This is a genomic window from Vibrio sp. SCSIO 43155, from assembly GCF_023716605.1.
Taxonomy (GTDB): Bacteria; Pseudomonadota; Gammaproteobacteria; order Enterobacterales; family Vibrionaceae; genus Vibrio; species Vibrio harveyi.
The window spans coordinates 230,687-692,059 of record NZ_CP071853.1; the positions used below are offsets into that span (position 1 = coordinate 230,687).

At 44.6% G+C, this 461,373-nt stretch carries 440 protein-coding genes, 1 tRNA gene, 2 pseudogenes and 1 riboswitch (2 of these 444 only partly in view); of the genes and pseudogenes, 226 read left to right on the forward strand and 217 right to left on the reverse strand.

The genetic code is table 11. The annotated features are described in order from the left end of the window. Positions 1–175, reverse strand: the 5' portion of a protein-coding gene (locus J4N44_RS18090) for a TetR/AcrR family transcriptional regulator (protein WP_005453294.1). 440 nt of this gene lie to the left of the window's left edge; the window shows 175 of its 615 coding nt (coding positions 1–175); its start codon is at positions 173–175; its stop codon lies beyond the left edge, outside the window. A gap of 155 nt (positions 176–330) precedes the next feature. Here J4N44_RS18090 and J4N44_RS18095 point away from each other — a divergent pair, with 155 nt between their 5' ends. Continuing rightward, on the forward strand, positions 331–1,344 hold the full coding sequence (locus tag J4N44_RS18095) for an MBL fold metallo-hydrolase (protein ID WP_009696856.1): 1,014 nt from the start codon (positions 331–333) through the stop codon (positions 1,342–1,344). 96 nt (positions 1,345–1,440) lie between these two features. Then, the gene (locus J4N44_RS18100) at positions 1,441–1,788 is read left to right on the forward strand and encodes a DUF5329 family protein (RefSeq protein WP_188052752.1); all 348 of its coding nucleotides are present in this window, start codon (positions 1,441–1,443) and stop codon (positions 1,786–1,788) included. On the opposite strand, the gene J4N44_RS18105 is transcribed toward J4N44_RS18100, so the two are convergent. Both J4N44_RS18105 and J4N44_RS18110 read right to left on the reverse strand, forming a co-directional pair. Then, the gene (locus J4N44_RS18105) at positions 1,753–2,655 is read right to left on the reverse strand and encodes a LysR family transcriptional regulator (protein ID WP_009699844.1); all 903 of its coding nucleotides are present in this window, start codon (positions 2,653–2,655) and stop codon (positions 1,753–1,755) included. The two genes, J4N44_RS18100 and J4N44_RS18105, sit on opposite strands and share 36 nt — an antisense overlap. A 543-nt stretch (positions 2,656–3,198) precedes the next feature. Continuing rightward, a complete protein-coding gene (locus tag J4N44_RS18110; protein ID WP_005453301.1) occupies positions 3,199–3,444 on the reverse strand; it encodes a hypothetical protein in 246 nt (81 codons plus the stop codon). Positions 3,445–3,610: 166 nt separating this feature from the next. Between J4N44_RS18110 and J4N44_RS18115 the strand changes: the two genes are divergently transcribed. Beyond that, positions 3,611–4,477, forward strand: coding sequence for an AraC family transcriptional regulator (locus tag J4N44_RS18115; RefSeq protein ID WP_252045552.1), 867 nt, complete (start codon positions 3,611–3,613; stop codon positions 4,475–4,477). 706 nt (positions 4,478–5,183) lie between these two features. Here J4N44_RS18115 and J4N44_RS18120 read toward each other — a convergent pair. Next, the gene (locus J4N44_RS18120) at positions 5,184–5,522 is read right to left on the reverse strand and encodes a YggL 50S ribosome-binding family protein (RefSeq protein WP_005453308.1); all 339 of its coding nucleotides are present in this window, start codon (positions 5,520–5,522) and stop codon (positions 5,184–5,186) included. Positions 5,523–5,777: 255 nt separating this feature from the next. On the opposite strand from J4N44_RS18120, the gene J4N44_RS18125 reads away from it, so the two are divergent. Further along, positions 5,778–7,814 carry a PhoX family protein gene (locus tag J4N44_RS18125; protein WP_252045553.1) on the forward strand — a complete coding sequence of 679 codons (2,037 nt, stop codon included), beginning with the start codon at positions 5,778–5,780 and terminating at the stop codon, positions 7,812–7,814. A 118-nt stretch (positions 7,815–7,932) separates the two neighbouring features. Here the strand turns inward: J4N44_RS18125 and J4N44_RS18130 are convergent, their stop codons facing one another. Together J4N44_RS18130 and J4N44_RS18135 are read right to left on the reverse strand one after the other, a co-directional pair. Then, positions 7,933–9,324 (reverse strand): glycoside hydrolase family 1 protein, encoded by a 1,392-nt coding sequence (locus J4N44_RS18130; protein WP_045387171.1) that lies wholly within the window; start codon positions 9,322–9,324, stop codon positions 7,933–7,935. A gap of 147 nt (positions 9,325–9,471) precedes the next feature. Continuing rightward, on the reverse strand, positions 9,472–11,532 hold the full coding sequence (locus J4N44_RS18135; RefSeq protein ID WP_252045554.1) for a sensor histidine kinase: 2,061 nt from the start codon (positions 11,530–11,532) through the stop codon (positions 9,472–9,474). 178 nt (positions 11,533–11,710) lie between these two features. On the opposite strand from J4N44_RS18135, the gene J4N44_RS18140 reads away from it, so the two are divergent. Further along, the gene (locus J4N44_RS18140; RefSeq protein ID WP_252045555.1) at positions 11,711–13,060 is read left to right on the forward strand and encodes a sigma-54-dependent transcriptional regulator; all 1,350 of its coding nucleotides are present in this window, start codon (positions 11,711–11,713) and stop codon (positions 13,058–13,060) included. Positions 13,061–13,124: 64 nt separating this feature from the next. Here the strand turns inward: J4N44_RS18140 and brnQ are convergent, their stop codons facing one another. Further along, on the reverse strand, positions 13,125–14,435 hold the full coding sequence (gene brnQ, locus J4N44_RS18145) for a branched-chain amino acid transport system II carrier protein (RefSeq protein ID WP_005453319.1): 1,311 nt from the start codon (positions 14,433–14,435) through the stop codon (positions 13,125–13,127). A gap of 836 nt (positions 14,436–15,271) precedes the next feature. On the opposite strand from brnQ, the gene J4N44_RS18150 reads away from it, so the two are divergent. The 5 genes from J4N44_RS18150 to J4N44_RS18170 all read left to right on the forward strand — a co-directional run bounded on the left by J4N44_RS18150 (position 15,272) and on the right by J4N44_RS18170 (position 21,276). Beyond that, positions 15,272–16,282 (forward strand): TAXI family TRAP transporter solute-binding subunit, encoded by a 1,011-nt coding sequence (locus J4N44_RS18150; RefSeq protein ID WP_252045556.1) that lies wholly within the window; start codon positions 15,272–15,274, stop codon positions 16,280–16,282. An 88-nt stretch (positions 16,283–16,370) separates the two neighbouring features. After that, positions 16,371–18,494: a TRAP transporter permease gene (locus J4N44_RS18155; protein WP_252045557.1), complete on the forward strand. Its 2,124-nt coding sequence runs from the start codon at positions 16,371–16,373 to the stop codon at positions 18,492–18,494. A gap of 8 nt (positions 18,495–18,502) precedes the next feature. Beyond that, complete coding sequence (lhgD, locus tag J4N44_RS18160) at positions 18,503–19,735, forward strand: L-2-hydroxyglutarate dehydrogenase (protein WP_252045558.1); 1,233 nt, start codon at positions 18,503–18,505, stop codon at positions 19,733–19,735. Positions 19,736–20,108: 373 nt separating this feature from the next. Then, entirely contained in the window at positions 20,109–20,804 is a 696-nt protein-coding gene (locus tag J4N44_RS18165) for a glycoside hydrolase family 19 protein (protein WP_252045559.1), read from the forward strand. Positions 20,805–20,910: 106 nt separating this feature from the next. After that, entirely contained in the window at positions 20,911–21,276 is a 366-nt protein-coding gene (locus tag J4N44_RS18170; RefSeq protein ID WP_252045560.1) for a hypothetical protein, read from the forward strand. A 32-nt stretch (positions 21,277–21,308) separates the two neighbouring features. On the opposite strand, the gene J4N44_RS18175 is transcribed toward J4N44_RS18170, so the two are convergent. Next, positions 21,309–21,716, reverse strand: coding sequence for a cystatin (locus J4N44_RS18175; protein WP_252045561.1), 408 nt, complete (start codon positions 21,714–21,716; stop codon positions 21,309–21,311). A gap of 169 nt (positions 21,717–21,885) precedes the next feature. On the opposite strand from J4N44_RS18175, the gene J4N44_RS18180 reads away from it, so the two are divergent. Together J4N44_RS18180 and J4N44_RS18185 are read left to right on the forward strand one after the other, a co-directional pair. Then, a complete protein-coding gene (locus tag J4N44_RS18180; protein ID WP_038899450.1) occupies positions 21,886–23,130 on the forward strand; it encodes an NADH:ubiquinone reductase (Na(+)-transporting) subunit B in 1,245 nt (414 codons plus the stop codon). 296 nt (positions 23,131–23,426) lie between these two features. Beyond that, complete coding sequence (locus J4N44_RS18185; protein ID WP_069688001.1) at positions 23,427–24,827, forward strand: tryptophanase; 1,401 nt, start codon at positions 23,427–23,429, stop codon at positions 24,825–24,827. Positions 24,828–24,924: 97 nt separating this feature from the next. Here the strand turns inward: J4N44_RS18185 and J4N44_RS18190 are convergent, their stop codons facing one another. Both J4N44_RS18190 and J4N44_RS18195 read right to left on the reverse strand, forming a co-directional pair. After that, on the reverse strand, positions 24,925–25,536 hold the full coding sequence (locus J4N44_RS18190; protein ID WP_009703776.1) for a DUF2913 family protein: 612 nt from the start codon (positions 25,534–25,536) through the stop codon (positions 24,925–24,927). 29 nt (positions 25,537–25,565) lie between these two features. After that, positions 25,566–25,649: transfer RNA gene (locus J4N44_RS18195), tRNA-Leu, on the reverse strand. A 561-nt stretch (positions 25,650–26,210) separates the two neighbouring features. Between J4N44_RS18195 and J4N44_RS18200 the strand changes: the two genes are divergently transcribed. The 3 genes from J4N44_RS18200 to J4N44_RS18210 all read left to right on the forward strand — a co-directional run bounded on the left by J4N44_RS18200 (position 26,211) and on the right by J4N44_RS18210 (position 29,801). Continuing rightward, the gene (locus J4N44_RS18200) at positions 26,211–27,419 is read left to right on the forward strand and encodes a NupC/NupG family nucleoside CNT transporter (protein WP_005432553.1); all 1,209 of its coding nucleotides are present in this window, start codon (positions 26,211–26,213) and stop codon (positions 27,417–27,419) included. A 208-nt stretch (positions 27,420–27,627) separates the two neighbouring features. Further along, positions 27,628–28,902, forward strand: a complete 1,275-nt coding sequence (locus J4N44_RS18205; protein WP_017188539.1) for a GlgC family sugar phosphate nucleotidyltransferase — start codon at positions 27,628–27,630, stop codon at positions 28,900–28,902. 101 nt (positions 28,903–29,003) lie between these two features. Beyond that, positions 29,004–29,801 (forward strand): helix-turn-helix domain-containing protein, encoded by a 798-nt coding sequence (locus J4N44_RS18210; protein WP_029789597.1) that lies wholly within the window; start codon positions 29,004–29,006, stop codon positions 29,799–29,801. A 39-nt stretch (positions 29,802–29,840) separates the two neighbouring features. Here J4N44_RS18210 and J4N44_RS18215 read toward each other — a convergent pair whose 3' ends face one another. Continuing rightward, positions 29,841–30,926 carry a DUF3541 domain-containing protein gene (locus J4N44_RS18215; RefSeq protein ID WP_005453339.1) on the reverse strand — a complete coding sequence of 362 codons (1,086 nt, stop codon included), beginning with the start codon at positions 30,924–30,926 and terminating at the stop codon, positions 29,841–29,843. A 69-nt stretch (positions 30,927–30,995) separates the two neighbouring features. Next, positions 30,996–31,604: an alpha-ketoglutarate-dependent dioxygenase AlkB family protein gene (locus J4N44_RS18220; RefSeq protein WP_252045562.1), complete on the reverse strand. Its 609-nt coding sequence runs from the start codon at positions 31,602–31,604 to the stop codon at positions 30,996–30,998. Positions 31,605–31,743: 139 nt separating this feature from the next. Here J4N44_RS18220 and J4N44_RS18225 point away from each other — a divergent pair, with 139 nt between their 5' ends. After that, entirely contained in the window at positions 31,744–33,102 is a 1,359-nt protein-coding gene (locus J4N44_RS18225; RefSeq protein WP_005453344.1) for a diguanylate cyclase, read from the forward strand. Positions 33,103–33,480: 378 nt separating this feature from the next. Here the strand turns inward: J4N44_RS18225 and J4N44_RS18230 are convergent, their stop codons facing one another. After that, positions 33,481–35,037: a DUF3612 domain-containing protein gene (locus J4N44_RS18230; RefSeq protein ID WP_026138189.1), complete on the reverse strand. Its 1,557-nt coding sequence runs from the start codon at positions 35,035–35,037 to the stop codon at positions 33,481–33,483. 174 nt (positions 35,038–35,211) lie between these two features. Between J4N44_RS18230 and J4N44_RS18235 the strand changes: the two genes are divergently transcribed. Continuing rightward, entirely contained in the window at positions 35,212–35,790 is a 579-nt protein-coding gene (locus tag J4N44_RS18235) for an aldolase/citrate lyase/malate synthase family protein (RefSeq protein WP_005453348.1), read from the forward strand. Positions 35,791–35,914: 124 nt separating this feature from the next. Here the strand turns inward: J4N44_RS18235 and gefA are convergent, their stop codons facing one another. Next, entirely contained in the window at positions 35,915–36,928 is a 1,014-nt protein-coding gene (gene gefA, locus J4N44_RS18240) for a diguanylate cyclase GefA (RefSeq protein WP_005453351.1), read from the reverse strand. A 298-nt stretch (positions 36,929–37,226) separates the two neighbouring features. On the opposite strand from gefA, the gene J4N44_RS18245 reads away from it, so the two are divergent. From J4N44_RS18245 to J4N44_RS18255, 3 genes are read left to right on the forward strand one after another with little or no spacing between them, the layout of a single operon-like run. Next, a complete protein-coding gene (locus tag J4N44_RS18245) occupies positions 37,227–38,579 on the forward strand; it encodes a DASH family cryptochrome (RefSeq protein ID WP_110415175.1) in 1,353 nt (450 codons plus the stop codon). Continuing rightward, positions 38,579–40,123, forward strand: coding sequence for a cryptochrome/photolyase family protein (locus J4N44_RS18250; protein WP_005453356.1), 1,545 nt, complete (start codon positions 38,579–38,581; stop codon positions 40,121–40,123). The genes J4N44_RS18245 and J4N44_RS18250 overlap by 1 nt, the downstream gene beginning before the upstream one ends. Further along, positions 40,123–40,830 carry an SDR family oxidoreductase gene (locus J4N44_RS18255; RefSeq protein WP_252045563.1) on the forward strand — a complete coding sequence of 236 codons (708 nt, stop codon included), beginning with the start codon at positions 40,123–40,125 and terminating at the stop codon, positions 40,828–40,830. The genes J4N44_RS18250 and J4N44_RS18255 overlap by 1 nt, the downstream gene beginning before the upstream one ends. A gap of 49 nt (positions 40,831–40,879) precedes the next feature. On the opposite strand, the gene J4N44_RS18260 is transcribed toward J4N44_RS18255, so the two are convergent. After that, complete coding sequence (locus tag J4N44_RS18260) at positions 40,880–41,026, reverse strand: DUF2256 domain-containing protein (protein ID WP_005453360.1); 147 nt, start codon at positions 41,024–41,026, stop codon at positions 40,880–40,882. Between the two features lie 41 nt (positions 41,027–41,067). Next, complete coding sequence (msrB, locus tag J4N44_RS18265; protein ID WP_009696880.1) at positions 41,068–42,210, reverse strand: peptide-methionine (R)-S-oxide reductase MsrB; 1,143 nt, start codon at positions 42,208–42,210, stop codon at positions 41,068–41,070. A 185-nt stretch (positions 42,211–42,395) separates the two neighbouring features. Here msrB and J4N44_RS18270 point away from each other — a divergent pair, with 185 nt between their 5' ends. The 6 genes from J4N44_RS18270 (at position 42,396) to J4N44_RS18295 (ending at position 50,732) form a co-directional block, all read left to right on the forward strand. After that, positions 42,396–42,794, forward strand: coding sequence for an OsmC family protein (locus J4N44_RS18270; RefSeq protein ID WP_009696881.1), 399 nt, complete (start codon positions 42,396–42,398; stop codon positions 42,792–42,794). A 113-nt stretch (positions 42,795–42,907) separates the two neighbouring features. Further along, entirely contained in the window at positions 42,908–43,462 is a 555-nt protein-coding gene (locus J4N44_RS18275; protein ID WP_005445435.1) for a sugar O-acetyltransferase, read from the forward strand. A gap of 121 nt (positions 43,463–43,583) precedes the next feature. Next, complete coding sequence (locus tag J4N44_RS18280; protein ID WP_252045564.1) at positions 43,584–44,402, forward strand: hypothetical protein; 819 nt, start codon at positions 43,584–43,586, stop codon at positions 44,400–44,402. Between the two features lie 39 nt (positions 44,403–44,441). Continuing rightward, positions 44,442–44,675 carry a hypothetical protein gene (locus J4N44_RS18285; RefSeq protein ID WP_005445432.1) on the forward strand — a complete coding sequence of 78 codons (234 nt, stop codon included), beginning with the start codon at positions 44,442–44,444 and terminating at the stop codon, positions 44,673–44,675. A gap of 1,037 nt (positions 44,676–45,712) precedes the next feature. Continuing rightward, a complete protein-coding gene (locus J4N44_RS18290; RefSeq protein WP_045487056.1) occupies positions 45,713–46,579 on the forward strand; it encodes a hypothetical protein in 867 nt (288 codons plus the stop codon). A gap of 31 nt (positions 46,580–46,610) precedes the next feature. Further along, a complete protein-coding gene (locus tag J4N44_RS18295) occupies positions 46,611–50,732 on the forward strand; it encodes a zinc-dependent metalloprotease (RefSeq protein ID WP_050904375.1) in 4,122 nt (1,373 codons plus the stop codon). A gap of 69 nt (positions 50,733–50,801) precedes the next feature. Here J4N44_RS18295 and J4N44_RS18300 read toward each other — a convergent pair whose 3' ends face one another. Beyond that, positions 50,802–50,984: a hypothetical protein gene (locus J4N44_RS18300; protein WP_005445428.1), complete on the reverse strand. Its 183-nt coding sequence runs from the start codon at positions 50,982–50,984 to the stop codon at positions 50,802–50,804. 185 nt (positions 50,985–51,169) lie between these two features. On the opposite strand from J4N44_RS18300, the gene J4N44_RS18305 reads away from it, so the two are divergent. Beyond that, the gene (locus J4N44_RS18305; protein WP_241670052.1) at positions 51,170–51,787 is read left to right on the forward strand and encodes a TetR/AcrR family transcriptional regulator; all 618 of its coding nucleotides are present in this window, start codon (positions 51,170–51,172) and stop codon (positions 51,785–51,787) included. A gap of 23 nt (positions 51,788–51,810) precedes the next feature. Then, positions 51,811–52,128: a DnaJ family domain-containing protein gene (locus J4N44_RS18310; protein WP_045487052.1), complete on the forward strand. Its 318-nt coding sequence runs from the start codon at positions 51,811–51,813 to the stop codon at positions 52,126–52,128. A gap of 43 nt (positions 52,129–52,171) precedes the next feature. On the opposite strand, the gene J4N44_RS18315 is transcribed toward J4N44_RS18310, so the two are convergent. Next, the gene (locus J4N44_RS18315; protein ID WP_009696888.1) at positions 52,172–53,080 is read right to left on the reverse strand and encodes a LysR family transcriptional regulator; all 909 of its coding nucleotides are present in this window, start codon (positions 53,078–53,080) and stop codon (positions 52,172–52,174) included. A 149-nt stretch (positions 53,081–53,229) separates the two neighbouring features. Between J4N44_RS18315 and yjjG the strand changes: the two genes are divergently transcribed. Then, positions 53,230–53,904: a pyrimidine 5'-nucleotidase gene (yjjG, locus tag J4N44_RS18320; RefSeq protein WP_005445424.1), complete on the forward strand. Its 675-nt coding sequence runs from the start codon at positions 53,230–53,232 to the stop codon at positions 53,902–53,904. 91 nt (positions 53,905–53,995) lie between these two features. On the opposite strand, the gene J4N44_RS18325 is transcribed toward yjjG, so the two are convergent. Then, positions 53,996–54,487 carry a hypothetical protein gene (locus tag J4N44_RS18325; RefSeq protein ID WP_005445423.1) on the reverse strand — a complete coding sequence of 164 codons (492 nt, stop codon included), beginning with the start codon at positions 54,485–54,487 and terminating at the stop codon, positions 53,996–53,998. A 259-nt stretch (positions 54,488–54,746) separates the two neighbouring features. Between J4N44_RS18325 and J4N44_RS18330 the strand changes: the two genes are divergently transcribed. Next, on the forward strand, positions 54,747–55,286 hold the full coding sequence (locus J4N44_RS18330) for an NUDIX domain-containing protein (protein ID WP_005445422.1): 540 nt from the start codon (positions 54,747–54,749) through the stop codon (positions 55,284–55,286). Positions 55,287–55,423: 137 nt separating this feature from the next. Here the strand turns inward: J4N44_RS18330 and J4N44_RS18335 are convergent, their stop codons facing one another. After that, positions 55,424–55,843: a DUF6559 family protein gene (locus tag J4N44_RS18335; protein WP_017817343.1), complete on the reverse strand. Its 420-nt coding sequence runs from the start codon at positions 55,841–55,843 to the stop codon at positions 55,424–55,426. A gap of 34 nt (positions 55,844–55,877) precedes the next feature. Next, positions 55,878–56,198, reverse strand: a complete 321-nt coding sequence (locus J4N44_RS18340) for a DUF4377 domain-containing protein (protein WP_005445420.1) — start codon at positions 56,196–56,198, stop codon at positions 55,878–55,880. Between the two features lie 217 nt (positions 56,199–56,415). On the opposite strand from J4N44_RS18340, the gene J4N44_RS18345 reads away from it, so the two are divergent. Beyond that, positions 56,416–56,919, forward strand: coding sequence for a hypothetical protein (locus tag J4N44_RS18345; RefSeq protein ID WP_017817342.1), 504 nt, complete (start codon positions 56,416–56,418; stop codon positions 56,917–56,919). 8 nt (positions 56,920–56,927) lie between these two features. On the opposite strand, the gene J4N44_RS18350 is transcribed toward J4N44_RS18345, so the two are convergent. Both J4N44_RS18350 and J4N44_RS18355 read right to left on the reverse strand, forming a co-directional pair. Continuing rightward, positions 56,928–57,767, reverse strand: coding sequence for a DUF3626 domain-containing protein (locus tag J4N44_RS18350; RefSeq protein WP_239924511.1), 840 nt, complete (start codon positions 57,765–57,767; stop codon positions 56,928–56,930). A 126-nt stretch (positions 57,768–57,893) separates the two neighbouring features. Further along, positions 57,894–59,153, reverse strand: a complete 1,260-nt coding sequence (locus J4N44_RS18355) for an SGNH/GDSL hydrolase family protein (protein WP_086028266.1) — start codon at positions 59,151–59,153, stop codon at positions 57,894–57,896. A 434-nt stretch (positions 59,154–59,587) separates the two neighbouring features. On the opposite strand from J4N44_RS18355, the gene J4N44_RS18360 reads away from it, so the two are divergent. Together J4N44_RS18360 and J4N44_RS18365 are read left to right on the forward strand one after the other, a co-directional pair. Beyond that, positions 59,588–61,963, forward strand: a complete 2,376-nt coding sequence (locus J4N44_RS18360; protein ID WP_187993463.1) for a S8 family serine peptidase — start codon at positions 59,588–59,590, stop codon at positions 61,961–61,963. A 9-nt stretch (positions 61,964–61,972) separates the two neighbouring features. Further along, positions 61,973–62,335: an ATPase gene (locus J4N44_RS18365; protein WP_252045565.1), complete on the forward strand. Its 363-nt coding sequence runs from the start codon at positions 61,973–61,975 to the stop codon at positions 62,333–62,335. 202 nt (positions 62,336–62,537) lie between these two features. On the opposite strand, the gene ulaA is transcribed toward J4N44_RS18365, so the two are convergent. Genes ulaA through J4N44_RS18380 form a run of 3 tightly spaced genes read right to left on the reverse strand, consistent with a single transcriptional unit; the run spans position 62,538 to position 64,594 of the window. Further along, positions 62,538–63,794 carry a PTS ascorbate transporter subunit IIC gene (gene ulaA / locus J4N44_RS18370; RefSeq protein WP_005384349.1) on the reverse strand — a complete coding sequence of 419 codons (1,257 nt, stop codon included), beginning with the start codon at positions 63,792–63,794 and terminating at the stop codon, positions 62,538–62,540. Between the two features lie 9 nt (positions 63,795–63,803). Beyond that, positions 63,804–64,091 carry a PTS sugar transporter subunit IIB gene (locus tag J4N44_RS18375; RefSeq protein ID WP_252045566.1) on the reverse strand — a complete coding sequence of 96 codons (288 nt, stop codon included), beginning with the start codon at positions 64,089–64,091 and terminating at the stop codon, positions 63,804–63,806. Positions 64,092–64,150: 59 nt separating this feature from the next. Beyond that, a complete protein-coding gene (locus J4N44_RS18380; protein ID WP_005384357.1) occupies positions 64,151–64,594 on the reverse strand; it encodes a PTS sugar transporter subunit IIA in 444 nt (147 codons plus the stop codon). 248 nt (positions 64,595–64,842) lie between these two features. On the opposite strand from J4N44_RS18380, the gene J4N44_RS18385 reads away from it, so the two are divergent. Then, positions 64,843–65,871 carry a LacI family DNA-binding transcriptional regulator gene (locus J4N44_RS18385; protein WP_005442357.1) on the forward strand — a complete coding sequence of 343 codons (1,029 nt, stop codon included), beginning with the start codon at positions 64,843–64,845 and terminating at the stop codon, positions 65,869–65,871. Positions 65,872–65,951: 80 nt separating this feature from the next. Here J4N44_RS18385 and phnX read toward each other — a convergent pair whose 3' ends face one another. From phnX to phnW, 3 genes are all read right to left on the reverse strand, one after another. Continuing rightward, positions 65,952–66,767, reverse strand: a complete 816-nt coding sequence (gene phnX / locus J4N44_RS18390) for a phosphonoacetaldehyde hydrolase (protein WP_252045567.1) — start codon at positions 66,765–66,767, stop codon at positions 65,952–65,954. Positions 66,768–66,856: 89 nt separating this feature from the next. Continuing rightward, entirely contained in the window at positions 66,857–68,236 is a 1,380-nt protein-coding gene (locus J4N44_RS18395) for an aspartate aminotransferase family protein (RefSeq protein WP_252045568.1), read from the reverse strand. A gap of 26 nt (positions 68,237–68,262) precedes the next feature. Continuing rightward, positions 68,263–69,366, reverse strand: a complete 1,104-nt coding sequence (gene phnW / locus J4N44_RS18400) for a 2-aminoethylphosphonate--pyruvate transaminase (protein ID WP_252045569.1) — start codon at positions 69,364–69,366, stop codon at positions 68,263–68,265. 266 nt (positions 69,367–69,632) lie between these two features. Here phnW and J4N44_RS18405 point away from each other — a divergent pair, with 266 nt between their 5' ends. The 5 genes from J4N44_RS18405 to J4N44_RS18425 all read left to right on the forward strand — a co-directional run bounded on the left by J4N44_RS18405 (position 69,633) and on the right by J4N44_RS18425 (position 75,858). Further along, positions 69,633–70,643, forward strand: a complete 1,011-nt coding sequence (locus J4N44_RS18405) for a putative 2-aminoethylphosphonate ABC transporter substrate-binding protein (protein WP_005384363.1) — start codon at positions 69,633–69,635, stop codon at positions 70,641–70,643. 689 nt (positions 70,644–71,332) lie between these two features. After that, positions 71,333–72,439, forward strand: coding sequence for a putative 2-aminoethylphosphonate ABC transporter ATP-binding protein (locus J4N44_RS18410; protein ID WP_005395343.1), 1,107 nt, complete (start codon positions 71,333–71,335; stop codon positions 72,437–72,439). Between the two features lie 8 nt (positions 72,440–72,447). Continuing rightward, positions 72,448–74,172 carry a putative 2-aminoethylphosphonate ABC transporter permease subunit gene (locus J4N44_RS18415; RefSeq protein ID WP_252045570.1) on the forward strand — a complete coding sequence of 575 codons (1,725 nt, stop codon included), beginning with the start codon at positions 72,448–72,450 and terminating at the stop codon, positions 74,170–74,172. Positions 74,173–74,181: 9 nt separating this feature from the next. Continuing rightward, complete coding sequence (gene phnR, locus J4N44_RS18420; protein WP_017635094.1) at positions 74,182–74,886, forward strand: phosphonate utilization transcriptional regulator PhnR; 705 nt, start codon at positions 74,182–74,184, stop codon at positions 74,884–74,886. A gap of 66 nt (positions 74,887–74,952) precedes the next feature. After that, a complete protein-coding gene (locus J4N44_RS18425) occupies positions 74,953–75,858 on the forward strand; it encodes an EamA family transporter (RefSeq protein WP_252045571.1) in 906 nt (301 codons plus the stop codon). Positions 75,859–75,964: 106 nt separating this feature from the next. On the opposite strand, the gene J4N44_RS18430 is transcribed toward J4N44_RS18425, so the two are convergent. After that, positions 75,965–76,516: an outer membrane beta-barrel protein gene (locus tag J4N44_RS18430; protein WP_005445404.1), complete on the reverse strand. Its 552-nt coding sequence runs from the start codon at positions 76,514–76,516 to the stop codon at positions 75,965–75,967. A gap of 35 nt (positions 76,517–76,551) precedes the next feature. Then, positions 76,552–77,463 carry a VirK/YbjX family protein gene (locus J4N44_RS18435; protein ID WP_049538198.1) on the reverse strand — a complete coding sequence of 304 codons (912 nt, stop codon included), beginning with the start codon at positions 77,461–77,463 and terminating at the stop codon, positions 76,552–76,554. Between the two features lie 590 nt (positions 77,464–78,053). On the opposite strand from J4N44_RS18435, the gene J4N44_RS18440 reads away from it, so the two are divergent. From J4N44_RS18440 to J4N44_RS18465, 6 genes are all read left to right on the forward strand, one after another. Next, positions 78,054–78,413 (forward strand): DUF3316 domain-containing protein, encoded by a 360-nt coding sequence (locus tag J4N44_RS18440; protein ID WP_114320739.1) that lies wholly within the window; start codon positions 78,054–78,056, stop codon positions 78,411–78,413. A 235-nt stretch (positions 78,414–78,648) separates the two neighbouring features. Beyond that, the gene (locus J4N44_RS18445) at positions 78,649–80,052 is read left to right on the forward strand and encodes an FAD-dependent oxidoreductase (RefSeq protein WP_114320740.1); all 1,404 of its coding nucleotides are present in this window, start codon (positions 78,649–78,651) and stop codon (positions 80,050–80,052) included. A gap of 113 nt (positions 80,053–80,165) precedes the next feature. Beyond that, a complete protein-coding gene (locus tag J4N44_RS18450; RefSeq protein WP_005445399.1) occupies positions 80,166–81,290 on the forward strand; it encodes a M14 family metallopeptidase in 1,125 nt (374 codons plus the stop codon). 618 nt (positions 81,291–81,908) lie between these two features. Next, positions 81,909–82,874, forward strand: coding sequence for an OmpA family protein (locus J4N44_RS18455; protein WP_005445398.1), 966 nt, complete (start codon positions 81,909–81,911; stop codon positions 82,872–82,874). Between the two features lie 115 nt (positions 82,875–82,989). Continuing rightward, on the forward strand, positions 82,990–83,865 hold the full coding sequence (locus tag J4N44_RS18460) for a LysR substrate-binding domain-containing protein (protein WP_009696905.1): 876 nt from the start codon (positions 82,990–82,992) through the stop codon (positions 83,863–83,865). A gap of 186 nt (positions 83,866–84,051) precedes the next feature. Next, complete coding sequence (locus J4N44_RS18465) at positions 84,052–84,837, forward strand: phosphotransferase enzyme family protein (protein ID WP_009700230.1); 786 nt, start codon at positions 84,052–84,054, stop codon at positions 84,835–84,837. On the opposite strand, the gene J4N44_RS18470 is transcribed toward J4N44_RS18465, so the two are convergent. Next, positions 84,834–85,724 carry a LysR family transcriptional regulator gene (locus tag J4N44_RS18470; protein ID WP_252045572.1) on the reverse strand — a complete coding sequence of 297 codons (891 nt, stop codon included), beginning with the start codon at positions 85,722–85,724 and terminating at the stop codon, positions 84,834–84,836. The genes J4N44_RS18465 and J4N44_RS18470 overlap by 4 nt on opposite strands. A 210-nt stretch (positions 85,725–85,934) precedes the next feature. Between J4N44_RS18470 and J4N44_RS18475 the strand changes: the two genes are divergently transcribed. Then, a complete protein-coding gene (locus J4N44_RS18475) occupies positions 85,935–86,171 on the forward strand; it encodes a VPA0252 family protein (RefSeq protein ID WP_005445393.1) in 237 nt (78 codons plus the stop codon). A 214-nt stretch (positions 86,172–86,385) separates the two neighbouring features. Then, positions 86,386–87,657, forward strand: a complete 1,272-nt coding sequence (locus J4N44_RS18480; protein WP_005445392.1) for an Nramp family divalent metal transporter — start codon at positions 86,386–86,388, stop codon at positions 87,655–87,657. Between the two features lie 86 nt (positions 87,658–87,743). Here J4N44_RS18480 and J4N44_RS18485 read toward each other — a convergent pair whose 3' ends face one another. After that, on the reverse strand, positions 87,744–89,228 hold the full coding sequence (locus J4N44_RS18485) for a peptide MFS transporter (protein ID WP_050903119.1): 1,485 nt from the start codon (positions 89,226–89,228) through the stop codon (positions 87,744–87,746). Between the two features lie 374 nt (positions 89,229–89,602). Then, positions 89,603–90,973, reverse strand: a complete 1,371-nt coding sequence (locus tag J4N44_RS18490) for an L-serine ammonia-lyase (RefSeq protein WP_005445390.1) — start codon at positions 90,971–90,973, stop codon at positions 89,603–89,605. 144 nt (positions 90,974–91,117) lie between these two features. On the opposite strand from J4N44_RS18490, the gene J4N44_RS18495 reads away from it, so the two are divergent. After that, the gene (locus J4N44_RS18495) at positions 91,118–91,960 is read left to right on the forward strand and encodes a YdcF family protein (RefSeq protein ID WP_017817329.1); all 843 of its coding nucleotides are present in this window, start codon (positions 91,118–91,120) and stop codon (positions 91,958–91,960) included. 9 nt (positions 91,961–91,969) lie between these two features. Here the strand turns inward: J4N44_RS18495 and J4N44_RS18500 are convergent, their stop codons facing one another. Together J4N44_RS18500 and J4N44_RS18505 are read right to left on the reverse strand one after the other, a co-directional pair. Continuing rightward, complete coding sequence (locus J4N44_RS18500; RefSeq protein WP_009696910.1) at positions 91,970–92,644, reverse strand: hypothetical protein; 675 nt, start codon at positions 92,642–92,644, stop codon at positions 91,970–91,972. Between the two features lie 259 nt (positions 92,645–92,903). Next, the gene (locus J4N44_RS18505; RefSeq protein WP_005445386.1) at positions 92,904–93,164 is read right to left on the reverse strand and encodes a putative hemolysin; all 261 of its coding nucleotides are present in this window, start codon (positions 93,162–93,164) and stop codon (positions 92,904–92,906) included. Between the two features lie 260 nt (positions 93,165–93,424). Between J4N44_RS18505 and J4N44_RS18510 the strand changes: the two genes are divergently transcribed. After that, positions 93,425–93,943 (forward strand): NUDIX hydrolase, encoded by a 519-nt coding sequence (locus J4N44_RS18510; protein ID WP_005445385.1) that lies wholly within the window; start codon positions 93,425–93,427, stop codon positions 93,941–93,943. 403 nt (positions 93,944–94,346) lie between these two features. Here J4N44_RS18510 and J4N44_RS18515 read toward each other — a convergent pair whose 3' ends face one another. The 4 genes from J4N44_RS18515 to flgA all read right to left on the reverse strand — a co-directional run bounded on the left by J4N44_RS18515 (position 94,347) and on the right by flgA (position 96,745). Next, positions 94,347–95,024 carry a lytic transglycosylase domain-containing protein gene (locus J4N44_RS18515; RefSeq protein ID WP_050934169.1) on the reverse strand — a complete coding sequence of 226 codons (678 nt, stop codon included), beginning with the start codon at positions 95,022–95,024 and terminating at the stop codon, positions 94,347–94,349. Between the two features lie 43 nt (positions 95,025–95,067). Next, a complete protein-coding gene (gene flgN, locus J4N44_RS18520; RefSeq protein WP_005445383.1) occupies positions 95,068–95,505 on the reverse strand; it encodes a flagellar export chaperone FlgN in 438 nt (145 codons plus the stop codon). A gap of 22 nt (positions 95,506–95,527) precedes the next feature. Then, positions 95,528–95,809, reverse strand: coding sequence for a flagellar biosynthesis anti-sigma factor FlgM (flgM, locus tag J4N44_RS18525; RefSeq protein WP_026000156.1), 282 nt, complete (start codon positions 95,807–95,809; stop codon positions 95,528–95,530). 138 nt (positions 95,810–95,947) lie between these two features. Continuing rightward, the gene (gene flgA, locus J4N44_RS18530) at positions 95,948–96,745 is read right to left on the reverse strand and encodes a flagellar basal body P-ring formation chaperone FlgA (protein WP_252045573.1); all 798 of its coding nucleotides are present in this window, start codon (positions 96,743–96,745) and stop codon (positions 95,948–95,950) included. Between the two features lie 78 nt (positions 96,746–96,823). Between flgA and flgB the strand changes: the two genes are divergently transcribed. Genes flgB through J4N44_RS18590 form a run of 12 tightly spaced genes read left to right on the forward strand, consistent with a single transcriptional unit; the run spans position 96,824 to position 106,844 of the window. Continuing rightward, complete coding sequence (gene flgB, locus J4N44_RS18535) at positions 96,824–97,186, forward strand: flagellar basal body rod protein FlgB (protein WP_005445380.1); 363 nt, start codon at positions 96,824–96,826, stop codon at positions 97,184–97,186. 2 nt (positions 97,187–97,188) lie between these two features. After that, positions 97,189–97,623, forward strand: coding sequence for a flagellar basal body rod protein FlgC (flgC, locus tag J4N44_RS18540; RefSeq protein WP_005445378.1), 435 nt, complete (start codon positions 97,189–97,191; stop codon positions 97,621–97,623). Next, positions 97,623–98,306 (forward strand): flagellar hook assembly protein FlgD, encoded by a 684-nt coding sequence (flgD, locus tag J4N44_RS18545; protein WP_005445377.1) that lies wholly within the window; start codon positions 97,623–97,625, stop codon positions 98,304–98,306. The genes flgC and flgD overlap by 1 nt, the downstream gene beginning before the upstream one ends. 26 nt (positions 98,307–98,332) lie before the next feature. After that, positions 98,333–99,532, forward strand: coding sequence for a flagellar hook protein FlgE (gene flgE / locus J4N44_RS18550; protein WP_005445376.1), 1,200 nt, complete (start codon positions 98,333–98,335; stop codon positions 99,530–99,532). Positions 99,533–99,544: 12 nt separating this feature from the next. After that, entirely contained in the window at positions 99,545–100,276 is a 732-nt protein-coding gene (gene flgF / locus J4N44_RS18555; RefSeq protein ID WP_029789141.1) for a flagellar basal-body rod protein FlgF, read from the forward strand. 60 nt (positions 100,277–100,336) lie between these two features. Continuing rightward, positions 100,337–101,122, forward strand: coding sequence for a flagellar basal-body rod protein FlgG (gene flgG / locus J4N44_RS18560; RefSeq protein WP_005445374.1), 786 nt, complete (start codon positions 100,337–100,339; stop codon positions 101,120–101,122). A 32-nt stretch (positions 101,123–101,154) separates the two neighbouring features. Next, a complete protein-coding gene (gene flgH, locus J4N44_RS18565) occupies positions 101,155–101,826 on the forward strand; it encodes a flagellar basal body L-ring protein FlgH (protein WP_009696916.1) in 672 nt (223 codons plus the stop codon). Further along, positions 101,826–102,947 (forward strand): flagellar basal body P-ring protein FlgI, encoded by a 1,122-nt coding sequence (locus J4N44_RS18570; protein WP_222327167.1) that lies wholly within the window; start codon positions 101,826–101,828, stop codon positions 102,945–102,947. Before flgH ends, J4N44_RS18570 begins: the two co-directional genes overlap by 1 nt. Positions 102,948–102,957: 10 nt before the next feature. After that, a complete protein-coding gene (locus tag J4N44_RS18575) occupies positions 102,958–103,506 on the forward strand; it encodes a rod-binding protein (RefSeq protein ID WP_053048973.1) in 549 nt (182 codons plus the stop codon). Further along, positions 103,507–104,880 carry a flagellar hook-associated protein FlgK gene (gene flgK, locus J4N44_RS18580; RefSeq protein WP_009701130.1) on the forward strand — a complete coding sequence of 458 codons (1,374 nt, stop codon included), beginning with the start codon at positions 103,507–103,509 and terminating at the stop codon, positions 104,878–104,880. Between the two features lie 12 nt (positions 104,881–104,892). Then, on the forward strand, positions 104,893–105,792 hold the full coding sequence (gene flgL, locus J4N44_RS18585) for a flagellar hook-associated protein FlgL (RefSeq protein ID WP_009701129.1): 900 nt from the start codon (positions 104,893–104,895) through the stop codon (positions 105,790–105,792). Positions 105,793–105,803: 11 nt separating this feature from the next. Then, positions 105,804–106,844, forward strand: coding sequence for a hypothetical protein (locus J4N44_RS18590; protein ID WP_005445367.1), 1,041 nt, complete (start codon positions 105,804–105,806; stop codon positions 106,842–106,844). Positions 106,845–107,083: 239 nt separating this feature from the next. Here J4N44_RS18590 and J4N44_RS18595 read toward each other — a convergent pair whose 3' ends face one another. Further along, a complete protein-coding gene (locus J4N44_RS18595) occupies positions 107,084–109,801 on the reverse strand; it encodes a DUF2339 domain-containing protein (RefSeq protein ID WP_252045574.1) in 2,718 nt (905 codons plus the stop codon). A gap of 504 nt (positions 109,802–110,305) precedes the next feature. On the opposite strand from J4N44_RS18595, the gene J4N44_RS18600 reads away from it, so the two are divergent. The 18 genes from J4N44_RS18600 (at position 110,306) to J4N44_RS18685 (ending at position 126,531) form a co-directional block, all read left to right on the forward strand. After that, a complete protein-coding gene (locus J4N44_RS18600; RefSeq protein ID WP_038898208.1) occupies positions 110,306–112,099 on the forward strand; it encodes a cation:proton antiporter in 1,794 nt (597 codons plus the stop codon). Positions 112,100–112,348: 249 nt separating this feature from the next. Continuing rightward, positions 112,349–113,368, forward strand: coding sequence for a type 2 isopentenyl-diphosphate Delta-isomerase (gene fni / locus J4N44_RS18605; protein ID WP_252045575.1), 1,020 nt, complete (start codon positions 112,349–112,351; stop codon positions 113,366–113,368). 161 nt (positions 113,369–113,529) lie between these two features. Continuing rightward, complete coding sequence (locus tag J4N44_RS18610; RefSeq protein ID WP_005445362.1) at positions 113,530–113,793, forward strand: DUF3012 domain-containing protein; 264 nt, start codon at positions 113,530–113,532, stop codon at positions 113,791–113,793. 168 nt (positions 113,794–113,961) lie between these two features. Then, complete coding sequence (locus J4N44_RS18615) at positions 113,962–114,363, forward strand: GFA family protein (protein WP_009696921.1); 402 nt, start codon at positions 113,962–113,964, stop codon at positions 114,361–114,363. 151 nt (positions 114,364–114,514) lie between these two features. Next, complete coding sequence (locus J4N44_RS18620) at positions 114,515–115,228, forward strand: class I SAM-dependent methyltransferase (protein ID WP_252045576.1); 714 nt, start codon at positions 114,515–114,517, stop codon at positions 115,226–115,228. Between the two features lie 298 nt (positions 115,229–115,526). Further along, the gene (locus J4N44_RS18625) at positions 115,527–115,772 is read left to right on the forward strand and encodes a hypothetical protein (protein WP_005445359.1); all 246 of its coding nucleotides are present in this window, start codon (positions 115,527–115,529) and stop codon (positions 115,770–115,772) included. A gap of 140 nt (positions 115,773–115,912) precedes the next feature. Beyond that, complete coding sequence (locus J4N44_RS18630) at positions 115,913–116,365, forward strand: hypothetical protein (RefSeq protein WP_005445358.1); 453 nt, start codon at positions 115,913–115,915, stop codon at positions 116,363–116,365. A 181-nt stretch (positions 116,366–116,546) separates the two neighbouring features. Continuing rightward, positions 116,547–116,969 (forward strand): hypothetical protein, encoded by a 423-nt coding sequence (locus J4N44_RS18635; protein WP_252045577.1) that lies wholly within the window; start codon positions 116,547–116,549, stop codon positions 116,967–116,969. Between the two features lie 426 nt (positions 116,970–117,395). Continuing rightward, a complete protein-coding gene (locus tag J4N44_RS18640; protein WP_226982142.1) occupies positions 117,396–119,366 on the forward strand; it encodes an FTR1 family iron permease in 1,971 nt (656 codons plus the stop codon). A 45-nt stretch (positions 119,367–119,411) separates the two neighbouring features. Continuing rightward, entirely contained in the window at positions 119,412–119,945 is a 534-nt protein-coding gene (locus J4N44_RS18645; protein ID WP_017188589.1) for an iron transporter, read from the forward strand. Positions 119,946–120,049: 104 nt separating this feature from the next. Then, a complete protein-coding gene (locus J4N44_RS18650; protein WP_252045578.1) occupies positions 120,050–121,453 on the forward strand; it encodes a Fe-S-containing protein in 1,404 nt (467 codons plus the stop codon). 2 nt (positions 121,454–121,455) lie between these two features. After that, positions 121,456–122,742: an ABC transporter permease gene (locus tag J4N44_RS18655; RefSeq protein WP_252045579.1), complete on the forward strand. Its 1,287-nt coding sequence runs from the start codon at positions 121,456–121,458 to the stop codon at positions 122,740–122,742. Next, positions 122,729–123,865 (forward strand): ABC transporter permease, encoded by a 1,137-nt coding sequence (locus tag J4N44_RS18660; protein ID WP_017188591.1) that lies wholly within the window; start codon positions 122,729–122,731, stop codon positions 123,863–123,865. The genes J4N44_RS18655 and J4N44_RS18660 overlap by 14 nt, the downstream gene beginning before the upstream one ends. A gap of 2 nt (positions 123,866–123,867) precedes the next feature. Continuing rightward, the gene (locus J4N44_RS18665) at positions 123,868–124,542 is read left to right on the forward strand and encodes an ABC transporter ATP-binding protein (RefSeq protein WP_017188592.1); all 675 of its coding nucleotides are present in this window, start codon (positions 123,868–123,870) and stop codon (positions 124,540–124,542) included. Then, a complete protein-coding gene (locus J4N44_RS18670) occupies positions 124,532–125,014 on the forward strand; it encodes a TlpA family protein disulfide reductase (RefSeq protein ID WP_009696931.1) in 483 nt (160 codons plus the stop codon). The genes J4N44_RS18665 and J4N44_RS18670 overlap by 11 nt, the downstream gene beginning before the upstream one ends. Positions 125,015–125,034: 20 nt before the next feature. Then, complete coding sequence (locus J4N44_RS18675; protein ID WP_005448646.1) at positions 125,035–125,493, forward strand: copper chaperone PCu(A)C; 459 nt, start codon at positions 125,035–125,037, stop codon at positions 125,491–125,493. Positions 125,494–125,502: 9 nt separating this feature from the next. Beyond that, positions 125,503–126,246 (forward strand): NADH:ubiquinone reductase (Na(+)-transporting) subunit C, encoded by a 744-nt coding sequence (gene nqrC, locus J4N44_RS18680; RefSeq protein ID WP_009696933.1) that lies wholly within the window; start codon positions 125,503–125,505, stop codon positions 126,244–126,246. A gap of 54 nt (positions 126,247–126,300) precedes the next feature. Next, positions 126,301–126,531, forward strand: a complete 231-nt coding sequence (locus J4N44_RS18685) for a PapB/FocB family fimbrial expression transcriptional regulator (protein ID WP_009699420.1) — start codon at positions 126,301–126,303, stop codon at positions 126,529–126,531. 413 nt (positions 126,532–126,944) lie between these two features. Here the strand turns inward: J4N44_RS18685 and J4N44_RS18690 are convergent, their stop codons facing one another. Together J4N44_RS18690 and J4N44_RS18695 are read right to left on the reverse strand one after the other, a co-directional pair. Next, on the reverse strand, positions 126,945–127,742 hold the full coding sequence (locus J4N44_RS18690) for a nucleotidyltransferase domain-containing protein (protein ID WP_252045580.1): 798 nt from the start codon (positions 127,740–127,742) through the stop codon (positions 126,945–126,947). A 136-nt stretch (positions 127,743–127,878) separates the two neighbouring features. After that, positions 127,879–128,643, reverse strand: a complete 765-nt coding sequence (locus J4N44_RS18695; protein WP_252045581.1) for a transporter substrate-binding domain-containing protein — start codon at positions 128,641–128,643, stop codon at positions 127,879–127,881. A gap of 183 nt (positions 128,644–128,826) precedes the next feature. Here J4N44_RS18695 and J4N44_RS18700 point away from each other — a divergent pair, with 183 nt between their 5' ends. From J4N44_RS18700 to J4N44_RS18720, 5 genes are all read left to right on the forward strand, one after another. Continuing rightward, positions 128,827–129,042 carry a TIGR02450 family Trp-rich protein gene (locus J4N44_RS18700; protein WP_005448652.1) on the forward strand — a complete coding sequence of 72 codons (216 nt, stop codon included), beginning with the start codon at positions 128,827–128,829 and terminating at the stop codon, positions 129,040–129,042. Positions 129,043–129,162: 120 nt separating this feature from the next. Then, positions 129,163–129,540 (forward strand): PH domain-containing protein, encoded by a 378-nt coding sequence (locus tag J4N44_RS18705; RefSeq protein WP_005448655.1) that lies wholly within the window; start codon positions 129,163–129,165, stop codon positions 129,538–129,540. A gap of 98 nt (positions 129,541–129,638) precedes the next feature. After that, the gene (locus tag J4N44_RS18710; RefSeq protein WP_252045582.1) at positions 129,639–130,736 is read left to right on the forward strand and encodes a helix-turn-helix domain-containing protein; all 1,098 of its coding nucleotides are present in this window, start codon (positions 129,639–129,641) and stop codon (positions 130,734–130,736) included. Between the two features lie 131 nt (positions 130,737–130,867). Next, positions 130,868–132,307 carry a pyridoxal phosphate-dependent decarboxylase family protein gene (locus J4N44_RS18715; RefSeq protein ID WP_252045583.1) on the forward strand — a complete coding sequence of 480 codons (1,440 nt, stop codon included), beginning with the start codon at positions 130,868–130,870 and terminating at the stop codon, positions 132,305–132,307. 152 nt (positions 132,308–132,459) lie between these two features. Beyond that, entirely contained in the window at positions 132,460–133,050 is a 591-nt protein-coding gene (locus J4N44_RS18720) for a hypothetical protein (RefSeq protein WP_050935423.1), read from the forward strand. A gap of 60 nt (positions 133,051–133,110) precedes the next feature. On the opposite strand, the gene J4N44_RS18725 is transcribed toward J4N44_RS18720, so the two are convergent. The 9 genes from J4N44_RS18725 to fliD form a co-directional block, all read right to left on the reverse strand. Then, positions 133,111–133,398 (reverse strand): hypothetical protein, encoded by a 288-nt coding sequence (locus J4N44_RS18725; protein ID WP_005448663.1) that lies wholly within the window; start codon positions 133,396–133,398, stop codon positions 133,111–133,113. Between the two features lie 90 nt (positions 133,399–133,488). Further along, positions 133,489–134,481, reverse strand: coding sequence for a flagellar motor protein MotB (locus tag J4N44_RS18730; protein ID WP_005448665.1), 993 nt, complete (start codon positions 134,479–134,481; stop codon positions 133,489–133,491). Further along, positions 134,481–135,338 carry a flagellar motor stator protein MotA gene (motA, locus tag J4N44_RS18735; RefSeq protein ID WP_005448668.1) on the reverse strand — a complete coding sequence of 286 codons (858 nt, stop codon included), beginning with the start codon at positions 135,336–135,338 and terminating at the stop codon, positions 134,481–134,483. The genes J4N44_RS18730 and motA overlap by 1 nt, the downstream gene beginning before the upstream one ends. A 10-nt stretch (positions 135,339–135,348) precedes the next feature. Then, entirely contained in the window at positions 135,349–136,077 is a 729-nt protein-coding gene (locus J4N44_RS18740) for a FliA/WhiG family RNA polymerase sigma factor (RefSeq protein WP_005448669.1), read from the reverse strand. Positions 136,078–136,089: 12 nt separating this feature from the next. Continuing rightward, positions 136,090–136,599, reverse strand: a complete 510-nt coding sequence (locus J4N44_RS18745; protein ID WP_005448671.1) for a flagellar basal body-associated FliL family protein — start codon at positions 136,597–136,599, stop codon at positions 136,090–136,092. 22 nt (positions 136,600–136,621) lie between these two features. Further along, entirely contained in the window at positions 136,622–137,689 is a 1,068-nt protein-coding gene (locus J4N44_RS18750; protein ID WP_252045584.1) for a flagellar hook-length control protein FliK, read from the reverse strand. After that, positions 137,686–138,006 carry a hypothetical protein gene (locus J4N44_RS18755; protein ID WP_009702929.1) on the reverse strand — a complete coding sequence of 107 codons (321 nt, stop codon included), beginning with the start codon at positions 138,004–138,006 and terminating at the stop codon, positions 137,686–137,688. Before J4N44_RS18755 ends, J4N44_RS18750 begins: the two co-directional genes overlap by 4 nt. Then, on the reverse strand, positions 137,990–138,376 hold the full coding sequence (gene fliS, locus J4N44_RS18760) for a flagellar export chaperone FliS (RefSeq protein ID WP_005448674.1): 387 nt from the start codon (positions 138,374–138,376) through the stop codon (positions 137,990–137,992). Before fliS ends, J4N44_RS18755 begins: the two co-directional genes overlap by 17 nt. 19 nt (positions 138,377–138,395) lie before the next feature. After that, on the reverse strand, positions 138,396–139,733 hold the full coding sequence (gene fliD / locus J4N44_RS18765) for a flagellar filament capping protein FliD (protein ID WP_187993481.1): 1,338 nt from the start codon (positions 139,731–139,733) through the stop codon (positions 138,396–138,398). A gap of 473 nt (positions 139,734–140,206) precedes the next feature. On the opposite strand from fliD, the gene J4N44_RS18770 reads away from it, so the two are divergent. Continuing rightward, positions 140,207–140,494, forward strand: coding sequence for a hypothetical protein (locus J4N44_RS18770; protein ID WP_029789620.1), 288 nt, complete (start codon positions 140,207–140,209; stop codon positions 140,492–140,494). A gap of 435 nt (positions 140,495–140,929) precedes the next feature. On the opposite strand, the gene lafA is transcribed toward J4N44_RS18770, so the two are convergent. From lafA to J4N44_RS18820, 10 genes are all read right to left on the reverse strand, one after another. Beyond that, positions 140,930–141,781, reverse strand: coding sequence for a lateral flagellin LafA (gene lafA, locus J4N44_RS18775; protein WP_053050704.1), 852 nt, complete (start codon positions 141,779–141,781; stop codon positions 140,930–140,932). Between the two features lie 332 nt (positions 141,782–142,113). Continuing rightward, on the reverse strand, positions 142,114–142,884 hold the full coding sequence (locus tag J4N44_RS18780; RefSeq protein WP_050925909.1) for an EAL domain-containing protein: 771 nt from the start codon (positions 142,882–142,884) through the stop codon (positions 142,114–142,116). 19 nt (positions 142,885–142,903) lie between these two features. Continuing rightward, positions 142,904–144,994: a flagellar biosynthesis protein FlhA gene (flhA, locus tag J4N44_RS18785; RefSeq protein ID WP_029790759.1), complete on the reverse strand. Its 2,091-nt coding sequence runs from the start codon at positions 144,992–144,994 to the stop codon at positions 142,904–142,906. A 31-nt stretch (positions 144,995–145,025) separates the two neighbouring features. Further along, positions 145,026–146,153: a flagellar biosynthesis protein FlhB gene (gene flhB / locus J4N44_RS18790; protein WP_239911193.1), complete on the reverse strand. Its 1,128-nt coding sequence runs from the start codon at positions 146,151–146,153 to the stop codon at positions 145,026–145,028. Then, entirely contained in the window at positions 146,150–146,926 is a 777-nt protein-coding gene (fliR, locus tag J4N44_RS18795) for a flagellar biosynthetic protein FliR (RefSeq protein ID WP_252045585.1), read from the reverse strand. Before fliR ends, flhB begins: the two co-directional genes overlap by 4 nt. After that, complete coding sequence (fliQ, locus tag J4N44_RS18800; RefSeq protein WP_005448684.1) at positions 146,926–147,195, reverse strand: flagellar biosynthesis protein FliQ; 270 nt, start codon at positions 147,193–147,195, stop codon at positions 146,926–146,928. Before fliQ ends, fliR begins: the two co-directional genes overlap by 1 nt. 12 nt (positions 147,196–147,207) lie before the next feature. Further along, a complete protein-coding gene (gene fliP / locus J4N44_RS18805; RefSeq protein WP_005448685.1) occupies positions 147,208–147,975 on the reverse strand; it encodes a flagellar type III secretion system pore protein FliP in 768 nt (255 codons plus the stop codon). Positions 147,976–147,993: 18 nt separating this feature from the next. Continuing rightward, positions 147,994–148,362 carry a flagellar motor switch protein FliN gene (gene fliN, locus J4N44_RS18810; protein ID WP_005448686.1) on the reverse strand — a complete coding sequence of 123 codons (369 nt, stop codon included), beginning with the start codon at positions 148,360–148,362 and terminating at the stop codon, positions 147,994–147,996. Continuing rightward, positions 148,359–149,177: a FliM/FliN family flagellar motor switch protein gene (locus J4N44_RS18815; protein WP_029790762.1), complete on the reverse strand. Its 819-nt coding sequence runs from the start codon at positions 149,175–149,177 to the stop codon at positions 148,359–148,361. The genes fliN and J4N44_RS18815 overlap by 4 nt, the downstream gene beginning before the upstream one ends. A gap of 389 nt (positions 149,178–149,566) precedes the next feature. Continuing rightward, positions 149,567–149,737, reverse strand: a complete 171-nt coding sequence (locus J4N44_RS18820) for a hypothetical protein (protein ID WP_252045805.1) — start codon at positions 149,735–149,737, stop codon at positions 149,567–149,569. Here J4N44_RS18820 and J4N44_RS18825 point away from each other — a divergent pair. The 8 genes from J4N44_RS18825 to fliJ are packed head-to-tail and all read left to right on the forward strand — an operon-like array spanning position 149,694 to position 157,573. After that, complete coding sequence (locus J4N44_RS18825; protein ID WP_252045787.1) at positions 149,694–150,578, forward strand: MotY family protein; 885 nt, start codon at positions 149,694–149,696, stop codon at positions 150,576–150,578. The genes J4N44_RS18820 and J4N44_RS18825 overlap by 44 nt on opposite strands. Next, on the forward strand, positions 150,578–151,909 hold the full coding sequence (locus J4N44_RS18830) for a sigma-54-dependent transcriptional regulator (protein ID WP_252045788.1): 1,332 nt from the start codon (positions 150,578–150,580) through the stop codon (positions 151,907–151,909). The genes J4N44_RS18825 and J4N44_RS18830 overlap by 1 nt, the downstream gene beginning before the upstream one ends. A gap of 15 nt (positions 151,910–151,924) precedes the next feature. After that, positions 151,925–152,281 carry a flagellar hook-basal body complex protein FliE gene (gene fliE / locus J4N44_RS18835; RefSeq protein WP_005448690.1) on the forward strand — a complete coding sequence of 119 codons (357 nt, stop codon included), beginning with the start codon at positions 151,925–151,927 and terminating at the stop codon, positions 152,279–152,281. Between the two features lie 3 nt (positions 152,282–152,284). Further along, positions 152,285–154,036, forward strand: a complete 1,752-nt coding sequence (fliF, locus tag J4N44_RS18840; RefSeq protein WP_252045586.1) for a flagellar basal-body MS-ring/collar protein FliF — start codon at positions 152,285–152,287, stop codon at positions 154,034–154,036. Further along, positions 153,999–155,018, forward strand: a complete 1,020-nt coding sequence (locus J4N44_RS18845) for a flagellar motor switch protein FliG (RefSeq protein WP_005448694.1) — start codon at positions 153,999–154,001, stop codon at positions 155,016–155,018. Before fliF ends, J4N44_RS18845 begins: the two co-directional genes overlap by 38 nt. 4 nt (positions 155,019–155,022) lie before the next feature. Further along, on the forward strand, positions 155,023–155,778 hold the full coding sequence (gene fliH / locus J4N44_RS18850) for a flagellar assembly protein FliH (RefSeq protein ID WP_005448696.1): 756 nt from the start codon (positions 155,023–155,025) through the stop codon (positions 155,776–155,778). Beyond that, positions 155,771–157,123 (forward strand): flagellar protein export ATPase FliI, encoded by a 1,353-nt coding sequence (fliI, locus tag J4N44_RS18855; RefSeq protein WP_252045587.1) that lies wholly within the window; start codon positions 155,771–155,773, stop codon positions 157,121–157,123. Before fliH ends, fliI begins: the two co-directional genes overlap by 8 nt. A 9-nt stretch (positions 157,124–157,132) precedes the next feature. Then, positions 157,133–157,573 (forward strand): flagellar export protein FliJ, encoded by a 441-nt coding sequence (gene fliJ, locus J4N44_RS18860; protein ID WP_005448699.1) that lies wholly within the window; start codon positions 157,133–157,135, stop codon positions 157,571–157,573. Here the strand turns inward: fliJ and J4N44_RS18865 are convergent. From J4N44_RS18865 to J4N44_RS18875, 3 genes are all read right to left on the reverse strand, one after another. Next, on the reverse strand, positions 157,568–159,793 hold the full coding sequence (locus J4N44_RS18865; RefSeq protein WP_252045588.1) for a sensor domain-containing phosphodiesterase: 2,226 nt from the start codon (positions 159,791–159,793) through the stop codon (positions 157,568–157,570). The two genes, fliJ and J4N44_RS18865, sit on opposite strands and share 6 nt — an antisense overlap. Positions 159,794–159,916: 123 nt before the next feature. Next, a complete protein-coding gene (locus J4N44_RS18870) occupies positions 159,917–160,945 on the reverse strand; it encodes a S1 family peptidase (RefSeq protein ID WP_252045789.1) in 1,029 nt (342 codons plus the stop codon). A 522-nt stretch (positions 160,946–161,467) separates the two neighbouring features. Further along, the gene (locus J4N44_RS18875) at positions 161,468–162,358 is read right to left on the reverse strand and encodes a LysR substrate-binding domain-containing protein (protein WP_252045589.1); all 891 of its coding nucleotides are present in this window, start codon (positions 162,356–162,358) and stop codon (positions 161,468–161,470) included. A 131-nt stretch (positions 162,359–162,489) separates the two neighbouring features. Here J4N44_RS18875 and J4N44_RS18880 point away from each other — a divergent pair, with 131 nt between their 5' ends. The 7 genes from J4N44_RS18880 (at position 162,490) to J4N44_RS18910 (ending at position 170,764) form a co-directional block, all read left to right on the forward strand. Beyond that, complete coding sequence (locus J4N44_RS18880; RefSeq protein ID WP_252045590.1) at positions 162,490–163,416, forward strand: DMT family transporter; 927 nt, start codon at positions 162,490–162,492, stop codon at positions 163,414–163,416. 488 nt (positions 163,417–163,904) lie between these two features. After that, positions 163,905–164,441 (forward strand): fimbrial protein, encoded by a 537-nt coding sequence (locus J4N44_RS18885; protein WP_005448705.1) that lies wholly within the window; start codon positions 163,905–163,907, stop codon positions 164,439–164,441. Positions 164,442–164,498: 57 nt separating this feature from the next. Beyond that, complete coding sequence (locus J4N44_RS18890) at positions 164,499–165,239, forward strand: fimbrial biogenesis chaperone (protein WP_110415144.1); 741 nt, start codon at positions 164,499–164,501, stop codon at positions 165,237–165,239. Between the two features lie 26 nt (positions 165,240–165,265). Then, the gene (locus J4N44_RS18895) at positions 165,266–167,725 is read left to right on the forward strand and encodes a fimbria/pilus outer membrane usher protein (protein WP_053050907.1); all 2,460 of its coding nucleotides are present in this window, start codon (positions 165,266–165,268) and stop codon (positions 167,723–167,725) included. Positions 167,726–167,727: 2 nt separating this feature from the next. Continuing rightward, complete coding sequence (stbD, locus tag J4N44_RS18900) at positions 167,728–169,077, forward strand: fimbrial usher protein StbD (RefSeq protein WP_053050906.1); 1,350 nt, start codon at positions 167,728–167,730, stop codon at positions 169,075–169,077. Further along, positions 169,043–169,774 (forward strand): fimbria/pilus periplasmic chaperone, encoded by a 732-nt coding sequence (locus J4N44_RS18905; protein ID WP_252045591.1) that lies wholly within the window; start codon positions 169,043–169,045, stop codon positions 169,772–169,774. The genes stbD and J4N44_RS18905 overlap by 35 nt, the downstream gene beginning before the upstream one ends. Before the next feature lie 18 nt (positions 169,775–169,792). Further along, positions 169,793–170,764: a helix-turn-helix domain-containing protein gene (locus J4N44_RS18910; RefSeq protein ID WP_005448711.1), complete on the forward strand. Its 972-nt coding sequence runs from the start codon at positions 169,793–169,795 to the stop codon at positions 170,762–170,764. A 1-nt stretch (position 170,765) separates the two neighbouring features. Here the strand turns inward: J4N44_RS18910 and J4N44_RS18915 are convergent, their stop codons facing one another. Continuing rightward, positions 170,766–171,473 (reverse strand): EAL domain-containing protein, encoded by a 708-nt coding sequence (locus J4N44_RS18915; RefSeq protein ID WP_252045592.1) that lies wholly within the window; start codon positions 171,471–171,473, stop codon positions 170,766–170,768. A gap of 7 nt (positions 171,474–171,480) precedes the next feature. Beyond that, positions 171,481–171,666 carry a hypothetical protein gene (locus J4N44_RS18920; protein ID WP_005448713.1) on the reverse strand — a complete coding sequence of 62 codons (186 nt, stop codon included), beginning with the start codon at positions 171,664–171,666 and terminating at the stop codon, positions 171,481–171,483. Between the two features lie 244 nt (positions 171,667–171,910). Here J4N44_RS18920 and J4N44_RS18925 point away from each other — a divergent pair, with 244 nt between their 5' ends. The 5 genes from J4N44_RS18925 to J4N44_RS18945 all read left to right on the forward strand — a co-directional run bounded on the left by J4N44_RS18925 (position 171,911) and on the right by J4N44_RS18945 (position 175,806). Further along, positions 171,911–172,351, forward strand: a complete 441-nt coding sequence (locus J4N44_RS18925) for an SRPBCC family protein (protein ID WP_005448715.1) — start codon at positions 171,911–171,913, stop codon at positions 172,349–172,351. A gap of 87 nt (positions 172,352–172,438) precedes the next feature. Further along, positions 172,439–173,191 (forward strand): phosphatase, encoded by a 753-nt coding sequence (locus J4N44_RS18930; RefSeq protein WP_252045790.1) that lies wholly within the window; start codon positions 172,439–172,441, stop codon positions 173,189–173,191. A 100-nt stretch (positions 173,192–173,291) separates the two neighbouring features. Next, on the forward strand, positions 173,292–173,681 hold the full coding sequence (locus tag J4N44_RS18935) for a cytochrome b562 (protein ID WP_252045593.1): 390 nt from the start codon (positions 173,292–173,294) through the stop codon (positions 173,679–173,681). 173 nt (positions 173,682–173,854) lie between these two features. Next, positions 173,855–174,214, forward strand: a complete 360-nt coding sequence (locus J4N44_RS18940; protein ID WP_074051782.1) for a hypothetical protein — start codon at positions 173,855–173,857, stop codon at positions 174,212–174,214. Between the two features lie 152 nt (positions 174,215–174,366). Continuing rightward, entirely contained in the window at positions 174,367–175,806 is a 1,440-nt protein-coding gene (locus tag J4N44_RS18945; RefSeq protein ID WP_009697231.1) for a PepSY-associated TM helix domain-containing protein, read from the forward strand. Between the two features lie 48 nt (positions 175,807–175,854). Here the strand turns inward: J4N44_RS18945 and gloA2 are convergent, their stop codons facing one another. The 3 genes from gloA2 to J4N44_RS18960 form a co-directional block, all read right to left on the reverse strand. Further along, positions 175,855–176,238, reverse strand: coding sequence for an SMU1112c/YaeR family gloxylase I-like metalloprotein (gene gloA2, locus J4N44_RS18950; protein WP_252045594.1), 384 nt, complete (start codon positions 176,236–176,238; stop codon positions 175,855–175,857). 11 nt (positions 176,239–176,249) lie between these two features. Then, a complete protein-coding gene (locus tag J4N44_RS18955; protein WP_009700733.1) occupies positions 176,250–177,179 on the reverse strand; it encodes a LysR family transcriptional regulator in 930 nt (309 codons plus the stop codon). Positions 177,180–177,256: 77 nt separating this feature from the next. Further along, positions 177,257–177,730 carry a hypothetical protein gene (locus tag J4N44_RS18960; protein ID WP_199479421.1) on the reverse strand — a complete coding sequence of 158 codons (474 nt, stop codon included), beginning with the start codon at positions 177,728–177,730 and terminating at the stop codon, positions 177,257–177,259. A 287-nt stretch (positions 177,731–178,017) separates the two neighbouring features. Here J4N44_RS18960 and J4N44_RS18965 point away from each other — a divergent pair, with 287 nt between their 5' ends. From J4N44_RS18965 to soxR, 14 genes are all read left to right on the forward strand, one after another. Continuing rightward, positions 178,018–178,701, forward strand: a complete 684-nt coding sequence (locus J4N44_RS18965; protein ID WP_005448735.1) for a spondin domain-containing protein — start codon at positions 178,018–178,020, stop codon at positions 178,699–178,701. Positions 178,702–178,710: 9 nt separating this feature from the next. Continuing rightward, positions 178,711–179,406, forward strand: coding sequence for a spondin domain-containing protein (locus J4N44_RS18970; RefSeq protein WP_252045595.1), 696 nt, complete (start codon positions 178,711–178,713; stop codon positions 179,404–179,406). A gap of 146 nt (positions 179,407–179,552) precedes the next feature. Then, on the forward strand, positions 179,553–180,284 hold the full coding sequence (locus J4N44_RS18975; RefSeq protein ID WP_005448739.1) for a response regulator transcription factor: 732 nt from the start codon (positions 179,553–179,555) through the stop codon (positions 180,282–180,284). Positions 180,285–180,324: 40 nt separating this feature from the next. Next, positions 180,325–181,698: a sensor histidine kinase gene (locus J4N44_RS18980; protein ID WP_005448741.1), complete on the forward strand. Its 1,374-nt coding sequence runs from the start codon at positions 180,325–180,327 to the stop codon at positions 181,696–181,698. 547 nt (positions 181,699–182,245) lie between these two features. Further along, positions 182,246–183,646: an aminotransferase class V-fold PLP-dependent enzyme gene (locus J4N44_RS18985; RefSeq protein ID WP_252045596.1), complete on the forward strand. Its 1,401-nt coding sequence runs from the start codon at positions 182,246–182,248 to the stop codon at positions 183,644–183,646. Between the two features lie 60 nt (positions 183,647–183,706). Continuing rightward, on the forward strand, positions 183,707–184,639 hold the full coding sequence (locus J4N44_RS18990; RefSeq protein WP_252045597.1) for a transporter substrate-binding domain-containing protein: 933 nt from the start codon (positions 183,707–183,709) through the stop codon (positions 184,637–184,639). Then, a complete protein-coding gene (locus J4N44_RS18995) occupies positions 184,636–186,963 on the forward strand; it encodes a putative bifunctional diguanylate cyclase/phosphodiesterase (protein WP_009697225.1) in 2,328 nt (775 codons plus the stop codon). Before J4N44_RS18990 ends, J4N44_RS18995 begins: the two co-directional genes overlap by 4 nt. 212 nt (positions 186,964–187,175) lie before the next feature. Then, on the forward strand, positions 187,176–188,369 hold the full coding sequence (locus tag J4N44_RS19000; protein ID WP_005448754.1) for a glycine C-acetyltransferase: 1,194 nt from the start codon (positions 187,176–187,178) through the stop codon (positions 188,367–188,369). A 141-nt stretch (positions 188,370–188,510) separates the two neighbouring features. Further along, positions 188,511–189,542: an L-threonine 3-dehydrogenase gene (gene tdh / locus J4N44_RS19005; RefSeq protein WP_005448756.1), complete on the forward strand. Its 1,032-nt coding sequence runs from the start codon at positions 188,511–188,513 to the stop codon at positions 189,540–189,542. Between the two features lie 347 nt (positions 189,543–189,889). Beyond that, positions 189,890–190,471, forward strand: a complete 582-nt coding sequence (locus J4N44_RS19010) for an imm11 family protein (protein ID WP_252045598.1) — start codon at positions 189,890–189,892, stop codon at positions 190,469–190,471. Between the two features lie 1,237 nt (positions 190,472–191,708). Next, positions 191,709–192,158: an NUDIX domain-containing protein gene (locus tag J4N44_RS19015; RefSeq protein ID WP_005448762.1), complete on the forward strand. Its 450-nt coding sequence runs from the start codon at positions 191,709–191,711 to the stop codon at positions 192,156–192,158. Between the two features lie 130 nt (positions 192,159–192,288). Continuing rightward, positions 192,289–192,576, forward strand: coding sequence for a hypothetical protein (locus J4N44_RS19020; protein ID WP_239212691.1), 288 nt, complete (start codon positions 192,289–192,291; stop codon positions 192,574–192,576). A gap of 318 nt (positions 192,577–192,894) precedes the next feature. After that, a complete protein-coding gene (locus tag J4N44_RS19025; RefSeq protein ID WP_017819403.1) occupies positions 192,895–193,614 on the forward strand; it encodes a carbonic anhydrase in 720 nt (239 codons plus the stop codon). A 294-nt stretch (positions 193,615–193,908) separates the two neighbouring features. Beyond that, positions 193,909–194,340 carry a redox-sensitive transcriptional activator SoxR gene (gene soxR, locus J4N44_RS19030; RefSeq protein WP_005448768.1) on the forward strand — a complete coding sequence of 144 codons (432 nt, stop codon included), beginning with the start codon at positions 193,909–193,911 and terminating at the stop codon, positions 194,338–194,340. 33 nt (positions 194,341–194,373) lie between these two features. Here soxR and J4N44_RS19035 read toward each other — a convergent pair whose 3' ends face one another. The 6 genes and pseudogenes from J4N44_RS19035 to J4N44_RS19060 all read right to left on the reverse strand — a co-directional run bounded on the left by J4N44_RS19035 (position 194,374) and on the right by J4N44_RS19060 (position 198,915). Then, positions 194,374–194,769: a DUF2391 family protein gene (locus tag J4N44_RS19035; RefSeq protein ID WP_050924979.1), complete on the reverse strand. Its 396-nt coding sequence runs from the start codon at positions 194,767–194,769 to the stop codon at positions 194,374–194,376. Continuing rightward, positions 194,762–195,622: a tetratricopeptide repeat protein gene (locus J4N44_RS19040; protein ID WP_005448770.1), complete on the reverse strand. Its 861-nt coding sequence runs from the start codon at positions 195,620–195,622 to the stop codon at positions 194,762–194,764. The genes J4N44_RS19035 and J4N44_RS19040 overlap by 8 nt, the downstream gene beginning before the upstream one ends. Positions 195,623–195,814: 192 nt before the next feature. After that, a complete protein-coding gene (locus tag J4N44_RS19045; protein WP_009697219.1) occupies positions 195,815–196,378 on the reverse strand; it encodes a GNAT family N-acetyltransferase in 564 nt (187 codons plus the stop codon). A 14-nt stretch (positions 196,379–196,392) separates the two neighbouring features. Further along, positions 196,393–196,587 carry a hypothetical protein gene (locus J4N44_RS19050; protein WP_390503161.1) on the reverse strand — a complete coding sequence of 65 codons (195 nt, stop codon included), beginning with the start codon at positions 196,585–196,587 and terminating at the stop codon, positions 196,393–196,395. A gap of 320 nt (positions 196,588–196,907) precedes the next feature. Further along, positions 196,908–197,273, reverse strand: a pseudogene (locus J4N44_RS19055) (class I SAM-dependent methyltransferase); the annotation flags it as partial. 124 nt (positions 197,274–197,397) lie between these two features. Further along, the gene (locus J4N44_RS19060; RefSeq protein ID WP_252045599.1) at positions 197,398–198,915 is read right to left on the reverse strand and encodes a phospholipase D family protein; all 1,518 of its coding nucleotides are present in this window, start codon (positions 198,913–198,915) and stop codon (positions 197,398–197,400) included. 582 nt (positions 198,916–199,497) lie between these two features. Here J4N44_RS19060 and J4N44_RS19065 point away from each other — a divergent pair. The 3 genes from J4N44_RS19065 (at position 199,498) to J4N44_RS19075 (ending at position 204,375) form a co-directional block, all read left to right on the forward strand. Beyond that, positions 199,498–200,655 carry an efflux RND transporter periplasmic adaptor subunit gene (locus J4N44_RS19065; RefSeq protein ID WP_009697217.1) on the forward strand — a complete coding sequence of 386 codons (1,158 nt, stop codon included), beginning with the start codon at positions 199,498–199,500 and terminating at the stop codon, positions 200,653–200,655. 13 nt (positions 200,656–200,668) lie between these two features. After that, positions 200,669–203,827, forward strand: coding sequence for an efflux RND transporter permease subunit (locus J4N44_RS19070; RefSeq protein WP_050933488.1), 3,159 nt, complete (start codon positions 200,669–200,671; stop codon positions 203,825–203,827). A gap of 281 nt (positions 203,828–204,108) precedes the next feature. Next, on the forward strand, positions 204,109–204,375 hold the full coding sequence (locus J4N44_RS19075; protein WP_009701831.1) for a hypothetical protein: 267 nt from the start codon (positions 204,109–204,111) through the stop codon (positions 204,373–204,375). A gap of 705 nt (positions 204,376–205,080) precedes the next feature. Here J4N44_RS19075 and J4N44_RS19080 read toward each other — a convergent pair. From J4N44_RS19080 to J4N44_RS19090, 3 genes are read right to left on the reverse strand one after another with little or no spacing between them, the layout of a single operon-like run. After that, positions 205,081–208,182, reverse strand: a complete 3,102-nt coding sequence (locus J4N44_RS19080; RefSeq protein WP_038898797.1) for an efflux RND transporter permease subunit — start codon at positions 208,180–208,182, stop codon at positions 205,081–205,083. Further along, positions 208,179–209,507, reverse strand: a complete 1,329-nt coding sequence (locus tag J4N44_RS19085; protein ID WP_049536346.1) for an efflux RND transporter periplasmic adaptor subunit — start codon at positions 209,505–209,507, stop codon at positions 208,179–208,181. The genes J4N44_RS19080 and J4N44_RS19085 overlap by 4 nt, the downstream gene beginning before the upstream one ends. Then, on the reverse strand, positions 209,494–210,150 hold the full coding sequence (locus tag J4N44_RS19090) for a TetR/AcrR family transcriptional regulator (RefSeq protein WP_252045600.1): 657 nt from the start codon (positions 210,148–210,150) through the stop codon (positions 209,494–209,496). Before J4N44_RS19090 ends, J4N44_RS19085 begins: the two co-directional genes overlap by 14 nt. A gap of 571 nt (positions 210,151–210,721) precedes the next feature. On the opposite strand from J4N44_RS19090, the gene J4N44_RS19095 reads away from it, so the two are divergent. From J4N44_RS19095 to J4N44_RS19105, 3 genes are all read left to right on the forward strand, one after another. Continuing rightward, complete coding sequence (locus J4N44_RS19095; protein ID WP_252045601.1) at positions 210,722–211,555, forward strand: DNAase; 834 nt, start codon at positions 210,722–210,724, stop codon at positions 211,553–211,555. A gap of 67 nt (positions 211,556–211,622) precedes the next feature. Further along, a complete protein-coding gene (locus J4N44_RS19100; RefSeq protein WP_252045602.1) occupies positions 211,623–212,465 on the forward strand; it encodes a DNAase in 843 nt (280 codons plus the stop codon). A 723-nt stretch (positions 212,466–213,188) separates the two neighbouring features. Then, positions 213,189–215,000: a nucleotidyl transferase family protein gene (locus tag J4N44_RS19105; RefSeq protein WP_079324978.1), complete on the forward strand. Its 1,812-nt coding sequence runs from the start codon at positions 213,189–213,191 to the stop codon at positions 214,998–215,000. 224 nt (positions 215,001–215,224) lie between these two features. Here the strand turns inward: J4N44_RS19105 and J4N44_RS19110 are convergent, their stop codons facing one another. Then, positions 215,225–215,884 carry an HAD family hydrolase gene (locus J4N44_RS19110; protein WP_252045603.1) on the reverse strand — a complete coding sequence of 220 codons (660 nt, stop codon included), beginning with the start codon at positions 215,882–215,884 and terminating at the stop codon, positions 215,225–215,227. A 304-nt stretch (positions 215,885–216,188) separates the two neighbouring features. Here J4N44_RS19110 and J4N44_RS19115 point away from each other — a divergent pair, with 304 nt between their 5' ends. Then, on the forward strand, positions 216,189–217,790 hold the full coding sequence (locus tag J4N44_RS19115; protein ID WP_252045604.1) for a long-chain fatty acid--CoA ligase: 1,602 nt from the start codon (positions 216,189–216,191) through the stop codon (positions 217,788–217,790). A 102-nt stretch (positions 217,791–217,892) separates the two neighbouring features. On the opposite strand, the gene J4N44_RS19120 is transcribed toward J4N44_RS19115, so the two are convergent. Then, positions 217,893–219,476: a BCCT family transporter gene (locus tag J4N44_RS19120; RefSeq protein ID WP_195724084.1), complete on the reverse strand. Its 1,584-nt coding sequence runs from the start codon at positions 219,474–219,476 to the stop codon at positions 217,893–217,895. A gap of 292 nt (positions 219,477–219,768) precedes the next feature. Here J4N44_RS19120 and J4N44_RS19125 point away from each other — a divergent pair, with 292 nt between their 5' ends. Next, the gene (locus tag J4N44_RS19125) at positions 219,769–222,186 is read left to right on the forward strand and encodes a beta-mannosidase (RefSeq protein ID WP_252045605.1); all 2,418 of its coding nucleotides are present in this window, start codon (positions 219,769–219,771) and stop codon (positions 222,184–222,186) included. A gap of 67 nt (positions 222,187–222,253) precedes the next feature. On the opposite strand, the gene J4N44_RS19130 is transcribed toward J4N44_RS19125, so the two are convergent. From J4N44_RS19130 to J4N44_RS19180, 11 genes are all read right to left on the reverse strand, one after another. Next, positions 222,254–222,907 (reverse strand): LuxR C-terminal-related transcriptional regulator, encoded by a 654-nt coding sequence (locus J4N44_RS19130; RefSeq protein WP_005451270.1) that lies wholly within the window; start codon positions 222,905–222,907, stop codon positions 222,254–222,256. Further along, the gene (locus J4N44_RS19135) at positions 222,907–223,722 is read right to left on the reverse strand and encodes a helix-turn-helix domain-containing protein (RefSeq protein ID WP_005451271.1); all 816 of its coding nucleotides are present in this window, start codon (positions 223,720–223,722) and stop codon (positions 222,907–222,909) included. Before J4N44_RS19135 ends, J4N44_RS19130 begins: the two co-directional genes overlap by 1 nt. 64 nt (positions 223,723–223,786) lie before the next feature. Next, the gene (locus J4N44_RS19140; RefSeq protein WP_353505868.1) at positions 223,787–224,803 is read right to left on the reverse strand and encodes a GGDEF domain-containing protein; all 1,017 of its coding nucleotides are present in this window, start codon (positions 224,801–224,803) and stop codon (positions 223,787–223,789) included. Positions 224,804–225,175: 372 nt separating this feature from the next. Then, on the reverse strand, positions 225,176–225,430 hold the full coding sequence (locus J4N44_RS19145; protein WP_026000163.1) for a hypothetical protein: 255 nt from the start codon (positions 225,428–225,430) through the stop codon (positions 225,176–225,178). Positions 225,431–225,577: 147 nt separating this feature from the next. Further along, positions 225,578–226,804 (reverse strand): sodium/glutamate symporter, encoded by a 1,227-nt coding sequence (gene gltS, locus J4N44_RS19150; protein WP_005451274.1) that lies wholly within the window; start codon positions 226,802–226,804, stop codon positions 225,578–225,580. 219 nt (positions 226,805–227,023) lie between these two features. Then, positions 227,024–227,563, reverse strand: a complete 540-nt coding sequence (locus J4N44_RS19155) for a disulfide bond formation protein B (RefSeq protein WP_172581360.1) — start codon at positions 227,561–227,563, stop codon at positions 227,024–227,026. 11 nt (positions 227,564–227,574) lie between these two features. Further along, positions 227,575–227,730 carry a DUF5993 family protein gene (locus J4N44_RS19160; protein WP_252045607.1) on the reverse strand — a complete coding sequence of 52 codons (156 nt, stop codon included), beginning with the start codon at positions 227,728–227,730 and terminating at the stop codon, positions 227,575–227,577. Between the two features lie 152 nt (positions 227,731–227,882). Further along, entirely contained in the window at positions 227,883–229,376 is a 1,494-nt protein-coding gene (locus tag J4N44_RS19165) for an efflux transporter outer membrane subunit (RefSeq protein WP_252045608.1), read from the reverse strand. Between the two features lie 2 nt (positions 229,377–229,378). Continuing rightward, positions 229,379–232,435, reverse strand: coding sequence for an efflux RND transporter permease subunit (locus J4N44_RS19170; protein ID WP_252045609.1), 3,057 nt, complete (start codon positions 232,433–232,435; stop codon positions 229,379–229,381). Between the two features lie 9 nt (positions 232,436–232,444). Continuing rightward, positions 232,445–233,527 (reverse strand): efflux RND transporter periplasmic adaptor subunit, encoded by a 1,083-nt coding sequence (locus tag J4N44_RS19175; RefSeq protein WP_029790137.1) that lies wholly within the window; start codon positions 233,525–233,527, stop codon positions 232,445–232,447. 102 nt (positions 233,528–233,629) lie between these two features. Continuing rightward, a complete protein-coding gene (locus J4N44_RS19180; RefSeq protein ID WP_005451283.1) occupies positions 233,630–234,511 on the reverse strand; it encodes a LysR family transcriptional regulator in 882 nt (293 codons plus the stop codon). A gap of 129 nt (positions 234,512–234,640) precedes the next feature. On the opposite strand from J4N44_RS19180, the gene J4N44_RS19185 reads away from it, so the two are divergent. Next, positions 234,641–235,000, forward strand: coding sequence for a DUF6559 family protein (locus J4N44_RS19185; RefSeq protein WP_009697199.1), 360 nt, complete (start codon positions 234,641–234,643; stop codon positions 234,998–235,000). Here J4N44_RS19185 and J4N44_RS19190 read toward each other — a convergent pair. From J4N44_RS19190 to ppsA, 5 genes are all read right to left on the reverse strand, one after another. Then, a complete protein-coding gene (locus J4N44_RS19190) occupies positions 234,997–235,293 on the reverse strand; it encodes a Dabb family protein (protein ID WP_009697198.1) in 297 nt (98 codons plus the stop codon). The genes J4N44_RS19185 and J4N44_RS19190 overlap by 4 nt on opposite strands. Before the next feature lie 157 nt (positions 235,294–235,450). Beyond that, the gene (gene tyrS / locus J4N44_RS19195; RefSeq protein WP_047515128.1) at positions 235,451–236,707 is read right to left on the reverse strand and encodes a tyrosine--tRNA ligase; all 1,257 of its coding nucleotides are present in this window, start codon (positions 236,705–236,707) and stop codon (positions 235,451–235,453) included. A gap of 81 nt (positions 236,708–236,788) precedes the next feature. Then, positions 236,789–237,610: a LuxR family transcriptional regulator gene (locus J4N44_RS19200; RefSeq protein ID WP_047515131.1), complete on the reverse strand. Its 822-nt coding sequence runs from the start codon at positions 237,608–237,610 to the stop codon at positions 236,789–236,791. A gap of 117 nt (positions 237,611–237,727) precedes the next feature. Then, positions 237,728–238,507: a lipid-binding SYLF domain-containing protein gene (locus J4N44_RS19205; protein ID WP_252045610.1), complete on the reverse strand. Its 780-nt coding sequence runs from the start codon at positions 238,505–238,507 to the stop codon at positions 237,728–237,730. A 185-nt stretch (positions 238,508–238,692) separates the two neighbouring features. After that, a complete protein-coding gene (gene ppsA / locus J4N44_RS19210) occupies positions 238,693–241,062 on the reverse strand; it encodes a phosphoenolpyruvate synthase (RefSeq protein WP_026000165.1) in 2,370 nt (789 codons plus the stop codon). Between the two features lie 348 nt (positions 241,063–241,410). Between ppsA and ppsR the strand changes: the two genes are divergently transcribed. Then, the gene (ppsR, locus tag J4N44_RS19215; RefSeq protein WP_005451298.1) at positions 241,411–242,247 is read left to right on the forward strand and encodes a posphoenolpyruvate synthetase regulatory kinase/phosphorylase PpsR; all 837 of its coding nucleotides are present in this window, start codon (positions 241,411–241,413) and stop codon (positions 242,245–242,247) included. 76 nt (positions 242,248–242,323) lie between these two features. Here ppsR and ansB read toward each other — a convergent pair whose 3' ends face one another. The 3 genes from ansB to J4N44_RS19230 form a co-directional block, all read right to left on the reverse strand. Further along, complete coding sequence (gene ansB / locus J4N44_RS19220; protein ID WP_017188642.1) at positions 242,324–243,388, reverse strand: L-asparaginase 2; 1,065 nt, start codon at positions 243,386–243,388, stop codon at positions 242,324–242,326. Between the two features lie 338 nt (positions 243,389–243,726). Further along, positions 243,727–245,214 (reverse strand): EAL domain-containing protein, encoded by a 1,488-nt coding sequence (locus tag J4N44_RS19225; RefSeq protein ID WP_005451301.1) that lies wholly within the window; start codon positions 245,212–245,214, stop codon positions 243,727–243,729. A gap of 669 nt (positions 245,215–245,883) precedes the next feature. Next, entirely contained in the window at positions 245,884–247,140 is a 1,257-nt protein-coding gene (locus J4N44_RS19230) for an adenylosuccinate synthase (protein WP_009699225.1), read from the reverse strand. Positions 247,141–247,247: 107 nt separating this feature from the next. Here J4N44_RS19230 and J4N44_RS19235 point away from each other — a divergent pair, with 107 nt between their 5' ends. After that, entirely contained in the window at positions 247,248–248,114 is an 867-nt protein-coding gene (locus tag J4N44_RS19235; protein ID WP_005451305.1) for a LysR family transcriptional regulator, read from the forward strand. Between the two features lie 3 nt (positions 248,115–248,117). On the opposite strand, the gene J4N44_RS19240 is transcribed toward J4N44_RS19235, so the two are convergent. Beyond that, positions 248,118–248,552, reverse strand: a complete 435-nt coding sequence (locus tag J4N44_RS19240; protein ID WP_252045611.1) for a DUF6795 domain-containing protein — start codon at positions 248,550–248,552, stop codon at positions 248,118–248,120. A 184-nt stretch (positions 248,553–248,736) separates the two neighbouring features. Here J4N44_RS19240 and J4N44_RS19245 point away from each other — a divergent pair, with 184 nt between their 5' ends. Further along, positions 248,737–249,129, forward strand: coding sequence for a ribosome recycling factor family protein (locus tag J4N44_RS19245; protein WP_045486861.1), 393 nt, complete (start codon positions 248,737–248,739; stop codon positions 249,127–249,129). 82 nt (positions 249,130–249,211) lie between these two features. Then, positions 249,212–249,661, forward strand: a complete 450-nt coding sequence (locus J4N44_RS19250) for a YHS domain-containing (seleno)protein (protein ID WP_005451310.1) — start codon at positions 249,212–249,214, stop codon at positions 249,659–249,661. A 103-nt stretch (positions 249,662–249,764) separates the two neighbouring features. Here J4N44_RS19250 and J4N44_RS19255 read toward each other — a convergent pair whose 3' ends face one another. Beyond that, positions 249,765–250,286 (reverse strand): DUF2058 domain-containing protein, encoded by a 522-nt coding sequence (locus J4N44_RS19255; RefSeq protein WP_005439241.1) that lies wholly within the window; start codon positions 250,284–250,286, stop codon positions 249,765–249,767. A gap of 195 nt (positions 250,287–250,481) precedes the next feature. Here J4N44_RS19255 and J4N44_RS19260 point away from each other — a divergent pair, with 195 nt between their 5' ends. After that, positions 250,482–251,924 (forward strand): glutathione synthase, encoded by a 1,443-nt coding sequence (locus tag J4N44_RS19260; protein WP_252045612.1) that lies wholly within the window; start codon positions 250,482–250,484, stop codon positions 251,922–251,924. Positions 251,925–251,982: 58 nt separating this feature from the next. Here J4N44_RS19260 and J4N44_RS19265 read toward each other — a convergent pair whose 3' ends face one another. The 5 genes from J4N44_RS19265 to J4N44_RS19285 form a co-directional block, all read right to left on the reverse strand. Next, positions 251,983–252,168: a hypothetical protein gene (locus J4N44_RS19265; protein ID WP_020194668.1), complete on the reverse strand. Its 186-nt coding sequence runs from the start codon at positions 252,166–252,168 to the stop codon at positions 251,983–251,985. 163 nt (positions 252,169–252,331) lie between these two features. Next, complete coding sequence (locus tag J4N44_RS19270; RefSeq protein WP_005451315.1) at positions 252,332–253,423, reverse strand: alkene reductase; 1,092 nt, start codon at positions 253,421–253,423, stop codon at positions 252,332–252,334. A gap of 10 nt (positions 253,424–253,433) precedes the next feature. Then, positions 253,434–254,063, reverse strand: a complete 630-nt coding sequence (locus tag J4N44_RS19275; protein WP_009699218.1) for a GrxB family glutaredoxin — start codon at positions 254,061–254,063, stop codon at positions 253,434–253,436. A 79-nt stretch (positions 254,064–254,142) separates the two neighbouring features. Further along, positions 254,143–255,330 carry an MFS transporter gene (locus J4N44_RS19280; RefSeq protein WP_050940677.1) on the reverse strand — a complete coding sequence of 396 codons (1,188 nt, stop codon included), beginning with the start codon at positions 255,328–255,330 and terminating at the stop codon, positions 254,143–254,145. A gap of 100 nt (positions 255,331–255,430) precedes the next feature. Then, complete coding sequence (locus J4N44_RS19285) at positions 255,431–256,099, reverse strand: SDR family oxidoreductase (RefSeq protein ID WP_005451320.1); 669 nt, start codon at positions 256,097–256,099, stop codon at positions 255,431–255,433. Between the two features lie 121 nt (positions 256,100–256,220). Between J4N44_RS19285 and J4N44_RS19290 the strand changes: the two genes are divergently transcribed. Further along, on the forward strand, positions 256,221–257,138 hold the full coding sequence (locus J4N44_RS19290) for a LysR family transcriptional regulator (RefSeq protein ID WP_005451321.1): 918 nt from the start codon (positions 256,221–256,223) through the stop codon (positions 257,136–257,138). Positions 257,139–257,247: 109 nt separating this feature from the next. On the opposite strand, the gene J4N44_RS19295 is transcribed toward J4N44_RS19290, so the two are convergent. From J4N44_RS19295 to J4N44_RS19310, 4 genes are all read right to left on the reverse strand, one after another. Continuing rightward, on the reverse strand, positions 257,248–257,553 hold the full coding sequence (locus J4N44_RS19295) for an NIPSNAP family protein (protein WP_017188647.1): 306 nt from the start codon (positions 257,551–257,553) through the stop codon (positions 257,248–257,250). 313 nt (positions 257,554–257,866) lie between these two features. Continuing rightward, the gene (locus J4N44_RS19300) at positions 257,867–258,406 is read right to left on the reverse strand and encodes a nucleotidyltransferase family protein (protein WP_009699213.1); all 540 of its coding nucleotides are present in this window, start codon (positions 258,404–258,406) and stop codon (positions 257,867–257,869) included. Between the two features lie 8 nt (positions 258,407–258,414). Next, entirely contained in the window at positions 258,415–258,792 is a 378-nt protein-coding gene (locus J4N44_RS19305) for an MmcQ/YjbR family DNA-binding protein (RefSeq protein ID WP_005451324.1), read from the reverse strand. 85 nt (positions 258,793–258,877) lie between these two features. Then, the gene (locus J4N44_RS19310; protein WP_009697182.1) at positions 258,878–259,771 is read right to left on the reverse strand and encodes a LysR family transcriptional regulator; all 894 of its coding nucleotides are present in this window, start codon (positions 259,769–259,771) and stop codon (positions 258,878–258,880) included. 160 nt (positions 259,772–259,931) lie between these two features. Here J4N44_RS19310 and J4N44_RS19315 point away from each other — a divergent pair, with 160 nt between their 5' ends. Next, complete coding sequence (locus J4N44_RS19315; RefSeq protein WP_017819374.1) at positions 259,932–260,801, forward strand: Vmh family MBL fold metallo-hydrolase; 870 nt, start codon at positions 259,932–259,934, stop codon at positions 260,799–260,801. Between the two features lie 67 nt (positions 260,802–260,868). On the opposite strand, the gene J4N44_RS19320 is transcribed toward J4N44_RS19315, so the two are convergent. Beyond that, positions 260,869–262,413 (reverse strand): DEAD/DEAH box helicase, encoded by a 1,545-nt coding sequence (locus tag J4N44_RS19320; protein ID WP_252045613.1) that lies wholly within the window; start codon positions 262,411–262,413, stop codon positions 260,869–260,871. 901 nt (positions 262,414–263,314) lie between these two features. On the opposite strand from J4N44_RS19320, the gene J4N44_RS19325 reads away from it, so the two are divergent. Genes J4N44_RS19325 through J4N44_RS19335 form a run of 3 tightly spaced genes read left to right on the forward strand, consistent with a single transcriptional unit; the run spans position 263,315 to position 267,012 of the window. Then, complete coding sequence (locus J4N44_RS19325; RefSeq protein WP_252045614.1) at positions 263,315–264,670, forward strand: TackOD1 domain-containing metal-binding protein; 1,356 nt, start codon at positions 263,315–263,317, stop codon at positions 264,668–264,670. Next, positions 264,657–265,973 carry a glycosyltransferase family 2 protein gene (locus tag J4N44_RS19330; protein WP_009697178.1) on the forward strand — a complete coding sequence of 439 codons (1,317 nt, stop codon included), beginning with the start codon at positions 264,657–264,659 and terminating at the stop codon, positions 265,971–265,973. Before J4N44_RS19325 ends, J4N44_RS19330 begins: the two co-directional genes overlap by 14 nt. 1 nt (position 265,974) lies before the next feature. Beyond that, on the forward strand, positions 265,975–267,012 hold the full coding sequence (locus J4N44_RS19335) for an HlyD family secretion protein (protein ID WP_009697177.1): 1,038 nt from the start codon (positions 265,975–265,977) through the stop codon (positions 267,010–267,012). A gap of 68 nt (positions 267,013–267,080) precedes the next feature. On the opposite strand, the gene J4N44_RS19340 is transcribed toward J4N44_RS19335, so the two are convergent. Then, a complete protein-coding gene (locus J4N44_RS19340) occupies positions 267,081–267,788 on the reverse strand; it encodes a lipoate--protein ligase family protein (RefSeq protein ID WP_252045615.1) in 708 nt (235 codons plus the stop codon). A 238-nt stretch (positions 267,789–268,026) separates the two neighbouring features. On the opposite strand from J4N44_RS19340, the gene J4N44_RS19345 reads away from it, so the two are divergent. Then, complete coding sequence (locus J4N44_RS19345) at positions 268,027–268,491, forward strand: hypothetical protein (RefSeq protein ID WP_009697175.1); 465 nt, start codon at positions 268,027–268,029, stop codon at positions 268,489–268,491. 79 nt (positions 268,492–268,570) lie between these two features. Then, the gene (locus J4N44_RS19350; protein ID WP_005451338.1) at positions 268,571–268,897 is read left to right on the forward strand and encodes a DUF4156 domain-containing protein; all 327 of its coding nucleotides are present in this window, start codon (positions 268,571–268,573) and stop codon (positions 268,895–268,897) included. Positions 268,898–268,951: 54 nt separating this feature from the next. On the opposite strand, the gene J4N44_RS19355 is transcribed toward J4N44_RS19350, so the two are convergent. Further along, positions 268,952–270,001, reverse strand: a complete 1,050-nt coding sequence (locus J4N44_RS19355) for a hypothetical protein (protein WP_005451340.1) — start codon at positions 269,999–270,001, stop codon at positions 268,952–268,954. Positions 270,002–270,439: 438 nt separating this feature from the next. Beyond that, complete coding sequence (locus tag J4N44_RS19360; RefSeq protein ID WP_009697174.1) at positions 270,440–271,588, reverse strand: aminotransferase-like domain-containing protein; 1,149 nt, start codon at positions 271,586–271,588, stop codon at positions 270,440–270,442. Between the two features lie 124 nt (positions 271,589–271,712). Here J4N44_RS19360 and J4N44_RS19365 point away from each other — a divergent pair, with 124 nt between their 5' ends. Both J4N44_RS19365 and J4N44_RS19370 read left to right on the forward strand, forming a co-directional pair. Then, a complete protein-coding gene (locus J4N44_RS19365) occupies positions 271,713–272,582 on the forward strand; it encodes an AraC family transcriptional regulator (protein WP_009697173.1) in 870 nt (289 codons plus the stop codon). A 92-nt stretch (positions 272,583–272,674) separates the two neighbouring features. Next, the gene (locus tag J4N44_RS19370) at positions 272,675–273,589 is read left to right on the forward strand and encodes a LysR family transcriptional regulator (RefSeq protein ID WP_005451346.1); all 915 of its coding nucleotides are present in this window, start codon (positions 272,675–272,677) and stop codon (positions 273,587–273,589) included. Positions 273,590–273,661: 72 nt separating this feature from the next. On the opposite strand, the gene J4N44_RS19375 is transcribed toward J4N44_RS19370, so the two are convergent. From J4N44_RS19375 to norR, 3 genes are all read right to left on the reverse strand, one after another. Further along, entirely contained in the window at positions 273,662–274,195 is a 534-nt protein-coding gene (locus J4N44_RS19375) for a cytochrome b (protein WP_009700145.1), read from the reverse strand. Between the two features lie 156 nt (positions 274,196–274,351). Beyond that, entirely contained in the window at positions 274,352–274,999 is a 648-nt protein-coding gene (locus tag J4N44_RS19380; protein WP_017188655.1) for an HAD family hydrolase, read from the reverse strand. 97 nt (positions 275,000–275,096) lie between these two features. After that, on the reverse strand, positions 275,097–276,629 hold the full coding sequence (gene norR, locus J4N44_RS19385; protein WP_017819364.1) for a nitric oxide reductase transcriptional regulator NorR: 1,533 nt from the start codon (positions 276,627–276,629) through the stop codon (positions 275,097–275,099). Between the two features lie 190 nt (positions 276,630–276,819). On the opposite strand from norR, the gene norV reads away from it, so the two are divergent. From norV to J4N44_RS19415, 6 genes are all read left to right on the forward strand, one after another. Beyond that, on the forward strand, positions 276,820–278,322 hold the full coding sequence (norV, locus tag J4N44_RS19390; RefSeq protein ID WP_017188657.1) for an anaerobic nitric oxide reductase flavorubredoxin: 1,503 nt from the start codon (positions 276,820–276,822) through the stop codon (positions 278,320–278,322). A gap of 10 nt (positions 278,323–278,332) precedes the next feature. Further along, the gene (gene norW / locus J4N44_RS19395) at positions 278,333–279,481 is read left to right on the forward strand and encodes an NADH:flavorubredoxin reductase NorW (RefSeq protein ID WP_252045616.1); all 1,149 of its coding nucleotides are present in this window, start codon (positions 278,333–278,335) and stop codon (positions 279,479–279,481) included. Positions 279,482–279,523: 42 nt separating this feature from the next. Then, positions 279,524–279,862: a TehB family protein gene (locus tag J4N44_RS19400; protein WP_009697167.1), complete on the forward strand. Its 339-nt coding sequence runs from the start codon at positions 279,524–279,526 to the stop codon at positions 279,860–279,862. A 330-nt stretch (positions 279,863–280,192) separates the two neighbouring features. After that, entirely contained in the window at positions 280,193–281,050 is an 858-nt protein-coding gene (locus tag J4N44_RS19405) for a DUF2608 domain-containing protein (RefSeq protein WP_252045617.1), read from the forward strand. A 426-nt stretch (positions 281,051–281,476) separates the two neighbouring features. Beyond that, positions 281,477–281,800, forward strand: a complete 324-nt coding sequence (locus J4N44_RS19410) for a DUF3302 domain-containing protein (protein WP_009697165.1) — start codon at positions 281,477–281,479, stop codon at positions 281,798–281,800. Then, positions 281,800–282,795 carry an HlyD family secretion protein gene (locus J4N44_RS19415; protein WP_047515197.1) on the forward strand — a complete coding sequence of 332 codons (996 nt, stop codon included), beginning with the start codon at positions 281,800–281,802 and terminating at the stop codon, positions 282,793–282,795. The genes J4N44_RS19410 and J4N44_RS19415 overlap by 1 nt, the downstream gene beginning before the upstream one ends. 64 nt (positions 282,796–282,859) lie before the next feature. Here J4N44_RS19415 and J4N44_RS19420 read toward each other — a convergent pair whose 3' ends face one another. From J4N44_RS19420 to J4N44_RS19435, 4 genes are all read right to left on the reverse strand, one after another. Next, on the reverse strand, positions 282,860–283,765 hold the full coding sequence (locus J4N44_RS19420) for a LysR family transcriptional regulator (RefSeq protein WP_199450498.1): 906 nt from the start codon (positions 283,763–283,765) through the stop codon (positions 282,860–282,862). 144 nt (positions 283,766–283,909) lie between these two features. Beyond that, complete coding sequence (locus J4N44_RS19425; RefSeq protein ID WP_045457354.1) at positions 283,910–284,845, reverse strand: ADP-ribosylglycohydrolase family protein; 936 nt, start codon at positions 284,843–284,845, stop codon at positions 283,910–283,912. A 201-nt stretch (positions 284,846–285,046) separates the two neighbouring features. After that, positions 285,047–286,279 carry a mannose-6-phosphate isomerase, class I gene (gene manA / locus J4N44_RS19430; protein ID WP_252045618.1) on the reverse strand — a complete coding sequence of 411 codons (1,233 nt, stop codon included), beginning with the start codon at positions 286,277–286,279 and terminating at the stop codon, positions 285,047–285,049. Between the two features lie 78 nt (positions 286,280–286,357). After that, positions 286,358–288,265 carry a PTS fructose transporter subunit IIABC gene (locus J4N44_RS19435; RefSeq protein ID WP_039975052.1) on the reverse strand — a complete coding sequence of 636 codons (1,908 nt, stop codon included), beginning with the start codon at positions 288,263–288,265 and terminating at the stop codon, positions 286,358–286,360. Between the two features lie 382 nt (positions 288,266–288,647). Here J4N44_RS19435 and J4N44_RS19440 point away from each other — a divergent pair, with 382 nt between their 5' ends. Beyond that, a complete protein-coding gene (locus J4N44_RS19440; protein ID WP_005451367.1) occupies positions 288,648–289,490 on the forward strand; it encodes a helix-turn-helix transcriptional regulator in 843 nt (280 codons plus the stop codon). Between the two features lie 23 nt (positions 289,491–289,513). Here the strand turns inward: J4N44_RS19440 and J4N44_RS19445 are convergent, their stop codons facing one another. After that, positions 289,514–290,290, reverse strand: coding sequence for a PTS sugar transporter subunit IIA (locus tag J4N44_RS19445; protein ID WP_005432062.1), 777 nt, complete (start codon positions 290,288–290,290; stop codon positions 289,514–289,516). 12 nt (positions 290,291–290,302) lie between these two features. Further along, positions 290,303–290,602, reverse strand: coding sequence for a PTS fructose transporter subunit IIB (locus J4N44_RS19450; RefSeq protein WP_005441202.1), 300 nt, complete (start codon positions 290,600–290,602; stop codon positions 290,303–290,305). Positions 290,603–290,834: 232 nt separating this feature from the next. On the opposite strand from J4N44_RS19450, the gene J4N44_RS19455 reads away from it, so the two are divergent. Further along, the gene (locus J4N44_RS19455) at positions 290,835–292,706 is read left to right on the forward strand and encodes a fructose-specific PTS transporter subunit EIIC (RefSeq protein ID WP_009703564.1); all 1,872 of its coding nucleotides are present in this window, start codon (positions 290,835–290,837) and stop codon (positions 292,704–292,706) included. 324 nt (positions 292,707–293,030) lie between these two features. Here J4N44_RS19455 and J4N44_RS19460 read toward each other — a convergent pair whose 3' ends face one another. Next, complete coding sequence (locus J4N44_RS19460; RefSeq protein ID WP_252045619.1) at positions 293,031–293,918, reverse strand: LysR family transcriptional regulator; 888 nt, start codon at positions 293,916–293,918, stop codon at positions 293,031–293,033. A 101-nt stretch (positions 293,919–294,019) separates the two neighbouring features. Here J4N44_RS19460 and J4N44_RS19465 point away from each other — a divergent pair, with 101 nt between their 5' ends. Both J4N44_RS19465 and J4N44_RS19470 read left to right on the forward strand, forming a co-directional pair. Next, a complete protein-coding gene (locus J4N44_RS19465; RefSeq protein ID WP_017188669.1) occupies positions 294,020–294,388 on the forward strand; it encodes a DoxX family protein in 369 nt (122 codons plus the stop codon). A gap of 116 nt (positions 294,389–294,504) precedes the next feature. Next, the gene (locus J4N44_RS19470) at positions 294,505–295,383 is read left to right on the forward strand and encodes an NAD(P)-dependent oxidoreductase (protein ID WP_005451374.1); all 879 of its coding nucleotides are present in this window, start codon (positions 294,505–294,507) and stop codon (positions 295,381–295,383) included. A 201-nt stretch (positions 295,384–295,584) separates the two neighbouring features. Here J4N44_RS19470 and katE2 read toward each other — a convergent pair whose 3' ends face one another. The 17 genes from katE2 to malK all read right to left on the reverse strand — a co-directional run bounded on the left by katE2 (position 295,585) and on the right by malK (position 313,788). Continuing rightward, entirely contained in the window at positions 295,585–297,021 is a 1,437-nt protein-coding gene (gene katE2 / locus J4N44_RS19475; RefSeq protein ID WP_252045620.1) for a catalase KatE2, read from the reverse strand. Positions 297,022–297,321: 300 nt separating this feature from the next. Beyond that, entirely contained in the window at positions 297,322–297,939 is a 618-nt protein-coding gene (locus J4N44_RS19480; RefSeq protein WP_252045621.1) for a glutathione S-transferase family protein, read from the reverse strand. 15 nt (positions 297,940–297,954) lie between these two features. After that, positions 297,955–298,986, reverse strand: coding sequence for an NADPH-dependent curcumin/dihydrocurcumin reductase (curA, locus tag J4N44_RS19485; protein WP_252045622.1), 1,032 nt, complete (start codon positions 298,984–298,986; stop codon positions 297,955–297,957). 102 nt (positions 298,987–299,088) lie between these two features. Next, positions 299,089–299,676, reverse strand: a complete 588-nt coding sequence (locus tag J4N44_RS19490) for a TetR/AcrR family transcriptional regulator (protein ID WP_009697152.1) — start codon at positions 299,674–299,676, stop codon at positions 299,089–299,091. Positions 299,677–299,726: 50 nt separating this feature from the next. Then, a complete protein-coding gene (yqfB, locus tag J4N44_RS19495) occupies positions 299,727–300,047 on the reverse strand; it encodes a N(4)-acetylcytidine aminohydrolase (RefSeq protein ID WP_005432046.1) in 321 nt (106 codons plus the stop codon). Positions 300,048–300,201: 154 nt separating this feature from the next. After that, complete coding sequence (locus J4N44_RS19500) at positions 300,202–300,588, reverse strand: VanZ family protein (RefSeq protein WP_009697151.1); 387 nt, start codon at positions 300,586–300,588, stop codon at positions 300,202–300,204. Positions 300,589–300,590: 2 nt separating this feature from the next. Beyond that, positions 300,591–301,898 carry a lipopolysaccharide biosynthesis protein gene (locus J4N44_RS19505; RefSeq protein ID WP_050937123.1) on the reverse strand — a complete coding sequence of 436 codons (1,308 nt, stop codon included), beginning with the start codon at positions 301,896–301,898 and terminating at the stop codon, positions 300,591–300,593. Between the two features lie 8 nt (positions 301,899–301,906). Beyond that, entirely contained in the window at positions 301,907–302,938 is a 1,032-nt protein-coding gene (locus tag J4N44_RS19510) for a glycosyltransferase (protein WP_252045623.1), read from the reverse strand. Continuing rightward, positions 302,938–303,768: a putative capsular polysaccharide synthesis family protein gene (locus tag J4N44_RS19515; RefSeq protein WP_252045624.1), complete on the reverse strand. Its 831-nt coding sequence runs from the start codon at positions 303,766–303,768 to the stop codon at positions 302,938–302,940. Before J4N44_RS19515 ends, J4N44_RS19510 begins: the two co-directional genes overlap by 1 nt. 72 nt (positions 303,769–303,840) lie before the next feature. Continuing rightward, positions 303,841–305,091 carry an O-antigen ligase family protein gene (locus J4N44_RS19520; protein WP_017188676.1) on the reverse strand — a complete coding sequence of 417 codons (1,251 nt, stop codon included), beginning with the start codon at positions 305,089–305,091 and terminating at the stop codon, positions 303,841–303,843. Next, positions 305,057–306,109 carry a glycosyltransferase gene (locus tag J4N44_RS19525; protein ID WP_252045625.1) on the reverse strand — a complete coding sequence of 351 codons (1,053 nt, stop codon included), beginning with the start codon at positions 306,107–306,109 and terminating at the stop codon, positions 305,057–305,059. Before J4N44_RS19525 ends, J4N44_RS19520 begins: the two co-directional genes overlap by 35 nt. 2 nt (positions 306,110–306,111) lie before the next feature. Beyond that, a complete protein-coding gene (locus J4N44_RS19530) occupies positions 306,112–306,921 on the reverse strand; it encodes a putative capsular polysaccharide synthesis family protein (RefSeq protein ID WP_017188677.1) in 810 nt (269 codons plus the stop codon). After that, the gene (locus tag J4N44_RS19535; RefSeq protein ID WP_017819346.1) at positions 306,899–309,094 is read right to left on the reverse strand and encodes a GumC family protein; all 2,196 of its coding nucleotides are present in this window, start codon (positions 309,092–309,094) and stop codon (positions 306,899–306,901) included. The genes J4N44_RS19530 and J4N44_RS19535 overlap by 23 nt, the downstream gene beginning before the upstream one ends. Further along, a complete protein-coding gene (locus J4N44_RS19540) occupies positions 309,094–309,627 on the reverse strand; it encodes a polysaccharide biosynthesis/export family protein (RefSeq protein WP_005453398.1) in 534 nt (177 codons plus the stop codon). The genes J4N44_RS19535 and J4N44_RS19540 overlap by 1 nt, the downstream gene beginning before the upstream one ends. A 12-nt stretch (positions 309,628–309,639) precedes the next feature. Next, a complete protein-coding gene (locus J4N44_RS19545) occupies positions 309,640–310,866 on the reverse strand; it encodes an outer membrane beta-barrel protein (protein WP_061066257.1) in 1,227 nt (408 codons plus the stop codon). Beyond that, positions 310,856–312,256, reverse strand: a complete 1,401-nt coding sequence (locus tag J4N44_RS19550) for an undecaprenyl-phosphate glucose phosphotransferase (RefSeq protein WP_005453401.1) — start codon at positions 312,254–312,256, stop codon at positions 310,856–310,858. The genes J4N44_RS19545 and J4N44_RS19550 overlap by 11 nt, the downstream gene beginning before the upstream one ends. A 413-nt stretch (positions 312,257–312,669) precedes the next feature. Next, positions 312,670–313,788 carry a maltose/maltodextrin ABC transporter ATP-binding protein MalK gene (gene malK, locus J4N44_RS19555; RefSeq protein WP_005453403.1) on the reverse strand — a complete coding sequence of 373 codons (1,119 nt, stop codon included), beginning with the start codon at positions 313,786–313,788 and terminating at the stop codon, positions 312,670–312,672. A 668-nt stretch (positions 313,789–314,456) separates the two neighbouring features. On the opposite strand from malK, the gene malE reads away from it, so the two are divergent. The 3 genes from malE (at position 314,457) to malG (ending at position 318,193) form a co-directional block, all read left to right on the forward strand. Beyond that, complete coding sequence (malE, locus tag J4N44_RS19560) at positions 314,457–315,635, forward strand: maltose/maltodextrin ABC transporter substrate-binding protein MalE (protein WP_005453405.1); 1,179 nt, start codon at positions 314,457–314,459, stop codon at positions 315,633–315,635. Between the two features lie 80 nt (positions 315,636–315,715). Further along, positions 315,716–317,290 carry a maltose ABC transporter permease MalF gene (gene malF, locus J4N44_RS19565; RefSeq protein WP_005453407.1) on the forward strand — a complete coding sequence of 525 codons (1,575 nt, stop codon included), beginning with the start codon at positions 315,716–315,718 and terminating at the stop codon, positions 317,288–317,290. Positions 317,291–317,302: 12 nt separating this feature from the next. Beyond that, positions 317,303–318,193, forward strand: a complete 891-nt coding sequence (malG, locus tag J4N44_RS19570) for a maltose ABC transporter permease MalG (RefSeq protein ID WP_005432001.1) — start codon at positions 317,303–317,305, stop codon at positions 318,191–318,193. A gap of 369 nt (positions 318,194–318,562) precedes the next feature. Here malG and J4N44_RS19575 read toward each other — a convergent pair whose 3' ends face one another. After that, positions 318,563–318,808: a hypothetical protein gene (locus J4N44_RS19575; RefSeq protein ID WP_005453409.1), complete on the reverse strand. Its 246-nt coding sequence runs from the start codon at positions 318,806–318,808 to the stop codon at positions 318,563–318,565. 162 nt (positions 318,809–318,970) lie between these two features. After that, positions 318,971–319,456, reverse strand: a complete 486-nt coding sequence (locus tag J4N44_RS19580) for an acyl-CoA thioesterase (protein WP_005453411.1) — start codon at positions 319,454–319,456, stop codon at positions 318,971–318,973. Positions 319,457–319,906: 450 nt separating this feature from the next. Between J4N44_RS19580 and J4N44_RS19585 the strand changes: the two genes are divergently transcribed. Genes J4N44_RS19585 through J4N44_RS19620 form a run of 8 tightly spaced genes read left to right on the forward strand, consistent with a single transcriptional unit; the run spans position 319,907 to position 328,108 of the window. Next, entirely contained in the window at positions 319,907–320,803 is an 897-nt protein-coding gene (locus tag J4N44_RS19585; protein WP_252045626.1) for a hypothetical protein, read from the forward strand. Positions 320,804–320,814: 11 nt separating this feature from the next. Then, positions 320,815–321,543, forward strand: coding sequence for a hypothetical protein (locus J4N44_RS19590; RefSeq protein WP_009697141.1), 729 nt, complete (start codon positions 320,815–320,817; stop codon positions 321,541–321,543). Further along, complete coding sequence (locus J4N44_RS19595; RefSeq protein WP_252045627.1) at positions 321,543–322,721, forward strand: hypothetical protein; 1,179 nt, start codon at positions 321,543–321,545, stop codon at positions 322,719–322,721. The genes J4N44_RS19590 and J4N44_RS19595 overlap by 1 nt, the downstream gene beginning before the upstream one ends. Continuing rightward, positions 322,703–324,100: a hypothetical protein gene (locus J4N44_RS19600; protein ID WP_252045628.1), complete on the forward strand. Its 1,398-nt coding sequence runs from the start codon at positions 322,703–322,705 to the stop codon at positions 324,098–324,100. The genes J4N44_RS19595 and J4N44_RS19600 overlap by 19 nt, the downstream gene beginning before the upstream one ends. Before the next feature lie 18 nt (positions 324,101–324,118). Beyond that, complete coding sequence (locus tag J4N44_RS19605; protein ID WP_005453420.1) at positions 324,119–325,420, forward strand: hypothetical protein; 1,302 nt, start codon at positions 324,119–324,121, stop codon at positions 325,418–325,420. Beyond that, positions 325,410–326,174 (forward strand): hypothetical protein, encoded by a 765-nt coding sequence (locus tag J4N44_RS19610; protein ID WP_252045629.1) that lies wholly within the window; start codon positions 325,410–325,412, stop codon positions 326,172–326,174. The genes J4N44_RS19605 and J4N44_RS19610 overlap by 11 nt, the downstream gene beginning before the upstream one ends. Before the next feature lie 26 nt (positions 326,175–326,200). Continuing rightward, positions 326,201–327,514 carry a transglycosylase SLT domain-containing protein gene (locus J4N44_RS19615; protein WP_252045630.1) on the forward strand — a complete coding sequence of 438 codons (1,314 nt, stop codon included), beginning with the start codon at positions 326,201–326,203 and terminating at the stop codon, positions 327,512–327,514. Positions 327,515–327,526: 12 nt separating this feature from the next. Then, entirely contained in the window at positions 327,527–328,108 is a 582-nt protein-coding gene (locus J4N44_RS19620) for a hypothetical protein (protein WP_005453426.1), read from the forward strand. Positions 328,109–328,161: 53 nt separating this feature from the next. Here J4N44_RS19620 and J4N44_RS19625 read toward each other — a convergent pair whose 3' ends face one another. Further along, the gene (locus J4N44_RS19625; RefSeq protein ID WP_252045631.1) at positions 328,162–329,070 is read right to left on the reverse strand and encodes a DMT family transporter; all 909 of its coding nucleotides are present in this window, start codon (positions 329,068–329,070) and stop codon (positions 328,162–328,164) included. 98 nt (positions 329,071–329,168) lie between these two features. Here J4N44_RS19625 and J4N44_RS19630 point away from each other — a divergent pair, with 98 nt between their 5' ends. After that, complete coding sequence (locus J4N44_RS19630; protein ID WP_005453431.1) at positions 329,169–329,957, forward strand: AraC family transcriptional regulator; 789 nt, start codon at positions 329,169–329,171, stop codon at positions 329,955–329,957. Here the strand turns inward: J4N44_RS19630 and J4N44_RS19635 are convergent. After that, a complete protein-coding gene (locus J4N44_RS19635) occupies positions 329,952–330,869 on the reverse strand; it encodes a M14 family metallopeptidase (protein ID WP_009702603.1) in 918 nt (305 codons plus the stop codon). The genes J4N44_RS19630 and J4N44_RS19635 overlap by 6 nt on opposite strands. Before the next feature lie 174 nt (positions 330,870–331,043). On the opposite strand from J4N44_RS19635, the gene J4N44_RS19640 reads away from it, so the two are divergent. Then, positions 331,044–331,949, forward strand: a complete 906-nt coding sequence (locus J4N44_RS19640) for a DUF808 domain-containing protein (RefSeq protein ID WP_252045632.1) — start codon at positions 331,044–331,046, stop codon at positions 331,947–331,949. 143 nt (positions 331,950–332,092) lie between these two features. Here the strand turns inward: J4N44_RS19640 and pyrC are convergent, their stop codons facing one another. Beyond that, complete coding sequence (gene pyrC / locus J4N44_RS19645) at positions 332,093–333,121, reverse strand: dihydroorotase (RefSeq protein ID WP_005453436.1); 1,029 nt, start codon at positions 333,119–333,121, stop codon at positions 332,093–332,095. Positions 333,122–333,275: 154 nt separating this feature from the next. Beyond that, positions 333,276–333,440, reverse strand: a complete 165-nt coding sequence (locus J4N44_RS19650; RefSeq protein ID WP_005453437.1) for a YqaE/Pmp3 family membrane protein — start codon at positions 333,438–333,440, stop codon at positions 333,276–333,278. 271 nt (positions 333,441–333,711) lie between these two features. Between J4N44_RS19650 and J4N44_RS19655 the strand changes: the two genes are divergently transcribed. Further along, positions 333,712–335,529: a hybrid-cluster NAD(P)-dependent oxidoreductase gene (locus J4N44_RS19655; protein ID WP_252045633.1), complete on the forward strand. Its 1,818-nt coding sequence runs from the start codon at positions 333,712–333,714 to the stop codon at positions 335,527–335,529. Positions 335,530–335,646: 117 nt separating this feature from the next. Here the strand turns inward: J4N44_RS19655 and nadE are convergent, their stop codons facing one another. Continuing rightward, complete coding sequence (gene nadE / locus J4N44_RS19660) at positions 335,647–336,477, reverse strand: NAD(+) synthase (protein ID WP_252045634.1); 831 nt, start codon at positions 336,475–336,477, stop codon at positions 335,647–335,649. A 210-nt stretch (positions 336,478–336,687) separates the two neighbouring features. On the opposite strand from nadE, the gene J4N44_RS19665 reads away from it, so the two are divergent. Both J4N44_RS19665 and J4N44_RS19670 read left to right on the forward strand, forming a co-directional pair. Further along, positions 336,688–337,209 carry a nicotinate-nicotinamide nucleotide adenylyltransferase gene (locus J4N44_RS19665; protein WP_252045635.1) on the forward strand — a complete coding sequence of 174 codons (522 nt, stop codon included), beginning with the start codon at positions 336,688–336,690 and terminating at the stop codon, positions 337,207–337,209. A gap of 26 nt (positions 337,210–337,235) precedes the next feature. Further along, positions 337,236–337,718, forward strand: a complete 483-nt coding sequence (locus J4N44_RS19670; protein WP_252045636.1) for a hypothetical protein — start codon at positions 337,236–337,238, stop codon at positions 337,716–337,718. Positions 337,719–337,785: 67 nt separating this feature from the next. Here the strand turns inward: J4N44_RS19670 and J4N44_RS19675 are convergent, their stop codons facing one another. Further along, entirely contained in the window at positions 337,786–338,394 is a 609-nt protein-coding gene (locus J4N44_RS19675) for a cupin domain-containing protein (RefSeq protein ID WP_009697130.1), read from the reverse strand. A gap of 192 nt (positions 338,395–338,586) precedes the next feature. Here J4N44_RS19675 and J4N44_RS19680 point away from each other — a divergent pair, with 192 nt between their 5' ends. Then, entirely contained in the window at positions 338,587–339,693 is a 1,107-nt protein-coding gene (locus J4N44_RS19680; protein ID WP_005453443.1) for a 1-acyl-sn-glycerol-3-phosphate acyltransferase, read from the forward strand. Between the two features lie 125 nt (positions 339,694–339,818). Here J4N44_RS19680 and J4N44_RS19685 read toward each other — a convergent pair whose 3' ends face one another. Continuing rightward, positions 339,819–340,418, reverse strand: coding sequence for a hypothetical protein (locus tag J4N44_RS19685; RefSeq protein WP_017819336.1), 600 nt, complete (start codon positions 340,416–340,418; stop codon positions 339,819–339,821). 147 nt (positions 340,419–340,565) lie between these two features. Between J4N44_RS19685 and J4N44_RS19690 the strand changes: the two genes are divergently transcribed. Beyond that, positions 340,566–340,838, forward strand: coding sequence for a YnjH family protein (locus tag J4N44_RS19690; RefSeq protein WP_026000170.1), 273 nt, complete (start codon positions 340,566–340,568; stop codon positions 340,836–340,838). Positions 340,839–340,910: 72 nt separating this feature from the next. Here the strand turns inward: J4N44_RS19690 and J4N44_RS19695 are convergent, their stop codons facing one another. Further along, entirely contained in the window at positions 340,911–341,210 is a 300-nt protein-coding gene (locus tag J4N44_RS19695; RefSeq protein WP_017188691.1) for a YfcZ/YiiS family protein, read from the reverse strand. A gap of 528 nt (positions 341,211–341,738) precedes the next feature. On the opposite strand from J4N44_RS19695, the gene J4N44_RS19700 reads away from it, so the two are divergent. The 4 genes from J4N44_RS19700 (at position 341,739) to J4N44_RS19715 (ending at position 345,480) form a co-directional block, all read left to right on the forward strand. Continuing rightward, entirely contained in the window at positions 341,739–342,200 is a 462-nt protein-coding gene (locus J4N44_RS19700; RefSeq protein WP_005453451.1) for a TetR/AcrR family transcriptional regulator, read from the forward strand. A 465-nt stretch (positions 342,201–342,665) separates the two neighbouring features. Then, the gene (locus J4N44_RS19705; protein ID WP_252045637.1) at positions 342,666–343,607 is read left to right on the forward strand and encodes a LysR family transcriptional regulator; all 942 of its coding nucleotides are present in this window, start codon (positions 342,666–342,668) and stop codon (positions 343,605–343,607) included. A gap of 179 nt (positions 343,608–343,786) precedes the next feature. Next, complete coding sequence (locus J4N44_RS19710; RefSeq protein ID WP_252045638.1) at positions 343,787–344,743, forward strand: hypothetical protein; 957 nt, start codon at positions 343,787–343,789, stop codon at positions 344,741–344,743. An 86-nt stretch (positions 344,744–344,829) separates the two neighbouring features. Further along, positions 344,830–345,480, forward strand: a complete 651-nt coding sequence (locus tag J4N44_RS19715; protein WP_005453457.1) for a hypothetical protein — start codon at positions 344,830–344,832, stop codon at positions 345,478–345,480. Positions 345,481–345,590: 110 nt separating this feature from the next. Here J4N44_RS19715 and J4N44_RS19720 read toward each other — a convergent pair whose 3' ends face one another. The 4 genes and pseudogenes from J4N44_RS19720 to J4N44_RS19735 all read right to left on the reverse strand — a co-directional run bounded on the left by J4N44_RS19720 (position 345,591) and on the right by J4N44_RS19735 (position 348,263). Further along, positions 345,591–346,022, reverse strand: coding sequence for a YccF domain-containing protein (locus tag J4N44_RS19720; RefSeq protein WP_005433505.1), 432 nt, complete (start codon positions 346,020–346,022; stop codon positions 345,591–345,593). 187 nt (positions 346,023–346,209) lie between these two features. Next, positions 346,210–347,423: pseudogene (locus tag J4N44_RS19725) on the reverse strand (MFS transporter). Between the two features lie 12 nt (positions 347,424–347,435). Next, positions 347,436–347,588 carry a hypothetical protein gene (locus J4N44_RS19730; protein ID WP_196334319.1) on the reverse strand — a complete coding sequence of 51 codons (153 nt, stop codon included), beginning with the start codon at positions 347,586–347,588 and terminating at the stop codon, positions 347,436–347,438. A gap of 156 nt (positions 347,589–347,744) precedes the next feature. Next, positions 347,745–348,263, reverse strand: coding sequence for a cysteine hydrolase family protein (locus J4N44_RS19735; protein ID WP_252045639.1), 519 nt, complete (start codon positions 348,261–348,263; stop codon positions 347,745–347,747). A 120-nt stretch (positions 348,264–348,383) separates the two neighbouring features. Here J4N44_RS19735 and J4N44_RS19740 point away from each other — a divergent pair, with 120 nt between their 5' ends. Further along, positions 348,384–349,307, forward strand: a complete 924-nt coding sequence (locus J4N44_RS19740; RefSeq protein ID WP_029790072.1) for a GlxA family transcriptional regulator — start codon at positions 348,384–348,386, stop codon at positions 349,305–349,307. Here the strand turns inward: J4N44_RS19740 and J4N44_RS19745 are convergent, their stop codons facing one another. From J4N44_RS19745 to J4N44_RS19790, 10 genes are all read right to left on the reverse strand, one after another. Next, positions 349,308–350,240 (reverse strand): Gfo/Idh/MocA family protein, encoded by a 933-nt coding sequence (locus J4N44_RS19745; RefSeq protein WP_252045640.1) that lies wholly within the window; start codon positions 350,238–350,240, stop codon positions 349,308–349,310. Positions 350,241–350,370: 130 nt separating this feature from the next. Then, on the reverse strand, positions 350,371–351,087 hold the full coding sequence (locus J4N44_RS19750) for a hypothetical protein (protein ID WP_252045641.1): 717 nt from the start codon (positions 351,085–351,087) through the stop codon (positions 350,371–350,373). A 118-nt stretch (positions 351,088–351,205) separates the two neighbouring features. After that, positions 351,206–352,858, reverse strand: a complete 1,653-nt coding sequence (locus J4N44_RS19755) for a phosphoethanolamine transferase (protein WP_252045642.1) — start codon at positions 352,856–352,858, stop codon at positions 351,206–351,208. A gap of 21 nt (positions 352,859–352,879) precedes the next feature. Continuing rightward, complete coding sequence (locus J4N44_RS19760; RefSeq protein ID WP_252045643.1) at positions 352,880–353,236, reverse strand: diacylglycerol kinase; 357 nt, start codon at positions 353,234–353,236, stop codon at positions 352,880–352,882. A 175-nt stretch (positions 353,237–353,411) separates the two neighbouring features. After that, entirely contained in the window at positions 353,412–353,804 is a 393-nt protein-coding gene (locus J4N44_RS19765; RefSeq protein ID WP_005453491.1) for a glycine zipper family protein, read from the reverse strand. Positions 353,805–353,936: 132 nt separating this feature from the next. After that, entirely contained in the window at positions 353,937–355,223 is a 1,287-nt protein-coding gene (locus J4N44_RS19770) for an ATP-binding protein (RefSeq protein WP_029790069.1), read from the reverse strand. Next, positions 355,223–355,936 (reverse strand): response regulator, encoded by a 714-nt coding sequence (locus tag J4N44_RS19775; RefSeq protein ID WP_199450521.1) that lies wholly within the window; start codon positions 355,934–355,936, stop codon positions 355,223–355,225. The genes J4N44_RS19770 and J4N44_RS19775 overlap by 1 nt, the downstream gene beginning before the upstream one ends. Before the next feature lie 169 nt (positions 355,937–356,105). Continuing rightward, entirely contained in the window at positions 356,106–357,710 is a 1,605-nt protein-coding gene (locus J4N44_RS19780) for a BCCT family transporter (protein WP_005453498.1), read from the reverse strand. Positions 357,711–357,898: 188 nt separating this feature from the next. Next, on the reverse strand, positions 357,899–359,023 hold the full coding sequence (locus J4N44_RS19785) for a mandelate racemase/muconate lactonizing enzyme family protein (RefSeq protein ID WP_009696264.1): 1,125 nt from the start codon (positions 359,021–359,023) through the stop codon (positions 357,899–357,901). Between the two features lie 10 nt (positions 359,024–359,033). After that, positions 359,034–360,389 (reverse strand): FAD-dependent oxidoreductase, encoded by a 1,356-nt coding sequence (locus J4N44_RS19790; protein WP_009696263.1) that lies wholly within the window; start codon positions 360,387–360,389, stop codon positions 359,034–359,036. A gap of 148 nt (positions 360,390–360,537) precedes the next feature. Here J4N44_RS19790 and J4N44_RS19795 point away from each other — a divergent pair, with 148 nt between their 5' ends. Together J4N44_RS19795 and J4N44_RS19800 are read left to right on the forward strand one after the other, a co-directional pair. After that, positions 360,538–361,191, forward strand: coding sequence for a GntR family transcriptional regulator (locus tag J4N44_RS19795; protein WP_005453503.1), 654 nt, complete (start codon positions 360,538–360,540; stop codon positions 361,189–361,191). A gap of 170 nt (positions 361,192–361,361) precedes the next feature. Continuing rightward, a complete protein-coding gene (locus J4N44_RS19800) occupies positions 361,362–361,817 on the forward strand; it encodes a prepilin-type N-terminal cleavage/methylation domain-containing protein (RefSeq protein ID WP_005453505.1) in 456 nt (151 codons plus the stop codon). 84 nt (positions 361,818–361,901) lie between these two features. Here J4N44_RS19800 and J4N44_RS19805 read toward each other — a convergent pair whose 3' ends face one another. Then, positions 361,902–362,621 carry an SDR family oxidoreductase gene (locus J4N44_RS19805; RefSeq protein ID WP_005453507.1) on the reverse strand — a complete coding sequence of 240 codons (720 nt, stop codon included), beginning with the start codon at positions 362,619–362,621 and terminating at the stop codon, positions 361,902–361,904. A 230-nt stretch (positions 362,622–362,851) separates the two neighbouring features. Continuing rightward, the gene (locus J4N44_RS19810) at positions 362,852–363,157 is read right to left on the reverse strand and encodes an isoamylase early set domain-containing protein (protein ID WP_009696260.1); all 306 of its coding nucleotides are present in this window, start codon (positions 363,155–363,157) and stop codon (positions 362,852–362,854) included. A 193-nt stretch (positions 363,158–363,350) separates the two neighbouring features. On the opposite strand from J4N44_RS19810, the gene J4N44_RS19815 reads away from it, so the two are divergent. Then, complete coding sequence (locus J4N44_RS19815) at positions 363,351–363,728, forward strand: hypothetical protein (RefSeq protein WP_172581393.1); 378 nt, start codon at positions 363,351–363,353, stop codon at positions 363,726–363,728. An 87-nt stretch (positions 363,729–363,815) separates the two neighbouring features. After that, positions 363,816–364,415 (forward strand): thiol:disulfide interchange protein DsbA/DsbL, encoded by a 600-nt coding sequence (locus J4N44_RS19820; RefSeq protein WP_005453513.1) that lies wholly within the window; start codon positions 363,816–363,818, stop codon positions 364,413–364,415. A 55-nt stretch (positions 364,416–364,470) separates the two neighbouring features. On the opposite strand, the gene J4N44_RS19825 is transcribed toward J4N44_RS19820, so the two are convergent. The 10 genes from J4N44_RS19825 to J4N44_RS19870 all read right to left on the reverse strand — a co-directional run bounded on the left by J4N44_RS19825 (position 364,471) and on the right by J4N44_RS19870 (position 372,432). Further along, positions 364,471–364,716, reverse strand: coding sequence for a hypothetical protein (locus tag J4N44_RS19825; protein ID WP_005453516.1), 246 nt, complete (start codon positions 364,714–364,716; stop codon positions 364,471–364,473). A gap of 153 nt (positions 364,717–364,869) precedes the next feature. Continuing rightward, positions 364,870–365,316: a DUF3429 domain-containing protein gene (locus J4N44_RS19830; protein WP_005453517.1), complete on the reverse strand. Its 447-nt coding sequence runs from the start codon at positions 365,314–365,316 to the stop codon at positions 364,870–364,872. Positions 365,317–365,327: 11 nt separating this feature from the next. Further along, a complete protein-coding gene (locus J4N44_RS19835; protein ID WP_009696257.1) occupies positions 365,328–365,873 on the reverse strand; it encodes a glutathione peroxidase in 546 nt (181 codons plus the stop codon). A gap of 109 nt (positions 365,874–365,982) precedes the next feature. After that, positions 365,983–366,639, reverse strand: coding sequence for a 3,4-dihydroxy-2-butanone-4-phosphate synthase (gene ribB / locus J4N44_RS19840; protein WP_005453519.1), 657 nt, complete (start codon positions 366,637–366,639; stop codon positions 365,983–365,985). Positions 366,640–366,812: 173 nt separating this feature from the next. Next, positions 366,813–366,953: riboswitch (FMN riboswitch) on the reverse strand. 122 nt (positions 366,954–367,075) lie between these two features. Beyond that, positions 367,076–367,693, reverse strand: coding sequence for a lipase family protein (locus J4N44_RS19845; protein ID WP_005453520.1), 618 nt, complete (start codon positions 367,691–367,693; stop codon positions 367,076–367,078). Between the two features lie 59 nt (positions 367,694–367,752). Then, a complete protein-coding gene (locus J4N44_RS19850; RefSeq protein ID WP_252045644.1) occupies positions 367,753–369,609 on the reverse strand; it encodes an MFS transporter in 1,857 nt (618 codons plus the stop codon). A gap of 183 nt (positions 369,610–369,792) precedes the next feature. After that, positions 369,793–370,152, reverse strand: a complete 360-nt coding sequence (locus J4N44_RS19855; RefSeq protein WP_252045645.1) for a hypothetical protein — start codon at positions 370,150–370,152, stop codon at positions 369,793–369,795. Between the two features lie 10 nt (positions 370,153–370,162). Next, entirely contained in the window at positions 370,163–370,900 is a 738-nt protein-coding gene (locus J4N44_RS19860; protein WP_252045646.1) for a helix-turn-helix domain-containing protein, read from the reverse strand. Between the two features lies 1 nt (position 370,901). Then, complete coding sequence (locus J4N44_RS19865; RefSeq protein WP_009701804.1) at positions 370,902–371,555, reverse strand: HD domain-containing protein; 654 nt, start codon at positions 371,553–371,555, stop codon at positions 370,902–370,904. A 106-nt stretch (positions 371,556–371,661) separates the two neighbouring features. Further along, positions 371,662–372,432 carry a YMGG-like glycine zipper-containing protein gene (locus tag J4N44_RS19870; protein ID WP_009696250.1) on the reverse strand — a complete coding sequence of 257 codons (771 nt, stop codon included), beginning with the start codon at positions 372,430–372,432 and terminating at the stop codon, positions 371,662–371,664. A gap of 542 nt (positions 372,433–372,974) precedes the next feature. Between J4N44_RS19870 and J4N44_RS19875 the strand changes: the two genes are divergently transcribed. Further along, positions 372,975–373,157, forward strand: coding sequence for a hypothetical protein (locus J4N44_RS19875; RefSeq protein WP_005453531.1), 183 nt, complete (start codon positions 372,975–372,977; stop codon positions 373,155–373,157). Between the two features lie 50 nt (positions 373,158–373,207). Here J4N44_RS19875 and J4N44_RS19880 read toward each other — a convergent pair whose 3' ends face one another. From J4N44_RS19880 to J4N44_RS19905, 6 genes are all read right to left on the reverse strand, one after another. After that, the gene (locus tag J4N44_RS19880) at positions 373,208–374,485 is read right to left on the reverse strand and encodes a cytosine deaminase (protein ID WP_009696249.1); all 1,278 of its coding nucleotides are present in this window, start codon (positions 374,483–374,485) and stop codon (positions 373,208–373,210) included. Between the two features lie 9 nt (positions 374,486–374,494). Beyond that, the gene (gene codB / locus J4N44_RS19885) at positions 374,495–375,733 is read right to left on the reverse strand and encodes a cytosine permease (RefSeq protein ID WP_038899256.1); all 1,239 of its coding nucleotides are present in this window, start codon (positions 375,731–375,733) and stop codon (positions 374,495–374,497) included. Positions 375,734–376,546: 813 nt separating this feature from the next. Continuing rightward, on the reverse strand, positions 376,547–377,893 hold the full coding sequence (locus J4N44_RS19890; RefSeq protein WP_009696247.1) for a magnesium transporter: 1,347 nt from the start codon (positions 377,891–377,893) through the stop codon (positions 376,547–376,549). A gap of 74 nt (positions 377,894–377,967) precedes the next feature. Next, on the reverse strand, positions 377,968–379,290 hold the full coding sequence (locus J4N44_RS19895) for an ABC1 kinase family protein (protein ID WP_009696246.1): 1,323 nt from the start codon (positions 379,288–379,290) through the stop codon (positions 377,968–377,970). A gap of 101 nt (positions 379,291–379,391) precedes the next feature. Further along, the gene (locus J4N44_RS19900; RefSeq protein ID WP_009701696.1) at positions 379,392–380,615 is read right to left on the reverse strand and encodes an HlyD family secretion protein; all 1,224 of its coding nucleotides are present in this window, start codon (positions 380,613–380,615) and stop codon (positions 379,392–379,394) included. Beyond that, the gene (locus J4N44_RS19905) at positions 380,615–380,941 is read right to left on the reverse strand and encodes an MFS transporter (RefSeq protein ID WP_005433326.1); all 327 of its coding nucleotides are present in this window, start codon (positions 380,939–380,941) and stop codon (positions 380,615–380,617) included. The genes J4N44_RS19900 and J4N44_RS19905 overlap by 1 nt, the downstream gene beginning before the upstream one ends. 107 nt (positions 380,942–381,048) lie before the next feature. Between J4N44_RS19905 and J4N44_RS19910 the strand changes: the two genes are divergently transcribed. Beyond that, on the forward strand, positions 381,049–382,050 hold the full coding sequence (locus tag J4N44_RS19910) for an AraC family transcriptional regulator (protein WP_005453543.1): 1,002 nt from the start codon (positions 381,049–381,051) through the stop codon (positions 382,048–382,050). Positions 382,051–382,126: 76 nt separating this feature from the next. On the opposite strand, the gene J4N44_RS19915 is transcribed toward J4N44_RS19910, so the two are convergent. After that, positions 382,127–382,816, reverse strand: a complete 690-nt coding sequence (locus tag J4N44_RS19915) for a VV20781 family protein (protein WP_049536526.1) — start codon at positions 382,814–382,816, stop codon at positions 382,127–382,129. Between the two features lie 12 nt (positions 382,817–382,828). Next, positions 382,829–384,358 carry a hypothetical protein gene (locus J4N44_RS19920; RefSeq protein WP_252045647.1) on the reverse strand — a complete coding sequence of 510 codons (1,530 nt, stop codon included), beginning with the start codon at positions 384,356–384,358 and terminating at the stop codon, positions 382,829–382,831. A gap of 370 nt (positions 384,359–384,728) precedes the next feature. On the opposite strand from J4N44_RS19920, the gene J4N44_RS19925 reads away from it, so the two are divergent. Both J4N44_RS19925 and J4N44_RS19930 read left to right on the forward strand, forming a co-directional pair. Beyond that, positions 384,729–385,421: a response regulator transcription factor gene (locus J4N44_RS19925; RefSeq protein WP_005453547.1), complete on the forward strand. Its 693-nt coding sequence runs from the start codon at positions 384,729–384,731 to the stop codon at positions 385,419–385,421. Between the two features lie 3 nt (positions 385,422–385,424). Further along, entirely contained in the window at positions 385,425–386,747 is a 1,323-nt protein-coding gene (locus J4N44_RS19930; RefSeq protein WP_101905514.1) for an ATP-binding protein, read from the forward strand. Here the strand turns inward: J4N44_RS19930 and J4N44_RS19935 are convergent. After that, the gene (locus J4N44_RS19935; protein WP_038899262.1) at positions 386,728–387,384 is read right to left on the reverse strand and encodes a pyridoxamine 5'-phosphate oxidase family protein; all 657 of its coding nucleotides are present in this window, start codon (positions 387,382–387,384) and stop codon (positions 386,728–386,730) included. The two genes, J4N44_RS19930 and J4N44_RS19935, sit on opposite strands and share 20 nt — an antisense overlap. 100 nt (positions 387,385–387,484) lie before the next feature. On the opposite strand from J4N44_RS19935, the gene pdxR reads away from it, so the two are divergent. Continuing rightward, positions 387,485–388,918: a MocR-like pyridoxine biosynthesis transcription factor PdxR gene (gene pdxR, locus J4N44_RS19940; protein ID WP_045489893.1), complete on the forward strand. Its 1,434-nt coding sequence runs from the start codon at positions 387,485–387,487 to the stop codon at positions 388,916–388,918. 5 nt (positions 388,919–388,923) lie between these two features. Here pdxR and yjeH read toward each other — a convergent pair whose 3' ends face one another. Beyond that, positions 388,924–390,192, reverse strand: a complete 1,269-nt coding sequence (gene yjeH, locus J4N44_RS19945) for an L-methionine/branched-chain amino acid transporter (RefSeq protein ID WP_005453554.1) — start codon at positions 390,190–390,192, stop codon at positions 388,924–388,926. 175 nt (positions 390,193–390,367) lie between these two features. Between yjeH and J4N44_RS19950 the strand changes: the two genes are divergently transcribed. From J4N44_RS19950 to J4N44_RS19965, 4 genes are all read left to right on the forward strand, one after another. Next, on the forward strand, positions 390,368–390,823 hold the full coding sequence (locus J4N44_RS19950; protein WP_017188717.1) for an Lrp/AsnC family transcriptional regulator: 456 nt from the start codon (positions 390,368–390,370) through the stop codon (positions 390,821–390,823). Next, entirely contained in the window at positions 390,820–391,197 is a 378-nt protein-coding gene (locus tag J4N44_RS19955) for a nuclear transport factor 2 family protein (RefSeq protein ID WP_252045648.1), read from the forward strand. Before J4N44_RS19950 ends, J4N44_RS19955 begins: the two co-directional genes overlap by 4 nt. Further along, positions 391,187–392,101: a LysR family transcriptional regulator gene (locus J4N44_RS19960; RefSeq protein WP_017188718.1), complete on the forward strand. Its 915-nt coding sequence runs from the start codon at positions 391,187–391,189 to the stop codon at positions 392,099–392,101. The genes J4N44_RS19955 and J4N44_RS19960 overlap by 11 nt, the downstream gene beginning before the upstream one ends. Before the next feature lie 108 nt (positions 392,102–392,209). Continuing rightward, positions 392,210–392,824: a LysE family translocator gene (locus tag J4N44_RS19965; protein ID WP_005433441.1), complete on the forward strand. Its 615-nt coding sequence runs from the start codon at positions 392,210–392,212 to the stop codon at positions 392,822–392,824. A gap of 158 nt (positions 392,825–392,982) precedes the next feature. Here the strand turns inward: J4N44_RS19965 and J4N44_RS19970 are convergent, their stop codons facing one another. Both J4N44_RS19970 and J4N44_RS19975 read right to left on the reverse strand, forming a co-directional pair. Next, entirely contained in the window at positions 392,983–393,204 is a 222-nt protein-coding gene (locus J4N44_RS19970; RefSeq protein ID WP_005442428.1) for a hypothetical protein, read from the reverse strand. A 435-nt stretch (positions 393,205–393,639) separates the two neighbouring features. Next, positions 393,640–395,073 carry a glyceraldehyde-3-phosphate dehydrogenase gene (locus J4N44_RS19975; protein ID WP_005433296.1) on the reverse strand — a complete coding sequence of 478 codons (1,434 nt, stop codon included), beginning with the start codon at positions 395,071–395,073 and terminating at the stop codon, positions 393,640–393,642. Between the two features lie 631 nt (positions 395,074–395,704). On the opposite strand from J4N44_RS19975, the gene J4N44_RS19980 reads away from it, so the two are divergent. Together J4N44_RS19980 and J4N44_RS19985 are read left to right on the forward strand one after the other, a co-directional pair. Then, the gene (locus J4N44_RS19980; protein ID WP_029790051.1) at positions 395,705–398,341 is read left to right on the forward strand and encodes a hybrid sensor histidine kinase/response regulator; all 2,637 of its coding nucleotides are present in this window, start codon (positions 395,705–395,707) and stop codon (positions 398,339–398,341) included. A 59-nt stretch (positions 398,342–398,400) separates the two neighbouring features. Beyond that, positions 398,401–399,390 (forward strand): Gfo/Idh/MocA family protein, encoded by a 990-nt coding sequence (locus J4N44_RS19985; RefSeq protein ID WP_045489885.1) that lies wholly within the window; start codon positions 398,401–398,403, stop codon positions 399,388–399,390. Between the two features lie 141 nt (positions 399,391–399,531). On the opposite strand, the gene J4N44_RS19990 is transcribed toward J4N44_RS19985, so the two are convergent. Continuing rightward, positions 399,532–400,869, reverse strand: a complete 1,338-nt coding sequence (locus J4N44_RS19990) for an MATE family efflux transporter (RefSeq protein ID WP_005453572.1) — start codon at positions 400,867–400,869, stop codon at positions 399,532–399,534. Between the two features lie 123 nt (positions 400,870–400,992). Continuing rightward, positions 400,993–401,307, reverse strand: coding sequence for a DUF496 family protein (locus J4N44_RS19995; RefSeq protein ID WP_005453573.1), 315 nt, complete (start codon positions 401,305–401,307; stop codon positions 400,993–400,995). A gap of 238 nt (positions 401,308–401,545) precedes the next feature. Between J4N44_RS19995 and J4N44_RS20000 the strand changes: the two genes are divergently transcribed. From J4N44_RS20000 to luxQ, 5 genes are all read left to right on the forward strand, one after another. Next, the gene (locus J4N44_RS20000; protein WP_009696233.1) at positions 401,546–401,749 is read left to right on the forward strand and encodes a hypothetical protein; all 204 of its coding nucleotides are present in this window, start codon (positions 401,546–401,548) and stop codon (positions 401,747–401,749) included. A 93-nt stretch (positions 401,750–401,842) separates the two neighbouring features. Then, on the forward strand, positions 401,843–402,496 hold the full coding sequence (locus J4N44_RS20005) for a YceH family protein (RefSeq protein ID WP_252045649.1): 654 nt from the start codon (positions 401,843–401,845) through the stop codon (positions 402,494–402,496). After that, on the forward strand, positions 402,493–402,819 hold the full coding sequence (locus J4N44_RS20010) for a GIY-YIG nuclease family protein (protein ID WP_017188723.1): 327 nt from the start codon (positions 402,493–402,495) through the stop codon (positions 402,817–402,819). The genes J4N44_RS20005 and J4N44_RS20010 overlap by 4 nt, the downstream gene beginning before the upstream one ends. Before the next feature lie 349 nt (positions 402,820–403,168). Then, the gene (locus tag J4N44_RS20015; protein ID WP_005453580.1) at positions 403,169–404,266 is read left to right on the forward strand and encodes an autoinducer 2-binding periplasmic protein LuxP; all 1,098 of its coding nucleotides are present in this window, start codon (positions 403,169–403,171) and stop codon (positions 404,264–404,266) included. Then, a complete protein-coding gene (gene luxQ / locus J4N44_RS20020; protein ID WP_005453581.1) occupies positions 404,266–406,845 on the forward strand; it encodes a quorum-sensing autoinducer 2 sensor kinase/phosphatase LuxQ in 2,580 nt (859 codons plus the stop codon). Before J4N44_RS20015 ends, luxQ begins: the two co-directional genes overlap by 1 nt. 67 nt (positions 406,846–406,912) lie before the next feature. Here luxQ and J4N44_RS20025 read toward each other — a convergent pair whose 3' ends face one another. Both J4N44_RS20025 and J4N44_RS20030 read right to left on the reverse strand, forming a co-directional pair. Continuing rightward, entirely contained in the window at positions 406,913–407,575 is a 663-nt protein-coding gene (locus J4N44_RS20025) for a PilZ domain-containing protein (RefSeq protein ID WP_047515332.1), read from the reverse strand. A 93-nt stretch (positions 407,576–407,668) separates the two neighbouring features. Then, positions 407,669–408,595: a DMT family transporter gene (locus J4N44_RS20030; protein WP_252045650.1), complete on the reverse strand. Its 927-nt coding sequence runs from the start codon at positions 408,593–408,595 to the stop codon at positions 407,669–407,671. 149 nt (positions 408,596–408,744) lie between these two features. Between J4N44_RS20030 and J4N44_RS20035 the strand changes: the two genes are divergently transcribed. Together J4N44_RS20035 and J4N44_RS20040 are read left to right on the forward strand one after the other, a co-directional pair. Further along, positions 408,745–409,200, forward strand: a complete 456-nt coding sequence (locus tag J4N44_RS20035) for an Lrp/AsnC family transcriptional regulator (RefSeq protein WP_252045651.1) — start codon at positions 408,745–408,747, stop codon at positions 409,198–409,200. A gap of 162 nt (positions 409,201–409,362) precedes the next feature. Then, complete coding sequence (locus J4N44_RS20040; RefSeq protein WP_005453590.1) at positions 409,363–409,968, forward strand: class I SAM-dependent methyltransferase; 606 nt, start codon at positions 409,363–409,365, stop codon at positions 409,966–409,968. Positions 409,969–410,024: 56 nt separating this feature from the next. Here the strand turns inward: J4N44_RS20040 and J4N44_RS28220 are convergent, their stop codons facing one another. Both J4N44_RS28220 and J4N44_RS20045 read right to left on the reverse strand, forming a co-directional pair. Beyond that, a complete protein-coding gene (locus tag J4N44_RS28220; protein WP_074051703.1) occupies positions 410,025–410,255 on the reverse strand; it encodes a hypothetical protein in 231 nt (76 codons plus the stop codon). 176 nt (positions 410,256–410,431) lie between these two features. Then, positions 410,432–410,974 (reverse strand): hypothetical protein, encoded by a 543-nt coding sequence (locus J4N44_RS20045; protein WP_017188730.1) that lies wholly within the window; start codon positions 410,972–410,974, stop codon positions 410,432–410,434. A 116-nt stretch (positions 410,975–411,090) separates the two neighbouring features. On the opposite strand from J4N44_RS20045, the gene J4N44_RS20050 reads away from it, so the two are divergent. From J4N44_RS20050 to secF, 4 genes are all read left to right on the forward strand, one after another. Next, positions 411,091–411,759 carry an SH3 domain-containing protein gene (locus J4N44_RS20050; RefSeq protein WP_017819307.1) on the forward strand — a complete coding sequence of 223 codons (669 nt, stop codon included), beginning with the start codon at positions 411,091–411,093 and terminating at the stop codon, positions 411,757–411,759. A gap of 144 nt (positions 411,760–411,903) precedes the next feature. Beyond that, complete coding sequence (locus tag J4N44_RS20055) at positions 411,904–412,383, forward strand: hypothetical protein (protein ID WP_009696226.1); 480 nt, start codon at positions 411,904–411,906, stop codon at positions 412,381–412,383. A 166-nt stretch (positions 412,384–412,549) separates the two neighbouring features. Continuing rightward, positions 412,550–414,388 carry a protein translocase subunit SecD gene (gene secD / locus J4N44_RS20060; protein ID WP_252045652.1) on the forward strand — a complete coding sequence of 613 codons (1,839 nt, stop codon included), beginning with the start codon at positions 412,550–412,552 and terminating at the stop codon, positions 414,386–414,388. A 2-nt stretch (positions 414,389–414,390) separates the two neighbouring features. Further along, positions 414,391–415,293, forward strand: a complete 903-nt coding sequence (secF, locus tag J4N44_RS20065) for a protein translocase subunit SecF (protein ID WP_005453603.1) — start codon at positions 414,391–414,393, stop codon at positions 415,291–415,293. A 138-nt stretch (positions 415,294–415,431) separates the two neighbouring features. Here the strand turns inward: secF and J4N44_RS20070 are convergent, their stop codons facing one another. Both J4N44_RS20070 and J4N44_RS20075 read right to left on the reverse strand, forming a co-directional pair. Then, on the reverse strand, positions 415,432–415,698 hold the full coding sequence (locus tag J4N44_RS20070; RefSeq protein WP_252045653.1) for a hypothetical protein: 267 nt from the start codon (positions 415,696–415,698) through the stop codon (positions 415,432–415,434). Between the two features lie 45 nt (positions 415,699–415,743). Further along, positions 415,744–416,364, reverse strand: a complete 621-nt coding sequence (locus J4N44_RS20075; protein WP_026138377.1) for a LysE family translocator — start codon at positions 416,362–416,364, stop codon at positions 415,744–415,746. 753 nt (positions 416,365–417,117) lie between these two features. Between J4N44_RS20075 and J4N44_RS20080 the strand changes: the two genes are divergently transcribed. The 4 genes from J4N44_RS20080 (at position 417,118) to phaC (ending at position 421,310) form a co-directional block, all read left to right on the forward strand. Next, positions 417,118–417,858: an SDR family oxidoreductase gene (locus J4N44_RS20080; protein WP_005453606.1), complete on the forward strand. Its 741-nt coding sequence runs from the start codon at positions 417,118–417,120 to the stop codon at positions 417,856–417,858. 11 nt (positions 417,859–417,869) lie between these two features. After that, positions 417,870–419,078 carry an acetyl-CoA C-acetyltransferase gene (locus J4N44_RS20085; RefSeq protein ID WP_252045654.1) on the forward strand — a complete coding sequence of 403 codons (1,209 nt, stop codon included), beginning with the start codon at positions 417,870–417,872 and terminating at the stop codon, positions 419,076–419,078. 44 nt (positions 419,079–419,122) lie between these two features. Then, positions 419,123–419,470, forward strand: coding sequence for a phasin family protein (locus tag J4N44_RS20090; protein ID WP_005453608.1), 348 nt, complete (start codon positions 419,123–419,125; stop codon positions 419,468–419,470). A gap of 64 nt (positions 419,471–419,534) precedes the next feature. Then, positions 419,535–421,310, forward strand: a complete 1,776-nt coding sequence (gene phaC / locus J4N44_RS20095) for a class I poly(R)-hydroxyalkanoic acid synthase (protein WP_017819305.1) — start codon at positions 419,535–419,537, stop codon at positions 421,308–421,310. 240 nt (positions 421,311–421,550) lie between these two features. Here the strand turns inward: phaC and J4N44_RS20100 are convergent, their stop codons facing one another. The 6 genes from J4N44_RS20100 to napF form a co-directional block, all read right to left on the reverse strand. Continuing rightward, positions 421,551–421,685, reverse strand: coding sequence for a TIGR02808 family protein (locus J4N44_RS20100; protein WP_005433365.1), 135 nt, complete (start codon positions 421,683–421,685; stop codon positions 421,551–421,553). Between the two features lie 15 nt (positions 421,686–421,700). Next, the gene (locus tag J4N44_RS20105) at positions 421,701–422,279 is read right to left on the reverse strand and encodes a NapC/NirT family cytochrome c (RefSeq protein WP_005453621.1); all 579 of its coding nucleotides are present in this window, start codon (positions 422,277–422,279) and stop codon (positions 421,701–421,703) included. 28 nt (positions 422,280–422,307) lie between these two features. Further along, positions 422,308–422,763 (reverse strand): nitrate reductase cytochrome c-type subunit, encoded by a 456-nt coding sequence (locus J4N44_RS20110; protein WP_005453623.1) that lies wholly within the window; start codon positions 422,761–422,763, stop codon positions 422,308–422,310. A 76-nt stretch (positions 422,764–422,839) separates the two neighbouring features. Next, entirely contained in the window at positions 422,840–425,329 is a 2,490-nt protein-coding gene (gene napA, locus J4N44_RS20115) for a periplasmic nitrate reductase subunit alpha (protein ID WP_005453626.1), read from the reverse strand. Next, a complete protein-coding gene (locus J4N44_RS20120; RefSeq protein WP_005453631.1) occupies positions 425,326–425,634 on the reverse strand; it encodes a chaperone NapD in 309 nt (102 codons plus the stop codon). The genes napA and J4N44_RS20120 overlap by 4 nt, the downstream gene beginning before the upstream one ends. A 43-nt stretch (positions 425,635–425,677) precedes the next feature. Continuing rightward, positions 425,678–426,163: a ferredoxin-type protein NapF gene (napF, locus tag J4N44_RS20125; protein ID WP_009701993.1), complete on the reverse strand. Its 486-nt coding sequence runs from the start codon at positions 426,161–426,163 to the stop codon at positions 425,678–425,680. A 246-nt stretch (positions 426,164–426,409) separates the two neighbouring features. Here napF and narQ point away from each other — a divergent pair, with 246 nt between their 5' ends. Both narQ and J4N44_RS20135 read left to right on the forward strand, forming a co-directional pair. After that, on the forward strand, positions 426,410–428,146 hold the full coding sequence (narQ, locus tag J4N44_RS20130; RefSeq protein ID WP_029790039.1) for a nitrate/nitrite two-component system sensor histidine kinase NarQ: 1,737 nt from the start codon (positions 426,410–426,412) through the stop codon (positions 428,144–428,146). Then, positions 428,133–428,765 carry a response regulator gene (locus J4N44_RS20135; RefSeq protein WP_005453637.1) on the forward strand — a complete coding sequence of 211 codons (633 nt, stop codon included), beginning with the start codon at positions 428,133–428,135 and terminating at the stop codon, positions 428,763–428,765. Before narQ ends, J4N44_RS20135 begins: the two co-directional genes overlap by 14 nt. Before the next feature lie 62 nt (positions 428,766–428,827). On the opposite strand, the gene J4N44_RS20140 is transcribed toward J4N44_RS20135, so the two are convergent. Further along, positions 428,828–429,001, reverse strand: coding sequence for a hypothetical protein (locus tag J4N44_RS20140; protein ID WP_005453640.1), 174 nt, complete (start codon positions 428,999–429,001; stop codon positions 428,828–428,830). Positions 429,002–429,265: 264 nt separating this feature from the next. Between J4N44_RS20140 and J4N44_RS20145 the strand changes: the two genes are divergently transcribed. Both J4N44_RS20145 and pepT read left to right on the forward strand, forming a co-directional pair. Next, a complete protein-coding gene (locus J4N44_RS20145; protein WP_252045791.1) occupies positions 429,266–430,126 on the forward strand; it encodes a DUF6279 family lipoprotein in 861 nt (286 codons plus the stop codon). Between the two features lie 192 nt (positions 430,127–430,318). Then, a complete protein-coding gene (gene pepT / locus J4N44_RS20150) occupies positions 430,319–431,548 on the forward strand; it encodes a peptidase T (RefSeq protein WP_005453643.1) in 1,230 nt (409 codons plus the stop codon). A gap of 120 nt (positions 431,549–431,668) precedes the next feature. Here the strand turns inward: pepT and J4N44_RS20155 are convergent, their stop codons facing one another. Continuing rightward, the gene (locus J4N44_RS20155) at positions 431,669–432,127 is read right to left on the reverse strand and encodes a dCMP deaminase family protein (RefSeq protein ID WP_005453645.1); all 459 of its coding nucleotides are present in this window, start codon (positions 432,125–432,127) and stop codon (positions 431,669–431,671) included. Positions 432,128–432,477: 350 nt separating this feature from the next. Here J4N44_RS20155 and vmeY point away from each other — a divergent pair, with 350 nt between their 5' ends. Further along, on the forward strand, positions 432,478–433,605 hold the full coding sequence (vmeY, locus tag J4N44_RS20160) for a multidrug efflux RND transporter periplasmic adaptor subunit VmeY (protein WP_005453651.1): 1,128 nt from the start codon (positions 432,478–432,480) through the stop codon (positions 433,603–433,605). A gap of 8 nt (positions 433,606–433,613) precedes the next feature. Then, positions 433,614–436,766 carry a multidrug efflux RND transporter permease subunit VmeZ gene (gene vmeZ / locus J4N44_RS20165; RefSeq protein ID WP_005453652.1) on the forward strand — a complete coding sequence of 1,051 codons (3,153 nt, stop codon included), beginning with the start codon at positions 433,614–433,616 and terminating at the stop codon, positions 436,764–436,766. A 92-nt stretch (positions 436,767–436,858) separates the two neighbouring features. Here the strand turns inward: vmeZ and J4N44_RS20170 are convergent, their stop codons facing one another. Next, positions 436,859–438,628, reverse strand: a complete 1,770-nt coding sequence (locus tag J4N44_RS20170; protein WP_252045655.1) for a methyl-accepting chemotaxis protein — start codon at positions 438,626–438,628, stop codon at positions 436,859–436,861. A 71-nt stretch (positions 438,629–438,699) separates the two neighbouring features. After that, the gene (arfB, locus tag J4N44_RS20175) at positions 438,700–439,113 is read right to left on the reverse strand and encodes an alternative ribosome rescue aminoacyl-tRNA hydrolase ArfB (protein ID WP_252045656.1); all 414 of its coding nucleotides are present in this window, start codon (positions 439,111–439,113) and stop codon (positions 438,700–438,702) included. A gap of 76 nt (positions 439,114–439,189) precedes the next feature. Here arfB and J4N44_RS20180 point away from each other — a divergent pair, with 76 nt between their 5' ends. The 6 genes from J4N44_RS20180 to J4N44_RS20205 all read left to right on the forward strand — a co-directional run bounded on the left by J4N44_RS20180 (position 439,190) and on the right by J4N44_RS20205 (position 445,407). Further along, complete coding sequence (locus J4N44_RS20180; protein ID WP_005453655.1) at positions 439,190–439,792, forward strand: beta-phosphoglucomutase family hydrolase; 603 nt, start codon at positions 439,190–439,192, stop codon at positions 439,790–439,792. Positions 439,793–440,000: 208 nt separating this feature from the next. Beyond that, positions 440,001–440,636: a helix-turn-helix transcriptional regulator gene (locus J4N44_RS20185; RefSeq protein ID WP_005453657.1), complete on the forward strand. Its 636-nt coding sequence runs from the start codon at positions 440,001–440,003 to the stop codon at positions 440,634–440,636. A 170-nt stretch (positions 440,637–440,806) separates the two neighbouring features. After that, positions 440,807–441,319, forward strand: coding sequence for a hypothetical protein (locus J4N44_RS20190; RefSeq protein WP_005453662.1), 513 nt, complete (start codon positions 440,807–440,809; stop codon positions 441,317–441,319). 50 nt (positions 441,320–441,369) lie between these two features. Further along, positions 441,370–442,032, forward strand: a complete 663-nt coding sequence (locus tag J4N44_RS20195) for a fimbrial biogenesis chaperone (RefSeq protein WP_252045657.1) — start codon at positions 441,370–441,372, stop codon at positions 442,030–442,032. A gap of 46 nt (positions 442,033–442,078) precedes the next feature. Continuing rightward, positions 442,079–444,478 (forward strand): fimbria/pilus outer membrane usher protein, encoded by a 2,400-nt coding sequence (locus J4N44_RS20200; protein WP_252045658.1) that lies wholly within the window; start codon positions 442,079–442,081, stop codon positions 444,476–444,478. A 38-nt stretch (positions 444,479–444,516) separates the two neighbouring features. Continuing rightward, a complete protein-coding gene (locus J4N44_RS20205) occupies positions 444,517–445,407 on the forward strand; it encodes a hypothetical protein (protein WP_252045659.1) in 891 nt (296 codons plus the stop codon). 67 nt (positions 445,408–445,474) lie between these two features. Here the strand turns inward: J4N44_RS20205 and bamJ are convergent, their stop codons facing one another. Continuing rightward, positions 445,475–445,948, reverse strand: coding sequence for a BamJ family beta-barrel-assembly machinery protein (bamJ, locus tag J4N44_RS20210; RefSeq protein WP_005453668.1), 474 nt, complete (start codon positions 445,946–445,948; stop codon positions 445,475–445,477). A gap of 14 nt (positions 445,949–445,962) precedes the next feature. Beyond that, on the reverse strand, positions 445,963–446,595 hold the full coding sequence (locus tag J4N44_RS20215) for a thiol:disulfide interchange protein DsbA/DsbL (protein ID WP_005453670.1): 633 nt from the start codon (positions 446,593–446,595) through the stop codon (positions 445,963–445,965). Positions 446,596–446,968: 373 nt separating this feature from the next. Between J4N44_RS20215 and J4N44_RS20220 the strand changes: the two genes are divergently transcribed. Further along, a complete protein-coding gene (locus tag J4N44_RS20220) occupies positions 446,969–447,592 on the forward strand; it encodes an OmpA family protein (protein ID WP_017188748.1) in 624 nt (207 codons plus the stop codon). Positions 447,593–447,675: 83 nt separating this feature from the next. On the opposite strand, the gene J4N44_RS20225 is transcribed toward J4N44_RS20220, so the two are convergent. The 4 genes from J4N44_RS20225 to J4N44_RS20240 form a co-directional block, all read right to left on the reverse strand. Beyond that, a complete protein-coding gene (locus J4N44_RS20225) occupies positions 447,676–448,035 on the reverse strand; it encodes a glutaredoxin family protein (protein ID WP_017819296.1) in 360 nt (119 codons plus the stop codon). 140 nt (positions 448,036–448,175) lie between these two features. Beyond that, positions 448,176–448,718, reverse strand: a complete 543-nt coding sequence (locus J4N44_RS20230; protein WP_188014312.1) for a hypothetical protein — start codon at positions 448,716–448,718, stop codon at positions 448,176–448,178. After that, positions 448,705–449,250 carry a YaeQ family protein gene (locus J4N44_RS20235; protein WP_005453677.1) on the reverse strand — a complete coding sequence of 182 codons (546 nt, stop codon included), beginning with the start codon at positions 449,248–449,250 and terminating at the stop codon, positions 448,705–448,707. Before J4N44_RS20235 ends, J4N44_RS20230 begins: the two co-directional genes overlap by 14 nt. A gap of 73 nt (positions 449,251–449,323) precedes the next feature. Then, complete coding sequence (locus J4N44_RS20240) at positions 449,324–449,533, reverse strand: cold-shock protein (protein WP_005433440.1); 210 nt, start codon at positions 449,531–449,533, stop codon at positions 449,324–449,326. 368 nt (positions 449,534–449,901) lie between these two features. Here J4N44_RS20240 and J4N44_RS20245 point away from each other — a divergent pair, with 368 nt between their 5' ends. Then, a complete protein-coding gene (locus tag J4N44_RS20245) occupies positions 449,902–450,168 on the forward strand; it encodes an alternative ribosome-rescue factor A (RefSeq protein WP_005453679.1) in 267 nt (88 codons plus the stop codon). Here J4N44_RS20245 and J4N44_RS20250 read toward each other — a convergent pair. Beyond that, the gene (locus tag J4N44_RS20250; protein WP_005453681.1) at positions 450,165–451,328 is read right to left on the reverse strand and encodes a threonine/serine exporter family protein; all 1,164 of its coding nucleotides are present in this window, start codon (positions 451,326–451,328) and stop codon (positions 450,165–450,167) included. The two genes, J4N44_RS20245 and J4N44_RS20250, sit on opposite strands and share 4 nt — an antisense overlap. Positions 451,329–451,691: 363 nt before the next feature. Between J4N44_RS20250 and J4N44_RS20255 the strand changes: the two genes are divergently transcribed. The 7 genes from J4N44_RS20255 to J4N44_RS20285 all read left to right on the forward strand — a co-directional run bounded on the left by J4N44_RS20255 (position 451,692) and on the right by J4N44_RS20285 (position 459,665). Then, positions 451,692–453,134 (forward strand): transporter substrate-binding domain-containing diguanylate cyclase, encoded by a 1,443-nt coding sequence (locus tag J4N44_RS20255; protein WP_252045660.1) that lies wholly within the window; start codon positions 451,692–451,694, stop codon positions 453,132–453,134. A 117-nt stretch (positions 453,135–453,251) separates the two neighbouring features. Next, positions 453,252–453,998 (forward strand): outer membrane lipoprotein-sorting protein, encoded by a 747-nt coding sequence (locus J4N44_RS20260; protein ID WP_252045661.1) that lies wholly within the window; start codon positions 453,252–453,254, stop codon positions 453,996–453,998. Positions 453,999–454,064: 66 nt separating this feature from the next. Then, positions 454,065–455,294, forward strand: a complete 1,230-nt coding sequence (locus tag J4N44_RS20265; protein WP_252045662.1) for an ABC transporter permease — start codon at positions 454,065–454,067, stop codon at positions 455,292–455,294. Further along, positions 455,284–456,519: an ABC transporter permease gene (locus J4N44_RS20270; RefSeq protein ID WP_252045663.1), complete on the forward strand. Its 1,236-nt coding sequence runs from the start codon at positions 455,284–455,286 to the stop codon at positions 456,517–456,519. Before J4N44_RS20265 ends, J4N44_RS20270 begins: the two co-directional genes overlap by 11 nt. Beyond that, positions 456,519–457,232: an ABC transporter ATP-binding protein gene (locus J4N44_RS20275; RefSeq protein WP_009704729.1), complete on the forward strand. Its 714-nt coding sequence runs from the start codon at positions 456,519–456,521 to the stop codon at positions 457,230–457,232. The genes J4N44_RS20270 and J4N44_RS20275 overlap by 1 nt, the downstream gene beginning before the upstream one ends. Then, the gene (locus J4N44_RS20280; RefSeq protein ID WP_252045664.1) at positions 457,225–458,484 is read left to right on the forward strand and encodes a hypothetical protein; all 1,260 of its coding nucleotides are present in this window, start codon (positions 457,225–457,227) and stop codon (positions 458,482–458,484) included. Before J4N44_RS20275 ends, J4N44_RS20280 begins: the two co-directional genes overlap by 8 nt. Before the next feature lie 290 nt (positions 458,485–458,774). After that, positions 458,775–459,665: a sigma-70 family RNA polymerase sigma factor gene (locus J4N44_RS20285; RefSeq protein ID WP_032802095.1), complete on the forward strand. Its 891-nt coding sequence runs from the start codon at positions 458,775–458,777 to the stop codon at positions 459,663–459,665. Positions 459,666–459,728: 63 nt separating this feature from the next. On the opposite strand, the gene J4N44_RS20290 is transcribed toward J4N44_RS20285, so the two are convergent. Further along, positions 459,729–460,097: a hypothetical protein gene (locus J4N44_RS20290; protein WP_005453700.1), complete on the reverse strand. Its 369-nt coding sequence runs from the start codon at positions 460,095–460,097 to the stop codon at positions 459,729–459,731. A 108-nt stretch (positions 460,098–460,205) separates the two neighbouring features. Beyond that, positions 460,206–461,373, reverse strand: partial view of an ATP-binding cassette domain-containing protein gene (locus J4N44_RS20295; RefSeq protein WP_005442632.1) — the 3' portion only. 971 nt of this gene lie beyond the right edge of the window; the window shows 1,168 of its 2,139 coding nt (coding positions 972–2,139); the start codon falls outside the window, past its right edge; the stop codon is at positions 460,206–460,208.

The following is a 461,373-nucleotide window of genomic DNA, read 5'->3' on the forward strand; positions in this document are numbered from 1 at the left end:
CGATCGCCTCTTTAGAAGGGAAGTGATTATAGACGGTTCGCTTTGACACTTGAGCGATTGAAGACAGCTTATCCATGCTGGTGTTTTGCACCCCAAATTCTTGAAACGCTTGTTTCGCCGCGCAGAGAATCGCTTCTCTTTTGGTCTCGCTACGACTTTTTCTTTTTACATTCATAAACTTGTTAAGTTAGGAAGATCATTTCTGGATCTATTTTACACTAAGTAGTTTACTTTTGATAATTTGAATGTAAACTGCACCGTGTAGTTTACTTTTGTTCGAGTTTACTTTTTATGAAAAAAACTTTGCTAGCCACAGTAGGAGCGTTCGCGATGGGTACATCAATGATTTCTTGTTCTAATGTTGATACTGAAAAAGCGCCAACATACCCGGACAAATTTGCAAACACCGAGTTGGAATACAAAAGCAGTTTGGGCGATATGTTCGGTATCATGAAAGCTTATTTCACAACTGAACGTGCGAATCCAACCCCAACAATTGAAATTCCAGTGCATGCGATGACTGCGAATCAACTGTTAGAAGAGCAAGATGACGTTATCTACCGTTTGGGTCACTCAAGCGTATTAATGAAGCTCGATGGCAAATTGGTGATGACTGACCCTGTCTTTAGTGACCGAGCATCTCCTGTCCAATGGGCAGGACCAAAGCGTTTCCACCAAACACCAATCACTTTGCAAGATTTGCCAAGTATCGATGTCGTGGTGATCAGCCATGACCATTACGATCATCTAGATAAAGCCTCGATTAAAGAGCTTGGTGACAAGGTTGGAACTTTCTTGGTGCCTTTGAAAGTGGGGCAATTACTGGTGAACTGGGGCGTGCCTAAGGAAAGAGTGGTCGAGCTAGATTGGTGGGAGTCACATTCTGTCGACGGTATTGAATATACACTGACTCCGACTCAGCACTTCTCTGGTCGAGGTTTGACAGACCGCGATACGACGCTGTGGGGCAGTTGGGTTATCAACGCACAGCAAAATAAAGTGTTCTTTAGCGGTGATTCAGGTTACTTCAATGGCTTTAAAGAGATTGGTGAAAGGTACGGTCCATTCGATTTCACAATGATTGAAACGGGCGCATACAATGACCTTTGGTCAGATATTCACATGTTCCCGGAGCAGAGTGTCCAGGCACACATTGATGTGCAGGGTAAAGTGATGATGCCAATTCATAACAGTACATTTGATTTGTCAATGCACGATTGGAATGAACCAATGCAACGTGCGTTAGACATCAGTGAAGAACGTGGTGTGACTTTAGTTAGCCCTGAGATTGGGCAACGTTTGGCGCTTGCTGAGCCTCAGCCAGTTAAGGCGTGGTGGCAATAATTGCCGAGCTAAACAGCCAAACAGTTGAATAGTTAAGCCACTTATTAGTAGTTACTTGGTAGTAGTTACGTGGTCAGGGATAAGGATAAAGCTATGATGAAAGCAAAGTGGTCGTTGCTACTTACATTAAGTATTCTGCCTACCTTTGCATTAGCAGAGGTAGAGGAAGATATCTCGACGTTGATAAAACGAGTTGAGCAATCCTCTTGCACCTTTATCCGTAACGGCAAGGCGTATACCAATCGCGAGGCGGCAGAACACATGCGCAACAAATGGGATTATGCCAAAGATGACGTTGATTCTGTGGATGTGTTTATAAAAGAGCTGGCGTCAAAGAGTTGGTTATCTGGCAAGCCATATTGGGTGGATTGCCAAGATAAGCGTATTACTAGTGAAGAATGGCTGACATCATTGATGAACAGCAGTACCGATCACATTCAATAAGACCTGCTTGATGGTTTGGTAGCGCAGTGGCAATGTGCGGCTGCGTTTTCTAACCAAAAATAAATCTTCATATACCGGTTGCTTTAATTCGGCGACATATAACTCTTCTCTTAATGCAAAGCTCTCCACCGCACTGCGCGGTAAAACGGTAAAGCCGAGTCCTTTACTCACTGGCAGTAAGATCTGGCTTAACTGGTTGACGTACCCGGATAACGGCATGTCGCTGACTTTGATCTCTTTTAGTAAGGGTTCGGCGCATTGATCGAAAAATAGCGTCATGTAATGTTCAGCATCTGGGTGACCAATCACACCACAGCTTTTCAGTAACTCCGGTGTGAGCGTTTTTCCTCGGTAGGATTTAGGTAAGATCAAACATAAAGTCTCTCGACCAATTTGTTCGCTTTGGAACACGCTTTTATTTGGTGAGTAGGTTACGATGCCCATATCAATTCGACCCTCAGCAACGCCATTAAGAATAGATTGGTTGGGCGCAGCTTCTAGGTGAATCGATAAGCCTGTATGTTGTTTCTGTTTTTCAAGGAGCGGATCAAACAGCATCAAGGCAAGCGCACCAGAGCATGCGAGTTTGCAGTATCCAGCATGTGGATCATCAAAGCTCAAATCTTCTAGTAGGCTTTTTTCTTTTTCTTCAAGTTCTAGCGCGTAGGCATACACCATGCGCCCTTGCTCCGTAAGTTCAAAGCTTTTGTTCTCGCGCTTAATCAATGGATGCTGACAAGCTTGCTCCAGCTTTTTAATGTGCTGGCTGACACCGGGTTGAGTCATATAAAGCTTTTCTGCCGTCTGCGTAAAGTGACCGACTTCAACTAGTGTTTTGAATGTGTGTAACCAAACTGGATTCAGCATAGGGCGTCGTTTGCTCGATGTTTATTAAAGAAAGCGTCTATCAGAGAATGAATCTGCTAAAGAAATTGCTGAAATAATAGCATGATGCAAGACCGAACGTAGAGAGGAGCATAAATGACGGGCAAAATAAAACCCCGCCTAGTTTCCCAGACGGGGCTTATTCTTTTTCGCAGCAATCCGGCTACTAATAGGTGCTCCCTGCATCTATCCTTGATTGTGGCTAAGTCCTTTAACCGAGTTCCTTGTTCATCGCCTTCCTAGCGGTGTCCATTCTTGCCTATCATCCTGACGGGCGAACTCTATCCTAGAGCTTAACTACATCCTTGCTGATAACTCATCCTAAGCTACCAAATCTTCATCCTGAAGATACCCAATCCTTTAGGCTTTTTTCCTGTTCCCGCCAACATCCTGTCGACATGTTTAGTATTGTTGTTTTGCTGATTACTCTCAATCAGCTAGGTAAAAAAACTTTGGCAGCGAATATTGCTTAAAAAAGGATAATTAATAATTTTCAATTAGTTAGGTTTATTGGTTGATTTGTTCTTAGTCAAAAATGGTCTTTTTACTTACATCGCTTGTGAGAGATCTCGCACAAGGTGTCGAGCGAATGTACGAATCGGTGTCTTTTTCGTCTTGTTTAAGAGTTTGCTCAAGATCACAACTCGAGTTGTAGCCATAAGATTTAGCGACAGTGTCGGATGAAATTCCCATCTCTTTTACTGCAAATATTGCCCATTCATCACGAGTTTTCTGCATGATCTGACGCAGCTTAGTTTTGAAATTACTCATAACAGCTCCTTGGTTAGCCTTCTTTTCAACGCAAGGATAAGGAACGTGACGGAGCTAAGTTGATAGTATACCGCTCAATATCAATACTATTGAGGCGTAGTAAAGAATGTGTCGGTAATACTGATATTATTTGCGCGTATAACAATACTATCTTGTGGAGTGACAAATGGCGCACATCGAAAAAGTACCGCAGAGACCTGGCTTTTCTTGGCGCTATCGTCGTATTGATGAGCCTAAAAAGGAGTATGACTTCCATTTTCATGATGATGTGTACGAGTTAGTCATTCATCGACACTTTTCTGGAACTCTGCACATTGGTCATCACGAGTTGGAAGTGACCCACAATCAAATGTTATTGATTGCGCCGGGTGTTCCTCATTCTATTCATTCCACGTTGGTAGAAAATAACTGTGAAACCCATGTAATTTGGTTTAAGCGTGAGTGGATTGCCAATCTGATGTTTTATTGCACGGAACTGCGCAAACTCGCTCCGTTGCTCAAGGCAGCAAATAAAGGAGTAGTGTTCTCTGAGCGAACTGCTCAACAAGTTGTAGAGCTTCTTCAAGAGTTGATGAAAGTACCTGCGATGGAGCAACTAGCTCGCTTTATTCATGTACTTTCGTTACTTGCGCATGATGAAGCAGCCAAAACACTGATGACGCATTCTTATCTCTCGATGAGTGAACATGAGCAACAAGAAAGAGAGCGTGTTGCTAAGGTGAGCGCGTATCTAGAACAACACTTCGCTCGCAAGATAACACTTGCCGATCTCGCTAATGATTTATCGTTGAGTGAAAGTGCGGTGACTCGTCTGTTTAAAAAGCATTTTAAAGAACCCTTTAGCCAACGCTTGATGAAACTGCGTATTAACCATGCTGCCGACTTGCTGCAGTCAACAGAGTTGCCCATTGGCATTGTGTTTGAGCGAGTAGGGTATCGCAATCAAGCTTTGTTTAATCGCCATTTTAAAACCTACAAGGGGCTGACTCCGCGAGACTACCGACAACATTACCAGCAGCGAATCCAACCTTAGCTTGAGCACATGCGTGGTATCGTTATGCGCAACTGGTATATTAATTGCTAGGCTATTCGAGAATCATTATTAAGATTCAATGACAGATGGAATAGGGAACTTGATTGCCATTAATCTGTCATATTCAGTGGATAGGTTAACCCTTGCCATACGATAAAACACAGTCGAACTGTTCAAAAATTGACTGCAACATGGCGTGTTTTGTCATTATGTTGTGAAATCAATCACGGTTAATTTATTCGTTCCCCGATAGATTGGAGGGGAAAACAACCTTAGACAATAAGCTCATGATGAGCGCTACCTATATAGATGAGGGAGATTGCTATGAAAAAGATGAGAAAAGCACAGTTGCATCGTGTACGTATCCAATACTGGAAAGACACAAAAACTGACGCTAGCAAAAAAGCATAGTTAACCACACTCGTGACACTGAGCTGGCAATGGACGGATAACCTTCCATAAAATGCCAGCTCTAAAATTATCTAAAACTGCCATTATTTCTCGCTCACCACATTTTCCAGATATCTACGTATCCCCAAATACCAAGATACTCCCAAAGACTAACGGTTCCAAGCCATCAAAGTGGTTCGCGCTTCCGGTTCTCAGTACTTCAGAAATTCACGGCTTCTAAACGCAAAAAAGCCAGTCCGAGGACCAGCTTTCTCATTACTTGCTCAATTCTGTTTATTACAGAGTGACCCTGCAATTACAGGTAGTTTGCGTCAACCAATTCGCCTGCTTTCGCGCTGCTTACTTCTGGGCGAGCTTCTAGCCAAGCGACAACTTGTGCTTTTTGCTCTTCTGTCGCGCTGCCGTAACGCTCAGTTGAACATAGGAAACCTTCAAACAGTTCTAGACCGCCGCCGCCGAAGCACAGATCTAGACCATCAATGTAGTCGATAAACTCATCTACGAATGCATCGTAACGGTCGAAGTCGTTGATGTCTGTTTCACAGCTGATTTCAAAACCTAGGATTGCGAATTCACCTAGGAATAGCTTTTTACGCAGACGACGATTTTTGTTATCGATTTTATCTAGTTTCATGATTATCTCTCGTGGATGATTTGAGTACACCTTATACCCCCAAATCTGGCTTAGCCCAAGCAAAATCGGGAGTACATAGAATAGATGTGTGTTTTATAACATTTTCTAAACACAAAGTTCATAAAGATAGACTAGTTCTGTCACTTTTCTCTTCCAAACTTCCTCTCGCTCAATGACAACGCTCTGAATCCTGCATCTTGAAGTCACTTGGGTATACAAACCTATAATTCAACCTAACACTGGGAAAGCAACACCATGAGTAAGGAAACCTTCGACGCGACGCGTTACAACCAGAGTAATAACAAGCCTTTTGAAGAAGTACTGGAAGCGAGCCTATCTCGACGCAGTATCCTGAAAGGTGGCCTAGGTATCAGTGCGATGACTGCTTTTGGCGCATTTGGTCTATCTGGGTGCAACTCTTCTAGTTCAGGCACTTCTGCTGGTGGCGGCTCTGGCGTTTCAAGCGCAGTCCTCAATTTTGATTCGATTCCAGGCTCACTGACGGATGCAGTCTCGATTCCGCAAGGTTACGTCGCACAAGTATTGGTGCCATGGGGTACGCCTTTAAACGCAAAAGGTAACGCTTGGAAAGACGACGGCAGCAACACAAGTACCGACCAGCTTAATGCATTGGGTATGCACCACGACGGCATGCACTTTTTCTCGCTAAACGACAGCGACACTGACGGCTTGTTGTGTATCAACCACGAGTACATTGATACCGCAGCTCTGCACCCAAGCGGTCCGACAGCTGTGGGCGGTGTGCGTACTATCGTCGACGAAGTTCGTAAAGAAATTAACGCACATGGTGTCTCTGTGGTTCGCGTTCAACTTGAAGACAACATGTGGAAGTTAGTCGATACCGATCCACTCAACCGCCGTTACACTGGCGCGACAGTCATGGACCTTTCTGGACCTGTCGCGAATACAGAATTGACCGTAACTCGCTTCTCACAAGATGGCAGCCAAGCGCGCGGTACACTGAACAACTGTGGTAATGGTTTTACGCCTTGGGGTACTTACCTAACTTGTGAAGAGAACTGGCCGGGTTACTTCGTTAACGCTGGTGTTCGTACTGAAGAACAAGATCGTATTGGTGTTGATGACACGAGCACTCGTTACCTATGGGAAACGTTAGCGGGGAATACCGAAGAGCGTTTGGACGAATTCACGCGATTCAATGTAGAACCAACAGGCGCAAGCGCATTGGACGATTACCGTAACGAGGCGAACGGCCATGGTTACATTGTTGAAATCGACCCTTACACGCAAAACTCACGTGCGAAGAAGCGTACTGCACTAGGTCGTTTCCGCCATGAAGGCTGTACATTCGGAAAACTTGAAGAAGGCAAACCAGTAGTATTTTACTCTGGTCATGACTCTCGCTTTGAGTACCTATACAAATTTGAATCTGCGGCAGCGTGGGATCCCGCGGATGCTAACTCTGATAACCGCTTGGCGATGGGTGACAAGTACATGGATGAAGGCACGCTGTATGTGGCGCGCTTCAACGAAGACAGCTCTGGTACTTGGTTACCATTAACGCTAGACAGCACGACGGTGTCTGGTGGCACACTCGCAGACAGCTTCAATTCTCTAGCAGAAATCATCTTGAATACGGCGGGTGCAGCTGACCTTGTTGGTGCGACGCCAATGGATCGCCCAGAGTGGTGTACTGTTGACCCGTTCACAGGCTCGGTTTACCTGACGCTAACGAATAACACTAAGCGTACAGAGGAAACTAACCCTGCAAATCCACGTTTGAACAACAAGTTTGGTCACGTAATCCGTTGGGATGAAGGGGAAGCGGCGACAGACTTTACTTGGGATATCTTCGTGTTTGGAGCTCCTGCTAACGGCGATGCGGACACTAACCGTTCCAGCCTGACAGAACTGAATCAATTTGCGAGCCCAGATGGATTGGCGTTTGATCCTCGTGGCATCCTGTGGATTCAAACGGATAACGGCGCAGATGAAGTGACGTCTTACACCAATGACCAAATGCTTGCTGTCGTACCTTCAAAATTGACGGATGAAAACGGTACGCAAGAGGTGATTGGTGCAGAAAACCAAGCTGAGCTGAAGCGTTTCTTTGTTGGTCCTAACGGCTGTGAAGTGACGGGCTTTACCATTAGCCCAGATTACAAGTCTCTGTTCGTGAACATTCAGCACCCAGGCAACTGGCCTTACAGCGACAATGCAGCAGAAGAAACTCCTGCGGGGATGACACTGCGTCCACGTGCCGCGACGGTGGTTATTCGCCGTGAAGACGGTGGTGAAATTGGTGTTTAACCAATAGGTTATACGACTGAATATCGGGAATAAGAAAAGCCCTGCGTTTGCAGGGCTTTGTTTTTTCTATCTAAATACACATGCACTTTGTATCTAGGCTTGTATCTAGATAATAAGCTTAGTTTTTCAGCGAGCCGCCCGCAGTGCGAATCACATCTTGATACCAGAAGAAGCTCTTCTTACGTTTACGTTCTAACGTACCTTGACCATCGTTGTGGCGATCAACGTAGATGTAACCGTAACGTTTGCTCATTTCAGCGGTTGAGTTCGCGACCAAATCGATGGGTCCCCAACTGGTGAAGCCCATCAGCTCAACGCCATCCAAAATTGCTTCATGTGCTTGTACAAGATGGTCGTTCAAGTAAGCGATGCGGTAATCATCTTGAATCTCACCGTTTTCATCGATTTCATCACGCGCACCTAGGCCGTTTTCTACGACGAACAGTGGCTTTTGGTAGCGGTCGTGAAGGAAGTTCAGCAGAACACGCAGGCCTTTTGGATCGATCAGCCAGCCCCATTGGCTCTTTTCAAGGTATGGGTTTGGTACGCTATCGACGATGTTACCCACTTCTTTCTGTTTCGGATCCGCACTTGCACAGCCGCTTGCGTAGTAGCTGAATGAGATGAAATCGACACTCGCAGACGCAATTTCTTCTAAGTCGCCTGCTTCCATCTGAATTTCAATGCCGTTTTCGCGGAAGTAACGCTTCATGTAGCCAGGGTACTGACCACGTGTTTGTACATCACCGAAGAACAACCACTTGTTGTTTTCATGCATGGCAGCAAGCACGTCATCAGGGTTACAGGTGTATGGGTAGTTGATTGCGCCAAGCAGCATGTTACCAATCTTGCCGTTTGGTACGATGTGCTGACACAGTTTTACCGCTTTTGCGTTTGCGACTAGTTGGTGGTGAATCGCTTGATAAATCTCTTGTTCACTGGCGTCTTCTTGTAAACCAACACCAGTAAATGGTGCGTGCAGTGACATGTTGATTTCGTTGAACGTTAACCACAGTTTTACTTTGTCTTTGTAGCGTTCCAGCACGGTGCGGGCATAACGTTCGAAGAAATCGATGACGCGACGATCGCCCCAACCACCGTAGTTCTCGACCAGTGCGTAAGGCATTTCGTAGTGAGATAAGGTCACGAAAGGTTGGATGTCGTGCTCGGCAAGTTCGTCAAAAATTTTATCGTAGAACGCCAAACCTTCTTCGTTCGGTTCTAGCTCGTCACCGTTAGGGAAGATGCGGCTCCATGCCAAAGATAGGCGCAGACAGTTAAAGCCCATCTCTTTGAATAGCGCAATGTCTTCTGGGTAGCGATTGTAGAAGTCGATCGCCACGTCTTTGATACCCGGCGTACGTTCTTCACGGGTTTGATGCGGACTCAAAATACCGTTTGGCAGCATGTCTGATGTCGATAACCCTTTACCCCCAAGGTTGTACGACCCTTCTACTTGGTTTGCAGCAATGGCACCGCCCCAAAGAAAATGTTCAGGAAACTTAATCATGTTTCTCACTCTTTATCGTTCGGAAGTTATTCGTTCTATTTGCTTGAGAATAGTGTAGGTCAAGGAGGGATTCTTGTATCGAGATCGTGTTTTTCTCAAACGACGGGGATGCCTAGTTCTAACGGTGGTTTTGTAATCGATACAAAATCACGCTGACTTGAACAATAAAGTGAAAATCAGCCCATTTTGTTCATTTTTATTCACAATAATTTGCCCGTTCATATCGCGCATATTATTGGCGGTGATCGCTAATCCCAGCCCTAATCCCTTACCAATTTTCTTTGAAGTTTGGAATGGTTCGAACATGGATTCAAGCATTTTATCCGAGACGCCGCAGCCATTATCACTTACCGTGAGCTCTACTTGATTGTCGGTTGGGGTGACGATCAAACTCAGCTGTGGATTGGCGGTTTGGTCCATTGCATCCAATGCATTCGACACAAGGTTGCCAAGGACCTGCAGAAGCCGTTGTTCTTCACCCATGATGTTAGGTAAGTCATGAGGAACGCGCACACGTACGTCCACGTTCTCTAATTGGGATTGGTACACCCGCAAAGTATCTTCGAGTGCAGAGGTGAGAGAAATTGCCTGTAAGCTTTCTGGTTTGTTGTAGGCGAACGTCTTTAGCTGACTGGTCATGCTTGCCATGCGATCAATCAGCTTCTGTACCAAAACATTGTTGGCTTTCATCATCTCCGTTTCGCCACGTTCTGCCAACAGTTCGTTTGTGGTGAGCAGGGTACGCAAGCCTGTCAGTGGCTGATTGAGCTCATGAGTGATTGCGCTCGACATGCGACCCAAAGCGGCCATTTTGCTCGATTCAATCAACTGGCTTTGCGCTTCTTTTAGCGCTTGAGTACGCTCTTCTACCCGTTGCGCCAGCTCTTGGTTGACCTGTTGCAGCGATTGCTCGGCTTTTTTCCGCTTACTGATGTCGATGATCGTTGCAAGGAAGTACTGCTCGCCATGCCAAGGGAAACTGGTCAGTGAGAACAAGACAGGGAAGACGCTTCCGTCACTGCGTCTGGCAATGGTTTCGACCGTGCTGATCTCTGCGAGTTCTTTATGCTTAGGCAAGTCCTTTAGTAACTTAAGTGTGGTGGAATTGGGGTTGCCTGCATCGAATAACTCCCAAGCAAATGCGTGTCGATTGACGCTTTCCGGTAAACAGAACAAACGCTTCGCCATTGGGTTGAGATCGAACAGTTGCCCTTGTTCATCAATCAATAGCAAACCTACGTGGGTCTTATTGATCATTTGTTTTAAGCGGCGTTGGGATTCTTCCAACAGAGCTTGAATTCGCTGTTGGTTGATGTGTTTCTGGCGACGCTGTAGACCAATGATGATGAGTAATACAACCAACAAGATCAGCACCGCCACGCTCCAACCAATTACATTGATGGCTTGTTGAATCGGTTTGGAAGGAGTGAGGTAACTTACGTACCAATTCAAATCATCCAATTTAACGGTGTGCGTAAAATAACGTTGTTGGTTGAGCGTCCACACACTGATATTTGTGTTGTCGTATAAGCGTTGAGTTTCTAACTGAACGGTATTGCTCGGTTCGTTAAACCAGTCAGCGCTATAAAGCGAGCTACTCGATAGGAAAAAGCGTTGCTGGCGATTTTGCAACGTAATGATGTCTTGGCTAGTAATGGTCTGTTCGGTCAATAAGCTCAGGTTGATTTGCACCACCACAATGCCTGCGATATCTAGACCGTCGTAGATAGGGGCTGCAAGATAATACAATGGGCTCGAACCTTTGGTTTTGTTCACCAAGGAAACACCACCACCTTGATTGTGGATTTGTTCCACAATGGCTTTTCGGTCAGACAGGCTAAAGCGCTCTTCTATCAAACTCGACACCAATACTTCACCAGAGTTAGACAGAATTAACCACCCTTCTGTATTGGCAGCTTTATCGAGTTGAGTCAGTTGGGTTTGCAACGGTTCGTAATAAGTTCGGTTTCCTTTCACAAACGCGATGGTTTCTGGATTGTTGGTAACAAGGTAAGGCAGATGGTAGAAGCGTTTAAGTGCACGGCGAACTTCACCAATATAGTCGAGCAGTTTTTGTTGAGCTTCGGTTTGAGTTTGCACACTTAACCATTGACGGGCGACCTCTCTACTGGCGCTATAGCAAGACAACATCAGCACTGCCGCAATTGCGACCACAAGCCATGTTTTGCCATTCCTTTTGCGCTGCATACTGACTCCATTCAGCTAGTGCGTTCTCACCGAGAGTCATTAAAGAGTGCGCCTAACTGGTTGGATGTTAAAGACTTGTAATCAAGAAGTGAGATCTAGCTCCTTTTCTCCTCAGTGGTTTTTGCTACCGTTAACAAAGAGCGATTTCTTTCCCACCCCATAAAGCAGGCAGTAACTGATGGCTTTTGACGACATCCCTAAAATTGCACTTATCGAAGACGATGACATTGTTCGTCAGGCTACCAGTCAGTGGTTGCAACTCGCGGGGTTCGACGTGACCGCGTTTAGTTTGGGGGAGGAGGGCAAAGCCGCCATTCTTAGCCAAGAATTTGATGCGATTGTCAGTGATGTTCGCCTGCCGGACACCGACGGCTTGTCGATACTAGAAAGCCTGATTGCCAATCACATTCCAACGCCGGTTATCTTGATCACCGGACATGGTGATGTCGATATGGCAGTAGGCGCATTACAAAACGGTGCGTTCGATTTTATCGAGAAACCTTTTCAACCTGAGCGCTTATCCCAACGAGTGACCGAAGCGGTAGAGAGCTATCGCGCACAAACGTCTACTCAAGATCGCCAAGAGTATCTATCTAGCGTTAGCGGCTTAGAAGAAGTGCTGATTGGGCGAAGCCGAGTGATGCAACAGCTTAGAGAACAAGTTGCCAAGTTAGCACGCATTGATACTAACGTGATTATTTACGGTGAAACAGGTTGTGGTAAAGAGCTGGTAGCGACCAGTTTGCACAATGAAAGCCAACGCAGCCCCCATCATTTTGTGCCAATCAACTGTGGTGCTATTCCTGAGAACCTGTTTGAAAGTGAGCTGTTTGGGCACGAAGCAGGGGCATTTACCGGGGCAGGTAAAAAGCGCATTGGTAAATTGGAATACGCGGATAAAGGCACCTTATTCTTTGATGAAATCGAGAGTATGCCACTGTCTATGCAGGTGAAAGTCTTACGTTCATTACAGGAACATACGGTTGAGCGCGTTGGGGGTAATCAGCAGATCTCGGTTGATTTGAGAGTGATCGCCGCTGCGAAAGAAGATCTCAATGATCATGACGAGTTTCGTCAGGATTTGTACTACCGCCTCAATGTGGCGCAGATCTATTTGCCACCACTACGTGAGCGAGAAGAAGACGCGTTGATCTTGTTCGAACACTTTACTCTGAAAAGTAATCAAGGGAGTCGTCCGCTGAGTGAAGCCGATAGAAAAGCCATTCTTGCTTACGCTTGGCCCGGTAACGTGCGTGAGCTGAGGAATGTCGCGATGCGTTTTGCACTGGATGAAACCGTCTCCGTGATGGAAATTCTCTCCAGTCGACCATCTTCTACAACCGAAGAGACACAAGCAGGCGTTCCATTGGCGATTCAGCTACACAACTTTGAACGTAAAGTGCTGCATGACTCGCTAGTTCGACATCAAGGACGAATTACGGATGTGATGGTCGAGCTAGATTTACCGCGCCGAACCCTCAACCAAAAGATGCAGAAGTTTGGTTTAAATCGCTCTGACTATACATAGAAAAAACGGCTTCTGAGGAAGCCGTTTTTTGTTGAAGTACTTATTTGTTAAGGTACTTGCCAATCTAGGCTTGGTTTGCCAACTCGGTGTGTTGTTGGTTTGCCTTGCGGGTAAAGACGACCCCCACAATCACCATGACAATCGTCGGAACAATCCAGCTTGCAAAGTAGTGGTACAGCGGCATGTTGCTGTCTAACCATTGGTTTGCGGCTTCTGGCATGTAACCTAGGATGTGCAGCGCATCAACACAGCCAAACGTTAGAGCAGTGAACGCCGTCGCGACGACCATGATTTGCGACATCTTGTTGCGCACTGGTGCCATGATCATCAATGCAATCGCTACTGGGTGAAGCGCCACAACCGCTGGCAATGTGATAGCCAATAGTTGCTCCAGACCTACGTTGGCGATCAAACCTGCCAACACCATAGTCGTGATAACGCAGCCTTTGTAGTTCACTTTGCTGAAAGTGTTGTCGTAAAACTCACTGCCTGCTGTGGTTACGCCGATAGCAGTAGTCAAACACGCCAATACCATCACGGCACCAAGTAATAGTGAACCAAATGCGCCGAAGTGGCTGAAGGTGAATGCCGTTAAGATGTCGCCACCGTTACTGAATTCAGAACCTAAGTATGAGCTTGTTGATCCAATGTAAGCCAATGAGATGTAAACAAATGCCATGGCAACGGCGTACATCAAAGCTGCAATTAGCGTGTATTTTGCGGTGGCTTTCGGACAATCCACACCCATGCTGCGAATCGCTCGGAAGATGATCCAACCAAAACCGATAGAACCTAGCGCGTCCATGGTCATGTAGCCTTGGGTTAAGCCTTCAGCAAATGCGCCAGATACATATGGTCCCGTTGCAGTAGTAAGCTCGCCGGCTGGATAAACCAGAGCGGTTACAGACATGATCACTAAAATAGCCATCAATGCCGGGGTTAAGATCTTGCCTAGGTTGTCGACTAATTTGCCCGGGTATAGCGCAAACAAAATGGTGATAACACAGAAAGCAATTGTGAAAGGTACCAAAGCGGCATCACCAAACATTGGTGCAAAGCTAAATTGGTAAGCCACGGTAATCGCACGTGGTATTACGAATGCAGGACCAATCACGATAAATACCATTACCCAAAAACTGGTCGCCAAAGGTTTAGGTAGGGCGGCGGTTAATTTGTCTGAACCGTTTACGATAGCGACCATCACCAGTGCCATTGCAGGCAGACCTACGCCCGTTAAGAGGAAGCCAGACATCCCGCTCAGAAAGTTTTCACCTGCTTGGTAACCCAAAAATGGAGGGAAGATCAGGTTACCCGCGCCTAAGTACATGGCGAAAGTCATGAAGCCCAAAGCGGCGATATTGCGTGCGCTTAACATTGTTATTCCTCTTATGTTTCGCTTGGAAGAAACTGAAAGGAATGGGAGGAGTATGTGGTGTTCCCGTCAGCTTCTTCTCAAGCTGACAGAAAGTTTAGATATAGCCTGTCAGCTCTGAATCAGTTCCAGAGAGAGCAGGAGGATCGCAGCAGCAACGCCAGATGGGCGTTTTAAAGCGGATTGTGATTGCGCAGTTGCTGACATGAGTGATCCTTAGTGACAAAAAAGCACCAAGGAATACGTTTGCCTTGGTGTGTAGTTACCCTAACGAACATGAGGCTATTGGCACAACCCCGAAGTAGAAAATAAGTTGATACGGTCAATGTTTGTTTCTGAACTGGTGGATCAAACTGGTTTTTAAATTCAAAATTAGAATAAATGACTTTTCATTTCATTAACATGGCTTGTTTTGCTGTATTTTTGTGCTATTTGTAGTCGTTTAGGCTATAAGCCTCCGCTGGTAAAGTGAGCAGTTTAGAATGATGCGCTTTTTATTCTTATTGTTAAGACGCTCATTAGTTGTAGTCCAATCCAAAATCACGTCGGCAAAATATTGCTTATCAGCCAATCGTGCATTTATTTTGTCTTGATCACATTTTGTTAACCTTTTGCGATCTAGGCGTGTAACCTTCTTCTCTTCAATGAGCAAGATCTTGCTCATTACTTTGCTATCAAATCAGCATGATTTTGCTCATTTTTGATGTCTTTCAGCACTTAGTTCAATAAATACAAAGGGTTAAAAGTTGGCATTTCAATTGCTCTAGGGAATGTGTTGTTAATAAAGATTTAACATGATGTAAATCCCCAATCGTGAAACGACTACACGGAGAGTAATAATGAAAATGAATAAGCTGGTAAAAGCTTTGGCTGTCGCTGTGACTTCTTTTGGTATTGCTGCTAACGCTGCGGCAGAAGATCGTAGCTACATTCTTGCAACGGCATCGACAGGTGGTACTTACTACCCTGTGGGCGTAGCGTTGGCGACGTTAAGCAAAGTGAAATTGGCACCAAAGCACCACTTCTCCCTTTCTGCAATCAGCTCTGCGGGCTCTGGTGAAAACGTCAAACTGCTGAACGAAAACGAAGCACAGTTCGCGATTCTACAAGGTCTTTATGGTGCGTGGGCTTGGTCTGGAGAAGGTCCTTATGAGAAGAGCGGTCGCCAAGAGCAGCTGCGTTCGGTCTCTATGCTGTGGCAAAACGTTGAGCACTTTATTGTTCGCTCTGATCTAGCAAAAACTGGCACTGTGACTGACCTGAACAACCTAGATGGCAAGAAATTCTCTATCGGTAAGAAGAATTCTGGTACTGAGAACTCTGGTCGCCAAATCATGAAAGGTCTGAAGGTCGACCCTGATAAATTCAATCTTGCTTACATGGGTTACGGCGGCAGTGCGAGCGCACTTCAAAACGGTACCATTGACGGCATGAACACGCCTGCAGGTGTACCTGTTGGTGCGGTTACTCAAGCTTTTGCTGCGTTGGGTAAAGACATTTCGATTCTTTCGTTTACTGACGAGCAAATCAAAGAGGCGAACGGTAACTACAACCTATGGACGAAGTACGAGATCCCAGCGAACACTTATCCGGGTTTAGATAAGTCGATCACCACCATTGCACAGCCAAACTTCTTGGCAGTTCGTGAAGATATCTCGGAAGAAGACGTTTACCAGCTAACCAAAGCGATCTACGAGAACCTGCCTTTCCTGCAAGGTATCCATAAAGCAACAAAAGCAATGGCGATTGAGAAAGCGATCGCTGGCTTGCCAGTGCCTCTTCACCCAGGCGCAGCGCGTTACTACAAAGAAATGGGCATCGAAATCCCATCAGATCTAATGGCGAAATAACGCCAACTTCGCCCCGAGTTTCGGCTCGGGGCATTTTATCCCTACCGATTTCTAAGATGGAAAAAGCCGCCAGAGCTTGGAGTATGAGATGAGCGACTCAATAGAAAAGGAATTGCAGAAGTTTGAGCTGCCCACGCGCACTGATTTTCCGTGGGTAACCACCACAATCACAGTGTTTGGCGTGGTGTTGTCTGTTTTGCACATTTGGTTTAATACCTTATCGACGTTACCAGAGTTATGGATTTCCGCGACCCACTTTGCTGGCTTTGCGGTGATTTGTGCGCTTTGGTATCCGGCTCATATCTCTCTCAAGCAGAGTAAGATTGCACTCGGTATCGATGTGTTGATTGCCATGGGCGCGGTCGCGTGTTTGCTCTACATTCCCTATGCCGAAGATGCGCTATATGAACGCGGTGTGAAGTTTGTGACCAGCGATTGGGTCTTCGCCATCATGGCAATCCTGATTGTTATTGAGCTGATTCGACGCACCATGGGTTGGTTTATTCCAGTGCTGATTGTGGTGTGTTTAAGCTACGTTGTGCTTTGGGGTAAGTGGGCGACAGGTATTTTCCACTTCCCGGGTTTGAGCATGGAAACCTTGCTCTACCGCAGCTTTTATTCTTCTGAGGGCATGTTTGGCTCTATTTCGCGCATCAGTTGGACTTTCGTATTCATGTTCATTCTGTTTGGTGCGTTTCTTGTGCGCTCTGGTGTTGGTGATTACATCATCAATGTGGCACGTGCTGCGGCTGGCAAAATCATTGGTGGTCCCGGTTTTATTGCGGTGATTGGCTCCGGTTTGATGGGCTCAGTATCTGGCTCTAGTGTGGCAAATACGGTTTCAACCGGTGTTATCAGTATTCCTTTAATGCAAAAAGCGGGTTTCCCTTCGCGCTTTGCGGCGGGTGTTGAAGCTGCAGCGTCAACAGGTGGTCAGTTGATGCCACCAGTGATGGGGGCGGGTGCTTTCATCATGGCGTCTTACACGCAAATTCCTTATGTCGATATCATCGCGGTTTCTTTCATTCCTGCTCTTATCTATTTCTTGTCTGTTGCGTTCTTTGTGCGTATCGAAGCCAAACGCAGCGGCGTTCAAAAAATCACGACCAGCGATGAATCTCTATTAAAAGTGTTGATCAGCGGTTGGCACAACCTTATCCCGCTGGCGGTATTGGTTACTTTGTTGGTTCAAGGTTTTACACCGACTTACGCTGCGGGCTTGTCGATCATCTCAGTGGTGGTGGCGTCTTGGTTCTCGAAAGATCACAAGATGGGACCAAAAGCGATCATCGAAGCACTTTCACAAGGCGCGAAAAACATGGCGACAACTGCCGTATTGCTGGTGGGTATTGGTCTGGTGATCAATGTGATCAGCACAACGGGTATCGGCAACACCTTCTCATTGATGATCGACGGTTGGGCGAATGGCGACTTGTTCATCATGATCGTTTTGATTGCGCTCGCTTCTCTTGTTTTGGGTATGGGTTTACCTGTAACAGCGGCGTATATTGTATTGGGCACACTGTCTGCCCCTGCGCTTTACAAGTTGATTGCAGAAAACCAATTGCTTGAATTGATGGTATCGGGTCAATTGCCTGAACAAGCAAAAGCCATCTTCATGTTGGCGGCGCCAGAAAAGTTGGAACTGCTTAACGCACCAATGGCGTTGGAAACCGCAAAAGAAATGGTGGCGCTAGTGCCTGCGGACTTTATGGAAACCCTACTAGAGCAAAGTTTGGGTATGGAAGCGGTAGGCTTGGCATTGTTGGCTGCTCACCTCATCATCTTCTGGTTATCGCAAGACAGTAACGTCACGCCTCCAGTGTGTTTGACCGCATTCGCTGCGGCAACTATCGCGAAAACACCCCCAATGCGTACCGGTTTGATGGCGTGGAAAATCGCCAAAGGTTTGTATCTTGTACCGCTGTTGATTGCTTACACAGGCTTAGTAAGTTGGGATGTGACGTCAGTGATTACTGTAGGCTTCTTTGCCATCATCGGTACCTATGCATTGATTGGTGCGATTGAAGGCTACTTGGAAGGTCCTCTAAACATTCTGACGCGTCTCTTGTTGGTAGTGGTGGGTACATTGCTGGTTTGGCACGACATCCCAATGTTGGTTCGTGTGGCAAGCTGCGCGGTATTTGTCGCGGTGTTCATTTACAGTGGTCGCAAGTTCAAATTGCAACAATCTCAACTATCGGTTTTATAAGAGGTCGTATGAAATCAGTCTATGACTACATCATTGTTGGTGGCGGTATCGTTGGTGTGTCGACGGCATGGCAACTGCAGCAACGTCACCCAGACAAATCCATTTTATTGGTTGAGAAAGAGTCCGGTTTTGCCAAGCACCAAACCGGACACAACAGCGGCGTGATTCATGCTGGGGTGTACTACGCTCCGGGCAGCCTAAAAGCCGATTTTTGTAAGCGTGGGGTAGAGCGAACCATTTCGTTCTGTGCTCAGCACGACATTCCGGTGGAGAACTGTGGCAAGTTACTGGTTGCGACCAATGAGCAAGAAGTCGAACGCATGAATGCCCTCTATGAGCGCTGCCATGTCAACGGCATCGACGTAAAGCTACTCGATGAAGTTCAACTCAAGCTGGCTGAGCCAAACATCACGGGATTGGGCGCGATTTATGTCAAAACCACCAGTATTGTCGATTATCGTTTGGTCACGGAGCAGATGGCGGAAGAGTTCAAAAAGCTCGGCGGTCAAATCAGTCTGAGAACTAAAGTGGTGGCTGCCGAAGAGAAGGACGAAGAAGTCCAACTGACCTGCACTTCAGACGGTCAAACGATGCAGCTCAATGCCAAATTCTTGGTCACTTGCAGCGGCTTGATGGCGGATCGCATGACTAAGATGATGTCTATTCCGACCGATTTCCAAATCATTCCTTATCGTGGTGAATACTACCGCTTAGATAGCAAACACGACCAGGTGGTGAATCATCTTATTTATCCAATTCCAGACCCTGACTTGCCTTTCTTGGGTGTCCACCTAACTCGCATGATTGATGGCAGTGTGACTGTTGGTCCAAATGCGGTGCAAGGCTGGAAGCGAGAAGGGTACGATAAGGTCAACTTTAGCTTGCAAGATACCATGCAAATGCTCAGATTCTCCGGTTTCTGGAAGGTGACACAAAAGCATCTAAAAACCGGACTGGATGAGTTTAAGAACTCGTGGTGGAAGCCGGGCTATCTCAAACTGGTCAATAAGTACTGCCCAAGCATCAAGGTAGAAGATCTCAAACCATATCCTGCGGGTATTCGCGCGCAAGCGGTGTTATCCGATGGCACTTTAGTTCATGACTTCTTGTTTGCCGAGAGCGCAAGAAGCCTACACGTTTGCAACGCACCCTCTCCTGCAGCGACATCTGCAATGCCCATTGGGGAATATATTTGCGATAAAGTGAATGAGAAGATAGAGGCGAAAACCGAGACGGTTTAACAGTAGAAAGCCAAACCAAAAGTACACCAGAGATGACTCTATTTGTTGGGTGATTATTGTCGGGTGTGCCGGAAGTTTGGCTTTTACTTTGGTGATTGGATAATTTCCTTCTTATGATATTTGGGTTTATTAGGAGAGGGATGGATGAAATTAGGTTTAGCCAATCACAAAGTCGACGTCGTTAAACATGACCCTGCATGGCGACAGGAGTTTGTTGATATCGTACGCTATTCTTCGAGTGTGGATTGTATCGCAAGATAACGTAATTTATATGTATAAAGCGATTTAAAGGTGACGTATGGCATCGTTTAACTTACATTTTTAAGATGTTTTCTAGCTCTTTCTATTTAAATTTGTATTTATTGGAGGAGTTATGATTACGAAGCAACATCTTAGGAAAGTTTGGAAGGATGAAGCGAGAGTTTCAGATGAATATTTACTAGTTATAAGCGAAGAACTTTCATCAAAGCTAGTTGAGTGTAAGTTAGATAGCGAATTACGAATATCGCACTTCATTGCTCAATTGGTAAAAGAGGTAGGTCCTTATATCACGCTTGAAGAGAATTTCAATTATTCAGTTCAGGGGTTAAAAAATACATTCAAAACCTATCGTAAAAATCCAGAGCTAGCAGAAAAACATGGAAGAAACGCCGCAATCAATCAAAAAGCCAATCAACAAGCAATAGCAAACAATGCGTATGCTATGAGAATAGGGAATGGAAGTGAAAGCACTGGTGATGGCTGGAAGTACCGCGGTAGAGGAATGATACAGCTTACAGGTAAGGGGAATTATGCTGCAGTAGAGGGAGTACATGCCAACATCTGGGATGAAGATGTGAGTTTTGTTTCCTCCCCAAACCTTGTGGCTAAACCAAAATATGCAGTAAGGACTGCGATGATTTTTTGGTTAAATAACAAGTTATATTTGAAAGCTGATAAAGGAGCCTCTCGTACTGTCACGGATAGTATTACAGCGGTAGTTAATAAAAATACAGATTCATATGGAAGACGACATGAGATTTTTGAAAGGCTGTATAAAAAAGGTACATTCAAAGATATTTTTAGGTAGTTTTTTTTTGACGATGTTGTTGGCACCTACTCCATCTTTAAGTTTTCAAATCTTGAGTTTTAATGATGCATATCTGTTATCAGGTCACGAGTTGGAGTCAGATTATATGGTCTACGTGCCAGGCTCTATGGAAGCAGAAATTACCAATGTGTTTAAATTTGATTGTGAAGGTCGCCGTGTTGAAGCGGTGAAAATTGGTAGCGAGATTAACAACGCAGCGACGTATGGCGAACATCTCCAATACTATTTCTTTCTCGTAAGAGACCATCAGTTTCACGTTCCTCTAAGAATTGTTGAATCTTTTCAAACGGTTGATAAAGAGTCCAAAGAGGTTCTATCGGAGCATTTACCAATTACCAAGCATGATGCTTCTGATTTAGCATGCGATTTGATTCGACCTCAGATTATGAGTTATCAGTTTACACGAGCGTTTGAAGCTGTTGCTAAACCAGAAAAGAACAAAGGCGACTAAACTGTCGCCTTTGTTGTATTTGAATCTGGTAATTAGGAGTTGCCATCTTTAGGGCAAAGTTCGCCCTTCTTGGCGTGTCTTTCGATCATGTAATCGCCGCGGGCGCTGTGCAACACAATCGCATTCCACACTTCCCCGTCTTTGAGTTCAAACTCCATCGCGTAGTGTATGCCGCCAACGACTTGAGTTCTTACATCATTGATTTGTTTTAGCTTATCCGTCGCGTTCATTTGATGCAGAATCATACTGAGTGAGCGCTCCGCATCTGGTGTAACTTTCGCAATCTGCCAACCACCTGGTACACCACCTTGTGAGCTGCAGATGGCTTGCATTTTCTTCTTCAAAGCTGGTGACATTTGTTTGTCGAATGCAAATGTGCTGGTTGCAAATGGCAGGGCAGATAACACCAAAACAGCCGTCCACATCATCCTTAACTTCATAATTCACTCCGTTGTTTTGTTATTGATTGAGTATAAGCACGACTTTCACGGTTTACATAATCACGAGGCATTCCGTAACAGCTCATAGATACGTATCGGAAAGATGAAAGAGTTAAAAACGATCGCCTTTCGATGGCTATTCGTAACACTCTTTAGAGGAGGAGACGTTATGAGTCTGAAGCATTATTTTGAAAAGGTCTCACCAAAGTTTGAACCAGGAGGCCAGTATCACAAGTTCTACCCACTCTTCGAAGCTGTTGAAACCCTTTTTTATACGCCGGGTAAAGTGAATCATGGCGTTACCCATGTTCGAGACAGCATCGATTTAAAGCGCATCATGATCATGGTGTGGCTAGCCGTTTTCCCTGCGATGTTCTGGGGTATGTACAACATAGGGCAACAATCCAGCGACGCTTTGCTCTATGTCCTTGACCAAGTGGCAGCGCAGCAAGCCATTGATGCTTCTTGGGGGCTAAGCTGGGTTTGGGGTTCGGTAGAAGTCGCAAGCCAAGCGGGTTGGGCAAGTAAAATGCTTGTCGGCGCCACGTACTTTCTGCCTGTCTACGCGACTGTGTTTGTGGTTGGTGGGTTCTGGGAAGTGCTGTTTGCTATCGTTCGTAAACATGAAGTGAATGAAGGCTTCTTTGTCAGCTCTATTCTTTTTGCTTTAATTCTCCCGCCTACCATCCCATTGTGGCAAGCCGCGTTGGGTATCACTTTTGGCATCGTAGTGGCGAAAGAAATCTTCGGCGGTACGGGGCGTAACTTCCTAAACCCAGCATTGGCTGGGCGCGCGTTCTTGTACTTTGCTTATCCCGCTAACATGTCTGGCGGCGCTGTTTGGGTTGCGGCAGATGGTTACTCTGGCGCTACACCGCTGAGCCAGTGGTATGAAGGTGGTCAAAGTGCTTTGACGAACAACATGACGGGACAACCAATCTCATGGATGGACGCATTTGTTGGTAACCTTCCGGGTTCAATGGGGGAAGTCTCGACCTTGTTGATTGCGCTCACAGGTCTGGTGCTGATCTTTATGAAGATCGCTTCGTGGCGAATTGTTGCTGGGGTCTTTGCGGGTTTAGCTGTGACGTCGCTACTGCTTAATGCGATTGGCTCGAATACTAATCCTATGTTCTCTATGCCGTTTTACTGGCACTTTGTGATTGGTGGTGTTGCGTTTGGTACCTTCTTTATGGCGACAGACCCAGTATCCGCTGCGTTCACTAATGGTGGTAAGTGGGCTTACGGTATCTTGATTGGTGTGATGACGATATTTATCCGTGTACTCAACCCCGCCTATCCGGAAGGCATTATGTTAGCGATTCTGTTTGCCAACTTGTTTGCTCCTTTGTTCGACTACATGGTCAAAGAGAACAACATCAAACGCAGAATGAAAAGGGTGAGACCTTCGTAAAATGAGGTAAGCTTCACTGAAATTTGGTTGAAAACTGCACTATATTGAAAAGGTCAGAGACATGGGGTTTCTGGCTTTTCTTTTTATCAGGAGGACGAAGACGATGAGAATTAAGGATATTCTCGATAGCCGTTTGGTGCTGTCGTTCTGGTACAACCTAGACTACTGCTTGTCTCTTCTTAGCAAAATCTCTGCACGTTAATTTCCTCAATGCTTCCGCATTGAAAAGCAATTTATCAGTTTGTTTTTAATCTTACGCTTAAGTGCGTAGGGTCGTGCGTATAAGGAAATTAACAATGAAACGTATCCCAGAACCGTTCCGTATCAAAATGGTTGAGCCAATCAAAATGACGACCTTGGCTGACCGAGAAGTTGCCCTTAAACAAGCGGGCTTTAACCCATTTCTTCTTCGTAGTGATGATGTCTACATCGATCTGCTGACCGACTCTGGCACTGGTGCTATGAGTGACAATCAGTGGGCAGGCATCATGATGGGCGATGAGTCCTATGCTGGCAGTCGTAACTATTACAACTTGTGCGATGCGGTGGAGCATTTCTTTGGTTACAAGCTTACTGTGCCAGCGCACCAAGGTCGCGGGGCGGAGCAAATTCTATTCCCAGCTTTGATTGAGCGTATGCGTCAGGTTCGCGGTGGTGAAACGCCCGTATTTATCTCGAATTACCACTTCGATACCACTGCGGGTCACATTGAACTCAATGGCGGTAAAGCGATTAACGTGGTGACGGAAGAAGCGTTTGATACCACCACACCATACGACTGGAAGGGTAATTTTGACCTCAATAAGCTGGTGGCAACGATTGAAGAACACGGTTCTAACAATATCTGTGCGATCATCACGACGGTAACGTGTAACAGCTCTGGTGGTCAGCCTGTGTCGATGGAAAATATGCGCAGCGTGTACGAAATCGCAACCAAGTACGACATCCCTGTGGTGATTGATTCGGCTCGTTACTGTGAGAACGCTTACTTTATCAAGCAGCGTGAAGCGGGTTATGAGAACAAATCGATTCTCGAAATCATTCGCGAGATGTACCAATACGGCGACATGCTCACTATGTCTGCGAAGAAAGACCCGATGGTGAACATTGGTGGTATGTGTTGTATTCGCGATCATCAAGAGCTTTTCCAAGCGGTTCAAACACGATGTGTACCGATGGAAGGCTTTGTCACTTACGGTGGTATGGCGGGTCGTGATATGGAAGCCTTGGCTCGTGGCTTGTATGAAGGTGCGGATGAAGACTATCTTCACTACCGCATTAGCCAAGTACACTATTTGGGTGAGCGTCTGCGCGAAGGGGGGATTCCAATTCAATACCCAACTGGTGGTCATGCTGTCTTCGTTGATGCGGCGAAGATCTTACCGCATATCCCCGCGGATCAATTCCCTGCGCAGGTGCTGTGTAATGCCTTGTATTTAGAGGCAGGCATTCGTGCGGTAGAGATTGGCTCACTGTTGCTTGGTCGAGATCCGGAAACGGGTAAACAAAAAGCTTCAGAACTTGAGTTGATGCGTTTGACCATTCCACGTCGTGTCTACACCAACGATCACATGGATTACATCGCCGATGCGATCATCGAGTTGAAGAATCGTGCTGATGAACTAAAAGGATTGACGTTTGAATACGAACCTCCAGTACTTCGCCACTTTACGGCTCGTTTCCGCGAACTGGATTGAGAACTCTTCGGGTTGTCGATACGTCAGAGATTGATAAACGTTAATTAAGCAAAAAGCCGCGAACTTCGCGGCTTTTTTAACTCATCTGGGTGTCGAGTTATGCTAAATCCAGCGTGATTCGCACAAACTGCTCGTCTTGGTACAGCACTTCGTAATTGAAGGTATTGCTGGCATAAATACTACCTAAGAACAGAGAACGTTGACTCATAGGTCCACGGAAAAGCATCGAAATAGGTGCGATTAAGGCGTTATTATCGTCGAAGTGTTGGTTTAAGTTATCAGACAGAACACATAGCAAACAACCATGTTGGTCGTGGGATAAATCGACATCTTCAGGACGAGAAAGCAGAACCGTCGTACCCAATTTCTTCTCGACTTCGTTGATCAGCAGTAGGTAGCTATCGAGGTGAGGTTGTGGGTTACTAGGTTTATCGGCACCTACACAACGTTCAAGTAAAGCTTCTAGATTGCCATTTTCCCCTTTTGCCTGTTGAGTCAGAGACTTTAATGGCTTTTTAATCAGTTTGTAGCGATTACTTTTGAGCTTAGGCTTAAGCCATTTTTGCAGTAGGTCGTTACGTTCTTTAAGAGGAAGAATTCGCGATGATGCGTGGATTTTGAAGTGCAGGTGTAATAAGGCGTGCACCGCAAGCTCGCTAAGTAATTGATTAGCGTCAGCGGACTGTTTTGCCTGTTTAGAACTTTGCATTACACTCTAAATTCTTTGAAAGAAAGGAATGGTGCCGAGAGAGGGACTCGAACCCTCACACCTAAGGCACTAGCACCTCATGCTAGCGTGTCTACCAATTTCACCATCTCGGCATCATGATGCTCTGAATACACAGAGGCTTCGAAATGAAGCGTTCCAAATTGTATATCCAAAATCCATAGATTGGCGAGAGCAAAATTGCTCATTTTTGGTCTTTGGTGTTCGATTGGACATTTATTGTTCATTTTTGGTGATTTCACTATTCGTCACCCTCCTAATACCCCTATTTTCCCTACAAGTATGACCACAAAATAGCATCTTTGCTTAAATTATGAACGCTTGAACGTTTGCGTAAATAAATGTGATGAATATCTCTTTTTGTTGGCTATACTTGCGACCCGTTTAAGCGGGAATTAGGGTTCGTTGTTCAGGACCCTTACCCATACAAGCCGTCACATGGAGCAGGAAGAGTCGAGAGCTCTCCAGCAGTGAATGACCCCACGGACCGGACCAGCTACGTTCAATTGCTTGTATAAGGTAAAAATAAGATGTCGAACTATCCGTTCTTCCTTCAATTTGGATCTACGAGTGCGTTGTCACTCGATGCGTTGTCCCTTTCTTCTGCCAATGCTTTTGGCATTCCTTTCTTTTTCAACGTTCAGTAGGTCCGATTCATGAGTGTTCTATTTAGTCTATTTGGTATTGTTGCACTATTAGGTTGTGCGTTCCTGCTGTCAGAGAGCCGTTCTTCAATCAATTGGAAAACCGTGTCTCGAGCATTGCTGCTTCAAATGGGTTTCGCAGCCTTGGTGCTCTACTTCCCTTGGGGACAAGCGGCGTTAGCCAGTTTGAGCAATGGTGTCGCTGGGTTATTGAGTTTTGCCGATGAAGGCATCAAGTTCCTCTTCGGTGACCTCGCTTCTACTGGTTTCATCTTCGCGGTTCGCGTTCTTCCTATCATCATCTTCTTCAGTGCTCTTATCTCTGCCCTTTACTACTTGGGTATCATGCAAAAAGTGATTCAATTTATCGGTGGTGCCATCCAAAAGTTCTTGGGGACCAGCAAAGCAGAATCTCTTGTTGCAACCGGTAACATCTTCCTATCTCAAGGCGAATCGCCACTTCTCATTCGTCCATTCCTTCAAAACATGACTCGTTCAGAACTGTTCGCGGTAATGGCTGGTGGTATGGCGTCAGTCGCAGGTAGTGTACTAGGTGGTTACGCAGGTCTAGGTGTAGAGCTGAAATACCTAATCGCAGCGAGCTTCATGGCTGCTCCAGGTAGCCTGTTGATGGCAAAAATCATTGTGCCAGAGCGTCAAACGCCAAGCGATTACAACAACATCGAATTGGATAAGTCTGAAGAGAGCAACGTGATCGACGCGCTAGCAAGCGGCGCGATGGGCGGTATGAAAGTTGCGGTTGCGGTAGGTACGATGCTGATCGCATTTGTGAGTGTGATTGCAATGGTGAACACGGGTCTGGAAAACCTAGGCGAAATGTTCGGCTTTGCGGGCATCACGCTACAAGCGATCTTTGGCTACCTATTTGCCCCTCTCGCTTGGTTAATCGGCGTTCCGGGTCACGAAGTATTAGCGGCAGGTTCTTACATCGGTCAGAAAATCGTAATGAACGAATTTGTTGCATTCATCGATTTCGTACAACATAAAGCAACGCTGACTGAACACACACAAGTGATCATCACGTTTGCGCTGTGTGGTTTCGCGAACATCGGTTCTATTGCAATTCAACTTGGCTCTATCGGTGTGATGGCTCCAGAACGTCGTAAAGATGTAGCGAACATGGGTCTCAAAGCGGTAGCGGCTGGTACATTAGCGAACTTAATGAGTGCCTGTTTAGCAGGTATCTTTATCTCGTTATAAGGAACGCCTCCACATAAACAGCCATTCAAAACCCGCCACTTCGGCGGGTTTTATTTTATAAATTATTTGAATGAGAGCTAGGTTAAATATTAGGTAGGCTATTGCTCGACAATATTCATTATTGAGTAAATTCACATCAGGATTGAATAGTGCTTGCGTACGGTTTGCATTTACTTTCTAATTTATTAATAGAATAAGGAAGTCGTACGTGACGTCAAAAGTCGTATCGGTAGTATTAACCGATAAAGGTTGGACAGGGCTAGGTCCACTCACTCAAACATGCTGTAAATCCATCACACCTTTCGTAGGTTCTCACCGTTTAATTGATTTTTCGCTAACCAACCTCATTCAAGCAGGAATAAAGCGTAATCTTGTCCTCAGTCGTTTTTATTGCGCACCGTTAGTTGCTCACCTTAAGCATGCATGGCAGCACTACAAATCGAGAATCGAAGTGCTCGAACCCATTTATTCTCAAGCTAAGTTATTACCTAAGCTGCAACAGAATTGGACTGATGTTTTATTGCAGCATTTAGATGTCATCAATCGACCCTCCGATGAACATGTCTTGCTGGTCGGTGGTGAGCAAATCCATCGTAATTACATTTCTTCTTTGTTGCACTACCATCAAATCCAAAATGCCGAACTCACGTTAGTTGTGGCTCAGGTTCCTGTCGCACAAGCGTCTCAGTATCATGTCGTTGAGTTAGATGAACACCGTCAAGTCATTGATATTCAACACCAGCCCCCAACTCCAGCAGAAATTCCAAACAAACCAGGCTTTGCCATGGTATTAACGGAAAATTACCTCTTTCAGCGCCCCGTGTTGGTCAAAGGTTTGTTTAATAATGCCAAGAAGCTGGATGGTCAGCATGATTTGACCAAGGACATCGTTGCACTGCTTGCGCGTAGAGTAAAAACCGTGTTGTTTGACCTCGGCGAGATTGACGCAAAGCAAGCGCCTATGTACTGGCACAACGTCAATAACATTGATGATTATTGGCGACTACAAATGATGATGCTGGCGGAACAAAGTGATACTAGCAAACCATCTACCAGTGCGTTGCTGAGCCGACAAATTGAATCGCAACGACCAAGCCAATATTGCGATATTGAAGGGATCAAAGTCCGCGTTAAGGACAGCTATATTGCTTCTGGTTGCCATATTGAGGGGGCGTGTTCAATTCGCTCAGTCATTGGTGTGGATTGTGAGCTGGGTAAAAACAGTATTCTGCACGAATCCGTATTAATGGGACGGTGCAAAATTGGAGAAAATAGTCGCATTACACGTACTATCATTGAAGAAGATGTTCAGATTGCTCCGGGTACCGTGATTGGGGAAAAGCCGGAGAGAGACAAAGAACGTTTTCACATTACGGATGGTGGATTAGTCGTGATTCCGAGGGGCAGTCGCGTTGGTTTTGAACAAGAAGCTTCTCCACTGCATGCGAATTACCCCGAAGGCGTTACAGATAACGTCGTGTAATACGGGTATTTTGAGTTGAATTGTGATTGACGTACAGAATCAAGATTTGGTGTGTAAATATACATATTTTCGAAACTAACGGCGTTTGGCTAGGAGAAAAAATGCAGTTCGACCGACTTCAATTTGCTGATGCATTGAAGCACTTTAGAAAGAAATATAAATACTCACAAGACAGTTTGGCGGAGCTGCTTTCTTCTTCACACCGTGTATTCTCTAGCTTGAATCAAGCAACGCTGAGCCAGTGGGAGAGGAGGAAAATAGAGCCGACGTTACTGCGACGTCTCGGGATCGCACATTTCTTTCAGCAACCATATCACTACGATACTCAAGAGCTGAAGAGTGTTAAGAAAGCACTCCAACATCCGGTCAACTTCCAAAATTTAAGTACGGTGTACGAGTATGAGATCACGCATACCAGTCACGTATCTTTGGATAAATTGGAAGGAGAAGATAGATCATTAGTTATGGATTCCCATCAACGTTTGAATGGGAACGAGCTTGTCGAAACTCTGAATGAGCTTGAGCTTCATCAACCTAAAATCTACTGTTTCTATTACCAAAGAATGCTGATTGGACATGTGGTGTATGAACAGAAGAATAACGCCATTTACTTGGTCAGCGTTGTATTTTTGACCAAGTCAATTCGAACTCAATTACTCAATCATATTGCTGAAATTAGTAAAGATTTGATGGTGTTTTTCCCGATTCGGGATCATAGCTTGAATCAGTTTATGGAAGATTGTTTTTTAGAACGATGTTGTTCAAGTCATTGCATCACTTTCTACACAGGAACCAGCCGGCAATTTTTTGAGAACCCAATGATCCGGAGCGTGATGCAAGGATTTCAAGATTTTCGCTTGGTTCGCTACGAGCAAATGCTTAAGAAGCAGAGTGTTTAGCTCTGCTTCCTGATCTCAAACTAGATTCAGTAAGGTTGATTACGACTTGGGTACCAATCCGTATGGTACTGAACTAAACGCTTGTGGTTGGTTTTTTACCGTCGGTGCTTGATGCACTCCTTGCCAATCTAACAGCATGATCGCGAGGACATTACGGTGTTCACCATAAGTTAGGTCGAACTCACCATCCACAGAAGGGATCATGCCTTGCTCAGTATTAAGGGCGCTTTGAATCGCTTGACGTGTTTTTTCAACAACCGGATCGTTATCCAAACCAGCCAACAAGAAAGTAATGCCGACTTCAGCAATCACATCTTCTTTTGAACGGAGAATGATGGTGTCTATGTTGTCGCGAAAGTAGTCATAGATCCATTGATGATCGGCTTCGTTAACCTGTTTTTGGTAGTACTGAGAATCTCCAAAAATGATGTGTGTCATGCCGTAGATCTTATTGCCGTATTGTTGCGGTGAGAGCTTCTTATCTAGGCTATCTGGGTAGGTGCTTCGGAATGCATCTGTAAACGCTTTAACGACATCTTGCTCGCCGAGTTGACGCAACCAATAAACCTGATTCGCCAACTGAGCTGCCCAAGCCTCAATCATGGCGGGGTCAGTGGCGTAACGAGCAAAGTCATAACGTTTTAGTATGCTTCTCAGCGTTTTGTCTTGCTTATGTTTTAAACCATACTCATCGGCTCGTGCCATTGCGCCAAGTAAATCAACACCTAAATACAAGTATTCTGGTTGATGTTTGGTAACGGTATAACGGCGCTGCCCGCGCTCGTCTTCGTCGTCATGGTAGCTGGCTAAACGTTCCTCTGAATACAGAAAAATCTGTTCTGGTGTGGTGACATCGCTGGCAAAGCGATTTAAACGGCTGGCAACTTGCGCCATGTCAGTCCATACCGCAGGTAAGTATTTATCATCCAAAGTTTGGCGGTACATACGAAGACCGAAATGCCCTTCTCGAAACGCTGGTAAGGTATAGAGCTGTGACTCATAGGTACTTTTGATCAACTGAGCAGATTGTGAATAGGTCAAAGCTGGAGACTCTTGAGAGGCTTGCGCCTGAAAAACCAGTGAGCATGAGAGCAACACGGCTAAGCTGAGAGGTTTGATACGCATATACACATTCCGTTAGAAAGCCAGAATTCAAATCTACCATCAATGCTTTATCGGTATGTAATGGCTCAGTCAATAGTTAGTCACGATATGGCGGAACGTTAGGTTGATGCGTTCTCCTTTGGTTTTTGCAGTTTTTGGGACAGCATGCTTCCAATGGTGCTGAAGCTCACCTGCCATGATAAGCAGTGAACCATGGCTGAGTTCATACTCTATTTGGGTTTTACAATGTAAATTCCTTAGCACAAACCGACGAGTTTCCCCCAAATTAATCGACGCAATAATCGGGTTGCTTCCCAATTCTGGTTCGTTGTCTTGGTGCCAACCCATTGAATCTTGTCCATTGCGATACAGGTTTGCCAATACTGAGTTGAACGAAACGTCTGCAATGGTTTCGCAGCGTCCTTTGAGATCACTAAGTTCTGTGGTCCAAGGGTGAGGTACCATTGTGAGCCCGGAGTAGGTGTACGCTGCATCGCCGTGCCATGCTTGCAAACGAGGTTGTAGAACTGAGCGACCAAACATCATGATGCTTTCTTGTTGCCAAGGTAGGGTTGTTCGCAATTGGGAAAAGTAATGGTCGGCTTCTGAATGACTCAGAAAGTGAGGATCATGGTAGATCTTGCCTTGTGCTACTTCTTGCCAAAATGAGCTTTTGAATAAATCGCCTTGTACCTGCATCTCACTTTACCTTTCTCTTTTATAAAATGAACAAATATTTATTACCTTTACGATGGCTATTGGTTATTCTTTTAGTAAATAAGTATTTTAACAATAAATAAAGAAAACTCTTGGTTTGCCATGAGTTAGTGGGGAACAGATGCGGTACTCACCGAAGAAGCAAGGTTACTTTGCATTGTTCTTCCTCACTTTTTTTGCCCTGTGCGTTGGAGTTATTGAGCTATTACACCAAAATCAGCTCAGTCTGCACCGAGAGCGAGTTCAAGTTGAGGCCAAAGAACAACTTTCTATGCTCCGTTCCAATTTGGAAGCGGAACTGATGGCTGACATATATAAAGCCAGCACTCTGGCTACGCTTATCACATTGCTGCCGAACAGCGAAACACACAAGCTGAATTTGGCGGCGAATCGTATCTTAAGCAAAAGTAATCACATTACTGTTATTGGCATCGCAGAAAATGATGTCGTCGGTTATATATACCCTCGAAAGGGTAATGAGCGTGTGATTGGTCTTGATTATCGTAGCGTGCCTACTCAATGGGTTCAGGTACAAAAAGCCAAAGACATTGAAGAGATATTTATCGCCGGTCCTGTCGAGCTTGTACAAGGCGGTAAAGGGTTGATTGTGCGTGTTCCTGTGTTCCGCGATCCTCCGACTAATAAAGACTATTGGGGCGTTATTAGTGCGGTGATCGATTTCAATGGTTTGTTGAGAGAAACGGGTGTCATTGATTTTTCTTACCAATATCAAATGACGATGCGTGGCTACGACAGTGGCGGTGAGCTAGGTGATGTTATCTTTGGCAATCCGGGAAGAGAAGAGGACATTTATGCCAAAGAGCAAGTGTTCTTCCCATATGGTGGCTGGAGTCTGGCGGTGTACTCCAATGGTGAGTTAGAACAACAAGTGCCTTGGTATGTATTACAAATGGCGCGTTTAGTTGGCTATCCGATCGTGCTTGCTTTGAGCATTGCGCTCATTGTTATTTATCGCCTATACATTGTAGCGGACAGCCGTGCATTGCATGATGAGCTTACTCAGCTGCCAAATCGTCGTTACTTTATGAAGTCTTATCAACAGCAGTTTGAGATCGCCAAGCGCTATAAAAAGCGTTATAGCTTTGCCTTGGTTAACATCGACCTCGATCATTTTAAGCATATTAACGATACCTATGGGCATGACGCAGGGGACAAGGTGTTGGTGGCGTGTGCAGAAAGAATCAAAAGCACATTGCGCCGATCAGATATTGTGGCGCGAATGGGGGGCGACGAGTTTCTTATCATCGTGCATAACCCTAAGACTGAAGAAAACATTCAAGCGTTGTTGAAAAAACTGAGGTTTGCCTTGTGTTCAACGCCGGTGATCTATGAAGAAGAATTGATATACCTGCGAACCAGCATGGGTTACGCGATGTTTGACCCTGAAATGATTTCATCTCAGCAAATGATGAAAATCGCCGACGAGCGAATGTATCAACAGAAACACTATGGCGGCTAAAACGAATGGTATAGCACCCGCTTAAAACATTTAAACGGAAAGCCTCGCACACTTAGCGAGGCTTTTTCATTTAAGCCGTTCTTATCACTAAGAAAGGACATTGCTGATAAAGGGATTAGTAGTAATGCATGTTGTGGCATATTTTGCAGTTGTTTGCATTTTGCAAGTGCGATTTGCAAAATGTGTGGTTAATAAATCATCAATATGCATCAAGATCGAAGAAAAAACGCAGTTTTAAAAGTTGGCACGCATCGTGCTTTATACAGAGTGACCCTTATTAAGCCGAGGGTCACCTAGCCAACTGACGTTGTTAGTGAATACACATTGTTCACAAGTATATACCGCCAATCACCTCATTGTGATTGGCGTTTTTTCTTTTTAGAGTTCAATAATTTGCCTCTCATCGCCCAAATCATCTGATTCGCCACACTTGTTATAACAACTTGGTTGCCTTGGACACACTGCTCCTCTTGAACAAATCAATCTTGCTTGAGTTTGAATCCCTCGTTCGATCCAATTGATGTTGAGAATTTTGGCAATCGTTGTGAGATCTTTCTTGATGTGCTGTGGAATCACAGTACTACCACCGGAAGACACACACAGTGACTTCAACTCTTCAGCAATCGCAATCGCATCACCACCTTGGGCTGAAATCGCTGGATTGAGGTCAATACCTGCACACAGAACGCGATTATTACCTGCAGGGTCAAATACGTTGACCGATTCACAGCAATAGATGCGAGGTTCGTTACCGACGTTAAGAATCGAAATTTGCGCCGAGCTGGTGTCCAGCGGTTGTGATAAGCGGCGGAATACCGCCCAGTGCTGACAAGGGTCATTGACTTTACGCATGTTCCCCCAAGGCAGAGGGATACCATTACCGCGATATACGGCTTTTAGTTTGCCTGGACCATAGGCATCAAAGTAATGCCAGTGTGGGTATGGCGACACTACCGTCATGCGGCGCATCGCGACAGAAGGCGAGACGCCCGCTTTTTTGTGAACATCAATTTCATAGCCAGAGCGGTCAAGTAACTGACGAAATGGCACTTTCGGACACAACAACGCCCCAGCAAAGAAACTCGACTCGAAATCGCGCCACGCTTGTAAAATATCTTGTGAGTTGAGTTCAGAGTTAGAAACCTGCGAACCGCTTTGTTCCCAGTTGTTCTGGTGACCAATCGACAACACGTTATTCATGCCGTCACTGCTGTGCAGCACTCGGTGCCCAATGTATACCGCTAAGTCGTACTTCAATCGAGTCGGGTAGTCTCGCATGCGCTTGTTGAGGTAGATGGTCCCTGGTGCTTCCATAAACGAGGTGATCAACTGCTTGGCACTCACACCGAGTTCATCAATCACATCTTGTGGCGCGCGGTCTACCCAGCGAATATCCAATCCCATGCTTTTCGCAATATCAATCAGATCCTCTACCGAAAGATTAAGACGTTTTAAGCCAACCTCTTCTGCCGCTCGTTCTAAGTCCGGGAAGTGGTTTTGGTGGTTCTCTTGATGCGCTCGAATCAAGAGATGAGCGAACTGACGCCCCGTGATGCCGGTTTGAGAGAGCATTTCCGGTATCGCGATTTGTAGGATGTCGTTAGAGAATAAAAAGCTTGGTTCGAGCGCCATTCCGTTGATGCCACCACGATTACCTTTGTTGGGGGTAATGGCTTCTAGCTCTGGTTCATCGTCCAAAAACCAAGCGGGTTCTTTTTGGAAAACTTCGGCAATCACTTCCAACATATCAATGCTCGGAACGCGTTTTCCACGTTCGATCATGGATAAGTAAGAAACTGACGGAGCGTATTCAGGATTAATCCTAACGCAACGCGCAGACAAATCTTCCATCGTTAAATGGTTGTTCTTCCTTAGGTTACGAATTTTCGTTCCTAAGAAGTGAGATTGGCGGATAAGACTTTTTGACACAGACATTTTGTAAAATTCACATTGTAAAATTTTTGTTGTGAAATTGTAGTCAATATTTCGCTAGTCTACATAATGAGCAGGCAAGGAAATTAACCATCAACTTCACAGATTTGCCTGAAACTTAAACAGAGGTTTTAAGTTTTTACTCTAGGAAGAGTGTTTAAGTGCGAGGAAACGACGATGAATATGCTGAACTTCGATAAAAAAGACATCCAACAACAAGAACGCCCATTTATCGCTGAAGCCGTATTTGCCGTCGAGGCGGTAAGTGCTGAGCAGCAGAGCGAGAAGCAAGTTAAGGCGAAGCAACTACTGGACCGTATTTTCCCATTGGAGAGTGGGTCACACCAAGATGTATCAAGCTACGTGATCGACTACAGACATGTAATGGCGTACTTCAAGGACGGCACACACAGTGGTCTGAAAAGTCCAAAGCATTTTGTGGCGTACACAGGAGAGAAAGAAGATCCAAAATCGATCCTATTCAAAGATGAATCAGGCAGTCACGTTGAAGTAATGTTCGGTTGTCACAAAGGCACGGGTTGTGTGGAGTTGATGGACATTGACGACATCCAACTGGAAACGCGTACTACCTTTAGCCCTGAGCTAATTGGTAATGCGCCGACCGCGATGCGTCATTGGATCAGCTTAATCAAAGGCGATAAGAAAGGAAAGCCAATGGCGTGCAGTGAAGACAAAGAGTACACCGCGAAAAATGGCGACGATTACTTCTTAAGCTACTGCTATAGCATTGATTAATGAGTTAAGAAGTACAGAGAATAACGAGCCAGCCCAAGAAAGACAAAACCCCAAGCACTTGCTTGGGGTTTTGTTTATATTTTCAGCCAGTTTGAATGGCTTTCGCCTGTTCGTTTTGACTGTGTTAAAGCGGCATTACGCGGTTACGACCGAGTTGTTTCGCTTCATACAATTGTTTATCAGCTTTGTTTACGATGCTATCGAGCGTGTCACCAACTTCAAATTCTGCAACACCAAAAGAGGCGGTGATGCTTTGTACTTGGCTCCCTGAACGTTTGTCACGAACACGCAGCTTTTCAATCATTCGACGAAGCGTATCAGCGTATTGTCGACCGATTCGCAGTGACTTGTTTGGTACGATAAGGGCAAACTCTTCACCACCAAAGCGATAAGCACTGATGCCGTCACGACAACTTTGTTGCAGTCGACGAGCAATGGCTTTGATTACGGTATCTCCGAATAGGTGACCGTAGTTGTCATTGAATGCTTTGAAGTGGTCGATATCCAACATGATCAGTGTCATTGCTTGGTTGTTATCGATCAGCATTTGCAGGTCGTTATCGAAAGCGCGACGGTTATACAGGTTGGATAAGCCATCGAACAAGGCGTCTTTCTGCACTTCTGCTAGCTGATTCTTAAGGCGAGAGATCTCTTCGCTAGCCGTTGTGAGTTGGCTATTTAGGAACTTCGTCGAGTGGCGTATTTCACGAGACTCTGCAACAAGCTGACGCACTACATTCATCACTTCTTCGATGCTGAGGCTATTGTCTTCAACTTTTTCTAGTTTGTTAAAGCTCTTATCCACCATGTCGGAGAAGGAGGAGGTGTCGGTAATCGTGTCAGTCATCGAGCTAGAGACTTCGCCCAAAAGCACTTCTACATTTGTTTTGAGTTCTTCTAAGCTGGTTTCTGCTTTACTCGCAACATAGCTGTTATAGAGCTGCTTATGCATTGCTGGTGGGCAGACGTCATAGTTCTCAAGAACCATATCTAATTCTTGATTCAGCTCTGGGATAGTTTTGTCTACGTAGGTGTACCACAGTGCGTAGTTGGCTGGTGTTGCCGCTACGTGGTTTTTTATCATCAGTGGTACCGCTTTTTTTAGATTCGCGGTTGATTTCTTAAATTCGTCGGTCATTTCTGCAGTGTTACAAGCAAAATGGAATTAAGCTAAGGGTAACGGATATAAAACAATATCGCTTTATTTTTTGTCATTTTTGCTTGGTTTTCTTAAAAAATATGAGCAAATAATCAAATGGTTTCATGAATATTAGTCTTGATTTTAAAATTTCATAAAATCCTTCGTAACATTCCGTTTACCATAAAAGTTTGAGTGATGGAGTTTTGAGCAATGTAAACGAAGTGCTGATCTTGACCAACTAAGGTTCGTAGAATCTGGCATGCGCATAACAGAAAAGTGCCAAAAGGAGCTTCGTTTGAACAAAACAATAGGACTGTATTGGTTCACCAATGATTTGCGACTGCATGACAACCCAAATCTGGCTAAAGCTGCAGAAGAAGTGGATTTTCTTATCTGTCTTTACTGTTATCCCAAGGTTTCACCATTTTTGGCGCACTATGCTCAAACATCCGAGTTTGGTCAGCCAAAAAGACAGTTTTTAGATGAGTCATTACACTGCCTCAACCTGTCTTTAAATGCACTTGAACAACGTTTGCTTGTTGTCGACTTGCATCCTTATCAAGCATTAAAACATGCCTTCAAAAATCTTGGTGTTACAAGGCTTTACGTTGATGCTATGCCGGGTTGCGACGAGCAAAATGTCATCGAAGAAATTAAGGCGGAGGAACGCCACGTAACGGTTGTTCAGCACGAAGTGCGAAGTTTATTTAGGTTGGCTGACCTCCCGTTCAGTCTCAATGCGCTACCTGACACCTTTACCCAGTTTCGTAAGCAAGTAGAAAAGCTATCTATTTCGCAACCTATCGACAGAGTCTCCACACTTCCACCACTACCCAAAGGTCTCTCTTTACCAACATTGAGCCTAACTCGCGACTTAAAGCCAATGCCATTTGCTGGGGGAGAGCATGCGGGGCTTGAGCATTGTCGTCGGTATTTTGATTCGCCGCTTGCGAGTGAATACAAACAGACACGCAACGGTTTAGATGGCATGGACTATTCCACTAAATTCTCCCCGTGGTTAGCACATGGCTGTGTTTCGGCGAAAAGGATCGTGGACATGTTAAAGCGTTATGAAGCGGATTATGGTGCTAATGATTCGACGTATTGGATTTACTTTGAATTGCTGTGGCGTGAGTACTTTTATTGGTATGCGCGACGATATGGTCGGCAGCTGTTTCATTTTGGTGGGATTCGCAATCAAACGCCATTGACCAGCTTTTACGCCCATCGTTTCCAACAATGGAAAAAAGGCGAGACGCCATTCCCGCTCGTTAATGCGTGTATGCATCAACTCAATGAAACTGGGTACATGTCGAATCGTGGCAGACAACTGGTCGCGAGCTGCCTTGTACATGAACTAGGGCTAGATTGGCGCTATGGCGCTGCATATTTTGAGTCTCAATTAATTGATTACGATGTGGCTTCAAATTGGGGAAATTGGCAATACCTCGCAGGCGTTGGTGCGGACCCTCGTGGTTCAAGGCAATTCAATCTTGAAAAGCAGACGCAAATGTACGACCCCAACCATGAGTTTATTGATAAGTGGGATGGGCATTGTGATGGTGCACGTTTGGATAATGTGGACATGGTTGATTGGCCGATTGCGATGGAAAGTCATGGCAATGCGTCTTCTACGGAGAAATCATGATGCAGTTTGATACCGTTCGGTTGATCTTGGGTGATCAACTCAATTGCGAACATACTTGGTTTCAGCAACCTGATGACCACGTTCTCTATTTGATTGCAGAGTTAAAGCAAGAGAGCACGTATGTGACGCATCACATTCAAAAAGTATGTGCGTTCTTTTCTGCAATGGAAAAGTTTGCGAAAGAGCGTCAGAGCGAAGGTCATCAAGTCTTGCATCTTACGTTGGATGATACCCAATCTTTTGGGGATCTTGAGCAACTTCTCCAGCATTTTGTCAGCGAAGTTGGTGCAAGCAAGTTTGAATATCAACGCCCTGATGAATACCGATTATTGGAACAACTTGCCAAACTTAAGCTCAATGGCGTAGTAACGCGTTGCGTTGATTCAGAGCACTTTTTGTTGCCGTTTGAAGAGATCGAAGAGCAGTTCCCGCAAGGCAAACACATCATGATGGAGCACTTTTATCGCCGCATGCGCAAGCGTTTCAACATCTTAATGCAAGATGGCAAACCTGTTGGGGGGAAGTGGAACTATGATGCGAATAATCGCAACAAACTCAAAACTAAAGATATTGAGCAGTTGCCACAACCTTTAATGTTTAGTACCGATGTCAGTGAGATACAAGCGCGATTAACACGTCATGGAATTAAAACGATAGGGCACTTTGAAGGGGATTTATTGTGGCCGATTAACCGTGCTCAAAGCTTGTCTCTACTTGCTCATTTTTGCCAAGTTTGCTTGCCTCTTTTTGGTCGTTTTCAAGACGCGATGACTGGGCAACACGACGCTAAATGGAGTTTGTATCACAGTCGGATTTCGTTTTCTCTCAACAGCAAACAACTACACCCGCAAGAAGTCATTGATGCGTCACTCAAGGCATTCCATTCAAACCCAGACATTAATATTTCTCAGGTTGAGGGTTTTATTCGCCAGATTTTAGGTTGGCGAGAGTACATCCGCGGAGTGTACTGGGCGAACATGCCTCATTACCCGAAAAAGAACGAACTGGAAGCGAGCAGAAAACTGCCTGATTTCTTCTGGAATGGCGAAACAAAAATGGCGTGCATGCGTAATGCGATTGGTCAGTCCCTTGACTACGCCTATGCGCACCATATCCAACGTTTAATGGTCACTGGTAATTTCTGTTTGCTAACTGAGATCGAACCATCCCAAGTGGATGAATGGTATCTCGGTATATACGTTGACGCGATCGAGTGGGTAGAGATGCCAAACACACGTGGTATGGCGCTGTTTGCTGATGGAGGTATTGTCGGCACTAAACCTTATGCGGCTAGTGGTTCTTACATTAATAAAATGAGTGATTACTGTAAGGGCTGCCATTACGACAACAAAGCACGCAGTGGTGAAGGTTCATGCCCATTCAACAGCTTGTATTGGCGTTTTATGAACAAGCATGACAAGCGATTGGCGACCAATCCTCGTATCGGGATGATTTTCCGCTCTTGGGACAATATGGAACCACAGCAACGACAAGCTATCCTTGAAACCGCGGAGCACTACATGGAAAATTTGGAGACCTTGTAATGGAAATATTGATCGTAGGTGGGAATGGCGGAATTGGATTTGCCATGGTTGCGTGCGTGGCGGAACATTTTCCTCAAGCTCGTGTTCACGCGACCTATCGTAGGCAACACCCCAACTGGCATCATCCCAATGTTATTTGGCATCAAGTGGATGTGACACAAGATGAGGAGGTGAAAGCGCTCAGTGAGTACATCGAGCATGTTGATTGGTTGGTGAACTGCGTGGGTATGTTACACTCCCAAGAGAAAGGTCCGGAGAAGAATTTGAGTTCTCTCGACGCAGACTTTTTCCAGCAAACGATAATGGTAAACACCTTGCCCAGTTTACTGCTGGCGAAGTACTTTACACCTAAGCTCAAACGCAGCACACAGCCTAAGTTCGCGGCTGTTTCTGCTAAAGTTGGCAGTATTAACGATAACCAATTGGGCGGTTGGTATAGCTATCGAGCCTCAAAAGCCGCGTTGAATATGTTCCTTAAAACCATGTCAATCGAATGGCAAAGAATGCTCAAGCATGGCACGGTACTCGCGCTCCATCCGGGAACCACCGATACGGCGTTGTCTGCGCCTTTTCAAACCAATGTGCCAGAAGGAAAACTGTTCACGCCAGAGCGAGTGGCAAAGGATTTGTTGGGGTTAATAGAAAAAGCAACCCCGCAAGATAGCGGGGCATTTTGGGCTTATGATGGCGCATTACTGCCTTGGTAAAGGTTGTACTTACTGGGGCAAAATACGCACTAGAGAGGTTCGGAGTGACCTACGTCTTCGTTGATTTTCTTCTTCGGCAACGCTCAGAGCAATAAACGATTTCATCCCAATTTCGCGCCCACTTCTTTCTCCAAGAAAACGGGCGCTCACAGACTGGACAGACTTTTATGGGAAGGTTGGATTTAAAACCTTTCATCGTTCTGAATGTTCACTCCTAATTTGTTGTCTTAAGCGAGTTTAGTTATCAAATAGGTACAGATAATCGTCGTAACCTAGGTTTGCCATTTCGCTTACTGGTACAAACTTCATGGCTGCTGAGTTCATGCAATAACGTAACCCTGTTGGTTTTGGTCCGTCTTTGAAAACATGACCAATATGCGAATCGCCAAACTTGCTGCGAATCTCTGTTCGTGGATAAACCAATTTAAAGTCGGTCTTCTCAACGATGTAACCTGGATTGATTGGTCTAGTAAAGCTTGGCCAACCTGTACCTGATTTGTATTTATCCGTCGATGAAAACAGTGGCTCACCAGTGACAATATCCACATAGATGCCCGCTTCTTTGTTATCCCAGTACTCGTTGTTAAAGGGACGCTCTGTGCCTTCTTCTTGTGTTACGTAGTACTGCAGATCGGTCAACTTCGCTTTGATCTCTTTGTCAGACGGTTTTTCATAGACCTTCAGTTTTGTCATCAGATCTTTTTCGTTGATAAGCTCGCGTAGTGTTTTTGGGTTGTCTTTACGATCCTCACCAAACACTTCATCTAGGTATTTATCTCGACCTGACGCGTAGCGGTAATATTTGTATTTCAGGGCACTCTTTTTGTAGTAATCCTGATGGTAAGACTCCGCAGGGTAGAACTTTTCAAACTCAATAAGCTCCGTTTTAAGTGGCTTCGGATAAATCATCGCCTTGTCGATTTCCATCATAAATTGCTCAGCAATCTGTTTTTGCTCCGCATTATGGTAGAAGATCGCAGGACGGTATTGGGGACCACGGTCGACGAATGAGCCTTTGTCGTCAGTCGGGTCGATATGGCGGAAGAAGTAATCCAAAACTTGCTCGTAGTTAACAATGCTTGGGTCGTACTTCACTTCAATCACTTCTATATGACCAGATTTGCCAGAAGAGACTTGTCGGTAGGTCGGATTTGCTAAATCACCACCTGAATAACCAGATACGACGTCCAACACACCCGGTAATTGTTCTAAATCTGATTCAGTACACCAGAAACAGCCGCCAGCCAAAGTAGCAATGTCGGTTTTGCCAGATGCGTTCACCTTATCCATGGTATCGGCAGTGCCTGTTTTACTTAATAAGATGAACAGTACAGGGAGTGTGAATGAGAATCCCACCAATAGCTTAGATACTTTCTTCATAACTTCCTCAAACGTCATTTTTCTCAATGAATGTTACGTAAGGAGACAGAAGTTAGAGCTAAAAAATTGCAACAATAGTGAAAAATTCTTTGCCCTTTTATACCGGAGGGCTACAGTAATGGCACCAAACAAACGCTCATTGGTGATAGGTTGCCGATGAGACAGAAGTAATAATGAGGGAAACCATGCAAGCAGAAGTAAAATGGGTCGAAGACTTTAAATTCCTAGGTCAGTCTCAATCTGGTCACTCCGTTGTGATGGATGGCAATGGCGGTGCGACTGCACCAAGCCCAATGGAGATGGTATTGATGGCTGCTGGTGGTTGTAGTTCTGTTGATGTGGTTGATGGATTGAAGTCAGCAGGTCAGAAAGTGGCTTCTGTTAATGCGAAGCTCACAACCGAACGTCGTGAAACGGCACCGCGTATTTTTACTCAAGTGAACATTCATTTTGAAGTGTCGGGTGAAGCCTTAGATCCAGAAATCGTAGCGAAAGTTGCTGCTGATTCGTTAGAGAAATACTGTTCCGTGTGCCTGATGCTCGGTAAGGGCGTAGAGATGACTCACAGCTGGGAAATCGTGTAACCGACCCTAGTGCCACTTAAATAAAATAGGAAAGAGAAAAGCGCGTGCTTTTCTCTTTTTTTATTCCTCTTTTGCATTAACCTAGCTACGTTAAAAGCTGTAGGAAAGATCCTGTGACCGAACTAGAGAAAATGATGTCAGGCCAAGTATTCGATGGCGCAGACAAAGAAATTGATGCGATTCGAACCCACGCAACTCATGCGTTGATGGCATTCAATGGCAACACCGATGAATCCCAACGTGATGCACTGCAAAAGAACCTATTTGGCAAGGTTGGGATGAGCATCATCCGTGCGCCGTTCCATTGTGAGTTTGGTAAAACGATTGAAATCGGTGAAGAGACCTTTATCAATATGAATGTCGTGATGCTTGATGGCGCTAAAATCACCATTGGTAATCATGTGCTTATTGGACCAAGTGTTCAGCTTTACACTGCATCTCACTCGCTGGATTACCGTAGCCGACTAAAATGGGAAACGTTTTGTAAACCAATCACGATTGAAGATAGCGTTTGGATTGGTGGGAACTCAGTCATCAACCAAGGCGTAACCATTGGCGCTCGTTCTGTGATTGCTGCCAACTCAGTGGTGAATTGTGATGTGCCGCCAGATTGTTTATATGGTGGAACGCCAGCCAAATTGATTCGTCGTCTAAACGAGGACGAATAACCACACTTACTCATGGTGCTTATTCTCATAATCAATAAGCGCTTATTTACATATCAATTTCATTAATTTATAAATTTCATATGCTTATTTTTGTTGTCTATGAAATTCATAAGAAGAATGTATGAAGCTGAAAGTTGTAAGTATTTGCTTAATTGTGGGGACGGCGTTCGTAAGTGCTTTGCTCTATTTTGACTCTCAAAAGCTCGTACTTTCGCAATGCGCTGACGAAGAAAAAGTGGAGACTTGGGTTCAATTCGTATTTGACTATTCAATTCTCAATGACTTCAGCATAGAAGCCATGGAAGAGCGAATCGGCGAAGATTTAGCCCTTTCGAATCTTATTCTCGCAAACTCATGTGTTCCTATGATCCGTAAGAGTGCTGGTTATGAGTTCTTTGATGCTCACAACGCTAAACCTGAAGATATGTTGTCTTCACATTACGAACTCAACCTGCAACACAGCAGTTTGTTGGAACGTGCGTATCAGGAACCAAATTTTTATGTCGTGTTGGTGTTAAGTGAGGACAGCAGTTACTTTGATTTTGAGTACAAAATCAAAGTAACATGGGTTGATTTATTTCCTAACTTCGTGGTTTCCGATGTACGAGCTGGTCCACTAGCTTTGGAGCATGAACTAGGGCACTTAGCATGGGCACAACATGATTTAGAAACGCTATCATCTCAAGTTCAAGGTAGAACACTTGAATCCATGACAGCTGAGGATAACCAGTTACAGATCAAGCGGTATGCTCATGCTGCATTATGTGGTGACTCTGGCACCATCATGAGCTACGAAAAGAACATAGTACCTATCTATTCCAGCCCCAATATTACCTATCAAGGTCGAGTTTGTGGAGACGCTGAAAGCGCAGACAATGCAAGGCTGTTAACCGAGTATGCTCGAGCATTGCGAGCCAAAGTTGATGCACGGTCATGGTAATCGTTACGTTGCTAAGAAATACCTACCTAGGAGGCTAATATGTCAAGAAAGACAGAAGTGTTTCTGTGTCCTAAATGTGGAGTGGAAACGCACCACGTTGTGGTTTTAGTTAGAAAGAAAAGTGCTTTTGAGGGTGATAAAAATCGCGGGAAGAAAGAGTTCATTACTGGGTTTCTCAAAAGTGCTGTCTTCGGTGCTTTTTTAGCTTCGATGGACGATTTTTCTCGTCATTTGATCTGTGAAAATTGTGGTAACAAAACCATTCAAGATTGAGCTATCGCCCTGGCAGCTTACCCAGAGCATAAGTGTGCGTTTTGATTCGCTGAATATTCAAACCCGAAATTTATTGAGTTAGTGCTTTTACTCTTAACGTCTTTCCATGCCTGCTACTCAGTTTTTGATGAGAGACTGTCGGCGCTAACCTACTGCTATTGTTGATAAATAATTCAAACTTTATTGTAAGAAGAACAGAGAAAGACAACCTTAAGCTTCCCTTCATTTTTGAGAGTTGATGAGATAATTGATGCTTAAGTTTATTGACATTTGTGTCTTTTGTTTCACATTGTTGTGATTTTTGTCACATAAAATGCAAATTTATAAAAAATCGTTAAATGAATATAAATTCACAGATATGCAGCCCATTTGTGTTGTAATTAGAGTTCTCTGCCTTTAATTATTCATTTTGTGAATGTTTGTGTAATTTTTATTGACCTTAATGGGTGACTTTCTATTCAAACTACTCTTGGGTTACGTCAATATATTAGAAAACTCGAATTTGATATTATTTCCATCTTTTGTTTTAAATGCGAAATTCATTATTAACAACGGATGGTTTTGATGATTTCTCTTATTAGTATTCTTCAGTTATAAGATTAAATAATTAGCCTACCAAAATGACATAACAAGGATTGTTATAACGGAATGATGTTCTCATAAATGCATCTGTTCTATTAACATGTATTTCTCATTTCTGTCTCTTTCAAAGCTTGTTTTTGTAAGTTGTTGATAAAGATCGGTATTGTTGTCTTTTTAGTAATGACGACAACGATTGCTTTATATGATTGTGCAATTTTTAAAAATGGAATCGTTATATTGTAACAACGTTGACTTATCGCGAGTTATAAATTTCAAATAGCACAAATAACTAAAAATAGATCTATCAAAAATAGAATAAGGATTTAACCATACGAGAAATCTTATGGTTGATAGGTTTATTGGTCTGATTGTTACTTATTTAGAATGTCATTCCAATAATCTGTTTGTCTTTAAGTTTGTTCTAATGAACTTAATTTTCATGGAAGTTTAAAAACATGCAGCACACAACTAAGTGGACGATGACCCCGCTTGCGATGCTGTTAGGTACGCTGTTTTCAATGCCGTTACTCGCAGAAGAAAACAACGTAGCTGATAGCAGCGGGATCGAATCTACACAAAATGAAGGAGAGTCGTCATGTATAGTTTGTAAACTAAGTGGGTCCGTTTACCTCTCTTACGATACAAATATTTACGACAAAGACGACTATCGCTCCGTTCGCAACTTTTCTTGGGGCGGGGATCTCAACTACGCGATTTCAAAAGACATCAAAGCTTTCTTTTCTGCCGGTGGTTACCGTGCTCTAGAAGATGAAGTTGGAACTTACGCAACGGATTCAGTACTGGGCTTGCAATACTCGAATCTGTATCGCTTTGGTGAAACGGGGAAAATTGCTGTTGCAGGTCAGTTCACCATACCTACCTCAGAAGACTCGCGAAACGATGAGCTACAAACAGCTTTTCGTTTAGCCGTACCGGTCTCTTTTTCTTTGTGGAGCGTCGATTTTTCTATCGCGCCACGACTCAAAAAGAACTTCCACAAGTACAAAACGAATGGCGGTCGCTCACTCACAGAGTGGACCTATTCACTGTTTTCTGTCGCTGAAAAGTCTTGGGATTCGTTCTCTCTGGGCATCACGGCTTTAGGTGGTAACACCATCAGTTATCAAGGGACTCGACGGAGCAGTTGGCAGTATGAAGGTGCCTTATACGGAACCTACAAATTCAACAAGAGCTGGTCACTAACGTTGGCAGCATCCTCTACCGGCTTCTATCAAGATGCGGAACGAGGAACGCTGGGCAATATCGACCTGCTTGACCAAGAGAAAGCGTCATACATCGCCTCTGTTGCTTACTCCTTCTAGGAAAATAACAAAAATTAAGGATATCCAAACCATGTTTAAAAAATTAACTCTGGTGTCAGCGATCACTGCCGGACTTGCCGGTTGTGGTGCTGACGATCAGGCTTATGACTATGTCGAAAGAGATGCAAAAGAAATCGCGGTTAAAGACCTAAAAGACGGTCGTTGGTTCTACGTACCAACAACTGGTGCAGCACCAAGATTCGCGCTAAACCAATTCCCATTTTTACAAGGTTCGCCTCGTTATGTTGAGCTGTGTTTCAGTAAAGAAGGTCTGGAAGTTCGTAATTACGACAAAAACTACCCAGACGCACATCTGACCAAAGACGCGAACAACTATTGTGGCGAGGAGAAGTTCGTTGCCGATGATGACGATGTTAACTTTGCACATGTTCTGACTATTCCTGGTGACTTTGCAGCATACCGCTGTAAAGAAGATGGTCACGGTGACTGTACGAACAAAGAAGAAACTAACGAGGATGCGAGTCTAAACTACAAGAGTAAGACCCACTTTACTCCGCGTCCGGAAGATCTTGAGATCGCCGAATTCAATATGGAAGATCTGTATGGGATCACGGATGGGCTAACTGAAATTGGTTCGCCGCGCGTAATCTCATGGGATTTTGATCCAGAGAAGGGCACGTTAAACTTCGAACTTGAGCGCTCGTTCCGCATTGACTTGGATAACATGTCAGCCTACATCAACGAAGATACCAAAGCGGGTCTTGACGACATGCTGGTCGATGGCGCGTTTAAATCTCGTTTTTATTACTCTCTAATGCACGAGAGTGTGGTGGCAACCAAAGACTACCAACCGGTTCTATATCCTATTGGTGACGAGAATGACATTGGTTTCTTTGTCTCTGAGACAAAGCAGCTTAACCCTATCACAAACAAGTATGATCGTGATGTGGTGTACCTGAACCGTTTCAACCCTGATCAAGATTCAATCAAGTATTATCTGACCGATAACTTCTTTGAAGAGAAAAACAAAATCTTCTTAGATGCGACGCTTGAATCCATCGATAAGATGAACCAAGCACTTAGATTATTTGGTGCGGATTCTGGCAAGCCAGAAATTGAAATCGTAAACAAAACCAAAGGTGCAGGTATACACCCGGGTGATTTGCGTTACAACGTGATCAACTTGGTGGATGAGCCGCTGGCGAACGGCTTGTTAGGTTATGGTCCTTCCGTTGCTAACCCAATGACGGGTGAGATCATCAAAGGTCACGTAAACCAATACGCTGGTGTGGCAAGAACTGGGGTTCCTTATTACTGGGATAACCTAGCCCGATTCTACAACCGTAATCAATTGGACTTAGACGGTCTCGATCCGTTACCAACGACAAGCTCCGCGACAACAACATCAGAAGTTTCAGAGAGAATTGAGTCGCTCTCAACTATGGCGGCAATCGCGAAGCTGGAAGCGGACGAAAGTATTCCTGCGCCTCTTGTGTCAAAAGAAGAAATGACCACAAGCAAAGCAGCGACTAAAGCGCCAACGGAGCTAAAGAAAACCTTCAGCGATGAGTTAGATTTTGAAAAGGTGGTCGCAACAGAAGAAAACCGTTTGTCTTTCTGGGCGGAGCACAATGTTTACCCAATCGAAGCATCGTGGGTTTCTTCAACCAGCAAAGCCATGCTTGATAATTTGAAACTGGATGACGACCGTTACTTCGAAATCAAGCTAGATGATGCTGGCAAAGAAGTCTCTCGAGAGCTTAAGCGTTGGAAACACCTACCAAAAGATCTGCAGGTTAAAACGGCAGATGCGATTACTGTAGCGACTTACAGTAATACGCTGGTTCATGAGCTTGGTCATAACTTAGGTTTACGTCATAACTTTAAAGGTTCGAATGACAAATCAAACTACTACACGCTAGAGCAAGCACATCAACTGGGCTTGAATAATATTCCTGCGTACAGCTCAACCATGGACTACGCGCCGAGTATGTTGGATGAAACACCAACATGGGGTCTGTACGATATTGCAGCGTTTAAGTTCGGTTATGGTCGTAAAGTTGAAACCGTTCAAGCATCTTCGGGCTCAGCTCCAACACCTGTAGCGAAGCCAGCAGACGACGCTAGCGATGAAGCGAAAGCAGCATACAACAGCTACCTAAAAGAACTGCAAGACTATCAGCAAAGCTTCGCCTACAGATTTGGTGATAACGCTGAGAATGATGCACTCATGGTGTGTTCTGAAGTTAAGAAGTTAACGGGCACAGACAGTGGCAAATCTCTGTACAACTGTGACTTTAGCCGATTTGACACTGCAGCACTGTCTGATGACTCGGAACTTAAGGCGAAGACGCGTTACGGTGTGCTCTATTATCTTGATAAAGTCAATGAGATTGAGCGTAAGTCATATGACTTCTGTACTGATGGTAACGTCTCGCTAAACAGCGACTGTAACCGTTTTGATGAAGGGACAAACTTAGAAGAAATTGTCTCTTATGAATGGCAAAACTACCTTGATAGTTATGACCGCCGCAATTTGCAGCTTTACGGAACGACAGGGTTGTACTCCACAGATTACATAGGTTACCTATTACGCCGTTATTCTGAGATGAACTCGATTCGTGACAAGGTGGAAGATCTAGAACGCATCGATAACTTGTACACCAACTTAGGTTATACCGCTAGTACAGATAAGCCGGGCGATTTCTTGCTGCGCCTAGCATCAAACCCTCAATACTGTAGTGAAGGCAAAGCAGATAACTCATGGTTCTGTGACTACGCTAATGGTGCGAAGAAATCAGCAGCGTTCTTCCTTGATGTTTTGCGTACACCAGAGCACCAATGTGTGATTGAAAATGCGTCAGGCAATCAAAAAGTGATTTCGTTTGGTAAATTGCTGGATAATAACTCACACCAAATTCCGGCGGATTACGATTTGTCGGCAGCAAATTGTTTTGATGAGTTAGCGGCGCGTTTCATTGAAGATGCCGATGAAGGTTACAAGGCGGTTGCAGAGACACAAAACGGACGCTTCTTGAACTCTATTGGCAGCTTTGACCCTGATTACCCTTGGTCAAACGCCGTGTCAGTGTTGGGTTACTGGCCAGACAAAGCGCTTGCGAGCTATTTCTTGGCACGTCGATTCTCTAACCGCTACACCGATGAAGTGAGCTTTGCTTCGTTGTTGGACCTACCAGGTGTTCAAGCTGAATATGAAGATATCATGGGCAACATTGTGGCAAATGATGCGTTAAGCACGCCTGTCGCGCTGGTGGATAAAGAGGGTAAGTCATACACCAACCTAAAAGGTACCACGGTGAACTTACACCTTACTGAACAAATGGAGTCCTTACCTCCAATGCCACGTGGTATTTATCGATTCTTGGGCATTGACGCAGTCAGTCGTGAACGTATCGGTGATGTGATCCTTGAAATGGGCGTTAGCCAAATGCAGTCTGACGATTACAAAGTTAAGGCTCGTGGTAAAGCGCAGTTTGATGCATTCACTAAACAACAAGATCGCTACGGTATTATTGCAGGTGACAAAGTAGAGTTTGTAATTGATGGTAAGAAGTTTGTGGCAACGAAAGCCAACAAACTGGCTTATGATTACGCAAATCAGCTAGTTACCAGCGAAGGCTACGATCTGAAAAACTACTTGGATAACTACGACTCGGCACAACTAAGCAAGATTGCTTCGGACATTGAAAAGGCATGGGGACCATTCCGTACATCGATTCTTCCTGCATACCACGATGCGGTATTGCTACTGGATGCTCCAATGGTAAATGCAATGAAAACTACCATTGATGCAGACATTGCAGCAGGTGTGCTGACGTTTAGCACTTCATTCGGTAACTTTGTGAGAGCCAACCTGACTTCAGGTGATCTTGTGATGGATTCAGTTGCAGGAACATTAAGTTATAAAGGTGGCAAAGCACATAAGACGACAAAAGTATTTGAAGCTTACACTGACGCAATGGCTCTGATTTATAACAACTACACAAAAGACATGATGTTTGCAGTTGATAATGTGTATGCTGGCTATGTCGCGTCTGCGGATGCAGACAAAGATCTATGGCTGAAAGATCTAAATCTAATCCAAGCGTACATTCGTGGTGACATCGGTACGGTAGCTGGTGAGTACTATGAAATGCTAGATCGTCTGCCAGAAGCGAGTGATTTTGAGTAATTAAACCTCAACCAATAAAAACAAAGGCCTGCAGAAACGCAGGCCTTTTTAGTGTCAGTCGCTGTTAGATTAAGAATGGAAGATCACTTGTTCGTCTTCGGTCATTACAAGCGTCGCTTTGTTTTGCTCAATAAGCTGAGCGGCATAAGAAGGCGTCACGGCTTGAATCTCGCCTTTTGCTTTTAGCGTCAGTGATTCCCACGCTTGGTCACGATATTTACCCGCTTGGGTGTATTGAATCAGTACTTTCATAGCTTCACGCTCCGGTGTGGTTGACGTGCTACTTAAGTTAGCGCTCCTACAGCGGTTGCGCACCTGTTAAAAATGAAACATTAGATTAACCAAATAAGGTGGTACGTCGTTTTGAATAAATCGCAGTATTGACAGTTTAAGTTAATGGTATTAACTTAATGGTGTTAACTATTTATTTTGAGACGATGATGAGCGAAAAAAGCAGTAAAGGGCGTCCTGCGCAAATTTCTAGAAAAGACGTGGTTGAGTGTGCCTTAAACCTAGGGTTAGAAAATGTAAGCATGCATGCGCTGGGCAAACAATTGGGGGTCAGCGCGACGGCACTGTACCGACATGTTGGCTCTAAAGAAGCGTTGGTCGATTTATGTTGCGACTATGTACTAGGGAAAGTCGAATTGCCGCAAGAGAAAGACTGGGAAGCATACCTTTACACGTTTGCGAAAAACTTTAGACAAGCACTTATGTCTATTCCGGGTTCGGTCGCGTTTATTCGCCATAGCCAAAGTTTCACGCCGGCTTCAAGCATCATCGTCAACGATATTTTAGGTATCTTCAGAGAGGCCAAATTTGAAGCAGAAGTTGGTTTTATGGCGTTTGCGAGTGTTTATACGCGAGTAACGGACATCGTTGAGCATCAAGAACAAGCTGCACGCAATGAACCTCAATCTTTTCCTGAATTGGACGCCGAGCAACTGCCTCATTTTGCGTGGTTAATGAGTCAAGCTAAGCCCGTGGACTATGACAAGTACTTCGATGATGGTATTCGAATCACGATCGAAGGTCTCAAAGCCGTTTACAAATAGAACGCATTACTCGAGAGGTGGATATGTCGTCATACATTGATAACGCGATCGGTGGTTGGATTCGCAATGCTGAAAAAACAGGTGAGCTGAAAGACAACCCTTACAGAGGTAAAAAGCTCGACCTTGAAGACTATTTTAAAACACCCGCTGAGCACCGAATGGGTATGAAGATTCTTAAAGACGCAAACTGTCTACCGCCAGCGGTGCAAATGATGCAGCTTATCGAGAAGAAGCAGAAAGAATTCGAAAGCTCAGAAGATCCTGAAATGAAAGAAGTGCTGAGAAAGGAAATTATGGCGCTTAAGTTGAAGAAAGATCTTCTGATTGAGGCTAATAACTGATCTCAGCAAAACATGTGTATTCGTCAGTGGGTATTCGAATCGATCAATAACGATCCCAGTACGGTGTATCAGTGCCGAGTTTTTCGCTGATGAAGTCAATGAACACTCGCACTTTCAATGGCATGTGTTTGCGCTCTGGAAACACCGCATAGATGGCATGCTCAGGGAGAGAGAACTCTTCCATAAGCGGTTTTAAGTTACCGGCTGCAAAGTCTTTGGCGGCGATGAAGGTCGGTAATTGTGCGATGCCAGAGCCTCTTAATAGCAACTGGCGAATCGCTTCACTGTTGTTGACCACAAAGTTGCCCTTCGGCAGTACCTTATATTCGTTACCGCTGTTGATGAACATCCATTCCACCCCGCCTCGGAAATACGAATAACGCAAACAGTTGTGCGTCACCAAGTCGCTTGGTTTGGTTGGCACGCCAAATTCTTTTAGGTATTCGGGAGAGGCGCACAGTACGCTTTTACACGGAGCAAGGCGCTTAGCGACAAGGTTAGAAGTCGCAAGTTCGCCAATGCGAATCCCCAAATCAAAGCCTTGTTCGACCAAGTCCACCATGGCGTCTTCTAGCTGTAAATCGACCTCAATTTTCGGGTAACGTGCAAGAAATTCGCTGATAAGTGGCGCAACGTGCAAAACACCAAAAGACATCGGGGCGGTGATTTTGAGCCTACCTTGCGGTGAGCCTTGCAACTCGGAAACGGCATCGACACCTTGTTGAGCAAGGTTCACTGCTTGTGAGGCGTACTCGAAGTATCGACGTCCAGCTTCGGTTAAGCTGAGCTTTCTTGTGGTGCGATTAAGCAAGCGAATACCGAGGTCATCTTCGAGTTGATTAATGCGTTTGCTGATCGCCGATTTAGTCAGGTTTAACTGCTTGGCGGCAAGGGAAAAGCTGCCGCATTCGACGACAGCGACAAATACTGGCAGTGACGCAATGGCATTCACGGCGTGCTCCTAGGTTATTGGGATTATCTATTATTAATTTTATTGTTGAGAAAAACGATACAATCATTTTCCAATTATAGAGATTATCTTCAAGAAGAAAACAATTAGACTATGCGGCAGAAAACGACCTGGATATTGGAAAGAAGAAAATGAAATACGATTGGATCTTGTTTGATGCTGACGAAACCTTGTTTCACTTTGATGCCTTCAAAGGTTTGCAGCTAATGTTTTCTCGCAAAGGCGTAGACTTCACCGAGCAAGATTTTGCCCACTACCAAACGGTCAACAAGCCACTTTGGGTAGATTACCAAGATGGTAAAGTGACAGCAGATGAGCTCAAGCACAAACGCTTTACTGAGTGGGCAGAAAAGCTCAATACCACGACGGCGGATCTCAACACGGCATTCTTAGAAGCGATGGCAGATATCTGCACTTTGTTGCCGGGTGCGAAAGAGTTGATGGAAGCGCTGCAAGGTAAAGCCAAAATGGGCATCATCACCAATGGCTTTACCGAGCTGCAAGCGATTCGTCTAGAACGCACAGGTATGAGCGATTACTTCGAGCATGTGGTGATTTCTGAACAAGTCGGTATTGCCAAGCCGGATCTAGGCATCTTTGAGTACGCGATGACGCAAATGGGTAACCCGTGTAAGACGCGCGTCTTGATGGTGGGTGACAACCTGCATTCTGATATCTTGGGTGGTAACAACTTCGGTATTGAAACATGCTGGCTGAACACCACAGGCGCAAGTGTGGATGAGCGCATTGCACCAAGCTACACGGTGGAATCGTTGAATGAGCTTAAGAGCATCCTCATCGCTTAAGCTTAAGTAAAGAAATAAACGGAAAAAGCGCTGATTTCTCAGCGCTTTTTTGTTTTTATCGATACTGTTTTGTGTCAATCGATCTTGCTTATTAGTTTGCGTTTTTTTCAGTCAATTCGCCTTGCACTTGTTGTTCTTTCTCACCAAGCTTGAAGTAAATCTTGCCGACGATGACTTCTGAAATCAGGATGGTAAACACCACCGCAAAGAAGGCGACGACACCGTTCCAAGGACCACTAAAGTCAACCTTGTCACCAAATAGGATGTTAATTGCTTCTAGCATCACGAACTTCGAACCGACCAAAATAACGTAAGTCGAAAGACCGCGATAAATCTTAGGTGCCGTGCCCGGTTTCGATTTAAAGTACTCTGCAATTTTGTGTTCCGCTTTGATCGACAGCTTCAAAAGCAACTGAAGCAGCAATGCCGCGGCGAAAGAAATCGTAAACGAATCAATCGTTACAAAGTCCCAGTATTCGTCATAGAAGTTCAGTACCGTAAGGTCTACCAATACCGCCAAGGTATAACCAACAAACAGACGCTGTGGAGTGTTGAAACCGTAGACTTTATCCGATGCGCTCATAAGAACCCTCAATCAATAATGAACAAGTTTGCAAAGCCATGCCTTGCGTCGATGGGTTAACTATATGAGTTCCCCGGTGGGAAAACTTGCCATTTCGCGCCATTGGAATTATTGCGATGAATGATTATTTTTATGCGACATATTGAACTTAAATAAGCGCCTCGAATTTGAAAACCGTCTACAAACTGACACGCAAACAGCGTTAGAATGGCGCTTAATCCAACAAGTTATTTCGAAGAATCAAGCAGTAAGGACTCTCATGGCAGACATCAAGCAGCTCGACAGCAAAGTGGTGTATCAAAACAAATGGATGACGGTACGTGAAGATAAAATCCAACGTCCTAGCGGAGCCGAAGGCATTTACGGTGTGGTCGATAAGCCAGACTGTGCGGCGATTCTGGCTATCGATAACGGTGTGATTCATTTAGTACAGCAGTTTCGTTACACCGTAGGGCAACGTTGTTGGGAAATCCCGCAAGGGGCGTGGGAATCAAATCCAGATGCGGATCATCTTGAGCTAGCAAAAGGTGAACTTCGTGAAGAGACCGGCATGCAGGCTAATAAGATGGAGTACGTTGGTGCGCAGTTCATCGCTTACGGGTTCTTAAACCAGACTTGCCACGTGTACTTCGCGAGTGAGTTGTCTGAAGTGGGCAATCAGCTAGACAGCGAAGAAGAAGATTTGATCACTCGTTCGTTTTCTGTCGAAGCGTTTGAGCGCATGATGATAGACGGCGAAATCAAAGACTGCGTGACCATTGCCGCTTATGGTTTAGCAAAATTGAAAGGCTTGGTATAAGCAAAAAGAAGCTATTAAGTTACCCAAGGTGATAAGGCAAAAGGCTCGCGATGAGCCGTTTCGTGATTATTATAGGGATGAATTAGCGCCGCTTTTTGTTGCCACAGGTGCCTATCACCACAGATGTTGGCGTGATGTTATTCGCCGCCACCATCACCACCGTCTCCTCCAAAGTCTCCGCTGTCAGCATCGAAATCATCAGAATTGGTGGCGGGTTGTTGTTTGTTGCAGTCCTGAATTTCTGCGTAAGTCAGTAAAGCACTGACGCTTACAAGATCTGTCGCTTGGTCAAACAAGGCAAGTGAGACTTCTGATTGAAATTCAACATGCTCACCCAGCTCTTGGCTTAGCCCTATCGACACGTAAGTGGTTTGGTTAATGAACATGCCGTATGCGAGAAGGGTGAAAGCGTCGTCTGTTTTTCCATTTTCTTTGAGTGCCCAATCGATCTCTTTCTTCGCGTAATCCGTTTTCTCACCATACTTGAGCACGAGTTTAGGTGTAATGTCTTTTGCGATTTCTCGAATTTGGCGGTTTCGTTTCCAACTTCCAAACATAATGATTTCCTTTCAACAGGCGGTTAATCTTGGGCTATCGTCTCTCTAGTACTTCAATGAGTTCATATCGGTACAAACTTGTATCTGCTGGCGCATTCTCTGGAGTAAATTGCTGGATGCGTTTGACTTTTAAGGTGTACTCATAGCCGGGTTCAAATTCAAAACCGTCAATTTGATCATAGAAGTAGTTACCGTCCACGACCATGCACTTCATTGGAGCCACACCCACGCAGTCTACACGCTCAGGAGCGACATGAATTGTCATTGTGTTCATGGTGTCATCAGAATTGCGCTGAGCACAACCAAACAGCACCGCTGCCATCATAGGCAATACAATATAGTGTTTTAGATTCATTCTTTGTTCCTTAAAAAGTGACCAAATTATCATAGCAAGATTGACGAAAAACGACCTTGAACTTTGCGTTAGGGGCTTTATACCCAAGTGATTTCAAGATGCAGGGTTCAGAGCGTTGTCATTGAGTCGAGTTCAAGGAAAACAATGCAGCGTAATAGCTAGCTCTTGCCAAGTTGTATATAGTATTTCATTCATAAACCTTTGGCGGAGCAGTAGCGTGAAATTATTGGCAGATAAAACTGGTGAACAATTTTTGCAAATTTTAGATGAGCAAGGTGACACGTTAACGGTGCAATTCATCTCCAATGAAGGTGAGCCAAAAGGGCAGCCATTCAAAGATTCTCTCAAGGGGTTGATATTGGCGGGTTGGTCTCATCGAACAACATCGACTGCGATTGGCATCTCTCGATTCAAAAAGGGCTATCTTGAAGATGCGCATGTGAGTTTTGCGTTGCATCGTCTCTATCCTTTGGGACGTAAAGTAAAGCTGCCAAGTGGAGAAATCGTTCAAATCGCAAGTTATGCCAATACTCACGTTGATGGTTATTATATGTTTGTGCGTTGTGAAGGGGAGCAAGAATTGGTGCGTATGAAGATGTCACCAGATTGGTTGCTAATGCCGTCAGAAAAGCTACTTGCTCTACCTTATTATCCTCGCCCTCGAACTCAAAAAGAGCTAGATGTGATTGATGAATTCGATAGCTGGGCTGGTGGCTTTTAATCGTTAGCTTATCGATAATCAAACCCAAATCGCGCTAAGTAGTGCCAGACTTTCTTCAAATCTTGCTCGTCAAACGCTTTTGCTTTTACCGCTTCACCAATGATACGTGGTGCTAGCGTACCATTTTCTGCAACCTGATTTGCGATGTCTAAAATGGTTTGTCCTCGGTAGTCTGGATAAAGATTGATGTCTTCTATTGAGACACAAAAGCCACTGTGCCAACGAATTTCAACTGGTAACTCGCGAGCGTAATCTTCTACCTCTGTGCCTTTAAATGAAGGATCGAGCACCAAGGCTCGAATATCTTCCTCCAAGCGCAAATCGCCGTGGATTTGAGTTTCGATATAGGCGTCCAACCTGTCAGGCGCTTGCGCGTTTAACTCATCCAACAAGGGTTGAACATGTTCAATGGTGGCGAAGTGCTCTGGCTCGAAGAAGCTATCTGGATAACAAAATGTCGCTCGTTTAGTGATCTCTGGTTTCAATAAGAAGTAGCTCGACCCAAATCTTGGTGAAGCGCCAACTTCTGAACCTGAGAAGTTTAACGCGCCATACTTTGGGCGTTGATTTGGTTGGCTATTGTCGTACACACCATCAAACACGCGTTGCTCCCAACGCCAACGCTCTCCGCCTTTATAAGCTGTTAATCCGCCATTGCTTGTACCGGTTTCAAACTGAGATTTGAGCTTTCCGTCTTGCGCAATTGCTTTGAGAAGAGGTATGCCTTGAGAGGTCAAACGATCGGGATGGAAGTTAATTGTGACCGAAAATGGATGTGATTGAGGTGCTCCAACAGATTTCGAGCGAATGATTTCAAGAGCGCGTTGAGTTAAAGGATGTTCGAGCATGACGTTGACCTCAGAGTTTTCTTCAACTTATCGAGTTCGAACGACGAATACAATCTCTGGCTTATGAATGGGAATAAGGCAATTAGAACCTCTCGACTACAGAGAGGTTCTATGAGTTTCGTTAGCTTAGAAAGGATGGTTTGACAATTGATTCGTACTTTCTAGCATTTTTTCTGCCACGTAGTGGTGTGTTGCTGTGGTCGGGTGTGTTACGTCCCAGAATACAAACTTATCAGAGCCAGAAGACGCACACTCAGAACGCAATGAGTGATGGTATAGGTAATCTACCGATGAAGAGCGGTTGATGTCTTGGCAAGCTTGGCTCGCGTTTACAAAACCGTGTTGCTCTGGATTTGCTGTTAAGCTTTCAAACAGTGCATGCGTATCGTACAAGGTAACGTTGTAGCCTTGTGCAGTGTAATACGCCGCTTGTGCTTTGATGAACTCATTCATTTCCACGATCTTCGCGCGGATCTTGTTGATTTCTTCTTGAGTCGAGTAGGTAAACTGTGGTGCACGTGTTGCATCTGGTAGTGTCATCAACAACAAGTTCTTCGCACCTGCATCGGTCAGTTTAATCAAGGCTTCCGCGTAGTCTGATTTCACTTCTGGCACGCTACGGTTGTAGTTCATGAAGTCATTTAGACCAAACTCAAGGGTAAACAGGGTATTAGCAGGCTTGTAGTTTTTCGCTAATTTCGCATATGCCAAGTAAGAGGAAACTTGCTCACCTACACCAGTCAGAGCGATGTATTGGTTTTCGCCTGCCGCGCCACCTACAGCCCAGTTGTATAGCGGTAAGTTTTTCGCTTGAGCAATGTACTCAGTCCACACAAAACCGTTTGAGAAGTGTCCCAAGAACCAGCTATTTGGATTCGGGAATCGCCATTGTGATGCATTAAAGATGTTGCCTGTATCAGACAAGCTGTCACCCAACGCTACGACCTTGTTGATTTGGTCTGGCTGCATGACAGGGTCGTTGCTCCAGATGGTATGGTTGTAGGAGAAACGGTTATCGGCTGCAAAGAAGGTGATGTCAGCATTTTCATTTGCTAGGTCAAGAGTTTGCTCACAACGTTGCTTGATAACACTTTGCGGTGTGTCTGTGTAGAACATGTTCTTGAAAGAAACCGAACTCCACCAGTAGCCATCAAGCGTGAAGTAACTGCCGTCTGGATTTTCTGCCCACTCCCAATCGGTCGCAGGTTCATCTTTTGAATAACTGGTGCGGTACCAGCAGCGGACATAAGTGTAAGTTTGTTTCGCTTGCGCGCTTCTTACTTGAGAGGCACTTACCATCTCTGGAGACAATGTTGGCTCGGCAGCGTGAGCAAAACTTAGTGGTAGTAATAATGCACTAAGTAACGTAATAGTTTTATTCATGATTCACTCTCTGTGATGATTATCGTCATGATTTAGGTGAGAATTTATCTCACCAAACGTCCTCATTCTGAGTAAATACCCTACTTAGTCAAATATCTAATTATTCATTCTGTCAATTCTGGTACCGCGTTCAACTTTCAATAGATTTAGTAAATAGCATGATTTTATAAAATCTAGAATAATTACTCACTAACATTAATTTAACATGCACTTTTGGCGTTAATAAGTAATTGCTTTATAAGAAAATTGGTTCTCTTTTGATGTTCACTTTATCTGTTGATTAAATGATCTTTTATTAACAATTATGCATTCACAAAATCAATTGTTTGGATTTTTTTACAAATAATCTATAGCTGAGTAGCTCATGTTAATGATAGGTGAATGATTTTTCATGAGCGTAAAGTGAATAAAAATCAGCTCAAAAAGGAATAGAGCAAATGCATCACACAACAACTAAATTAAATGGCTTGTTTTCATTGTCTGCCGTTGCAGTGGCACTGACATTTTCGATGTCAGCGCATGCGGCTCCTCTGACGGGGTTCGACGAATCTAACTTGCCGACCAAATACATCGTCAAATTTAAAGAAGATACGTCCAGTCCTTCAGCATTGGGTGGGAACTCATTCTGGGGACCACGTATCGCGCAAGAGTCGGTCTTAGATCAGCTCAAAGCGCGTAAAGTGGAAAAGCTAGGAAATCGCGCGATTTACAGCGTGGAAATGGAAGACTCGGAGTTGGGGCAACTGCGTAACCGCAGCGACGTGGAATACGTTGAAATTGACCCACCGCGTTATCTGTTAAGCGAGACTATCCCTTGGGGCTATGAGGCGGTGAATGCTCAGCTTCTGAATGACTCAAATGCAGGGAATCGCACCGTGTGTATCATCGACTCGGGTTACGATTTGGCGCACAATGATCTGAGTGGTAACCGAGTGTCGGGTACAAATGATAGCGGTACCGGTTCTTGGAGTGTTCCGGGTAATAACAACGCTCACGGTACACACGTAGCGGGTACGATTGCCGCGATTGCCAACACGGAAGGCATCAAAGGCGTTATGCCAAACCAAAACGTGAATTTGCACATTGTTAAGGTGTTCAATGAAGCGGGTTGGGGCTACTCATCCAGCTTGGTGAAAGCGGTACAAACTTGTGCTGACAACGGCGCGAACGTGGTCAACATGAGCCTTGGTGGTAGCCAGTCGAGTGTGACAGAGAAAAACGCGTTGCAAACCATTTACGACCAAGGCGTGTTGCTGATTGCCGCTGCGGGTAACGATGGTAATACTGCGCACAGTTACCCAGCATCTTACGATTCAGTTATGTCGGTTGCGGCGGTGGATGATAAGCGTGATCACGCGGCGTTCTCTCAAGCGACAGACCAAGTTGAAATCGCAGGTCCGGGCGTAGCGATTCTATCTACGGTGACAGTCGGCGAGGGTAAGCTTTCAGACATTCGCTTGAATGGTGTTAGCCAGTTCGATCGTGGCATCGTTCCTCATAACCGCTTGATCCAATCGGGCGGCAGTTACGGTCCTGATCCAGTAGCCGGTTCTATCACGGCGACACTGGCAAGCTGTGACGTATCTGGTAGCAGTTTCAGCTGTGGTGATATGTCTGGCAAGATCTGTTTGACCGAGCGTGTGGGTAACCAATCATCAGGCAACTACCCAGAAATCGATGCAGTTCAAGCGTGTTACAACGCAGGCGCAAGTGCGGCGATTGTGTACAGTAACTCTGAGCTACCGGGTTTGCAGAATCCTTTCCTTGTCGATCAAAACAACGCGGCGCGTATTGTGTCAGTGACGGTTGATCGTGCTTTCGGTCAGGAGCTGTTGGGCTATGTTGGTCAAGACATCACGGTATCGACCACCAAGGGTGAAGACTACGAGTACTACAACGGTACTTCGATGGCGACACCGCACGTAACGGGTGTTGCAGGTTTAGTGTGGAGTTACCATCCAACCTGTACCGCAGCACAAGTACGTAACGCACTGATCAAGACAGCAACGGACATCGACGTAACAGGTCGTGATAACCGCACTGGTCATGGTCTTGTGAATGCTGAGGCTGCGAAACAATACCTTGACGCAGGCTGTAATGGTCCGGATGGCGGCGGCTCTGGCAACGACAACGTTCTAGAAAATGGTGTGGCGAAAACGCAGCTTTCTGGCGGCAGCAAATCAAGCACAGTATTCGTGTTTGACGTCCCAGCGGATGCAACGCAAGCGACATTCAACATGAGTGGTGGTTCTGGTGATGCTGACCTTTACGTGCGCTTTAACGGCACACCAAGCACCAGCACTTACGATTGTCGTTCATGGGCGGGCGGTAATGGCGAAAGCTGTAGCTTGAACGTATCTGGCGCAGGGCAATATGAAGTATTGGTTTACGGCTACAGCGCGTACTCTGGTGTTTCTCTTGTTGCCGCGCATAACGGTTCGGGTGATTCATCAGGCGGCGGTTCTGCACCTTCTAGCTACACCAACTCGAATGCAGTAGCGATTCCTGACAACAGCTCTGCAGGTATCGTAAGCCCATTAGATGTGGCTCGCTCTGGCGATGCAGGTTCAGTGACTATCGACTTGGATATCACTCACACCTACATTGGCGATCTTCGTGTCACGCTAACGTCACCAGATGGTGGTCAAGTAGTACTGCACGACAATGCGGGTGGTGGTGCGAACGACATTAAAACCAGTTTCCAAGCGGACTTCTCTGGTTTTGAATCGCAAGGCACATGGGAACTTAAAGCGGTGGACAATGCCAGAAGAGACACAGGCACCATCAACAGTTGGACTCTGACCTTTCAATAAGGAGTGACTATGAAGAAGTTGACCTTACTTTCTTTGTCTGCGGTAGGCGCTACCGCACTATTGGCAATCGGACTGAGCTCAAACAGCTTGGCAAACAATCAAGGATTTCCTCTCGTGGATGAACGCCAAGATCAAGCCGAGCAGCAACCTGCACGCTACTTTGTTAAGTATCATGAAGGAAAAGAGAGCGAAGTGAGAGCGCTTCTTCGTCAGCACAACATTGAAGTGGTCGACGCTCTGGTGAAACAACACGTGTTGGTTGTGGTGGGTGAACAGGCGGAAGTCGAGAAGCTCGCGGATCACGATGCGGTCGAATACACCGAGCAAGAGCCGACAAGAAAGCTGCTATCTAACGGAAGTACGCTTCAATAAGCCAAACTTGCTTAAGATAGTGCCAAAAAAGAAAAACGCCCCTCACGTGAGGGGCGTTTGTTTTCTTTCTACGATTGCTTTCTATGACTGGTTTCTTATAAAGCCAGTCGCTTGCTATGACTAGAGGTTCTTTAGGATCGATGCCGATGAGCCTATTCGCGCATCAATCAAGTCAGTTATCAGCTAGTCATATTCAGACTACTTAGCGAACAATCAGACCCAGTAAGATACCAACAGCGCCGAAGTCTGCGTCACTAAAGGTCGTGTTAGCAAAACCTAGGTCACCAAGTACTGGCATTAGGAATACTGGTAGGAAGGTAATCAGTAGACCTTGTGCAAAAGCACCCAAGATTGCACCGCGACGACCACCTGTAGCGTTACCAAATACACCTGCAGCAGCACCCACAAAGAAGTGTGGAACAACACCAGGAATAATCACAGTAAGTCCCATCACGTAAAGTAGGAACATACCCAAAAGACCCGCCGCAAAGCTCGATAGGAAGCCAACCAATACTGCGTTTGGTGCGTATGGGAATACAACCGGACAATCAAGCGCAGGTTTTGCGTTTGGCACTAGTTTGTCTGAGATACCTTTAAACGCTGGAACGATTTCTGCGATAACCATACGTACACCTTGAAGGATGACGTACACACCACCGGCGAATGTGATGGATTGCATCAGCGCGAACATGAACCAGTGCTTACCACCGCTGACTTCGCGTACAAAGTCGCCGCCAGCGAAGATACATGTCACCATAAAGATGATGCCCATGGTGAACGAGATTGCCACTGGCGTATCACGTAGGAACAACAAGCTCTTAGGTACGTTCATCTCTTCAGTAGAGTGTTCTTTGTTACCGAACTTGCTGCCAATAAAGCCCGCTAGTACGTAAGAAAGGGTAGAGAAGTGACCAATAGCAACGTCATCAGAACCTGTAACTTGCTTCATGTACTTGTGAGCAATCGCAGGGAAGAACACCATCACAGAGCCCACAACTAGAGAGCCAAGCGCGATCAGTGGAACGCCTTTCATGCCGCTAGAAGCAAGGATTGCTGCTACCATCATCGACATAAATAGTGTGTGGTGACCCGTTAGGAAGATGAATTTCCATGGCGTGAAGCGAGCGATCAAGATGTTCACTAACATACCGAAGAACATGATCATCGCCATCTCTTTACCAAACGCTTCTTGCGCGATAGAGACGATAGCTTCGTTGTTTGGAACCACGCCTGTGATGCCAAATGCGTGTTGGAAAATCGTCGCAAAGTCACCCAGAGAAGTCACAACCAGACCCGCACCCGCGCCAAGCACGATGAAACCAAGAATGGTTTTTACTGTACCTTTAATGCACTCGGTGACCGGTTTTTTCTGAGCAATTAAGCCGATTAGGGCGATGAGACCTACCAGAACCGCTGGCTCTGATAGGACATCGTTCATTAAGAAACTGAAAAATTCCATAACGCCACCTTATAGAGCGCCAAGCTCTTGAAGTGCCACAGATAGACGCTCTTTCATTGCCACTTTGTCGACCATGTTATCAAGCGCAACGATGCGTGGTTCAACGCCCAGTGCGTTCAACTGCTCAACGATGTCGTTAGTACCGATGAAGATGTCACAATCCGTACCTTTTACAGAACCTAGATCGATATGATCCACTTCTGCGTTTACATTCAATTCTTTCACGATGCCTTTGATGCTCATTTCCATCATTAGGCTAGTACCAAGACCGTGACCGCAAACAACCATAATTTTCATAATTCAGACCTTTTCTTTTTATAGGGGTGTATGCCCATTTTTTAAGGGCACATCAGGAGTTAGTATTTTTCGATGATCGCGAGAACATCTTGTGTGTTTTGAGCGGTGCAGATGGCTTCTACATGCTCTTCATTCATAAACAACTCTGCCAGTTTAGAAATCGCATCCACGTGCGAGTTACTGTCTGTCGCGGCTAGCGTAACCAGCATTTTCACTGGGTCGTTACCTTCAGAATCGAAGTTCACGCCGTTTTGAATTACCGTGATAGCAAGAGACAAACGGTTAACGCCATCTTCAGGGCGAGCGTGTGGCATTGCCATACCAGGACCTACCACGTAGTAAGGACCGAGCTCTTCGTGTGAGCGGTAAATAGCGTCCACGTAGCTTGGCTCAATCGCACCATTTTCAATCAGTGCTTCACAGGATTTGCTCACCGCATCTTTCCAGTCAGTAGCATCAGAATGGATGCGAATCACATCAGAGGTAATCAGTTCACGTAGCATTGGATCTTTCCGGTTTGTTGTTTTGTTGATGGGTACTTTATCGATCAATTTGTCAGAAAAACCTGAGAATGATCACAAATGGTAGCGCTATCTGATAGCGCTATCATAAATTGTGATAGCGCTACCATTTTTATCAGTCGTCCGAGTTTCATATGCTTGTGATCGACTTCTAATGCGCTAATATCAAAACCAATAAAACGCTGTGGTAAGATGTCGCGGCAGAAAATAGAGAACACTAAATAAGAACAATGAGCGAACCTCGCAAACGAAGAAGTACTGGCAATGTCACCTTGGCAGACGTCGCTAAAAAAGCCGGCGTAGGCACCATGACGGTGTCGCGAGCATTACGAACGCCCGAGCTAGTATCTGACAAGCTGAGAGAAAAGATTCAACAAGTGGTTGATGAGCTCGGCTATATCCCGAATAAAGCGGCAGGGGCTTTGGCGTCTGCTGAAAGTTACTCCATCGCTCTTATCATTCCTTCCCTGTTTGAAAAAGCGTGCGCGCTTTTCTTACCGAGCTTTCAACAAGCGTTGAACAAAGCAGGTTATCAGTTGCTGCTTGGCTACAGCGACTACTCGGTAGAGCAAGAAGAGAAACTGCTTTCGACATTTCTTGAGAGCCGTCCAGCCGGAGTGGTGCTGTTTGGTAATGAACACAGCCAACGTACTAATCAGCTTTTGGAAGCCTCGAACACGCCAGTATTGGAAATTGCTGAGTTAAGTTCGAAAGCCAGTTACCTCAATATCGGTGTCGACCATTTTGAGGTGGGTAAAGCGTGTACCAAGCATGTGATTGAGCAAGGCTTCAAGAACGTGGGCTTCATTGGTGCGCGTGGGGATCACTCCACTTTGCAACGTAAGCTACACGGCTGGCAAAGCGCGATGATTGAGAACTACCTTGCGCCGGACCATTTTTTAACCACGCACGAAGCACCATCTTCACAATTGGGTGCGGAAGGGTTGGCGAAGCTTTTATTGCGTGATTCAAGTTTGAATGCTCTGGTATGTAGCCATGAAGAGATAGCGATTGGCGCATTGTTTGAGTGTCATCGCCGAGTGCTGAAAGTCCCGACCGACATTGCGATTATCTGTTTGGAAGGCTCTTCCATGGGTGAGCACGCCTACCCAAGTTTGACCTGCGCGGAATTCGATTACGAACGTATGGGGACGAAAGCCGCAGACAAGTTACTGCAAGCCATTAAAGGTGAGCCTGTAGAGCATGCAACGGACATGGGCTTTAAGCTAAAACGCCGAGCGAGTACTGCGATCAACTAATTTGATTAGCGACAAAACGCGATACAAAAAACCTCTCAATGCTGAGAGGTTTTTTTATGCGTGAGAATAGTGACTGTCGACTACGGGCGCTCACCTGCCGCTAGGCGACGTTCGATATCAGCAACCACTTCTGGGAAGTCAGCGATCGTATCGATAAGGTAGTGCGGCGAGCTCTTGAGCAATTTTGCACGCGCTTTTTCACGAGCGGCATCAAGCGTTGCTTCGTCCGCGGCTTGGTATTCTTCAAACGTTAGACCTGCTTCGTTACCAGAGAGCAGCAAACCAACGGTCCACATACCGGCGTTGTGACCTTCATCGATGCCCGGTGCGGCGTCATCCACTTTGATACACGCATTAACGTCGGTAACATTCAGCTCAATCACGTTTTTCAGTGCCATAAATGGTGCAGGGCGACCACCTTGCGGTAGGTCATCCGTTGCTACTACGTAATCTGGCTTGTAACCGTAATCCGCTGCAACAGGAATCAGTACATCCATCACTTCGCGAGGGTAACCAGAACAAGAACCGATCTTGATGCCTTTGTCTTTCAGACTGTTCACAACTTCAATCGCATTTAAGATAGGCTCTGCATGGTCAGCCACTTTTGCTTTTTGCAGAGGCATAAATGCTGCGTAGATAGCGTCGATGTCTTCGCTGGTCATTGAGCGACCAAACTTCTCATTCCAACGCTTATCAACCGCAGGGATGCGACCCACTGCTTGGATGTGATCCCACTTACCAAGACCCATTGGTTCGCGCGCTTCTTCAAGGTCGATTTCAAAATTAAAGCCTTGTTTGAATGCTTCCACAAAGATGCTGGTTGGCGCAAAAGAGCCGAAATCGACGATAGTGCCAGCCCAGTCAAAGATCACTGCTTGAATTGGTGAGTTGCTCATGTTCAATCCTTTTTCTTGCTTGCCAGAGCGCTGCCTACACATTGGAACCGCGCTCTGGATAAATTGGTTTTTGTTGAGGTCTATCGACCCTAAAAGTAGTTAAAGTCTTTGCACACTTTGGCGATGGCTTCTTCGAAGATCGCCAGCGCTTCTGTCAGTTGTTCGCGAGTGATGATCAGCGGTGGGCTGAGTTGAATCACATTGCCTTGCGATACCTTGAAGCTCACGCCATTGTTGAGGCATTGGTACAATACAGCTTCCGCTTCGTCATACGCGCGTGCTTTGCTTTCGTGGTCAGTGACCAACTCAATGCCCCATAACATGCCGATGCCACGTACATCGCCAATCACAGGGTACTTGGCTTTCATCTCTAGCAGCTTTTCACGCATAAACTGGCTGTCGGCTTTGGCTTTATCTAGCAAGCCGTCTTGCTCAATGGCTTCCATGGTTGCCAGTGCTGCAGCACAACCGATAGGGCTTTTCTCATGAGTGTAGTGACCCATGGAGATTTGCTCGGCGGTGTTGTATTTGTCTTTGGTTACCATGGCTGCGATAGGCACTAACCCTCCGCCCAAACCTTTACCGATGCAGAGCATATCTGGCTCGATGTCGTAGGCTTGGTAGGTAAACCATTCACCGCTGCGACCCATGCCATTCGGGATGTCGTCGATGATCAACATGACATTGTGTTTGTCACAGATTTCGCGAATGCGTTTCCAGTAGGCTTTGCTCGGTACTTGTACGTCGGTATTACGAACTGCTTCTGCGATAAACGCGCCCACGCCGCCTTCTTTCTCAATCACGTATTCGAGGTAGTCGGCATAATGCACATCGCTACCGTCGGCAACTGGAAAAGCGCCTCGGTAAGACACTGCTGGTGGAATGCGTTCAACACCTGCTATTAATGGTCCCATGCCTTGGCGGAAACACGCTTCGCCACCCACTGAGATGGCATCCAACGATGCGCCGTGGAAGGAGTCCCACAACGACACCACCTTGTAGTTGCCCGTGATGTGGCGAGCTAATTTAAGAGCCATGCCAACCGCAGATGTGCCACCCGGAGCAAACAACACGCGATTCAACTCGCCGCCACAGATTTGGGTGAGTTTTTCGGCACATTCAATCGCGGTCTCGTTGGTAAAACGACGTGGTGAAAACGGCAGTCTGGCAATTTGCTCTTGCACACGTTTAATCACATGCGGGTGACCGTAGCCCAGTTGATGGACGTTATTGCCATGGAAATCCATGTACTTTTTACCGGTAGCATCTTGGATGTAGATGCCTTCTGCTGCTTCCAAGGTATCTAAGCAAGGCGTCGACATGGCTTGATGAAGAAAGACCTCCGAATCACGCTTCAACAATGCTTGTGTGCGTTCATCGTCCATCGATGCATTCCAAGCTTGGCGCGCTGGTGTTGTGTTAACATCGCCTTCGCTGCGGAAGTGGGTGGGTTTGATATTCTGAGTCATAACGCTCTCTCAATCAGAAGGCTGCTTTACGCAACTTGCCAGTACATTGCTTTTTCAATTGCACCGATTAAGCGCTCGATATCTGCTGGGTAAACTTCGCCAATGTTGCCGATACGGAAGCAATCTGCATTCGATACCTTACCCGGATAGATCACGAAGCCCTGCTCTTTCAAACGTGTGTAGAACGCTTTGAATTGGTAATCACTGTGCGTCGGAGAGTAGAAAGAAGTGATGATTGGCGAGTGAAGGTCATCACTCAGTAGTGGCTCAAACCCTAAAGAACGCATACCTGCAACCAGTGTTTTCTGGTTAGTTTGGTAACGGTTATGACGAGCCTCAATGCCGCCTTCTTGTTCCAGCTCTAACAATGCTTGATAGAAAGCGCGAACCGTGTGCGTTGGAGACGTAAAACGCCATTTGCCGTGGTTCACTTCCATGCAGTGCCACTGGTCGTAAAGATCAAGGCTTAAAGAACGAGCCTGACCTTGGCACTTTTCTAGCTCAGTTTGTTTCGCAATCACAAAGCCAAAACCCGGTACGCCTTGAATACATTTGTTTGCAGAGCTGATCATAAAATCGATGCCTAGCTCAGCAATATCGATAGGAATGCCACCAAAGCTCGACATGGCATCGAGAATCACCACTTTACCGTGTGCTTTCGCTGCAGAAGCAAATGCCTCAATTGGGTTAAGCATGCCAGTGGTTGTCTCGCAGTGAACAATCGCCACGTGTGTTATCGCAGGATCCGATGCCAATGCAGTTTCCACCTCGTTCAAGTGTGGCTGTGATGTTTCGCCTGGGGAAACTACATGGCATGGAATATTTAGGTATTCAGCGATCTGAGCGATACGCGCACCGTAAGCGCCGTTGTCGACAACCAACAATTTTCCATCTTTGCCAATGGCGCTGCCAATCGTTGCTTCTACTGATGCGGTGCCACTACCTTGCATTAGTACGCTGGTGTAGCCGTTTTGCTCCGTCGCCAGTTTTACAAGCTTAGTGCGGATCACTTCTACAATGTCTTTGTTGTATTCATCATCCCAAGTACACCAGTCTTTTAGCATGGCTTCACGTACTGTTTCAGAAGTAGATAGAGGACCTGGAGTCAGTAGTAGGTATTCGTTTTTCATCTCGATTTCCATCAGAATAGGCTAATTGGTCTACACCAAATTTCGAGTTCACTCTAGCGAGGAAGAAAAGGGCAGTAAATAGGCGAATCTTCAATTTCATAAAACTTTAATATCCAGAAAATAGCGGATCATTTGAACAATTATTCATCGCAAATTTTCGTAAAACTGCCATTTAATGGTCATGATTTCGTCACAAAGGCTCAGTAGGGTGTATATCGTCAACTGGTACAGACCAAATAAAAACTTAGCCAAATTAACTGGAGAAAATGATGAAAAACCGTTTGATGAAAGGATCGCTGGCTGCACTTGTCTCTCTGCTAGCTACGAATGCAATGGCAGCACAGGAAGTCACGGTTTACACCGCTTTCGAAACTGACATTCTTGCGAAATACAAGTCTGCGTTTGAGAAAGATAACCCAGATATCAAGATTAAGTGGGTTCGCGATTCAACCGGTATCATGACGGCGAAATTGCTGGCAGAAAAGAACAACCCTCAAGCGGAAGTGGTTTGGGGTCTTGCTGGCTCGTCAATGGCACTGCTTAAAGATGAAGGTCTTCTTAAGCCTTACACACCAAAAGGTTTGGAAGAGCTGCACGCGAACCTAAACGACCCTCAATCAAACCAAGCTTGGTTCGGTAACGATGCGTTCTTCAACGCAGTTTGTTTTAACGAAGCGGTAGCGAAACAACTTAACCTACCGAAACCAACGTCTTGGGAAGATCTAACGAAGCCGGTTTACAAAGGTCACATTGCAATGCCGAACCCAGCGTCTTCAGGTACTGGCTACATGCAGGTTTCTGCTTGGCTACAAAACATGGGTGAAGATCAGGCATGGAACTACATGCGTGACTTGGATAAGAACATTGCACACTACACGCACTCGGGCTCTAAGCCATGTGTTCAAGCCGGTATGGGTGAAGTGGCTATCGGTATTTCGATGGCAAGCCGCGGCGCGAAGCTGAAAACACAAGGTGCACCACTAGCGGTTATCACACCAAAAGGCATCGGCTGGGAATCAGAAGCTGTTGGTCTAGTAAAAGAGTCTGATGCAGCGAAACGTGTTGTCGACTGGTCAATCTCTAAAGCAGCAAACGAGCTTTACGTAGAAATGTACCCAGTGGTTGCACATAAAGAAGTGAAAGCGACCGTGTCTAACTTCCCGAACGTTCAAGAGAACATGGCGAAGATGGACTTCGCGCAAATGGGCAGCAAGCGTGCAGAGATCCTAGCGGCATGGTCTGAGAAGTTTGACGCGAAATCAGAGCCAAAGTCTTAATTGAATTTGCTTTGAGTTGAATGCTGAAATCCACCTCGGTTGAGGTGGATTTTTTGTTTTCTCTGTTATTTCAGAGTTTGCTGTAAGTAGATTCCTAGTCTCACCTAGGTTCGCTGGAATGACGGACTTAAGAAAGTTGGGAGCTTCTATCCGCACTTACAACGTCATTCTCGAGAGCGACGGAGGAGTGAGTCGGGAATCTCAGAATATAGTGCTTGTAAGAGATTCCGGATGGCTCGCTTAGGCTCGTCCGGAATGACGATCTTAAGCGTATGGCGTGAAAGTCAAAGCTCGTAATTCTAGGCAATGAGTGTGATTTCAGAATTTATGAACCACACTCACCACGTCATTCTCGAGAGCGACGAAGGAGTGAGTCGGGAATCTCAGAATATAGTACTTGTAAGAGATTCCGGATGGCTCGCTTAGGCTCGTCCGGAATGACGATCTTAAGTATATGGAGTGAAGGTCAAAACTTGTCGTTCTGAGCCGCGAATGTGATTTCAGAATTTGTAATCCACGCTCATCACGTCATTCTCGAGAGTGACGAAGGAGCGAGTCGGGAATCTCTAATTACCACTTGAACAAACCCTGCCTCCCTTCATCTATTTGTCATCTTCTGGCTATAAATTTGTCATTGGAACGTAACACTCCAAAACTAAAGTTGGTATATACCATTTGGAGCGTGTGTTATGTCAACTAACCAACATTACCTAAATATCGAAAATGTAGTGAAGCAATTCGGACAGTTCACTGCATTAAAGAAAATCTCGCTAGCGATTGAAAAGGGCGAGTTTGTTTGTTTTCTTGGTCCTTCTGGCTGCGGTAAAACCACTCTGCTACGTGCCATTGCAGGTTTAGACTTGCCAACGTCTGGTGCGATTTTTCAAAACGGTCAAGAGACCACATTCCTACCACCAGAGAAGCGCGATTTCGGCATCGTATTCCAATCTTACGCGCTGTTTCCGAACCTAACTGTGCAAGAGAACATTGCGGTGGGTTTGAAGAATCAAGGAATGTCGACCAAAGAAGCGCTAGAGAAGGTAGATTACTGGCTAGAAACCATTGGTCTTCCAACCTCTGGAGAGAAATTCCCTAACCAACTTTCTGGTGGTCAGCAGCAGCGTGTTGCTTTGGCTCGTGCATTGGCGCTATCTCCGGGTCTACTGCTACTTGATGAGCCGCTGTCAGCGCTGGATGCAAAAGTACGTGTTCACTTACGTGATGAGATTTGCAAGCTGCAACGTAAGCTGGGCATCACCACCATCATGGTTACGCACGATCAGGACGAAGCATTGTCGATGGCGGATCGCATTGTGGTGATGAACCATGGCGTGATTGAGCAAGTCGGTACACCTCAAGAGATCTACCAACAACCAGCAACGCGCTTTGTCGCTGAGTTTGTCGGCAGCATGAACTTTATTGAAACCTCAGTCGCAACGGACTCCCAAGTACGCATTGCCGAAACCTTGATGCCAGCGCCAAGCTTGACCAATCGTAAGATCCAACGTGGTGACCGCTTTGACCTTGCGGTGCGTCCTGAAAGCATCAAGTTCGTTGAAAACTACAATAACTCTTTACCTGTGCGAGTTACCGCTACCGAGTTTCTGGGGGCGTTTTTCCGCATTGATTGCGTATTGCAAAACGACAGCTCAACGAAAACCATCGTCGTGGATGTGCCTGTGGAAACGGTTCAAAAACTCAATATCAAGGCGGGCGATGTACGTTACATCCAGTTTGCTGAAGAAGGGCTGCATGGTTACGCCGTGCCCTCGGTTGATAAAGCGCTAGCGGCGTAGGTGTAAACATGGATGCGAAGACAATGACGATGAATAGCCTGACCACACAAGACAAATCAAAATCCCTACTCGGACGTGTTAGCCGCGACAACCTTGTGTTGTTTGGTTTGCTCGCTGGCTTGTCGACCATGATGGTGCTGTTCATCTTAATGCCGCTTTGGGCAATGTTGACCAAGAGTGTGCAAAATGCCAATGGCGAATTTGTCGGATTGGCAAACTTTGCGACGTACTTTTCTTCTTCAAGCTTGTGGGTGTCGGTGGGCAACACCTTCACTTTGGGCGTGATAGTGACCTCGGTAGTGGGTGTGCTTGCGTTTGGTTATGCCTACGCGCTGACTCGTTCATGTATGCCGTTTAAAGGTTTGTTTCAAATCCTAGGTACTGCGCCGATTCTTGCGCCTTCGTTGTTGCCAGCGATCAGTTTGATCTTCCTTTTCGGTAATCAAGGCATTGCTAAAGAGATGCTGTTAGGAAACTCGATTTATGGCGTGATTGGTATCTCGATGGGTTTGATTTTCTGGACATTCCCTCATGCATTGATGATTTTGACCACTTCGCTGCGTACTTCAGATGCCCGTTTGTATGAAGCAGCCCGCGCACTTAAAACTTCACCAATCAAAACCTTCTTTATGGTGACGTTACCTGCAGCGAAATACGGTTTGATCAGTACGCTTATCGTGGTCTTTACGTTAGTTATTACGGACTTTGGTGTGCCGAAAGTGATTGGTGGCAGCTACAACGTTCTGGCGACTGACATCTTCAAGCAAGTGGTGGGACAGCAAAACTTTGCCATGGGGGCGGTGACCAGCATCATGCTTTTATTCCCAGCGGTAATGGCATTTGGTGCAGACCGCTGGGTACAGAAAAAGCAAAAGAGCTTATTTGACACACGCTCGGTGCCTTATCAGCCAGAACCTAGCAAAGCGCGCGACAGCATTTGTTTGGTTTACTGCAGCATCATTTCTATTGCAGTGTTGGCTGTGCTTGGCATGGCGGTGTATGGCTCGTTAGTTACGTTCTGGCCTTGGAACAAAGCGCTGACGCTAAACAACTACAACTTTGCTGAAATGAGCACCTACGGTTGGAGCCCATTCTTCAACTCGCTAACGCTGGCAGGTTGGACAGCGGTTATTGGTACAGCAATCATCTTTGTCGGTGCTTACTGCATTGAGAAAGGGCGTGCGTTCGGTCCAATTCGTCAAGTGATGCAAATGCTCAGCGTGGTGCCAATGGCGGTTCCGGGTATGGTGCTTGGCTTGGGTTACATCTTTTACTTCAACGATGCGAACAATCCTTTGAACGTGCTTTATGGCACCATGGCATTCTTGGTGATTAATACGGTAGTGCATTACTACACCGTGGGTCACATGACAGCCCTGACAGCGCTAAAGCAGTTGCCATCGGAGATTGAAGCCACGGCGGCATCGGTGAAGCTTCCTCAATACAAGTTGTTCTTTAAAGTGACATTACCTGTGTGTTTACCTGCGATTTTGGACATTGCGACTTACTTGTTTGTTAATGCATTGACCACCACTTCTGCGGTAGTATTCCTTTACTCAACCGATACGATTCCGGCTTCGGTCTCGATTCTGAATATGGACGATGCAGGTCAAACTGGCGCTGCAGCGGCAATGGCTGTGATGATCATGATGGCTGCCGCGATTGCGAAGATTGTTCAGATGACTTTGGGTAAATTGTTAGAAAATCGCACACAAGCTTGGCGCAAAAGATAAGGACACTTCGTGCAATACGTAAAAATTAAAGATTCGATTGTTGAACAGATTGAAGCGGGCATGCTATCGCCGCGTCAAAAACTGCCAGCAGAGCGTAAGTTGGCGGAGTCGTTCGATACTACACGCGTCACTCTGCGTGAAGCTTTATCACTGCTGGAAGCAGAAGGTCGAATCTATCGCGAAGATCGCCGAGGTTGGTTTATCTCACCCGAGCCATTGCGTTACGACCCAACCCAAACGCTGAACTTCCCGAACATGGCGAAAGCGCAAAATCGCGTGCCAAAAACGGAGTTGGTCGCAGCAAAAGGAACGTTGGCAAACAAACAAGCGGCACGCTTGCTGGACTTGCAACCTTTCTCGGACGTGTATCGAGTCGACCGTGTGCGATACCTTGAAGATAGACCTGTGGTATTCGTAACAAACTACATTCGCCCAGAGTTGTTTCCGAACCTGCTGGACTACGATTTATCAAATTCACTGACGGACATTTACCGCGAGCATTATGGCGTGACGTATCAAAAGATTCGCTACCGCATTTCAACCAGCACTTTGTTGGGTGAAATGGCTCAGGCACTGCGCGCGACAGCCGGTACGCCAGCGATGGTGGTGGAGCGCATCAACTATAACCAACACGGTGAGTTGATTGATTGCGATATCGAATATTGGCGACACGATGCCATTAGCATTGAATCTCTGGCGGAACTCCATCGTTAAGTGGATTTTCTCATTATCTAAGGCTCCATCTCGGGGCCTTTATTTTATTCAGACAGGAACATTGAAATGGATTTGTTGGCGATTGGTCTCGTCGTTTTCTCTGCTGTTCTTCATGCGGGCTGGAATATCCTTGGCAAAAGCAACTCAGGCTCTGGACTCGCGTTTACCATGGCCGCCAGCTTTTCTGCATGTTTCATTCTTACCCCTTATTTGATTTGGTATTTGGCAACCATTGGCTGGACATCATTGCCGAGTGAGTTTTGGGGATTGCTGCTCATTAGCGGCATTTCACAAATGGTTTATCTGGTTGGTTTGATTGTCGCTTATAAGCACGCAGACGTGGGTGTGGTTTATCCGATTGCTCGGGCACTGCCTGTGATGATGGTCGGCGCAATCAGTGTTGCATTGGGACATGAATTATCTAGTCAGCAGTGGCTTGGATTCTTACTAATTACTCTTGGTTGTATGCTGGTACCACTGACGAATTTTCGTCAGATGACATTGAGCTCTTATTTGAACGTTGGTGTGTTCTGGGCATTGATTGCCGCAATAGGCACAACGGGTTACTCGGTAGTCGATAAAGAAGCGCTGAGCTTACTCACAGGACAAGCATCAGAGATCTTGAATGATCAGTACAGTGCAATCTTCTACTTGGGCGTGCAGTTTTGGGCGATTGGTATTCCAGCCCTTGTATGGTGCTTAGTTATGGGCAAGCCAGATGAGATTAAGACAGCGTGGCAGATCCGCAAAACAGCCAGCATGGCAGGGGTAATGATGGCATCCACCTACGGCTTGGTGTTGTTTGCGATGACCATGACAGACAACGTAAGTTTGGTGGTGGCACTAAGGCAAATCAGCATCGTGTTTGGATTGTTTATGGGGATTTGGTTTCTGTCTGAGAAATGGTATCTCACTCGGGGTATTGGGGTTACTTCGATTCTGGTGGGGATTATTTTGGCATTAACGCATTAACGCATTAACGCATTAACTAATGTGCGGGATATGCGCCCGTAATACAAAAAAGAAAAGGCAGCGAATGAGCCTCTCGCTGCCTTTTGTATTAACCTGTAAGCCTTGTTTAGAAACGCAATTGCGCACCAAACATCACGCCGCTAGAGTCAAAATCGCTGTTTTTTGAATACACATATTCTGCATTCAAACCAAAGTGTTTATAGCTCCAGCCAATACCGCCAGCCGCTTCACCACCAACACTTGAGTGTTCGATGTTTTTGCTCTGACCGTTTACTTTATAGGTGTATTCGAGAGTGTAGAGAGTGACACCTGCCTTGCCGTAAAGCTCGAAGCCTGAACCCAGTGGATAGCTAGCATAGCCACTTAAGCGAGGTCCGGAGAAGCTCGTATCGGTGACTTCTGAAATCGGACTCACGAGTATCGAACCAATACCGTCAAACGCGCCTTTATAACCCGCTTCGATACCAAAGTTATGCGTTGGCATGTAGCGGTAATAAATCTCACCTAAGAACATGTCGCCTGATTCTTCGCTCGTCGGTGCGTCGTAGTTCACACCGCCATAGCCAATGTTTGTACCTATGATGTGTTCGCTGGTGGTTGCGTTGGCAGACAAAGAAAGTGTCGACAACACCAAAGCAGTAACGAATGAATAACGCATGGACGTTTCCCCTTAGCTTTTAGCCTTTTAACCTTTTAGTTTCTTAGGACTTGTTCGAAAGTGACTTTGGTGTTGTCTAGCCATTCGTAACGACGACGGTACATAGAACGTTTTGAACGAGACATACCTTCAATATCACGACGAGGTGCATTTACGTCGATAGAGTAGAAGTTGCGGTCGTATTCTGTGCCACCAAGTTCTAGCCACAGCGCATCGTAATCGGTTTTGATTCTTCCTTTGCTGTAACGCTTAGCTGCGTAAGTGTGCGATTGAGTTTTTACTGCCAACAGTGTTTCTATGCCCCAAACCTGCGCAACGATAGCCAGCAATCCAACCATCAAGCTTTTCGGACGTTGACCGTATAGCTTACGCGTCAGCTTTTTGATTTTTGCGTTGTTTTCTTCACAGCTGCGTGGTCCTTGTAAACCACCAATCATGATGCATCGCTCGCCATTCTCATGACCCAAGCTGAAAGAAAGGGTATAGAAGTTGCCATCTTCTTGGCTATGCAGCACCAAGCTCATATCACCTTCTTTTTGGTAACGCGCTTCGTAAACCAAGCGGACCGAATACAAGATGCCGTCAATTTCAAATGAAGTCAGAGTTAGACCTTCCGCATCGGTGTAGATCTCTTGAATCAGTTCAGGCGAGATCAGGTCTGCTACCGAGTTGTAGTGATCGACAACAAGCGCAGAACGGTCGAAAGCAGGTCCATTCTTAATAATGTAAGGACGAAATGGCTTCTCTAAGAATCGGTGTGTACGAGTGCAAAGCAGTTCGAGCAGTGATGCTTCAATGTTGTCCGCAAGGTACTTAAACGACTTTCTGTAGAATAAAGCGCGTGCGATGAATTTTACGCGGTAGGTCCAAATTGGACGATAAATGTCAGCGTACTCATCAGAATAAATGGTTCTGCTGTGATCAAGGATGGATTTATTCATGGTCATTTCACTCCAAACTCATTTCCAGTTGTTCGGCTCTGTCAAAGAGGCGTGAGCGCTTGATATAAAACGCGAAAATAGGGCGATAAAAGAGAGTTGTCTTATTTCGCTCAAGCATTGACGGGAGCTGGTTTTGAACGGTGTTCTTTTGGCGAAGATTTTAAGAGAAAAAAGAAGCGAGGTTTGTATGGTTTGGTATGAAATTGTCAGAGCGTGTTGTTGTGCTCAGACAAACCCGTTGAGTGAGCTAATGAGTGGGTTCGTTTCTTCAGTAACCAATAGTCATTGTCACTATCTAGGGGGACTGAATGAGCTTTGAAGACAAACAAGCGATACACATCGTTGTTTTGAGTGCGAATCAAACCATTTTTGCGGAAGCAAGTATCTCGAAGTGAGTTAGGTATAAAACGTAATCTATGGATTTTTCTAGTGTTTATTTTTTTAGAGTCAAAGACGTTTAAAGAAAGCCGATAAATAAAATGAATTAATTTTAATCTTTTTTGAAATTAATTTTATTCGCTATAGGTCTCTATACGTACGCTACATTCATCGAGCACTTGGAACTCGATATTTAAAAGGTAAGTAAGGAGCATATTATGAAACGTTTAATCACTCTTGTTGGTCTCATTGCACTAACCGCTTCACCAATTGCTGCATTAGCTGGTGGGTATCAATGGACAAATAACAGCAAATCGATTCAAGGTAATGTCGTCGACAGCAAGCAAGCTGCTTACGAGATGGGCTTTGAAATGATTAAAGAATATCAAGGTAAAACATCTCTACAACTAAGCAAAGAACTGTATGGCTCTTTTGCGAAAGTAGACAAAAATTCTTTCTCAATCACTGATAGTAAAGTTACGGTGGATGAGTTTCTACAAGATAACGGACAAATTGCCTACCAACCAATTTTAAACGTGAAATACGAATATCGTTTGAGAGAGTTAGGTAACCGTTAATTTATATTCTCGCTAGCTAATATTTATTAATTTCTGCTTTATCCTTGCTGTGTGTTATTTATAGGAATGTTGGGGGGCTTTGCTCCCCTTTTTTTTATTGCTTAATTTATACTTTATTATTAATAGGCAATATTTTCTAACGCTCAGCGTCAGGTTTTCTCGCTCGTTGATTCTCATGTTCGTTTGTAAAGTGGTACTAAAGCAATATTGTGTGCCACTTTACAAAGGATACGGAATGACTCATCTCTCTTACTGGTTCAAGCAAGCTCTGGAAATGGAAGAACAGCCAACGCCGCCATTGTCACTCCAACAAGATATATCGACGGATGTGGCGATTGTCGGCGGTGGTTATACAGGTCTTTGGACTGCGATCATGATTAAGCAGCAATCGCCGGAAAAACAAGTGGTTGTGATTGAAAAAGGCTTGTGTGGCAGCGGGGCATCGGGCGCAAATGGTGGTTGTATGCTGACTTGGTCGACAAAGTTTCCAACATTGAAACGCTTGTTTGGTGAACAACAAGCGGCATGGTTAGTAAAAGAATCGGAGCAAGCAGTCTTGGAGATTGAGGCGTTTTGTCAGCAGCATAATGTTGATGCACAGTTATCCTTGAAAGGCGTTTACTACACGGCGACAAACCATGCGCAAACCGGAAGTATGCAGCCGGTCGTGGATGAACTTAAGCGGCTAAACGTGAATAGTTGGCGACATTGTCAGACTGAAGAGCTGCGAGAGAATGCTGGCTCACCAAGGCATGTGGACGGTTTTCACTCTCCTATTGCCGCAAGCGTCCAGCCGGCTTTGTTGGCTAGAGGGCTACGTCGTGTTGCTATCGAACTGGGTGTTGAGGTTTATGAAAACACGCCAATGACGCGTTTAGATTATGGTCAACCTGCAACCGTCAGTACGCCTAATACCACCATCAAAGCGAAGCAAGTAGTGTTGGCATTAAATGCTTGGATGGTGGAACACTTTAAGCAATTTAACAACAGCATCGTTGTTGTCTCTTCAGATATGGTGATTACAAAACCTCTGGGTGACGCTTTGCCTCAGTCAGGATGGCAAACGGGCTCTAGCGTGTTGGATTCACGTATCTTCGTCCATTATTATCGAGATACGCCAGATGGTCGTTTGATGTTGGGTAAGGGCGGCAATCAATTCTCTTACAATAACCGCGTCGACGTGATGTTTAATAAACCAACGCGCTATCAAAATCTGCTGCGTAAGTCGTTCGATAAGCTGTTTCCGCGTTTGAAAGGAACAGAATTCGCTTATTCATGGACGGGGGGTTCAGATCGCTCTGCTACCGGTTTCCCATTCTTTGGCGAGCTAGATAAACAGAACAATGTCTTTTACGGCTTTGGCTATTCGGGTAACGGTGTGGCTCAGACTCGAATGGGCGGAAAGATCTTATCTTCATTCGTATTGGGGCTAGATAATGACTGGACGCGAAGCGGTTTAGCCAGAGGACCATTAGGACAATTCCCACCAGAGCCTTTTCGTTGGACAGGGGCAATGATGGTGCGTAATGCCGTACGCCGAAAAGAGGAAGCAGAAGATAATGAGCAAACACCATTTATCTGGGATAAGTGGCTAGCAAAACTTGCGGGACCAGCAGGCAAAGCGGATAAGCTCGACTAAACTGAATATTTTGATCGCAAACGGATAGGGAAGAAGTGAAATCGTTAGAGGCACCTCTTCCCTTTGTGTTAGCCTCAGTCTTTCAAGCTCAGATGCAAAAGGTGAGTAATAGAATGAAAGTATTCAGCAACTTCGACAGCGGCAGCATTCACGTAGTGAAAGCAGACGACAAAAACGACATCCAACTTAAAATCCCTAACGACAACATGTCGGAATTCTACCAGTGGTTCCACTTCCGTCTTGAGACCGAAGCCGAGCAATCGCACACCATCAAACTACTTGATCTTGCGAAGTCGGCTTACCCAGAAGGTTGGCAAGGCTACGACGTTGTTGCGTCTTACGATCGTGAAGAGTGGTTCCGCGTGCCAGCAGAGTTCGATGGTGATACGCTGACTTTCACTGTTATCCCTGAGCGCAGCTCAATCTACTTCGCGTACTTTGCACCATACACGTACGATCGTCATCTAGACCTATTACACATGGCACAAAGTGCACACCACTGCCAGTTGGAAACTTTGGGTCACACGCTAGATGGCAATGACATGAGTTTGCTTACTTTCGGTGAGCCAGAAGAAGGTAAAAAGAAAATCTGGATGATTGCACGTCAGCATCCAGGCGAGACGATGGCAGAATGGTTCATGGAAGGCATGATTCAACGTCTACTGGATGAAAACGACACGGTTGCGCGTGCATTGCTAGAAAAAGCAGTACTTTACGTTGTACCAAACATGAACCCAGACGGCGGTGTTCGTGGTCACTTGCGTACTAACGCAGTGGGTGTGAACCTCAACCGAGAGTGGCAAACGCCATCAATGGAAAAGAGCCCAGAAGTCTTCTTGGTTCGTGAACGTATGCTAGAAACTGGCGTGGATATGTTCCTAGATATTCATGGTGATGAAGCTATCCCTTACAATTTTGTAGCGGGATCTGAAGGCATTCCTTCTTATGACGAAGGCATGGCTGAGTTGGAAAACGCGTTTAAACAAGCACTTCTGACGATTACACCAGAGTTCCAAGACGAGATTGGTTACGACAAAGATGAACCAGGTAAAGCGAACCTAACCGTTGGCTCTAACTGGGTAGCAGAGCAATTTAAATGTCTGTCTTACACCATTGAAATGCCATTCAAAGACAACAACAACCACCCCGACCCACTTTACGGTTGGTCTCCAGAGCGTAGTGTGTTGTTTGGGCAAGATATTTTAGCAGCGACGCTAGCCGTATCTGACAAAATTTAACGCAATTCGTTCACAGCCCGTACTTTGCGGGCTGTCTTTCCTGCCATTATTCTCTCCGCGTTCTATATTAATGAGCTACTTTCTCCGCAGTTAAGACAAAAAAGCTGCAATTTCTGATGCTTATGTGAGTCTCGATAAGTTGGATTTATCGTGTTGATAAAAAATCTAATTTAATTTAGCGATACTTATTCTGTTAAAGTCCATTTCGAGATTCTCGTCACAAAAATCATAACATCTCATAGGGGTAACAGCCTTGAGTGTGAGGTTGAAAGTAGGCACAGCCAGTTAAATTAGTTTTAAGTTGCTATGTAATTACAAGATGGAAGCCGGATAATTTTTCTCGCGGGATCTTGTACCTACAGAGGTTTGCTCATCGTTATCTATCACTCCAATCGTTCAGGTTTAAACGCTTGGGATAAGACGTGGCAGATAGGTGTATCAAAATTCCAACCAGCGCTCCTAATGGAAATATCCCAATTAGAGCGTCATGCGATGATGCGTTAATAGAGATTGTTGGCGTAGTTTTAATCACTAAAAACAGTGCAGGTTCTGACTTTCTTGATGACAGCGTATGCTGGGGAAAGTAATCGGGTCGCCTTCGCATAAAGGAAAAAAATAATGAAAAAGATTGCTCTTGCAGTGGCTACCGTTCTTGCTGGTGGCGTAATGTCAAATGTTGCTCTTGCTGATACATACATCGGTGGCAAACTTGGTTACAACGCACTAAACGACGCATGTCACTTAGACGCACCATGTGATGACGATAGCTTTGCAGCAGGTATGCACCTTGGCTACAACTTTAACGAATACGTTGCAGCTGAATACGGCGTTGACTACCTAGGTAACTTTACTGCTAACTTCAACAAAGCTGGCAAAAACACTGTTGATGGCGACCTATGGGCACTGACTCTAGCTCCTAAGTTCAACCTACCTCTAACAGACTCATGGAACCTATTTGCTAAAGTAGGTGCTGCTTACATGATGGCTGGCGATGAGAAAGATTTCGTACCAACGGGCTCTCTAGGTGCTGAATACCAAATCAACTACAACTGGAGCCTACGCGCTGAGTACCAACGTTACCAAGACATGTCTGATGACATCATCGACGACATGGATTCTGACTTCTTTGGTATCGGCTTCAACTACAAGTTTGGTTCTGAGCCAGTAGTTCAAGAAGAAGTGGTTGAAACTCGTCCTGTAACTCGCATCGTTGAGCACGAATACCCAGCTCAAACTGCAACAGTACAATTTGGTCTAGAAAGTGCTGAACTACAAGACGCTTCTGCGTTCAACGGTACTGTTGAGCTAATGAACACTTACCCACAAGCTCAAGTTGAAATCAACGGCTACAGTGACACAACAGGTTCTGAAGCTTACAACCAACAGCTAACAGAGAAGCGTGCACAAGCAGTTGCTGATCACTTCCAAGCTGAAGGTATTGCTGCAGACCGTATGACTGTTAAAGGCATGGGCGAAGCTAACCCAGTAGCGAGCAACGAAACTCGTGAAGGTCGTGAACAAAACCGTCGTGTAGAAGTTGTTGTTCCTGCGTTCCAATACCAAACAACTGAAGAAGCTAAATAATCCACCATTAGCTTAATGATTCTAAAAGCCAGCGTTTGTCGCTGGCTTTTTTGTTTTCATCGAAATGTCACAGCTCTGACTTACACTTTTCGTGTTCTTTTGTTTGGAGCTACAGATGCAGAACTTACCCCCACTCAATTCTTTAAAAGCATTTGAAGCGACGGCAAGATTGCGCAGCTTTACTAAAGCGGCTGAAGAGCTCAATGTCACCCGCGCAGCGGTTAGTCAACAAGTGAAATCTCTGGAAATGTATCTAGATGCCACTTTGTTTGAACGCAATGGCGCACAACTCATTTTGACCCAAGCAGCACACGATTACTTGCCCGTGGTTAGCAATGTATTCCAGAGTTTGTTCGCCGCAACTCAACACCTTTTCTCTCGCCAAAAACAGACCCAGTTAACGTTACACGTGGCGCACAGCTTTTGCTCCCAATGGTTGATACCTCGACTCGCTGATTTTCATCGCCAGTATCCTGAAGTGAGTTTTAAAGTTTCTACTACCGCAAATGCAGTGCCGAGTAATAGCGACATCGCGGATGTGGAAATCATTAATGGTTATGGTGATTGGTCTTCGCAACACGCAACGCAACTCACGCAAGAGAACTGGATTTTGGTAGCAAGTCCGGGGTTTCTTTTACTAAATCCCGTTTCTGATCTGGTTGATCTTGTCCGTTTGCCGAAACTTGCAACTGGTGGCTATCAGGAAACATGGCAAGGTTGGTTTGCGTACCAAGGGCACGAAGGAGGGAGCGTAAAGTTAGCGGGAGAATTTGAACATTCTTTGTTGGCTATTGAGGCAGCGGTGAATCAGCTAGGTGTCTTATTAGTGCGCGACTTGTTAGTAGAAGATCATCTTCAACAAGGTACTTTGGTCCAAGTAGGTCATTGGTCAATGCCAAGCCGAGGCGCACATCATATGATCGTTCGTTGTGGCGAGAAGCCGCATGTCAAAGCCTTTACTCAATGGCTAGTAAAAAGCTTACAGGCGTAACCAGATGTCCAAGCGATTTTCAGGCTATCGGGGGGCAAAATGACAAGATGAGCACGAACTGAGATAGAGCTAACAATCTGAAACGTTATCAACCGTCATGACCAAAGTTCGGGTGCTAAGATGACAGAGTACGTTTCATGTCGTCATCACTCACAGAGCATGCGCTCTGGTTATCAAGGAGCAGTAATGGAAGCGTTAGAAGGGGGCAGGGATAATGCCATTTATCGTAAAGGTAATTTGGTCAGTAGACCTGCTAGCCACTGGACGATGACCGTCCATCAATTACTCCAACATCTTCATCAACATGGTTTTACTGCATGTCCAAAAGCAGTGTCGATTGAGGGCGGGAAAGAGTTGCTGACCTTTGTTGAGGGTGACAGCTATAACTACCCGTTAGAAGGACCGATTGCTTCGCTCACTGCGTTGAAATCTGCCGCAAATCTGCTCCGTTGTTATCATGATGCATCGGAGAGTTTCCTTAAACAGCATGATCAAGATGTTCATCATTGGATGTTGCCAGCTCGCTCGCCGCAAGAAGTGATTTGTCACGGTGATTTCATGCCTTATAACGTGGCTTTAGATGGGGATGTCGTGATCGGCGTGTTTGATTTCGATACCGCTCATCCTGCGCCGCGAATTTGGGATATTGCTTTTTCTATATACGGTTGGGCGCCATTTAAGACTGATGAAGATGACAAGATGGGCACGTTAGAAGAACAAATTCGACGAGCCAAAATCTTTTGTGATGCCTATGGCTGCTCCCGATTAGAACGCGAAGAGTTGGTGGAGGTAATGACGTTGCGCTTAACGGCGTTAGTCGATCACATGCGCACGATGGCAGCCAATGGTGATGCCCAGTTTCAAGCCAATATGGAAGATTGTCACCATACGGCTTATTTACAAGATATCGAATACCTCAACAAACACCACCAAGCGATTACTTTGGGCGTATTGGGAGAAATCAAATTTTAGTCTGGCTTGGTGTGCCTTTTGATGATGGATTGAATCACACTAAACAGCCATTGGTTTTGTGGGTCGTGCTGCTGAGAACGTCGGCAGCTCATCACAAAGCTCACGCCGAGCTCTAAACCATTTGGAAGTTCGATGCTACGGCATGATTCAGGAACGTTACCACTCATCGTAATACCGAAATGGTCGGTGTTCATGATGATGCTGTGAATCATGGCAGGATGTTCAATCTCAACTTTTGGATCAACATGAAAGCCGATGTTTTTTAAGCGATCCAAAAGTGGGTATTTATGATCGTTCCAACCAGGCGTCTTGAACAAAACAAAGGTATAATCGCCCAATGATTGGAAGTCCTTGGCAGGATGATCTTTGCGTACAAAGAATACCGCTTTGCCTTTTCCCAACTCTTTTTGTGCGATGGATTGAGGTAGATCTTCATTAAAGTAATGAATAGCAATGGCGTTCTCACCGTCAATGATGCGATTGCGAGCATCAGCCCCCCACCTTAAAAATGCATAATTGGCATGCGGCGCTTGCTTGAGCAACTCTAGGTAAAGTTTATCGCCAAAACGATCCCAAAAAAGTGTGTTGGCGTAGATTGCAACATCGCCAGTATAAAGCGGCGGGGAAAACTCTTGGGGTTTGATGGCATCTGCGCTCGCCAAGATTTGCTCGAAATGAGGCATATTGGCTTCCACAAATGAGGTTGGTTCAAATCCATTTTTGGTTTGAATGAACAGAGGATCGTCCAGTTGCGCTTTCATTTTAGTGAGGTTTTTGCTGATGGCGCCGGAGGTTTTTCCCATTGATTCCGCGACCAAGCGAACGTTGCGCAGATCGTACATGCGCTTTATTACCAAGACGTTCTGCATATCTAGATTGATTGTCATTCTTTTACTCCAGCCAACGTTTGCTACGGCATCATAGCGCTGCCTCAACAGCGGAAAGACAGGGAATGGTCAATTCTAAGTTTATGGCAAAAAAGCCTTTTTCCAACAGGGATTTCCATTTGGTAAATTCGGGTTTTCCTCGTGCTACTTGGGCGGCGTTGCTAAAGTTTCTATATCGAAATGATGTACCACAAACAACAGAGGTGACGTATGAAAAAACTAATCGCACTAGGCTTAATGGTTTGTTCAGTAAATGTGGCATTCGCTGGCGATGGGTCATACACAGGCACCATTGATATGACAACAAGCCAAGCTAACCAAGTTGATGTGGAACGCGCAGATTCTAACCTGACTCTAAAAGGTCGAAATGATGCTGCTTATGGTGGTGTTATGATTCAAACAGACGCTTCTACTCAACCGATCCAACTTCGCGGTCGCCGCGACTAAATGGTCGAAATCTCCTTACTTTCAATGCCGCGTTTAACGCGGCATTGTTGTTTATGACACTTCTAGATTTAAAGTTATTCTGATAGCTTTTGTTTATTGATAATTGAAAATTAATTGTTGAAACCTTAATTACCATTTTTGTGCACATAAATGATATTGATTCTCATTTAGGTTGGCGTATGATTTTCTCTATCGACGAGAGGGGAATACGCTCATGAATGGTACGTCCAATAATTTACACGCGACAGCGATACAAACAACGGCGGCACAAAACGCGTCAGCCTTTAACAAAATAAAACGCAAGTTACTCATGTTAGGTCCAGCGTTTATTGCTGCAATTGGTTACATTGACCCAGGTAACTTTGCAACGAATATTGAATCGGGATCTTCATTCGGCTATCAACTGCTTTGGGTTGTGCTTTGGGCAAACCTCATGGCGATGTTGATTCAGTATTTGTCCGCTAAACTTGGCATTGTTACAGGCAAAAACCTCGCAGAACACTTACGCGACCATCTACCTAATAAATGGGCAGTGGGTTTCTATTGGATTCAGGCTGAAATCATAGCGATAGCAACTGACCTAGCGGAATTTATTGGTGCAGCAGTCGGCTTTCAGCTTGTCTTTGGTATCAGTTTGATGGAAGGGGCGTTGATCACTGCCGTTGCGACAGTGATGATTCTGACGCTTAACCAGAAAGGTCAAAAGCCGCTAGAGGTGGTGATTGGTTCGCTTCTGATGCTGGTTGCGGTTATCTACATTGCGGAATTGTTCTTCGCTCACCCCGCTGGCGGTGAAATGGCAAAAGGTTTGTTAACCCCAACATTTACAAACTCGCACCAAATCTACCTTGCGGCAGGCATTTTAGGCGCAACTGTGATGCCTCACGTGATATACCTTCACTCGGCATTGTTCAAAAACAACTATGGTGAAAGTACGAAAACACGTCTTCGTACTACTCGTTTTGACGTGTTGATTGCGATGGTAATAGCGGGCTTTGTGAATATCGCTATTGTGGCGATGGCAGCAGCTGTTTTCCATTACTCTGGTAACCAGCATGTAGCAGAAATTGAAACCGCGTACATGACGCTGACCCCACTCGTAGGTAAAGCTGCCTCTGTGCTATTTGGTGTGTCTCTGATTGCTTCGGGTTTATCTTCCACAGTAGTGGGAACCATGGCAGGACAAGTCGTGATGCAAGGCTTTGTACGCTTCTCTATTCCAATGTGGTTGCGCCGCTTCATTACCATGGCGCCATCATTTGTGGTGATTGGTTTGGGTATGAACACCACTGATATTTTGGTGATGAGCCAAGTGGTATTAAGCTTCGGTATTGCGCTGGCGATTATTCCACTGCTTATCTTTACCAACAGCGAGCGCTTGATGGGCGAGTTCAAAAACAACAAATGGGTATCTTATTCGGGTGTGGTTATCGTCACTCTTGTACTGGCATTGAACGCGTATTTGATGTTTACGCTTGCTGCATAGCCAACGCTCGCTAAGCGACAAACCTCTGTCGATAAAAAAACGGAAGCCAATTGGCTTCCGTTTTTGCATTTAGGTGAAGAGGAATATTAGTTTTGTACGTTAGCCTCAACCATTTCCAATTCAGCTTCACTGCGTTTGGCAGCTTCAAGCATTTTGCGGATGATGAAAGAAGCACCTAGTGCGATAGCAACCATTACAACAGCGAGCACGGTTAGCAATTGGAAGTAATCACCGTAGACGTGTTGTACGATTTCTTGGGTGATTTCTTGCCCTTTTTCTAGAGCGATAGAAGTCGAGAATGCAGCACCAACAATACCACTCAGCGCGATAGCAACAGAGAACAAGCTTACTGAGAAGTTTTCAATGTGCTTCGGTGCAACCGATAGGATAAATGCAACGACCATTGAGCCTACAATCACTTCTGCAATTGCTTGGAAGAAGTGAATCGCTAGGAAGATCTCAGGCATGATGATTACGTCTTCGCCCACTGTGGTTACAGCGAAGGTTAGGATGCCGAAAGCAATCGCTGTTAGCACGAATGCCAACGCAATTTTAGTTGCTGTAGATAGGTGAATATCGCGTTTTTCTAGCACACCAAAGAAGCCAGCTACGATAGGACCACCAACCATACACCATAGCGGGTTCATCGCCATTGCAGCTTCAGGTTCTAGTGGAATAAAGCCAAATAGGGAACCTTTTAGTGTGTTGATCGCCACCATGTTCATTGAAGTCATCATTTGACCGTAGTAAACGAAGAAACACGTGGTTAGGAAGGTTACGATAAGGATGGTACCCATCTTCAATGATTCCGCTTTGCTTGCTTTCAACATCAAAGAAACAAAGTAAAGAATTGCTGCACCACCAATGGCGTAAACGATGTTTTGACCGATATCCATGTTTGAGAACATGAAGAATACCAACGCAATCATCGCCACAGAAATAAGAGCAAAGAAGATCCAGTTTTTGATGCTAACGGTTTGTTTGTCTAGATCTGATGCGACACCAACCAAGCCTTTGCGGAACACAAGTAGCATAACCAGTGCTGCGCCTGCCATTACTGCAGAGATGGTGAAACCGCCATTAAAGCCAATCACCAATACAATCATTGGGAACAGGTATTGACCTAGGAAGGCGCCTACGTTGTTCACTGAGTAGTTGATTGGATAGCCTTTCTCAAAGTCTTCTTGAGACTTAAAGGTACGTTTGTACAAGCTAGGGTAGGAAGGTGACATCAAACCACGACCGTAGCTTGCTAGTGCGATACCACACATAGACAGTGGTACGTTGGTAGCCGAAGCACCAAGAACAAGCAGCGCGTAACCAGATGCGAATGCTAGGAAGGCAATCGATAGAGAACGGTAAGCTCCTAAAAATTTGTCAGCGATGAAACCGCCAGCAATCGCAAATAGGGGACCAATCGCAGAAAAGGCACCCACGATCATCATGGTATCAGCTTCGTTGTAATTCAGATCCTCTAAGAAAAAACGCGTTAGACTGACTAACACGCCGTAGAATGATAAGCCAAACATCATTTGGCAGAACATCATAGATTTATTTAGTTTATTCCACATAATTAAATACTCACTATTGCGAGAAAGGTAGTTATTATTTCTGTTAAATGTTACTTAAACGCTATGTTACATATTGAAACAATTGTCGCATAAAACGAATTTAATGCACTAAATTTTCTAATGCGAAACGTTTGCCTTGCTAATGTATTGTTCTAGATCAACTAGGAATTATGTGAATAAATGACTAAAAAATAACATTTTATAAGACTATTATTCTTTAGTGATTTTTAAGGTTTTGAAAAGACGTTGAAATAATAAGCAGTCGAGAGTGAGGTGGGATATAGCGTGATTTTTATGCAGGAATAAAGACGTTGGCGGAATTTTATCCGCCAACAATGAAAAATATTAATTAGCAAACGCTGAAATAAAGTATGCTATTCGCAAGGTGGTGCCATGTGAATCACTGCCAGACCGCCGAGTGACGTCTCACGATATTTCTTGTTCATGTCTTTACCTGTCTGGTACATGGTTTCGATAACTTTATCTAATGAAATAAGACATTTGCTAGTGCGTTTTAACGCCATGCGTGATGCATTGATGGCTTTCATTGCGCCCATCGCGTTTCGCTCGATGCACGGAACTTGAACCAAACCGCCAATTGGATCACAAGTCATGCCAAGCGAATGCTCCATAGCAATCTCAGCAGCAATGCAGATTTGCTCGTTGCTGCCACCACGCAGTGCGGTTAAACCTGCTGCTGCCATAGAAGAAGAAACGCCGACTTCTCCCTGGCATCCGACTTCTGCACCAGAAATAGAAGCGTTGGTTTTGTACAAGATACCAATCGCCCCAGCCACAGCTAAGAAGTCTTTCAGCTGTTTGTTGTCGAGCTCTTTGATGAAACGATGGTAGTACATGAGTACCGCGGGGATGACGCCAGCTGCGCCGTTGGTTGGTGATGTGACCACCTGACCGCCAGCCGCGTTTTCTTCACTTACTGCGAAAGCAAATAGGTTTATCCAATCCATGATCTCCATTGGATCGTTTTCTACTGCTGCGTTAGCTTCAAGCTTTTTGAGTAGGTTAGGTGCTCGGCGTGTGACGTTTAACCCACCTTCAAGAATGCCTTCGGTGTCAAAGCCACGTTGCATACACAACGACATTACTTTCCAGATCTGTTCTGCTTTTTGGTCGATCTCTTCTTGCTCACGGAAAGCCAATTCGTTTTGAAGGATCATCCCCCCTAAGCTAAAGCCGTTTTGCTCTGCTTTTTCTAACATCTCGTCAGCAGACGTGAAAGGGTAAGTAACTTGGATTTCTGCCTCATTGCCACCGTTTTCTAGCTCGGCAGCAGTGGCAATAAAGCCACCACCGATGGAATAGTAAGTTTCAAACGCCACTTGCTCACCAGCAGCATCAAAAGCCGTGATGGTCATGCCGTTTTCATGAAGAGGAAGGTTATCGCTGTGGAAGACGATATCGTGCTCATAACTAAACACGATTTCATGAACACCTGCGACAGAGAGCGTGCCGTGTTCAATGGTATGTTGTAGCGCGCTTTTCGCGCTCGTCATCTTGATAGTGTCGGGTTTATTACCCATTAGCCCTAAGACGGTAGCACGATCCGTGTGGTGTCCTTTACCGGTGAGCGATAAAGAGCCGTAAAGGTCGACTTGCACCTTGTGCACTTTCGCCATAGAGTCGCTAAGCAATTGAGTGAAATGGTAACCTGCGAGCATAGGACCATTGGTGTGGGAGCTAGAAGGACCGACACCGACCTTAAAAATATCGAAAATCGACAGCATAATTGACTTCCTTTCTTTGCGGACCTTTGTCAAGGTCTCTAGAACGACATTGTTAATTAGATGTTAATGCCTGAAAGAGTATTGGCAAAGCAAATTTTTGTATACAAATTGTTCGCGAAAGTATGAGTAATTGAGATCTCGGTAATGAAGTTAAACAAGGTAGTGATCATTCTAGGTAAGCGTTTGGTGCATGATCAGCTCAGTGCTGAAGGGCGCTCACGTGTGGAAGCTTTAGTTTCCGTTTTAAACCAATGGGATTTTGAGTCGACGGCATTGGTTTTTTGTGGAGGGGTCACTCATGGTCAAACGATCTCTGAAGCGGATGCGATGTATCAGTATTTTGGTCAGCTAGCCAAGGTTAGGGGAATAGACTTTCCTGATCAGCAAGTCATCATCGAGAATCGTTCCCTGAATACCGTGCAGAACATGCAAAATGCGGCAAAAGAGCTACTGAAAAGTGGGTTATGTCCAATGGGACAAGCTATCGAAGTCATACTGCTTTCCAATGACTACCATTTAGAGCGCATTATTGAGATCCAAACCTTGATGGATGAACAAGGCTTATTACGAGTATTGAAATCGCGTTGTGCAGACATGGGAATAGAGCTCACTGTTTCACTAGATATCGCTGAGCATATCAGTGTGCCATATCCAAACTCAGGCACTCAGGCAGATGCGTTTCTTTTATTTGATGAACTGACGACTTATCGTGTTTATTTGGAAGGGGTGAAAAACAAGGCATTTAAGCGAGACTTGGCTCAAGTACAAGCGAAGCCATTAGCGATAGCTTTAAAAGCAATAGAAAAACTCCAAACTTTGCCTTTAACACAAGACGTTAAAAACCAAATCGCAGAGATGAAAAAGGCCATCGAAATGACGGCCTTTGATGATTCAGTTTTTGCAGCGCAACAAGCGTTGGCTGTATTTCATCCGATACTCACGGCGTTAAATCAACGCCTTGACCCAGAAGCGAGTGTATCGGAATGAAACTCAGGTTTACTGGCGTTTAAGTTCACGACGAGTACGAACTGCGCTTAGTGCAATAAGGCTGTAGCACAATAGCTCGATGCCTTCTTCAGAGATGTTTTTCACATCACGCACGTAGTGCTCACCCATAACGTGTTGCCAGAAACTTCCCATTCCGTATAAGCGAGAAAATACCACCAATAAAACAACAGAGCCAATGAGCAGTTTCATGTATGGCGACTGAAGTATAACCGCCATCTGATTCACGGTACCTTTACCACCTTGGTAAGCTTTTGCACATGCGAGTGCTGTTACTGCTAAGGCTGGGAATACCCAAGAGCCATGGTGAATCATATCAAACCAGTAATCCATTTCGCGGATCATCAATACCGCAAAAAAGCCAGAGATAAGGATCGCGGCGTGCGATAAGTGAGCTTCTTGCTTGGAAACGCGATAGAACGACCAAGAAGCGACGGCTAACATGATCAGTTGTAGCGTTTCAGTGATGGATGTTTCACCCAAGCTTGAGCCCAGTAGAACGTAATCTACGCGAATACTCAGGTTCACTAAAATACTAATCGCGATGATGGTCAATGCACTCAACATCGCTTTGTAGATAACGCGCTTTGATTCTTCAGTAATTTTTGAGTCTTCAACAAGGTTGGATTGTGCCGATTCGACTTGTTTGACAGTATCTATTTTCATCCTGACTACCCGCTCCAATAAAAATGTGGAAAAAACGTGAAATTTCGTGATGTGCGCGAGAAATTTTATTGCCCAAGTGGAAAGTAATGTCAGGGGAATGTCAGAAATAAAACGGCGTTCGATATGGTGTCGCTATGCGGTAAGGCTGGTAAATAAAGGACTAAGTGTCAGAAATCTGGAATGTTTAGATAAAATAAAAAGGAGCATGAAGCTCCTTTGTTGTGGATTGTGCAATCTTAGATTGCGTAAATGTTAACCATTACGACTCAGCGTCTTCTTTGTGGTTTTTACGGTAATATTCCCATTGCTCAACACGCTCATTTTCAGACAATAGGCAGTAAGTTACGCGTTCACCGTTTTCTGTCACTGTATCTAGTTCACCACCTTGCTGCACGCAGTATACTGCTGCTGGGTTTGCTGCTGATGTGTATTCGTTTGAGCGAGTTGCACCTTCATAAGTAGAACAACCTGCCAACACCATTGCTGCCGCCACTGCCGTTACTAAAGCCGTCTTTTTCATTCTTGATCTCCGCGTGGGAATTACGAGTAGTGTGTTGATTATAGGAGAGTTTAAGAAAAATACTGTCTTATGTTTGTTAAAAGCACGACGCTTGAAAGGGAATTCTGTGTAATTTTAGAATTTGCTCACTGTTCGTCTGTATATCCAAGTATCTCAAGGTTATCTTGGGTGACATTGTTGTAGGCTTGCGCAAATTGAAACTTGGGAATAGTTATGAATTTCGGTAGTATGCGCGCAAAACATTCACAGCGGATCCTGCGATGAGACACTTAAAAACAACTACGCACCCAGACATCGAACATTTGGATGACAAAATCATCTTTCAGCGTAATGCAGCACGTGCCATTGTGCTTGATGGTGAAGATGTTCTTCTCCTCTACACTGAACGTTACCACGACTACACTCTGCCGGGTGGTGGTATTGATGAAGGCGAAGACGTGATTGCAGGTTTGGTTCGTGAACTCGAAGAAGAAACTGGTGCGAAAAACATTCACAACATTAAGCCATTTGGTATCTTTGAAGAGTTTCGTCCTTGGTACAAAGACGATGCGGATGTGATGCACATGACGTCATACTGCTACACGTGCAAGATTGACCGTGAGCTAGGTGAAACGTCTTATGAAGATTACGAAGTGAAAAACGGCATGCGTCCAGTTTGGATGAATGTGCATGATGCGATTGCGCATAATGAAAAGACGATGGCAGAAAGCCCAAAGAAAGGAATGAGCATTGAACGCGAAACCTTCTTGCTCCAACTAATCGCAAAAGAGTTGTTGTAATCACCCTTCGATCAAAGTTGTAACTTCCAGCCAATAAAAAAGTCCGAGCTCCCCCCCGGAACCCGGACTTATTCCAGACGCGCAAGCGAAGCGTCATCTCGATATTCTGTATTTTGTTTCAATCTGTAAAAACAATAGCGGTTTTATATTTGTTGTGTAAATAATTAATAGGTCTAACCATTGTTTTTCACTGAATTTGCACCCGTAATGTGATGCATCTCTACTCAATACACAAGCACAAATTGGTGAATTATCAGCAAACCACTGCTCTTTCTTATCTTTGAGATACATTACCTTAACTTTTATGCACGCGTTTGCATCGAGATCACGAGTTTGCAAATTGGCAGTACAGGATCTTGTATTTTTACGAACACCTGACATTGTCGAGTTTTAGTGATGGGTGTCACAATTCGACCAGAGGTGGTAATCGACTAAGGTCTATAAGCGGTTTGGTGTAGATAGATGACTGGTCGGAAAATAACAGCAAAGGCTGAAAAGAATCCGTACGAAGTTGTTGTACATCAACCAAGCGCTCTAGTGCGTAGAAGCGGTTGACGTACTCTTGTGTTTCATTGGGTAAAGTGAGCGCATCAAAATGTCGACTGCCCGCATTTTTCATCGCCCTTGATACGCGTCCCTCGCCCGCGTTGTAAGCTGCTAGAGTCAGTGCCAAGTCTTGATCAAACTTCTCATACAGGAACGCCAAGTATTTCAACGCCGCTTGAGTGCTGGCTTTGGTATCAAACCGTTCATCATCGGTGTCTGATACTTGTAAACCAAATCGTGTCGCTGTGGCAGGGATTAATTGCCATAGACCCGCAGCATTCGCATGTGAGACGGCTTGAGGGTTATAAGACGATTCCAACATGGGCAACAAAACGAATGTGGGCGGTAACGACTGCTGCTTAAGCTGTTTGAAAATATGATCGAGCAATGGGCGAACAGAATCGAGACGTTTGGCAATTTGGCTCTGGTAGGGCGCGAGCACTTGATATTGTTGGGTAATGGTTTCTTCGTTGGGTTTGGCTATTGAGAGAGAAGAAAAGCAGGTGAGCCAAAACGCAAAAAAGCCCACAGTAATCGACCTGGATGGAGGAAGATTCTGTAGGCAAGGCGAGAATTGTTTAGAACGAACGCTCTTCATAAGTGTGTTGCACAGGTTGCTTGAGTTGACTGACCAACTCTTGGAACGCCGCAGAGCTTTGACCGTTGCTCTGATTGTCCGTTTGGCATTGTTTTACCAAGGTTTCCAACAGCGCCCATTGTTTTCTTGCTTGCGTGCCAATTTTAGCAGGCAGAGCATTGAAAATTCGATTCACACTGGTTTCGTTGCAAGGGAGTCCAAGCGAGCGCATCAACTGACTTCTTTCACTCGCCGAGCGACTAAGTCGATTCAAAATTGGCGTTTGCTTTTGAATGTTCTCGCTAAGCGATTCCCCATCAAACTTCAAATACAGCGTTTTTTGTTGCTGAATAAGCTCTAGCAATTGCTGGTAGAGTTTAATGTCTTCCGCTAGGGAACGAACAAATTGTTGAATGTGCTGCGATGCGGCCGTTGCCATGCATGACTCCTAGTGCGCTGCGTTACTCGTGACCAGTGTGGAACTGCATTACTGCTTTGGATAGTGCTTTGGTATCCAGATTCAGTTCACCACGTGCTAATGCGTTGCGGATCTCTTCAACCTTTGCCATATCTACGTCTGGCAGTGATTTCATTTCTGCTTGAGCGCGATCGATGGCGGCAGTGTTAGCTTGGAATGCTGGCTCGCTAGTTTTGCTCTGTGCGATGGTTTCGACAGGCTTCTTGCTTGCTTGCTGGAATTTCGTTTGTGGGACATGACCGCCCGCGACTTTGTCGATTTTCATGCTGTTGTCCTCAATCATCATGTTCTAAATCGAATAGGCGACTAGGGTGTGATGAACATTAAATATTTATTTTTTGTACTCGAAGTTCACCTGTGCTGACGAGTGTAAAAATCAAAAAATGATAACCTGAGTCCAAAATCAGAACTGAGTATGTACTTGATTTAACCCTGTCACGACTGCTCGTATCACTTTGCCAGAGCTGATGTTTTCTACATCGATCTGCTGACCTTTCCTTCCCTGTTCTAGGGCGACGCCTTTGGTACTGGCGCTAAATCCATCTTTGCTCGCAACAATAATCACCTCGTTGCCTTTCTCAACCAGAGCAGGGGAGCTTAGGTTTGAAGGATCAATAATTTGTCCGGCGCGAATACGGCGAGAGGTCTCCAATCCTACCGCTTGGCTCACTTGTGTGTAGAAGTCGTCTTGGCGCGAAATCGTGCGCGTTTCAGATTTTAAATGAGTCGCGGAGATCGTTTCGTTACGCCCAATTGTGCTGGTCGCAATGAGGACAGGGAGTGTCACTGCAGATTTGATTGTAACGTTGATTCGCCAAGGAGAGGTGATGTCCTCACAACTGACCGCGCGCTTCAAATTGCCAACAGGCAGTGGGCGATTATCTCGTCCTGCGATGACCAAAGGCGACGTACAGGCGGGCAAGTGATTGGCAGAGCCCGGAACCCAAATACGATATTCGAGCTGATAGGTTCCCCAATGGTGTGAACGCGCGATTTGTGCGACTTCTTGCTCAAATTGTTCACTGACGGTGACTTTTAGTTCGTTCGCAGTGAGGTTTTTCTCAGCGGCAGCGGCACTTATCGAACTGGCACTCAAAACCAAACCACAAAGCAGCATAATTTGGGGAAATCGACCTTTCCCCTTGTTTTGAGTGGTTTCCGTAAACCGGAAGCGAGGCTTCCTTTCTTGTTTGTAATTCATTGATTTTTATAAGTAATTTTTATGGCACGCATCTTGTTTCATTCTTGGCGTATTCGAGCCGACTTGAAGGAAAGATGCATGGCGATCACATTCGAAAATGCGTTAGGTGTACATCCAGAGGCACTTAATTTTCGCGTTCAGCGTACCAAAGTCCTCGCCAGTAACCTAGCAAATGTTGATACCCCAGGGTACTTGGCAAAGGACCTGAGCTTCACCACCGTGATGAACAATATGTCGACGGGAAGTGTGAGCAAATCAGTGCCGAAGTTTCAGGTAGAGGCGCAATATTCAGTGCCTTACCAAAACAGCAAAGACGGCAACACCGTAGAACTTGGTGTTGAACAAGCCAAATTCACACAAAACAACATGGACTTTCAAACCAGCCTGACGTTTCTCAACATGAAATTCAGTGGCTTGGCGAAAGCGATTGAGGGACGTTAAACATGTCATTTACTGATATCTATTCGATCACTGGCTCAGCGATGACGGCGCAAACCGTTCGTCTGAACACGGTAGCCAGTAACCTTGCAAACGCCGATGCGGTGTCTGCCAACCCAGATGATGCCTACAAGGCACTTAAACCTGTGTTTGCAACTGTGTATCAAAAAACGCAAATGGCAACAGAGAACAGTGCTTATCCAAATGCAGAAGTTCGCATTGTGGATGTTGTGAAAAATGCAGGGCAGGCAGAGAAGCGCTTCGAACCTAATAACCCATTGGCAAACGATGAAGGTTACGTGTACTACCCGGATATTGATGTGGTGTCAGAAATGGCAGACATGATGTCAGCGACACGCAGCTTCGAGACCAATGTCGAGGTATTGGCGAATGTGAAAAGCATGCAGCAAGGTCTGCTTCGATTAGGGCAGGGTAGCTAATGAGTATTGCACAATACACCCCACTGTCTTCCGATAAGCCGGTAACAACCAAGTCTGGCAGTGACGCAAGTGTCTCTGCTAACCCATCAGATATGAACAGTGCCAGCTCACTGCAAAATGAGTTTATCTCGTTGATGGTTGCACAAATTCAAAACCAAGACCCACTAAACCCGTTAGACGGAACCGAGTACGTTGGTCAACTTGCGCAGTTTTCTCAGGTGCAGAGTACCGAAAATATGTCGAAGTTAATGCAAAACAGCATGGTGTTACTCGACAACATGCAAGTGCTTTCGACCGCTGGTTTGGTTGGTCAAACCGTGTACGTTTCATCGAATGAGTTTGAACTCGGTGAAGGCGCGCAAAACGGCAAGATAGAACTAGAACATGGTTCTAACCAAGTAACGCTAGTGGTGAAAGACCAGTTTGGTCAATCAACGAAAGTGCCTCTTGGCGCGCACGCTGCTGGTGATTTGGAATTCTCCATTAATCCTGAAGAGCTCGGTTTGAAACCGGGTAAGTACACCGTTGCGGTGGAAGTTCAAGATGGGCAGAAAAGCCCTAAAGTTTTGCTGGCAGGCACGGTTGAGCAGGTTCGTATTCCAAGCTCAGGTGGCTCAGCACTGGTCAATGTTCAAGGCGTTGGCAACGTTCCTTTCTATCAAATTACTCAGTTTGGTGCTTAACCAAATAAGGAAATCAGAGGTTATTTATGAGTTTTAACATCGCACTTAGTGGTCTGGACGCGACCAATACAGAATTGAACACCATCAGTCATAACATTGCTAACGCATCGACGTATGGTTTCAAAGGCGGTCGTACTGAATTCGCGGCGGTTTACAACGGCATGCAGCCAGGCGGCGTAGAAGTGGCGTCAATCTCTCAGAACTTCGAAAAAAACGGTTCTGTAACGGGTACTGGCAGAGCAATGGACCTAGCAATTAACGGCAACGGTTTCTTTGTGACCAAAGACTCTATGGGTCAAATGCTCTACACCCGTGCTGGTGTATTTAGCACAGATAAGAACAATTTCGTTACCGCGAACAACGGAACCAAACTACAAGGCTACAGCGTTGACAACAATAATAACCTGCAAACAGGTTCAGTCGGCGATATCAAGGTATCCACTTCTTCTCTGAGTGCTAAAGCAACAAGCAGCTTAGAATTTGTTGCTAACTTCGATGCAAGTGCGACCAAGATTGATCAAGCGGTTTATCCATTTAATTCTTCGGACCCTAAATCATTCAACTCTTCTTACACCACCAAGGTTTTCGACTCGCTAGGCAATTCCCATACGGTGACTCAGTACTTCACTAAAACGTCAGATAACGAATGGCAAGTGAATGTAGAAGTGGATGGCGCGCCTACGACTCCTGCAACAGCTCAAACCGTTCAATTCAATACCGATGGTACGCTGGCTTCTCCTGCTGGCGCATTTAATGTGGCATTCCCAGCCGCGGGTGCAAACGCAATGAGCGTTGATATTAGCCTTTCAGGTAGTACTCAGTTTGGTGCTGCATTTGGCGTGAGCACCAATAATCCAAATGGTTACACATCGGGTGAACTTGCTGGCGTTAGAGTGGAAGACAACGGCATGGTTTACGCGACGTACACCAATGGTCAATCTCAACTTCAAGGTCAAGTAGTGCTTGCGGACTTTGCTAACACGCAAGGTCTATCGAAAGTGAGCGGTACCGCTTGGACACAAAGCTTTAGCTCTGGTGCGCCGATCATGGGCGTTCCGGGTACAGGTACACTGGGTGACCTTACTCCGGGTGCATTGGAAGGTTCTAACGTTGACTTAACCAGTGAGCTTGTCGCGCTAATGACGGCGCAGCGTAACTACCAAGCGAACGCCAAAACCATCTCAACCAACGACAAGCTAACTCAAGCTCTGTTCAACGCAGTGTAATGGGAGTATTGCATGGATAGCTTGTTATTTACTGCAACGTCTGGTGCGAGCCGAGTTCTTAAGGCTCAGCACGTTCGTTCTAACAACTTATCGAACGCCGATACTGCTGGTTTCCGTGCGGATATGGAACGTGTACGAAGCGTTGAATTGCAAGGTGCGGGCTTTGATGGTCGCACCATGGTGGTGACGAACTCTGCATCGACGCGTTTTGATTCTGGCGACATCATGAAAACGGGACGCCCCTTAGACGTTGCGATCATGGGTGAAGGCTACCTAACAGTAGAAACACCGGCTGGAAATGAGGCTTACACGCGTGCGGGTAACATCAAAATCGATACGTTTGGTGCCATGAGTATCAATGGATTTCCCGTTGTAGGTGAAAACGGACCAATGATCGTGCCTGATTTTCAAAAGATTGAGATCAGTGAGCGCGGTCGCGTGTCTGTGATCCCACCGGGCGGTGGTGCAGAAGTTGAAGTTGGCACTTTAAAAATGGTGAAACCTGCCATTAACCAACTTCAGAAAGAAAGCGACAGCTTACTGCACAGTGTTGATGGTGTGCCTTTTGTTGCTGATGAAACGGTGCAATTGGCACCAGAGCATATCGAAGGTAGTAACGTTTCAGCCATCGATGAACTACTCAGCGTGATGTCACTGACGCGCAACTTCGAGATGCAAGTTCGCATGATGAAAACCGCAGAAACCTTGGCGCAAGCCGGAAACAAATTGATGGCAGCGAGATAACACTTTTTGCTCAACGTAAATCGTGCTTCTAGATAATTCCTGCCACAAAGGAGATAACCAATGCATTCAGCATTATGGGTAAGTAAAACGGGCATGGCAGCTCAAGATACAAAAATGACTGCCATCTCGAACAACCTAGCAAACGTCAACACGGTCGGCTTTAAGCGTGACCGAGTAGTGTTTGAAGACCTGTTCTACAGCATTCAGCGTCAGCCAGGCGCGCAAGTTGACCAAGTTAACGAGCTACCAACCGGTGTTCAGTTGGGTTCTGGTGTTCGTGTCGTGGGGACGCAAAAAGTCTTCACACAAGGTAACACACAAAACACGACTGGTGAGTTCGACTTGGCGGTAATGGGGCAGGGCTTTTTCCAAATCGAAAACTCTGACGGTCAGATCATGTACACCCGAAATGGTCAGTTCCATATCAACTCAGAAGGTTTGATGGTGAACAGTCAAGGTCTACCACTAGAGCCTCAAATTCAGATCCCAGATAACGCCATTTCATTCTCTGTTGGTGTGGATGGCACGGTAACAACCACGTCAGCAGATGACCCGACGCCGCAACAACTAGGGCAAATCACTCTGGCTAAGTTCATTAACCCAGCAGGCTTAGAAGCAGTGGGTGGCAACTTGTTCCGTGAAACAGCAGCAAGCGGACCAGCTGACGAGTTAATCGCAGGTGAAGATGGCGCGGGCAGCATTAAGCAAGGGGCTTTAGAAGGCTCTAACGTGCAAGTTGTTGAAGAGATGGTCGACATGATCACAACTCAGCGCGCATACGAAATGAACGCAAAAGTCGTTTCTGCAGCGGATGACATGCTGAAGTTTGTCGCACAGGCAATGTAGGTAAGAAATTGGTGATGATGAAGGAAAAAGCAATGAAATGGCTTTCGAAAAGTTGGGCAGTTGCCGTCGTGTTGCTGGTGGGATGTGCTGGGCGTCAGGAGTTTATTCCGCCTGAACCAAATGCAGAGGAATACGCGCCGCCGGTGTTGGATTACACCTTGCCAGAAGCAAACTCAGGTAGCCTTTATCGTCACCAATACACCATGACGTTATTCCAAGACCGACGTGCCTACCGTGTTGGTGATGTCTTGACGGTGCAGCTATCGGAAGAGACGGAATCTAGCAAAAAAGCAGGCACTAAGTTTGGTAAAAGCTCCACTGTAAATTTTGTTGCGCCAACCATTGGCACTAAAACCATCGATGAATTGGGTGTAAGCGTGGACGGTAGCCGTAATTTTGATGGCAGCGCTTCTAGTTCACAGGGCAACAAATTACAGGGTGCAATCACGGTTACTGTGCATGAAGTGCTACCAAATGGTGTGCTTCGTATTAGCGGTGAAAAGTGGTTGCGACTTAACCAAGGCGATGAATTTATTCGCCTAACTGGCATCGTGCGTGTTGATGATATCAACCGTAGCAACCAAGTTTCTTCTCAGCGTATTGCAGATGCTCGTATCACCTATGCAGGTCGCGGCGCATTAGCTGACAGCAACGCAGCTGGGTGGCTGACGCAGTTCTTCAACAGCCCATGGGTACCATTCTAATGAAGCCAATTAACGCATTCTTTTCTTCTTTCCTATTGGCATTGACCTTGGGACTTCCTACCACTTCGCAAGCTGAAGTGGAAATTCCGATCATGGACTTGGTGGATGTTCAGGGCATCCGAGAAAACCAATTGGTCGGCTACGGTTTGGTAGTGGGCTTGGCAGGTCAAGGTGATCGGAACCAAGTTAAATTCACTGCTCAATCGATTACCAACATGTTACGCCAATTTGGTGTACAAATTGATGACAGCATGAACCCGAAACTACGTAACGTTGCATCGGTGAGTGTTACTGCATCGGTAGACCCAATGGCGGGACCGGGTCAAACACTCGACGTTGTGGTCTCTTCTATTGGTGACGCGAAAAGCTTACGTGGCGGTACGCTATTACTTACACCACTGCGCGGTATTGATGGTGAAGTTTATGCCATCGCTCAAGGTAGTGTGGTAGTTGGCGGCTTGTCGGCAGAAGGCAAAAGCGGCTCCAAGGTAGAAGTGAACACACCAACTGCAGGTCGTGTTCCAAACGGTGCAACGTTGGAGCGAGAAATTGAAACAGACTTTAACCAGCGTGGTGAAATCACGTTAAACCTTCGTAAGCCAAGTTTCACTACCGCAAAAAACATCGCCCGTGAAATCAACAACACCTTTGGTCCAAATGTAGCGAAAGCAATCAACAAAGCACGCGTTGAAATGCGAGCACCAATGGATACCCAGCAGCGTGTAACCATGATGTCGATGCTAGAAGAGATGAGCGTGGAAGAAGGTCGTAAACCGGCTCGAATTGTTTTCAACTCTCGTACTGGCACCGTTGTCATCGGTAAAAATGTCAAAGTGGGCGAAGCGGCAGTTAGCCACGGTAACTTGACTGTCCGTATATCGGAATCGCAACAAGTTAGCCAGCCGAACGCCTTTGCTGGTGGTGATACAAAAGTCATAGATCAAACGCAAATTAACGTTGATGAAGAGCTTGCGCAAATGGTGATATGGCCGCCGGGAACGGAGCTAAACACCATCGTCAATGCAGTGAATAGCTTAGGTGCGACACCAACGGATCTGATGTCGATTCTGCAAGCACTCAGTGAAGCGGGTGCGTTGAATGCCGAGCTTGTCGTGATTTAAGGAATTTGAGATGAAATTAGATACCAGTAACGATCAAGCCAAACTGAGCTCCATGTTGTATCACGACAATAGTGCGTTAGCGAATATCAAGAGAAGCCGTGATCAAGAAGGTGCCTTGGAAGTGGTTGCAGGTCAGTTTGAAGCCATGTTTCTGCAAATGGTGCTTCGTCAAATGCGCAGCAGTAGCGACGTGTTGGCTGACAAAGACAGTCCATTTGCTAGCCAACAACAAGGTGTGTTTCGCGATATGTATGACGGTCAACTGGCAATGGAGCTTGCTAAAAAGCAAAATGCGGGCATTGCCAATATGCTGGTTCAACAGCTAAGCCCATCAATGCGTGAGGTAGCATTCGACCAATCACGCAGTATCTCTTCGGCGAATGATGGAAAAGTGGCTTCGCTTGAACGCAAGTCACAACTTGAAAGTGATGATATCGCCACAGTTACTGATGCAGTTAATTCCGTGCAGCAAGTGGTCGCCTCTGTTAAACAAGTGCTCGGTGAAGCCGGTATGACGACCGCGTTTACTCAGCCGCTGATCAGAAAAATGGAGCTGTAAATGAACCTTGTTAATATCGGCCTTTCAGGCTTGAACGCAAACCAAGTCGCACTTGAAGTGACGGCACAAAACGTGGCAAACATCAATACGCCAGGATACAGCCGTCAACAAGCGCTTATGGCATCTGTAGGGGATGGCAAGTACAACAAGCTCAGTCCGGGCATTGGTGTTGAAGTCACAAGTATTCGCCGCGTAACAGACCAGTTTTTGGTCAAACAGACTTGGTCGACAAACAGCCTAGCGTCATACTCAAGTGGTTACACTACCGCAATGAGCCAGCTTGAAAGTACGCTTGGCGCTGATGGTTTTAGTATTTCTGCGGGCTTGGATTCGCTTAACGCAGCTTTGAATGATGCCACAGTAAAACCAGAATCAATTCCATACCGTCAGCAAATTATCAACGAATCAGAAGCGTTAGCGCGCCGCTTCAATACGTTAACCGAGTCGCTTCATAATCAGCATAAAGACATGAGTGAGCAACGTAATGCGGCGTTAAATCATGCCAATAGCTTGATGACGAACATCGCTCACATAAACAAACAGATTGTCGAAATGCAGGGAACGGGCGGTAACCCAGCTCAGCTAATGGATACTCGTGATGTTTTGATTGGTGAGCTCTCTCAGATCGTTGAAATCAAGACAACGGATCAAGCTGATGGAAGCATGCAAGTGACACTCGCTTCAGGTCAGCCTTTGGTGATGGGGACTGATTACGGCCAGCTAACGTCGAAGCCAAATCCTTCCGATCCTTATCTTGCTGATTTAAATGTTGAGTTTGCTTCTCAAAGTTTTGGTCTCGATCAATCTGTCGGTGGCAAATTGGGAGCGATTAACGACTATCAAACAGAAATCCTAATGCCAAACCAAGTGGCACTGGACGATATGGCAAAGGCGATGGCAGACGAGTACAACGCGGTGCTTGCGACGGGTAAAGACCTGAAAGGTAACTCGGGCAAACCTTTGTTCAGTTACGACCCAGCAAACCCTTCATCTAGCTTAAAAATTACGGGAATCAGCGCAGAGGAATTGGCATTCTCAAGTGATGGCGCACCAGGTAATGCCGACGTACTGAATAACTTGATTAAGCTGAGCAACAAACCGGTCGCCATTACAGGTTTTGGTTCTTTGAGCTTGAACGACGCATTTACCGCAATGGTTGGTGAAACGGCGATTAAAGCGCGCCAAGCTGCGGCAGATTATGAAGCAAAAACCGCAATGAACAAGCAAGCTCACGCGGCACGCGATAATGTTAGTGCGGTTAACAGTAATGAAGAAGCGGCGAACTTGATGACGTTTGCTAACGCACACAATGCCAATATGAAAGTCATTAGCACAGCTAACCGACTTTTCGATGCTGTATTGCAGCTTTTCTAAAGGGAACTCGATATGCGAATCAGTGATACTCAATTTAGCCAAATGATGCTGCAAAGCCTGCAGACCAACAACGCAGGTTTGGGGAATGTGCTACGACAAATGTCGACAGGTAATCGACTGACCAAGCTTTCAGACGACCCAATGGCGTCCATTAAGCTACTTAACCTTGAGCGTGAAAACAGCGCAATCGGTCAGTACAAAAGCAACATTGCCAATTTGAAAACGACGCTTTCTGCACAAGAAACACATTTGGATTCTGTGAATGAAAGCCTGAAAAGTGTTCGTGATTTGGTGCTTTGGGGAGCAAATGGCTCGTTAACCGATGAAGACCGTAGTGGCATGGTTACCGAACTAAAAAGCTACCGAGATGCCATCCAGTCGTCGTTTAATGCACAAGACGAAGAAGGGCATTATTTGTTTTCAGGCACCCAAACCGACAAACCCGCGGTGAGTAACGCGAGTGGTGTTTACCAAGTAGACGGTAATAGCGATAAGCGTGTTGTGACGGTTGCTAAAGGCGTCACTATGGAATCCAACATGACCGCCAAAGATATTTTAGAGCTTAGCAGTGGCGACAATATGCTAAACCAACTCGATGCTTTAATTGCAGAATTTGAGAAGCCGAGTCCGAATTTTAGAGCTGAAGTGGACGCTAGCCTTGCTGCCATTGATGATACCTCTGCAAACGTATTAGGTGCCATCACAGAAATTGGTGGTCGCCACAACAACCTAGATCTGATGGATGGGGCTCACGGCGAAAACAAGCTGTTTGTTGACAAAGTGACAAAGGATCTGTCTGCGCTCGATTACGGTGAAGCGTCAGTACGTTTGAGCAACTACATGACTGCGTTACAAGCAACGCAAGCTAGCTACGTTAAGATCAACGCTCTCAATCTGTTTGATCGTATTTAAGGAAGTTTTATATGGTGATGAGCACAGTAGAGGTAAGACCCCACAGTATACGCTTAGGTGGGCAAGAACAAGCCTCTATCATGCCGACCCGCTCAGCGGATACGAGCAGTGCGATTAAACCGCGTCCTAGGCAAGTTCAGGCTGACACCGCGTCAGCCTATTCTGTTTCCGGTATTCAGCTTACTCAAGGTCAGCAACAAGCAACCGCTGTGCAGATCGCATCAAAATCGCTGCAAGTGATTGGTAGAGAGCTGACTCAAATTAAGCGAGGTTTGACTCAAGCCGTTAGCCAAGGAACACAGAACGTCCCTGGTTTGCAAGACAGTTTAGTTCGCTCCAAAACGTCCATTCAGCAAGTGGTTGATCAGGCGCGTTTTGATGGACAAAAGGTGATTGATAACGAACTGCACCTAAAACTGGATAAAGCCGATATTCGCCGCTTCTCTATCCCGGGTTTGAACGTACATCGTTTGAGTGAAAAAGCAGAGCAAATTCGCTTGGATTTTCCGCAGGGTCAATCGGTGATGATCCAGTTTGACGGTCAGGCGGATGGTGCGCGTACGGTGAAAATGCTCGATCGCAGTTTGATTGCGATGGGAATGCGCGCATCACTGGCGGAAGACGGCACTATTTTATTTGAAGCGCGCGATACTGCTTATCAGCAAATGCAGCAAAAGGTATTGGTGACGGGTGAAGGGCATCGATTCCCAGCGGGGCACGCTAATGTTCTGAACCTAAAATCGGAACCTGACGGTATTGCAGAGTTAAGCTTTGACCTAGGTTCTCGCGATGGCATCAAACAAACTATTGCCAAGGTGAATCAGCATTTAAGACAAGTGCAAACCAGCTTGGAAGAAGCCAAAGCTTTTCACGGTGAGTTGAGTGCTCAGATGCGTTCGGTGCAAAGTAAATCTAACCAGATGAGTGCCGAGGATGTGAATTCGAAACTCGATGGATTTATGGCAACGTCAGATCAATTTACCTCAACGTTCCAAGCGCTTAATGCACAAGCGAATGTGCGTCGCCATACGGTTGTGGCGCTCCTGAAATAACCTTTCAAGAACACTCCAAGATTCCCTTCTCGATTCTATATGTGGTTTCAAAAACCAGAAAAGAGTTGGGAATCGCCTTTCTAGTTCGCGATTAAAAGAGAGATTCCAGACACTTAATTCCTCAACTCTGAAAAGACGATCATTAGGCGCGTATTCCGCTTTAGAATTCGTCAACCGCTCAATACTCTTCTGGGTCATTCCCGAGAGCGACGTCGGGAATCTCTTTCTTTGTTCAAACACTATTCTGCTTGCTCAACAGGTCCTGCAACCGAACGATGGAGTTTTTGGAACAACCACCCAAGTCCAATCAGTGACGCCCCCAACCCCAAGAAGCTAACCGCTCGCCAGAAGCCATCTAGTGAGCTTACATCCCACAAGAATACCTTAAGCGCGACGCACGCCAACACTGCCAAACCAATGCGTTGAATCGTCATCGCTTTACGTGTTGCGCCTACCCAAGTGAGTAAGCCGCCGACAATCAAACCAGCAATCGAGTAGGTAAACAGCTCTGCCATACCCGTTGGTTGAGCTAGCGTCATCGAGATAGGCTGCCAGAATTGGCGAATCGACATACCTAGCCAAGCTGCCGTTAAGATAAGACCAAAGCTAGTAACAATAGGACGTGGGATTTGCAATGTGTCCCAGTGTTTGTAAGTGGTTACTAGCAAAATAATTGCAGGCAGTAGCCAGCCGAGTGATAGCATGTTAAACACAGGCATGGATTCAGCGGAAACATTATTGACCATCAACGGTGATTCAAGGCTATTGAGTAGCATCACCAACACAACAAAGACGCCCCAAAGTAGGTAGCTGTAAGCTTGATAAACACGTTCTAATTGCTGCGCGAACTTGCTGCGATAGCTGTAAACCAATCCCATCACGAACGCTTGGTTGGCAAACACAATGGCAGAAGTGAAATCGACGTAGCCAAGGTAGCTGTATTGCCCCGTCAGCCAGTAGTTGGTCTGAGTGAATACTGCCATCAAGAACACGTGTAAAAATGCACCTTCAAACCAATTGGCGAGTTCTGTATCTGAGTGATGTAATACAGTACGAGCGTAAGCAAGAATCGCCAAAGACGGCAAGTAACTGATCAATACCCAAGCCCAGTGCCCTGCATTAACGGGTTGCCACTCTGGAATGAATGGTAGCAAAGTCAGACGCACGACCAAGATCCCCATGGCAACTTTCACTGCCCAACTTGCAGGGCGGAACAGGTTGGCTTGAGTCTGTAATGCCATTACTGCCACTTGAATCGAAATGGCAGTTGTAAGCCATGTGTCATTGAGCCAAACAAAAGCCGTTCCTGCAATGATGGCGTGCATGATAGCTGAACACTCCAGCGCCAGAGCTTTGAATTTCTGTCCTAGTAAGGCGTAATAAACCGCAATCACTGCGGTGAAGAGTGTCCAAGCAAAAACATGACGACTCATAAACTCGTACGCGTAGAGCAGGGTAATCAATGTCATTGCTGGGGCAAGAACAAGGAAGAGGATACCCGTCAGCCGTGAGTGATCACCTGCTAGTGTCTGGAATAACGTTCGCAGTGCAATCAACGCAATACTGACACCGAGCGCAACCAATACTGGTGTTTGCCCCTCTGCCATATAGATAGACTCAAGCGCGATAGAAAGCAGCATGATTGCGGTAGAAGCCACCAAAATTGATGGTAAAAAGATTCTTAACGACCAAGCCTTTCGAACGGCTGGTAGCCAAATCATGGCAATAAAGAACACATAGAAGTAAACCATCTCTGCGGTATCAACGCTAGACATGCGAGCCAATGCCGACAGCATTAACAACGTGACAGCCAGAGCAATGCCTGTTGGCGGATGTGTCCACTTACCTTGGCAATGACGGTAACGCGGTTTGAGCATCCAGCCCATTCTTGGTACGACAAACAACAGGTACAAACTGAGTGAAAGGAAGAGCGTAAGCCAAGAGAATAGTTGCTCTATTGGTATGCTTTCGATCAGCAGAAGCATCCACAAAACATGCGGCACGGTCATCGATGGTGAAATCCAAGCGTGTCGGATCTTTTGCATTAACAAAGTCGCGGCAACTGAAATCGCAGTGATATAGCCCGCGAGCAAGTAATAGTTGGGCTCTGCGCCGCCAATCCACAGGGGCGCGGAGTAGCCGCCGATCAAACCAAGTACAGCCATTAAAGGTCCCTGGCGCAAGGAGAGAGCTAAGCTCGAAAAAGCGGCGCCCGCTAAGATCAGCAGCGATGCACTGGGCGATAATAGCTGATAGAAGACAAACGCAAAGATCACTGTGCAGTAAATCCCTGTTAACCCTGTTCCGGTAATGGCAGCAGGCACGTAAGTAAAACCTTTCGCTCGTTCTGCTCGGTCTGAGGATTTTTGCTCACGGCGATGGAACCATTCACCTGCTATCACGGTAGCAAGGGAGATTGAGAATGCGATGGTCACGCGCATGATTGGTGAGAATTCGATATGACTACCAATCACTTGCACGAGGTAACCGCCACCAATCAACATGGCGAGCGCGCCAACCCAAACCAACCAATTTTCTTGGATGTTGGTCAGCAGTTTATTGGCTTGCTTCTCAAAAACGGATTCACTGCTATGGGCTAAACCACCAATGTGCACTTCGTCGAGTGGCGGGAGGCTCGGTTCAACAATTGGTTGCGGCATTTCTTTGGCGGCTAGAGATGCAGTTCTTGGCTCTGGATCTGATTTAGGCTCAGGATCATTAGGTGGTACGGGACTGTCTGGTGGTGTTGACGCATGCAGTGCTGCTGTAACCTTATGCTCAGGCTGTGGAGTCGTTGATGTATCTCCCTCAAACCAACGCGCACGCAGCTCTGTCAGTTCTTTATGAAGCAGAGACACTTCGTCTTCGAGCCTTGATATTCGACCGACTGCTTTCCATGTGATGACTATGGCACAAACCGCCAAGATGACCGCCAATGAGATTAACAACTGTTGCACTCCCTTCCTTGTTTGAGAACCCTTAACTTTGAGCAACTTAGCTAAGTTTAGTTCACTGTGTGGCAAGCTAACGGGATATATACCCAAGTGACTTCAAGATGCAGGATTCAGAGCGTTGTCATTGATTCTCTGTTTTTACCGAAAGCTAGCAAGGAAAACAACGTAGCGTAATAGCCCGCTCTTTCCAAGTTGTTTGACGCAGCAATCGGGTCAATGACACGCTCCCAAAGGGCGAGTTGACTGGGCTTGTATACTTTGTTGTCGATTCTTGATTTAGACCCGCTAGACCTTTAAATCGCCGCCGCGTCTACAAACCCAGTCATTCTCGCTGAACCGAGCATCTCGAGGTTACTTGGGTATACAACACAGACCGAGAATTTTGAGGGAGAGTCGCATATTTGAACGAAAACTGGCGGAGCATTCACACTAAACTAATCTTTTTTATAGAGTTAATTGGTTTTGGGCGAAAGCTCACCATAACAATAACAAATTAGGTGATGATAAATGCAAGTGGGCAACGAAGCGCTGGTGCTGTCGGCGGTTGGGGTTATCGGTTTAGGTTGTCAATGGTTGGCGTGGCGAATGCGCTTACCTGCCATTCTGTTCTTGCTATTAGCAGGGATCATTGTTGGTCCGATTCTACAATGGCTCAATCCAGATGACATTCTCGGGGATTTACTCTTCCCCTTAGTTTCCCTCGCTGTGGCGGTGATTCTATTTGAGGGCAGTTTAACCCTTAACTTTAAAGAGATCCGTGGCGTGAGCGGTTCGGTGTGGAGCATCGTGTCTGTCGGCGCAATCATCTCTTGGGTGGCAACCAGTGTGGCGACGCACTATTTCCTTAACTTTACTTGGGAGCTTGCGATTTTATTCGCCAGTTTAACCGTAGTTACTGGTCCAACGGTGATCGTACCATTGCTAAGGACCGTGCGCCCAAGCTCCAAACTCGCCAATATTCTGCGTTGGGAAGGCATTCTCATTGACCCATTAGGCGCGCTGTTTGTAGTGATGGTGTACGAGTTTATTGTCTCGCACAATGCCGTTAACAGTGTCGAAGTATTCGGTACCATCATTGCGGTGGGTTTGATTCTTGGTGTTGCCTCCGGTGCTGCGGTATCTACCGTTTTGCGCCGAGCTTGGTTGCCGGAATACCTTCAGCCATTTGCGGTTCTGATGGTGGTGCTCGGTGTGTTCTCGATTTCTAACCAAATGGAATCGGAAGCAGGGCTATTGACGGTTACCGTGATGGGCATGTGGTTAGCAAATGCAAAGGGCATCAACATTCAGCAGATCCTGCACTTTAAAGAGCACTTAACCATCTTGTTGATCACCGGGTTGTTCATCTTCTTAGCGGCTCGAATCAGTCTTGATGACTTTGCCGCGCTTGGCATTGGTGCGGTAATGTTGTTTGTTTTCATGCAGTTGGTATCGCGTCCACTTTCGATTTTCGCTTCAACTATTCGCAGTAACTTAACCTTCAAGGATAAGCTGTTCCTCTCTTGGGTTGCGCCGCGCGGTATTGTTGCAGCATCCATCTCGTCTCTGTTTGCTATCAAGCTGACAGAATATGGCATTTCAGAAGCCATGCTGTTGGTGCCAATGACCTTCATGGTGATCATCGGCACCGTGGTACTACAAAGTGCGACGGCTCGCCCTATGGCTAAAGTGTTGGGCGTGGCTGAGCCAGCACCGAGAGGCTTTCTATTGATTGGCGCAAACCGAGTGGCGCAAGAGATAGGAAAAGCACTGGCGAGATACGATCGCAAAGTTCTGCTCACCGATTCTAACTGGGATTACATCAGCCAAGTTCGCATGTTGGGCTTAGACCATTACTACGGTAACCCGATCTCTAGCCATGCGGATGATAACCTGAACCTGATTGGTATTGGACAAGTGGTGGCACTGACGCCAGACCAACACTTCAATATCATGGCGTGTATGCAATTTGTCGGCGAATTCGGCGAAGATAAAGTACATTGCCTGCAGAAAACCAAATCTAACGGCAATGAAAAACACTCGGTTGCCGAAGAGTATCACGGCAAATTGCTGATGGGTGGCAACGTCAGTTACACCCAAATGGCAAGTTTGTTGAGCCAAGGGGCAGAAATCAAACACACCAAGCTAAGCGAGAGTTTCACCTACCAACATTACCTTGATCACCACAAAGACAATTTGATGATTCCGCTTTTCCATGTTGAAGAGAAAGGCAAAATTCAATTCTGTGATGATCCAGACCAGTTCAAACCGCCTACAACCAGCACTGTGGTGGCACTTATTCAATCAGTCGAGACTCAATAGCTCAAATGGCGTATAGAACTGCCACTCTTGGCACATCGGAGTGGCAACATTGTTAATCGTTACCCAAGCTTAATAGAGCAGTGAGGCGTAGTGTTTTAAACGCTGCTCCTTAATATGATTCCTTAGTCATAAGATCAGAGCCCACAAGGCTCGATTCGGCAAATAAATTGTTCAATTTCCGAATTTTCGCATTGACGGCAATGACAAGGATCGCAATACTGCGCGACTGTTTTACTTTAGGGTGACATTATGGCTCCGCAATCTAATCGAAAAGACTTACATTTAGACGCTGTTTTACATCATGACATGAACATGAAAAGCAAAACGGCGGGCTTTGAGTCTGTCGAATTTGAGCATTGCGCATTGCCTGAATGTGACTTTAACACCATCGATCTTTCGAGCGAGTTTCTTGGTCATTCATTGGCGTTGCCGTTTTTGATCAGTTCGATGACTGGCGGCGCAAAAGACGCAGAAATCATCAACTGTCGTTTGGCAGAAGCGGCTAGTGAAATGGGCATTGCGATGGGGGTTGGCTCACAGCGAGTGAGCCTAGAAGACAGCCTACATTCAGGTCTGGGTAAAACCATTCGTGATCTCGCCAAGGGCGTGCCTTTGTATTCCAACCTGGGTGCCGCTCAACTGAGAGACAAACAACGTCTCGACAACGCCCAACGTGCGGTCGACTTTATCCAAGCGGACGCTTTATTTGTGCATCTCAACCCTATGCAAGAAGCTTTTCAACAGAATGGCGACCATGATTGGATTGGTGTGCTTAAATCGATTGAGCAGCTAAAACAGCGCATTGATGTTCCGATGATCATCAAAGAGGTGGGTTTTGGCATCAGTGGTGCAGTGGCGAAACAACTTGTTGAAGTAGGCGTGGATGCGATTGATGTTGCAGGCGCTGGTGGTACAAGTTGGTCAGCGGTCGAAGGTTACTGTCAGACAGACAATAAGATGCAGCGCGCAGCTGAGTTGTTTCGTGACTGGGGCATTCCAACGGCTAAGTGTGTAGAGCAAATTCACGCTCAATACCCTGACTTACCTTTAATTGCGTCTGGCGGCGTGCATAACGGCTTAGAAGCCGCGAAGGCGATACATCTGGGTGCCAATCTAGTTGGGCAAGCTGGTGCGGTATTAAAAGCCGCAACAATCAGCACACAGTCTGTTGTCGATCACTTTGAACAAATGGCATTAGAGCTGCGTTTAGCGTGCTTTGGTACCGGCTCTGCAAATCTCCAAGCATTGACCCAAGCTCGTCGTCTTTAGCTCAACGGCTAATATTTACTCGCTTATTGATACAGTTAGGTTGATTTCGCCGAATTTCACGTCTTTTACAGAGTGAACGTCGATAAATTGTCTGAGTCTTAACACTTGCGCTGATATTTTGGGTATAGTCCATTCATCAATTGAAAGTGGAACCTGAATTTATGAAAAAATTGGTAATGCTACTGCTAGCGGCAACAGCGCTTACCGCATGTACTGACGAAGTGGGCACAGAAGCTTGGTGTAAAGACATGCGTGACAAGTCTAAAACAGAGTGGACCGCTGACAACGCAGTAGATTTTGCAAAGCACTGCGTTCTGCAAGATGGCATCGGTAGCGAGCAGTGGTGTGAAGATTTAAAAGAGAAGCCAAAAGGCGATTGGACAGCCAACGAAGCGACTGGCTTTGCTAAGCACTGCGTGTTCTAAATTGACCGAACAAAATTGAGAAAGCCGAGCGTCATGCTCGGCTTTTGTGTTTCTGTTTCTTTACTTCCAATTTGTCGTTCCATTTTTGCAAACCTGACTTACTTATCTTTATTTCGTTGGATGGGACTGGCATGGTTACCGTAATTCCAATAAGAGAAGGACTAAAAAATGGAAGTACTCAAAGGTTCATGTCTGTGTGGCAAGGTAAAAATCGAAGTTGCGGATGAATTCAAATACATGGGCAATTGTCATTGTTCTGAATGCCGCAAGTTTACGGGTTCTGATTATTCATCGGCGGGAGGTGTTGCACTCGACAAGCTGATAGTTATCGAAGGTGAAGAGCATATCCAAACCTATCAGAAGAGCGCAAATACCGAACTCTCATTCTGCCGTCATTGCGGATCTAGCCTCTATTCGAAAAAGAACAACGGTATTGTGAATGTTCGTTTAGGTATCCTTGACGATATCCCTGCCGACAAACCGAGTTTCCACATTTTTGTAGGTTCGAAAGCGCCATGGAATGAGATTACTGATGAGCTTAAACAGTTTGAAGCGGAGCCGAAGCTATAGGTCGGTTTCTTGCTGCGTTTAGTACAAAATCGCTAAGGATTTAAAGTTGTGAGATAGAGCCACTCAATTGAGTGGCTTTTTGCTTTTGAGTGGCAGTAATATCCGACACTATACGATTAATTAACATCGACAGTTTTTTGGGAGAACATCAGTGAGCGAAGAATACAACCAAGCCATTTCTAAGCACTACGCGGCTTATCGTCCGCCACTGCATCAAGTGATTTTGAAAGCCAATTTGGAAGAGTTACCTCAGTTTCAATTGGGGTTGGATATCGGCTGCGGCACGGGCGTATCGACGTTTGCTTTGGCTAAGTTCTGTCAGCAGGTTCATGGGGTTGACCCGAGCACATCAATGATTGAACAAGCCAAACCATCAGTAAGTATTGAATATCATGTTGGTGACGGTGAACACGTACCTCTTTCAGACAGTAGCGTGGATGTGGTGACGTTTGCTGGCTCGCTCTCTTATGCAAAATCAACGGCTTTATTGGCAGAGCTACAGCGTGTTTGCCAGCCTAAAGCACATGTCGTGGTTTATGATTTTGAAGTACTGCTAGAAAAACCTCTTGAGCAGCTTGGTATCGAGATGGACTTGGTTGAATCCAACTACGACCATGCTATCAACTTCAGCGATTGTGAAGGGTTTCAAGCGGTCAACGTTTATAAAGAGACAGTAGAGTTAGAAGTCAGTGCTGAAGAACTGGCGCATGTGTTGTTCTCGTCTTCTAAGCGATACTCCAAGTTAGCGGAAGCGTTTGCAGGAGATGACCCATTTGTAAACGCTGTTGAAGCGCTGAAACAGCATAACCAAAAGCATGTTATCCAAGCGGATACTTATTTCGCGATGTACCAAATCAACATCTAATGCTCTTGTCCTATAAACCCTCTTAAGACCGCTAATTCAGCGGTCTTTTTGTTTGTATATTTTGTGAAATACACGCGCTTTTTACCTTGTTTGTGAATTTGCGGTCAGATTTTTGGTAAATGTTTCATTTGTAAGTAAATCCAAGTGAAAGTGCGGTTTGGCTCTAATTTTGAAGGCGAGCGCTTATGATAGTCTCACGTCAATCTTGGCGCAGAATTTCAGCCACTGTGTGGCTGTTCATCGGTCTGTTGTCCAGTCACCGAATTTCATTATTACTTTTAGGCTGTAGGAAATCATCATGGCGAAGGCATTAAAAATCGAGTCAGGGCGTTACCTAAATATGGATCATGTTGTGACGTTCTCGCTTGCGAATGATTTCATTGAAATTACCGCGGCAATTGAGACTTTTACATCGATTCATATTGGTATTGAAGGCAAAACTGATTACGCCGACTACTTCGTTTCAATCCAAGACTTCCACCGCATTAAGCGTGAATTGTGTGATTACATGGGCATTGACGCCCCTTCGCTATTAGTTGACTAATCACTCAAAAATGACAATAAGATTACAGAGGCAGTATGCAATGCTGCAACTTGTAGTCTACGTTTTAACAACCACTGGCTAGGGTGAGCAACAATACGGCGGCGAAGATCGTCCGTTCACCAAATACAATAAGGGACGTTATGTCTGACAAATACATTGCAATGATCCAAGACTTTTTTCAGGTGTTTGAAGCCCTGAATCAACATGTCTTGGACTCCCACGGTGAATTGGCAACGTGGGAGACCCAATTGGTAAGGCTTGATATTAACCAAGGTGATAAAGAAAAGTCGTATGACGTGGCGCAGATTGCCGGCATGCTTAACTTTTCTGAAGATGCAGTAAAATCATTCTTAGTGATATACAGCTTCTTAAGTAACAATCTTTATGATCTCATTGGTAATCGTGAATACGAAGATTGGGGGACGGACGGCGATAGCCTACAAGTTGAGTACTCTGATCTTACTATTGAATCATTTTATGCCGATCAAATTGCGCCACTGATGGAGCGAAGAGTGTACTTCGAGTGGACATTTGATGCGTTACAACGGTCGTATGATGAAATGATGGCGATTAGCCACGGTAGAATAGCTTAGTGAGCTTAACGGCTGGTTAAACAATTAAGTTAAGACAAAAACAAAAGCCGCTCGTTTTAGCGGCTTTTGTTTTTAGGGCTTTCAAGTATTTCTGTTTCCTCTTCTTACAACTCTTGAATTAAAATCTATTGGCTTATCACGTATTGTGATGATGAGCGATTTACTTGTTAGAAGAACAAACATGAAAAAGACAATCTCAATAATGGTATTGGCAGTGGCGCTGGCTGGCTGTGATGACGCAAGCAAAGCCATTGACCAAGCACAAGAAGCAGCAAACAAAGCGATTGATACGGTTCAAGAGCAGATGGAATCGGTAGAAGATGCATTCAATCTCGATCAGTTTGGTGATGCTGCTGAATCTGCAGAACAGTTAGCTGCATCTGTAGAGGAAGCGATGAATGTGGATTTCAGTGATCCACAAGCCTTGATTGAAGCAAAAGAGCATATTGCCAACGCATACGCTTGTTTGGTGGAAGCGTCTTCAGAGTCGACGGTGGATAAGGTGATGGATAAAGTAATGTCATCGATCGGTAGTGAAGAAACCAAATCTTTGATTGAAGAAGGCATCGAAAAAGCGCAAACCGCCAAAGAGTGTGTGATGTAATCGAACCGGAAAATGAAATACCCATGGCATGTGTCGTGGGTATTTTCCTTTTGCCAGCTATTCGAGCCTATCTTCTTCGTCCTGCATCTTGAAGTCACTTGGGTATACAAACTTTATTTCTACATTTTTACTTTTATTGGGCTGTGAACTTTCGTTTTATATGCACTTTTATTCGGATGAAAACAGTTCACAACAGGATGATATCCTGCCATCAGAAGTGAAAACTTAAGTTTTGTCGATTTTGTCGTATTTATTATCCAGATGAATACTAAAAAATCCTGTAACGCAAATATCTCCACAAAATCATAGCCTTACATTTGAGGCGATAGCTTCTTACCACTTATACGTGCTTCATGGTTGTTTTCACCCAGAAAATTTTACTCATTGTAAATGATAATAATTTGCAATAGCGTTCGCGAAATATTCATGTTTTGTGGACGAACTATGTTGGCGGTAAAGAAAACGACGTTCTCAACACTCTTGGTGTTACTTGTCTCTATTTATTCCTCTTTTGCCTTTGCGATTGACTATGACAGTGCGGTCAACGACATTGCGCAGCGCTTAGATAAAGCATCTCAGCTTTATGAACAAGGCGATAAAGACCAAGCAAAAACAACAGTACAAATGGCGTATTTCGAGGTGTTTGAAAGCCTAGAAGGTCCGGTACGGATTAATTACTCGCAGCAATACGCGTATCAATTAGAGGCGAAGTTTGGTGACATTCGCAAGTTAATCGTTGCGGGAAAACCAGTTGATGAAGTGGATACGGAAATCAATTGGTTGAAAAAAGAAATTCTGGGTCTGCCGGAGATCTTGGCGTCAGGTCACCAACTTAAAGCTGAAAACACCAATCTACATACCGAGGATATCTTGCCGTTTTGGCGTGAAGCGGTCACAAGCATCGACACCCAGCTCAATGCGGCTTTGACTGAATATCGTGAATCTGGCGAACAACCAGAAAGCGCAGCAGAAAAACAACAGCGTGCATTCGATTTAGTGCAACAAGCGCAGTTCAAAGGGTACAAAAATACCGAGCTGGAAATCGCTATTCGGTTACATCGATCTGCAGAGCGTTCGGCAGAATACAACGCGGCGTTCCGCTCTATTGCCAAAATCACCAAGCAACCTTTTAATCAACAAAACCTGATCCGATTTGGGTATGAGTTGTCGACCTTGGTTCAAGGATTGAAAGACGAATTACCGGGTCTGCCAGCGACACGCGATTTCCAAGTTCCTGATACTGCGAAGAACGCCGATACAGCAGTTGCTGCACGTGATTGGAACCCTGTCGTCAGCGATATCATGACTGCGATTGATGGCGCTATTGATAGCTATAAACATGGTGACAAAACGGCGGCTATTCTTGCGGTACAAGATGCTTACTTCGATCATTTTGAAGCATCAGGTATGGAAAATGCGGTGGGGTCGAGAGACAGCGCATTCAAATCAGAACTTGAAGGCTACTTCACCCGTATTGTCAGTATGCTAAAGGCAAATCAAGCTCAGGCTGATATTGACCAGCAAGTGCAAAAGCTAAAAGTAGGCTTGATGGATGCAGCAGGCAATCTATCTGAAGGCAACTTGAGTTGGTGGGCGATGTTGATCGCGAGCTTCACCATTATTTTCCGTGAAGGATTGGAGGCGCTGCTTATCGTTGCCGCCATTACCGCTTACCTGATCAAAAACGATGCCTCTGACAAGCTACATGTTGTCAAAAATTCGGTCGTTGTTGGTCTGATTGCCAGTGCGATCACCGCGGTATTGTTCCAGTGGCTATTTGAAAACTCTGGCGCAAGTCGAGAGCTGCTTGAAGGCATCACCATGTTGATTGCTGTTGTCGTGCTGTTCTCTATGAGTTACTGGCTGCTTTCCAAAGTTGAAGCCGCTCAATGGAAGCGCTACCTCGAAAGCAAACTTGCCACGTCGATCACCACAGGTTCTCTCTTTGGTTTATGGCTGGCGAGCTTCCTAGCGGTTTACCGTGAAGGTGCAGAGACGGTCTTGTTCTACTTTGCTTTGGCAGCCGATACCAACTCTCAAACCATGGTCGCCCTGATTGCTGGATTCGCTATTGGCGTGCTACTGCTCGCGGTGATCTTCTTTGTCATGCGCTATAGCGTGGTCAAGCTCCCTCTGAAACCTTTCTTCATCTTTACTGGCGGATTCATGTATCTGATGGCGTTTGTCTTTGCGGGTAAAGGTGTCCTAGAGCTGATTGAAGGCAAGTTATTCCAACCGACATTAATTTCAGGCGCGCCAGAGTTTGCTCCGTTGGGCATTTACCCATACATGGAAACTTTGCTGCCTCAACTGGCGCTTATCGTGGCAGCAGTCTTTGCGCTTATCGTAATGAAAGCAAGAAGTAAGCGAGATCTTGCTCAGCAAGCTCGTTGTTAAACATGAAAAAATCTTTGTAAAATCAAGTAAGTAAAGGACATTACTATGTTGAATAAAAAACTCATCGCTACCGCAGTGGCTGCTTCAGCTCTATCAGGCATGGCTATGGCAAATGATCTACCTTTCGTTGAGCACCCAGCTGGTGAACCTCTTGAAATGAATGGTATGGAGATTGCTGCTGTTTACCTTAAGCCCGTTACGATGGAGCCTCAAGGTATGATGCGTGCAGCTTCTAAATCGGAAGTGCACTTAGAGGCAGACATCCATGCTCTTGCTGGTAACAAAAACGGCTTTGGTGCGGGTGAGTGGATCCCTTACCTAACCATTAACTACACGTTGAAAAACGTCGATACCGGTAAAGTGCAAGAGGGGACCTTCATGCCGATGGTGGCAGCAGATGGTCCTCACTACGGCTCAAACATCAACATGTTAGGTGTGGGTAACTACGAGCTTACATTCCACATCGATCCACCGTCAAAAGCGGGTTTGCTACGTCATACGGATGAAGAAACTGGCGTTGGTCGTTGGTTCAAACCATTTGATGCTCAATACAAGTTTAAGTACGTAGGCATTAAGTAACCTTCCTTGCGTAACAACCAGGCTGCAGTTTGTGGTCTGGTTGTTCTGATTTTTTGAGTGACTTATCTGTCTGATGCACTGTGCATGAATGGTCAGTGGTAAATATGAGCTTCTATCTTTCTCACGTCTTACTCGTTTTTTTGCTCCCTGCTATGCTATTTGGTGTGCTGTGGGCTGCGCAATCTAACGCTTTGTATAAACACCAGATTGGGTGGTTTGTGCTTGCGGTGCTTTCCGGTTCTGCACTGTTTCATCTACTGCCATTTAGCCAAGTGAATGTACTTATTATTAACAGTGTTTATCTTGGCGTTATCTTCCTGTCGGTTTTACTTGGTGCCATATGGCGATTGCCTTCGGTCTTATTGGTGTGCCTGCAAAGCTTAACGGTCTTTCTATGCAGTTTTGTTTGGGCAAAAGAAGCCAAGCTCACGATGTTGAGCACAACCAACGTTATTAACACCGAGCTGATTTTAAACATCAGTTCTGTGGTTCTAGGATTTGTCTTGATTGCACTAATCAAGATCGCGGTCTCTTTGACGACCAAATCCCTATCCAAGATGGCTCGTAATGCACTTTGTTTACTGTTGTTAGTGCTGGCAGCATTGCCCCTCTCTGGCGAGATTATCTTGGCGTGCATGAAGCTAGGGATTCTTGGTCTCGATAAAGGTTTACTGTCTTACGTATCTAAAGTCACCAACTTCTCTTGGATTCTGTCTTACGCCGTACTGGCATTAGTTTCTATTTGTGTGACTGTCTTTTTCGTTACTCAAACTCGACCACTACAAGAGCAGGTGAAGCAAGCTGAATCCGCGATTGAACGACGCAAACATCAAGCGGCTTTGAATTCAGCTCAACGTAAAGTGCGTTTTAATATTGCGACTATCGCTACGATTCTGGTTGCACTGCTTTTCTGGGATCTTGTCGCTTCTCAACCGATTCGTCGTTCAGAAGCGCAACGTATTGAAGTGGCAGCCGATGGCGCTGTCCATGTCCCTATCTCTGAGCAATTAATCGATGGAAAACTGCACCGATTTGAATGGGTAGCAAGCGATGGCAAAGTGGTGCGCTTTTTCATCATTGATCGTTTTGCTGGTGAAGAGAAGTTTGGCGTTGTCTTTGATGCTTGCATGCTGTGTGGTGATGCAGGGTACGCGCAAGTTGGCGATCAAGTTGTGTGCTTGGCGTGTGGCGTACATATCTTTATTCCTTCGATTGGTAAGCCTGGTGGGTGTAACCCAATCCCTATTCCTAAATGGACCGTCGCGAATCATGAAATCGTAATTTCGAAGTCGACCCTAGAAAGCGGTCTGAAATATTTTAGTGACGTGGTGGAAGTCATGGCGACAGATCCAGTCAATGGCGAGAAGATCAGCAATATGGAGGCTGAGCACAGTTATTCATTCTCAGGAAAGACCTACTTCTTTACCTCTGAGCAATCTTATGACGCCTTCCGTGATGATCCATGGAAATACGCGGACGTTGAACCGCTAAATCCGTTAGGAGAGTAATCATGTTAATCAGAATGCTTCGTCAGTCATGGCGACATGATACCAACCGAAAATTACTCGCTGTCGTTACGGTTTTTCTCGCGGCGAGCCTAATCTCAGCGCTGCTGGCTATTTCAATCAATATCGGTAACAAGATGTCGATGGAGATGAAAAGCTATGGTGCCAACATTGAAATATCTCCTGAAGGACAAGTAAAGCTGCCAGATATTTTGGCGAAGAACGTCAACAAGTTGGAAAAAGAAGACTTACTTGCAGAGAGTGAACTGCCCAACATCATGGACATCTTTTGGCGCAATAACATTATTGGTTTTGCTCCATTTGTACGTGGGCAAGTTAAAGCGCCTGAGTTCGATAAAACCGTCAATATTATCGGTACTTTTTTTGATAAGAATCTGCCTGTTTCTGACGATGGCAAATACCGAACGGGTAATAAAACCATCTCGACGTATTGGCATGTCGATGGTCAATGGCCAGATGATGAAAAAACTCAAGCCTTGGTAGGGCAGTCATTGGCGCAAAAACTGGGTCTTAAATCTGGCGACAAGCTTGAGTTGCGCGGCATCGAAAACCGCGCATTGTCGGTAACGATAACGGGCTTACTGGAAAATGGCACGACGGATGAGAACGCAGTGTTACTGCCGCTGAACCTTGGCCAGAAACTACTGGGTTTGGAAGGACGAGTACAATCGGTAAAAGTCTCAGCATTGACGGTGCCGGAAAACGCACTATCAAAAAAAGCACGTGAAGATTTGGAATCGCTCGATTCGGATGAATATGACCTTTGGTTCTGCACGGCGTTTGTCTCCTCAATCTCTTTCCAATTAGAAGGCGCGATGAATAACGCAATGGTGAAGCCTTTGTGGCAGGTTGCCGCTTCAGAAGGCATGGTGATTCATAAGATCCAAAGCTTATTATTTGTTGTGACATTTGCCGCCTTGATCGCTTCTGCGATGGGGATCGCCTCATTAATGACCAATGCGATATTGCAGCGAGCCAAAGAGATTGGTTTGATGAAGTCTCTTGGTGCTCACAACTGGCAAGTGTATGCGTTGTTCTATTCTGAATCGATGATTTGTGGCGTGTTGGGCGGCTTACTTGGTTGCCTTGCCGGGTGGGGACTATCCAAAGTGGTTGGTTATGCACTGTTTGATTCATCCATCTCTTTTGATTGGATCATCGTTCCAGTGGTGCTGTTTATCTCGACCCTAATTACAGTGTTAGGTACTTACTTCCCTTCACGCAGAATTGCTTCTCTCTACCCAATTGAGGTGTTGTATGGCCGCAAATAAATCTTCCTCTATGCTGCTTACCTTAGTTTGGCGTTCATTGAGATTACGTGCGCAACGTGTTCTCGTGGTGTTTATGGCGTTGACGGTTGGCGCGGCAATCATTACTGCAATGGCAGGGGTCTACTTCGACATTAACCAGAAGATGAGTCATGAGCTACGAAACTACGGAGCGAACTTTTTTGTAGGACCGGACGCGACAGCGACATTAACGACAAAGCAATACCAACAGATCAAAGCTGAGGCACCTAAAGACAGTTTAATTGCTTCCAGCCCATATCTGTACGGCATGGTACAAGCCGAGCTAGAGAAAATTGTCTTAATGGGTATCGACTTTTCGCAGTTGAAAAAACTGGTTCCTTATTGGCAAGTGGAAGGTCGATGGATTGGCGTCTCTTTTGATGATCGGAATGTCATGATCGGAAAGAAACTGGCAGAGAAATTAGAACTCAAAGTTGGCTCTGACCTGACGGTCTACAACAAAAGTGACCGTTATACGTTCAAGATTAAGGGTATCATTGAGTCAGGTTCGGATGAAGATAACTACCTAATTGTAAACCTACCGTTCGTACAAAAATGGTTGAACAAAGGGGATGAAATCAATTTTGCCATGTTCAGTCTAACGAATGATAAAGGTCAGGTAGGGCAGTTTGAATCGACTTTGAAGCAGCAGTACCCAGACTTGCTTGTTCGTCCTATCCGAAAGGTGTCAGCATCGGAAGGTAAAGTACTCAATAAGATTAAGCTGTTAATGGGCATCGTCGCTTTGGTCATTTTAGTGTTGTCTACCTTATGCGTGAATACAACCATGACGTCGATGATTTCTGAGCGACGTTATGAGTTCGCACTACAAAAGTCTTTGGGCGCATCCAATCAGTCCATTACTCGTCAGATTGTTGTTGAAACTCTTGCCATTACCTTTGCTGCAGTTATTGCAGGGTTGCTAATCGGTTATGTGTTAGCGCAATTTCTTGGACACTCGGTGTTTAACGCCACCATTGATTTACGTTTCCCTGTGCTGGTTATCACTAGCTTACTTTCTTTCGCTGCGGCTTTAGTGGCTGCAACGCTTCCAACCATCAGAGCCATTCGTATCGATCCGGCTAAAGTGCTCAAAGGAGATTAACCATGTCAGATTACGCTATTAAGACCGAAGGCTTATGCAAGGTTTTTGACCAAGTTCATGCGTTGGACGACATCAATATTGAGGTCAAGAAAGGGGAGTTTGTTGCCATTATGGGCGCGTCGGGCTCAGGTAAAACGACCTTAATGAATATCCTCAGCTGTTTGGACAATCCGACCTCAGGCAAGGTGTTCCTCGATGGTGAGGAAGCGGACAGCCTAGATGAAGAAGGGCGACGAGCATTTCGAGCAGAGAAAATCGGTCTGGTCTTCCAGCAGTTTCATCTCATTCCTTATCTCACTGCTCTGGAGAACGTGATGCTTGCGCAGCATTACCATAGTGTGCCCGATGAAGAAGCAGCAAAGCGAGTGTTAGAACAAGTAGGTCTAGGGCACCGCTTTGAACACTTGCCGAGTCAGCTTTCCGGTGGTGAGCAGCAGCGTGTATGCATCGCTCGCGCGATTGTGAATGAAAGCCCGATCCTGTTTGCTGACGAACCCACTGGTAACTTGGACGAGGAGAACGAAAAAATCGTCCTCGATATTTTCCAAAAACTCCATGCACAAAACCGAACCATCATTATGGTCACCCACAACCCAAGCTTAGGTCAGTACACGGACCGAATCATCCGCCTCCAACACGGCAAGTACATCGGAGAGGAGGTGTTAGATGTGGCATAAACGCCGCTACGTGATCGCGCTGTTAGCCATGCTTGCGTTATTTGGTTGTAAAGACCAAAAAGCACAAATCGGGCAACCGAGTCCTGATATTGCTGCAATGAATGCGGCGCAACAAACGGTAAGCCTTGAAAGCTATCAAGGTAAGAAAATTGTTCTGGAATTTTGGTCTTCCACCTGCGGTGCGTGCATTGCCATGATGAAGAAATGGCAAGACGTATATGCACGTCGAAGCGATGAAGTCGCAGTGATAGCGATTAACATTGATGACTACGAGGTCGACTTAAATGAATACGCCACCAAGTATGGGTTTTCATTTCCTATGGTGAAAGATCAATTGGGCATCACTAAAGAACGTTTCTCTATTGGGGTGACACCCACAACTTACCTCATTAATCGCGATGGAAAGCTGGTGGACATGCACATCGGCTATTCAGCGAGTATGGATCTGGACAAGGTCATCTCTCAACTTTAATCATTTTAGGAATCAACCAAATGTTACTTACAAAATTCCGCCCGTTTTTGACCGCTCTGATTACTGTCTTTGCCATGATGTCTTCTGCTTGGGCGACTGAAAACTTACAAGAAAAAGTACAAATTGAATCACCAGTCATCTTTCAGTTAGCCAGCGGTGCAAAGGGAACGGGGTCGAAAATGACCATTCACAATAACTCAGATGAAGCTTTAGTCATCAATGGCTTCAAAGTGGATGAATTCGACAAGACCATGCTACACGGGACGAAGTATGAAGCGGGTAAGCGCAAAATGTTTATGGTGAAAAGCATCACTATTCCTGCACATAAAAAACTCGCGCTTACGCCAAATACACACCATTTCATGATGTTTGGTCCAAAGCGTGAATTAGAACTTGGTGAGTACCTGACGATGGTAGTAAACACCAATCAAGGTGACTTCAAAGTGATCGCGCAAGTGGTGCCTCGTAAGCTGAAATAAGGTGGCTCAATGAAAGTACGAATAGGTTTGGCGCTGGTCGCAGCAGCGTTGTTTAGTTTGAGTGGTTGTTCTGAACCCGAGCAAGCAAAGAAAGAGCCACCTAAATTGACGCAGTTGGATCAGCGTCTTACCCTCGCGGAATCGGCAGGGTTAATGGACAAGCGTATGCCGATGAAGAAATTGATGGAGCAATATGTATCGGTTGAAGCTGTCGACCTTGATAGTGGCGAATATCGCGATGCCTCCATGAGTGTAGACGAGTCATTCTCTGCATTTCCCATCGACCCAAGTAATGCAGTAAAGCTATCTTCCCGTGATGATCTTGCTGGGATTAAAATGCGTGAAAATAGGTTGCCTGTGTATTTGATTAAAGATGATAACGGGCAAGTCTCTCGAATTGTTTTGCCAATCCGTGGTGAAGGTAAGTTTGGTTTGATTTATGGATACTTAGCCCTCTATAGCGACAACTACCACATTGCGAGTCTGTCGTTTTACAAACATGGGGAGAGCGCAGGACTAGGGGCGGAGATTACCGATAACGCTAACTGGACAAAGCAGTTCAAAGACAAGCCTTTATTCGACCATGGTCATCCATCGATTCGTATCGTACAGGAAGGGCGCAATACACAAGACGCTTACTCTGTCGATGGAATCAGTGGGGCAACCTACACCAGCCAAGGCGTTGAACACGCGATTAATTTTTGGACCGGGGATCTTGGTTTCGGCGAGTTCTTACGCCAATACCGAAATTAAAAAGTTTGACTATTCATAAGGCAATTTAAACTCTGTGCTCAAGGAGAAAAGGTGATGGCACTTAGAAGAGGTCAAGTTTCAGAAGAACAACTGATGTTATTGATTCAGCTTACTAAAATTCGCTCAACAGTATTAATAAAAGCACTTCGAATGCACTTAGTCGAAGGAAAAAGCCAGCGCTTAGCCACTGAAACGGTGGGTATCAATCAGAGCTTTCTCAGCGTTCGTTTACGTAAGCTTCGAGATGTTGAGTCGACGGTTCTCAAGTTAAGGAAGTTTTATTAAGTGCCCACCACTTTTTAGTGACGCCCCTGCATTCAGCGACCATGTTACTTTTAGTCACTATAAGGCTTTGAACAACAACGGTGGCGTGAGTATACCCAAGTAACGTCGAGATGCTAGGTTCAGCGAGAATGACTTGGTTTGTAGACGCGGCGGCGATTTAAAGATCTAGTCATTCTAAATCAAGAATCGGCAACAAAGTATACAAGCCAAGGCAGCTCGCCCTTTGGGAGCGTGTCATTGACCCGATTGCTGCGTCAAACAACTTGGAAAGAGCTAGCTATTACACTGCGTTGTTTTCCTTACTCTCGAATCAATGACAGCGCTCTGAATCCTGCATCTTGAAGTCACTTGGGTATAACAGCACAGCGTAAGGGTACAACAAAAAGGGGATATGACTATCCCCTTTACTGTTTCTACTTACCCATTAGCTCTTGGGTAAAATAATCCATACAAAGCTGTTGGGCTTGTGGTTTGATACTGACCTGCTCGTTTTCTCGCAATGCTAAGTAGAGTTCAATGATCTTTTGGAATGCGGGAATAAGGGCGTCGCGTTCTGGCATTGCAACGGTCTGCTTTAACTGTTCACTAAACTTAGGCAAACGGGATTCAATCTTCCTTACACCTGAAGGGGTTAATCCTTGTTGCTGTAAAGCCAGTGGTGATATGGCAACCGAACGAAGGAAAGACAAGAACTCAGCTGCTTCAAAATACTCACCACGCGCAATTTTGGTCGCGCCATAATGGACCCAAATCCAAAAGCGGTCTTCAATCCATTGCGGATCTGGTTGAGGGTAATGGGGCTGCGAAGTGGTGAAGACTTGCGATAATTGACCATCGCGCTCCCAAAGTACTTTTGTATGATCCACGCGTACTGCTGCATCCTGCAGTGCGACAAATTTGAAATCAACGTGAATGGCATCAGGTGCGTAAATCGCGATGACCAACCTTGGTTCTCCCACGTGCTCACCAGTGAACGCCGCGACTTGTCCTTCTACCTTGTCGATAAGTGCAAAGCGTTCTGTCATCACCGATTCTACATCATCAGGGTTGATGGCGATAACCAAGTCCAAATCACTGTATTTATCCATTGAATCAGAAGCATAAGAGCCACTCGCTCCAATGCCGAGGATGCGTTGGTCGGCAGTAAATACCGCAAGAATCTTTTTTAGAAGCTGTTCATGAGCTTTAGGGAGCGTGCTTGAGAATTTCATATTTTACCTATTAATCATGGTTGATATTAGAACCATCAGGAGATGGTTAGTGCGGTAAAATTAGCGCAGCATTACAATATGGCGTTAAGTGCTAAAAGAAGCAAGAAAAACCGGCTTGGAAAAGCCGGCTAATAAATTACTTCAGTGAGTTGTGGTGCATAAATTGATCATCAATGCCTTTGAGCTTCATGTCGTCCATGATGAAATTCACCGTATTTAATAAGCGCTGTTCGCCTTTCGGGATAAGGTAACCAAATTGACCTTTGGTGAACGGGTCTTCACAGCGTGCGGCTTCTAAACGCTCATCGGTGACTTGATAGAATAGACCTTCAGGTGTCTCGGTAACCATCACATCCACTTTGCCCGTAGCGACAGCTTTCGGCACATCTAAGTTATTTTCGAAACGAGTAAAGCTAGCATCTTGCAGATTTGCATCGGCGAATTTCTCGTTGGTGCCACCGATGTTAACGCCTACACGAACGGATGCTTGGTTTACTTTATCCAACGTGTTGTATTGCTCGGCTTTGCCTTTTGCGACCAAGAAACACTTGCCAAACGTCATATAACCCTGAGTTTGTTCTGCATTCAATTGACGTTGCATCTTACGTGTAATACCGCCCATCGCGATGTCATATTTGTCTTGGTTAAGGTCTGTCAGCAGGTCTTTCCAAGTAGTACGAACCAGCTTTAGCTCTACGCCTAACTGCTCGGCAATGTGTTTCGCGACATCAATATCGTAACCAGAGTAACTTTTGCCGTCATAGTAAGAAAAGGGTTTGTAATCGCCAGTTGTACCGACACGCAATGTTCCTAATTTTTGAATGTCTTCTAGCTTGTCGGCTTGAGCGACGCCAGAAACTGCTAGTGTTACAGAAGCAAGTAATAATGCTGTTTTTTTCATTGTTGTTGTCTGATTTGTTGTGTTTGAACGAATTTTCAAACTAACAGGAACCGCAGCAAAAACAGATCAAACCAATCGAAAAAAGCGTAATTTTTCAAAAATAATTTCTTGTCTTGAAAGTGATTGCATTAGTCTCTTTATACATAAGAAGAGCAAGGTTTTTTATATGAATGGCAGGGCGTTATGAATCGGATTCATCCTAAGAAATTGCTTCGTAGTAAATGGACGGCAGCACAACCCGTAAATAAAGAAAAGCACTTTATCATTTCAGAAATGGAGTTTGATGAAGAGGGCAATGTCGTGAGGTGTGTGATTGAGGCGGTTATGACCAAGCGAGAGCGTGAATTAGATTGGCATGATCTAAAAGATACACAGCAGTGGCGACAAGGATGGAAATAAACCGTTGGAAACCCAAAAACGAGATGGAGTTAGAAAAGTGATGAATATGAGTAGGTTCGTTGTAGAGACTTTGCTATTAATGGAGTCGTCACTCTACTTATTCAAACACAAGGTAATGCCATGATCGATTTTGACAGTTCCTCGGTATTCAAGCTTAAGCCAATAGAAGTCTCTAAAGTTCGCGACGATTTTCACAAGTTCTTAATTGACGGTGAGACCGTTTTTGCTGGCTTTAAAACCGTCCGTGACCAAGTGGTGTTCACCAACAAGCGTGTTATCGCTGCTAACGTTCAGGGCATCACTGGCTCAAAAGTGGATTACACGTCGCTTCCTTATAGCAAGATAAATGCTTTCTCGATTGAGACATCAGGCACGTTCGATTTAGACTGTGAAATTGAGTTCTTTCTCAGTGAGGTTGGGCGAGTGCGCTTTGAGATAAAAGGCTCGTTCGACCTAATCTCATTCAACAAGATGATAAGCGAGTATGTGCTGGCTTAATGTGCCTCAATGACGTATCTACAGATAATCAACAAGGAAGCAGATATGCTTCCTTTTTTGTTCTTGTACTTGGGTATATTAAGAACGGGTAGATAAGTTTGCTGTTTGAATCACTGCGCTGTCGCCAAATGACAAGACAAGCGATGGTGTTTTCTTTACCTTTCGGCTTTTTGAATGATTGCGAAGGGAAGAAAATGACGGTTGTATTTGAGGGCGTTCCTCTCGTTCGAACAGAGTGGGTTCACGATCTGGCAGCGCTTTTCGACAACAGTAATATCGATGTGCATCAGCTTATTAAAGTAAGCAAAGCCCCTGAAGACATTCAAATGTCAGACGTTGAGTTTTTGCCCGAAACCATACTTAGAAATCTGCTTTTAGCGTTCGGAGAGTCTTGCCCCACCGACGAATTTATTCACACCATTTGGACCTTGTGTCGCGATTTGTATGTGCCCAAAGTGTTAGCACAGTTAGCCCTTACGCCGACAATGACGGTCGCTGAAGCCATTGAGGTATTCTGTCATTCGATGCGCCGATATTCGAACAATACACGCCTTGGCTTGGAGCAATACCACGATCGCATATGGTTTGCGAGGTACAAAGATGGGGAAAACCAACCTTGGTATCAATATGCTGAGATGTTTAGTCTCATTTTTATGGATGAACTGGTTGCTGCACTTGCAAACTATCGGCAGCAAACCGTAAGTGTGAGCGTGAAGAGCACCAAAATGGAACGCTTCTTTGATTGCCGGCAATTAAAGCATGTGCAGTTTTACACCAACCGAGCGGCAACGGGTATCCAGCTTGATGATGCCGTGTTAAACAAAACGATTTGTATGCCGAATAAAGGGCGATTTGATGGGAGTACCGATCTCAGTGAAGTGCCAACCTCGTTTGTTTCCTCGTTTGGTTTTGCGATTCTTCCCTATATTTCTTTTGGGCGATTTTCCATTTTGGAAGCGGCTCAAATTTTGGGTATTCATAAACGAACGTTACAGCGACGCCTGCATGATTGTGAGGTGACGTACAGCCAAGTGATGGAATCATTGCTGCTTGAGCACAGTTTATCTCTGCTCAAAAACTCCACTCTTTCTATCACGACCATTGCAGCATCCTTGGGCTATGCCGATACCGCCAATTTCACTCGTTTTATTCGTCGGAAAATAGGCATGACGCCTTCTGCTTACCGCAAAACTTGAGGTTTGGGGTGTGGCGCTAATGTGCTTTTTACTCAGGGTTATCAATTCCATCTTGTGGCACAGGATGACAATTTATATTTCTCTCAATCAATAAGATGAAGGGCATCGAAACTAAAGAGAGAGAAACGAAAATGTCCCATCGATTCCATGAGTACCGTTCACCGCTTACCCAATCCTTCGAGCACGCCGTCGAGTACTTAGAGTCATTAAATGAACGACCTGTCGACAAATGTGTGACATCCCAGGAACTGAGAAAGGCGATTGGTGGTGCGCTGCCAACTACGCCAACGGATCCATCTGCGGTGATTGATGAGATGGTTAAGAGCGTCGATGCCGGTCTGATTGCAACAGGTGGTCCTCGTTTCTTTGGTTATGCAATTGGTAGTTCTTTCCCTGCATCATTAGCGGCAGATTGGCTAGTAAGCGCGTGGGACCAAAACGTACCGTATTACGTTGCTAGCCCTGCGTTGTCAGTGGTTGAAGAGACGGCCGCTGAATGGATGACTCAACTACTCGGTTTGGCGCCTAACTCTGGCATTGGCTTTACTTCTGGCGCGCAAGAGGCAATTTACACCAGCCTTATCACTGCTCGTAATGCACTATTGCAACGTGCAGGTTGGGATGTGGCTGTTCAAGGTATGTATGGTGCGCCGCGCATTAATGTGGTTGTAAGTGATCAAATTCACTCAACGATTAAGCGTGCTCTTTCAATGATCGGTATTGGTTTAGAAAACATTGTTAAGGTACCGACAGACAACAACTTACGCATTATTCCAGACAACTTAATGGAAACGATCACCGCACTTGAAGGACCAACTTTAGTTTGTGCGCAAGCGGGCTGTATCGACTCTGGCGCTTTCGATCCTTTCCACGCGCTTGCTGACGCTGTCGCTGCGCATGGCAATGCATGGCTACACGTTGATGGTGCGATTGGTTTGTGGGCGGCTGCAAGTGCAACACATCGTTACCTTCTTGATGGTATTGAAAGAGTCGATTCCATCGATACAGATGGTCATAAGTGGTTCAACATGCCTTATGACTCGGGCATGGTCATTGTGAAGGATGCAGGTTTGCTGGCTCAAGCGATGGGAGGCAGCAATATGGGGGATTACCTGAACGATGCGATGGATAAACCCGATCGTAATGCCATTAATTTTGGCATTGGTGCTTCGCGTCGTGCACGCGGTGTACCTGTCTACGCTGCGTTTAAATCGCTTGGCAAACAGGGCATTGAAGAGCATGTTGATCGTTGTACTTCGCTTGCACAACATATGGCAGAAAGGCTTTCAACGGTAGATGGCATTACTATTTTGAATGATGTTGTGTCCAACCGTTTCTCCGCACAGTTTGGTGAAGGGGATGAGGTGTATCGTAACGAGCTGACAGCACGCGTGGTCCATCGACTACAGCAAGAAGGGACGCTTTACCCTTCTACTTCGGGTTACAAAGGGCTGAAAACTATGTTGTTCTCAGTGCTAAGTTGTCACACTTCTCTTGAAGATATCGACTTATCCGCAGAGAAGATCGTAAAAGCATATGTGCAAGAGAAGCAATGCATGGATGCTGAGTAACGTCTTCGAGCGCAAAAATTGAATATAAGCCCAGTTTTATACTGGGCTTTTTTATGTCTGCTCAATGTACTTAGGCATGCAATGACAATTAATCCTTTATGGGTTTACTTATTCTTTTTGTATCACTTATCCCATTCAATAAGGATTCAGATATGAAATCAAAACTACTTACTCTTCCCTTTGGACTCACTCTTCTCTTTGGACTAGCTATTCTCAATGGATGCTCGAGCGCTAAGCCCGTCGACAGTCACCTTGTTAGTGCCTCAGGGGTTGATACGGCATTCTTAGTCAGTAAAAAATCCAGCTTGGTCGGACAGATTGAATATTCAAAAGCCGACACAAAAAGTAGCGCTGCTCTTAATCAAACCCAAACCAATATCAAAGTTTTCAAGGATGAAGAAAATACGTTAACTCTCGCTCAGGTGAAGAGCTGCAACAACTGCAATTACCATTTAGAGCGTGGACATAAAGGCGTGTTATTCCCAATCGGAGACGCAAATCAACATACGTATATTGGTAGAAAAAAGCTCGCGAGCTTGTACTCAGAGCATCCCATTTATGTGGACAAAATTCGTGATTTTATCCGTGCCAATCCTTCGCAAGTAGAACATGAAGAAGCTTGTATTGACGTGCTTGCGGTCTATTCGAAAACAAGTCGGATTGAGGTTGGAACGATCACTGATTGTGCGACTCCGCTAAAAAGCCACGCGATTAAAAACGTACAAATGGTGCCACTCGGTTGATATTCCGTTGGCGATGTTGCGATTAAGAGGGCGAAAACTCGTGAGACAATAGCCCCGAGTTCATACCAAAAAGAAAAAATACAGGAAGAAGACAAACGCCAACAAGGTTGCAGATAACACTGGATAGATGATGTAGGAGTCATGATTGCTGGTGCGCTGGTAACAGAATGAGACCAGCAAGACGTTGTAAACAACGAGCAGCAAACTGATCATGGTACCGCTATTCAGGCTTAAACTTGATAACTGAGTAAGAAAGAATCCCAGCAATAGATAATCAAAAACGATTAGCCAAAGGAACGCTTTCTTTAGCGAATCATTGTTAGGCTTATTGGCCGCGGGTAATGGCATATCGAACTCAACTAAACAATTACTGCAATCATGATATTGGGGGAAAAAAAAGGTCACGCAGAAGGAATGAAACTGGTGACCTTTTTGGGTTTAGAGGTCTTGAATCTTGGCTTTTTGATTGTCAGATTCAACAGAATAACGAATCACTTCTTGTCTTATCACTGGCTGGTTAAACTCCGCTTTCTGTTTTGCTTTTTCTAGCTCACTGTCTTGCTGGTCTCCGAAGAAGGTTTCTAAAACCTGAGCAGCGGGCGTAGTGAGAATAAACAACTCTATACGGCGGTTTTCGCTTGAATCTGGTTCATCCGGGTTAAGCAGCGCACGATCGGACATCCCCGTGACTTGCATGACTCGCTCATCAGGCATGCCACCCTCAACAAGTGTTTTTCTCGCAACGTCGGCACGAGACGCGGACAATGCCCAGTTTGATTGTCGACCAAAGTGCTTTTTGAAAGGTGTAGAGTCAGTATGACCACTGATGATCAATGGGTTGCTGATGCGTTCAAACACAGGTGCAAGCGCAAGCAGTAAATCTTCAAAGAAAGGGGTCAACTCCGCGCCACCACGACTGAACATGTGCTGCTTGTAATCATCTTGCAGTGCGATACGTAGACCTTGTGGCGTAATGGTTACGTTGACGTTACCTTGCGCGCTGATTTGACCTACCACTTCATCGATGACTTTCGCCAGTAGAGCAAGTTGCTCTTGTGTATCGAAGTTACCAGGGATCAGCGAGTCGATTTCTGGACCATCGCCATCACCTTGGAAGTACGAGCTCACGACATGATTCGAGTTGTGTTTACTTGGCACAGAAGAGTCCTGTGCCAAGTCGATTGGAGAGATACTTTGCGAGGTATCGAAAGGGTTACCGTAACTCTTATCGAAGACACTCGAGCTATGAAGGTGAGCCATAATGGCTTTGCGCTCTTCCTTGTCGACCACCTGCATGACCCAAAGTACAAGAAACAGCGCCATCAAAGCGATCATAAAGTCGGCAAACGCGACCTTCCACGCGCCACCATGAAACTCATCATGGTTGTGTGCTTTGACGCGTTTGAACACCACATGCTCTTGTTTTTGCATTATCCCTCCTGTTCAGATAGCCACTTCTCCATTTGGTTGAAAGTAGGTTTGATGTCTAACTGAATGTGTTTACGACCAGCATCGATAGCGAGCAATGTTGGCTTTTTCGCAACGTAAGCGACCAAAGTGGCGCGCACACATTCGAAAGCCGTCATGTTTCGTTTCACTCGCTGAGCCATGGCGTTACTGAGTGGATCTAAACAACAGTAACAACCAAAAATACCAATGAATGTACCGACGAGGGCAGCAGCAACGTGATAACCGATTAGGGCAATCGAACCGTCAATGGCTTGCATAGTAATGATGATGCCACCAACTGCAGCAAGAATACCGAACCCAGGAAGTGCTTCTGCGGTGCGTTGCATAGAGCGCGATGGCAACAGCATTTCGGTTTGAATTGCTTCGATTTCTTGTTCTAACAGTCCCTCTAATTCATGAGGCGACATTTGTCCCATTGCCATTAAACGTAAATTATCAGTAATGAAAGAAATAAGACGATGGTCGTCACTTACTTTTGGATAAGCGAGGAACATAGAGCTCTGTTCTGGTGATTCAATATGTGAATCGAGAAACTTAAAACCGCGGCTGCGAGCTGTCTCTAGTAGATTGTTAAGCAGCGCCATTAACTCCATGTAGTATTCATATTCTTCATCAGGGCCTGAAATGGTTGCGCGCAATTGCTGACGCATTTCTTTCAAGACTTGCGGAGGGTTACCGATGATCAGTGAGCCAGCAGCGGCACCAATGATGATCATAAATTCAGCGGGCTGCCAGATTGCACCCAGATTACCGCCTGCCCACATGTATCCGCCGAAGACACACAACAGGACAGTAATGGCTCCAAAAAACTTTTGCATCTCGTGACTCCTAAGAGGACATTAATTGGTTAAGTTGTTTAAGCGCTTGTTTGTGCAACTGACAGATGCGAGGTGGTGTCAGGTCGAGCACGAGCGCGATTTCATGTAGGTTGAGTTCGTGTTGGTAAAACAAGGTCAGCAACAGTTGGTCTCGTTTTGGCATTTTGCCAAGAGCACTGTCTAAGCTACGACGTATATGTTCATGTTCCATACCGTCATATTGACCACCAAAGTGGCTGTCATTACCGCTTTCCATCAACTGATCGAGACTTTGCATTTCGCCTGCAAGCGCCGCGTTTTGACGGTTGTAGTAATCTTTCTCATCGGTGCCGAGGGCTTTGATGATCTCGGCATCGGTTGGCATTCTGCCAAGAGCACGAGTGAGATCTCGGGTCACGTCGTTCAGCTCATGCGCTTGCTGACGTGTCTTGCGCGATCGCCAATCCAATCGGCGTAGCTCATCGAGAATGGCACCACGAACACGACAAACGGCGAAAGCAGGGAAGTGCGGATCTTCCACATCCCCGTAACGACGACCCGCTTCAACAAGAGCAATCAGACCAATTTGTTGCATATCTTCGATGCTGCAATGAGACGTTGCATGAACACGCAGTTGGTTCACAACACGTTTGACCATGATCTGATGACGCTGCAATAGTGCATTCTCGTCAATCGGGCGAGACGGCGTGTTTACTTCCTCCGTCTCGGTATAACTTTCCTGTAAGTTCATCTCCAACATAGTTGTGCCCCGTTATTGCACAACGTATTTGGTTAGCAGAACATCATCGATATCACGCACGATGTCAGTTTTTGCGAATGCCAGTAGCAAGGTTTCTTTCACCTCACTTTGCAAAGTGTCGATAGCACCTGTTTGTTGTAGCTCATCGAATGTTTTATCGCTGAATAGCTTAAGCAATGAGTTCTGCACCATAGGCATGTAGTCATCGATGCTTTTGATGCGCTCAGGGCGACGTGTTTCTAAGGCTAGCTCTAACATTACAAAGTGCGTTTGTTTTTTACCTTTGATAGTCAATACCACTCTCTCCAACGGATGGAAGCTTGGTCCTTTACTCGTTGGTTGCTCGACCGCTAGAAAAGCCAGTGGGGAGTCCTCTAAATAATCGTTGAAACTGGACGCCGATGATACTGACTGTGCGCTTTTGTTTAGATACCAAATACCACCAATCACAGTGACTCCGGAAACGAGGGCACTGGTGATGATCATGGCGATAAACAGGGCGATCATTTGTTGTTTGGTCATAACCTTTTTCCTCGGTGATTCATTAGGCTTGAGTGTTTAGCCAATGCTCTGAATAGTTTGTTGTTGTATTAGATTGAAAGGTGTTGGATTCGCGAGCGGCAAAGATAGATGCCTCTTCTTGGTTGCCATCATGCGCGTGTCGCTCTTGACCTTGATCCGAGCCGACATTGACATCGACATGAACGAAGTTTTGCTCTTGAAGTTCCGTTCTTAAGCGTTCTGAAACTTGCATCAATGCTTCGCGTGTTACGGCGCTATTAGCGTTGATTTGCACGCTTAAGCGATCTCCCTCGACACGAACCAATAGATCCAACTTACCGAGTTCTGGCGGATCGAGACGAATCTTGGCTTCTTGCAGGTTCTGCTGTGCTTGCAACGTCACGCGGTCTTGAAGTACTTGCATCATCTGCTCACCCCATTTGCCAGAACTGGTATCGACACGAACTGCTGCCCATTCCGACCCCTGAGCTTGGGTTGCTGCGAGCGGCGTCGTAGGATTGGTGTGCGCCGCATGAGCTGTCGGTGACTGCACTTGCGCATTAGCCGTCAAAGGCTGTCCCTGAACTGGCTGGTTAAGGAGTGTTTGCAAATCTGCTGCAGATACTTTGACCTGATTTGTGGCGCTAGCTTTAGCTATGCTTTGATTCTCTGACGTTGGCGTCGCCGCTCCCAGTGTAGAGTGTGGTTGAGTTGCCGTACTGGTTACTTGCGTTGAGCCATTTATCGCTTTGGTCGTAACTTGACCAGATTCGTCTTGTTTGCCGGCTGCTTTCACTATGCCTTGCATCAGAGCTTGTGCTTGAGCTGCTAAATTGACTGGTGTCGCTGGAGCTTGAGAACTGAGTAGGGCATCCACCGGGGCACCTTCAGAACTTGAACCTTGCTCGGTTGTTTCTGTATCGGCAGGCGCTTTAGGCAACGCTTGTGCATTCAAACGAAAGCCGGGTACAGGAACGTGACCGGATAGCGCTTCTTGCTGAGTTTGAGAAGATGATGCAGAAAACCCTTGCTCGGATCGTGCCTGCATTACTTTTCCATCTTGCGTTGGCTGAGAAGCAACACCGCCAGAAATTGAATTGGTTACCATCATTGTGTTAGCTCCATGGTCATTGCAAGTTGATACGCCATGGCTCGCTCTTGCTGGTTACTCACCGAACTCATTTCTTGCTCTAGCTCGTTGGTGGCTTTTTCCAACGTAGTAAAAGCACTTGCGTGCACTGCTTTCGCTCGTTGGATTTCCGGCGCCAGTTTTGGGTCTTTCAAGAATGGCTTGTGGCTAATAAGCAGCTCTCGCAACTGTAAGTCGTAGCGCTTAAGAGCTCGCCAATCAGCCGTTTTAGTGGCGATTTGGATCAGTTTTGATAAGTGGCGAAATCGCTCTGGCGACACTTTATGCTTGCTGTCCAAAATTCATCCAACCTTCTCGAATGTTACCCATGACACGTTCAACGTTGTCTAGACGTGATGTGTCGTTTTGTACGCTGGTGTAGAACAGCTCTACTTGGCAGAAGTCGTAAAGTTGACGTAAGTTGTCAGCAATTTCACCGCCGTTCTCTTCATCTAAAGCGCTGCTTAATCCAATGAGGATGTTCATGCATTTGTTAATACTTGCGCCTTTTTCCGCAAGTCGGTTGGCAGCTAGGTGACCGCGTATGCGTTCAACTTCATCGAGTAAGCCATCGATTAACATGACAACGAGCTGATGTGGGTTTGCTGATGCAGCTTGCGCATCAAGATCGACTTGCTGGTACGAGTCGTAGCCGGAATCCATGAGCATGAGTAGTTCTCCTAAAGCCTTAACCAAACAACGACTGGGTTTGGTTCATTTGCGTCATTAACGTGTTCATTTGGGTAAATTGTTTGATGTAGCGTTTGTACGACATCTCGTACTTGCGCTCTAACGTGGTTTGTTTATCTTCGATGCGTCCAAGGTTGGCTTGTAGTGCATCTTTGCGAGATTTGAATGTGCCAGAAGAGAACTTCAGGAAAGGTTCTGCCATGTCATCCAGTGAATCTAGAAGTGCACCATCACCGTTAAAGATGGACCCTAGTGCAGCACTGTTGCTCTTTTGAGCTTCGTTAAGCTTGGTGTGATCGACTTTCATCTTTCCAGAACGGTCTAACGTAATGCCGATTTCACTCAAACGCATGCCGCCGTGTTCACCACGAACTAGGCTCGAAACCTGGCTTTCGATAGTGCGCATGGTTGGATCACTGGCAAGTACGCCACGTGCTTGATCTTCGCCACCTGTTTTGGTGTATTCATCGATGGTTGAAATCAATGAGTTATATGCTTCAACGAACTTATCAACCTGTTCTTTTGTGCCTTCTGAATCTGTGCTCACTTCAAGTGCAATCGGTGTTTCACCTGACTTTTGCGCTTTCGTTACTGTAAGGTCGACACCATCAATCACGCCTTCAAAAGTGTTGCTTGCGTTAGTTAGCTTTAGACCGCTGGTTTCTGAACCAAGTCGAATAATGGCATCTTGTGGTTTACTTATCTCAGTCGTGCTAGTGAAAGCATTTTCAAACCATGCTTCACCAGTACCCGATGCGCTCGCATTGATTGTGTTTGCGACACCTGTTTTGGTGCTAGACAACATAAAGTGAGTTTGACCGTTAGAGCGCACAAGTGTGGCGTTAACGCCAGGGTTATCGGCGTCGTTGTTGATTGCACTAACCAGCTCTGTCATGGTTGCTTTACCATCGCCGTCGTTATCAACGGTTGATAAGTCCAAGCTCATGCTTTCACCGTTGATGGTGAAATCTAAAGAACCCACCGCAGGGATTTCTGTTGATGCATCCAAGCTTGCGGGCATACCCGTAGAGATCTGGTGTGAGGTTGCAACTTGTTTAACGAAGATCTGATAGTTACCCACCAAAGCTTTGGCATCGGCGTCAGCAGTAAAAAAGCCTTCTTGAGATGTCGTAGCTTTGTTTTTGATAACGCTGTTGGTGCTGCTGTTCATCTCTTTGACGGCGGTGCGGAAGTCGCGAAGGGCAGTTTCTACTTTGCCTAACGCTGTTAATTGAGATTGATACTTGTCTGTTTGCAGCTTGTAGCGTTTCTGAAATGGTTGAACATCTAACGTGGCGAATTGAGTTGCCATGCGTATTGGATCTAATGAACTCATGAGGTCGCTCCCTCTCTCATCTGTGGTTGGCACTGCGAGCTGTCGCAGTGCCACTAATAAATTGTCTATCGCAAGATGCGTGCCTAATGTTTAAGTCTATATAAAACAATGCACTACGATGATTTTGTGTGGTTGGGAGGAAGCGGATTTTCCACCTGTTGGTTCCGCTCTTCCCCTGAATACTCTTGGGGTTTTCCCAAATAGAAGAGGCGACCAAAAATAGGCAAAGATTTAACGCAATACCCGAGTAACCTGAGAGGCTTGGTTGAGTGAGAATAAGTTGGGTATCGAGAGGAGAAAATGAGGCTATGAGGCTGTACGCATAGTGAGCAGATTTCGGGGTTTACTGCTAAGTGTTTCAGATTTTTCTTACCCTAATAAGAGAACTGTTTTTGCTATCTTATGCCCCTGCAATTTTTGTGGTTGCTAACGTCCGGCTATTCCTCAATTAGATCCAAAAAAGAACGACAGTAATGAATGATTTTGTTTTTAGACTTATGAAGTGTGCCCGTGCATACGAAGCCTTCATTGGAACCAAACTACGCAGTAAACAGAGTATTAATGCTGAGGAGTTGGCGAGTATTCGTATTGAAGCGGTTTCGCGATTCCCTGAGCTTAAATCTTACCATCCGACTCATGGTGCGGAATCTGCGGAGTTTGAGCTGTTTAATAAGGTGCTGATCAACACCATGCTCAAAGCTGGATTTCGTGTCCCTACTAATCAAAACAATGGTGCAAGTAGTATCTACATTCGTCGTTAATAAATCTTTGCGTGGCGGTTTTTCACTTATACCCAAGTAACCTCGAGATGCTAGGTTCAGCGAGACTGACTTGGTTTGTAGACGCGGCGGCGATTTAAAGGTTTAGTGAGTCTAAATCAAGAATCGACAATAAAGTATACAAGCCAAGACCCTTACTATTTACTAAGAGTGCCGTTTGGGAGCGTGTCTTTGACTCGCTTTTTTAGTCAAACAAATGGTCGCGTCAAACAACTTGGAAAGAGCTGGCTATTACACTGCGTTGTTTTCCTTGCTCTCGAATCAATGACAACACTCTGAATCCTGCATCTTGAAGTCACTTGGGTATAGGTATAAATCAACCCTATGTGAACGAAAAAAGCCTCCCGGATGAATGGGAGGCTTAGAGCTTTCAGACGAACTAAATGTTGTAACTTCTTAGTTAATAGAAGGGGACTATTAACGTAGTAGCGACATTGCCATACCAGGCAGTTGGTTCGTTTTAGAAAGAACCGTTGTACCAGCTTGCATAAGCATTTGGTTCTTAGTCATGCTTGAAGATTCAGCTGCGAAGTCAGCATCCATGATACGACCTTTCGCTGCAGAAGTGTTCTCAACCATGTTGCCAAGGTTAGTCATAGTGTGTTCTAGACGGTTGATGTTCGCACCGAAGTCTGCACGAGAAGAACCAATCTTTTCAACTAGACCTGCAGCGCCACTGATTTTATCAAGAGCTGCTTTCGCTTTAGCTGCGTCACCAACACCGTCAGTGATTGCTGCATCAGCTAGGATATCTGTGATTTCAGTAATACCAGCACTTGCGTCTACAGACAGTGTTTCAGCTGAAGATGCACCAATTTGGAATGATACAGCGCCTGCACCGAAGCCGCCGCCTTTAAGTAGGTTTTGACCACCGAACTTAGTGTTGTCAACGATGTTGTTAAGTTCTTTACTCAGCTCTTGGAATTCTTTATCAAGAGAAGCGCGGTCAGTAGCACTGTTTGAACCGTTCAACGATTGTGTTGCTAGGTCGTTCATGCGGTAAACGATGTTAGTCATTTCATCCATCGCGCCTTCCGCAGTTTGCATCATTGAGATGCCGTCTTGTGCGTTACGCATTGCTACGTTCATACCACGAGTTTGTGCTTCTAGACGGTTAGCAATTTGCAGACCTGCAGCGTCGTCAGCTGCTGAGTTAACGCGGAAGCCTGTGCTCAAACGCTCCATTGCGGTGTTTAAAAGACCATTTGTGTTGCTTAACGTGTTTTGAGTAACAAGTGAAGCGTAGTTAGTATGCATAGATAAAGCCATCGTAAGTCTCCTTGGTTTTCAATATCTTTTCAGGCCTCGGGAATTTCCCTGCTCACTAACAAGAGGCGGTTGATTGGTTTTAATGATTAATTAGAAAGTTAAATATTTTTTCTAAATGGGTCATTTTGATGGTTTTTGGTGACGCCCATTCCAGAAAGTGACTGATTTAGCCCCAGTAGACCGTTAAATCGCCATCGCATCTACAAACTAAGTCCTTCATGTTTACAAACCAAATCAACCTCGCTGAACCCATCGTCTCGACACGACTGGGTATAAAAAAGGGCGAACTCTAAATTTAGAATTCGCCCTTATTGTTCTACGGCATTCTTATTTTATTCGTCATCAAACGATTTAAAAGACAGTGACGTAGGAATATCGCTAAAGTACCCAAAATAGTAACTCGCGCCTAATAAACGGTAACGGTTGAGCTCTTCTTGGCTTGCGACACGCCCCGCTACCCATGGAAATTGATTGCGACGTAGGAAACGAGCGATAGGCAAAAACGCATGTTGATCTTCTTTGTTTTCTATCGTCACGGATAACTTAATCATGTCTGGCTCGAAATCCACAATATGCTCAAAATGAATTTGATTTGTCGCGATCTCGAACCAGAGTGCAAAGGCGTTTTCTTTGAGCTGCTCAACCAAAGTACCAACGCGCTCGTGTAAGCAGAGCGCTTTATCTGCTTGCAGAGATGGCACGACATGCTGAAATCCTGCATTGTGAAACTGAATCATTTGCTCAAGAAAGTGCGCGCCAGGCTGCCAAAGCAGCGCATCAACATGAATTGGCACGACCACGTTGCTGATCAAATCGGGATGAAACGCTTCCAACTGAAATTGAGTTTGGCGAAGCGCGAGATACAAGCTGTAAAGATCTAAGCAAAACAGCATTTGCTCAGAAAGCTCAAATTGATACACGCTCTGCTCACCACGCGACCCAAAGCGTAATGTGAGGTGTTGGTATTCCACTTCTCCGGTTTTCGTCTCACGAATTGCCTGACAAGCATGCTGAATGTCATTGTGTTTGAGTGCATCAAAGACTAATTTATCGTCTTCCGTGACAATGTGTTCCTCGGCAAGGCAACACAAATAGTCGTACATCGCTTGGTTTGAGATGAGATTATCCAAGGTTACCTACCACGTTAATTTGTTTGTTTTCTGGAATTTCATTGTAAGACAGGACTGCCAACCCTTGGGTAAAGGTGCGGGCGTAGCGCGCCAACAATGGTCGCAGCTGAGGCATCACCAGTAAAATTGGTGGCAGACCTTGCTGCTTCAGCTGTTGACGAATCAAGGGTAAGTTCTGCTGGAACTGTCCAAGAATGTTTGGCTCGATTGGGAAGCTGTCTAGCATTACCGTGCCTGCTGCTTGCGCTTGTTGCAACGATGTCATTAACATCTGTTCGAGCTCGTCAGACAAGGCGTATACGTTCAACTCGTTTTTCTGACCAGCAACTAGGTTCACCAAGGTGCGTTTGAGTGCGCAACGTACGTCTGCAGCAAGCAGAATTGGGTCTTTGGTGTTTTCCGATGATTCCAACATGGTATTGGCGATGGTGCGAATGTCTTTTAGTGGCACTTGATCAAGCAGAAGCTGACGATACACCTTAAGCTGTTGGGCAGGTGTTAATGCCGCCGCTAAAGCTTCAGCCAGTTTTGGCGCTTGTGCTGTGAGGCGTTGAGTCATGGCTTCGACGTCATCGTGCGTAAACAACTCTGCCAAATTGGTCTTCATAATCTTGCTGATATGGGTGGCGATTACCGTACCATCATCAACTACTTGATAGCCCATATTCAGTGCTTTGGCTTTCTCTTGATGCTCAATCCAAACGGCTGGCAGTTGGTAAGCGGGATCGCTTCCTAGAATACCATCGACTTCGCCATAGGTTTCACCAACAGCAATTGCCATTAAGCGTTCTGGTTCGATAAAGCCTTGTTCAATCACTTCACCATTTAGAGCGATGGTGTATTGATTTGGCTTTAAGCTTAAGTTGTCGCGGATACGGACTTCAGGCAGTAAGAAACCCACTTGTTCAGAGAGGTTGCGACGCACACCACGAATACGCTGTGCCAAAGGTGCACCTTGTTCTCTGTTGACCAAATGCACTAAGCGGTAACCTAGGGCAAGAGACAAAGTGTGAACGTGTGGAATATCATCCCAAGTTAGCGTGGTCTCTTCTTCTTGCATTGCATGAGAAAGCGCTTCTACTTGGTCAATTTGTGGGTCTTGAACGGGCTTTTTACTTTGTCGCCATCCAGCAAATGCCAATACTGCAGCAAAGGTGAAAAATGCCAAGTGAGGCATGCCCGGTACGATACCAATCACCACCATAATGCCAGCAACGGTGAACAAAGTTGCTGGTGTTGCCAGTAACTGCTTATGCATGGTTTCTGACATGCCATTGTCGCTGTCGTTGATACGAGTAACGATAATGGCAGCGGCAGTAGCAAGTAATAGTGATGGGATTTGTGCAACGAGACCGTCACCAATGGTCAGTAGGGCATAAGTCTTGAAGGCTTCGGAAGCAGGTAATCCGTGCTCGAATACACCAATACTGATACCACCAATGATGTTGATGAATAGGATCAGTAAACCTGCGACAGCATCACCACGAACGAACTTAGATGCACCATCCATTGAGCCGTGGAAATCGGCTTCGTTCGCGACTTCTTTACGACGCAGACGTGCAGTCTCTTGGTCGATCAAACCAGCGTTGAGGTCGGCATCGATCGCCATTTGTTTACCTGGTAAGGCATCCAAGGTAAAGCGAGCGGATACTTCAGAAATACGCTCACCACCTTTGGTGATCACGACGAAGTTAATGATCATCAAGATGATGAACACCACCATACCAACGACATAGTTACCACCGATAACCACTTCACCGAAGGCTTGGATAACTTTACCTGCCGCATCTCCACCGTTGTGACCTTCAAGCAATACGATACGCGTTGATGCTACGTTCAGTGTTAAGCGTAATAACGTCGCGACCAACAAAATGGTTGGAAAAACTGAAAAGTCGAGTGGTCGCTTTGCTGTAGTGCTGACCAGCAATACCAGAATCGCTAAAACGATGTTGAAGGTAAACAGCGCATCCAACAGTAATGGTGGTAGAGGCAAAATTACCATTGCCAAAACCATCAGCAAGACAATTGGAATTCCCATATAGCCTTTGGTGGAAGTTTGAAGTTGTTTTAACCGGTTAAACATACTCTCGTGTCCTTGGGTAAACGCGGGTTAATCAGTGTTGCAAATGCTTTGGAATTGAAAAGTGAGGCAAAGGTGTTGGTTCTTTTCCTTCCCCTTTACGAAAGGCTTTCAATTGCAAAACGTAAGTTAGAATGTGAGCCACAGCGATATAGAGCTGGCTTGGGATGGCTTGCTCAATTGCGGTGGTGTGATAAATCGAACGAGTAAGAGGCGGCGAGTTGATGATCTCGACCTTGTTCTCGCGGGCAATACGTTGAATGTGCATTGCGGTCTCATCGACGCCTTTTGCGACCACAAATGGCGCATCAGAAAGTGATGGTTCATATTTCAATGCGACGGCGTAGTGAGTCGGGTTAGTGATCACTACGTCTGCAGTTGGCACCGTTTTGTCGATTTTACGACGAGCAAACTGTTGTTGAATTTGTCGAATACGTTGTTTGACTTCAGGGCGACCTTCGTTGTTTTTGAACTCTTCTTTGAGCTCTTGTTTGGTCATTCGTAGTTCCTTGAGGTGTTCCCAACGTTGGTAAGGAATGTCAATTACCCCAAAAAGTAATAGAGCAAACCCCATCAGCAGTAGACCTTCGAACAAAATCGACATGATCAGAGAAAAACCTTGGCTCAACGGCAAGTTTTGCATACCAAGTAGCGGCTGCAAATGGTTGTCCAAGTAGCCATACAGGATGCCGAAGATAACCAAAACCTTGAAGGTCGATTTCAACAGCTCAACGACTGAGCGAGTCGAGAAAATGCGCTTAATACCTGAGATAGGGTTGAGCTTGCTTAGCTTTGGCATCACGTTGGCTGGTCGAAACATCCAGCCACCTAGCACCAGGCTACTGCCACAGGTCACAATGATGATCACCGTGAAAAGCGGTAACAGCATCTCAATAATGACAGCCAAACTTTGACCTAGGTGCTCAACCAACTGTTTTGGATTTTCTAAGTCTGCTTTAGTCAAGGTCATGTTGTAGCGGAATACGCCCGAGATGCTTTCCCAAATGCCATTCAGTTGAGAATAAAAGAACAGCGCCACCGCTAAAAATATCACAGCAGTCGTGAACTCTTTTGCGCGAGGAATCTGCCCTTCCTGGCGGGCTTTTTTTACCTTCTGGGGGGAAGCTTTCTCGGTTTTGTCTTGTGACGACTGATCGCTCATGAGCCCCCCAACATAAAGTTGTTCAGAAAACGAATCGTGTCATGCACCAATGCGGTGTAGCGGCTTGGGACGCCGGACACTGAAATCAAAACACTAAATAGACCTAATAACATGGTCATCGGGAAGCCGAGTGCATACACGTTAAGTGACGGGGCTGCTCGGTTCATCACACCAAAGCTGATGTTTGCAAGCAGCATGGACACGATAGCCGGTAGCGCTAAAGCAAGTGAAGAGGCAAACATCCACCCAAATATGTTGATAATGCCTTGAAGAGATAGAGCGGTAATACCTGAGCCGACCGGCCAAACGACAAAGCTCTGAATAACAATGTCGATAACCAACAAATGTCCTTCAAGTGCAAGGAACAGCAAAGTAGAAAAAATCAGAAAAATACGTCCAAGAATGGCGACCGAAAGTCCGTTCACTGGGTCATTCATCATCGCCATACCTAAACCCATCTGCAGAGAGATGACTTGACCAAGCATGGTAAAGACATTGAACAGCATATGCAGAATCAGCCCAAACATCACGCCCCAGATTGCTTGCTCGGAAGCAAGAAACAGAGACGTCATAGAGAAGAGTTCGACTTCTGGCATGGGTGGCATCAGTGGAGCGGTGATCACCACAATAGAAAGGGCGAGCAAGCTGCGCACCCAAACAGGAATAAGTGCATCTCCGAAAAATGGCATGGAGATAAACACCGCGCCAACACGGAAAAATGGCCACCAAAGTTGACCAAGAATCATGGACAATTCCGCGAACGAGACCGTCATTAGCCGATCATCCCCGGAATGTTGTGGAATAGGTAATCGAACAGCTCCATGATTTTTCGCAGCATCCAGTGACCTGCGAAAATCACCATAAGGAGTGTGACTAATAGACGCGGTAAGAAACTCAGTGTCTGTTCGTTAATCTGTGTTGCGGCTTGAAATACCGCAATACACAAACCAACAATCAAACCAGGTACAACAAGCACTGCCACCATCAAGATGATAAGCCATACTGCGTCAGAGAATAGAGTGACGGTTAATTCTGGTGTCATGATGTTCTCCCATCACCCAAAGCTGGCAGATAAGGTGCCAACCGTCATCGCCCAACCATCAACAAGAACAAAAATGACCAGTTTAAAGGGTAGGGAGATGATCAGAGGTGACAACATCATCATACCCATTGCCATTAAGACACTAGCGACCACCAGATCGATGATCAAAAATGGAATAAACAACATGAAGCCAATTTGGAAAGCCGTTTTGAGTTCACTGATCACAAATGCTGGCAGTACAACAGCGAAAGAAATGTCTTCAACATTTTGATCTATTGGCTCATTTGCAATACGTAACATCTGCTCTAATGAGCTTTGGTGCGTCTGCGCTAACATAAAGCTTCTGACTGGCTTTTCAGCCACAGAAAACGCCTGAACCAAAGTAATTTCACCGTTGTCATAGGGCTTAAACGCATTGTCGTAAATGTCAGTCCAAACGGGACGCATAATCAGAATCGTCAGCGTCAAAGCAATACCCACCAACACTCGGTTTGGTGGGCTTTGTTGCAAACCTAAAGCCTGACGCAAAATTGCCAATACGACGATAATACGCGTAAAGCTGGTTGCCATGAGGATAAACGCTGGCAAGAAGCTGAGTGCTGTCATGAGCAACAGAATCTGAAGCTTCACACTGTACTCTTGTTGTGTGTCGCCGTCGGAGACCGATAGGATTGTTAAGCCGTTGTCCGCCGCCATGGTTGGCAGTGCAAACAGTAATAAACCGAACACCACCATCGTCAGCAAAGATCGTCGACGCTGACAAACACTCAGAACATTCATTGCGCAATCCATCCGAACTTATCGACCTACACCGCTAAGTGCGGAGTCGTGTACATCAATAAGGCGAAGTCCATATTTATCGTTAACAACGACGACTTCTGCTTGTCCCATTAGCGACCCATTAACTTTAACGTCTAGAGGCTCACCGTTGAGTTTATCAAGCTCAATGACGGTACCTTCACCAGCTTTCATCAAGTCACCTAACGGTATCTCTTTGCTCGCGACTTCAAGTGTTACGGTCACTGGAATGCTCTTGAAGAAACTCAAATCGCGCTCGGCAACAGGTTCAGCTTTAAAAGTTGGCTCAGTTTCAAAATCTTCCAACTGAAAATCATCAAAATTTAATTCATCGGCGTCGAATGCTGTGTTCTCTTGCGCTTCGCTCATCGCTGCGATTCCTTATCTGGGTTAAAAATCAAAACAAGCTGACCGTCTTGCTCGGCAACACGACCAGTGAAAAGGGTTTGGGGACCAATGCTGATAGGCACGGTATTTAGAAGCTCTATTGGCAAAATATCGTTAGGCTGTAGCCCCACCACGTCACTGAGCGCCATGGTTTTTTTGCTTAGCACGACGTTGAGACGAACGGGGGTGGATTCTAAAGAACGACAAAACGGCTGATACAGATCGGCATCGCTGTGCATTTCCAGCTGCTCAATCAGAGTTTGAATCATCGCACTGTCTAGCTTGAGGTGAATGGTGCCCTGATAGTCTTCAAACGCGATGGAAAGTTCGGCGTGTAAGCCAATTCCACGTGGCGTTTCATACTCACAAAGTTGCCACATTTCTTGAGGAGCGAGCCAATTGGTGATGATTCGGCTAATCCGTTCTTGCAATCGTAAATCACTAGCGGTTAATGAGGTTGAACTGCGCTCAGTCGTCGCGCCGTAAAAACGGTCTGCTAACTTAATCAGAGTTTGCGAATCACCATGAACATACACCATGCCCTCATCTTGATGTTGGTAAGTGGACGTTTGGTCCTTATCCAACAAAGTTGGCGAGAACCGATGCAGCTCGACTGAAATTAAGCTCGCTTCGACTTTGTTTGAGCTGAGCCAATTTTGCAATTCATTTGTGAGGCTAGAACAGGATTCTGAAATCAAAATTTCGAGCTTTTCACGAATGATATGAATAGGTTTGCCTAATAATTCTACATCTAACAAATTGATGTCGGAAATAGGCTCGTTAACTTTGTTTTCCATCTATATTTTACCGTGCGTTAACAATCTAAACTGCTTCAACTTAATGGCGGCCAGTCTATACATAAAATTTAATGATCCTTTAGTGTCAACTTTGATTATTGTGACTTTAGTTCACATGTTGATTTGTAGGTAACTATATGCACTTTTAATGAAATTTAAAAAGAGTTAGGTTGTGGCTTATAAAATAGTTAATAAAAAATATAACAAGCGGAAGCTAAGATGGTGTTAATTCAACTATTTAGGGTTGAAAGATAATAAAATCATCTAACCTCATGCAATACAAACCATTTTTTGTTGGTCAAATTAAGTTTAAGTAAGAATGAACCCTGCTTTCGTGGGCGTTTGTTGACCAATTTTAATATTTCAGAATAGGGTCTTAATATGATTACCTATGCCAAATTTCCTAATTTGATGGCATATTTAATTAACCATTCTATGTCAGGGCTTTGTAAGATATACCTAGGCAGAAATGGCTTAATAATATTTTCAAGCTTATTTTCTATTACACTATTAACCTTGTCTAATTCTTCAGTTGCTGGAGAAAAGATCACCATACCCATGGATCTTTCTAATTGGGCATATAAAGGAAATAAGTTTGAGTGCAACTTGATGCATTCAAATATTCCGCAGGGGAAGTTTTATTTCCTAGCGGAACCAAATAGCCAAATTTCGTTTATTGCAGATGTTCGAAATAACAACAATAAATGGAATAGCGCGGAGCTAAGTAGTGAGAATGCCCCTTGGGATGGTGAGCTTTATAAGAAGGTTGGAGCTACGCTTAACCATAAAGTGGCAACGAATCGGTTCAAGTTTACCCAAGGTGCAGATGCATTACTCGAACAAGTTGCCTCTGGTCGTTGGATGACATTGTCACTTGATGGAAGTAACCCTTCCGCTATTAGAGCTGTAACGTTACCAACTATCCGAATGCAAAGTGCATTGGAGTCCTTCAACCAATGCCGTGCTCGTTTGCCTAAGCTTTCGTTTTCCCAAGCACGAGACATCAATCTGCTATTTAATTTTGGTCAAGATAAATTAAGTCTTAAGCAATCAGACACATTGGTCGCCTTATACAGTTATGTGTCTGTCGATGAGCGCGTCACTAAGATTTTGATCGATGGTTATACCGATAATGTAGGCTCTCAGCTTGCAAACTTAAGCGTATCACGTCAACGAGCCCAGCAAGTCGCAGATGCCCTTGTTGCGCTAGGTGCTGAGCGCAGCATGATTGAAGTTCGTGCTCATGGCGCTCGCTACCCTATCGCCAGCAATAACACGTCAGCCGGACAAGCTAAAAATCGCCGAGTCACACTAAGACTTGTTCGAGACAATGAACGTGTGATTGCGAAAAATCGCCCAGAAGTAAAACAACCCCAACAAGAGAAGGTAAAGGTTCAATGATGACGAAAACAGATATTTTGTTGGTTGAGCCAAATGATAACCTTGCTCAACCAGTGTTGGGTGTACTTGAGAATGCAGGATATTCGACAAAACACAGCCGCACTGGTCGTAGCGCACTTTTGCAAGAGCGTGCTTGTATCACTCTGGTGAGTTCTAACTTGCCTGATATGTGTGTGCGTGAGTTTGTGGCATGTCATCAGAAGCAGCGCAATGCTGGTGTCGTGATCGCTATTGTCGATCAAGAACAGGGCATCTTAGCTGCGGAAACAATGAAGTCAGGCGCGACAGACTACCTACTTCGTCCGTTCGAAACCAACCAATTACTGAATTTACTTAAGCGCGTAGAAGCTTTAGGTAAGCCATTGGCAAACATCGTGGCGGAATCATGGCGTAGCAAACAGGTGCTTCAATTAGCTCATCGCGCAGCGTGCACTAATGCAAGCGTCCTTATTACTGGTGAATCGGGTACGGGTAAAGAAGTGCTTGCTCGCTATGTGCATGAGCAATCTCCAAGAGCGGATGGACCTTTTGTTGCGGTCAACTGCGCGGCTATTCCAGAATCTATGTTGGAAGCGGTGTTGTTTGGTCATGTAAAAGGCGCGTTTACCGGAGCAACAAACTCACAAAGCGGCAAATTCGAAGAAGCCAATGGTGGCACCATTTTGTTGGATGAAATCGGTGAGATGTCGCCAGCAGTGCAAGCGAAACTACTACGCGTACTTCAAGAGCGTGAGGTGGAAAGAGTTGGCAGTCACAAAGCAATTCAACTGGATATCCGAGTGATCGCGGCGACCAACAAAGACTTGCGTGAAGAAGTGCAAAAAGCCACGTTCCGTGAAGACCTTTACTATCGTTTGGATGTGCTGCCATTGCATTGGCCGCCGCTGCGTGAGCGCAAAGAAGACATCTTACCGATCAGCCAATTTTTCATCGAAAAATACCAAGATGGCAGTCGTTGTCATCTGTCCCAAGATGCGATTTCAGCACTGAGCCAATATCACTGGCCAGGCAATATTCGTGAACTCGAAAACGTTATTCAACGCGCTTTAGTCATGCGTCACGGTGATTACATTACCGCCCATGACTTGATGTTGCCGATTGAATTGTTAACACCAGCCCAGTCTGTTGAGCCTGTTTCAAGCTTTGGACATGTCGAAGCGAAGAAGCAAGCTGAGTTTCAATTTGTTCTAGATAAATTACGTCAGTTTGGTGGAAACCGAACCAAAACCGCAAACGCATTGGGTGTCTCTACCCGTGCGTTACGTTACAAGCTCGCGGCAATGCGCGAGCACGGTATTGATCTACAGTCGGCGCTTGGCTCGGCTGCCTAAAAGGGGAAAACAAAGATGGCAAGTCAACCAACCAATGCGGTTTCAGCAGAGCAGCTAATGCTGTCAAAAATGGAGGTGATGCGAACACAAGCTCAACCTCCGGAATTTGTGGTAAGTGCAAACCCACTTGATCAGAAAACCTTGAATACTCCAATTTCTTTTTCACAAGCGATGACGAACGTGCTCGATACGGTCAATCAACATCAGTCAGTCGCAAGCCAGAAAATGACGGCTGTAGAAACTGGGGCAAGTGATGATTTGGTCGGGGCAATGATTGCAAGCCAAAAGGCGAGTCTCTCATTCAATGCTTTGATGCAAGTGCGCAACAAAGTCGTGATGTCATTTGAAGATATTATGAAGATGCCGGTGTAATACATGTCAGAACTATCCACTCAAGTCGCCGGTACTTCTGCAATGCATACTGGCACCACTCAGTCATTCTCTTCAAGCAATGGAATGGATGACGTTACAAACAAAATCAAGCAATTGTGGTCAAGCAGCCAACGCAACCTGGTGTTGTCTGCTGTTTTGGCTGCTATTGTTGCCGCGCTCATTGTGGTCGCGCTTTGGAGTTCTTCTCAGAGCTTCCGTCCTCTATATAGCCAGCAAGAACGCTTTGATATTGGTGAGATTGTGTCGGTATTAGAAACGGAAGGCATCAGCTACCGTATGCAAGAGCAAAATGGACAAGTGCTGGTTCCTGAAGGTGAGGTTGCACGTATCCGTATGCTTTTGGCTTCAAAGGGGGTAAAAGCGAAGCTGCCAACGGGTCTTGATTCATTAAAAGAAGACAGTTCTCTTGGTACCAGTCAGTTCATGGAAACTGCACGCTACCGTCATGGTTTAGAAGGTGAGTTAGTACGTACTATCATGTCTCTAAACTCGGTTGCAAACGCACGTGTGCACCTTGCTATTCCTCGTCAAACCCTGTTTGTGCGTCAAAATACGGAAAACCCGTCGGCTTCGGTCATGCTAGAGCTTAAACCGGGTGAAGACCTTAAGCCTGAGCAAGTTGAAGCGATCATTAACTTGGTGGTTGGCAGTGTGACGGCAATGAAGCCGGAGTTTGTCTCTGTCGTTGACCAATACGGTCGCCTACTGAGTGCAGACGTTGCTTCTGCTGAAGCTGGCAAAGTGAACGCCAAATACCTTGAATATCAAAAAAACGTTGAGAAACAGATCATTCAACGTGCCGCTGACATGCTGACCCCAATCGTGGGACCAAGTAACTTCCGTGTTCAAGTCGCGGCAGATATGGATTTCAGCCAAGTTGAAGAAACGCAAGAAATCCTAGACAACGCTCCAGTGGTCCGTAATGAGCATACGATTCAAAATAACTCAATTGACCAAATCGCTCTTGGTATCCCTGGTTCATTGAGCAACCAACCGCCAGTCACCGGTGAAACGCCAACGAATGACAGCCAGAACTCAAACGCGCGTTCGGAGATCAACCGTCAATACGCAGTGGGTAGCAGTGTTCGTCGTACTCAATACCAACAAGGTCAGATAGACAAATTAAGTGTTTCGGTCTTGCTGAACTCACAAGCGGCGCCGGATGGTGTGGCTTGGAGCGAAGCCGATAAAACGCAAATTTCGACCATGATCATGGACGCAGTTGGTATCTCAAACGCTCGTGGTGATAGCTTGAGCCTTATGAGCTTCAACTTCACTCCAATCGAGATTGACGCGCCGCCGGCAATGCCTTGGTGGCAAGACCCGACGGTACAGCAGCCTTTGCGTTACGTGATTGGTGGAATGTTGGGTTTGGCGATGATCTTCTTTGTTCTTCGTCCGCTTATCATGCATCTCACAGGTGCAGACAAACCTGTTCCTGAGCTGGAGTTTGCTGAGCCGCAAATCGAACCGGATTACGACAACCTACAAACTCGTGAAGAGCGTGAGCGTGAAGAAGTGCTCAATCGCAAACTATCAGAGAAAGGGATTGCCGTTTCGTCTGGATTGGATGTTAACAGTGACATGTTACCGCCAGCAGGCTCTCCACTTGAGATTCAATTGAAACACCTACAGCTTATTGCCAACGAAGAGCCAGAGCGTGTAGCCGAAATTCTGAAACAATGGGTAAACATCAATGAACACAGCGCCGTTGACGTCAAAACAGACGCTTAGTTATGTAGAACAAACCGCCCTTGTGCTACTGGGGATGGGAGAGGACGCGGCTGCGAAAGTGCTGCAAAACTTTACTCGTGATGAAACCCAGCGTGTGACTCGCGCAATGGCGAAGTTGAATGGCATCAAAAGTGATTCTGCTCGTGGTGTCATCCAAAACTTTTTTGAAGATTTCCGAGAGCACAGCGGCATTCGTGGCGCGTCGAAAGAATACTTGTCCAATACGCTACGTAAAGCGTTAGGTAACGATTTGGCAAAGGGGTTGCTCAACAACCTGTATGGCGATGAAATTCGCAATAACATGCAGCGTTTACAGTGGGTAGAGGCGGAAACGTTGGCACGATTTATCGTCAACGAGCACCCACAGATGCAGGCTATTTTCTTAGCTTATCTACCGGCGGACAGTTCTTCAGCCGTATTGAAGCACCTGCCGCAGGATTACCATGATGAGATCTTGTTCCGCATTGCTCAGTTGCAAGATATCGATCACCAAGTTGCGAACGATTTGCACGAGCTTGTAGAACGTTGTATTGACAAGGTTTCTGCTAGTCAAACCACGCCTTTGTCTGGTGTGAAGCAAGCGGCAGACATCATTAACCGATTTGAAGGTGATCGCGCGTCCTTGATGGAAATGCTCAAACTGCACGACGAGGATGTTGTGAATGAAATCGAAGAGAACATGTTCGACTTCATGGTGCTGGGCCGTCAGCGCGAAGAAACCATGGATGCACTGGTTCAACAGATCCCATTGGAATTGTGGGCTGTGGCATTGAAAGGCTCCGAGATTACTATGCAGCAAGCAATCAAACGTTCTATGCCTCAACGTATGGTTAAAGCGTTAGAAGACGATATGGAACTGCGCGGGGCTGTGGTATTGAGCCGAGTGCAGCGTGCACGTCAGGACATTATGCAGCTAGTTCGTGAGCTCGATGAGTCGGGCGAAATTCAACTGCTACTTTACGAAGAGCCAACGGTGGAGTAACGCAATGGCAGACAAAGCACCAAATACCATGCGTTTACCCCCAAGTGGTTACCGTTTACATCGCTTTCCACCTTTGGCGCAGCCAGTAAATATTGAAGATGACTTCGCGCTGGAAAATCAAGGTTGGCAAGATACTCAAGCTGATATTCAGCAACAGCTTGAGGCTGGCTTCCAACAGGGTTTACAGCAAGGTCATGATGAAGGTCTACGCCAAGGCATTGAGCAGGGTAAACAACAAGGCTTACTTGATGGACAAAAAGAAGGCTTTCAAAAAGGGTTTATTTCTGGAGAGCAATCTGGAAAGCAAGGTTTTATGGAAGCGGCGAAACCAGTGAATGAGTTGTTCCACGCTCTGTCTCGTTGGCAGAACGAAAAGGAACAGCAACAACGTCACATGATTTGCGAGTTAGTACAAAAGGTGGCGCAGCAGGTTATTCGTGCTGAGCTGACCTTAATGCCACAGCAAATCTTAGCCTTGGTTGATGAAACGCTATCGGCAATGCCGGGCAAAGCGGAGAGTGTGATTGTGCATTTGAATCCGCAGGATTTAGAGCGTATTAATCAGATTAATGCAGATTTGCCATCAGCTTGGAAGTTGGTTGCAAATGCCGAGTTGCCTGTGGGCGGTTGTCAGCTTGTCACCGAAGATGCCGAAGCTGATGCGAGCTGCGATTCACGTTTGGAAGCTTGTATGGACAACGTAAAGCAGCACCTGCTTGATGAAGTGTCGATTCCGCAGGTTGAAACCGAAGATGAATAGCACCTTAAGCCATGAAGTATTAAGTGAGCGTTTGAGCGATGCATTAGCGTCGCTCGATTCAATTCCCGTTGCGAGAGTGACAGGGCGATTGATCAAAGTAAATGGTTTGATGCTTCAAGCCGTTGGCTGTCGTTTCAAACTGGAACAACGTTGCCTAGTTGAAACCGCAGAAGGGGATATGATCGAAGCGCAAGTGGTTGGCTTTGATCATACCGTCGCCTACTTAATGCCTATTCGCCGTTTAGGTGGCTTATTTGCTGGTGCCAAAGTCATTCCACTGGATGGAGACAGCACGGTACAGCTTAGTTCGCAATGGTTAGGGCGGGTGGTCAACGGATTAGGTGAACCGTTCGATGACGGTGCGCCACTTAAAGGGGGAGATCGTGTTTCACTTGAACCTAAACCGATCAACCCACTTAAACGTCGCCCGGTCGATACGCCTCTGGATGTTGGCGTTCGTGCTATCAATGGATTATTGACTGTGGGTAGAGGGCAGCGCATTGGCTTGATGGCTGGCAGTGGTGTCGGCAAAAGTGTCTTGATGGGAATGATCACGCAGAACACAGAGGCCGATGTGATTGTCGTGGGTTTGATTGGCGAACGTGGTCGAGAAGTCCGCGAGTTTATTGAACGAAACCTAACACCAGAAGCTCGCCAGAAAGCGGTGATTATCGCCGCACCCGCGGATGAATCGCCACTGATGCGATTGCGCGCCACATTACTTTGTCACCGAGTTGCTGAGTACTTTCGTGACCAAGGTAAAGACGTATTGTTGCTGATGGATTCTTTGACGCGTTATGCGATGGCGCAGCGAGAAATTGCCTTGTCTTTGGGTGAGCCGCCAGCATCACGAGGTTATCCGCCTTCGGTATTCAGCGTTTTGCCTCAGCTTTTAGAACGAGCGGGTAACAGCGAAAACCCGCATGGCAGTCTGACCGCAATCTATACCGTGCTTGCCGAAGGTGATGACCAACAAGACCCTGTGGTTGATTCTGCTCGTGCAATTTTGGATGGGCACGTTGTGTTGTCTCGTCAATTGGCTGAGCAAGGGCATTACCCAGCGATTGATATCAATGCTTCTATCAGCCGTTGTATGAACGCTTGTACTCACGAAGCACACAGCACGATTGCTAATAACTTCCGTCAGCTTTACTCCAACTATCTGCAAGTTAAAGAGTTATTACCACTGGGTGGCTATCAACCAGGGCAAGATCCTGAGTTGGATCAGTCGGTTTCTATGTATCCGCAATTGCGTGCTTATCTACAGCAGTCTGCAAATGAAGCCGTAGACTACCCAACCAGTTTGACGGCGTTGGCGCAGATGTTCCAGAGTGAGGCGCAATAAGGTTACAGCATGGAGTCCAAACTAAAAGCTGTTGGTAAGCTGCAGCAAATGGAAGAAAAGCAGCGTGATAGAGTGGGGCAGCAGCTCGATGTGATGCGGCAGCGTCACTCTCATCTTGCGATGCAGCTAGAGCAGCTTTCTGAACTCAAAAACCATGCGGGTCAATCCGCCCTTGCAACACCTGTGCTTAATAGCGCGACGCTGATGAACTTAAATCGCGTTGATCACATGCTACAAAAAATGCTTCACCACCACGAACACGAACAAGCCGTGATGCAAGCAGAATGCGCTTCGGTACAAAAACACCTTGAGTACAAACATGCCCGAGTGCAGGGGCTAGAGAAAGTGTTGGAACGTTGGCGCAGTAAACAAAATTATGAGAAAGCCAAGAAAGAGCAGAAATTGATTGAAGACATCATCAATTCCCGCTTAAAACGCAAACCGCTATAAAGTTGCGAACTCTGGCGCTGGTAACTGTTCTTTCTTGTCTTGGTGGTCAAAGAGGTTCGCTAGGTAACGACTCAACTGCATAGGCTTTGCGACGCCATAACCTTGTGCAAAGTTGATCCCCAAACTGCGTAATATCTCGCTATGTTCTGCGGTTTCTACGAACTCTGCGACGGTTTCTAAGTGCATTTCTTTCGCAACCGTCGCAATGGAACTGACGATCAATCGGTCGGTTTCACTCTTAGTGATTTCACGTACAAATGCCCCTTCAATCTTCAGAATATCTAATGGCAGGCGGCGCAAATACGCAAAGCTAGCGTAACCAGTACCGAAATCATCAATTGCGACTTTACAGCCGAGTTTGCGTAACAAGCTTAAGGTTTCAATCGCTTGTTGTTCATTGATGAGTGCTGAAGATTCGGTAATCTCAAAGCAAATCTTTTCCAACGGTACATTAAAGCTTTTGGCACTCTCTATAATGCGAGAGGCTAGGTTTTCTGCACTTAGGGTTTTCGCGGTAAGATTGATCGCGCAATGCCCAATGTCATCCCAGTTTTTTACCTTGTCCCCAAGCATTCGAAACGTGTTGATGATCACCCAGTGATCAAGTTTTATCTCTAATCCGAATTGGTTGATCAGAGGAAAAAATGCCGCAGGTGAGAGCACTTTTCCATTTTGTTCTTTTAGGCGTAACAATACTTCAAAACTGTGCTTAGTTTCTTCGACACCTGAGAGCTTCATATATGGTTGGCAGAACAGTTCAAACTGCTCGCGCTTAAACACTTGTTGGATATGGTTGAGTTTATCGACGCGGTCCATTTCGAACGATTGTGCGTTAATCCAATGAATACTGCGATCGCTTTGAGGTGGTTGATCACACAAAATCGACACCACCTTTTCAATGTCTTGCCCGTGATGAACGACGGTACAAAATATCGTTGGCGAAACAAGAGCAACAGAGGTGCCGCGCCAATAGAATTGAAAGCTCTCTAGATACTCCACGACTTCTTGCAACTCTTCCTCTGCGAGGTCTGAGTAATGAGTAAAACTCAACAACCCTGTAGAGAAAGGTGGGCGGTAGCAGCGATTGATACTGTCGTTGCGAGAATAAAGAAACTCATTCAGTTGCATGATTAATTGCGATTTACCCTCATGACCGAGGTCTGTGAGCATAGAAAGCGTTGGCGTTAGATCAAGATAGAGCAACAGGGAATGGCGTTGACGACTGATGTCTTCTTTTAACTGGGCGATGTTGGACAAGCCTGAATACGGGTCAATCCGCTCTGAACGAATCTGTCTTTGTGTCATCTCGAACAGCTTCACTGAATAGCCACCGAGTAAATACGCCAAGGTAGTGAGCACGGTAATGATGATCAGCAAACCATAGAACTGTTTGTCACCAATTAAGCCTGCGTTGTAGTGGCTGATACTGTCATTAATGATCAATAAAATGAACGGCGCGCCAACAAACAGTGGGCGAATGAGTCCGTGCTTAGCTAAACCAATCACGACAAGAAGTACGGCAAAGAAGCTCAGCGAGTTGAGCATGAAAGAAGATGAAGAAAGTACCGCAGTAATAAAAATGGCAATACAGCTTACTAGCCATGTTATGTAGCCGCGACAGCGGGAGTTTGAAACTCTTAAACGCTTGTCTAAGGCAAGATACGATTGTGTGTCGGTATCGGTGAGTAAGCTCACCATGACGTACAAAATAGGTGTCACCAACAACTGAGTTAAGTAATTCCCTAGTGTGGCATAGAACAAAAAGTCCGGACTTAGAAATTGGCCATCAACAAAGGTGTTGACCAACATCATCTTGATCGTATTAGCGAACGGAAATAAGCACCCAATGACGACAAAGAATAAAGTGATCCTTTGCTCTGCGGGTTGATAGAGGGCACGGTTGTTGAGGTAATGAAACAAGCTAGAAAATGCGAAAGGCAACAATGGAACAGTGAAAGCGTAAAGCAACGCATGTTCGAGTGTTCTTCCGGTCCAAAAATAATAAGCGAATAACCCGAGTATTACTGCAGGCAATGCGCGCCATTGATAACGAAGAAAACTCACTATCATGACGGAGCTGACGGCAGAAATTAGCTGAAAGGAATCTTGCTCAATAACAAACATCTGCGACAGCGCAAAACCAGCAAACACGGACAATATGACGCCAAGAGTCAAAAACAGCATCGCTGAAATACGGCGACTCGATGCAGCATTATTCATGGACTTGATCTGAAAGTAGTTGGGTAGCCGATAATAACAGGATTATCGGCTTAAGATGTACTGGAAAATGATAAGTTTTAGAGTTTTTATTCTAAAAATTGTAAGTAAGGTTTAAGGCACGTGCTACAAGGGCTGACGGCGTCTGACCCAAGCGAATAAACTGCCAAGAGTGACCAGCCCGAAACCAAGTGAACCGCCACTGCTTTCACCACTGTTATTATTGCCAAAATCATTGCTGGTGGTGTCTTCCGGATCGAACCCTGAATCCCCTTCGCTATGGTAATCCTCGCTTGCAGCCAGAGCGGCGTTGTAGACCGTTTTTACTCCGGAACTGGTTTGCGCCTCGACCCAAGAAGTGTAATTGAGTACTTCTGTAAATACGCTAGGAATAGCGGGAGACTCGCAAACCGAAGATCCGTAGCTCACTATGCCGATCTGTTGATAATCCCCGTTGGTGTCTTGATAGGTCAAAGGACCACCAGAGTCTCCTGCACATATCCCAGTGTAAGTTCGGTTAGGGAAGCCATTGGCGCACAAGCTTTCTTGTGAGTTAAAGCCTGAAACAAGTGAGGCACACTGTAAATCTGTTAAGGGTTGGATTTCTGCCCAGCGTAGATAGTTAGGGCCTGATGTATCGTTCGTTGAGGTTTGTCCAAGCCCAAAGATTTGATATACCGCCTGCTCACTGTAGTCGCCAAAGTCCTGTGGTAGTGTGATGGATTGGACGTTGTCGGTAATTGGACGCGTGAGCTCCAAGACAGCTATATCGTTAATCCAAAGGTCATCTGGATCGTAGTTTGGATGAATGGTGATAGCTCGCACATCTTTAAATTCTTCCACGAACACATCGTTCATGGTTGGGTTTTTTACCAACACGCGAAGATCGTTGATTGTCCATCCGCCAGTGAAGACACTCGGTTCGACACAGTGTGCTGCGGTCATGATGTACCTGTCATTAACGATGGTACCACCGCAAATGTTGGCAAACTGACTGGAACCCGTACGGTGTAAAATGACGCGTGCAAAGAAAGGGAGTTGGTTGGCTGTAGCTTGTTGTCCGCCAATAATAAAAGGTTTCACGTCAGGTGAACTGACTTCACCCATCGTTTCGGCTGAGCTAGAAAGTGGGGCAATGAGAACAACGCCACTCATAAAGAAATGATACAACCTCATAAAGCCATCCTTGGATTTCAAAAGCACTCTTTTTACTTTATACCAATTCCGGCATTAATCTATTCACTCGTGATGCAAATAAATCCACGTTATACCCAAGTAACGTCGAGATGCTAGGTTCAGCGAGAATGACTTGGTTTGTAGACGCGGCGGCGATTTAAAGGTTTAGTGGGTCTAAATCAAGAATCGACAACAAAGTATACGAGCCAAGGCCCTTACTATTTACAAAGAGTGCCCTTTGGGAGCGTGTCTTCGACTCGTTTTTTTAGTCAAACAAAGGGCTGCGTCAAACAACTTGGAAAGAGCTAGCTATTACACTGCGTTGTTTTCCTTACTCTCGAATCAATGATAACGCTCTGAATCCTGCACCGTGAAGTCACTTGGGTATAAAGTCGATTATCTCAATTTAATATTCAATCGGTTGCACCTTTGTGCTGGCGAAACTTTAGGTTCAATACAAATCGTGTGATCGCTGCTCTAGCACACGGGCATGTTGGCGTATCAGCTAAACTCTTGTCTTAGCCAAGACCTCAGTAAATGAAAGGCTTCCTGTTTGAGTTTGTGTGGTGGGCAAACAAAGTAAAACTGCTGGTATGGGTTGACCACAGGCTCGCCCAATTCCACCAATTGCCCGTATTTGATGTCATCTTTGACAAATAGACGATGGGTTACCAATAACCCCAAACGTCTTGTCGTTGCTTGCACCGCTTGAATGGACATATTGAAGGTCATTGGCTTTTTATTGGTAGGTCGCAGTAATCCTGTCTCTTCTTCCCAAACTTGCCAGTCATGCTTTCGGCGATCGTTAGTGACTTCAATGATGGGGTAAGTTGATAGCAGTTGCTGAATGTCTCGGTTATCAGGCTGCTCTAATAATTCGGGACTGCACACCAACACTAACTCATCCTCACTCAGCTTTTCACAATAGTAATCTTGCCACTCTTGAGGACTACCATGCACGACCGCAGCGTCAATCCCCTCTTGCTCTAAGCTAAACAATCCCACCAAATTAGACAGACGAACATCCAACTGAGGGGCGTAATCTTGCAAGCTCGACATGCGAGGGATCCACCAATGCAAAGCAAGTGAGTTAACCATATTGAGCGTAATACGCTTGGAGTTTTGATCGTGAATCAAAGCTTCAGTAGCATCGACGATTTGCTCCAACGCAGGCGCCACTTTGCGATAATACTTTTTACCATCATTGTTGAGTCTGACTTGGCGACCAATGCGATCAAACAAAGGTTTATTGACCTGACCTTCTAACGATTTGATGGTTTGGCTCACCGCAGAGTGGCTCACAGAGAGTAGGTGGGCGGCTTCTGTCATGCTGCCTGTCTCCGCTACAGCGACAAATGCGTAGATGGATTTTAGTGGGACTAATTTGCGCATACTGCTTCGGCTCTCTCTATGAACTGGATTTAATTTAACTTGTAAGTTTTACTTACATTAGCGTTTAAAAATACTCGCTATTTATCACTAACGCCTTTTCCTAAAATACTCCGTGAATTAAGGAGTATCCAATGAAAGAAGAAAATAAACCCGTCATCTTTATGTTGATGTCGACATTAAGCTTATCTGTTACAGGGCTGTTAGCAAAGCAGCTCAGTGATGATTTATCCGTGACCATGTTCAGTTTTTTACGCTTCTTTACTCCAGCTCTCATTTTATTGGTCATGCTGTGCTTTAAGAATCTGACTTTGCCTACTGCAGGTACTATTAAACCAATTGTTCTGCGTGCTCTTTTCATCGCAATGTGTCAGTTGTGTTTCATTGCTTCTTTGCAAACGCTCACTTTGGTTGAAGGGGTTGTACTGTTCGCAACTGGACCACTGTTTATGCCCATCGTCGAGAAGCTGTTTATGCGTGGTCAGATTCGAATGTCGACTATCGTAGCGCTCGTTATGGCGTTTTCAGGTGTGATTTTATTGGCGGGTGCAGATGGCGAGTTTACATGGCGTATCGATTTGCTCTTGGGGTTAGCTGGTGGGCTGTTTAACTCGGGTTCTCAATTGACGCTCTACAAAGCAAGTAAGAGTGGTCTATCACCACTAGAAATCAATTTTTGGACCTTCGGCACAGCGGCACTGCTTATCTTGCCACTCGTGTTCGTGAATGATGCGAGTATGTTGGTTAATTCCCTATCGATAAGCACTTTTGAAACGCCCAATACTGCACTCGTATTTTTGATGTCGTTACTCATTATTAATACGCAAGTATTCCGTTCCAAAGCGTACCAGCTTGCAAGCAGTGGTTCGCAGCTTGCACCGCTGATATTCACCAATCTGTTGTTTACCGCAGTATGGCAATGGACCTTCTTTGACGACCAAATGAGTCATAGCCAAGTTGCAGGAGTGAGTTTGATTGTGTTAGCGACGGTATTGAATACCTGTTGGGTTAGGTTCTCGGCACGCCGCGTACATGTACTGCGAAGGACTGAGTTATCATAATCACACTAAAAAACGGCAGCGAGAGTCTGCCGTTTTTATTTAATTGTTTTATTTTCTATTAAATATGATGACTTGTTTACCTTCCTTGTAGGAAAACAGGTCATTTTTCTATTTTAGTAAAACAAATAGATAAATCTATTTCTGTCATAGGCTTAGAGTTGAATAATAAGATTTGCAAGAATTTAGGGATCGTACACTTTCTATTTGTACTGTAGGAAAGGTCTGAACTGAAACTAAGATTGTTTTTTCTATAACCAAATGCTGATAGCTTTTCATTATAGGTTTGGTTAGGAATCGATAGTAATAAACTATAAATGTAACGAGTTAGCATCACTAATCCAATATTTTAATTAATGCTAATTGGTAATCTTTTAAAACTGGAAAATTAGACATGAGTTCAAAAAACAATGTATGAACTCGGTTAACAAAAATAACTAATGTTAATTCAGTTCATTTTCTGTTCAAAAAATAGGATTAAGGAAAATATTATGAAGCTCAATAAATTAGTTGCGATCTTAGGTTCATGTTTATTTACGTCTTCTGTTCTGGCGGCATCGGCGAATACCATTACTTTCCAAGGTGAGGTGACAGATGAAACATGCACAGTTTCAGTAAACGGTGAAAATGCTTCCCCGGTTGTACTTTTGGAAACTGTGCCGAAGTCAGAGCTAGCGAAAAGTGGTGACACGGCTGGTGCAACGGAGTTTGAAGTTTCTATCTCTGGTTGTACCGGTAACGCGACAACGGGTGTGCCGAACATTTCGACAGTATTCGTCGGTAACCAAGTGACAGGTAATGGGAACCTTGGCAATACAGGCAGTGCGACAAACGTAGAGTTACAAATCTTAGACACTAGCGATTCTGCTATTGACTTAAGCGGTGGCTACAAAGGAAGTAATGATCTTGCACTTGCCGCTGGCGAGAAAGCAAACAGTGCGACGTACAAAGCCCAGTACTACGCAACAGGTGCATCAACAGCAGGTACAGTAAATGCGTCACTACAGTACGCAGTCTCTTACCAGTAAGTTGTAATTGGAGAGAGGCTCTGTCCTCTCTCCTCGTTGTAAAGTGATGAGGTGATAATGTTTTTACGGTTTTGTGTTGTCTTTATCACGGTAATAATGAGCTTCTTTGCGAATGCCAATATTGTCATGACGGGAAGCCGAGTTATATATCCAGAGGGTGAACCGTTCGTTAACGTTTACCTAAAGAACAAAAGCAAAAATGTCTTTATGGTTCAATCTTGGTTTGAGAACGAAGATGGGTCCAGAGCGACACAAAGTGATGTGCCATTTGTCGTGTTGCCACCATTGGCGAAAATTGAGCCACAACGGGGTCAAACGCTAAGGATAATCAAAGGAGTAGAAAAAGCACTTCCCCAAGATCAAGAGTCAGTTTTTTACTTTAACTTTTTACAAATTCCGTCTAATGCTGCCATCGCTGAAGTGGCTGCAAGCAGCAATAAAATTGTGGTAACAGTAAAGCACAAAGTGAAGTTGTTCTACAGACCAAAGCAAGTGGTTAATTACAATAGAAATTGGAAAGAAGACTTTCAAGTTCAGCTCATAAATTATCAAGATGGAATCGCAAAGGTTAGGCTTAGTAATAAGCAACCACTGTATGTATCTTTGTCTGCAAATATGTTCATAGAGCATCTGGACGAAAAGTGGTTCTCAGAAGCTAAAATGATATCACCAAATTCATATCAAGATTTTACGTTCAAAAATGTAAAAATTAAAAAAGGTGATAAAGCCGATTTGTTAATAACGACGATCAGTGACCAAGGGGCATTAATACCTAAGCGTTATTCCATTCAGTTTTAAATATTAATTTAGCTTTGGTGAGTAATATGTTGTTCGTCAAACGTTCATATTTTATTTTTTCGCTTATTGCTGCAATGCCTACTTTAGCGGAAGAGCTCGCTTTTGACCCTTCACTATTTCATGGCGATGTGGATATTCAAAAGCACATGTTATCTGGCGATGCATTAAATGGCTACTCGTTTGATGATGGGCACTTAGTTGATTTGTATGTCAATGGCGAAATGGTTCTCCAAGGGAGTGTTGTTTCTTCTCGTTTGAATAAGAGGACTGAGCGCAAAGAGCCTTGTTTTTCTGCCCAACAACTCAAATTGATCGGGCTTAAGTTGGATGACAAAGCGAAAGCAAATCTCAGTTGTCAGCTTTTGTCTGACGTCGCGCCAATGGTGAAGTGGCAGTATGACGAATCAAGCTTTCAAATGAATTTGGACATCCCACAAGCGGCGATGGAAAGTAAACCTCGTGGTTACATTGATCCAGAAAAATGGGATGAAGGTATGACGGCTTTTTTTGTGCGCCATAACACGAACTATTACCACAATGAGTACAAACGCGCAGAAGACAGCGATTACCTTTACAGCAACTTAAAAGTTGGGATGAATCTGGGCTTGTGGCAATTTCGTCACGATGGTTACTTTCGCTATTTGGACAATGATACAGAATATACCTCGTTGAATACGTACGTTCAGCGTCCTATTTCTTCAATCCACAGTTCATTGTTGCTTGGTGAGTCGTACACCAATGGCTCTATTTTTGGCAGCTTGTCATACAGCGGTATCAAGTTATCAACGGATCAGCGCATGTGGCCGCAAAGCCAGCTTGGGTATGCGCCGGAAGTTCGTGGTGTCGCTGCCACTTATGCTCATGTCGTGATTAAACAGCAAGGTAAAATTATTAAAGAAATCGACGTACCACCCGGTCCTTTTGTTATCAGTGATTTGAACGATACCAAAAGTGATGGTGAGTTAGAGGTGATCATTCAAGAAGCTGACGGTAGCGTAAGCTCATTCAACGTGCCTTACTCCTCGGTGCCTCTTTCTGTGCGCCCTGGACAAATCATTTATAACACCGTTCTTGGTGATGTTAGAGGGTATGAAGAGGTCAGCAATTGGTTTGCTGAAGGTTCTATCCAGCAAGGTGTAAACAACCGTCTTACGTTCAACTATGGTTTGCGCATGGGGAAAGATTATCAGGCGTATTTAGCTGGCGGTGTGGTTGCGACGCCAATCGGTGCATTTGGTATAAATAGCACCTATTCATTTGCGCGTGTGTATGAAGAAAAAGAGTACCAACGTGGGTGGCAAGTGGAGATGAACTATGGTCGCTCGTTTGATACCGGTACCAATTTTTCTCTGCTTGCTTATCGTTATTCTTCAGAAAACTACAAAGAGTTGGAAGACGTTCTGGGCTTGAGAAAACAGCGAAAAAACAATAGCGATGAATATCAGTCTCAAACGCTCAATCAAAGAAACCGTCTTACGTTGTCTTTGAGCCAATCATTGGAGAAATACGGCACGGTTAACGTTAGTGGTTCTCTAGTGGATTATTACGATGGTGAAGAGAGTATCGATTACCAAGCTACCTACAATAATCATTGGAGAAATGTGTCTTACAACATCAGCGTGGGACGTCAGTTTTATCACGAAGAGTTTGGCGTAGGTAATTATGAAAACACCGTAGCATTGAGTGTGTCACTTCCGTTCGACTTCTATGACCGTTGGTCGACATTTGGGTTTAACTATACCCATAGTAAATCGAGTGAATCAGCGACCGCCAATGTATCGGGGACGCTGGGTAAAGATGCACCTGTTTCTTATTCAGTCTACGGTGGGCGAGAAGGGAATAGCAATACTTATGGCGGCAGCTTGTACACCAGAACTCCTTACGGCGGCGTTTCGCTTTCTTCTGCAAATGGCGATGATTACAACCGTGTTTCGGCGGGTATTTCAGGAACGATGCTTGTGCACGATGGCGGTGTCACCCTAGGTCCTTATACCAATGATTCGTTTGCTTTAATTGAAGCGAAAGGCGCGAAAGGTGCCAAGGTAATGAATGGACAAGGTGCAAGAATCGATGACTCTGGCTACGCGTTATTGCCTTCGTTGATTCCTTATCGTTATACCGATGTGTCTTTGAAAAATAATGGGTTAAGTACTGGCGCGGAAATCAAAACCGGTAGTCGGAAAGTCGTGCCGTATTCCGGTGCTGTTGTAAAAGTGAAGTTTGAAACGCTGAAAGGAAAAGCGGTGTTGATCAATACCGTACTCGATAAAGGGGGGATTCCTCCAATGGGCGCAGATGCTTTTGATCAGCAAGGGATAAAGATCGGCATGGTTGGGCAAGCTGGTCAGGTGTACGCCCGATTAAAAGAGACTAACAACGTAGTGATTTTACGTTGGGGTACTGGCAATGAATGCAGCATCAACTACACCCCGCCGAAATCGGACCGAGTACTTCTCTTAACCGAACAAACCTGCATGATGAGGTAATTATGAAATATTCAATATGGACCCTTTGCCTATCTATCTTGTTTGTGAGTATGTCTGCTTTTGCTACCTGCACAAAGCTGAACACGACGAACCAAGCTTACTTATCAACCGAGGCAATCAACGCTGGTTACTATGTAAACAATAACTTTACTGGTGCGGCGGATGGATACTTTGGAAGCTATGGTTTACCCGGGGTGATTAGCATCAACAGTGGCAGTCTTTTTCAGCCAGATGGCAGCGTCATTGCGACTTCGACAGCTTCGTTCTTAGGCTCAGCAAACCGAACGCCTTATGGCGATAAGCAGGTTTTGTTTCGATGCGACTTAGCTGATAAAAACGATCTTTGGGAGTATTACTCAACAAACGGAGACGACAACTATGCAGGACGAAATGAAGTTCCGGGCATTCCAGGAGCCTATTATTCTGACTATCGTTATGCCGCCTTTCGTCTGACTAATCTTGCAACCGGTGAGTACTATTCCCGTTATTGGAAAGCGAGAAAGCTCAACCCTGATGATATGTTTCAAGACAGCAATTACATCTATGTACACGCAGGAGTGTTTAGTGATGTAAGTGTTGAAGTCATCAAAGTAACCAGCGGGACGGGTAACTACGGGTTGAACTACGGTCGCTTTTCACCGACTCGTAACGGTGTGCATGGCTATATTGCATTTAAAGGCGGCGGTCGAAGTTCTGGTTTGACCGTTGGTTGTGACCATGGTGGCGGTTGTTACAGTGGATGGTATGGAGATTATCCCGGAGCGTGGGGATGGGCGAATCAGCTTACGTTTATTCGTGGTGCGTTTTGCCAAGTTTCAGATTACACACCACACGTACTCTTCCCGACGATGACCGTCGATGCGCTAAATAATGGTGAATCATCAAGGTTGGCGTTTAGCATCGGTTTACTGTGTGAACTTAATGCTGCGTCTGGCACCACATCTAACACAAGTACCAGTCTGACAGCGACACGTCCGATTGCGATCGGCTTATTGGTGAACTCTGCCAACGCAGCCAGTAAAGCCGAGCAACTTGGGCTAAAAACATCTGCGGGCGGTTTAACGTATTTGTTAAGCAATGAATACGGGAATCCTGGCGTAGCTCAGGGGGTCGGGATCAGAATATACGATAACTCTGGGTCTCCAATGAACCTGTTGCCTAGTCGTACGACTGGAACGGGTAATGCTGGCGGATGGTATGGCTTTAAAGAGGTCACGCAATTGGAATCATCCAATGCATCTTCTGAATCCTACCGAGGTCACTTTACGGCTTCTCTAGAAAAACTCAGTGGTGAAACTGTTACAGCAGGAGCTGTGTATGCCCAAGCGCAAATCATCGTCAGCTTTCAATAAGTTCACTTGGTTACTTTTCAGTATTGTTTTGGTTTTTTCGATGTCTTCTGTTCATGCAGCTGTCGATATAGATCGAACTCGTATTGTCATCAGTGCCCATGACTTAGAAAGTGACTTTACCCTAGCGAATTCTGGTGAGGATAACGTACTTCTTCAATTATGGACGGACAAAGGTGACCTCAAGGTTTCTCCATCGGATGAGGAGACACCATTATTCGTTATCCCTCCTATTTTTAAAATGGCGCGGGGAGAAGTGCGATCAGTACGTTTGTTACTGAATCGAGCCGATTTAGATTTTGAAGATCGTGAAAACTTGCTTTGGTTAAACATCTTTCAAGTGACGCAGGTATCCGAAGAAACAGTCACCGCAAATACTCAGCAAATCATGTTGCCGTTGAGGTTGCGCTTAAAAGTACTTGTTCGCCCAAAAGGCATCAAAGCCCCAGGAAAACATGCGTTTTCACAACTGCGTTTTGTGCGCGCAGGAGAAAGTTTGAAGGTGGTGAATCCGCTGCCTTGGTTTGCAAATTTTTTGTCGATAAAAGTGGGTGACGATACCTATGAAAGAATCACTGTCGCACCTTTTTCGAGCGTTAGCTTACCGCTAGGTCAACGTCTAAATATACAACAAGTACATTTCGACATCATTGGAGATGACGGAAATATAACAAATTATAAAGGTACCTTAGTTCATTAGCATAAAGTGGTGAGATTTATGATTTACAACTTTGAAAGGGAGTTCGCTGCTTGGTTAGAGGAAAAATCGATCTCTAGGAAAGAACTTATTGCAATATTACAACAAGCCTATTATGAGGAGTTTAAAGGGTTAGACACCATCACTCTGAGCCGGTGGTTGAACGGTAAAGTGATTCCTCCTTTGTATAAGCAATTCTATATCGCGCGATGTTTAGACATCGACTTAGTTGAGATCATTCTTAATCTAGATGAGCACGGGCATAAAAATCCTGCACGGCATGCCTCTGTGTTGTCTAATTTGGTAAAGGCGTTTGACTTCTCTCTGACGGCTCTTTCTTACTATAAAGTACCCGAATTTGTTCGAAGTGAAATTCGTTCCCAAACCTATTACGAACACCTTGAGGTTTTTAAAGATTTTTATAGCAATGTTTCTGCCATTGAAGGTTTTATTGGGGACTTGTACGCGATGAAAACGGATATTAAGTACAAGTGTATTTTATTGCAGAATAAACAAGACGATATTGTTGGTCATTGGGCTGGTATATTGAACTTAGAGAAGCTGAACAACCTATCTTCGTTCATTAGTATCCCTGAAAATGAAGTAAAGCGAAGTTGTCTGGTTAAGTTAGGACACGCGATGAACTCTACTCATTTCTTTGAATTAGTGATTCAAGCGATTTGTTATTACTTGCTTTCTCTTTATAAGACAAAGGATTACGTCTATATCTTTATTGCCGGATATCCGATTCTTGAGTTTGCAAAGAAAGTATTTAATGCAAAAGAGGTCAAGTATTACCCGCCTACAGACAGTAGCCAGAAGGTGGGTTTGTATTTGGTTAAGTTCGATATCATTCGTTCCATTTCCAACCCTATTTTGATTCCAAAGATCAAAAAAAAATTGCAGTGTTTACAAGAGTGCGATTTTAAAGACTGCAACCTTTGTAACTTGCGTCAGTTTTGCTCTGCCAAGTCAAAATCTTGTCCTGCTTAGCTTATAAGTTAACGGTTAGTGTTTTGTATAAGAAGCCTTGTAGCCCCCAAACTGGGATATTGCTCTGGGTGATTTGCATGCGCTCTAGTGGCGTTTCGACCCGTTCAATGATCAACTTTGCTCGGGTCTTTTTGCTCAGTTCAATCACTCGGTCATAATAGTCTTGTTTAGTGGAGTGTTCGACCTTAATAAACTGATAAAGCCCACCTAGCACCTCTTGTTCTCTAAAATCGAAGTCTAAATCATAGTCATCTACTGCTAACAGGACATTTTGTTTCTTCAGAAAATCGAACCCCTTTTGAATTTCTGGGCATCGTTGGCAGGTATTCCTTTCTGTGACTTCAATGACTAAATCCGCCTTTAATGTTTCGAGCGTATTCCTAAGAATGACAATGTCACACAATAAGTACTTGTCGCATAGGTTGCTTCTTTCAAGGTTAATGAAAACGTATTTTCCAAAGAAGTCATTGGTGTGTTGATGGATATAGTGCTCTAATCTAGAAATCAACGCACGGCTCATATGAGGGTACTGTATTTCCCGATTATAGAGGTCTTTTATCTCTTGTTTTGGAAGATTCAGAGGATCGAGAAGAACCTCGTAACCAAGAACCCTGTTCTTGACGTCGACGATTTCCTGCAGCTTGTAATGGATATCCGATGGGTAGATATTGTTGGTTTTATTCAAGTAATCTTCGATCAAAAAGCACATTTTCCCGTTATTCCGTTTTTTTGAACATGATGGTGATGAACTCCATCTCTTCATCAGAGATAAGTGGTTTTTCATCGAGCAACGTTTTTCTCTTAAATTCAATGACACCTTTTATTTCACGTATTTGCTCTGGTCTCATTTCATTAATGCGTTGTTTTATATAGTTAAACTCTCTTTGTTCTACGCCACTCATGTTGAATCCATTACTGATATACCGCTGCATTAGGGTGTCGTTTTTCGTGTATTCAATTTAATTGAAGAGTGAAGCAGCATGTTGGCATTAGGCGTTGAAAAAATAGCAAGCTGCTAATGGACTCGATTTCGATAAGCTCTGCACTATTGATGTCAGGCTTCGCAATTCTCCTTTGGCTGTTCGCGAATTGTTTGATTTTTAATCAGAATGAGCTAGCGTCAAGAAAGGTGCAGGGAGAGAAAACATGCTGACTTTAAACTATCACGTCGAGATTGCCGCGACACCTCAGCGCGTATGGAGCGTGCTGACCGATGTCGAACTATATAAACGATGGGCACAAGCCTTTTCGCCTCAGTCTCAATTTGATGGCGCATGGGAAGAAGGTTGTGACATGACCTTTTTTGACCCAGACATGGGCGGAACGAGAGCGATAATTGACACGGTACAGCCGCTACAAAAACTGGAGTTTCATCATGTTGCCATTTTTAACCCAGATAATCGGCAGCAATTGGATGGAGACTTAGCGTCAAAGTGGATCGGATCGCGAGAGATCTATCAGATCGATACGTTGGAGGATCGCTTATTGCTGAGTATAACCATTCACACTCACAGTGATTTTGTGTCGATGTTCAACCACGGCTGGGAGAAGGCTCTGCCTTTGATCAAAACTATCAGCGAAGAATAGGGTGAGGTTGCAAGCTAAGATTGGGCTGACGACAGGTGACTTGTGGGTATACAATAGCCGCCAATTTGCGCACCAAGAGAGTTGATGATGGAATTTAAGGTTGATACCCACACGCATACGTACGCCAGTGGTCACGCATACAGTACGTTGATTGAAAACGCGAAATCGGCAAAAGAGAACGGGCTTGATATGTTCTGTACGACCGATCACGCTGAATCAATGCCGGGTGCGCCTCATTACTGGTTTTTCTCTAACCAGAAAATTCTGCCTCGTTTTCTTGAGGGGGTTGCGATCATTCGTGGCGTTGAATCTAACATCATGAACACTCAAGGTGACATCGACATTCCCGACAGCGTTGATCGAAATTTGGATTGGGTGATTGCCAGTTTTCATGAGCCAGTATTCCGCCCTGCAGATAGTGCCACGCACACGGAAGCGTTGTTGAATATCATCAAAAATGGTCGTGTTGATGCGTTGGGTCACTTAGGTAACCCGAACTTTGACTTTGATTTTGAAGCTGTGCTGAAGTGCGCTAAAGAGAACAATGTAGCGATTGAAATTAACAACACCACTCTGAAGGGCAATAGCCGCGTCGGTAGTGTAGACCGCTGCCATGAGATTGCACAAATCGGCAAAGAATTGGGTGTGTTTTTTACTACTGGCAGCGACGCACACTTCTGTCATGACGTGGGTAACCTGAGCTTAGTCGGCGAGTTAATGGACAGAGTGGGTATCGACAGTAGCAAAGTTATTACTCACTCAGCACAACAACTCTTAGCCTTCTTAGAGTTGCGCGGTCGTAAGCCAATCGTAGAGTATGACGAGATTCGCAACGCATAAACTTGATTACACTTTTGGTTATGCAAGTGTTAAGGGATTGCTTTACACTGCTCGCATTAAAAAGCCGACTCAGAATTCGGCATTCAATGGAGAAGTGAAGATGTTACGTCCTTTAATACTGGGGTGTGTGATTGCGTTAGGCTCAACTTATGCAATGGCAGAAGCCGTCGATTTAAAACAAAACATGAAGCAGATGAAGATGGAATTCAAACAGGCGGCGGAAGCGTCTGATGTTGAAACCATGAAATCTGCGATTGATAGCTTGCAAGCGATCGTCGAACAATCTAAGCGTGGTAATTACCCACCAGAGAAGTTTGATACCTACCTAGAAGGCTTTAACAAGTTGACGGTAACGCTAGATAAGATTGAAGCTGATCTCGATGCGGGCAAGCTACAAGAAGCGAAAGATCAATTACGTGAAATCGATAGTCTACGCGAAGAGTACCACGATAAGCGTAACCCGAGTATTTGGAGTAAGCTGTTTAGCTAACCGTTTATCCAACTTGAAAAGATGACCATCAGCCTGCCACTTCGGCGGGCTTTTTTGTGCCTGTCAATCACAGTATTCAAGAAAACCTGTGAGGTAGCAGCCACTTATGAATCCTCTTTTTGAGCTAGCACTCAGAATTGGTTACGCTATGTGAAATTTGTTAAGTCACCGTTATGCGTAGATTAATTCCTTTTTACCGCTCCATGTTATTTGCTAGCGCTCTAAGTTGGGTACTAGTAACACTGATGCCTGTTATCAATGCTCATGGTAACAGCATGGGGGTGTGGGCGACGCTATGTACACTGAACGGTTTTGAGTTGGTGCAGATAGAAGAGGGTGACAACTCCGTCAGCCACAAAGGTAAGCCTTGTCCGTTCAGCCACTTCTCGACTTTTCATCACGATACACTTCCAACGACACCGATACTCTCAAGATTGAGCTTGGTCGTTTCTGACAGCTACACTTATTTGGCTCTAAGTGTGCGATTTGAAACGCCAGTTCCTCGTGCTCCCCCAATTTCCTTTTTCTCATAACAAAAACAATTACAAGTAAATAAAGCCAACAACACTGCCATTCGAGCAGTGGTACTCCCGAATCTAAGTCAAATGACGTCACATACCGATGAGTATGTTCAGGATGCGTTTGACTGAATTTGGGTGTTCACAATGAAAAAAGGAAAATACACATGTTGAGAAACTCGGCAAAGCCTCAACTCAAGGAAGCTTCACGCGAAAAGTCCATCTATTTTATGACGTGGCGATGGCACTTCTACGCAGGTTTATTCGTTATTCCATTTATGTTGATGCTCTCCCTTACGGGGTTAGTGATGCTGTTTGATGATGAAATCGAACTGGCTCGATATGAGGCAACGTTGCACGTTATACCGCAAGAGCAAACCGTTCCTGTTTCTAGACAGTTAGACGCGGTAAAGCAGGCGTATCCCGATTTTAATATCACCCAATTTGTGCCTGCAAAAACATCTGATATTGCCAACCGATTCTCGATTCAAAATCAAGAAGGCAGCTCATTGATTGTTGCTGTGAACCCATACTCCGGAGAAGTACAAGGGACGATTAACCGTGGTGATAGCATCTATGAACTGATGAATAACATCCATGGCACTTTGCTTATTGGTGATTTGGGTGATCGGTTAATAGAAATCGCCGCCAGTTTAGGCATTTTACTGTTGGTGTCTGGTTTGTACCTGTGGTTACCAAGAGACAACGCAAGCCGTGCTGGCTTTTTGAAAATTCGTTTTGGCAGTGGAACTCGTATTTTGATGCGAGATCTGCATGCGAATTTAGGCGGTGTGCTATCAATTGTTCTGTTGTTCTTTTTGATTTCAGGTCTGTCTTGGGCTGGGATATGGGGCGCGAAAATGGTGCAAGCTTGGAATACCTTCCCAACCTATTACACATGGGGTGAGAAACCAGAGTCGACACTGATACACAAAGACCTGAATCATGGTGCATCAGAAGAGATGCCATGGAACTTAGAGCTTGCTGCTGTGCCACAGTCGAAAGATAAACCAGCTCATGATCACGCCAACATGAAGGAAGAATCGGCTTATGCAGGCAGTCATGATGCACTATCTATTGATGATATCGTCCATAAGGCAGAAATGATGGGTTTTACTGGCTATAAGCTATTTTTGCCACGCTCTGAGACAGGTGTTTACACCGTGGCTGCTAACTCAATGGGCGGTGATATTTCCGATCCAAGACAAGATCGCACCAGTCACTTTGACCAATATTCCGGTCGCTTGTTGGTGGACGTCACATGGCAAGATTACAGTTTGTTTGCCAAGTTCATGGCGGCAGGCGTGTCATTGCACCAAGGCGATGTGAGTGTATTGAACAAAGTGCTCAACGTGGTGTTCTGTCTGGCGTTCATTTTAATCTCAATCACAGGGGTTGTGATGTGGTGGATTCGTCGACCAAGTCGCAGTGCTGCATTAGGGGCGCCACCTAAATTTCAACAAGACGGCATTTGGAAGCTTGGTTTAGTAACGTTGGTAGTATTGTGTTTGGCGTTTCCGATGGGCGGTTTGGCAATTGTTACCGTTCTCGCACTGGATTGGCTGTTGTTCAACCGCGTCGAGAAGCTGAAAACGGCGTTAAACTAGCAAGAGACGAGTGAAATAGTAAAAGAGCCAGCGAATTGCTGGCTCTTTTTATTTCTGATAAATCTCCAGCGGCAAGCCATCTGGATCTTGGAAGAAGGTAAATGCTTTGTCTGTGAACTCGTCAATACGAATCGGCTCGACTTCAACGTCATTCGATTCGAGGTAGGCTTTTACTTGATCAACATCATCAACCAAAAACGCGAGATGTCTCAACCCTTGTGCTTCGGGAAAGCTTGGTCTATTCGGTGCGCCCGGAAAGCTAAACAGCTCAACTTGGCTTCCATCAGGCAGAGCAAGGTCGAGCTTGTAAGAGTCTCTTGCTTCACGATAATTTTCGGCAATGACTTTTAGCCCCAAGACTTGGGTGTAAAAGTGCTTTGATGTTGGGTAATCGCTGCAAATGATTGCGACGTGGTGAATGGCATTAAACATGGTTAGTCTCTTCAAACATGGTTAGCCTCTCCGGAGACTAAGTGCTCCTTAACGAAGTCGATAAACACGCGCAGGCGAGCAGGCATGTATTTGGTTTGTGCATACTGCATCGCGATAGCGCCGTGGTAGTTACTTTTGATCATCCAATCAGACAGAACCTCTACCACTTCTCCTCGTTCTAACGCGTCTTTAATCACGAAGTCGTGGAAGATTCCAATTCCCAAGCCAGACTTAACCCCGTTCAAGCGCATTTGAGAGTGGTTAACGGCGTAACGCCCACTCACGGCAATAGAGTGGAAAGCTTCTTCTTTAAAGAAAGACCAGATGTTGTCTTTGTCGTTCTCAGCAAGATAAATACAATCGTGCTGCTCAAGCTCAGTCGGATGCTCTGGCATACCGTGTTTAGTAAGGTAATCTGGAGAGGCGCACAAAACAAGATTGGTCTTGCTGATCTCTTTGAGTACCAGATTCTCGTCGGGTTTGTCGGTGAGCTTAAATGCTACGTCGATACCTTGGCGAAAAAGATCAATCTCACCATCAGCAGCACGTAGCTTGAGCTGAATGTTTGGGTAGCGATCTAGGAATGGCAACACAAATGGTTGAAGCACCGAGTTAAGAAACGCTTCGGGTGCAGCCACTGTGAGTGCACCCGTGGGCTCGGCATGATCTTCCGCCGATAATTCAACCGCTTGCTGCGCCGCATTCACCATGGCAATGCTTTGGTCGTAAACCTTTTGCCCGGCTTGAGTGATGATCAACTTGCGAGTCGTTCGCTCGAACAGTTTCACTGAGAGGGCTTGTTCTAACCGTGTGATCAACTTACTTAAAGCCGATGGCGTCACGCCAAGTTGTTTGGCTGCAGCGGTAAAACTGCCCTCGTTTACCACTAAGATAAACGAAGCAAGATCAGGGAGTAGGGCAATGAGTTTTGGGTTAACCATATTTGTTCAGTTCTGCGCAGCGGAATAACGGTATTGTCTGGTACGGTTTTGTTCGGTTCAAGTGTCACCGTCTCGCTTTAGCGATATTTTGCTAAGAAGGTATTCAGGGCAGGCAAGCCAGATTCACCAATATGGTAGTGCTGCCAACAGTGATAAATAGCCGTTTCGTGGTCCGCAATCAACTCGATAGCTTCTTGCTCAGCGATTGAATACTGCTGTGAAGCTTTCACTTCTTCATGCCACTCTCGATACTTGACCTCATAAGGTTCTACCCACTTCAGAAGAGTTGCCACCAACTCCAGCCATGGCAACTCTATCCACTTGGTTGCGTCTGCCAAGCCTTTATCAAGCATCTCTTGGTGTCGGCTTTCGATATCCATGCCATTTGCTAGTAATACAGGCTTGAGCTTTTCTGCGGTGAGCTCTTCTACTTCAATCAAGGTTTGCCACAGCGTTTGTTGTTCACCATGGGCGTAATGGTTCAAGTAGTGATTGAAAAAAGCGATGCCGTAGATTTCGCCATAGTAAGCAGCCAGTACGTTATGAATCATGCTGAGAATCGTGATTTAAACAGGGAATACCGCATTGTAGGAGGGGAGTACACGAAGTGTAAATAGCTGAATAAGAGTAAAAAATCGCTGCTGAAAAAATCGAACAGAACTTGTGAGAATTTTATGAGAATTCGATGAAGTTGCTGATAGATTTGTTCGTCATTCTTAGAGGCAAGAACGCAAAACGTTCGAAACGTAATGCTTAACCTACTCAAGTTACAAACAAAGAAGTAAAGCCGTAAACATGGACTTGAGTAGTTCAACCCTCATTAAAGGATGGAATCACAATGAAAAAACGTACCCAACTCGGACTCGTCATGACTTCAGTCGCTATGGCACTAGGCTCTGCATCAGTGAATGCAGCAGAACTGGAAATCACCGTGACTAACGCGACAAAAGGCATTTACTTTACGCCACTGATTGTCGCAGCGCATGGCTCTGATCTTAAGATGTTCAGAACCGGTGAAGCCGCTACCCCAGAATTAGAAGCAATGGCGGAAGGTGGTGACATCTCGGGTCTTGCTAGTGTCATTGGTAATGCTGGTGGTGTTGTGGTTGAGAACCCGGCTGGTGGTATTTTGAATCCGGGTGTCGCAACCACCTTTACCATGAACAGTGGTGATCATGGATACTTGTCTCTTAGTGCGATGCTTCTGCCAACCAATGATGGTTTCGTGGGGCTAGATAGCTGGAAAATCCCAACGGAAGCCGGCACATACCGAGCAACGCTAAGAAGTTATGATGCAGGCACAGAAGCCAATGATGAACTTAAAGGTAGCATGCCAAATCCACCTTTCATTACCTTTGGTACAGGCGGCACCGGTGTTGAAGCGGCAGTGACTAATGACAAAGTTCACGTGCATCCGGGTAACCTTGGTGATAGCGATCCAACTGGCGGCATCAGTGACCTAGACAGCAGCAGCCATCGTTGGCTGAACCCAGTTGCAACCATCACAATTGTTGTGAAGTAAGGGGGATGTATGAAATACAGAATCTTACTCGTAGCAGCTTCAGTCGGCTTACTCGCCGGTTGTCCAAGCGATGATGATAATGATGTGGTGAAGTCATACCGTTACACGATTAACGTTGCAAACTTGACCGCGAATCAACCAATGTCGCCACTTGCGATTTTGGCTCACAACGACAAATACAAACTGTTTGAAATTGGCAAAAGCTCTTCTGTTGAGCTTGAGCATCTTGCAGAAGGGGGCAGCAATGCCGAGCTGTTAGCGCTAAAGGATTCCAATGACTATGTCTACCAAACGTTGTCAGGTAATGGTTTAGTGCTTCCTGGTTCAAGTGATTCCGTAACCTTTACAGTTGACCCACACAAAGCGGGCTACGTTTCAGTCGCTTCCATGTTTGTGAACACCAACGATGCGTTTGTTGGGGAAACGGGTCTATCGCTTAAATCATTGGCGGTGGGCGAAAGCTACGAAATGAGCATGAACGTTTGGGATTCCGGCACGGAATTGAACGATGAACTTGCAGCCACCATTCCGGGACCTGCAGGCGGTGGTGAAGGCTTTAATGGTACTCGTAACGACACAAATGACGTAGTGGCGTTTCACGCGGGAGTGGTAAGTAAAGATGATGGTTTAGCCAATTCTGCGCTTTCTGCGAACCATCGCTTCCTGAATCCTGGAGCGAAACTCACTATCACCCGAGTCGAGTAATACAGGCTCCGATGGCGTCTCCTTTCCAAAGCGCTTGTAGCCGAGCGCTTTAACCCTCATGGCGTCATCGGAACCTTTTTTGAAAGAAATTCCGATTTGTTCCGGTCATGTGCAAAGTGAGGATTCTCAGACGCAGGGAAAGGACCATGGAACAGCAGGCAATCAATTTAGTCGCGAACATTTTGCTGGTAGAAGACGATGATGATTTGGCAGAACTGGTTCAAATGCATCTCAAGTTTCAAGGACACCAAGTGTTGCGGGTAACGAATGTCGCCGAAGCCAAAGCGCAATACCAACAACAACCTTTTGATTTACTCATTCTTGACCGAGGTTTGCCAGATGGTGACGGCTTAGATATCTGCCATTATTTACGTCAGCAACAAGATTGGAGCCCTGTGCTCATGCTGACTGCCAGAGATGGTGAGATGGATAAAGTGGATGGTTTGGAGGCGGGTGTGGATGACTACATTACCAAGCCGTTTAGCGTATTAGAATTTCAAGCTCGAGTACGCAATGTATTGCGACGGGTAAGTCAAACCGTTGAAGTACAAGTTGAAAGAAGTGAACTTGAAGATAGCATGGATTTTGGTCCATTAAGAATTATTCCAGAATTGCATCAGGTATCCCTAAATGACAAGGATGTCACTCTTACCGCGACAGAGTTTACCTTGCTGCAATTCCTCGCGACACGCCCAGGTAGAGTCTACAGTAAAGATGAATTACTCGACCATGTGTGGAATACCAGCCATTCCGGTTATCATCATACGGTGTGTAGCACCATCAATCGCCTACGTAGCAAGTTGTCTTTGTCTGACTCTGATCATCATTTTATCCAGACGGTATGGGGCGTGGGGTACAAGTTTCAACCACGACAGTAGCTTTACTACCCGAGTAATGACTGATTAAGGAGGCGCTAGGATGAGCTTCAAATCTCGCTTAGTGGTGTTCACGAGCCTATGGTTTTGTTTAGCAGCAGCCGTTATTGCATTAACGTACAATTGGCAAAAAGAGACCATTGAATTACGCACTAAACAGAGTCTGCACAAAGAGCTGGCAAGCCACATGCGTGATGATAATCCGTTGATGATAGGTACGGATTACAACCCGAAAGCGCTCAAATCCATCTTTCATACCCTTATGTTGATTGGTCCGGATTTCGAAATCTACTTTCTTGATAGCCAAGGCAACATCACTACCCATGCAGCACCAGAAGGTGCAGAGATTATGGGTAAGGTAGATCTTAACCCAATTAAACGATTCTTGAATGACGAGCCATTCCCCATCTTAGGCGAAGATCCTCGTAATCGTGGCGAGCACAAAGTGTTTTCCGTAGCAGCGATTGAGGAACTCGGCTCAACCGTGGGTTATCTCTATGTAGTCATTGGCAGTACCAGACATGATGCGATTGCCAACGCCCAAGTAGACACACCTTATATCGCGCTCGCTGGGTTAGTTTTAGTGTCTATTTTAGGCTTTGCATTAGGTGCTTATGTGTTAGTGAAACGCAGTTTATTGAACCCGATTGAGCGTGTGACCAATCAGCTTCAACAACAAGCAGAACATGATTTCCGCCTGCAACCCGATTTTACGCGCCAAGTTCCGGAATTAGTACCGATAGCAAATTCCTATCAGATGATGGCGAAGCATATCCAGCAACAGTTTTTGCAGTTGGAGTATCAATCGTCTCATCGTCGTCAAAGCTTATTGCAGCTTAGTCATGATTTAAAAACACCGTTATCGAGCGTTCTTGGCTATTTGGAAACGTGGCGTTTGCAGCATCCGGAATCCGACCCTTTGATTGACGTCGCTTTCAGAAACTGTGAGAAGCTGTCTACGCAATTGCACTCTTTGTTGGACGTAGCTCGAAAAGAAGCGCCCATGCCGAATTACGAGTATCGACCAGTGGATCTTGGAGCCTTGATGGCAGAGTGCGCCGAGACGATGCAAAGCCAGTTTGCTCGAAAAGAAGTGCTGCTGAAAATAGACGTCGATAACGAAATTCAAACCGTGGGTGATAAAGGTCTTTTAGAGCGGTTGGTGCTTAACTTGCTTGAAAATGCGCTGCGCCACAGTCCAATGCGTTCTGAAGTACATTGTCATGCTCATTTGAGTGACGATAAATCAAGAATTCATTTTGCCTTTATTAACCATATTGAAGAAGAAGCACAGGGAGGCTCGCTAGGTATTGGGACCAAGATTGTACAGTCGATACTCATGTTGCATCACAGTTATCTAGAGACCAGCAGCACACCATCTCAATATCAACAAAAGTTCACATTACGAGCCGTTTAATCTATCTATACCCAAGCCATTCTCGCTGAATGAAATGTCTCGAGATTACTTGGGTATAGCTACCGCCACCTTCCTCTTGCTTACTTTCCCTTTCTGTTCATCGAACAAATCTACTGTTTAAATAGAATTTTTCGCTTAATAATTCGTCATGATTGTTATTTCAACAAACGAATGATAGCGCTGATGAATTAAATTTATTCTGTTACATATTTAACGTGCTAGAACTTAATATTAACCTTGCTATCTAATTTGTTTCGTAAATATTACAACTCACGCTTTTTTATGATTTTTACATTATAAAATTAATTTCTATTTATATTAGAGTTAGGTGTTTTAGTGAATATTGTAATATGCGTTTAGTTGTTTATTTTTATCGTAAAGAACTGTTGCTTATATCATCAAATGAAATGAAAAAATGGAACTAAAGTCACTTAATTGCTGCCGAAAAATCTAAACAGGGAATCTATTTGGTAATAATGTTTAAGTAACAGTTAGTTACGGATTCATAATTAATAATATGGCTAAACTTCCGACAAGGATCGAAAAGATGAGCGACAAGGAATCTATTAAGACTAATCGCAGCCGCCGCAAGTTTTTAAAAGGTGCAACTGGTGCAGTTGTGGCTGGCGTCAGTGCTTCGGCGTTTTCTGGTGCTGTTCAAGCAAAGGAACAGAATATCGATTGGAGCAGACTAGGTAAAAGAAATGAAAGACGCCTCTGGCGTAAAGTTCGAAAGCAGTTCGTTTTGGATAAGCGAACGACTTATATGAACATCGGTACTACGGGCTCAATGCCAAGACATGTTCTTGAAGGGTATGAGGATAACAACAAACTGGTTGCGAAATACCCGTGGGACATGAAGAATAAATTTGGTTCATGGCCTTATGTGTCTGAAATGGTGACGCAAGTTGCACCGGGCTTTGGTGCAAATGCGGATGAAATCATCTTGAGTCGTAACACTACTGATGGTCTATGCTCTATCATCAACGGTCTTCACTTCGAGCCGGGCGATGTGATCTTAACCACTCATCACGAACACGTTGCGGCGACGTCCCCTATGAACGTTGCCAAGCATCGATTTGGTGTGGATGTCGTAGAGATTCAACTTCCTGTCTTCACTGGTACAGAAGATGTGACAGAAGAAGACTATATTCAAGCGTTCAGCGATGCGATTCAAGCACATCAAAATGTTCGGTTAATCGTATTCTCTCATATCACCTACAAAACTGGCACAACACTTCCAGCGAAAGCCATTTGTTCTTTGGCTAAGCAACATCGAATCCCGACCTTAGTTGACGGTGCGCACACTGTGGGTATGTTCGATCTTGACTTCCATGACATGGACTGTGATTTCTATGCAGGTTCTGGTCATAAATGGCAGTGTGGTCCGGGCGCTACGGGTATCTTATATGTACGTGACAACGGTAAACGCTTAAATGAGTACTGGAGCGATCGTGAAAACCCATTGTGGTTGATTAACTCTTCTTTATCTCATGCAGATTACCTAGGTAAGCAGTTACAAATGCAGTACATTGGTAATGACAACTACCCAGCAAAACAAGCACTTGCTGACAGCTGTAAGATGTGGGATGAAATTGGTCGCGATCGAATTCAAGAACGCATCTTGGAGTTAAGTGAGTTATGTAAGGTGCTGCTTAGCGAAGCGTTACCTGAGGCGCAAATGTACTCGCCAAACGTTGAGGGCTTAACTAGCGGTCTGACTACGTTTAACCCGTTTTTTGATGTAACAGATGAAGAACGACTAACGCAGTTCCGTGATCGTCTTCGTGAAGATTATGGTTACATCATCCGTACAACAAGCTTCAAGTTGTACAAGGATGATTCGTACGAAACACATGCGTTGCGCATTTCGACTCATTTATTCCATGATGAGAGAGATGTAGAAGGTCTGGTTGAAGCCATTGCGGATCTTTATTACTCGTTCTAATGTTGTTTATCGTCAAAGCGCCCATGTTTGGGCGCTTTGTTAAAGAGAGGGATATTCACCATGTCAGTGAAATTAATCAAACGAACCATGACGGCAATGGCTGTTGGTATGACGTCACTACTCTCTGCTTCAGTGTTTGCTGGTGATTTACAAGACATCAAAGACAGCGGCGTTTTGCGTCATATCGGTGTGCCATACGCGAACTTTGTTTCTTACATCGACCAAGGTGAAGTGCAGACTTTGACAGGGCTGGATGTGGATATTATTAAAGGGTTTGCTCAGTCTCTTGGCGTCCGATATGAATACGTACCAGCGCAATGGAACAATGTGGTAGGCAAACTGACAGGTCAACAAGTTGAGTACAAAGACGCCCAGCTTCAGGTTGGCAAAACGATGCCTATTGAAGGCGATCTGATTGCTAACGGAGTCACTATTCTTGAGTGGCGAACTCATGTCGTCGATTTTTCTGATGATTACTTCCCATCTGCGGTTTGGTTAGTCGCACGCACAGATTCCACCCTTACTCCAATCAAACCGACAGGTTCCATTGAGAACGATATCTCGATGGTGAAATCGCTTATCAAAGGTCGTGAAGTTCTCGCGATGGAGCACTCGTGTCTAGACCCGAACCTTTACAATCTGTATGACACGGGAGCAAAAGTTATTTTGCCTGATGGGCAGCGTCGATTGAATGAGATGGTGCCAGCGATAATGAAGAATGATGCAGAAAGTACACTGCTTGATGTAGCAGATACACTGATTGCATTGGAAAAGTGGCCAGGAGAAATCAAAGTAATTGGTCCTGTGTCCGAAAATCAAAAAATGGCGGTTGCTTTCCGTAAGGACTCCCCTGAATTAAAAGCCGCATTTAATCAATATTTGAAGTCAATTAAAAAAGATGGGACGTACCAGAAGTTGGTCGAGAAATACTACCCGTCAATTTACTATTTTTATAATGACTACTTCTTAGAAGATAGTAAGAACGATATATGAGAAAGTCTGTAAAAAAGATATCAAGCCAGAAGATCATCACCGTCAGTGCTATTTTGGTGTCGCTCTATTTAGCGATGATTATTACTGTGACGAGTTTAGGTCAAAACAAATTAAAAGATTCTCAGCATCGTGAACTTGACCTAAAGGTAAAAAGCTACGCGGGTACTCTCGATAATTTATTCACGATAGCCAGCGAAGATGTCGACCACTTATCAACTGATAAAACGGTGCAGACCTTCTTTGCGAATCTTGCTTCAGGCATGTCGATGGAATATGGCCTAGGTGCTAGTTTGATCAACTTGAAGCGTAAGCTGCAAGAGAAAGCCGACGCGAAAACTGTCAACAACCAGATCATCTACACCAAGCTGACGTTAGTTGGTCTTGATGGTTCAACCATCGTCACTACGGGCGTTAAAACAGATCATCGTATTGATACGTCTCGATTGCTTAATGACCACGCTCATCCTGAGGAAGTCAGAGCGATACAAAATGATGGTAAGGTCCTCATTCAAGTCGTTAAGCAAGTGATGTTTTCTGGCAAGCCTGTTGGCTTTTTGATTGCTGACATCAACAAAGAAGTGGTGATTTCCCAACTGACGAATCAAGAACATGAAGGCAGCTATAGCCGGATGGTGTTAAAGATCAACGATGTGGAAATGGAAGTTTGGGATTCTATTAGTCGTAAGCTGGAACAAGAAAACATCACGGATCCAGAAGCCCTTGCCAAAGAGCTAAAGCAAAAAATCTATTTTGAAGTACCCATTGAACATCATCACTTTAAGTTGATGGCGTGGTTTGAATCACTCAGTGAGCGAGATATTTATACTTCACGCATGTTCATTAATGGTTTAAGTGTACTTGCCATCATGATTGTGGTTGGGTTGCTTTATGCATTCACGCTAAACAACACTCGTGTAGAGCTGAAAATAAAATTGGAAGAGGAGAAAAAGCGTAAAGACTTTCTTTCTCAACAGAACCAGCGCCTGACCAGTGAAATCGAGCGCCGTAAATCGTCAGAGATGGAGTTAGCTTATCAAGCGAAACATGACTCCTTGACCGGATTACCAAACCGAGTTTATGGCTCCGAGCGTCTCGACTTAGAGCTTTCACGTGCAGAACGCATCGGTTCGAATGTGTTGGTGATGTTCATTGACCTTGATCACTTCAAGCAGATTAATGATTCCATGGGACATTTCGTTGGTGATGAAGTCTTAAAACTCGCAGCGGAAAGATTGCACAACGCAGTTCGAAAAACAGACTTATTGGCTCGGATTGGCGGTGATGAGTTTTTGTTAGTGATTCCAGACTTGCACAATGCGGACAGCGCAAAACGATTTGCGACAACGGTTCTATCTGTGTTTAACGAGCCGTTTGTCTGGCAAAACCACGAGTTTTTCCTCTCGGCGAGTGTCGGAATGTCAGTCTTCCCAGAAGATGGTGATAACGCCGAGCAGTTGTTGGCGTGCGCGGATATGGCTATGTATCGAGTTAAGCAGGATGGACGTAACGCTTTCTGTTTTTACGATCACAACATGAACCAAGATTTGCAGCGCTTCTTAGAGTTGGAAACTCGCTTGCGTAACGCCATTTCGCAAGACTTATTAGAGCTTTACTACCAACCTATTATTGATTTAGAAAGCGGAGCGATTGTCGGCGCTGAAGCTCTAATGCGTTGGAATGACGACAAGTTTGGGTTTGTGAACCCAGAAGAGTTTATTTCGATTGCAGAAAAGAACGGCTTGATTCATCAACTTGGTGATTTCGCTATTCGTCAAGCATGTCACCAAGCAGCGAAGTGGCAGAAAGATTCACCCTTGTTTGTATCAGTAAATTTTTCTAGTGTGCAGTTCAGATACTGTGATCGCCTCTTTGAGCAAATCAAGCTTCACCTTGAGGAGTCGGGGCTGCCGCCAGAATTGTTTGATGTTGAAGTTACTGAAAGTCTTTTATTCAACCACAGCAATGAACTGATGGGCATGTTAGATAACTTACGTGCGATGGGGGCGAAGCTAACGATTGATGACTTTGGTACCGGTTACTCAGCATTGAGTTACTTGCAGAAGTTCCCATTTGACCGACTCAAAATTGATCGCAGTTTCTTACAGAACATGTTTGAGAATGAATCGGATCGTGAGCTTGTGAACGTTATTATTGCAATGGCGAAAGCGCTTAACCTTAAGATCGTCGCAGAAGGCATTGAAGAGCAGCGTCACGTTGATTACTTGAAAAACCTAAACTGTGAGTTCGGACAAGGTTTCCACTATAGCCGACCATTGCCAGCGAAGGAGTTTGAAGCGCTTTTAACAACGCCAACTTGGCTATAACTCCTTTCAATACAACCTCATAGAAAAGCATTAGTTGGATTCGTGCCTAGAATTCATTAATGCTTTTCCACCTTGAGGGATAATCGTTTTTCCTTCCTTGAATTACACTACACTTAATTGAGAAGTAATTGCCTGTGACCCCCGTCACATAAAGGCTCAACCTAATTCTAATCGAGTGAAAACTCGACAAAATAAACAGGAAGGAATTGCGAATGTCTTCTGCATTTTACCAACAGATTGAACAGCAAATTGAAGAAGTGAAGGCGGAAGGTCTTTACAAAGCAGAGCGTATCATTACGTCTCAACAGCAAGCGGCTGTTAAAATCTCTACTGGTGAAGAAGTACTAAACTTCTGTGCAAACAACTACCTTGGTCTTGCTAACCACCCAGCGCTTATCGAAGCGGGCAAAGCAGGCATGGACGAGCACGGTTTTGGTATGGCTTCAGTACGTTTCATCTGTGGTACTCAAGACATCCACAAAGAGCTTGAGCAGAAGCTTTCTAAGTTCCTAGGTAAAGAAGATACGATTCTTTACACATCATGTTTCGATGCAAACGCGGGTCTATTTGAAACTATCCTGGGTAAAGAAGATGCGATCATCTCTGACGCTCTAAACCACGCGTCAATCATTGATGGTGTTCGTCTATGTAAAGCGATGCGTTTCCGCTACTCAAACAACAACATGGAAGAACTAGAGCAACAATTGATCGCTGCAAAAGAAGCGGGTGCTCGCCACATTCTTATCGTAACGGACGGTGTGTTCTCAATGGACGGCGTAGTGGCTAACCTTCCAGCTATCTGTGACCTAGCAGATAAGTACGGCGCATTAACTATGGTTGATGATTCTCACGCTGTTGGCTTTATGGGTAAAACAGGTGCAGGTACGCACGAACACCATAACGTAGTGGACCGTATCGATATCATCACTGGTACGCTAGGTAAAGCAATGGGCGGCGCTTCAGGCGGTTACACATCTGGTAAAGCTGAAGTGATTGACTGGTTACGTCAGCGCTCTCGCCCATACCTATTCTCTAACTCCGTTGCACCAGCAATCGTAAACGCTTCTATCCGCGTTCTGGATCTACTAGAAGAGAGCGGTGACCTACGTGAGCGTCTATGGGAAAACGCAGCACACTTCCGTGCTCGTATGGAAGACGCAGGCTTCACTATGGGCGGTGCTGACCACGCGATCATTCCAATCATGTTAGGTGACGCAAAAGTAGCAGCAGAATTTGCTGAGCGCGCACTAGAGAAAGGCATCTATGTAATTGGCTTCTCATTCCCTGTAGTACCAAAAGGTCAAGCGCGTATCCGTACTCAAATGTCTGCAGCACACTCTCGTGAGCAGCTAGACCGAGCAATCGATGCGTTTATCCAAGTTGGTAAAGATATGGGCATCATCTAAGTCTGAGAAGCTAAAAGGCTACAAAGGCTTTCCCAACTCTCTTGAGTCGGCTCATGGGTAAAGCCTTTACCTTTTCTTTAATGACGGTAGACGAAAGAATTTTTTGTCACGCATAGAGCGGGGCAATATTGGGTGAATATTATGAAAATCAAAGCACTATCAAAGCTAAAGCCTGAAGAAGGCATCTGGATGACTGAGGTTGAAAAACCGGAAGTTGGTCACAACGACATTCTGATCAAAATTAAGAAAACCGCTATCTGTGGCACTGACGTACACATTTACAACTGGGACGAATGGTCGCAAAAGACAATTCCAGTTCCTATGGTTGTAGGTCACGAATACGTGGGTGAAGTGGTTGCGATTGGTCAGGAAGTTCGTGGCTTTGAAATCGGCGACCGCGTTTCTGGTGAAGGTCATATCACGTGTGGTCATTGTCGTAACTGTCGCGGTGGTCGTACTCACCTGTGTCGCAACACGATCGGTGTTGGTGTAAACCGTGAAGGCGCATTCGCAGAATATTTAGTGATCCCAGCGTTTAACGCGTTCAAAATCCCAGAAGGCATCTCTGATGATCTAGCATCAATCTTTGACCCGTTTGGTAACGCTGTACACACTGCGCTTTCTTTTGACCTCGTTGGTGAAGACGTGCTGATCACAGGTGCTGGTCCAATCGGCATCATGGCAGCTGCGGTAGCGAAACACGTTGGTGCTCGCCATGTTGTTATCACAGACGTAAACGAATACCGCCTAGAGCTTGCTCGTAAGATGGGCGTAACTCGCGCAGTAAACGTGGCAGAAGAGAAACTAGAAGACGTAATGTCTGAGCTAGGCATGACAGAAGGCTTCGACGTAGGTCTAGAAATGTCTGGTAACCCATCAGCATTTAACTCCATGCTAACGACGATGAACCACGGTGGTCGCATTGCACTTCTAGGTATTCCACCATCAGACATGGGTATCGACTGGAACCAAGTTATCTTCAAAGGTTTGGTGATCAAAGGTATCTACGGTCGTGAAATGTTCGAAACATGGTACAAGATGGCTTCATTAATCCAATCTGGTTTGGATCTATCACCAATCATTACGCACCACTACAAGATTGACGATTTCCAAGAAGGCTTCGACGTAATGCGTAGCGGTATGTCAGGCAAGGTTATTCTTGATTGGGAATAGAGTCGCGAGAAAGCAACCTAAAATCTTCTTGATATAAAATTAATACAAACGCCTCAAGTTAACCTTGGGGCGTTTTTGTTATAAACCCGTTACTCATTGAAGCGTAAGCGAGAACACTATGATTAGGCAATTCTTCGTTTACCTCATGTATAGGTTATAACGTGATGATAGACATGGCGTTATATTTATCTTTTTATGTCGGTCAACATATTTAAATTAAGCGTTTCTTTAAGAAGGTACAGTTGCCTTTTGGGTATCTAAGTATAATCGTTACATATATGGAAGTACGTGAAAGCCTTGATTTAAGGGAACTTTCAATAACTCATTCAATCTGTTTAGGGACGTCTATGGCAGTATTTAGCAAAGTGTTTGTTGTAACTCCAAATGTCAACGAGTTCGCACTGTTACAAGAGTCTTCATTGGCACTTTCTATTCAGGAGACTGAAAGAAAACCGATTCAATTGTACGGCGAGCCTGTCAAAGCTAGTTGGAAGTGTGTCGATGTCGAATGGTTAGAAGTTGAAAACGAAAAGGCATTACCAAAGCCGGATATTGCTGCTTGGAGAGCGATATCATTAGCCATGCCTATCTCGATCGCGGATCAACTGGGGGTACTATGTGAAGATGTTGAGTTTCTCCCATTGTGCTTGAATAAGCAGTCTTGGCGAGCTGTTAACATCTTGACTCAATTAGATGCTATCGACCATTCTGCAACTAAGTTCAATCTTCGCGATGGAAAGCAGAGCCGGGTTAGACCCTTTAAGAAACTTGTTTTGAAGAAGAAAGCTGTTCATGGCGCTGGTTTGTTTCGAGTTCAAGGGGCAGGGTTGCGAATGTTCTGTACAGATAAGAAAGGTGGTTTGTACGAGCGAGTTCACGAGTTGGGTTTGACGGGGCTGAGCTTTAAAGAGATACAGTTATCTCCCTAAAACACCGTTTGCAATACGTCTGGAGCTCGTCATTCATGTATCTATCGATGCCCGCAGACGTTTTGGTGGTAAAACTACTATTCAGTAAGTTACAAACTATCGTGAAATCAGACGGAAAAATATTGAGTAGATTTGCGGTTTTTTCAATGAAGGGGTATCAACGTTCATTCTAAATCTAAGTCAAATTTATGTTTAAGAAGCATATACAGGTATTGCTGAGAATAGCAAAAATGGGTGATTGAAAATGTTAATAGTTACGCTAGTTGTATTCTTCTCTCTGGCTACGATCCATTTTTCTCATGTCTTTTTCTCAATTTGCTTGAGTTCTTTTAATCAGTTTACAAATTATTCTATGTGGTTAAGACCTCTTTCCCTCTGTGTCATGGCTGCCTGCGCACAGTACTATATTCTGTCACTAATTTTGGGCACCAACCTACCAGCCGTTTCTGGTTTTGTACTAGTGGTAACCAATGCTCTATTTTTTATTGGTTTTTTCTCTGCTTTAAAAGCTAAAAGGGAAACGGAAGAATAGTCAGTTGCCATAAATTGTGTCACTTAGCTTTAATCTTTGTTCAGACCCCGTTCCCCATAATTGTGTTGATGATATCTTCCTTTTTATTTAGCAAAAGGTTCGACAACGCATTCCTGGCAAGTATTTAGATGCAAAAGGCAGGGAACATTCGATGAATGATTTGACACGTCAGGGGGCGCTTGGTTTGCATGGTGAGCGGTATTATGTGAATAAGGAGCTTACCGTGGTTTCAAATAAGGCTAACACTGAGAATAGTTGCAGTTATCTCAGTACGATAATGTCATGAATCGCAAAGGATCAATCTACTACTTATCACCAAAGCTTCCCGTGATAGTTTCGTCTCTCTAAAGTTTGTTTTGGGAAAACAGAGGAAAGCCTCTTTAAGGTCTTTAGCATGCAGAAGCGGAATAGATACCACTGGCTCAGGGTGGTTATTGGAGGCGTGTTTGGCGCTATCGTCGTTGTTGTCCTCTTCCACTTATTTGGTTCTCTATTTGGACCGCTATACCAATCAGAAGATGAATCTGCTCGTAATTTTGTTACTTTCCTCGCCTGTCTTTTTCTTGGAATTGTTAGCGGCGCGTTGTTTGCTTACAAATATACAGTGAAATAGAAGAGCATATTCGAACGCCCCATTGAGTGAAAAAAGATTGGCATTCACTAATGTCACCTCATCTGACGTAATAGAAAAAAGGAATGGTACCAATGCAATATGGAATTCAGCATCATGTTGAGATTGCAGCCAAAGCCGCAGGCGCGGTCATTTTCAATCAACACAGAAAAGTTTTATTAGTTCAAGAACTTCACGGAACAAAAAAGGGGTTATGGCACATTCCTTCTGGCAGTGTCGAAGTGAAGGAACTTCCTCAACAAGCTGCAGTTCGAGAAGTTTTCGAAGAAACGGGCTTACAAGTTAGTTTAGATAATTACCTGAACACTTATGTAGGGTGTTTTGATGATGGTGATTTGGTGCTTCGTCACGTGTGGGTGACAGAGGTTGAAGACCAAAAAATCTCACCAATATTTAGCCATGAGATAGGTAAAGCACAGTTTTTCACTTTAGCTGAAGTAGAGGAAATGTATGCCCAGTCTAAATTGCGAATGCATCATACGCTTTTGATGGTGAACGATGCATTCACTTGGCGAGAAAGTTAAACGTAGTGGTTTCTGGTTGCAAGTAAGATCCATGTGCAGGACTGCCTTTGTTTTGCCGCTTTCCCTTTGAACATTCTCACATTATGATTGTCTTAGTTTTTATCTTTGATGTGAATGTATGGTGTATGGAATGAAACATTTGATGTTGGCAGCACTCCTATCTAGCACTTTCCCAGTGAGTGTGTTGGCTGATGATGTGTTGGGTGTTCCCAATGTAGAACTAGAAGATGAGGGCTGTTTGAGTGTTGTGTGTAAAAACACTATCGAGCCAGAAACGGTTGCTAAAGCGGGTGAGTTTCCAGACCGCGAGGGCAATGAAACCCTATCCGCATTAGGGAGCGTACTCTTTGCAGCAGGAGAAATGGGGTTAGCCGAGAACTTACAAACAGAAGATCCAGAGCTGAGCACGACTAGGTAGTACAGGAATGGTACTATGACGGGATTCGCTCTCTTCTAAATTAGTGTTCTCTATTTTATAGCAATACTAATATCTGAGCATCTTTGATACGCTCGATAAGTGATTCAAAAATAAAGACCGAGCATCGTGCTCGGTCTTTTCGTTTGTGAGATGTTTTCTCACTTTTGAATCCTAAGTAATATCTCAATTTCGCGACTAGAGTGATGGGTTCCAAAGTTAGCTCGCAATCATTGTTTTCAGTCTGTTATGTATGTTTCCACAACGATTAGTATGAGTGTGCTTTCACAACACTCGAATGGAAGAAAACAAGGAGAAAACATGAAAAAGTCACTAACAGCACTTGGTCTTGCTTTGGTATTTGCGAGCTCCGCGAATGCGGCGAATTGGGGCTATGAGGGGGAGCATGGACCTGCTCATTGGGGGGAGTTTGCTTCCGAATGCGCTAAAGGACAAAACCAAAGCCCAATTAATATTCAATCGTCTACTGAAGCCAAACTAGATAAGCTTCAATTTGATTATCAAGGTAAAGCTATTTCATTGCTAAACAACGGTCATACCTTACAGACGAGTTTAGAAGGGAAAAATACACTGACGATTGATGGCAAAGAGTTCGTATTAAAACAATTTCACTTCCACACGCCATCAGAAAACCATGTAGATGGAAAGGAATACCCTCTAGAAGCGCACTTTGTGCATGCTGATAAGGCGGGTCACCTAGCCGTTGTCGCAGTGTTCTTCAAACTGGGTAATGAGAACCCAGATCTAGCTAAGTTACTGCAAAACATCCCTAATAAAGATCATGATGTTGCTATTGAAGTCCCGTTTGATGCGGACGCGCTTATCCCAAGTGATAAAGACTACTACCGTTTTAATGGTTCTCTAACGACTCCGCCTTGCTCTGAAGGAGTTCGTTGGTTGGTGATCAAAGACACTAAAACGATCTCACCTGAGCAGGTGAAAGAATTTGCTAAAGCAATGGGACACAACAACCGTCCAATTCAGCCGCTTAACGCACGTATGATCCTTGCTCAACAGTAATCCGCGCTCACACAGAGAAAGATCCCACTAAAGCTAATGAATGGCAATCAACCTGTTTTTGCCATTCATTTTCTAACCCAAGCGTCGCATCATCCCTACCGTAACCGTTTTGGCATCTGTTGCTAGAATGTTCTTATCGTAAATAGTCGTGAAGAATGCCCTCTAAATACTGCATAGCCAATGAGTACAGGATTTTATTTTTCATCGTCTTTAATGGCTTAATTTGTTAGCGTAATGTAACTTAAAACCTCAATTAAGCTTGAGGTTGGCATTTGTAAGAGCAAGAGGCAAAGCATGGAAATCAGTGTTGGTGAGGTAGCAAAGCGTTCTGGAGTAAAGGTTTCAGCACTGCACTTTTATGAGCAGAAAGGACTCATATCAAGCTGGCGAAACCAAGGCAATCAAAGGCGGTATCACCGCAGTGTACTTCGTCGTATTGCGGTAATTAAAGCTGCTCAACAAGTTGGACTATCCCTCGAAGAAATCAAACAGGCATTAGAAGAGTTGCCCAAGCATCAAGCGCCAAACAAGCAACAGTGGGAAACCATGGCAAGTCATTGGCATGCACAATTGGATCTAAAAATTCAAAAGCTAAAAGCATTGCAAAATGACTTAGGCGGGTGCATTGGATGTGGCTGTTTGTCGCTTGAAACGTGTGCGTTAAGAAACCCAGAAGACGTATTAGGGAAAGATCATTCGGGGTCGAACTTAACGTTGGATGATTAGGGGCAACTAGCCCCTAGTGACGAGAATGTGGTTCTATTCTTTATCAAAACTATCGACGACGATAGCGCCCATTGAAGCTGGCATGGTTATGACTATTACGCGTTTAAGAGCGATAATTGGGTCGGTAAACATTGGCAATTTGTTGATGCAAAATAGAACCAGAGCAACAACTACAGCGGCAATAAAATAAGCAATCACGACACGAAAAATAAATACCGTAATACGAGTATTGATGTTGCTTTGAAATACACTTTGATAGGCGAAAAAACCTAAAAAGAGTACTGAAAGGCTAAACAACATCAGTAAGTTAATAAAAGGCAGGCTTTCTCCTAGTCGCCATGCCTCTTCCGAAAATGAAATTGGCACGGCTAAAGCAAAAGCACCAACGAGAACTTGGCTGGCGTCTTCGAGATTAAAGTGGCTACTCATGCTTAGACTCTGTAGTGTTACTTGTGAGAAGTTGCTCGAAGCGTTCATGCCCATGAAGCAGTTCCAGATCTTGCTCTTCAGCTAACAAGTCGCGAATTGATGGACTGGCATCTATTGCACGCTCCAAATCTTCAATCGCTTGTTCTTCAATGCCGAGTCGAGAGTACGCACATGCACGTTGATAAAGCGCCGGTCCGTTAGTGTCATCTACTTCCAAAACGCGATTACATAAGCTCAGTGCCCAGTGGTATTCTTTGATCTCCATTGCGGCATCTGCTTTGTAAGTGAGTGCTTCCAAATCGCCTGGGCGAATCAGCAGAATCTCATCGTAGATATCGATACGTTGCTCTGGAGTTTGTGAGCTTTGTGCACGAAGCCATAAGTTATGGATTTCGTTGATTTTCTCGATTTCTTTGTTGTTCTCGCTGATGATGCGAGTTTTGCGTTTTAAGTCGCGTTCTAATGCTAGGAACTTTTTCTCGTATTCCTGAGCGATTTTTTCTAGTCGCTTGTCTGCCATTTCTTTGGTGTTGTGTTTAAATTCACGCAGTGACTGCCAACCGACAAAGGCAATTAGCGATGCAACACCTGCGATGATATAGAAGAAGTAGGTGACGGTGACGTTAGCGTAGTTCAATGATTTATCGGCTACGGTAAGCTCGCGGTCGGTGATCTCGACGACCATCCGTCGTTCTAAATCCTGTTGTTCCTGACGTAGAGACTTTAATTCGTCGAGGATATAACGTTCCATCAAAGGGCGATCTAAAAGGTCGGATTCTGAATACTTTTCTTCTGATGCTAGAGATGGGAAAGAGAGTAGAGCAGCGAAGAATATGCCGATGATTAAGCGCATAGAACGTCCTTTTGCGTCGAGGGTGGATGGATCTCTGAAACCATAGCAAATAGCGACTATGTTTAGCAAAGAACTCATGAAAAACACTTGTTTTATAATGTGTTCTGACGAGTCATTAGCTTTTCGTCTTGTGGCGGGCTATCTCACTTTGTAGGGCGTTTGCTCTTTTTACTCCGGTATTGTGTAAGTGGTCTATGCGAATTGATCTGGGCTGAACAAGCCTTGGATCAGTGTTTGCCACTCTTCTTTCAATACGCCATATTTGACCGAGTCGTAGTATTCGCCTTGGTAATAACGCACTTTACGAATTCGTGCTTCTTGCTGCATGCCGAGTTTCTCCGCACAGCGCATCATCCTCGGGTTACCTGACCATGTGGTTAATCCGACTCGCTCTATTTCTTGTGTGTCAAAGATATGGCTTATCCAAGGCACCAATGCGCTAAAACCTAACCCTTTGTTCCAGTAGTTAGAATCGTAAATGACGATCCCAGCTTCTAACCAACGCGTGCTCTCGCATTCCCAATACCAACTGACAGAGCCAACAGGTTTACCCTCGAACTCAATCAATAACATGTCTTCGCCTTTTATTAGGCGTTGTAAGGTGTTGTTACGAAAGCCTTCCAGTGTCGGAGTTTGATATGGAAAGTAAGGACCATTAAATTTAGCCCATCGTTCATCTTCAGTAATTAACTGATATAGATTCTTTGCTTCTTCAGGGGTCGCGCGTCGCAGTGTCACGCCTTGGAAATGGTACATAGCTTACCTTTTAATTAACGTTTAATGGCGGTGACGCTGAACGTGTGCCAATGCTTTGTGTGTCCAACAGCTGTTGTGCCATCTTCATCTCGTTCGTGAAAATGAAGTATTTCATAACCTTCAAACAAAGCTTCCACTTGCTCTTTGGTGAAAGCACAGATGTTGGGGTGAGTATCTGCCTCAACCCAAGAATCGTTGATTCCTAACAAGTCGCCACAAAATACGCCGTTAGGTACTAGGGTCTGTTGACCCTTTCGCGGTTAAATTTTGTTCGGATGGGGACGCCTTGTCAAAATCGTTTTAGGCGAGGCAAGGAGTGTGCTGCCTAGTCATTCTAAGTAAATACTCCTTAACAAAGCATAAAACGATTTTGCGGGGGCGCCTAGCCCGAACCCTCCGGGCAGCGTTTGTTGGTCATTTCTACTGCGTTATCGCCTTCTCATGTAGGCTAGCTACACAGCAAAGTCTCTGCCTTGTATAAATCCCCAACAATTCGCTGCAAAAATCAGCTCGAAAGGTCAACAGCCCCTAATGCTTTGTTGATTTTTTGCCAGACCTTGGCGAAGTGTTCGCTAGGACAAAAGAACAAACTGGCGCTGGCGATAAATAAACTGCAAGCAGGGTAGGTAAAATCACTAAAACAAGAATGGGATATGGAATAGTGAGGGTTGCCTTCAAAGCGAGTTAAGCAGGTTTCGACAGCGTCTTGATGCGCATCGAAAGCATGAACGGTGTAGCCTCGACTAAGAAGATACTGAGAGTCTCTTCCAGTTCCACATCCCGCATCTATAGCGGTTTTATTATCGAGAGTAAGTAAATTCGCTGCACGCTCGACATTGGGACGGTGCGGCTGCTGCGCGACCTTTTGATAATATTCGTTCCATTTTACTGACATCGTGATTCCTTTTTCACTCTTCTATTTTTGTCGTATTACGTTTCAATAGAACACGACTCCCTTATGTTCTGAGCGGTGGGCTATTCTCTCTGGTTTCTGGTATTTAGCAGGCGCATAACGAGGGTTATAGCTGATTTTCAATTGGAAGTATGCCAGAGAACCAAGCGCCCATTTTTCTCCATACACTGGCTTCTGGCTCCGAATCGAATTCTTCACCAGTCTCCATATCAACCCACGCTATGTCGCCATCTTTGATTACGATTTTATAGGCATTTTCTCTGAGCTGTTTGGGCAACTGCGCTAAGGATTTTTGCACGTATTCAGGTTGTTCGATGACGACTGCCATTTCGGTATTGAGTTCAGCGGAACGTGGATCCCAATTCATGGAACCAACAAACAGAGTTTTACCATCGATCATCATGGCTTTGGCATGCAAACTTGCTCTGCTACTGCCCGTGAGACTCCATTTACTTTTGATTTTTGCGCTGGCTTTCACTTCCCAAAGCTTGATCCCAGCTTTAACCAAGTCTTCTCGGTATTTCGCATACCAGCCATGAACGGCAAACACATCGTTCGATGCCAAGCTGTTTGTGACTATTGTGATGTCGATACCTCGCTTTGCCGCGTCCGTCAGTGCTTTTGTCCCAGATTTTGTTGGCACAAAGTACGGGGATATCAGTACAAAAGAGTTATCTACGTTTGCTAACAGTTCACTGAGGTTGGCAACAAGTTGGCTTTCTTGAGTTGCAATCTTATCGGGCAAGTCGAACCAAACTTCACCTTGTCCCCAGTATAAATTCAACTTGCCCTGTTGCAGTTCTTCGTAAAGATCGAGTTCTTTAAAATTATAAGGACCAGTAGAGAACTTTTCTTCTAATTTCAAGTTCTTAACTTGAGTTTTAATAGCATCGTCGGCAACTCTTTCTGATTCAGGCACAATCCATTCCATTGGGATCGCATACAAGCTGTTCCAGTAAAGGTCGAATTGATCCGCGGTTTGTGTCACAGCCTCGCCATAAAGCATGACATCGAAATCGCCGAATTCGACATTAGATTCAAAAGAGAAGTATTCATTGCCAATGTTTCTACCACCAACAATCGCGGAGACACTATCTGATATTAGTGACTTGTTGTGCATACGACGATTAAGGCGGTCAAAGTCACTCGCAAGAGCAAATACGCGCGCGTCTCGGTATTGATGAGGATTGAACAAACGAATTTCGATGTTAGGGTGAGCATTCAGTTGCGCCATACCTTCATCATTGCGTTTTTGCATGTCATCCAGCAATAGGCGAACACGTACACCGCGTTGAGCGGCTTCATACAATCGCCATGTCATCAGTTGGCTAGTTTCGTCGCTACGGTAAATGTAGTACTGCAAATCCAAACTTTTCTCGGCGGATTCAATCAGAGCTATTCGAGCAAGAAGTGCGTCATTGCCTTGGTTTAGTGGATAAAAACCGGTATCAGAGTCTGGATCTTTGTCGTAGCTTTCAAAAAAATCAGCCAAAGCAGAATCATTTTGATAGCCAAATTGAAAGCTGGTGGATTTCTCACTTGGATCTCTGGGTTGAATGGATGAACACGCTGAGACCAGTAAGAGCATAGAGCCCAAGAGGGCTTTTGAGAGAGAACGTCGCAATGCACACTTCCTTGTTTATCATAACCTTTTGATTATATATCAAGCGTTGGTAACTGGTAATGCGAGCGGGTTAGGTTAAGTCGCAGTTTTCACATTCAAGGCAAAGAGCGCGAAACCACATTTAATGCATGAAAATGGAATATTATTCAGGCGGACAATATCATGTTTTTAACTTATGTTTTGTTGGTAAATGGTTAATATCACTAATATCTGGTGGTAATTACCAACACTGAACTACAAAAAATAGCTAGATTAATTTAACTTATTGATATTTAAAAAGTAAACGATTGGCACACCTATTGCGTATAAACGGTGAGTGTGAGAGGTCGTAACTTGCGAAAGTGGTTAAGTTTTTGTTAATTTTATTAACTTGCCATGGATAGTTCTTTTGTGATCGATAGTCACAAAAACAGCGGAAGCACGGCTCTTTTATAAAGTTGTCTATTTCAGATGCAAATATCTCACTGTTTGTCCGCGGGGAGTGTAAGGTCCAGTTACAAAATCTCGGATTTTTAACGTGGTCTTAAGGCGAATGCCTGATGGGGATGAATAGGAGAATACAAAAATAAAAAAGGATTTTTGATGTTAGCAAAACCAGTATTACGTTGGCTTTTACCCTTCGTCGTGATGGGGGGGGCTTATGCGGGCTATGCCGCTATCGCTGCGACCGCACCAGAAAAAGAGTCAACCAAAGACACCGTTACTGAACCTACAGTACAAACTTCTTCACTTTTTCCAACCGATCATAAAGTCGTAATCACCAGTCATGGTGAGATGGTCCCTTTTGAGAAAACCCACCTCGCTGCACAAGTCAGCGGTGAGGTCGTGAGTTGGCATCCAAACTTTGTCACTGGTGGCATCGTTAAACGTGGTGAAGTGCTATTCACGATTGAAAGTGATAATTACGAAGCGGCAGTACTCCAAGCTGAAGCCGGTTTAGCAAGCGCTCGTGCAGCTCTAATTGAAGAGCAAGCAAAAGCTGAGGTAGCGAAACGTCAAGCGAAGAAGTTAAGCGATAAACAAATTACAGACCTCTATTTACGCAAACCACAGGTGTTAAGTGCTCAAGCGCAAGTGAAGTCAGCGCAAGCAGCCCTAAAACGAGCAAAGCGTGACCTAGAAAACTGCAAAGTGGTAGCACCTTACGATGCTCTCGTTGTTGAACGCGACATCGGTGTCGGTCAATTTGTTTCTTCTGGTTCTCGCGTGGCTACGTTAAATAACATTGAAGTGGCAGAGATCCATGTTCCGATCGCAGGCTTTGACAGTGCGTTCCTTCCTGACTCCTTAAAAGAACTGCGAGCAACGGTGACCCAACAAGGTATTCTTTCAACAACGAGAGAAGGTAAGGTCGTTCGAGATTTAGGAATGATCGACAGCGCGACACGTATGATCAACATGGTCATTCAGGTGAAAGATCCTTATGGCTTAGATAACAAGCAGCCGCCGATTAAGTTTGGCTCGTATGTCGAAGTGAGTTTCACAGGTAAAGAACTAAAGCATATTTATCGCTTACCACAAGAGTTAGTGAAAAACCGAACGGTTTGGGTAGTGAATGGTGAAAATGAACTGCAGCCAAGAACAGTAAACGTGCTTCGTGCAGAAGGTGAGTTTTTGCTTGTTGGGGAAGGCTTGGAGCAATCAGACATGCTTGTTCTGACTTTGCCTGAGTACCCGCAAAAAGGCATGGCAGTCCAAGTCGCAAAAAAGAATGACGACTCCGAAACCGTCGTACAGTAAGTAGGAGTCAATCATGGAAGAGAATCAACAAAAAGGCATTATTGCCTATTTTGCCAATAACTCTGTCGCTGCAAACTTAATGATGGTGTTCATCATCGTGATGGGCATCGTGAGTTTCTTATTCATTCAACGCCAAATGTTCCCGAATGTTGAGGTCAACTACATCAATATTCGTGCTGCTTATCCAGGTGCTTCTCCACAAGAAATTGAAGAGAGTATTTTGGTGAAAGTGGAAGAGTCGATTAAAGACGTCACCGGCATCAAAAAGACGGTCGCACGCGCATCCCGAGGCAGTGCGCATGTGTCGATTGAAGTGGATGTGAACGCGGACATCAAACGTGTGTTGGACGATGTAAAGCAAAGAGTGGACACCTTATCCAATTTGCCTGCGGGCATGGAGCCGATTAACGTTTATCAAGTGGAGTGGCGGCAAGAAGTGATTGAGATGGGGTTAGTCGGGGACCGACCTCTTGAAGAGCTCAAACCTATTGCTAAACAAGTCGAAGATGAGCTTCTGCAACTACAAAACGTTATGTTGGTGGATCTCAGTGCGCCAGAGGAAGAGATTGCGATTGAAGTCGACCCACTTGTTTTGCGTAAGTATGATCTAACACTGAATGACGTGAGTAATGCGATTCGTCGCTATTCTGCTAACTTCTCCGCAGGTGAGGTGAAAACCAACGCAGGTATGATCGCGGTTCGTATTGAGAACCAGTACTACCATGGCGATGAATTTCGAAATATCCCCGTTAAACTCGGCGCAAATGGCGCCAAGGTGTTACTGCAAGACATTGCAACCATCAAAGATGGCTTCACAGAAGAAGATCGTTACTTTGAATATTCAGGTCAAAACGCAATTTACATGGCGGTTCAAGCCACGCGCGACCAAAACATTATTCCTGTTGCAGAGTCTGTTCGTAACTATATTGAAGCAAAGAACAAAACGTTACCTAGCGATATTCAGTTAAAAGTACTGGTTGATATGACCTATTACCTCAATGGTCGTCTCGATATGATGCTGAAAAACTTGCTTCAAGGTGCGGCGCTTGTAGCGATCATGCTGAGCGTGTTCTTGCGTTTCCGCTTGGCGATGTGGGTAATGTTAGGGCTGCCAGTGTGTTTCTTAGGCGCAGTGATGATGATGCCCATGCTTGGTATCACTGTAAATATCGTTTCTTTATTTGCCTTTATTATGGTACTCGGTATCGTTGTCGATGACGCTATCGTGACTGGGGAAAGTGCTTATAGTGAAATCGAAGAGAAGGGCGGTGGTGTCGAAAATGTTGTCACTGGCGTTAAACGTGTTGCTACCCCAGCTACCTTTGGTGTGTTGACTACGATTGCGGTATTTGCACCTTTCCTGCTTTCTAGTGGTATTGATAGTGCTTTCTTTTATGGCATTGCTGGTGTTGTGATCCTGTGTCTTACCTTTAGTTTGATTGAATCTAAGTTGATTCTTCCGGCTCACTTGGCGCATACGAACTTCAAACCAATCAAACCAGATGGATGGCGTGATAGCTTTAACAAGCGTTTCTTTGGTTTTGTGAATGGTCCTTACCGTAGTTTTGTTAAAGCTTGTACGCATTGGCGCTGGACTGTATTTGCCTTCTTCTGTGGCTTGCTTCTTATTAGTGCAGCCTTGGTGAGTTCTAACTATGTGCGTGTGATTCCGAATCCAAAGGTACCAACGGATTATCCTGCGATTACGATTGAAATGAATGACACGGTATCGAGTGAGCAAACCATTAATGCGCTAAAAACCATTGAAGGTGTGATGCAAGAAATCGAAGATCAGATCATCGATGAATACGGTCAAGGTATGATTCGTGACGTGCTGTCTTACAACCGCAGTCGTACTGAAGGTCGCATTCTTGTGCCACTTGTCGATGAAGAATTACGTCCATTTAATACCTTTGAGCTTGCGCGTCGTTGGCGTGAAGCTATGCCTGTGATTCCGGGAATGAAGAGCTTTAAGATCCGTGAGCAAAGTGCAGGCGGTGGTGATCGTGATGAGTTTGGTTACTTATTGTTTGGTTCGGATATTAACGAGCTGAATGAAGCGGGTCGTTACTTGATTGGTCGACTGCAGCAAGAAGAAGGTTTGTATGACGTATCTTCGTCTATCGATTCCGGTAGCAAAGAAGTTCTACTTTCACTTGCTCCAGTTGCTTACGACCTTGGTTTGGATCTGACGATGATTGCAGAACAAGTTGGTGGCAGTTTCTATGGTGGTGAAGCGCAGCGCATTATTCGTGATGGTGAAGAAATCAAAGTCATGGTGCGTTACCCGCAATTGACTCGTGAAGCGTTTTCTTCTTTACGCTATGCAGTGATCACGACGCCAGCAGGGAAAAAGGTCATGCTGGGTGATGTGGTTAAGATCAACGAACAACCGGGTGTGAGTAGCATTCGACGAGAAGGTGGTTACCAAACCGTTTACGTTTATGGTTCTATTGATGAGGAATTGGTGGAGCCACAAGAAGTAGTGAAAGTCATCGACGATAATATCCTACCGGATATGAAAAAAGTTTTCCCAAGCGTCAAGACTGAGCTAGGTGGTGATATCGAAGAGCAAGCTGCGCAGCGTAACGAGCAAATCATGTTCTTCATTGCAGGCATGATCATCGTATACATCTTGCTGGCTGTGCCGTTGAAGAGCTATACCCAGCCGCTGATCGTCATGTCGGTGATTCCGTTTAGCTTAACAGGTGCGATTTGGGGACACTTCTGGCTGGATATGGACATCAGCATGATGTCGACGTTTGGTTTGATCGCGGCAGCGGGTGTGGTTATCAATGATTCCTTGGTGATGACAGATTACGTCAACCAGGTGCGTGAAAAAGGCATGAGCATCAAGCAAGCAGTCGTTGAGGCTGGGTGTGCACGTTTCCGAGCGATCACGCTGACATCGATCACGACGTTTGCTGGTGTTTTACCCATCATGTTTGAAACCAGCTTGCAGGCTCGATTCGTTATCCCTATGGCAGTAGCCCTTGGTTTCGCAGTGCTGTTTGCTACTGTACTTACCTTGATTTTGGTGCCTTGTTTGTACCTGATGCTTGAAGACATTAAAAACATCTTCCGAGCAATCAAACGCTTTTTCGGGCGTGTGATGAGTAAGTTCAAGAAGCCGTCAGCGAATACAACTGGTAGAGAAAGTATGCAAAGCTAGTTTCACCTAGAACGAAATTACAAAGCAGTCTTCGGGCTGCTTTTTTTGTACCTTAAGCGAACTGAAATGAACTTCCTATACTATAAATTGAGTGAATGGTTAAATATTCATAAATTTGCTTGGTTAATTTAACACTGAGTGTGTGAAATTCGCCACCGAGCAGATGGTGGAAAAATGATGATTATTTTAAGTCATTGATATTAAAGGTTTAAAAAGTTGGCATTCTATGTGCAATGTATAGGATGCAACCCAATGAACTGCTAATCCCTAAGGAGCTTATTATGCAAAGCGTATTTCTATCTACTCTAGGTCTTATTGCTGTAATGTCATCACCAATCGCTGCTGCTAACACTCTAGACAAAGATGAGTGGAGTGCAGATCTACGTCAAGAATTTACAACAATGAAGCATGAGGCAGTTGCGGACATCCAACAAATGAACATGGACGCCATTGATGAACGTGATGAGCGCATTGTTAAACACATCAAAGAACAACAAGCGCAGTTGGTAAAGATCAAGTGCCAGAAGATAGAGGCAACCAAATCTTAAGCTCTGACGTTAAAGATTCCGTGTTAGTCACAAGGAAGCGCGATTAACCAAAGTACATCCGATACAAGGGCGACGTGATGAATTATTGGCGTCAATCTTGTTGCTCTGTTTGCCAATCTATTTAACTAGGTTGGCTTTTTTTGTGTTTACGAGTTAGTGAAAACGAACGATATATCTGGCGACATGATAGGCAACAGTAGTGAGTTGAAATAGTTAGAAAGAAAAAAGCCCGCGAAGAATACCTTCGCGGGCGAAAAAAGGGCACCAATTTGGGTGTCTATTCATTTTGGAGATGGTCGAACGTCCATATCATACTGACAATAGGCTTGGTGAGAGGCTTACCACCAGTGCGACCAACGGGGCTAAAGTTAACATTGTTGTAATCATTGTTAAAATGTTAATTCTTCAATCAATGATTTCATTATCGTTAGTTCAAATTGTGAATGTGTTGTCTGTGTGTGTTTTTACTGTGCTAAATGTCGTTTTTGATAATAAAACTTATCATAAACACGGTACCTGTCATTTGAATTAGTTATATAAAAGTCAACATATCGCATTCTCAATTGTTCATATTTGCACTTAATGCCTCATAATAACCTTTTAATTGTTACGTGTTTGTGTGGCTTTTAACGTTTTTCACTGAAAACAAAAAGAGCGACCTAAGCCGCTCTTGTTTGTTTTGATAAGGAAACTTATCGGATTGTTTTAGATCTCTTCGTGCTTATGAACTAGACCGAAGTCAGCCAAAATGGCATAAGCGGCAGGAATCATAAACAGTACCAACAACGTCGAGGCGAAAATACCAAACACGATAGAGATAACCAGAGGTTGGATAACTTGGGCTTGCAAACTGGTTTCCGTTAGCAACGGTAGCAAACCTGCAGCGGTTGTCATCGAGGTTAGGAATACGGCACGGAAACGTTCTCTACTCGCTTTGACGACAGAATCATGAACATTGTCACCTTCATCTACATGATGGCGTATGTACTGTACTAGCAAGATTGAGTCGTTTACTACGATACCAGCCAATGAGACAAAGCCCATCATGCTCGGCATACTTAAGGAATGCCCAAGTACAATATGCCCCCATACTACCCCGATAAAAGCAAGTGGGATCGCGAGCATGACTACAAACGGTTCCAAGTAACTGCGGAATTGGTAACTTAGGATGGCAAACACGCCAAATAACCCAAGCAAGAAGCCTTTGCCCATAGAGGCTCCGGTCTCGGCTGTGTCTTTAGCTTCGCCTTCAAAGTCGAAACGTAACCCAGGGTACTTCTGCATCAATTTTGGCGCTTCATCTTGTTGGAATTGGCGAATGATAGCGGTTGAGTTTGCCTTGGTGTTGTCGGTATCACCAAATACGCTCACCGTGCGCAATCCATCAATACGTTGGATGCGTACGTAGTTGCGCTGGAAATTCAATGTTGCAATGGTCGCGAGCGGAATTTGGCTACCGTCTGGCAAGATAATCGGAAAGTTCGCCAACTGTTGTAAGTCGCCTGCTTGCGTTTTATCTAGTCGAACTTCTATCGAAATATTCTCAACGCCGACTTGGATTTCGTCAGCGGTTTGACCAAAAAATGCCGCACGCAGTTGGTTTGCAACAAGCTGACCATTGATGCCATAAGCTTCTGCGCCGGGACGCAATTTAACCAGAACTTCCTCTTTACCCATGCGCATGTCATCTAGCACGCCATGAACACCGTCAAATTGATTAAGATACTGTTGAATATCAATCGAAGCCGCTTTCAATGCATCAAGATCATCATGTTTTGCACGAATTTCTATCGCTCGACCACCCGGTCCCATCGTGGGCTGTTTGAATACCAGAGAGATGGGGTCTGCGAGTTCTCCAATATCTTCACGCCATGCTGCGATAAAGTCATCAATGAGAGTGTTGCGGCTTTCTGCCCCTAACAAGTCCAATCTAACTGTTGCGATATGGGGACCTGATTCGTTGGCATCGGCATTCGCGTTGAATTGACTGGTTATGTGTAGTACGAGCGGATTACCGCCTTCAACTTTTTCAGTCCATTCTTTATCGAGCTTTTGCGCTGATGCGACGATCTTATCTACCACTGCCTCTGTTTGGGATAGCGAAGACCCAGGAGGAAGAATGATACGAGCTTCGGCAATATCACCGTCTAGCTCAGGGAAGGGCTGGAACTTAAGCAAACCGCCGATTAACGTTGCGGCAGAAATCAGCAGCAAAGTAATGACACTGCCCATGAAAGCGTAGCGATACTCAACCACTTTATCTACGGCATTAACCAGCGTGGTATTACGGAAGTTCTCAAAAGATGCCAGTAGCTTTTGTTTGAACTTTGGTGTGGTCTTTTCCTGTTTTTGTTTATGCAGTGAATGAGATAAGTGGTTGGGTAGAATCAAAAATGCTTCCACTAAGCTCAAGCTTAATACCAAGATAAGTACTTGCGGAACCGCCTTTAGCACTGCACCCATTTCACCTTGTAGAAACAGCAGGCTACCAAAGATGCAAACGGTGGTTAAGAAGGAAGAAATTACACCCGGTAAAACTTTCTTAACGCCTTTGATAACGGCGTCATCAATCTCTTCGCCTCGGTCAAGGTGAGCGGCAATGGATTCCGCTATAACGATTGCGTCATCCATCATGATACCGATCGCCATTAGCAAGCCGACTAAGGACATAATGTTGATGGATAGTCCAAGCTGTGCCATCAAAAACAAGCCACCTAAAAATGCAACAGGTAAACCGGCGGCAACCCAAAATGAATAGCGAAAGCTAAAAAACAACCACATCGTAGCGAAGACCAAAATGATACCTTGCCAGCCATTTTTGACCATCATAGTAAGACGATCCCAAAGCACTGACGAGAGATCATTGGTCATTTGTAGCATGACTCCGTCTGGCGCAATGGCTTGCTGTTCTTCCACAAATTGAGCGACACGTTCTTTAATTCTGAGAGCATCGTCTTCTTTGTTTTTACTGATCTTTAGAAGGGCAGAAGGATGACCATCGAAGAGTACTTTCTGCTCATCTAATTCAAAGCGATCTGTAATCGTAGCGATGTCTTTTAAGCGAATGATTGAGCCATTCGGGCCTGAACCAACAACAATAGTTTCTAGTTCTTCTGGCGTAACGCGGCGTTCGTCAAAACGAATCAGGAAATTTTTGTCTGGTGTTTCAACATTACCACTTGGTAACTTAACGTTTTGACGACCAATTTGCTCCGCAATATCACCCACACTCAGACCTAATTGTCGAATCGCTTGTGTATCAAGCTCTACCCTGTATTGATGATCCGAGAAGCCTGCCACATCGACCAAAGACACGCCGTAATCGAGTTTTAGTGTGCGTTTAAGTTGTTCGGCATACCCTTTTAATTCCGGCCAAGTCGTATCTGCAGTGATTGCCACATCAACGACAGGCTCGTTCCAGTCCAGTTCTTGAACTACGGGCGACTCAATTTCTTGTGGGAAGTCATTGATCGAGTTAATTTGAGTTTGAACGTCAACGAGCATGCGACCTATATCGGCGTCCTCATTTAACTTTAAGATGAGACGAGCTGACCCTTCAATAGCTTCACACTGAGTTTCTTCAATATTAGCGAGTCCATCTACGGCGTCTTCCATACGAACACAGATACTCTCTTCCACTTCTTGAGGGGATGCTCCTGGATAAACCACGCCAGCAAGAATATAAGGGGGATCGAACTCCGGAAAGGTTTCTCGCTTGATGCCAGAGAGGGAAGAAATACCCAAGATAAGCAACGTCAACATCAACAAATTGGCTGCGGTTGGGTGTTTTGCAAAGAATCGGATCATGAGTCGGACCCCTCAGTCACCGTTTGGCTCTGCTCTGATGCTTCCTTCAACAACATGCCGTTGATAGCAGGCAACAGGTCATTAATGATTAACTTTTGACCTTGTTCCAAGGCACCTTCGACAACGACTTGGTTGTCGCGTCGATAGAGTACCTCAACAGTCACGATTTGAAGGCGGTTATCTTCACCCATCAGGTAGATCTTGTCTCCATGGAGCGCACGTTCAGGAATAACCCAGCTTGGATTCTGTTGTCCTTCAATCAACGCACGTACAAACATACCGTTCACGAGAGGTGGTACAGACGTTGGTTTCAATGCTCGATAATCTTGCTCAATCTCCAATATCACCCCAGCGGTGGCTTGGCTTGGATCCACCGTCTCGCTGATACGCGCGACTTTAGCAGACCAAGACGCAGATAGGTTGCCGCTATTAAGCTCAATAATGGCGTGGATAGCATTCATATCAGGTTGTGGGATACCTGACTCATCACGTACAAACTCACCGATGCTTGAAGCAAGGGTTTGCATATCATGTATCGACAGCTGGGCTTCAACTTCCATCACATCAATGCCATGCCCTGTGACCATAGTTTGTTGAAGGTTCACTACTTGATTTTGTTCGATATCCACCTGAGCAATGCGCAGATCATATGGGAGCGTGATGATGGTTTTATCAAGTGAACGTTTCGCCTCATCCACTTTCGAAGCGTTGACCTTAACTAACGCCTCAGCGACACGCTTCTCATCTGGCATCAAACCTATCTGATTTTCAATATCAAGCACCAACTTACGCTGAGAAAGCGCACTTTGCTCTTGTTGATCCACATCAGATTGCGATGTTAAGCCTTTCTTGCGTAGGTTTTGCTTACGAGCAAGTTCCTTGTTGGCGATCACTAAACGATTCGCTTCAATTTTGAGTGTGCTTTTTAAGTTCGCTTCTTCTTGGTTTAGCTTAGCCAGAGAGGTTTGTGCAGACTTAAGGTCGGCTTGAGCTTGAACCAGTTTTAATTCGTAATCGAGTGGATCGATCCTTAAGATCTCCGTTCCTGCTTGTAGTACTTGCCCTTTTTCCAATTGTGGGTGGCGATAAACTACTTTTCCAGTGACTTCGGCGATAGCCTTCCACTCAATTTTGGGTGTAATTTTTCCGAACCCAATAGCGATAGGAGCAATGGCTTTCAGTTCAAGAGGAACAGTTTCGACTAACCTTGCGCGATCCCCCGCAGGTTTTACTGGCAAATCTGGTTTGAGGTTAATTGCCAAAAGCAGAATGACGATCCCGGCAGCAAGGGCAGGAAAGAACAGCAGTTTTTTATTCATTTTCATATTGGTCGCCCGAGTCTAAGAGTCCATGTTTCATCAGTTGTATGTTGTGTTCGAACAATCGGTTCAAGAATGCTTCTGAGAGTTCAATACCGTGTATGGCGAGCAGCGCTGGTGGTGCCATAAAAGGGAAAACCATTAAGCTGATATAAGAGACACGACAAAGTTGCGGGTCAGCTCCCTTTCGCAGAACACCACTGTCGACCAACTTATCGAAGATAACCCCTTGCATTGGTTGGCTGATGTCGGCAAATACTTTTTCAAGTAACTTTCGTTGAGTTTTGGAAGGAGGCATGTGCATGACTTGAGCTATTAAGCGAGGAAACTGCGGCACTTTGATCATTTCTCGGTAATAGGTGCGCATTAAGTCGAGAAAATTTTGCTCACTGCTGTCTGATACGAGAGCTTGCAGTTGCTTCTGCATGGGTGACAGTGTCTCGCGCAGCATCGTTTCAAATAGCCCTTCCTTATTTCCAAAGTAGTAACGAATCATCGCGACATTCACTCCAGCCTTTTGTGCGACCAAACGAGTGGATACTTTGTCGTAGACCATGATGGTGAAGAGCTCGCGTGCGTGGAGTATTAACTTTTCACGAGCATCAATTTGGTCTGTGGGTCTTCCTGCTTTTCTTTGAGCTTTTGTCACCGTCGCCTCTCAAAATATTAAACATTTGATTAATTATAAGACGGCGATTGGTTATACGACATACGAAAAATTCATCGCTATTTAATCAATTGATTAATTTGTGATGAAGTCGACTTCGAGCAACGAGAGGAGCAGTACGACTCGCATTATGAGTAAGCTAACATCAATGAAAACGATATGTTTCTCAATAAGATATAATTCTCTAGTCAATCGAAAAATCAGTATTTCCTCTTCATAAGCATCTCGAACTGAATCTGTTTTCAATTACCATGCTGCGTTAATGATGCTTATTGTGTGAGATGAAGATGATACATAAAACACTAACTAAGCGCGGAAAAATTAGTAATCATCAAAGAGTCTCTACCGACCCTTCGTTCGTGTGGTCTTTCTATAATCAGATTTAACGTGTCCTAGTAAGTGAGAAATGTTGAAACGATTGAAAATATCGCCTTTCATCGATTCATATTTAGTTGAAAATATGGATAAAATTAATTGTAGTCATTCAGTTATTTTGATTAGTTTTCTTTTATATGACTGACATTTTACAACGAGTATTTATTATAAAATGAGTATGAAACTAAAATTTTTAGATCAATTAAAAGATGGTTTTAGAGGAAAGCCAGAATTTTCTAATTTGTTTTATCATGCGTTTCAGGTTGATGATCTCGTTATTTTATTTGAATGCCCAGATAACATATTTGAAGGTGCAGTATACGAGAACAAGATTGAACTAAAGAATTTTAATATCAATTCAGTTAACGAAGATCATGATAGTATAATCAAGCTGGCTTATGTTAATTTTTCTTTTAGTAGAGTTATTTTTAACCCTATAGCACCTGTAAATAAACAAGGCGATCTTTTCGTTAGGTTAGGAATAAAATCAATAGATAGTCATGTGAAAACAACAGAACAACTATCAGATTATTTAGAAAAAGAGTATTTTGATTTTTATCACGACCCAAATCCAAGTTCGGATTCTAAACGTGGATATCATACGGAGTTAATGAAAAAATTTATAAAAAGAGCTAATCGTCAATGGGGAGAAGCACCAGAATCTGAAGAAATGATATCAGAAAAAAGACAATACCTTATCGATGGCTTTTACCGCGGCTATCCACCAATAGAGTGTAAAAATGTAAAAATAGGAAAGCACTCGTTTTCAAAGTATTTAGAAGGAAGTTTAAAGTATAAAGGGGAGTTTAGTCGAGTATATAATGTAATCATCAGAGATGGGTTCTGTCTACGTATTGAATTTTGGTACGCAACTCAATATGGCTATCCTAAGAAAAAATTTTTGAAATGGATTGAAAGAGCTGACGAAAAATTTGAAAAAGAAGTGTTGAAACGATTAGAAATATCACCTTTTATCGATTCATATCTAGGCAAGAATTGGAGGATTGAATAATGTTTTGAATGATTATATTTTATAGAGTTGAATTTTTAAAAAGTGTATTTGATAAATGAGTATAAAATTGAAATTTTTAGAACAGTTAAAAGATGGTTTCAAAGAAAAGCCAGAGTTTTCTAGTTTGTTTCATCATATATTTAAAGTTGATGATTTCATTGTTTTATTCTTATGTCCAGACAATATGTATGAATATTCAATATATGATGATGTAGTTGATCTAGACAAGTTTGATGATAATTCGTTTCATGAAGGTCATGAAAAAATAATTGAATTGGCTTCTGTAAACTTTTCTTTTAGTCGAGTGATTTTTAATCCTATTGCTCCGGTTAATAAGCAAGGAGATCTTTTTATTAAAATAAAAATAAAGTCGATAGACAGAAATATAAAAACAAGTAATCAGCTCTCAAGCTACTTAGAAAAAGAATATTTTGAATATTATCATGATCCGAATCCAAGTTCAGACTCTACTCGTGGAGAGCATACGGAGTCAATGAGAGACTTTATTGAAAGAGCAAATCGTCAATGGGGAGAATTCCCGGAATCTGAAGAAATGATATTGGAAAAAGAAAAATATCTTATCGATAGTTTTTACTATAGCTATCCACCAATAAAGTGTGAAAACGTAAAAATAGGAAAATATACGTTTTCTAAGTATTTGGAAGGAAGTTTAAAGTATAAAGGGGAGTTTAGTCGAGTATATAATTTAATTATCAAAGATGGATTTTGCCTAAGTATTGAGTTTTGGTACGCAACTCAATATGGCTATCCCCAAAAAAAGTTTTTGAAATGGATTGAAAGAGCTGACGAGACATTTGAAAAAGAAGTGTTAGAACGATTGGAAATGTCAAACTGTATTGACTCTAAGCTAGAAAAAAAAGTAGATATAATTACACAAAATATCAATTGATATGAGATTTTTTAATTATCTTTTTTGCGATGTTTTATATGGTTAATACTGTTTTTTAATTACAAGTTTGGTGTCATTTTTATAATTACTTCCCTATCTCGTAAAATAAATTCAGGATAGGAAAATGTAAGAAAAGCCAATAAGCTACTATTTATTCAGATTAATATTGATATATACATCTCGTAGAATTATTCTTTCAATACTCGTCTTTCTAAAGTAAGTCAAGGTTGTATGCTATCCGCTAAAAGTATGACTTCCTAATATTCTCATTGACTCTAATTTCCGTAAGCTCAAATATAACGTTAGAAGGCAACCGTTTCGAGAGGTTGCGTGAACATATGAGTAATGATGGGATAGAGCAATTAGACTTCTTTATTGTTAGTATTGTCAATTTTTTGGATGTGTTATTAAGTCTTGAAACAAACCGATTGAAGTTAGTTAAACTTAGCTGCTTCAATTATGTCTCGAAGTGCTTAACTTCAAGTCACAAAAACATCAAATAGTATGTTTTATGTCCTGCATTTGTCTTCTACTTGTTCGATCTTCTTAATTGACCTTGTTGTTAATAAGTTTGGGTATCTAAACTAACTATTGTTAGCTCACATCACCATTACCAATCATTACATTTCATTACAATTCAGTGGTCTGACATGTGATAATCTTCATAGGTTTGGCTTATGTCAGATTGTTTTTGTATTTATTTTGTGAATTTAGGTTGCAGGCATGGACTTTAGAAAATTATCAGTTAGATTGAGAATAGCAAAATATCTAATGGAAAATTTTATAACATCAAACAAAACTAATATAGAAAAAAACAGAAAGTTAAAAAAACTTTATTGTCGAGTTGGTGATTATAAAAATGCAGTTAAGTATGCAGAATCTATATATGCATCTGTCTCAGGAGCCGATAACTATCATATTCTAAAAAATTTATATGTATTAAGTTCAAAAGTCGATAAATCTGAAATAACAACCGTTAATGATAAATCTGAAATACTAGATGATGTTATAAAAATTATTGATGGTATTAATGAGACCGTTTGTGATTATGATAAAGTTAAGTTCGTTAAAGATTATGTAGAAAGTAAAGGCGCTAAGCCAATTTTAATATTCCTTTCTGGTAAAGGTGAAAAATTAAAAAATAAAAATAAAACAGAAAGAATGCTACTTTCAGATATAGACTTATACAATAAAGAGCGTCCAAGGTGGAGTAGGGAAAATAATGCGCCAGATTACATTAAAAAAATATATGGAGACTATCAAGGTGTAGACTTTAATGCTCTTTTTAATTCTAAGCCACCAATAATTAAAGCAACGAAAGTTCTACTAAGAGATATGGAGAATCCATATGTCTCTGTTAAAAATGGTATCAGAACAACAATATATCAGCCTGATGTTCATGATAAACGTATATTGTTTTTTGGAACGTCGACGACATATTCTGTTGGTACATGCAATGAAGATACAATCGTTAGTCAAGTTCAAAAAGAGATTAATAAATATAAAGATAACATTAGAGTTGAAAACCATGGTGTACAAGGTCTGAATCTACTACTTGCAATCAATAATCTGGTGCAGACAGATATTAAGGAAGGTGATATTGTTGTGCTCTTTGACTATGACGAATTTAGTCGATGTCAGGATGACTCAATTTATAATTTAGATCTTAATAAATTTGACCGTGGGGATGATTTCTTTTTAGACTTAGCAAAAAACCACTGTCATTTTTCACCACGTGGAAATCGAGTTTTGGGAGAATCAATAGCAAAAGAGATGTTGTTGCCAATAATAGATAAAGATGTAACTAAAAATTCTAACATAATTCTTTGTGGTAAATTCTTTCAAGTATTAGAAAACATTAAATATGTTTTATTTAGAAAAACAGCACAATCATTAGAATCTTGCGAAATGAAAAACTACTTGTCTTTACTTGAACAGCATGCTCAAGACTTAGACCTAAAAATAGGTAGTGTTGCTGTTAATTGTAATCCAATAACAAAAGGACACTTACATCTACTTGAGTATGCAGCTAAAAATGTCGACAAGTTATTTATTTTTGTTATCGAGGAAGATAAGTCGTTTTTTAGTTTTGAGGACCGTCTACGACTAGTTACAGAGAGTACAAGCCACTTGAAAAATGTAACTGTTTTAAGAGGAGGCAAGTTCATTTGCACTGAATTGACGTATCCAGATTACTTCGACAAAGAGACAAATGAAGCAAAAGCTGACGCTTCAATGGAAGCTTGGTTCTTTTGCGAATATATTGCACCAAAATTGAATATTACGAAGATATTCTTAGGTGATGAGCCGAAATGTATGATTACAAATCAATATAACCAGAAGATGCAAGAATTGCTTCCAAAGTACGGTATTGAGGTTGAAATTATCGAGCGAATTTCTAGTAATAATGAGGTGATCAGTGCTTCTAGAGTGCGAGCATTATTAAAATCAGGTGACTTTGAAGGAATTAGAAAGATTGTTCCAGAGCCAACCTATAGATTTTTGATAAATAAATATCAAGATAGCGCAGCATAAAATCAAAATAGATTTAGCTAGAAAGTAGTTAATAATCTAGACCTAATATGACTTTTTAAGTTGGTTTCATCTATATACCCAAGGCAGTTTGCTCAGAATCCTGCATCTTGAAGTCACTTGGGTATATATTTTGGCTGGTTTTAGGAATAGAAACTGTTGCCTTTAGGTCTTGCTGAGGATCGCCTGCGTAGTGGTGTAATATTCTAGCTAATTAGAAAGCGTCACTAACCCCAATTCAACAAGGTCCAATTCGGTCTTTCAGCGTGCACTTTTAAGCGAGGGCATGGATTCACAAGGTAGACGTAATTTGCGTATTCACACAGTGGCAAGTCGTTGATTGAATCAGTATAGAAGTGGATTTCCGAATAGGACTTTGCCTGCGTCGCCAACCACTGTTTTAATCGGGTAACTTTGCCTTCTCGGTAACTTGGGATTCCATCGATTTCTGCGGTATAGCGGTTATCAGCCACCACCAAGTCAATTCCAAGAGCAGTCGGAATACCCAGATGTCGTCCAACAGCTGTCACTAAAAAAGTGACACTTGCAGAGATGATGACCATATCAATACCATCACCAGACAGTTGTTCAATGAGCGTTTTGGCTTGAGGGTACTGTTTAGCCAGAATATGCTTTTCAACGCACTCTTCAACCAAGGCGTTGACTTCTTTAATCGGCATGTTTTCTATTGGCTTCATGGAAAACGCTAGGTAATCTTCCATCTCCATTTTCCCTTCTGCGTACAAGCCCATTAGGCGAAGATCTTCCTCAATAAAGTTAGGCTCAGTTGCGATGCCTTTCTCCACCAAAAACTCATTCCAAATCATTGCACAATCTGCGTTGATTAAGGTCTCATCCATATCAAATACATACAAAGGTTTGGACATAGTTTGGTTCTCACTGGTTGGGTTGAGGACGATGTAACTTGTCGCTCAGTATAGAGCGAGGCTTATGAGTGTGTGAGGTATGCTAACGACAAACTGTGACGGTTTCGTTGCACTTTCTCCGGACTATCACAAAACTTAGTTTCAATGATTAGGGATGAAGCATTTCTGAGTTGGCGTTAGAGAGCTACAATAGAACTTTCGAATCTAATCTTATTCTTGTGTACTGAATACAGTCACGCTTTTGAGCGATAATAGAGTCACTCGCAAAGCGAACGTTAAGAAAAATACAAAAAGAACCCCCGATATGAACCAGTATGTAAATGATCCATCCAATTATCAGTTACTAATTAAAAACTTGCTGTTTTCCCCAGTTGCTTTCAACCCAGAGCAAGAAATCGTCTACGCTAACCACCGCCGTCATAGCTACAAAACGTTTCATGACCGTGTAAGACAGTTTGCCAACGCGCTTACCAAAATGGGCGTGAAAAAAGGCGATACGGTTGCTGTGATGGATTACGACTCCCACCGTTACCTTGAGTGTTACTTTGCTATCCCAATGATTGGTGCCAAGCTGCACATGATTAACGTTCGTTTGTCTCCAGAACAGATCCTTTACACCATTGATCATGCCGAAGATGACATCATTCTTATTCATGAAGAGTTTCTACCAATCTTAGACCAGATCAAAGGGCGCATTGATACGGTCACTCGCTACGTTGTGTTACGTGATGATGAAGAGTGTGAGTATGAACGCCTTCTTGAACAGGAAAGCACGGAATACAATTTCCCTGATTTCGATGAAAACACGGTGGCGACAACTTTCTACACCACGGGTACTACAGGATTGCCAAAAGGCGTTTTCTTCACGCATCGTCAACTTGTTCTTCATACTATGGGTATATTAAGCACAATCGGTACCAACGCTTCACAAGGTCGATTGCATCAAGGTGACATCTACATGCCGATTACGCCGATGTTTCATGTCCATGCTTGGGGGCTTCCATATATGGCAACCATGCTTGGTGTTAAGCAAGTCTACCCGGGTAAGTATGTTCCAGATGTTTTGCTTAACCTGATTGAGCAAGAGAAGGTGACGTTCTCACACTGTGTGCCGACTATTTTGCATCTACTTCTGAGCTCTCCAAAGTCGAAGGCGATGGACTTTTCTGGGTGGAAAGTCGTCATTGGTGGTGCTGCGCTACCAAAAGCATTATGTAAATCAGCTCTAGAACGTGATATCGACGTATTTGCTGGTTACGGCATGAGTGAGACTGGACCTATTCTTTCTATCGTCCAATTGACGCCTGAGCAATTAGAGTTAGATGTCGACCAACAAGCGGAATATCGCTCGAAGACAGGTAAGAAAGTTGCGCTTGTAGAAGCGTATATTGTGGATGAGGATATGAACAAACTGCCTCATGATGGCGAAACCGCTGGTGAAATTGTTGTTCGTGCACCTTGGTTAACGCCTAACTACTACAAAGACAACAAAAACTCTAAAGCACTATGGCGTGGCGGTTACCTGCACACAGGTGATGTGGCGCATATTGATGACGAAGGCTTTATCAAGATCACTGACCGCGTAAAAGATATGATTAAGATATCTGGTGAGTGGGTAAGTTCTTTAGAGCTTGAAGACATTCTCCACCAGCATCAGAGTGTTTCCGAAGTTGCGGTGATTGGTATGCCGCACAACAAGTGGGGTGAAGTGCCGTTAGCTTTGGTGACATTGAAAGAAGACGCTCAAGTCACAGAAAAGGAACTGTTAGGTTTTGCGAAAGACTTCATCAATAAAGGGATTCTTGCTAGAGAAGCATTACTACTTAAAGTGAAGATAGTGGACGAGATTGCTAAGACCAGCGTTGGTAAAGTGGATAAGAAAGAACTGCGTAAACTTCATCTGTAAGTAGTGAAACTTTTTGAATCCAAACCATAATATTCGGCCCCGACACAGGTTATGCATCGGGGCCGATTTTCATTTAGTTAAGGCTGCGTACTCAGTAACGTACTAAATCAAACCTTGCTCTTTCGCCATGTGGTTCGCGATGCTTGGTGCTTTCCAAATGCTTGGCAGCAGAATAAAAGACACGGGTACTGCCGTAATGACGATGAAAGACTGCAGTGCAGAGATACCACCTGAGCCCATAGAAATAAGTGCGATTGCCACCACCCCCATCATCAAGCCCCAAAATGAACGAATAACGGCATTTGGCTCGGTAGAACCCGTCATCACGACACTAATGGTGTAAGTCATTGAATCACCAGTCGTTACGATAAAAGTCGTAGTCAGGATCAAAAACAATACTGAAATCACCATTGGGAATGGCAATTCAGAGGTAATGGCAAGTAGAACTGCGGGAAGGTTAAAGCCTTCGAATGCTGATGAAATCAAACCTGGGTTTGCTAGCTCGAAGGCCAAGCCGCTGCCGCCAACAATGCTGAACCAGAAGCAGGTGATCAAAGGCGCAGCGATGCTGATAGAGAGGATCAACTGACGAATGGTTCTGCCTCGTGAAATACGAGCAATGAAAATCGCCATCATTGGTCCGTAACCAATAAACCAACCCCAGAAGAAAACCGTCCACCAACTTAACCATTCTGTGTCACCACGATAAAGCGCCATTGGGAAGAAGTTATCAACCATGCGACCAATGCCTTGTACGTAACCATCCACAATAAAGCTAGTTGGTCCGAAGAACAGAATGTAACCAATCAATGCTACAGACAACACAATGTTGTAACGGCTAACAAGTTGAATGCCCTTGCTCACGCCGCTTAGCGCTGACAAAGTGTACATGAGAATCGCAGCGACAATCACCAGGCTTTGAGTAATGAAGGTATCTGGCAAACCAAACAGAGAGTTCAATGCGTAGCTGATTTGTAGACCTAAGAAGCCGATTGGACCAATAGTACCAGCGGCTACAGCAATGATGCTGCACGCGTCTGCGACATCACCAATTCGACCGTGAATCGCTTTGTCGCCAAACACAGGGTACAGCAAAGTGCGTGGTTTAAGCGGTAAACCTTTGTCGTAGTGAAGGTGCATTAACACCACAGAAGAAAGACAACCTAAGATAGCCCAAGCAAGGAAGCCCCAATGCATGAAAGACTGAGAAAGCGCATTGATTGCAGAGGCTTTTGGTGAGGCTTCACCATATAAAGGTGGTGCAGAAACAAAGTGAGCAATAGGCTCAGCTGCAGCCCAGAATACACCGCCACCAGCAAGTAGGGTGCAAAGTACGATTGATAGCCATTTAAAGGTATCGATATCTGGTCTCGCTAAACCACCTAAGCGTACGTAACCCGTACGACCTAGCGCAATAGCCAAACCAATAAGGAAATTCAGAAGGAGTAATACTTGCCAGAAGGCACCGAAGTATTGAGTTGCAAAGCCAAAGCCTGCATTAACCATTGCGGTCAGAGAGTTTGTATTCGTTAGAGCTAGCAAAACAAACACAGTGAGGAAGCTACCACTTAACCAGAAAACAGGGTTAGTGAGTTCAAGACGCTTGAGAAGGGAAGGAGGATGAATCGCAGAATAGTCTGCCTCCTGAATAGGAGCATGAGAGGCGGCGTTCGTCATATTTGACATAATTACTTCGCTTTTTAGGGCTCGGAAGCCGTGCATTTCCCTCACACGAATAGCTCGAAAAGTGTGAGGATGATCAAAAAGCCGCTGATACTAGCACGTTGAGCACACCAATATAACCGTAGAGCCAGATTAATTATGGAAATCTGAAGCAAATTACTGATTTTGGGGTAGAGATTTTTTGCGTGAAGTGCGCCGCATTTCATACGTAAATGACATTTCCCTTATTCTTGCAAGGACATCTCAGGATTACATTGAGCCAACCTGTTCTAATAAAAATTAAAGGTCTTATCCTATGGCTCATGTTGAACTCAATGGAATGTGGCAGTTAACTTCACCACAGCACCCAGATATCGATATTCCAATGACTTTGCCTGGAGACAACGTTTCTGCGTTGTTACAAGCAGAGCTCATCCCTAATCCTTATTTTGCGGATAACGAAGCGAAAGTTCGTTGGATTGAAACGTGTGATTGGCATATTTCACGTCAGTTTGATGTGGATGACGCAGTGCTCTTTGCCAAACAAGTTTGGATGACATTTACTCGTGTTGATACTTTAGCGACGTTTTACATTAATGGTGAGCAAGTACTAACTTGCAGCAACATGTTTGCCCAACAACATCTTGATATTAAACCTTACTTAAAACAAGGCACTAACACGATTCGAGTTGAGTTTGCTCGCGTAGACTTAGAAGGCGCAGAGCGAGCAAAGAAACTGTCGTTTCCTATTCCTTCGGCGATGGGGAACAACCAGATCCCGCACATGAACTTGATTCGCAAAACTCAATGTCATTCGGGCTGGGACTGGGGCATTTGTTTGATGGTCTCGGGTATCTATGACCCGATTCAAATCGATGTTGTCGAGGACGTGTGGTTAAAAAGCTTCTCCACAAACCAGCAATGGCAGACAGATGGAAGTGTATTGGTTGACGTTCTTATAGAGGTAGAGGCTGGCAATCAATGTCATGAAATCATTGTTAATTTTAATGGTGAACGACAAGTGCTCCAAACCGAAGGAAGTGGTCACTATCACTGTGAGTTCCTTGTAAGCGAACCTAAGCTTTGGTGGCCGGCAGGTTATGGCGAAGCGCACCTCTATTCCATTTCAGTCACTTCTGGTGAACAAACTCTAGTCCGTAAGATTGGTTTACGAGAGTTGAGCTTAAATAATCAAGCTGATGAACATGGATCGGCGATGGAATTCATCATTAATGGCACTCCGATTAATGCTAAGGGGGCGAACTGGATTCCGATCGATGCCATGCCGGGGCGTGAGTGCGAAACCCGCTACCGAACGCTTTTACAAAGTGCCGTTGATGCCAACATGAACATGATTCGTGTCTGGGGTGGTGGGCAGTATGAGAGTGAAACCTTCTATGACTTGTGTGATGAACTGGGGCTGTTAGTTTGGCAAGACATGATGTTTGCTTGTTCGCTTTACCCTTCTAGCGATGACTTCTTAAAAGAAGTTGAACAAGAACTGCGTTTCCAAATTCCACGCTTAAAAGAACATCCATCTATTGCGTTATGGTGTGGCGACAATGAAGTTATTGGAGCTATTGGCTGGTATGACGAATCCAAGCATAACAAAGTGAAATATACGGTGAACTATGACCGTCTCAACCGCATGATAGAGCAGGTGATCAGACAGTTAGACGAATCTCGTCGTTTTTGGCCTAGCTCTCCTTGTAATGGTGAACTGGACTTCGGAGATGCTTGGCATGATGACAGTAAAGGTGACATGCATTTTTGGGATGTGTGGCATTCAGGAAAATCATTTAATGCCTACCTAAACATTAATCCTCGCTTTTGCTCAGAATTTGGTTTCCAATCTTGGCCTTCGTTTGCGGAAGCAAAACAGTTTGTACCGGAACAAGACTGGAACGTTACGTCACCTACCTTTGAGCAGCACCAAAAGAACCCACGTGGTAACAGCATCATTACTGAGATGTTCACCCGATATTTCCGTTTTCCTAGCGGCTTTGAGCAAATGTTATACCTTAGCCAAGTGCAGCAAGCGATGGCTATCAAAACTGCGTGTGACCATTGGCGAGCCATCACACCGATATGTCGTGGCATGTTGTATTGGCAACTTAATGACAACTGGCCTGTGAGTTCATGGTCTAGCATCGAATACAGTGGTCGTTGGAAGCAGTTGCATTACCATGCGAAACGCTTCTTTGCACCTCAGTATTTCGTGTTCTCGGAACACACAGGCAACTTGAGCCTGCATCTGCTCAACGATGCCAAAATACCAGTTAGTGCGGATATTCAACTTCATTGGGTTAATTGGCAAGGCGAAATTGAGAAAACTTGGCAGATAGAGAAAACGGTGACGAATGATAGCAATACTGTCATTTGGTCTTTAGATGAGCAGGTTGACCTAGTTGGTTTAGGCGACCTGAAGTCTGGGTTCTTGTATGTGGAAGCGCAGGTGGGTGATGAACGGATCAACAATACCTGGTTTAGCACTCATGAACTTAAGACGCTACCTATGGTTAAAGCAAATATTGAAGTAACGATTGAAGCAAACCAAGTGACCCTACGGGCAAATAAAGCGGCGTTTTTTGTTCATTTGGAGTGTGATACGGCTGGGCGCTTTGAAGATTCAAGCATCACTTTATTGGCAAACCAGCCCGTTACGTTAACATTCTTGGGTGACGATTGGGCGGCAATGGCAGAGTCTCTGCGTGTTTACCACTTGATGCAATAACGGAAAGCACTTTTGAAAGGGGGCTTCCGTGCTCCCTTTTGATTTCTCAGCCTGAGAACGGCTTGATTTAGAACAGGTTTCGTTTTGCCCAAGTGATCGCCTGCATTCGATTCTTCACTTCAAGTTTGCGAAAGATACTGTAGAGGTGCGACTTCACAGTGTGCTCACTTACAAACAACGAGTCGGCGATATCGAGGTTAGAACCTCCTTGGCAAAGCGCTGTAAGTACTTGCATTTCACGTCGAGTTAGCTCAATTTCGAGTTTCGTGTCGAGCTCAGCAACCGAGTGATTTAAGTTTACAAGATAGCTCACTAAACGGTTGAGTATGTCGCGTGAGAGCCAGTTTTCACCATTCACAACGCCTTTTAATCCTCGAATCACCTTGTCAAAATCTTCATCGAAGTAAAACAGACCTTTTAAGTTCGACCAAGAGAGCAGACTCTCGATGCCCAAATTAGGTTCGGCATTAACCAAAACGGTCGCATCAACGTGATCGAGCTCGTTGAGCACGACTTTAACCCCAGAGAGATCTGGCAGTGAACTGTCGACAATAGCAACATAGTGTTCATCGCGATAAACAGGAAGATCAGTACTTGATCCTTTCGCCAAGAGGACTGGTTGACCAAGCTGTTGTTCGATTGTCGTCTGTAAGCCTCTTCCTTGAATGTTGTTGCAAGTGAATAATAAGATGGTGTTGGTGGTTGGATTGTTATTCATCATTAGTGGGCCTCCTGTCGAGACTGCATAAATTCATTTCCTACTTGATGGAACCGATACAAAACAAGATCTAAGAATCCATCGAAGCAGTGTTTAACCATTGGGTTTTCAAATATTTGAGTGGCGGGTGCTTTGAAGTACGTGACTCGCCGATGGTGATAGAAATCCCGTATAAAAATGTCGAATAAAAGTTGCTTTACCACGGGTTCATGAACCGGAAAGTGGACAACCGCATTCCCCATGACTTGGATGATATCGGTGACTAAAAACTTCAGGATAGAGCGCCCCAAATGCCATAAGCTTAGAATCCTAAATTCAGACCTCAGCTCTTGATAAATAAGGTGTCCGACTAACATGCCTTTACAGTAATACAGGCGTACCTTACTTGAAGATTCATCAAATTGATTGAGCGTATCTGCCATACCGCCTGGGGTGATTAACTGCTTGTGGACTGCATCAATTTGTTGATACTCCGACGCGCTTATTTGATTGAGTGAGCAACTCTTTACATCGGTGACTTGATACTCATAAACAATGTCTTTAAAGCTTAAATAAATGTTTTTACTTTGCGAGGCTTTAACGCGCTTATACTCGCTTGAGGTATATTGATATTGCTCACCAATATAATGAGAGAAGGCGAGCCTTTTTAATAAACTCGGTGTGACTTTTCCGCTTTCCCATTGACTTAATGTAGGTTGATTTAAGCTTTCAAAAGCACTGTAACTCCGCGCTAACTCGTCTGCCAACTGACCTTGAGTTAAACCTCTCTCCTTTCGAATTGTTGCAACAGCATGCGAAAATTCTAACTTGCTAACCATATATCTACGTCCTGAACTCATTATATTTTTGATTGCTTGAAACGACTCGGTATGAGTCGCAAATCTATGTTCTTGATCTTTTAGTGAGATACATCATTTGGTCTGCGTGCTGGATTAAGGAATCGCTGCTATTGCCCTCATAAGGGAAACGTGCAATACCAACACTCAAACCGATGTGAACGTTTTGAAAATGGATAAAAATAGGTGCGCTACACGCTTGGTGCAGCGAAGACTGAAATTGTTCTAAGTCCTTTGTACTTTCTAGCTCAGGGAGGCAAACAATAAACTCATCACCACCTATCCTTGTTGCGAACTGACCACCACTGAGTAGGTTTAAAATACGCTGGGCGGTGATTTGTAGTACTTTGTCTCCGGCGTCATGACCGAATTCGTCATTCACCGATTTAAAGCCATCTAAGTCGATATATAACAGAGTAAACGGTTGAGCTCGTTGTATCTGTTGTTCGATCAACTGATTGCCTTTGAATCGGGAATAACACCCTGTTAGCTCGTCAATCTCGAGCAGTCTTTCTAGTTTTTCAACTTGTTCATATTGCGTTTGCCAGGCGCTAAACCAATAGCACTCGATGGAGCGCAAGCCTTGGTAAATAAAGAGATTGAACAAGTAAAGAAACGTGCTCCGAATGGAGAACTCACTTAAACCCTGTAGTTTAAACAGGTAATTACCTGCGGTTATCAAATCAATGTTAAAGCAGATTGCCATTGATAAGACATATGTGAGTGCCGACCAAAATACGCCAAACTCAATCAGGGTTAAAAGGAGATTCACGGTGACTAACGAAGAGAAGAGAAAGTGCCCGCCTAAGAAGTAATACAGGTAAAAAGTGAGGGTGTAGCCGAGGATCAGAGCGATGACAACAGACTGATGCTTTTGCTCGAGTGCAAATGATTTGCCCACCCAAAGGTAGGCAAGACAGACCATCGCGGAAAATATATAAGGAAGGTATACAACATAATCAACCCCTCTGATTGCACAAGCGACTAAGGTGATAAGAATCCCAAGACTTGTGGAGCGCATATAGTAGCGCGTAAAAATTTTGGTGAACTGCGTTCTGTCCATAGTTATGTCTCAAAGGAACAGCAAATAATGGGCAGTCAGAGAGAGGATTCTGTATGGGTTGAGTGTGGATGGAGGACGAGAGAAACATAGAACCAGCCCCGCATAAATAAGGAAATGCGAGGCGCATATGCTTTTTCGGGCGTTTTTCTCGTCTGCAAGCGACACTGCATTTCATATAGTTGCTCGATACCTACTGCCGTTTTTATAAACTATTCTATGAGGCGGGGTTGCATAAAACTATACGGTTTTCGGGAAAATGCTCCGATCTCAATATGTCCGCGTAAAAAGTGCGTTAACCGGTAAATTATTGAGGAAAAACTAGTACTTAAGTACTATTCGGGGTGATGAAAATGAGTCTTAAGTTTGAGATGTCTACTTGAGTTTTTGGTGGATACGGTAACCTATTGCATAACCAAGATAGAATAAGGCTGCAAGGGTAATAAACGCAGAAATGTAGGCAAACAAGTGATTCAGCCCTAAGCCGAATGACAGGGTAAAAGCAATGCCATTCACGGCTTCCATTGGGATCTTGTACCAAGAGGCGTGTACGGTCGAACCAAAAAGAATAAGGGTTCCGATTAAAAAGAGGGTGCCAATTGATAGGCCAACCCATCTGCTGCTGTTCATGTTCATCTCAAGAGTTACAGAGTTCGTAACAAAATATTTCAAGGTCAACATTATACAACTTAGTGAGGGGGGAAGTGGTAGCAATATTTGCTTGAATAAAGCAAGAGAACACCGAAGTGTCCTCTTTTTAACCAGATGGCGTTTTAATTATCCAATCCAATTGATGAAGTATGGAATGATCAGTGCGTTGGCTAAGTCGATAAAAAACGCACAGACTAAAGGCACGATGATAAACGCTTGGTGAGAGTTACCGTACTTCTGTGCGACTGCCGACATATTTGCCATCGCCGTTGGAGTGGAACCAAGAGAAATTCCACCAAAACCAGAACAAACCACCGCCGCATCGTAGTTTTTTCCCATCAAAGGGAAAACGACAAAAATCGCGATACAAATAGCGACAAGAAACTGTGCGCCAAGAATGATGAAAATCGGTCCTGCCAAATCCACCAAAGCCCATAGTTGCATACTCATCAGAGACATCGCCAAAAATGCTCCTAACGCCATATCTGCGATCAATGCAACCGCGGGTTTTCTAGCCGGCCAGCGCGTTCCTGTTAGGCGCGGGTAAGAAGCAGGAATCAGGTTAGAAATCAGAATACCAGCAAACAGACAAGTTACGAACAATGGCAGCTCTAACCCTAAACTGCTGACGCCTTCATTCAAGATTGCACCTAAGATAATACATACATGAATCGCTAACATCGCGTCTAAAAAGTCATAGGCATTGATCGAGGGTTGAGGCTCATCTTGCGCGGTACCGACATCCATCTCTTCAACTTTCGCGGGTTTGAGGTTGTGTTTGTTGATCAGGTACTTAGCAATAGGTCCTCCCATTAAGCTTGCTAAGATCAAACCGAATGTCGCGCTAGCGATACCGATTTCCATGGCGGTATTTAGGTCAAAAATTTCTGCAATCCTTGGTGACCAAGCGATAGCAGTGCCATGCCCACCAATTAATGAGACTGTGCCACTTAGCAAGCCAACCGCTTCTGGTTGACCGAGCATGGTGGCGATTCCGATACCAGTAAGGTTTTGAATCAACATATAGCCGATGGTGACCGAAAGCAGAATTAATAAAGGCTTTCCCCCTTTAAACAGATCTTGCAAGCTTGCGTTAATGCCGATGGTGGTAAAGAAATACACTAAGAGTAGGTCACGAGTCGCGAGATCGAATTGGACATCAATTTGGGTAACGTAATGAATCACCGCAAACAGTACGGACACCAAAATACCGCCAGAAACCGGTTCTGGAATACTGAATTCTTTAAGGAAAGTACTCGCTTGCGTTAATCGCCTACCTAAGAATAAAACGATGATTCCAAGAGTCACCGCGAGAAAGGATTCGACTTGTAATACACCGTCGACAAAGTTCATAACCACTCCTGTTCTAATAAAACATGATGAGAGAATTAATCGGTACGTTTACCTCTAAACATACTGACATGTTTGAATGACATCCAGTTGCATACTAATGAATTTGAACCAAGTCGGATTACTCTGAGCATGGTATTCCCATGACAGATAGAAAAGAGGAGTGATACAAGGTTGCGTTAGCCTATGCATGACTCCTCGTCGAATCAGCTCAGAAAAAAACTAATTAAATAGCCAGTAGCTTTCTGGGTTATCAGGGCATTGGTATGGACCACACTCGGCAAATGTACCGATGGCATTAAGTGCGACAACGGAGATAGCCAACAGGCAAGCAATTCGACCAAGGTTGCTCATTTGGTAAGGTTCCGGTGACTCTTCTTTACTGGTGAGCATAAGGATGACCGCCACCGCAAATATAGTCGCGACGAACAAGACAAACGCCCAAGTGTAATAATGCATACCTAAGATAGGGCTACCATAACCAGGCGTTCCCGGAATGACATGCAGTGAGACTTGTCTTAGCGATGTGGCTACGCCATAAAGTGTGCCAATTAGAACCACGCCATAATGTCGAGCGTGCGGACCGTAAACCACATTCAGTAGGAAGCCGAACATGATCATGACAAAGCCAATGCGTTGTAACAGACACAATGGGCAAGGCAGTTCATTGAGTACAAATTGCAGAACAAAACCAATTAACAACACGGCGGTCATGCCGAGTAATCCGAGGGTATTGAGTAAAGCCAAATAGTTGCGATTCATATCAACGCCCCCTACAACAAAATAGCTAGAGGATCGGTTGCATGGTGGTTGAACCAATACAGCCCAATGAGCACGGAGGAAGCAAAGAAGGCATAACCCATCGCTTTCTTGCCTAAAAATGCACTGAGCATCGCGATTAACAATAGTACAAAAATTAGTGTCATCATGAGGGAGTTCCTTCCTTACTCTCTGATTTCAATCCTTTTAACTATAGGAAATGCGTATCAATGCGCGACTTTATATAAAAAAGAGGAGAGGGCAGATTCGAGGTCCCAGATGAATCTGATCCTCTCCCCAAAACCGTTTTTACAAAAACGCGTTACTTACCGTCTTGTTGTGGTGGTTGTTCCAACGCCCAGTCACCGCCTAATGATTTATAGAGTGCGACGGTAACTTGTGCCGTTTGCAATTTGGCAGCAAGCTGACGGTCTTGCATCATGCGTTTTTGTCGCTGTGCATCAAGGACGGATAAGTGATCGATTAAACCTGCGCGATAGAGTGATTTCGCTTTGCTGACCGCGTTGTCCGTTGCCTCCAGCGCTTCTTCAATTCGGCGTTGGTTCTCTTGGCTTCTTCCGTAAGCAAATAGGGTCGAGTCTACTTCTGTAAATGCGGAATCAACGGCGTGTTGGTAAGCCAAGGTGGCGGATTCAAAACGAGCTTGGTTGATTTTCTCTAACGCTTCACCACGACCTCCGTCAAATACATTCCAACTGATACCTGCTGAGCCTACCCAGCCAAATGAATCACTACTGAATAAGTCATCAAAGCTAGACGCTGAAACACCTGGCGCCCCTGTTAGGAAGAACTTCGGATATTGATTGGCCACACTGGCTGCGAGTTCTTCATTGATGGCAGCCATTTCACGTTCCGCAATGCGGATATCTGGTCGACGCTGCAACAGGTCAGAAGGCAGCCCAATCGGTACCACATTTTGCATGGTAGGTACTGTTTGTGTCTGAGCGAGTCGTATCTCGACTTTCGATAAAGGCTCACCAAGTAGTACCGCAATGCGATGCTTGTGCACTTGTTGTGCGATTTCCAATTGAGGGATGATGGATTCCATTGCTGCCAATGTTGCTTTAGCTTGGGCTAAATCGAGCTCGGAACCGTAACCACTGCGAACCACCTTTTCGACCAAATCCATGGTTTTTTGTTGGTCCTCTAGGTTGGATGTTGCCAACGCGAGACGTTCTGTTGCACCTTGATATTGTAAGTAGTTGTGGATCAAATCAGCGGTGAGCAATGTGGTGAGCCCACTCTGATAGATTTCAGCTTGTTCTACACGAATCTTTGCCGCATTAGATTGACGCTCAAGACGCCCAAATAAGTCCACTTCCCATGCGATGCTTGCACCAGCAAAAACGCCATCATGTTGATTATCTAATAGTGTCGTGTTGCCAATCTGCGGCGGTAAACCTGCTGCTGAATCACCAATCGGGTTGAGTGCAGGACCCAGCAGAGAATCATTTTTGCTCAGTTGGTAGTTGAAGTAACCCGCGCCAATATTAACGGTTGGTACTTTGAATGACTCTACAACGGTTTTGTAGTTCTCAGCCATCTTGATGCGCTCTGCTGCCACTCGTAACGGGATGTTTTGGCTTTGCATATCAAGGACTAAATCGTTCAGCGTCGGATCATTAAATTCCGTCCACCAAAAGGCTTCTTTTTCGCTAACCTGGTTGACGTTGCTTTGCTCTGCATGAAGATAGGTTTCAGCCATACTTATGGTTGGCGCTTGGTAGTCGGGACCAACAGCGCAACCGGATAAACTCATGGCCAATACAAGTGGCGCAAGAACGAACTTTTTCATGATTACGCCTCCTTCAGTTTGGCGTCAGTGTGGATTGTTTGTGGCTTTTCTTTGTATGCCAAGCGATACAGTGCCGGCATGATGAACAATGACAATACTGTCGCTGCTGCCAAGCCACCGATAATGGTTGCTGCCATTTGGTCGAACAATAGGTCTGACAGCAGCGGAATCATTCCAAGGGCTGTTGTTAATGCCCCCATAGAAATCGCCATCGTTCGGTTGACGGTAGCCTCCTTAATGGCATCGACTAATGCGCGTCCATTTGCTCGCTCTAGTTCGATTTGATCCATCAATACAATGCCATTTTTAATGATCATCCCAGTCAGCGTTACCGCACCAATCAATGCCATAAAACCGAATGGTTTATCAAAGCCAAGCAAAGCAAAGGTTGCACCCGTTGCGGCCAATGGCAAAGTCGCAAAAATGATGATTGGTTGTTTAAAACCGTTAAACATCGCGACCAAAATGATCACCATAATTAACATCGCTTTCGGTAATTGCTTGAAGATATCCGTAACAGCTTTGTGCTCGTCGTAGAACTCTCCACCCCATTCCAAGCTGTAGCCCGCAGGAAGGTGAATGGCTTCAATCTGATCTTTCACTGCATTTCTTACTGTCGCTGGTGTCGAGTGACGTGCGACACCCGCTTGCGCAGTGATGGTTTTTACTCGGTTACGACGCCAAATCATGCTCTCTTCTGGTACTAACTCAAAGCCATCAACCACCTGACCAAGAGGTACGCTGTGCATGCCCAGTAGTGAACGTACAGGTAATGTTTCCAGTGACGCCATGTTTTGAGAAGTGCCACGCAGTTGAATTGGAATGAGCTCATCATTGAGATTCATCTGTCCCAAAGGCATGCCGTCAGAAGCGCGTTTCAAAGCAAAGGCGATGTCCGCACGGTTGATACCAGCTTGACGCATTTTGTCTTGATTGATGATGGGTTTGAGAACCTTGCTCTCTTGGCGCCAGTCATCACGAACGTATTTTGCATCAGGATGAGTAGCAAAAATGGCTTTTGCTTGATCCGCTAGCTGATGCAGTACTACTTCATCTGGACCAGAGAAGCGAGCTTCGACTGCGTATTTGTCCGAGGTTGCGAGCTTCAGCGCTCTAAAGCGGGGCTCTGCGTCCGGGAATGTGTTCTGCAGCCATTTATCACCACGTTCAACAAGTTGGCTGATGCCTGCGTAATCCTTGGTATTAATTAAAATCTGACCATATGCGGGATCAAACGGTTCGGGTTCTACAGTCACAGAGAATCGAGGTGCACTTGCGCCCATGTAGCTAGAAATACTTTCTACTTCAGGTTGCTTGAGCAGCCACTGTTCGACTTTGCGCATGTCTGCTGAGGTTTGCTCAATCTTGGCGCCATTTGGTAGCCAGTAATCTAGGAACACGATAGGGCGATCCGATTGTGGGATGAAGTTTACCGCTACATAGGGCACGGCAAATGCAGTCACTAAAATCAGCGGAATCAATGCCGTCAGTGCTTTCATCGGATTGTCGACTGTCCAAAACACTAATTGCTTGTATCGGCTTGGTTTGGCATCTTCATCCGCGGGTGTTGGTTTGATGAACATCCAACACATCAATACGGTGAAGGTCATGGCTACCAGCCAAGACAGTAGCAGCGATGAAGCAACAATGTAGAATACTGAACCAGCAAATTCAGCCGAGTCAGTTTTCGAAAACAATACTGGGCTTGCACCCATGATGGCGATGATGGTGGCACCAAGTAGTGGTACCGCCGTTTCCTTGACTGAATCAATAGCAGCACGAGTGCGCTCAATGCCTTTGCTCAGCTTCACGATCATCATGTCAGTGATCACGATGGCATTATCTACCAACATGCCTAGCGCAAGGATGAAGGTACCTAGCGAGACACGATGCAAATCAATTCCCGCGATGTTCATGTAAATCAACGTGAGCAAGATTGTTAGCAACAAGCTTGAGCCAACAATCGTTGCGCTTTTAAAGCCCATGAAGACCAGCAGCACCACGAATACGATACCGACACTTTCCAGTAGGTTGCCCACGAAGTCATCAATGGCTTTTTGTACTTCCTCTGGCTGATAAGCGACGGTAGAAATATCGACGCCGAGCGGCAATGTTTGCTCGTAGTTATGGATAATGTCACGAATAGTATCGCCCAATGACACAACGTTAATGCCTTCAACAGGACTCACCGCTAAAGTCACGGCAGGTTGACCATTAAATCGACTTTCTGTCAGCGCGGGAGTTTGGTATCCCATACTCACTTCGGCGATGTCACCTAAGCGAATTAGACCTGTGCCTAGTTCACTTACGCCACCTTTGATTACCAAGTTGCGAATATCGTCTAGTGATTGAAACTCGCTGGTTTGCGTGATGCGAATACGCTCGGTTCCTGCGTCGAATCTCCCCGCTTCAAAGGTCATGTTTTGTGTGCTGAGCTGGTTCCACACTTGCGCAACAGATAAGCCGTATTGTGCTAAACGTTCATCAGGCATATCGATGTGCACGACACGCGGCTGTACGCCGTGAAGTTCGATCTTTTTGATGCCTTTTACTGCCTTAATTTGACGCTGAAGCTCTTCTGCATAACGACGTAATTCTTCTGGTGCTGCGTCTTCACTGTGGATAGAGAAAAGCATGCCGTACACTTCAGAAAACTCATCTTGAACTATGCTGATTTGTGCCGTAGAAGGCAGTTGTAGCTTCACGTCGTTCACTTTACGTCGCAGTAAGTCCCATTGCTGAGGCAACGCTTTTGAATTGAGACTCTCTTTCAAATCGACAAATACCATCGACATTCCAGGACGAGACAATGAACGTAATCGGTTCAGTTCTGCCATTTCTTGCAGCTTAGTCTCAATAGTATCGGTCACTTGCTGTTCGACTTCTTGAGCCGATGCTCCCGGATACAAGGTCACCACGACAGCGGTTTTAACGGTAAAGCTTGGGTCTTCTAATTTCCCTAGGTCGAAGTAGGAGTAAATACCCGCCACCACACTTAAGGCGATGAAGAACAACACGAAAGTACGCTGTCTTATCGCGAATTCGGCTAAATTGATCATGGTTTGAACCTATAGCGTTTTGATGGTTAGGTTTGGCGTGTTATCGCCTGGTTTGAGATAGTGAGTTCCGCTGATAACGACATAGTCACCTTGTTGGAAATCGCCGGAAACACAAGCTTGATGAGAATCGATGGATTGCAAGTTAACGGGTTCACTGTGTACGACAGCATCTCGCACCACGTTGACGTGTAGGGTCTTCTTTTCGCCCAAAATGGCAGAGTATGGGAAGCAGTGGCTTGATTGATTCGGTTGGAACGAGGTCGTTACCGTAACCGCTTTACCATTGAACAAGTTTTTAGAAATAGAATCGATCGCTAGCGTGACAGGATAAGTTTGCTTGATTAAATGCTTTTTTGGAGCAATCTCGGCGACTTTTGCACTGTAGGTTTGCTCAGCACCGTACCAAGAAAGTGCTGCAGATTGACCAAGGTTAAACTGTCGAACCATATTTTCTGGCACATCGATATCCACTTCCCATTGCCCATCTTGCTGAATCGTAGCCACGCTCACGCCAGGCAGGGTTTGTTCGAAAGCATCAATACGGACTTCACCAATGTTGCCAGAAAATGGTGCGCGTAATGTGGTGTAAGTCAGTGCGTCTTCCGCTCGCTGGATGTTTTTTTCTACCACTTTGACAGCGGATAGACTGCGTTCATAACCGCTGATGGCACGGTCTAAATTAACGCTAGCAATGGCATTATCGTCAGTTGCTTGCTTAACGCGCTTAAGCTCCGCTTTCGCCAGTTTATGTGCGGACTTTGCCTCCAGCATACGAGCTTGTAGCTCTTCTAGTGAGACTTGATAATCGTGTGGGTCAAGCGTAGCAATGACTTGCCCTTTCTCGACATGATCGCCTTTCTTCACCAAAACGCTTTCTACCGTGCCTGGTACACGAAAAGAAAGAGAAGCACTTTCTTTGGCGTGAACAATGCCGCTAAATGATTTGCTTGAGGCGGAGTTGCTGTCCTTTACTTCGACGACTTGTATTGGTCGAGGAGATTCAGGTTCGGCGAATGTGGTTTGGTTTTGGTTACAACCAAGCAGCGCGAGTGTCGCTGCACTTAACGCTGTGGTTTTGAATAGACGGTTCATAAGATGGCTCCCTAATTTTGGTGCCATCATACAATCGAACGCTGTTCAGATAATTACTCGACTCTGAGACTCACTGTCTCAAAAAATGAGACAATAATGTATCTAAACCAATTTGGGGATTTCTTTAATTAGATGCTCAATAAGTAATCGGCTCGCTTGGCTTAGGGTTTTAGGTTGAGGGTAGAGTAGCCAGCCAGACTCTTCTGTTACCGAATACTGTGACAATAACTGGACCAAAGTGCCCGATTCTAATTCACGTTTTACGAGTAGTTTGGGCATAAAAGTAATGCCGCGATCTAAGATGGTGGCGTTTTTAATAAAACCGATGTTATTCGAGATAAGCTTGGGACTGAGTTGTACGCTTTGTTCTTGAAAATGCCAGACATTATCAATGTCGCCATTTGGCCAACGGAAGCACACGCATTGATGCGTTTTTAATTGCTCTAGTGTTTCCGGCGTTCCATGGGTTTGTAGGTAGCTCGGGGAGGCGACCAAGCATCGGTCGAGCGTCAGCAGTTTGCGTGCCACAATATCTGAGTCGAATAGTGCACCACCGTGAAACGCAATATCCAAGCCTTGTTGGAACATATCATGGAAGCCGTTGTTGATATTACGAATATCTAACTCAACATGAGGGTATTGATCGTGAAAGTCGAACAGAATAGGGCGCACTAGTTCATCGGTTTCAGGTAATAAACCGAGCTTGATTCGACCGCGGACCTCATTGGTATCGTTGCTGACTTGCTCATTTGCAGAGTCGAGCATAGTGAGTGCTTTTTGCAGATTCTCGTAATACGCCTCGCCGTTGTTGGTGAGCGATAAACTGCGTGTTGTTCGATGGAATAGCTGTGCTCCAAGAGATTGTTCTAACTCTCCAATTCGCCGGCTTACATTCGCACGTGGTAAGTCCAGCGCATTGGCTGCGGCGGTAAAGCTACCTAAATCCACCACCTTAATGAACAGTTTGAGATCGTCAATTTTCACTCTGGCGCTCCATGCTTATTGAACACTGTATTAAACCGTGACACTCTAAAGCATCACAAGGTTATGCACAAAACATAACGCGACTTTTGATAACCGTCACTTGTCATCAAATAGAAATAGGGAATTAATGTGCTGAGAGTTATCCAACGCCGTCGAATCAAAAAGGTCATTAAATTACTGTCTGCAAGGCTAATAAAGGGCTATGGCAGTCGTGACTACTTTTCTATTGGTCAAGTTCAGAGCAGTACAACTGAGTTAAGCAAGCGCCAACAACACATTGCTTTGGCGCTTTATGCTAACCCTGAAGCGCTTAACTCAGAAGAAGCTGCTGAAATTCAGTCTCTACGCACTGATGTCGCCAATGATTTTTTCGAAGGTGGTGACTATAACGCGCAAGATGTGTTGAATTTATTGGGCTCTGGTGGCTGGAAGGGAGGACGTATGGATGATGATATGTCCCACCGATTTGGAATGAATAGCCGATACTAAATCTCGTAATCGAATACGATGATGTCTTCAAGCAGAGGTCTAAATACTTCTTTCAAGGCGTCGTGCTCAGGGTGAGGCAGATAATTCTGACGACCTGCTTCATCAGCAAATGTCATCATCACGGCGTGCGTGTAGTCTTTGTTCTTTTCTTCTGGGCTGTTGTTTAAGCCCCACTCAACGTCGTTTACGCCTTCTACTTTCGTTGGCATGGCTTCGAATAGCTCTCGTAATTGCTGAATTTTTTCGCTGGTGGCAGAAGCTTTAAATTTGATGAGTAGAATGTGTCTGATCATGGCTTTGGTCATGTTGTTGTTTTTGAAGAACAACACTATAGCGGGCATCTGCGCTCAAGTTAGCTCTTAGCTTCACAAAATAGGAAAACTAAAACGCGAGCACTTTGGCTCGCGTTTTAGTTAAGTTAGCTAGATTATCGGTAGTTAGTGTGAGCGATTAACCTTCGAGACGCTTCACCAAGCAGAAGTGCTTTTTACCGCGTTGAAGCAACCAGTACTGGTCGAACAGTGGGAAGTTCAAACTTGGTTTTTCTGCATCGATTTTTTCGCCGTTCACACTGACGGCGTTGTTGCCAATTAGCTCACGAGCAACGCGTTTTGAGCTGGCTAGACCGGATTCAACCAGAAGCTCAACCAAGTCTTGCTCAGCACTTTGCATGCTCGGTAAGCCATCGAGTTCCAACTGTTTTAGCTCGCTCAAGCTCAATTGCTGGACATCACCGCTAAATAGCGCTTGAGTGATTCGCTCTGCACTTGCTAATCCTTTTTCGCCATGAACAAAGCTTGTCATTTGTTCTGCTAAGATACGCTGTGCTTGCGGTTTGCCTTTGCTCTCTTTGTCTTGTGTTTCAATCGCTGCAATCTCATTGCAACTCAAGAAGGTGTAGTAGCGTAGGAAGTGGTAAACATCGGCATCTTCTGCGGATAACCAGAATTGGTAGAAGGCGTAAGGCGAGGTTTTACTTGGATCCAGCCACACTGCACCTCCTTCGGTTTTACCAAATTTAGTGCCATCGGATTTCGTGATCAAAGGTAAGGTTAAGCCAAATACTTGTTCACCATTTTGACGGCGAGTAAGGTCAATGCCGCTAACAATGTTGCCCCACTGGTCGTTACCACCGATTTGTAAGCGACAGCCGTACTGACGGTTTAATTCTGCAAAGTCGTAAGATTGCAGCAGTGCGTAACTGAACTCGGTGAATGAAATCCCTTGGTCTGGGCGTTGTAAGCGTTGCTTAACCGACTCTCGGCTGATCATGGTATTCACGGAGAAGTGTTTACCCACATCGCGGAAGAAGTCGATCACGTTAATTTGCTTCACCCAATCTGCGTTGTTTACCATGATCATTGGCTTGCTGACTTGGTTATTCATCAATTGTTGAATTTGGTTCGACAGATCTTTTACCCAGCCTGTTACGGTTTCTTCTGAGTTTAAGCTGCGCTCTGTAGCTTTAAAACTTGGATCGCCGATCATACCCGTTGCCCCACCAATCAGGGCGATGGCTTGGTGTCCTGCATCTTGAAAGCGTTTGAGCATAATAAGTGGAACAAGGTGACCGATGTGCAAGCTACCTGCGGTTGGATCGAAGCCGCAGTACAAGGTTTGTGGCTCAGAAAGCAGTTGTTGAACTTGGTCTAAATCACTCGCTTGGGCAATCAAGCCGCGAGTTTGTAAATCTTCAATCAGTGTCATCGTCTTATCTTTATCTGGTTCGGTTGTATTCAGATTAAAAGGCGATGCGGAATCGAGATATATCCCTAAAGGGACAGTTTGTTACCTTGATTGAGTGATCAGGTGGTTGAGAAACAACTGAAAGAACTCGCTTAAAGATGCCACATTCAGTTGAGCGTAGATGCGTTTACGGTGATTCTTGACTGTGCCTTCTACGACATCTAGCTGCGTTGCAATCTCTTTGCTGTCATAGCCTTGCGCGATTAATGCGGCAATTTCTTGTTCTCGATTAGTGAGGACAGTTTCGCCAAAAGATGCCAGAGCGGATTCAATTGCAGTACGCATTTGTCCCGAGTAGGTGGTAGGACTGAAAACTGGCTCGGCGAGTGTAAACTCGGTTTGTTTCCAGTGCTGTCGGCACAAAGACTGAATAATGGCAAAGTAAGATTTGAGCTTGGCTACTTGAGGCTTGGTGAAGCGCTTATCGTCCTGCATAAAACCGAAGTAGAACATCACCCAACGTGTCGGTTCGATTTCGACCAACATGCTGAGTTCATCTTTCCAGCCAGTTTGATGGTAGAACTGCTCGCAGTAGGCTTGATAATCGAGATCGTTGCGCGCGACATCTTTTCTCACCACGTCTTTGAGCGTAAAGATACCTTGTTCTTTGTTAGCGTTAAGTTTTTGATAAAACGGGTCATTTTGAAAAGAAGTCGTGAGATAACGCTGGAACAGTAGCTCGCGTTCATTTTCAATCGAATCATACAGATAGATAGGGTGTTTGCCTTCGCGGTAGCCGAGGATCACTGCGCAATCAAAACTCAGTAGGGAAGCTATCACGCGCATGAGTTTAGGCGTAAAGCTTGGTGAGTTAAGGGCAGATATTGTTTCTGCAAGCTGAGTGTTGAATGCGTCGCTGGGCATGGTGATTCGGGAGTTCGATAAAGGTTGGGGTAAGCATAACGCAACAGGCTGATATCCCAAAGTGATCAGAAAGGGGAGCGTTGTGCTCCCCCTCAATAAATCATTGTCACTCAGAGATTACTGTGAATCGGTTAGCTCTTTATTCACCCAGTATTTTGAGCCAGAAACATTGGCATCAACTAATAACCCTGTGGTGTTTAGCTGATATACTGCTACGCCGCTGTTGAATTGCGCTGTCATTTCTTCGCCGTTCTCACCAGCGACTAAAGAAGCTTCGCTTGATGCTTCCCAACCTTCTTCGACAAAGGTGTTAAAGTCTTTTTCTTTTTCAAACAGTACGACCTGTTGGTAGAACTTACCACCAACGCCAAGAGCGACGCCCGCACCAAACATATTCATATAAGTACGTTGATCTGTCGACTTGTTGACCGCAACCCCAGAGCCAGAGTTGGTATGGAACATCAGCGATAGTTTGCGTGAATCAAAAACCGCGTAGCCGTATGCCTTGTCGTACAGTGCTTTGGCTTTAGGCTCTTCATTGAACAGTTTGAGAAGTGTGCTATCCGCCATAAGATCAATCGCTTGGCGTGCTTCTTGAGGTGTATCGCCTTCCATCAGTTCGGTGATCTTCTTGTCCGCTTCATCGATCCAACCTTTACTGGTTTCAATGCTTGCGTCGGTCCACTCGCCAGCGGTGTTAATCGCATCTTCTGACCAATTGGTGAAGTCCTCCCAAGCTTGTTTGGAGAAGGCTTTGGTGCTGTCCCAAGTTTCTTTAGCGGTGTCAGAGACGGCATCTCCTAGGTCTGAAAGGCTGTTGGAAATGTCATCCCAGTCTGCATAAGCGGGAGAAGCAAGAAGCGTTAATGCGGTGATGAGAGCAAGAGGCTTTTTCATAGGTCCGTTCTTTTATGAAATCATATCCTTTTATTCTAGGTGAAAATTTTAACAGGGAGAATTGATCAGCTTATTGGGTTGGGATTGCTGTCACGAACTCACGTAGGTTTGACATAATTAAGACACAGTAAAAAGCCCTCAAACTCAGGAGCTTGAGGGCTATATTATCGACAGAGTAGAGTGGCTTATTTGCTCACTTTACCTAGCTTCAACCAGGTATCGATAACCGTATCTGGGTTCAATGACACAGAGCTGATGCCTTGTTCCATTAACCATTCTGCAAGGTCATCGTGGTCTGATGGACCTTGACCACAGATACCAACGTATTTGCCTGCTTTAGTGGCCGCATCGATCGCCATTTGTAGCATGGCTTTCACCGCTGGGTTACGCTCATCGAATAGGTGTGCAACATCGCCAGAGTCACGGTCAAGACCAAGTGTAAGCTGAGTCATGTCGTTTGAACCGATAGAGAAGCCATCGAAGTACTTCAAAAATTCGTCAGCAAGTACCGCATTTGATGGCAGTTCACACATCATGATGACTTTTAGACCTTGGTCGCCACGGCGTAGGTCGAACTTAGCAAGTAAGTCGATAACCGATGCCGCTTCGCTCGGTGTACGAACGAACGGGATCATGATTTCAACGTTTTTCAGACCCATCTCGTTACGAACGCGCTTGATTGCCTGAGTTTCTAGCTCAAAGCAGTCTTCAAACACTGGAGAAATGTAGCGAGATGCACCACGGAAGCCCAGCATAGGGTTTTCTTCATGCGGTTCGTAACCTTGACCGCCGACCAAGTTGCTGTACTCGTTGGATTTGAAGTCAGACATACGTACGATGACGCGCTTTGGCCAGAATGCTGACGCGATGGTCGCAATGCCTTCTGTTAGCTTACTAACGTAGAAGTCGATTGGATCTTTGTAACCACGGATACGTTCAGTGATTTCAGCTTTTAGCTCATCGCTTTGCGCGTCGAAGTTCAGCAGCGCTTTCGGGTGAATACCAATCATCTTATTGATGATGAATTCAAGACGCGCAAGACCGACACCTTCGTTTGGAATCTGAGCGAAGTCGAATGCACGGTCTGGGTTACCCACATTCATCATGACTTTGGTTGGTAGCAGTGGAAGCTCATCAACCGCAGAACGTTTCACTTCGAAGTCCAACTCGCCTTGGTAAACGTAACCCGTTTCGCCTTCAGCACAAGATACTGTTACGGTCTCACCGTCAGTCAGTTTGCTGGTGGCGTCACCACAACCAACGATAGCCGGAATACCAAGTTCACGTGCGATGATGGCTGCGTGACAAGTACGACCGCCACGGTTTGTAACAATCGCAGAGGCTTTCTTCATCACTGGTTCCCAATCTGGGTCAGTCATGTCTGTAACCAGTACATCACCGTCTTGGACCAATGACATTTGGTCTAGGGAGTCAACCAAACGTACTGGACCTTTACCGATACGTTGACCAATTGCACGGCCTTCAACCAAAACGTCTGCTTTGTTGCTCAGCTCGTAACGTTCAATTACGTTTTGCTCGCTTTGAGAACATACGGTTTCAGGGCGTGCTTGAACGATGTAAAGTTTGCCGTCGATACCATCTTTTGCCCACTCAATATCCATAGGACGCTGGTAGTGCTTCTCGATGATCATCGCCTGTTTTGCCAGCTCTTTGATCTCTTCATCGTTCAGAGAGAAGGCATTGCGCTCTTCTACAGAGGTATCGATGATCTCAACTTGCTTACCGATCTCTTGGCTATTTGAGTAGATCATCTTGATCTGCTTAGAGCCAAACGTCTTCTTAACGATAGGGTATTGACCCGCTTCTAGCATTGGCTTGTGAACGTAGAATTCATCAGGGTTAACTGCACCCTGAACCACCATTTCACCCAAGCCCCAAGAAGAGGTGATGAATACGACCTGATCGAAGCCAGATTCTGTATCTAGGGTAAACATAACGCCAGAAGAGGCTTTGTCCGAGCGCACCATGCGTTGAATGCCTGCCGATAGCGAGATGCCTCGGTGGTTAAAGCCTTGGTGTACGCGGTATGAAATTGCACGGTCATTGAACAGAGAAGCGTAAACGTGCTTAGTCGCTTCTAAGACTGCATCAATGCCTTTTACGTTTAGGAACGTCTCCTGCTGACCAGCAAATGACGCGTCCGGCAGATCCTCTGCAGTTGCAGAAGAGCGAACAGCAACAGAAATCTCAGGGTGATTATCTGTCAGTTCTTTGTAGTTATCGCGGATGTCTTGTTCAAGATCCGCTGGGAACGGGGCTTCTAATACCCATTGACGAATGGTGGCACCTGTCTTGCGCAGGGCTTCTACATCCTCAACGTCCAGTTCATCAAGTAGTTGGTGAATACGCTCATCCAAACCTTCGTGGTCAAGGAATTGGTTAAACGCATACGAGGTTGTCGCAAAACCGTTTGGTACCGATACACCAACATTGGCTAGGTTAGAAACCATCTCGCCAAGTGAAGCATTTTTACCGCCGACTTTGTCGACATCATCCATGGATAGTCCATTGAACCAGAGGGTGTTCTTTTGCATGTCTTTCTCCAGAAACATTGCAGCTTTGTAGGGATTAATACCAACCTCGAACAGTGGTTATGCATCCTTGCAGGTCAATGTCATTGAAGACGCAGTTTCGAGCTGATAGCAGCCATTGTAGATAAGGGGCGTTAACTACAACTTCCCAACTAGGGCTTAAACGAATTTTCCGACGCAAACATGTATCAACACTTTTCTTGGTTGATATGAAAGGCAAACGATTACGTATTTGCTGAAAAAAACTCCGAAGAATTTTCAAAGCTGTGGGGAACGTAATTGCAAGCCAAACTCATTTATTAATATTATGTAAACCATCCTACTCAAATGAATTTGAAAAATTAAACTAAAATGCAAATAAATAACCAAAGTCGTGATGTATTCTATGTTTCTGACGGAACGGCCATAACATGTGAAACATTAGGACATGTTGTTTTGGGTCAGTTTCCCTTTATTCCTAATGAAAAAACCTTTCCTTTTGTTGAAAGTGAAGACAAAGTTGCCGATGTTATCAAAGAAATCGAGATTTCCTACCAACGTGATGGCGTGAAACCGCTGGTTTTCTTTTCGATTGTTGTGCCAGAAATTCGTGAAGTGTTGCTCAAAGCTCCCGCTTACAGCTATGACGTGCTAGAAAGCATTGTGCAAAAGGTACAAGACGACATTCAGATGGCTCCTCAGCCTAAGATGCAGCGTTCAAGAAGCGTGAGCAAAGATTCCGATACTTACTTTGACCGTATCGCGGCGATTGAGTACACACTTGCTCATGATGATGGTATTACGCTCAAAGGCTTGGAGGAGGCTGACATTATTCTGCTTGGCGTCTCACGCAGTGGCAAAACCCCAACCAGTCTTTACATGGCGATGCAGTTTGGTTTACGTGTGGTGAACTACCCGTTTATCGCTGAAGACGTCAAGATGATGCGTTTGTTGCCGGAGTTCGAAATTCATCGGCACAAACTGTTTGGTCTAACCATCAATCCAGAACGTTTGAATGAGATTCGCGAGAACCGCTTATCAGGCAGCGAATACGCGAGTACGGAACAATGCAAACTGGAACTAGATACGGTAGAAGCGTTGTTTAGAAGAGAAGCAATTCCGTATATCAATACGTCTTCTTTGTCTGTAGAAGAGATCACTACACGGATTCTTGAAAGAGCAGGGATGAAGCGCCGCTTGTTCGGCTAAGTTTCCTGTAATAAATCAAAAAAAGAGGAGGCACCTGTGCCTCCTCTTAAATTTAACCTCAAAAGGTCAATAGACCCTAGTAATGCTGAAACATCTTCTGAATGTCTTGGTAATTTTTGGTTTGTGTCAGTGATAGCATCAGCAAAATACGTGCTTTTTGTGGGTTTAGTGTACCTGATGCCACGAAACCGTACTTATCATCATCAACCTCTGCATCTAAAGTGGTTGAGCCGGTAGGCGTACGAGAACTACGAACAACCAGAATGCCGTCTTTGCTTGCTTTTTCTAACTCATCAAATACCGTGTGGTACAAGTTACCATTGCCGACACCTGCGCTGACGATGCCATCAAACTTCGCATCGACGAATGCTTTAACAGGTAAGCTCGACGCATTTGCATAGTTATAAACGATTCCGACTTGTGGCAACTTATCGAGCTTGGAAACATCGAAGGTTGTTTCAGTAGTGTGTTTACGTTCCGGGCTTCTTTGATATTTCGCATCACTGTTGTGGATATAACCTAGCGGACCAAAGTTAGGAGATTGGAAAGTGCTGACTGATGTTGTGTTAGTTTTTGTTACGTCACGCGCATCAAAGATGGTGTCATTCATCGCAACCAGTACACCACGACCTTGAGAATCTTCGTCTGTTGCTGTGACCACCGCATTGTAGAGATTAACCGGACCGTCAGCACTCATTGCAGTAGAAGGGCGCATTGCACCAACGATAACCACTGGTTTATCGCTTTTTACCGTTAAATCGAGGAAGTAGGCTGTCTCTTCTAATGTATCAGTGCCATGAGTAATCACAATGCCATCCACGTCATCTTGGGCGAGTAACTCATTCACTCGTTTAGCCAACTTAAGCCACACCTCGTCATTCATATCTTGAGAGCCGATGCTGACCACTTGCTCGCCAGAAATGTCGGCGATCTTCGTCATATTGGGTACGGCGGCGATCAACGAATCAACACCGACTTTACCTGCGGTGTAATTTGATTCTGTCGCAGATTGACCTGCGCCAGCGATAGTGCCGCCAGTCGCCAGAATCTTGATGTTTGGTAAATCGGCATTGGCAAAAGCAAATGAGCTCATGCACAAACCAAGTGTGATCGAACTGAGGCGGAGAAACTTTTTGGTCATAGGAATCACCTGTTTTTGGGTTAGATGTTGGGGGAAACGTTATCTATCCTAAAAACAGAAAAGTAGATTTTTTGAGCACAACTTCACCAATTTACAGATGAAAATCGTGATCAACTAATCACTTAAAGAACATTAAATCAAGTGTTTAACCTAATTGGCGTGCTTCATTAACAAGTGAGATGTTCCGGTAATCTGGACAACATTTGATTAATTGTAATTAATTGATTTGTAAGTAAAGAGCCTGCGAGAGAACTCGGAGTGACAGTTCAATTGAGTTACCTTTGGTTAGCCACACGAGCGCCAATCTGCTTGTTTAACTGCTGGTTGATGATCGCTGCTTAACTGACGGCAGGTGCGAATTTTTGAAAAGCGACGGTTGGCTTTACTTCTAAATAATCGAGAAAGAGAGGTTTAGGTAGTGGTTTTGAAAAGTAGAACCCTTGAATGTTGTAAAAACCGAGATCGTGCAAGACTTGCAATTGCGCTCGCTCTTCTACTCCTTCGACAATCACTGACATGCTTAGGTTTCTTGTCAGGGTGTGGATTGCTTCCAACAAAGGTTGGATCGTCTGGCCATTACCAAGGTTGTTAACGAATACGCGGTCGATTTTGATGATGTCGAATGAATATTGACCGATAAAATCTAAACCCGAATATCCGGTACCAAAATCATCCACCGCAATTCGGATACCAAGTGCGGTTAATCGGTCCAAGTGCTTTCGAAGTACAGCCAGTTCACTCGCGCTGAAGATGGCTTCTTCGGTGATTTCAAACACCAAACGCTCACTAATGAAATAATGATATTTAAGACGCGATTCAACCTCTTGAATAAAGTCTTCTCTGAGGATCAATGAGCGGCTCACGTTGACGCTAATGTAGCGGTCATGGAACGCAAGCTTGTTACTGCTTATCATGCTGATCACTTTATCTAGCACAAGGTAAGTGATCTGATCGATCAACCCCACCTTTTCTGCCAGAGGGATAAAGATGCTTGGTGAAATAAACCCTTGTACTGGATCGTTCCAGCGAACAAGTGACTCTCCACCAATAACGCTGCCATCACGTTGATCGACAATGGGTTGATAATGAACGGTTAAGTTACGCCCTTTAATGGCAAGAGCAAGAGAGAATTCTAAGCTATTTTTGGCGAACTTCTTGGAAGAGAAAAATAGGTGAACAATCAACGCACATGCCATTCCCAATAACCCAATCCAAAGCTTGCTACCTAAGAACTGAAAATAGAATGGATAGCTGATTGCAGAGTAGACGGTAAAAGGCAAAATCTCGGAACTGGCTTGTTCCATTCTAAGTGGGTTGAGTGCAATAGAATCTATAGCGGTTTTGTCTGTGATGTCGATTCGGTAATCCATATCACCAAAACGAAATATATCGCTAACGAGAACTTCCAAAACCTCTTTCGGGAAAACAACACTGATTCCTCGTCCTTGTTGTTTGGTGAAAAAGAGAATCAGAGCTTGGTTGTTGGTGAGCGCTCGCTTAGTAAAAGCCAATGTTGCATGCACATCACTGTCACCAAGACGCGTCAATATTGACGAATAGATACTGAAAGACGGGTGGCGTTCGCTACTCGTGCACAACACTTTTCCGTTTTGATCGAAGGTGGCAATGTCTTTTGCCATGCCCAAACCAAAAATGCTTGTCCTGAGATCATGGATAAGCTCGTCGCACGACTTAAGAAAAAAGTTATCGTCTAACAGGTGTGTTAACTGCTCCACGTTATCGTGAAATTCAGACTCAATCGTCAAGATAGCTTCTTCTGTGAGCTTTTTATGATATTGGTGTGCAAAAGGGATAAAAGCCAGCATAGTGATGCTAAAAGAGAGTACACCAACAACTATTAATGCAATGTTGTCACTCCAACTCTTGGACGGATTTTTAAAGAATTTATTGTTCACAGTTATCGGTGCTACCAGCAAGTAATTGCGTAAAACTATAACAAGTGTCTCATTTTTAGGAATTGAACATTTCAAAGTGTGAGTTAGATCTTATAAATTATCTATAAATTACTATTTTAAAATAAAAAGTATGGATTTCCTTATCTAAATATAAGGCGACCATAAAGCGAGTTTATTCAATTTTAGTTGTTATTTAGGCAACTGGTCGTGCCTGTTCGAGTAGAAATTGGCTGAGATAAAGACGATTTTTTTGCATTATCTTAGGGTGATTTTGATGTGATTTTATTTGTTTCTGGGAGTGAAGTTTTTGAGATTAAATACTGGATTTATGATCGATGAAAATGCTGGTTTTTGATGATGAGATAGTCATGAATATGAGAGATTTTGGTGTTTTTTGCTGAGCTTTTATTTTTTTTTGAGCTTTATTTGTAACTTTGTGTGGGCGTATAGTTTGTCGATGATGACTGAATGACAGCATACTGTGCTGGAAGCGCACAATGACGGGCTAGAACTAAAAAAAAGCGGCTTTACCCCGGAAAAGATAAAAGCCGCTTGCCAATAGACGTGTTAATTCACGTCTTAGCGCATAATCATTTGTTCACGACCAGGACCAACCGATACCATCTTCACAGGTACACCCATCAGTTCTTCAATACGTAGAACGTATTTTTGTGCCGCGACTGGTAGCTCTTCGAATTTACGACAACCAGTAATGTCTTCGCTCCAGCTTTCCATCTTCTCGTAGATTGGTGCTAGTGCAGCCGTTTGAGGCCAAATTGGGTTTTCGCTGTGCTCGCCTTCGTAACCAACACAGATTTTTAGATCTTTAAGACCAGTCAGACAGTCCACTTTTGTCAGTGCGATTTCAGTCGCTGCTTGAAGCTCAACACCGTTCTTCGTTGCTACTGCATCGAAGTAACCCATGTCACGTGGACGGCCTGTTGTTGCACCGAACTCACCCGCTAGTTCACGGAATGCATCTTGCTCTTCCATTGCAGTAATTAGTGTGCCGGTACCTACCGATGAGCTGAACGCTTTTGCTACCGCAATAACACGCTCTGGACGAAGAGCAGGAAGACCACTACCGATACCAGCATACATAGACACAACGTTTGAAGATGTTGTCCATGGGTACTCACCGTAAACAAGGTCACGACCTGCACCTAGCTGCGCTTCGAACAGTAGAGTTTGGTCTTTTGCTTGCAGTTCTTTTAGCGGTAGCGTTACGTTGCAGATAGCGTCACGCCAAGGTGAAGATACTTCTAACAACCAGCTCGCCATCTCTTCAGCGGTTTGTTCAAATTCGAACGTTGGGTAAAGCGCACGTAGTTGAGGAAGTTTCCACTCCATCCAGAATTTGATGCGCTCTACTAGGACTTCTGGCTGCTTCAACCAACCAACTAGGATGCCTTTTTTCATCACACGGTCGCCGTATGCAGGTGCAATACCTTGACGAGTTGAACCGTATGCTTTGTCGCCTAAGCGTTGTTCTTCTAGCGTATCTTCTAGTGCGTGTAGAGGTAGACACAGTGTTGCGCGATCAGAGATGCACATGTTCACTTTAACGCCCGCTTCTTCAACTTCCGCAATCTCCTGAGACAGCGACGCTGGGCTGATTACCATACCCGGACCTAATACTGCCAAACAGTCAGGGTTGAAAACGCCACTTGGTAGCTGGTGTAGCTTAAACGTACCTAGGTCGTTAACTACGGTATGACCCGCGTTGTTACCACCTTGGAAACGAATGCTTGCAGAAGCTTGCTCTGCCAAAAAGTCAACGATGCGGCCTTTGCCTTCATCACCCCAGTTTGCACCCACAACAACGATAGACGACATAATTCATTCTCCAAAAACAGACCGGAAAATCTTAGGATGCTCGCATGAATAAGAGAAATTAATTATACTCATTAACTTGATAAGAAAGTCATATCGGGTAATTTTCTATGTTGGATTTGAACTGGTTACGCACGTTTGTCACCTTGGCAGAAGTGAAACATTTCGGAAAAACAGCGATTGAACTGCACATGACGCAGCCAAATGTGAGTCTTCATATCAAACAGCTAGAACAAGCCACTCGCACTAAGTTGATTGAACGCAACCCTGTGCAATTGACCCAAGCCGGAAAGCGTTTGTTAGACACTGCCGAGCACATGCTGAATGAGTTGCAAATCTGCCAATCCGACCTCAATGCCATCAATGACTTAACGCAAGGAACGCTCTCGATTGCAGCGAGTGATATTGTCTCGCGCCTATTACTTATCAAGCCTTTTCAACAGTTTAAAAGTGAATATCCTGGAATTGATTTGGCGCTGTTCAACACTACATCATCACAAGCGGTAGATTTGGTAAAAAGTGCTCGTGCAGACATAGGCTTTGTTATTGCGCAGAAAGAGAGCCAACCATTGCACTTTACGTCACTTACTCAGATTCATTGGTGTGCTTTCGGCGATAACATCTTCGATTGGCGAGAAAACAGTGAAGAGAACCAAACATTAATCTTGCTCGGTCACGACACCCGAACGCGCGAGTTGATTGACGCATCTCTACCAGAGCTAAATCTTCCTAGGCATAGGGTCATGGAAGTTGGCAGTGTTGAAGCTCAAATAGATTGGGCTGAAGCCGGATTTGGAACTGCGATTGTGCCTGACTTCTCCCTCGACCCAAGGTTGAAACTCTCGCGAGAAGTCACACCATTACCTAGTTTCCCCAACACGGATTTTGGCTACATAGTGCGCCAAAACCAAGTGCTGTCCAAAGCCGCAAAACAGCTTCTTAAATGGGTGGCTGATAATGTGTCTGTGGTGGGGTAATACCTAATAAAGCTCTTCGAAAGTAAGCGCATTTAGGTCGCAAACACTATAGATTTCATTGGTGACTGGTTCCGTTTGTGTTGTAGGGTACGTGAATACTTTGAGTGGGGCGTCCAAATTACAAGCTAAGCTTTCAAGAGAAATGAGCAGAAGGGGAGACGGGTGAAATGAGTGTACTTTTGATTGCCATATCGTCACTTCATCACCTTGAAACTCGGTACTCAGATCCAGCTTCACTCGAATATCTTGCAAAGAATGTTGTTGGTGTTTGGAATCTAATAGCACAGCTTCAAAAACAAAGCGCCCTTCGGCGTCAGATTGCGTCGAGTCAGAAGCAACACCGTTGAAAACAATCGTCCTTTCTATATTGATGCCCTCGACGGGCTTGCCATTTAAATGCAAATAGCCAGAAATATAAGGGCTTAAAATGCGTTCCATTTCTTATATCACCTTGTCCAAGAATGAAAGGTGCCAGAATCTTTAAAGTCTATTGAGCGGGCAAGCATAAACCTTGTATTTTCGACCAAAATCACCACGCTTTGAAAACGATTAGGTTTTCTCGATGAAAAAATGAGGCGAGCTGTTTATCATAGGCGACGAAATTAACCATGCCACTATTGTGATGACTGACAAGACTATCTCCATCCCTCTACCATCTTTGATTCACCGAATTGGTGGCGATCATGCTAAGCGAGCTAAAGCAATTGCGGCTGATAAGAAGTGCGAAATGAAGCGCATTCGACGCTCTCGTAATTGGCAAATTGCTGGTGATGCGTTGGATTTGAAAGTGTTCCTCGATCATATCAAGGCAGAAGAATCTGAGCCGATGCGGTTCGTGATAAACAAAATGGAAGTTGGTCTGGCTAAACACAGCGATAAGCTTGAACCTTTGGAAGCCAAGCTGATTCGATTGGTCTTGGAGAATCCAAACATTACTTTGGCGGAGCTAATGTCAGAAACCAACTGTACTATCGCCCAAGCTCGAACGGCGCGTTTCGAGGCTGAGATGCTTTAAACCTGAAAGTTTCTTCTGATTTTTCCTGTCTATACTGGTAAGCGACTGATTATCGACATTGGATAAGATGAGAGAGGAAGTTATGAAGCTGATATCGAAACTTTTGAGCGTATTCTTCATTTGGGGGAGTTTGACGCTTCCTGCTTTCGCGCTTGATCCTGTTTATAGCGACTTTCTCGGTAAAGCGATTCGTGGTTATGACCCTGTCGCATACTTCACTCAATCGAAACCGGTAAAAGGTGACAGCGATTTCACTTACCGTTGGAATGATGCCAAATGGTACTTTTCATCGGCTGAAAATCGAGATGCATTTGCGAAAAATCCTGAGAAATTTGCACCGCAATATGGTGGTTATTGTGCTTGGGCAGTAAGCAAAGGTTACACCGCAAAGATAGACCCGAATGCATGGTCAATTGAGAATGGCAAGCTCTATCTCAACTACAGTAAATCTGTGCAAGCGACATGGGAAGAAGATATTCCTGGTAATATTGCGAGTGCTAATAAGCATTGGCCAACACTGCTTTCCCAATAGGGCTCTGATGCCAAAACGAAAAGATACAGAAATCAAAAGACGCAGAAATAATTAAGCCGCGATGATCGCGGCTTTTTCAATTTGGGTTCCAAGAAGTGGAGCATTACCACATTAGATCGTCTGGTACGACGAAATCTGCGTACGGGTCATCTTCTGCCGGGATGTCTGCTTCTGGTTCTTTTTGCTCGATGATCACAGATTCATCGCGTTGAGCAATCTTGTTTGCTACACCACGTGGGATGACAACGTAGCTTTCACCAACAATCGCGATTGCCAAGATGCCTTTGATAAGCTGTTCGCGGATCTCTGACTCAACGTACAAAGACTTCACAAGCGTACCGTGTGTGAAGTTGTATTTGATGTCTCCATCTTTCAAATCAACCTTGTTCATTTCAATCAGTTGGTTGATTTGCGCTTTGATTTCTTTGTTCAAGCGTTCTGCGTTTTGTTGCTCGCTCAATTGCTTGTCACGCTCTAACTGCTGACGTTTGTTCTCTTCAACCGCCGCTTTTACTTCGCGAGCTTGAACGCGTGATTTTTTAGAGCCTTTTTTCGCTTTCTTCAGTTTTTTCTCGTTAACCAAGCCTGCTTTTAGCATCTGCTCTTGAAGGGTAAGTTTTGCCATGATCTATCCAGTTAGTGCGCAATTTTGTGCATTTTAACCAGTCATCCGCCGCAAAGAAAGAGGGTTAAACATACGGCGGGATATGACTCGGCGCTTTGTTGAGCAAAAAAACGAAAAATAAATCGAGAAAGTGTGCGTCTTATTGCAACTTCCAGCGTCTTAAGTACATTAGGCGAAAAATTTTGAAGCAAAACCATGAGTACCTCAGACAAACAAACGATCCCGCAACAAGTGATTGAAGAAGCTTGTGAGTGGGCAATCATGCACGGCGTGGCATTTCGCCAAGCAGATAACACCGCAAGACACTGTCCTTTTAGCTTTGCGCCAATGACGATAGAGCGTGATGTGTTCGCACATTTGAAGAAAGTGACGCCGTTGATCGCCAAGCTGATCAGTCACGTGTCTGAGGATTATGAATTCCTGCAAACCTCCTTAGCCGAGCTAGGCAAAGCCGATACTTTCTTTGAGCGTTTGTTGGAGCTGCATAAAGAGGTTCACCATGAAGCCACGCGCCAACCCCTGTTGTTAATGCGCACCGACTTTATGGATGATCGTCAACACGGCGCGAAAGTGATCGAGTTCAATGGCATCGCGGCTGGGATGGCGCCGTTTGGTCAGCGTGCCACAGAGCTGCATCAATTTTTGAGCTCTCAGTGGGGCAGCGTTTACCAACAATGGTTAGAAGATAAAACGGCAACACCAGCCGATAACCAAGGCATGCAGCAACTTGCGCTTGGCATTGCCACTGCCGCGAGAAAAGTCAAAGCGCATTTTAATGAAGAAGGCGCACCGACGTTTTTGATGGTGGTGCAGAAAAACGAAGACAATGTGTATGACCAACACTTACTTGAAGTGGAATTGCAGAAGCTTGGCGTTCGCACGGTAAGACGTACCTTTGAGCAGCTAAGTTCACAGCTATCGAGTGGTGACAATCAACGCCTCTTGTTAGAAAACATTGGCGGTCTTGACGTTGTGTACTTGCGTGCGGGCTATCAATATATGGATTACTTCTCGCCAGAACTGAATGAACCAATCTGTTGCCATACCTTGAGCCAAACTCGTTTGTTCATGGAAAAGCACTACGTAGCGATGAATGCGACCATCAGTCAACAGTTGGCTACCAGCAAATCAATGCAAATGTTGTTAACCATGATGCCGGCAAGTGAGTATCAGCGCTGGGGACTCAATGTTGAAGAAGCCGAGTTGGTCAAAAGCGTATTGGCAGAGATGAAGCCAATTAACACTGACACGATTAAATGGTTTGCTGCTTCTGGTAACAAAGACGAATGGGTATTGAAAAACCAAGGCGAGGGCGGTGGTCACTGTATCTTTGGTGAAGATATAGCGAAACAACTGAGTCGACTGCCACAAGAGCAATACAGTGCTTGGGCTTTGATGCAGCGTTTGTATCTGCATGAAAGAGAAATACCGACGATTGCAGTGCGTGATGCAAAGCAGAGCGTGGTGACGGACCTTGTGAGTGAAATTGGTTTATTCACGGCGCACTATCAAGGTGAACCTGTAACGCAATTGGATGGCTACGCTGGTTATTTGATTCGCAGTAAACCAGCCAGTGAAAACGAAGGTGGCATCCACAGCGGTAAAGGTATCTTAGATTCTTTAGTGTTGGTGGATTAAAAAGAAACACTCTCCATGGGTAAAACGTGGAGAGTGTTTTTATTTGTGGATTAGTCGGTTACATGTGACCCATACCGTGGAACATCCCACCGAAAAGCGCCCCTAAGATACTGAAAATAATACCTAGAATGATCATCGCAGGAATTGAAGCGATAGCGAACTTGACCATAAAGATCACCATCGACATAAATGGCATTTTAATATCAACAACCGTCACTTCCTGTTTTGTATTTTCATCAGACACGAGCGTTCTCCTAAATTTGCATTCTGAATATGCAGCCAGTTTATTACACTCAAACTTAAGAAAACGTTGAGCTGTGTTGCGCTTTTCTTTTTATGGGATAGCAACTGATTAATCTGAGAAATACGGCACGCTATGAATCGTTACCAGAAGCGGGTAAAGCCTCTCAACCAAGCGCCGGATAATCTGTATAGCCGTGTTCATTACCACCAAAGAGTGTGGAGCCATCCAGTTCTGCCAGAGGTTGTTGGTGCTGTAAGCGCGCCACCAAGTCTGGGTTAGACACAAACGGGCGTCCAAACGCGACTAAATCCGCATAACCTTTCTCAAGTACCTCGTCAGCACGCTCTTGGGTGTAACTGCCCGCGACGATAATCGTGTTGGTGAAGTATTCGCGCAGTTCGATGCGGAAGCTTTCTGGAATCACTGGTGCGTCGTCCCAATCCGCTTCAGACAGGTGTAAGTACGCAATATCACGAGCTTGAAGTTGTTTCGATGCATCGAGGATGGTTGGCACAATGTCCGGGCAGTTCATGTCCTTGAAAGTGATGAAAGGTGCGAGTCGTACTCCCACTTTGTTGGCACCAATGGCTTCGCTCACCGCATCGACCACTTCTAATAAAAAGCGAAGTCGGTTTTCGCGAGTACCGCCGTAGTTGTCGGTTCTGTGGTTTGAATTGGTACGTAGGAATTGGTCAATCAGGTAACCATTACCGCCGTGGATTTCGACGCCATCGAAGCCTGCTTCAATCGCACGTTTCGCTGCATGGGCAAAATCACTTACCACACGGTCAATATCGGCTTGAGTCATCGCTCGTGGCTCTACACAATCGACCATATTGCCGTTGCCTTGCTCGTCGGCAATCCACACTTGGGTTTCTACGGGTTTTAGTGCTGATGGGGCAATAGGCTGTTCGCCTTTTTGGAATGTTGGGTGTGATACACGACCGACATGCCACAACTGACAAAACATAGCTGCGCCTTGCTCTTTTGCTGCTTGAGTGACGGTTTTCCAGCCTGCCACTTGTTCATCAGTGTAGACGCCTGGTGTGAATGAGTAACCCTGCGAATCGTCTGAAATCTGGGTGGCTTCAGAGATGATTAACCCTGCGGTAGCGCGCTGCTTGTAGTAAGTCGCCATCATTTGGTTTGGAATGTTTCCCGGTTGGCTAGTGCGCGCTCGGGTCATTGGAGCCATGGCTACGCGGTTTTGCAGAGTTAGTTGTTTCAGCTGTGTTGGTTCAAATAGTTTGCTCATGATCGATTCCTTACTTAAGTAGTGGTACTTGGGTTTTGTTGCTTACAGATTCCATCCAATCTTTCACGGCGTTGTCCCATTGGATTTCTGCGGCGCTGAAGAACCCGCGCAAAATAGAAAATAGGATCGCTTCGTCTACCAAAGTCACATGCTGATAAGAGTCGAGATTCAACACGCTTTTCGCACGTTCAATGAGCGCTTCGACCTCTTTGGCAATGTTTGGTGTGTCTTGCAGAAGTGCATCAAAATTGAGTGCATCCGTTTCCTTTTTTGCGCGCCAAGCTTGTTGTGCAGACTGAGTGGCAAACTCTGGTAAATCCATGTTTGACCAACGTGGGTAACCCACTTTTTGTAGTGGAAGGAACGCGATTTTTTGCCAATCCAACACCGCTTGCGACGGTTGGCTTGTTTCACTTGATGTTGCCAGTTCAAGGAAGTAAGCGATGATATCGAGACTTTCTGCCATCGCTTCACCGTTGTCTTTGATAAGAAGTGGCACTTGCTTGGTTCCAATCAGGTCTGTTGTGGTTTTGTCGTCGTCATAAGCAATATTGATGACGTCGAGTTGGATATTCAGCATGCCAGCAACGTAGCGGACGCGAGCACTGAATGGGCAATGTTCGTAAATGTAGAGTTTCATAGTGTTTTCCTGGTGATTCGTATTGGGTAGCCCCGCTTGCTCGAGAAGCGTTAAGTCAGGGCTACCTGTAGGGATGACATTAGTTGTTGAAGCTCGGAGTTAATTCAGCCTGTTTGCTTTCTTTACGGTTTGCCTTGGCGATGAATAGCAAACCAATCAGTGGAACAATGATGGCTGCGTAAGGGATCATGCTTGCGCCCATTTGGCTATCGAGCACCATGCCGCCTAAGAAACCGCCAAAGGCATTGGCTAAGTTGAACGCCGAGATGTTTGCTGTCGCTGCTAATTCCTGACCTTCACCACCGTGGTTCATTACTCGAAGTTGCATTGCTGGTACGTTGGCGAATGACGCAATACCAAATACAAAGGCGGTGGCAATGAACAGCACTTTGCTGTCTACAGTGATTCCGACCAGTACGAGTGACACAATCATCGCGATAGCCCAGAACATAGATGCTTTTTGTAGGTTTTTATCCGATGAACGACCACCCATGGTGTTACCAACAATCAGACCGACACCAACAATAACCAGAATCCAAGTTACGGCACTTTCACCAAAGCCTGTGATGTGCATGGCGATAGGGGCGATGTAGCCATACAGAGTCATGAACCCCGACCAAGCAAATACGGTGATCGCAAGGCTGATAAGTAGCATTGGGTTTTTGAACGCAGCTAATTGCGCTTTGACATCTTTTGCTTCGCCATGACCGGTGGATTTGATCACTGAAGTGATAAAAAACAGAGCCACTAAACCAAAAGCTGCAACGGTCAAGAAAGTGGTGTGCCAGCCGAATTGCAAGCCAATCCAGGTACCGCCAGGCACACCTAAAACGTTAGCCAGCGTTAAGCCCGCGAACATTTGTCCGACCGCACGACCTGCCATTTTTTCTGAAACCAAATTGGTCGCTACCACGGCACCGATGCCGTAGAAAGGACCTTGAACCAAACCTGTGATCACTCGGCTGACCATCAATACAAAGTAGTTCGGCGCGAAAGCGGACAACACGTTGCCGAGAATAAACAGCACCATTAGCCCAGCCAGTACGGCTTTCTTGTTAAAGCGTGCTAAGTAAATCGTAAGTAGCGGACCGCCAAATACAATGGCAAGTGCGTAGGCACTGATTAGGTAACCGGCTTGTCCTTCCGTGATGGACAAAGAGTTGGCGACTTGAGGAAGGATTCCTGCAATAACAAATTCTGCGGTACCGATAGCAAAAGCTGCAAGTGTTAAGATCCATACCTGCAGCGGCATTTTTTCTTTATTCATGGGGGAGTCTCTTTTTTTAATTAGTTTTAACCCATTGGTGCCATGCTTTTTTCTTGCTCTGGCACCTTGTTTTTATTTGTTGTTATCCAAACGTGTGTTGTTAGCCGAGCAGTGCGCCACCATCGACATCAATCACGGCACCGGTCATATAGGTGTTTTCAATCAGAAGCAGGTAAGCTTTTGCAACGTCACTGGCTTCGCCAACTTTGCCCACTGGTAAGCTATTTTGTGTGCGTTTGTACATGGCATTTCTGTCGTCTTCGTTCATGCCTTGATACGCCTCAGTTTTGGTCAAACCTGGGCTGACTGCATTCACTCTGATCGGAGCCAGTTCTTTCGCCAGTACTTTTGTGGTTGCTTCAATGGCAGCGTTAATCGCGGTTTTTACGTAGGTGTTAGCAACAACTTTGCGCGATAACATGCCGGACGTTAGCGTGATTGATCCGCCTTTCTTGATGTAGCGTGCTCCATGTTTCGCTGCGTTGATGGCGCCCCAAAATTTGGTATCGAACGCGTATTTTGCTTGGGAAACTTCTACATCCACCACTTTGCCTGCTGGAGCATAAGAACCTGCTGTGACGATCAGGTGGTCAAAAGCACCAATGGTTTCGAAGTAGTGGTAAACCGACTGTTCATCGCTGATGTCTAACCCTGTCTTGCGGCTTGCTACGTGGACAACCGCATTGTCGCTCGCAAGTTGTTGGCTAAGTTCAGCGCCAATACCTGATGTGCCACCCAGTACGACATAAATGGTTTTTTCTGTTGTCATGATTTGTTTCTCCAATCTCGTTTCGATGGAGTCAGTATATTGATTGGAATAAATTTGATAATTGAGTAATATTTGAATTGATTATTCAGCTGAGGTGAATAATGAAGTTTAAGGAGGGAATGTGGACAAGTTTTCGGATATGACGCTGTTTGTCAGCATAGTGAAGAACCAAGGGTTGGCGGCGGCTGGCAGAGAGCTCGGCTTATCGCCAGCAACAGTAACGGCAAGATTGCAGTCGCTGGAAGATCGCTATGGGGTGAAATTACTTAATCGCAGTACAAGGCATATCTCACTGACGGACTCTGGCGCTATGTACCATCAGGCATGCTTGGAAATCATCGACAGCGTCAAAGAGACGGAGAACTTACTCCAAACTGGCACCAAAGAAGTGCGCGGCACACTTAAAATCTCGGCTCCTCGTGATATTGGAAAGCAATACATTTCGCCAATACTGTCGGAATTTAGTCAGCTCTATCCCGATGTGATCCCTTATCTGTATTTGAACGATAACTTATCCAACTTAGCTGAGTCCGGTTTGGACATCGTTATCCGATATGGGGAGCTAGCCGACAGCAACCTTATCTCTCGCAAACTGGCGTCCAGTCGCCGAGTGCTTTGTGCTTCTCCTCAGTATTTGGCAAAGAAAGGCACGCCGATCACGCCACAAGATTTAGCACATCACGATTGTTTAGCCATGGTTCGCAGCAATGAAGAGTTGAAAACATGGCACTTTCAAGATGAAGAGCAGCACAATGTTGTTACTGTCGTACCGAAGCGTTTTTCTGATGATGGCGAAGTGATTCGTCAGTGGGCGTTAGATGGCGCGGGTATTGCGTTGAAATCGATTCTCGATGTACAAGAGGACATCAAACAGCAGCGTTTAGTGACGGTATTAAATGGCTATATGAAGAACTTCAACGCATCGACCTCTTCTGCAGGCGCGGATTTGAACGTGATTTACCTGAGCCGCCAGTATCAACCCAAGCGACTTCGCTTGTTTTTGGACTTCTTGATTGAGCGTTTTCACACTCAATTTTAATGAGGCGAACGTTTCGATGTGTCGCATGGAAAGGCTACATCATACTGAGGTTAGAGATTATTAACACCGCGCTTTTAAGAATATTGGCATCAAGTGCGGTGTGGCTGAGTTAGCTAAAAACAGGTCTGAAGAAGCTGCGTTCGTAACTCAATACACAGTCGGTCTCTTCCGCGAACTTAAAGGCTTGGATGCACTCTTCATCGTTGAGCGACTTTTCTCGGTATTCCTCATACGCCGCGAGGCTTGGGAATGTAAATAATGCCAGTGCAATATTGTTAGCACCTTCAGATGGAAGATAGTAGCCGTTGTGTTGTCCGCCAAATTTCTCTACTAACGGAATCCACATTTTTGCGTACTCTTCAAACTCTTTGGTTTTTTTTGCATCAATGACATAACGAACATAGCAAGTGATCATAAAGATAAAGTCCTTTTTATTTGGTTTATACCCAAGTAACCTCGAGATGCTAGGTTCAGCGAGAATGACTTGGTTTGTAGACGCGGCGGCGATTTAAAGGTCTAGTGGGTCTAAATCAAGAATCGACAACAAAGTATACAAACCAAGACAACTCGCCCTTTGGGAGCGTGTCATTGACTCGACTTCTGCGTCATACAACTTGGAAAGAGCTGGCTATTACGCTGCGTTGTTTTCCTTGACCTCGAATCAATGACTACGCTCTGAATCCTGCATCTTGAAGTCACTTGGGTATATATATCCGAGAACCTTGAGGTTACTTGAGTACAAGTTTTAGGTTTGGCCAAATGGTTAGCCAATTTTTCTGAGTTAATCGCTGTCGAAATAAAACTAATGGTCGTTCTGGATTCCAAGTCAGGTAACCTCTAAACAAAGACTCAAATCCGAACGCTGAAATGCACTCTATCTGGTTCTTTTCGTTCAATCTGGCAGCAACCGCCGTCTCTTTTTCTGGCCAGTAACTCATCGCATCCAAGGTACTTTGGTATGGCTTATCACCATTTTTTAGGTGCATGTTTGCTTGATTACGTACTTGCCAGTTGAACTCTGGCATCATTGCAGTTAACTGAGCTTCATAAATCAACGCCGCCTTGTCATCTATTTCATTTGGGTCGAAGTAGACAATATCAAGGTCATTGAGTGGGGTTGGCTGCGGTTTGTGATGAAGATGGTCCCAAACTAGATTTCGTACGAAGCCTGCAGCAACGTAGCAATCTGGTAAAGCCAGTGAGCGAGCACATTCCATTGCTTTCATACGTTCATGATCGGCGAGCAATAATTGAACAAGATCTTCCATGTTCACCCTTAAGATTTGGCTGGTGGCAGCTCAATGCCCAATTCATCGCGTTTTCGCTTACTCAAGCCAAGTGCAACTAATCGATAAGATTCTGATAAATAGTACTTTAGCTCTTCGTCTAGGCGTCCGGAGGTTTCCGTTTGTTGAATCCACTTCATACCACGGTTTGCGAAATAAGGGGCAGGAATATAACCCTCATAATCACTTAAAAAATCGAAGTTTAAAGGGGAAGCTTTAAACGTAAATGCAGGCTGCTTGTCTTTACTCCAGCCACCAATAGCAAATACCTTTCCACCGACTTTCCAAACGTGCGCATCACCCCATTGAACAACATGAGAAGTAGCAGCGAATGAGCCACAGAATTGATTAAATTCATCGTATGTCATGATGACGTCTCAACCTATCTTAGTCACGGATTTCGCTAGACTAACACAGGTTGAGAGTAAGGTTAGGACGTTTGCGGAAAAGTGCTCACCAGCGCTTGGATTCCGACATGCTAATGGAGAGATGATCGATAAAGGCTCTTAATAACGGTGTGACTTGTTTACGTGTGCCATAGATGGCATGAACGCCTAACGTTTTTGGGTGCCATTCTGGTAACAGCTGAATCAACTTACCCTCAGTGAGCAAATCCTTCACGGTTGGGAAAGGCTGTAAGCTGATTCCGTTACCATTTAAAGCGGCAGCAAGCAGTACTTCTGGGGTATTCGCGCTGATATTGCCTTTGATGGAGACTGATTCATCACCGTTTGGTCCAGAGAATATCCACTCGGAACGACCAAAATAGCTAAAGGAAAGACAATTGTGGTGTCCTAGATCTTGGGCGTTTAACGGTGCACCTTTTTGTTCGATATATTTGGGGGACGCACATATCACCGAGCGGCATTCACCTAATTGCTTTGCTACGACATTAGCAGGTAACTCATTGGTGATGCGTATGGCAAGATCAATACGTGATTCCACAAGGTTTACGGTTTCATCTGTCGACACAATATCAATCGCCACATCTGGCCATTGTTCAACAAAGCTTGTGATTGCATCAATGAGGAAGCTACTCACAATGGAATAGCTTGCGGTAATACGCAATTGACCTTTTAGATTCACTCGATTTTGGTTTCGGATTCCGCTTAGGGATTCTTCAAGTGCAAGTAGCTCTCGTGCAATCTCAAGCGTCTCTTTCCCTGCACTAGTTAAGCTGAGGCTTCGAGTTGTGCGGTGGAGTAAACGAGTATCCATCCACTTTTCGAGCTCACCTAAATAACGTGTCACTTTAGTTCGCGAAAGATCGAGATGCTCAGCGGCAGCACTTAAGCTTCCTCGCTCTACGATCGTGACAAAGACGTTCATTGCCTCAAGTCTGTCCATTCTGTTGCTTCACCTTAAGAAAATCGCCGTCACAGTATATGTCCGGATTTTGCAACAGTGAAAGTTAATTTGCTGTCTATTTCATCTAAAACCAATCAAATAAGATGACCTCAACACTAAACGAGCCGCATGAGTTGGTTCTCTAATACGGAATAAGATGATGAATAAGCGTTCAATTACTCTACTGATCACAGCACTAGCGGCATCGAACTATGTGTCGGCTGCGGACTTAACGATTACCCACTACAACCCCGGTGAAAATGCGATCTTTCCTGCAAGCTCTGTGCTTGTTTCTGGCGAAAAAGAGCTGATGTTGTTTGACGCACAATTTAGCGTCAAAGACGGAAAAAAATTGGTGGAACAGATTAAAAACAGTGGCAAAGAGCTGTCGATGATTTACATCAGCAGCGGTGACCCAGACTATTATTTTGGCTTAGAGCCTATTGTTGCTGCATTCCCTGATGTAAAAGTGGTTGCGAGCGAAGCGGTTGTTAAACATATCGAACGAACAAAAGACGCGAAACTGGCGTACTGGGGACCTATTTTGGAAGAGGGGGCACCATCAAAAATTGTTGTCCCTACTGTACTCAATGACACCACTCTGACGCTTGAAGGTAAGCGCATTGAAGTAAAAGAAATCAATACTCATGATGCTTACCTTTGGGTGCCTGCGGAGAAAACTGTATTTGGTGGTGTATCGGTTTACAGTGGTGTTCATGTTTGGATGGCGGACACTCAGTCGAAACAAGAGCGTGCTCAATGGTCTCAATCGTTGGAGCGCATGAAAGCACTGAAACCAAAAACCGTGATTCCGGGACACTACCTTGGTGATATGCCGAAAGGTGTGGAAGGTGTTCAATTCACCATAAACTACATCGCAGACATCGAGCAGACGTTAGAAAAGTCAAGCAAGCCATCATCAAGCGAGATTTCGGCAGCGATGAAGGCTAAGTACCCACAGTTTGCTGCGACAGAAGGTGATCTTGAACTGGGCGCGAAAGTGCTAAGTGGTGAAATGGAGTGGCATTAATCTAAGCTTGCTATTCGCCATACTGCCCAAAAAAAAACAGCCCCTCATCGTGAGGGGCTGTTTTTTATTATTTTGCTGCTTGTGGACGTGGCTTGCGACGTTGTCCTGATGGCTTGTTGCCTGACGGTTTGCCGTTTGAAGGTTTTGCACCCGCAGGTTTACCGCTGTTAGGCTTGCGGTTTCCTGATGGTTTACCACCGTTACCATTTTTATTTGCGCCTGATTTGTTCGTATTAGGCTTGTTACCGCTTGGCTTGTCGTTTGTGCGAGCTTGACCATCACGGTTGCCTTTTGGCTTACCAGCGCCGCCTTTGCCTGATTTGTTGTCGCTGTTGAAACGACGCTTTGGTTTGTTGTTACCGCCGTTGTTTTTCTTCTCAGCTGTTTGACCGTTTTCACCTTCTGCTTTTGGCTTCTTAGGCTTTTTCGGTTTCTTTGGCTTGATAGGGCGAGTATCAAGCTTCGACTCTGGCAATACGTTAGTTGGTGCGTAGCCTTCCAGTTCTTTACGAGGCAGCAGTTGTTGAATTAAACGTTCAATCGCAAACAACTCGGATGCTTCAAGTGCGCATACTAAAGAAATCGCTTTACCCACTTCACCTGCACGACCGGTACGACCGATACGGTGAACGTAGTCTTCAGCTACTTTTGGCAGCTCAAAGTTAACCACTTGAGGAAGCTGAGGAATGTCGATACCGCGCGCAGCGATGTCTGTTGCGACTAATACGCGAATTTCGCCAGATTTAAAGTCAGCCAGAGCTTTAGTACGTGCGCCTTGGCTCTTATTGCCGTGAATTGCAGCTGCTGTAATCTTTTGGTCGATTAGGAACTTGGCTAAGCGGTTCGCGCCATGCTTGGTTTTGGTAAATACCAATACTTGTTTCCAATTGCCATCTTTGATCAGCTTGACCAGCATTGGTGCTTTCTTCTTCACGTCTGCTGGGTAGATGCATTGTTCTACGGTGCGTGCTGTCGAGTTTGCTGGGTTAACTGAAATCTCAACAGGGTTGTTGACCAGACCTTTCGCAAGCTCACGGATTTCGTTTGAGAATGTCGCAGAGAACAATAGGTTTTGACGTTGCTTCGGTAGCAATTGAAGAATCTTGCGAATGTCGCGAATGAAACCCATGTCAAGCATGCGGTCTGCTTCGTCCAGTACTAGCATCTCTAGTTGGTCGAACTTCACTGCATTTTGGTTGTATAGGTCCATTAGGCGACCTGGTGTTGCAACCAAGACGTCTGCACCTTTACGCAGGCGAAGCATTTGTGGGTTGATCTTCACACCACCAAAGACCACTGCACTCGTTAGAGGTAGGTGACGGCTGTACATGAATACGTTTTCTTGTACCTGGGCAGCAAGCTCACGAGTTGGTGTCAGCACCAATGCGCGGATGTGGTTGCCGCGTACGCGTGGACCGTTTGACAGACGTTCAAGAATTGGCAGCGTAAAGCCCGCCGTTTTACCTGTACCAGTCTGTGCTGCTGCCATTACGTCTTTCCCTTCCAAAACAGCAGGAATTGCTTGAGCCTGAATCGGCGAAGGGGTGTCGTAGCCTTTTTCCTGAATAGCCTTAAGGATTGGAGCAGATAGACCTAACGAGGTAAAACCCATATGTATGATTCTCAATTGTCGAGTTTGATAACAAGGCGTCGATTTTATGCGCGACGCGAAAAGTGCGACATTCTGAGGCTTTTGGGCGTTAGCTTCAACTATTTCCGTCATGCATAAATGTTAGAGGTAGATCTCATTTCGAAATTGAGCGAGCTAATCAAGCGATTTGAGCGTTGAAGAAGAGCTCTCATACCTTTGGCATTTTTGGTAGTGATGATAGAGGAAGGAGACCTAACAACACATTTCATAGATATGAATACTGTTGCTAAATGTAATTGTTGCTTATTAATTTAAAGGTGTCTTTTTTATTTTATAATATTTGGTTATGCAAATTAAATTATCTTTCTATTTATAAAGCAAAAATATAGCAAACGATAAAACGACGCTTTGTAATTGAAAATTAAGAATTAATCTAATTGATTTTATGTGTGTAAAGTGAAGATGAAAAAATAGAAATAATCGTCTTAACAATGAGACCAATTGCTGTGCTTAAATGCTGAACGCCGAAACGGCTATTAAAATAAATAGATATAGTGGTAATAAGAGCGATCATAAACCACATAGATAAATGATATTCAGCTTGCTTAATAAAGGTTCCTTAATGTTCTCGTTTCTTCGTATTAATTTAAAATATATATCCTCATTTCTTTATTATAAGTTCAACGTTATTCTTTCTGTCAATTAATTGACTGCTTCGGCGTGCCAGCGTGAAAGTACCGCTCTGTAACGCCCTGATTTGAAAATTATATAAATTCACTGCTGTTTACCTGACCACGTCATTTAGCGGTTCGGGTTCAAGGCATTTTTTGCGTTCCTGTCGATTAAATTATTCAAAAAAGATCTGTAAAGGTTCTATATTTTTAATTAGTAGGTCGTTCTAATATTTGTGTGAGTAATAATCATGTTAATTGAGAATGAAAAGTTCTATTGGCTCGGGGATAAACCAACTGAATACGAACTTGAAAATGTAGAGTATATCAATGACGTAGAGGCACTGCCTGCTGGTATGGGAGGTATGTTTTGTGTAAACGCTTCGGAACCAAAACAACTTGAAGGAATACTCAAAGCTTTTTACCAACAGCAAGAGCGATGGAGTTGGGCTGTCTACACCACTATTGAAACACCATATTCTCGATGTGTTACTGATGGCACTTTTGATTTAACGACGTCCTATAAAGCATGGCAAAGTTCGCGAAGCCGCCTTGAATCGGTACCTCAGGTGACGTCGTTAGATCCGCTGATTGGCTGGCTTGGCATAAATAGAAACCGCAGATTAACGGCGATGAAAAGCCTTGAATCTTCTTCAATTTATACGTATCCACTGATAGAAGCGTTTTACCCTGACATTTACTCAACCTATCGCTATGTGTTGTCCGAGAAAGCAAGAGATATTTTAGAAAGTGAACAACTGATGGATCGTATTCGTGTCTGTACGCATTGCAACAGCGGTCACTTGAATTACGTTGAAGTTTGCCCTCAATGCAGCAGTATCGACATTGAGTCTCAGAGTTCGCTCCACTGCTTTACTTGTGGTCACGTTGGTGAGCAGCAGTCATTTCAACGCCGCGGTAAGTTGGAATGCCCAAAGTGTTTAACGCAACTAAGACACATTGGTGTGGACTACGACCGCCCTCTAGAGAATCACGTTTGCAATCAGTGCTCTAATCTTTTTGTTGAAGCAGCAACGATGAGCCAATGCTTGAGTTGTGATGAGAAGATGAAGGTTGATGATCTCGTTGTGCGCAAGCTGTACCAATACCGTTTAGGTGAAGCAGGAGAATACATATTCCAGCACGGAAAGTCCTCTCAAGCTCCTGAGCTCTCAATCAAAGGTAAGGTTGAGAACAGTTTCTTCCAGAACTTACTCGCGTGGCTAAATAAAGTCGCTATGCGCCACAAAGAGCATCACCTACTTTTGGGGTTACACCTTCCATCTTTAGATGAGTACGGAAAGCAGCACGGTGACGCCAAGCTTTTCTCCTTGATGGATCAACTGACTAAGCGTCTTAGTGAGATATTCAGAGATACGGATATCTGCTGCCAATTTAAGCAAGATGTGTTGCTGGTGCTCATGCCGAATACCGAAACGTCTAGTTTATCGGTATTGCAGAACAAACTCTCGGCACTGGGAAGCCAAATTGAAGATGAAGAGTTTGAACTCAATGTCTTCTCATGGGCACTTCCTCAAGCAAGTATTGAAGATGGCGTAGCGGTATGGTTAGAAACACTGGTTGGTGATATTTATGCTGCAAGATAGTCTTGTTCTGCTTGATTATCTTCGCGGGATGCTGCTTCACAATGAAGAGCTGTGGCTACTGCTATTCCCGGTCATGATTATTATCGAACTGCCCTTGTACCTGTTGGTATTAACGGGCATTTTTCGATGGTCGTATGATCAGGAAGACATTGAGTTGACGCAGTTTCCATCGATCAGTTTTGTCATCACTTGTTATGGCGAAGGGGATGCGATTGGAATCACCATCGACACTTTAGTTGAACAAGTGTATCCGGGTCACATAGAAATTCTCGCCGTCGTAGATGGCGCGGTACAGAACCAAGATACTTACCAAGCTGCGTTGAACGGAGAACTACGTCACGCTGGCGTCCGCAATCGCAAAGTGCGGGTTATTCCAAAGTGGCAACGTGGCGGACGAGTGTCGACTCTTAATGCTGGTTTATCTGTTGCTCAGGGCGAGATTGTGATTAACGTCGATGGTGATACCTCCTTTGATAACGACATGGTGTTTACCATGATGAAACAATTTACATCGAAAGATGTGATTGCAAGCGGAGGCGCGTTACGGGTTAGAAATCATGACGCCAATATTCTGACAAAAATGCAGTCCTTAGAATACATGTTGTCCATGCAAGCAGGCAAAACTGGGATGGCAAAATGGGGCGTATTAAATAATATTTCAGGTGCGTTTGGGGCTTTTAGAAAAAACTTACTCAAACAAGTGGGTGGCTGGGATACGCATACTGCAGAAGATTTGGATCTAACCATGCGTTTAAAACAATATAAGCGACGCTATCCAAACAATAAATTAGCTTTTGCCACACATGCGATTGGTCATACCGATGTTCCAGATACCTTAAAAGGGCTAGTTATGCAGCGTTTAAGGTGGGATGGCGATTTGCTTTTCCTATTTTTGCGTAAGCACAATGAAGGATTATCACCATCTCTTTTGGGGTGGGGTAATTTTCTATTTACTCTCGCTTATGGTGTGGTTCAAAACGTCTTATTACCTTTGTTAGTTGTTATTTTTACCGTGTATATGCTTATAGCGTATCCGCTTAAATTTGTTTTAGCGTTAATGCTGTTGCTGTACTTAACGTATTTATTTCTCTCTTTAATTATATTTATTGTTTATATCGGGCTGGTGTCTGAGAGAAGAAAAGAAGACTTAAAATTTACGAAATGGCTATTTCTATACCCCGTTTATCAGTTTTTCATGCGTCTAATAACGGCGTTTTCGATGGTGAATGAGGTAGTAAGACGCAGTCACGAAGAATCTAGCATGGCACCTTGGTGGGTATTGAAACGAGGCAAAAAGTTTTAGTATGAAAGTTAACTTTCACTTAGATAAAAAGAACAAGCCACAATCTGAGAGTGGCATGAAAGTCGCCTACGGTCAGGCGAAGCGTGGTGGTTATCGACTTCGTTGGTATCTGATTTTGGCAATTGTCATTAGCCCGCTGTTATTTATGGCTTATTACTTGTTTAAGACGCAGATTCTAGTGACTGCGCCCGGTATCGTGACCTCTTATCCATTAACGATAACGGCGACTCAAGCCGCAATTGTTGGACCGATTCCGGCGAATGTCGGTGACGAGGTAGGCAAGGGGCAGTCTTTAATTCTATTGGCAGATAGTGCGTTAAACAAAGAAGTCGAGTTTTTACAAAAAGAGTTGGTTTCGTTGTCCAATAACAAGGTTCAAAGTACTGATGAGCTGTACCAGCAAGCGATAGCCAGTACCAAAACAAGCCTCGCTAAGGTGCAACAAATTCAGCAAAAGTACGACCAATTTAGAAAGAAAGGTCAGGTGTCAGAAGTGGATTACGCTGCGGTAGTTAACGTGAGCAATGCCATTGATAGCCAATTGAGCGACCAAGAAATAGCTTACATCAATGCCAAACGTGATAGAGAGCAATTGGCATTGGCGGGGCCGGTTGCACAGCAGTATCGAGCGTTAATGCAAGAGCTTGTCGTAAAGCGTGCCCAACAAGAGAGCTTGACATTTAGAGCACCGTTTAGTGGTCGAGTTTTGGATATTCATGTTCATGAAGGTCAGCGTGTTACAGAGAATGCACCATTATTGACGGTAGCTCAGAACGTAACACCGGACATTACCGCATTTTTAAATCCTAAGTATCTGGATTACAGCCAAAAAGGAACCAAAGCGAAGGTCATCTTCCCTGACGGTAAAAAGTTATCTGCGACAGTTTCAAGGCCGGTTGAAGTGGTTAACAAGCTACCCCAAGAGCTGCAAAGCCCGTTTGAGGGTCAACCAGCATACCTGAAAGTCACATTATCTTTTGACGAACCCGTAGAGCAAACGAGATGGATTGAGGGCGTTGAAGTGGAAGTTCGTTTTTAACTTAATGAGTTTAATAAATGATAAAAGGGAGCAAATGCTCCCTTTTTTGATGAATATCGCGAATAGACTCAACGCTTCGCGTGATCCAAAAACGCTTGAGTCAGCGTTTGAAACAACGTATCAACACTTAGTTTTTGTTCTATATGGTCGAATAGGGGAGTATGAACGTCGCCACGAATATCATCGTTATGCCCGCAAAGGCGATTACATAGCTTTACTGGTTCAACGATTTTTTCTACGTCAGCATCTATGAGAATACAGGCTTGAGAGAGCACTACTTGTCCTCCGCCTTTTTTCAGTAAGACACGTTGTGCTGTCCCAACCACTTTTTTCCCATCAATATTTAAGTTGTATTCGCCATCACAATAGGAGTTTGGCGTAGCGTGCACATCAACTTTGACACCTAACTGTTTAAAAAACACGGCGAGTACGGAACATAAGTCGAGATACGCTTTTTTAATGTCGTAAGGTTGACCTTCAGGCCAGTGGTAGATATGAGAGAGGTTTATGATCCCCGGAACCTGTGGAACTGGTGCACCGCCGGTTTTACGTGAAAACAGTCTCCAACCTGAGTCTGCTAGATCTTGTGCTAGTTGCTCTGAAATTGTCCACTTCTTACCTGCTGGAAGCACTAGCGTAGGGCTTTTGACTTGCCACAACAGTAATACTTGAGAAAGTTGACCAGATTGAACAAGCTTGATTAACTCGTCTTCTTTGCTGAATACGTCCGATACTTCTTTAGATTGGTAACGGATCAGTTTGTTTTTCGAAGTCAAATTCAGTCCCTCTTGCCGCTTACTCCTCTGTTTTACTCTAATTTGGTCAAAAAGCAAATCGCCTAGTTATTTATGTTTTCTATTAAATTATTAACTAAAACATAAACTTAATAAAAATCCATTTAATTAAGCTAAATTTTAATGATTTTATTTCTAGTGCAAGTATTGCGTGTGCAATGATTGTTGTGTAATCTTTTTTGTGCCGTGAGTCCCAACAACATGAAAAGAGAATATCGCTATGAAAAAGACACTCAGCTTTGCTCATCGAATCACCTCTATTAGTGCATACCTGCTCATCATGAGCTTTTTCACCAGTACAGTCGCGGTTGAGTTGTTTGGTGATCATCACGCAATTTTGGCGGTTAAAACTTATATCTCGTACGCGATTTGGGCAGTTGTCCCTCTTATGGCAGCAGCCGGCATAACCGGGTCAAAGATGGCTCCGAATGTGAAAAAAGGACCTCTAGCGGCAAAGAAAAAGCGTATGCCTTTCGTTGCGATGAACGGCATCTTGATTTTGGTTCCGGCGGCGATTTATTTGCAGCATTTAGCCGCAAGTAATCAGTTTGATACGACCTTCTATATTGTTCAGTTGGTTGAGTTGCTTGCTGGTTTCACGAACCTAACATTGATGACGCTGAACATTCGCGATGCGCGTGCATTAAAGATGCCTAAGAAAGCTCCTAAACGAGCGGTTATGTAAAGCATAAAAATAATTTGTTGGTCATTGTCTAAACGATAAATAGAATCCGCAGACGATTTAATTCTAAGGCGATGAAATTATGAAAAAGTTAATGACTGGTGCAGCATTAGCAGCGTTATTAACTGGCTGTGTGACGTTCCCAACACAAGAATCTGAACAAGTAAAAGTGATTTGGGATGACGCAAACGCAATCGCGAACTGCCAACATTTAGGTACAGTGATCGGTTCAGAAGGTCACTTCTATGACTACTGGTTGCATGCGGACAAAGATATGGTTTGGGGAACGCTGAACCAAATGCGTATCAAAGCTGCTGAACTGGGGGGTGACACTCTTTATTTGTACCAACCGCTTGGTTTTTCGAGCTCAGTGACAATGTTCGCTAACGCGTATAAATGCCAGAACTAATAAAAGCAGACCTGAGGTCTGCTTTTGTTTTTGTGTAATCGTCAATTTTGCTATCTAATTCAAGCCCGCCGTTGCCATGGCGACCGCATCAGTAAATGACACCGAGAATGCTTCGTCGGTATTCAACACTTTCGCAGGAAATTCTAGGCTAAGCTTCATTTCGGATGCGACTTCCGACTCGATACTGGTAATGAAAGTGCGTGTTTCTCCCGGAGCAATCACCAGATCAGTTCCACTTTCTGGACCGAGTTCAGCGATTCCCACGGTTGTTAGACCATTTCCCTCGCTGTCCACTAAGCTCAATAAGGATTCTGATTTGTAGATAAGTTCACCTTTGTCTGTTTGGTATGCTCTAAACGTATTGAAGTTTGGTTGTAGTTCACCATCAGCGGATAGGTTAGTAACAGAGAAGGTCACATTGGAGCCATCGAACTTTTCAACTTTAACCAAAACATTTGGGTCTTGATAGCGAGCTGCTGCTGCGGCTGCCGCTAACTCTTGTTGTCTTTCTTTCTCACGTTCTACTTCTTCTTGGCGCGCCTTTTCTTCTGCGAGTTTCGCTTCTTCTTCAGCAATACGTTTTTCTGCCATCGAATAAGACTTATCGACCATTGTTAGCAGAGCTGGTATTGAAAATGCAGTTAACCCCTCTAAATGGTCAAAATCGATTTTTGCATGCGTAGTGAGTTGGTTGGTTGAGAACTGGCAGTGCCCGTCAATAAGGCTCACAAACGCTACTTCAAAAGTCCCTTGAAGCTTACTCACTTCTACGCCTGCTTTTTCGATGTTTTCTCGTACTTGCTTGATTTCTTCTAATGACTGCTTGGATAACGGTCCATTTGGTGAAACATTGTTAGAGACAGAGACAAGCTCTTCGGTCACAAACGGATTATTTTTTGCTGGGACAACAGTAGTGATTAGATTTGATTTGGTGATGTCTTCACCCAGCAATATCGTCATTTTCTGAGAAGCGGCGGTCTTGTTACCCGCTAGTACGTCGCTACAGTTTGGTGAATTGCCCGCATGCGCTGTTTGTATGGCTGCGAGAGAAAGCATGGCGGACAAGCCCGTGACGACGAGTCCTTTCGATGGTCGATTGTTCATCCTGATAAACCCCTCTGTAATATGATGCGCTAAGCCGACGTGTATAAGACCAATCGCGGATTGGTATAGCGACATTCAGAATGGTTGTAATTGCGTCCTCACCACGTTCATCTTCACAAGACGACATTGCTGATGGTGTCAGCTCTACTTTCGATGGTGATAAGCCATCACGATCAAAAGTGTTTGAATTCGCAGATGATGCTGCAAGGGCGATGTCTTTTTTCTGAAAGATAGACGTAACTTTTCCAAGCTTCAAATACGTGATCGAGATCTATTTTTTGCGATAGTGCGAGGATCAAGCGAAAACAGACACTTAAGCTAGAGAGTTGATTTTGAGAGAAAAAAAATAAATTTTTTAGGGAACTTTTTATACTGCTGCCTTTGGGACTTAATTCGCATCCCAAAGGCAGGTGATTGGATTCTAAAGGGGAATTCGGATTACAGCGCGTTCAGTACATCAGCTAAACGGGTTACGGCAACTCTGAGTTCATCAGGTGTTGCGTTGGTGAAGTTCAAGCGAAGCGCTGCTTTTACTTCTGAACCTTCTGGGTAGAACACTGGGCTCGGTACGACAGCTACACCGTTCGCAAGCAATGACTTCGCTAGCTCAAACGTATCGCACTCTGGAATCTCCACCCATACGAACATGCCGCCATCAACCGGTTTCAATACACAACTTGTCGGAAGCTGTTTTTCTAATTCTGCATACATCACGTCGTAGCGCGATTTGTATAGCTTACAAATAGTAGAGATGTGGGTTGCAAAGTTATCGTGCTGCAATAGGCCGTGCAACAGAGCTTGCATAGGCACGCTAGAATGCAGGTCTGCACCCTGTTTGATTTTAATCAGTGGCTCTAGGTAGCTGGTTTTACCCGTTACAACACCGATTCGTAAACCCGGAGAAGCGATCTTAGAGAAAGAACGCAACACGATAGAGTTTTGTGGGCAGAAGTCAGATACCAAAGGCAGAGCTTCACCAGAGAAGCGTAACTCGCGGTATGGTGCATCTTCAATGAAAGCCACGTTGTATTGAATACAAAGCTCCGCAACCTTTTGGCGTGTTTCCAGTGCCCAGCAAACACCTGTTGGGTTATGGAAATCTGGCACGGCGTAGAACATCTTCGGTTGTTGCTTAGCGAAGCATTGCTCCAGCTCATCAAGGTTTGGACCAAATTCTGTTTGAGAAACGGTAACGATGTTTGCTTGAACCAAACCAAACACCTGCATGGCACCCAAGTAACTTGGCGCTTCCATCACGACTTTGTCACCTGGATTCACGTAAGCACGTGCGATCAAATCCAAACCTTGTTGGGAGCCAGTAGTGATCATCGCAGTGTGTGTTTCAGGCAGTTTGAAGTAACCGTTTAGGAAGTTTAGTAGTGGTCCATAGCCTGCCGTTGAACCGTATTGGAAAACTTCAGGCATGTTTGCCAAGTTCTCTAATGTTGGCTTCATCAGCTCGATAGGAAAGGTTTTTTCATCTGGCAAACCACCAGCAAGTGAGATGACGTTTTTATCGCTAGCGGCAGCGAGGATCTCTCGAATGTACGATGACTTTACTTGTTGCAGTGACTGTGCGATTTCCATGTGTTGTGTTTCTCGTATTTTTTAATTTTATGTGAAAGATAGTACATGGGATTTGCTAACTAAGGTGTGTCCATTTATGCTGTTAAACATGTCCATTTATGCTATTTCAGTAAAGCGATAAGTTATGAGCCAGCAACAGGTTTCCAGAATCAATGACGTGCTGTTCTATATTCATCAAGACATCAGTAGAGAATTATCCGCCAAAGAGCTAGCTGATGTAGCGGCGTATTCTGAACAGCACTTCCACCGTATATTTAAAGATGTAGTGGGTGAGTCTATTCATCAATACATACGTCGTACGCGAATGGAATACGCCGCAAACCAGTTGATGTTTGATACTAAATCGTCGGTATTGGAAATTGCTAATAAGTGTGGTTTCAGCTCAGTGTCGTCTTTTAGTCGTGCTTTTAAAGCGACGTTTGAATTGTCTCCAGGAGCATGGCGTAAGCATGACCTTCATGTGGCAGAAAAGCCGTATTTGAAGGATCCGGAAGTGGCAGCAGGGTATCATCGAGTCGCAAAGCGCACTCTACCAGAGCCAAAGATTATTGAAGTTCCACAACGCTTTGCTGCGTACGTTCGCCATGAAGGTTACAACCGTTCGATTCGTAATGCGTGGCTGGTGCTGAAAGCGTGGGCGAACTCTGAGCAGCGTGATTTCTCTACTCAATATGGTTTGCACCATTCCAACCCTGCTTGGGTAGAGCTGGATAAGTGTCGCTATGTCGCGTGCATGGCGATTGATAAACCGCTTAAATACCGTGGTGTGGTGAATCAAATGACCATTCCAGGTGGCTTACACGCGGTGTTCCGATTAACAGGCGTCTATGGTGAGCTTTTGCCGCAAATCAGCATGGTATTGGAAAAGTGGTTACCTAACTCTGGTTTTAAGCAACGTTCGACACCTGCTTATGTGCACTATCATAAAAACCATTTTCTTAATCACGAAGAAGTCTTCGAGTTAGATTTCTATTTACCTATCAGTTTCTTCTAAAAGTCTTTGCTTCAAATTGAATGCTTTACTATTGTGTGGGAAGAAAATAGCCATTAATAACCTCAGACTTTATAGAATAAGTTGAAAATAAAATGAACATAGAACATCTAAAACTTTTCGTTCGTTTAGCATCGACCCACAATATCAGTATGGCGGGACAAGAGCTGGGATTATCTCCTGCGGTTGCTAGTGCCCATATTAATAAATTGGAAGAAGGTTTGGGCGTGCGCCTTGTACATCGAACCACGCGCAAGGTTTCGTTAACAGAAGAGGGGCAGGCATTCTTACCTCATGCTGAGGAAGTGTTGGCAACGGTTGAAGCGGCACGAGGTGCTGTAGGTGTTGGTCACAAGGCGCCAACAGGGACGTTACGAGTCACCGCATCTGCATCTTTTGGGCGCTTGCATTTAGTGCCAGCACTTAAAGGGTTTATGGCAAAGTACCCAGAGCTGACCATTGATTTTCGCTTCTCCGATTCGATTATCGACATGGTGGAAGGTGGCTTCGATGTTGCTGTTCGCCTTGCCGAGCTGAAAGACTCGTCTCTAGTGGCACGCAAACTTGCTCCAGATCGTCGTATTGTTGTCGCGTCACCGGAGTATTTGGCGCAGCATGGCACACCTCAATCGCCAGAAGAGCTTGTAAATCATGAATGTGTGACTTTGGCTGGTTTGGAGAACTGGGTATTTGAAACCCCAGAAGGGCAGTACTCGATGCGCGCTTCTGGCAGCTTTAGAACCGATAATGGTGATGCAATGCGTGATGCTTGCATTGATGGGCTTGGGGTTTCAATTAACTCGATTTGGAGCGTATACAAACAGCTACAAAAAGGTGAGTTAGTCGAAATATTACAAGACTATCCATTAGTGATGAATGCGAGTATCTGGGCGGTCTATCCGAGCTCTCGCCTGATCGCCCCTAAAGTTCGAGCGTTTATTGACTATTTCGCGGAGTATTACGGTCAACCGCCTTATTGGGAGCTTGAACTGGCAGAACAGCAAAAGTAGCCTGAATAATATTCAATGGAAACGCCACTTAATTCGCATTAAGTGGCGTTTTTTCTTATAAAATTAAGAAGATTAGCTGCGACCAAGCATACGTGAGATGGTGCCATCCTTATCGATCACTTGGTGTTTGATAGCGCCAGCAACGTGCAAAACAAACACTAAGATGAGCACTTCTACCGCAGAGTGATGAATCGTTGAGCCAAGCTCTTGCAGCCAAGGTGTTTCTGCGCCTTCTGCGATGATCACCCACCCGAAAATATCAACAGCTCGACCACCGCCAGCACTCATAGCAATACCAGAGATAGGCATTGCTAAGGTGGCTAACAGTAGAATACCGTGGACTGCCTTGGCTGCTTTGTCTTGCCATGCTGGCATCTCAGAAGCTGGTGGTAGAGCGCCTTCTTTTAAGCGCCACACTAGACGAGCAAGAGCGATAACTAAAAGGATAGCGCCTAGCGATTTATGAATCCCGTACCATTCGAATTTTACTGGGCTGCGTGGTAAATCCACCATGTATAAACCAAGTGCGAACACACCAATAAAAGCGAGTCCAGTTACCCAGTGCAAAGCGATAGTTTGCCAAGTTAAAGGCGTTTTGTTGAGCATAAGATAATCCTCTTTTTCTTTATGGTTATACGAACGATTATCCATTAATGTTGTGAATAGAACTACACATGTCAGTGTAAAGTTGGGTAAATTTTGTTCACAAAAAACGCTCCGAAAGTTGGAGCGTTTTGCGTTAATTCAATGAGCAAAAATTGCTTAGCCTTGCTTTAACTCAGCGAGAGCGTGGTGCAGTGAAGGAACGATCGCATGACCAAATCCACGCACTTCTTCACAAGGTTCAACGAGGTCTGGGATTTGGAAAGTTACCATGTTGGCAGCAACAGCAGCACGAACGCCATTATTTGAATCTTCAAAGGCGAGACATTTGGTTGGTTCTATGTCTAAACGACTTGCCGCAAGCAAATAAATTTCTGGATCGGGTTTACCGTGTGAAACTTCACAGCCGGTAGTTAAGTTGTCGAAATACTGGCTCAAACCTGCCAATTCCAACTTCTTTTTCGCCACTTCTTTTGCTGTAGAAGTGGCAACAGCAATGGGTAACCCTTGCTCTTTCAACCATTCAAGTAGCTCAATCACTCCTTCTTTGACCGGAATGGCTTGGTGTTTAACTACCGCATCGTATCGGTCGCGCCATTCTTTGTGTAAGCGATCAAGATCATCCCCATAAGCTTTGCGGAAAATCACTTCAATGCCGGCTGCATTGCGACCAATGATTGAAAGGTAAACGTCTTTATAGAATGGGAGGTTTTGTGCTTCACACGCTTCTTGGAAAATGCGCATGCACACACGTTCCGTATCGAGGAGTAAACCATCCATGTCAAAAATAGCAGCTTGAAAATTCATTACGTTATGACTTGTCGATTGAGATGGCGCATTTTGACATAAGCGAAAACGATTTTCTTGTGGAATTCCACCATCTCACATGCTTTTTACTCAATCCTTATTTTATTCCTAAGCGTTTTGCTAAACGGTGCAAATTACCGTTATCCAGCTCAAGTTGACGTGCCGTTGCTGCCCAGTTACCTTGGTTCTCTTCCAGTGCTCGAACAATCATCGCTTTTTGGAATGCGTCTGTGGCTGGTTTTAATCCGCCTTCTGGCAGCTCTAAGCGAGAGTTTTGTTTCGTTTCTTCAACGTTCTTGATGTTCTGATTCGGCGTTCGAATATCAAAATCTTGTTCGACTAACTCAATATCCATGGAATGGGTGCGTGCTTTTGCCAAAACTCCAGCCCGTTTGATGACATGTTCGAGTTCTCGAACGTTGCCTGGCCACGAATAATCCTTAAGCGCGTGAACGAGCGTAGGGGACAAGCGAATGCTGTTCAATCCGAGCTTACTTCTCAAGTGTTCAGCAAAGAAGCCCGCTAGCAACACTACATCATCCTCGCGTTCGCGAAGAGGTGGCACATGAAGTGGGAAGACGCTTAGGCGGTGATATAAGTCGGCTCGAAAACGCCCAGCGGTGACTTCTTCATGCAAAATACGGTTGGTGGCGGCGACAATGCGTGTATTGACTCGGATATGACGGTCGTCACCCACTCGTTGGATGTCGCCGTATTGTAGGGCTCGAAGTAACTTGGCTTGTAGCTCTAATGACAGTTCACCGACTTCATCCAAAAACAGTGTGCCGCCATCTGCTTGTTCGAATTTACCCTTACGATTACTGATTGCGCCCGTAAAAGCGCCTTTGATGTGCCCAAACAGTTCGCTCTCTGCTACGGACTCAGGCAGAGCCGCACAGTTGAGGTAAACCAAGGTATTGCTGGAACGATTGGAGCGATGGTGAATAGCACTGGCGACCAACTCTTTACCCACGCCAGTCTCACCCATGATCAGTACAGACAACTCGGTATCGGCGACTGCATCTATTTGTTCTTGAAGATTCTTCATCCCCTGAGAGTTGCCAATGATTTCGTTGCTCAAGGTGCGTTTCTCGGCGTAAGAATCACGTGGCAGGCTCGCTTGAGTTTCTAGTTGCTCTAACAGTAGAGCTGTATGTAAGCCACCTGCGGCTAATGCACTAACAAAACGTAATTCTTGGTTACGCAACCCATCAAATTGGTTGGGGTCGAAGGCGTCAATCGTAATAGCACCAATGAGCTGATCGTCGATCAGCAAAGGTAAACCAATGCAGGAATGGACATGTAGTTTGTCATCGTGGTTTGGAATCAAGCCGTCGTAAGGATCAGGCAAGTCGCTGTCAGAGGGAAAGCGCACGATGTCGCCAGCTCGGGCAATGGCTTCTAACCTTGGGTGCTGCTCAATGGAGAAACGGCGTCCCAGCACTTCTTCTGCCAAACCATTGATCGCTAATGGCTTAAAGTGCTGATCTTCATACAAAAGAAGGGCCGAAGAGTCACACTTTAATACCTCTCGAATCGTGGTTAACAACGTATCAAAACGAGCTTGCTGAGTGAGTGCTGAGTTAAGGTCTTGTGTGATGTGTAGCCACTGCGCGATTAAAGAAGTCATAACCAATACCAATTGTGTCAATATGACTATTGTAGTGTCTTAATGACAATTTTCAACTGTGTCTTAATGACAGTCTTTATTGTTGATTTTGTTTTAACTTGTTGAAAATAAAGGAAGTAAAAAGTTGGCATGCCCGATGCAATATAAAAGTCAGTTCTTCTTATTTATTTCGTCATTCAAGGTAGTAATTATGACAATTCACGTAAAAAACAACATTCATTGGGTAGGTCAGCGCGATTGGGAAGTTCAGGACTTCCATGGTACAGAATACAAAATGACAAAAGGTACCAGCTACAACAGTTATCTAATTCGTGAAGAGAAAACCGTACTGATTGATACGGTCGATCATCGATTCAGTCAACAATTCATCCAAAATTTAGAGATGGAAATCGACCTTAAGTCTATCGACTTTATCGTGGTAAACCATGCAGAAGAAGATCACTCGGGCGCATTGTCTGCATTGATGGAGAAGATTCCGAACACGCCAATTTACTGTACAGAAGCGGCGATTGACTCCATCGTTGGTCATCACCACCATCCCGAGTGGAACTTTAAAACCGTAAAAACGGGCGACAGTATCGATATCGGTAATGGCAAGCAACTGGTGTTTGTGGAAGCGCCAATGCTGCATTGGCCGGACAGCATGATGACATACCTAACGGGCGATGCGGTGCTATTCAGTAACGACGCATTTGGTCAGCACTACTGCGATGAACGTCTGTTCAATGATGAAGTGGACCAAAATGAATTGATGGAGCAGTGTTTGCGTTACTACTCAAACATCCTAACGCCATTTAGCAGCTTGGTAACCGCTAAAATCAAAGAAGTGCTGAGCTTCAACTTGCCTGTCGACATGATCGCAACGTCACACGGTATTGTATGGCGCGATAATCCGGTTCAAATCATCGAGCAATACTTGGCGTGGGCAGACAATTATCAAGAAGATCGCATTACGATTTTCTACGATTCTATGTCAAACAACACTCGAATGATGGCCGATGCCATTGCGCAAGGCATTCACGATGTCGACCCTGGTGTGGCGGTCAAAGTCTTTAATGTCTCTAAGCACGATAAGAATGAAATTCTCGCCAATGTATTCCGCTCAAAAGGCATTTTGGTTGGTTCGTCTACCATGAATAACGTCATGATGCCGAAGATCGCAGGCATGCTAGAAGAAATTACCGGTCTGCGCTTTAAAGCGAAGAAAGCCGCTGCGTTCGGTAGCTACGGTTGGAACGGTGGTGCGGTGGATCGTATCCATGCTCGATTGACTGACGCAGGCTTTGAAACGGCGGTGAGCTTGAAAACCAAATGGCGACCAGATGGTAAAGCGATGCGTGAATGTCGCGAACATGGTCAAAACATCGCGAAATTGTGGGCAAAGCATGACCTGACAAGTCCTGTTATTTCTCCGGCGATTGCTGCGTCTGCACCACAAGTTCAATCACAACCCGCTGCACAAGTAGCAACACAAGCTGTGGTAGATGCTGCTCCTAGTAACCCTAGTACCGAGGCGCATCCTGCAGATTGTCAATGCATGGTTTGTACGGTTTGCAATTGGGTTTACGACCCAGCTAAAGGTGAGCCTAATCAAGGTGTTGAACCAGGTACGGCTTGGACTGAAGTGCCAGATTACTTCTTGTGCCCAGAATGCCACTTGGGTAAAGACGTTTTTGTCGAATACAACGGGTAAGGGGGCGAATATGCAAGCTCCTATTGTGATTATTGGTAGCGGCTTTGCGGCTTACCAATTGGTGAAAACAGTGCGTCGAATGGACGCACATAATCCGCTACAAGTGTTTACTGCCGATGATGGCGCGGAATACAACAAGCCTGATTTGAGTCATGTATTTAGCAATAAGCAAACCGCCCAGGACCTAGTGGTTAAGAGTGGAGAAGCGTTTGCACAGGAACACAACATTGAGTTATTTGCCCATACCATGATTGAGCATGTCGATGTGCAAGCTCAGCAAGTGGTAGTCAATGGTCAAGTCTATCCTTACTCCAAATTGGTATTTGCGACAGGTGCGAGAGCCTTTGTGCCACCGATGTCAGGCAATGCGGCATCTGAGGTGATCACGTTAAACTCACTCCAAGAATACCAATTGGCAGAAGAGAAAATTAGCCGTGCGAAACGTGTTTTAGTGATTGGTGGTGGGTTGATCGGCGTCGAGATTGCCATGGATCTCGCGACCAGTGGTAAAGCGGTTACGGTGGTTGAGCCAAATCCCCGTTTGCTCGCTAACCTGATTCCTGAATTCGTCGCATTACCGCTCGAAAACCAACTTAGGCAGCAAGGTATTCAACTTGCTTTGGAGACTGGGGTTGTCGCGATCAATCACTCAGATGATTCGCTGGTAGCAAGCGTGAGCAAAGGTAATGCAATCGAAGCCGATGTAGTGATTTCAGCGGCGGGTTTACGTGCTAACACTTGGTTAGCGAAGGCTTGTGGGGTGTGCGTCAATAAAGGCATCAAGGTGGATGCTCGATTACAGACATCAGCAGCCAATGTATTTGCATTAGGCGATTGCGCCGAGATCCAAGGTCGAATGATGCCGTATCTCCAACCGATCGTGCTAAGTGCCAATGTGTTAGGCAAACAGCTACTGGGGCAAGAAGCAGAGTTGAAACTACCACCTATGATGGTAAAGGTGAAAACGCCGAGCTACCCAATTCAATTAGCGGGCGATTTTAGTTCGGTGACGAACTGGAGCGTGCAGATTTCTCAAACTGGTATTGCCGCAAAGGCTGAAGATGAAAATAGCCGACTCAAGGGCTTCGTCGTGACGGGCGAACAAGTCAGCCAAGCATTTCCATTACTTCGAGAGTTGTCTCAAGCAGGTCAGGCTTAACCGATTTAAACGAAAAGAATTGTAATTAGAGAGGGTATCATTATGTCGCACTTACGAATTCCTAAAGACTGGACTGTTCAACGTTCAACGCCTTTCTTCACTAAAGACAATGTGCCACCAGCGCTACTGACTCATCATAATACCGCTGAGGGTGTGTTTGGGCAGCTGTGTGTCATGGAAGGGCAAGTGACTTACTACGGCTTTGCTGATGAAAATGCCACAGAAGCAGAATTGGTGGTGGTGATTAATGCAGGCCAGTTTGCTACCAGTCCTCCGCAATATTGGCACCGAATTGAGATGAGCGATGATGCTCAGTTCAACATCAATTTTTGGTCGAACAAAGATAAGAGTGGGCAAGCGATGTTCCACGCGAAGAAATAACGCATACAGAAGTGAATACAGCGCTAATTTGTCGGGAAGAAGCGTTTACTATCACACTATGCATTAAGCGTAGGCAAAAGAGCAGAGATTCGTCTCTGCTCTTTTTTGTCTCTTACTTTACGACGATTACAAATGATGTTGAATAATGGTTTGCGTACACAGAACTCCGACGAGAAGAGCGTTAAAACGAAACCGTGCTCTCATTTATGTGATGGATATCAATTATATAGTTGGAATGTAACAAAAAGTTACGATATTTTTGTTATGTTATAACGTAATTAATATTGAAAAGCTCGAGTTATTCGGAAAGAATCAACTTAAGGAAATACTATGATGCTAAAAAAAGTGGCTCTATTTTGCGCACTGGCATTCGCAACTAACGCAATGGCAGATGTGGAGGTCAAAGATACCAACAACTTTAACGATGTTGCGGCTAAAGTAAATCAGCTGAAAGAAGCAGGGAAAAATCCACTGATCGTGGTTGATATCGACAATACTTTGCTGACTTCGACTTCCGATATTGGGGGCGATATTTGGTACCAATGGCAACGCGGTAAATTGGATGTGAAGCCGAAAGATGGCGATAAAGTCGATTGTCTTTTTCAAGACTCTATCGGCATGCTGTACGAGCTAGTACCGATGAAAACCATCGAAAATGGCGTGCCTGCGATGTTGCGCGGCTGGCAAGATGACGGTCTAACGGTGATGGCTCTAACGTCTCGTTCTCCAAATTATCGTTACGCCACAGAGCGTGAAATGATGCGTAATCAATTTGATATGACACGCACTGCGCTTAAAGAGAAAGGTTCAGACGCACTGCCTATCTATATCGATAATCCCAAGCGCCCGCTGAGCTACATCAATGGCATTATGATGACCACAGGTATGAACAAAGGCACCATGCTTGAGTACATTTTAGATAAGACAGATCAAAGCTTTAGTGACGTTGTGTTTGTTGATGACAGTGAGAAGAACGTCGTCAATATGAAGAATGCCTACAAAGATGACAAAGCAGTAGATATGACAATCTTCCACTATACCAAAGTAGAGCATGACCGTATTGCAGCAAATGGAGCAGTACTAACACAGGAACAAGCAAATAAGATGGCGAGTGATTGGAAAGCGTTAAACAAAGTCCTGGACCAGATTGCGCCTGCACGTATGGGTGACACTTGTTTGGGTCAATAACCAGATGAAAAAGTGATTTAGGTTTGTTGCTTGTGCCGGGTTATTAATACCCGTTTAGAGAGATGGAGGGGTCCAATCGATTTTTTCGGATTATTTACTGGTCTTGCAACCTTATCCAAAGCGATATCAATATTGGTATCGCTTTTTTTCTGCCTGTAGAAAGCTAGATTCGATCTTGTTCTGCTTATTCTGAAATTATTCAGGATTTGAATGGGAATAGAGGTCTAACCTGATGATTTTATGGACAATTAAATATCACTAAACTGTCATTTAAATAGGAATCAATAGTCCTGATGTAAGCCTCATCCTACAATTTCTTCATTGCGACGGAGCGACAAGCTTAAGGAAAGTCATCATTCAGTTACGTTTTAGTATTGTTTAGATCGTCTTAAACGTCTAGAGCGTCTTAAACTAGGAGCTTCCACAATGAATTTAATGTTGGACTACGCCTCTCTGGCGATCTTATTTGTGGTGCTGTTAATTCTGATTTTTGGATTGATAGCCCTACATGATATCCCCTACGAAATTGCAAAAAAGCGCAACCATCCCCATGCCGATGCGATTCATATTGCCGGTTGGGTGAGCTTGTTCTTTCTTCATGTGATTTGGCCGTTTCTTTGGATATGGGCAGCCATGTACGACGGAGAGAAGCAAAACTGGTTAGGTGCTAAGCCTTCGGTATCTCAACAAGATTATGAGCAACTACTGGTTCGTATCAATCAACTTGAGCAAGTGAGAGGGGACGAATAATGGAAACTCTTATCATCCTAAGTTACGTAGCGCTGTGCGTTATCGTATTTCGAGTATTTCGTGTACCTAAAACCAAGTGGACACTCACCACGGCATCCGTTATTGGCATGTTCATCGTGGGATGGATTTTTCTCTATATGGCAATGTATCAACCCGTTTCTCGCATGGCGCGTTTGTACAGTGTGACGACACCAATCACTTCTCAGGTAGAAGGTATAGTTACTCAAGTGTATGTGCAAGGAAACCAACAAGTGAAAGCGGGTGACCCTCTCTATCAAATTGACGATACACCGTTCAAAGATAAAGTGAGCCGTATTCAAGGTGATATCAGTCGTACCGAATCAGCGATTGATTTCTATCAGGCGGAGCTGGAAAGATACCAAAAGTTAGGGCGTAAGGGGTATTCTTCTCAAGAGAAAGTGGACGATATTGAGAACCAATTGCTGGAACAAAAGGCAAATAAGAGCAAATATCAATCAGAGTTAGCTGTTGCTGAGTTTAAACTAGGCAAAACCACCGTTACCGCACCAACGGATGGCTATGTCACGCAAGTGGCGCTGCGTCCGGGGATGAAGAGTCGCATTGTGCCGTTTCAAGGCAACCTGACCTTCGTCCATAAAGAAGACAAACAGTTGTTTGCTGCATTTAAACAAGCGCCAGCACGATATGTGAAAGTCGGTTATCCGGCGGAAGTGACCTTCAATACCATTCCCGGTCATGCATACAAGGCGCATGTGACACAAGTGAATGACATTTTTGCTCAGGGCGCGGTATCACCATCAGGGAATATGAAGTACCCAGAGCAAATTCCTGCTGGTGGCCGAATCTTAGTGAAAGTGGAATTGGATAATCCAGACTTGGTAAAAGACATGCCATTGCCATCCGGCACAGATGCACATGTTGCGGTGTACTCACCGAAATGGGAAATGTTCAGTATCGTACGTAAAGTGATCCTGAGAATGCAGAGTTGGCAAAACTGGTTATTCGAAGGCTAATAGCAACAAGGGCGAAGCAGCAGGCTTCGCCCTTGTTCTATGGATGTTCGTGATTATTTGTCTGTTAGTCAATGGATTGAGCGACCGCCTGTTTAATTGCATTCCTCAGCCATTCATGCCCTTTGTCGCTCTTTTGTGATTGGTGCCAAGTCATGTAAATAGGCACCTTATTGGCTTCAAAAGGCAGAGGGAAAGCGTTTAATCCGAGGGTGTTCGCCAAGTTGTCAGAGAACCAACGCGAGGTGACGCATATCCAATCGGTTTGAGACACTAACTGTAGCGCTGTCATGCTCGAACCTGTCGAATATGCCACTTGCCTTGGTGGCAGCGTATCTTCAATGATCAAAGAGTCTAAAGCATTGGTATTGAGTCGCTGAGTTCGCCAAGTCACATGAGACTCACGCATGAAGTCGTCGTACGTGAGTGCGTCCTGAATACGAGGGTGATCTTGGCTCACTGTCACCATAAGTTCTTGTTCAAACAACAATTCATTGTGATAACCATGATCCGTTAAAGGCACGGTAGCAAGAATCACGTCCACGCGTCGGCGTCTTAAATCGTCTTGACGGTCTTGTTCGTTCAAGTGTTCCACATCCGCTTCAATAGAAACCAAGGGCGCATGCTGGGATTTGTATTTCGCTAAGGCTGGCACGAGCATTAAATCGATATCTTTATGGCTAGAGATTCGAAAGGTGCGTTGGCTGGTTTCTGGCGTGAATTCTTGACGAGATTTCGAACCGTTGATCAATAGACTTAAAGGCTCTTTGATTTCTGCATGTAGCTCAATCGCAAAATTCGTCGGGACGATGCCTCTACCTTGACGAACAAAGAGGGGATCTTGGTATTGATCTCTTAACTTGTTGAGTGCGTGACTCACGGCGGGCGCAGTGATGTTTAACGCGGTAGCGGCATCGTTGACGCTTTTTGACTTCATGACCGCATCAAACGTTTTTAACAAGTTAAGGTCCATAGGCTATCTCTTTGATTTGCTTTATCTTCAATGTAGGTGGATAGCGCAAAGATTTCGAGGATTATTTCTGTCAGGCGAGATTCAAATCATCACCAACGAAAAGACCAGAGTTTGGGTTCTGTTCTTTTCGCTGGTTGAAAAGGGTTATAAACACTGTAGTAAACGGCGAGGTAGCGCGGTTTGATCCATCCAATGATTTGGAATCGACATTGGTGTGTCGTAGTAACTTGCCCCAAGAATGGCACCGAGCGGAATAGCTCGTCCACTTGAATCGCCGCCACAGTAAATGTTCTCACGCATGGTGGTTTCGTAGCTTTCTGAATTCATCAACAAATGACAAATCACCACAAATGAAGCGTCTAAACCGCAATGCATCCCAACGGACTCCGCAACGCTGGTGGCGCTTCTGCCGCTCATCGCCTCTGCACGTTGAATATCGCTGGCAATCTTTGGAGAAACCGTCTGAGCTGCCATTACACACGCTTTGGGCGCAGCGCCTTGCAATGCCATCTGAATCATCACTGCGACAGCTTGGGCGTACATAACTGCGGTGTCGTTGTTATTGGTAACCCGCACGGCGGAATCGACCAGTTTAGCGAGTTTGTCATCATCGGAATGAAAAGCCACCAAAGGCGGAAGCTTAGATAATGCAGGGTTTTGCGTGTCGTCAGCCCCACATAGGGTCACACGCAGTTCTTTGGCTTCCAACTCATGAATGTTGAGCAGTGTTTGCTTAGTCGGTTTGTCTGTATAGCCCTGCCATTTACCACCAAAATCAAACCATTCTCGAAAGGAGCGAATGTAACGCGCCTCGTCGTAGTGTCCGGTTTGAACCAGAGCGTCTAACATGGCAACAAGCTGCGCGCCATAGTGGGTGAGGTCACCGACTTGCTTGCTACCGTGGGCAAAATAACCTTTGTCATGGTATTCAGTTCGATTCGGTTGATGAAATTCCGGATGCGGAGAACCAAACTGCCTGATGAGTTCTTGATCGTAAAGCCAATGAAATCCGAGAGATGCTGCATCACCGACGAGTGCGCCGATAATGGCATGAAGAGAGCGAGCGTTTCTATGAGTCATCTTGCCACCTTTATAAACAGGGCTACTCAATAAGTCTTACACAGTTTCTTGGTTTTGTAGGGAAATTTTTCTGTTTTGGATCAAGACTATAGTGCTTAATTAACCATTGCTTTACTAAGGTTAAAAAGACTAGGGTTAAAAGCAAAACGCCCCGCGAGTGGCGAGGCGTTGGTTTTAGTGGCGTACTATTAATAATAACGATTAACTGTAAGCGCGTGCGACACGACCTTCACAATCCAAAGTAACCTGTTTTGCGTAAGCCGGAATGAAAACAGATTGTCCTTTTTCAATTACGCATGTTTCGCCGTTTGCGTGAGTTAGCACAAGTTTGGTGTCCAGAGGCATAAGGATCTCAGCGGTTTGAACTTCTAGAGTACGCTGGTGAGCTTGTTTAACGATGGCGAATTTGAAATCGTCCACAGGAATTGGGTATTCCAACATATCGTCGATTTCAGTCGGTGCAAGCAATAGGCTGTCGAATGGCTTCTCATTGAAGCGTGTACATGCAACAAGCTCTTTCACGTCCATGTATTTTGGTGTCAGACCTGCGCGCAGTACGTTGTCTGAGTTCGCCATGATCTCAAGACCTGTACCTTTTAAGTAAGCGTGTGGCGTTTCTGCATCCAAGAACATGGCATCACCCGGTTGTAGGGTAATCACATTAAGCATCAGTGGTGCAAACAAACCAATATCGCCAGGGTATTGCTTCTCTAGCTCAAGAATAAGGTTGAACAGAGGTAAGTCGGTGATGCGAGCTTGAGCCAATAGCACCGTCAGCGCCATCTCTTTCTGTTCGCCTTCTAGTGATAGTAGACCCGAGAAGAAAGTCGCCAAGCCAGTTGGCGTTTGGTTTGCGATAAGGTCATCCACTAAGCCTTGCAGCTCAGGAATCGCCAACTCAGAGAAGAAGCTGATGATTTCACTTGTTGGGCGGAAGCCATTCATCGCTTGGTATTCGGTTAGCGCGTAAACCAACTCAGGTTTGTGGTTTGGATCTTTGTAGTTACGGTTTGCAGCGGTTAGGGGAATGCCTTGTTTTTCTTCCAGTGCAAAGCCTAATTCTGCTTGCTGTTTGTTTGGGTGAACCTGAATCGACAGCGCTTTCTCAGCGGCAAGCACTTTAAACAGGTATGGAAGTTCACCAAAACGGTTTGCGACTTCTTCACTCAGAAAGGCATTAATGTCTTGAGCAATCAGTGAAGAGAGTTTGGTCTCCTCACCGTTTACCATCACCAATGAGCAACCGTTTGGATGCGCGCCCATCCATACTTCTGCTTGTGGTTCGCCCGTTGGGTTTTCAATGCCAAACAGTTGGTTAACAGAAGTAGTACTGCCCCAAGCGTAGTTTTGAATCACGTTGTTCATCAGGAAAAACATCGGATGCTTAGCTTGAGTTTGAATCGTTTGTGTATCGGACATCGTTAAATCAGACATAGAGTGTCACCATGAGAGAAAATCATGGCTTGGGCGACACTGCCCAAGCCATAGGAGCCATTTGGGGGTAGGGGATGATTAAGCGGCTGCTTGCATCATTTTTGCTTTACGAACTTTCTTCAGAGTTACACACGTTACTGCGGTAACCACTGCGCCAGCTGCCATACAAATCAGAGCAAGTACTGGGTGGTTCATCGCGCCAAGTAGAGCGACAACTGGACCGCCGTGAGCAACACTGTTAGTAATGCCGAATGAGAACGCCATTACTGCCGCCACCATTGAGCCAAGTACGTTTGCTGGAATCACTGACATTGGATCTTGCGCTGCGAACGGAATCGCACCCTCAGAGATACCAACCAGACCCATAGCACCTGCTGCTTTACCCGCTTCAGTTTCTGATTCTTCGAACAGGTCGAACTTACGACCAAGCGCTGTTGCCAGTGCCATGCCTAGAGGTGCAACAGGGATTGCACACGCCATCGCACCCATAAATTGAGTTTGACCGCTCGCAATCATGCCCACAGAGAATAGGAATGCGACCTTGTTGAATGGACCACCCATATCGAAGCCAGCCATACCACCAAGTACGATGCCTAGTAGAACGACGTTACCTGTACTCATGCTTGTTAGTAGCGCAGTCAGACCGTCCATTAGACTTGCGATTGGTGCACCGATAACGAAGATGAAAAGACCAGCGATGAACAACGAACCTGTGATTGGCGCAATCATGATTGGCACCAAAGGTTGAATGAATTTGTGGTAGTTAATCGACGTAATCCACTTCACGAAGTAACCCACAAGCAGACCAGCGATGATGGCACCGATAAAGCCTGTACCAGCGTCTGCGCCGTAGAAAGAACCGTTGTTTGCAATCCAACCACCGATCAAGCCAGGAGCCAGAGCCGGACGGTCAGCAATCGCGTAAGCAATGTAACCAGCAAGGATTGGGATCATCAGCGTAAAGGCAACCACACCTACGTTGAGGATTTGGTTCCACATGCTGCCTTCAGGAATTGCCATGCCCGCTTCACTTGGCTGACCACCGACTGCAAGAGCAAGTGCAATCAACAGACCACCCGTTACAACGAATGGGATCATGTGTGATACACCGTTCATCAAGTAGCGGTAAAGGTCCGAGCGAGCCTGAGAGGCTTTGTTTGCAACAGACGCTTGTGCATTGCTGCTTGCTTCTGCTTGGTATTCTGGAGCGCTTAACGCTTCGTTAATCAGACCTTGAGCATCGCGGATAGGGGCTTTTACGTTAGTTTTAACCACGCGTTTGCCCGCAAAGCGGTTCATATCGACTTGTTTGTCACATGCCACGATGATTGCGTCTGCACGCTCGATTTCTTCTGCGGTTGGGCTGTTTTTCACACCGATTGAACCGTTCGTTTCAACCTTGATTTCGTAACCCATCGCCGCTGCACCTTTCTCTAGCGCTTCTGCCGCTAGGTAAGTGTGCGCAACGCCCGCAGGACAACCAGTAACACCAATGATGAAACCTTGGTTTGCTGGTGCGTCTGTCACTGCTTGAGGCTCTTCTTTAGCAAGTAGAAGTGCCAGTGCGTCTTGGCTGTTTGCTGCACCTAAGAACGCATCAATGAAACCATCTTCAATCAGTTTTGAAGACAGCTCTGCAAGAACTTCGATATGGTGGTTATCGCCACCGTCTGGAGAAGCGATCATGAAGAACAGTTTTGAAGGCAAACCGTCTTCTGCGCCGTATTCGATACCTGATTTGCTTACGCCGATCACAACCGCTGGTTCAAGAACCGCGGCACTTTTCGCGTGTGGGATAGCAACGCCATCCTCAAATCCGGTGTTACCTAATTCTTCACGTGCTTTTATATCTGCAAGAAATTGCTCTTGGTCTGAAATACGACCTTGGGCGTGTAGAACTGCAACCAGTTCTTTAAATACGTCTTCTTTTGAAGTCGCTTGAAGATCAAGCTTAATCAAGTCTTCATTTATTAGTTTGGTGATCATTGTCGAACCCCTATAAATATAATTTTTATTTCAGGGGTATTTTGAAATTAACCAAGCAGAGACAGTAGTGAAGAAAAAATGCATTTACTGGACGATTGTAACCGCCCGACTAGAGTGTGATGTAGATCGTCTACTGGATAAACTTACTGCATATCTGTGACATTATGTGGAAGTCGGTGAACCATAAGTTAAATGTGTTATTGCTCCCATATATAAGGGTTCAAAGGCTTTGTTGATGATTTGATAGACTGGAGAATTGATGCGTTAACTAGATTTTTGTAACCTTAAAATGGAAGTGTGATTTTGCTCAATAGCACAAAAATCCAGTAGGGTGTATATCTATAGGTATAGCATCATGGATGCGTGTTTAAGAGTACGTAAAATGATTTTTCATGATTTGATTTCATCAGTATTAAACGAGCGAGAACCATTCCACAATATATGGTTTGCTGGTGATTTTCATACACCCCCTGAATTTAGCTATCAGGTTAACTTCCCTCGATTAGAATTGGTCTTATCTGGTGAATATATTAATGAAATGGAAAGTCATGATCGCAAAGTGACGCATATCGTGGCGAAAACCGGTGATGCGATATTTATTCCGCCTAACTGTTGGAATAAACCTGACTGGGATACAGATTGCTCGGTATTAAGTATTCTCTTTGGTCGCCGTCAATTGGGTTTGAGTCTCGTGTCCAAACGTAAAGGGGAAGCGAGCTTTTACGATATTCAAAAACACAGTATTCAAACTCGTTCTGGATTTGCCATTGATAATATCTTGGAAGCGCTGAGTTCATTGGCTCGTGAGTGCAATAAAAAGCCAATGGATGAGTTGTTACTGCAAGCCTTGTTGCAATACGCTAAGTCGATGTTAGATGCACCTATTGAGACGCAGGCGCACAGTCGAGTGCAAGATCTGTATCAGGGCATTTGTATCTACATCCAAGAGAACTTTCACCGCCCAATCACACGTGACAGTATTGCGTCGAGGTTCAGCATCTCTTCTAACCATTTGTCGCGTTTGTTCCGTCAGCAAGGTCACATGACGTTAGCCGATTACATTACGTGGGTACGGGTAGACCGAGCGAAGTTTATGCTCAAGAAATACAACTTTAAGTTGAATGAGGTATCGGTGCGCTGTGGATTTAAAGATGTGAACTACTTCTGCCGAGTCTTTAAGAACCGCACGGGCAGAACGCCGACGGAATATCGCGGTTCAATCTAGAACAGAAATCAAAACAGTAAAGATTAAGCGAGCAGCCTCGACATGGCGTACATCAGAAGCGCCTGCAAGTCGACGCTGCTTTTTGTTAGCAGTAAACGCTCAGCCATTTGGTCGGTCAGCAGGTTACGAGTTAAGTTGGTTGCCGCGATGATGTGCTCGCGTGTAGGTTTCGCTGGCATTACTAATGCTATAGCAAGATGCACTTCACCCATTTTGGATGCCCAATCCATTGGAATCTCGTTCGCGATAACCGCGACAGAAATGTGGTCCACACCTTCGAACATAACATGGGGCAGGGCAATGCCTGGTGTTACTGCGGTTGAAGATCGTTCTTCGCGTTTGATAAAGGCGAGAATGAGTTCGTCTGGGTGAATCGGATGAATAAGCTGAGCTAGCCCTTTCAAGCACTCAAATTTGGTGAGCTCAGTGTGCGCTTTGGCGTAATGCCATTGGATTTCACACGGAGGACAAATCTGGGGAAGTCGCTCTGCAAGTTGGCTTGAGAACTCGTAATTAATGTGGGAGCCCACAACGGTAAAGTTCTCAGCAATGATGTCTTTGATAACGAAACAGGCAAGCTCGGCATCAATACCGATGGCAGTGATTTGGCACAGGTCGCCTTGCTGCAAGCCGACCTGCAAAACCGCGACTGACTTGGTGAGTTCAGCGATGCGGTTTTGCGTTATGTTTATGATGTGTATGGTGCTTTTGAACTTTTTGGCGACGCGATTGAGGGGCTGCGCTACGTGAGCACTGGCATTAATATCGTCGACAAAAAAGGTGATTTGGTATTCGTTCATCAGCACAGCGTATCATCGACAGTGCACGAGGAACACTTTATCGACATTGAGTAACACATCTTCAATTGGGATTTGGACTTTGTTGGTGCCTTCAAAGCGGGCTGGTTGTTCAATCTCAATATCGGACACAATTAAGACACGATCCGCCTGTGCAATGTCGTGGGGAGTGAGCTGATTCTCAATACCCATCGCACCTTGCGTCTCGACCTTAATTTGTACGTTATGCTTAGGCGCAGCTTTCATTAGAGCATCTGCCGCCATATAAGTATGAGCGATGCCTGTAGGGCACGCTGTCACCGCTACGATTTTCATGTTCTATCCATTTTATTTTTTGTGGATTTTAGCATAGTGGTCGACGAAAGAATGGATTTAAAGCAGATAATCGCAAGAGCTCTATCACAGTTTAAATCTCATGTTACATTAATCCAGTTAATGCACTTTTTATCCTGTATTGAAAAGAGAAAGTGTTGGTTACTCTGTACACAGTCATAGATGGAACAAATAACTCATGACTCACGAGCGTGAACATTGCAAGGTACAAACAATGGACATATTAAACCTTATTGAGCCGGAAACCATTTGCTTGGATTTGCAGGCTCAAACCAAAGATGAAGCGCTCAAAGAGCTCGTCGAATTGTTGGACGCGGCGGGCAAGCTCACTAGCAAAAGTCAGTTCTTGGCGGACATTTGGAAACGAGAAGAGATTGGCAATACCGGCTTTGACGAGGGTATTGCCATTCCTCACGCCAAAAGCAATGCGGTCGCAAAACCCGCAGTTGCAGTGGGCATCAGCCGCAAAGGGATTGATTACGGTGCTGATGATGGCGAACTGTCTGACGTATTTTTCATGCTGGCTTCTCCAGATGGGGATGATCATCACCACATCGAAGTCTTGGCACAAATCTCCACTAAAATCATTGAAGATGGTTTCGTCAATAAGTTAAAAGCGGCGAAGTCAGTGGATGAAGCGCACGAACTACTCACTGACATTCAGTCGAACGCAAACGACTCAGGTTTAGATCCTCTGGAATTCGCATCTGAACCCCTTAGCCCTTGGGCACAAAAGCTGAGCAGAATGAAAGAGCACTTGCTGTTCGGCACTTCACATATGATCCCGTTTATTGTCGCGGGCGGTGTATTGCTATCTCTCTCTGTGATGATCTCAGGTCATGGTGGGGTTCCGAAAGAAGGCATTCTGGCTGATATCGCCAAAATGGGTATTGCTGGTCTGACACTATTTACCGCGGTATTAGGTGGTTACATTGCCTATTCGATCGCTGATAAGCCTGGTCTTGCTCCGGGAATGATTGGATCTTGGATTGCGGTTAGTCATTACAACACTGGCTTCTTGGGCGCGATTGTCGTCGGATTTTTCGCCGGCTTTGTGGTTTGGCTACTGAAGAAGATTCAATTGCCGGACAGCATGAGCTCCCTCGGCTCGATTTTTATCTACCCACTGGTTGGTACGTTTGTCACCTGTGGCGCTGTGATGTGGGTGATCGGCTCACCGATCGCCAGCGCAATGACAACCATGAACGATGTGCTCACGGGTATGGCGGGCTCAGGCAAAGTGATGTTGGGCACCGTGCTGGGTGCAATGACGGCGTTTGATATGGGCGGTCCTATCAACAAAGTGGCGACTTTGTTTGCTCAGACTCAAGTGAATACTCAGCCGTGGTTGATGGGTGGTGTCGGTATCGCGATTTGTACCCCGCCTTTGGGTATGGCGTTAGCAACTTTTCTATCGCCAAGTAAGTTTAAACGTGATGAACGTGAAGCGGGTAAAGCCGCGGGCATCATGGGTATGATTGGCATCAGCGAAGGAGCAATTCCGTTTGCGGCGGGTGACCCAGCTCGCGTACTGCCTGCGATTGTTGCTGGTGGTATCGTCGGTAACGTGATTGGGTTTATGTTCCATGTCATTAACCATGCTCCGTGGGGCGGCTGGATTGTGCTGCCAGTTGTGGACGGCAAGATTGGCTACATAGTTGGCACAGTTGCAGGCTCGCTTACTACAGCACTGATTGTTATCGCGCTTAAGAAGACGGTAACGGAAGACGATAGCTCAGTCGGTCAATCTCAAGCTTATACATCTGTGCAAGGCGAGGGCGAAGCAGACATTCTTGCTGTGACGTCTTGTCCATCAGGTGTGGCGCACACCTTCTTAGCTGCGAAGTCACTAGAGAAAGCCGCCTGTGCGTTAGGCATTAAGATCAAGGTCGAAACGCAAGGTGCGAACGGCATCATTAACCGAATCACTGACAAAGATATCGCCAAGGCGAGGTTTGTAATCTTCGCTCACGATGTCGCCATCAAAGAGCCAGAACGATTCAGAAAAATGAAGGTGCTGGATGTCAGCACTAAAGACGCGATGCTCAATGCAGCAGCACTGTTGCAGGCGAAAAGAATCCCTTAAGTACATATCCCCAAGTAACCTCGATATGCATGGTTCAGCGAGAATGATTTGGTTTTCAGGCGAGGCGACGATTTGAAGTTCTAGGGTGCTAAATCAAAAATCGTCAACAAAGTATGCAAACCAAATCAACTCGCCCTTCGGGAGCTTGTCACTGAAGCGATTTCTTTGTCAAACATCTTGGAAATAGATCACTATTACGCTGCGATGTTTTCCTCGAACTCGAGTCAGTGACCAAGCTCTGAATACTGCATCTTGAAGTCACTTGGGGATAATCCCAACTAAGGCTATCTGCTCGTTAGCTCCATCATTTTTGATGGAGCTTTTTTATGCCTGCGAAAAGTGCTGCACTAAGAAATCAATAAAAGTGCGAATGCGCTGAGGTTGGTACTCACTATCTTTGTAAACCAAGTACATTGGTAGCTTAACTGATTGATATTGCGTTAGTACTTGAATCAGTTCACCGTTGTTAAGCTCTTGTTCTACCATCCATTTTGGCATTGCAGCGATGCCTTGCCCAAGCTTTGCCATTTGCACCAGCATCTCAGGACTGTCACTTCGAACCTGCTCTTTCACTTTGATTTTAATGGCTTCATCACCATCGCTAAAACGCCACAAGTTAGACGGATTGGAGAGTGAGTAGGTTAAGCAGCAGTGCGTACTCAAATCGTTAGCACTAAGAATAGGGTCGCGCTTGTCTATGTAACTTGGAGAGGCGAAGTAAACCAATTCGTTATCCATCAACCAACGCGCTTTTAAACCCGAGTCTTTTAGGTAGGCGGCACGAATCGCGATATCAACATTGCCTTCAACTAAATCGACAAACTTGTCCGAAACCGACACATCAACGCTAAGCTCTGGATGTTGGTTGAGAAACTCATTCAGTGGCGCAGATAACAAGCGAACGCTAAACGCACTCGGCACTGAAAGCTTGAGCTCGCCAGAGACCGACGCTTGTTCTTGTCTAAGCTGCGACTCGAAGGAATCCATTTGTTCTGTGAGTGTCTGCGCCAGCTCGAGATATTGCTTTCCACCAGAAGTTAAGCTGATAGCGCGAGCATGACGATGAAACAAGGTGATGCCGACTTCACTCTCAAGCCAAGCGATCTTCTTGCTCACCGCGCTCTGAGTGGTATTGAGCTCATTGGCGGCCGAGGTAAATGAACCTAACTGAGCGACACGAGAAAAGACTTTCAAACAATCAAATTTATCCATGATGCATTCCTGTTTGGAATGATAAGTAGCTAAATACTACTCTCCTTAAGTTTTAAGTGGAATGCTTTAATACTTCCATTATCTGTTCGGGAGTTAAAATTATGGTGTTGATTCAAGGGTTGTTAATCGCGTTTTTCTTGTTTGCCAGTTCGATCAAAATCATCGGTTGGGTGAAGCCGATTTTTGAGCCACAGCTTGCTTTCTTTCATAAATATGAATTGAACCGTGCCGCTATGTTTTTGGTTGGAATGATTGAGGCTACGGGAGCAATTTTGATGTTAATTGGCTTGTTATCGGCGAACAACTTGTTAAGTGCGATAGGTGCAAGTTTTATTGTTTTCACCTCAGTTGGTGCGATGTTTTTCCATTTTCGTTTTGATACTTGGAAAGATGCGATTCCGTCTATTGTGACGCTTTTATTGTCACTTTTGGTAGCTTCGCCGTTGATTGAGTTTGTTGCGCTTATTTAAGACGAAATTATTGCAAGTAATGTTCTGAAATCTTTAGTAACATGTTTCAAATATTAACTGTTTCAAATAGTAATAGTTTCAAAACGTCACTTATTTCGAATTCAAGGAGGCTTGCAATGGAAAAACTAAGAGTAGCATTTATTGGTCTGGGTGTGATGGGATACCCAATGGCTGGTTACCTAAGTAAAGCGGGCTATGAAACCAAAGTATACAACCGCACAAAGGCGAAAGCTGACAAGTGGGCTGAAGAATACCAAGGCGTGGCTTGTGAAACACCACGTGAAGCGGCAGAAGGCTGTGACATCGTTTTTACCTGTGTGGGTAATGATGATGACGTTCGTAGCGTTGTTTACGGTGAAGAAGGCATTCTGGTCGGCTTGAAAGCGGATGCAGTGTTAGTGGACCACACGACGACTTCTGCAGATCTAGCGGTAGAACTGGCTGAAGCGTGTGTTAAATACGGCAATCACTTCATTGATGCGCCAGTTTCTGGTGGTCAAGCAGGCGCAGAAAATGGTGTCCTAACCATCATGTGTGGTGGTGAACAAAGCATTTTTGACCGTGTGTCTCCAGTGATGGATGTGTACGCGAAGCAGATGACACTACTGGGTGAAAACGGTCAGGGTCAACGCTGTAAGATGGTAAACCAAATTTGTATTGGTGGCGTTTTACAAGGTTTGAGTGAAGCTTTGCTGTTGGCACAAAAATCAGGCTTGGACATCGCTCAAGTTGTAGAAACGTTGAAGCACGGCGCTGCAGGTTCATGGCAGATGGAAAACCGCGCAAATACGATGGCGGAAGATAAGTTCGATTTTGGCTTCGCTATTGATTGGATGCGCAAAGACTTGGGTTTCTGTCTGCAAGAAGCAGAGCGAGTGGGTCTAGAACTTCCACTGACGAAGAAAGTGGATGAGCAATACGCAGACCTTCAGCGTGATGGCTTAGGTCGCATGGATACATCAGTACTGATCAAAGCGGTCGCTAAAAATCAGTAGTTGATGAATCAGTAATAGATAAACAGTTCTTTGGTATCAAAGAGCTTAAAGAAATCTAAGTTAATCATAATGAATCTCCTTGAGTATGGTTGTGATTAGTGACCTGTGATTAAGGATTAGTGATTTGAAATCAGGAGGTGCTGTAGAGCACCTCCTTTTTTATGTCTTTTAATCACACAGTGTGATGATTACAGCGTTCGCTTACTTGTTTAAGCCTAGTGCAATCTCAAGACCTTTGCCGTACGCTTCGTCCGCTTGGTATGCGTGTTGAACGTGGCGCTGTTGGATGAACTCTGGCACACCGTCCATTGCGCGAGCTGTGTTGTCGAACAGAGTTTGACGTTGCTCTTCGTTCATCAGACGGAATAGGTCACCCGCTTGGCTGAAGTAGTCTTCGTCTACACGGTGATCGTAGTGATCAGCGTTACCATTGATGCGTAGAGGTGGCTCAGAATAATCTGGTTGCTCTGCCCATTCTTGTTTGTAGTTTGGCTCGTAACCCAGTGTTGAACCAAAGTTGCCATCAACGCGCATTGCGCCATCGCGGTGGTAGCTGTGAACAGGGCAACGAGGTGCGTTCACAGGGATTTGATGGTGGTTCACACCTAGGCGGTAACGTTGAGCATCGCCGTAAGCGAACAGACGACCTTGTAGCATCTTATCTGGAGAGAAGCTGATACCAGGGACTACTGCTGCTGGGTTGAACGCTGACTGCTCAACTTCTGCGTAGAAGTTTTCTGGGTTACGGTTCAGTTCAAACTCACCAACTGGGAGCAGTGGGTAGTCTTTTTGAGACCACACTTTTGTTAGGTCGAATGGGTTGAAGTTGACTTCATCCGCTTCTAGCTCAGGCATGATCTGTACGTACATCTTCCATTTAGGGAAGTCTTGACGCTCAATCGCTTCGTAAAGGTCACGGTGATGGCTTTCGCGGTCTTTACCGACGATCGATTCTGCTTCTTGGTCAGTTAGGTTTTTGATGCCTTGCTGAGTTTTGAAATGGAATTTCACCCAGTAACGCTCGTTTTCTGCGTTGATAAAGCTGAATGTGTGGCTACCAAAACCATGCATGTGACGGTAAGAAGCTGGGATACCACGGTCGCTCATTACGATAGTCACTTGGTGGAATGCTTCTGGCAGTGATGTCCAGAAATCCCAGTTGTTGGTAGAGCTACGCATGTTAGTGCGAGGGTCGCGTTTTACTGCGTGGTTTAGGTCTGGGAATTTTAGCGGGTCACGTAGGAAGAATACTGGTGTGTTGTTACCAACCAAGTCCCAGTTACCTTCTTCAGTGTAGAATTTTAGTGCGAAACCACGGATATCGCGCTCTGCATCTGCTGCACCGCGCTCACCAGCTACGGTCGTGAAGCGAGCGAATAGTTCTGTTTTTTTACCGATGTCAGAGAAGATTTTCGCGCGAGTGTATTTTGTAATGTCGTGCGTTACAGTGAACGTACCGTAAGCACCAGAGCCTTTTGCGTGCATACGACGCTCTGGGATCACTTCGCGGTCAAAGTGCGCTAATTTTTCAAGGAACCAAACGTCTTGTAATAGTTGAGGGCCACGAGGACCAGCAGTCATAACGTTTTGGTTATGGGCGACAGGGCAACCTGCTGCTGTAGTCAGTTTTTTGCTCATTTGATTTTCCTTGCAATATAGTGATTATTTATCGACTTTTCGGCAACTGCTCGAAAGTTATGCAAGGAGAATAGCGCTGCAACTGAGAATAAAAAAACTGTTATTAGCAATCAGTGTGATAGGTATCACCTATGCTTTAAGTGCTTGTTAAACAATGCCTTTGTGTCAATTAACATTATTTGTCGTATGGATTAAAGGTTGTTCTTGAATATGGCTTATATGAATAATTTCTGTCTATTTCAATTAAATCGGAAATAGACAGAAACTTAGGCTACTCAGCGCAGATTGGCAGTCATTAAGTTAGCCATACTTTACTTCTAGCTCTTCAGCTTTGTGGAATGCTGGATGAGTGGCAAGCTGTGCACCATAGCGTTGAATGTTAGGGAAACGCTCAATAACGCCAAACTTGTTTAGGATGTCGACAATAAACGACATCATGAAATCCGCGCCTGTTAGCCGCTCTTCAATAAAGTAGGTTTTTCCTTCAAGGCTTTGATCAACGTAACCCATGACTTTCATGGTTTCCGCATCTGCATAGTCAGCTAGGAAATTTGTTTGCGCGCCATCTTTTGCGACAAACATTTTGAGAAGCAATGGAACCATGGCTGAGCTCTCTGCAAAGTGCATCCATTGAATGTATTGCGTGTAAGCTTTGCTGCCACGTTCTGGTGCAAAACGCCCGTCCGCGTACTTCTCAATTAAGTATTCAGTGATGGCACCAGACTCTGTAACGATCTCGTCGCCATCTTCCAATACGGGTGACTTGCCGAGTGGGTGAATGCTCTTGAGCTCAGGCGGAGCAAGAAAGGTGACGTTGTCACGAAGATAGGGTACGACCTCATAATCTACGTCCAGCTCTTCTAGTAACCAAATGATGCGTTTTGAACGAGACTGGTTTAAGTGATGCAGTTTAATCATAGAAGAATCCTTTTCTTATACAGGTTGATTAGTTTTAATAACAAGTTTGCCGAAGTTTTTGCCTTCCAGCAGACCGATGAATGCTTCTGGCGCATTTTCTAAACCTTCCACTAAATGCTCACGGTAGTGGATTTTGCCTTCCGTTAGCCATTGGCTTACATCTTTCACGAAATTTGTGTAGCTTTGCTCATAGTGATCAAAAATGATGAAACCTTGCATCTTGATGCGTTTGACCAGGATGTTGCCCATCAACATCGACATACGATCGGGACCTTCTGGTAACGCTGTCGCGTTGTATTGAGAAATCAAACCACAAAGTGGCACGCGAGCGCCGACATTTAACAGAGGTAACACGGCATCAAAGACTTTACCGCCTACGTTTTCAAAGTAGACATCGATACCTTTGTCGCATGTTGCTGCTAGTTGCTCTGCAAAGTCATCTGCGGTGTGATCAAGACAATCATCAAAGCCTAGGGTCTCTTTTGCGTACTGACACTTCTCTGCGCCGCCTGCGATACCGATTACACGACAACCTTTTAGCTTACCGATTTGACCAACCATAGAACCGACCGCACCGGTTGCAGCAGCGACAACTAAGGTATTACCAGCTTTAGGCTGACCAATTTCCAATAAACCCACATAAGCGGTAAAGCCAGGCATACCAAGCACACCAAGGGCATAAGAAGGATGCGTCGGCTCACTGCCTAATTTAAACAGACCTTCGCCGTTAGATAGCGCGTAATCTTGCCACCCTGTGTAAGCCACTACCCATTCGCCTGCTTGGAAGTCAGAGTTCTTCGATTCCACCACCTGACAAACGGTTCCGCCAACCATCACATCGTTTAGTTCAACAGGATCTGCGTAGGATTTTCCTTCATTCATACGGCCGCGCATATATGGGTCAAGAGACAGGTACACGCTACGTAAAAGCACTTCACCCTCACTCGGAGTAGGGATGGCAGTTTGTTCTAAACGGAAGTTCTCTGGGACAGGCAAACCTTTTGGACGGTTAGCCAATACGATTTGACGGTTGAGCGTTTGGGTCATGGTAAGTTCCTATATTAATTATTAGACCAGTCGTCTAGTTTTGATTCCTAAAAAATCCGCCGTACTTTTTGGGTAAAAATAAGGCGGATTAAGTGTGGTTCGTTATTTGCCTTTTAGCATACTTTGAGTGCTCTCAAAGCTGCGTATTAAGCCGGAACGATCCTGATACAGTTTGTTGAGTAAGCTTGCACCAATCCATTGATGATAAATCAGGTGGGCGGTTTGTTCTGCTGATTCAACTTGGATAGAGCCGTCTTCAATGCCCGCTTGGACACAATCTTCGATGGCTTTCACCACTTGAGTGGCACCCGAAGCCAGTCTTACACGCATTGCTTCTGAAAGATCAGAAACTTCCGCGCTCAACTTCACCACCAAGCATTTGTTGGCATTACATTGACCATTTTCAATCGCCATCCAGCGCTCGAAGTAGCTCAACAGGCGCTCGGAACCAGAGCCTTCACTTTCAGTAAAGTGGGCTGTGATCATTTTAAGGTAGCGAGAGAAGTAATCTTCAATCAATGCCTCACCAAATTGCTCTTTCGACTTGAAGTAGTGGTAGAAAGAGCCTTTCGGCACATCCGCTACCTTTAATAGTTCTGAGAGTCCAACACTGGTAAAACCTTTGGTCACTACCAACTGGTAGCCGACATCAAGAATGTGTTGGCGTGTATCGTTCGTTTTTGCATTCATGACTAATACTATAAAAGCGATTAGACCAGTCGTCTAGTAATTTGTAAATCTTACTTGATCAGTTCGTATTCAATCACATACAGCTCATCGATATTTGGGTAGATCTCACGGATAAGTTCTTTCAGTTTTGGCAGTTCAATCGCTTCTTGCTCTGCGTGGAACTCATTGATGTCATCAAACTTCAGTGGTGCTACTGACAGGATTTTAATGTCGCATACCTTGCGATCTGTTTCCAAGGTAAACACTTCCACTTCGGTATTGGGCACGTAGTGGCTTTCTGATTCATCACGAATCGTGATTGTCTTTTTACCTGCAGTGATAAGTGGTGTTAGGAATTCAAAGAAGGTGATTTTAGTTGGATGTGAAGACATAACCGATGCTCATATTAATGTAATAGGGCGAGAGTATATCTCGCCCTTTAAGAAAAATATCCAAAAAAGTGCTCACCAAAGACGCCTATGTAGAGTCGCTATTTCGAGGTGTATAGTTTGTCGCTTTAGAGTGTTGAGTGCGCCGAAAATATTATTATTTAACAATGAGTTTTATAAGTTTGGCACAGAAGTAACCTAATATAATACCGATCCAATTAGTGCTTAAGTCATCAAAACTGAAGGAGCGAGTTGCGATAAACAATTGGCTGAACTCCTCTAAAGAGACGATAAACAATAGGACGATCAGTAACCGAATACCAAACATGTCCGCATTTGTTGCTGTCACCCATTTAGGGAAGTTAAACACGGCTAGAAAACCAATCAAAAGGCTAAAGGTAAAATGTAACGTACTTGAGCCGCCGACATAATTCTCTAGATTTTGGTACGTGGCATGACTGATATCAGAACTCTTCCAAAGCGATAGAGAAATCGTCAGTAGTAACACTCCGATAAAGCTAATTCGTGCAATCGTATTTGTCATATTTACCCCACAGGAAAAAAGCCAAGATAACGTTTCACGAAGTAGAGTGCGGCTAAGTTTTGGATTGCTAAACCTATCGCCATTGCCCAAGCTGCACCTAATACGCCGTACCATTGAGAGAGCGTGACCAGTAATGTAATGGAGATGACACCAGACACGATAGTGATGTATTTCATGGTCTTTTCATGTCCACTCATAAGCAATAAAAACCCAACTGAACCTGTTGCTACATTCACTAGTTGCCCTAGCGACAATGCAACGAGTAAGGGCGCAGCTGCAGTAAACTCTTTGCCAAACAGTTGCATAACAAACTCAGGAAAGGCGACGCACACAACCACGGGAATCATTGCTGCTCCAATATTTGCACGGCATGCCAAACGACTAAGGCTTTGCAGTCGATCTCGTTTTCCTTCCTTATAGAGTGAAGCAAACATCGGAGCGACGACGAAGTTAATTGTGACTAACACAAAGCCAATGAGTAATGAGGTGCGTTGTGCTGCAGCGAGTAAGCCAAGATCGGAAGTTGCGAGAAAGAAACCCGCAATGACCAAGCTGCCCCATTGAACCAAATTGGAAAAGATGCTGCCAAACCAAACTTGTTTTGCTGAATAGGTTAGCTCGGTATTTTTCTCCGTTTTCCCATGACTATATTGATCAGACTTAAGCCATTTGATGCTCGATTGGAGAGCGACAGCCCCTGTTGCTATGACGAGTAAAATCATAAGGAGATCTGCATCAATTGAGTAAGCTCTCTGAGCCACTAATACCAGCGCAACCATAAAGAAGCTCACGCCGAGTTGTAACGCAAATAGCGAGGGGACAACTCGTCTAGAGGCTTGCAATACTCGGCTATTTGTCTGCCCAATAACGAGTAATGGGATCGACAACAAAGCAAGTGCCAGTGCAGCGTCGGAAACGCCAGTTGTGTTTACGTGTTTAGGGAAAAAGTTGAATGCCAAGTAGATAAAAGTACACGCTGCTACACTAAACAACAGACTTCGTGCTAGCGCGATACGGTAGTTGTTGCTCTGTTCCTCACTATTGTTATTCGAGAAACCAATAGCGTTGTACTTAACAAGCGAAACATCAAATCCTAACTGAGAAATAATGGCAGTGAAGTAAGCGAGATTAAACAAAAAGAAAAACTGCCCTGATGTCGATGCATCTGTGACTCGGGAAACGATGAGCGTTAAAAGAAACGCAAAACCAGCACTCAGAACACGGGTAACTGCGGTTTGAAAGCCGAGGGAAAACAGACTTTTTTCCTTGTTCTGAGTGGCTGCGCGCTTTTGTTGTAGTTGTTGAAGCATTTGATCCTCTAGCTGTAAATGCTGATTAGCGCGATTCGTTGTTTTTCTTCACTAAATGTTTCATTGAGCTTCTTTGAGTACTGATTGAAGTCAATATCGTGGTAGTGATTAATGCAATGGGTGATTTGTTTTGCCATCTCTTGTGGACCTTGTGCCAAGAAAGGGTAGTTAAGATCTTTGGTGGCACCGATAGAGCGAATGACCATAGGTAAATGCAGCTTCGCCGCTTCAAGAATGGTCAGCGGCATACCTTCCCAAGCAGCAGTATGTAAGTACAAATCCGAAGTTTTGAGTAGGCTAACGACTTCATCTCGTGGAATCATGCCCGTGACTTTAATACCTTGTGCACGTAACTGATCTTCAAGCTCTCTCTCGCCGCCACCAATCCAAGTGATATCAATATCATGTGCTAACTCAGCCTTTTTGATTTGACCGAGTGTATCAAGCAAGAACTGAGGATCTTTTTGTGGAGCGACTCGTCCTAGAATGACCAATTTCAGTTGAGTTTTGTTAGTATTTGGACTGCGCTCTTCGCTACCATAGGTTACGTAGTTATTGAGTAACTCAGCGCGCTTAGCGCCTATGCTGATGGCTAAATCGCATTCGCGTTGACTGCACCCAGCAACAACATCGATTTTTTTAAGCGCGATTTTTTCTAACGTCTTGTAAATCTGTTTGGCAAAATTGGAAATGTCTTCACGTTCAAATGCATAACAGTGGGGCGTGTAGATAAGGCGAGCATGACCGAGCTTTAAGAATCGACCGAGGAAGCCCGCTTTACTTGAGTGCAAGTGAACAAAATCTGGCTTGAGCTCCGCAATGAATGCGTTTGCGTCCTTCATGAATTGCAATAAGTTGCCCTCTACCCATTTTGTGTGGCTAAAGACATGGTTGCTTGATTCATTAGTCATATCATTTGAGCGAGCACGAGCAAGCAATGAATGCTCGAATGCTTCGCTACGCGAAGAGTGAACGTAGCTGTAGAGTGCTGTTTGAACCCCACCGCCAAAAGCTTCGGTTATGTGCAGTACTTTCTTCATTATGCTTTGGTCCCTGGAGTTTGCTTCCACTTGTTCTTAAATGCTGCACGCTCTTGCTCTGAGTAAAGGTGACGATAAAGAGGAAGATCGTACATGTAGAAAAGCTTGGAGAAGTCGTAACGCTCTTTGAAGTACTGATGGATATTGGAATACCACTTGTTTTTTGCTTCGTTGCTGTTTTTAAGAATAAAATCATCAAGCTGAAGAAACTCACCGATCTCTTTATCAAGGGAGCTCAGCTGTTCGCATTTAATTAGAATGACACTCGCCTTTTCATTACTGAATGTATAAAAAGGTTGAGTGTTATCAATCTCTTGGCGAAGTACATCGATGTTGAAGTTACGTTTAAGCTCGTTATCGAACCAGTTAGCAAAATAATTAAGGTTAAGGTAGTTATCGAAGCAATGCTCTAAATGTTTGTAAGTCACATCCATATCGCGATGAATAGCGTCGTTTTTCTTGCCTTCGACGAATTGAATATGCAGGTCTTGGAAAAAGCGGGAGAAAACCGTTGCAATTGGATCACGTACCAGAGTCACAATCTTGATGTTGTCGCGCTTTTGTAAGATGCGTTTTCTTTTGTTGAGAACAAGGCGATACATGGTGCGGTTTTTAAAGTCGAAGAATTTACTCACATCTTTTTTATTGTGGTACATCTGGAACTCTTCGTGATCATCAAACGTGTGGATGTGGTAGCTCGGAATTTTACGCTCACCCAAAGTATGCTCAATAGACGACGAACCGACTTTACCCATTTGGTAAACCAGCACGAAATTGTCTGCTTGAAGTTCTCGGTTTTTCTCAAATTGTCGAGAGATTGAATATTTCATTTATCCTATCCTTGATAGCTTTAAATTGTTTGCTCTTCGCCATTTCTATTTGTTGGTTGGTGGCGAAATCAGTTAATTGGGTTTTGAATCATGAGCAGGTTGAGAGTGGAACTCTGCCGAAACGGTTGTCTCTTGCTGGAGGTTATAATGCCTTGCTTTACTGATCATGACGGGTAGTAAAAGTATTAAAATGATGGTGGTATTCACGGCGACAAAAAACACCATGATTAGAGCGTAGATTGCGAGTAGGAAGCTCTTTCTATTCTCTTCCAATGAGTTGAAACAGCCCTTCATAAAGTGCACATAACCACCAAATAACAACAAAATGCCTAATAGCCCGTATTCGATAGAGGTATCTAGAACAAAGTTGTGGGTGTAAATCGCTAACTCATCGTAGTTAAAGTAGTTGATCATGTAGTGAGGTAACATCTTTGCTCCGACACCTAAAATTGGATATTGAAGCAAGATGTCTAACCCGTTTGCCAAGAGCAATTTACGGTGTAAATTGGAGACCCAACGCGCTTCACTTTGGTTGGCAAATAGGATGTCTTCTTGAGTAATTTCGAGCTTGTCTGCAAGCTGGTCAAAACCCACGTAAAGCGTTGTTGATACGACGAAGAAGATGACCAAACTTACCCCAATCAGAACAGTCCAAGTGTAGGTCTCACTGATGGTTTGTCGTACTAATCGCTTGATCACCAGTTGATCCATAAAAACCAACAAACAAAAACCGAGCAACGCTTTTCTCTCTTGAGAAAGAACCAGTAGTACGAATGCAAATAGCATTAATAGGGGAAAGGCGCGGATTTTGTCTCTGTAAAGGTAGAGTAGGGAGCAGAGAACACCGAAGGCGTACTTACTCACGCCCAATAGCTTGAATCCACTCTGGTAGCCTTGTGAGAAGTGCCACAGCGCAACAAGAGAGCAAATCACCAGTAAGCTGTATGTAAAATAGACCATGATTCGGTCGTCGTTAAAGACACCGTAGGCGTAAAGCAAACACAGCAAACTTAATATGGCAACCCATTGAACTGTCTCCGTAACCAAAGGCATAAATGGGACACGATTAAGAAGTCCATTGACAAAAACATAGCTGGTAAACAGTAATAAGAAGCCCATGCGAGGATGTAGCAATGCATGGGTCTTACCTTCCAGTATGATAAGAGCCACCAAACCGATCGAGAGCAAGCTTGCAATATCGGAAGGCGCGAGTACGAGGCTACCTGCTCCCACTTTAAATGGTGCGAAAAAGAGGGAGAGCGTAATTGCTGCCAGTAATGAGATGCGACTACTTACTGGTGCAGAGTTGCTGGTAAAGTCCATAGTAACCGTCTCGGAATTTGTCGATGGTGTATAACTTGGCGCGATTAACTGAGTACTCGCTTGCTCTGTTGTACATTTCTTGGGTGGTGCAAAGTTGAGTTAATTTGTGGGCAAGTTGCTTTGAATCTCCCAGATCAAACAGGTATTCGCTGCTGCCCATGACTTCATCTAATCCAGGTACGTCAGAAGACAATACTGGCAAACCTGCTGCCATCGCCTCAACCGCAGCTAAACCGAAGCCTTCCACTTTAGAAGACTGGACGTATACGTCGATGTCGCTCAGGAATGACGGAATATCAGAGATGATGCCGTGAAAATGAACCCTTTCGGCAATATTGAGTTGATGACTAAGAGACTGTAGTTCGGTGCGTTTACTGCCATCTCCCGCTAAGTGAAGCTCATAATTGGTCGGCATTAGGGCAGTCGCACGAATCAAGGTTTCATGGTCTTTATGCTCATGCAGTCTTCCGACCATACCGATATTAATAACTGGCTTTTGTAGCACTGAACTGGCGGACTTTGCGACCATTGGAAAACGTTCGAGATCAACGCCATTGTGTACAACACGATATTTGTGTTGGTAGTGAGGCATGAATTTCACGAGCTCTTCTTGCACTTTTTCACTGATGCTAACAGTAAGGTTATGACCTCTGTAAAGCAGGTGTTCCATGAATTTGAATAGGGGGTAGTCACGGCGGCGGTTATAAGAACAATGCTCGGTTTGAATTCGTTTTTTCCCCACAGCTAATAGCGCGAGATAGATGGAAGGATATAGGTGACCATGAACTAAATCAGGCCAACGCAACAGTGACCACTTTTCTTTTAGTGAAAGCGTTTTCCAGTTACAACATTCGATGCCTTGAGCAGATAACAAGTCCAGATAGTCGTTGTCATCGCACAATACAAGAATCTTTATATCGTATTGAGGTGCGTGTTCCATCACAAGATCCACAAGGAATTTTTGCGCGCCCCCATTTTTGGATAAGTCATTGATGATATGAAGTATTTTTGTTTTCATAATTAGGCAGATAAGTAATCTTTTTTGAACTTTTCGATCTCAGATGCAGAAAAGAAATGCTTAGTGAATTTAGAAGTGAGCATTTCTTCAATGAGCGCTACTTTGGGATGAAAAGTACGTTTAAATTCAACAAGAAGAGGGGAGTACCACTTGTTATCGGCTTGGTTGTCATGCTGCACCTTTACTTCTTGTTGTAAAAAGGTGCTAATTGCTTTTTGTGACTGATCGAGTTTATCGACACGAACAACCATAAGAGAGAAGTTGTCCTTTTGGTAAACTTGATATCCAAGCTCATGATCAAAAGGGTGTGTAAACACGTCGATGCCAGTGAGTGGCTTGATTTCATTATCAAACCATTCCAATGGATATTGATGGTTTACATGCTCCTCAAAAGCTTCATGTAACAATTGAGAACGTTCAGAGCGTACTGCACTGTCATCGTTTAAGTACTTTGCCGCCATCCAGAATGGTAGGGATTGGAAGAACATAGATATGTTTCGACCAATCGGCTCACGCACTAAAGAAATGATGCGGACTTGTTTCTTACGCTTGAGCATGCGACTCATGATCAAGCGCTTTAATAAGCGCTTGATGTAGTTAGTCGCAGGGTTATGCAGTTGTGCACGAACTGGAGATATCTGTTTTTCTGCATCGATAGACATCAGATCGTGTAGATGAATCGATTTTGGAATCGATTTCTCCAACGCGCTCGACCCCACTTTTCCCATTTGATAAATCAGTACCGGGCTGTCCTGCTCCTTTAACAGTTGGTACCACTGCATGCTAAGGCTAATAGGCGTACTGCTGGACATAATTCGCTTCTCCTTCCTTTGATTTTGCCTGAGTAATCAGAACGCCAAGCGAAGGAACTGAGTGTTGAATTTGTTTAGATAGCGCTGCGTTAACCAATGATGCCTTGGTCGATTCTGATCGGATTACCGTAATTAATCCGTTTGCTTTCTTACCTAGAATGAGTGCATCGCTCACTGATAGCAGTGGAGGCGTATCAATAATGATGCGGTCGTATTTCCCCTTGAGGTATTCGATCAATTTGTCGAAACGATCGGATGCCAACAACTCTTGTGGGTTTGGTGGAATAATCCCTGCAGGCAATACATCTAGATTCGCCTCCTCGCTGCGAACAATACACTCACTTAGCGATGTATCCATCGTAAGGATATTGGTGAGTCCAGGGCTCGACTCCGAGATATTAAAACGTTTGGCGATCGATGGTCTGCGTAAGTCGCAATCGATGATCAAGACTTTCTCCATGGTGGAAAAAGACACTGCCATATTGATGCTCGTTGATGTTTTGCCTTCTTCTGGAATAGCTGAAGTGAAAGGGAGCACTTTCTGTTTCGAGTTTGTTAATCTGAGCAGGAGAGAGGTTCTGACCGAGCGGCAGGCTTCGCTGAACAGTTTCTCATCTTTGTCGAGATAAGCTGTATAGCTCACCCCACCTTTGCGTAGATTACGCTTTTTCACTCTTGGTATTGTGCCTAGACAGGTGACACCCAGCTTTTCTTGTACATCTGAAGAAGTACGAATCACTTCACGCAATGTTTCTAAAATGATGACAAGCGCACAGGCAATAGCAAAACCAAAGAAGGTTGCAATTAACACCAGCTTCATACGTTGTGGCGCAATTGGGAAAAGCGGAATGATTGCTGGATCAGTAAAACGCGCAGTGACGTTTTTGTAATCGCTAGTGGCGCTGGTCTCTTTCTCGCGGTTCAAAAACGCTTCATACAAATCTTTGTTCGATTCGACCTCTCGCTTCAGTTGCTCATACTTGGCTTTTTGGGAGCCTAACATTTGGAAATCTGACTTTTTGCTGTCTAATTCCGCGCGAAGCATATCTTCTTGCGCTTTCGCTGCGAGTAAGTCTTGTTGTTTGCTGAATGAGATTTCGCGAATCAGCTGTTGAGTTCGGGTGCGAATTGAATCTAGCTGAGCCCTAGCTTGAACCATACGGTCATGCTTTGGTCCATAGCGTTGAGAAAGCTCAGAGACATTTTTCTCAGCTTGAGCTTCAGAAAGTTTAAGATCGCGGATCTGCGCTTGGTTTGCAAATTCGTCGATAGACAGAAGGCTATCTAAGTCTTGTGAAGATTTACGCTTCAAAAGGTCGATCAGAGTCTGCGCTTCAATACGGTTATTAATCGCGGCATTTAACTTGCGGCTTAGCTCTTCGAGTTCACTGGCGTAGATATCATCAATACCATTGATATCAATAAGACCTTCTTGCAATAAGAAGTCTTGTAGCGCTTGCTCAGACGTTCTCAAGCGTTGTTCTAGCTTTTGTGAGTTATTGGTCAACCAAGTCGCTGCGTTTTGAGTAATTACTAACTTGGCTTCGAAGTTGGTATCGATGTATGCCTGACCGACGGCATTCGCAATCTTGGTAGCAAGCTCGGGATCAGTAGAGCGAAAGCGAATTTTCACTAGCTGAGTGTTACGTACAGGTTCGATCTCTAGCTTCTCTTTGAATGCTTGAAGAGCTTGGTAGTATGGCTTTGCATGCTGTTGAGTTTCTTCAGGGTTTGGAGACACTCGTAACACATCTTGTACTAGTGGGATGGACTTAATCTCATCGATTTTCTGCTCAAATCTACTTGACCCTGTGAACTCAGGGTGCTGGGTTAAGTTAAGCTGAGTAATCACTTTGTCGGCAATGTGATTTGATTTAAGAATGGCGATTTGAGTTTGAAAGTACTCTTTTTTAGTGGTGTCCACGCCGTACACTTCTTCAATTGAGAGTGCACTTTTTTGCTCTTCTTGAATAAGAAGGGTAGCAGTGGCTTGGTATACCGACTTTTTCGAATAGATATACCAAGTGCAAGTGAGAGAAAAGATGATGGTAAACGCTAGAATGCTTAACCAGTTCTTTTTAAGTGTTCGGTAGTGATGCCCAAAACGAATCAACTCGATGCGATTGGAAGAAGGATGAGTAGAATGAATTCCGTTCATTGAATTGCCTGTCATTAGAAGAAGCTCTGATCGATAAATACAATGTCGCCAGGCTCTACCGAGCGCTGCATGTTGACGCTTTCAACAGTTTTACCTGTTGCATGTTGGGTAAGGTTGATACTTTTTCTTGATGCTCGGTCGGTCAAACCACCGGCTAGAGCGATCGCTTTTTCTATGGTGAGCCCTGGTTGATATTCAAACCCACCTGGTTTTCTTACTTCACCGTTCACATAGAAAAGTCGAAAGCTGTTGATTGTGACCATGACTTTAGGGTTAATGAGGTAATCACCTTTTAGCCCGGTTTCTATTTCGTATTTCAGCTGTTTTGGTGTTTTGTTGATCGCCTTGATGCGTCCTAGGTATGGGTAATCGAAGTAGCCATCTGACGTAATTAGGATGTTTTTTATCGTCAGATCTTCTTCGCCATACACTTGTACAGAAATGGTATCGCCTGTATCGAGCAAATAATCTTGCTCACTGGTATTTGCCGAAACAAAGGCGCTAAATAGAACCAGCGTTAAGCCAAGCAGCGTTGTTAAAAGGTTCATTGATATTCCTTGTTATAAAGAGAATCGGGCACTGATAGACCAAACGTTTTGGTCAAAACTATAGCCCTGCAAGTTGGAGTTTTTATCTTGATAGCGCCAATCTGCCTTAAGTAGTACCCAGCGCTTAATTTGATAATCCACACCTGCGGACAAGGCGTAGCGATCCTCGTTACGTGTGACGCCGGTATAGTCATCTTGCTGATAGAGTGCTTCTAAACGTGTGGTTAAGTAGCTGTTCCAATCTTGCTTGAGCGCTAGCGTATAACGAGTTTGCAAGTTGTAATCGCCATCCTGATCTGGGCTAACCGCAGCTTGAGTCGTCTTTAAGGTCAGGAGCGTGTGTTCCTGTGGTTGCCATTCCAATCCGATATCCCAACTAAATCCCTCGAAGGTTTCTCTTTGATGGCTATCGAAGTCCTTTATTTGGTAACCCAATCGCGCGATACCTTGTGTTTTCCCCGTGACTTCCCACTGAGCACCGGTGTAATAGAAGCCCGAGTGATTATCTTTGGAAGGTACATTTGGATTATCTGTTTGATAATCTGTTAAGGTTTGTTTTGTTCCGATTAACCAATAAGTCCTGGGTGTGGCGCGCAAATAAAATTCGAGATGCGCGCTCGGCGCTCGAAAGTCGTTGTATTTGGTTTTAGAGTCAGGCTTTCCTGGCAGTCCATCACGGTAGTTCTGATAGGTTTTATCTTGGTAACCTATACCAAACTCAAACCGTCCTTTTGAACCGTCAGAGCCCAATATGTAATTGGATCTGAAAACATTGCGATGAAACTCCAACGGATCGGTAATTTTGTTTCCTTGCCCCTCAGTAAACTCTTCACCTTTTTCTTCATGCTGAGCGCGAAATTGGTAATCCAAGACCAAGCGGTTACGATGATTAAACTCAAAGAAGTTAGTGAATTGAATAAGATGATCATCGTAATCATTTTGTTCATCAGAGGAGAAGCCCGCGCTTAATTTATAAAGCAAGTCTGCACGGTATTGATTGCGTTCAATCTTTGTTAATAGGCTTGGCTCAACACCCCAAATATTTACTGATTCAACGTTTTCACCTTGGTCAGCTTTCGCAATGTTGTCATTGCCTTCATAAAACACGCCTACGGTAGGAATAAACTCAATGCCTGATTCGGTTCTGTAAGCCATCGGTTCTGCCATTGAAGCAGCAGAGCTTAGTGCTAGAACAACCCCCAAGTACGTCTTTTTTATCATGATCGACTTAGTACGCATTTGAACCTGTAAATCCTTTGAATATCGTCAGGAAGATGATTTTGATGTCCATCCAAACTGACCATTGGTGGATGTAATCCAAATCGAACTCGACACGCTTTTCCATTTTATCGAGTGTATCGGTCTCACCACGGTAGCCATTGATTTGTGCCCAGCCTGTGATGCCTGGTTTTACTTTGTGTCTTAGCATGTAACGGTCGACGATTTGGCGATATTCCTCATTGTGTGAAACCGCATGCGGACGCGGACCGACAATCGACATCGTGCCTTGCAGAACATTGATAAACTGGGGCAGTTCATCAAGAGAAGTGCGACGTAGGAACCCACCAAATGGTGTAATGCGAGGATCGTTTTTGGTGGCTTGTTTTACGTCGTTCCCTTGCTCCATCGTGGTCATTGAACGGAACTTCCAAACTTCAATTTTTCTGCCATCCAATCCGTAGCGGAATTGCTTAAAGATAACCGGACCTTTAGATGTAGCTTTAATGCCGATAGCAATTGCGAGTAGGATTGGTGAAATAAGAAGCAAGATAATGCTTGATAAAACAATATCTTCTAGACGTTTTACCCATGATGAAATACCAGCGAAAGGTGTATCGAAAACGCTGAGTGTTTGAACTTGACCTATTTGATCCCAACGAGAGTGCAGTAAGTTATAGGTAAAGAAATCAGGGATAAGGTAAGTGTTCGCCGTGGTGTCTGAAAACTGAGTCAGGAATGATGCAATACGCTCGTTAGCGTGCATTGGCATAGCGATATAAACGTAATCCACTTCACCGCGTTTAGCTCGTTCTAAGGCTAGCCCAACATTGCCTTTTATTGGGTATTCGGATTCTGGCAATCGGTCTTTAGAGCGCTCATCGTAGAAACCATCAAATAAGACACCATGCTCTGTGTGGCTTTCTAGTTCATTTGCAAGTGTTAAACCGTGTGGCGTTTGACCAATAATAATTGCAGTTCTAGTGTTGTAGCCCATCTTTCTCATGTATGCCAAGACCGCACGAAACGCAACGCGCCAAGAAAGAAGTAGTACTGGTGTAATTAAGAACCAAGATGCAAGAATGTAGCGCTCGAACAAGACATGTACTTGAGAAAAGTACAGAACCATAAACAGGAAGGTGCAGGTCACTAACCATGAAATGCACAGGATAAATATTTGTTCTTTAAATGAACTGGTGCGCCAAGAACGATATAGCTTTCCGCTCTCAGCCATGATGAGGAAAGAAACGCTGCCTACGAAAGATAGGATAACGTAATCTTTGTAGAGTGACGTGTTGGCATCTTTGACAACCAAAAACAGCATAAACGAGACGATGACTACGAGATCAGAGATGCGGTATAAAAATGCGAATTCCATCTCATGAGAACGTATGAGTCCTTTGTGTTTCATAACCTAATTTCCCTTAAGACACGCTACCGCCATTGGGTGTCGTTTCCCAATATCCGTGTCGTTAACGCTTTTTAGTGATAAATAAAATGTGTTTGTCGGTGACCGCAGAAAACCGATCTATCAATCACCATAATTCGGAAATTAGTTTAAAAATTCGCTCTGTTTAGGTAAGTGGAAATAAGAATGAAATTTAGACCTTCGGCTAATATTGGCAGTTTAGGAAAAACTTAATACTTGTCTGAGTAGGGCGGGTAAAAGTACTAATCGTAAAGGATTGAAAAGAAACTAAGGTTTTAATTTGCTTATGGTCTATCGAATTAATTCTTAGGACGGAAAATTAATACGTTAGTTTCGGAAATAAAAAATCCCTCTCGAATGAGAGGGATTGGTAGCAAGCAAAGGTGAAAGAAGTTTTACTCGAAATCTACGCCGTTTTCTTTATGTAGTCGGCGGCATGCGCGACCATCGCTGTGGAATAGGTGACAACGATGTGCAGGGATACCGATTTCTAGTTTGTCACCAGACTCTACTGGTAGTGTATCTGGTTGACGGTAGATAACGTCTGCGTCCGCACCTTCTAGGTTTAGGTAAACTTGAGTCTCGTTACCTAGTTTCTCTACGATCATCACTTCACCGTGAATTGTCGCATCAGCGTCAACGGCTTGAACTAAGTGCTCTGGGCGAATACCTAGTGACATACGGTCACCGCGGTTCACCGTCGTACCATCTACTGGGATCCAGAATGATACACCGTTAGAAAGTTGTACTTTTACGCGCTCTGATTCGACTTCGTCAATGAAAACACTCATGAAGTTCATCTTTGGTGAACCAATGAAACCAGCAACAAAACGGTTTTGTGGGTAGTGGTAAAGCTCTAATGGCTTACCAACTTGTGATACATAACCACCATCAAGAACGACAATTTTGTCAGCCATTGTCATCGCTTCAACCTGATCGTGCGTAACGTAGATCATGGTACAACCAAGCTGGCGTTGTAGCTTCGTGATTTGCGCACGCATGTTTACGCGCAGTGCTGCGTCCAAGTTTGATAATGGTTCATCAAGAAGGAATACATCTGGTTGAGACACAAGCGTACGACCGATCGCAACACGTTGACGTTGACCACCAGAAAGTGCTTTTGGTTGACGCTCTAGCAGGTGACCCAACTGTAGAATTTCTGCTGCGTGTTCAACACGCTTATCGATTTCAGCTTTGTCAGCTTTTGCTAGTTTCAGACCAAATGACATGTTGTCATATAGGTTTAGGTGTGGGTAAAGAGCATAAGACTGGAACACCATACCAACACCACGTTTGGATGGTTCTACGTCATTCATGCGCTGGTCACCAATATACAAATCACCTGAAGTAATGTCTTCAAGACCGGCAATACAACGTAGCAGGGTAGATTTACCACAACCTGATGGACCTACGAAAACAACGAATTCACCTTCGTTGATCTCTAGATCTACGTTCTTAGAAATCAGTACGTCGCCATACGCTTTACAAACATTTTTTAACGTGACACTCGCCATGTAGCTCGTCCTCGATCAATTTTTATTATTCACCGCTCATCATTATATGAATTATCTAGCGAGCAGTAACAGTAGGAATCGGTAAGTTATTGGGATTGGTAAGAAAAACAGGGTAGCGCTCCAAATGTCCTGAACTGGAGCACTACCCATCATAGCCAAATACGAGTTTCTCTCCCCCACATTATTCGTGTTGTCTCCCCCGTGAAATAATTACCACAAACAACACCAATAATGACATTCCACTCGTATGGCAATGAAAAACCAGCAAATCTTTTCACCTATAGGGTAGGTACTGCTGGGAAAGGGTTCTTACCATCCACTCTTGGATGACTGCAGTTTCTAAGATTGTGTTCACTGCTACATCCTCCTAATCGAAATAATTGTAGGGGGAGTAGGCGGGGAGGAGTCAAAAAGGAGGAGTAGAGTGGGAGTTGGGCTGAAATCACATTATTGCGTGACCTAAAGTTGAAACCGATCACAGGAAGTATTCATTTTGTGATTTGAGTCTCTAACCCTTGGCGATTCAGATCACGAAAATACGTCATAATTGCAAGGGCGTAGGGATTAGGAGGATGAGACATATAGGATTATTTCAGATGATATATGTCGAAATACGGCTGAACCTCAATGGACTAGCCCTACATCAAAAATATAAAAAGGATACGAACATGAAAAAATTAAGCGCTGTAGCACTAGGTACTCTTGTTGCTTTGGGTTCTTTTGGTGCTAATGCTGCCATCGAAGAAGGACAACTGACTATCTGGATCAACGGCGACAAAGGCTATAACGGTCTTGCTGAAGTTGGTAAGAAGTTTGAAGAAGACACTGGCATCAAGGTAACAGTGGCTCACCCAGACGGTCTACAAGACAAGTTCCCTCAAACTGCAGCGACAGGTGATGGTCCTGATATCGTATTCTGGGCTCACGACCGTTTCGGTGGCTACGCAGAATCTGGTCTACTAGCTGAAATCAAACCATCTAAAGAAATTCAAGACGGCATCGTTGATTTTGCATGGGATGCAGTTCGTTACGACGGCAAACTTATCGGTTACCCAGTAGCAGTTGAGTCTCTATCTCTAATCTACAACAAAGACCTTGTTCCAAACCCACCTAAGACTTGGGAAGAAGTAGCAGCGCTAGATGCGAAGCTTAAGAAAGACGGTAAGTCTGCGATCATGTGGAACCTAAAAGAACCGTACTTCACATGGCCACTAATGGCAGCTGATGGCGGCTACGCGTTTAAATACACATCTGAAGGTTACGACATTAAAGATGCTGGTATCGCGAAGGAAGGCGTGAAAGATGCGATGAACTTCGTTAAAGGTCTAGTAGACAAAGGCGTAATCTCTGCGGATATGGACTACTCAGTATCTGAGTCTGCGTTCAACCAAGGTACTGCAGCAATGACTATCAACGGTCCGTGGTCTTGGGGCAACATCGAGAAGTCTGGCATCAACTACGGTGTAACAACACTGCCTAAATTCCAAGGTCAGTCTTCTAAGCCATTCGTTGGTGTACTAACTGCTGGTATCAGCACTGCATCACCTAACAAAGACCTAGCGGTAGAGTTCATCGAGAACTACCTACTAACTAACGATGGTCTACGTATGGTTAACAACGACAAGCCTCTAGGTGCAGTAGCGCTTAACTCGTTCCAACGTGAGCTAGATTCAGATACTCGTATCGCAGCAACAATGGACAACGCGATGAACGGTGAAATCATGCCAAACATCCCACAAATGAATGCATTCTGGGGTGCAGCTAAGAACGCTATCATCAACGTTGTTGACGGTCGTCAAACTGTAGATGCTGCTCTAGCAGATGCAGAAAAACAAATGACTAAATAATTCAGTAATACCCTTTTTAAGGAGGGGGCAACTCCTCCTTACTTTTCTATATTTATCCTATATTCGCTAGCAGGTTCCCTATGCAGTCAGTTCAAGGTACAGATGCTATGACAGCACCAGAAGCCAGCCTACCAAGCAGCAAAAAAGTGTTCACCAAATGGGCACTATTGGGCACAGTCGGCATTATCAATGGCTACGCAACTATCTTAATGTATTCTCGCGGTGAGATTGCGTTTGCGCTACTTACGATCATTCTAACCGCATTAGCGCTATTCATTTTTGGTAGTAAGAAAACTTACGCTCACCGATACATCTACCCTGGTATTGCCGGGATGATTCTATTCATCCTGTTCCCTTTGGCATATACCGTCGGTCTGGCGTTTACTAACTACAGCGCGAAAAACCAGCTTTCTTTCGATCGTGCACAGACTGTACTGTTAGACAGAACTTATCAGAGTGGTGAAAGTTTCCCATTCACTCTGTACAAGACTGAGCAAGGTCATCAAATTGTTGTGAAGAAAGGCGACGAGCTATTAGCAACGCCAACCTTCCAACTTGACGGCTTCTCTGCAACGGATCTTGATTTAGCGCCTATCACTGAAGCGACTGGTGACAAAGAGCCAATCAAAACTATCGTTAAGAACCGCAGTGCACTAAGCAGCGTTGACTTGCACCTTCCAAGCGGCGATGACATTCGTATGAGCGGTCTACGTAAGTTCGCAGCTGTGGTTCCGCTATACACACTTCAAGATGATGGCGAATCACTGTTCAACAACCGTACTCAAGAACTATTGCGTCCAAACATGGATGTGGGTTACTACCAACCCGTTGATGAGAATGGTCAGTTTGTTGGCAACACAGTTTCTCCTGGTTTTGTCGTAAACATTGGCACAGATAACTTTGAGCGAGTTTGGAAAGACGACGGCATCAAAGAGCCTTTCATCAGTATCTTCATCTGGACGGTCGTATTCTCAATCCTGACGGTTGTGTTCACGCTAGTTATTGGCTTAGTTCTAGCGAGTGTTGTTCAGTGGGAGGAGCTTAAAGGTCGAGCAGTGTACCGAGTACTATTGATTCTGCCTTATGCGGTTCCGGCGTTTATCTCAATCCTAATCTTTAAAGGTCTCTTCAACCAAAGCTTTGGTGAGATCAACATGGTATTGAACGCTATCTTTGGTATTAGCCCATCTTGGTTCTCTGACCCATTCCTAGCGAAAACCATGGTAATGATCGTGAACACTTGGCTTGGTTTCCCTTACATGATGATTCTATGTATGGGTCTACTAAAAGCGATTCCTGATGACCTTTATGAAGCGTCTGCAATCGATGGGGCGAACTTCGTCCAAAACTTCATGAAAGTAACGTTACCTATGATGATTAAACCTCTGACTCCACTACTGATTGCGAGCTTTGCGTTTAACTTCAACAACTTCGTAATGATTCAGCTATTGACTGGCGGTGGTCCAAACATGATTGGTACTTCTGAGCCAGCGGGTTACACCGACCTACTAGTAAGCTACACGTACCGTATCGCGTTTGAAGGTGCAGGTGGTCAAGACTTCGGTCTAGCAAGTGCAATCGCAACGCTTATCTTCCTATTGGTTGGCGCGCTAGCACTATTGAACCTACGTTTCACTAAGCTATCTCAGGACTAAGGAGTAACGACCATGGCTATAGTACAAGGTAAATCTTTAAAGTACCGTGTATGGGCGACCCATATTGCTCTTTGGGCTTTCCTGTCACTGATTATTTTCCCACTGCTGATGATCATTGCGATCTCATTCCGTGAGGGTAACTTTGCAACGGGTAGTCTGATTCCAGACAACCCATCGTTAGAGCACTGGAAGTTAGCACTAGGCTTCTCGGTAACAAATGCAGATGGTTCTGTAACACCGCCTCCATTCCCAGTACTAACTTGGCTTTGGAACTCAGTAAAAGTTGCGGGTATCACGTCAATCCTTATCGTGGCACTGTCAACAACTTCGGCTTACGCGTTTGCACGTCTACGCTTCAAAGGTAAGAACACCATCTTGAAAGCGATGATGATCTTCCAAATGTTCCCGGCGGTACTTGCGCTTGTGGCTCTTTACGCATTGTTTGACAAACTAGGTCAGTACATTCCGTTCCTGGGGTTAAACACGCACGGTGGTTTGATCTTCTCTTACCTAGGTGGTATTGCACTGCACGTGTGGACCATTAAAGGTTACTTTGAGACGATTGATAACTCGCTAGAAGAGGCCGCGGCATTGGATGGTGCTACGCCATGGCAAGCGTTCCGTTTGGTACTACTACCACTATCTGTGCCAATTCTAGCTGTAGTGTTCATCTTGTCATTTATCGGTGTTGTAGGTGAGGTACCGGTAGCATCTCTACTACTTTCTGATGTAAACTCCTACACACTAGCAGTTGGTATGCAGCAGTACCTATACCCGCAGAACTATCTATGGGGTGATTTCGCAGCTGCAGCAGTATTGTCTGCACTACCAATTACAATCGTATTCTTGCTTGCACAACGCTGGTTAGTCGGTGGTCTGACAGCTGGTGGTGTGAAAGGATAATCTCAGTTGGTCTCTGAGAGAAAAGAATAACTAGAAAAGGGCGACCAAATGGTCGCCCTTATATTTAGCATCGATATTACGCTTTTGGTTTGGCCGCCGATCAGTAATATCAGGCTTTATTGGCGTTACGCATAGCTGGCTGTTAGCTTAGTTCCTTACGCTTTAATCACTAACAGTTTCTTGTAACCATAACCTGAGTCTCGACTCAGGTTTTTTTATACCCGTAGAATCTCTATGCTTTCTTGTTTCCGATACAGACTAACCAGTTTGCAATGGATTACACAGTGGCATCAGAATGCCCTGCGTATCACTTCACAGAATTAATTTAAGCGTATTTAGAGGGAAGGGGCTGGATTTGCTGAGAAAGCGTTAAAACTCGCGGCTAGAGGGAGCACAGCCTACATATTGAAGTAAGGTATATAAACTTTCTTGCTGTAGAGCAACACGGCGGAATAGATCGGCAAAAGTTGAGTCACCACCAAAACAAGTTTGTATGTAATGGTTAATTTCTTCTTCGTTGTAGCCTTCGACATACATGGTTCTGACCCACTGATATTCGACCGCTTTTAAATTGGTTAATGTATTTTCACTTAACGTGGTCTTTTTTAAGCTCAAGATCCAAACTCTACCCAACACCAAAATTGTGGGTGGATTTAACCAAATCAAAGTGAAAGATTTATGACAATTTGAACCTGGCATGAAGTGAATGACAGAACCATGACATTACTTCACGGGTACACCCAAGTGTCTGGAGGACACTTGGGTATATAAGTTGATTTATTTGAGATATTTGACGTGAGCTTCCATTTCTTCGCCAATCTGCTTGCGCATATTCATTAGGCGAATAGCCGATTGTTCGAGCGCTTTATCTTCTTCAGACTCCGGTTTCCACTTAGGAACATCAGTTGGCTTTCCGTCTTCGTCAACCGCAACCATGATGACGATGCAATGTGTTGTAAGGCGGTTTTTCAATTCTTTTGGATCGCTGGCTTGTACATCAATAGCAATGTGCATTGAACTGCGCCCCGTATAAATGACCTTGGCACTGACCTCGACTAAATTCCCAACATGAATTGGGGCGACAAAGCGAATACCACCTGCGTACGCGGTAATGCAGTATTTTCCACTCCAAGCTGCACTGCATGCGTAAGCTGCTAAATCGATCCACTTCATTACGGCGCCGCCGTGTACTTTGCCACCGAAGTTTACGTCTCCAGGTTCTGCAAGAAAACGAAGGGTAATGTCTCTTTGACCACTGCTCATCTGTCATTCCTTTGTGCGTTGTTTAGCTTCAATGTAACAGCAATGCAACGACTCTTAAATACGTCAGCAAAACATTTATCACATCAGTGTCGCTTCGAGTTGGATTAAGCAATCCGAAAGCTGGCTAAAAATCCTTCAAAAATCGAGTTTTATCATTTTATAGATAAAACATAAGTCACACTTATTAAAAAAATACACTATTGATAAAAAGCGCACTAATTCAATTAATTGAATATCTGTTTTGTTGGTTATCTTACTTTTGAGAATGATGTGTCTTTGTTTGTAAGGGTTGTGTAAGGATCTGTAATTGTGGAATGAATGTCACATAATTTCATTTGTGAATAAATATTCGTTCGGAATGCTGTTTGGTGATTGTTTGCTCAATTGCATACGGTTTAATTATTTCGTATGGTTCTGCCCGTTTTTAAATAACACTTTATGGTTAGTCTCTTGTTCCGTGTTTTAAGTCTTAGTTTAGCTATCTCGCTAATTAGTATAAAGATATATGCAGGGGTGGACTCTGGGTATCTGTATGCTTCAGGGTTTGGTGACGCTGAACATGTAGCTCTAAAAGATGCTAAGAAGCAATTGGCACTTAACTTGATTAGTGTTATCGAAGTGAATGAAAAGTCATCTATTGTTAAGACTTCCCATGGTGTCGACACCTCTTTTTCTCAGGATTCATCCATACATTCACTTCCAATTGAAATCCCTCACTTGGAAGTTTTAAGTCATGAATGTGGCGAGAAAGGTTGTGAGTATCGCTATCGGCTGAGTAAGAAAACCTGGCAGAAACAGGTTGAGCATGATTTGACGGTCTCGTACCAAACGGCTGCGATAAAACTTAAAAATCTCAACAACAACTGGCGTGGTGTGAAGGACTACTTTCATGCTGAAGAGCTAATGACGAAAAGTGCCGTTCAGCTCGATGTGCTTGGTATTTTAGATTCCGATGCTGCACAGTCATACCGTGCACAACACCTACAGATTAGCGAAACGATGAACGCGAAGAGAGAAATGCTCTCGATTTCGTTTGTCGCATCGAATGATGCTTTTTCTCATCAAATTCACGAGTTGCTATCACGTCACGCATTTGCGTCGAATCATGGTGGCATCTCCGTTTATATCAAGACGAAATCCCAGCAGGGACGACAAGGGAAAGACTTTATCGCCAAGCAAAGTATTCAACTTAAAGTCTTCGATTCAAATTCATCTCATATGGTGACCCAAAAAGTGATCACCGTGTTAGGTAAATCCCAAGCTAGCTCTGCGGCGGCAAAACACGCTGCTGAGCAAAAAATAATTAAAAAGCTTACTAATAAATCTATCTATTCAGTATTGATCTAAAGGATACAGAAATGTTTAAAAAAACAGTCATGGCTTCTCTATTTGCTACCGCACTAGCAGGTTGTTCTTCAATGCCAGGTATGGAGTCTGCGACGGTTGACCGCAACGAAATGAGTGCAGCTCTTGTTAAATCTTGTACTGAGCTAGGCTCTGAATACACACCAGTATCTTACGCTGTAGACAAAGTATCTAAAGTGATGGTGTCGATTCAAGAGCGTCAATGTGCTGTATTCCAAGACTACCGTACACTAGCAGACAAGCATGCAGACGTAGCAGGTTTCCTAAAGATCAATGCTGATAAGAGTGACGAAGAGCTTCTTGTTGCGATGAATGAATTCGATGAAGGCAAAGCTGAAAACAAGAAAATTCGCCCACAAGTTGAAGCGTACAAAGCGGCGTCTGATTCAATCTTTGACAAGAACGTTGAGCTAGCGAAAGACATCGCGCTTGAGGCGGCTGAAATTGCAATTATTGCTTCAGACAACGCGGCAGTAATTGCGCAAGATTCTGCAATGGCGGGTTTAGGCAACGCACTTTCTTTCCTATCGAACGAGTCTGAAGAAGAAGGCGAAGCGGATGCAGAAGCAAAAGAAGAAGTGCCAGTTGTTGAAGCTTACAACGAGATGAAAGCACGTTCTCTTCTTGTTTACGACGCAAACGACATGATTTCTCTAGACCAAAACACAATCGAGCAACTAGAGAACCTAGACAAAGTTTTAGCAGAGAAAGTTAAGTCGTAATGAAATATTCAAAGATCGCAACACTTGTCGCTGCTGGTCTTGTTTTGGCTGGGTGTAATAGCACGCCCAGCCAACAAACTTACGCAGTTGAGAGTAACGCAGGCAACTCGTCTTTAATCATTGGTAAGTCAGCGTTTGAATTCACCAACAGTGACATCGAAGTTCCAGCATACTTCAACACTCAAGGTCTTCAATTCTGTACTTACGAAGCAAACGAGAAAGACAGCCGTTGTCCGTTAGCTAAAAAGACTATTCGCCTTTACTTCGGTGACGTTCAAACTGACGTTAGCGAGAACCTTCAAGGCAAATCTGCCGATGTATTCAATGCAATGCATTCAAGTATTGGTAAGTTCGAAACGAAAGCGCTTGAGAACACGTTAGAAAACCAATTTGCGGGTGTTAACCGTTTCCGTATCTTGACGCGTGACACTAAGTCAGTAAACGCGGCGATGGAAGAGATTCTTGCCGATGAAGGTGCAGCAAAAGTCGCACAAAAAATGAATGGTCGTGACAAGTTATCGACGGACTACATCATGAAGGTCGACGTGCTTAAAACTGGCGATATGCTCTTTGGTTCTACGCAGTCTTTATTCCAAACATCAATGGAAATGACGACGGGTGTTATTGACCCGTACACTCGTGAAAAGCTGAGCTACCCGAATATCGGTAAGATCCGCGTTTCTAACTTTGATGTTCGTGATAAGGAAAGCTTCACAACCGTAATCGCAAATGGTGACTACTACCGCGGTTTTAACTACACCAGTAGTAAAGACGTTGATTCTGTGATGAACGAAATGGCGTCACGTGGTTTCGATATCATGTTGACTCGTCTGCTAAAAGAGATGCCAGCAACAGCACAAGTTATGGGTATTAAAGGCGACCGAATCTCGCTAGATCGTGGTCAAAATGCTGGTGTATTACCAAATGAAACCATGGTTGTATTTGAGTACAGTGCAGGTTTTGTTGAGCCAATCGGTGTGGCGACGGTTAACCCTAGCCAACAAAGTGCTCAAGGCAAAATTGTCCGCTGGAAAGACAGTAAGCTTGCTGATCAAGTGAAAGACGAAGCTGAGCAGGGTATTTACCGTCCAGATCGTCAGCGTCGAATCTTTGCAGTTAGCGTCGGTGTCCCGATGGAATTCATGAAGGAACGCAGCACATGGGCGCAAAAGGGATAAGTCTTAGTCTTACCCTCGGTGGATTGCTTTCGGCTGCACCTGCAGCTGCGCTTGAACTTGATAAGAGCCAGTCAACACTGGCTCTTGTTGAGCAGGGGTGCGCCTATGGTCGTGGTGCGTTAGCGATAGAGGGGGCGAAAGCGGATGCGATCAATAACCTGCGACTGTTTTTAAATGGGCAGGTTTCACTTTCTTTATCTTCTGAAGATTCCGAATTACTCAACGAACAGTTTAATCAAGCTGCTCGAGAAATGTTAGTAACTGGAATCGAGAGAGGTATGATCACTGCGGATTTTGGGCAACCTGAGATCTACGGCGATGATACCTGTGTGAATGTGCGTCTTATGCCACCAACGCAAACAGAAGAAGACTCAGACGAGGGTATTGTTTGGGGTTCTGACTCGACGGTTTCTGTTGTGGTCATCGGTGAGGGTATCCCGAACGCTAAGCAAGGTTTAAGTGCGCGCCAAGCGGCTGAGCAAGATGCATTTCGTCGTGCTATCAGCCAAGTTTTGGGCGTGATGGTTAAATCTGGCTACCTTCAGCAAACCTATTCAAGCATGTCGGCAAATGCGGTCAGTGATGACTTTAACTTGCATGATGTGGCTGTCCAATCCTTATCAATGCAATCGCAAGGTATGATTACTGGTTGGAGCGAAATTTCTAGCCAAACTAAACCAAATGGTGTGCTTGTCGTGACGCTCGATGTGTCTGTTGAACGCCAAAAGGTTGAGGCTAAGATCGCTCAACTTATCAAGAGTTTAGGGCAACCTGCCGTTTACGTGGATGCGCACCTTCCGGTTGTTCAAACCACGTTCAGTAGCTCTCTTGCTCAGATGGGCTTCGATCTCTCTGGTACTCCAGAGCAGGCAACCATCATTCTTCAAGTTCAAGAAAAAGAGAAAGTGACGCCTTCCGGCTTGCAGTTGGAATTGGCGGCTAAGCTATTAGACCGAGCGGGTAATGAATACGGTGATTGGCACAACGATCCAACACTGATAACCCTTCCTAACAAAGAGGGGATGCTGAATGAACTAGCGTCAGTGCACTTGGCTGTCGATCAAAACCAGAAAATGCTGACTCAAGCGTTACATAGCGCCGTCCAAAAAATGGCAATGCGTGGTGGCCCGGTTAGAGAATTGATCTTTACGCCGAAAGCGGCGGGTCAACAAGGTCAACTTTATACCTTGCTTAGTGCGATTAACGGCGTTTCTGATATCAAGATTGAAAGTCGTTCTGGCAAGGTGATTGTCCGACTTCGCTCATTAAACAACGCCAATGACCTTGCTCAGTTTATCCAGCCAACGTTGCGCATTCATCAGCCAAATTATCAGTCCAAGCTACGTGTTTTGAACGATTACCAAATCAACGTGCTTTAAGACCTCTACAGGATATTTATGTTTAAAAAAACACTTCTTTCATTGGTACTAGCAAGTGCCTTTGGTTCTGCACATGCAAATGTAGATTTTGACCTTAATGATCTCGTTCCTGCAACCGATGCACCTTCTGAAACACAAGCTGTAAATACAGATGACGTAAAAGAGGTGGGTGATCTAGTTGTGGCGGCAGACCCGAAAGCCGCGGTACTTGTTGCTCACCAAAGCCTGATCGAAGACGAAGGTGATGGCGTTAAGATGATCGCAGTTGGCTCGGGTATCGGTATTCTATCTACGGGTTCTGGTAGCTACGAAACTTACGAAAACCGTAACGCGACGTTGTTATCTAAGCGTGGTGCATACATGAAAGCTTTCCAAATTGCGAAAAAGCAATTAGTGGAAAACATGGAAGGCATGAGCAACATGTGTGCGACAGCGATCAACGAAACCATGGATGTGATTGATACTGCGACAGAAGGCGCGGCAAACACCACAAGCATGATGAGCGATAACTGTGCTGAGTCAGTAAAAGGCGCGTTGGCAGGTTACGTGACGTTCGATGTGTATGATGATCCAAGTGAAAACCTAGTTCGTGTTAGTTTGATTTCAACGCCGAAAACACGTGAGCAAACGAAGCGTAAAGTGGGCGCTCTGACTCAGACTACAGAACCAAACGTGATTTTCAAGCAAATCATCGCTGATCTGCAGGCGGGTGTGATGCCTCCTGTTGGTGCGAAAGTGATTACCAACGCTGAAACGGGCGAGTCGTTTGTACTTGGCTTCGGTTCTTCGATCATTCGTGACAACAAGAATAAGAGCGTGAAACGCAAGCTGCTTGGTATGTCTAAATCTCAAGCGCAAGCAAAAGCGAGAAACGGTCTGATTGCAGTAATGCAAGGTGAACAAGTTTACTGGGAAGGTGGTTTCACAGAGAACCAGTTAGAGAAGAATGAACAGTTCGAGTACCCACCTGAGAGCGTTAACCCAGCAGATGCGAAAGTATTGGCAGAAGACAAACACACGTTCATGAACAACATCAAGAGCTTTGATTCGTACAAGTCATTTGCAGCGGGTCAAGTTCCTCCAGGTGTTTCTGTTAAAACCTTTAAGAGTAGCGATGGTGACTGGATGTTAGCCGTTGCGGTTTATGCCCCTTCTCTAGAGGCGACGGCAAAGCAAGCAGCTGCAGAAAACAAAAAGCGCGTTCGTGAAGGTCAAAACGCAAGCTCAGACCACAAAATTTCAACAACTGGCGGTTTGACTGACGGAAGCAACAATACTCAAGGACCATCTGGTCAAGTGAGTAACGCAAATGATCTGTAACCACAGATACTTGCTTGTTCTGGTAGGCCTTTTAGGTCTACCAGTTTTTGCTTCCGACTCTCATTCTTGGTCGTTCAACGGCACGGATTATGAGCTTAAAACCAGTGACTCAGAAGTGTCAGTTGAAGTGAAAAGACAGCATGAACTGACCACGAAACAAATGAAGTCATTGTGTCGTAAAGGGCTCGGTTTAGAGCTTCGCAAAAAATACGAAGACAAGTTGCTTGAAGGTGGTTTCATTCGTGAAACTTTAGATTCGTGGTCTTTTGCGAGTCTAACTTACGAACTGACCAATATTCAGTTTTCTTCAGTGAGCAAGAGTCAAGCTCAGTGCCGTGCGAATGTGAATGATACTGGCTACAAAACCAATCTCCAAACCACAGCGCTGAACTATGCCATTGCGTATTACTCAACCAAGCAGTACCAGCACATCAAGCCGATATTACCGTTGATCATCAAAGAACCTAGCGTTGCAATGGATGCCGCAGGTTTAGTCACCTTGCTCTTATCTCAATCAGACGTGACCAAAGCTGAAAATTACTATCAGCAGTATGTCGATGTTTCCGCAATTTCCAACAGTGAAATCAAGCACTGGCTAGCTCAATGGCAGTTTGAGCAAGGAGAACTTGAGGAAAGCTTGTTCATCGCAAAGCAGTGCTCAAGCAAAGAATGCGAGCGTTTGGTGATAGACATTGAAGATCAAATGTTTGAGCAACAAGCTGAGAGTGTCGGAGATCTGTCTTCTTATTTCTGATTTAACAAATTACGGTAACTCAATTTATGAAATTGAAATATTGCGCACTGGCTGCGTTGTTAAACCTAATTGTGATGCAACCAAGTTTTGCAAATGATCCTTTTGCTGAACTGGACCAAGAAATCGAACAATTAACCGCTGATGATACGGATGAGTTTGAGCAATGGTATGCCGCCCAAATTCAAGAGTTCAATCAATGGCAGCAAGCTTACTTAGCGGACTGGGACAAAAAACAGAAAGCCTCTATTCAAAAATGGGGTGACACCAAAATACCTTCTCCGGATGTGGTAGTGGTTTATGACGAACAACATAACGCACGAACCGTTGTTGATTTGGAGAAAGGTGAGATTACGGTTAGCTACTTACCGCCTGCGGAAGAAGAAAAAGCCGAAGCTCCAGTTGTTGAAGCTGAAGTCGTCAATGCCGTTATCGAGAAAAACGCCAAGGTGTTTGAAGAAGTTGGTGTAACTCAACCTAAAAAAGCTGAGCCTACAATGGTTTTCGTTGAGGAAATTAAAGTAGAACCAAAGACTTTCGAAGAGGTGAAGAAAGAGATTGAGGCGCAAACTGAGCGCCAAATGAGTCAACTTGACATCTTTGCTGCTGAGAAAAGTGCAGTGTTAAGTGAACAAAAGCAAGAGCAAGTGATTGTTCAGCAAAAACAACAAATGGTGAAGCTGGAAGAAAAACGCATTGCTGCTGTGAAGCAAGAATTAGCTCAGCAAGAAAAGCAGTTAAAGCAACAGCCTAAAAAGATTGTTGAGTATAAGGTCAAGATTCCAAAATCATCACTGGCGAACCGCGCCAATCAGTACCTTCCTGCGATTCAACAAGAAAGTGCAAAGCGAGAACTACCGCCTGCACTTGTTTTGGCAATCATGCACGAAGAGTCGCATTTCAACCCGAAAGCAAAATCTCATGTGCCAGCATACGGGTTGATGCAAATCGTGCCGACAACCGCTGGTCATGACGTGAATAAGCTATATCGCGGTAAAGATAAGCCGATGAAAGCGAATGACTTATACGACCCCAATTTGAATATCGAAACTGGCACGGCGTATCTAAAAATTATTCAGAGTCGATACCTAAAAGGCATTAAAGACCCACAAAGTGCGACTTACAGTGTGATCGCGGCTTACAACACCGGGTCAGGTAATGTGGCCAAAGCATTTGGTGAGCGACGTGTTTCTAGTGCGATTAAGAAAATCAATACCATGAGTTCTGATGAAGTATATGAGCACCTTATCAAGAACTTACCTTATAACGAGACTCGCAAATATCTCAAAAAGGTCAACGATAGAATGAAAACCTATCATGCGCAGTCCAACTCAATTATCTAAAAGGAATTGAAGATGAAATATCAAATTCTTACCGCTGCAATCAGCGCAGTGATCTTATCTGGTTGTGCGAGTCAAAGTGGTTCTGAAAACACGGCGAAAGTGGAAACCAACAAAGGCAGCAATGTGCCTAGCTGGGTACTAAACCCAACTTCAGCGAATGGCTTTGCAGCGTCAAACTGTGTTACGGCGTCAGGTAACTTTTCTGTTGATCGTAACCACGCTATCTCTCTAGCACGTAACACGCTTGCGCAAAACCTTGATATTAAAGTCAGTGTGTTAGAGAAGAACTATCAAAAAATTGATAGCTCAGTTGACGGTCAAACCTCTGGCACATCTTTTGAGCAAATCGCTAAGCAAATAACTAATACTTCAATTCAAAAGAGCCAAGTTGAGCAAGTATCACTGGTTGAAATTGGTGGTGTAGAGCAAATTTGTGCGCTAGTAGTCATGCCAAAGATTGAATCAGAAAAGATGTTTAACTCTGCTGTAACGGCAGGAACGGATATTGATCCAACGGATAAAGCGGCGCTATACAAAGAGTTTGTGAGCCAAAAGACAAGCAAAGAATTGGAAAAGCAGGCTGAAGCCCTTTAATCCAAATGAAAGCAAAAAGAAAAGAGCCATCATGGCTCTTTTCTTTTTAGTTGCTATGAGCTCGTTGCAGTTTGAGCTTCTGGGTCGATGACTTTGCCTTTTCTGCGTACTTTAATTTGCGGCAAGATAACGCCAGAGATAACCAACATACCGCCAATGATGTGGTAAACATGAACTTCTTCGCCGAGCATGGTTGAAGCGAGAGCTACCGAAACCACAGGCATCAGGTTCATGAACATGGCACTTGAGTCAGCACCAATCAAGTCAATCGCTTTTACCCACATCAATGGAGCAAAGATAGACGCGGCAATACCAGCGTAAGCAATTAAAGGTAATGCGCTTTGGCTTGGTAGAAGTTGATCGCTGCTTAGCCACAATGGCGCAAGCATAACCAATGAGAAAAAGCCTTGCATGTAAACCAAAGTCATACTGTTGAAAGGCATCTTCCAGCGTTTTAGTAACACACAATAAATTGCGTAGCAAAGCGCAGCCAGCAGCATCAAGCTGTCACCTTGCGTCATATCTTGATGCAGGAAGTAGGTGATATCGCCGTGCCCTAACATAAACGCCAAGCCGCCTAATGAAATCACACCACCAGCCACGCTCAGCATGGAAATCGACTTGCCAAGTAAAGGTACACTCAAGAAAACACTGATCAAAGGAACGAGAGACGTAATCAGTGCCATATTAGAAGCGGTCGTTGTTAGCCCTGCGTAATAACCTAGGGATTGGTTTAGCACCATGCCTAATAGTGCGAGGAAAGCCAATTTAGCCAAGTATGGGCGAATCACATGACGTTGTTTGATCACTGCTGGTAAGCAAAATGGCGTTAAAAGTACCATAGCAACAAACCAACGGTAGAAACTCATTGCGCTAGGTTCGATGGCACTTGCTGCCATTTTATTTACGATGGAATTCCCACCCCAAATCATGACAGTAAAAAACGGAAGCAAATAAACCATGAGAACCTCATCGCAGAATAATTAATGGCGCTAGTCTGACAGGTCTTTATAATGAAAAGTATCTCTGGAAAGACATCGTAAGCGATAGGAAGACAAATTTGAAAAAGAGCACAAGGAATCTTCATCCGTCATTATCAATCGACAGAGCACCATCAGATGTGTTTATGAATTTTGAAGCCTTTTTGTCGAATACAGAAACTCGCATTCACAGCCACCCGTGGGGACAAGTTCAACTGATCAGTGGCGGTATTCTAGAAATGGATGCGGAAGACACACGTTTCTTAGCGCCTCCGCATCTTGCGATTTGGGTACCGGCTGGGATCCGTCACACCAGTTATAATCGTAAGCCTTTGGAATACTGCTCGTTAAATATCGACCCAGAGTTGACTCAGCACTTTCCATCCAAAACGAGCTTGATCAAAGTGACGCCCATTGTTTCGGCGATTGTGGAAGACTTTCGCCAGCGTGATATTAATGTTGCTAAGAGCGAAGAAGATAAACGCCTCGTTCAGGTCTTGTTGGATCAGCTAGCCAAACAAGAAGTCGAACATCACTTTTTGCCAACCACAGACAACAAATATCTGGAGCCAATTCTTAAAGCCGTCGAAGAAGCGCCAACTGATGAAATTAGCTTGGGGGAATGGGCGGAAAAGGTTCATACCACGGAGCGCACTTTAGCTCGCCATTGCCAAAGTGAGTTAGGGATGAGTTTTACCGAGTGGCGATTGCGAGTGCGTTACTTGCATTCGATGGAGTTGTTAAGGAAGGGGCAAACCGTAAAAGAGGTGGCGTTGACATTGGGTTACAACCAGGCCAGTCCTTTTATCGCCATGTTTAAGAAATACTCCGGCATTACACCGGAGCAATATAAGAACCGCTTGTTATAGCTGAGTAAGCACGTAATCTAAACCACCTACAACTGCTGCAACTTGAGCGTCGTTACACTCTTCATCAGTGACTTTCGGGCTGTCTGGGTAAACTTCTGTTGTAGTGCCGTAAGTGCAGTTGGTGACGCCGCCACACAGACCCAGTTTCACCATTGGGTAATTAATCACACCAAATTGCACCACTGGCGAACCAATGATTTCGCCTTTATCGTCAGCAGGTGCAATGTGCGTTACTTTCGCTACTGACTCGATGACGGCTTTTTGGAACTCAGGTTGCGGGTTTTCTGTATCGCCCACCGTGTAGAAACCATCTGGGATCATGCCTTCGATGTATTCAAGACCATCACGTGCTGCAAGTGCAGGGCGGAATTCGGTCTCGTCAGAATCGGTGGTTTCGTGCAGGTCGATGTGCATTAGAACATCACCTAAGGTCGCAACAAGCTTAATCAAGTTAGCTGACTCTTCCGCAGGGCTATTTGCGTAGAAAGAGCGGTTTGGGTCAATCGCATTTGGATTCCAGCGGTTGATCACCTCGTACCCCCAAGGGCTGACACATGGTGCAACGACAATATTGAAGTGTTCTGCATAACGCTCTGCCTGCGTATCAACAAACTTCAGCGCACCATGTACGCCACTTGTCTCGTAGCCATGTACGCCGCCAGTTACTAAAACAACCGGTTTTGCAGCATCCCAGTTACGAGTCTTGATACAAAACAGAGGGAAGCGCGCCTCGTCGTAAGAGAGCGCGCCGTATTGCTCAACATCAAAACGTTCGCGAAGAGCATTAATTTTGGTCACGACTTCTTCTTGGTAGCTACGTTTTACGTCACGTTGCTCACGCCAAGCTTTACGTTCTGCTTCACCCCATGACTGACCTGGGGTACCAATTGGGTAAGTGTATCCGCTTTTCATCTATACTTTTTCTTTTGTGTGCGTGAAAGGTAAGACAAGACTAGTCCTGTCTCAAAGCCACGGCAATAGAAAACACAATTTGTGACCTTATTCTTTGCGAAATCATAACTTTGCTGAGTAGTTTATTGGTGTTACATTTTGTTACTTATTCAATTCCATAAAAGAGATAAATAAATGGCTGGAGCAAGTTTACTAACACTGTTGGATGACATTGCAGCTGTATTGGATGATGTCGCGTTGATGTCGAAGATGGCGGCGAAAAAGACCGCTGGTGTACTGGGCGACGATTTAGCGCTAAATGCGCAACAGGTGTCTGGCGTAGCGTCAGAACGAGAAATCCCGGTGGTTTGGGCGGTGGCAAAAGGGTCGTTTAAAAACAAACTGATTCTAGTGCCATCGGCGTTGTTGATCAGTGCCTTCATTCCTTGGCTGATCATGCCATTACTTCTCATTGGTGGTTTGTTTCTTTGCTTTGAAGGGGCTGAGAAGATCTTAGAAAAGCTTTTTCCTCATGCGCACCAACATGAAGAGAAGAAAGAAGAGCTCAATACCGGAGAATCGGTTGAAGAGTACGAGAAGAGAAAGGTCGCCGGTGCGATTCGTACTGACTTTATCCTCTCTGCAGAAATCATCGTGATTGCTTTGGGTACGGTGACAGGCTCAAGCATCGTAACGCAAATCCTTGTGGTCAGCTTAATCGCGGTATTGATGACCATTGGTGTTTACGGCTTAGTCGCTGGCATCGTTAAGCTTGATGACTTAGGTTTTTACCTAGAACGCACATCAAATGGTGAAGGAGTGAAAGCCAAGTTAGGTGGAGCGTTAGTGGCGTTTGCGCCTAAGTTGATGAAGATGCTTGCTGTGGTGGGTACTGCGGCAATGTTCCTTGTTGGGGGCGGTATTGTTGTCCATAACGTGCCTGCAATTCATCATCTGATTGAACCGATCATCATGGATTTCCGTGGTCATACGATTGCGACGGCGATTGTGCCGACATTGCTTAATGGTGTGATTGGTGTCATCGCTGGCTTGGTTGTGGTTGCAGCTTGGACTTTAGTAGAGAAAGTTCGTGGTAAATAATTACTCTGTAGACAGTAGACAGTAGACAGTAGACAGTAGACAGTAGACAGTAGACATAAGGCTTTATAGGAGCCAAAAGAAAAGGGTCATGCGTTTCCATATCGAATATGGTGGCATGACCCATTTTTATTTCGTGGAGATGATTACTTCACTTCCCACTCAATCTTTTCATTTGCACGAATTGGCACAACGATGTCGCTACCAAACGGCATCGTTTCTGGTACATCCCAAGCTGCTTTTTCTAGCGTTACTGTGTCTGAGTTGCGAGCGATGCCGTAAAAATCAGGACCATTTAAGCTTGCGAATGCTTCTAGGTTTTCTAGTTTGCCTTCATTCTCAAACACCTCTGCATAAAGTTCTAGTGCTGCGTGTGCGGTATAAGAACCTGCACAACCACAAGCTGATTCTTTTGCGCCTTTTGCGTGCGGCGCTGAATCTGTACCTAGGAAGAATTTCTTGCTGCCGCCTGTCGCTGCTTCGATAAGCGCTTGTTGGTGGGTATTGCGCTTAAGGATTGGCAGGCAGTAGAAGTGAGGCTTAATGCCGCCGACTAGCATGTGGTTACGGTTGAACAGCAGGTGGTGAGCAGTGATGGTTGCTGCGACGTTATCAGAAGCGTTCTTAACGAAGTTTGCGGCATCCGCCGTCGTGATGTGTTCAAGAACGATTTTTAGGTTAGGGAAGTCGTTAACGATAGGAGCAAGAACCGTGTCTAGGAATTCCTTCTCACGGTCAAAAATATCAACGTGGTTGTGAGTCACTTCTCCATGAACCAAAAGCAGCATGCCAACTTCTTCCATCGCTTCAAAAACGTGGTAGATGTTCTTTGCATCGGTTACGCCAGAATCAGAGTTGGTGGTTGCACCTGCTGGGTAAAGCTTTGCTGCGACAATTTTGCCTGTTGCTTTGGCTTTGCGGATTTCGTCTGGCGTGGTGTTGTCTGTCAGGTATAGCGCCATAAGAGGTTCGAATTGCTCGCCGTGTTGCTCAGCAAGGATTCGATCACGGTAGGCTAATGCCATTTCAGTATTGGTCACTGGTGGGACGGTGTTTGGCATGATCAGCGCACGGCCGTTATAACGGCTAATATCGCGAACGGTATCTTTTAGAACTTCACCATCGCGTAAGTGAACGTGCCAATCGTCAGGACGAGTAATAGTCAGTGTTGTCATTAATTGCTCCCACCATTAAAAAGTTATGCTTGGAGCCTAAACGCTGCATTTACCTCAAGAGCAAACGCTTGCGCTTAGGCGACAGGATGATAGAGGAATTGCAGTTCTATTTCACCCCATTTTTCACATTTCTTTACGGTAGGAGCTCAGTTGGTTACTTCATCGTCAACCAAAGCGCGTGAATTGTGCCGGGTAGGAAGAAGAAGAAAGTCAGGATTAGGTTGATGAAGAAGTCTTTCTCTAGACCTTTTTCCATGTAAACCGCCACTGGTGGAAGGAAGATACAAAGTAGAATTAGAATCAGTTTATTAGTATCCATGGTCTATGCTCCGGATAGATTATTTATAGTGTCAAAAAGTTGGCGAATTATGTGCCCTATATCACATCTTGGCAATCCTAGTTTCGTCAATACTATGCAAATTTATGGGACTCCATTCTTAAAAAGAAGTTCTTCCACCTGCAAAGCAAGCGTCATATCGGGTGACTGACGAAGGTGCGGTTATAAATCGATATTTTATAGAGGCTTGGGTCATAACTGTTATAAGGATATGATAGTCCAATAATGAGAAAGTACCTGTAGGAAGAAGGCTATGTCGCAATCAGTTTTGTCCCAAATTAATGTTTTTCCAGTCAAATCCGTCGGAGGCGTTGCGTTATCTTCCGCTTGGGTAGAAAAACAAGGATTGAGTTTTGATCGTCGATTTATGATTGCGACGTCAGATGGCTCAATGGTGACAGCTCGAAAGTTCCCTCAAATGGTGACCATCAAGTCCGCGCTGTTGCCAGACGGAGTGGTGTTTACCAGTCTTGGCGAAGAGCCACTAAAGATTCGCTATCAAGATTTCAAAATGCAGGAAGCACCTGCAACGGTTTGGAAAGACAGTTTTACGGCATATACCACCACGGATGAAGCGGATGATTGGTTTAGCAAAGTATTAGGTCTTCGCGTCGAGTTACTTTTTACTGGTGAGCAATCAAATCGCATAAGAGAGAAACTGGGTCACAACGTCAGCTTTGCCGATGGCTACCCAGTACTTGTCATCAGTGAGGCATCACTGGAAGAATTAAACCGCAGAAGCTCTGAGCTGCACTCAATGGATCAATTCCGAACCAACCTTGTGGTATCTGATACCAAGCCATTTGAAGAAGACTCATGGAAGCGTATTCGCATTGGCGAAGTGGAATTTGAATCAGTAAAACCATGTGAGCGATGTATTCTAACTACCGTTAATACTCAGCGAGGCACATTTCGAGAAAGCAAAGAACCACTGAAGACATTGCAAGAGTTTCGTGCAAACGAGCGTGGGGGCGTGTTCTTCGGTCAAAACCTTGTTGCCCTGAACGAAGGCATTATTCGTTCTGGTGACAAAGTTGAAGTGCTGGAATACAAAGAGCCAGAGTTCTATCCAGACAACTCTCCTCAGCGAATGACGCTAACTTGTGTCGAACGAGAAGAAATCGCACGCGACTTTGTCACCTTGTGGCTTGAGCCAAGCAAAGGTCAATTACCAACGTACTTACCGGGACAGCATTTACCTATTGAAGTGGATATAGACGGTAAGAAAGTAGGGCGTCGTTATACGCTGTCATCTAGCCCGTCTCGCCCGGGACGCTATGCAATTTCGGTGAAACGTGTTTCTGGTGGTCGCGTATCCAATGCTTTGCTTGACAACCTACAAGTGGGGGATGTTCTGGAAGCGGAAACGCCAGATGGTCAATTTCATCTAAAAGAGCATTCTGTTCAGCCTCTATTGCTGTTGTCTGCTGGTAACGGCGTAACACCAATGCTGTCGATGGTTCGTTATTTGGCTGATCACAACCAACTCGATGATGTGGTGTTCTACCATCAGTGCAGCAGCGAGATTGATATTCCATGCAAAGATGAGTTAAACGAGTTAAAGCGCCAACACCCGGGGTTGGATGTAAAGATCTGCTTAACGCAACCTGCGATAGATTGGTTTGGTCTTAAGGGGCGAATCAGTCTATCTCATATAAAACAGATCAAAGATGTTGAACAGCGCCAAGTGTTTGTTTGTGGTCCTGACGGCTTTATGCAAAAGGCGAAAAACCTATTGCTTAAGAAGGGGCTCCCAGAAGACAATTATCATCAAGAAGCATTTGGTGTTGCAGCGACAAAAGCTAAGCCAGAGAAAAGTGTTGAGATTGAATTCAACGGCTTTAAGTTGATGGGTAACAACCAACAAACGTTACTTGAACAAGTTGAGAATGCCGGTCAAAGTATTACCAATAGTTGTCGTGCGGGCTTGTGTGGTGCTTGTAAGGTTCAATTAGAATCAGGACAGGTAGAGCATCCTGACGTGCCTGCACTGAGCGCAGAAGAGCGCGCGATGGGTAAAGTGCTTGCGTGTTGTGCTATTCCGGAAACGGATGTGACGCTAACAGACTAACGTTGCTGAGCATAAACACTGCTTGTAACAAGCAAACAAAAACGCCGCTAAATTAGCGGCGTTTTTATCTATTGCTGAACGATTTAAAAACGAATCGTTGATGTGCACAATCGTGATTTAGTCGTAGATCGTTGGGATCGGCTGACGCTTGTGCTGAGTCATTTTGTAGATAGCCACAAGGCGATCGCTGACTTCTTGAGATACTGGCTTGCCTTCTAGGAAGTCATCGATTTGTTCGTAAGTTAAACTCAGAGCATCTTCATCAGCTTTTTGAGGATCAAGCTCTTCTAAGTCTGCCGTTGGTACTTTCTTCACGAGTTGCTCAGGCGCACCCAATGTTGCTGCAACTTCGCGAACTTGACGTTTGCTCAAGCCGAATAGTGGTGCCATATCGCATGCGCCATCACCGAACTTAGTGTAAAAACCAGTGATGTTTTCTGCTGAGTGATCAGTACCAAGAACCAAGCCACCAACGTAACCAGCAATTTCGTATTGAGCGACCATGCGTGCACGCGCTTTTACGTTACCCTTCACGAAGTCCACTTTTGCAGCATCCGTTGGAAGAAGGTCTGTTCCTTTAAGTGCGATGTGAGAAGCAGCATGGAGGCCATCGACACCAGCTTTAATGTTTACCGATACAGAGTGCGTTGGTTGGATGAAAGAAAGTGCGAGCTGTGCTTCATCTTCGTCTTTTTGTTCGCCATAAGGCAAACGAACAGCGATAAACTGGTAGTTGTTGTCACCAGCTTCTTCGTTTAGTTGCTCTACAGCCAGTTGAGCCAAGCGACCACATGTCGTTGAGTCAACGCCACCGCTAATGCCAAGAACAAGAGACTTACAGCCTGCTTCTTGCAATTTACGCTTAATAAAAGCGACACGGCGTTCAATTTCGAAATGCGGATCGATAGAAGGGAGTACTCGCATTTCATCGCGGATGGATTGTTCCATTTAGGGTTCCTTTTCCTGCAAATATGTACGACACCAAGTGAGTGTGAATAAATTCATACTGTCGCAGGCGTTTATAGTTCACAAATGGCGACAAACCATGCAGTTGATGTCTATAAACGTCGCTTTAGTGTCAAAAAGCTCTAAAGATTAGTAGTATCATACCGAATTCATCGGATTAGAAAACTCTCTTCAACCAGGTAATCACCGGATATGAAAAAAATCGCCGTTTTTGGCAGCGCATTTAACCCACCAAGCTTAGGTCACAAGAGTGTGATCGAGTCACTGAGCCACTTTGATCTTGTGCTACTAGAACCAAGCATTGCACACGCTTGGGGCAAAAATATGTTGGATTACCCAATTCGGTGCAGACTGGTTGATGCCTTTATTAAAGACATGGGGCTTTCTAATGTTCAACGCTCAGACCTTGAGCAAACTTTGTACCAACCAGGACAAAGTGTGACGACTTTTGCGTTATTAGAAAAAATTCAAGAAATCCACACGCAAGCCGATATAACTTTTGTCATTGGTCCTGATAATTTCTTCAAATTTGCTAAATTTTACAAAGCAGAAGAAATTACGGAACGTTGGACTGTGATGGCATGCCCTGAGAGAGTGAAAATCAGGAGCACCGATATTCGCAATGCATTGCTCGAAGGTAACGATATTAGCGGGTATACAACATCAACGGTCAATGAATTATTGCTAAGCGAAGGCTTATATAAACAATCGTAATCTGAGAACTGAGAGGTCAGGTTTTCATGGTCAGAATCGGCGTACTTAGTGCATGCGCAATGCTTGTGGCAACACAGGCGAGTTCCGCATGTAACTATTTATCTGATCGTTCCGTTGTATTTGCTGATAACACCATGCCAGTTTGTGAAGACATCTTTGACAGTGTTGGCGTTCTTAGTATCGATACGCTCAATTGGTATACCGCAGAAAAACAGATAGAAGGTCCGACAGAAAGTTACTGGGATCAATGGGCGTTCAAGTCTGAAGACTCTCCAATACTTACTCAAAATTTAGATAGTAACTATTTTGGGCTCGGGTTATGGATGCCAGAAGAACTGCGTGATGATGAAGCCAAAATGAGTACAGAAGAGTGGCTGAGAAGTCATGGCTTAATGTTCAGCATCGGCTTTGGTGACAAGAACGGCAGTGAACCACGAATGCGTGTTGATTACCGCTGGCATGAATACTATGACGCTGATTGGATGATGCAGATCGAAGTACCGTTTTAATATTCGAATCAAAATAAAAAGGACGCACATTGATGCGTCCTTTTTGTATTCTATTGCGACTTACCCTTTATAGCGCTTCCCCAAACACCAAAAAGCAAAGCTGTTCGTATTCTTCTTCATTGTCGTTAAATAGCTTCGCAACGATATCCGCTTGTTTTTTGCCGGATAACTTCATCTTGCGTGCTTCTCGAAGCGTTAATACTAGACAAAGCTCAATGGAAATCTGAGATTCACAGCCTGGTTTCCACTTATTGATAGAATCCGTTAATGCTGAACTGGTAAGCATTGGTTTGAGTGTTAGCACTTCGTGTTTCACAACCGCTAGCAAGTCGAGCTGATGTTCACTGCGTGCTTTTGTCATCACCAACTTTTCAATCAGCGCTGACAATAACACAGGTAGTTTCACGTAGCCTGCTTGTTGAGCAAATGCATCAGTTAAGCGCACAGAGAAGTCACAGCGAGTTACTCGTGTGTTAGGTAAAAAGGTGAGGGAGCTCAAACATCCCTGAGGAATCCAGAAGTGTTGACCCGGTTCAATGGCATACTCATGTTTACCCAATTTAATGATCGCCAAACCTTCCACTACTGATAGTAAGCTGTGTTTTAGCGCTTTTTTACGCGCAGCAACATTAAGAAAAGGGTAATTAGCGTCGTGAAATTCAATTGCGTAGTTCATTGTGAATACCAGAGTTTTTGGGGCGCTAAGGGTAACGCTAAACCCCTAAATTGCCAACCGGATAACAGATTTTTTTGCGAATAGAAATTGTAATGCTACTGGTATGACCATGTTAAAAGTATGGTCTGAAATGCTGCGGGTTGGCAAAACAATGCGTAAAATGTGCCAGCTTTTTTTGAAATGAATTGAATAATGACTGCCAATAACGATCCTTATATTGAAATTCGTCCATACAACGACGAAGAAATTCCAGCTGCGCTGGACCGCCTGATCAAAGACGATGAGTTTATCAGTGCGATTTTAAACCACCGTTTTGCAAACAAAGCGGCGTGGTTCAAAACACTCATGAGTCCGATTATCCGTGTCTACTTAAAAGCGAAGTGGAGTAAACTGGATTCTGTGGAAGCCATTCAGCTAGAAGTGAAGAAGTACCTTAAAGACACACTAGATACGACTACTGACGGAGTTACTTTTTCAGGTTTGGACAAACTCGACAAGAACACATCGTACTTGTTTGTCTCTAATCACCGCGATATCGCAATGGACCCCGCGCTTGTTAACTTTGGTTTACACCAAACAGACCACCGTACAGTGCGTATTGCGATTGGTGATAACCTGCTTAAGAAACCTTGTGCGACGGAGCTAATGAGGCTCAACAAGAGCTTCATCGTAAAACGTTCTGCGAAAGCACCACGTGAAATGATGAAAGCGCTTGGTCTACTGTCGGGCTATATCAAGCACTCTTTAGATACCGGTAACTCAATCTGGATTGCGCAAAAAGAAGGTCGTGCGAAAGACGGTAATGATTTCACTGACCCAGCAATCTTGAAGATGTTCCATGTTGAAGGTCGTAAGCAAAAAATCAGCTTTGGTGAATACACTCGTTCACTGAAGATTGTGCCTGTTTCTATCTCTTACCAAAATGACCCTTGTGATATTGCAAAAGCTAAAGAACTGTATGAAAAAGCAGAGAACGGCAGCTATGAAAAAGGTGAGTTTGAAGATATTGAAAGCATCATCCAAGGTATCGTGGGTTACAAAGGTAAAGTGCATGTCGCATTTGGTGATGTGATCGATCAAGAGTTCGAGACGCCGGATGAGTTGGCAAACGAAATCGATCGCCAAATCCACAATAACTACCGCGTATTCCCTATCAATTTGCTCGCTGCGGGTCGTGAAGACGAATCGATCACTGAGTCAGTAAAATCTCAGTTGCAAGAGAAACTTGAACAGCTACCGACAGGTGCGCACAGTTACTTGGTTGCAAGTTACGCTAACCCAGTAAATAACCAAGAATAACCTTGCTATTGTCCATTGCGCGAAGTAGCAATGGACATTCAATTGCGAGGAACGGGACCTAATCGGAATCTATCTCAGGCGTGTTATTTGTTAGATTCTGAGCTCGTTCCTCACTTCAATTACTTTTATGGTGCAACCGCACCGCCTAAGGTCAAATTCGTTGGCCACTTTGTCACTCGATTTCCTCCCAAGAAGATGTTGCCTTTGACTGTCATGGTGTCAGGAAATGTTGTGACCTTTGAACCTCCTATATAGAGGTTACCATCCACCACCAATCCTTCTGGTAGTTCGGTCAATGGTGTCCGAATGACGCTCAAGTCGCCTTTTACTCTTAGTCTTGCTGGTAGGTTAGTTAACGGGGTATCGGTTAAATTCAAATAACCACCCAGTTTTACACCGCGAGGCCAGCGTTCAACTTTACTACCAAGTAAATTTGCATAGCCTTTAATTTTAACTCCAGGTCTTATCGTTTTGAGGGCGCTATTCGTTGCTTCAAGGCTGCCTTGAACATCGAGTCCTTTAGGTAGTTTAGTAATCGGTGTCTGGGAAATATTGAGGTTTCCTTTTACGACAAGACCATCAGGTAGGGTCGTATAGGGCTTGTTGCGGAGATCGATATTACCGTAGTTGTCGGTATGACCGAATTTAGCATAGTAATCAAGCTCGTAAGCGATAGAAGAGCTCGAGAAAAACACCAGAGCTAATAAAAGAGGGAAAATGCGCATAGCAACCACAGTATTGGTAAAAGCGAGAAAAGGATAACGTAAAGCTTGGGGGGCTGCTACCTATCCATGTCTCAAGAATATGAGATGCTGCCAAGAACTGAAAGCGCTTCTTTGTTAGTTTTATGGCTCTTCATTAAGGGGATATTCATGAACGTAAGATCGATTTCTGTTTTGCTTGCAAGCGTTGCTGCTGTTTTATCAAGTTTTGCGATGGCGAAATCCTATAATACGCCAGATTCAAAAGCGTTAGTGGTGGCAGACGGTAAGCTAGGGCAGCGTGTTTGTTACTATGACGACAAAGCCTACACTACTGGGGCAGTGCTAAACGTAGATGGGGTGCTACTGATGTGTACCGATGAAAATGATTTTGAAACTAATGGCTCGTTGAAGTGGGTTGTGTTTCAGAAAGACAAGAAATAGATAGGTTCAGTAGAGATCAAAAAAGCGAGCTGGATGCTCGCTTTTACCTATCTAACGATGAAATATCGACGATTAACGCGCTAGAGAGCGAGTCTTAAGTTCGAAGATTAGCTTTTCAGCGCTTACTTCAAACTTGAATCGAGCAGTAAGCTCTTTCGAATCTTCCGTTAGTTCAGAAACGTTGTATTCAACGCCTGCACAAACTTGTTTTGCTAGTTCGATGTATTTCGCCAACTCAGCTTCAAGTGCTGCTTTAGTCTCTGCGAAAATCGTTACGTCAGCGACATCGTCGCCTTCTTTGATGATAAAACCCATTTCACCAGCGCAACCGCAAGCTTCACATACTTGGTTTTCTTCTAATTCGACACTCATAACGAATCCTCTTGTAAATACTGTCAGTATTCTATCAGGTATTTGATCTCTATCTACAAAAATGAATGATTTTGGATAAAAAAAGGACAGTATGTTATGTTGTTAATGGAGGGTTAACTAATTTTATTAGAACTTCCTTAAGGAAATTAGTGTGATATGTATCAATATTTAAAATCAATTAACCTAGATATTCGTGAGATTTCTGTCAGGTGAGTTGAACTGGGGTTCAATTTATAAGACTATTTCCGGATTAATTATTTTTACATAATTATCATTCTTAGCCTGAGAATAGTTTCGATGAATGATTTGGTGCAAGGTTTTGATGGAGTGGACTTTTCGCCATATTTTGAGTCACATGTATTGACAGAAATATCACTGTAAATTGCACGTTACGCAGTGCAGTTTAGTTATGATTGGTCCTCTAACTTTGATGTTTGAGGTATACAGTACATAATGCTGAGGATGATTTTCATTCTGGCCTCATTTAATTGTGAGTTAGATGGATTTACAAAGAGAAGAGCTTAAAATATGCCAAAGCGTAGTAAAGAAGATACCGAAATCACTATCCAGAAGATCATGGATGCCGTTGTTGATCAGCTTCTGAGACTTGGTTATGACAAAATGTCTTACACCACGTTAAGCCAGCAGACAGGTGTATCGCGTACAGGTATTAGCCACCATTTCCCTAAGAAAACGGACTTTACCGCCGCTTTAGACGGTCGTATTTTCAAAATGTTCGTTGAACATCTAGAATTCGATAAAGGTCTAGAAGCGTTTTCAAAGAGCTGGATCACGGCTCTAGAAGACTCTGAATTCTTAGCGATTTTGCGTCTATTATTCCACCATATTGTTACTTCTGAGAGCGCGCACGAGTTTGCGGCAAACGGCATTGATCGTTTGTACAAAATGGCTGAGAGCCAGTTTGGCGCAGGCAGTGACAAAGAGCTAGAGTGGTTGATTGGTCGCTCATTGATCCAAATGAGCAAGTAACACCACAGTAAATAGCTAAAACCAAGAGGCTGTTTGGCTCTTGAGTGTGTTTAGACCTGATTTCAAAGTGTTTGAAGTCAGGTCTTTTAATTTCTTTATGTTGGCGTTTAGCCGACGTTTTTGCTTTCTATCTTTCTCATTAAACGCGTCATGTTTGATGAAATTAACCTTTTCCTATCTCCTCTAGACTTCACCCCATCATCTCTTTTCTTTGCTGCCTATCGAGTCGACGATCTTCATACATTGACAGCAGGAATGTAATGTATGTATGGCGTCAGACAATGAGTTCATTTACAAATTTGCGTCGTCATTTATTCCTTTTTTCAAAATAATCTTACTGTCTGTTTTGTTATTTTTGTGTCATAGAGAGTTATCGAGCGCAAAGAATTCATGCACTTCGGTTGGAAACTGCGCCAATCTGTTCTTATGCTGAATAATAACCTCAAGTTATTAACGAAGTGGAACATGGCTAAAGATCTATTCTCAACTCTTGACTTAAACCTGCTCAGGACATTCATCATTCTTCATCAAGAGCGCAATATGCGGCGCGCTGCTGAACGTTTGTTTGTTTCCCAACCCGCCGTGAGCAAAGCGCTACAAAGATTGCGTGATCATTTTGAAGATGAGCTTTTTGTGAAAACTCATCATGGTTTGCGAGCAACCGAATATGCCAATGATCTTGCAGAGAGCTTAGCGCCTTTGTTGGACGATATTTCCATAACGATAAATGGTTCCAAGGCATTTAACCCACTGGAAATGAACGGCACGGTAAAGATCGCTCTGGCACCATTTATTCTTAGTTCTTACGCGAGTGAGATCTTTCAAGCCATCAGGCAAGCTGCCCCTTATGTCCAAATTCATTTGCTGAATTGGTCTCGCTCAACCATGGAAGAGATCATCAAGGACGAAGTTGTGTTAGGAGTTAATTACGAAATAAACCATGCACCCAAAGAGCTTCTGACCAAAATGATCGTTAAAGATGAATTCTGTGCTTATGTGCGAAAAGATCATCCTCTGCAAGGTCACCGACTGCAGATATCTGATTGCAATGATCTAGAATTTGCAACTGTCATCGCTGCTGACTGGAACTCGAACATTTCTTTTTCAGAAAAGATCATGAAAATTAAAGGGGTAGAGCCAAAAATTGCTTTTAGATCAGAGCTTCCATCAGCCATCATCGACGTAGTCGCAAACTCAGATATGGTGTTTCCTGCATCAAAAACCGTCAATGTCGATAAACTTTATAAGCTACGTAGGTTGGATATTGAGTTGGATGGCATGGTGATAGAACCGTGTTTGAACGCTTACTTCCATCATAAGAATCGTCGCAACGAAACCGTGCACTGGTTACGTAATATCGTGACCGAAGTGATCATTAGTCACCTCGAACGCCCTCAAGAACAATAATAACCATCGGTTATCAAGCTCTCTACCTTGGTTTATTAATAACCCGCCGTTAATGGCGGGTTTCTTATAAGCGATTAGAGCAATAAAACACCGCTCAATATACTTCTCTTCATCGGGCAGGGAGTCCACTGAATCTGCAAGAGGCAGCCCTGAATTTCGACAAATTAAGAGAGCAAATCATGAGAGTTAAATTACTAAGTGCAGTTATCGCAGCGTCTTTTCTAGCCGGTTGTTCATCATCTGGTTCTTCGGACTCCCCAAGTGAGCCTGCAGGAGTTGCATCGGTACAAACCTTCGAAGGTGAGCACTTTGATGGCATGGCAATTCAAGGTGACAACGGCGAATACAACACAGTAGCTATTCGTGGCGTAGAAGGTAACACCGTATTCAACGTTGGCGGTGAGCTGTACTTCACTGACGGCGATGTGGTGAAAGACGCTTCTGGTAACGTAGTTGGTAACATTGAAGTTCGCAATAATGAATTGGTGTTTGTGAATGACAAAGGCTTTATTCACTTATCTGTTGACGATGGTCGTCTAGTAGTCGAAGAGGTAAAACCTAAGATCGAGCATCCTATTGAAGAAGATGTAGATCCTGGTTACGGAGGCGGCGTTGTTCCTACATATGGTGACATCATCGAGCTTGAAGGCGCAGCGGTTATCGTTGGTGATAATGGCAACCATGTGTTCATCAGTAAAGACGAAACAGACACGATAAACATTGCCGTTGGTGATTCGGGTGCCTCTTACACTGTTAATGGTAGTGAGATTCGAAATGAAGACGGTGAGGTTGTCGGACACACTTCAAAAGAGGGTGATAACTACATCGTACGATTAGAAGATGGTACAGAAGTCGTATTCCGTAATGAAGATGGTCGTTTATTCGCAGGCGTTACGAACCGCCCGGATATTAGCCATCCAATTGAAGGTGTGCCAATGCATCCAATTGAACTGCCGTCGCCAGTTAACCCAATCGAGCCGGAAATTGGTCACCCGATCGAAGGTCCAGTAAATCTTCCTGCAAATGAGTTAACCAAAGAACAGCGTGCAGAGCTGAAACAAAAGGTTCAATCTCTGTCACAAGAGCAACGTCAGCAAATAAAAAGAGCGATTCGCGACCGCGTTGAGCGTTCGTAAGCTAATCGCATAAGGGTAAGTAGCAAGGAGCCGCTTGAATAAAGTGGCTCCTTTTTTGTTTTAACTCTTCTTCACAGGTCTCCCCAATGAATAAATCTTTGACACTGCTTTGCGCGCTCTTTGCTGTCCCGTGTTTTTCTGCTGACTATAAAATGCCAGAGTTTGGATTGGACGTATCCAATACAGATGATGAATGGATTGTCACTGCCAGCGGCTACTTACAAGCAACGGAAGAGTGGAATATTTCAGCGGAAATCGACTCGACTGGTTACCTAGAACTTGGGACTGGATATGGTGTCATGCTGGGACAGTTTTATACCGAGGCTTTTGTGAGTTACGGACGTGCTGATTTGTTTGATGTGTATGACGCCGGCGTATTTACTGGAACAGCGTTGGGTGAAGATTGGATGGTTTATGCCAATAGCTCTCACGAATGGAGAAAAAGCGCTATTGGTAAGTCATTTCCGGCATTCGAAAATACAACAAGAGAATGGAAAAACACCATCGGGGCAAGTTATACACCAATTGAATTTGTCAGCCTCGGCTATGCTTATAACTACGATAAAAAGCTCACGGAGGGCGGTCATCGTACAAACCATGAAGTGCGAATTACATTAAAACCAAAGTGGGTTGAACCTTACGTGAAATACACATTTGGTGAACATAGAGTCTCTCCAGGTTCCACGAAGGTAAGTGAAGAAAATAGTGTGGAGCTAGGCGTTAACTTCAACTTTTAAGGAGTCGATATGAACATACAATCAACGATGATTGAATACGCAGTGGCGATTATGGGGTTGCTCTTGACGGGAATCACCCTCTAAGCCGGAAGCTTAGAGGGTTTAGTATATTAACGATTGATATTGTAGCGAGCCATTGCTGCTTCTTCTGTTGTCACGACTGTTTTACCGATCGGAGCTAGAGAGATAACCGCAAGTTTCAGGTGTTGAAGGGCAAACGGGATGCCGATGATGGTGACAAAGCACGCTACGGCAGAAAGTACGTGACCGATTGCCAACCAGATACCTGCAAACACAAACCAAATTACGTTACCAATGACACCAAGTGGGCTCGTGCCTATGTCCATTTCATTGGTTAATTCATCTCGTGAGACTGCTTCTTTACCGAATGGGAAGAACGAGAAGTTCCCCATTACAAAACAAGCGCGTCCCCATGGAATGCCGATGATGCTGATGAATGCTAGAAGTCCAAAGAACCACCATAGCAAACCCATGAATACGCCACCGAATACAAACCAGATGATGTTGCCGAGTGTTCTCATTTAAAACCCTTTTTGATTTATAGCGTTGTGTTAAGTATGTCACACGAATCTTAACAGAGGATGAATGGACACACTTTATCTTAAATAAGCAATCATTGATGAGAATACAGATTTAATACAGGTACTAGACCGCATGAGATGGAGTAAAGAAAAGGCTCTCAACGAGAAATGTCGAGAGCCTTTCAGGTTAGGCAGTAGCTAAGTTCAAGCGAGGGACTGGCTTGTCATTGATTGGCAGGTGAATCAGTGCTGCAATAAATGCTAATACAACGGTTGACCACCAGATTGGGTCGTACGAACCGTAGTAATCGTAAATACGACCGCCAACCCAAGCTCCTAAGAAGCTACCTACTTGGTGCGTAAAGAACACCAAGCCATACAAGGTGGAAAGGTAACGAGCTCCAAAGATTTGACGAACTAAGCCGGAAGTCAGTGGCACTGTGCCTAACCAGCAAAAGCCAATTGCACCACCAAAGATAGCAGCGGTGTGTTCGGTGACAGGTAGCGTCACAAAAGCACCGATTACGACTGTGCGCATCAAATAAAGTGCAGACATAACATGACGCTTGTTAAAGCGGTCTGCCATTACACCCCAGAAGTACGAGCCAAAGATGTTGAAAATACCGACGTACGCTAGCGCCATTGCCGCCGTTGATGCGGGTAAATCTTTATCGGCTAAGTAACTCGGCAGGTGAGTCGCGATGAACATTACGTGGAAACCACAAACAAAGAAGCCAGCATGGATTAGCCAATAGCCTTTATGTGAAAAGGCTTCTTTCAATGCTTCTTTTAGAGTTTGTGTGTCTTCTTGAGCATTAGTTGCATTGCTCGCTTGTGGTTTCGCCGTTCTCATGAACAGTGCAAACATGATCATAAAGCTACACAGTACAGCGAATGCTTGAAGCGCGCCTTGCCAGCCAAAATCACTCAACAGCGCTTGGGCACCTGGGATCATGGCGAACATACCGAATGAACCTGCGGCTGTTGTCAAACCAAATGCTTTCGCAGCATGTTGTGCAGGGACGACCTTTGCAACGGCACCTAGCACGATCACGTAACTGGTCGCGCTCAGACCAAAACCGACCAAAACGCCAAGTGACAGGTACATCATGGTTGGTTCAACTGCGATGGAAGTCAGGTAGAGACCCAAAGCGTAAGAAATGGCACCTAAAATGATAATACGCTTCGCGCCCCAACGATCTGAAGCATACCAACAAACGGTTGGAACACACCAAACAACAAGTTTTGCAATGCAATAGCAAAGCTAAAGAACTCGCGACCAGTGTGAAAGTAGTCTGAAATTGGCATCATGAAAATGCCGAAAGATTGTCTGATCCCTAGACAAATAATCAAAATCCCTATTCCAAGCCAAACAAGAATTGGAAATCGGAAAATACTCATAATTTGCTCTTATTAATGATGATGGTGGTGATGAGAATGATCATGACGCTCGCCGTCGCCTGTGGTTTGGTGACAGCCGCTGTTGATGGCTTGCTCTGCTAATATTTCCAGCAACCTAGGAGAGTGATGGACGATAACTAAAGATAGCCCCAACATGACGGACATTCTCAGCACCTGAGCGAAAATGGATTGAGAAAAAAGCATGCATTGTGCGCTCAAGTAGAAAAATGAGCGCGAAGTGTAGAGATAATTGTCTAGCGAGACAAATTACAAAAAGTGAATAGAGGTATGCGTTCTATGCATACCTCTATAATATTTCGTTTATAGTTTTTGTTCTGCAGTTATTAGGGGGACGCGGGTAGAGACTGCGTGTAAGGCAATGTTGTGGATCATTTCGTCAACTGTTGTGCAGCAGTCCATAAGAATTGAGACATCATACTTTTCTGCCGCTTTAGAAATCGCAGTATGAGTGACACAGTTTTGCGTCATCATACCGCATACCAATAGTTCTGTTACCCCATGTTTTTGCAGCACTTCTTCAAGGTTTGTTTGCTCAAAGCTGTCTGCAAAGTGCTTGATAACTACATCTGCACTCGGCGCTAGCGCTAAGATCTCAGGGTGAATATCAGCACCTTCGGTCCCCTCATTAAAGAAAGGTGCAATACCCATTGCCGGATCCGCAATGTGCTGAATATGAATGATAGGAATATTTTTCTCATTCGCTTTAGCAATTGCGCCCTTGATGTTGTTTAGTGTTGCTTCTGTATTCCATAGAGGAAATTTACCGTTTGGGAAGTAGTCGTTTTGTAGATCGATAACAAGAAGTGCTGCTTGGCTCATGGTGTTTTCCTTTTGTTTTCAGTGAATGTATTGCTTTGGTATGGGAGCTATTATGCGTGCTTTCTTTTATCTTGCTCAGTGTCTAAAATGACAAAAAATAGGTTAAAAACGACAATTGGAATGAACAAGATAAACATTGCTATTGTGAACTATCCGGGGGCTTCAAAAGCGTCAGTCTATGGTTTGCAGGAGCTGTTTGAGATGGCAAGCCGCGCTGCGATTGAGTTGGGTGCTGAATGCCGCTTTGATGCAGACATCATTGATTGGCAAGAAGACGTTATTCGAGCCGGTGATTTCACGGTCGTCATATTGCCGCCAAGCGGCGCGGAGCAATATTATCTTTCGCCAAGTGAGGCGTTAACATCTTGGCTGTTTGAGCAACACAAAGCAGGAGCGGTTGTTACGTCTGCATGTGCCGGGGCTTTTGTTCTCGCTCAAGCTGGTTTGTTGAACAACAAAGCGTGCACGACACACTGGGGGCTGGCAGGGTTATTCCGAGATAGGTTTCCTAACGTGATGCTTAAGCCTGAATCCATCCTTATCAACGAGGGCAGTGTCATCACAGCTGGTGGCATGATGTCTTGGCTCGATTTAGGGTTGGAGCTGGTATCTCAGCTAAGCACACCTTCGGTGATGCGGTTATTGGGAAAGATGCTGGTGGTTGATACTGGTGCCAGAGAGCAACGTTTTTATCAGCAATTCATGCCTAATTTTCAACACGGTGATAGTGCCGTTCTTAGTGCTCAGCACTACATGGCCGATCATTTCTCACATGTGATTTCAAACCAAGCTCTATCGGAGATCAGTTGTTTAACTGAGCGCACGCTTCAGAGACGTTTTCAAAAAGCGACAGGTTTGAACTTGAATCAGTATCTACAACACCTCCGGGTACAAAAAGCATGTGACTTGCTGGAATCAAGCAACCTCGCTTTTGAGGCTATTGCTTATCACGTGGGGTATCAAGATGCGAGCGCGTTTCGAAAAGTATTCATTAAAACCATGGGACTGGCACCCAAAGCATTCCGCGCTCGTTTTAGTGCTTAATTAACGACGTGCTACGTGTTCGATATGAAGGCAGAGCGCTTCTGCAAGTTGATGACTAGCAATGTTGCGCTGGACAATTTCAGTGGCGACTTTACCTGACTGAATGACGTTAAACCAATCAAGCAACATAGAGTGGAAACCTTTACTGGTCAGCATTGGCGTCCAATCTTTCAAGCTGAGCTTTTGCTCTTGATTGTCTTGCCACATTTTCCCTTCAACAAATGAATCAAATTCAATCGCTTTATTTGAATAGCAAGCTTGGACTCGCTCCGTTGTGATACCAAAATGGCGGTTCATTGATGCATGAAGCAGTGTCTCACCATGCTGCCATTGGATATCTAAACGAGCCAGTTGGTCGCCTTCCATTTGGTGCGTAATGTAAGCGTCTTGTAGATCTGCTTTGGTCGTAATGTTCACGCTATCGAGAGGGTGGATAAAATCATCGAAAATGAAGGTACGAATATCCCCCGGTAATTGATGACGATTCTTCTCCCAACGTATTGATTTCAAGCCTGAAAGTTCGCCTTGCTGTACGCCCGGCATATGCTGATTGTAGAGCGGAATGTGACGGCGATTGAAACCGACATACAAAGGCTGATTCACGCGTTCTGCTAGTTCGTATAGCTTTTCCACCTCAGCAGCGCTGTCTGCCAAAGGTTTGTCAACAAATGTCGGGATGCCTTGTTCTAAAAAGAAAGATGCGATTTGAGGGTGAATGCTCGTCGCTGCATGAATCATTACTGCATCCACACCCATGCCAAGCAACTGTTGGTAGTCCTGACAGGTTTCTGTGATGCGATATTGTTGAGCCAGTGTGTTAAGTGTATTTGCGTTACGAGTACAAAATACCAGTTCAACATTTGGAATCTGGGTGATAACAGGAAGGTAGGCTTTTTGAGCAATGTCGCCCAAGCCAATGATGCCAATTTTCATTTGGTTCTTCTTTAGACGTTCTATTTGCAGGGACAGAGTATAACTTGAATTTGGGGTCATAGTTTATGAGCAGGCTATCGATATTTTGTATCATGAACTGATCCTGCGTACCGTAATACGCAGGTTCATTTTAATCTTCAAATGATGTTAGGAAGTCTAAGCTATAGCATCGACTATAAGGACCAAGAATGACCATTCTTGGAGAGTTTTGGGTACTAAATTTACAAGTATTACTGATACCATTGTGATTAAATGTTGCTCTCATCTCTTGTTGGTTTGCAGGTACATTCAAGGCTCTAGAAAGCATCTTACTCGGAAGGTTATCGATCGTTTGCCCTTCGACGGTGACGCTTGTTTGGTATCCCTTTGCTGCATCGCTTGAATCTAAAATGTAGATAGGAACTTCGCCTGAAGGGGCAATAGAAATGCTAGGTTTGTCTTGCACGGACAGCTCATAATAGTCTTTATCTACGTCGCCAAAAGCAAAAACGAGCTTATGATCACCTGAGTTTAAAGTGAGTTTCTTTTGTACTAACTCATTTTGTGAGTTTGTATCAAAAAGTTTGAATGTATAAGGAATAGCGTGTTTTTTTTGTTGAGCAATCAAAAGGCTTGGTGAGGTCGCGCCATATAGAATGGTGTCAGAGTACATGACTTGCTCTTTTCCATTACTATAAGCTTTTAATTGCACATCCGAATATTGATTTTTGCCGAAGTCTACAAGGTTGACGGTTTGAACATGAACTGCTTGTATCGGGTCCGGGGTGAGCGATGGTTGATTGTTCGTACCACAACCTGAAAGAACGGCAGTTGTGATTGAGATTGCGATGAGTGTTTGTTTTTTCATGATAGAACCTTGTATTGCATGAAACTTTCCACCTAGCCATAGATGTTGATTTGAATGCGTATGGTTCGAAGTAGGAGAGGGTAAATACCCCTCTCCTTTTAGTTATGTATATGATGTATTAGCTTTGACGGCAGCTCTTAAAGATGTCAAGACCTCCATCGTAAGCATCGGTTTCTACGTCCATGATGCCGAGTAAAGAGTGGAATACATTATCGTGAGAGTGCGTCGCGGTTAGTTGCGCCTCTTGTTCCAAACAATCAGTATTGATGTGTTTAGCTTGCTTAAAGCCCGGAGACATCCAAAGTATCATAGGAACACGCTTTTGGAAATCTGGCGCCAATCCGTAAGGCATGCCGTGTAAGAACAAGCCATTTTCACCTAAAGACTCACCGTGATCAGAAATATAAATCATGGCCGTATTGTATTTGTCTTCTAGCGCTTTCAATTTCGCTATAGTTTGATCCAAAACGAAGTCCGTGTAGCGAATAGTATTGTCATAAGTATTGACGATTTGTTCAACGCTACAGTTTTCGATGTCTGCACGAGGGCAGTCTGGTTGGAAGAAGGCTTTGTCTTTTGGATAGCGTTGGAAATACGTTGGACCATGACTACCAATGAGATGCAGCGCAACAAGGCGGTTACCTTTCATGCTTGCGATTTGATCATCTAGGTTATTTAGCAATGCGATGTCATAGCAAGTGCTGCCGTTGCACTGTTCATTTTTCTGGCTGCGGTCCACATCCATCTTATTGATCTTATGCGCGACGCCTTTATCTCCGCCGTCATTGTCTTTCCACATCAAATCAATGCCAGCACGTTGCATTATATCCAAAGCATTGTCTTGGTTATCTGCTGTACTACGATCGAAGTCGCTACGAGGCAGTTGCGAAAACATACAAGGAACGGAAACCGCTGTTGCTGTACCGCAAGAGGAAACGTCTTGGAATGAAATGACGTCTAGCTTGCTGGTGTATGGGTTGGTTTCGCGATCGTAACCGTTGATTTGGTAGTTTTGAGTACGCGCAGTTTCTCCTAATACGAAGACAACCAGAGTAGGCTTCTCTTTGGCTTGTTCTAAAGCTAGCTGAGATTGCTTAGCATCAGTACCAATCTCACGGTATGGTTGTGGCGTTGTCAGGTAGGTTTCTTTGACATAACTAGAGATCGCATACACGTACTGAGTAGGGATAATGATTTTCTTTAGGTAGCTATTATTACGACCAACGGATGCGTAGTCTTGGTAATACAAACCAGCAATCACCGCAATGATCACTAAAGAAGCAAGCATTGAGACGATTTTAGTTAATGTGAATCTTAGCCAGTTTCCTTTTAGCGATTGAAACTTCACTTTAAAGACAAGTAATGCAGGAAGTACCCCCATCAAAACTGTCCAGATCAACGAGTAAGCGCTGAAGTAGGAACTTGCTTCACTGGTATCAGTTTCGACAATATTGGTGATCATGTCGGTATCGAAGAGTGTACCGTAGTTGTAGCTCGCGTAGCTCACGATACCAGAGGTGATCAGCAATAACATAAAGAATGGCTTACTGATCCAAGGCCAACTGAACAAGTTGAATAAGAAGTTCAGCGCGGCAAAAAAGAAGATGGGAATGGTAATAATGAAACCGATCTTAACTTGATCGAGACTAGTAAGGATGTGAACCAATTCCTTGTAAATGGGGATGTTCACCACAAGGGCGAAATACAAGGCGAGTAAAAGCGTAAAGGTAACGTAAGAGAGACCTTTCGTTGGTAGTTCAATTGTCTTCATAATTGACGCACTTCGATGTAACTAAATTAAAATCGACGCCCAAACAAATAGGGCGAGAGCAAGCGCAACGAATACTGCTGCGGAACCAATGTCCTTGGCTCTTCCACTGAGTTCATGCCAGTCATCACTGACACGATCGACAACCGCTTCGATGGCGGAATTAATCAATTCAACTATTACAACCAGCAGTAAGCTGCTGATCATCATTGTCCGTTCAAGCATGGTGACGGGAAACAAGAATGCAGCGATAGAGAGCACTAACGTCAGTACTAACTCTTGTCTAAATGCTGCTTCGTTAATCCATGCTGCTTTCAATCCTTGAAGTGAATAGCCGGTTGCGTCCAATATCCGGCGAATGCCTGTTTTTCCTGGTTTCAAAATGGGGCCTATACTGCTGAGCCAAAAAAGAAGGGGTGCTTGAGGGATAAGCATCCCCCTGATAAAAGAAAAGGCATCAAATTGCGAAAGTTGAGAGTACTAGGTCGAGCGTGAAACATTTGTGAAAAAGAAGTCGCCTGACCATTATTTTATGCAATTGATGCTCATTTATACTTTATGAATCAAGGTCGTAAACCGTATAGCCTTTATTTGCTAGGCATTTACGTAGTACGAGCGATTGGGTTTTGGTTGAGTCATTTGCACCGCCAAGCGCACCTGCGCCAGCACCGACAGCTGTTCCAGCTACTGCACCTACAGCAGCACCACCGATCCCATCTTCGAGTGCGCCAGCTACGGCACCAACGAGAGCACCCGTTACAGCCCCATTTTTCGCTTCAGCTTTTGCTGCTTCGCCTTTGTCGACTTTTTCGGCATAGCCTTGGCAATAAGCGAAGTCTTGTTCGTATTGAGCTTGATCGACATTGGTCATATCAACGACAGGCTTTTGGTTATAGGCACAAGCAGCAAGCGTGGAAGAAAGGGTGAGAAGAACAAGAGGTTTATACATTTGGTGATCCATTATTGCTGTGAAATAATGGATTAAATGTACACTGTTTTATTGTTGTGCTCTGTCTATCGAATGTATTGAAGTGTCGTGTTTTGTAACAGCTCTGATGAGGTTATTGATAAGTTTATGATTTTATTTTTGAAAGCAAACGGTGAAGCAGGCACCGCCAAGAGGGCTGTGAGAGACAGATACAGAACCGTCTTGCAAATCGACGATTTGTTTTACGATTGCAAGCCCTAAACCGAAGCCACTGGTGCTTTTGTTTCGAGATTTATCTGCACTGTAAAAAGCATCAAACAAGTGAGGCCAATCTTTTTCCTCAATACCACAGCCATCGTCATGAATTTGAATGCAGCATTGGTCAGGAGTTTCAACCAGCTCCAAAACAATCTCGCTCTCAGCATAACGCATCGCATTGCGCAGTAGGTTATCCAGCGCACGTTTGAGTAACTTTGGATCAGCGTTGACAACAACACCCTGTGACTCGGCATCATCGATCACAATGGATAGAGAGGTATCTCGTTGCCATTTAGGGAGGAGCGATTGAAGAAAGTGAGACAATACAACGGTTGACGTTTGTATCTCAGAATTTGGGCGTTCCATTTTGGCGTAATAGAGCAGTTCTTCGACCATTTTTTCCATGTCGTCAATATCTTCTACGATGCTATCGACGTATTTTTGTTGATGCTCATTTAATGAAGCATCCGCCAGAAGATCGGCTTGCCACTGAAGTCGAAAGATTGGTGTTCTTAACTCATGAGCGACAGCATTGGTTAGCATTTTGTTACTCGTAATAAGACGAGAGACCTTCTCTGCCATATGGTTAAAGCTTTTGTTTAATGTTCCCACCGACTTCGCGCTGGAAGTATCGGCGCGAGCATTAAAATCACCGGATGCAAAATCCATCGTGACCTTCTCTAATGCCCTTACGCGGCGGCTTAAAAACCAAATCAGCAGAACACAATACAGTGCAAATCCAGCGAGGAAGAACAGCCAAACAATGTTATCGTCAAAATTAATGGCTTGAATGATTGGGCTATTGGGGTTTTGGCTCAATCTAAATACTGGGGAGCCCGGCTCAAAGCGAAACCAAAGGTCGCGATCTTCATCAAATTTGGTATTGACGGAAGGATCTTCATCGAAGGCTGACTGAATCTCTGGAGGGAGGTTCGTCATCTTTTGCGCGATCAACAACATATGGCTAGATGAGGCGAACTTCTCCAATTGTTGAATGGTGTAGTCCTCACCTTTCTCGCGATAAATCGGATAAATAAGTTCGTGGAAAGCTTGCGCTTCATGTTCTTCTAGTAGGTAGTCGTAGTCTGTGTTTAGTTGATAAACAATGATTTCATAACCAGCTAAGCTAGCGACAAAAAGAATAATCAGACCTAAGAAGCTTTCCAGATAAATACGTTTCATTACGCATTCCAAGCATCAGGCATAAACAAGTAGCCTTTACCACGCACAGTGATGATCTTTTGTGGTGGAGTGGTGCTGTCGCCCAGTTTTTTGCGTAAGGTAACGATGCGGTTGTCGATAGTACGGTCAGTGCCGTCATATTCGATACCACGTAAGGTTTTTGTTAGCCACTCGCGAGAAAGAGTTTGTTCAGGGTGGTTTGCGAGGACCCAAAGTAAGTCAAATTCACCATCGGTCAGGGCAATGAGCTCCTGATTTAGAGCACAAGCCTTACGTAGGCGGTTAAGACATAGTAACCCCACTTCTAGACAAGTATCGGAATCAGATGTCGTTACCTCCTTACGACGCAACAGCATGCGGATCCGCGCAAGCAAAACTCGTGGTTTGATTGGCTTGTTTACGAAGTCATCGGCACCGATTTCAAGGGCAGCGACGTGGTCAAAATCATCGTCGCTAGCAGTTAACATCAAGACTTTGCCTTTAAAGCACTCGCGAATTTGGCGGCAGACGCTCAATCCATCTTGACCAGGCAACATTAAATCAAGCAGTACGAGGTCGGGCTGAGCTTCTAGAATCGCATCTGGAGCATCTGTTCCATTATCGATACAACGGACGTCGAAGCCTTGTTCAATAAAGTATTCGCTTAACATGGCTTGCAGTTTAGGATCGTCTTCAACGATGAAAATTGATTGCTTAGTGTCTTGTACATTCATGGCAGTGATGCGCTTTGTAGGAATTCTTCCTGAAACTTAAACAAATTTGTCAGTGATTTCAATAAACATCAATAGTCTTGTGGAATTTATAGACGGTAGTGATTGAACTTAACAACCAATAAAAAAAGCTCCGACGTTTATCGGAGCTTTTGAGAGTTAGAAGTCGATGCTAGCTAGCTTGAGGAGCGGGTGTCGAGTTTGTTACTTCAACTTGTTGCTCTTGTGCTTGTTTTGCAAGAAGTTCGTCTTGTTGGCGTTGATGCTCCATAATTTGTCCGTAGTTTTGCTTAAGGTATTGGAGTGTTTTAACCGCCGCGATGAAGAACACTGGCACGATCAATACGATGATCAGTACAGGGAACGCTTTAAGGATATTCAAGTCAGCATTAATCAGTAAGAAGATGATTGGTAGTGCAGTTAGCAATAAGCACCAGAACAGACGAAACATTGGGTTTACGTTTGCTTCTTCATCTAGCTGTTTAGTTGCGATGCCTGCTAGTGAATACGAGGTGCCATCTAGTGTTGTTACTGTAAACAGAATCATCGTGACTAGGTAGATAGCAGTTAGCAACATTGGAATAGATGTTGAGTCAAATACTTGCTTCACCAACTCAGTTGGCTGACCTTCACCAATCAGTTTGACACCATCAACGACGCCGTTGTTTACAAGATCCATTGAGAAGGTGCCACATACACCGAAGATAACCGCAGAGCCCATTGTGCCGCCAATCACGAGGATGAGAACCACGTCTTTTAGCTTCTGACCTTGGATGATCTTAGTGATGAAGACACCTACACCCGGTGAGTAAGAAATCCAGTTCGCTAGGAAGAATACCGTCCAGTATTGAGGGAACAACGTTGTGCCATATGGATCTGTGTTGGTGCTCATGCGGATGTATTCAGTCAACATGATACCAATGCCATTGGTTAAGTTGTTCATGATCAGAGCTGATGGTCCGATGATGAAGATGATACCAACAAACGCTGCACAGATATAAATGGTTGCACTAGATAGGCGGGCCATGCCTTTCTCAATGCCGATGTAAGAGCTGAGAGAGAAGATCACTGACAACCCAAGGATAACGCCAATACCCAACATTAAATTGTCTGGTATGCCTGTTAAGCTCGCTAGGTTAGAGGAAATCATCGGGATGCCCAAACCTAATGTTAATGCGGTTGCGGCAAGCGTTGTGATGATAAACAGTAGGTCAATAAACTTTTGTGCCCAAACCGGTAATCGGTCATCAAACAGTGAGTTAATGACACCACTTAAGCTCATTCGACGGCTTTTCTTTAGGTAGAATACGACGGCGAATGGGATGGCTACAATGAGGTAGATAAACCAGCCTGCAGCGCCCCAGTGGAACATGTTGTAAGCTGTAGCGTATTCCATTGCCATGGCTTTATCTGTAATACCGAACTGAGGGTCCATGAAGTAGTATACCGCTTCAATAAAGCCCCAGTACATGGTGCTTGCACCCATGCCCGCAGACAATGCCATTGCGAATAGTTGGAATTTCGTAAACTTAGGTTTGGTGTCGCCCATACGAATATCGCCATATTTAGAAAAGGCGAGGAACAATAGGGCACCTGTTGCAAAAAGTGTGTACCAAAGGAAACCAGAACCGAAGTTAATGACGGTAAAATCTAGCATGCCGCTCATGGTGCTTTTTACGGCTTCTGGGTATACCACTGCAAGAATACCTAGAAGCAGTACAAATCCAAAACTGCCAAAAGTAAGTTTCCAGTCGATTTCTGAAGTATTCAATTTCATTGTGACTTTCCAATATTGTCTATTAATGAGAATACTCGGACGGCCTTGTTTATTGTCACTGACACTCAGGGTGTCTGCCTTTCTCCCGTTCCCATACGAGTAATTAGAAAGGCAGACAGTGTAGGGTTAGAGGGATGTCAGTCTTTTGCTGTCTCTGTATTAATTGTTTATGTCATGAAGCATGCGGTTTATTCGAAAACGTACGACGCCACAGACATTTCTTTCACTTTGTCCCAATCCATTTCAACACCTAAGCCATTGCCTTCAGGAGCACGGACATAACCTTCTTTGTCGGTGCGGATAACGGTTTTCGACGCTAGCTCAAAGTCTTCGTAAGGGTAGAACTGTTCAAAGAATTTGCAGTTGTTGTGCGCAAGAGCGACGTGCAGGTTTGCGGCTTGCGTTAGCGTGTAACCCATTGATTGGATCTCTAGGTTCTTAGAGAAGCCCTCTGCAATGTGGAAGCATTTGTTTAGAGGTGTAATACCACCGCAAACCGTCGCGTCTTGGCGAATGTCAGACCACATCTCTTGTGATAATGCATAGGTCACTTCTTGCAGTGTTAACAAGCAGTTACCATGACTAGAAATCTCAAGGTCAGTGTTTTTAACTAGGCGTTTATAAGTGTTGTAGTCGTAATCAGAAACCGGTGCTTCTAACCATTCCCAGTGGTAGCGTTCTAGGCGTTTGGCCATTGCCATTGCTTGTTCTGGCGTGTAGAAGGTTGCCGTATCAAGCATGAATCGAATGCCTGTTTTGCCGTAACGAGCCTGAACTGCGTCAACAAGGGCAACGTCCTTTTCGTACACGCAGTAGCAGTGAAGCTTGATTGCTTTAAAGCCGTGTGCAATACAGTCGTCTAGGTACGGGAAGTACTCTTCTACGGTGTCGAACATTGGCGTCGATGCGTAAGACAACATTTTGTTTCGAGCGCCACCTAAAAGCATGTAAAGAGGCATGCCCGCTTTTTTGCCTTTGATGTCCCATGCTGCAATATCAATTGGCGCTTTAGCCGGCAGACCACCCCAAGTACAACGCGCCATTAACCAGTTGTAGAGCTCTTGAGTTGCCAATGGATTTTTACCCAGTAAACCTGGAACTATGGTGCGTTGAGATTCGATAATGCAGCGGTCAAAATCGTTCTCTGTGTAGCTGATTGTTGCGCCTAACCCCTCTGTACCATCGTTACAAATTAGACGGACGATGTTATTGGTGTATAACAAAGGTTCTTGGTTATCTGCCCATGGTACAGGTGCTGCATCGCGGTCTGCTACAGCGTAAAGTTCTACACGTTCAATTTTTAGATCGGTCATTTTTCAGTCCTTACAGGCGTGAGCCATTTTTAATCATGGTGGCGCGAATCTCCGCGACATTTAAGTCACGAATCGCCGTATTTGTATCAATCGCTTGTGCAGCAGCAACGCCAGCTGCATGACCAAGCTCAAAGCATTGCGCGGTGACGCGAGCAGAAGCAAGCGCTTCGTGTTCAGCGCTCAAGCATCGACCAGCAACAATGATGTTTTCACCAACCACTGGCACTAGCGTATGGAATGGAATGTCGTAATAATCGTTAATTAGCCAGTGCAGTTTTGGTTTATCGCCGGAGTGCAATTCAATAGGCCAAGGGGTACGGCAAATACCGTCTTCACGCTTGCGACAGTTAACAACGTCTTCATTAGTTAGCGTTTCGATACCAACAATAGAGCGCGTTTGACGAATGCCGACTTCTACACCGGTGTCGACAACGAATGCCTGTTCACAACCAGGAACAAAGTTATTCAAGAAACGGGCGTACTCACGAACTTGGCGACGACCGAACACTTCGGCTTCTGTGAAATCTTCAGGATCAATGACGTTCAGCATGCGTCCATCTTGACCTGCAAGGCGTGTCGCATTAACCATCAGCTCATTCGCGCGTGTGGTCGGAAAAATCCAAATCTTATGACGTGGCAACTGGTATTCGCCGCTTTCGTTGGCTGCAAGAATATTTTCGGTGACTTTTGGAGGGCAGATCGTGTCGTTACCGTAGTAGTCGAGATAAGTGTCCATATCGACACCGCCAAAACGGAAGAACATGGTTGGGTTTTGGATACGACCATTGTCGCCAAAGTAATAATCCATGCCCGCACGAGCTACCACAGCAGCATCACCAGAAGCGTCGATGATCTGTTTACTTAAGATGATACTTTGACCTGCGTTTGATTCGATGATCACGCCTTTAAATGTGTCACCTTCCATGATCACGCCAGTGACTGACGTATGGAATAGAGTTTTGACATTTGCTTGCTCTAGGAAATCATCAGCAACTTCACGCCACATCAAAGGATCGTGCGTCACTGTGTACGTTTTACCGTAACGCTGTGGAGCAGTGACACCACCTTTGTTTTCTAATGCTTGACGAAAACGTTCTGTAAAACCGAATACTACTTGTTCTGGCTGTGCATTTTCATCGTCCGATGCCATGTACATACCACAAATAGTGCCAGATAAGCCCGCGACGGCAGCACCACCGCAAAAACCGTATTTCTCAATTAACCAAGTGTTCTTACCTAGACGACCAGCCGTTTCAGCTGCGGCAACACCAGCAGGACCTCCGCCAATGACTAGCACTTCTACTTCAGCCAAAACAGGTAGGTCAGGAGTGTGTTCATAACGACGGATAATGTTCCAAGATTTCATTCTTACCTCACTAATAGATGACTGATGTTCATCTGATATATCAGTTGTATGTTTTTAATATATTCGTATTTCTTTTTTTGGTACAATGGCAAAACTTCTTATCGTGAGATTGCTCACTAAAAGATTGATCAATGGAATAGGAACGAGAATGACCGTAAATTCAGTCAATAAGACAGAAGTTGCATACAGCAAACTTGAAAAAATGATCATCTTCCGCGAATTAGAACCAGGGAGTATGGTCAGTGAAAAGCAGTTGGCAGAAGAGTTAGAGCTTGGGCGAACGCCAGTTCGAGAAGCGTTACAAAGATTGGCTTATGAATGTATGGTTGAGATCCACCCGCGACGTGGAATTCAAATCCCAGCAATCTCTGTCGAGAGCCAACTAAAGATCCTAGAAGTCCGTCGCGACATTGAAGCCTTATGTGTCAACTACGCTGCCTCGCGAGCAAGTGTTGAAGAGAAGCAGCAGATGTTAATGTTGGCTGAGCAGTTAGAAGCTTGTGCAGAAAACAAAGATGACCTGCTTTACGCGTCTTTACTTAAAGAAATCCATACCTTGCTCGTCAAAGCTGCATGTAATGAATATCTACAGTTAGCGATGGCACCACTACAAGGTTTATCCCGTCGCTTTTGGTTTGCATTTAAAAACCAAGACTCAGATTTGGTTGAAGCATCTTCTCTTCATGCTGCCGTTTTACGCGCTGTCAGCCATACTGATGCCGAGGAAGCGGTCACGGCATCACATCGCCTAAATGACTACCTAACTGATGTGGCTTATCGAACGATTAAGCCGAGGAAGTAAAGAAGGTTTCTTCTTCAGCGTTAGCCGATTGAGCCGAGCAAGCAACTGCTCGGCTTTTTTGTCTACGAAGTGCACGACCTCTTACAAACGCTTACGTGGCGACTGTGTGGTTATGAAATAATTTTCTTCATTACTTTGGTGGCTTGCTTGGATTTGTAGAGAGATAGATTATGAGGAGAAGCAAAGGGTTTACTTTGTTAGAGCTGGTTATTGTTGTCGTTGTATTGGCCCTCGTGTCTGTCACTTCTGCACCTCGAATTTTAGGTTTTTTTAGTGATGGACGCGTGGCAAAATTAAAAGAAATCGAAGCGGTGATGAAAACAGGCTCGGATATTGTGTTCTCTAAGGCCCTGACTCAAGGCCTTGAAAACCAGTGTTATACCTATATCGATGACATTTATACCTGTAATGGGTATCCCACTGCACACCGAGATAATGTTTTGCGGAGCTTTAATATCGATGCTGAGCAAGTTTACGTTACAAACAAAGGCAGTGATGCCGCGGGTAGGGAAGCGTTTATTGGCTTTACGAAAGATAACGTGTGGCACAAGAAATGCTACGTTTATTACAAAGATGCTGTCTCCGGCGGTAGCGTTACGGTCGCCTCATTTACCGAAGATTGCTGATTACATGAAGAGCGTTGATTACATAAAGAGAAAAAGCGGCTTTGAAGCCGCTTTTTGAATTTCGTCGTCTTAAAATCGTATAGATTAAGGCTGTTGCTTAGTTGGTGCTAATGCAATTTCACGGATGCAAACGTTTTGTGGCTGCTGGTAAGCAAATACAACTGCACGTGCGATGTCATCAGCAGCAAGAACGCCGCCCATGTCCTCTTTCCATGCGCCGTAACCATCTTTGATTTCTTGCGATGTTGTGTGAGAAAGCAGTTCGGTTTCTACCGCACCAGGGGCAATTGTTGTTACACGAACATTCGATGCTGCAACTTCTTCACGAACGTTTTCAGAAATCGCGTGAACCGCAAATTTAGTACCACAGTAAGCTGCGTGATCAGGGAACGTTTTCTTGCCTGCGATTGAGCTGATGTTGATGATAGTACCGCTGTTACGTGATTTCATTGGTGCAAGCACAGACTGCATGCCGTTTAGCAGACCAAGTACGTTCACGTCGAACATGCGTTTCCATTCTGATGCATCTTGTGTGTCAATTTGACCAAGTAGCATCACACCTGCGTTGTTTACTAGTGCATCAGCTGGACCAAATTTCTCTTCCGCTTTCGCAATCGCAGCTTCAAATGAAGACTTGTCTGTTACGTCTACTTTCTCACATAGCGTGTTTGGCAGGTTTAGGGCTTCCAAACGTTCTACACGACGAGCAAGAAGAAGAAGTGGGTGACCTTCATCGCTTAGACGACGGGCAATTGCTTCACCGATACCAGAACTTGCACCTGTAATTACAATCAGTTTTTTCATCTTTTGTTTCCTTCATCTCTTTGTTTGAGAGTTGCTTTTGTATGAGAGCAGCTTTTAGTTAAGAACATCTATCTCGCTGCGATGTGGGTATATTAAGGAAATGGCTTTTGTTGATATATATCACTTTAGGTAAAACACTGTTGTTGTATAGCAACAATTAATGGTAACTCGATGAAAAATTGGCGATAAAAAAGGCGCACTGAGTACGCCTATCTTTTCTGTCTGTGTGATTAAGCTGGTTGCTCTTGAGTGCACACGACACTGTTATCACTGCCAAAACCATTTGGTACGTAGGCATCCGCTTGTGGGTCGTTTTCCCACTCAGCTTCGTTAAATAGGTAACGGAACTGAATATTCTGTTCTTTCGGCAAGCGTGTTTTAAATTTAAACTGTCCACTTTTCTTCACGAGCTTCATTGGTTCTGGTTGCCAGTTGTTAAAGTCGCCTGCAATTTGAATCGACTCCCACTGGTTTTTGTCTAGCTCGAACGTGACTTCGACTTCGTCTTTTGTTTTAAAGAATCTCTTTTTAAGCATTAATCTTTCCTTGTTTGTACAAAAACTGATCTAACTATTACTCAGGTTTCATAAGGATTTCAAGTGTTATCGGCATTGCAGTCGGTATCGAGTGTCAGAATCCTCTGGTTTGTGAACGTGCTACTAAGTGATTGGCTTGTATGAAAAGAAGGATTCTGTATGATGAAGATTCACCATATTTTGAAGAAGTTGTATGCCGAGTTTTAACCGTACATTCCTGACGACAATGCTTTGTCTATTAGCCATGTTGCTAACGGGTGTCGTGTCGAGTGTGCGTGCAGCAACAGCACCAATTGAAGTGAGTTCAAACAAAGACCCTGTCGCTGAACTTCATCAAAAAATGGGTGTAGATAATAAGGATTGCATCGAGTCGCACCATAGTGATCACTTGATGGAAAAAGGGCAGCAAGCACATACCAGTTGCAGCTCTTCCTGTATCGTGAAAATTCCAACTAACCTTTTGCAAGATGATGTCATCTTGCTCCCGCATAGCCTCGCACTGATCGATAAGTCATCCACACCGAAAGCAGTGACTGTGGTTTATAAACCTTACCGTCCTCCTATTGTTTGATCCTTTTATTCATCACAAACCAGCCCTGCTGGGCTTTTAAAAAACTCACTAATGAATACGGCACACGTGTGCCTGAAGGAATCAAACATGAAAAAGCTATTTGCTCTTTGTAGCACTCTATTACTGGCATTCACTGCTCACGCTGCGCAATTTGAAGCGGGTAAACATTACAAAGTGTTGGACGTAGAGAAGTCGAAGAAACCGACAGTAACCGAATTTTTCTCTTTCTATTGCCCACACTGTTACAAATTTGAATCAGTCATCGATAACCTAAAACCATCGCTACCAAAAGACGCGAGTTTTGAGAAAGTACATGTCGCATTTATGGGCGGCAATATGGCGGTGCCGATGGCGAAGTCATACGCGACAATGGTGTCTTTGGGCGTAGAGAAGACGATGGTACCGGCGATGTTTGCTCAAATTCACCAGAAACGTCAAGCACCTCAAAATGAAGCTGAATTGAAGCAAATCTTTGTGGACAATGGGGTAGATGGTAAGAAATTTGATGCGGCATACAACAGCTTTGCCGTAAACTCGATGCAAAAGGGTTTCGATAAGCAGTTTAAGCAAAGTACGTTGACTGGTGTTCCGGGGGTGGTTGTTAACAACAAGTACATCGTATTACCGAACGAAATCCGAAGCTACGATGAGTACAACAAGTTGGTAAACTACTTACTAACGCTTTAATTATAAAATGAAAAATGGCGACCAATGAGGTCGCCATTTTTTTGTTTTGTTCGCTCTAGCGTAGGACGGCTGTGCAAGCTGCTGTTGGCATATCGGTCATAAAGATCGCGTTTGGGTAAAACAAGCTCGCCATGGTGACGGCAACGTTACAAGGTTGGGCTATAGTGGTTTTCACCACGGTATTTAAAACCACGCCAGTGTTATTCACCGTATTGACCGCAGCTTGATGAGCTTGGTAAGACACGCAACCTGCTGTTGCGTTGATAACTGCAGTACTAAAAAGAAGTTTACGAAAAAACATATTCATATCCTTTGTGAATGCTTTTGAGTACTTATATGCTTGCCTGTTCATAATTGGAACAAAACAGTGTTCAAAATTGCTATAGGTTCACGAAATGAACATTGTTTTATATAACAACAGTAATTTTGTGATCTGGTAGGTGGACAGACCAGATTATGCAATTAAAACCAACCCATGCATGAGCACTACGCCTGTCGTGAGCTTGCCTCGCATCATCTGGTAACCTTTTGGCTCCGCCTCTTTTTCTATTTTCCGAATCAGCTTTTCCGCGTACCAAACGGCAATGTAACCAGCAGCCAATAACAGAGTTGCAATCAAATAGTGTTTGTTACCTTGTAGTAGCGCTCCCCAAGCGAGTAGTACAAATAAATTACTGAGCACCAATGCATTGCGACTCAAGCGGTGATAAAAATGATCAATAGCATTGCCCCAAAGTACCCCTGAGAGAAAACTCAAAATCACTGCACTGTAAGCGATAAAAAATTGTTCCCCAGACAAGTTAAACAAAGTTCTTTCCGTAACGATGAGAACCAAGCTGAACAGAAATGGCAACAGCCCCAAATAACCCAATTGCAACATCGTCGTACGTGTGGTTGTCATAGCAGCCTTCCTTACAGTTGCTGTTCAATCATGTTAGTAAGCGTAGTACTTGTTGGAGAGGTTGAGCTTGGGAAGGTCGCGACGACTTTGCCTTCTTTATTGATCAAGAACTTGTAGAAGTTCCATTTCGGTGTAATGCCCGCTTGGGTACTGATCTGGGTAAATACTGGATTTGCATCCTCACCTAGGACAGACGTTTTAGCCATCATAGGGAAGGTGACACCATAGTCGAGGTAACAGATTTTTGCGGTCTTCTCTTCGCTACCACGGTCTTGACGAAAGTCGTTACTAGGAAAGCCGACAACTGAAAAGTTTTGATCTTTGTACGTTTGGTGTAGCTGTTCCAGTTGCTCGAATTGGGGAGTGAAGCCGCATTGGCTCGCGGTGTTCACAACCAATAGTGTTTTGCCTTTAAAGGCATCACACAGGGCTATTTCTTCTGTTGAATTGAGAAGTCGTTGCTTACCTTGCAAGATATCTGGGCAACTCGATGCAAAAGTCAAAGAGCTGGTGGAGAGTAGTGTCGCGATAAGTGCGCTGCGAGTAATTCCTTTCATGATGTTGATTCCTTTTATTTTTACTAAGTATAACTACTAGAAAAGGAACCAAATCGATCAAAAAAGCCGCTGAGTTCAGCGGCTTTTTACTAGAGCAAATACGTGTTGATTACGCTAGCTTCAAATCAAATTGATTACGGTAAGCAACCATATCTTCGATGGTCAGTACTGGCATGTTGTGTAAACGACCAAACGCGACGATCTCTGGTGTTTTTGCCATAGTGCCATCTGGATTTGTCACCTCACATAACACGCCAGCAGGCTGCAAACCTGCCATTTGCATTAGATCGATAGTGCCTTCTGTGTGACCACGGCGAGTCATTACGCCACCTGGACGAGCGCGCAGCGGGAACACGTGACCAGGACGAGCCAAGTCGTCTGGTTTTGCATTTGGATTAGCAGCTGTTTTGATGGTCGTCACGCGGTCAGCGGCAGAAACGCCAGTTGTTACACCATGTTTTGCTTCAATAGAAACCGTGAAAGCCGTTTGGTTTGCGCTGTTGTTGTTTACAACCATTGGTGGCAGTTCCAACTTGTCTGCTTGAGCATCGGTCAGACACAGACAAACAATACCGCTGCATTCGCGGATCATAAGAGCCATTTGCTCATTGGTTAAGTGCTCTACGGAATAAATGATGTCGCCTTCGTTTTCACGATCTTCATCGTCGAGAAGAAGTACGCCACGACCTTCTTTAAGTGCGATAAGTGCGTTTTCAACGCGAGTAATTGGGTCGCCAAATTCGGCAAGTAGTGATGACTGATTCATGGTTAACTCCTAAATATCACCAGAATCAGGGCGGTATGAGGGATCGTCACATTTTATGCATGCGCTGAGCCGCCAACGGTAAGTTGGCACAAACCCACGCAATAAAAATGCGATCCAAAAAGAAGTGCACCATTGTTCATCAACAAAGAACGTTGAGGAAAACGCTGATGTTTTCTTATTCTCTTTCATCCGGACTATAACCGTCGGCTCTGGCATCTCACCAGATCTGCTGACCTCGACGAATCGAGCGCTCGCGGGCTCACTCAAAAGAGTATACCGCCGGTGGGGAATTTCGCCCCGCCCTGAGAACATTGAATCCAACCAATATGGTCAGAAGTAAAAAACTCCGACACTCAAATGAGTGGTCGGAGTAGGGATAGTACTGCGAACGCCTTGGCTTGAAAAGTAGATTGCAACTACTTGATGGAAAAGTGCGCTATCGGCTGAAGTGATCAGTTTTGATAAAGTGATCAATCTGTGCAGGCACGTAGGTGTTGTATATAAGGCTGGTATGAGTTTGTTTGGTCTCAATATGGTCTTGCATGCCCTCTAAGCGTGTCTCATCGACAGTAACCGTACCGTCAGACATGGTGTTGTCTCTGTGCATTAGAATGGGTCTCGCACCAATTGCCATCGTGCCAGCGATGCTGCCAAGCTTTTGTGGGAAAGTCCAACTGTCCTCGTGCTTATTCAGACCATGGTATGGTGAGTTACCAAGAATCGCACCTAAACCTAAATCCTGAATGCGAGTCACGATGGAAGCGCCTTTCAGCGGTGAGCCAATTGCAACAACGTGAGAAACGAGGCTTGTCGATGGTTTTCTGCTTGCGAGGTATCGTTTAATCATCAAGCCACCTAGGCTATGACCCACTAACACATTAGCAGTCAACGGGTTAAGCGCTTTGTCGATGGAGTTAAATAGCGATTCTTCATTAATTGAAACCGTGTTGTAACTCAATACTTGGGTCTCGTAGCCCAGCTTTCTCAGCTTTTGGCTAAGAGGCTGCATGACCAGCCCATGCATATAAAGACCATGTAAGATGATGATTTTCATAATACCTCCTAGATTTATGATGTTGATTTTATCCTACTAAATTCTCCACAGGGCTACTGTCAGCGAATTAGCAAATCTTGCACTTCTTTTTGTAACAAATGGCGATCTAGTGTGGCTGGTTGCAATAACTCACCGATATTGACTTCGATACGAGACCAAAAGCGAGTAGGGCGTTTAGTTAACGCATGTCCATTTTTGTGACTGAAGAAAGATCCCCATAAGCCTTTTAACGCCATTGGAATCACGGGTACAGGTGTACGCTTTAAAATCTTCTCAACACCGGGTCTGAACTCGCCTAGTTCGCCATTTGAGGTCAAGCGACCTTCAGGGAAGATACAAACAACTTCATCGTTACTAAGAGCCTGCTCAATCTGTTCGAAAGCTTTTTTGTAAGTCTCTGCGCATTTGCGTGGAGAGCAAATTGGGATGACGCCAGCATGGCGGAAGACGTATTTAAGAACAGGCAGCTCGCTGATTGATTTGTCCATCACAAATCGCACTGGGCGGGTTGATGTGCCCATTAGAATCAAAGCATCTACATAGCTCACATGGTTTGCCACAATCAGGGCTGCACCTTGCTCTGGGATGTGCTGACGACCAGTTACGGATACTCGGTACAAACAGTGGCTTAGTAAGTAGCTAACAAAGCGCTGAGTAAACTCAGGTACTTGGCGGTAAACGTAGACAGCTACGATGAAGTTACCGACGGCCAAAATGGCAAACAGTTCAACGATAGAGAACTCTAAAACACTTAAGATCAAGATTGAAACAGCAGCAGAAGCGACCATAAATAGTGCATTCATTATGTTATTGGCTGCAATAGATTGAGCACATTCGCCTTCCTCAGAGCGTGATTGGATAAACGCATAAAGGGGAACAATAAACACACCGCCGCTCACACCAACCAAGAACAAATCGATCATCACTCGAATATGCGAAGACTGAGTAACAAAGTTATGTATAGCGTAATACTGACTTGGAAAAGATTCGATTACAGGCACCGCCCATAAAAGGTCTGCACTGAAAATTGTTAAGCCCAAAATACCAAATGGCAGAATGCCCAGTTCTACTTGATTGAAAGACAACTTCTCACATAGCCATGAACCCGTAGCGATACCAATTGAAAATAGAGCCAATAATAGAGAAACCACAGTGCTGTCTGCGAATAAGTGTTCGCGAGCAAAATTTGGAAATTGGGTCAGGTAAGTTGCGCCCATAAACCAGAACCAACTGATGGCTAGAATCGACATCCAAATACCGCGTTGTTTTTGTGCCAGTTTGAGCGTTTTCTTCAAACCAGTAATAGGCTCGAACTTTACTTTGTCACTTTTCTTACTTGGCAGAGAAGGGATGTTAGCGCTGCTTAACAGGCCAAGCAGAGATAGCGTAATCACAATGCAAGAGGCGATAATCATGCCGTTTGGAACTGCGAGTAATAGACCAGCGCTTAATGTACCAATCAGAATCGAAAGGAAAGTCCCCATCTCAACCCAAGCGTTACCTTTCACTAGTTCATTCAACTTTAGCGCTTGAGGAAGTAGAGCGTATTTCACTGGACCGAAATAAGCCGATTGAGTACCAGTCATGAAGAGGAGGACGAGCATCAGGATAGCACTCTGCGTCATAATGGCAGTCGCAGCGCAACTCATGATCACTAATTCAATAAGTTTTAAGCGGCGGATCAATTTTGCTTTGTCCATGTTGTCTGCAATCGCACCTGCGTGGGCAGAAAACAGAAAAAAGGGAAGGATAAACAAGCCAGCAGCAAGGTTAACAAAAAGGTCAACCGACATTGGCAGTGAGTCAATTTGGCTGTACGTCACCATCAGTAAAAGAACATTTTTGTAGACATTGTCGTTCAGTGCACCAAGGCACTGAGTGACGAAATAAGGGAAGAATCGTTTAGTGAGAAACATGCTGGCTCCGTAAAGGCGAAATAGCGTTGAGATGGGAGCACTTTAAAGGCTTGGCTTTAGGAAGCCAGTGTGAAGAAAAGAGTTACGTTATGAGAAACCAAAAGTAACACTTAATGCTACTTTTGATTGCATAAATTCGTGATTTGATACGAATTGGTGCTTTTATGTATTACGAGTATGAATTTAGTGTCGGAACCAGACACTGAGCATTCTCAATGTGACAAATAGGATGAAGCCAGATAATCCTATAAAGCCCAAAGTAATGAGATAAAAAAACAGACGTACCATGCGAGCTTTCATTCGTTTGAAAAAGCCAAGGCTTGGCGTAAGCTCTGGAACATGCTGAAAGCTTGAGATCATCACCCAAGCGGCAAGAGCCCATAAAGCCGCTACACCACTCGGAATCAGATAAGACTCTTTAACCATATTGGAAAGTTGCAGAAGCGTGGCAACGAACACAGCAAAACCACCAAATGCAATTAACACGAATAAAGGGAGAATAGGTCTTGTCTTGATAGATAGGCTTTTGAGTTTATCGAGCATCAGGTAGTCCCTATTTACGTTCCCAAGGCTTAAACAGCGGAAATGTCCAGCGACGCATGGCAATCACTAGAGAAGTACCGTGTTTCTCGTTCATGTCTAATGAGTCGTCGCTTTGGCAGATTTGGTAAAACTCATCAATGACCTTCTGTAGCTTCTGTTGCATCTTTTTGTTTGTTGGCAAGCTCATCAGCCCCGTCGCCATCACCAGTTTTTCATCTTCGGCGGAGAAATAGCTTTGGAAGAAGGCATCTTGAACTTGTTGTTGGAAGAAGCGCTGAATAGGACCGTCAGTGTGCCAACGAAAAGTCGGGGAGATACGTAGACGAATCTTATTACCTGGTAGCAAGTCAATGATATTGAGACGATCGAGTTGGGCGAGCTTTTGTATGAGCTCCAATTCATCAAAGGTGTATTGCTCGATGATTTGCTCGAAGCGATAACCATTAACCACACATACCGCAACAAGCAACAAGCCTTTATCGTCGACCAGCTGCTTTTCTTGTTCTAACGTGAGCGATTCCAGCCCTTTGTTACTTGCCGCTGATAGCTTAAACAATTCTGCCATTTCCAAACCAATTAGTTGACAGATTCGCTCCAACCGATCGAGGCTAATTTGACTGCCTTCTGCCAATAAGCGCTTTACGGAACCTTCGCTTAAGCCCAAGTGTTTTGCTACATCGACATAGTGTATACCGGACAACTTGAGCTGGCGTTTAAGCTCTTTAATTAGGTTGTGACTTTCCGACATATTAACCTTCTACTTCTTGGCGCAACTGTTCTAAGTAAGATTGCATAAACGCTTTACGCTTCACAGCTTCTTCATACGCCGCTTTGGTGTTCATCGTATCTACAATTTTAAACAGTTTGGTTTGGAAGTGATCGATGGTGAATCGTTTATCTTCCAGTTCTCGATGCTCTGCAAACATATCCTGTTCGTTATACAAGGTGGCATCAAATAGCGTGCTGACTTGAATACAGCGTGTAACGCCAATAGCGCCAAGCGCATCTAAGCGGTCTGCGTCTTGGACGACCTGAGCTTCCAAAGTATTCGGCGTAATATTGGCGCTAAAACTGTGCGATTCGATCGCGTGGGCAATGGCGTCATGGTATTGAGCAGGGTAATCGATACTTTCAAGAAACGAAATGGCTTTGGTTGCCGCAATAGCGGAGCTTTGTTTACGGTTTGGGTGATCTTTGGGATAGGTGAAACAATCATGCAAATAGGCTGCGGGTAACACAACTGCTAACTCAGCGCCTTCTTGAAGTGCAAGCTGGCGAGCTGTCTTGACTACGCGGCGGACATGGCTGAGGTCGTGAGCCGCATCGGTTTGCATCTCTTGTTGCATAAATTGAAGGAACTGAGACTCAAATCGGTTGAGCTCTGATGTATTGAGTTGAGGCATGGATTTCTTCTAAAAAATAAAGGCTTAGACAGAGTATGCCTAAGCCTTTATTAAATTGCCAAATGAGACGTTGTTATTGCGATGTTACGATGAATACGTTGTCGTTTTATTGTGTACGAGTGAAGCGGAACGTCTGCACTTTTTGCTCTGCTCCGTCGATGTATGCATAGCTATCGATGGTCCAAACGTTTGGACCTGCGAAACCTAGTTCCACACGTACATCACCGGTTGGAATTCCTTGATAGATAACGTCGTTAATGTTCATCGGATAAAAGTTGTAGCGATTGCTTTGCGCTTGTTGCTCGCCTGCAAATGCGACCGATACATCTTTTGCTTGGTTAGTTAATGTCAATTGATAGCCAGCTTGTTGGTCGAACGTGAATGCGGCATTAAGGTCAACACCTTGCGAGTTGGTCACCTTAATATTTGCTTCTGTTGTTTTCGCCAGAGAACCGTGCGCTTGTAAGCCGTCTAAGCCTTTAAAATCGCGATTGTGGTTTTGGATGTTTACGTTCCAATCCCCAACAAAGTTATCGATTTCTTGCCATTGCTGAGGTGCGTTGGTGGTTGCTGTATTCTGACCGCCATTGATGCCACCAATCGCTTCGTTACGGCTATCATGGCGAATGTTTTCTCGATTGTTGTGAATATCTGCGCCAGCTCCTGCTACTCCGCCAGCAACACCACCTGCGACAGCGCCTTTCATTGCAAGCTCTGCGTCGCCAGTTAATGCGCCCATAGTAAGACCGAGAAGTGCACCGCCAGCGGCTCCTTGTTTTGTTAATGCATTTGGATCGTCTTCTCCCGGAGTCACGCATCCTGCAAGTAGGGGAAGAGATAGCGCCGCGACCAATGTTGTTTTGTTGAAAATGTTCATGTGTTCACTCCGAGATGTTTGGTTCGGAGCTATTATTGAACGCTGTTTGATTGTGAATCCACTTATCTCGCTGATAACCGTCAGTTATCACATGCAAACGTTTTTTATTAAAAAGCTCAAATCTTAACTGAATAGCTCGATAAAAAAGAGATAAAGAAAAGGGTCAACATCGCTGTTGACCCTATATGGTTTTATTCTTTTATTTTATAAGCACTAATTTTGACGTTGTTAGTGGTAAATCTACTTTGGGCGATTTTTGGCTTTTTAATATAAAGCTCAACTAACTTGCTAACTTTAGTGCTTGTTCAACACGAGTGCAAATATTTATTACGTAAACTATCTATATTCTGAAATATAATTTGAAGTAATATCACAACAGATAACAATCTAAAATGGTGGAAATAGCGCAAGATCGCTTGTGCTGTCTCATGTTTGAGCCAAGCATAAACTGGATCGCCATTTTGTGATCTGGATCAATATTAATCCTCCTTCAGAGGGATAGCATTCACGCGAAATTGAGAATTATAAATTGAGCCTAAGCTATGCAGGATTTATATGAGCTAGAGCGTAAGTTGGTGGAATACGGCGCAGACATGAAAGGCTTAAAGGTTGTTCCTGCAATCATTGATCAAGATGGCAAGGTTGTTTATTTAGGGAATACACCCTCGTTGCTAAGAAATGTCATTAGTTGCCGTAGACAGCTAACGCAACGCGTAAAGAAATAAAAAAGGGTCTGATGCAAATCAGACCCTTTTTTGTATGTGCAGATTAGAGATTAACGCTTGTACGTTACTTGCTCTTGTTGACCAAGGTGAATGTGCGTTGTTGCCGGTTGAGTTTCAGCAATGACTTTACCGTGGCGAACAGAGTAGCGAACAGGTACTTGGCGGCGCACTGCATCAAAACCATTTTCTGCAGGAAGGATAAGCAAGCTACCTGGCTTACCTGCTTCAATGCCGTGTTTGTCTTGAATGTTCAGTGTGCGTGCTGAATTGGTGCTGATCAGATCAAGTGAGTTGTTGATTTGGTCGTAACCCATTACCTGACATACGTGCAGACCCATGTGCAGAACTTGCAGCATGTTTGCAGTGCCTAGTGGGTACCAAGGATCAAAGACGTCATCGTGACCAAAACATACGTTGATGTTGGCGTTCAGCATTTCTTTTACACGAGTCACACCACGGCGTTTCGGGTAATCATCGAAGCGACCTTGAAGGTGGATGTTCACCAATGGGTTTGCAACAAAGTTGATGCCAGACATGCGTAGCAGACGGAACAGGCGAGATGCGTAAGCACCGTTGTAAGAGCCCATCGCCGTTGTATGGCTTGCGGTTACCTTGTGACCCATGTTGAACTTGTGCGCTAGCGCTGCAAGAGTTTCAACAAAGCGTGATTGTTCGTCATCGATCTCATCACAGTGTACGTCGATCAAACGGTCGTATTTCTGTGCCAGTTCGAAAACGTAGTGCAGAGACTCGATGCCGTACTCACGAGTGAATTCAAAGTGAGGAATAGCACCAATAACGTCAGCACCCAACTGAACTGCCTCTTCTAGCAATTCTTTGCCGTTCGGATAAGACAGAATGCCTTCTTGTGGAAACGCAACGATTTGGATGTCTACCCACTCTTTCATTTCTTCGCGTACTTCTACCATTGCTTTTAGAGCAATTAGAGTAGGGTCAGAAACGTCAACGTGAGTACGAACGTGCTGTACACCGTTTGCAATTTGCCACTTAAGTGTTTGTTTCGCGCGTGATTTTACGTCTTCAATCGACAGCATTTCTTTGCGCTCAGCCCAACGCTCGATACCTTCGAAAAGTGTGCCAGAGATGTTCCAGCTCGGCTCACCAGCGGTTTGCGTGGTATCTAGGTGAATGTGCGGCTCACAGAATGGCGCGACAGCCATGCCGCCCTCCGCATCAAGAGTGTCACCTGTGTAATCTAGTTCTACATTATTGTCTTCAATACGCTTGAATTGACCATCCTCAATCAAAATTTGCTGGAGACCTTCCTGTCCCTTAAGCGTTGCGTTCTTGATCAATAGTGTTGTCATGATGGTTCCTTACGCTGGCTGCTGTGCCAGTGTCTTTTTATTAAGAATAGGATTTAGAATCAGGTAGCTGATTGTGCCGCCTAGTACCGCGTTCACAGGTACTACGCCCGGAAGGAAGTGACCTGCTGCAACGCCAATCGCTACCGCGATAATGCCAGCCCAGTTGACCGTTTGGAACTCCGCTGCTGCGAAATTTGTGTAACGTTTACGGTTCATGAAGAAGTCCGCAATAATGACGCCACCAATTGGTGGAATTGCAAGCGATAGGAAGGTTAACCAGCCTACAAAGTTATTGTACAGCCATAGTGCGCACAATGTACCTATTAAACCGTTTGCCATAGAGATGTATTTACTTGGCAAGCCTGTGATGTTGGAGAATCCTAGACCTGATGCGTAAAGCGCATTGTCATTGGTTGTCCAGATGTTTAAGCCAAGCACGATGATAGCTGGGATAAGAAGACCTTGCGCAATCATCACTTCTGAAATGTCTGATTGACCGGTTACTGCGGCACCTGCGGCACCGAAGATGAACATCAATGAGTTACCGATGAAGAATGCCACCATTGTGACCATCACGGCACCTTTTGGCTTTTTGCCGAAACGTACGAAGTCTGCAGTTAGTGTCCCTGCACTGACAAATGAGCCAACGACCATTGCTAGCGCTACAGAAAAGTCGATAGGTTGCGCTGGTTGTACTTTTTGTAGCTCAGCTACACCACCAACGCTGTTTACCGCTTCGACTACTGAGTAACCACCAAGCAGAGCAATCGCTGGTACTGCAATCGCTGAAAGTACCATTAGTGCAGAGATACCGAAGTAAACCGTTGCGGTCATGAGTAGACCAGAAATGATAATGAGTGTGTTTGTGTCAATGCCTGTTGCTTTGTTTACTGGAATTGCAAACATAGCCACGCCAACACCAAACCAACCAACTTGTGTGCCACCAAGAAGAGCGGAAGGGAGCCAAGAGCCTTTAGAGCCAAATGAGAAACGAGCAAGGAGGTGAGTAGAGAGACCAGTAGAAGCGCCGATGTAACCGAGGAAAGAAGTGTAGATGCCGAGGATTAGGTTACCAATAAGAACAGCGAGGAAGAAATCATCAAAAGAAAGTCCGGTACCGAGCGAACCGCCTGTCCACATACTTGCGGAGAAGAAAGTGAGTCCCAACATTACCATGGTTAATGATGCAACACCCTTTCTGGCAGTGTTAGGAACCGGTCCAAGACTGTAGTTATTGTCTGCAGCCATTTTTACCTCCGCAAAGAAAATTAAAACGAATTATAGATCCCAATTTCTGGGCAAACGGCGCGTATTATCGTGATGTAAATCTCATAGTCAATGAGTTTTTTGTCATTTAAGCGTTTGCTTTAAGGTTTTTGTTTATTAATGCTTTTTAAAACATGGTGTTATAGTTTTTTGAAAAATCAAAAAAGTTTAGCTACAAGTGGGTTTTGTTTTCTGTAATGTGTAATGAAATCGGTGTCATTGGTAGTTCGTGGTTGTGATGTCATATTTATGTGGTTTGTTTATAAAATTGCGATTTGATTGATTTTAGTGATGGTTGGCAAACGTTTTTATGAGCTTGCTGGTAACCGTTGTTTTTTATTTAATCGAAAGGCGATTTGTAAGCTTATTCTTTTGTAAGTTTGACTTGATGATTTGGGTTAAGTGGGTATTTATAATAGATAACGTCGTGACTTTTACGTGTGTAATCGATTGTAAAGTTATTCAATAAGGTTGGTTGCTGAGCGCGGGAGGGTAAATCGAAGAAGTTGGAGAAGGAATAGACAAAAAAATAGCCAACCGCAAAGAGTGCGATTGGCTTATATACTTGTGAACAAATTCAAGTTCACTAACAACGTCAGTTGGCTAGGTGACCCTCGGCTTAAGAAGGGTCACTTTAAATAATGCAGTTAGTGTGCCAACTTTAAAACCACCGAAAAAACACGGTTTCTGTGATATGAGTTGCCTAAATTTAGCTGTTTGTTGCAAATTGCAAATGCGGATTGCAATTTGTAATTATAATGCTAATGATGAATTAATTAACTAGAGTAATTCTTTTTATAACATTACTAGGCTTGCGGTACCTAAGAAGGCAAAGAAGCCAACGACATCCGTTACCGTGGTCAGAATCACTGAGCCCGCCAATGCTGGATCGAGTTTGAGCTTGTCTAAAACTATTGGGATAAGCACACCAAATAAGGCTGCAGTAACAATATTGACGATGATCGCCAGAGCAATGGTGCCGCCCAATACGGGAGATTGGAACCAAAGCCCTGCTAAACCACCGATGATCAGCGCCCACAGCAATGCATTAAGAGAGCCGATTCCCAATTCGTTTTTGAGTAATGCAAAACGGTTACCTGGAGTGATCTGGTTTAATGCCATAGCACGAACCATCAGGGTCAGTGTTTGGCTACCAGCGATACCACCCATTGAGGCTACTATTGGCATCAGCACAGCAAGGGCGACCACCTGCGCAATCACGTCTTCAAATAGACCAATGGTGACGGAGGCTAGAATTGCAGTGAGTAAATTTATACCCAACCAAACTCCACGCTTTTGCGAACTCTTTAAAACAGGGGCGAATAAGTCATCGCCTTCGTCCATACCGGTACCCGCCATCAAACGTGCTTCGTAGATTTCACGTTGAGTACTCAATGCAAATTGCCAATCCACTTCTCCGATCAGGGTTTGATCCGCATCGGTAACCGGAAGTGCCGGAAGCGCACTGTGCTCAAGTGCTTCCACTGCTTCCGGAAGTTCCATTTTACTATCGAGTACGGTGACGGTCTCAATCGCTAAAGTTTTAAGGCGGACGTCAGCTTCACTACGCAAGATTTCATAGTAGTTTACCGCACCACGAAACTGTTTCTTACGGTTGATGAGATACACTTGCTGTGGTGTATCGTAGCTATAGCGCTCCATCAAGCGTCTTGCTTTACCAACGGTGATATTAAAAGGGAGGGTGATTATCTTACGCTCTGCCCAACGACCGAGTTGTTCGTCTTCGTATTCGTTCGCTTGATCATAAAGCTCAAGTTCATCTTTCTCGATAAGCTCTAGTGCTTCATTGATGAACTCTTCTGGCAGAGAGTCTGCCCATTCGATTAAAGATAAGTTATCTAGCTTGGCTAGCGTGAGCTTTAGCTCTATTTCCGATAATGCTTCGATGATAGAAAGGCGCACTTCAGCACGCATTTCCGTTAGTACATCAATATGTAGCTCTAGTGGTAATGCACGCCACAAGCGCACACGATCATCGATAGGAAAGGCTTCGAGGATCAGCGCAACAGCACCGGGCTCGAGACCGCATTCGATAGAATCATTCAAAGCGGTGACTTGATCCGCTTCGTCTGCTTGGACAATTTGTTCGATTAGAGTGGAGAGGTCTTGAAACTTACTCACCGAGCACCCCGACAGTCAGATTATTCTTATAGGCAGCTGATCAAGGTACTCGAAAATAGCAGAAAAACAATAGCCTATTGGTTACTTATCTGTAGGTAAGGTGAGACCAATTGGCGAATGTTCACTTTTGCGCCAATACGGGCTGCCAGCAAGTACATTCCGCCGATCTTTCTATGTAGGAATAGGGCATCTGCTGGTGGCGTGTGCCAGTAGTCTTGCTCCATGCTTAGAATGGTGCCAGCTTCTCTAAGTTTCTGGGCTAAACCACTGGCTTTGAAGTCATAAGGCTCATCCACTAACATTGGCTCACATGCCATTTTTACCAAATCAAGAATCGCTTGGCGCTGCGTAGGCATGATGGTTGTGCTGAAGAAACCAATCTGTTCCAGTGCATCGTTCAAGCCTTGTTCGTCGTCGTTAACAACCGATGCAAAAGCTTGGCGATAACCAGTGCTGAATCGTTCGCTGTACTCGCGAGTCGCACCGAAATCTAACAAGCCGATTTGACGGGTGTTCTCTATGTATAAATAGTTGGCAAAGTTGGGATCGGTTTGCACCATCTTGAATTCGAACAGCTCTCGGAATAGCAATTCGAGCAGGCTGTGCATAACGAAGTCACGCGTATTTTGGTCATAGTGTTCAATTTGCTCAATCGGGCTGCCATCAATGAATTCCATAGCGAGAACGGATTCTGAACAACTTTCAGTGTGAATCTTTGGCACGACAAAATGAGGGTGATCCTTCAAAGCGTCATGATAACGAATGGCAAATTGCGCTTCTCGTGCGTAATCGGCTTCATCATGCAGTTGCTTTTTGGCTTCTTCCAGCAACCCTTTGTAATCAACAGACTCGGGAATTAACCCAACGACTTTGAGCAAAGTACCCACGTTGTCTACGTCGCTGTCGATGCTCTTTCTTATGCCAGGATATTGCACTTTGACTGCTAGGTTATCACCTCCGTCACTGTAGGCTTGGTGTACTTGTCCGATTGAGGCACTGGCAATTGGCTTGAAGTTAAAGGACAGGAACTCGGCTTTCCAATTCGTCCCTAATGAACTTTCCATTACTCCATTTAGCTGTTTGGCTGGCATCGGGTCTGCATTGGAGCGAAGGCGAGAGAGAATATCGGCGAGTTCAGGTTCTAAAACATCACCAGCATCCATTGAGAGCATTTGACCAAGCTTCATTGCAGCGCCACGCAAGTGAGCAAGTTGGTCTGTTAAACGCGCGATGTTTTGTGGCGTCAGCAACAGGTCTTTCGCTTTAGGTTTATTACCTTTGGCGATTTGTTTAGTGCCTTCTGCAATTACGTTGCCTGCGACACGGGTTGCAAGGGAAGCAAACTTGCTGAATCTTGAGATACGATGGGTAGGTAGGCTTCTTTCCTTTGCCGACATGAATCTTCTCCGCTTATGACTAACTATTTGTTATACGGGAAAAGTACGTGCTTGGATACAAATGAAAAGAAAACCGCCAGCAGAACTGGCGGTTTATGAGTTTAGATAGAGTAGAAGAAGTACAGTTGAGACTTCATTCGGATGATGATGCCACGAATCACATCCAAGAACGCTAGGAAACCGATCGGCTTCTCGCCGCTGACCCATGCTAAGCCAACCGAACCGACAGGGATATCGTAGCCTTCTGGCTCGTCAATCTTAAGGCGGACAAAGTGATGCTTATTCTGTAAGTTCTTGCCAGTTGTAGCGCGAACGGAATCATCCAAACCAAGTAGGTTGCCTTGTGACTCACCAGTCGCTTCAACAATGCCCTCTACGGTTGCAGAGAAGATCTTGCCAGGATAAACCGAAGAAGAGAATTCCGCAGGTTGACCTGGTTTGATGTTACGAATCGCTTGGTGATTGACGCGCATCAGAACGTACTTCTCGTTGGTGTACATATTGATACGCGGCATCATCGAAACACGTTGACCTTCACGCAAGATAAAGTTGGTCACAAAGCCATCTGCTGGTGCGTGAACTTTCGTACTGCTCAAATCCCATTGCGCTTTTGCAATTTGCTCCTCAGCTTGGCGCAATTCAGCCTGTTTGGTTTCAACTGCTAATTCTGCTTTATGAATTGCCAGTTTTGCTCGTGAGATATCAACTTGTTTCTTCTTAATTTGAGATTCAAGAGTTAACACGTTGTGGCGTGCCATATCAACGGCACTCGATTGTTTGTCGATGTCGCTTTCCGTGATGGTGTTTTGGACCACACGGTTTTGTTCAACGTAACGATCGAGCATCTTTTTCTGCAATTTGTAGTCAACTTTCGCCGCTTCTAATTGGCTCTTGGAGGTTTCTAGATCTTGTACCAGAGCTTGATGGTTTGCTTCTTCAATCTCGATATCACCTTGTGCTGTTGCCAGTGCTACTCGAGCCGAATCAGCTGACACGTTTGCTTGGTTCAATGCGATCTCATACTGCGTTGGATCGAGTTCGTAAATGAGCTGACCTTTCTCAATCTGTTGATTTGGTTTGATGTAAATATGGTCAACTTTGCCTTTCACGTTGGTCGAATCTGGACGCAATTGGATGTGCGGTGATTGCACAACAGAGCCGCCAGATAAGTCCATAGGCGTGAAGTTAATGAGACCTACCCATACGAACATTAACCAACCTAAACCGCCAAGATAAGCGAACGATTTGGTTGCTTTGTTCCAAGGCATACCGACTAAACGGAGCAGGTAGATGAAGAGTGCCCATACCGCTAAACCTTCTAACATTATGCCTCCTCTTGTGGCTGTGTTTCTGTTTGCGGTTTACTTTTCCATGTATCACGCAGATTGATGATGGCTTTTTCCATATCAACGAATGCAAAGATTACGGCTAACACCCATACCCAGTGCCAGACAAATCCTATCCAGGTGAGGGCGGTGATAAGCCCTATCTGGTGATGGTCTTTGCTGTGTGCCTTATTGATTGGCAACTCATGGATTTTCCAAAAGCCGTAACATGCGCCAGCGACACTCGCGATTAAAACGACGGCAGCGACAACATGTAACGCTGTATCTGCGCCTGTTCCGACAAATGGGACACTCAGTAAACTCATTAAACACTCCTCTATCAAACTGTTGGCGTATTGTGATCTGGAATTGAAATAGGTGAGGGTTTGTGACAAATTCAATCACTAGAAGATTAAATTTGATGTGATTGGTTATGAAAACGGTTCGATTTATTCGCGCGATGGGTATTTTAAATATGCATAACCTCGCGTTATCTAAGTATAATTTGAGCTCTGAAGAGCTTGGGATCCCGTCGTCGGTGTTTCATAATCCAATGACATTGGTGCCTTTAAAGGCGGTCGCGGAATGGTATCGACGTGTTGAGCAACTCAGTAATGATCCTGATGTGGTGCTTAATTTGAGTCGTGGCATCGAATTGCAGAAACTCGGTCCTGTCGGTCGATGGTTATTTTCTGGTAACGATTTAGCCAGTACGATTCGACGTGTGAATTACGGAGTGAGTAACCTGCAATCGGGGGCTTTTTTTGCTGGCGAGCAGTCAGGGAAGATCATCAAGTGGACTTACCATAACCCCTTCGTTGAAACCTCAGTGAAAGTACATGACAGCATTCGCTGTGCGATTTTCATGATTAAGATTTTACGTGAATTTCTGGGACAAGATTACAAACCATTGCGCGTGATGATTTCTGGCTCTAGGAAAAACGGTGAGCTCTATAAAGAGTACTTTGGCTGTGAAGTAGAATGGAGCCAACCCAAGACCGAAATATGGATTAACGGCGATGACCGTCTCGCTTCTCGGCAGGTAATTCATCGCGAAGACAACCGTTTAGCAATGAGTTTTTCCGATTTGGATGATTTACTCAATATGCCAGATCCAGAAGATGAGCTGAAAGTGATATATGAAGTGGTGCACTACAGCAGTCATTACGGATTACCAACGCTAGAGCGTGTCTCTGCGTTGTTAGGATTATCTGACCAGCAGTTTCAGCGCCGGCTTCATAAACTAGGTCTCAATTTCTCCACGGTATCGGGTTACGTATTGAGCAATGTTGCTGCGGGTTTGTTGAGTAAGCACGTCAGCATTGAAGATATTGCGGCGCGCCTCGGTTACACCAATGTGGCCAGCTTTAATCGTATGTTCAAAAAACATCGTGGTTTAACGCCCAAGCAATATGCGGCTCGATTGGAAAAATAGTCTTTGTAAGAAAAAGTGTTGTTAGTAAACAAAAGCCGCTCGTTTTAGCGGCTTTGGTTTTTAGGGTATGAGACGTTTACTGCTCGGGACGCCAGCTCAGTGCACTTGCAACCGCACCGATAGCAACAACATCTTTTTGTTGCTCGCTAAGTTCTGGCAGCATCTGTACTGCGATTGTGCCGTTTGTTTGCACTGCCGCAATTTCTTGTGTGCCTTGTTTAAAGCTGTAACCCAATGGAATGTCTACCGCCATCATGGAATCAGGGCTAGTGTGTACGGTTTCCACATTGAAATGAGTGTCGCCAACGCGAACGGTGCCTGTTTCTTTCTTTTCTAAGCTGATATCAATCAGTGCCGATTTAGGCTCCATCGCAAACTCACCGACTTTTACACCGTCTTGGGTGATTTGGCATGTGTAAGGATCGTTTCCACCGAAATCGACGCCCATATAGTTAACTGACATGCCGCCGCCCGTGCAACTCAATAGCCAAGTTTTACCATTGTCGATGCGCGTGACTTCTGCACCCATCGCCCCATCTTTAAACGATACGCGATTAAACCAGCTCGACTTTGAGGCGCTGCGTGAGTATTTTCCTTTGTACTTACCAGCAAAGTCGAAATAGCCATCAGCACCAAATCCCCAGAAATCGCCATCTGTTTTGACCAACATTTCTGGTTGTGCTTTCACCGCATCGGATCGATCCATTACGGCAAGACCACCACAACCGACAAGGAACAAAGGGGCGAGCAAAGTAAGTTTCTTCATGTTTTTCATCATTTATCGCTTGGTTACATCTAGGATTTGATCGGTAAATTGAATGTTGTGTATATCGAATAATTCATCGGTACCAGTGCTAGGGCAGGTCACTGATACGTTCTTCGCAGTTACAAGGGTACAGTCTGCGAATGCGTGCGAAACGATATAAGTGTTAACGCCACCTTCGCCGTAAATACGGTTGTTTTGCCCGTTGCCTTCAAATGTATTATTTTGATCATTCCCGATGACATCCATCGCTTGGTCGCCAATGATCTTCACGTTTATTAACCATTGAGATTTATAGGTGTATGCTTCAACTACACCGTTTTCATTTGGTGACATACGGAAGGTAGGAACCGTACCTGGTCGCGTGTTATCTGTGTAGACTTTGACGCCTTCAGAATCGATGTGTGCAGTGTAGTGTAAGTGGCTGTGGAAGAGTTCACTAATCCACTCAACGGCTGATGGATCTTGCGTGTGCATCGCTGAACGAGTCAGTGCTTGATAGCCATCTAAGCCATGCCCATTTGCTTTCGCTACGCCCATGTAGGCTTCAAAAGCGGCAGCAAAGTATTCATGAGAAAAAGATGTTCCCGTTTGTTTTACACGTTCAGGATCAAAGTCGTCAGACTCCCAATCTTGCCAATCACGCTGAGTCGGTTGCCAGACAGTTTGCTTACCTGCTTGAGCATCGTTGTAGATGTTTAGCGCGTGTGTTTGGATTTCATTTTGCAATGACGAAGTCGACGGGTTAGGTGCAATACCTTGCGCTTGGACCAAGTGTAAAATTTCTTCAAAAGCGGCATCTCGATCGGCGTGTTCTCCGAGATAGGCGCAGTAATCCGAAAAGTTGCTCATGTAATGACAGTCACCTTCGACTGTCAGTTCTCGATACATCAAAGATTGACTGTTTATCAGCCAATTTGGCGTGTCTTGGCTGCTCATTAATGTGGACGTGATGGAATCGATGAGAACATCCATATCGTCCTCACTCAATACCGTCATGCTAGCAACAAACTTTTCTAAAGAATCGGTATCAAAACTGTGTGTTAAACCAGAATCTAATACCGCATCACTCAATTTGTTTTGGCGAATCAGTTCCCCAACAAAAACTTTAGTTAATAGCTCATTGCTTTGATCATCGTCTCTCGTCAGCATTAAAGTGGCATCGTGCTCAGCTAGTGTCTTAGCGATCTCAGATTTGTCGGCACCGAATTTAGACCCCGGTTGGTTTGTGAGTAAGTGCTGGATGATTTTGGCTGCACGAAAAATTTTCTCATTATTTGCTCCATCATCGACCGCAATGATATGAAATGATTGGTCATCGTGGGCTGCTGGAACAGAAACTTTCAAGTAGTGGGTAAACCCCGCATCAGAAGCGACTTTTAACTTCGGTGGAAACTGTGAAGAGACGGCTGCTGGGATAGATACGGTGCTTGTGATTGGATTTGGTTGAGGTGTTGACGTATCCGAACTGAATTCATTGCTACCGAACGAAGATAGGCTGACCACACACAGCATTGCTAAAGGTGTTAATTGAGCGAATTTCATCTTTTTGTACTCACAAACTGAAGGTTCGCCGAGGAATGTAGGGGGATAGGAAATTTCTGTCTATATGCGCAAATATAGTCATAACCACTAAAAATGGTTAGTTGTAAGGTTATTAATTCGATAAAACTAAAATAATAACGGGTTTATATGTGATTATTGGTTTTATTTCCGAATTAAAGTTTTGATATTCATTTATAAAATAGAGGGTTGTTCTGTTTCCTGACTCTTACAATGATACTGCCGATTGTAAATGTATGGTTTGTAAGGCTTTGTAAGCCGTTCTGTGTATGAAAAAGTGTCGGCAGTGTGGGTTGCACCCTACAAAACGAACGATATACTTCTCCTGTTTTATAGATGGAGTGAATAGATCATGGTTGGCAATAAAATCTTGCTCGTAGAGGATGACTCTGAGATTGCTCGATTAACCAAAATGTACCTAGAGGCTGAGGGCTACCTAGTGACAGTGGTCGACAATGGTCTAAATGCACTAGATGCAATCAAAGATTTGAAGCCTGATTTGGTGTTGCTGGATCTGATGCTCCCGGGTAAAAATGGCGCAGAGATATGTCAGGAAGCGCGCGAGTTTTTTCACGGGATCATTATTGTTCTGACTGCAACAGATGATGAAATGAGTGAAGTAAGCTTGTTTAAGTTTGGTGCTGATGATTACCTAACCAAGCCCATCAAAGGTAATATTCTCTTAGCTCGGATTGAAGCCGCCTTGCGTCGCTATTGTCGTCAGGTCGATACGGTTGAAGAGACAGAATTGAGCCGATACGGTATTGAACTGTGTACGCGTCGCTCTAAAGCGTACTATCTAGAACAAGATATTGACCTGACGGATTCTGAGTTCGAAATCTTGGAACTTTTGATGCTCAATGTCGACAAACCTGTCTCCCGAGAGTCATGCTGCCGCCTAGCGAGAGGTATTGAGTACTGCATTACCGATCGATCAATTGATATGCGAATTTCATCGTTACGTAAAAAATTCGCCAAAGCGCACATCCACACCGCAACGATTAAAACAGTGCGTAATCGCGGTTACATGCTGACGGGCAAATAATCGATGTTCTCTGTGTTTTCCCGTCTCTATGTAGGGCTGGTGACAGGTCTTGCGTTAACGATTGGCTTGTTCCTTTTTATGGGGGGCGAGTATATGCGCAAAACAGAAGTCAGTGTTTTTCTCAACGATGGTGCTTACTTTGTTGATCAATACATTGAACAACGAGGTACGCCGGATTCTCTCTACAAAAAGTTAACGGCAAACGGAAAGCAAGATTTCTTCATCTTTGATTTAACGCTTGTCGACAATTGGGATGGCACGCCACCTTGCTTGGACTGCGAGTTACTTTATCGAATGCAAGGCGTTCCGGTCTATTTGATTGATGGAAGCATATACGCCGCAGTGTTTCCTTTGCCTAATACCACTCAGAGCTTAGTGTTTAAAGAAAAGAGTGATTTTTTCAGCCCGGATATTGATTGGGATGAAGACTCCGAAATCATCTTTATTTTGACGCTACTGCTCACGGTGATTTGTAGCCTCGGAGTTATGGTATACATCCCTGTACGAAGGTTGGATCGTCAGATTCGACAACTGACTAAGGCACAAGGATTATTTGGCTCAGGTGAGCTGAATACTCGCGTTAAGTTGGAACAATACTCTTCACCGATTAAAGAGCTGGCGAGCGGCTTTAATGGTATGTCTGAAGAAATCGAAAGAAGAGTGCGTCAAACACACATTTTTACTCAAGCCATCCCTCATGAAGTTCGAACGCCACTTAGTCGAATCCAATTAGCCACTGATTTAGCAAGGCGTACTGAGGGTGAGATGCAAGCTGAACTGCATGATGACATTGAGCGTTACGTAGACGTCGTTACGGATCTGACATCCGACATCGTGATGCTTTCTCGACTTAGCCTTAAGAACCATTCGTTACAAGACTCTATCGAAACGATTGAGTTGCCTTTGTGGTGCAAGAGTCGCATGAATTATCGTGGGTTAGAACAAGCAAAGCTGACCGTTGAAAATGATCTCGATTACCAGTCTATCCATCTACAGCCAACGTTAGGGAACTTGGTTCTGGATAACTTACTGCAAAACGCAAAACGTTATGGGGAATTCAGCGTAGAGGTCACGATTCGTTCTGTAGAGCACTTTTGGATTGTTGATATTGAAGACGATGGTCCTGGCATTCCGGAAGAGAAACGTGAAGAAGTGTTTATCCCGTTCTCACGTTTAGATGGGAGCCGTAACGCCGACGTGAAAGGGTTTGGCTTGGGGTTAGCCATTGCAACCAGTGCAGCAAGGCAACTGGGTTGGGAGCTTTCTGTCGGCGAAAGCCATTTAGGTGGGGCGCGCTTTACGGTGCTTATTCCTGCCAACGATTAGGGTAAGCACTACGATAATCTGGTTCTAATATACCTTCATATAAGTCGTCACAAGCTTGAAGCGGACCTACCACAGTTCGGTACGGCAAGACTCCCGCCCAAACGGGAAGATCCATGTCTTCTGCATCGTCGTTGACGCCAAAGTTACTGACTTTGACCGATGCTTCCACCAAGGAGATGCGCAGTAACATGGTCGCTTTGAGCTCTTTTTCGTTACTCAAACGCACTTCTTCGGTTCGACCTGGCGCAATTTGCTCAATAAAATGATTCAGAAGTCTGTCTTTCTCATTATTATCTTCTACGACTTCAAACTGCCCAAAGACGACGGCACTGCGATAATGTGCGCTATGATGAAAAGCACTTCGAGCTAACACCCAACCATCAAATAAAGTAAAGGTTAGGCACGTTTGTACTCCTTGTTTGAGCGAGCGTAATAGCCGGCTGTTGTTCGCGCCATGGATATAGACATAATTGTCGACACGCCAAGCCAACATAGGGATAACCACCGGACCCGTATCATTGGTTATTGCAATATGGGCGATCAAGCTTTCGTCTATTATGGCATGTAGCTTATCGACATCCGTCACCGCCTTATGTGCGCCTTTCTTTATCTCGGTTCTATTGGTGCTGGATAACATTTTTTCTCCTTATTTACTCATATGGGTAAGCACTTGCTCCTCAATCTTTGATTGCAATGTAGCGCTTAACTGGTAGCTTAAAGAGAGCCAGTTTTAACTTATGGATGGATCCAGTTTGTCTTTGATTGATATTGGTGACTTGTACTTAAAGCACAGTGATGGGACGCGTCAACAGGCGCTATTTTTCGCAATTCGCGAGAAAATTGTTCAAGGATTGTGGGCAAAAAACGGCAAGTTACCTTCAACACGAAAACTCTCACAAGGGCTTAATATCAGCCGGAATACGGTGATCGCAGCCTATGAGCAGTTGGTGGCGGAAGGTTATTTAATCAGCCAAAAAGGCTCGGGATTTTATGTCGCAGTGGAATTACCAGAGCAGTATCTGCCTGAGCCTAATTCAGAAAAGAAGGGCTTATCACCGAAAAGTAACTTTGATATCAACCGTGCATTTGCACCGGGTGTGCCTGATTTGGACGCATTTCCGATGGCTCAATGGCAAAAGTTACTCGCACGCCATATGTCTCGCACGTGCTTGTTGGGCAATCAAGATATTCAAGGAAGCTGGGCATTGCGTTGCGCTTTAGCTAACTACCTTGCATCAAGCCGCTCTGTGAGCTGTTCCCCTGAGCGGATAATTATTACCTCCGGGGCTCAGCAAGCGTTGTCGATTGCCACTATGGTTACTCTTAAGCCGGGTAGCAAAGTCTTGATGGAACAACCGGGCTACGCGCAAATGCGTAAGTTGATTCAATTCCAGCAATATCAATTTGAGCCCCTCTATATTCGAGAGCAATTGGGTTTCGATGTGGAAGCGGTAACGGCCAGCAATGCAGATGCTTTATATGTCACGCCAAGTAACCAATATCCGATGGGCACAACGCTTAATACCGAACAAAGAGGAAAGATCATTAACTGGGCGGTGCAACAGTCACGTTGGATTATCGAAGATGATTACGACAGTGAGTTTCAGTTTGCCCATCGCCCATATACCAGCTTGCAAGGGCTTGCAGCCCAAATGGGACGTGATGATCGCGTTCTTTATGTAGGCTCTTTTAGTAAAGTCATGTTTAACGGGTTGCGGCTTGGGTATCTTGTTGTACCGGATGCTTTAGTTGAAGAATGCTTAGTGATTAAAGATGCGCTAAGCGGGGATTCTCCCTCTCATACTCAAGAGGCTTTGGCTGATTTCATCACTGAAGGAGGGTTACTCCGCCATATTCGTAAAATGCGTCGACTGTACAAAACCAAACATGAGCAATTGTGTATGGCGATAGAAAAACACTTTGGTGATAAAGTTAAGGTGATCAGTCAAGCTGCCGGTCTTCATATTACGTTGAAGTGGCAACAAGGTATTGATGAGAACGAATGGACACAGCGAGCGAAGATTCGAGGTATCGTGCTGCGCCCGATGAGTTTTTATGAGCACCCAGAGTATAAAGTGCGAGATTGGCAAGGAGTGGTTCTTGGTTATGGCAATGTCGCGCTTGGTGAGATTGATGCTCTGGTTGAACAGATTTCTGAGCTGTTTGAATAAGAGTATCAGTCTTGCTCAATCACCCGTTTAGGGTTCTTTTTTCGCCATTGCTTCCACGGTAAAGACAGCACGGCAAAAATAGTGATGGCGTAAAGCATAGACCAACCCAAACAAATGAACACTGCGGTGCACAATACCAAAGAAATTCCCGCGAGCGTCTTTCCCCAGCCTTGCAACAACTTATAAGCGGCAAGCATAGCAAGCAGGTAGACCAGAACAAAAATGCCATTCGCGAGCTTAAGGAAGAACTCCAAATCCAGTCCCGATAGCGAACCAATAACACAAGAAGCAAGCAAAATGGCGCCAACGACTAGCGTTGCATTGGCAGGAACGCCCCGAACGGACACTCTCGCGATAGCACTGGTTGGCTTGTGTTCTCTTGCTTGCGCCCACACCATTCGAGCCAGACTTTGAGTGTAGAGGTTTACACTAGCGAAACATGCTGAGAAACCAATAATACTGATAAGCCATTTCGCATGATCACCAAATAGATGTGCGCTCAACCAAGGAATTGATGCGCTGTCGAACTCAGCACTGCCGTAAGCACCAAACTTCAATATCACGACAGAACATGCCCAATAGGTTGCACCCGCGACAAAGCAGCCAACGATGATCGCGATCGGGAAGTCTCGTTGCGGGTTCTTAAACTCTTCTCCCATGTGTGCAAAGGCTTCTATTCCGACAAAACACCAGAACATGACACCAAGCGCTGCAGCAACTGACCATGTCGAATCCGTCGTTATCTTAGGCATGCTTAAATCAACAGGTCCCACATCGCCTTTCCACAAAAATGCACCGACTAAAGCAAAAATGCTCAATGCGATGACCGTCTGGAGCCGCCCCGATGATTTAGTGCCAAGTAGATTAACGACCACTAACAGAGCCACTGTGAGAATTTGAGCGAAAAGGTGGTTACTAATGGACTCTGGTAACAGTTGTTGTAAAAAGCCAGCGGCAAGTGCGACAGCAGCAGGGACACCAACAGGAATAACACTAACAAATAACCACGCGACGCTGCTCTCTAGTTTGCTATTAAATGCTTTACGAACAAAATACGCCGTGCCGCCAGCACTTGGATAGCGCTTGCCCAACTGAGCGAAAGTCAAAGCGATGGGACAAATAGCAATGAATAAAATAATCCAAGCCCAAAGTGAGAAGTGCCCTGCAATGCCAGCGGCAATCGCTGGAATCATAAATAGACCCGTGCCCATTAAGGTTGTCGATAGCTGACCAATTCCTGATATCAGCGTAATGTCTTTTTTGAGTTGTTCCATAACGACCTCGAACATCTAGGTAATGCAAGCCACAAGCATATCTAAATTCTGCATATCAAAATGATGTTGTCGACCGTCAAAATGACGGTTGTTTTACCGATAAACAGCAAATTGTCGGTTTTCAATAAGTTGTAATTGAGTAGAATGAAAAAATTAAGGAAAGCTTGGTGATGTTATGGACAAATTTGATCATCAGATCATAGATCTATTACGGCAGAATGCCCGTCTCTCTATTACTGAAATCTCAGAGCAAGTTAGCTTGTCACGTTCTGCTGTGACAGCTCGAATCAAAAAGCTTGAAAATGACCAAGTGATCCTTGGCTATCATGCCGATATTGCGACATCCAAAGAGTCGACGATTTGTGCGTATATGGCGCTGAAGTTTGATACATCAGCCTCTAGTCATCACTGTGATAACTACGCGAATGATCTGTACAAAATTGATGGTGTGAAATGGTGCCATGCAATCAGTGGTGAAACCGATATGATGCTGTTTGTCGAAGTACCGAATATCGCACGCCTCAACGAGATTCGAGATTATATCCAAAGCTATCCAGAGCTTCGTAACGTGATGACACATACCGTGTTAACGGAGTTTTTCAATACGACAGGGAGCAAGTTCGTAAAATGACCGAGAAAGACATCGTCCTCAACTTCTGGAAAGTAATGGCAAGCAATGACTTCTATGCAGCAGCGGAACTCCTTGCGCCTGATAGTGAAGTAGTTTGGCCACTGACGAAAGAAGTGATTCGTGGCAGAAAGAATTTTGCCCAATTGAACTCTGCTTATCCAGCAGAAGGTGAGTGGATCTTTACTATAGAGCGTATCGTAAGTGACGGTGAGCAAGTGGTCACTGACGTTATAGTAAGCGATGGCGTTCGCTCCGATCGGGCGATTACTTTTCACACCGTGCGAGATGGGTTGATTTGCAAACAAGTTGAATATTGGCCAGAAGAGTATACCGCCGCAGATTGGCGTGCGAAATGGGTAGAACGTGCTGAATAACATCAATCTGAATCTGCTGCGCTCTCTGCATGTATTGCTTGAAGAGTGCCATGTGAGCAAAACTGCCGAGCGTTTGCATATCACCCAATCGGCGGTAAGCCGTCAGTTAGCGCAGTTACGTGAGTTGTGCGGCGATCCCTTATTGGTTCGACAGGGGAACCAACTGATTCCAACGCCAAGAGCACTACTTCTAAAAGAGAAGTTGGACGACTTATTGGCTGAGTTCGATCATCTTCTCGATGACAAGCCTTTTGAACCCGCAGATTGGAAAGGGGAGCTAGTATTGGCATCGAGTGACTACGTCGCACAATACGTACTCCCTGACATTGCCGCGCACTTGAGTGGCTTTGCTCCTCGGTTGGATATGGCGTATCGATTGTGGCAACCAGACTTTCTAGATAAGCTTCATGAGACTGGTATTCATATCGCGTCTTCCATGTATCCAGAGAAGCCTCAAGGTGTGTCTAGTGTGAAGATTGGTGAAGACTCATCAGTCTGTTTGATGAAAGCCTCTCATCCTTTAGCAAAGCAAGATAGCATCAGCGTTGAAGATTTAATTTCTTACTCTCATATCAAAGTAACAGGCGGTGGAGATAAAGATTCTTATACCGATTTAGCGTTAAGAGAGCTAGGGCATACACGTCATGTCACGTTCAAAGTGCCTTTCTTCTCTGCTGCTATCAATCGCCTAGTTTCTAGTGAACATCTGATGGTGGTTCCAGAGCATATTGCGGTCAATCTCGCAAAGCATTGGGACTTAGCCCATAAAGCACTACCTCTCGAAACGCCTATTCATCAGTATTGGTTAATGTGGCATCCAAAATACGATACGGATCCTGCACATAAATGGGTGCGCGAAGAGATTCGTTCGGTTATGCAGATTTCAGAGTATTCCATTCGATAATAAATGCATTGTTTCCTTATGATTTTAAATCATGGCTAGTATGAAAAACTTTGATTTCTAATTATACCTATTCCATTGATAGATTAGCGTCAAAGAGGGGAGATTCTTATGACACTAACAGTTTGGTTATCACTTTTTACCGTGTGTTTACTAGGGGCGATGTCGCCAGGACCGAGTTTAGCGATTGTTGCTAAGCACTCGTTGGCTGGTGGTCGTGTGAATGGTTTGGCTACCGCATGGGCACACGCGTTTGGTATCGGTATTTATGCTTTCATTACCTTGATCGGTTTGGCCGTGGTACTTCAACAAAGCCCATTGTTATTTAAGACTATTAGTTTAGCTGGTGCAGCTTACTTGGCGTATCTTGGTTTCAATGCATTGCGTTCAAAGGGGGGCGTAGCGGCGAAGTTAGAATCAGGTGAAGAGACGACGGTTTTGCAATCGGCGCGAGAGGGTTTTCTGATTTCGATTCTAAGTCCGAAAATTGCACTGTTCTTTATTGCACTGTTCAGTCAATTTGTTGCGTTAGGTAATGACCTAAGTAACCAAATGATTATCGTCGCGACCCCATTTGTTGTTGATGGTTTGTGGTATACGTTCATCACATTGGTATTGTCTAACTCACGAGTTGTTGACCGTATTCGCTCAAAGGCTGTATTGATTGACCGACTGTCTGGCATCGTTTTAATGTTGCTGGCAGTGCGTGTGGTTGTGACGATTTAACCAAGTAGAATGCACTGCTCATGAAGTTAAAAGGCTACCGTAATGGTAGCCTTTTTCGTTGATGACCAATAAAAAAACATCCTAACTCTTAACGAGATAGGATGTCAGCAAAGAAGGTTGCTCAGGAACATAGGGGGAGTGTGGAACCTTCAGAAGCGTTAGCGACGAACTTCTTCAAACTCGCCTTCAATTGCGTCGGACTTACCCGTATTGAATTCATACTCTTCATGCATTTCTTGTTGCATTTGCTTCACGCGCTTTTCAATACGTTTACCAGTAATCAGGGCTGCGATGGTCAATGGAATCGCCATGATTAGGCTAAATACCAAAGTAAAAAAGCCAGTAATCAGTGCTAGTGCAGTAACGATAATTCGATTCATAATCATGACCTCTCTTTCAATCTATGGGTTCATACTACGAGTTTGAATATGAACGAAACATGAACATACCCAAATAACCTCAAAATTCTAGTTTCAGCAAGACAACTTGCCCTAGGGAGCGTGTTACTAACGCCATTTCTTTGATAAATCCCTCGGCAATAGTGAACTATTACGCAAGCGATTTATCTTTGAACTAGCGCTAGTAACAACGCTCTGAATTCTGAATATTGAGGTCATTTGGGTATCTAACGTACAATTTCGCATCGATTTATCTGAGGAATGTCAAAGTGTCTTAAAACGAAAAAACGCCTGAGGGTCATCAGGCGTATAAGCGGGGAAGTATATTAGTAATGCGCAAGGCGCTTATTATTTAAAACAAATGCTGGGGTGTTGCTCGATACACATTGTGGTTAACGTTGTGGAGCAAGGTTCACCTTATCGAGGGAATGTTTGGTAACGAACACCCATCATTTGTTCCATACAGTGTACAACTTGACAGCTGTAACCAAATTCGTTGTCGTACCAGATGTACAGTACACAGCGCTTGTCTTGAGCGATGGTTGCTTGACCGTCGACCACACCTGCGTGGCGAGAGCCCACTAGATCGCTTGATACGATTTCTGTCGAATCTGTGTAATCGATCTGCGCAGAAAGCTCAGAGTTTAATGCCATTTCACGTAGGTATTCGTTCAGCGAATCACGGTCTACATCTTCACCCAAGTTAAGGTTTGCAACAGCCATTGATACGTTCGGAGTCGGTACACGAATTGCGTTGCCTGTAAGCTTACCTGCAAGTTCTGGAAGTGCTTTTGCTACCGCTTTCGCTGCGCCTGTTGACGTAAGAACCATGTTCAATGAAGCACTACGACCACGGCGATCGCCTGAGTGGAAGTTGTCGATTAGGTTTTGATCGTTGGTGTAAGAGTGAACGGTCTCAATGTGTCCAGAAAGCACACCGTACTTGTCGTTCAGGGCTTTAAGAACCGGAGTGATAGCGTTAGTCGTACAGCTCGCTGCGGAGATGATAGTGTCATCTTCTTGAATCACAGATTCATTCACACCAAATACGACGTTCTTGATGTCGCCTTTACCTGGTGCAGTAAGCAGTACTTTCTCTGCTCCGTTACACGCTACGTGTTGGCTAAGACCTTCGGCATCACGCCAAACGCCCGTGTTATCAACAACTAGTGCATTGTTGATGCCGTAAACTGAGTAGTCCACATCACTTGGGCTGTTAGCGTAAATGATTTGAATGTAGTTACCGTTCACGATCAGCGCTTTACGCTCTTCATCAATCACGATACTACCGTTGAATTGTCCATGAACTGAGTCACGACGGAGCAAGCTAGCACGTTTTTCTAGATCGCCTTTCTTTCCGCCACGCACAACAATTGCACGCAGACGAAGTGGGTAACCCGGACCACTCTTTTCAATCAACAGGCGAGTCAATAGGCGGCCGATACGACCGAAGCCATAAAGAACCACGTCACGAGCTGCTAGAGAAGAGTCGGCATCACGAGCACCTTGAAGTGCTGTGTGTAAAAAGTCGCTAAGTGCGGCAGTATCTTCGTGATCTTTCCAGTACATACCAGCAAGCTGACCAACATCAACACGACAAGACGAGATGCTCATTTCGCACAGCGCTTGGATGATTGGCATGGTTTGTTCAAGAGAAAGAGGGCTTCCGGTGTAACGTCTTGCAATACGGTGAGTTTTGAGAATGTCGATGGTTGTTGCGTTGATAAGTGTTTTACCAAACAGAACCACTTCGATTCCTTTTTGACGATATAACTTACCAATAAGAGGGGAAATAGATTCAGCAATCGTTTGGCTAGTTTGCCAGTCTTGGAGATATTTCTCTGGACTCATTGTTGTTTTGGACCTTTCACGTTTTGGGGGCTGACCTTACTTTCTGCTGTTACCTCAACGGTAGAGCGTGAAGTGAGGGTGTTTTGTAATTGGGTTGTAATAATTATGTGTGCGGATTGTACGGGTGGAGGTCTTATTCTGCTAGGAAAAATAAATCCAGTTAAAAGTGTGGGGTATGATTCATTTTTTGGCTTATTAATGTGACTAAAGCGGTGTTTTATAGGGATTGACTTTTCCTATCTATAAAACTTATTTCGCGACAATAAAGGTTCATCTCAAAGTGAGTATATGTAACAAGGTGAACTTCCTTTTAAATAATGTGATATGGATAATCTTTAACACTTAAATGGTAAACGTTTTTCGCCATTTTAGGCGGTATCTTTAAGTTCGCCCATGGTATGAGTTGGTTTAACTAAATCTGTTTAAAAATGATGCAGCAAAATTTTGCAAGCAATCACATTTTTCCTTCTTATGACCTCAATGTATAGAAGGGTAATGAGTGTTGTTTTTAGCCGTTTGGGCAGTTCAGACCGATTAAGTTGCCGATAAAACACTTCATACAAGTTCATATTCAATCTATGAAAGTGGTCTAGTATTAATTCGAGAGCCTTTTCCTAACACGGGCAAACGGATGATAAAACTTTCTATAAAATTACGTTTAGCTCTACTCGCACTGTTACCCGCGGTGGTTATTTCTGTGTTTGCCGTTCACCAATTTGTCGTTAACTCTCAAAGAGTCGATCAACTCAATCAAACGGTCAGTAATATTCAAGGATTGAAACTGATTTCCGAAGCGTCTCATTTTGTCTATGACATGGAGAAGGAGCGTCATCGATATGGAGAAGAGCAGCCTTTACCAATTGAAGTGAAAGTACAACGTGATAGAGCGCTTTCTATCTACGAGAAGTTTATACAGAACAGTTATACTGCCGAGTATTCTGATGACCTTAAGCGAGCGATGTTAGATTTGATCTCTGGTGACTTGAGAGACAGTGTGGATGCCGGAGATTGGTCGTTTCGCCTGTTGCAAGAAATGTCTCAATCACTGGTTCAACATAATCACTTGTTTGATAGTGATGAAGCACATTGGATGCAAGATTTCATCGCTTATCTTGCTCAACTTTCTTACTGGACGCAAAAAGAAGCTTGGTTGACGTATCGGTTGGTGCTACAGCCTGATAGCCAACCGAATCAAAATATGTTCTTTCAAGCCATTGAGCGCCAACAGCAGAGTCTGGAAGGATTCTTAAAGTTAGGTGCATCAAATGAGCAGGTAGAAAAGCTCCTTAGTTTGTATACGTCTCCTCGTTATTTGTCGAGTATCGAAGCCCGAGGACGTTTATTGGCAGGAGAGATGTCCCAATCTGACTATGTGACTTATTTACGAGATCTTGACCACCGTGTTCAACGTTTGCAAGTCATTACCGCGGGTTTCACGCAACAGGTTGAAAGTGCATTGTTGGTCCAAGTCAGTTCGCAAAAGCAGAGCATTACGCTAATGACCTCGGGCGTGATGGTCATCATCATCCTGTTATGTTGGTTAGGCTTTGGTACTTGGTATCGTGTGCATAGTAAATTGGACTCGATTATTTATTCGCTTAACACCTTAATCCATGAACATGTAAAAGGGGAGAAGGTGGTGGTTGATGGCAATGATGAGTTCACGATCTTTGCACAACAAGTTAATCGAATGATGGAGGAGCAAAACCGACAAACAGAAGAGATTTTGCAAACCAAAGAATCTGCTATTTCGGCAAACCGCGCAAAGTCGGTCTTTCTTGCAAGCATGTCTCATGAAATTCGAACCCCTTTGAACGGGATTATCGGGATGACAGAGATCCTGTCACAAAGCGAACTTTCAGATCATCAAAAAGAAGTTTTAACCGATATTGATACCTCGTCGCATACCTTGCTCACGTTACTTAATGACATCCTTGATCTATCTAAGATTGAATCAGGTCATTTACAGCTTTCTCTTATCGAAACAGATATTCGCGAAGTCGTGTACCAATCGATGATTTTGTTCCAGTCCAAAGCCACGTCCAAGCAATTAGAACTGAATATCAATTTAGATGAGCGTATTCCCGCGCGCATCAAGGTTGATGACCATCGAATCAAGCAAATCGTCATGAACTTGGTATCGAACGCGGTGAAGTTCACAGAGAAGGGCTGCATCAATGTGGATGTTGACTACCAAGAATCCACCACACAAAAGAGCGTATTTTTGACTTTTCGAGTATCTGACACCGGTGTAGGTATAGAAAAGGACAAGCTTGATTCCATCTTCGAGCCTTTTACTCAAGAAGACGAAGGTATATCACGTCAGTTTGGAGGGACAGGACTAGGCTTGGCCATTTGTCGTCAACTGGTGGCTATGATGGGCGGCAAGTTAACCGCGACGTCTTCAAAAGGAGTGGGAACCAGTTTTGAGTTCTCAATTGAAGTGGAAGTGTTGCCGACCGTAGGTTGGCGCTCAGAAACCATTCGTAACGGTATTCTCATTGGAGATAACTACGCGTATGCCGATCAAATTATGAAAGAGTGTCGTTTAGCTGGTATTCAGCTTTCAGAGGTAAGCAGTATTAAGGATTTACCGACTTCTACAAAGGGGCTGGAAGTGATCTTTTATTGTCATGATGGCAGAGTGGCGTTGGATTCTGTAATAGACGAGTTAGCGCGTACGGTTGATATTAGCCGAATCATTGTTTGCCAACATCATTTGATCTCTACCTACACCAATTCTGAGCGTATTCATTCTGTGCTGACTTTACCTTTTTTAGGTAACCGCTTTAGGCATGCCATTGATGAACTCGCACACATTGAACAAAATACTCAAAGTTACCATGTCACACATTCGGCAGTGGTTCATAATATCAACCAGTCACGTACACATCGTCGCATTTTGATTGCTGAAGATAACTTGATGAACCAAAAGATAGCCAGCTTTTTCTTAGATAAGGCGGGATACGATTATCTGATTGCCAGCAATGGGCAAGAGGCATTAGAAGCCATCACTAAGGGGGAGAAGTTTGATGCAATTCTTATGGATTGCATGATGCCAGTTATGGATGGTTTGACCGCAACAAAAGAAATTCGCCGCTGGGAGAAAGAAGTAGGAAGTGGGAAGATCACCATTATTGCTTTGACAGCGAGTGTGCTCGAAGAAGATATTCAAAACTGCTTTGCTGCGGGAATGGATGCTTACTTACCGAAACCTTACAAGTCGAATCAACTGTTTGAGTTGTTTAATGAACTAAAGCTTGCTTAAATCGTGTCTGCGAGCCGAACTCCTTACGGCTTCTAGAACGATAAAGAAAAGGAAGTAACATGTTCAAACTTGCTGTGATCGGGACGAACTGGATCTCTCAACAATTTGTTGAAGCTGCGCTCCAGACCAAAGAATTTTGTCTTCAAGCTGTGTATTCACGTGATGTTGAGAAAGCGTGCGAATTTGGCAAGCCTTATAATGCGCAATCTTATTACGATAGCTTAGAAGCATTAGGGGCTGATAACGATATCGATGCCGTTTACATAGCGAGTCCAAATTCACTGCATGCTCCTCAGGCAATGCAAATGCTTAAAGCGGGTAAGCACGTGATTTGCGAAAAGCCGATGGCTTCAAACTATCCTCTTGCTCAGGCGATGTTTAAGACCGCTGAAGAAAATAACGTCGTGTTGTTCGAAGCTTTCATGTCACCATATACGCCGAATTTTCAAGTGCTAAAAGACAGCCTACCAGCGATCGCCCCTCTTCGTCATGCCACGATCAGTTATTGTCAGTATTCTTCCCGATATCAGAAATATTTAAATGGTGAGAATCCAAATACATTCAATCCAGAATTTTCTAACGGTTCGATTATGGACATCGGTTACTACTGTGTTGGCTCCGCGATTGAGTTGTTTGGCGAGCCTAACAGCATAGAAGCAAGTGCTCACATTTTGCCTTCTGGCGTCGATGGTTGTGGCAGTGTGACGTTGGCGTATGACGGCTTTAACGTGAACCTATTACATTCCAAGGTAAGCGATTCGCTAATCCCAAGTGAATTCCAAGGTGAACAGGGCAGTGTGTTGGTAGATATGATTGCCACAGGACGTGGTGTTGAGCGCATTTTGCGAGGTGAGAGTAAACAAGTACTAACATTGCCTCAAGAAGAGAACCACATGTTCTACGAAGCGCACGCATTTGCAAAGCAACTCAAAGTTGGCTCGATTGATCCTCAAATGAAGCAGCGCTCACTTGTCGTTGCTAAAGTGCTCACTGAGGTGAGAAGACAGACTGGTGTTGTGTTCCCAGCGGATAAAGTGGCGCTAGGCTAACGCCTTTCTTTACAAACGCTGCCTAAAGGGTTCGGCTAGGTGTTCCCATTTGAGTGAAATTTAACCGCGAAAGATCAACAGACCCCAGTGTATAAAAACCATAAAGCCCTCAATGCGAGGGCTTTCGTTTTTCTTGCTTATTTAAGCGGCAGCATGCGCTTCTGTGAGCTTACGAATCGTTTTTCTATAGGTTAAGTAAGCCGCGATACCAGCTAAGATATTACCCAAACACGCGCCAATAAGTAGCCCTTGAATCCCACCCAATTGCGCACCGACCCACAAACACGGAAGGAAGAACAAAAATAGGCGCAGTGCCGAAATGGTCAGAGCCGTGTAGGACTTACCAAGGGCGTTACAGATCGAAACCATCAACATACACACACCAAGCGAGCCCAAACTGATAGGTACAATCATCAAGTGCATTTCAAGTACATGGGTGACTTGCGCGTCGCTGGTCATCAATAATGCCAGTGGGTCTGCAGCGATAAACGTAATCACAGCAATCAGCAATTGGAAACCAAGTATGAACTTAACCGCAATCGAGATGAGAGACTGAATGTCGGTGTAGTTTTTCGCTCCTAGTAGACGACCAACCATCGGCGGCATTGACATCGTCAGTGCAAGTACAGAAACAATAGCAAAAAACTCATAACGAGAGCCTAACGCCCATGATGCTACCGCTGCGGTACCAAAGCCTGCCAATAGCTTCGTCGCCAGCATAGAAGAGAGTGGTGGTAATAATTGGCTGATCATTGCCGGTCCCATAATGTGACCGATGGAGCGAACGCTTTTCACAACATCCAGCTCTTGCCATTGGAACGTCGCCCAGTGATTTTTTTGTACGCGAGGCGCCACAACCAAAATGCCAAACCCGAACGCGATTATGGTAGCGATAGCGGCACCGTTGATGCCTAAATCAAAGGTGAAAATGAATAGTGGATCGAGCACTAAGTTCACCACACTGGTGACCATCATCATGGTGCCTGGCAGCATAGTATTACCGTTAGAACGACAAATACTGTAATAGAAGTACAGCACAGCACCCGTCCATGAGCTTAGCAACCACCATGGCCAGTAGCTGTCGATAATTGGCATGACGGTTTCTGGTGCGCTTAATAAAGAGAGAATAGGGTAACGCAATAACCAAATGATCAAACCAAGTACAGCTACGCCGACAGAGCCAATCATTAGGACTAACCCACCTAATTGTTTTGCGTAGTGGGTGTCGTTTGCTCCTAGTGCTTTCGATATCACTGCGGTAGTGGCAATACCCAAACCAACTTGAATGCCAATAACCACCATTTGTAATGGTAAAGTGAAGCCTTGTGCCGCAAGTGGTAAAACGCCCAGTTGCCCAATGAAGGCACTGTCGACAAGTTGGAAGCTCATCAATGACAATACGCCAAACAGCATTGGCCAGGTCATAGTGAAAAGTTGTTTTGCTAACGTTGGTTGCACGCTAGAAGAAGTAGAAGACATAGAGAAATTGGGTGTTTTGGGAACAAGAATTGGTGTTATTGTACACACTGGTTTTGTAAGTTACAAAAAGAAACCCCGAGCAAGTTATCCCTGCTCGGGGTTAAATTCTACAACTATTTGGGCTTATTTTTTGCCGCTAGTTTGTTTGTCTTCTTCAGTCAGTTCGCGAATACGACGGCTGATGTCACGACGTGCTTTAGAAATTTCTGCACTCTTGATGATGTGATCGTCAACGCGGTCTTCGTAGTCTGCTTTCATGTTCTTGATGATTGCAACGATTTCGTCGTGAGACATTTCTGGTTTGATGTAGTCTAGAAGGTTTTCTAGTAGGTCTACACGTTTACGGTTGTCACGAACTTTTTTCTCGTTATCAAGCAGCTCACGTTTTAGTTTGTTTTTACGACGAGCTTGGTTCACGATTTCAAATACGCTACTCATGGTTCCCTTTCCTAATTTGTGAATATCTGATTCGATTAAAGCACAACATCTCGTGGCATAACAGTCTTTAGATCAAACGTCATGCTGGGTTGGACATTTATCCATCAATTCTGATGTGGCGTTAACAATCGAGTGCTAAAAGCGTGAATGTTGCTCACTTGAGTGAAGGGACTCGTTGTCATGGTGGAGCCTTCGCTATATCATCAACTTCATTCAATACAAAAATATGAAGCTCGAAATGAACTCTGGGACTATTGCGGAGCAAGTCGAAAGCCAAGAGGTCGATAACCAAGACGATTCTTTGGCTACCAAACTCAAAGCAGCGTATGTGGCTGCTAGAACGCAACTCGAAATCACTGAAGTCGAACTCAATCGTTCGAAGATAATGATGATTGACGAGAATGGAAAAATGACCAAAGTGTCGATTCTATCAGAGCATTAAGACCTAACCCGATTCGCAAAGGGTGTCAGGTCCATGCGCTATGCTTTAGCCTGATACCCAAATTCAAATGCAACAATAATAAGGAAATGCATTATGAAAGTTGAGCTAACGGCAATTGAAGCACGAGTAATTGGCTGCTTAATCGAAAAAGAAGTCACCACCCCCGACCAATACCCCCTAAGCCTTAACGCGCTGACGAACGCATGTAATCAAAAAAGCAACCGCGAACCTGTCATGTCATTGTCTGAAGCAGACGTACTAGACGCGGTTGATGCACTCATCGAGCGTCGTCTTGTCAGTGATGAAAGTGGTTTCAATAGCCGTGTCAGCAAATACCAACACCGATTCTGTAATACCGAGTTTGGCGACCTACAACTTACCGAGCAAGAGAAAGGCATCGTATGTTGCATGCTGCTTCGTGGTGCTCAAACCCCTGGCGAAATTCGCACGCGCACTAATCGTCTAGCAACATTTAATGATGTAAAGGAAGTTGAAAACGTTCTTGAGCACCTTGCAAGCGAAGAGAAAGGACCTCTTGTGGTTAAACTGCCTCGCGAGGCGGGCAAGCGTGAATCACGTTACATGCATCTATTTTGTGGTGAGGTAGACATCAGTGAGTTGGCTGTGGCAAGTGCGGCGCCATCATCAGCCGGTTCTGAGCGCATTAGCCAGTTAGAACAAGAAGTGGCAGAACTTCGTGCAGAGCTGACCGCATTAAAAGAACAGGTTGAATCTCAGCTTTCATGAGTGAGACTGCCGAGCAAAATTGGAGCGTCTATCTAATCCGTAATAACCGCAATGCGCTGTATTGTGGTGTAACGAATGATGTGGACCGACGCTTCAAACAGCATCAGAGCGGGAAAGGTGCAAAAGCACTGAAAGGGAAGGGACCATTAACCTTGGAATGGTTCTCTTCTTTTGAAAGCAAAAGCGTCGCGATGAAAGCGGAATACTTTATCAAGCAACTGACTAAAGCTAAGAAAGAGCTCTTAGTCAGCGAAGATGCTGAAATTTGCATCGATGAAAAACATGTTCTTGCATTTCAAACTCGAGTGAAGTGTTCAAATTAATCAATGATTTTCGCAAGTGACATTTTCGACCAATATTGAGCTGTACAACTTCTAATCAACTAAAAAGTCCAAATATGTGCTGCTAGTTCAATGTTGGGCAATTTGAATTAACACTATGCGTATTAGAGAGCAAACCGCCTTCAAATGGCGGTTTATTTTTGTCTATTATGGGTATCATTTCAGGCGACAGTAACACATAATACATTGATGCCCTGCTAGGCTTAATATCAAAAAAATTTATATAGAAGCGGGCAATTTATGGATATCAGAATTATAGGGTAAAGGATGACTCGGCTAGGTAATAAAATAGAGCAGTTCCATGCTCCATAAAAAACTAAAAGAGCAACAGATGAAAAAAGCGTTACTATTTTCCCTGATTTCTATGGTCGGTTTCTCTCCTGTTTCACATGCAACGCAAGTGCTCAATGGCTACTGGGGTTATCAAGAGTTCTTGGATGAATTCCCGCAGCAGCGAAAACTCACTAATGCTTTAGCAGAAGCCGTTCGTGAACGTCCTGTACCATTCTCTAAAAACAAAAAGCGTCCGCTTAAAATATCTGTGGTTTATCCGGGGCAGCAAGTATCTGATTACTGGGTAAGAAACATTGCGGCATTTGAAAAGCGCTTGGACAAGCTAAATATCAACTATCAGATCAACCAAGTTTTCACACGCCCTAATGCGGATATTAAGCAGCAAAGCTTGTCGTTAATGGAAGCGCTGAAGAGCAAATCCGATTATTTGATTTTTACGTTAGATACAACCAGACACCGCAAATTTGTTGAACACGTTCTTGATTCAACAAACACCAAATTGATCTTACAAAATATCACGACACCAGTGCGTGAATGGGATAAACATCAACCGTTTTTATATGTCGGATTTGATCACGCGGAAGGCAGCCGTGAATTAGCGACAGAATTCGGAAAGTACTTTCCAAAGCACACCTATTACAGTGTGCTCTATTTCTCGGAAGGGTACATTAGTGATGTGAGAGGTGACACGTTTATTCATCAGGTTAACCGTGATAATAACTTTGAACTACAATCAGCGTACTACACTAAAGCAACAAAGCAGTCGGGATATGATGCTGCAAAAGCAAGTTTAGAAAAGCACCCAGATGTTGATTTTATTTATGCGTGCTCGACTGATGTTGCGTTAGGCGCTGTTGAGGCGTTAGCAGATTTAGGGCGAAGTGACGTTATGATCAACGGTTGGGGCGGTGGTTCAGCAGAACTTGACGCTATTCAGAAAGGCGACTTAGATATCACTGTCATGCGTATGAATGATGATACTGGTATTGCCATGGCAGAAGCCATTAAGTGGGATTTGGAAGGAAAACCTGTCCCAACCGTATATTCCGGTGATTTTGAAATTGTTACCAAAGCTGATTCACCGGAAAGAATCGAAACGCTGAAGAAGCGTGCATTTAGATATTCAGATAATTGATGACAATAACTCGATCAAACATAAAGAAGCGTCGCTCACTGGCGACGCTCATAACAAAGATCATCATTCTTGTTCTTGCTCCGATCATTCTAGGGATTTTTATTCAGAGCTATTACTTCTCTAAACAGATCATTTGGCAAGAAGTCGACAGAACGAAGCAACAAACCTCTGCATTGATCCACAATATATTTGATAGTCACTTTGCGGCGATTCAAATACATCATGACAGCAACTCAAAAAGTGAAGTGATTCGTGACTTTTACACCAATCGCGACACTGATGCACTTAACTTTTTCTTTCTCAGTATCGATCAAAGTGACCCATCGCACACGCCAGAGTTTCGCTTTCTGACCGATCATAAGGGCATCATTTGGGATGATGGTAATGCACATTTCTATGGTGTGAATGATCTTATCCTCGACAGTTTGGCGAACCGAGTCACCTTTAGTAATAACTGGTATTACATTAATGTGATGACCTCTATTGGTTCTAGACATATGCTGACGCGTCGCGTGCCAGTGTTGGATCCTGCGACAGGTGAAGTGCTTGGCTTCTCTTTTAATGTTGTAGTGCTTGATAACAACTTCGCTTTGATGGAGAAGCTAAAAAGCGAAAGTAATGTCGACAATGTGGTCCTTGTGGCGAATAACGTCCCTTTAGCTAACTCCTTAATTGGTGACGAGCCATACAATGTTGCGGATATTTTGCAGCGCAAAGGTTCAGAAAGAAGGCTCGACAAACTTCTAGTGATTCAAACTCCAATAGAAGTGAATGCCGTGACGACAGAGTTATGCTTGCTTACTGTGCAGGATAACCAAAGCGTTGTTACGTTGCAGATCCAACATATCCTAGCAATGTTGGCTTCTATCATCGGTATGATCATGATTGCGTTGCTCACTAAAGAATGGATCGAGAGTAAGGTAGCGGCGCAGTTGGAGTCTCTGATGTCCTATACTCGTTCCGCGCGTGAGGAAAAGGGTTTTGAGCGCTTTGATGGCTCGGATATCGAAGAGTTCGATCATATCGGCTCTACTCTTGAAAGTACTTTTGAGGAACTAGAGGCGCAGAAGAAGTCATTCCGAGACCTGTTTAACTTCGCGTTATCACCGATTATGGTGTGGTCTGAGGAAAGTGTTCTTATCCAAATGAACCCTGCAGCACGCAAAGAGCTCGTTATCGAAGATGACAATGAAACCATGCATCCTGTCTTCCAAGGCTTCAAAGATAAATTGACACCTCACCTAAAGATGGCAGCGCAAGGTGCGACGTTAACAGGCGTCAACGTTCCAATTGGGAATAAGATTTACCGTTGGAACCTATCACCAATTCGTGTCGATGGTGATATCAGTGGCATCATTGTGCAAGGGCAAGACATTACAACTCTGATTGAAGCGGAAAAGCAAAGTAATATCGCACGTAGAGAAGCAGAGAAGTCTGCACAAGCTAGAGCTGATTTCCTTGCGAAGATGAGTCATGAGATCCGTACTCCAATTAACGGTATCTTAGGTGTTGCGCAATTGCTTAAAGACACGGTAGAAACTCAAGAGCAGAAGAACCAAATTGATGTTCTGTGCCACAGTGGTGAGCACTTACTTGCCGTACTGAATGATATTTTGGATTTCTCCAAGATAGAGCAAGGTAAGTTTAATATCCAGAAGCACCCGTTCTCATTCTCCGATACGATTCGCACATTGGAAAATATCTATCGTCCAATCTGTACAAATAAAGGTGTTGAGCTGGTTATCGAAAACAAACTGGATCCGAATGTCGAAATCTTTACGGATCAAGTTCGACTCAACCAAATTCTGTTTAACCTTGTTAGTAACTCCGCCAAGTTTACTCCGTCGGGTTCTATCCGGATCCATGCCGAGCTTGAGCAATTTTATGGTGCAGAGAACAGTGTATTGGTTGTTGAAATTACTGATACGGGGATCGGGATTGAGTCGGACAAGTTAGACCAAATGTTCGAACCGTTTGTACAAGAAGAAGCAACAACAACACGAGAATACGGTGGCAGTGGTTTAGGCTTAACCATCGTTAAGAATCTTGTCGATATGTTGGAAGGCGATGTTCAGGTTCGTAGTAGTAAAGGGATGGGCACAACTTTCGTTGTGACATTGCCGGTAAAAGACCGTGAGCGTGTATTCCGACCGTTAGAAGTCAGTCAACGCGTTAAGCCTGAAGCTTTGTTTGATGAGAGTTTGAAAGTGTTGCTGGTGGAGGACAATCACACCAATGCCTTTATTCTTCAGGCGTTCTGCAAGAAGTACAAAATGCAGGTTGATTGGGCAAAAGATGGATTAGAAGCGATGGAGTTTCTCGCGGACAATACTTATGACCTTATCTTGATGGACAATCAATTACCGCATCTTGGTGGTATTGAAACAACTCATGAGATCCGTCAGAACTTGCGACTTGGTACGCCTATTTATGCCTGTACGGCTGATACAGCTAAAGAAACTAGTGATGCATTTATGGCGGCAGGGGCGAATTATGTCTTGCTCAAGCCAATCAAAGAAAACGCATTACATGAAGCGTTTGTCGATTTTAAGCAAAGATTTTTGCTAGAACGGACGTAATGCAGAAATAGCAAAGGGAGCATGATGCTCCCTTTTTAGTTCTTTACGGTTGAGAACCTTATGCAGCCTAAATCGTGCTGGCTGAAAAAGAATGCTCTAGTAACTCATTCTTCAATTCTTCGGACATATCAAGCGGTACCTCAAATTTCACGCCTATAATCCAACCTTTTGGTAGCTTCTTAATATTGGCAACTGAGCAGTGGTTTTCTTCGTCGATATAGCCACTTAAAGGGGATTCAATCGTAATTCGTTCACCGATTTCAAACTCGGGTTCAACCAACGTCGAAATTCCACAGCCAGAAAGAGAGAAGTCGACCAAACTGCCATCATATTTATTGCCAGTGTGGTCTATTGCACAGTCTAATTGCAATTTATAACGCTCATGTTCACGCACAGGCTTCGTCGCGAAGGTGGCAGGAATCCGTACAAACAATAACGGAGACGGTCGGACCAAGTTCATCAGCACACTGGTCTTAAAAGCAATCACATGCCCCAGATCCGTATCTGACACACCACGGATAACAACGTCCACATTGGTGAGTTTTCTTAGCGCTTGCTCTTCTAATAACCGAGCGGGTATGTCGAGAATGATATAAGCGTTTTCTTTAAGCCCTAAATAAGTAGCAGCGTAAATGTACTTTTCTTCCTGACCGAACTCGAAATTTACCGAGATTCGCATCCCTGTTTTTAGGAATTTATGCAGTTCATCTTTTGTATGAGTTGAAGGCATAACATCTGACGTTTAATTTATTATCGCAACAGGTTATCAAAACGCTATTTTGGCTTTCAATAGGTGCCTGTAAAAAGTTATGCAATTTTATTGTTATCTGTGAACAGGTGGCTGATATTTCTGACTAGGGTCTTGTTTCATCAGGATATTACTCGCCACGATACTACCGCAAGTCACCAATATTAAAGCACACCATGTAAGGGTATCAGGCTGCTCATTAAACACTGGCATTGCGAGTAAGGTTGCCAATACTGGTGTGAGAGATCCGAATGCGGCGCTGGCTTCCGCTCCAATGGTTCTGATTGCGTAAAGAAAAGTGAAAGATGCTAATAGACCTGCTCCGATACCTTGTAATACGAGATGACCAACAAGCTCTTTCCATGGCCAATCAGTGATAGGTGTGATGGCTAAATAACTATCCAACCAACCGAAACCTACAGCGACAATCAGCAATGCAAACGAAATGACTGAAACAAACCCAGCGCAAACATAAGCACTTAAATTTGCAACGCGAGCACTGATGGTAAATACCGCCCACATTAAGCTGCCGACTAGAAACAGTAAGTGCCCTTTTAATTGTGCCCAGTTGTATTCTTCACCGAGATTGGACAGCAGGAACACCATAATCCCAAGTAAGACAGCAGACAAACCGACCATACGATGTTGGCTAAGAGGTTGCTGGTAACAAATGACCGCAATCGCAGAGACAAACAGAGGCAAAGTGCCAGGTATCAGAGCACTGCCATGGGCGACTGGGGCAAAGTGCATAGCGGTGCCAGCAACGAGCAAGTAAGGGAGTCCGCTTCCTATGACGATACCGATAAGATATTTGTTCGGTACTGCGCGTACTTTATCCATGGATTTGAAGACGAAAGGAAGTAACACCAACGCCGGAATGAAAAAGCGAGTTAAGGCAATATCGGCAGGTTGAAGGGCTGAAATTGCGCCTCCACGTAGCGATAGAAAGAAACCAGACCAAAGAAAGAGCGTTGTGATGATTGCGGCGTATCCTAATGCCATGGGAGGTTCCGTTTATTTGTAAATAATGTGTTAATTATCGAATGAAAGTGACGCTCAATGGTGGCAAAATATGACTTAATACAGTTAGAACTTAGTAAATTTCGGCATGGAATTAAAAAATCATGGCGAAATCTGGCAAGGAAGGCAAGATGGATAAAATTGACCGACAGTTATTGGATTTGATCCAGCAAGACGCCACAATGACAACAAGCGAACTGGCAGATAGAGTGGGGCTTTCCGCTTCCCCTTGTGCGCGAAGAATTAAACGCTTGGAACAAGAAGGCGTGATCAGTGGTTACCGCGCAATGGTTTCTCGCGAACAAGCGGGAATTGCAATGACGGTATTCGTTGAAGTAAGCCTTAATAATCACCAAGCCAGTTCAATAGATGAATTTGAGCAAGCGGTAAGCGAAATGGAAGAAGTGATCTCCTGCCATGTTGTTTCTGGGGCGTGCGATTATCTATTAGAAGTGGTGAGTAGAGATCTCACTGGCTATGAAGCTTTTACGCGAAAACTCCAGATCCTTGAAAACGTCAAAGATATTCATACGCACTTAGCGATTCGCCAAGTGAAAGGAAATGGTAACTTACCGATTTATACCTAAGTAACCTCGAGATGCTAGGTTCTTCGAGAACGATTTGTCTTGTAGACGCGGCGTTGTTTTCCTTGACCTCGAATCAATGACAATGCTCAGAATTCTGCATCTTGAAGTTACTGGGTATACTCATAAATACGGTTATTCACAAACCCAACAAACAAAGCAATCATGAAGTGGCTCGACAGATTACGCATCGCACATTATCACCGAAAAAGACACAAACAATTTGGCGAAGACAGAGCCAGGACGCTGGGGTGGCAAGACACTTTCAGCCAAGTCACACGCTTTGAAGCCTTATGTCGGGATTTAGACCTTAATGGCAAAAGTATTCTTGATATTGGTTGTGGATATGGAGATTTGTTGGCGTATATAGAACAAAAAGGCAATAGCCCCAGTCATTATATCGGCATTGATCAACAAAAGCGGTTTATCGTGGAATCTCGCAAGCGTCATTTCATTACTGATACGCAGTTTATCCGGGGCGATTTCTCTAACTTGATTTTGCCGAAAGCGCACTATGTATTTGCATCTGGCTCGCTCAATTACCAATCTGCCAACCCAAATCATACAATCGAGATGATTGAGAAAATGTATCAGACTGCGAGTATTGCTTGTGTGTTTAATCTGTTGGATGAGGCTAAGTTACCCAGCATGCGGATGTTAGAGTCTCACAACAAAGATGGTGTACTGCGTTATTGCAAGCTGTTGAGTGAGAGAAGTTACTTAATTGAAGGTTATTCCGATCATGATTTTACTATCGTGATGCCAAAATAACCGACAATAAAAAACGGAGACAGTTTCCTGTCTCCGTTCGAATAGTCTTTTAAGCCTTATTGGTATTTGTATTTTGAGATCTCACAGTTACCTGTGTGTCTATCAACCCTAAAAGAGAAAGCAGCTGAATGGTATTCCCTCCCATCACTCCAAATTGTTTCTCCGAAGATTTTACATAGGTCCAAATCACTGATTGAACCGAACTCTTTAACATGCCTAACTACTGACAAAAACTTGGCTTTGGTAGCATTAGGACAATCCCTGTTACTTAATCGATTGATAACCATTGGTTTAGCATCATCTCCAGCCAAATGTGACTTTATATTAAATTTTGTTAATGGGTAAATTACCCAAAATCTGCTCGTAAGTAAAGCGTTATTGTGACGTACCTCTCTATAAATTGACCTGTTTGCCTATTAATTGCTCAATTTCAATAAAGGGAACAATCCCAATATGAACAGACTTAGTCAGATTCATTTTGCACGTATTTTAATGCGTTGGCTTCTTTATCGTACAGCTGCGCTAAACCAAGATATTGTGTTGCCAGTTGCGTATAATCTTTAGCGAGTTGGGAAGCGTTTGTTTGATACCATTCGGCGCTAATTTGGTTGGCTGTGGCATCAGAAATTTCACATTTACTTGCGAGTTTTTGCCATCCGTTTGCCATCCAATTTGACTCAATGCTGAGTTTCTCTAACTCTCGCGCTTTACTGGTGAGTTCTTCGCGATATTGAATCGACGCCTTAAGCTGACTTTGAAAAGCTCGTTGGTTAGTTTGTGCCTGCCACAACAAGGTAAGTTCACGTAGGGAGAAGGTCTGAGAGAGCAGTTGTCTTTGTTTGTGTTCAGTGAGAAGCGTATTGAATGTCTCAACGTATCTATTGTAATTGGACTCTAAACGGTTGAATTGGGTAAGATTGTCATTCCATGATGCGTGGTCACACTGAATGCTTGCGTAAGCAGGAAGTGGAAGCAGTAGCAATATCCATTTGAACTTATTCATCATTGTTTTCACACTAATTAGCTTTCTCGTTGATTAGTTTTTGCGTCCGTTATGCACTCTCTATCAGTATAGTTAGTGTGACGGTGCTTACTGCGTAAGGAATGAAAAAGGAACGGAATATGAAGAAAGCCTTGATCTTAATCGTTGTCTTGCTCTTGTTAGGGGGAGCGGGCGCAGGGTATTACTTCTTCTTTATGCAGCAAGACGACCCTGTCGCTGAACAGGAAAAAGAGCCAGAGAAACCAGCCGAACCTGCAGAAAAACCCAAACCGATTATGGATCTTGAGGCGCCCGCACCTGAGGTCACCGAGTACTATGTGATTGAGCGCCGGATCGATGTTTACAATAAGCCAGATCATCAGGCGTTGATTATTGATGCGCTGTATAAAGGTGAGAAGGTATCGGTATTGGAGAAATCTAATGGCTGGTTCCGCTTGACGGATTACATTGTGTATGAAGAGGGTGGGGAAGAGACCGCTGAGTGGGTAGACTCAAAAGGATTATCAGACTCAGAACCTGTCATCAAAGAGCAAGAGCGCTTGGAGATCCTTGATGGGTATTTGCAAAAATCAGACGATTTAAAAACGCATCTCGATATGTTTCGTAACAAAACGCAGCAACTGCTCGATGATGAGACTTGCGACCCAAGTGATTTTGAAGAATTAGGTGGGTGGGTGCGTTCTGTCACTTACAAAACCCGCAATGTTTACTTCATCTACTGTGGTGGCTTGGAACAAGAAAACAAAATCTATTTGGATGTCGATAAAGGTGAAATATTTTATCGATGAATACCGCTTAAGGCTTGCTGGCAACTGCGTTCCACGGTTGGAAACAGAGATTTATAACTTTTTAGTTGTTAAGTATAAGCAATAGGAATACTATCACCGAGCTGAGTTGAAGAACTCGGCTCGTTTTGTTTTAAGTGAGCTACCATGCCTTGGATTTACGTTAGAAAACTGTTTTTGCTGCTTCTTGCAATGGCTTTATCGCCAATGCAGGCGTCGGCTGCACAAGCAGAACAGAAATCCTACTTACCTCACTTTTCTAAGTTGCAGCCATTTACGGCGAGCAACTCTGCATCGAACTCTCCAGTTGATTTCTCAGAACTCTCTGAGGAAAGCACCCAATCTCCAGTATCTGAAGGTCATGCTTTCCAAGATTCGTTTGCCATCTTTAATTCTCAACGTTGGACAACGCACCTTCGTGAGAACATTGACGATGAACACATTGATTTCATCGGCGATTTAAATGCCCCGTTTTATGCTGATGCTGGCTATGCCTATAGCCTTATGGATATCAGCTGGCGTCAAAGCCAATCGACATTTAATCACTTTGTTAGCGACCACCGCCTTTCTGGTTGGAAAGAAACCAATGCGATGTACGTCGCCCTCAATAGTCAGTTTTCTGCTTAAACACCATCACTCTGCACATTTTGTGCATTTCTAACACGGCAATTCTTCAACAGAGTAACTGAAGCTCTGGGCATTCCATACCTGTATGTTGTTCAGGTGAGCGTTTTGTCGTGTCTTGAATCTAACTAAATAAAACTTCACTGAGCAGTGAAGGGATGATGTTTACATGAAGAAAACACCAAAACCACAAAAGAACAGAAAAGTGCTGAATCACTATTCAGCATGGAAATACGTCGTTTTAATTACGACGGTTATTATCTTAACCCTTAGCGCCATCCCAACTTGGTTTGGTGAGCAGCCTTCTATTCAGGTGACGTTTGCTGACCAAAACAACAGTGCGATGTCAGTGGTTCAGCTCGACCAGCTGTTAAAAACGCACCATATTCCAGCCTCTAAAATCATTGAAAAAGACGGTAAGACCACCATTGTTTTTGATGGTGAAGATGCGCAAAGTAAGGCTCGTGTATTGCTTAACGATCAGTTAGGCAAAGATGACAGCATCACGTTCTCATACGTGTCTGTTGCCCCAGAATGGTTAAACGAGATGGGTTTCAGCCCAATCAAGCTTGGTCTTGACCTTCGTGGCGGCGTTCAATTCCTATTGAATGTAGATGTAAATAAAGCGTTTGAAGAACAGCGCGACGCATTGGTTGATGAGATCAAAGCGAGCCTGCGTGAGCAACGTGTACGTGGCGTTCAAGTTCGTGCTGAAGCGCATAACCACATCGCAGTAAATAGTGAAAACGAAGCGGGCTTAAAAGCGGCGAGCCAATTCATTCGTCAAAACTACCCTGGTTGGACAATGACAAGCTCAGATCGTGGCTTTGAACTTCAACCAAGCGAACAAAACATCCAAGAATTCCAAACAACGACACTGCAACAAAACTTGAAGATCATGCGTGGTCGTATCGAAGAGCTTGGTATTACTGAAGCGTTGGTACAACGCCAAGGTAAAGAGAGCATTCGTATCGAGCTACCAGGTGTTCAAGACCCTGCACAAGCGAAAAACGTCATTGGCGCAACAGCAAGTCTTGCGTTCTACGAAGTGAAAGACGCAGGTCAAGCACGTAGCAGCCAAGACCTTGTCCTGAAAGACAACGATGGCCGTACAGTGATTCTTTCTAAGCGCCCAGTACTAACGGGTGAGCATATTGTAAATGCGCGCGCGGGCGTTGATAAAATGGGCATGTCAGAAGTAAACATCTCTCTAGACCACGCTGGTGGTAAGAAGATGAGTGACTTCTCTGCAACGCATATTGGCAAGCCAATGGCGACAGTCTACCGTGAGTACAAAACTAACGAACGTGGTATGACAGAGCGTAGCGAGCGCGTTATCAGTGTTGCAACTATCCAGTCTCAATTGGGTAGCCAATTCCGTATTACAGGTGCGGGTAGCATGGATGAAGCACAGCAACTTGCCTTGCTTCTACGTGCGGGTTCATTGACCGCTCCGGTAACGATTGTTGAAGAACGCACAATTGGTGCTTCTCTAGGTGCAGAAAACATCCAAAACGGTTTCGCTGCTCTTGCTCTTGGTATGGGTCTAACACTGACATTTATGGCACTTTGGTACCGTCGTCTTGGTTGGGTTGCGAACGTGGCTTTGTGTGCAAACATGCTTTGCTTACTTGGTCTAATCGCACTACTTCCTGGTGCCGTGCTAACACTTCCTGGTATCGCAGGCTTGGTATTGACTGTCGGTATGGCGGTGGATACCAACGTAATTATTTTCGAACGTATTAAGGACAAGATGCGTGAAGGTCGTAGTTTTGCACAAGCTATCGACTTAGGCTTCGACAGCGCGTTCGCTACTATCCTTGATGCCAACATCACAACCATGATCACTGCCGTGATTCTATACGCGATTGGTAACGGTCCAATCCAAGGCTTTGCGCTGACGCTAGGTCTGGGTCTGATGACCAGTATGTTTACAGGCGTATTTGCTTCTCGTGCAATGATCAATTTAATTTGGGGCCGCGATGCCCGTCGTGATGTGAGGGTTTAATCATGGTCGAAATGCTAAAACAAAATATCCGTAAGATTCGTTACTTCACGACAGCTGTATCGGTTGTGTTGACGATTATTGCTCTGGTTGCTCTGGGTATGAAAGGGTTAAACCTAGGTCTCGATTTCACTGGTGGTATGGTTACTGAAGTGAAAGTCGATAAACAATTGACTAACCATGATTTGCTTAATGCGCTGCAACCAAAGCTTGGTGAATCAACATCTGTAACCCGTTCAGGCGAAGATGGTCGTTGGGTTATTCGTTACTCAGCACCGGCAGAAGGTCATACATTACCTAATGTTGCAGATGTACTTAAGCCTATTTCACATCAAGTAGATGTAGTAAGTAACAGCATCGTGGGTGCTCAAGTGGGTCAGGACCTGTTCGACCAAGGTGGCTTAGCATTATTAGTATCGGTACTGACGATTCTTGGTTACTTGTGTTTCCGCTTTGAATGGCGTCTGGCAAGTGGCTCTCTATTCGCGTTGGCGCACGATGTTATCTTAGTATTGGGCTTCTTTGCGATTACACAAATGGAGTTCAACCTGACGGTGTTTGCGGCGATTTTGGCGATTCTTGGTTACTCGCTTAATGACTCGATCATCATCGCTGACCGTATTCGTGAACTGCTTGTTGCGAAGCAAAATTGGAAAACAGAACAGATCAACGATGAAGCGGTATTGGCGACATTCTCACGTACTATGGTGACATCAGGTACTACTTTAATCACTGTTGGTGCGTTGTGGATTATGGGCGGTTCTGCATTGGCAGGTTTCTCTACCGCAATGTTCATTGGCGTACTGTCTGGTACGTGGTCATCAATCTCGATTGGTACGGTGCTTCCTGAATGGTTGAAGCTAGAACCAAAACACTACTTACCAGTAGAGATCGACACTGCACCATAATACTTGGTGTTTAAGGTAAAAGTGCTTGCGCCACTCTTCTGAGTGGCGCTTTTTTATCTGGGAAAAGGGAAAAGGGAAAAGGGAAAAGGGAAAAGGGAAAAGGGAAAAGGGAAAAGGGAAAAGAAATAGAATCGGACGCTACTTCACGCGCATTAGTCGATACTTGACTGAACCTAAATCAAATTCGATGATCTGAGATCGCTTCATTGACTCGACTTTGGTGAGCATTGCTCCTTTATAGCCCTTCTTTTTCATCCATTGTAACGGTTCAGAAAAGCTGTCCTCATTGACCACGTAAGACTCACCTTTATGTTCGCCAGCATAGACGTTCACTACCCACACTCGGGCTTGAAAATCCAACACCTCACCAAAGGATTGTTTGAGCCTGCTTAAAATGTTCTTCATAACTTGTTTTTCATCACTAGACCTGTTTCATCAATACTGCTTTTTCTAACTCATTAAGAGCCAAATACCCACTCCCATCATCAAAGTGCCAGCGATTCGGTTCATTAAGCGTACATTTTTGGATTGGCCTAGCAATCGCTTCAATCCTTTACCACCCGTTGCGTAAAGAGACATACAAATGAACTCGAACATCAAAATAATAGAAACAAGCACGATGAGCTGAGGAGCAAGAGCCGCAGTTTGATCAATAAAAGGCGGCAAAAGTGAAATCATGAACGCCCAGCCTTTCGGGTTTGCAATTGCGGTGACAAAGCCTTGCAAAACCAAATCCCAGTTACCGCTAGTAGGAACATCAATGCTATCAACATTAATGGCAAGTTTGCCTCGTGAGCGCCACATCTCAACCCCTAAATAAAGCAGATAACCGCCGCCAATCAATTTTAGTACGGTAAAGAGCCAAGGGTAAGTGAGCATGATGGCTGCGATACCGAGCACTGCAGAGATTGAAACTAAAGCAACACCAAACAGTTCGCCAATCATCATCCAAAGGGTGCGACGATATCCGATACTCATACCTAACGTTAAGGCAAGCGTCATACACATCCCAGGTGTAATGGACACAAAGAAGAAGGTAGGGATGAACATGGTTAACAAGGCGGTATTCATGAATATTGATGAGTGTGTAAGTAAATAAAGAAGTATCAAAGATAGTGCAAACTGGCATTCAATGCCACATCTAAAAACAGTAGAGGTTGGAGGTATAGGGTTAACATTCAACTGTTTAATAAAATTTAAATAACAATTAAATGTGTGCGACATATTAGTGCGCTGTTGCACCAAATAAAATCATTTATAAATTAATATGAGATAACTTAGTTGTAGAAATTAGTTAGTTTAATTACCAGTTATATTATTTTTTAATTGGTATTTATGTCATTTTGACCATGTTTTACTTAGATTAAATACCCAAAGTAGGATGTAAGCTAATGATATATTTCATAATTATTAGTTGAGCTTTGTTAACTATTGACTCGATAATTTAATTGCGATCTATTAGTTTCTAAATGAAAGATGATCTTAAACCATTTGCAAATGCAACATAGATAGAAATTCGTATAACTTACTGAATGCAAAGTGATTTACAAAATTAATAATCAAATTGTCTTTAGTGTTTCTTCTTTTAAAACAGTGGTTTATGTGTAATTAACTTTTTTATAACATTTCATTCCGAATGAGATCTAAATCAATCTTATGCAAATGAATGAGTTTTTTATTTGAAATGTCATATTTCTAGGTTAACTTAAAATAAAAGGCAGCAGAGGAATTGTTGCCAAAAGAATAAATTAACACGTCAGTTGGCGAAACATTTCGCCAGTATCTTAATTCGCTTTTTTAATGCCGTTAAGAATGGAGTCTTCAATGAAGAAAGTCGCTTTGATCACTGGATCAAAAGGCGGAATTGGTTCTGCTATTTCCTCTCAATTAGTAAATGATGGTTATCGAGTAATTGCTACTTATTTTACAGGTAATTATGAGTGTGCTTTGGAATGGTTTAATGAAAAAGGGTTTACCAAAGATCAGGTACGCTTATTTGAATTAGATGTGACAAACACCACGCAGTGTGCTGAAAAACTGGCACTTTTGCTTGAGGAAGAAGGGACTATAGATGTTGTCATCAACAATGCAGGTATCACACGTGATGGCGTGTTTAAAAAGATGACTGCACAAGCTTGGAATGACGTCATTAACACCAATCTAAATAGCTTGTTCAATGTGACTCAACCTTTGTTCGCGACTATGTGTGAAAAAGGTGGTGGTCGCATCATTAACATCTCTTCCGTTAATGGTTTGAAAGGACAGTTTGGACAAGCAAACTACTCAGCGGCTAAGGCTGGCATGATTGGTTTTTCAAAAGCTCTGGCATATGAAGGTGCTCGTTCTGGTGTGACTGTGAATGTTATCGCTCCGGGATACACCGGCACCCCAATGGTAGAGCAGATGAAACCGGAAGTGCTTGAATCTATCACCAACCAAATCCCAATGAAGCGTTTAGCAACGCCAGAAGAAATTGCAGCATCAGTAAGCTTCCTAGTGAGTGATGCCGGCGCATACATCACCGGTGAAACATTGTCGGTGAACGGCGGCCTATACATGAGCTAAGGAGTAGAGTGATGGAAAAAGTATTTATCGTTGCAGCAAAGCGTACGCCAATTGGTGCGTTTGGTGGAAGCTTAAAAAACACCTCAGCAGGAAATCTAGCTGCAGTAGCAATAAAAGGTGCGCTTGAGGCAGCTTCTTTGGCAGCAGATAAGGTCGATGAAGTTATTGTTGGTAACGTTGTTGCAGCCGGTCAAGGTATGGGTGTTGGACGCCAAGCTGCACTGTTTGCAGGTATCCCGGAGTCAGTCCCTGCATACGGCGTAAACATGGTATGCGGCAGTGGTATGAAAACCGTCATGGATGGCGTTTCGCATATTCGCAGCGGTGATGCAGAAGTCGTGGTGGCTGCCGGCGTTGAGGTCATGTCACAAATCCCATTCATCGTGCCTAGCAGCGTGCGAGATGGCAACAAAATGGGTCACATGGAGCTGAAAGATCTCCTTATCTCAGATGGCTTAACGGATGTTTACAACCAGTACCACATGGGAGTGACGGCTGAAAACGTTGTAAAAGAGGTAGGGTTGTCTCGCCAACAGCAAGACGAATACGCACTTTCGAGTCAGCAAAAAGCTGTCGCGGCTATCGAGGCAGGTAAATTCAAAGATGAAATTGTTCCTGTTGAAGTTAAGCAGCGTCGAGAAACGGTCGTGTTTGACACCGATGAATACCCGAAAGCCAATGCCACACTTGAAGGTTTGAGCAAGCTGCGCCCTGCGTTCGACCGAGAAGGTACAGTGACAGCAGGTAATGCATCGGGCATTAATGACGGTGCAAGTGCCATCATTTTGGCCTCAGAAACTGCAGTTCAAGCGCATGGTTTAACACCAATTGCCGAGGTAGTGAGCTACGCACAATCTGGTTTAGACCCTCAAATTATGGGGCTTGGTCCTGTTGAGTCAGTGAACAAGGCACTACAAAAAGCCGAGCTGAAAACCAGCGATATCGATGTTTATGAATTAAACGAAGCCTTTGCTGCTCAGGCATTAGGCGTGATTCATAAACTGGCTGAAACCAACCAAGTACCAGTAAGCTCGATTCAAGATAAAGCCAATTTTAATGGTGGTGCTATCGCATTGGGTCACCCACTTGGTGCATCAGGTAACCGAATTTTGGTTACGTTGGTTCATGAACTTCACAAACAAGACGGTCAGTACGGGGTTGCTTCACTTTGTGTGGGCGGCGGTATGGGCACGGCTGTGATTGTAAAAGCAGTTAAGTAGTTATTTAAACGGACATTTTTAATTCTTTCTCTAGGAGATAAACCATGTACACTGATTTCTTCAAAACTTTTAGCGATCAAACTGAAAAGAATCTAGAACCATACTTGAAGTTCAACAAGCTAGTAACAAAGAACGTAGAAGTGCTTACTGAGCTTCAACTGAACGCGATCCGTACTTACAGCGAAGTGGGTCTAAACCAAATGAAAGCAGCGTCAGAAATCAAAGACGTGACTTCTCTAACGGCTTTCAACAGCCAACAACTTACCGTTCTTACTAAACTTTCTCAGCAAATGATGGACGACAGCAACAAGCTGCAATCTATCGCAAAAGAGTTCAAAGAAGACGTTGAGAAAATGACTTCGGAAAACCTAAAGACTGTTACTCCAGCGTAATAAGTCCGCTTGCGCCGCCCGCTTTTTGGGCGGCGTTGTTTTTTCCGAATATAGGAGTAAGACTATGTTTCAACACTTCTTTTCGGACTATCTTGTAAAGCTTCAGGAAACCAATCAACAGTGGTGGCATGATTTCGAAGTGAACAAGGCAGTCGTGAATTCTCCTTTGAACAAGGCCATGCAAGAAGTGAACTTTGAAGATACTGCTAAACTGTTCGAACAAGCGGCAAACCAACCCGCTGCAATTTTGAAGTTGCAAGCAGAGTGGTGGGAGCAGCAGCTTCAAATTTGGCAGAATGTGGCTCTAGCAGGTAATCAAACGCAACTTATCGAAGCAGAGAAGGGCGACAAGCGTTTCTCAAATGATGCTTGGCAGCAAGAGGCCATGTACAGCTTCATCAAGCAATCATATTTGTTGTTTAGTAAAACCTATCTAGACACGCTCGATTCCATCGAAGGTCTTGATGAGAAGACGAAAGAGCGTATTACCTTCTTCTCTCGTCAGGCTATCAACGCACTTTCTCCATCTAATTTCATCGCGACCAACCCAGAACTGCTTAAACTCACTCTTGAGCAAAATGGTGAAAACCTACTGACGGGTTTAGAGAAGTTAAAAGAAGATGTTGAGTCGAGTGCCGACATTCTCAAAGTACGCATGACTAACAACAATGCGTTTCGCGTTGGGGATGATGTAGCGACGACTGCGGGCGATGTTGTGTTCCAAAACGAATTGTTTGAGCTGATTCAGTACCGTCCCTTGACGGAAAAAGTGAATGCGACACCGCTATTAATCGTTCCACCGTTCATCAATAAGTACTACATCCTTGACCTAACGGCGAAAAACTCAATGGTTCGTTGGTTATTAGAGCAAGGTCATAGCGTATTTATGATGTCTTGGCGCAATCCGGGTAAAGAACAAGCGCAGGTTGAGTTTGGGGACTACGTAACCGAAGGCGTAGCGAAAGCGGTTACTGCGATTGAGGATATTACTGGTCAAGAGCAAATCAACGCAGCTGGCTACTGTATCGGTGGTACGGTTCTCGCCAGCACCGTAGCTTACTATGCAGCGAAACGTATGAAGAAGCGTATTAAGTCTGCGACCTTCTTTACGACCTTATTGGACTTCTCTCAGCCGGGGGAGGTTGGGGCATACATCAATGACACAATCATCAGTGCTATAGAAACGCAAAACAACGCCAAGGGTTACATGGATGGTCGCTCGTTAAGCGTGACATTCAGTCTGCTGCGTGAAAACAGTTTGTACTGGAACTATTACGTCGATAATTACCTCAAAGGTAATAGCCCTGTTGATTTTGATCTGCTGTATTGGAACAGTGACAGCACTAATGTGAGCGCCGCTTGCCATAATTTCTTACTGCGAGAACTCTATTTGGAGAATAAGCTGGTACAAGACAAGGGTGTTAAAATTGGCGGTGTTTGGATTGATCTCAACAAGATTAAGATCCCAAGTTATTTTGTATCGACCAAAGAAGACCATATTGCACTGTGGCAAGGAACGTATCGTGGTGCTCTGAATACAGGTGGTAATAAGACCTTTGTTTTAGGTGAGTCAGGGCATATTGCTGGTATCGTGAATCACCCAGCGAAAAACAAATATGGATATTGGTTGAACGACAATCTTGATGACTCGGCGGACGAATGGTTCAACAACGCGAATCATCAAGAAGGTTCTTGGTGGACGCATTGGCACCAATGGTTGATGCAGTTTAACCCGAAAGAGCAAGTTGAGCCTTTCCCAGTTGGTTCTGAGCAAAATCCGGTTATTGAAGATGCTCCTGGTCAGTATGTTCGACAAGTTCTGCCTATCAACGAGTCCTAGACTGCTCCTCGCAAGCAGTATTATTTGGCGATCTGAATGGTCGCCTTTTTTCTGTCTGAAGCTTTGCTTCGCAAGGAGCAAAGAATCATCACAACAAGCAAGTGTGAGAACCACCATAAGCCGTCAGAGAGTATTGGGTTTGGTGCTTTGGTTGGAAACGTAGAAAGAAAAAACGCCAAGCAAATGCTCGGCGTTTTCCGTCAACAAAATAGGCAAAAAAGTTGACTGGTTCGAGGTGAATTACACCTCTTTATCCTTACCTAGTGAGAGTAGCCATAGAGAGATTGCTGCTACTCCGACAAAGCCGGAAAGAATAATGACTGGCATTGCGCTGTATCCAAGGAAGTGCCAGATAAAGGATTCAAGATTACTCATTGTCTATGTTTCTCCTTATTGCCAGCCTTCAACACCGTGCATGTCAGGCAGTTTGTGTGCGATACCTTTATGACAGTCTACACAAGTTTTATCGCCTGAAGCCAGAGCGGTAGAGTGTTGAGCTGCCGCTCGTTTACCCTGCTGCGAGTAGTCCATGTAATCAAACTGGTGACAGTTACGACATTCAAGAGAATCATTCTTCTTCATACGCGCCCACTCACGTTCCGCTAAGTGTTCACGACGAGCTTGGAATTTCTCCGGCGTATCGATCGTCTTCGTTACGAAGTGAGCAAACAACTCTTTAGACGCTTGAACTTTACGAACGATCTTATCGGTCCATTCGTGTGGTACGTGACAATCAGAACAGATTGCACGAACACCAGAACGGTTCGAGTAGTGAATCGTTTCTTGAATTTCAGCGACGATAGGAGCGTGACAGCCAGAACAGAATTCTTCTGTGTTGGTCGCTTCCATACCTGTGTTGAATGCGCCCCAAAACAGAAGACCACCAGCGAAGCCAAGGAATAAAACCACACCAGCGGCAGCTTTACTCGGGCTCGACAGTCTCTTCCAAAACGCTTTAAGTATTTTCATAAGTAACCTCTTAGTACTCGCGTTTCAATTACTGAAGCGAATCGACTGCCTTAAACTCGTTTTCCACTAATGGTTTAGCATCCGTTTGTGGAACGTGACATTGCAAACAGAAGTAACGACGTGGTGACATGTCTGCTAGTACCGCGTCTTCACGGTTAACGTAGTGCGTTACACTGATCTTGGTAGCGCCTGCGTCTTTAGCATTTTTCCAGCTGTGACATGCTAGACATTTGTTTGCGTTCAAAGACACTTCGTAGTTACGGATGCTATGAGGGATCAGTGGCGGCTGATATACAAAGCTGTCTGCAACGATCTGGTCTTTGGGAAAGTCTTTAAAATCATCTGCAGGGCGAGTGTCTTCAAGTTGCGCAGTGCCGCGTAGCGAGTCTAGACCGCCTGTACCACCTGGATTGTCCAGTTCCGCTTGTGCAACGCCTGTCAATAAAGCACCTACAGATAAAAGTGCGATAAGGTATTTTTTCATCATTTCATCTCCGCCTTATGGCTTAAATTCTTTTTAGGCCGCCGAGTCGACGGCCTTTGCATTCGTTATTTGACGGTTAAGCAATTTTCGTGATTTTGACTGGACACTTCTTAAAGTCTGTCTGTTTTGACAGAGGGTCAGTCGCATCAAGAATCAGCTTGTTAATCAAAATACGGGCATCAAAGAACGGTACGAATACCAAGCCTTCAGGTGGACGGTTACGACCACGGGTTTCAACACGAACGCGTACTTCGCCACGTTTGTTTGCAATCAGAACTTCTTCACCGCGACGTACATTACGTTTTTTCGCATCCGCAGGGTGCATGTAAACCACAGCGTCTGGTACAGCTTTGTAAAGCTCTGGTACACGACGAGTCATAGTACCTGTGTGCCAGTGCTCAAGAACACGACCTGTACATAGCCATAGGTCGAACTCTTCATTTGGTACTTCTGGTGGCGCTTCGTAAGGCGCAGAAATGATCTTCGCTTTACCATCAGCATTACCGTAGAAGTCCCAACCTGAACCTGCTTTAGCGTATGGGTCAGAACCTTCTTTAAAGCGCCATTGTGTTTCTTTGCCATCAACAACCGGCCAACGTAGACCACGTACAGTGTGGTAGACATCGTAAGGTGCTAAGTCGTGACCGTGACCGCGACCAAATGTTGCGTACTCTTCGAACAGACCTTTCTGAACGTAGTAGCCGAAGTGGTGCGAATCATCGTTTAGTTCACGAGCTTCTTCGATAGGGAACTGGTCAACTTGACCGTTCTTGAACAGCATGTCGTACATGGTTTTACCACGGTACTCTGGTGCTTTTGCAAGAAGCTCTTCTGGCCACACTTCTTCCATCTTGAAGCGTTTAGAGAATTCCATTACCTGCCAAAGGTCAGATTTTGCATCACCGATGGTCTCTACTTGTTGGTACCAAGCTTGTGTACGACGCTCTGCGTTACCGTAAGCGCCTTCTTTCTCGATCCACATTGCAGTAGGAAGGATAAGGTCAGCGGCTTGCGCTGTTGCTGTTGGGTATGGGTCAGACACAACAATGAAGTTTTCTGGATTACGGTAACCTGGAAGACGCTCTGTGTTGATGTTTGGACCAGCTTGCATGTTGTTGTTACATTGAACCCAATAACAGTTCAGAACGCCATCATGCAACATGCGGTCTTGCAGTACCGCGTGGAAACCTGGTTTCGGTGGGATGGTGCCTTCTGGCAGTTTCCAGATCTCTTCCGCGATTTTACGGTGTTTAGGGTTAGCAACCACCATGTCTGCAGGTAGACGGTGAGCAAACGTACCAACTTCACGAGCGGTACCACATGCTGATGGTTGACCCGTTAGTGAGAATGGACTGTTGCCCGGAGTAGCAATCTTACCAGTTAGTAGGTGGATGTTGTAAACCAAGTTGTTCATCCATACGCCACGAGTATGTTGGTTCATACCCATTGTCCATAGCGACATCACTTTCGTGTTTGGATCCGCGTACTGCTTAGCAAGCTCGATTAGTTTCTCTTTTTCTACGCCTGAGATTTCAGATGCTTTCTCTACGGTGTAAGGCGCGACAGTCTTCTTGTACTCTTCGAAAGAGATAGACGTCAGCTTGCCAGAGTTCGGGTTCTTAGCGGCTTTTTGTAGCGGGTCATCGTCACGCAGACCGTAACCGATGTCAGTGTCTGTTTTGGTAAAGTTCGTGTGCTTGTTCACGAAGTCCCAGTTCACTGCATCGTTTTGAATGATGTAGTTTGCGATAAAGTTAGCAATCGCAAGGTCAGACTGAGGATTAAAAATGTAGCCGTGGTCTGCCAACTCAAATGAACGGTGGTAGTAAGTAGAAAGCACGTTCACTTTTACATGAGGATGGCTTAGGCGACGGTCAGTAATACGTGTCCACAGAACTGGGTGCATTTCTGCCATGTTTGAACCCCAAAGAACGAATGAGTCGGCGTTCTCGAAGTCGTCGTAACAACCCATTGGTTCATCGATACCAAATGCACGCATGAAGCCTACTACTGCAGATGCCATACAGTGACGCGCGTTCGGATCGATATTGTTTGAACGGAAGCCTGCTTTCATCATTTTGGCTGCTGCATAACCTTCCATTACTGTCCATTGACCAGAACCGAACATACCGATGCTTGTTGGACCTTTCTTCTCTAGAGAAGCTTTCCATTTCTCAGCCATGATATCGAAAGCGGTGTCCCAAGATACAGGAGCGAAGTCACCGTCTTTGCTGTATTTGCCATCTTTCATACGTAGAAGAGGCTGAGTCAGACGGTCTTGACCGTACATGATCTTAGAAAGGAAGTAGCCTTTGATACAGTTCAGACCTTTGTTTACTGGCGCTTCAGGGTCACCTTGAGTCGCCACGACTTTGCCGTTTTGAGTACCAACAAGAACAGAACAGCCTGTACCACAGAAACGACAAGGTGCTTTGTCCCATGTGATTTTAGTTTGGTCAGAGCTTGCAATCAGATTGGTTGCAGAAGCTGGTAGTGTAATACCTGCGACAGCAGCAGCTGATGCAGCCGCGTTTGCTTTCACAAACGCACGTCTTGTCATTTTCATACTTCACCCTCGATTTGGGAATGTTGTGTTCCAGTGTCTTCTTCTTCCGTTTCTTCAAGCCCAGTTTCGATTTGGTGATAAACCAATACTGTGCTCAAGACATTCGGTAAATTATTAATCGCATCGATAGTGTCGGTGATGAAACCTTGATTCTCAGTTTCTAGCACCACCACGATTTTGCCTTCTGGGCTGTCACCGTAGATTTCTGCGTTTTCGTACGCTTCAATCTGGGTTTTAACTTCAGCCAGATGTTCAGGCAGAACATGGACTACCAGACTCGAAATGTGCACTTCGTTTAGTGACATACATCTCTCTCGTTTTATCGCCTATCGCGCCGACCACTAACGGCTAGGCTGTTATATTGCTCACATTGATGGATGAAGTAGGGCACACTGAAACACAGGCGCCGCAGCCGTTACACTCATCAAGGTCTAAATTTGGTTGTGCTACTTTGCCAAGTTCTAACTTGAACTTAATCGCCATCGGGTCGCACATGTCCCCACAGCTTCGGCATTCGACATTTTGTTTTGCTAAACAGCTATCGGTGATGCTCGCTTTTGCCTGCCAAGGTTGCTCCGCTTCTGCTAAAAATAGTGGCTCTGGGCAAGCCTCGGCGCATTGGTAACAAAATGTGCATTCATCAATAGAAAAATCGACTGCAGGAAAACCGCCGTCGCTTTTGGTTATAATTTTGGTTTCACATGCCTCGATGCATTTGCCACAGCGAGTGCAGTCATCCGTGAATTGAGTTGGCTTTGCTAACCAAGGAAGACGTACCGAATTATCCGGTTGCGCTTTGCGTGCAAAAAGTCTTCGTCTAGAAAGGTCTACCACTTAGTCACCTCAAAAATTGAAACCCAAACTAAGCATAGTCCACAATTTCATTAATAAACTGTCATTTAAGTACACGAAATTGTAGTTTTTGACATATATGTATAAATACCTCTTAGGAGGTAATTAGGATGCAATATTGTTTTGGATCAATAAATTCCGGCGCAGGTGATCACATATTGATAAAGTTGAAAGATAATGCGCGTTGTATAAAGACAAACGTGGTTATCAAACGAGCGGAGTTCAGAGTTGTTTAAAAATGTGAAAAAGTCAGTAACACGCACTATTGCGTCTGCCATGATGTTGATTTTACTCCTATCGGTGGCGACGACTGGCTTTGCTATATTCACTCTTGCATCAAGCCTTAATGATGCGGAGGCGGTCAACGTAGCGGGTTCGATGCGAATGCAGAGTTATCGTTTAGCCCATGATATTCAAAGTGAATCTGTTGACTATTCTTCACATATTGACTTATTTGAGCAGTCAATTTACTCCCATTCAATGCTGGCACTACAGCATTGGTCAGTACCAGAAGATATTACAAAAGACTACTATCGGTTGATTCTGCGCTGGCACGAGCTGAAATCGGTACTAAAGAGCCAAGATAGAGACAAATATCTGATCTTAGTGGCTGGTTTTGTTCAACAAATTGATGCTTTTGTATTTAAACTGCAGAACTACTCAGAACAAAAACTGATCAACTTAGCGTGGATTGGTGGCTTAGGGCTTGGCGGCATACTGTGTGTCAGCATGTTTGTCGTGCACTTTGTGAGACTAGAAGTTGTCAGACCTTTACGCGCTCTTGTGTTTGCAAGTGAACAAATTCAGAATCGTTCGTTTAATGTGTCACTCAATGTATCGAGTGACAACGAAATGGGTATTTTGACCCGAACTTTCAATAGGATGGCGAACGATCTTGGTAAGTTATATCGAGGGTTGGAGCAAGCTGTCGACGAGAAAACACGTAAGCTACAACATGCTAACCAATCGCTGAGAGTGTTGTATGATTCGTCGAAAGAGCTGACGGCTTCACGTATCCATCAGGAGAATTTCCAAGCGATTTTACAACATATTGCAAGTTTGGAAGGAATTCGTGCAGTTAAGCTCGAAATTGATCAAATTGGGGAACCAAATTGGATACTCTCTGAGGGGGAAGAGTGCCGTCACGAATGTGATAGGGAATGCCACACGAAGATATTAACGCTGGACGGTGTTCACCTTGGGTATTTGCATTGGAAAGCGGGTTTGCCGTGTCCTAATGAGTCTCTTATTGATAACTTTGTTCAAATTTTATCTCGTGCGGTATATTACAACCGAGCGCAGAGACAAGCCGAGCAGCTGCTTTTGATGGAAGAACGTGCCACCATCGCTCGTGAGTTACACGATTCACTAGCCCAAGCATTGTCTTATTTGAAGATCCAAGTATCGCTACTCAAACGAAGTGTGAAGAATATTCCTGATGACAAAGCGATAGAGCAGACAAATCAAGTTATTGCTGAGCTCGATACTGGGCTGTCAGCAGCATATACCCAACTTCGTGAGCTTTTGACTACATTCCGCCTAACAATAAAAGAGGGCAGCTTTGGTCAAGCGCTTCAAGAAATGGTTTCGACGCTTGATGATCAAACTGCGGCGAAAATCTCGCTTGACAATGAGCTTTCTTCAACTGAATTAGATGCACACCAGCAGGTCCATCTACTACAGTTGATCAGAGAAGCGACAATAAATGCGATTAAACATGCGCAAGCGAACAATATTAAGATTCAATGTCTTGATTCTGATGGGAAAGTCACAGTGACTGTTACCGATGATGGTATAGGCTTTGAGCAGCAAGACGAAAAATTAAATCATTACGGTATGAGTATCATGCAAGAGCGAGCAGCCAGATTGCACGCTGAGTTGCAAATTGAAGCCGCAGCTAATAGCGGCTGTATCGTAAGACTAGAATTCCAACATAGTAAGGAAGTAAACATTGACAGTGTGTAAAGTAATGCTGGTGGATGATCACCCACTCATGAGACGTGGTATTCATCAGTTACTCAGTTTTGAGCCAGAATTTGAAGTCGTCGCAGAGGCAAGTAGCGGTGCGGATGCGGTTGCGAAAGCTCATGAACTTGAGCTGGATTTGGTACTTCTTGATCTGAATATGAAAGGCATGTCTGGTCTAGATACGCTAAAAGCTTTGCGTGCTGACGGTTGTGAAGCTCGCATTGTTATTCTCACCGTATCGGACAGTCCGGCAGACATCGAAGCTATCGTGCGTAGCGGCGCAGATGGTTACTTGTTAAAAGACACAGAGCCAGATGAATTGGTTGAACTGCTAAAACAAGCACACGAAGGGGACAAAGCCTACAGCCAAGCGGTAGCGAAATACCTAAATGAGCGTGAAGGTCAAGAAGACGTATTTGACTCATTGACTGACCGTGAAACGCAAATCCTCCAAGAGGTGGCGCGTGGTTTTCGCAATAAGCAGATTGCCGATCGCCTGTTTATCTCTGAATCGACCGTTAAAGTGCACATGAAGAGTTTGCTGAAAAAGTTAAAAGTACCTTCACGTACTGCAGCGACAGTGCTTTATCTAGAGCGATTCGGCGAAATTAAGTAGTACTTTAGACGCCCATTCTAGAAACGCCAAATAGAAAAAACCGCCCAAACAAGGGCGGTTTTTTATTGGTCTGGGCGAATGGAGTACAAATCACTATTGTGTTTGCCACACTCCAAATAGTAACGATGCGCCGCTTTCTTATCTTCCGCGACGACTCTCATACTGTGCATTTTCCCCTGTTCAAAGTAGCGAATTTCGTATTCTACACTCGTATCAAGTTGCTCAGCAGCAGCCATGCTACGCCTCCATAAACTATCCTGATGTTATTGAAGCAATTTATATGCCACTTTAAGGAACGCTATATCGTTCGAGTTTTGGCTAATAATTGCGCACTAACTCACTTTTTTGCGGATAGTTGTGATAAAAAAGTTAATTTCAAACTCTATATACTACTAGGGTGGCAATGTCACTTTGCCAGACTGACGTAAGTTTGCCGCAATAATAAGTGATTTAGATTGAGTATAGAACTTAATCAATGGAAAAGGGAATATGGATCGGTGATGAAATTAAAAAATTTATCTAATAAAGCGGTTCGATATGGATGTATCTTGTTATCTATTTTGGCGCTTGCTGGTTGTGCGAAGAAGTTTTTATACAGCAATATTGATTGGGTAGTGATCGAATATTTAGATGACTATGTGTCTTTAGATGGTGAACAAGAAGCTCTGGTAGAGGAGCGAATCTTATTATTAGCCGATTGGCACAAGAAAGAAGAATTACCTTTATATATCGATCACTTAAAGCAATTGGAGGCACTGAATAAAGACAGCATTACGTTGGAAGCATTGCAAGCGAATCGAGACCAAATGCGTGAACATTATCAACGTCTTGTTTCGAAAGCCGCTCCAGATCTGTTCTCGTTAAGTATGCAGCTCGATAACCAACAAGAAGCAGAGTTTATTGATAGTGTAAGAGAACGTTATAAGGAGAGAGATGAAAAATATGTAGGAAAAACGGAACAAGAACTGAGAGAAGTTGTCTTAGAGAATACAGAGGATTGGATGGAAGAATGGTTGGGGAAATTATCTAGCCAACAAAAAGCGCGAGCCAAACAGCTTTCTCAACAAGTGATTATAAATAGTCCCTTATGGCGTGATTATCGATCTTCCATTATTCAAGAATTAGAATATCTTTTCGAAAATAAAACCAACAGCGTGGTTTACCAGCAAGTATTCATGCAGCTCTTATTTGAACCAGAAAGTTATTATAGTGATCAATTGACTAAGAATATTGATCAAAATATCGCACTAACGGATCAATTCACTCTAGATATAGCTCAATCCATGAGTGATAAACAATGGAAACACTTCCATGGCAAAATCCGAGAGTGGCGAGAACTTGCCGAAGACCTATTGAATTAAAACTCGATAAATCAAATTCTTAATGTGAGTGCTGTAGGAGTGCGCCAGCACTTTTTAATGAAAAACTGATTCAAAGCAAATTCTTATCGCCTCATGAGCGTAACATGGTTTGTCGAACCATGTTGGATAGGATCCTCGCATACCAAGCATCCCTGTGCGTGGCATCCTTCGCCCAAAACAATGAGAATAATTATGAAACATTTAGTTGAAAGATTTCTTCGCTACGTCACGTTCGATACTCAATCTAATCCCCACGAATCAGCTTGCCCAAGCAGCAGCGGGCAACTGGTGTTCGCTCAGCAACTTAAAAAAGAGATGATTGAGCTTGGCTTAAGCAATGTGACGTTAAGTGACAACGGCTACTTGATGGCAAAACTGCCATCTAACGTTGATTACGATGTACCTGCTATTGGCTTTATCGCGCATATGGACACTGCACCAGATGCCTCTGGTAAAAATGTAAATCCTCAGTTTATTGAGGACTATCAGGGTGGCGATATTGCACTTGGTTTGGGCGATGAAGTGTTATCACCAGTCCAATACCCAGATTTGCACGATCTTCATGGCCACAACCTGATCACGACTGATGGTACGACACTACTTGGTGCTGACAACAAAGCCGGTATTGCAGAAATTCTTTCCGCGGTTGCGATGCTGATTGAAAACCCTCAAATCCCACACGGTGATATTTGCATTGGTTTTACACCAGATGAAGAAATTGGTCGTGGTGCGGACTTGTTTGATGTTGAAAAGTTTGGTGCGAAATGGGCGTACACTATCGATGGTGGCCCTCAAGGCGAGCTAGAATACGAAAACTTTAATGCAACCAGTGCAGATGTCATTTTCCATGGCGTGAGTGTTCACCCTGGTACAGCAAAAGGCAAATTGGTTAATGCGATGAACTTGGCGGCAAAATTCCAAGTGCAAATGCCAGAAGATCAGACGCCAGAAACTACAGAAGGCTACGAAGGCTTCTTCCATCTTAAATCAGGTGAACTTGGTGTGGCTCGCAGTGAGCTAGGTTACATCATCCGTGACTTCGATCGTGAAGGTCTAGAAAGCCGTAAAGCCTTCATGCAGAAACTTGTCGATGATATGAACGCTGGGTTGAAGCATGGCTCTGTTGAGTTGAAGCTCACTGACAGCTACTACAACATGCGTGAAATGGTTGAACCATACCCGCACATTATCGACTTGGCGAAACAAGCGATGGAAGATTGTGATGTGGAACCTCTGATCAAACCAATTCGTGGCGGAACAGATGGCGCTCGTTTGTCATTTATGGGTTTACCGTGTCCAAACATCTTCACTGGCGGTTATAACTTCCACGGTATCCACGAGTTTATTTCAGTTGAGATGATGGAGAAATCGGTTCAAGTGATCGTTAAAATTGCTGAGCTAACGGCGAAGAAGCACGGTTAATATCATTTGCTGAGTAATCTCACCATTCAAGTAAACAAAAGCCCAGACACGTGTCTGGGCTTTTTAATTTTGCTCGAGTGAAATGAATTCTGTACGTTTATTAGCCATCCAAGAGGTGGTTTAACGAACGCTTTTTTCTTCGATTTCACTAATTGGCAGCCAGTTCACTTCGACTCCGGCTTGGTCGAACATATCTTGGCTTACTTGAATCTTATCACCCCAACGAGACAAGAAATCTTCAGACTGTTCCGGGCAACTCACGCGAGCGATACCTGTCTGAATGATCTTTGCCGCACAGTTTGGGCAAGGGAAGTGCGTTACCCAGATATCACATCCATCTAAGTCGCGCTTTGAAAACAAAATCGCGTTCTCTTCTGCGTGCAGTGTTTTTAAGTATTTCAGTTCACGTTCATCCGTATCCACACTGTCAGAAACACCATGTGGGTAGCCGTTGAAGCCAACAGAAACAATGCGGTTTTGTTTTGTGATAACCGCACCTACCTGTGTCGATGGATCTTTACTCCAAGATGCCACCAGCTCAGCCATTTGGTAAAAACGTTTCTCCCATTTAGAAATCATACTCATCCTCTCGGTCGAAAGCTTTGAATTATCTGCATGATAACGCATTCTGTTTAAAAAAATAGTCAAAACATGTCTAGCGATCATGAAGATTCTATTTTCCTATGTAGACTTTGATCTCCAAGTGATGATGACGCCATATTCTCATTGCTTACTTCACATCAATTTTCAGCGTGATTCGTGTACATGATCGCAACAAATTTAGCCTGTTGATTACGATGTTTGCGAGTCGTTTCATCGGCTTACACTTTGATACACTTTCCCCGGTTTCTCTTAAAGTTTTCGGACAAAGCACCCTGTAAGGTTAGGGTATTGTCAAACGAATTCTGTTCTATAAAGACGGTATATACATGCAAAAGAAACCACTCGTCGCACTAATGGCGGCAACAGCTATCCTCGCGGGATGCGGAGAAGCAAACAATGCCCAGAAGGGGGCGCAAGCTCCTCTTGTTGTGACTCAAGATGTCACAATTATCGACTACCAACCGAGTAAGTCTTACATCGGTCGCATTGAAGCAGTAGAAGATACGAATATTACGGCACAAGTCTCCGGCTATCTTGAAGCTCGCCATTTTGACGAAGGTCAGATGGTAGAGAAAGGGCAGTTGTTGTACTCCATCGAGCCTTCTTCTTTTGAAGCGCAAGTGGCGAGTGCAAAAGCAGCGCTAGCTCAGGCAAAAGCGGCGCTTAAGAAAGCAGAGCTCGACCACCAACGTGGTAAAAACTTGTTGCCACGTGGCAGTATTTCCCAATCAGAGTTCGATGCGTTGACGGCGACGTTACTTGGCGCGCGAGCAGAGCTTGAAGCAGCAAACGCTCAGCTTAAGCTTGCGGAAGTAAACCTTTCTTACACTCAAATTCGTGCTCCATTTAGCGGTCGCATCAGTGACAGTAAAGTAAGTACTGGTGATCTGCTTTCCCCATCTTCTGGCATTTTGACGACATTAGTTAGCCTAGACCCAGTGCATACCTCATTCAGCGTGAGTGAACGTGAACGTTTAAACCTTGGTATGGACGGTATTAAAGGCGACGGCAGTGCAGAGTCGAGTGGCGTTGAGGTTCAGCTTGAACTGGAAAACGGAGAGTACTTCGAACATCTAGGTCAATTGGACTTTTTAGGTAATCGGATTAATACGCAAACCGGTACGATCGCGATGCGCGCAGTGGTACCAAACCCTGAGCAAAAGCTACTTCCTGGCCAACACATTAAAGTGAACCTTCGCGATAAGAATGCAAAAGACGTCATCGTGATTCCTCGTCGTGCAGTGCAAACGGACCTAGAAGGTGACTTTGCCATGGTGATGGCAGAAGGCAATGTTGCGGAGCGCCGTAACGTTGAACTTGGTGCGCAAGTAGAGCAGGGTATCATCATCAAAGAAGGTTTGAACAAGGACGACACTGTGATTACACAAGGTCTACAACGTGTACGCAACGGTGTAGAAGTGCGTATTCAATCACCTGCTGAACAGAAACAGTAGGAGGCGTCATGTTAAGTCGTTTCTTTATTCAAAGACCGAAATTCGCACTGGTTATTTCGATCATCTTGACGTTGGCAGGTGCCATCTCATTAGCGATCTTGCCTGTTGCTGAATATCCTAAAATCAGTCCACCATCGGTGAGCGTGACAGCATTTTATACGGGTGCAAGTGCTGAGGTTGTGGAGCAGGCGATAGCCGACCCAATAGAAACCTCCGTGAACGGCGTTGAAAACATGATTTACATGTCTTCAAAGAGTGCTAACGATGGTTCTTACAGCCTAAACGTCACCTTCGATGTGGGTACTGATCCAGACATGGCGCAGGTTAACGTGCAAAACCGTGTATCGCAGATTGAGTCAAAACTGCCTCAAGAAGTACGCATGGTAGGCGTAACGGTGAAAAAGCGTTCTCCTGACTTGTTGATGGTTTTGAACTTCTACTCACCTGACGGTAAGTACGATGACAAGTTCCTTATCAACTACATCAACCTGAACGTAAAAGACCAACTGGCGCGTGTTAAGGGCATCAGTGAAGTTAACGTTATCGGTGGTGGTGAATACGCGATGCGTGTTTGGTTAGATCCAGAAAAAATGGCTAACCTGAACCTCACAACAACCGATGTGTACTCGGCGTTGGCGGAGCAGAACGTACAGGTAGCAGCAGGTCGTATTGGTGCTGCGCCATACAACAACCCTCAAGAAGTTCAGTTCAACTTGGTGACCAAAGGTCGTCTTGAGAGCGTGAGCGAGTTTGAGGATGTAGTACTTCGTGCAAACCCAGATGGTTCTACTGTATACCTAAAAGACGTTGCTCGCGTTGAGCTTGGTAAGAAGTTCTATGACGGTAACGGTAAGTTCCGTGGTCAAGATGCTTCTATCGTCGCGTTGTCACTACAATCAGACGCAAACGCATTGGAAAGTGGGCAAGCGGTCATGGACTTGCTTGAACGTTTGAGCACGAATTTCCCTGAAGGCATGGCTTACGAAACCAGTTATGACACAACCGTGTTCGTTGCTGAGTCGATCAAGGGTGTAGTGAAAACGCTGATTGAAGCGATCTTGTTGGTAATTGCAGTTACTTACCTGTTCCTTGGTAGTGCGCGCGCAACCTTAATTCCTGTTGTTGCGATTCCAGTATCCCTTATCGGCACATTCGCTATCATGCAGGCGACGGGTTTTACCATCAACACGGTAACCCTGTTCGGCTTGATCCTCGCCATCGGTATCGTGGTAGATGACGCGATTCTAGTTATCGAAAACGTCGATACCACTATGGCGAAAGACCCAACCATTTCACCACGCAAAGCCACTTTGCTGGCGATGAAAGAAGTAACGGGTCCAATCATTACCTCGACCTTGGTTCTATTGGCGGTATTCCTACCAGTAGCCATGCTTCCGGGGATTACCGGCATCATGTACCGTCAGTTCGCATTGACGATCTGTATCTCGGTAGTTATCTCGTCTATTAACGCATTAACGCTGTCTCCAGCACTATGTTCGCTGGTATTGAAGCAGGGTGGTGGTAACACGGCAAACTGGTTCCAAGCGTTCAACCGTGGTCTAGAGCGTGTAACAGCGCGCTACGGTCAGATCGCTGGCTTCTTGGTCAAGAAGTCTATGTTGCTGATTGCTTTCTTCTTCGTCGCGGTTGCCGCAGTAACTTTCTTCGCGAAAACAACGTCTACGGCGTTTGTACCTCAAGAAGATAAAGGCATTTTGTTGGTGAACGTGCAACTTCCGGACTCTGCGTCACTTTCTCGTACCGAAGAAGTGACCAATGAACTGATGAAGATGGTTGAGCAAGAACCGGGTGTTGATGGCGTGACGGTTGCGAATGGTTACTCATTCATGACGGGTGCCGCAGCATCAAATGGTGCGTCTCTGTTTATCAAACTGCATGATTGGGATACGCGTAACTCACTTGACGGTGAACATGCTGCTAACGCAATTGCAAACCGCATCAACGGTCGTGCTGCGATGGAACTGCCGCAAGCGATAGTATTTGCGATGGGACCTCCTGCCGTTCCGGGTATGGGCGCAGCCTCAGGCTTTGAATTTGTACTTGAGGACACGTTAGGTCGTAGCCGTACTGATTTGTCGATGGTAATGGGTGAAATGATTCAGGCGGCTAACCAAGCTCCAGAAATCGCATATACCTTCAGTACCTTCCGTGCAAATGTACCGCATTACTATGTCGATATTGACCGTGAGAAAGCGCAACAATTAGGTATTCCACTGTCGTCAATCTTCCAAACATTGCAAGGTAACCTTGGTTCGCTATACGTGAACGACTTCACCATGTTTGGTAAGAACTTCCGTGTGACCATGCAAGCAGACAGCGAACACCGCAGCAGTATGGAAGATCTTGAGCGTTTCCACGTGCGTTCTTCAAGTGGCGATATGGTACCACTGAGTACATTAGTGAGCTACGAACAGGTGTTTGAGCCGGATGTTGCATGGCGTTATAACATGTACCGCAGTGCCATCATTCAAGGTCAACCCGCTCCGGGTTATTCAAGTGGTGACGCGATTGCAGCAATGGAACGTGTCGCGGCTGAAGTTCTGCCACAAGGTTACACTTACGAGTGGACGGGTATGGCGTATCAAGAAGTCTTGGCAGGTAACCAAGCGATTTACGCGTTCGCATTGGCATTGATCTTTATCTACTTGTTCATGGTGGCGCAGTACGAGAGTTGGAGTATTCCTTTAGCGATCATCCTAGTGGTGCCAGTGGCAACGTTGGGTTCCTTCCTCGCATTGAACTTAACCGGAACGCCACTCAACTTATACGCTCAGATAGGTCTCGTCCTGCTCATAGCGCTCGCGGCGAAGAACGCAATCCTAATTGTGGAATTCGCCAAGCAAGAGCGTGAAGAAAAAGATGTGGATATCGACAGTGCAGCAGTACAAGGGGGCAAGCTTCGTTTCCGTGCTGTTAACATGACGTCTTGGTCGTTTATCTTGGGTATTTTCCCATTGATCTTCGCCGCTGGTGCGGGCCACGTGAGTCAGAACTCACTGGGTATTTCCCTAATTGGTGGTCTGCTGTGTGTGCTCCTAGCAGGTACTTTCCTGATTCCGGGCTTCTACGCTCTGGTACAGAGAAAACGTGAGAAGATCCACGGTGGTAATACCAAACTGGTTCCTTTAGATGATGAATAAGCACTAAGTAACTTTAAATAGAAAAGCCCGAAGCATGAGAGTGCTTCGGGCTTTTTGTTGGTACTCATTTAAACCGAGTAAGTGAATTTGGGCTACGCGCTGCGAGTTTTAAATTCCGCAACCGCTTCGTCCATGTCATGGGCTTGAGCAGAGACAGAGTCGACTTCATGCAGACACTCTTGTGCGGATTGCATGTTGTTTTCTGAAATCACGTTCAATTCAGTAATCGAGTCGCTCACCTGATTCATCACGATGCCTTGCTCTTCAATTGCTGATGCGATGCGTTCAGAGTTGCCTTGAATTGCATGCATGTCTGTAATGATTTGCTGAAGGCTTGAATCCAGCTTCTCCGATGCTTGTAGGGTTTGCTGACCCTGATCGTTACATTGGTCGATATCAGATACGACCATCGACATTTGTGACTGAATGTCTGATACCACGCGAGTGATCTCTTCTGTCGATTGATGAGTACGACTTGCGAGTGCGCGTACTTCATCCGCCACGACGGCAAAGCCACGACCTTGCTCGCCGGCACGTGCTGCTTCAATTGCTGCGTTTAGCGCGAGTAGGTTAGTTTGCTCTGCTATATCTTGGATGATGTTTACTGCACCGCCAATTTTCGCTACATGTTCGTTTAAAGAGCCAATTGATTGCTGGCTGTTCGAGAGAATACCAGTTAATTGACCGACATTTGTTACTGTGGTTTCAACAACGGTACGACCTTGCTCCGCATTGTTTGCAGCTTGGTGAACGCCTTCTACTGCCACAGAAGTACTTTCAGAGATTTCACCAATCGTGGCGACCATTTGCTGAACTGCTGTTGCCATTGATGAGGTATGGTCTGCCTGAGTGTGGAACTGTTCCATCACACCTTCTAGTTCGCGATGCATGTTGTCAGTACTTGCTGATAGCTGTGCTGACTTCTCTTGTGTGCCATGAATCAGGTGCTCAAGCTTATCCAACAGATCGTTTAAGTGGTGGCTGATGTCCGCCAGTTCATCTTTACCTGCCAACTCTGAACGTAAACCCATGTTATTACTTTCACTGATGTTCTTTATGGTCGCAAGCAGGCTACTAACGCGTGCATTGATTGAGCGTGAGATTTGCGAAATCAGAGCTAAGATAATAATAAATACTACCGCAGTGATAACTTGTTTCACCATGGTGTTTTGACTATCACGTTCGGTCGCTGCATTACTCAACGCAGATGAGAAGGTCTTAAATTGTTCTTCAACTGTGTGTGATAGGGCACGAGTGTCACCCAGTAGACCTTTGTTGTACGCGACTCCAATCGTCTGTCTCTGCGTCGCAAGTTGGCGCGCATTTTCGATTAATGAAGGAACATACAAACCTTGCAACAGACCTTCGTCCATTTGTCCGGCTTTAACTCGTTGCGCGAACTTAGTCAGTGCCATTACTTGTTGGTGGTTTGCATTTTGCTCGGCTTCAGATAAAGCCTGTTCAAAGCTCGCTAATAGACCACTATTTGCATCGAGACCATAGCGTTCGTAAGCAGCAACTAATTTTTGAAATCCTTTTTGGTAAGCCAGTAAATCTTGCTTGAATTGATGACTAGAAGGAAGTTCATAAAGGTTGAGAATGCCAGCCAATTCTTGTTCGATACCCAAAAATTTGTCGACGTTAGCATTGAATTTATCGAGGTATTTGATGTTGCTGCGTAACAAGAAGTCTTTTTCATTACGGCGCAGGTTAAGGAGACGAATTTCGAGATCGCCAACCAATTTGATTGCATGGTTGAGCTCTTGGCTTTGGTTAGCGAAGTGTGACGAGGTACCCAATAGGGTTACAATGCCAAGAATGGCAATTACTCCTAGGGAGTAGAGCTTGTGCCTAATAGTCATATAGTTTGTCCTGAAGAATTGACTAAGTTAAGAAACCCAAAGAGGCTTCCAATGGCTAGCTCTGACGTTTGTTAGTACAGCACTTTCTGGCGTTGCTGTTTTTTTGTCGCTTGCTTGGTTTTGCTATCAAGTCTGCGACGTTGTGAAGCGCGAGTTGGTTTCGTTTTAATACGCTTCTTTTCCTGTCGGCTGGCAGATTGTATCAACGCTTGTAATCGATTTAGTGCGTCTTCTTTGTTCTGCTCTTGCGTCCGACACTGCTGAGCTTTAATGATGATCACCCCTTCTTTTGAAATCCTACTATCCGAAAGGGCGAGGAGTCGCTCTTTATAGAATTCCGGCAGTGTGGAATGACGTACATCAAAGCGCAGATGTATTGCGGACGATACCTTATTAACGTTCTGCCCACCATTTCCTTGAGCCCGGATAGGCAATAATTGGACTTCCCAATCTTGAATTGTGACGGAGTTCGAAATTTTGAGCATGATTACTAAATGCCAATAAGGAATGTGACGATGGCTGATAAATTACCATCAGAGATGTACAAATAGAAGAATTGACATGAACACAATAGATTTAAGCCCCTATAAAGGGTTAATTTTCGATATGGACGGCACCTTGATTGATACGATGCCAGCGCACTTAGCTGCATGGCAAGCGACAGCAGACCGTTTCGAGTTCCCTTTTAACCAAGAGTGGTTGCATAGTTTAGGGGGCATGCCAAGCTTCAAAATTGTTGGCGAAGTGAATCGTCAACACGGTTTATCTCTCGACCCAAAAGTTGTTTCTCGTTTCAAAATGGACACGTTTGCAGAAATGGAACAACACGGTGAAATCATTTCATGCACGAATACGGTTTTGGACCAACATCTTGGTAATAAGAAGATTGCTGTTGGAACAGGCAGTCAACGTGATAGCGCACTGCGTCTGTTAGCAAAAGCAGGCATTCTGAAGAAGTTAAATGCTGTCGTTACGGCAACGGATGTAGAAAATCACAAACCTTTCCCAGATACGTTTCTTATGGCAGCCGAACAGCTTGGTTTGTCTGCACAAGAGTGTGTGGTGTTTGAAGATACCGAGTTAGGAAAAAAAGCCGCTCATGCCGCAGGAATGGATTGTGTGATGGTCGAGGGTAATGAGCTAGTATTTTATCCAAAATCTTAACTTAATAAGTTAATTGTCATTTAAAAGACCACGATATTATCGTGGTCTTTTTGTATAACCTCAGTGAATTTATATAATTCTCATAATGAGAATGTGAATGTTTATTGTGAAATTAATCAAATTATCAATCTAATTATAAAGTATTAATAATCTACACTCGCTATAGTTATTTATTCCTTTTACTAAATTATTTTTACAGGAAAGGAGCATGACACGCTCTCAAAATGTTTATGTAATTTCTTCTGACTCAGATTGGTCAGGGTTAGTTATTGCTGGTTTATCTCATTCTTTTAAAAACTACACTTTTTACACTGAGAAAACTGTCAATAATATATGGAATTTAAAAAATACTGATATTGTTATTTATGATCGCCTTACTTTAGGTAATCCATCATTGCACTTAATCTCACCACTTTCGCGTGGCGGCGCTTGGTTGCTTGCCAATGCGAGTAAGCAAGACTTAGAGGGAGTTCAAGGGCTTATATCTCTGGGTTGGGGTGGGTTACTAGAGAATGACTTTACCTTAGAACTGCTTCACAAATCCGTCCGAATGGTGGCTTCTGGTCAGTTATGGTTTAGTCGAGAAGCCATGTCTTCTTCATTAAAGAATATTGTGAGGGGACAAGTTCATAGTTCTTCATCTGCGGAAGTTCTAGGTGCTAAATACGAACTTTCTACTAAAGAACAGAAAGTATTTATGTATTTAGTTCAAGGTTATTCAAATAAAGAAATAGCAGGTCAACTGAGTGTAAGTTTAAGCACGGTAAAAACACATGTCTCCCATATATTATCTAAAACAGGAAAGCAAAGCCGTTCTCAGTTAGGATCTTTAATGGTTGAGTGATTTTTGATCTAGTTCAAATTAATTATTTGGTTGTCCTTTACTCATCCTTTTATGTGGTTCTTTTGGTCAGATGACCGATAGGAAAAAAGTTAATAAGGCGTACATTTAACTCGTCTACTTAATTCAACTTTTGGTCTATACCGCAGGAAAAAATGTAAAGGAGAACAATCATGAAACGTTTAGCAGGTTTTGCAGCAATGGCGTTGCTTGTATCGGCTGGTGCAGTTGCGAATCCATGGGTCGTTGGGTCTGACGAAGGTCGCGCAGACTTTTACGTTAAATTCAAAGGTGAAGTGCCTAAGCGTTGTGAAATGATGACTTACGGCAACTTGGATGTCATCAATTTCGACTTAACTAAGTCATCTGATACAAAAGAATTTGGCTTTAAAACGTGGTGCAACTCATACGGCACGAAAGGTATCGTCCAAGTTGACCCATTTGGTTTTACCAACAGCAATGAAGATGAAATTCCAATGGAGTACAGCTTCAATGGTGAAACTAAGCTAAAAGACAAAGGGATTGACACTACCGTTGCTCGTATCCATCAAGTGGTTGAAATTAGTAACAACCTAGATAAAACGATGACTGATGAGCACAAACTTTCAATTACCTCTAAACCTCAAGCTGGTGCGCGTTGGGGTGAATACAGCGGCGCGATGTATGTGACTCTATTCCACATGTAGGAAGGAATGCGCTGAGGGAGGTCCCGTCCATCCCTCAGCCATTATGTTGTATGAAAACACTTCGAATATTATTTCTCATCTTGATTTACATGCCAGCACAAGTGTTGGCTTTTGAGCTTTTCCCAATGGTGCAATTTCTTTCCGATTCAGGGAAAGAGACAACGGTATTTTTCAAGGTAACCAATACCTCTCTTGCACCTTTGCCTATTGAGGTGACTGGCGTTAGGCGATTAGTTGAATTCAACAACGAAGAGTCGCTTCTTGAAACCGATGACTTGATGATCTTTCCACCGCAAGTACTTATTCAGCCGGGGAAATCTCAGACCATTAAGGTGCAATACATTGGCGCACCCAAGGGTGTAGCAGAATCCTATCGTTTGATCGTGAGCCAATTGCCACTCAAAGCGGATGAAGTTGAGAAAGATGCCATACAAATGTTGTTCCGAATCGGAGCGCTTGTGTTTGTCTCTCCACAAGATGCGCAAGACCAATATTCCAGCGAAATCACTGTATCCAATGACAACAAGCCAAATCTGAAAATTAGCAATACAGGTTCAAGTGTTATTGAGTTAAACAAACACACTTACTCGGTTGATTGGCAAGGTCAAACGAAGCGTTGGGATTGGGAGCAACTAGAGCCGGTTCTACCGATGCAATATCTCGTGCCAAACCAGAAAGTTCAGGTGAACGTCGAGTCACTTCTTGTGAACTAACGACACCCAGTTTTCATAACGTCGCTGACATACACGGAAGGTTACAATGTGGCGCGCATTCGTCGTATCGATCGCTGTCCTTATTTCTGGAGCTGTATGGGGAAGCTCTTACAGCCTCTCCTTACCCCTTGTGTATGAACAAAATCAGCTTGGCGAACTCCCTGTTGAAATAAACGGCATGGCTCTTGAGCGAGTGTCTGTCGATGCCCTCCAAGATTTGCTCGGAACGCGCGTGAGTCCGGAATGGTGGTCGCAGTTTTTTGGTTCAGAGCCGTCAACATTCGTTGATATCGAAACACTCGCTGAGCGAGGTATCGAGGTGACACTTAATACTGAATCCTTGTTTATTGACGTTCGGCTCTCGGCACAAATTCTTAGCGAACAAGACATTACTTTGTCGTCTGGCTATCCCGATTTTATTCCCTCTGAAAGTGGCTCGATAAACTGGTTAAACAGTTTTAGCTTCGCCTATAACAATTATTGGCAAGAGGATGTTGAGACTTGGGATTCGTCGCTGGATTGGTTGTCACAAGGCAATATCGGTGGTGCCAGTGGTGTGAATTTTCTTTTAGCCAATTATCTTGAAGCGGATAACGAAACCACAAAGTTTTCCCGAGGTGAGTGGATTGCTTTCTATGATGATCCAAACTTACCGATGCGTGCTTCCACAGGGGATGTTATCAGTGGTGAATCTGGACATATTTATGGCATGTCCTTGGGTGGTTTTTCAATTGAGAGTCGATACGCTGACTTACAACCGGATCGTGAGACAAGCCCTGAGAGTAGCCAACAACTTGTTCTGCTCGAATCCGCTGAAGTGGAAGTTTATGTCAACGGTGAACGAATTTCTGGTGGGCGATTGGAGCCGGGACGTTACAACCTCAAGAATCTGATTTTAGATAACGGTGCTAACGATATTACGGTTGTCGTCAACTATGTTTCTGGTAAGCAAGAAGTATTGCGCTTTACTCAATTTTACAACGCTAAGCTGTTGAAAAAAGGTCTGATTGATTACTCGTTTTCCGTTGGGCAGCCAATCATCTATGACAACCGTCAAGTAGAATACGAAGAGGAATGGGTAGCGACAGGTTACTTAGAATATGGTGTCACTGACTGGTTAACCGCAGGTACAAACGGCTTATATGCTCAAGATGGTTCGGTATTTGGGGCTCTGTTTACTTTCAAAAGCGGTGTAGGGAATGTGACTGCTCGTTATTCGCTAAGCTCTGCAAGTTCGGGAGAAGACGGTTGGATAGCTTCCCTTGATTATGAAAACAGCATTTTTGGAAGTGGGGAAAGCCAATCTCCCAACCTACGTTTTGCGATTGAAAAATCGGATGATTTTCAAAACAAACCTTGGAAAGAATCCCAAGAAGGCAACTCATATACACAATATCTCGCAAATTACTTTTGGCAGATAAACAGTAAATTTGATCTGACATTAACAGGACGCCTGACTCAGCTCCCTCCTGATGACGATGAGTTACGTGGTTCGGTCTTGCTAAATTGGCGACATGGTGGTTTTACGGTAGGGGTTGGCAGCGAATACGAAGAATCCGAGCGTTATAACGAACCGGATACGCGTTTCTTGTTTACCTTTGAATACAATTGGTATTCGGATGAGCATGGAAATCGTATAGGTCTCTCTTACAACAGTGAGAATGAACGGAGCCGAGCGTATTTTAGTAATGAAGGTTTGAACTACGTTGGTGACTATGGCGTAAGAATCGAAGCTGAGCAGGACGAATTTCGTGATACCCAACGAGCTCAATTGAGTTACACCGCAAATCGTTTTAGAGCAGAGTCCGAAGTAAGCCGTGATGTAGTGAGAAAAGAAGATACCGAGCAATACCAAGCTTCACTGCGCCTAGCGACTGCAGTTGGTATGGTTGACGGTGATTGGGGGGGGGGACGTGCGACCAGTGGTCCTTTTGTTGTGGCAGAAATGCACCCGACGTTGGGTGAAGCGACTGCGAACCTAGATGTAGACTCCCAAGGAAGACCAACCGCAATAGCGACAAAGCATCTTAATGGTCTTGTTTCGATCTCCCAGCCTTATGCTCGCTATGCGATGGATTATAACGTGATGGATTCTCCTGTTGGTTATGACTGGGGAGATGGCAAACTTGAGCTAATGCCGGCGGCGGCAACCGGATATTTGTTGACGATAGGTTCCGATGCGTCATACACGGCGAGTGGTTATTTGAAGCGTCTTAGCGGTGAACCTATCGAGTACCGACAAGGGCGTGTGTTGGTTGATGATGAACAAATTGAGTTTTTTACCAACAAGCAAGGACGATTCTTCATTCAAGGTCTACGTCCTGGCATATATGCAGTTGAGCTTTATGGACTACAGATTAGCCCTGTCGTTATCTCGATTCCTGAGTCTGATACGAGCTTAATCGATTTAGGTGAAATCACAGTAATGCCGAACAATGACAAATAATTTAGCGCATTGTACTGGTAAAAGAAAAGGAGAATAGGATGAAAACAGTTAATCGCAGTGATGTATTAACATTCGCAACCGTGCTATTTCTTACTGCTTTTGCTTCACCGTTGTTGGCGAATGATGCCAGCGAAGCGCAGTGTGGGGGGACATTTAGGGTAAGCATCAATGATACACCTTATAAACCTCATGTGACGCAACCTGATACCTTGTGGTTTCAAGGCAAAATAGAGTTAGATAGCCAACTAGTTAACTGTATGAGCGGCATTGTCATCAAGCCGTCAAATGGTTGGCAGCAGGTTGTTTCTGGCCCTCAAGGTAAGATCAATTCGACCGTCCTTAACACGCAAAGAAAAAGCCTAAATAGAACCCCTCAAGGAGACTTTTTACTACCAAGCCGTGGTAGTAAGCAGGTCGATTTTTGGGTGCAAGTGCCCGAAGGAAAAACCATGCAACCGGGCAATTATCGGGCAGATTTTGAATTTTCGTTACTTGGCAAGCAAGTTGAAGTTGGTGTGAGAAATGCAGGGCTCGACTACACGATAAAGCCATTCGTACGAGCACGCATAGAGGCAAATTCAAGTTCCAATGTGTCTGTTTCTGGGGCAAGAGTGACGGTGGATATGGGGAATTTAACCAAGCAAAACCGAAGGGATTTGGACATTGTCGTGGTGAGCAACGCTTCCGTAAAACTTGAGCTCGACTCGTTGAATCATGGGCACCTTGTCAATATTAGGAAACCGAGTCATAAAGTTCCGTACACCACATTTTTGCAAGGTCAGACTCTTGGGTTGGATAGTCCGGTGTTTTTAAATACTCACCGTGGGAACCAAACTCGCTTCAATATGGCTTTTGAAAATAAGGCAGTGCCAGGTACTGCTGCAGGGTTATATGAAGATGAGATGACCATTAGTTTGATTGCCTACTGACTAACGTAAGTTGAGACGAATAAAAAACGCCGCAATTGATGCGGCGTTTTTTTGTTCTTGCTGAGGATTATTGGATGTCCAATAGCTCCACATCAAAGATCAGTACACTTGCTGGTGGGATAGGGCCAGTACCGTTTTTACCGTAACCAAGTGTGCTTGGCACGAACAGGCGGATTTTCTCGCCCACAACCATGTATTGCAGACCTTCTTGCCAGCCTTTAATCACCTGATTTAGACCGAATGTGATCGGCTCACCACGTTCTACTGAACTATCGAAAACCGTACCATCGATAAGCGTGCCATGGTAGTGAACTTTCACTTTGCTAGTTGCAGTTGGATGAACGTCGCCCGTTCCTTTCTCAAGAACAAGGTATTGCAGACCACTCTCTGTGGTAATCACACCTTCTTTCTTGCTGTTTTCTAGCAGGAACTCTTGCCCTTTTGCAAAGTTTTCGTCTGCCGCTTTGTGGTTTGTCCAAGTACGGTAGATAAAGAATGCCGCTAGGACGAAAATAATAAGAGGAAACAGAAATTTAGACACAGTAGCTCCTTGTCTTATTTTGGTTGTTTTAGCAGGTAGTTGATAGTGTCAGCCATTGCTTCAACGGTCTCGTGGCCACCAGTGATTACTTGGTATTTACCATTTACGATGAAGGCAGGAACTGAGTTGATTTGACCACGAGTCGTGATCTCTTCTGCTTTAGTAATATATTCAAACAGTTTCGCTTGTTGTGCGTCGTCTAGCTGGTAAGGGCTTACTAGGTTACGAGACTCAAAAGCTTTCTCTACCGCAGCTTGGCGCTCATCGGCAGTTGCATCTGCACCCATTTGAACGGCAGCAAACAGTTCTTCCATAAACGCTTTGTCCGGAGTGCCGTTAACTTGCATTGCCGCTGTATAGAAAATGATCGCGCTGATTTGCGCACTTTCGTTAAAGGTAACGTGCATCTTCTCAACTTTCTGTTCTGTCAACGATTCAATTTGAGGAACGAACTGCTCCATCGTACGACAATGACCACAGGTGAGAGAAAACGCTTCAGTTACTGGTGCTAAGTTGTATTCAGCAAGAGAAACTGGCAGAACTTCGTATTGCTTGCCTTGTTGTGGCTGACTATTGCCGTTGTCACAAGCTGTTAGGGCAAAAACTGCGGCAAAAAGTGCAGCGCCTTTAGAAATGGTTTTGAACATGGGTAAGGCTCTAAATAGTAAAATTGGTGCTAGTTTATCGGTTAACGGTATCGACGAAAACCATTAATACGGCTTGTTACACTAAAGTGAGACAATCGAAGAAAGTTTAGACAAAACATGGCAATGACGTTGTGTTTAGTGCGCTCAGCTATTGAAAATTCGTGAAGTGAAACGCCATTAAGCGACAGTTTAGTTAACGAGATTTTCTTTGCTCTCTTATCTACCAAATAATGTTTGATAAAAATGAATGCCCAACTTAAATCGTTGGCATGAACTGTGCTTGTGTATTGAAGAAAATATGGTAATAGGCACTAAAGTTTGGGCGATTTAAGCCGACACAGTGAACAGGAATTCATTCTACGTTGGTAACGGTATGAAGCATTGGTTTTTAGTGGCATGCGGTCTATTAGCCGGGTGCACGAGTATTAATTCAGATATGGTTCCGGGCGGTAATATTCTCGATACTGCCCCGAGAACTAACTCAGAGCTAAGACATCCAGAGTGGGGTTACGCGAAATCTTACGTGTCAACTCCACGTTATGTTGCTCAGACTCCGAGTACAGCTGGAAAAAAGTCACAGGGCGTGACGTCACTGGAGATGTTTTTAAATAGACATCATATCGCCCATGAAACCATCAGTGGCGATCACCTTATGGTGCGTTTGAAAGAACAAGTGCATTTCCAAACGGGCTCTGCGAGATTATCATCGCAATCTCAAGACTGGATCCGCAATCTTGGACATTATCTTGCCGGGCGTACTGATGTTGATGTGGTGATAGACGGTCATACAGACAGTACAGGCGCAGAGAGTTTTAATGATTCGTTATCGGAAAAGCGTGCTCGTGAGGTAGAAAAGCAGCTACTTGCAACCAGCTTGCCTCGTCAAAGAGTGTTCTCTCGTGGCTTTGGCGAATATGTGCCGCAGTGCAGTAATACCACAGCAAGCGGTAAGGCATGTAATCGTCGAGTGGAACTGATGCTGATTGTCGATCAGTAAGCGCCCATATCATTGAATTGAGATAAAAGAAAAGAGGCACCGTATGGTGCCTCTTTTGCATCCGCCAATGTTCTTAGGGGGAACTAGGCAAATTCTTTTTCAATGTAAGCGACGATGTCTGAAGACTCGTAAAGCCATTGCGTCTCGCCATCTTTTTCAATACGCAGACAAGGTACTTTTACACGACCGCCACCTTGTTCAAGTGCTTCGCGATGTACTGGGTCGTTTTTCGCATCACGTAATTCAATGTTCACGGATTGACGTTTCATAGCACGTCGAACTTTTACGCAGAAAGGACAAGCTTCAAATTGGTACAGTGCGTAGTTTTTGGCTTTATCATCAACGCTTTTCTGTGCTTCTGCCGAACGTTTAACGCCACGGGGAGAGAATACTGCATTGAGAAGTAGAATGATTTTTCCCAAAATCCAACGGATAAACTTCATAATGATCCCTTGATGTTCAGTGGATGAGTGTCCTTGTATATCATGCAACGAACTTACGTAACGAAGTCGTTGAGCGTAGAAAGCCGTTGCATGAAAGGGCGTAGTCTATCAGGTGTTTGGTTTTGACAAAACCATGTATTTTATGAGGAAAACAGACGTTTTACCCAACCAAATAGCCCGCTTGCTTTTACTGGGTTAGCGTCTTTACCAAGATAGAAACTCTGCATTAAATCGGTACGAAAAGCATCCAAATCCATGCGCTTAATCACTAACTCATGTTGCAGGATATTTTGCGTTTGTTCTGCATGGTCATGAGCAAGGCTAAAATCCATATTTAGATAGCCTTGGGTGTATAGCCATAAATGCGTCACCAGTACTAAGTCTTCGGCCGACTGATTGGTGAACTTTTCCGCGTGCTCTTCACCAAGCGTGTCGTTCAACACTTGCTGCATGTGGTGAGTGGAGGTGGCATGTTGTTCATACAGGGCGCTGGCTTCGATGTGAGATTTAGTCAAAAGCCCAAGCATATGCAGCGCAGGGGCTGTGTCAGGCTTGTTTTCACATACTCTAATGAACAATGGGGCTTGTTCTTTTGTCCAACGTCGCCTTGCAGCCTTATGCTCATTAACGAAGGGAATGTTTTTGAACCCCATTTCTTGGATCAGTTCATTAAGAGGCGTCATTACTTTGTAATTCCTTCACCGTCACTTCGACGTGTTGTTCGTTAATATCAACGAAAATAGAGGTGCCGGTAATCATAACAGATAGGCTAGTGCCACGGTCAAGGTGTTGTGAAATCAAGTCGATAGCATCGTAGTCAAGGCTTGCCACATCCACTGGAAGCATGCCAAATTTGCCCGCCATCTTATCCCACCAAACGGAGGCTTTGGTGTTGTAGGTATAGACTTTTACTTTCTTAGCCAAACGGGTCGCTTTCTTGATGCGATCTGGTTCTGGTTCGCCAATCTCAATCCAGTGAGTGATAGATTGGTCGTCCTCTACACGCCACAAATCTGGTTCTTCTGTTGTAGATAGACCCTTAGTGAACTCAAGATCATCTTGTGCATTCAAGCAGTAGGCGAAAATACGAGCCAACATGCGCTGTGGCTTTTCAGAAGGGTGAAGGGCGATAGTAAGATTTTTTGAATCGTAGTAATCGTTGTTCATATCAGAGATTGCGATACGAAACTTGTAAATTGTTGGTTTTAGAGCCATAGGAAGTATCGATAAATGAAGGGCAAAAAAATAGCCAGCTAAAAGCTGGCTACCATATCAAAATCTTAAAGGATTAAACTAGAGTGATTTTCTCAGCTTGTGGACCTTTTTGACCTTGAGTGATTTCGAATTCTACTTTCTGACCTTCAACAAGCGTACGGAAGCCGTCACCTTGGATTGCAGAGAAGTGAGCGAAAACGTCAGGACCGTTTTCTTGTTGGATGAAACCGAAGCCTTTAGTTTCGTTGAACCACTTAACTGTACCAGTAGCTTTGTTAGACATGTCTATTTCCTAAATATCTAATTTTATGTAAATCTTCGCCTAATCGGCGCTTATAGCGTGGAAAAATAAATTGCTATTGCGTACCACAGGACGGGGGAGTTACGAGTAATCCAACGAAATGTGAAAACAAAGAACTTTCTTTCTAGCCGTGTTCGAGTCTAGGTTAATTACGGGTATAGTCAACATATATCGACCCATCAAGGGCAAATATTTGTATCTAGTCACTTTTTATACGGTGTATTTTTGATGAATTTTCAAATAAATGACGTTGTTGTGAAGTTTTTGGAGAATAAAATGAATTTTATTATACAAATTTGACTATTTTCCCTAATTATTGTCCAATCTGGTTCGACCATTAAGGAGGAAGTATGGTAAAGAACAAATCTAATCCTCAGCCAAATGAATTGAATCAAGATACCGAGTTTGGCAGAGGGGAAATCAAAGACAACGCACTTAAAGCGGTCGTCACTAGTCAACTGTTTAGAACGCGGGTTGTGAAAGCCAAAAAAGGCAAAGGCAGCTTCAATCGGAAAGCAAAACATAGAGGCAAAGAGCCCTATTCAAAGTTCTCACTAAAGTGGATTTTGAATAGGGCTTTTTTCTTATCTGAAGGTGATGGCGAGAGGGGGTTTTAGCGTTCTATTTTTGGAGAGTAAATTGAGTAAGCCGTGATTTGCCCCGCAACGATAGCAGAGAACATAAACAGCGCAGACAGACCAATACTTGGAATGGGTAAAATAGATTGTTCAAACACGGATTGGCTTGCGCTTACTAAGACGCGGCTACCCGGAACCAAAATGATGATGCCTTGAACAATGTAGATAGAGCCAGTCAGTTCCATCTTTTTCGCAATCCAAGTTCCGTACAATGTAATTAGAACTGTAGTTACCCAAGTCCCCACAACCCAGCCACTTTCGAAACCAAGATAAAAAGGTCCCCACATGCCCAGCATTGCAACGGGTAAGCCAAGCAGAATGTCGATAGGGCGAGCGTTAAAGATCACTCCAAGGCTGGCGGAAATTAAGAATAGCCCGCTAATGTGCATCCAAATCGGGATTTCATTGGTGTAGGCGATGGATTGCGCTTGTCCCCAAATGGCTTCACCGATATTGAGCCCCATGGTGATGCCAACAAACAACTTGATCAACGTAAGAGCGCATTGCCCCAATAAACTGGTCCCTGATACCAAATCATTAAACGCGAGACATTCAAGGGAGTTAGCGATGGAGAGACCGGGTACAAATAAGACAATCGTTGCGATACATAGCGCCCAAACAGGGATCGGCAGTCCAGTGCTGGACAGGTACGCAACAATAATACCTGTGAACAAAGCTGCAATGAACTCAACTGCAATTGCACGTCTCGCTCGGCAAACTTGCTGGCATCCCCAGACCATAAAACCAAGAATAAAAGCAAAGCCGACCGCTTCTAAGGTACTGCCGACCAGCATCAAGTACGCGGGTGGAATGCCCATATTCGCCAATGCAATAACCCATGAAGGATATCCAGCAGGCTCTGGGACGGGTTCGCTACTCGGTTGGTTGATTCGAATGATGGTGTTAGCTAGCAAACTTAAGTTGATTGAAGCTGGTTTCAAGCGCTTGAGTACCACTGCATTGTTATCATCTGGAAATTGATAATTGATCGCGGTTGGCGTGGCTTGAATCATCACATCCACGCCATGTTTTTGCGCGTAGTGCTGAGTGTATTTCTCTACTTTGTATGGCGCACAGCCACTACGATGCAGCGTATCGCCAATTTCGACGATTTTGTTAATTCTATATTGAGAAGGCATGGCGAAAGCGAAAATTTCGAGTCACAAAAAAATTGCGCGTAAGTTAACAAAGTGATTCTTGTCGAGCGAATAATCATTAACTTTTTTGTGTGATTTTGTGGACTGTGTCAGGTGTTACTCATGTCGCTAAAAGGCTCAACCCAGAGAAACCCGGAGTTTCGAACTTTTATTCATATTAAATTCATAACAATTCGTGATGATTCTATAAAATAATCTAATGTAAAAGTGCCATTTTTCAGTGTAAAGGTACTAATTTAGATTCATATCAATAAGAGTTGCTACCTAAAGAAAGAACCTCTGCTATACCTTTAGTTCTATTTAAGTCTTAGATAGCCCTTTAGGGTAGGTTAGTGAGAAGTAGGTATGACCTTCATGCGTTATAGTACTAATGATTGGAAAAACACAATATTTGGCATGTTTCTGCTGCTTATTGTTGCGTTCCATTCCAGCGCAGTCTACGGGCACGAAACTAAGCAAGGTACCTTAGTTGTTGCTAATTCAAAAGCATGGAAACCCTTCTCATACCTTACGCCAGACGGCGAGCCGCAAGGCATCTTGATTGATTTCTGGCGCGAGTACTCCGTTCGAAATGATGTTCATGTGAAATTTCTATTGCTTGACTGGGAAGAATCTTTACTAGCAGTAAAAGAGGGACGAGCAGATATCCATGCTGGATTGATATTTTCTGCAGAGCGCAGCCAGTATCTGAACTTTGGCACAGTGATTATGCCTATCGATACTCAACTTTATGTCAACAGTGACCTGTTAGGAATTGACGTAGAATCGGTGCTGAAAGGTGAATCGGCAATGGAAGTTGGTTTGGTGAAAGGAGGATACGAAGAGACTTTTGTTCGTAAACACTACCCGAACGCGGCAATACGGTTGTTTTCGAATAATGATGCGTTGCTAAAAGCGGTTACGAATAAGCAAATTTTTCTGTTTGTCGCTGATACCCAGGTATCCAATTTCTACATGGCAACAACACCTGACTCGGTGACTTTCTTACCTGCATTGCATCTTTACAGCAAAGATTTAAGAATCGCGACGGGTGACAGCAGTGCAAAGTCGATTGAAGAGGTATCGAGGAATTTTGAGATAGTCATGGAGGCAAATAAGGACCGGATCCTCAGTCGTTGGATTCATGTTAAAACCGTCTATCCAGCGTATCTTGCTCCACTTGCTGTTTTTGCGCTGATTATTGCTGCCATGTTCCATATTTTTTCACTTAAGCGTACGGTTGCTTTGCGTACTCGGCAACTCACTATGGCGAATCAACAGCTTTTTGAGCTCACCCTGACTGACCCTCTCACTAAGCTTTATAATCGACGTCACTTGATAGAAAGGTTGGCGACGTTAAGTACAGTAAAAAGAAACCTGACCGTGATGGTGTTTGATATTGATGACTTTAAATCCATCAATGATCAATTTGGACATTTGGTTGGGGATCAAGCTATTGTTGCTGTGGCGAATACAGCAAGATCTGTCATCGATGAAAGAATGACTTTAGCGCGCATTGGTGGTGAAGAGTTTGCCTTAGTAACGGCTTCGCTCTCTGCAGAGGAAGCAGAAGTTCTTGCTCGTACAATTTGCACCCAAGTAAATTGCGCACCAGTGACCTTAGATGGACAAACGATTAGCGTGAGTATCAGTTTAGGGTGCGCGTATTATCCAAAATTTGATGAACAACCAAGCCTGCAAGATGCTGATCAACTTATGTACCATGGCAAGGCAAATGGGAAGAATCGCGCTGTATTCCAAATCATCAACAGAAACAAAGTGGAACCATTACTTCGTAAAGCTCAGTAAAACTTTGAGCGTGCTCTCGCTGACCTTCATCCTCTCCTTGCTATACTGATTTGAACTCCCTGTTTTTATTGTTATTTCTGACGTGAATAGTGTTGGATTTCAGTGTCGAGGACGGTTATGCGTACTGCTTGGTTATCTCTACTGTGTTGGTCCATTTCATTTACTGCTGTGGCTGAAAGTGCTTTTGATATCGTGCAAAAGTCAGATCAAGCAATGCGCGGTGATTCCAGTTATACCGAATCCACTATGGAGATCATTCGTCCTGATTGGACTCGGTCGATGACCATGAAGAGTTGGACCAAAGGGACGGATTTGTCTTTGGTGTTGGTCACGGCGCCAGCCAAGGATAAGGGCAGTGCTTCTCTAAAACGACAAAGAGAAATGTGGAATTGGGTACCGAGTATTGAACGCGTCATCAAAATTGCGCCATCTATGTTGAGCCAATCGTGGATGGGCTCAGACTTCACCAACGATGATTTGATCAACCAGTCCTCTATTGTGGTCGATTATCAACATGAATTAAAAGGCGGGGATGTGTTTGATGGCGACAAGGTTTGGGTGATAGACGCCGTTGCGAAGCCCGATGCTCCCGTGGTTTGGAGCAAAGTAACGTTGTGGATTTCCAAATCGACCTACCTGCAGCGCAAAGTGGAATTCTACGATGAGTTTGATGAGCGAGTGAACGTGATGACGACTTATGACGTGAAAGAGCTCGGCGGGAGAAAATTAGCGACCAGAATGGAAATGCAGCCGCTGGATAAGCCAGAGAACAAAACCGTACTCATCACCCACCAAGCACAGTTTGATTTCGATATCGATGACAGTTTTTTCTCTCAGCAACAGATGAAATCGCTACGCGACTAAGTTTGGGTAAATGAGCGGCTAAAAGAAGAAACGGATAATCACACATCAACGGAAGGAAGCGAATCAATGCTTGTGAAACTGGCTTGGCGAAACCTCTGGCGACAAAAGCGCAGGACACTACTGACGGCGTCTGCGTTGGCATTGGTGCTGTTTCTTTCGCTGATTACGCGAGCGTTTCAAGAAGGGAGTTATACGTCCAATATCAAAAATGCCGCCAAGTTTTATACCGGGTTGATTCAACTGCAAAACCCCGAGTTTGGTGATTCTTCCAGCATTGATGATGTCTTGCCACAAACCGCTTCTTTCATTTCCGCGGCGAAAAACAATCCCAATATTGATGTGGTATTACCTCGGGTAGAATCTTTTGCTTTAGCCGCAAAAGATGAACGCTCGAAAGGCGTGATGGTACTAGGCGTTGAGCCTGAAGCTGAAGATCAGTACTCCAATATCAGTGACAAATTGATTGAGGGAAGCTACATCCAATCAGGGCAAAAATCAGTGCTAGTCGGTGGTGGTTTAGCCAATTATTTGCAACTCAAGGTTGGCGATGAATTGGTGCTTTACGGTGTCGGTTATAGGGGACAGACCGCGGCAGGTTTGTATCAAATCTCGGGCATTCTTCATTTTCCTTTGCAGCAGCTTGATTCTCAGTTGGTGTACATGCCGCTCGATACTGCGCAAAACCTGTATTCATTGGATGACCAAGTCACCGCATGGGTTTTAAATACTGAGAGTCTAAGAGACTTACCTGATACCGTTGAACAGCTTAAAGCCGAGTATGGCAAAAATGTCGCCGTGAAAGATTGGAAGGAGCTGTCGCCAGAGATGGCACAACAAATCGCCTTAGATAAAGCGGGCGGTATTTTCTTGATTTACATTCTCTACGGTATTGTTGGTTTTGGCTTGTTCGCGACAATCTTGATGACGACATTGGAACGCCAGCGCGAGTTCGCCGTCATGCTGGCAACCGGAATGTTGCGCTCCAATCTCGCCCTTCTGCTCACGATAGAGTCTCTGTTTATGTCCGTTATTGGCATCATTATTGGGCTTATCGTGAGTGCTCCCGTGTTGGGGTATTTCTATTTTAATCCAATCGAAATTACTGGCGATGCTGCCAAGCTCATGCGCGAAAGTGGTTTTGAACCTATTGTGCCTGTTTCGCTCGACCCACACTTACTGCTCAATCAAATCGCCGTCGTGCTGTTAATTCTTTTGTTATGTCTGCTTTACCCAATGGTTCGCATGTTTCGAATGCCCATTGCGGCAGGGTTAAAAGGAGGTGCTCATGCTGGTTAAGTTGGCTTGGCGTAACTTGTGGCGCAACAAGTTGAGAACCTCAATCATGCTCGGAGCCATGGTATTTGGCTTGATGGGCGTGGTTGCCATGATGGGATTCATGAATGGCTTGGTCGATAGCATGATTAAGAACGCCATCTCTTGGCAAACCAGTCATTTGCAGATCCAGCAAAAGTCCTACTTAGTCAATCCAGAGCTAAAAGATGTGATTCCCGATGCGGAAAAGATAAGCAAAGTGTTGGCGAGTAACCGAGAAGTGAAAGCCATTTCTGAGCGATTTCTAGCAGATGGCATGATAGCGTCGGCGCGCAGCACTCGTGGTATTCGCATCAACGGCGTTAATATCGAGCAAGAGCAAAACATCACGCCACTCTCGAAACATATTGTCGACGGAGAATGGCTGAGCGAAGAAGGCAGAAATCCGATTTTGGTATCGAGCAAGATAGCTGAGCGATTAAAGCTACGCGTTGGCTCCAAAGTGGTACTCACTCTGTCTGATGTGAATGGGGAGGTTGCAGGTGCGGCATTTCGTGTTCGAGGCATATTCAAAACACCATCGACAGGGTTTGATGACGGGAATGTTTACGTCCGAAAAGCGGATCTTGAAAAGGTAGCGGGGCTGAGTGGCACGCACGAAATTGCGATACTCCTTACTTCTAATAACGATCCTGAGCTCAAGCAGTTACTGGCGTTCACTCACTCTATTTTGCCGCCGGAAAGTCAAGGTTTGCTCAGTGTGAGACCTTGGCAGGAGATCCAGCCTTTGCTCTCTACCATGATGAGCACGATGGAAGTTTCTAACCAAGTGATGCTGGTGGTGTTTGTGCTGGCGATGACCCTTGGCATCATCAATATCATGTTGATGTCAGTGTTTGAACGTACACGAGAGTTCGGTGTGTTAATGGCTGTCGGGATGCAAAAACACAAGATACGCTTGTTGATTGTTTTTGAAACCTTGTTCCTCGGATTAAGCGGTTGTGCGCTTGGGTTGCTCGGGAGTGCAATTATGCTCAAGGTGCTGAGTATTACCGGATTGTCGCTGGCTGGTATGGCGGAAGGGCTAGGGGCTTATGGCGTGGATACCTTGCTTTATCCACGGGTATCGATAGCGGAATATCAAATGATCATTGTCGCAATTTTTGTTGCCAGCCTTATCGCAGCCCTGTATCCCGCACGACAAATTTTGAAGCATCGACCTGTGGATGCCATGGCGGAGAAAAGCTAATGACCATCAAACTAGAAAACCTAACTAAGATTTACAACGCCGATGGTGATTACCCTGTGCACGCAGTGCAGTCGGTAGACTTGGAGATTAAGCAGGGTGAATTTGTTGCGATCATGGGACCATCTGGTTCGGGAAAAACGACGTTGCTGAACATGATTGGCGGTATTGATGCCCCAAGCTCTGGCAAGGTGGAAATCGATGGTTGCATGATTTCATCGATGTCAGAAAAAGAACTGATTGCCTATCGTCGCGATAATATAGGCTTCATCTTTCAAGACTACAGTTTGTTACCTGTGTTAACCGCGCTTGAGAATGTGGAATTCGTCATGCAGCTGCAAGGTAAAACTGAGCGAGAGTGCCGTGAACGTGCGACTTCCTTGCTTGAACAAGTGGGCTTAGCGGAACAAATGAATAAGGTGCCAGGTAAGATGTCCGGCGGACAGCAGCAGCGTGTTGCGGTTGCTCGTGCTTTAGCGCCGAAGCCTCGTTTTGTCATGGCGGACGAACCGACTGCCAATCTAGACGCCAAAAGCACCGCGGAGCTGCTCGACATTATGGAGCAACTTAGCGAACAAGAGGGAACGACGTTTATCTTCTCGACCCACGATCCGCGGGTGATAAAACGTGCACACCGCATTATCGTATTTGAAGACGGTCGTTTGGCGCGTGATTTCAGTAATATTGATAATCGTGCAGAGAGGTCGCATGCATAGAGCTGCTTCCTATTTGTCTGCGACTTGCACCAAATCTCTCCAATTCAATACCGGCTTGCTCAGAACAAAAGTAAATGCAGTGTTTATTAAGGCGTTAAGTCTTTCATTGCTATGTCTTCAGGCAGGTTCTGCCTTGTCTGCTGTCCCCGGATTAGAGCCTCAAAAGTCATGGGATTTGGATGGCTACATCAAATACATGGCAACCTACAGTGTTCCTGATGGAACTGCCAATACGTTCGATAATCTGATACACAATCGACTTAACTTTGAATACCGTTTTTCCTCTAGCTGGCGTGTGAATGTTGGGCTACGAAATCGAGCACTTTGGGGCGATTCTACCGACTTTCCTGGCTATGCCGATTTGGTTGCGTTGGATTCTGGTTACATGGATTTGAGCAAAAACTGGCATGAAGATGATGTGGTCATTAACAGTCAGCTTGATCGTCTATATCTCACTTGGCAGCAAGATGACTGGGGAGCGCAACTAGGGCGCTTTCGTATCAATTGGTCGATGAATACGATATGGAATCCAAACGATATCTATAATGCGTATTCGATTTACGATTTTGACTATGAAGAGCGGGCAGGCACGGATGCGGTCATGTTGAGCAGAAAATTAGGTTTTGCCGATGGGGTAGATTTGGTGTTTTCACCAGCTCGTCAGTCAGGGCAAGACAGTGCCTCACTGCGTTACTTCGCCAATCAATCGGGATGGGATTATCAGTTTATTGCAGGGCGAGCTCGGATGGATTACGTACTCGGCGCTGGTTTTGCAACGGATGTGTTTGATGCGGGTTTTCGTGGAGAGCTCACGTGGTTTGATCCCATTGATCCAGAATTTGAGGGTGAACCGACCAAAAAGACCACGGTTGCCAGTATCGAATCGGATTACAGCTTTGGCGGCAAACGCAGCTGGATGGGGCGTGCAGCGTGGTTATTTATCTCTGAACCTCAAGATGCATCAAACGCATTGGCGTATTTGAATCTTCCTCTTGATGCAAAAACGTTGAGCTTTACACGAAATACATGGTACGCCGATATGAGCTTTGACTTAACGCCTCTAAACCGCGTCACGCTCTCAACCAGTTACTACGACGATCATTCCTATTTCCTTGGGATATCAAGTAACTACTCTCTCGCTAATGACTGGCAGTTGCTCACGGTAATCCAGAGCTTTAACGGTAGCAGTGGCAGTTTGTTTGGCGAAGCACCTGCGACTTTGTTGTTTGCTAATATTAAATACAGTTTTTAAATATATGTTTTAAAAGTGAATTTATTTAACTGTTAGTAAGTGAAACTCTTCTATCAACTCTGATGTAAATACGATACTGAATGTTGCTCCATAAATCCCAACCCGCTCACGCTTTGACAGTTGAGTACAGGGTTGATATGAAATTAAATGCAATTTCTTGGTAAAGCTAAAAAGCCTTGTCTACACTCAACGTAAAACGAATGTTATTCGTTGGGTGGCATATTAATTGAGCCACGGAGAAAAGTAGCCAAAGAGCTACACCAGTAAAGTTGGCTGATAAGGACGGGGAAATGAACAACGAGTGTTTTGCTAGGTCCCGAGGTGTCACGGATGAGATGCCAATGAAAGAAACGTTTTCTGCAGGTAAAGATCCCTATGCACATTACCTAAAAGACATCGTGGGGATTGATTTACTCTCTCGAGAAGATGAGCTGCATTATGCCAAACTCAATCGAGCGGGGGACAAAGAAGCGCGCGAGGTGATGATCGAGTCTAATTTGCGTTTAGTGGTAAAGATTGCCAAAAGCTACTTAAAACGTACTGGTAATAACTTCACGCTGCTTGATTTGATTGAAGAAGGCAACATCGGCTTGATCAAAGCCATCGACAAGTATGATCCTGAGCCGGGTTATCGCTTTTCAACTTACGCGGTGTGGTGGATTCGCGAAAACATTGAAGCGGCATTAATGAACAACGGACGCACGGTACGTTTACCTGCTCACGTATGTAAAGAGATAAATAGCCTTGCGTCGAAAAAGCATGATGCGAGCAAAACCATGAGCAAAGACATTTCGATTTCAGAGTTGTCCCATTGTTCAGGCGTAAAAGTAGAGCGTGTTGATGAGTTAGTCGCGTTGAGCGGCTTTATCGATGTTTCAACGACTGTTGACCTTAATCATGCACCATTTGTGCTCGAACAGTGTGAAAGCGAATACACAACAGATCCACAGCAAGATTGCGAAGACCATTGCTTTACTCAAGCACTGGAGCACGTCGTTAACACATTGCCTGTGAAGTTACAGCAAGTGCTGATTCATCGCTTCGGCTTGTTTGAACATAATGTGAAAACATTAGCTGAAGTCGGTGACTTACTGAATGTCTCTAACGAACGCGTGAGACAAATGCAGAAAGAGGCGGTAGAGCGAATACAAAAACGTCTTCAGTTTGATGGATGGGTGTAATACCAGTTCAATAGCTTCTAAAAAGCCAGCGTCATTGCTGGCTTTTTTCTATCTGCGTGTTGCTCAGTTGGTCTTTGCTTGTTCTTCGGCAAAAAGCAGTAACTCAAGTTGTGCTTTGGCGGAGGGTTCGAGTGTCCAGATGCTTAACATGCGGTTAAGGGCAGCTCGATACACTCTGCTCTTGAGTAAGAAAGCGAGAGTGCTCGTGTAGTTGTTCACCACTTGAGTTTGTGTTGCCACTAGCTCCGCTTTGTTTGCAATGTCGATTTGCTCGAGATTGAAATCAGGCAAAAATGCACACTCATACCACACCTCGACAATCTCGCGGATTTCGAGTTCTTCTTCAGGTACATCAAAGTCCTGCAATGCGTGGTTTTCCGGTATCGCTGATAAATAAACCACATCCAATTTGTCAGCAACAAATGTATACATCTGAATCCTAAATACCTCTAAATCTCGGTCGAATCATCTCTCTGGTTTATATCTTTGTCAATTGTATCTGTCTGATTAAAGAGTTAATTGTGAATAAGCGCCACAGTATTAACTTAAGCTGTTTAAGTATTTGTCTGTTAAGCCAAAATATTTCAAGTTGCCGTCTGGCTCTAATACCAAACTCATGTTCGAAGTGGCGATCAACCCCGGATCATTGGTAGAGAACACCACGGTTTTGTTTAGCAATTTATCGGTGAACAAGCGGTTGAAGTACTGAGCATTTTCTTGCTCAGCGCCATTAAATGGTTCATCAATGATGATCAGTGATTGTTCACAGCTTCCAAGCCCCAGCGCGAGGCGCAATTTCTGTTGAATACCGTTAGGTAAGTTCTTGCATTTATCTACGCTTAGCTGAGTGTTCAATCCTTCTGGCAACCACGCATCGAGTTCGAAAAAGCTCACCATCTCTTGCATCTTTTCTGTAGGGATGAGTCCATTATGCAAGATGAAGTTAGTCTCCAGAGAGCCTTCAAAAATATGCAAATTAAACGGGATGTAGTTAATCGAGGTTCGGTAGCGATAACTGTTGAACTGTTTGATGTTGTAGCCGTCTACCGACACTGCGCCTTGGTATCTATCCTCTAAACCCGCAAGAATGGAGATTAGCGTGGTTTTGCCGCAACCAGTCGGTCCACAAATCACCACTTTCGCCCCTGGGGCAATTTTAAACCCGAGATTGGTTAAGCCTGTTGCCGCGCCAGTGTAGCGATGGCTTACACCGCTGCCGACAATGCTGCCTTGGAACAGGCGAATAGGGGGGCTTTTCTCTAACGTTAGCTTGTCGTCATTCATTGCCATAAGGTTGTTGATTTGCGCAGAAGACGCCTTAATGGATTGGAATTTAGATATGGAGTTGTAGATACCCATTATCGGACCTAACGCCTTCCAGACTAAAATTACGGTTGCAAGCATAGCGCCAGCGTCAGACGTTCCATCCATTACACCGATAACCGCGGTCACGATACTTGCGGTACCTATCACCTGAATCAAGCTGCCACCTGCGGCTTGAACTTTGCTGTTGGTGACGGCAACGTTTTCTGCATCGTTGGTGCTTTGCATGTGTGAAGCGCTGAAGCGAGATTGAATAACGCGCAATAGTGGCAAGCCTTGGATGGTTTTGATGCCGCGAAGAATCTCATTCCATTGGTAAGAAACCATGGCGTTGGCGCGAGAGCTCTTAGACGTGGCTTGTGAATAGATGTAACGAGAATAAACA

Bases quoted from the DNA above. Each gene is read 5' to 3' on its own strand.
- J4N44_RS18770 (WP_029789620.1), top strand. From the start codon at position 140,207: ATGAATGATTTTGTTTTTAGACTTATGAAGTGTGCCCGTGCATACGAA.
- J4N44_RS19075 (WP_009701831.1), top strand. From the start codon at position 204,109: ATGCAAAGCGTATTTCTATCTACTCTAGGTCTTATTGCTGTAATGTCA.
- J4N44_RS20280 (WP_252045664.1), top strand. From the start codon at position 457,225: ATGCATAGAGCTGCTTCCTATTTGTCTGCGACTTGCACCAAATCTCTC.
- J4N44_RS18475 (WP_005445393.1), top strand. From the start codon at position 85,935: ATGAAAAAACTAATCGCACTAGGCTTAATGGTTTGTTCAGTAAATGTG.
- J4N44_RS18385 (WP_005442357.1), top strand. From the start codon at position 64,843: ATGAGCGAACCTCGCAAACGAAGAAGTACTGGCAATGTCACCTTGGCA.
- J4N44_RS18885 (WP_005448705.1), top strand. From the start codon at position 163,905: ATGAAGCTCAATAAATTAGTTGCGATCTTAGGTTCATGTTTATTTACG.
- J4N44_RS19175 (WP_029790137.1), bottom strand. From the start codon at position 233,527: ATGAACCGTCTATTCAAAACCACAGCGTTAAGTGCAGCGACACTCGCG.
- J4N44_RS18575 (WP_053048973.1), top strand. From the start codon at position 102,958: ATGAAATTAGATACCAGTAACGATCAAGCCAAACTGAGCTCCATGTTG.
- J4N44_RS20230 (WP_188014312.1), bottom strand. From the start codon at position 448,718: ATGACGCCTCTTAATGAACTGATCCAAGAAATGGGGTTCAAAAACATT.
- J4N44_RS19775 (WP_199450521.1), bottom strand. From the start codon at position 355,936: ATGAATGTACAAGACACTAAGCAATCAATTTTCATCGTTGAAGACGAT.
- J4N44_RS18915 (WP_252045592.1), bottom strand. From the start codon at position 171,473: ATGTGCTTTTTGATCGAAGATTACTTGAATAAAACCAACAATATCTAC.
- J4N44_RS19910 (WP_005453543.1), top strand. From the start codon at position 381,049: ATGAAAACGGTTCGATTTATTCGCGCGATGGGTATTTTAAATATGCAT.
- J4N44_RS19135 (WP_005451271.1), bottom strand. From the start codon at position 223,722: ATGGTTAGCAAGTTAGAATTTTCGCATGCTGTTGCAACAATTCGAAAG.
- J4N44_RS18380 (WP_005384357.1), bottom strand. From the start codon at position 64,594: ATGCTACGTGAACTGATTACCTCTGATGTGATTCGCATCCATTCTGAT.
- soxR (WP_005448768.1), top strand. From the start codon at position 193,909: ATGGAAATCAGTGTTGGTGAGGTAGCAAAGCGTTCTGGAGTAAAGGTT.
- J4N44_RS19125 (WP_252045605.1), top strand. From the start codon at position 219,769: ATGGCTCATGTTGAACTCAATGGAATGTGGCAGTTAACTTCACCACAG.
- J4N44_RS19870 (WP_009696250.1), bottom strand. From the start codon at position 372,432: ATGAACATTTTCAACAAAACAACATTGGTCGCGGCGCTATCTCTTCCC.
- J4N44_RS20220 (WP_017188748.1), top strand. From the start codon at position 446,969: ATGAAGCATTGGTTTTTAGTGGCATGCGGTCTATTAGCCGGGTGCACG.
- J4N44_RS18290 (WP_045487056.1), top strand. From the start codon at position 45,713: ATGCAGCACACAACTAAGTGGACGATGACCCCGCTTGCGATGCTGTTA.
- J4N44_RS20185 (WP_005453657.1), top strand. From the start codon at position 440,001: ATGACACGCTCTCAAAATGTTTATGTAATTTCTTCTGACTCAGATTGG.
- J4N44_RS18110 (WP_005453301.1), bottom strand. From the start codon at position 3,444: ATGAGTAATTTCAAAACTAAGCTGCGTCAGATCATGCAGAAAACTCGT.
- J4N44_RS18510 (WP_005445385.1), top strand. From the start codon at position 93,425: ATGAGACACTTAAAAACAACTACGCACCCAGACATCGAACATTTGGAT.
- J4N44_RS18740 (WP_005448669.1), bottom strand. From the start codon at position 136,077: ATGTTGGAGATGAACTTACAGGAAAGTTATACCGAGACGGAGGAAGTA.
- fliJ (WP_005448699.1), top strand. From the start codon at position 157,133: ATGGAGTCCAAACTAAAAGCTGTTGGTAAGCTGCAGCAAATGGAAGAA.
- J4N44_RS19040 (WP_005448770.1), bottom strand. From the start codon at position 195,622: ATGCGCTTAATCATCGGCATATTCTTCGCTGCTCTACTCTCTTTCCCA.
- flgG (WP_005445374.1), top strand. From the start codon at position 100,337: ATGCATTCAGCATTATGGGTAAGTAAAACGGGCATGGCAGCTCAAGAT.
- flgK (WP_009701130.1), top strand. From the start codon at position 103,507: ATGAACCTTGTTAATATCGGCCTTTCAGGCTTGAACGCAAACCAAGTC.
- J4N44_RS19985 (WP_045489885.1), top strand. From the start codon at position 398,401: ATGTTCAAACTTGCTGTGATCGGGACGAACTGGATCTCTCAACAATTT.
- J4N44_RS19470 (WP_005451374.1), top strand. From the start codon at position 294,505: ATGGAAAAACTAAGAGTAGCATTTATTGGTCTGGGTGTGATGGGATAC.
- J4N44_RS19830 (WP_005453517.1), bottom strand. From the start codon at position 365,316: ATGACAACCACACGTACGACGATGTTGCAATTGGGTTATTTGGGGCTG.
- J4N44_RS18250 (WP_005453356.1), top strand. From the start codon at position 38,579: ATGCAGTTTGATACCGTTCGGTTGATCTTGGGTGATCAACTCAATTGC.
- J4N44_RS20030 (WP_252045650.1), bottom strand. From the start codon at position 408,595: ATGGCATTAGGATACGCCGCAATCATCACAACGCTCTTTCTTTGGTCT.
- J4N44_RS18625 (WP_005445359.1), top strand. From the start codon at position 115,527: ATGGCGAAGGCATTAAAAATCGAGTCAGGGCGTTACCTAAATATGGAT.
- J4N44_RS18500 (WP_009696910.1), bottom strand. From the start codon at position 92,644: ATGAAAATAGATACTGTCAAACAAGTCGAATCGGCACAATCCAACCTT.
- J4N44_RS18815 (WP_029790762.1), bottom strand. From the start codon at position 149,177: ATGGAAAACAAAGTTAACGAGCCTATTTCCGACATCAATTTGTTAGAT.
- malK (WP_005453403.1), bottom strand. From the start codon at position 313,788: ATGGCGAGTGTCACGTTAAAAAATGTTTGTAAAGCGTATGGCGACGTA.
- J4N44_RS18705 (WP_005448655.1), top strand. From the start codon at position 129,163: ATGATCGATTTTGACAGTTCCTCGGTATTCAAGCTTAAGCCAATAGAA.
- J4N44_RS19010 (WP_252045598.1), top strand. From the start codon at position 189,890: ATGGCAGTATTTAGCAAAGTGTTTGTTGTAACTCCAAATGTCAACGAG.
- J4N44_RS18120 (WP_005453308.1), bottom strand. From the start codon at position 5,522: ATGAAACTAGATAAAATCGATAACAAAAATCGTCGTCTGCGTAAAAAG.
- ribB (WP_005453519.1), bottom strand. From the start codon at position 366,639: ATGAATCAGTCATCACTACTTGCCGAATTTGGCGACCCAATTACTCGC.
- J4N44_RS19685 (WP_017819336.1), bottom strand. From the start codon at position 340,418: ATGCGCATTTTCCCTCTTTTATTAGCTCTGGTGTTTTTCTCGAGCTCT.
- J4N44_RS20035 (WP_252045651.1), top strand. From the start codon at position 408,745: ATGGATAAAATTGACCGACAGTTATTGGATTTGATCCAGCAAGACGCC.
- J4N44_RS19975 (WP_005433296.1), bottom strand. From the start codon at position 395,073: ATGAGTCCAGAGAAATATCTCCAAGACTGGCAAACTAGCCAAACGATT.
- J4N44_RS19765 (WP_005453491.1), bottom strand. From the start codon at position 353,804: ATGTATAAACCTCTTGTTCTTCTCACCCTTTCTTCCACGCTTGCTGCT.
- J4N44_RS19695 (WP_017188691.1), bottom strand. From the start codon at position 341,210: ATGAGTGTCGAATTAGAAGAAAACCAAGTATGTGAAGCTTGCGGTTGC.
- J4N44_RS18480 (WP_005445392.1), top strand. From the start codon at position 86,386: ATGAATGGTACGTCCAATAATTTACACGCGACAGCGATACAAACAACG.
- J4N44_RS19115 (WP_252045604.1), top strand. From the start codon at position 216,189: ATGAACCAGTATGTAAATGATCCATCCAATTATCAGTTACTAATTAAA.
- J4N44_RS19855 (WP_252045645.1), bottom strand. From the start codon at position 370,152: ATGCTCGATAAACTCAAAAGCCTATCTATCAAGACAAGACCTATTCTC.
- J4N44_RS18635 (WP_252045577.1), top strand. From the start codon at position 116,547: ATGAAAAAGACAATCTCAATAATGGTATTGGCAGTGGCGCTGGCTGGC.
- J4N44_RS18980 (WP_005448741.1), top strand. From the start codon at position 180,325: ATGAGCTTCAAATCTCGCTTAGTGGTGTTCACGAGCCTATGGTTTTGT.
- J4N44_RS19795 (WP_005453503.1), top strand. From the start codon at position 360,538: ATGACCGTAAATTCAGTCAATAAGACAGAAGTTGCATACAGCAAACTT.
- J4N44_RS19230 (WP_009699225.1), bottom strand. From the start codon at position 247,140: ATGTCGTCTATCGTTGTTGTGGGTGCAAACTGGGGTGATGAAGGCAAA.
- J4N44_RS19285 (WP_005451320.1), bottom strand. From the start codon at position 256,099: ATGACAACAGAAAAAACCATTTATGTCGTACTGGGTGGCACATCAGGT.
- J4N44_RS19650 (WP_005453437.1), bottom strand. From the start codon at position 333,440: ATGGATACTAATAAACTGATTCTAATTCTACTTTGTATCTTCCTTCCA.
- J4N44_RS19155 (WP_172581360.1), bottom strand. From the start codon at position 227,563: ATGAATCGCAACTATTTGGCTTTACTCAATACCCTCGGATTACTCGGC.
- J4N44_RS18350 (WP_239924511.1), bottom strand. From the start codon at position 57,767: ATGCTCGAACATCCTTTAACTCAACGCGCTCTTGAAATCATTCGCTCG.
- J4N44_RS19550 (WP_005453401.1), bottom strand. From the start codon at position 312,256: ATGAAACACAAAGGACTCATACGTTCTCATGAGATGGAATTCGCATTT.
- J4N44_RS20285 (WP_032802095.1), top strand. From the start codon at position 458,775: ATGAACAACGAGTGTTTTGCTAGGTCCCGAGGTGTCACGGATGAGATG.
- J4N44_RS20045 (WP_017188730.1), bottom strand. From the start codon at position 410,974: ATGATGAATAAGTTCAAATGGATATTGCTACTGCTTCCACTTCCTGCT.
- J4N44_RS18330 (WP_005445422.1), top strand. From the start codon at position 54,747: ATGGCAGACATCAAGCAGCTCGACAGCAAAGTGGTGTATCAAAACAAA.
- J4N44_RS19240 (WP_252045611.1), bottom strand. From the start codon at position 248,552: ATGGAACGCATTTTAAGCCCTTATATTTCTGGCTATTTGCATTTAAAT.
- flgD (WP_005445377.1), top strand. From the start codon at position 97,623: ATGAGTATTGCACAATACACCCCACTGTCTTCCGATAAGCCGGTAACA.
- J4N44_RS19655 (WP_252045633.1), top strand. From the start codon at position 333,712: ATGTCGCAATCAGTTTTGTCCCAAATTAATGTTTTTCCAGTCAAATCC.
- J4N44_RS19950 (WP_017188717.1), top strand. From the start codon at position 390,368: ATGGACAAATTTGATCATCAGATCATAGATCTATTACGGCAGAATGCC.
- J4N44_RS19025 (WP_017819403.1), top strand. From the start codon at position 192,895: ATGAAAAAGTCACTAACAGCACTTGGTCTTGCTTTGGTATTTGCGAGC.
- J4N44_RS19245 (WP_045486861.1), top strand. From the start codon at position 248,737: ATGACTGACAAGACTATCTCCATCCCTCTACCATCTTTGATTCACCGA.
- J4N44_RS20075 (WP_026138377.1), bottom strand. From the start codon at position 416,364: ATGAATACCGCCTTGTTAACCATGTTCATCCCTACCTTCTTCTTTGTG.
- luxQ (WP_005453581.1), top strand. From the start codon at position 404,266: ATGACAATAACTCGATCAAACATAAAGAAGCGTCGCTCACTGGCGACG.
- ansB (WP_017188642.1), bottom strand. From the start codon at position 243,388: ATGACCAAAAAGTTTCTCCGCCTCAGTTCGATCACACTTGGTTTGTGC.
- J4N44_RS19580 (WP_005453411.1), bottom strand. From the start codon at position 319,456: ATGAGCAGTGGTCAAAGAGACATTACCCTTCGTTTTCTTGCAGAACCT.
- J4N44_RS18640 (WP_226982142.1), top strand. From the start codon at position 117,396: ATGTTTTGTGGACGAACTATGTTGGCGGTAAAGAAAACGACGTTCTCA.
- J4N44_RS18830 (WP_252045788.1), top strand. From the start codon at position 150,578: ATGACGAAAACAGATATTTTGTTGGTTGAGCCAAATGATAACCTTGCT.
- J4N44_RS18730 (WP_005448665.1), bottom strand. From the start codon at position 134,481: ATGCAAAAACAAGAGCATGTGGTGTTCAAACGCGTCAAAGCACACAAC.
- fliN (WP_005448686.1), bottom strand. From the start codon at position 148,362: ATGAGCGAAGCGCAAGAGAACACAGCATTCGACGCCGATGAATTAAAT.
- J4N44_RS19035 (WP_050924979.1), bottom strand. From the start codon at position 194,769: ATGAGTAGCCACTTTAATCTCGAAGACGCCAGCCAAGTTCTCGTTGGT.
- fliD (WP_187993481.1), bottom strand. From the start codon at position 139,733: ATGAGTTCATTAGATCCAATACGCATGGCAACTCAATTCGCCACGTTA.
- J4N44_RS18960 (WP_199479421.1), bottom strand. From the start codon at position 177,730: ATGATTCATAACGTACTGGCTGCTTACTATGGCGAAATCTACGGCATC.
- J4N44_RS19605 (WP_005453420.1), top strand. From the start codon at position 324,119: ATGTTTAAAAAAACACTTCTTTCATTGGTACTAGCAAGTGCCTTTGGT.
- nadE (WP_252045634.1), bottom strand. From the start codon at position 336,477: ATGGAACAATCCATCCGCGATGAAATGCGAGTACTCCCTTCTATCGAT.
- J4N44_RS19540 (WP_005453398.1), bottom strand. From the start codon at position 309,627: ATGAACCTTTTAACAACGCTGCTTGGCTTAACGCTGGTTCTATTTAGC.
- J4N44_RS19420 (WP_199450498.1), bottom strand. From the start codon at position 283,765: ATGGACCTTAACTTGTTAAAAACGTTTGATGCGGTCATGAAGTCAAAA.
- J4N44_RS18375 (WP_252045566.1), bottom strand. From the start codon at position 64,091: ATGAAAATTATGGTTGTTTGCGGTCACGGTCTTGGTACTAGCCTAATG.
- J4N44_RS19545 (WP_061066257.1), bottom strand. From the start codon at position 310,866: ATGCGTACTAAGTCGATCATGATAAAAAAGACGTACTTGGGGGTTGTT.
- J4N44_RS20205 (WP_252045659.1), top strand. From the start codon at position 444,517: ATGAAAACAGTTAATCGCAGTGATGTATTAACATTCGCAACCGTGCTA.
- J4N44_RS19800 (WP_005453505.1), top strand. From the start codon at position 361,362: ATGAGGAGAAGCAAAGGGTTTACTTTGTTAGAGCTGGTTATTGTTGTC.
- J4N44_RS19530 (WP_017188677.1), bottom strand. From the start codon at position 306,921: ATGTCCAGCAGTACGCCTATTAGCCTTAGCATGCAGTGGTACCAACTG.
- J4N44_RS18440 (WP_114320739.1), top strand. From the start codon at position 78,054: ATGAAACGTTTAATCACTCTTGTTGGTCTCATTGCACTAACCGCTTCA.
- J4N44_RS20250 (WP_005453681.1), bottom strand. From the start codon at position 451,328: ATGCCTTCTCAATATAGAATTAACAAAATCGTCGAAATTGGCGATACG.
- J4N44_RS18650 (WP_252045578.1), top strand. From the start codon at position 120,050: ATGAGCTTCTATCTTTCTCACGTCTTACTCGTTTTTTTGCTCCCTGCT.
- J4N44_RS18610 (WP_005445362.1), top strand. From the start codon at position 113,530: ATGAAAAAATTGGTAATGCTACTGCTAGCGGCAACAGCGCTTACCGCA.
- J4N44_RS19935 (WP_038899262.1), bottom strand. From the start codon at position 387,384: ATGTTATCCAGCACCAATAGAACCGAGATAAAGAAAGGCGCACATAAG.
- fliQ (WP_005448684.1), bottom strand. From the start codon at position 147,195: ATGACACCAGAATTAACCGTCACTCTATTCTCTGACGCAGTATGGCTT.
- J4N44_RS19895 (WP_009696246.1), bottom strand. From the start codon at position 379,290: ATGTCGGCAAAGGAAAGAAGCCTACCTACCCATCGTATCTCAAGATTC.
- J4N44_RS19080 (WP_038898797.1), bottom strand. From the start codon at position 208,182: ATGATCCGATTCTTTGCAAAACACCCAACCGCAGCCAATTTGTTGATG.
- J4N44_RS19120 (WP_195724084.1), bottom strand. From the start codon at position 219,476: ATGTCAAATATGACGAACGCCGCCTCTCATGCTCCTATTCAGGAGGCA.
- brnQ (WP_005453319.1), bottom strand. From the start codon at position 14,435: ATGTTAAGCGCACGCAATATCGCCGCTTTGGGCTTCATGACTTTCGCC.
- J4N44_RS19345 (WP_009697175.1), top strand. From the start codon at position 268,027: ATGAAAAAGACACTCAGCTTTGCTCATCGAATCACCTCTATTAGTGCA.
- J4N44_RS19825 (WP_005453516.1), bottom strand. From the start codon at position 364,716: ATGTTTTTTCGTAAACTTCTTTTTAGTACTGCAGTTATCAACGCAACA.
- J4N44_RS19850 (WP_252045644.1), bottom strand. From the start codon at position 369,609: ATGTTTCTCACTAAACGATTCTTCCCTTATTTCGTCACTCAGTGCCTT.
- J4N44_RS18690 (WP_252045580.1), bottom strand. From the start codon at position 127,742: ATGAAATTCTCAAGCACGCTCCCTAAAGCTCATGAACAGCTTCTAAAA.
- J4N44_RS19670 (WP_252045636.1), top strand. From the start codon at position 337,236: ATGGTCAGAATCGGCGTACTTAGTGCATGCGCAATGCTTGTGGCAACA.
- J4N44_RS18365 (WP_252045565.1), top strand. From the start codon at position 61,973: ATGAAGAAGTTGACCTTACTTTCTTTGTCTGCGGTAGGCGCTACCGCA.
- J4N44_RS19255 (WP_005439241.1), bottom strand. From the start codon at position 250,286: ATGGCAAAACTTACCCTTCAAGAGCAGATGCTAAAAGCAGGCTTGGTT.
- J4N44_RS19665 (WP_252045635.1), top strand. From the start codon at position 336,688: ATGAAAAAAATCGCCGTTTTTGGCAGCGCATTTAACCCACCAAGCTTA.
- J4N44_RS19250 (WP_005451310.1), top strand. From the start codon at position 249,212: ATGAAGCTGATATCGAAACTTTTGAGCGTATTCTTCATTTGGGGGAGT.
- lafA (WP_053050704.1), bottom strand. From the start codon at position 141,781: ATGGCTTTATCTATGCATACTAACTACGCTTCACTTGTTACTCAAAAC.
- J4N44_RS19810 (WP_009696260.1), bottom strand. From the start codon at position 363,157: ATGCTTAAAAAGAGATTCTTTAAAACAAAAGACGAAGTCGAAGTCACG.
- J4N44_RS20000 (WP_009696233.1), top strand. From the start codon at position 401,546: ATGAACTCTGGGACTATTGCGGAGCAAGTCGAAAGCCAAGAGGTCGAT.
- J4N44_RS19875 (WP_005453531.1), top strand. From the start codon at position 372,975: ATGCAGGATTTATATGAGCTAGAGCGTAAGTTGGTGGAATACGGCGCA.
- J4N44_RS20270 (WP_252045663.1), top strand. From the start codon at position 455,284: ATGCTGGTTAAGTTGGCTTGGCGTAACTTGTGGCGCAACAAGTTGAGA.
- J4N44_RS19405 (WP_252045617.1), top strand. From the start codon at position 280,193: ATGATGCTAAAAAAAGTGGCTCTATTTTGCGCACTGGCATTCGCAACT.
- J4N44_RS19065 (WP_009697217.1), top strand. From the start codon at position 199,498: ATGTTAGCAAAACCAGTATTACGTTGGCTTTTACCCTTCGTCGTGATG.
- nqrC (WP_009696933.1), top strand. From the start codon at position 125,503: ATGAAAGTACGAATAGGTTTGGCGCTGGTCGCAGCAGCGTTGTTTAGT.
- J4N44_RS19460 (WP_252045619.1), bottom strand. From the start codon at position 293,918: ATGGATAAATTTGATTGTTTGAAAGTCTTTTCTCGTGTCGCTCAGTTA.
- J4N44_RS18630 (WP_005445358.1), top strand. From the start codon at position 115,913: ATGTCTGACAAATACATTGCAATGATCCAAGACTTTTTTCAGGTGTTT.
- J4N44_RS18155 (WP_252045557.1), top strand. From the start codon at position 16,371: ATGAGCGACTCAATAGAAAAGGAATTGCAGAAGTTTGAGCTGCCCACG.
- J4N44_RS19400 (WP_009697167.1), top strand. From the start codon at position 279,524: ATGTCGCACTTACGAATTCCTAAAGACTGGACTGTTCAACGTTCAACG.
- yjeH (WP_005453554.1), bottom strand. From the start codon at position 390,192: ATGGAACAACTCAAAAAAGACATTACGCTGATATCAGGAATTGGTCAG.
- J4N44_RS20005 (WP_252045649.1), top strand. From the start codon at position 401,843: ATGAAAGTTGAGCTAACGGCAATTGAAGCACGAGTAATTGGCTGCTTA.
- J4N44_RS18310 (WP_045487052.1), top strand. From the start codon at position 51,811: ATGTCGTCATACATTGATAACGCGATCGGTGGTTGGATTCGCAATGCT.
- J4N44_RS18920 (WP_005448713.1), bottom strand. From the start codon at position 171,666: ATGAGTGGCGTAGAACAAAGAGAGTTTAACTATATAAAACAACGCATT.
- J4N44_RS19815 (WP_172581393.1), top strand. From the start codon at position 363,351: ATGCCGAGTTTTAACCGTACATTCCTGACGACAATGCTTTGTCTATTA.
- J4N44_RS18340 (WP_005445420.1), bottom strand. From the start codon at position 56,198: ATGAATCTAAAACACTATATTGTATTGCCTATGATGGCAGCGGTGCTG.
- J4N44_RS18455 (WP_005445398.1), top strand. From the start codon at position 81,909: ATGAAAAAGATTGCTCTTGCAGTGGCTACCGTTCTTGCTGGTGGCGTA.
- J4N44_RS18820 (WP_252045805.1), bottom strand. From the start codon at position 149,737: ATGGGTATGGTGATCTTTTCTCCAGCAACTGAAGAATTAGACAAGGTT.
- J4N44_RS19110 (WP_252045603.1), bottom strand. From the start codon at position 215,884: ATGTCCAAACCTTTGTATGTATTTGATATGGATGAGACCTTAATCAAC.
- J4N44_RS18865 (WP_252045588.1), bottom strand. From the start codon at position 159,793: ATGAATAATGCTGCATCGAGTCGCCGTATTTCAGCGATGCTGTTTTTG.
- J4N44_RS19335 (WP_009697177.1), top strand. From the start codon at position 265,975: ATGAAAGTTAACTTTCACTTAGATAAAAAGAACAAGCCACAATCTGAG.
- J4N44_RS19735 (WP_252045639.1), bottom strand. From the start codon at position 348,263: ATGAGCCAAGCAGCACTTCTTGTTATCGATCTACAAAACGACTACTTC.
- J4N44_RS18880 (WP_252045590.1), top strand. From the start codon at position 162,490: ATGAAAGAAGAAAATAAACCCGTCATCTTTATGTTGATGTCGACATTA.
- katE2 (WP_252045620.1), bottom strand. From the start codon at position 297,021: ATGAGCAAAAAACTGACTACAGCAGCAGGTTGCCCTGTCGCCCATAAC.
- J4N44_RS18660 (WP_017188591.1), top strand. From the start codon at position 122,729: ATGGCCGCAAATAAATCTTCCTCTATGCTGCTTACCTTAGTTTGGCGT.
- J4N44_RS19315 (WP_017819374.1), top strand. From the start codon at position 259,932: ATGAATAAGCGTTCAATTACTCTACTGATCACAGCACTAGCGGCATCG.
- J4N44_RS19355 (WP_005451340.1), bottom strand. From the start codon at position 270,001: ATGAACAATCGACCATCGAAAGGACTCGTCGTCACGGGCTTGTCCGCC.
- J4N44_RS20155 (WP_005453645.1), bottom strand. From the start codon at position 432,127: ATGATTTCTAAATGGGAGAAACGTTTTTACCAAATGGCTGAGCTGGTG.
- J4N44_RS19140 (WP_353505868.1), bottom strand. From the start codon at position 224,803: ATGGACAGAACGCAGTTCACCAAAATTTTTACGCGCTACTATATGCGC.
- pdxR (WP_045489893.1), top strand. From the start codon at position 387,485: ATGGATGGATCCAGTTTGTCTTTGATTGATATTGGTGACTTGTACTTA.
- J4N44_RS19900 (WP_009701696.1), bottom strand. From the start codon at position 380,615: ATGTTAGAAGGTTTAGCGGTATGGGCACTCTTCATCTACCTGCTCCGT.
- J4N44_RS18965 (WP_005448735.1), top strand. From the start codon at position 178,018: ATGAAAAAACGTACCCAACTCGGACTCGTCATGACTTCAGTCGCTATG.
- J4N44_RS18210 (WP_029789597.1), top strand. From the start codon at position 29,004: ATGCAGTTCGACCGACTTCAATTTGCTGATGCATTGAAGCACTTTAGA.
- J4N44_RS18750 (WP_252045584.1), bottom strand. From the start codon at position 137,689: ATGATGGTAACCAATTCAATTTCTGGCGGTGTTGCTTCTCAGCCAACG.
- J4N44_RS20235 (WP_005453677.1), bottom strand. From the start codon at position 449,250: ATGGCTCTAAAACCAACAATTTACAAGTTTCGTATCGCAATCTCTGAT.
- J4N44_RS18445 (WP_114320740.1), top strand. From the start codon at position 78,649: ATGACTCATCTCTCTTACTGGTTCAAGCAAGCTCTGGAAATGGAAGAA.
- J4N44_RS19845 (WP_005453520.1), bottom strand. From the start codon at position 367,693: ATGAAAATCATCATCTTACATGGTCTTTATATGCATGGGCTGGTCATG.
- J4N44_RS18095 (WP_009696856.1), top strand. From the start codon at position 331: ATGGGTACATCAATGATTTCTTGTTCTAATGTTGATACTGAAAAAGCG.
- J4N44_RS19440 (WP_005451367.1), top strand. From the start codon at position 288,648: ATGATTTTTCATGATTTGATTTCATCAGTATTAAACGAGCGAGAACCA.
- J4N44_RS19770 (WP_029790069.1), bottom strand. From the start codon at position 355,223: ATGAAACGTATTTATCTGGAAAGCTTCTTAGGTCTGATTATTCTTTTT.
- J4N44_RS19915 (WP_049536526.1), bottom strand. From the start codon at position 382,816: ATGAAGAAACTTACTTTGCTCGCCCCTTTGTTCCTTGTCGGTTGTGGT.
- J4N44_RS19970 (WP_005442428.1), bottom strand. From the start codon at position 393,204: ATGAATCGAATTATCGTTACTGCACTAGCACTGATTACTGGCTTTTTT.
- J4N44_RS20225 (WP_017819296.1), bottom strand. From the start codon at position 448,035: ATGAAGTTTATCCGTTGGATTTTGGGAAAAATCATTCTACTTCTCAAT.
- J4N44_RS18895 (WP_053050907.1), top strand. From the start codon at position 165,266: ATGTTGTTCGTCAAACGTTCATATTTTATTTTTTCGCTTATTGCTGCA.
- J4N44_RS19205 (WP_252045610.1), bottom strand. From the start codon at position 238,507: ATGAAAAAGCCTCTTGCTCTCATCACCGCATTAACGCTTCTTGCTTCT.
- J4N44_RS18985 (WP_252045596.1), top strand. From the start codon at position 182,246: ATGAGCGACAAGGAATCTATTAAGACTAATCGCAGCCGCCGCAAGTTT.
- J4N44_RS19720 (WP_005433505.1), bottom strand. From the start codon at position 346,022: ATGAGAACACTCGGCAACATCATCTGGTTTGTATTCGGTGGCGTATTC.
- malE (WP_005453405.1), top strand. From the start codon at position 314,457: ATGAAAAAATTAAGCGCTGTAGCACTAGGTACTCTTGTTGCTTTGGGT.
- J4N44_RS18305 (WP_241670052.1), top strand. From the start codon at position 51,170: ATGATGAGCGAAAAAAGCAGTAAAGGGCGTCCTGCGCAAATTTCTAGA.
- J4N44_RS19965 (WP_005433441.1), top strand. From the start codon at position 392,210: ATGACACTAACAGTTTGGTTATCACTTTTTACCGTGTGTTTACTAGGG.
- J4N44_RS19680 (WP_005453443.1), top strand. From the start codon at position 338,587: ATGACTGCCAATAACGATCCTTATATTGAAATTCGTCCATACAACGAC.
- J4N44_RS18235 (WP_005453348.1), top strand. From the start codon at position 35,212: ATGAATATGCTGAACTTCGATAAAAAAGACATCCAACAACAAGAACGC.
- J4N44_RS20040 (WP_005453590.1), top strand. From the start codon at position 409,363: ATGAAGTGGCTCGACAGATTACGCATCGCACATTATCACCGAAAAAGA.
- J4N44_RS18170 (WP_252045560.1), top strand. From the start codon at position 20,911: ATGGTCTACGTGCCAGGCTCTATGGAAGCAGAAATTACCAATGTGTTT.
- J4N44_RS18930 (WP_252045790.1), top strand. From the start codon at position 172,439: ATGGAATTTAAGGTTGATACCCACACGCATACGTACGCCAGTGGTCAC.
- J4N44_RS19160 (WP_252045607.1), bottom strand. From the start codon at position 227,730: ATGATGACACTAATTTTTGTACTATTGTTAATCGCGATGCTCAGTGCA.
- J4N44_RS18955 (WP_009700733.1), bottom strand. From the start codon at position 177,179: ATGGTTAACCCAAAACTCATTGCCCTACTCCCTGATCTTGCTTCGTTT.
- manA (WP_252045618.1), bottom strand. From the start codon at position 286,279: ATGTCTGATTTAACGATGTCCGATACACAAACGATTCAAACTCAAGCT.
- J4N44_RS19225 (WP_005451301.1), bottom strand. From the start codon at position 245,214: ATGCTGGCTTTTATCCCTTTTGCACACCAATATCATAAAAAGCTCACA.
- J4N44_RS20195 (WP_252045657.1), top strand. From the start codon at position 441,370: ATGAAAACACTTCGAATATTATTTCTCATCTTGATTTACATGCCAGCA.
- J4N44_RS18450 (WP_005445399.1), top strand. From the start codon at position 80,166: ATGAAAGTATTCAGCAACTTCGACAGCGGCAGCATTCACGTAGTGAAA.
- flgA (WP_252045573.1), bottom strand. From the start codon at position 96,745: ATGAATTACAAACAAGAAAGGAAGCCTCGCTTCCGGTTTACGGAAACC.
- J4N44_RS19745 (WP_252045640.1), bottom strand. From the start codon at position 350,240: ATGAAAATTGGCATCATTGGCTTGGGCGACATTGCTCAAAAAGCCTAC.
- J4N44_RS19955 (WP_252045648.1), top strand. From the start codon at position 390,820: ATGACCGAGAAAGACATCGTCCTCAACTTCTGGAAAGTAATGGCAAGC.
- J4N44_RS18645 (WP_017188589.1), top strand. From the start codon at position 119,412: ATGTTGAATAAAAAACTCATCGCTACCGCAGTGGCTGCTTCAGCTCTA.
- J4N44_RS18890 (WP_110415144.1), top strand. From the start codon at position 164,499: ATGTTTTTACGGTTTTGTGTTGTCTTTATCACGGTAATAATGAGCTTC.
- vmeZ (WP_005453652.1), top strand. From the start codon at position 433,614: ATGTTAAGTCGTTTCTTTATTCAAAGACCGAAATTCGCACTGGTTATT.
- flhA (WP_029790759.1), bottom strand. From the start codon at position 144,994: ATGTTTAACCGGTTAAAACAACTTCAAACTTCCACCAAAGGCTATATG.
- J4N44_RS19450 (WP_005441202.1), bottom strand. From the start codon at position 290,602: ATGAAAATCGTAGCGGTGACAGCGTGCCCTACAGGCATCGCTCATACT.
- J4N44_RS18150 (WP_252045556.1), top strand. From the start codon at position 15,272: ATGAAAATGAATAAGCTGGTAAAAGCTTTGGCTGTCGCTGTGACTTCT.
- J4N44_RS19260 (WP_252045612.1), top strand. From the start codon at position 250,482: ATGAGTACCTCAGACAAACAAACGATCCCGCAACAAGTGATTGAAGAA.
- J4N44_RS19515 (WP_252045624.1), bottom strand. From the start codon at position 303,768: ATGAAATATTCAATCTCTCGACAATTTGAGAAAAACCGAGAACTTCAA.
- J4N44_RS19045 (WP_009697219.1), bottom strand. From the start codon at position 196,378: ATGTACCATTTCCAAGGCGTGACACTGCGACGCGCGACCCCTGAAGAA.
- J4N44_RS18470 (WP_252045572.1), bottom strand. From the start codon at position 85,724: ATGACAATCAATCTAGATATGCAGAACGTCTTGGTAATAAAGCGCATG.
- pyrC (WP_005453436.1), bottom strand. From the start codon at position 333,121: ATGACAACACTGACTATTACTCGTCCTGACGATTGGCACGTTCACTTA.
- J4N44_RS19995 (WP_005453573.1), bottom strand. From the start codon at position 401,307: ATGAGTAGCGTATTTGAAATCGTGAACCAAGCTCGTCGTAAAAACAAA.
- J4N44_RS18335 (WP_017817343.1), bottom strand. From the start codon at position 55,843: ATGTTTGGAAGTTGGAAACGAAACCGCCAAATTCGAGAAATCGCAAAA.
- J4N44_RS18140 (WP_252045555.1), top strand. From the start codon at position 11,711: ATGGCTTTTGACGACATCCCTAAAATTGCACTTATCGAAGACGATGAC.
- J4N44_RS19790 (WP_009696263.1), bottom strand. From the start codon at position 360,389: ATGAAATCTTGGAACATTATCCGTCGTTATGAACACACTCCTGACCTA.
- J4N44_RS19365 (WP_009697173.1), top strand. From the start codon at position 271,713: ATGAGCCAGCAACAGGTTTCCAGAATCAATGACGTGCTGTTCTATATT.
- J4N44_RS18570 (WP_222327167.1), top strand. From the start codon at position 101,826: ATGAAGCCAATTAACGCATTCTTTTCTTCTTTCCTATTGGCATTGACC.
- J4N44_RS20105 (WP_005453621.1), bottom strand. From the start codon at position 422,279: ATGAAAATACTTAAAGCGTTTTGGAAGAGACTGTCGAGCCCGAGTAAA.
- norR (WP_017819364.1), bottom strand. From the start codon at position 276,629: ATGACTTCTTTAATCGCGCAGTGGCTACACATCACACAAGACCTTAAC.
- J4N44_RS18670 (WP_009696931.1), top strand. From the start codon at position 124,532: ATGTGGCATAAACGCCGCTACGTGATCGCGCTGTTAGCCATGCTTGCG.
- J4N44_RS19505 (WP_050937123.1), bottom strand. From the start codon at position 301,898: ATGCTTCAACAACTACAACAAAAGCGCGCAGCCACTCAGAACAAGGAA.
- J4N44_RS20145 (WP_252045791.1), top strand. From the start codon at position 429,266: ATGAAATTAAAAAATTTATCTAATAAAGCGGTTCGATATGGATGTATC.
- J4N44_RS19270 (WP_005451315.1), bottom strand. From the start codon at position 253,423: ATGAGCAAACTATTTGAACCAACACAGCTGAAACAACTAACTCTGCAA.
- J4N44_RS18780 (WP_050925909.1), bottom strand. From the start codon at position 142,884: ATGTACGACTATTTGTGTTGCCTTGCCGAGGAACACATTGTCACGGAA.
- yjjG (WP_005445424.1), top strand. From the start codon at position 53,230: ATGAAATACGATTGGATCTTGTTTGATGCTGACGAAACCTTGTTTCAC.
- J4N44_RS19305 (WP_005451324.1), bottom strand. From the start codon at position 258,792: ATGACATACGATGAATTTAATCAATTCTGTGGCTCATTCGCTGCTACT.
- J4N44_RS18215 (WP_005453339.1), bottom strand. From the start codon at position 30,926: ATGCGTATCAAACCTCTCAGCTTAGCCGTGTTGCTCTCATGCTCACTG.
- J4N44_RS19675 (WP_009697130.1), bottom strand. From the start codon at position 338,394: ATGAACTACGCAATTGAATTTCACGACGCTAATTACCCTTTTCTTAAT.
- J4N44_RS20140 (WP_005453640.1), bottom strand. From the start codon at position 429,001: ATGGCTGCTGCTGAGCAACTTGATACGAGTGTAGAATACGAAATTCGC.
- J4N44_RS20215 (WP_005453670.1), bottom strand. From the start codon at position 446,595: ATGTTCAAAACCATTTCTAAAGGCGCTGCACTTTTTGCCGCAGTTTTT.
- J4N44_RS28220 (WP_074051703.1), bottom strand. From the start codon at position 410,255: ATGGTTATCAATCGATTAAGTAACAGGGATTGTCCTAATGCTACCAAA.
- J4N44_RS19015 (WP_005448762.1), top strand. From the start codon at position 191,709: ATGCAATATGGAATTCAGCATCATGTTGAGATTGCAGCCAAAGCCGCA.
- J4N44_RS19170 (WP_252045609.1), bottom strand. From the start codon at position 232,435: ATGATCAATTTAGCCGAATTCGCGATAAGACAGCGTACTTTCGTGTTG.
- J4N44_RS18105 (WP_009699844.1), bottom strand. From the start codon at position 2,655: ATGCTGAATCCAGTTTGGTTACACACATTCAAAACACTAGTTGAAGTC.
- J4N44_RS18255 (WP_252045563.1), top strand. From the start codon at position 40,123: ATGGAAATATTGATCGTAGGTGGGAATGGCGGAATTGGATTTGCCATG.
- J4N44_RS19020 (WP_239212691.1), top strand. From the start codon at position 192,289: ATGAAACATTTGATGTTGGCAGCACTCCTATCTAGCACTTTCCCAGTG.
- J4N44_RS18505 (WP_005445386.1), bottom strand. From the start codon at position 93,164: ATGAAAAAGACGGCTTTAGTAACGGCAGTGGCGGCAGCAATGGTGTTG.
- J4N44_RS18945 (WP_009697231.1), top strand. From the start codon at position 174,367: ATGTTGAGAAACTCGGCAAAGCCTCAACTCAAGGAAGCTTCACGCGAA.
- J4N44_RS19375 (WP_009700145.1), bottom strand. From the start codon at position 274,195: ATGCTCAACAAAACGCCTTTAACTTGGCAAACTATCGCTTTGCACTGG.
- J4N44_RS19620 (WP_005453426.1), top strand. From the start codon at position 327,527: ATGAAATATCAAATTCTTACCGCTGCAATCAGCGCAGTGATCTTATCT.
- gefA (WP_005453351.1), bottom strand. From the start codon at position 36,928: ATGACCGACGAATTTAAGAAATCAACCGCGAATCTAAAAAAAGCGGTA.
- J4N44_RS19435 (WP_039975052.1), bottom strand. From the start codon at position 288,265: ATGATCACCAAACTAATAAATGAAGACTTGATTAAGCTTGATCTTCAA.
- gloA2 (WP_252045594.1), bottom strand. From the start codon at position 176,238: ATGTTTAATGCCATTCACCACGTCGCAATCATTTGCAGCGATTACCCA.
- J4N44_RS18725 (WP_005448663.1), bottom strand. From the start codon at position 133,398: ATGCCATTACCCGCGGCCAATAAGCCTAACAATGATTCGCTAAAGAAA.
- J4N44_RS18700 (WP_005448652.1), top strand. From the start codon at position 128,827: ATGAATCGGATTCATCCTAAGAAATTGCTTCGTAGTAAATGGACGGCA.
- J4N44_RS20240 (WP_005433440.1), bottom strand. From the start codon at position 449,533: ATGTCTAACAAAGCTACTGGTACAGTTAAGTGGTTCAACGAAACTAAA.
- phaC (WP_017819305.1), top strand. From the start codon at position 419,535: ATGTTTCAACACTTCTTTTCGGACTATCTTGTAAAGCTTCAGGAAACC.
- curA (WP_252045622.1), bottom strand. From the start codon at position 298,986: ATGACCCAAACGCTCAACCGTCAAATCGTATTGGCTAACCGTCCAAAA.
- flgC (WP_005445378.1), top strand. From the start codon at position 97,189: ATGTCATTTACTGATATCTATTCGATCACTGGCTCAGCGATGACGGCG.
- fliS (WP_005448674.1), bottom strand. From the start codon at position 138,376: ATGCTCATGGATTCCGGCTACGACTCGTACCAGCAAGTCGATCTTGAT.
- J4N44_RS19715 (WP_005453457.1), top strand. From the start codon at position 344,830: ATGAATAAATCTTTGACACTGCTTTGCGCGCTCTTTGCTGTCCCGTGT.
- J4N44_RS19465 (WP_017188669.1), top strand. From the start codon at position 294,020: ATGGTGTTGATTCAAGGGTTGTTAATCGCGTTTTTCTTGTTTGCCAGT.
- J4N44_RS18325 (WP_005445423.1), bottom strand. From the start codon at position 54,487: ATGAGCGCATCGGATAAAGTCTACGGTTTCAACACTCCACAGCGTCTG.
- J4N44_RS18300 (WP_005445428.1), bottom strand. From the start codon at position 50,984: ATGAAAGTACTGATTCAATACACCCAAGCGGGTAAATATCGTGACCAA.
- stbD (WP_053050906.1), top strand. From the start codon at position 167,728: ATGAAATATTCAATATGGACCCTTTGCCTATCTATCTTGTTTGTGAGT.
- flgE (WP_005445376.1), top strand. From the start codon at position 98,333: ATGAGTTTTAACATCGCACTTAGTGGTCTGGACGCGACCAATACAGAA.
- J4N44_RS18940 (WP_074051782.1), top strand. From the start codon at position 173,855: ATGCGTAGATTAATTCCTTTTTACCGCTCCATGTTATTTGCTAGCGCT.
- J4N44_RS18180 (WP_038899450.1), top strand. From the start codon at position 21,886: ATGAGTCTGAAGCATTATTTTGAAAAGGTCTCACCAAAGTTTGAACCA.
- fliF (WP_252045586.1), top strand. From the start codon at position 152,285: ATGTCAGAACTATCCACTCAAGTCGCCGGTACTTCTGCAATGCATACT.
- J4N44_RS19425 (WP_045457354.1), bottom strand. From the start codon at position 284,845: ATGACTCATAGAAACGCTCGCTCTCTTCATGCCATTATCGGCGCACTC.
- fni (WP_252045575.1), top strand. From the start codon at position 112,349: ATGGCTCCGCAATCTAATCGAAAAGACTTACATTTAGACGCTGTTTTA.
- J4N44_RS20260 (WP_252045661.1), top strand. From the start codon at position 453,252: ATGCGTACTGCTTGGTTATCTCTACTGTGTTGGTCCATTTCATTTACT.
- motA (WP_005448668.1), bottom strand. From the start codon at position 135,338: ATGCAAAAGTTTTTTGGAGCCATTACTGTCCTGTTGTGTGTCTTCGGC.
- J4N44_RS20200 (WP_252045658.1), top strand. From the start codon at position 442,079: ATGTGGCGCGCATTCGTCGTATCGATCGCTGTCCTTATTTCTGGAGCT.
- flgF (WP_029789141.1), top strand. From the start codon at position 99,545: ATGGATAGCTTGTTATTTACTGCAACGTCTGGTGCGAGCCGAGTTCTT.
- J4N44_RS18995 (WP_009697225.1), top strand. From the start codon at position 184,636: ATGAGAAAGTCTGTAAAAAAGATATCAAGCCAGAAGATCATCACCGTC.
- J4N44_RS18675 (WP_005448646.1), top strand. From the start codon at position 125,035: ATGTTACTTACAAAATTCCGCCCGTTTTTGACCGCTCTGATTACTGTC.
- J4N44_RS20170 (WP_252045655.1), bottom strand. From the start codon at position 438,628: ATGACTATTAGGCACAAGCTCTACTCCCTAGGAGTAATTGCCATTCTT.
- J4N44_RS19610 (WP_252045629.1), top strand. From the start codon at position 325,410: ATGATCTGTAACCACAGATACTTGCTTGTTCTGGTAGGCCTTTTAGGT.
- flhB (WP_239911193.1), bottom strand. From the start codon at position 146,153: ATGAGCGATCAGTCGTCACAAGACAAAACCGAGAAAGCTTCCCCCCAG.
- J4N44_RS20290 (WP_005453700.1), bottom strand. From the start codon at position 460,097: ATGTATACATTTGTTGCTGACAAATTGGATGTGGTTTATTTATCAGCG.
- J4N44_RS19635 (WP_009702603.1), bottom strand. From the start codon at position 330,869: ATGAAAAGCGGATACACTTACCCAATTGGTACCCCAGGTCAGTCATGG.
- J4N44_RS19925 (WP_005453547.1), top strand. From the start codon at position 384,729: ATGGTTGGCAATAAAATCTTGCTCGTAGAGGATGACTCTGAGATTGCT.
- arfB (WP_252045656.1), bottom strand. From the start codon at position 439,113: ATGCTCAAAATTTCGAACTCCGTCACAATTCAAGATTGGGAAGTCCAA.
- J4N44_RS20120 (WP_005453631.1), bottom strand. From the start codon at position 425,634: ATGTCACTAAACGAAGTGCACATTTCGAGTCTGGTAGTCCATGTTCTG.
- J4N44_RS19490 (WP_009697152.1), bottom strand. From the start codon at position 299,676: ATGAATGCAAAAACGAACGATACACGCCAACACATTCTTGATGTCGGC.
- J4N44_RS19350 (WP_005451338.1), top strand. From the start codon at position 268,571: ATGAAAAAGTTAATGACTGGTGCAGCATTAGCAGCGTTATTAACTGGC.
- J4N44_RS19600 (WP_252045628.1), top strand. From the start codon at position 322,703: ATGGGCGCAAAAGGGATAAGTCTTAGTCTTACCCTCGGTGGATTGCTT.
- J4N44_RS20010 (WP_017188723.1), top strand. From the start codon at position 402,493: ATGAGTGAGACTGCCGAGCAAAATTGGAGCGTCTATCTAATCCGTAAT.
- J4N44_RS18590 (WP_005445367.1), top strand. From the start codon at position 105,804: ATGGTGATGAGCACAGTAGAGGTAAGACCCCACAGTATACGCTTAGGT.
- J4N44_RS18135 (WP_252045554.1), bottom strand. From the start codon at position 11,532: ATGCAGCGCAAAAGGAATGGCAAAACATGGCTTGTGGTCGCAATTGCG.
- lhgD (WP_252045558.1), top strand. From the start codon at position 18,503: ATGAAATCAGTCTATGACTACATCATTGTTGGTGGCGGTATCGTTGGT.
- J4N44_RS18460 (WP_009696905.1), top strand. From the start codon at position 82,990: ATGCAGAACTTACCCCCACTCAATTCTTTAAAAGCATTTGAAGCGACG.
- J4N44_RS19000 (WP_005448754.1), top strand. From the start codon at position 187,176: ATGTCTTCTGCATTTTACCAACAGATTGAACAGCAAATTGAAGAAGTG.
- J4N44_RS18975 (WP_005448739.1), top strand. From the start codon at position 179,553: ATGGAACAGCAGGCAATCAATTTAGTCGCGAACATTTTGCTGGTAGAA.
- J4N44_RS19165 (WP_252045608.1), bottom strand. From the start codon at position 229,376: ATGAAAAAGTTCGTTCTTGCGCCACTTGTATTGGCCATGAGTTTATCC.
- ulaA (WP_005384349.1), bottom strand. From the start codon at position 63,794: ATGGAATTTTTCAGTTTCTTAATGAACGATGTCCTATCAGAGCCAGCG.
- J4N44_RS20015 (WP_005453580.1), top strand. From the start codon at position 403,169: ATGAAAAAAGCGTTACTATTTTCCCTGATTTCTATGGTCGGTTTCTCT.
- J4N44_RS18485 (WP_050903119.1), bottom strand. From the start codon at position 89,228: ATGTGGAATAAACTAAATAAATCTATGATGTTCTGCCAAATGATGTTT.
- J4N44_RS19200 (WP_047515131.1), bottom strand. From the start codon at position 237,610: ATGCCCAGCGACGCATTCAACACTCAGCTTGCAGAAACAATATCTGCC.
- phnW (WP_252045569.1), bottom strand. From the start codon at position 69,366: ATGAAAAACGAATACCTACTACTGACTCCAGGTCCTCTATCTACTTCT.
- J4N44_RS18665 (WP_017188592.1), top strand. From the start codon at position 123,868: ATGTCAGATTACGCTATTAAGACCGAAGGCTTATGCAAGGTTTTTGAC.
- J4N44_RS18490 (WP_005445390.1), bottom strand. From the start codon at position 90,973: ATGCTGTCGATTTTCGATATTTTTAAGGTCGGTGTCGGTCCTTCTAGC.
- J4N44_RS18465 (WP_009700230.1), top strand. From the start codon at position 84,052: ATGGAAGCGTTAGAAGGGGGCAGGGATAATGCCATTTATCGTAAAGGT.
- phnX (WP_252045567.1), bottom strand. From the start codon at position 66,767: ATGAGCAACTCACCAATTCAAGCAGTGATCTTTGACTGGGCTGGCACT.
- J4N44_RS18260 (WP_005453360.1), bottom strand. From the start codon at position 41,026: ATGAAAGGTTTTAAATCCAACCTTCCCATAAAAGTCTGTCCAGTCTGT.
- J4N44_RS19320 (WP_252045613.1), bottom strand. From the start codon at position 262,413: ATGGGTTTTACCTCGTTAGGTCTATCTGCTCCAATCCTTAAGGCTATT.
- J4N44_RS19325 (WP_252045614.1), top strand. From the start codon at position 263,315: ATGTTAATTGAGAATGAAAAGTTCTATTGGCTCGGGGATAAACCAACT.
- J4N44_RS19410 (WP_009697165.1), top strand. From the start codon at position 281,477: ATGAATTTAATGTTGGACTACGCCTCTCTGGCGATCTTATTTGTGGTG.
- J4N44_RS19615 (WP_252045630.1), top strand. From the start codon at position 326,201: ATGAAATTGAAATATTGCGCACTGGCTGCGTTGTTAAACCTAATTGTG.
- J4N44_RS19700 (WP_005453451.1), top strand. From the start codon at position 341,739: ATGCCAAAGCGTAGTAAAGAAGATACCGAAATCACTATCCAGAAGATC.
- J4N44_RS19860 (WP_252045646.1), bottom strand. From the start codon at position 370,900: ATGTCGGAAAGTCACAACCTAATTAAAGAGCTTAAACGCCAGCTCAAG.
- J4N44_RS20055 (WP_009696226.1), top strand. From the start codon at position 411,904: ATGCCTTGGATTTACGTTAGAAAACTGTTTTTGCTGCTTCTTGCAATG.
- J4N44_RS19625 (WP_252045631.1), bottom strand. From the start codon at position 329,070: ATGGTTTATTTGCTTCCGTTTTTTACTGTCATGATTTGGGGTGGGAAT.
- J4N44_RS20090 (WP_005453608.1), top strand. From the start codon at position 419,123: ATGTACACTGATTTCTTCAAAACTTTTAGCGATCAAACTGAAAAGAAT.
- J4N44_RS18285 (WP_005445432.1), top strand. From the start codon at position 44,442: ATGTCAAGAAAGACAGAAGTGTTTCTGTGTCCTAAATGTGGAGTGGAA.
- flgL (WP_009701129.1), top strand. From the start codon at position 104,893: ATGCGAATCAGTGATACTCAATTTAGCCAAATGATGCTGCAAAGCCTG.
- J4N44_RS19360 (WP_009697174.1), bottom strand. From the start codon at position 271,588: ATGGAAATCGCACAGTCACTGCAACAAGTAAAGTCATCGTACATTCGA.
- J4N44_RS19330 (WP_009697178.1), top strand. From the start codon at position 264,657: ATGCTGCAAGATAGTCTTGTTCTGCTTGATTATCTTCGCGGGATGCTG.
- msrB (WP_009696880.1), bottom strand. From the start codon at position 42,210: ATGAAGAAAGTATCTAAGCTATTGGTGGGATTCTCATTCACACTCCCT.
- ppsA (WP_026000165.1), bottom strand. From the start codon at position 241,062: ATGCAAAAGAACACCCTCTGGTTCAATGGACTATCCATGGATGATGTC.
- flgM (WP_026000156.1), bottom strand. From the start codon at position 95,809: ATGAAAATCGACAAAGTCGCGGGCGGTCATGTCCCACAAACGAAATTC.
- J4N44_RS18715 (WP_252045583.1), top strand. From the start codon at position 130,868: ATGTCCCATCGATTCCATGAGTACCGTTCACCGCTTACCCAATCCTTC.
- fliP (WP_005448685.1), bottom strand. From the start codon at position 147,975: ATGAATGTTCTGAGTGTTTGTCAGCGTCGACGATCTTTGCTGACGATG.
- J4N44_RS20100 (WP_005433365.1), bottom strand. From the start codon at position 421,685: ATGAGTAATCTTGAATCCTTTATCTGGCACTTCCTTGGATACAGCGCA.
- J4N44_RS19820 (WP_005453513.1), top strand. From the start codon at position 363,816: ATGAAAAAGCTATTTGCTCTTTGTAGCACTCTATTACTGGCATTCACT.
- gltS (WP_005451274.1), bottom strand. From the start codon at position 226,804: ATGAACTTTGTCGACGGTGTATTACAAGTCGAATCCTTTCTCGCGGTG.
- J4N44_RS20255 (WP_252045660.1), top strand. From the start codon at position 451,692: ATGACCTTCATGCGTTATAGTACTAATGATTGGAAAAACACAATATTT.
- J4N44_RS18600 (WP_038898208.1), top strand. From the start codon at position 110,306: ATGCAAGTGGGCAACGAAGCGCTGGTGCTGTCGGCGGTTGGGGTTATC.
- J4N44_RS20085 (WP_252045654.1), top strand. From the start codon at position 417,870: ATGGAAAAAGTATTTATCGTTGCAGCAAAGCGTACGCCAATTGGTGCG.
- J4N44_RS18190 (WP_009703776.1), bottom strand. From the start codon at position 25,536: ATGCAAAGTTCTAAACAGGCAAAACAGTCCGCTGACGCTAATCAATTA.
- J4N44_RS18100 (WP_188052752.1), top strand. From the start codon at position 1,441: ATGAAAGCAAAGTGGTCGTTGCTACTTACATTAAGTATTCTGCCTACC.
- J4N44_RS18295 (WP_050904375.1), top strand. From the start codon at position 46,611: ATGTTTAAAAAATTAACTCTGGTGTCAGCGATCACTGCCGGACTTGCC.
- codB (WP_038899256.1), bottom strand. From the start codon at position 375,733: ATGGCTGCAGACAATAACTACAGTCTTGGACCGGTTCCTAACACTGCC.
- J4N44_RS19980 (WP_029790051.1), top strand. From the start codon at position 395,705: ATGATAAAACTTTCTATAAAATTACGTTTAGCTCTACTCGCACTGTTA.
- secF (WP_005453603.1), top strand. From the start codon at position 414,391: ATGGTCGAAATGCTAAAACAAAATATCCGTAAGATTCGTTACTTCACG.
- J4N44_RS19805 (WP_005453507.1), bottom strand. From the start codon at position 362,621: ATGAAAAAACTGATTGTAATTACAGGTGCAAGTTCTGGTATCGGTGAA.
- J4N44_RS18220 (WP_252045562.1), bottom strand. From the start codon at position 31,604: ATGCAGGTACAAGGCGATTTATTCAAAAGCTCATTTTGGCAAGAAGTA.
- J4N44_RS20080 (WP_005453606.1), top strand. From the start codon at position 417,118: ATGAAGAAAGTCGCTTTGATCACTGGATCAAAAGGCGGAATTGGTTCT.
- J4N44_RS18395 (WP_252045568.1), bottom strand. From the start codon at position 68,236: ATGACTCAGAATATCAAACCCACCCACTTCCGCAGCGAAGGCGATGTT.
- malF (WP_005453407.1), top strand. From the start codon at position 315,716: ATGCAGTCAGTTCAAGGTACAGATGCTATGACAGCACCAGAAGCCAGC.
- malG (WP_005432001.1), top strand. From the start codon at position 317,303: ATGGCTATAGTACAAGGTAAATCTTTAAAGTACCGTGTATGGGCGACC.
- J4N44_RS18410 (WP_005395343.1), top strand. From the start codon at position 71,333: ATGTCAACTAACCAACATTACCTAAATATCGAAAATGTAGTGAAGCAA.
- tdh (WP_005448756.1), top strand. From the start codon at position 188,511: ATGAAAATCAAAGCACTATCAAAGCTAAAGCCTGAAGAAGGCATCTGG.
- napA (WP_005453626.1), bottom strand. From the start codon at position 425,329: ATGAAAATGACAAGACGTGCGTTTGTGAAAGCAAACGCGGCTGCATCA.
- J4N44_RS18935 (WP_252045593.1), top strand. From the start codon at position 173,292: ATGTTACGTCCTTTAATACTGGGGTGTGTGATTGCGTTAGGCTCAACT.
- J4N44_RS19070 (WP_050933488.1), top strand. From the start codon at position 200,669: ATGGAAGAGAATCAACAAAAAGGCATTATTGCCTATTTTGCCAATAAC.
- J4N44_RS18720 (WP_050935423.1), top strand. From the start codon at position 132,460: ATGAAATCAAAACTACTTACTCTTCCCTTTGGACTCACTCTTCTCTTT.
- J4N44_RS18615 (WP_009696921.1), top strand. From the start codon at position 113,962: ATGGAAGTACTCAAAGGTTCATGTCTGTGTGGCAAGGTAAAAATCGAA.
- J4N44_RS19275 (WP_009699218.1), bottom strand. From the start codon at position 254,063: ATGAAACTCTACATTTACGAACATTGCCCATTCAGTGCTCGCGTCCGC.
- J4N44_RS19740 (WP_029790072.1), top strand. From the start codon at position 348,384: ATGAACAAGATAAACATTGCTATTGTGAACTATCCGGGGGCTTCAAAA.
- yqfB (WP_005432046.1), bottom strand. From the start codon at position 300,047: ATGTCTTCACATCCAACTAAAATCACCTTCTTTGAATTCCTAACACCA.
- J4N44_RS18225 (WP_005453344.1), top strand. From the start codon at position 31,744: ATGCGGTACTCACCGAAGAAGCAAGGTTACTTTGCATTGTTCTTCCTC.
- J4N44_RS19750 (WP_252045641.1), bottom strand. From the start codon at position 351,087: ATGAAAAAACAAACACTCATCGCAATCTCAATCACAACTGCCGTTCTT.
- J4N44_RS18845 (WP_005448694.1), top strand. From the start codon at position 153,999: ATGAACACAGCGCCGTTGACGTCAAAACAGACGCTTAGTTATGTAGAA.
- J4N44_RS19370 (WP_005451346.1), top strand. From the start codon at position 272,675: ATGAACATAGAACATCTAAAACTTTTCGTTCGTTTAGCATCGACCCAC.
- J4N44_RS19445 (WP_005432062.1), bottom strand. From the start codon at position 290,290: ATGAACGAATACCAAATCACCTTTTTTGTCGACGATATTAATGCCAGT.
- J4N44_RS19310 (WP_009697182.1), bottom strand. From the start codon at position 259,771: ATGGACAGACTTGAGGCAATGAACGTCTTTGTCACGATCGTAGAGCGA.
- J4N44_RS18695 (WP_252045581.1), bottom strand. From the start codon at position 128,643: ATGAAAAAAACAGCATTATTACTTGCTTCTGTAACACTAGCAGTTTCT.
- J4N44_RS19705 (WP_252045637.1), top strand. From the start codon at position 342,666: ATGGCTAAAGATCTATTCTCAACTCTTGACTTAAACCTGCTCAGGACA.
- J4N44_RS18925 (WP_005448715.1), top strand. From the start codon at position 171,911: ATGCTGACTTTAAACTATCACGTCGAGATTGCCGCGACACCTCAGCGC.
- fliH (WP_005448696.1), top strand. From the start codon at position 155,023: ATGGCAGACAAAGCACCAAATACCATGCGTTTACCCCCAAGTGGTTAC.
- J4N44_RS18905 (WP_252045591.1), top strand. From the start codon at position 169,043: ATGCCCAAGCGCAAATCATCGTCAGCTTTCAATAAGTTCACTTGGTTA.
- J4N44_RS20265 (WP_252045662.1), top strand. From the start codon at position 454,065: ATGCTTGTGAAACTGGCTTGGCGAAACCTCTGGCGACAAAAGCGCAGG.
- J4N44_RS20180 (WP_005453655.1), top strand. From the start codon at position 439,190: ATGAACACAATAGATTTAAGCCCCTATAAAGGGTTAATTTTCGATATG.
- norW (WP_252045616.1), top strand. From the start codon at position 278,333: ATGCAAGCTCCTATTGTGATTATTGGTAGCGGCTTTGCGGCTTACCAA.
- J4N44_RS19755 (WP_252045642.1), bottom strand. From the start codon at position 352,858: ATGAAGACAATTGAACTACCAACGAAAGGTCTCTCTTACGTTACCTTT.
- J4N44_RS18990 (WP_252045597.1), top strand. From the start codon at position 183,707: ATGTCAGTGAAATTAATCAAACGAACCATGACGGCAATGGCTGTTGGT.
- J4N44_RS18495 (WP_017817329.1), top strand. From the start codon at position 91,118: ATGAAGTTAAACAAGGTAGTGATCATTCTAGGTAAGCGTTTGGTGCAT.
- J4N44_RS18425 (WP_252045571.1), top strand. From the start codon at position 74,953: ATGGATTTGTTGGCGATTGGTCTCGTCGTTTTCTCTGCTGTTCTTCAT.
- norV (WP_017188657.1), top strand. From the start codon at position 276,820: ATGACAATTCACGTAAAAAACAACATTCATTGGGTAGGTCAGCGCGAT.
- fliR (WP_252045585.1), bottom strand. From the start codon at position 146,926: ATGACGGTCTCGTTCGCGGAATTGTCCATGATTCTTGGTCAACTTTGG.
- J4N44_RS19520 (WP_017188676.1), bottom strand. From the start codon at position 305,091: ATGGACTTTACCAGCAACTCTGCACCAGTAAGTAGTCGCATCTCATTA.
- flgB (WP_005445380.1), top strand. From the start codon at position 96,824: ATGGCGATCACATTCGAAAATGCGTTAGGTGTACATCCAGAGGCACTT.
- J4N44_RS19880 (WP_009696249.1), bottom strand. From the start codon at position 374,485: ATGACAACACTATTGATCAAGAACGCAACGCTTAAGGGACAGGAAGGT.
- J4N44_RS19190 (WP_009697198.1), bottom strand. From the start codon at position 235,293: ATGATCAGACACATTCTACTCATCAAATTTAAAGCTTCTGCCACCAGC.
- J4N44_RS18655 (WP_252045579.1), top strand. From the start codon at position 121,456: ATGTTAATCAGAATGCTTCGTCAGTCATGGCGACATGATACCAACCGA.
- vmeY (WP_005453651.1), top strand. From the start codon at position 432,478: ATGCAAAAGAAACCACTCGTCGCACTAATGGCGGCAACAGCTATCCTC.
- J4N44_RS20190 (WP_005453662.1), top strand. From the start codon at position 440,807: ATGAAACGTTTAGCAGGTTTTGCAGCAATGGCGTTGCTTGTATCGGCT.
- J4N44_RS19835 (WP_009696257.1), bottom strand. From the start codon at position 365,873: ATGAAAGGAATTACTCGCAGCGCACTTATCGCGACACTACTCTCCACC.
- J4N44_RS18910 (WP_005448711.1), top strand. From the start codon at position 169,793: ATGATTTACAACTTTGAAAGGGAGTTCGCTGCTTGGTTAGAGGAAAAA.
- J4N44_RS18270 (WP_009696881.1), top strand. From the start codon at position 42,396: ATGCAAGCAGAAGTAAAATGGGTCGAAGACTTTAAATTCCTAGGTCAG.
- J4N44_RS18685 (WP_009699420.1), top strand. From the start codon at position 126,301: ATGGCACTTAGAAGAGGTCAAGTTTCAGAAGAACAACTGATGTTATTG.
- J4N44_RS18875 (WP_252045589.1), bottom strand. From the start codon at position 162,358: ATGCGCAAATTAGTCCCACTAAAATCCATCTACGCATTTGTCGCTGTA.
- J4N44_RS18125 (WP_252045553.1), top strand. From the start codon at position 5,778: ATGAGTAAGGAAACCTTCGACGCGACGCGTTACAACCAGAGTAATAAC.
- pepT (WP_005453643.1), top strand. From the start codon at position 430,319: ATGAAACATTTAGTTGAAAGATTTCTTCGCTACGTCACGTTCGATACT.
- fliE (WP_005448690.1), top strand. From the start codon at position 151,925: ATGGCAAGTCAACCAACCAATGCGGTTTCAGCAGAGCAGCTAATGCTG.
- J4N44_RS19235 (WP_005451305.1), top strand. From the start codon at position 247,248: ATGTTGGATTTGAACTGGTTACGCACGTTTGTCACCTTGGCAGAAGTG.
- J4N44_RS19130 (WP_005451270.1), bottom strand. From the start codon at position 222,907: ATGATGAATAACAATCCAACCACCAACACCATCTTATTATTCACTTGC.
- J4N44_RS20025 (WP_047515332.1), bottom strand. From the start codon at position 407,575: ATGCCTTCAACTCATACAAAAGATGAACTGCATAAATTCCTAAAAACA.
- J4N44_RS19415 (WP_047515197.1), top strand. From the start codon at position 281,800: ATGGAAACTCTTATCATCCTAAGTTACGTAGCGCTGTGCGTTATCGTA.
- J4N44_RS18870 (WP_252045789.1), bottom strand. From the start codon at position 160,945: ATGAGTGGCGTTGTTCTCATTGCCCCACTTTCTAGCTCAGCCGAAACG.
- tyrS (WP_047515128.1), bottom strand. From the start codon at position 236,707: ATGACACTGATTGAAGATTTACAAACTCGCGGCTTGATTGCCCAAGCG.
- J4N44_RS19145 (WP_026000163.1), bottom strand. From the start codon at position 225,430: ATGAACAGCAGCAGATGGGTTGGCCTATCAATTGGCACCCTCTTTTTA.
- J4N44_RS18165 (WP_252045559.1), top strand. From the start codon at position 20,109: ATGATTACGAAGCAACATCTTAGGAAAGTTTGGAAGGATGAAGCGAGA.
- J4N44_RS19710 (WP_252045638.1), top strand. From the start codon at position 343,787: ATGAGAGTTAAATTACTAAGTGCAGTTATCGCAGCGTCTTTTCTAGCC.
- flgN (WP_005445383.1), bottom strand. From the start codon at position 95,505: ATGGCAACGGCCGCATCGCAGCACATTCAACAATTTGTTCGTTCCCTA.
- J4N44_RS19590 (WP_009697141.1), top strand. From the start codon at position 320,815: ATGTTTAAAAAAACAGTCATGGCTTCTCTATTTGCTACCGCACTAGCA.
- J4N44_RS19785 (WP_009696264.1), bottom strand. From the start codon at position 359,023: ATGACCGATCTAAAAATTGAACGTGTAGAACTTTACGCTGTAGCAGAC.
- J4N44_RS19930 (WP_101905514.1), top strand. From the start codon at position 385,425: ATGTTCTCTGTGTTTTCCCGTCTCTATGTAGGGCTGGTGACAGGTCTT.
- J4N44_RS19510 (WP_252045623.1), bottom strand. From the start codon at position 302,938: ATGAAGAAAGTACTGCACATAACCGAAGCTTTTGGCGGTGGGGTTCAA.
- J4N44_RS19295 (WP_017188647.1), bottom strand. From the start codon at position 257,553: ATGATCACTTGCTATGTTCGTTATGTCATTGATGCAAAAAAAACCAAA.
- J4N44_RS19905 (WP_005433326.1), bottom strand. From the start codon at position 380,941: ATGAGTTTACTGAGTGTCCCATTTGTCGGAACAGGCGCAGATACAGCG.
- J4N44_RS19455 (WP_009703564.1), top strand. From the start codon at position 290,835: ATGGACATATTAAACCTTATTGAGCCGGAAACCATTTGCTTGGATTTG.
- J4N44_RS19280 (WP_050940677.1), bottom strand. From the start codon at position 255,330: ATGAATAAAGAAAAAATGCCGCTGCAGGTATGGATCTTAACACTTGCA.
- J4N44_RS18175 (WP_252045561.1), bottom strand. From the start codon at position 21,716: ATGAAGTTAAGGATGATGTGGACGGCTGTTTTGGTGTTATCTGCCCTG.
- J4N44_RS19920 (WP_252045647.1), bottom strand. From the start codon at position 384,358: ATGAAATTCGCTCAATTAACACCTTTAGCAATGCTGTGTGTGGTCAGC.
- J4N44_RS19640 (WP_252045632.1), top strand. From the start codon at position 331,044: ATGGCTGGAGCAAGTTTACTAACACTGTTGGATGACATTGCAGCTGTA.
- J4N44_RS18115 (WP_252045552.1), top strand. From the start codon at position 3,611: ATGGCGCACATCGAAAAAGTACCGCAGAGACCTGGCTTTTCTTGGCGC.
- J4N44_RS20275 (WP_009704729.1), top strand. From the start codon at position 456,519: ATGACCATCAAACTAGAAAACCTAACTAAGATTTACAACGCCGATGGT.
- J4N44_RS19085 (WP_049536346.1), bottom strand. From the start codon at position 209,507: ATGAAAATGAATAAAAAACTGCTGTTCTTTCCTGCCCTTGCTGCCGGG.
- secD (WP_252045652.1), top strand. From the start codon at position 412,550: ATGAAGAAAACACCAAAACCACAAAAGAACAGAAAAGTGCTGAATCAC.
- J4N44_RS19535 (WP_017819346.1), bottom strand. From the start codon at position 309,094: ATGACAGGCAATTCAATGAACGGAATTCATTCTACTCATCCTTCTTCC.
- J4N44_RS19380 (WP_017188655.1), bottom strand. From the start codon at position 274,999: ATGAATTTTCAAGCTGCTATTTTTGACATGGATGGTTTACTCCTCGAT.
- J4N44_RS19690 (WP_026000170.1), top strand. From the start codon at position 340,566: ATGAACGTAAGATCGATTTCTGTTTTGCTTGCAAGCGTTGCTGCTGTT.
- J4N44_RS18415 (WP_252045570.1), top strand. From the start codon at position 72,448: ATGGATGCGAAGACAATGACGATGAATAGCCTGACCACACAAGACAAA.
- J4N44_RS18435 (WP_049538198.1), bottom strand. From the start codon at position 77,463: ATGACCATGAATAAATCCATCCTTGATCACAGCAGAACCATTTATTCT.
- J4N44_RS19865 (WP_009701804.1), bottom strand. From the start codon at position 371,555: ATGCCTCAACTCAATACATCAGAGCTCAACCGATTTGAGTCTCAGTTC.
- J4N44_RS18130 (WP_045387171.1), bottom strand. From the start codon at position 9,324: ATGATTAAGTTTCCTGAACATTTTCTTTGGGGCGGTGCCATTGCTGCA.
- J4N44_RS19780 (WP_005453498.1), bottom strand. From the start codon at position 357,710: ATGAAATTGAATACTTCAGAAATCGACTGGAAACTTACTTTTGGCAGT.
- J4N44_RS18230 (WP_026138189.1), bottom strand. From the start codon at position 35,037: ATGTCTGTGTCAAAAAGTCTTATCCGCCAATCTCACTTCTTAGGAACG.
- J4N44_RS19990 (WP_005453572.1), bottom strand. From the start codon at position 400,869: ATGTCTTCTACTTCTTCTAGCGTGCAACCAACGTTAGCAAAACAACTT.
- J4N44_RS18745 (WP_005448671.1), bottom strand. From the start codon at position 136,599: ATGACCAAACAACAAATGATCGCCCTGTTTATCGCCATGATCATCACC.
- J4N44_RS18405 (WP_005384363.1), top strand. From the start codon at position 69,633: ATGATGAAAAACCGTTTGATGAAAGGATCGCTGGCTGCACTTGTCTCT.
- J4N44_RS19730 (WP_196334319.1), bottom strand. From the start codon at position 347,588: ATGTCCGTCATGTTGGGGCTATCTTTAGTTATCGTCCATCACTCTCCT.
- J4N44_RS18430 (WP_005445404.1), bottom strand. From the start codon at position 76,516: ATGCGTTATTCATTCGTTACTGCTTTGGTGTTGTCGACACTTTCTTTG.
- flgH (WP_009696916.1), top strand. From the start codon at position 101,155: ATGAAATGGCTTTCGAAAAGTTGGGCAGTTGCCGTCGTGTTGCTGGTG.
- J4N44_RS19595 (WP_252045627.1), top strand. From the start codon at position 321,543: ATGAAATATTCAAAGATCGCAACACTTGTCGCTGCTGGTCTTGTTTTG.
- J4N44_RS18200 (WP_005432553.1), top strand. From the start codon at position 26,211: ATGAGTGTTCTATTTAGTCTATTTGGTATTGTTGCACTATTAGGTTGT.
- J4N44_RS20070 (WP_252045653.1), bottom strand. From the start codon at position 415,698: ATGAAGAACATTTTAAGCAGGCTCAAACAATCCTTTGGTGAGGTGTTG.
- J4N44_RS20245 (WP_005453679.1), top strand. From the start codon at position 449,902: ATGGTAAAGAACAAATCTAATCCTCAGCCAAATGAATTGAATCAAGAT.
- J4N44_RS18280 (WP_252045564.1), top strand. From the start codon at position 43,584: ATGAAGCTGAAAGTTGTAAGTATTTGCTTAATTGTGGGGACGGCGTTC.
- J4N44_RS18970 (WP_252045595.1), top strand. From the start codon at position 178,711: ATGAAATACAGAATCTTACTCGTAGCAGCTTCAGTCGGCTTACTCGCC.
- J4N44_RS19500 (WP_009697151.1), bottom strand. From the start codon at position 300,588: ATGACAAATACGATTGCACGAATTAGCTTTATCGGAGTGTTACTACTG.
- J4N44_RS19095 (WP_252045601.1), top strand. From the start codon at position 210,722: ATGAAACTAAAATTTTTAGATCAATTAAAAGATGGTTTTAGAGGAAAG.
- J4N44_RS19480 (WP_252045621.1), bottom strand. From the start codon at position 297,939: ATGATTAAACTGCATCACTTAAACCAGTCTCGTTCAAAACGCATCATT.
- J4N44_RS20110 (WP_005453623.1), bottom strand. From the start codon at position 422,763: ATGAAAAAATACCTTATCGCACTTTTATCTGTAGGTGCTTTATTGACA.
- J4N44_RS19525 (WP_252045625.1), bottom strand. From the start codon at position 306,109: ATGAAAACAAAAATACTTCATATCATCAATGACTTATCCAAAAATGGG.
- J4N44_RS19300 (WP_009699213.1), bottom strand. From the start codon at position 258,406: ATGGAAGATCTTGTTCAATTATTGCTCGCCGATCATGAACGTATGAAA.
- ppsR (WP_005451298.1), top strand. From the start codon at position 241,411: ATGCAAATAAATAACCAAAGTCGTGATGTATTCTATGTTTCTGACGGA.
- J4N44_RS18360 (WP_187993463.1), top strand. From the start codon at position 59,588: ATGCATCACACAACAACTAAATTAAATGGCTTGTTTTCATTGTCTGCC.
- fliI (WP_252045587.1), top strand. From the start codon at position 155,771: ATGAATAGCACCTTAAGCCATGAAGTATTAAGTGAGCGTTTGAGCGAT.
- J4N44_RS19105 (WP_079324978.1), top strand. From the start codon at position 213,189: ATGGACTTTAGAAAATTATCAGTTAGATTGAGAATAGCAAAATATCTA.
- J4N44_RS18185 (WP_069688001.1), top strand. From the start codon at position 23,427: ATGAAACGTATCCCAGAACCGTTCCGTATCAAAATGGTTGAGCCAATC.
- J4N44_RS20050 (WP_017819307.1), top strand. From the start codon at position 411,091: ATGAAGAAAGCCTTGATCTTAATCGTTGTCTTGCTCTTGTTAGGGGGA.